Here is a 461,373-nt window from a genome sequence, read left to right as displayed (position 1 = left end):
TATCTTCAATAATATCAGAAAAGGTATTGGGCCTTCTAAATTCTAAAGCTTGTGCACCATACATTAGCTCTATGGCTAAAATTTTCTCAAGATTATCAAGAATTTGATTGAATTTTCTACCCGAAATACTTCCCATAGACACATGGTCTTCTTGTCCTAATGATGTAGGAATACTATCTGCCGAGGGGGGAAAACACAAGGATTTATTTTCGGTTACCAAAGCTGCAGTAGTGTACTGCGGAATCATAAATCCGGAATTTAATCCGCCTCCGCCTGTGGTTAATAATCTAGGTAAGCCAAACTTACCTTCTAACAACAAATAGCATCTTCTATCGGAAATATTACCTAATTCCGCAGCAGCAATTGCATTATAATCTAAAGCCATAGCAAGTGGTTGTCCATGAAAATTTCCTCCAGAAATGGCTTCAGTTTCACTTAAAACAATTGGATTATCGGTTACCGAATTCATTTCAATTTCGGCTAATTCTTTTAAATGATAGTAGGCATTTCTAGAGGCTCCATGCACTTGAGGAATACAGCGCATAGAATAAGGATCTTGCACACGTCCGCAATTTTGATGCGCATCTACATTTTGCGATTTGTACAACAACATAAACATACGTTCTGCAACTTCTATGGTGCCTTTATAGGGTCTAATATTATGCAATTCATCTTTAAATGGCGAAAAGCTACCCTGATAACCTTCAATACTCATGGCGCCAGCAACATCGGCTAAGTCTAATAAATATTCCATTTTATGTAAACCCACAATGGTATGTGCCAAAATAAATTGTGTACCGTTTATTAAACCAAGCCCTTCTTTTGCTTTTAATTCTAGAGGTTTTAGTTGATGTGTTTTTAAAACCTCATGAGCTGGTTTGGTTTCCTTACCAACCCAAAATTCACCTTTACCAATTAGCGGCAAAAACAAGTGCGACAAAGGAGCTAAATCGCCCGAAGCCCCTACAGAACCTTGCTCTGGCACCACAGGTAACAAATCATTCTCAATAAAATACACAATACGTTCAATAAGTTTTAATCGTACACCAGAGTACCCTTGACATAGGGCATGCACTTTACAAATCATCATAATTTTTGACAATTGCTTATCAATAGGTTTACCCACACCAACAGCGTGGGTTAACAGTAAATTTTCTTGTAATTTATTGGTTTGTTCGGGGGTGATTTGTACATCACATAAAGGTCCAAAGCCAGTATTTATTCCATAAACTGGTTTTTTGGCATTGGCAATAGTATCAACATTTCGTCTGCTATCCACTACTTTTTCTTTTGCTTCTGGAGTAATTTCAGCCTGTAATTTACCATTGGCAATGTTCATAACCTTTTTAACTGTAAGTGTATCTATTCCGTATTTAAAACTCATTTCTATTCGCATTTTTACTTAACCAAAGTTATTTTTATTTTTAATGCTTAAAAAGACTATCTTAGTCATTATTTGATAACCATGAGTAATCAATTAGAGTTAAGACATCTAAAATATTTTTTGGCTGTAGCCGAAGAATTACACTTTAGACGTGCTGCTGAACGCTTGTTTATTTCGCAACCAGGATTGAGCCGACAAATAAAACAAATGGAAGATGATTTAGGAGTTACACTTTTTGAACGTCATAACCGCAAAGTACAACTTACCAAAGCTGGAACATATTTAAAAAAAGAGCTTTCTCTTACGTTAAAAAATTTAGACCAAACATTAAAGTATGCCAAATTACTACATGATGGTAAAAAAGGCGATTTAAAACTAGGCTACGTAGGTTCTGCCATGCAGAATATTATTCCTAATTTACTTTTAGACTTTGAGGAAAAACAACCTAATGTAGTTTTTACACTAAAGGAATTAGATAATGACACCCAAATACAGGAATTATTAGCATTTGATTTAGACCTAGGCTTTGTACGACTAGAACGCGTACCAAAAGGCTTAGCTTTTAAACCTATTTTAAAGGAGTCGTTTTGTTTGGTGCTACCAAAACATCATCCCGTTACGAGTGATACTTTTAAATCAATGGCGCAACTTAAAGATGAATCATTTATTCTTTTCGACCCCAAATACAGCGCCTCATATTTTGAAAAAGTAATGCAAATATTTGATGATAGTAGTTTTACACCAAACGTATCACACAATACCATTCATGCAGGTTCTATTTACAAATTAGTTGAAAATGGTTTTGGTATTTCTATTGTACCAGAATCATTAACAACAACAGATAATAAAAGCATAAAGTTTATTGAATTAAAAAGAATAAAGCAGAAAACTACACTGTCGGTGGTTTGGAATAAAAGTAGCAGAAATCCTATTTTACAGAAATTTTTAGAGTTGATATTGTGAATGTTATATTCATTCTACAGTAAAGATTAATTTTAAATAGTTGTTTAAAAAACAATCTAATACTTCTTATCTTGCAAATCTAAAAACTGAATTGGAATTAAAAATGCTAAACGAGAAAACAGTAATAGAAAACATAGACGGACAATTGTTTGAGATAAATATTATTGAACCTGAAAATTCCAAACAAGCATCTTATTCTCATTACTTACACAATTATAAAAATGGTGTTTCTCAATTCTTCAGAAAGGATGCAATTAACTTTGTAAAAGAAGTCTTATATCAAAAAACAAATAAAAAAATATCTTCAAAAGTTGCAGAAGAAGCTTTACAATATTTAATTTTTAATCACAAAAACTCCGTTCCATTTCAAGCACCAGAAAATCCAACATTCAAATTTATTGACCTTTTTGCAGGAATTGGTGGGTTTAGATTAGCTCTTCAAAATTTAGGAGGAAAATGTGTTTTCACGAGTGAATGGGATAAATATTCTAAAAAAACATATCGAGCCAATTTTGGTGAAATTCCGTTTGGTGATATTACCAAACCACTAACTAAGAGTTATATACCTGATAATTTTGATATTCTTTGTGCAGGCTTCCCTTGCCAAGCATTTTCTATAGCTGGAAAACGTGGAGGCTTTGAAGATACAAGAGGAACGCTATTTTTTGACGTGGCAGAAATCATAAAGAAAAAACAACCAAAAGCAATTTTTCTAGAAAATGTAAAAGGATTAAGAAATCACGACAAAGGAAAAACATTAGCGACAATTTTAAATGTACTTCGTGAAGATTTGGGTTACTATGTACCTGAACCACAAATTATAAACGCCAAAGAGTTTGGTGTACCACAAAATCGTGAGCGAATTTTTATTGTTGGTTTTCATAAAGATACTGGAATTACCGACTTTAAATACCCTAAACCTGTTAACAAAAAAGCAGTTTTAGAAGATATTTTAGAAGAAAATGAAGTTTCAGTTAAGTATTATCTTTCCACAACTTACATAGACACTTTAAGAAAACATAAAGCAAGACACGAGAGTAAAGGAAATGGATTTGGCTATGAAATCATACCAAATGACGGAACTGCCAATGCTGTTGTTTGTGGAGGAATGGGAAGAGAAAGAAATTTAGTTAAAGATTACAGGTTAACTAACTTCAAACCTGTAACTAACATTTCTGGAGAAGTAAATCGTGAAGGAATTAGAAAAATGACACCACGTGAATGGGCAAGATTACAAGGTTTTCCTGATAATTTTAAAATAGTAGTTTCAGATGCCCAAGCATATAAACAATTTGGAAATTCTGTTGCAGTCCCTGCAATTCAAGCTACAGCAGAAAAAATTATAGAAAAACTAAACTGCAAATGATTACTGGTAACAAAGGAGAATGGAGCGAAATTTATGCGCTTTTCAAATTATTAGGCGACAAACAATTATTTCTTGGTAACAAAGACATTGAAAAGTTAGAAGGTTTAGTTTATCCAATCATAAAAATACTTCGTAGCGAAAACAATGGTAATTTTGAGTACTCTATACAAGATGAGATTATTTTAATTTCAGGTAATGAGGAAATTTTGAAAATCCCAATTTCAGAATTTAAAGACAAAGCTCTTTTTCTCTTAAATGCAATCAAGAAAAACAAAGAAAGAACTTTTTCTATTCCAGAAATTGAGGATTTTATGCAATCTATAAACTGCTTTTCATTAAAAGCAAGCTCTTCTGCAAAAACGGATATCACAATTGTTGTTCACGACCAAAGAACTAATCAACAACCAACTTTAGGTTTTAGCATAAAATCTCAACTTGGCAGTCCTTCCACTCTACTAAATGCTGGTAGAACAACAAACTTTATTTATAAAATAAATGGTTCATTAAAACCGCAAGAAATCAGTAGGATAAATTCCTTAATTGTAAGAAGAGGAAACAAAGAATCCTCAGACGTAAAAGGTCGAGTTAAAGCCATTTTACAAAACAATTGCTCTTTAGATTTTTACAAAGCTCAAAAACCTATATTTTCAAATAACCTAATTCTAATTGACAGTTTACTTCCTCAAATTTTGTCAAAAATCGTTTTTGATTTCTATTCAACAGAATTTTCACATTTAACAGATTTAGTCAACCTGACTACAGAAAAGAATCCATTAAATTTTGATATTCAAAACGAACACAAGTTCTACGAGTACAAAATAAAACGTTTCCTTACAGACGTTGCACTTGGAATGATGCCTTCTAAAGTTTGGACAGGAAAATATGACGCTACAGGCGGATATTTAATTGTAAAAGAAAATGGAGACGTGTTATGTTATCACATTTACAACAGAAATGAATTTGAAGATTACTTACTAAATAATACAAAACTAGACACTGCTAGTTCTTCCCGTCACGGTTTTGGAGAAATCTACAAAGAAAACAGACAATTATATTTTAAATTAAACTTACAAATTCGATTCATAAAATAATTCCTTAAAAATAAAACCCAAAACTTCCTGTTACCCCAAATTTTCTGGCGTTAGGATATAAGGTTTGGTCTTTATAATTTCCACGGAAATTAAAGTCTATTCTAAACACTTTAAAAATGTTTCCTATACCCAAACTGTATTCGTAATACGGTTCGTTATGAGGTGCTTCTAATTCTAAATTAGCAGGATTACTAGGAACATTACTTAGTGCTATATTTTCATCTGATATGCTTCCCATAACCCCTCTAACGCTAATAATTTCACGCAAATTAAGCTTTCTTAAAAACGGAATACGAGAGAGTAGGCGTCCGTTAAAATTATGCTCTAAATGAAAAGAAGCGTACTGATCTGATACAAACTCATAGAAATCTAATTGCGAAAAGGTATTATAAATAGAAAAATACGTTTGGTTACCTGGAATAACATTTAATAACCCTAAAGGCACTTCGCCATAAGTTTTACCAACTTCTATAGATGACGTTAACCTACCAAAACCACCCAATTGCCACGGTTGTAAATATGACAATTGTACTTTAGTATAATTAAAATCGCTATTAAACATACCTTTATCGCCACGACTAATTTGAGCAAATAAACGTGCAAAATCATCGTTAGCAGGCCTGCGTTCAACTCCAAACCCTGTCATTTTTCTACCTGGAAAATAAGCTACTGAAAACGTGGTTTCATACTGCTTTATTTCAGATTCTACCCCATCTGGAGTATTGTAGTCTAAACTAAAAGTTGGCGACGCCGACTCTAGTGTACGGTAATTTCCTCCTAAACGTAGCACCAAATTCCTAAAAGGTTCTGCTTCAATAGCAAAACTACTAAGATTAATGGTTGTTAATTTGTCATTAGACCCCGTTCCTATAACTGCCGATGAGGCTAAACTTCTACCTAAAACATCGGTAGAAGTGGTTAAACTAGCGCCTATTTGTTCTACATCTCTACGGTTTCCTCCAGAAATTATCAGTCGGCTCTTTTTATCTAACAACCATTTTCCTGAAATACCGTATTTAAATTTGTCATCTCTAAAACCGTAAGCTAAAAAGCCTTCCAATCGCCATAAGTCATTTCTTCCAAAATAAGTTCTACCACCAGTTCTTAAACGTAAACCTTCAACATCATTAAACCCAAAGGTTGAAAAAATAGGTCCATAGTCTAAAGGCAATGTATTAAACTCAATGTAGCCCGATGCCAAAATACTTCCCAGATTATACAAGCGTTTAAATTTTTTAACGGTTTTTAAGGTGTCTAACATTTTATACACCCCTTTTTCGTCTTTATTTAAGGCTTCTAATCTATTCTTTTCCCAAAATTCATCGTCTCTATCAAAAACATCTTCACTATAATTATAGACTTCTTTGTCGTAGAATTTTTTATCCTTTGGAATATCAAATTTGTAATTATCGTACAGAGTGGTTCGCTTTCCATAGATACCTCTTGATTGTTCCTTTTTATTAAAGGCAAAATCACTTAGCATATAATCTCGTTTTACCAAGAAAATGGAATCATTTAGTACTTCAAACTCTTGTTCTATATAAATTTCTTTTACCCAGTTTATATTAGCACTTTTAGAAGCTTGTAGATTAATTTCTTTAACCGCATAAGTGGTATCTGCTACCCAAAAATCGCCTTTAAAAGTCAATTCATTTTTACGACGCGGATAATACACAATATTGAAACACCATTTATTATCAATGTAAGCACTATCGGTTAACACGTAATTATAGGTGTTAATTCCGGTTCTGGATAAGGGGCTCACAAAGCTTTTATCAAAAAACTTTAAATAATTATCGTACACATTGAAATCTGAGTACAAATCATCTACAAAGTCTATAATTACTTGGTTATCGCTAAATCCAGAGTTTTTATTTCCTTTGAGTACTTCTTTTTCTTTGTTTAAAGTATTATCGCCATAAACGCTAGAAACCGCCTCATTAATAAACATTGGGAGGTAGGTTTTACCAGTAACGCGTGAGGTATCTACTTCATTAAACACAAACTCCATCCCTTTAAAGAGCTTACTTTTTATTAAAGCACTATCTATGGTATTAATATCGAACTCTACTTTTTCGTATTTATCGTATTGGTATTGATTAAAACGATTTAATCCGTTATCACGTTTGTGCTCCCAAATTTTTCTAAGTATATCAATTGCAGGATTGTTTTTTTTAGGTTGTTTCCCAGTCATTAAAACAACCGCATCTAATTGGGCTGCTTCTTCTTTTAGAATAAATTTTAAATTGTAATTTACTTTTTTTTCAAGAGGAATAATAAGGGTTTCATAACCTATAAAAGAAATGGTAAGTGCCTCCCAAGTTTCATCAGATTCTAAATAGAATTTCCCATTTTCATTGGTAGTTGTACCAATAGTAGACCCTTGAAAAATTACATTAGCAAAAGAAACAGGCTCATTATATTCATCAAACACATAGCCACTAACTTTTGTTTGAGAAAGTGCTGTGAAGGAAACGAAAAAAAATAGTAAACTGAGTAATCTTATATTCATAATACAAAAAACTTCATCAGCAATAATTACTAATGAAGTTTATATAACGTAAAAAGAATTATTTTATTGGTATAATACTTTCTTTACTGCTTTAATAACATCTTCATGATTTGGTAACCATTCTTTTAACAATACTGGAGAATACGGAGCTGGCGTATCTGCGGTATTTAACTTAACAATTGGTGCATCTAAATAATCAAATGCTTCTGCTTGAACAGAATATGTAATTTCTGTAGCAACACTACCAAAAGGCCATGCTTCTTCTAAAACTACTAATCGGTTTGTTTTTTTAACAGACTCTATAATAGTTTTTCTGTCCATTGGGCGCACTGTACGTAAATCGATAATCTCACAAGAAATACCTTCTTTCTGTAATTCATCAGCAGCTTTATAAGCTTCTTTAATAATTTTACCAAAAGATACAATGGTTACATCATCTCCCTTTCTTTTAATATCGGCTACACCAATTGGTATTAAGTACTCACCTTCTGGCACTTCACCTTTATCACCATACATTTGCTCACTTTCCATAAAAATAACAGGATCGTCATCACGGATAGCAGATTTTAATAATCCTTTCGCATCGGCTGGATTTGATGGCACCACCACTTTTAGACCTGGTGTGTTAGCAAACCAATTTTCAAAAGCTTGCGAGTGCGTAGCACCTAACTGACCCGCAGAAGCAGTTGGACCACGGAACACAATAGGACATTTAAACTGTCCTCCAGACATTTGTCTTATTTTTGCTGCGTTGTTTATAATTTGATCAATTCCAACCAACGAGAAATTAAAGGTCATGTATTCAACAATTGGTCTATTCCCTGTCATAGTAGACCCCACTGCTATACCTGCAAAACCAAGTTCTGCAATTGGTGTATCAATAACACGCTTTGGCCCAAATTCATCTAACATCCCTTTTGATGCTTTGTAGGCACCGTTATATTCTGCTACTTCTTCACCCATTAAATACACACTTTCGTCTCTGCGCATTTCTTCGCTCATAGCTTCACAAACAGCCTCTCTAAATTGAATTGTCTTCATTAAAATTATTTTATTGAGAAAGCAAAAATAACAATAAAAGCGTTAAGCTGAAATAAGAATTGTTTAAAATTTATTATGCATGCATAGTACTTTTTCAAAATAAAATAATTACCTTCGTAGCCGTTAAAAATTTTCCATCTAAACCTAGAGATTATGAAGATATTAGTGTGTATTAGCCATGTTCCAGATACCACCTCGAAGATAAATTTTACTGATGGTGACACCAAATTTGACACTAACGGCGTACAATTTGTTATCAATCCAAATGATGAATTTGGTTTAACCCGAGCCATGTGGTTTAAAGAAAAACAAGGCGCCAACATTACCGTTGTAAACGTTGGAGGCCCTGAAACTGAACCTACATTACGAAAAGCATTAGCTATTGGTGCTGATGCTGCCATACGTGTAAATACAGAAGCAACAGACGGCTTTACAGTAGCAAAACAATTAGCTAAAGTAGCTACTGATGGTAACTTTGATTTAATTATTGCCGGAAGAGAATCTATTGATTATAACGGAGGTATGGTTCCTGGCATGATTGCTGGATTAATTAACGCCAATTTTGTAAACAATTGCATTGGTTTAGAAGTTGAAGGTACTACAACTACTGCTACCAGAGAAATAGATGGTGGTAAAGAAACCATTTCTGCCACATTACCGCTTGTTATTGGCGGTCAAAAAGGTTTGGTAGAAGAAAGTGATTTACGCATCCCCAATATGCGTGGCATTATGATGGCGCGTAAAAAACCTTTAACAGTGGCAGAACCTGTTGAGTCTAACCCCGAAACCACATCGGTTAAGTTTGAAAAACCAGCCCCTAAAGGTGCGGTTAAATTAGTTTCAGAAGATAACTTAGATGAGTTAATTAACTTACTTCATAACGAAGCTAAGGTGATTTAATCAATTTTTAAAAGAAAGACATGTCAGTTTTAGTATATACAGAATCAGATCAAGGCACATTAAAAAAAGGCGCTTTAGAAGTAGCATCTTATGCCAAAGCAGTTGCCGATAAACTAGGAACATCAGTTACAGCGGTAACTATAAATACCAATAACACATCAGAACTTGCAAAATATGGTGTTGATAAAGTTTTAAACATTTCAAACGAGGCCTTACAAGCGTTTAACGCCAAAATATATGCCGATGTTATAAAACAAGCAGCAGAAAAAGAAAGTTCGCAAGTGGTTATTTTAAGCTCAAGTGCAGACAGTAAATACATAGCACCGCTTTTAGCAGTGAACCTTAATGCGGGTTATGCTTCCAATGTTATTGAAGCTCCTAGCAGCACATCGCCATTTACAGTAAAACGAAATGCTTTTACCAACAAAGCTTTTGAAGTATCGCAAATTAATACCGAAGTAAAAATTATTGGCGTTTCTAGCAATGCTTTTGGGTTGGTAGAAACTAGTGGCGAGGCTTCTGCGGAAGATTTTTCGCCTTCAATTCTAGAATCTGATGTAAAAGTACAATCGGTTGATAAAGTAACCGATAAAGTAACCATTGCCGATGCCGATATTGTTGTATCTGGCGGGCGCGGTTTAAAAGGACCAGAAAATTGGGGCATGATTGAAGAATTAGCCGATGTACTTGGAGCTGCAACAGCATGCTCTAAACCCGTATCAGATTTAGGCTGGAGACCTCATGGAGAGCACGTAGGGCAAACTGGTAAACCCGTAGCCTCTAACCTTTACATTGCTATTGGTATATCTGGTGCTATACAACATTTGGCAGGTGTAAATGCCTCTAAAGTAAAATTAGTAATTAATACCGACCCCGAAGCTCCTTTCTTTAAAGCAGCAGATTACGGTGTAGTGGGTGATGCTTTTACTGTGGTTCCAGAACTCATAGAAAAATTAAAAGCTTTTAAAGCAAATCAATAATTTTTTTTATAACTTGTATTTTCAAAGAACTGGTTAATTTGGCACAATTATATTAAATCTGCCTTAGGCAGTTGGTAAATTCCGAATTTAAACAGTTCTTTGTCTTTTCATAAATTATGAGTTTAGTTAGATTAAATATTAAGGGGATTTCATATAGCCAAACCCAAAATGGCGCTTATGCATTGATATTAAACGAAGTAGAAGGAGATAGAAAACTCCCTATAGTTATTGGCGCTTTTGAAGCACAATCTATAGCCATTGCTTTAGAAAAGGAAATTAGACCTCCAAGACCCTTAACTCACGATTTATTTAAAAATTTTGCCGATAGATTTGACATTGTAGTTAAACAAGTCATCATCCATAAATTGGTAGATGGTGTTTTTTATTCTAGTTTAATTTGCGAACGCGATAAAATTGAAGAAATAATTGATGCCAGAACTAGTGATGCTATTGCCTTAGCGCTTCGCTTTGATGCGCCTATTTTCACCTATAAAAACATACTTGATAAAGCCGGTATTTACCTAAAAGTAAATCCTGCTAAAGATGAAGAAGACAAGCCTAAAGAAGATAGTATTTTAGTTGATGATTTACTAGCAAACGAAATGGAACCTAGTGCACAACGCGAAAACTATCAGGGTAAAACCATACAAGAACTTCAAAACATGCTTGATGAAGCTGTAGCAAATGAAGACTACGAAAAGGCGGCACACATTAGAGATGAAATTTCCAAACGACAATAAACACCCATTATGAAGCATCAACTTTTTCTGATTTTTTTAGCTATCTCATTAGTTTTTACAACTCCAATATTTGCTCAAGAAACAGAAAAAACGCCGCCCCAAGAAACTACTATTGATGCTCAGAAAATTAACGTTGACACTACATCTAATACTACCTTAACAGACCACTCTGTTGAGACAACAACAGACGCTCAAGTAACAAACCCCCCAATAAATCCAAGTAAAGGATTTTCTTTTAATAGCTTATGGCGTGGTGTTCTAGGAATGTTAGTCTTACTCATTATCTCGTTTTTACTTAGTAAAAGCAGAAAATCTATAAACTGGAGAACCGTTGGGTTGGGGCTAGCAGCACAATTATTTTTAGCCATAGGTGTGTTAAAAGTACCTTTTATTCAAGCTATATTTGAGTGGGTAGGTGGCATTTTTGTAAGCATTTTAAACTTTACAATGGCTGGAACCGAGTTTCTTTTTAACTCATTCGTCACTAATCAACTTGAAAATGCATTGGTTAATTTTGCGGTAACCATTCTACCAACCATAATATTCTTTTCTGCCTTAACGTCGGTATTATTTTACTTAGGAATCATTCAAAAAATAGTTAAAGGACTTGCTTGGTTATTAACCAAACTATTACAAATATCTGGTGCAGAAAGCTTAAGTGTTGCTGGTAATATCTTTTTAGGACAAACCGAATCGCCATTAATGATAAAAGCCTATTTAGAAAAAATGAATCGTTCTGAGATTCTTTTAGTAATGATTGGAGGTATGGCAACCGTAGCTGGTGGCGTACTTGCTGCTTATATTAAGTTTCTTGGAGCCGGAGACCCTGTTATGGAAATTTTTTACGCAAAACATTTACTAGCAGCATCTGTAATGGCTGCCCCAGGCGCTGTAGTAATTTCTAAAATGCTTTATCCGCAAACCGAAACAATAGATTCTGAAATAAAAGTAACCCAAGATAATATTGGCTCTAACATACTTGATGCCATTGCCAACGGAACTACCGAAGGTTTAAAACTAGCCGTAAATGTAGGTGCCATGTTATTAGTATTTTTAGCATTTATAGCCATGTTTAATGGTATTTTAGGTTGGGTTGGCGAAGTAACAACGCTGAACTCTTGGATAGCAAGCAATACCGTTTATGAAAGCTTTTCGTTAGAGTTTTTATTAGGCTATTTATTTGCGCCTTTAATGTGGCTTATAGGTGTTGCCTCTGAAGACATAGCACTTATGGGGCAATTATTAGGTGTTAAACTGGTTGCCAGTGAATTTATAGGCTATATACAACTAGCAGAACTAAAAGATATTGGTAATGTACTACATCTTGCCAACGAAAAATCGGTTATTATGGCTACTTATATGCTTTGCGGATTTGCTAATTTTGCTTCAATAGGTATTCAAATTGGTGGTATTGGTTCATTAGCTCCAGGGCAACGTAAAACCTTATCAGAGTTTGGTTTAAAAGCCTTAATTGGTGGCACCATAGCCTCTTTACTTTCTGCTACTATTGCAGGTATGATTATTGGTTAAAAAACAACACAACACATTACCCATTAATCAATTCCTCTGTTTTTAGTTAATAACTTTCTTATAACATCTTTGTGTTTAAGCATAATTTTTTAGGCTTTTTTATATTTTTAATTCCGCAAAAAATTAAATCGAAATGAAACAATACCACGACTTAGTAAAGCACGTTTTAGAGAATGGCAATGAAAAAGGAGACCGCACAGGAACAGGAACAAAAAGTGTATTTGGGTATCAAATGCGATTTGATTTAAGCGAAGGTTTCCCTATGGTAACCACCAAAAAACTGCATTTAAAATCTATTATTTATGAGTTGCTTTGGTTTTTAAAAGGCGATACCAACATTAATTATCTAACCGAAAACGGTGTTAGAATCTGGAATGAATGGGCCGATGACAATGGCGATCTTGGTCCTGTTTACGGACACCAGTGGCGCAACTGGAACAGTGATGAAATAGACCAAATAAAAGAGGTGATAGACACCCTAAAAAACAACCCCAATAGCCGCAGAATGTTAGTTTCGGCGTGGAACCCTTCGGTGTTACCAGATACTAGCAAAAGTTTTGCCGAAAATGTAGCCAACGGTAAAGCCGCCTTACCTCCTTGTCATGCGTTTTTCCAGTTTTATGTAGCTAATGGTAAACTGTCTTGTCAGCTATACCAACGTAGTGCCGATATCTTTTTAGGTGTCCCCTTTAATATTGCTTCTTATGCCCTATTCACCATGATGATGGCACAGGTATGTGGTTACGAAGCTGGAGAATTTATACACACCTTTGGCGATGCGCATATTTACAGCAACCACTTTGAACAGTTAGAGTTACAACTCTCGCGCGACCCAAGACCACTACCAAAAATGATTTTAAACCCAGAAATTAAAGATATTTTCGATTTTAAATTTGAAGATTTCACCTTAGTAGACTACAACCCACATCCGCATATTAAAGGGGTTGTGGCGGTTTAGGTTTGAGGGTTTAAAATAGTGCTTCTTCTTGATTTTGTCGGAAAAACTATATAAATTCGCTTGATTTAGGGTATAAAATTGGTTATACATCATTGATGTTAAAATATTAACAACCCTTAAAAATGCAAATGGTTGTAAAATAATATAATTTTCCATTTATCACTGAGAACTATTTTAAAAATCCAATGTTAAAAAGACTCATAATACTGAATTCTGATATATACTCAAAAGCAGATATAGAACTTGACAATTGTAATTCTCTTCAAATTGTAGGACCAAACAACATCGGAAAAAGCACATTGATTTACGCTCTAAACTTTCTATTTATAATTGATGGAAGAGAAATGACTTTTAGCGGAAATCGAACAGGAGACAAAACCACATTCAACCATTATTTTCCTTCTATAAATTCAAGTTATATTGTCTTTGAGATTTTCAAAAATCGCTACTACTCTATTTTGGTCAAAAGAAATGCCGAAGGTAATCTCGACTATTATAAAATTGATAGTGAATATAAAGAAAAACTCTATTTTACCGACACTGCAAACGGCCAAAAACTAAAAAAGTTTGACTCATTACTTTCCGAATTTGCCACTAATGGAATTGAGCACAACAAATTTCCAAACCGTAGAGAAGTTTTCAACTTTATCTATCAGAAAGGCAAACGAAACAATGCGGTAGTTTGGTTAAACCAAAATATAAACCAAGACGGACGAGGAATTAGCAACAATTTTTCCAAAATCTATAAGTACCTGATAAATTCAAAGCTTATAAACAACAACTCGCTAAAAGAGTCATTGATAATTGCAGATAATAAGGAAAACGAAAGCGTTTCATTTTCAAAGAAAAACCAAAAGGACATACAAACCTTATTAAAGCACAATCGGGATATAAAAGTTATCAAAAGTATCCAACGTAGCTTTAATGACTTCAAAGAATTGGTAAATCAGTATGCAGGAAAAAGTACGATACTTTCAGAGTTGATATTTGCTTTTGACCATCAATATTCATCACTTTATTCAGAATTGGCAACTTCTGTTTCAAAAATGAAAATTAAAAGAGACAAAGATAGAACCCATTTAAATGAAACGCTCAACCCGAAAAAAGACCGACTAAACCAAGAATTGGGTAAAATTGAAACCCAATTGAAACAAAAGCAGAAGGATATTGACCAAAAAGATAAATTGGTAAAAGAAATCAAGTCGTTTGAGAGTTTACAGTTTTTGGAGCAATCCTTTCAAAACTTGGATAAAGAAAGAAAGGATATAGAAAGTCAACTAACCCAAATCGAGAACCAAAATTTAAGCAGTAAAGACATTGAGAGCAAAATTGAGAAAGCCAAAACTCAAATTCAAAAAATCACATATCAAGTAGAAAGCTATTCTAGTCAATTGATTCATCAAATTTCAGATAATCAAGACAACAAGGAACTTTTAAATAGAATTTTGTCTACTGATATTTCAAGTCTATCGTCCGACCACATTTCCGATAAAATTTCAAAAACGGAAAACTTGATGAAACTCTTTGATGGTGTTATAAAGCTGCCGAATGGTTTGAAAGGAAAGCCAATAGAATCCATTGAAGATTTAAAGCAACAAATTAAGGAATTTGAAAAGGAAAAAAGCCTTAATGAAAAACTACTTCCTATAGCCAAGGATTTAGAGAAACATCAAAAGGATTTAGAAGAAATAAAGAAGAAAATCAAGGGTGTAACCGATAAAATTGAAAAGCTAAAACAGCTTCCAAACTTTGAGAAGGAACTTGAATCCATAAAGTTGGAATTTGAAAATTTACTCAAACAAAAAGAGCAATCAACTAAAGAAATAAAACTGCTCGAAGAAGAAATAAGAAAGTTAGAAGAAGCGATAAGGCAAGCGGATAAAGAGATTATAAATAAAGAGAATAGAATAAAAGAAATTCAAGATTGGAAAGTTGAACTTGAGCAACTCGGTATAATACCCAAAGAATATCAGACCACCGATTCTTTAGATAATATCTATAAAAATCTTAAACGAAACTTTGAGGAAAGAAAAGACATCAAATATAAAAAAGATAGTCTCTTTGAAAAGCTAAAATCCAAAACAGAAACTTCTTTTGCTAGTGAAACCGATTTTATAAAACACGTTGATTTGGAATTGGTCACATTAGACGATAAACAAAAAGCTATTGATGGCTTGTTAAAAAATATTTCCACCCAATTTGCAAATCCTTGTCGCACGCTATATTCAAGATTTGAAGAGTTCAACTCTTATATAACCAATCAGTTCAATTCAAAAATTCGGAAGATAAAAATTTCGGATATCGATACGTTGAAAATAGAAATCATTGAGAATGAAAAACTCATCAAGGATTTAAACAAAATCATCCAAATCAGGGATTTAACATCTGAACTGATTTTTGAAGACCAATCTGAAAACCTAAATACGCTCAACAAATATTTGGATAGTCAAACCACAATTTCATTCAATGATTTGTTTGATATTAAACTTCATCTGCATAAAAAAGGGCAACATAAAGTCGTGGACCTAAAAAACCAAATCGAATCGGACGGTACAGACAAAATGATACGTTTGGTTCTGATTATGTCAATCATCAATCAAATCGTTGTGAAAGATGATGAAAACAAGATTGTGATATTTGTGGATGAAATCGGAACCATTGACGAGGCAAATAGAATTGAAATTTTGAACTTCTGTAAAGAACATAACTTCATACCGATTTCAGCCGCACCATTGCATCCTTATGACGGTTTTGACAAATACTATTTGGTGAGGAGAAGCCAAGGAAAAATAGTGGTGAGTGAGAAAAATGGAAATGTTATCTTCAGAAAACCCGTTGAAGCGTGATGAAAGAAGTAGATTTCAAAACATATCAATTATTGCTTCAAAACAAAAGTGTTGCAAAATCGGCCATTCCGAAAAGTGTTTTGCAATCCAATATGTTTCAAAATTTGTTACAAGCCGAAATTCTTAAATCTTCAAAATTTGGGAGAGGATTTAAAATTGATGTTTCCAAGGAGATCGAATTTGAAAAATTTTTCAACTCAACATTTCCGGAGCAAGACGTTTCTAAAAGCAAATCAGGAAACATCAAAAAATACAGAAATTCAAAGGCGACAAAGGTTGATAGCAGTCCAATATTTTTGTTTAGGGGATTTTCTACTTATCAAATCAATGAGCAGATAATTGATTTAGAAAAGCAAACTCGTGATTTTGGATTGTTCTCTGTAATTCCTATTTCCGTCATAGCTGATAAAATATGTTTTGTCGAGAATTTGGAAACCTTTTTGAATGCGGAAAAATTATTGGGCAACGAATTTCTATTTATACACAGATACGGACGAATAGGCAAAGAATCTATTTCAATGATTAAAGCAAAGGAAGTTTTGGTTTTTGTTGACTATGACTTTAATGGACTTGACGAATATTTAAGAATCAAAGAAGTGTTTGGAAATGCAGAATTGTATTTGCCAAATAATTACAGTGAACTCTTTAAAAAGCATTCGGCATCTTTAAAAGGAAACAAAGCAAAAATGAGTAAGGCTGTTAAGACATCAAATGATTCAACAGTCGTAAAAATTAGGGAACAAGTCGCCCGAACTAATAGATTTTTAGAACAAGAAACGCTCATCAATGTTTAAATCAGAACCAAAGAGCATAGTACAATTTTTGGCAACTCATTTTGACTTGCTACGACAACTCTTCGACATTCAAGTTAAGAATGAAATCATCTTGAAAAGCCAAGTGGCTGAAACACTTGATGAATTTGGAAGCGATATAGAATCCCAACTTTTTGAGCACAAAATACTCGTTGAACAGAATGATGACTTTGTGATTAACGAACCCTATTTTGTTCTATTTGAGTTTGTTCTGCAACAATTTAAACCTTTGCTTCCTGAAGAAATTGAAAAATTTGGTCAATCTATAAGAACCTTGTTTTTGAATATTAAAGAAGGTATCAATCAAGACAAAAACATTTTGTTGGACAGAATTGAAGCGTTATCCAATGAAATCAAAAAGTTCAGAACTGCCGTAACTAACAATACAATTAGCCTTCTAAATGAATCAAGAGAGTTAAAAGCCAATACTCGAAAAATTGAATATCAAGAAAAAGTACAAACTGCCAGATATTTAATTGATTACTATATTATTCCCTTGAATACAATTTTGGATATCAATCACTCGCAATCGATTTATAACGAATTACTTGCAATTTCTCAATTTTCTAACAACAAACGATTTGATTATTCAGACGAAAGTATCAGAAGACAATTTGAAAAACTCTACAATCTTTTACGACAAGTCGTTAAGGACATCAGTCAACAATCGACAATCTTAAGCAACGAACTTTTGCCATTATTGGACAGAATTAGAACAGAAAGTGAATATTTACTTGGGTTTCATTTGTATCTGACAAATATGAATTGTTACAAAGGAATAAAGCCGCCAAAAATATTCAGTACTTCCAGAGATAATCTATACAATCCGTATATCTACGAAAACACAAAAGAGTATTTTGAGCAATTTAAAAATGAAGAAGATGTTTTTGTTGAAGAAGAAGCCAACGATATTGAGCAATGGATATTCAATAAAAATGAGTACAAATCTCAACTAAACTCAAAGCTTCCTATAACTGACTTCTTCTCTTGGTGTAAAAACGCAATTGAAAATGAAAAGAAAGATTTTAATATTGACGACTACTTTATGGTAACAAGTCTAATATTTGAAGAAGAATACGATATTGAACAAGATAAGGAAGGGGAGAATATTTCTTTGAAAACAAAACAAGGAGAATTTATTATGCCCAAACTAAAAATCAGCAAAAAAGAGAATGTATCCGAATAAACATAAGCAAATAGTGACATCTTTAATGGATGGCAGATTTATCACAATTGATGAGCCATATTTTGATATTCTAAAGGAAAATCAAAATTTCTATGTTGAGTTTTTTGACAAATCATTTGGATTTGAACTTAAAAACACGCAAGAGTTTTATTATCTGATTTCAGATGAAACAAACGAGAACACTTCTCGAGATATCAGCATCTTCTTCTCGATTCTATGCTACGAATTAGACAAGGATGGGAAAAACTTTATGGATGAACTAGGCTTTTCAGACTTCCATATTGACGAGATAGTAGAATACATAAAAAACAGTACTTGGACAGATGTAGTAAAAGCGAACAAACAATTAAATGATGGAGAAAGCATCAAAAGATTAGTTGGTTCGACTATGGTAAAAAGAAACATAGCAATAAAACATTCTGATGATAAATATTCATTTACGAAGGCTTATAAACTATTTATTGACTTTGCACGTGACTTAATTAAAACACATATTAATTAAAGTTATACTATTATTCTTCAACTATAATAGTAATCTTACTTCTGGCTAAACCAACTCAATACTTACCTCCAAATATTAAAAATAAATCTAATCCAGACTAACCTACCCCTCCCTAAACCCGCTATTCCAAATAGCTGAGTTAAAGTTTTTGCCTTTGCTTACACCAAAAAAGATGAGGCAAAAGCCTATAGTTTTAAACATAAAAAAGCATAAAAATATAAACTGAGTGGTTTTGTATTTAGGGTGGTAGTAGCTTTCTGGAAAACTAAGCGCTATTAAAATAGCTGCTACTACAGCACTAACAATAATGGTATCAAGGTTTCTAAAGGGGTACATGAGCCATTTGCGCCATACGCTTAAATCATTCCCCCATTTGTGTATCAGGTAATAATAACCGTTACCTATGGGCGCAAACAGTAATGGGTCGTCATAATTTTCTAGTTTAAATAGTTTACTAGGGGCCATTATTTTAAAACCAGAAAGTGTGGTTTTATGTGCTTTTTCTAATTGTTTTATTTGGTTTATAGCTTCTTGCGGAATGTTGGCTTTAAACAAATTACTATTTAAAAACCGTAAACGGTAGGTAATACAAATAAATTGAATATGGCTGATATGAAATATCCGGTCGGTTTCTAACAAATCTACATTAAACTGGTTATTATTTCCTGTAGTTCCGTTTGCTAGGGCTTTGTTTATTTTGGCTTCGTGTTGTGCATCTTGGTTTAAAATAGCTTGCACTTGGTTTAAAATATGGGCTTCGGTAAGGTGTTTGTTTCGGTGTTTTAGTAATTGTTGTTTTAAATCTACTTTCATAACCTTATTTTTTTTGATGCATTAAGGTAATAAATTTTTATAAAACTTTTAAATTGTGGAGATACTAGCAATAACGACATGTGAATAAGGAAATAAACCCATACCGATATTACGAGGAGGCACGACGAAGCAGTCTCTTCATTCATTAGCCGAGAGATTGCTTCACTGCGCTTGTAATGACGAATACCTTTCCGTCACTGCGAGGAGGTACGACGAAGCAGTCTCATTAATACATAGCCTAAATGACTTAGAGATTGCTTCACTACAGCTTGTCTTGAGCCCCGTCGAAAGGTTCGCAATGACTAGGGAGTAGTTTTCTCCCATCTTTCTCCCTCAAAAATCGATTTTAAAAAAATAAACCCCTAGCTGAGACGAACAATCCTCGAACAAAACTCGAGCAAAACCCCTAAAATTTGCTAAAAATAGGTCAATAGTAGTCAATTGGTGTCAATAGTAGTCAATTGATGTCAATAGATGTCAAAACATGTCAATAGATGTCAAAAGCAGTCAATACGTGTCATAATTTGGATAATACTTTTAAGGCGTTAGGGATTGAGGCATTTGTTGAAGCTCCCCGACCTAAGGAGGGAGCGACTGCCGAAAGCCCGACCCTACTGGGGAACGCCCCAATTAATTTTTTACTAAAAATAAGGCATAAAAAAAGCGCTCTCAAAACATGAAAGCGCTTTAGTTTTTTATATATGTTTACTTATACTGTTACAACACTGTTTTCTGATCCTGCAAAGTCATTCCAAACATAAGAATCTGCTTCTGAGTCGTTTACATACTCGCCATCTACTAAATATTTAAACTCATAAGAGTTATCTACATCTAAATCAACCGTACCTTTAAAGGTGCCGTTTTTTAATTTTTTAAGAGGTGCCTTTTTAGCATTCCAATCGTTAAAGCTTCCTATAACAGAAACTTTTTTTGCATCTTCCGCTTCAATAGAAAAAGTAACCTTACATACTGGCTTACTTTTTAAGAATTGTTTTTTAATAGCCATAAATTTAATTTTTTGTGTGTTGTTTTATGACACAAATTTATAAAACAAATTCCTACATGTTTGTATCTACATGTACAAAACACCAAGAATTATCAATTTGGTAATATATATTAACAATATTTTAATGAATAGAAAAAAAACAAATAAAAAAATATGATTTTAACAACCTTTAAAATAGGCTTTTTTACTGATTATCAGAGGGTTTTAAGCTAAATCGTTTTCGGGAAATTGCTACTTAAAAATCGTGATATATAAACATCCGTTAAAAATCTTTAACTTTACAAAACTTAATATAAATGCATGTTTGGAAAAAAGAAAAATATACCTCAAATAGATAAAGATCAGTTAGAATTAATTGAAAATGCACAAAAACGTATAAAGCAAAAAAAGCGTTTATATATGCACTTTGTACTGTTTTTATTAGGTGCTATTTTTTTAATTATTGCCAACACCGTTTTGGGTATTGGTAAAGGTGTGCAATTTTTTCAAATAGACTGGTTTGTGTTTGCCATTTTTATTTGGCTTTTCTTTTTGTTATACCATACTTTTAATGTGTTTGTAACCAATAAATTTTTAGGAAAAGCTTGGGAACAAAAACAATTAGAAAAATTAGTAGCACAACAAAAAATTAGAATTGAAAAACTAAAAAATGAATTAAAAAAAGAAGCGCCTATTATTGCCGAAACCGAGGTTTATAATGAAGAACTAGCTATTAAAAATAAGACTTCTGAAATTACCATTATTGTTGCTGCTGCCGAAAATGACGCTATTGGCAAAGACAATAAACTTATTTGGCATTTAAGTGATGACCTAAAACGTTTTAAAACACTAACAAACGGACACCATATTATTATGGGTAGAAAAACGTTTGAAAGTTTCCCTAAGCCATTGCCTAACAGAACACATGTTGTAATTACCAGACAACCAAATTATAAAGCCCCCGAAGGGGTTATTGTAGTTAATAGCTTAGAGGCAGCTATTGAAGCCTCTAAGGCAGACCCTCAACCTTTTATTATTGGTGGTGGCCAAATTTACAAACAAGCTATAGGTATTGCCGATAAAATTGAACTTACTAGAGTGCATGAGTCTTTTGAAGCCGATGCCTTTTTCCCAGAAATAGACCCCAATATTTGGGAAGAAACCAGTAACATTTTCCATACTAAAGATGCAAAACATGAGCATGAATTTTCTTTTTTAACGTATGTAAGAAAATAGTGTTATGAAATATTTCTGCCTTTGTTTTATCTTCTTTTCTTGTATTTTAAACGCTCAAATTAAAGACTGGTGGATTGATAAAAACGAAGACGAAAACTATACCGCACGTCATGAATGTTCTTTTGTGCAAGCTGGTGATAAGTTTATTATGTTTGGTGGTAGAGAATCGGCTCAAAAACTTGATATCTACGATTTTAAAACCAATACTTGGACACAAGCTAAAAACTTAGCTCCAAAAGAATTTAACCATTTTCAAGCTACGTTTTACAAAGGTTTTGTTTGGATAATTGGCGCTTTTAAAACCAATACCTTTCCCAGAGAAATTCCTGAAGAAAACGTATGGTTGTATTTCCCACCAACTGATAGCTGGATAAAAGGTCCCGAAATTCCTAAAAACAGAAGACGTGGCGGTGCAGGTCTTGTGGTTTATAATAATAAGTTTTATTTAATTGGAGGTAATACTATTGGCCACGATGGAGGTTATGTAAACTGGTTTGATGAATACAACCCAAAAACCAACACATGGACAGTTTTAGAAAACGCATCACAAGCCAGAGACCACTTTAGTGCTGCTGTTATTAACAATAAGCTTTATGCTGTTGCTGGCAGACATTCTGGTGGTGAAGGCGGTGTGTTTGCCCCTTTAGTAAACGTAGTAGATGTTTATGATTTTAACACCAAAACATGGTCTGTTTTAAAAGAAAACATACCAACTCCCCGAGCTGCTCCAGGAATTGCTGTTTTTAATAATGAATTACTAGTAATGGGTGGCGAAGGCACGCAAAAAGGACCCGCTTATAACATTGTTGAAGCTTACAACCCTATAACAGGAAAATGGTCTAAAAAAGCAACTATGCATTATCCCAGACATGGTACCCAAGCCATCCGTTCTGGAAAAGGTATTTATATTGCTGCAGGTTCTCCTAAAAGAGGTGGTGGCAGACAACTAAATATGGAAGTTTACAATGAAGATAAACCTAGCGGTACTAAATTAATAGCGTCTCATTTAACAGGTCCTAAAAAAGTTAAGATTGCTAAGGGGGGCTCAACTTCAATTAAAATAAAAAACAAAGGTGGTAATACTGGTAGTTTTATAACTTCAATTAAATTGATTGGAAAAGATGCGCATGCCTTTAAAGTAGATTCTAATGTAAATTTTACTTTAATTGATGCAAACAGTAGTTTCTTCATAAAAATAAAGCATCTAACTAATACACTTGGTGAAACCGCAAGTTTAGAAATTACTTATAATGGTGATAGCAAAAAAATTATTAATCTAGTAAGTAACTAAAAATTTAGGTATTTTTGCCACACCAAAAAACGAATTACAATGAATGCATATATATTTCCTGGTCAAGGCGCACAATTTTCTGGAATGGGCTTAGACCTTTATGAAAACTCTGCTACAGCACAAGAGTTATTTGAACAAGCTAATGATATTTTAGGTTTTGCCATAACAGACATTATGTTTGAAGGTTCTGCTGAAGATTTAAAGCAAACCAATGTAACACAACCTGCTATATTTTTACACTCAGTAATTTTAGCCAAAACTTTAGGCGATAGCTTTAAACCAGATATGGTTGCAGGACACTCGCTTGGTGAATTTTCTGCCTTAGTTGCTAACGGCACTTTAAATTTTGAAGATGGTTTAAAACTAGTTTCGCAACGTGCTATGGCTATGCAAAAAGCTTGCGAATTACAACCCAGTACTATGGCTGCGGTTTTAGGATTAGATGATGATGTAGTTGAAAAGGTTTGCGCTATTACTGATGGTGTTGTGGTTGCTGCCAACTACAATTGTCCAGGTCAATTAGTAATTTCTGGCGAAGTAGAGGCGGTTAATAAAGCTTGCGAAACCTTAAAAGAAGAAGGTGCTAGAAGAGCTCTAGTATTACCTGTTGGTGGTGCATTTCATTCGCCATTAATGGAACCCGCACGCGAAGAATTAGCTGCTGCTATTGAAAATACAACCTTTAGCAAACCAAACTGTCCTATTTATCAAAATGTAACAGCTAATGCCGTTACAGATGAAAATGCTATTAAAACCAATTTAATATCGCAATTAACAGCTCCTGTACGCTGGACACAGTCTGTACAACAAATGATTAGCGATGGTGCTACGTTGTTTACTGAAGTAGGTCCAGGCAAAGTGTTACAAGGGCTAGTTAAAAAAATTAACAGAGCTTCTGAGACAGCTTCTGCAACTTTTGAAGGTAACTTATAATGAAACTATCACGTCGTTCAGCATTTATTATCATAACTATTATTGCTAGTATTGCTATTGATCAAATTTCTAAGGTTTGGATTAGAGCTAATGTAACACCTGGAACTTCATCAGAAATTATTGGTAAATACTTTACGCTACATAACGTAGAAAACACAGGTGCCTTTTTAGGTATGGGAAGTGATTTAAATGAAACGCTTAGAATTATTTTACTACTTATTCTTCCTGTTGTAGTGTTAGGTTTTGTGCTTAGATATGTTTTTAAGGATAAAAGTTTAGGTAATTGGTCGCTTTTTGCTTTTGCTAGTATTATTGGTGGCGGCATTGCTAATGTTTACGACCGGTTTGTGTATGGAAGTGTTACCGATTTTTGGCATATTGATTTAGGCGGCGTTTTTAGAACTGGTATTTTTAATGTTGCCGATGTATTTGTTAGCACGGGCATGATAATACTGGTATTTTTTACTTTTTTTAAGAAAACAAAAAAAGCTGATTAAAGAAATTTAATCAGCTTTTAATAAAATTTAAATTATTTTATTATTTACTTCTAACTTTCTGTTCCCATTTCCAAGCAGAAAGCATAGCATCATCTAAAGTTAATTCTGTTTTCCAACCTAATTCATTATTAGCTTTAGTAGTATCTGCATAGGCAGAAATGATATCACCTTCTCTTCTTCCTACTATTTTATAATTAAGTTTTTTACCAGAAACACGCTCAAAAGCTTCTACTACTTCTAATACAGAACTTCCTTTACCAGTTCCTAAATTAAAAGTTTCATAATTGTCTTTATTCTTATTTTTAAGCAATCGTTCTAAAGCCACAACATGTGCTTTTGCTAAATCTACCACATGAATATAATCTCTTATACATGTTCCGTCTGGTGTTGGGTAATCATCACCAAAAACCGATAGTTGCTCTCTTAAACCAATAGCAGTTTGCGTAATAAATGGCACTAAATTTTGCGGTACGCCAATAGGTAGTTCTCCAATTTCTGTAGAAGCATGTGCGCCAACTGGATTGAAATAACGTAATGCAATAGCTTTTAAAGTTGGTACTACTTTACAGGTATCTCTTATAATTTCTTCTCCTATTTGCTTTGTGTTTCCATATGGAGATTCTGCTTGTTTAACAGGAGCATTTTCTGTAATTGGTAATTCATCGGCTTGTCCGTAAACAGTACAAGATGAACTAAAAATAAAACTAGCTTCGGGTAATTGCTTTAACTCTTTTAATAAATAAACTAACGTACTTATGTTATTTTCATAATACAATAAGGGTTCCTGAACACTCTCTCCTACTGCTTTACTAGCCGCAAAATGAATAACGCCTTTTATATCATTATGTTTTTTAAAAAAAGCTTCAACTAATGATTTTTCTTTTAAGTCTATTTTTTCAAAAACTGGTGTTTTACCAGTAATAGCTGTAATACCATCTAGTACTTTCTCTGATGAATTTGATAAGTCATCAATAATAACAACATCGTAACCAGCTTCTTGCAACTCTACTACGGTATGTGACCCTATAAAGCCTAAACCCCCTGTAACTAATATTTTATCCATTTACAAATTTTATAACAGTTGAAGTAATATATTCTATTTGTTCATCATCTAATTCCGTATGCATGGGTAACGAAATAACTTGTTTTACCAACGTATTGGTTACTTTAAAGTCGTTTTCATTATACCTATCATCTGCATAAGCCTTTTGTTTATGTAACGGAATTGGGTAATACACGCCACAAGGTATGCCTTTTTCGTTTAAATGTTTAGCCAAAGCATCTCTATCAACCCCTTTTACTTTTAAAGTATATTGATGAAACACATGATTATCTTCTGCTCCGTATCTATACGGTGTTTCAATATTTTCAATATTCTCAAAAGCTTTATCATATTTATTTGCGGCCGCTCTTCTGCTTTGGTTATAACTATCTAAAAGCGGTAATTTAGCATCTAAAACAGCTGCTTGTATACTATCTAACCTTGAGTTAACACCAACAACATCGTGGTGATAGCGTTCATACATACCGTGGTTTACAATACCTCTAATGGTGTGTGCCAGGGCATCGTTATTTGTAAAAATGGCGCCTCCATCACCATAACATCCTAAATTTTTAGAAGGGAAAAATGACGTGGCTCCAACATCTCCAATAGTACCAACCTTTACTTTTTCACCATTTGCATAAGTGTAATTAGCTCCTATGGCCTGTGCAGTATCTTCAATTACAAATAAATTATGCGCTTTAGCCAACTCCATAACAGCTTCCATGTTTGCACACTGACCAAATAAATGTACCGGTACAATGGCTTTTGTTTTGGGAGTTATAGCTTTTTTTACAGCTTCAATATTAATGTTAAAATCATCTTCATTTACATCTACTAAAACCGGAGTTAACTTAAGCAGTGCTATCACCTCAACCGTTGCAGCAAATGTAAAATCGGCAGTTATTACCTCATCGCCTGGTTTTAAACCTAAGCCCATCATGGCTATTTGTAATGCATCTGTACCATTAGCACATGGTATTACGTGCTTTACACCAAGATAATTTTCTAAATTCTTTTGAAATTCATGAACTTTGGGTCCGTTAATAAATGATGTAGTTTCAATTACTTCTTGAATAGAAGGATTTACAACGTCTTTTATACCACTATATTGACCTTTTAGGTCAACCATTTGAATTTTCTTCATTTGAAAAGATTACAACTCATATTTTTTGAGTTAATACACTACGAAATTACAAAAAATCACCTAGCTAAACCAATGAATTTATTCAAAGAAATGTATTTTAGCAACAAACAAACAATATTGAGTTTTCTTTATAACATTGGTATTAATTTAACGCATTTTACACTAAAATGCTTAGCGCTTTTTAACCATAAAATTAAACTTGGTGTACAAGGGCGTGCCCAAACATTTAATATTTTAAAAAATAATTTAAGTAGTGGCGATAAAACCCTGTGGTTTCATTGTGCTTCTTTAGGTGAATATGAACAAGGCCTACCTGTTTTTAAAGAGTTAAGAAAACATTATAAACACCATAAAATTATATTAAGTTTTTTTTCTCCGTCTGGATATGAAATTAGAAAAAATACTCCTATTGCAGATGTAGTAGTTTACCTTCCTTTAGATTTTAAAAAGAACGCAAAACAGTTTTTAAACATTTTAAACCCAGAGCTTACCATATTTGTAAAGTACGATATTTGGCCCAACTTTTTAAATGAATTAAAAACTAGAAATTTAAAAGCTATTTTAATTTCTGCAAATTTTAGAGAAAATCAATCTTATTTTAAGTTTTATGGCAACTATTTAAGAAAAGCCTTATTTGCATTTGAACACATTTTTGTTCAAAACAATCATTCTAAAAAATTACTAAAATCTATTAATTACAATAACGTAACTATTTCTGGAGACACACGTTTTGATAGAGTTTACAGCCAACTTAAACAAGACAATACTTTAAGTTTTGTTGAAGAATTTAAAGACAATAAACTATGTATAGTAGCAGGAAGCACATGGCCCGAAGGAGAAAATTTATTCATAGAATTTATAAATGCCAATACGCATAAAAATATAAAATTTATTATTGCACCCCATAATATTAAATCAAACCAAATAAACAGTTTAAAAGAAAAACTAAATGCAAATGTGGTTTTGTTTTCAAACAAAGAAAACCAATCACTTACTAAAGCTCAGGTTTTTATAATTGATACTATTGGCATACTTTCAAAAATATATAACTACGCCGATATAGCTTATGTTGGTGGTGCTGTTGGTAATACTGGATTGCACAACACCTTAGAACCCGCTGTTTTTGGAGTTCCTATTATTATTGGAAATAATCATGAAAAATTTCCAGAAGCCCAAGCTATGATTAATAAGGGTGGTATGTTTTCTATAAAAAACCAAAAAGAATTTAATCTTATTTTAAACAGATTAGTTAAAGAAAGTGACTTTCGTTTAAAAAGTGGGTCTAAAAACGCAGAATATATTAAAGAAAATAAGGGGGCCGTCATCCAAATTTTAGATTTCTTACGTATATAACTTAGATTTCAAGGAGAATGTTAAAATTTTTAACATTTTAATTTTAATCTAAACTAAAATCTATTACTTTAGTAATCAGTTTTTTAAAACTTTTTAAATTAACACTAAAACAATTATCATGAAAAAACTAATTTTTAGTACTGCTATTTTATTAGCATTAAGTTTATCTTTCACTTCTTGTAGAGACACAAAAAAAGCCGAAGACGCTGCTAATGCTGTTGAAAACGCAGTAGAAGAGGCAGGTGATGCTGCTAAAGACGCTGCAGAATCTGCTAAAGATGCAGCTGAAGATGCGGTTGATGCAGCAGGTGATGCTGTTGAAGATGCTACAGAAACTGTTAAGGAAGCAGCTGAAGATGCTGCTGACGCTGCAGGTGAAGCTGTGGATAACGCAAAAGAAGCTGCAGGTGACGCAGTAGATAAAGCTGCAGATGCTGCTAAAGAAAAAGTTAATGGGCTATAGGAAACTAATTAACCATAAAGCCTAAAGAGGCTGCCATTTCAGGCAGCCTCTTTTTTTTGTTATTTGCACAATATGAAAAAGACCTCAAGAGATTACCAAATTATATCCAGACCGAATTAAAGCAATCTTAAAGAAAATAATCATAAAACATACAGATTGGAAGCATAGGTGCAAAACTTTAAAATTATTCGACTTCCATTTTTATTAAGAAAAAGAGTTGTATAATTATATCAGGATTTATTTATTAACCTGTATAGCTATTTTAGGACAGATCAACTTTATAAGTATAGCGTATATACCCTATAGTAAAAGTATGTTACATCTATAGAAAAAGGCATTAATAGCTACCGTTAAACTAAAATGGTATAATTTATTTATTAGGCCTGTTCTTAATTATTATATAAATTTTGAGTCTAAATCTAAGCTTTTATAAGTCTATTTAAAGCTACAAAAAACACAGCACGCTTATTCGGCTAACACTAATTAACACAGAACACAACTATTAGTCTTAATCCCTATTTTTTTTTGGATCAATCTCAAAAGTTGGGTCTAAAGAGAAAAATAATTTTCTTTGTACTTTAAATTATATTGATGAATAAAGACACTGAGTTATCCTTGTTAAGTTTAATATTACCAGAAGGAATATTAGAGTATTTTGATATTGTTGGATTCGATAAGAAGCCTATAAAGCATGTTTTATATGAGAACCGTCTAACGATATATTTGGAGGAGAAAAAACAAATACCATCTAAGTACAAGGATTGCAAGTATAAAGCCAGTGGCTTCATGGAGCCTCGAATAATCGAGGATTATCCCGTTCGAGACAATCTACTATCATTAAATCTTAAACGAAGGCGTTGGGACGTTCTACTTGATAAAAAGAGGATTAAAGTAAGTCGTGAATGGGATGAATTTATTGCACAGGGAACTCGAATATCAAAAGAGTTTGCTGCTTTTTTAAAAGAAATCGACTGATAATACTGCTCTGAGCAGCCAACAACTTGGGCACCAGTATGGTATGTCCGGAAAAAGGCTTCAAAGACATTATAAGGATCACTTAAGTGATTTTAAGCAATGGGAGCATAAGAGTCATGCTAAACAGTGGCTTGTTTTCCCTGAAAACTTAGGTTCTTATTTATCCATTGATGAGACAGCGCTGTCCAAGGGAGAGCTCTATACCATCATTACCAATAAGAAGGCCAAAGGAAAGAAAGGGGCTTTAGTTGGGATATTCCACGGAACTAAAGTGGAGCCTATTATCGAACAACTCTTGAAGATCCCAGCAAAGAAGCGTGCTAAAGTGAAAGAGATTACCTTAGACATGGCTAACTCTATGAAAACAATCTCCACTAAATGTTTCCCGAAAGCCATCCAAGTAACAGACAGGTTCCATGTACAGAAGCTGGCAATAGAGGCGCTCCAAGATCTTCGTATCAAATACCGATGGGAAGCTTTGGATCAAGAAAATGAACAGATAAAGCTATCTAGAGCTGCCGACAAAGAATTTAAACCTGTAACTTTTTCTAATGGTGATAGCTCAAAACAACTCCTGGCCAGGAGTAGATATCTACTGTATAAATCCCCAGATAAATGGACTCCAAATCAGAAAGAGAGGGGACAGATATTGTTTAATGAATACCCAGAATTAAAGAAAGCTTATGGACTTGTTCAAGGCTTGAGGAATATTTTTAACCAAGCCATAGATATTAAAGTAGCTTACACCAAACTAGCCCACTGGTACAAAGATGTAGAGGAGTCTGGATTTAAGAGCTTCCAAACGGTAGCCAATAGTATTACTTTAAATTACCGCTCTGTACTCAACTATTTTATAAACAGAAGTACTAATGCTTCAGCTGAATCCTTTAATGCCAAAGTAAAGGCTTTTAGATCTCAATTTAGGGGAGTCAGGAATACGGAATACTTCTTATATCGCTTGATTAAATTATATTCTTAAAATGGTAAAAACCCAGATTTTGGACTTGATCCATAAAGCTCTTTATATTTGACATTGACATAAAAAAGGACACCACAAAAAAAACAATGTTCTTTTAGATGCCTTTAAATTTTTTTGGCTTTTATGTAGGAGTTTAAGCCATAATAACACCACAAAAGTATTAAAAGTATACGTTAAAAGTGTTAAAAAAATGTTAAATGTTTCAATAACGAAAACTTTTATACGGTTAATATTGTTTGCTGGTCATTTTAAAGGTGTTTATAAGAGCAATGTTTTTCGGTGATGTTCATAATGTATAATTTAATTTTTTCATTATGTTTCAAAACAAATTAACACTCTTAACACCTGATGAACTAAAAAGTTTTATCAAACCTATTAACGAAAAGCTGGAACTACTACAAAACCAGTTAAAAGAACTTAAACAGCAACCGCAAGAACAAACGCCAGTCAAATATTTGACACGTAAAGAAGTTGGTAAAATGCTTTCTGTAAACCTTGCAACGGTTCACAATATGACTGTTAAAGGTATTTTGAAAAAATATCAAATTGGAGGGCGTGTATTATACAAGCTTGATGAGGTCGAAAACGCTATTGTTGAACTTCAAAAATAAAAAAAAGCCCTATGAATACAGTAATTTCAAAAGGCTTTAGCGGTGTATGCAAATTTACTAAAATTAAACCTAAAAAACTAATTTAGTTTCCTATGTATAAGGCGAATAAACGCCTTTACATTTCAAATTCTATAAGGTTTGATTACAGTAATACGTGTAATTTAAAATACACTATACAGAATCTTATAACGCCAGATATTAAGGAAAATTTTAACAAAACACTTAATAACATTCAAGGCGATAAGTACGGAACTAAAGGCATACACATAAAAGAGTTAACAAAGGTTGCTCTTGCATATTTTTTTAGCGAGGTTTTTCCTGAAAATTACCATATAAAAGATAGTTACTATACGTTAGAAGCTGTTAAAGGTTTTTTAGATGCTAATAACCTATCACCTTATACTGCTATACATGAAGTTTGCGGTGCATGGTTTCCTTTGCATGATGCAAGTTTGTTTAATGAATGTTGGCTTATAATTCAAACTGCATGGTTTTTTAATTCAGAGCATTTTGGACACCATCAATATATTGATTATTTAAACTATTACAAGGAAACGGGCGAGAAACTACCTATTGATTTATACAGATATGATAAGGCATATTTGGAAAAAAAGTATAATGATAAATCAAAGGTTAATGGTTTCAAATTGGTTGAACAATGGCATTACTATATTTTATATTTAGTGGTTTGTGAATTAGAACTACCTAAAACACATTTTAAAAGCACTTATAAAGGATATAGGGATTATAACCCACTTACCAAATGCCCACGCCAACTTAGACCATTAACGCCTTTTAAAGTGGTTGAGTGTGATATAAAGAGCGCATTTCCTACTTTTTTAGATTATTTATTTAACTGCAATTTAAAAGATGAGGTTTACAATAATCTTATGCGTTGGCATGGTATTAAAAGAAGTGATGCAAAAATATTGTTTAACAAAAAACTTAATAGTGGAAAGTATCTAAGCAAAATTGAAATTATAGATTTTTTAATTAGTTGTGGTTATAGTAAACGTGTTGCAAACCAAATAACAAAATTAACACATGATAGTAATACGATATTCTTATACCACATGACCGAATTTGAAGAAGCTGCTATTAATGATTTTGTAAGAGAAAATAATATGGTTGGTGCAGGTCGTTTACATGATGCTGTTTTATTCATAGACAAAGGAATTAAGCCTTTTAATTTAAAAATTGATAACGATATAAGTTTTGGATATAAAGAATTAAACAGACCTGTTATAAAGCCCTTCTTTGCGTATTCATCTAAACATTTGCCTTATGCAAGAGTAAGTGCACTACCTACAAATCAAAGTGAATTTACAAAACCGTTAATAAAAAGATATGTTTTGAATAAACCAAATGCTATTGGAGAAGCAAACGGTTTTAAATTCTATAAATCCAAATACGACTATATAACAGCTGATTTTGATTGTAATAAGGCATACACATACAATATGTTTATAGAACGCCTAAAAACAACCATAAGCACTCTTAAATATCTTAATAACAGGTCAATAACTAAACAAGAATTAACACGAATATTAAACCATATAAGAAGGAACAGTAATATTTGTTTTAGTGTTCGTCATACAGGCAGGTTTTTAGTAAAATACTTAAATGCGCCTGTTCAAGATATAGAAATTAAGAGTTGTGATTTTGCTCTAACAGAATTAAAGCCTTTTAAAACTAAAATAGAATTTCTTAACGCTTACAATGAAGCAAAAAAGCAAATTAATCAAAATAGGAATCTTTATAAGTTGGCAGAACTTCTGCATACTTCATACACAAATAAAAGATTGAGTTGGTTGGTGTGTGAGTTCATTGGGAAACATGAAACAACCAACAAACTTGAACGCTTGTTATTAGGCAGACTTAATTATTTAATTACTGGTTATAGCCGAAAACCAAGACAAAAAAACAAGTTAAGCTGCACCCTCTTTAATAGAGTTCTTTATAAAGAGGGTGCATCTAAACTATCAAAAAAAGAATGTAAACAACTGAAAGACAGAGTTGTAAGGGTTAAATTTTGGACACATTTATTAAGTGTTCGTTTTGAACTTGAAATTGTGCCCGAAATAAAACCAAATAAACAGATAGGTAAGCAGGAATTGAATTGGCTAAAAAAACAAGTGGGAGAAAAAGAAATAAAAAGGTTACACCTGGTAAATAAAGATGAGGTGAAACCATATACACCAAATGTCAATGATTTTTGTACAGATATGTCAAATTCAATATTTAATCAAATAGATGATGAGGAAGCTTATTATAAAGGGGAACAGTTTTGGTATGAATACAAACGTTTCCACGAAAAACAGAAAACAGCATAACAAAGTTAAACTAACATAAAGTAACAATGAGAGGATTTCAAAACAGAGAGTTAGCAAAAAGAGCAGGGCAAAAGTCCACCCGAGCAGGAATAAGTGACAAAATGACTATTAAAACCCGAGAGTGTTTTAAAAACTTAATTGAAAACAATTTAGAGCGTTTACAGGATGATTTAAACAGCCTTGAACCTAAAGACCGATTAAAGATTATTATAAGCTTATCGGCTTTTGTACTACCTAAATTAAATGCGGTTGATGTAACCACAGGAGGCGAACAATTAGAAAGATATGTAACATTAAATTTTAAAGATGATGAGTAAAGAATTAACATTAAAAAGCATTGAAGAAATACTAAACGTCATTAACAAGTATTATGACAAATTAAGCCTTGATGATATGGTAAATATTATTAGGGCATATACTGGCGAAAAGATTACGCCAATAATTTTTACGTGCGATAAAAAAGAAAAGGACGAGGATAAACCTAAAAGAAATTTTGTTGAGTGGGTAAAAAATAATACTGATGTATTAGAAAGACTTTCAGAACCAATACCCCCACCATTTTTAAGTAATGTAAAAAGAGATAGCGAATAATAAATTTAATTAATAAATATAAGTAGTATGACAAAAGTTTTAATTAGAACAGATGAATTTTCAATTGAAAACACAAAAAAAGCAATTTTAGAAAAACTTGAATTGCTTAACGAACTTGTAACCATTACAGAAAACACTTTAAAGTTAAAGCTTACTGATGAACAAAAAACAGAACTTAAAGAAAAAGGAATGTTATTTGTGATGGATACTGTAAAACCAAAATTTAAGTTTCCTGATGCTGATACAGATTTTAATTTAAAAGCTTTGGGTATTGATTTGAAACCTATTCAAGATTTTTGGGATAGCAACAATAAATTATTTGCATCATTAACAAACCTTGAATTTAACAACGGTAAATTTATTATTAATAACATAGATGAACTACAATCAATTAAAAAGCATTATTACTATGCTACAAATGAAAGGCAAATACAAGCTTTTGAAAACGCAAACAAAGTATGTAAAACCTTAAATGATTTGTTAGATAAAGAACTAATCAAAGGTGCTCCCTCTAAATTATGCGATAATTTTGAAAATATACGCTACGGTTCAAAAAGTAACAGAACAGGTACAAGAGAGCCGTCGAGATTTTATCCAAAAACAGTGGCTATACTTAACATACGCTAATTTACAAACTTGTTTTTAGTTATTTTCTATTTAGAAAACCTGTTATATTTTATTTATAGCAGGTTTTTTTATTAGTAGTAATTAAGCTAAATATATTATTACGTACAAATGACGTACAAAACAAGGTGTAAAAAACAAAAAAAGCCTTGAAAATCAAAAGATTAACAAGGCTTTGAGTACTGAAGGCGGGACTTGAACCCGCACGGACTAAATGTCCATTGGATTTTAAGTCCAACGTGTCTACCAATTCCACCACTTCAGCATGCTTCGACATGCTCAGCACATCGTTTGGTATATTTTATGAAAGTATCAGAGCGAAAGACGGGATTTGAACCCGCGACCCTCACCTTGGCAAGGTGATGCTCTACCCCTGAGCTACTTTCGCAGTCTTTGTTTATGAACGTACAACCTCTCGATTGCGGATGCAAATTTAAAATAATTCTATGAATTGCAAAGCCTTTTCTTAAAATAAATGAAAATTATTTTAAGCTTGTTTTTTCTTCACCAACATTCGTTTTATTTCATTGAGTTTCATTAGCGCCTCAACGGGGGTAAGTGTATCAATATCAGTGTGTAATATTTCTTCCTTTATATTTTCTAATAACGGATCGTCTAAATTGAAAAAACTTAGTTGCATTTCGTCATTTAACGATTTTACTTTATCGGTTAGCTCTTCACTAGAATGAGATTGCTCTAATTTCTTCAATATTTTATTTGCTTTATGCAATACTTGTTGTGGCATTCCCGCCATTTTTGCTACGTGAATACCAAAACTATGGGCACTACCACCTTCTACCAGTTTTCTTAAAAACAATACATTGTCTTTTAACTCTTTTACTGAAACATTGAAGTTTTTAATACGCTCAAAAGTTTCGGTCATTTCGTTAAGCTCATGATAATGTGTTGCAAATAACGTTTTTGGTTTTGCAGGATGTTCATGTAAATACTCACTAATAGCCCAGGCAATTGAAATTCCATCATAGGTACTGGTTCCTCTACCTATTTCATCAAGCAATACTAAACTTCGGTCTGATATGTTATTTAAAATAGATGCTGTTTCATTCATTTCAACCATAAAGGTAGATTCTCCCATAGAGATATTATCACTAGCACCTACTCTAGTAAAAATCTTATCAACCATTCCTATTTTGGCAGATTCTGCAGGCACAAAACTTCCTATTTGAGCTAATAACACTATTAAAGCTGTTTGCCGTAAAATAGCAGATTTACCAGACATGTTAGGTCCCGTAATCATAATAATTTGTTGGCTGCTTCTATCTAAATACACATCATTGGTTATATAAGCTTCACCAAGCGGTAATTGTTTTTCTATTACGGGATGTCTACCGTTTTTAATATCTAAATCGAAAGATTCATCAATATCAGGATAACTATAATTGTTATCTTTTGCTAATTGTGCAAAACTACATAAACAATCTAGTTGCCCTATTAAGAAGGCATTTTGTTGTACTGCTTTTATGTATTGATTCATCCACACCACCAAATTGGCAAACAATTCTTGCTCTAGGGTTTGTATTCTATCTTCGGCTCCTAAAATTTTGGCTTCGTATTCTTTAAGCTCTTCGGTAATGTAACGTTCGGCACTTACTAAGGTTTGCTTTCGTATCCATGCTTCTGGCACCTTATCTTTATGTGTGTTTCTAACTTCAATATAATACCCAAACACGTTATTTGATGCAATTTTTAAAGATGGAATGCCTGTACGCTCACTTTCGCGCTTAAGCATATCATCTAAATAATCTTTACCAGATTTTGATAAACTACGTAATTCATCTAATTCTGATGAAAAACCCGTTGCAATAGTATTTCCTTTTAATACATTTACTGGAGCATCTTCATTTAGAGTTTCTTTAATTTTTTCACGAAGCACATCACAATTCTGAAGATTATCGCCAATAATTCTTAGCGATTCATTATCACAATTTGATGCCAAAGATTTTATAGGTACAATGGCTTCTAACGAATTTTTAAGTTGAATAACCTCGCGCGGGTTTACCTTACCTGTGGCAATTTTTGATATTAACCGTTCTAAATCGCCAATATGCTTTATATGATGCTGTATTTTTTGAAGCACCTCGTTGTTGTTGGTTAAAAAACTAACCACTTCATGACGTTGCTTTATTTTATCTAACCTTTTTAAAGGAAGCGCCAACCAACGTTTTAGCATGCGCCCACCCATAGCTGAAATAGTTTTATCTATTACCTGAAGTAAGGTTACCGCATTATTATTGGTAGAATTATAAAGCTCTAAATTTCTGATGGTGAATTTATCCATCCACACATAATCATCTTCTGCAATTCTAGAAATAGATGTAATATGTTGCAGTTTATGATGTTGTGTTTCACCTAAATAATGAAGTATAGAACCTGATGCTATAATACCTTCATATAAATCTTCTATACCAAAACCTTTAAGGGTTTTAGTTTCAAAATGTTTTGTAAGTGTTTCATAAGCATAATCGGTTTGAAACACCCAATCCTCTAGGTAAAAGGTATGAAAATCATCACCAAAAGTTTCACTAAACACACTGCGCTTTTGTTTAGAAACTAATACTTCACTAGGGTTAAAATTTTGAAGTAACTTATCTATATACTCTGCATTACCTTGCGAGGTTAAAAACTCGCCAGTAGATACATCTAAAAACGAAATGCCAATATACTTTTTATCAAAATGTACCGAACACAAAAAGTTGTTAGATTTTGAAACCAACACCTCATCATTTAAGGCAACTCCAGGAGTTACTAACTCTGTAACACCTCGTTTTACAATTTTCTTGGTAAGTTTTGGATCTTCTAACTGATCGCAAATAGCTACACGCTCTCCAGCCTTAACCAACTTAGGCAAGTAGGTGTTTAAAGAATGGTGCGGAAACCCTGCTAATTCGGTTTCACTTTCGCTACCGGCACCACGCTTGGTTAAAATAATACCTAAGATACCCGCAGTTTTTACAGCATCTTCACCAAAAGTTTCATAAAAATCGCCCACCCTAAACAGTAATAACGCATCAGGATACTTTGCTTTAATAGCATTATACTGTTTCATTAACGGGGTTTCTTTTTTTGCTTTTTTAGCCAATGGTTAAGTGGTTTTTAAATGTTATTTTTGACAAAAATTGTAGCATGCAATGTACTATTAATTTCATGTTTTTTGAAGTTGATATTACACAAGTTATCTACAATTCAAATGAGATTTCAACAATATCACTTGGTTTTTATGTGTGATGTAAAACATCTTAAATTTTAGATGATTACAATTTTTACCCACACAAAAACTAAAAAATTAAATAAAATGCGCAAACTTAAAAACAGTGAATTAGACCGTTTAAGTATTGAAGATTTTAAAAATTCTAAAAAAACACCGCTTATTATTGTTTTAGATAATATAAGAAGTTTGAATAATATAGGCTCTGTTTTTAGAACAAGCGATGCCTTTTTAATTGAAAAAATTTACCTCTGTGGCATTACCGCAAAACCACCTCATAAAGACATACACAAAACAGCACTTGGTAGCACAGAAACTGTGGCATGGGAATACGCAGAAAACACCTTAGATATTGTAAAAAAACTTAAAGCTGAAAATATAAAAGTATGCGCTATTGAGCAGGCTGAAAATGCGACTATGCTAAATGATTTTACAGTTGAAGCTAACACCAAATACGCACTTATTTTTGGTAATGAAGTTAAAGGCGTTTCTCAAGAAGTTGTTAATGCTAGCAACGAGGTTATTGAAATTCCGCAATTTGGCACCAAACACTCTTTAAATATTTCTGTGAGTTGTGGGGTAGTAATTTGGGATATGTTTTCAAAATTATCTAAATTTAACCTAATATAAACTTATGAATTTAACCATTGAAAACATTTTATTAGTTGGCTCCCTATTACTATTTGCAAGTATAATAGCTGGTAAAACATCATACAAATTTGGGGTTCCTACACTAATTTTGTTTTTATCTATTGGTATGCTAGCGGGTTCTGAAGGTGTAGGAGGCATTATGTTTGATGACCCTAAAATAGCACAATTTATTGGCATAGTTTCTCTTAATTTTATACTGTTTTCTGGTGGACTAGACACCAACTGGAAAAGCATAAAACCCGTTTTAAAAGAAGGTATTGCACTCTCTACCTTAGGTGTATTTTTAACTGCTATTTCTATTGGTAGTTTTGTTTATTTTATAACAGATTTCACTATTTACGAAAGCATGCTATTAGGGTCTATTGTATCCTCAACAGATGCTGCGGCTGTATTTTCTGTTTTACGATCTAAAAATTTAGCCTTAAAAACCAACTTAAGACCCACCTTAGAGCTTGAAAGTGGTAGTAACGACCCCATGGCCTATGTTTTAACTTTGGCATTTTTAATGCTAGTTATTAATCAAGACCAAAGTATTTACTCTATAATCCCTTTGTTTTTACAACAAATGACTATTGGATGTTTAGCTGGTTTTTTATTTGGTAAGTTGAGCAAATTAATAATCAACAAAATTAAACTTGATTTTGAAGGTCTTTATCCTGTTTTAACTATTGCTCTAATGTTTATAACCTTTTCTGCAACCGATTTTATTGGGGGCAATGGTTTCCTTGCTATTTATATATGTGCTGTTTTTCTAGGTAACCAAGACCTAATTCATAAAAAAACCATCATAAAAATGTATGATGGTTTAGCTTGGTTAATGCAAATTGTACTATTCTTAACATTAGGATTACTGGTATTTCCTTCTCAAATTATTCCCATTGCTGGCATAGGGCTACTAATTTCATTATTCTTAATAATTATAGCTAGACCTGTTGGAGTATTTATTAGCCTAATGTTTTTTAAAATGAAACTTAGGCGTCGTTTTTACATTTCGTGGGTTGGTTTACGTGGTGCTGTTCCTATTGTTTTTGCTACTTACCCCTTAATTGCTGGTGTAGAAAAAGCAAACATGATATTTAATATTGTTTTTTTTATATCTGTTACTTCTATTTTAATTCAAGGTACCACATTATCTGTGTTTGCTAAATGGCTAAATGTTGGGTTGCCAGAAAAAATTCAAACCGAAAGAGATAAATTTTTATCCGATTTTCCTAAAACTGCCATGAAGGAACTTGAGATTACCTCTAACTGTTATGCAGTAAACAAAAAAATTGTTGATTTAGGCTTTCCTAAAAATGCTATTATAGCCTTAATAAAAAGAAACAATAAATATTTAACCCCTAACGGATCTACGGTAATAGAACCTCATGATGTTTTAGTAATTCTTTCTGAAAACCAAGAAGGTCTTGAGCTTGTTAACAATTGTTTAAACAAAGCTATTGCGTAAAAAGTGGTAAAAAAAGCAAAAAAGCCTTGGCCTACTAAAGATGTTATGAACCAGATTTATGAAAAACATCTATGGGGTGGCTTAGATTTTGACTTTTATTCTGGAAGCGGATCTCATAATTCAAAAATTATAGATTCCTATATTGTAGCAGTTGTAAAATTCCTCTCATCTTTTAATCCGCTATTGGTTGTTTGTGATTTAGGTTGCGGCGATTTTAATATTGGTAAACATTTTATTAAACATGCTAAAAAATATATTGCTGTTGATATTGTAGAACCTCTCATAAAAAGAAACAAACAATTATTTAAACATGACCATTTAGAATTTCATTGTTTAGATATTTCAAAAGATAATATGCCAGAGGGAGATTGTGTTATTTTAAGGCAAGTTTTACAACATTTATCTAATACAGAAATAGAAAAAATTACTAAAAAACTTTACGCTTATAAGTACATTATTTTAACAGAACACATACCAACAGGCTTATTTACACCAAACAAAGACATTATTTCTGGACAAGGCAATAGAACTAAATTTAACAGCGGTGTTAACTTAGCTAAAACCCCCTTCAATTTTAAATTCAAAGAAGAAAGAATTATAAATAATTATATTCTTGAAGACAAGAAAAGTCAAATTGTAACAACATTATATAAAGTGTTTTAACCAATAATTAAACATCTAATTATTTCTAAAACCTATTTAAAAACATTAAATTTATTATCGCTATTTAACACGTAGGTTTTTATACCTCATTAATAAAATTATCATGTCTTTAAAATTTGTTCTATCGTTTTTTGTTACCGCTCTATTTTCAACAGGTATTTTTGCTCAAGAAATTCCTATTGAATATTTTGAAATGGATTTAAAACCAGGTTTACAACAGCGAAGTAAAGATATACTACAGAACGAAATAAATGGTGTAAGCACAACACACGTAACTATTACTAGTAATGTTACTCAAAAAGTAAATATTAATAACACTCATAAATTTGTGTATTTATTTATAAAAGGATATGGAGAGCTTTTTTCTGGAGGTAAAACTTATGAGATTGTTCCAGAAACTATTATGCTACCAAATACCGTTGAAGATATTACATTTAAACCTGTTGAAAATGATACCCTTCATTATATTAAAATAGCCGTTTTACAAACAGAATTAGATAAAAAAGACATAAAAACATTTCCTAAGAAAAATACAGAAACCATCTATTTTAAGAAATTTACAGATTGTAAATCGTACACAGAACCTATTAAAAGTCCGCAAACCACCAGTAGAACCATATTACCTAACAAATATATTCCAAGAGTTGCTATGGGCACAGTAAGAACAATTGGACCAGATGCAGTAGGCGCACATGTTCATGCTATGCTAGAACAGTTATTTTTAGGGCTTGCAGACAACCATACTATAGTATATGCAGATGATGCTAAAGTTGATTTTCCTGAACATTCATTACTCCATATTCCTTTAGGTTCTAGCCACTCTGTTAGCGTAGATGCCAACAAAGAAATGTATTATGTTTGGATGGATTTCTTTATAGATAAAGATGGCGAAGAATGGTTAAAAACTCATAATGAAGACGAGAAAAAAGAAGATTAAAAAAATTTTTAGTTACATATCTCATTTAAAATAGATAAATAATCGCTTCTGTTTTTAATAAAATCTCTGTTTGATATATCAATTATTTTAACGTTAAATTCTGGTTGCGTTTTTAAAAAGTCTAAATAACCCTCATTTATTTTTTCTAGGTATTCACTTTCAATATTCTGTTCATATTTACGTCCGCGCTTTTTAATATTTTCTTGTAGACGTTCAGTATTTTGATACAGATACACATACAACTCTGGTTTTGAAATGTCTTTGTACATTAAATAAAATAACTTTCGGTATAATTTAAATTCATCTTCTTGCAAAGTTATTTTTGAAAATATAAGCGATTTAAAAACATCATAATCACTTACAATAAAATCTTTAAACAAATCTAACTGTGATAAATCATCAGAAATTTGTTGATATCTATCTGCTAAAAAAGACATTTCTAACGGAAAAGCATACCTACTTGCATCTTTATAAAATTTGGGCAAAAACGGATTATCTGCAAAGCGTTCTAAAATAAGTTTCGCATTATAATCTTGAGAAATCATAGTAGCTAAACTAGTTTTACCTGCACCAATATTGCCTTCAATAGCTATATAATTGAATTTAGAAAAATCGTAAGCTTTCCTAGGGTTTTTTAACCATATTTTTATAGGCTCTAAAACAGATTGGTCTTCACATGCTTCTAACAAAACAGACACAGATTTGTTAAGTGTTGGATGTATTAATTTTGAAGCAATATCATTAAGTGGCTGTAATACAAACCTACGTTTATGCATTTCAGGATGTGGCACTTGTAATGCTTTGGTTTCAATAACTTCATTACCTGCAAAAACAACATCTAAATCTATGGTTCTAGCTTCATAACCACTTCCTTTTTTTCGGGTACGCCCCAACTCTTTTTCTATTTTCAACAAAGTTTTTAACACTTTTTGTGGTTTTAAATAGCTTTCTAACACCAAACAGGCATTTAAAAAATCATCACTTTCAAAACCTAAAGCAGGCGATTTATAAACTTTAGAAATTAACTTAACATTACCCACTTTTGCATGTATAGCATTTACTGCCATTTGCAGGTTTTTAAGTTTATCGCCTTTATTGCTCCCCAAAGCAATGTAAAAAGTAGTTGGTTGCATCATAGAAAAAGCAAAATAATAAAAAGTAAATGGTTTCTTTTATATTTACAAAAGGTATTTATTCACAATAAGCATGGAACTTAAAGACAAACTAGCCGCCCAAAGAATTTATATGCTTTTAGGAGCACTTTTTATTACGTCGTTGGTGGTTTCAAATTTAATTTTTCAAAAATTCTTTTATTGGTATCCGGTAGATGTGGAAGTTTTTGGAAGCAAACTTTTTGAAATTTCAGTAGGCATATTACCTTACCCGCTCACTTTTTTAATTACCGATTTAATTAGTGAAATTTATGGTAAAAAACGTGCTAATCAAGTTGTAATTACAGGTATTTTTGCTTCGTTTTTTTCATTATTAATTGTTTCTGTAGCTAGTTTGGTTTCTGCAACGCCGTGGTCTCCTGTAAATAACAACATATTTAACACTGTTTTTGGCAATACAATACTTGCTGTTTTTGCTAGCATGATGGCTTACCTATTTGCTCAATTTGTAGATATTCAAATTTATCACTTCTGGAAACGCTTAACCCAAGGAAAACACTTATGGCTTAGAAATAATTTTTCTACTTGGTTTTCTCAATTTGTAGATACTTTTACCGTAGTAGGTCTTTTATGTTTGTTTGATATTATTCATTGGGACAAATTTCTAGGACTTTTAATCTCTGGATTTCTTTTTAAAGTATTGGTAGCAGTTTCTGATACTCCTTTTCTTTATTTAGGAGTTTATATATTTAGAAAACGGTTTAAATTAAAAGTAAACGAAGAAATTAATCTGCTATAACTGGGATTAAATTTGGGTTAATTTTTTATATTTTCCAACTAAATCATTACTACTAACGTATATTTATTAAAAAGAACTTATATGAAGAAAGCTTTAAAAATTTTCGGAATTATCATTCTCATTATAATAGCTCTTTTAATAGCTATTCCATTTGCTTTTCAATCTCAAATAACAGAGATAGTTAAACGCTACATCAATCAAAATCTTAATGCAAAAGTTGAATTTAGTGATGTAGGTCTTAGCTTTATTAAAAGTTTCCCACAGGCTAGAGTTAGTGTTTCAGATTTAACTATCACCAATTTTGAGCCCTTTAAAGACGAAACCCTTGCTACAGCAAAAAACATAGCTTTTACAATGCCTATTAAAGAGCTTTTTAAAAAAGCAGATGAAGAACCAATTGTGGTAAGTTCTTTTAAAATTGATGAAGCACTTTTAACTTTAAAAACCGATAAATTTGGCAACACTAATTACGATATTGTAAAATCTGATAGTTCCGAAACCGAAACTAGCACTGAAGAAAGTGCCAGTTTTTCGTTTAGCATTGAAGATTACAGCATAAAAAATAGTGCTTTAACTTATTTAGATGAAGCCTCTAATATGCTTATACACCTATCAGAATTTAACCATAGTGGAAACGGTACATTTTCGGCTGAAACTTCTGAAATAGATACAAAAAGTGAAACCAACATTAGTTTTACAATGGACAGCATTAATTACCTACAAAACAATGCTGTAACACTTGATGCCGTTATTGGTTTAGATTTAGAAAAAAACATCTATACTTTTAAAGATAATATTGGCTTTATAAACAAATTACCTATTGAGTTTGATGGCTCTGTGCAACTGCTTGAAAATGGTCAGCAAATTGATATTACTTTTGAAAACCCTCAGGCTTCTTTTAAAGATTTTCTTGCTGTAATGCCTAAAGCATACACCGAAAATTTAGATGATATTGTTACTACCGGAAACTTTAATGTAAAAGGTATTGTTAAAGGACTTAGCTCTGACGAAACAATTCCTAATTTAGATATTAATATCACATCAAACAACGCATCGTTTAAATATCCTAATTTACCAAAACGTGTTGAGCAAATTTCAATTAACACCTCAATAAAAAATACCACAGGAAATGTTGATGACACTTATGTTGACATTAAACAATTAAACTTTAAAATTGATGAAGATGTATTTAAATCATCCGCTACTTTAAAAAATATAACCAAAAACATGTTGGTAAACGCTCATATTGATGGCACTTTAAATTTGGCTAATATCAGTAAGGTTTATCCTATAGAATTTGATAAAACTTTAAGCGGTATTTTAAAAGGAAACATAAACACTTCTTTTGATATGAATGCTGTTGAAACCAATGCCTACGAACGCATAAAAAGCAACGGCTCTGTAAGTATTTCTGATTTTATTTTTTCATCAGAAGATGTCATAAACCCTATACATATTTCTACAGCTAACATGAGTTTTAGCCCTGAAACTGTATCGCTAAATAACTTTAAAGCCAAAACAGGTGAGAGCGATATTAATGCTACTGGAAAAATAACAAACCTGTTAGGATTTTTATTAAGCAATAACACTTTAAAAGGCAACTTTGATATTAATTCAAACTTATTTAAGGTAAGTGATTTTATGACCGAAGACGAATCGGTTTCCAAAGAAAATGAAACTACAAAAGAAGAATCTCTAAAAATACCTGCTTTTTTAGATTGTACTATAAACGCCAAAGCCAACACTGTTGTTTATGATAATTTAAACTTAAAAGAGGTGTCAGGAACCCTTGTTATTAAAGACCAAAAGGCTACTTTAAAAAATGTAACTTCTAGCCTATTTGATGGCTCTTTAGCTATAATTGGTAACGTATCTACCCAAAACAAAGTACCAACTTTTGATGTAAATTTAGGTATTGATGGGTTTGATATTGCTCAGTCTTTTAACAATATGGAATTGTTACAAAATTTAGCACCAGTTGCAAAACTGTTTCAAGGAAAATTAAATTCTACCATTAATATTTCTGGAAATTTAGATGATGAGTTTTCGCCAGAACTATCTACAGTATCTGGTATGGCGCTTGCCGAATTATTAACAACAAAGGTAAATGCTAATAAAGGAGAATTATTTAATGCCTTAGAAAGCTCATTAAACTTTATTGATTTTGACAAATTAGATTTAAACGATGTTAAAACCCAATTAGAATTTGCTAATGGAGGCGTTAATGTAAAACCTTTTGAATTAAAATATGAAGATATTGCTATAACTGTTTCTGGTAGCCATAAGTTTGACCAAACTTTAAGTTACAACGCTGTTTTTAATGTACCTGCAAAATATTTAGGCAGTGAAGTAAACCGCCTTATTGGACAAATAAATTCTGAAGAAACCAACAATATTTCTATTCCTGTTACAGCAAACATAGGAGGTAGTTACACCTCTCCTACTGTAAAAACAGATTTACAAAGTGCTGTTTCAAACTTAACCAAGCAACTCGTTGAGATTGAAAAACAAAAGTTAGTTAACACCGGAAAAGACAAAGTAAAAGATTTACTTGGAGGTATTTTAGGTAACCAAAACACAAAAAACACAGATTCTATTAACGAAACCGCCACAGAAAAAACAGACTCTACAAAAACAATAAAAGATGAGATTAAAAATGTGCTTGGTGGCTTGTTAAGTAAGAAAAAAAAGGACACCAATAATTAGTTAATATATGCTTTTTTAGGAATTTATTTAATAAAACATGGTATTTATTAGGTTATTCTAATAAAAAGGTTAACTTTTGCACTCGCATTTAGGACGAACCTAAAAATGCGGATTAACTCAAAAAACTCCATATGCTTAAAATTATTATAAAAGATGGTGAAAACATTGAACGTGCATTAAAACGCTACAAAAGAAAGCACAGAAATGTACAGGTGATGCAGAATTTAAGAGAAAATCAATTTTTCACAAAACCATCAGTTAAAAGACGCAGAGAAATTCAAAAGGCTGCTTACATACAAAACTTAAGAGACCAAGAAGAATTTTAGAATTCTACTTTATATCATACAAAAAATCCACATTTATTAAAATGTGGATTTTTTTTATTCAATAGTAATTTTTACAACTAAACCTTCATTGGCCCTAACATTAAAAACCGTTTGATCTTCAAAAATTAAATACTGTCCTTTTACACCTACTAATTTACCAGTATAAGATTGAGCTTTTACAATATTTAAGCTCTTTGGTTTTTCAGGATATGCAATTACAGGAAACTCTAAATTGGTTTCTGTGTTATTTTCTATAAAATAATCGCTTACTTCATCTGGAATAAAATCTTTCAATCGGTCTCTCCATTCTACTAAGTTTTCGTCTTCAATATCATTTTTAAGCATTTTACGCCAATTGGTTTTATCGGCTACTTGCTCTTTTAAAGCCACCTCAGTAACTCCAGCTAAATATCTGTTAGGCACTTCAACAATTTCAATGGCCTCATGGGCGCCTTGGTCAATCCATCTTGTAGGTACTTGACTTTTTCTTGTAACCCCAACTTTAACATTACTAGAATTTGCTAAATACACAATATGAGGCTGTAATTGGGCTTTCTTTTCATACTCCAAATCACGGTCTTCAATACCTAAATGAGCCTTACTAAGTTCTGGTCTCATTACCCAATCTGCTGCCTGCGGAATATCAAAAAAACAACTTTTACAAAACCCTTGTCTGTAAATAGGCTTGTCTAAGCTACAATTTAAGCATTGATATTTAACAAATTGCATAGTAATAGTTTTACTTAGCAATTGATTCATATTAATAAAATCGTTTTCAAACTCTAAGTAATACTGAATAGGGTTTGAAAATTCTGTTTTCATTTTTGTTAAAACACCTTGGTAGAACATGAAAAAAAGTATTATTTTTAAAACCTTAAAGATAGAATAAATATGGCATTCCCTTTAGTAAATTCTATTGCATCTTGGTTTTTAAAAAAACGTTTTCATCAAATAGAATTGTTTTTAAAATATCCCAACGAAGTCCAAAACGAATTACTTTTAGACCTTTTAGACATTGCAAAAGATACCGAAATTGGCAAGCAATATGATTTTTCATCTATTAAAAACTATAAAACTTTTGCTGAACGAATCCCAATAAAAAACTACGACGGTTGGCAAGATGTTATTGAACGCTCTAGACGTGGTGAAAATAATATCTTTTGGCCTACACCTATTAAATGGTTTGCAAAATCTAGTGGTACAACCAGATCCAAAAGTAAATTTATTCCGGTAAGCACAGAGTCTTTAGAGGACTGTCATTATGCAGCTAGTAAAGATTTATTGTGTATGTACTTAAATAACAATGAAGATTCTCAACTATTTACTGGCAAGAGCTTACGTTTGGGTGGCAGCAAAGAATTATACAAAGAAAACGGAACCATTTTTGGAGATTTATCTGCCATTTTAATTGATAACATGCCTTTTTGGGCAGAATTTAGTAGTACACCTAGCAATAAGGTATCTTTAATGAGCGATTGGGAATACAAAATGCAAGCCATTGTTAATGAAACTATTAACGAAAATGTAACCAGTTTAGCCGGTGTACCATCATGGATGTTAGTTTTGCTTAACAATGTATTAGAAACTACAGGAAAAGGTAATTTAAATGATGTTTGGCCCAATTTAGAAGTTTATTTTCACGGAGGCGTAAGTTTCACACCTTATATAGATCAGTACAAGAAAATAATACCAAAACACAATTTTAGATACTACGAAACTTATAATGCTTCCGAAGGTTTTTTTGCGATTCAAGACCAGAACAACTCTAGTGAATTGTTACTCATGTTAGATTACGGTATCTTCTACGAGTTTATTCCTATGGATATATATGCTACTCCAGAAGAAAAAGCAATACCACTAAGCGAAGTTAAACTTAACAAAAACTATGCGGTTATTATTACCACCAACGCTGGACTATGGCGCTATAAAATTGGAGACACCGTTAGGTTTACTTCATTAAACCCATACCGAATTAAAATCTCTGGTAGAACCAAACACCATATAAATGTATTTGGAGAGGAACTCATTATTGAAAACGCCGAAGAAGCCCTAAAAAGAGTATGTAAACGTACAAAATCTGAAATTGTAGACTTTACAGCGGCTCCCATTTTTATGGAAGGCAATAAAAAAGGAGCTCATGAGTGGCTAATTGAATTTAAAACCCAACCCAAAGACATTAACTATTTTAACGAATTATTTGACAATGCACTAAAAGCATTAAATTCTGATTACGAAGCAAAACGTTACAATAACATAACACTAAACAAGCCTAAAATAAACATTGCACGCACCCAATTATTTCATGACTGGTTAAAGCAAAATAACAAATTAGGTGGTCAACATAAAGTACCTAGACTTTCTAATTCTAGAGACTATTTAGAGGAGTTATTAAAATTAAATGGCTAATGGTTAAATTTCAAGAAATTGCTTAACGATTTATATTACATTTCGTCTAAGAAATTATTTTCACATACTATTTCTAACTTATATTTAAACCGCTAATTAATCCAAAATACTCTCATAAAATGAAAACTAAGCTACTACTTATTGTATGCTTGGTTACAAATTTTGTAATCTCTCAAAGTGCCATTGTAGCCAACAACACTACTAAAAACAGCTCCATTTTAGCTAGCATTTCCTCTAAACCAGAAGCCACAATAGGTGCTAATGGTTTTAATTTTGAAGTCTTAGATGCTGGTATAAACACTAAATTTTCTGAATTTGGTTCTGGTTTTTTTATGAATAAATTTATTATGGTTTCTTCAAAAAAAATTGGCGGATTAGCCAAAATAGATCCAAACACCAATGAAGCTTTTAAAGATTTATTTTGTTTAGATGTTTCACAAAATGGTCAGTTAAGTCATCCTCTATTGTTTTCTAGAATTTTAAATACTAGCAATAGCGAAGGACAGCTTACATTTTCGCGCAATGAAAAAACGGTTTACTATACTAGAAGCAGTAAAGAAAACTCTATGGAATACAAGCTTTATAAAGCTACTTTAGAAGAAAACTCACATGGCAATTGGGTTGACAACCAATTACTAAGTATAAACGCCGATGGTATATCTATAGAAACTCCATACTTAAACCCAAGTGGAACAAAAGTTTATTTTTCATCTAATATGGAAGGCTCTTATGGAGGATATGACATTTATGTTTCTAAAATAACTGAAGATGGTAATTTAGATACTCCTGTAAATTTAGGCCCTACAATTAATACCGCAGCCGATGAAAAATACCCATCAATTTCTGTAGATGGGAAAGAGTTATATTTTTCTTCAAAAGGACATGAAGGACTTGGTGGTCATGATTTATTTGTTAGCAAAATACTAAACAACAACCAATATAAAACCCCTAGAAATTTAGGAAATACTATTAACACCCCTTATGATGAAGTAGCATTCTTTTTTGCTACTAAAAACAAAGGGTATGTATCATCTAATAAACCTAATGGCAAAGGTGGTTTTGATATTTATACAGTAGAAAACAAAGGCATATCACAATCTTTAAAAGGAACTATTTTAGATTTAGAGACCAACATTAAATTACCAAATACCCTAGTTGTTCTTACAGATGAAGACAATATTGAAATAGCTAGACAAACTACTAACGAATTTGGTGAATTTAAGTTTGATAACATTAAACCTTTTGAAACATATACTATAACTACACAAAAGGATGGATTTAAAAATGGAACTTTTAAATTTTTAGCTAACAGAGGTTATGACACGACTTACAATGAAAAATATAAACTAAACACAACAGAGCCTGTTATTGCTAAAGTTAAAGATAAAATGCATATTGTTTTAGAGAATATATATTTTGATTACGCTAAGCACAGTATTAAGGAAGAATCTACCATTTCATTAAATAAGATTGTAAAAGTTCTTAGAGAAAATCCTGAAATGAAAATCTCTATAAACGCACACACTGATATAAGAGGAAATGAGGCTTACAATTTAAAACTATCTAATAAACGTGCTTGGTCTGCTTTGAATTATTTAACCAACCTTGGTATAGAAAAAGATAGGTTAATTTCAAAAGGGTTTGGTGAATCTCAACCATTAATTGATTGTAAATCTAAAAAATGTTCTAATGATGAACACCAAACTAACAGACGGGTAGAGTTTGTTATTTTAGAATAGATAAAAAGGCGTATCCGACTAAATACAAGTAAAAAAAGGTTTTAAACGAGTATTTTGTCTAATCATCTAAAAGCCGAAAATTCGTTTTGATGCACTAACAAATAAGTATACTTTTAAAGTATCTTAAATAAGATATTGGAACGTATCCATAATGTTTATTATTAATTAACACATCCATAAAAATAAAAAACCACGCTAATAGCGTGGTTTTTTTATGACTGTATTTAAATTGAATTAAGAAACCGCTTTAAGCTTCTTTAATGTAGTTTTAGTTAATTTATCTTCAGCATATGCTTTTGTAACGTTTAGGCTCTTCTCATCAGAACTTGGTAATTCAAACATAGCATCTGTTAAAATTTCTTCACATAGTGAACGTAATCCTCTTGCTCCTAATTTATACTCAATAGCCTTTTCTACAATAAAGTCTAACGCTCCAGTTGTTATTGAAAAATCAATATCATCCATTGCAAACAACTTTTTATATTGCTTAATAATGGCATTTTTTGGCTCTGTTAATATGGCTCTAAGTGTTTTTGCATCTAATGGATCCATATGTGTTAAAACAGGCAAACGGCCAATAATTTCTGGTATTAATCCAAAGTCTTTTAAATCTTTTGGAATAATATATTGCAATAAATTATCAGGATCTATGATATCATCAGATTTTGAAGCACTGTAACCAACCGCTTGCATATTTAAACGCTTGGTAATAACTCTATCAATTCCATCAAAAGCTCCTCCTGCAATAAATAAAATATTTTCTGTATTTACTTCAATAAACTTTTGGTCTGGGTGCTTTCTTCCTCCTTTTGGCGGAACATTTACCACGGTTCCTTCTAAAAGTTTCAGCAGTGCTTGTTGTACACCTTCACCAGAAACATCTCTTGTTATAGATGGGTTATCACTTTTACGAGCAATTTTATCTATTTCATCTATAAAAACAATACCCTTTTCTGCTTTTTCTAAATTATAATCTGCTGCCTGCAATAAACGCGTTAAAATGCTTTCTACGTCTTCACCTACATAACCAGCCTCAGTTAAAACTGTAGCATCAACAATAGCCAAAGGTACGTTTAACATTCTAGCAATAGTTTTTGCCATTAACGTTTTTCCGGTACCAGTTTGCCCAACCATAATGATATTACTCTTTTGAATATCTATATCATCTTGAGATGGTGGTTGTAATAAACGCTTGTAGTGGTTATATACTGCTACAGACATTACTCTTTTAGTAGTGTCTTGCCCAATAATATATTCATCTAAAAACGATTTAATTTGCTGTGGTTTACGAAGTTTTAATTCTGCCGACAAATCACTGCTGTCGTTTTGCTTAGATTCTTCAAGCACAATACCATGCGCTTGCTCTATACATCTATCACAGATGTGAGCATCTAAACCTGCTATTAATAAGTTAGTTTCAGGTTTTTTTCTACCACAAAACGAACATTCTAACTCTTCTTTTGCCATTAATCTAATTCAATTTTAAGAATAATTAATTGTAAATCCTTTTGTAACAATTAATTAAAATTACAAATTTTTATTTAATCTCTTGATAAAATTTCGTCAATCATACCATATTCTTTAGCTTTATCGGCTTTCATCCAATAATCTCGGTCACTATCTTCATATATTTTGTCGTAATCTTGCCCTGTATGCTTACTTATAATTTTATAAAGCTCTTCTTTTAAGGTTAAAATTTCTCTAGCCGTAATTTCAATATCACTTGCTTGACCTTGAGCTCCACCTAAAGGTTGATGAATCATAACTCTAGAATGTGTTAATCCGCTACGCTTACCATGTGCACCTGCGCATAATAAAACTGCCCCCATTGAGGCTGCCATACCTGTACAAATAGTTGCTACATCTGGTTTTATAAACTGCATAGTATCATAAATACCTAATCCTGCATACACGCTTCCTCCTGGAGAATTAATATAAATTTGTATGTCTTTATTAGGGTCTGTACTTTCTAAAAATAGTAGTTGAGCTTGTATTATGTTTGCTACTTGATCATTAATAGCAGTTCCCATAAAAATAATTCTATCCATCATTAAACGAGAGAACACATCAAAAATAGCGATGTTCATTTGGCGTTCTTCAATAATATTGGGGGTTAAATTAGTAGGATACATACTGCTAATTATTTTATTGTAATATGTACTACTAATACCTTGGTCTTTTATAGCGAATTTCTCAAACTCTTTTGCGTAATCCATAGTTGTTCTTTGATACTTTATATTGTTAATCCCTTGATATACATCAAAATAAAACCAAAATTGGTTTTTTAAGATACTCTTTTTGAATAAAAAAGCGCTTAAACCTAATGATTTAAGCGCCTAAATATAATGAATATTCTTTTAGTTATTTGTCTCCGTACACTTCTTTAACAAAGTTTTCGTAACTTAATTCTTTTACCTTAATATTGGCTTTTTCTTTATAAAGCTCTAATAATTTTTGGCTAATTAATTGTTCTGAAATTCTACGAGCTTCATCTTGATTAGATAATACTCTTGCAGCAATGTCATCTAATTCTTTATCTGAAGGATTCATTTGACCAAACTGCGCCATTTGACCTTTAATCATTTCTCTTGCATGATTTTTAATATCATCCATAGTTACTTTGATATCGTTTTCTTCAATTAATTTTCCTTCTATTAACTGGTAACGTAAGCTTTTTTCAGATTTATCATATTCTTCTTTAGCCTGAGCTTCGTCCATTTCCTTTTCACCTGCGGTTGCCAACCATTTAGTTAAGAATTCTGCAGGCAAATCAAACTTAGTATTTTCAACTAAATACTCTGTAACGTCATTTAAAAGCTTTTGGTCTGATTGCTGAACGAATTGTTTTTCAGCATCTTCTTTAATTTTAGCTTTTAATTCTGTAACGGTTTTTACAACGTCTTTTCCAAAAAGTTTATCAAATAACTCTTGGTCTAAATCTGCTAATTCGCGTTTATTAATTTCAGTAATTGTAAAGGTTACTTCAATATCTAAACCATGAACCTCATCATGACCTAATTTTAAAGCGTGCATTAACTCATGCTCATCATTATAAAGTCCTTTGGTTTTTAAGGTTATTACATCACCAACTTTAGCTCCTATAAATTGTTTTTCGGTAGTTTTACCTTTAAATTTATCTAGGGTAATGGTAACGGTATTTTCTATTTCTTTTTCTTCGTTTTTAAAAGTACCTGTAATTTCACTGTCTTTTTCTACAGTGTCTTGAGATACTAATTTGCCATATTGCTTTTGAATACGCTCTATTTGCTCATCAATCATTTTATCATCAGCAATAATATTGTAATGCGTAATGGCTTTTTTGCCTTTTAGTTTTACTTCAAATTCTGGCGCTAAACCTAATTCAAATTCAAAAGTAAACCCATCGGCATTCCAATCTATATCATCTTGAGGTTTAGGTAATGGTTGCCCTAAAACATCTAATTTTTCTTCGGTTAAATATTTATTTAACGCATCTTGAAGCAATTTATTTACCTCATCAACCAATACAGCTTTTCCGTATTGTTTTTTTACCATCCCCATTGGCACATGCCCTTTTCTAAATCCAGGTATGTTTGCTGTTTTACGATAATCTGACAAGATTTTCTCTACTTTATCGCTGTAATCTTCTTTAGCAATATCTACTTTTACAACAGCATTTAATGCATCAAGGTTTTCTCTTGTAATATTCATTTTAAATAATCTAATTAGTATAACTAAAATTGGGACGCAAAAGTAATACATTTTTGCATCCCAACAAAGTTTTTAACACCCTGATTATAAGGCTATTTTTTATCTTCTTTTAAAAGTGAATGTAGTATTGATTGTAATATTGAAAGTAGTATGCTAAAAAGTATGGCTACCCAAATACTACTTACCGAAAAACCATCTATTAATTTGTCTGCCAACAAAATAATTAAAGCATTAATAACAAGTAAGAACAACCCTAATGTTACAATGGTTATTGGCAATGTAAAAATTACCAAAATTGGTTTTACAAAAAGGTTTAATACTGATAAAACTACTGCCACTATTATTGCCGTAACATAGTCATTTACTGTAACGCCCGATAAAACATGAGCCAACACAAACACCGCTAAGGCGTTTAATAAAAGTTTAATAATTAGTTTCATAGAATTATGTTTAATTCTTACAAGTTACAAAATATCAACCAACAAATTTTATAACTGCAGTAAAAAAGTCTTTTGGGTTTTCGGCATGTAACCAGTGGCCTGAATTGGCTATAGTAACAATTTTTGCGTTTGGAAATTGGTTTAATATTAGTTGTTCATCTTCTACTCCAATATATTCTGAACGGTCTCCTTTTAAGAATAACACGTCTTTTTCAAATCGTAAATACGATGGCAATGCTTCTCCTATTTCGGCAACTTCGGCTTTTAAAACATCTAAATTAATCCGTAATCCTAATTTTCCTTTTTCTACCCAATATAGGTTTTTAAGTAAAAATTGTCGAGTTCCAAAATCGGATACAAATTCACTTAAAACTTTATCGGCTTCACCTCTACTTTTTATTACATCAAAATTTAAAGCGCTTAAGCCTTCTAATATGGTTTGATGATGTACAGGGTAGAATCTTGGTGAAATATCGGCTACTAATAGCTTTGAAACAAGATTTGGATACAATGCTGAAAACATCATAGCGGTTTTACCTCCCATAGAGTGACCAAGCAAAACAATATCGTTTAAATTATGAGCTTTACAATAGTTTTTTAAATCTTCGGCAAGTATTTCATAATTAAAATTCTCATCCCAAAAACTGCGTCCGTGATTACGTTGGTCTACCAAATGTACTTGAAACCCTTGCTGGCTAAATTGCCTTCCAAGTGTTTTCCAATTATCGCTCATTCCTAAAAATCCGTGAAGAATAATAAATGGTTTTCCTTCACCTATAATATTTGAATATAGAATCATTTATTTCAACTTATGTAAATACATTTGAATAACATTTTCAGCACCTAAATATAAACTTTCTGCTACCAAGGCATGCCCTATAGAGACCTCTAAAAGTCCGGGTATATTTTCTTTAAAGAATTGAATGTTTTCTAGTGATAAATCATGGCCTGCATTAATACCCAAACCTAGATTATTAGCTAAAACAGCACAATCTGCGTACGGTTTTACGGCTTCTTTATTACCTAAACTGTATTGATGCGCAAAGGCTTCTGTATACAATTCAATTCTATCTGTTCCGGTTTCTTTAGCGCCTTCAATTTGTTTTAAAACAGGGTCTACAAAAATAGAAGTTCTAATATTGTTTTGTTGAAATTCTTTAATAACATCAACTAAAAAATCCTTGTGTTTTATGGTATCCCAACCAGCATTACTAGTTATGGCGTCTTCAGCATCTGGCACCAAAGTAACTTGTGTTGGTTGCACACTTAAAACTAAATCTATAAAAGACTTTATAGGATTCCCTTCAATATTATATTCTGTGTAAACTACAGACTTTAAATCGCGTGCATCTTGATACCTAATATGACGTTCATCTGGCCTTGGGTGAATGGTTACCCCTTCGGCTCCAAACCGCTGAACATCTTTTGCAAATTGCACTACATTGGGAACATCGCCTCCTCTAGAATTTCTTAACGTAGCAATCTTATTAATGTTTACACTTAACTTTGTCATGAATTGTTTTTTAAAACAAAAATACAAAGTAGAAAAGGCTTAAGTGTTATTTTTTTAATTAATTTGCATGGTATACATTTAGCTCTTATGAAATTGCAAGAATATATTATAAACGACATTAAACCTGTTGAAAGCAGTAGTAAAATAGCAGATTTACAACTACTTTTCAATCAACTTACATATTCACATATTCCGGTTAAAGATGTTAATGGTGTATTTACAGGAGTTCTTTTTGAAACAGATGTACATTGCTTTGATGGCAGTAAGCCTGTTAGTGAGTACCTGTATGCAATAGAAAATTTTTATGTTAGAGACACTACGCTTTGGCTAGATGTGTTAGAAGCCTTTGCAAAAAACGCATCTAACATTATGCCTGTATTAGATGAAAAAAACAATTATTTAGGATATTATGAACTCAATGATATTATAAGTCTTTTTAACGAAGCTCCTTTCTTTCATGCTCCTGGAGCAGTTTTAGTTATTGAAAAAGGTATAAACGATTATTCTTTTAGTGAAATTAGCCAAATTGTAGAATCTAATAATGGCAAATTACTAGGAGCTTTTATTTCAAACATAAAAAATGATGTGGTACAAGTAACTCTTAAAATAGGCAACACAAGTTTAAATGATATTATTCAAACATTCCGAAGATACAGTTACAACATTGTTTCTGGGCATGAAGAAGACACATACATTGAAAGTTTGAAAGAACGATCGGACTACTTGAATAAATATTTAAACATGTAACCCTTAACAAGGCAAAAAACAATTAATAATGAAGGTAGCCATTTTTGGACGATTTTATAATGATACAACCACACAATCGGTTGAAACCCTTTTCCATTACTTATTAAAAAAAGATATGGATGCCTATATTGAAACCGAGTTTTTCAATATTATAAAAAAAGAATCGCCTAATTTTCAAGATTATATATCATTTAAAACTTTTGACACTTTAGACACCTCTTTTGATTTTCTTGTAAGTGTAGGTGGAGATGGCACCATTTTAAGAGCTATTACCTTTATAAAAGATATTGATATACCAATTATAGGGCTTAACACAGGACGTTTAGGTTTTTTAGCTACCATACAAGTTGACGCTATAGAACAAGCCATTCAAAACATTATTGATGGTAAATACAAAATATCAGAACGTAGTTTGTTAACTGTAGAAACCACCCCAGAAAATAAAGAAATTAGCACTTTAAATTTTGCTTTAAACGAGATAGCCGTTAGCAGAAAGAATACCACCTCTATGATTACCGTTGAAACCCATTTAAACAACGAGTATTTAACATCTTATTGGAGCGATGGTTTAATAATTTCAACCCCAACAGGATCTACTGGGTATTCTTTAAGTTGTGGTGGTCCCGTTATAACACCAGATACTAATAGTTTTGTTTTAACACCAATTGCTCCACACAATTTAAGTGCAAGACCCCTTGTTATTCCAGATACTACAGAAATTAAACTTAAAGTTTATGGTAGAGAAGAACAGCATTTAGTGTCATTAGATTCTAGAATTGCCACACTAGATAACGGTACATTGATAACAATTAAAAAAGCCGATTTTAAAATTAAAATGATTGATTTACTAGATGAAAGCTTTTTAATAACCCTTAGGAAAAAACTACTTTGGGGAGAAGACAAGCGTAATTAAACCTATATTTCACAATAATTTGTAAGAAATACTGTTTTTACACTAATACAATTTAGTTCAAATTACTTTTGGCTAATCTTATTTATTATATTTGCAAACTTTTGAATATCTATGAGGCACTTAACCGTATTAGTATTTAGTATTTTAAGCATCCATTTTGGCCACTCTCAAATTAATGAAATAGGGCTCTATTTAGGAGGCTCTAATTTTATTGGCGATGTAGGGGCTACCAATTACATTTCACCAAATCAATTAGCTATTGGTGGTATATACAAATGGAATAGAAGCCGAAGACACTCTTACAGAGCATCTCTCATTTTTAGTAAATTAAAAGGCATAGACACCAATTCTGATGACCCAAGACGAATTCAAAGAGGTTATGAGTTTTCAACAAATATTACAGAACTTTCTTTAGGTATGGAGTTTACTTTTAAAGATTTTAACTTACATTCCGAAAGAAAAATAGGCACACCCTATTTACACTCTGGAATAACAGCTGCTAAACATGATAACCACTTTTTTTTAAATGGTGTACAAACATCTGAAAACAGTTCTAGTTGGGCATTTGGTATTCCAATGACATTAGGATACAAAGCCACTTTTATAGATAACATTATATTTGGTATTGAAATTGGAGCCAGATATACTTTTTCTGATAATTTAGACGGAAGCTTACCAGAAGACCCGGCTTATTATCAATATAGATTTGGAAATATTAACAATGACGACTGGTACGTGTTTTCTGGTATAACTTTAACTTATACCTTTGGAGAAAACCCATGTTACTGTATAAACTAAAATGGATTTAAAAGAACGCATACTAAGTAAAAAACTCCCAGACCACATTGCCATAATAATGGATGGTAACGGTCGTTGGGCAAAACAAAAGGGCATGATGCGGGCTTTTGGTCATGAAAACGGTACTAAATCTGTTAGAAAAACGGTTGAATCCTGTGCAGAATTAGGTGTTAAAAATTTAACACTTTACGCTTTTTCAACAGAAAATTGGAACCGACCAAAATTAGAAGTTCAAACCCTAATGAAACTTCTAATATCCTCATTAAGAAAAGAAATAAAAACGCTTCAAGACAATAACATAAAGCTATCGGCAATTGGCAATCTATCACTACTACCTGCTAAGGTTTTTAAAGAACTTTCTGAGGTAATTAACAAAACTAAATCTAATAACAGAATGACTCTAACTTTAGCTTTAAGCTACGGCTCTAGAGAAGAATTGCTAAATACTGTTAAAGAGATTAGTATTAAAGTTAAAAATAATATAATTTCGCCCGATAATATTGATGAATCAATTATAAATGAGCATCTTTACACGCATAATTTACCAGATGTAGATTTGCTTATTAGAACTAGTGGAGAACAACGCATTAGTAATTTTTTGCTTTGGCAAATAGCGTATGCAGAATTATATTTTACCAATGTGCTTTGGCCAGATTTTACAAAGAAGCATTTGTATGAAGCTATTATTGAATATCAAAAAAGAGAGAGAAGATTTGGGAAAACAAGTGAACAACTTAACTAACAGACTACCGTTAAAAACATATTTAAAATTCAGTTTAGCAATCTTGCTTACTACGCTAGCTTATTCTAATATACAAGCTCAAGATTTATCATTTAATTCAAGTAAGAAATACACTGTTGGTACTATTTCTGTTTTAGGTAATACCACTTTTGGAGAGCAAACAATTGTAAACTTCTCTGGTTTAAGAAAAGGGCAAGAAATTAATATTCCAGGAGAAGAAATAGGTAACGCCATTAAAAAACTTTGGGGCACTAAGCTATTTAATAATATTGAAGTTTATGTTACTAGCATTGAAAACGGTACAGCAAACCTTCAAATTAGGTTAGAAGACTTACCGCAACTAAATGAGTTAAAAATAAATGGTGTTAAAAAAGGAAAGGTTGAAAGTATAATAGAAGAAAACAAACTCAAAAAAGGCACTAAAGTAACAGAAAACCTTATTACAACTACTAAGAATTTCTTAACAAAAAAATATAAAAAACAAGGGTTTTTAAACACCAAAGTACATATTAACACCATAGAAGTTAAAGACACCACAGGAAGTGCACGTGTTAATATGGTGCTAAATATTGATAAAGGTGAAAAAGTAAAAATTAAAGACATTGTGTTTAATGGCAATAATGCTATAAGTGATAAAAAACTTAGAAAAGCCATGAAAAGCACAAAAAAAATTAACCGCCTACGTATCTTAAAACGTTCTAAATTTATAGATTCTGCTTATCAAGCAGATTTATCAAGTGTAGTTGATAAATTTAAAGAAAACGGATATAGAGATGCTAGAATTATTTCTGATAGCATTATTTATAACAATGACAAAACCATATCTATTAATATTGACATAAATGAGGGCGAACTGTATACCTTTGGAGATATTAAATTTATTGGTAATACTGTTTATACAGACCAACAATTAAGAAACATTCTTCGTATTGAAAAAGGAGACACCTACAATGGTGTACTATTACAAAAAAGAATAGCCGATAACACAAAACCAGATGCTAATGATATTACCAACTTATATCAAAACAGCGGCTATTTATTCTCTACTATTCGTCAGGTTGAAGTAAGTGCCGATGATAATGTAATTGATATGGAAATTAGAATTACAGAAGGAAAACCCGCTTACTTTAATAGAGTTTCTGTTGTTGGTAATGACAAAACCAATGACCATGTTGTTTACAGAGCATTAAGAACACGCCCTGGACAATTATACGACAAATCAGACGTAGTAAGAACTGTTAGAGAGCTAGGACAGTTAGGTTTCTTTGATGCTCAAGAAATTTCACCAAACTTCAACAATCCAAACCCTGTTGAAGGCACTATAGACATGGAATACTCTGTAAAAGAAACCGGTTCCAGCCAAATAGAATTACAAGGTGGTTACGGTGGTGGTGGCTTTATTGGTACACTGGGGCTTTCTTTTAATAACTTTTCAATAAAAGACATCTTTAAAAAAGAAGCCTATAAACCAATCCCTATGGGAGATGGCCAACGTTTAGCATTACGTTTACAAGCCAGTAGGTTTTACCAAACATATAGCTTTCAATTTTCAGAACCTTGGTTAGGTGGTAAAAAACCTGTTCAATTTTCAACATCTTTATCACACACCAAACAATTCTTATATGACTACACAACAGGTAATGCAGATAAAAGCAGAAGTTTTAATATTACAGGTATAACTTTTGGTTTAGCAAAACGTTTATCTGTACCAGATGAATACTTTACACTATCAAACGCTATTAGTTATCAACGCTACGATTTAAACAACTACAATACAGGTTTATTCACCTTTGGAGACGGGTATTCTAACAACCTATCTTACACCATTGGTTTAAGTAGAAATGATACTAGAATAGACCCTATTTTCCCAACAGGAGGTTCTAAATTTTCTGCAACAGCAAAATTTTCATTCCCTTACTCCTTAGTTAATGGTGTTGATTACGCTCAACTTGCTGAAGATAGAGAACAAGCTGTAATTGATCAAGATAGTGATGAACTAGCTAAAATAGATCAAGAACGTTATAAATGGTTAGAGTTTTATAAAATAAACTTTACAGGAGAGTGGTATAACCAAATTGCAAAAAATTTAGTTTTAAGACCATTAATAGAATTTGGTTTCTTAGGAGCTTATAACAACGATAGAGGTGTTATTCCTTTTGAAAGATATTTTGTTGGAGGTGATGGTTTAGGAACCTACAGTTTAGATGGTAGAGAAGCTATTCAATTACGTGGTTATCCAAACCAATCGTTATCAAGTACAGATGGAGGTACTATTTATAACAAATTCTCTTTAGAGCTTCGTTACCCCATTACTTTAAAAGCATCTGCTAAAATTTACGCTTTAGGCTTTTTAGAAGGAGGTGCATCTTATGATAGATTTAGAGACTACAATCCTTTTGATATTAAAAGATCTGCCGGTTTAGGTATTAGAATCTTTATGCCTGCATTTGGTTTATTAGGTATAGATTTCGGACATGGTTTTGACCCTATCATTGGCGAAACCACCAAAAATGGCTGGGAAACTCACTTCATAATAGGGCAACAATTTTAAGTCTAAAATTATTTTGGCACGATATTTTCTAATACATGTTTGATGTTTTGCATAAGAATTAAAATTTTTAAAGTTAAAATTCGTTAATTTTGAAGATTAAGTGAAAAAAATAAAAACATATAACATGCAAAACAAAGTTCTTTTTTTACTGACATTAGTTTTAATAAGCATCTCTTCATATGCCCAACGGGGTGTTAGAGTAGCTTATATAGACACAGAGTATATATTAGAAAACGTTCCAGAATATCAAGAAGCTATTGCGCAATTAAATCAAAAAGCCGATAAATGGAAAAATGAAATTGCAGAAAAGCTTAGTGCCATAGAACAAAAGCGTAAAGATTTAAGTAATGAAAAAGCACTTTTAACAAAAGAGCTTATTGCAGAACGCGAAGAAGATATTTATTTTGAAGAAAAAGAAATATTAGATTATCAGCAAAAACGATTTGGTCCAAATGGTGATTTGTTTATTCAACAAAAACAGCTCATGCAGCCAGTGCAAGATCAAATATTTGCAGCCGTTCAAGATATAGCAACAAATAGAAAGTATGATTTTATTCTAGATAAATCATCTAATGCAACCATACTCTTTTCTGCTAAACAATACGATATTAGCGAAACTGTTATAAGAAGTATAACCAGAACCGCTAAAAGAACTCAGGCACAATCTAAAGCAGAGCGAAAAGCTGCCAAAGAAGAAGAATTAGTGCCTGAAATAAATTTAGAACAAGAAGCAAGAGCTAAAGCATTAGAAGAAAAGAAAAAAGCTAGAGAAAGCGCTATTGAAGAAGCCAGACAGAAAAAATTAGCCGCAAGAGAAGCAAAAGTTAAAGCAGCAGAAGAAAGACGGCAAAAAATATTAGAAGAGCGTGAAAAAGCAAAACAGGCTAAACTAAATGCTAGAAATAAAGTTTCTGAAACAGACGATAATGAAGAAGACGATAAAACGGATGATGATGTAAAAGAAGAGGCAGAAACTGAAACAGATACAACAGAAACAAAAACTAGAGCGCAGTTAATTGAAGAAAATAGACAAAAAAAATTAGCTGAAAGAGAAGCTAGAAAAAAAGCTTTAGAAGAAAAAAAGAAGAAAATTTTAGAGGAAAGACAAAAAGCTCTAGAAGAAAGACAAAAAATAAGAGACAGTATAAACAATATAAACCAAAACAAATAATTTATAACACATTTAATACAATTTAAAAATGAAACACTTAAAAACTATTTTATTAGCAACGGCAATATGCATAGGGAGTATTAGTTTTTCTCAAGCTCAAAGTAAAATCGCCCACATAAATACCCAAGAATTAATTGCTGCAATGCCAGAAATGAAAAATGCGCAAAAAGAATTGGAAGCTTTACAAAAAACGTATCAAACAGATTACCAATCTACAATAACAGAATTTCAAAATAAAGTAAAACAATACGAAGCTGAGGCACCTACAAAGACCGATGAAGAAAACGCAAAAAGAGGTCAAGAAATTCAAGGTATGCAACAAAACATACAACAGTTTCAAAATGATGCTGCAAAAGATATTGAGAAAAAACGAATGGATTTATTACAACCAATTACTGAAAAAGCCAAAGCAGCTATTTTAAAAGTAGCAAGAGCTCAAGGGTTTGATTATGTTCTAGATTCTTCTGTTGGTGTAACTATTTTAGCCGATGGAAAAAATTTACTAGACGATGTAAAAAAAGAACTTGGTATTTAATTTACCTGAATACAAATAACTTACTTTAAAGCTGCTTTTTACTAAGCAGCTTTTTTATTTTTGTTAAACTATGAACAAACAACCTATTGGCATTTTTGATTCTGGTGTAGGAGGCACTTCTATTTGGAAAGAAATTCACCATTTGCTACCAAATGAAAGTAGCATTTATCTTGCCGATAGTAAAAATGCACCTTACGGTCCAAAAGGAAGAGAAATCATTACCAACTTAAGCATTAAGAACACAGAACTTTTGCTTGAAAAAGGCTGTAAAATAATTGTAGTAGCTTGCAATACTGCTACAACTAACGCTATAGATTTGTTAAGAAGCACGTATAAAGTACCTTTTATTGGCATAGAGCCTGCTATTAAACCTGCTGCATTACAAACTAAAACCAACGCAGTAGGTATTTTAGCTACTCATGGTACACTTAGTAGCGAGTTATTCTCTAAAACTTCAGATAAGTTTGCTAATAATATTACCGTTATTGAACAAGTTGGCAATGGTATTGTTAACCTAATTGAAAGTGGAAAACTTTTTTCTAATGAAATGAAGGTTCTTTTAAAAACATACCTAGAACCTATGATACAGGCTAATATTGATTATTTGGTTTTAGGTTGTTCTCATTACCCTTATTTAATGCCAATTTTAGTAGACTTACTACCTAAACATGTAAAAATAATTGATTCTGGTGAAGCCGTTGCTAGACAGACAAAGGCTATTTTAAAACAATACAATTTGTTAAATACCGAAACCTCAAATCATAATATTGAGTTTTTTACTAACGGAAACCCAGACGTTATTAAACAGCTTTTAAATTCAAATTACAGCATAAATTATCTTGATTTTTAACGATTCTTGCGTTAGCGATTGCAGCAAGTTACCGTGTAACGCGGAAAGCGCGACCCGCAGGGTAACGCCCAAATTTTATTTAAACCAACTGGAATATTTTATGTAATTATTAGCTATTCTATCTATTTCTCCTGAGATTAATTCTTTGCTAATATCTTTTATTTTTTTGGCAGGTACACCAGCATAAATGCTCCCTGCTTCTACTTTTGTATTTTGAGTAAGCACCGCGCCTGCTGCAATAATACTATTGCTTTCTACCACACAACCATCCATAATAATACTACCCATACCAATTAAAACATTGTCTTTTATAGTACAACCATGCACCAACGCATTATGCCCAATAGATACATTGTTACCAATGGTAGTTGGATGCGTTTTATAAGTACAATGTATAACGGCACCGTCTTGCACATTTACCTTATTACCCATTTTAATGTAATTAACATCACCACGTACAACGGCACTAAACCAAACACTACATTGATTTCCCATTGCTACATTGCCAACTATGGTGGCATTGGGGGCTATAAAACAATCTTCTGGTATTTGGGGCATTGTATCTTTTACTGGTAATATAACTGGCATATTTTTATTGATTAATTTAATTAATAGCGCTTAACTTTAAAAAGTTGTTGAAATAACAAAGCTATTTAAAATAGGATAATAAATCTGCTTTTTTTGATGCCGAAACCATAATTTCTTTTCCGTTGCTTAGTACCACACTTCCTCCTTTTCCTTTTAGGTATTTAACAACTTCATTGACGTTTACTAAATACGATTTATGCACGCGTGCAAAACTGAAGTTATTTAATGCTTGTTCAAAATATTTTAGCGTTTTACTTACTACCTTTTTTTTGTTATTTAGTAGATAAATTTCAGTGTAATTATCATCGGCTTTACAGAAGAGTATCTCTGATGTGTTTAAAACCTCAAACCCATCTAATTGCGGAATGGTTAATTTTCCATTAACCCCATTAGTTTTAGGTACTAAAACTTGATTTTGTAAAGAGTTTTCTTTTGTTTTTATTTCGGTTACATAATCTACCGCTTTAATAAGTTCATCTATAGAAATTGGTTTCATTAAATAGTAAGAAGCATGCGCGTTTAAAGCGTCTATTGCGTAATGGTTATACGCTGTAACAAAAACGGTTTCAAAATTAATATAGCCAACTTTGTCTAGTAAATCAAAAGCATTACCATAAGGCATTTCAACATCTAAAAATACCAGGTCTAAATTATGGTTTCTTATTAATACCAAGGCTTCATCTACATTAGCCGCTTCTCCTAAAATAGATACGTTTGGGCAATATTTATTCAGGTAATTTTTTAGAATATCTCTACTGGTTTGCTCGTCTTCTACTATAATGGCATTTAATTTCATTTAGTCTTTTTTAAGAGTTACAACAACTTTTGTTCCGGTATCTTCGGTTTTTTGAAAATCTGTTACCAAAACATCTACTTTATCTTTATACATTTCATTTAAAATAGACACGCGTTTTTTAATATTACCCATCCCTTTTGAGTTTTGTTTTTGCTGATGCTCTGTTTTTAAAGCTTTAGATTTTTTTCTACCTATACCATCATCTATAATACTAATACGAATCTGTTCTGTAGAGGTTTGAGTAATATCAATTTCTAGATGTCCTTTACTTTTTTTATAGCGTAACCCATGCCAGACGGCATTTTCAATGTAAGGTTGCAACAACATGGGCGGAATTACAAAGTCCTTGATATTAATGTTTTTGTCGATATTAATGTTATAATCGAACCGATCTTTAAATCTGAAATGTTCTAATTTAGTATATAACCTAAGTAATTCTATTTCTTTTTCTAAAGGAATAAAATCTTGTTCGCTATTCTCTAAAACAGCTCGCATTAAAAGTGAAAAATCTGATAAATATTTATTTGCAGTACGCTCATCGTTTGAAGCTATAAAACTATTTACAGAGTTTAGAGCATTAAAAATAAAATGCGGATTCATTTGGCTTCGTAATGATTTTAATGCCAACAAATTATTTGCTAACCGCTGTTGCCTAATGTATTTAAACATTAAAAATGCTGCAATTAAAAGTAGTAAAACACCTCCTATAAGTGAATAAATAACCAGTTTTTGGCGTTTACTTTGTTCTGCATTAAGTTGGTATTTAGTGTCTGCCAAAGATTTTTCGCTCTCTAAACTATTTATTCTAGTTTGCTTGCTTATAAGGTCTTTACTAAATTTTGATGCCTGTGCTATTTCTTGTTCTTTTTTTACATAGATTTTTTCAACTAAATCTACATAATTTTGATATGCAATTAATGCTTCATTATAATTTCCAGCATCTCTATAAATCTCTGACAACTTTTTGGTAGCATCTTTTTGAACAATTAGGTCTTCTTTTTTATCGGCTTGTTCTATACTTTTTTCAAGAAAATTAATAGCATTAGGAATATCATTTTGAAGTGCATAGGCATTCCCTATTTTATAATTTTGCCGTTGTGGGGTTAATGGGCTTTCGTTATCAAAAATAGAATCGGTTTGAATTTCTTCTATATCTTCTAGCGCTTGTTTCCTGAGTGCAATTTCACTGGAATAATTTTTACTTTTACTCTGAAAATCGGCTACTTTTATTTTTTCCTCTAATGCTCTTTTTTTGTTTTCTTCACTCGCTAATTTTAATGATTTATTAAAAAATCCTTGCGCACTATCTGTTTCTCCTTTTGCATTATAAACCTCGGCTATTTTAGAGTTTAAATCGGTTATTTTGAGTTTAATTAAATGTTTTTGCGCTATGCTTAACCCTCCTCTATATGCTTTTACAGCATCGTCATAACGGTTAGTTAACTTATACACATCTCCTAAGCCCTCAAACAAAACCACCAACTGATAGTTTGATAATGTACGCTTATTAAGGTTGTTGTATATATCTAAACTTTCTTGATAATTTCTGTTTTCTTTATAGGCTAATGCTAGCTTTAATTTAACTTGGTTATTCTCATTATTCTGTATACTAACTTGGTAATTGGAAGCGGCAAGATCATGTTGTTTCCAGAACATATTAATATCTCCTAAAACCTCATAGGCCTCTGCATTTTCTTTTTTAGAAGCACTTAGTTTTAAGGCTTCTGTAATAAACCCAATACTTTTTTTAGCATCTTTTTTAAGATAGGTTTCTGCAGAATCTATATACCAATTAAACTGTGGCTCTTTATTTTTAGAACGCTTACTAATAAATTTATCTTGTATAGGGCTCTCTGGTTCTACTTTAACAAGAATGCGCTCATTGCTCTGAATAATATAGTAAATGGTTTCAAAGTCTTTATGCCTAATGGTAAGTTCATCTCCTTTTTTTGCTTGTATTCTAAACTCTCCAAAAATATCGGTTGTGGTATAAGAGCCTCCATTAACTTCAATATTAACATTGGCAATTGGATCTTGAGAGCCACTTTCAACAACTTTACCTCTTACTGTAAACCTTGGCGAATCTTCATCAATAGTAATTTGTGCCAACCCTAAAAACGTGTTGAACAACAAACAAAAAAACCATATCTTCTTTAAAGCAGTATGCATTTACTATTTAATAATAGATAAACATACACACTTTAGTTGGTTTAATAAAATGGCTAAATTCTTTTTCAACGCTTTTTAGGCGTTAAAAATCCTTGTTTACAAATTGATGAGTGTTGTTTACTCATTTAAACACACTCTTAACTCATTCTTCTTTTTATAACAAAAACCTTGGTTCTAGATTTACAGTGTTAATCAAAAAACAAAATCTTATGAAAATTCATTTAAAAACAATTATTTTAAGTTTAACCATGGTAAGTTTTATGGCGTGTAATGCTAAAAATAAAACACCTAAAGAAACAGCATTAGCTAAAACCAATATTGTTAATACAGAACCCAACAAACAATATATTAAAGTAGCCCTTTTACTAGACACCAGCAATAGTATGGACGGTTTAATAGACCAAGCTAAAGCACAACTTTGGGATATAGTAAACGAGTTATCTTACGCAAAATGTGGCAACAATAAACCAAATTTACAAATTGCTTTATACGAATATGGTAATGACAGACTTAATAGTGACGAGGGCTATATTAGACAAGTTTTAGGTTTTAGTGAAGATTTAGATGACATCTCAAAAGAACTTTTTTCTTTAACCACCAATGGCGGTAATGAATATTGCGGACAAGTAATTCAAACATCATTAAACCAACTTAATTGGGGCAAAAACCCTGACGACTTAAAACTAATTTTTATTGCAGGAAACGAGCCTTTTACACAAGGAAAAGTTAATTACAAAGACGCTTCTGTAAACGCAAAAGAAAAAGATGTTACCATTAATACTATTTTTTGCGGTAATTATAATCAAGGTATTTCTAGCTATTGGAAAGACGGTGCCAAATTAACTCATGGAGATTATATGGCTATAAATCATAACCAAAAAACGGTTCATATAGCATCACCTTACGATGACGAAATTTTAATTTTGAATAAAAAATTAAATAAAACCTATGTAGCCTATGGCAAACGTGGTGCTTCTAAAATAGCATTGCAAGCAGAACAAGATAGTAATGCTGGTTATTACAGTAAAGCTAATGCCGTTAAAAGAACAGTAAGCAAAAGTTCTCATTTATATAAAAATAAATCTTGGGATTTAGTAGATGCTGTTGAAGACAAAGAAGTAGCTATAGAAGATTTAAATGATGACGTGCTTCCTGATGTTCTTAAAGGAAAATCTAAACTAGAAATTGAAAACTACATTTTAGAAAAGAAAAAAGAACGAGAAACCATTCAAAAGAAAATTCAAGAGTTAAATGCTAAACGCAGCAAATACATAGCGGCACAAAGCACAAAAACCAATAACGGATTACAAAACGCTATGACTAAAGCTATTAAAGAACAAGCAAAAAAGAAAAAATATACTTGGGATTAAAAAAGAGAGGCTCGTTAAAAACGAGCCTTTTATATTTAATAATTCACTGCAGGACATTTACAATCATAACGTTCACGCCTACATCCAAAGTTAAAGCCTAAAGTAAATTGATGAAAACCACCATTTGTATATACCACAGAATTAGTTTGGTGCGTATACGTGTAAGCAAACATAAAGTTTTTATAATTTACACCTACAAGCGGCGTTATTTGTTGTAGTCTTTGACTATTAATTGTGTTAGAACTAATATATTCTGCCCCATCAAAACTGTTTCTATAAGATAAACCTGCCCAAAGCGTTCCAAAATCCATTTGTTTGTAAACTTTCGCATTTACATCAATTGAAGCTTCTTCTGTAGCATCTCTATATTGTAACATTACTGAAGGTTCATAGCTCCAAGTACTTCCTAACTTTCCAAAAACACCTCCAACAGTAAATAAATATCGTCTTAAATTACTAGTTACATTAGGTTCCTTATTAATCCCATCATTATCTAGAATATTTTTTACAGTTCCATGCGCATAAAAATCTAAAAACTGATAAGAAAACCCAAAATCTATATTAAAATTAGTAGCACTTTGCACAATACCATCAATTGCAGGATCTGGACCATCAAATAAAAACGATGTTTCATCTAATTTATACTGAATAAAACCAGCACTTAAGCCAAAAGAAAGCATATTTAAATCTACTTCACTTCTAGAAAACATAAGATGATGCGCATACGTTACATAAGCACCTGTTTGTGAGTGGTATCCGTTTTTATCAGTATAAACAATACCTCCAATAGCAGAAGGTGTTTCCCCAATACGTCCATTAATACTTAAAGTACTTAATCTTGGAGCGTCATCATGCCCAAACCATTGTTGTCTGCTAGTTAACCTAACCTTAGAACAATTTGCAGCTCCAGCCATAGACGGATGTATTAAATAGTAATTATCAGTAAGATAATCAGTATAAATAGGCAAGCCTTCTTGGGAAGTAGCAATAGTGGTAAATAACACTGCTACTACTAGCATTAATGTATTTTTTAATCTCATAAACTTTATTACCAAGTAGGTTTGGTGTTATACAAACGTCTTGATTATTAAAAAATTACTTTTTAAAAAAAAGATAATTTAGATGTTTACCTTTTTTATCTCATTATTTTGAGATACAAATCCAAATATATGGATATCTATAGTTTTCTTTTAGTATTTTTGCAGAAAATTAGTTGAAATGAACACTTTCAAGGTTTCTGTGCAAGAAACATCAAACAACGCCATAGTAAAATTTGAAGTAAATCAATTTATAACAAAACATCAAAGTTTTGAATTTAGTAATGTTGATGAAGCAAAACCATCGCCGTTAGCTCAACAATTATTCTACTTACCCTTTGTTAAAAAGGTATATATTTCTGGAAACTTTGTAGCAGTTGAACGCTATGATATTGTTCAATGGGCCGACGTACAAGATGAAGTAGCTCAACAAATTGAAGCCTATTTAAATGGTGGTGGTACTGTAATCATTGAAGCCGAAGCTCCTAAAAAAATACCTGTTACAGTTTATGCTGAAGCTACTCCCAACCCATCTGTAATGAAATTTGTTGCTAACAAAAAGATTGTTACTGCACTATTTGAATTCACCTCTATAGATGAAGCAAAATTATCGCCGCTAGCTACAGAATTATTTCATTTTCCGTTTGTAAAAAGTGTTTTTATTGAAGAGAATTATGTATCAATAACAAAATACGACATATCAGAATGGCAAGATATTACTATTGAATTAAGAGAGTTTATCAAACAATTTATTGAAAGCGGAAAAGATGTTGTTTTACCCGAAGCTTCTCAAAAACAACAAAACACCTCAACACAAAAAAACACCCATTTTGAAGCGCTTGATGACACCTCTAAAGAAATAGTTAATATTCTTGAAGAATACGTTAAACCAGCTGTTGCCAGTGATGGTGGAAACATTCAGTTTCTATCATATGATGAAACCACTAAAAACGTAAGCGTTTTACTGCAAGGAGCTTGTAGTGGTTGCCCATCTTCAACCTTTACGCTTAAAAATGGCATTGAAAATATGCTAAAACAAATGCTTCCTGGAAAAGTAGAAATGGTAGAAGCCATTAACGGATAATTTCCTAAACCTGTGACTTTTAATGATTTTTTGTATCTTATTAGTATAAACAAAATAGAAACATTAAATAATTAAAAGACATTATTATGGCAGTATTAAAAGTAATTGAAGTATTATCAAACTCTGAAAAAAGTTGGGAAGACGCCACAAGAAAGGCTGTTAAACAAGCAGCAAAAAGTGTTAAAAACATACGTTCTGTTTATGTTCAAGATCAAAGCGCTAGTGTAAAAGATAATGACATTACAGAATTTAGAGTAAATCTTAAATTAACTTTTGAAGTTGATTAAAAAATCTTTCTAAATTAAATTAAAATTAAGCGTTCATTTCATGAGCGCTTTTTTATGTGTTATATTTAACAAAACCAGAAGCAAAGTAAGCCACCATAAAAGTTACTACTAAGCTATAAAACACACCATGCAACACCAACACACCAATAGTCTTATAAACGAAACTAGTCCATATCTTCTGCAACATGCACACAACCCGGTAAATTGGAAAGCCTGGAATAACAAAACACTAGAAGAAGCAAAAAAAACAGGAAAACTAATACTTATTAGTGTGGGGTATTCTGCTTGCCATTGGTGTCATGTTATGGAACACGAAAGTTTTGAAGACAATTTGGTTGCGCAAGTAATGAATAAACATTACATCAATATTAAAGTAGACAGAGAAGAAAGACCCGATGTAGATCAAACTTACATGAATGCAGTTCAACTAATGACTCGCAGCGGCGGATGGCCACTAAACGTAGTAGCTTTACCAGACGGAAGACCCATTTGGGGAGGCACTTACTTCCCTAAAGAACAATGGTTAAGCGCTTTAGAACAACTAGCCAAACTTTATATTGAAAGCCCAGAAAAACTCTATCAACAGGCTAATAATGTTGAAAAAGGGCTTAAAACTTTAGACATGATAGAGTTAAATACAGATGCCCCTATTTTTGAAAAAGCGTTTATTGATTTGGCAGTAAAAAAATGGTCTGCACTTTTTGATTATCACTTTGGCGGATTAAACAGAGCTCCTAAATTTATGATGCCTAATAATTATCACTTTTTATTAAGATACGCCTACCAAAATAATGACACTAATTTGCTAAATTATGTAAACCATACGCTAACACAAATGGCATATGGTGGCGTATATGATCAAATAGGAGGTGGTTTTTCAAGATACTCAGTTGATAACAAATGGCATGTACCTCATTTTGAAAAAATGCTTTATGACAATGCCCAATTGGTTAGCCTATACTCCAACGCTTATCTTGTAACCAAAAACAAGCTGTATAAAAATATTGTTGAAGAAACCCTAGAATATATTAATAGGGAAATGACAACCAATGAAGGTGCTTTTTACTCAGCATTAGATGCTGATAGTAATAATATTGAAGGTAAACTAGAAGAAGGTGCTTTTTATGTTTGGACTAAAGAAGAACTAAAAACTCTTTTAAAAGAAGATTTCAAATTATTTGCAGATTATTACAATATTAACAATTACGGACATTGGGAACATGGCAACTATGTGCTTATTAGAAAAGATGATGATGAAACTATCATAAAAAGGCATGGTATTTTAAAAGAAAAACTCAACAAAAAAGTCTCTTGTTGGAAAGCGTTACTTTTAGAAACTAGAACTACACGCCCAAAACCAAGATTAGATGATAAAACCCTAACCTCTTGGAACGGACTAATGTTAAAAGGCTACATTGATGCTTATAGGGTATTTCAAAAACAAGAATACCTTGATTCTGCTCTAAAAAACGCCTCTTTTATTGTAAATAAATTAAGAAAAGAAGATGGTGGTCTTTATCACACTTATAAAGAAGGCAAAAGTAAAATAAATGGTTATTTAGAAGATTACGCTTCTGTAATTGAAGCTTTTATTGCATTATATGAAAATACTTTAGATACTAAATGGCTTAACACTTCTAGAGATTTAACCAACTACACGTTCGACCATTTTTTTGACGAAAATAGTAACATGTTTTTCTTTACATCAAATGAAGATTCATTGTTAGTTTCAAGAAATATAGAATATAGAGACAACGTTATTCCTAGTAGCAATTCTATAATGGCTAAAAATCTTTTTAAACTGGGACATTATTTCGATAATCAATATTACACCAAAACAGCCACAACAATGCTAAATAATGTAAAACCAGAAATTATGGAGTACGCTTCGGGCTATTCTAACTGGTTAGACTTAATGTTAAATTACACTCATTCTTATTATGAAATTGCCGTTGTTGGCGCCAATGCAAAACAAAAAATTTTAGAATTAAATAAAACCTATCTCCCAAATAAATTAATTGCAGGAAGCACTCATGAAAGTAGTATGCCTTTACTACTTAACAGGTACATTGCTAATAAAACGCTTATTTATGTATGTATTAACAAAACCTGCAAACTTCCTGTTTCAGAGACTGATATAGCTATAAAAATTTTAAAAGAATGAATTTTATAACAATACTCTTAATTGCTGTTGTAGTCTTAGAACACATTTACTTTTTAATACTAGAAATGTTTTTATGGACTAAACCTAAAGGCATAAAAGCTTTTGGATTAAAATCTAAGGCTTTTGCAGAAGAAACCAAAGTGCTAGCTGCTAATCAAGGTTTATATAATGGGTTTTTAGCCGCAGGTTTAATTTACAGCATTACACAAAAAGAAATAAATATTGCAATTTTCTTTCTAATATGTGTGACTATTGCAGGTATTTATGGGTCTTATTCTACAAAGCAAATAAAGCTATTTTATATACAGGCAATTCCTGCTATATTAGCTTTATTAACTTATTTTTTTTAAGTAGATTTAACATTAAACAACATTTTATAATTTAAACAAAAACGATAGATTATGGATTTAGAAAGATATATTAATATCGCACAAGATTTTATTGTAACATACGGAATTAAGGTTTTAGGAGCCATTGTTATATGGATTATTGGTTCTTGGCTAATAAAAAAGATAAACAATGGCATTGCTAAAGTAATGACTAAACAAAACTATGAGATTAGTTTACAAAAATTCTTACTAAACCTAATTGGGTGGGCCTTAAAAATTCTTTTATTCTTAGCTATTCTTTCTCAGTTAGGAGTAGAAACCACTTCTTTTGCTGCTATTTTAGCTGCTGCTGGTTTAGCTGTTGGTATGGCACTTCAAGGCTCATTAGGCAACTTTGCAGGTGGTGTTTTAATAATGATTTTTAAACCTTTTAAGGTTGGTGATTTAATAGAAGCTCAAGGAGAAATTGGAGTAGTGAAAGAAATTGAAATTTTTACTACTAAACTAAAAGGATTATCTAATAAAGAAATTATTATTCCTAACGGAACTTTATCTAATGGTAATATTGTTAATTATACAACTGAAGGTACACGCCGTGTAGATTTAGTTTTTGGTGTTAGTTATGATGCCGATATTAAACAAACTAAAGATGTTTTAATGAATGTTTTAACTTCGCACCCTAAAGTATTAAAAGATCCTGCTCCTTCTGTTACAGTATTAGAATTAGCCGATAGTTCTGTTAATTTTGCAACAAGACCATGGTGTAAAACAGAAGATTATTGGGATGTTTACTTTGATGTTACTGAAAACGTAAAAGAAGCTCTTGATAAAGCAGGTATTGAAATTCCTTACCCACATCAAGTTGAAATACACAAAGAAGCTTAAGATTTAGGCTTTAAAGCCACAAAATCTTTTAAATAATATGGTTCAAAATAAGCGACATCTTCGGTGTCGCTTATTTTATATTTATTAAAAGCCAAGGCTCCCATTTCATTAGCAGACGGTAATTTTTCTTCAATAAAAACAGTATTAGAATGATTAATTATTTCTTTTGTTTTTTCTACACCACTACCTATAAAATAAACGTTTCCTTGTTCTAAATATTCAGTAAAAGCACTTGCATCTAAAATCTGTGCTTGGGTATCTCTTATTTGTTGATGGTTGCAATTATAAACAGCCGAATATACTTCCTTCCTTCTGGCATCTAACATAGCTACAATTGCTCCTTCTTTACACTGAACTTGTTGTGCCAAAGCATCTAATGTAGGAACTGAAATTAACGGTTTATTTAAAGCAAAAGCTAAGCCTTTAGCCGCAGAAACCCCTATTCGTAATCCTGTATAAGATCCTGGACCTTTACTAACAGCTATTGCGTTTAAGTCATGTTTGCTTACACTTGCTTCATTTAAAACCTTATCAATAAACACATGTAATTTTTCGGCATGTGAATAGCCATTTCTAAAATCTTCTTTTAATGCAATGGTTTTTCCTTCTTTTGAAAGTGCTACCGAACAGTTGGTAGTTGCTGTTTCTATGCTAAGTATTAGTGCCAATTTATTTTGTTAATGGTTTTCCCATGTAAAAGTCTAAAACTTTTGTCTTAAAAACAAAATCATATTTAGCATTTATTAAAGAAGATTGGGCATTAATTAATTGTACTCTGGCTTGTTCTAAATCAAAAGCTGTCATTGCACCAATATCATATCGTTCTTTTGAATTGTTAAATGCTAGTTCTTGAGATGTTAACGCTGTTTTTGCTGCTACATAAGCCTTTAATGCTGCTTGTGCATCTGTATAAGCACTTTGAATATTAGACTCTAAAGTTATTTTTGCTTGCTCTAAATCTAGCTTTCTACTTTCTTCTGCTATTTTAGATTTTGCTACTGATGTTTTATTTTGAAATCTTGAAAAAATGGGAATTCCCACACTTAAATTAAAACTATGCCCTTTATTATTATCTAATTGTTCTAAAAATGCCGCTTCATTATCAATTAAATTAGAATAAAAAGCATTGGCACCAAAACCATAACTAAATGATACACTAGGCAGATAGCCTGCTTTAGAAATTTCGGTTCCCAATTGTGCTGCTTCTATATTTTTTTCTGCTATTTTAATTTCGCTTCTGTTTTCTAATGCATAATTTAAAATAGGTTCTACATTACTATACAAAAGAGCTTCTGAAGGCACATCAACATCAATAATTTGTACATCAAAATTTTTAAATGGCACTTGTAATAATTGCGATAACGATAAAAGCGCTAAATTAAAGTTATTTTCAGCAATAGTAACTTGTTGTGCATCTCTACTTAATGTAGCTTCGGCATCATAAATATTGGCTTTAGGTTGTACACCAGCATCTACTAAATCTTTAACCTGCTGTAATTGTTTTTTACTAAACTCATATTGAGCTTGAGCTGTTTCTAAATTTTCTTTATTAAAAAGTACATTTAAATAAGCATTAACTACGTTTAAAGAAATATCATCTTTTATTCTATTAAGTTCTAATGCCCCTATTTCTGATGATAAATTAGCTTGCTTGTAGGTGTTTAAATTTCTGAATCCGTTAAAAACAGTTTGAGATACGCTAATTCCAAAACTAGTAGAATTACTGGTTCTGTTTGCAAAAATACCTTCTGCCACCAAACTGGTCCCAAAACTTAATCCGTTTGATGCACTAGCGTTTACCGATGGTAAAAACTGCCCTTTAGCAGCTACAATATCTTGCTCATTTGAAAGTAAACTGTTACTGGCTTGCTTTACTGATATATTATTTTCTAAAGCATAGGAAACGCATTCTTGGAGTGTCCATTGTTTTTTTTGTTGCCCAAAACTTAATACTGTAATTAGCAGTGTAAAAAGTGCCATATTGTATTTTTTAAAAGGCATTACTTTTTTATTTATTTTCATCATTATCCTCATCTTCGTTGTCTTTTGATGCTTTATTCCAAACTTTAATTTTATCGCCTAATTTTACCCCTTCTATAATTTCAACATTAATACCATCAGATAAACCAAGTGTTACATTTTGCTTTTTAAATTTATCATCACCCTCTAAAATTTCAACAAAAGGTTTTTCGGTAATTCTGTTGTATTGTAGTAAGGCTTCTCTAATAGCCAAAACGCTGTCTTTACTTTCTATATCAATCTCTGCATTAGCGCTGTATCCTGCTCTAATATTGGTGTTCATTTCAACATCAACATCTGCTTTAATGGTGAATTGAACTGCACCATTTTCTTCAACACCTTTTGGTGCTATAAAGGTTAATTTTGCAGGGAACTCTTTATCATTTATAGCTCCAAGAATTACTTTTATTTCTTTTCCTTCTTCTAATTTACCAACTTCAGATTCATCTACTTTACCTTCAAAAATCATTAAACTCATATCTGCTACGGTAGCAATGGTTGTACCTGCATTGAAATTATTACTTTGAATAACTTGGTCTCCTTCTCTCACTGGAATTTCTAAAATAGTACCAGAAATTTGAGCTATAATATTTGTGTTAGCTGTATTACCTCCAGATAATGAGCCTCTTTTTATTATTTGATAGTCGTTTTGAGCTTGAGCCAAAGACTCTTTAGCTTGATTGAATGATAGCTCGCTATTTTCAAAATCTTGTTTTGAAATGACACCTTTATTGAAGAGAACTTTATTTCTATCGTATAAAATTTTAGCATTATCAAAAGATAATTTAGCTGAAGCTATTCTACTTTTAGCACTCACTAAACTTTGCTCATTAGGTACTACCCTTATTTTTGCTATTAAGTCTCCTTTTTTAACAACATCACCTTCTTCTACAAGAATTTCATCTACAATACCCGAGATTTGAGGTTTTAATTCAACTTCTTCTTCTGGGTTTAGTTTACCTGTTGCTACTGCTTTTGTGTTTATAGAAGTATAAAAAGGTTCTTCTACTTTATATTCTATAACATCTTTAGAATTGGCATCTTTAAAATATTTTAATACCCAAACTAGTAGTAACAATGCTACAATGCCTAAAATGATTTTTACTGTCTTATTCATGCGTTTAAAATTGTTTATTCTTCTCTTAATGCTTCTATTGGTTTTACACTTGTTGCTTTAAAGGCAGGAATTAAGCCTATGAGAGTGCCCAAAATCACCAAAATAACAAGTGACACAAACACAACAATAATTGGTACTGAAGCATTTACTAAAGCGGCTTCCATTCCTTGACCATAAAGTTTATCTATTAAAATTAAAATTAGCCCACCTGTTATTATTCCAAAAAAGCCAGCCATCATGGTTAAAAACACAGCCTCTAGTACTATTTGTCTTTTAATTTCAAATGGTGTAGCTCCTAATGCCCTTCTAACGCCAATTTCCTTAGTACGTTCTTTAATGGTAATTAATAAAATATTACCAATGGCAAATACCCCAGCAATTAAAGTTGCTAAACCTACAAACCATGTTAAAAACTGCATACCTGTTAAAAAACCTGTTACTTTACCAATTTCTTTTCCTGCATTGGCACTGCCTAGAGCTCTGTTATCTTTGGGGTGAATATCATTTAAGTTTTTTAATAATAACTTAGCATCTTGTTCTATTTGTACTATATCATATTCTATTTTTCCTGTTATCATCATCCACCCAATTTTATCTCCTCTATTAAAAATAGTTTGAAATGTGGTAAATGGAATATGCATATCTATTGGCGGCCCCATACTAATGTTAGACGTTTCAAACATGCCAATTACTTTAAAATTTATGTTATTTAATTGTACATATTCTCCTATGGGATTTTCATCTTTTTCAAAAAGTTGTTTATAGATATCTTCAGATAAAACCACTACCTTTTTCTTGTGTTCAATATCATTTTGATTGATAAACCTTCCGTGAATTAGTTTCTTTTTTTCAACTTTATCTAGCAAAGGATAATCTCCTGCAACCCTAAAACTACCCGAAAGAAAATTTCTTACAGCTGTAACTTGGTTTTGATTTCTTGGAACAACAAATTCAACACCTTCTATATTTTCTTTAATTTTTTCAGTATCTGATAAGGCTAACTGCACTCTTCTACCTTCTTGAAAACCTTTAAATGGTTTACCTGTACTTTGCCCCCAAATGAAAACACTGTTAGTTGCAAAATCTCCAAACAAGCGGTTAAATGAATTTTCTAAACCACGGGCTGAACCTAACAGAACTATTAATAGGAGTATGCCCCACCAAACACCAACCATTGTTAAAATAGACCTTAGTTTGTTTTTACTAAAGCTATCAAAAACTTCTTGCCAGGTATCTCTATCAAATAAAAATCTAAACATTTTTAATCATTCCTTAATGCTACAATGGGTTTTATTTTAGAAGCTTTTTTAGCAGGAAAATAACCTGCAATACTTCCGGCTAATATTAAAACTATAGTAGCCCCTATTATTAAGCCTGTACTAACTCCTGGGTCTTTAATAAAATAGGTTTTTAAAGCTGGTGTAGCTAATTCTAAAACTCCTACACCTATTAATAAACCTATATAACCTGCAATAGCTGTTATAATAATACACTCTATTAAAATAATAGAAACAATTGATTTTGGTGTTGCTCCTAAAGCCTTTCTTATTCCAATTTCTTTAGTTCGTTCTTTAACTATAAAAATCATAATATTGCTAATACCTACAATACCAGCTATAAGAGTACCAAAGCCTATTACTAATATAATGGCTCCTAATACAAAATTGAATTGTTCTATATTTTTTGATGCTAATGCCATATTTTGAACCCTAATGGCTCTTTGATCACTTTTTGCTACATCAAATCTTTCTTTTAAATCTTTGGTTATTTCATTACCAAAAGCAATTGCCTGATTATAATTTAACTTAGGGCTGAAGGTTAAGTGCATAAAATCTATGTAATCATTATTACCATAAATTTTTTGCGCTGTTGATATTGGTGTATAAATAACATTTTCTTCATTATAGCCTTCATCATCTGTAAAAACTCCAATAACTTTATACTGAATACCGCTTAAATTAATGTACTTACCTATGGGGTTTGTTTTTAAAAATAAATCATCTTCAACAACCTTACCTATAACCGCAACTTTTGCTTTATTTATAATATCATTTTGGTTAATGTAACGTCCATATTTAATTTGATTATTTTCAATAAACATATATTCTGGGTGTACAGCTCTAACCTGATAATTATTTTTTTCATTTTTATAAGAAGCTGTTACACTTCTATTTACTTTAGAGGTTATATACTGTATTTTATCATTGTATTCATCTAATATATAATTGTAATCTTCATTTTTAAATTGAATACGTCTGCCTGCCTGAAGTCCTTTATGAGCTTTACTTGTTCTTCCAGGATAAATAACTATAGAATTTTTGGCATCTGTACCAAAGGCTTCTTTAAAGGTATTATTTAACCCATTGGCTATACCAAATAATATGGTAAATAAAAGTATAGCAAATGCCACAGTAAAACCAGATAGTAGGCTCCTGGTTCTGTTTTTATTAATACTTTGAAATATTTCCCTCCAAAGGTCTAAATCAAACATGTTGGTTGGCTCTTACTTGGGTTACTTTTTTGTCTTCCATAATTACACCATCTCTTAAGCGAACAATGCGCTTACACATATTAGCAATATCTTCTTCATGGGTTACCATTAATATGGTTTTACCTTCATCATTTAACTGCTGTATAAACGCCATTATTTCATAAGATGTTTTAGTATCTAATGCACCCGTGGGTTCATCTGCTAATAATAGTTTTGGATTTGCAGCTAATGCTCTGGCTATGGCTACACGTTGGTTTTGACCTCCAGAGAGTTCTTTTGGTAAATGGTGCGCCCAATCTGCCAACCCAACTTTATCTAAATGATAGAGAGCCAACTCTTGTCTTTCTTTACGTTTCACACCTTGATAATACAATGGTAATGCTACATTTTCTAGAGCGTTCTTGTAATTAATAAGATTGAATGATTGAAAAATAAATCCTAAAAACTTATTTCTATAAACGGCTGCTTTTTTTTCTGTGAGATTTTTAATTGGCAACCCATCAAGAATATATTCTCCTGAATCTGCTTGATCTAACATGCCAATTATATTAAGCAATGTAGATTTTCCTGAACCAGAAGACCCCATGATTGCTACCATTTCGCCTTCTTCAACAGATAGGTTTATTCCTTTTAAAACATGCAGTTGAGAATCTCCTATTGGATAGGATTTGTGTAATTCTTTTATTTCTAACATTTGTTTTGGTATATGCAAGTCTAACCGACTTAAAAATTAGACTATTTACACAAAGAAATGTTACAGAAAAACACTAAAAATTTACATTATTTTTTTAATGTTCCGTATTTTTTGTAAATAAAAAAAATAATACCTCCCACAAGTATATATGGTATAGCCATTAAGTACACAATACCATCGTTAATTCCCTCGGCAGCACTTTGGGTTTCCTCACTTTCTAAAACTGCTCTACACATAGCGCATTGAGCTTCTGCATCTAGAAAAAAGATGAAAACAAAAAGAAAGAATAGTATAATACGCTTCATTTTAATAATATGGTGAAATCATTATATAAACCACAACACCAGTAATAGCTACATAAAGCCACAACGGAAATGTGATTTTTGCTATTTTTTTATGCCTTTCAATATTATTTGTAATAGCCCTTACATAGGTAATTAGCACAAACGGAATAACTGCTACAGACATAACAATGTGAGTAATAAGAATAAAATAATAAAAATATTTTATAAAACCATCACCTCCAAACTTAGTAGAATCGCTTGTCATGTGGTAAGCTACATACATTAGTAAAAAAAGCGCTGAAAGTATAATAGCGAACTTCATTAAGCGTTCATGTAATTTTATTTTTTTCTTTTGAATTGCAATAAATGCCAACACCAAAACCAATGCGGTTACTGCATTAATACATGCGTAAATTGGTGGCAAGAAAACAGGCATTTCATAATCTATTTTAATTCCAAAAAGAGCAGCAACAGCTAATGGAATTACAACTGATAATACAACTATTAGTTTATTATATTTTTTATCGTTGGTTGCGTTCTCTAAATTACTCATTAAGTAGTTTTTTTATATCTTCTTTTAAATCGCTTATTTGTTCTTTTTGCCCCTCGTCATTAACTTGCTCTTCCTCTGAGGTTATTCCTTCATAATAAATAATAGGATTTCCTGCTTCATCTTTTCTAGAACGAATAAACCCATTTTTATCAATTAATGCAAAATTACCAGAATGTTCAAAACCGCCCTCTACATTTTTATTTTCGGCAGCATAAATGTAAAACCCTTCATTTGCTAATTTATAAATAGCATCTTTTTCTCCAGTTAATAAATTCCAGTTAGAATTTGTGATACCATAAGCTTTGGCATATGCTTTAAGAACTTCGGGTGTATCGTGTTCTGGGTTTATGGTGAATGATGCTACTCCAAAATTTTCAAAGTCTTTAAATTCATTTTGAATTTTAACTAAATTCTGATTCATTCTTGGGCAAATAGTAGGACAAGTTGTAAAAAAGAATTCTATAACATATACTTTACCTTCATAATCTTTATTGGTAATTGTTTTCCCGTCTTGATTGGTAAAACTGAATTCTGGCACTTTTTTATTGCCATTTACTCCTGGTATAAAAACCAAATCTGATACTTTTGTGGTTTTCTCATTAGCATAATCGGTTCTACTTTCTTGCCTAGTTACATCACCTTTTGTAATTCTATCTACAATTTTGGGCACAAAAATGATTCCGAAAACTAGAATAATAAAGGCAATGCCTATGTATGAATAGTTTGTTTTTTTGCTCATTTTATCAATTAATTTTTTCCACTTTTAAATCGTTAGCACGTCTAATATCAGAATTGAATTCACCTTTTCGTTTCTGTCTGTATTCTGTGAATAGAATACGCATATCTTCACTCATTTTGTTTTTTATGGTTGCTACTTCAATGCAGTTATAGGCATTTAACCCGTAAATTGGTTTGTTTTTTTCTAATTCATTATCGGTTCTGTCATCAATACGCCCACGCTGATTTAATTCTTTATCAATTATAAAAACATCATTAGTTGCTAGAGTAGTATCTAAAGAGTTATTAGATTTTAAACTTGTATATAATTTATGGATAGCTTCTGGTTCTCCATACACAAAATGCCAGAATTTTAAATCTTCATACTGACTTATTTCTTGCTTTAATTTTTCTGCTATTTCTTCGGAACCTTTAGGAACTACTATTACTATTTGAAATTTTTTAAACCCTTTAAACTTATCGTATACTAATTCCTTTAAATTTGAAGCTGCTGTAGAATGGCTCATAGGATTAGCGCCTAAAAATCCTAAAACTGTTATTTGATTTTTAAGTACAACTGGTTCCCCGTTATTAACTGAAAATTGTTTTAATTCTAAAACATTTTCCTTTACAATATCTAACGGATTATAATTGTGGGTAGCCGGATATAACATTAACAAAAACGTTACAGGCAGGAAGAATAAAACTCCTAAAATAACATATCGGCCAACTTTTTTTAAATCCATTTTGTTTTTACTGTAAATAAATTACACAAAAATAAAAAAGGTGGTTCTTATAAACCACCTTCTTAACTTATATTTTAGTATTTAATTGCTTAATTAAAAATCTCTTTTAATATATCCATCTCTGTATACATCAAAAATATAGCTACCTTCTTGTAACAAGATGAAAATTAAATAAAGTATTAAGAAAATACCTGTCCATACAACAGCGCGTCTTAAACCTTTTGTTTCATCGCGCATGTGCATGAAATCCCATGTAATATAATACGCTTTTACTATGGTGAGGATGATGAATATCCAGTTTAAAAGTTTCATTCCTAAAACTTTTGCCATAGACCATTCTGGTTTTACAATTCCTAAACCAACTTCTATTGCTGTTACAACAGATAATAAAATTAAAACTCCCCAAATTTTTTGAGTATTGCTTTTAAATTTTATTAGTCCTCTTAATATTGCTAAATTATGTGCGTGTGCCATTTTTTATTTAATCTTATTTTGATGAATTAAACTAGGTAGAAGAAAGTAAATACAAATACCCAAACTAAATCTACAAAGTGCCAGTATAACCCCACTTTTTCAACCATTTCGTAACTCTTACGTCTTTCGTAAGTTCCCAATACCACATTAAAGAAAATGATGATATTGATAACCACACCTGAAAATACGTGGAATCCGTGAAAACCTGTAATAAAGAAGAAGAAATCTGCAAATAATGGCGAGCCATATTCATTAACATGAAGGTTAGCTCCTTCAACAACTGCCACACCATTAGTTTTAATTTGTTTTAAAGACTCTGCTCTAGACAACACAGTTTTTTGCCCTTCTTCATTTAATATTTGTGTTCTTACTAATATATTATCATTAGCTTCTAAACCGCGAATTACTTCTTCAACAGTATAGGTTGGTAATGCATCTTCAGAAACAAACCATAATCCATTCTTTCTTTCTTGCTGAGTTCTTTCGGCATGTGTATCTGCTATGGCAAAATCTCTTAGAGCAACTCTATGCCCTTCTGTATCTACAAATTGTAAAATATTACCACCTTTTGTTTGAATAGCTCCATAGTCTCCTTTAATAAAAGTAGCCCATTCCCAAGCCTGAGAACCAACGAAAATTAAACCACCAATGATGGTTAAAAACATATATAAAGTAACTTTAGCTTTATTTAAATGATGACCAGCATCTACCGCTAAAACCATAGTTACCGATGACATAATAAGCACGAAGGTCATAAATGCTACATATATCATTGGTAATTCTTGACCATGCAGAAATGGTACGTGCGTAAACACCTCATCGGCAATTGGCCATGAATCTATAAACTTGAATCTTGAAAATCCGTAGGCTGCTAAAAAGCCTGAAAAAGTTAATGCATCTGAAACGATGAAAAACCACATCATCATTTTACCGTAACTTGCTTTTAACGGTTCATTACCGCCTGCCCAAGTTTTTCCTTCTGCTTCAGCATTTACAACTGTAGTACTCATATATAATGGTTGTTATTTAAAAGTTGCACAAAAATAATCATTTTATTTATCTAACGAAATATAACCTTTAAATTTTAAACAATGATAAATATCAGTTTCTGAAATTTATAAAAACACGTATATATTTCTATTAAAATATCAATATGTTACCTTACAAAATATAGGAATAAGAAGAGATAAACCCACAGAATATCTATAAAATGCCAAAAGGTAGCAGCTAATTCAAACCCAAGTAAATTTTGTGCATCATACTTTTGTTTAAAATGATTATAAATTACCACTAGCAAACAAATTAAACCTGCAATTACATGTAAAATATGCACAATGGCTATTAAATAGATGTAAGACATGGTTACATTACTGGTTGGTCCTGTAAAATTATAACCTAAATCTATGATTTGTTGAAATCCTCTAAACTGAAAAACTATAAAGGTAATTCCTAAAGCAAGTGTTATTAACAACCAAAGCGTTGTGCTTTGTCTATTGCTTTGTTTTAAAGCTTTTTTAGCCATTATAAAAGTTAAACTACTAATTACAATTATAATGGTACTAATAATAAACGCGTCTGGTAATACAAAATCTTTTAACCAATCTGGTCTGGAGCTACTTACAATAAAAGCGCTTGTCCACCCCATAAAAGACATGATTAATGAAATGATGCCAAACCAAAGCATCATTTTTTTGGCTCTAGCTTTTTTTTCGTTTGGTGTTCCTTGGGTTAAATCCATAGTTATGTTAAAAATTTATCTACTACGTACACTATTTGAATGAGCGTGATATATAATACGCTAGCAAGCATTAACTGTCTTGCAGCTTTTGCGGTCATTTCTTTAAATAATCTAATTGCAAAATTTAGCATCACTAAACCAAGTGCAAAAACTATTATAGCAGCAACAATAGATAAGTGTAATTTACCTGTAAAACCAAATACTGGGATAATAGACACTATAATAGTCCAAATAGTATACATAATAGTTTGTACTGCAGTACCTTTATCTCTTTTACCCGTAGGAAGCATTTTAAATCCTGCTTTTTCGTAATCATCATACAAAAACCAACCTATAGCCCAAAAGTGCGGAAATTGCCAAAAAAATTGTAAGGCAAAAAGCGTTCCTGGTTCTATACCAAAATTATTTGTTGCTGCTACCCAACCTAACATAAAAGGAATAGCACCTGGTATAGCCCCAACAAAAACAGCTATTGGTGTCATTGTTTTAAGTGGTGTGTATACACAAGCGTATAAAAATATAGATACAGCACCAAACATAGCTGTTTGCTTATTAATAGTATATAGAATAATAATCCCTAAAAGGGTAAAAATTGAAGCAATAATAAAGGCCGAAGTAACAGATATTCTTCCTGCTGGAATGGGTCTGTTTTTGGTACGTTTCATTAAAGCATCTAAATCTTTCTCTATTATTTGATTAAACCCGTTTGAAGCACCTACCATAAAATAACCTCCTAAGGCTAATAAAATAAGTGTTTTAATATCTATAGTTTCAACACCCAACAAATAACCTGCAAGCGATGAAAACACAACACTTAATGACAAACGCATTTTAGTGATTTCTTTGAAATCTGAAATTATTGAAGGGGATGCTACCGAAGATTTAGACCTAGCCAATGCTCTATTGTGTTTTGCGAGTGCAAAGATACTCTATTAAAGTATTTTAGCAATAGGTTTTAAATTGAAATTAAAATTTAGCTTAGACGCTACTCTAGAATTAGGGCTTTCTCTACTAGTTTTTCCTAGACAAGCAATCTCAAATGCACCTCTCAATATTCTAAGCGGCACCAGCTTGACAAATACAAGATTTCCTTCCTTACTTCTTTCTTAAAACAAGCATTTTTTCATTTAAAAATAAATTATAAATTTGCAGTTGTTAATCATATGCAAAATAACACATATGAATTAATACTTAATTATGGATGATTACTTAAAAATATTTAAAGCTTTATCAGATAAGACCCGATTAAAAATCATCTGGTTGCTTATCAATATTAACGAAAAAATATGCGTGTCTGAAATAGTGGAGGTCTTAGATGTGTATCAATATAACGTATCGCGCCATTTAAAAATATTAAAAAAAGCTCATCTAATTGAAGAGGTAAAAGAAGGCAAATGGGTGTTTTATTACCTAAGCCCCATGAAAACCGACTTTGAACAATTAATAAAAGAAACCATAAAATCCATACCAGAATTGTATATGACAAAAGAAATAAACACCTGCAAATCGTTATTGGCAAAACGAGATAAGCAGTTTAACGAATAAGCCAAAACAAAATATATTTTTTTGTCTTAACATATGCGTTTTTACGCATATAATAAAAATAATTAAATTACATATCATGAACGAAAAATTAAATTTAGCATTAGAGGAATTTATTCACGTGGGTCTTGTTTTAGTAATAGTAATTGCATTGGTATCTGTTGTTACAGGGCTAATAAGGGCATACATTCCACAAGACAAACTACAAAAACGATTATCGAAAACAGGTAAGTATGGCGGACTAATGGGAGCCCTATTAGGTATACCCACACCATTTTGTAGTGCCTCAATGGTTCCCGTATCTATGGGCATGGTAGAAATGGGCGCACCTTTTGCTATGGTTTTTTCCTTTTTGCTTTCGGCTCCATTAGCCAATTTTGTGGTGGTTGGTTTTATTTTAGGCGTCTTTGGCTGGAAAGTGGCCTTGGTTTACTTCCTTATTGTCTTTATAGGCGCCATTCTTTTTGGAACACTTGTTGGAAAGACTTCCATTAAAAACGAAGTAAAAAGAATTAGTTTCGATAAGAAAACATCCAACGCTAGTTGCTCATCACAACAAACAACCAGCTGTTCGGAAGCGCCCCAACCTTCCAACGTTTGTGGAAGCACTCCAAACACTTGCGGAACAACAGAGACACCAACCAATACTTGTGGGCAGGTTGCGGCTTCTAATAACAAACTCAAAGAAGCCCTAACTTTTGGATGGGCACTGTTTAAACGTATTTTACCTTATGTTCTGCTAGGTGCAGTAATTAGTGCTGTATCGGCAGTGTTTGTACCAGACGCTTGGGTGCAAAAACACCTAGGAAATGATAGCCCTTTGGCCATCCCAATTGCTGCCGTTATAGGTGTACCGTTATACTTACGAATAGAAATGGCTATTCCCATATTAAAAGCACTTATTGTAAAAGGAATGAGTATGGGAGCAGCCATGGCATTGATTATTGGAGGTACTGGAGCCAGTTTGCCAGAAATAGCAATCATCTCTTCTATGCTAAAACCTAAAGCAATTATTGCCTTTGTTATTTCGGTAATGGTAATGGCTATTGTAGGAGGCTTTATTTTTTACTTGTTCTTTTAAACACCAAACCATGGGAAATATCACCAGTTTTATAAAATCGGTTGTTAAAGCTTGCCCTTACACTTTATTAGGTAAAAAATGTGTAAATGTTGTAAAACCAAATTCAGCTAAACAGAAAGCATCAAGTTCCAAGGCAATATCATTAAGTAAAAATATAAAAACAGGTAGAAATATTGTGCTAATAGGCGTGTTTTGTCCTTTTTTTTGGTTTGCTATCCTTAGTGGTGCTAGCAAAGACTTTATCATACTTAATGCCATACACTCTGGCTTTGTGGCAGTCTTTGGTCTACTAGTAATGCTTGTTAATTATTTAAGGCTACATTTTTACAAACAAAGGATAAAAAGGTATTAGTCTATGCCTTGGTTGAAAATGCAAATGCATTGATTTCCCTGATTTTTAACCAAGGCATATTGCCTAAAAATCAAAATACCAATTAAATAAATCTGTTCTCAGTCCAAAATTAAACCACAGAGTATTATTGTCAAAAGTTGTAGTTGTGGTTGCGCTTGGGTTGAAATTTCTAACGGTAATATCGGTAAATATTTTCAAATTAGATGCTGGATTAATTAAGTAGCCTGCTTGTAAATTGGCATAAAATGATTTGGTTTTTATGCCTTGCCCTACTTCAACACCTGTATCAAAGGGTCGGTCGTTATAATCTCTATAAATATCGCCACCATAACTATAGCCATCGGTTCCATCATTATAATCAAGTCCTCTATTTCCAAATATAAATTTAGCATCGGCAAACCATCTGTCTAATTTATAACGTCCAATTAAAATAAACTCACTAAAATTAGCGCCCCATAAATGTGCTAAAGACTGGTTATTGTGCCCGTAATTTAAAACTATAGTATTATGTGAGTAGGTGTATGGACGCACGCGGTTATACTCTACCTGTAGCAATAAATTATCAACTTTAAATGCATTATAGTACTTTAGACCTAATTGATAGCCGTATTTATTTTTCCAACTTTTTTCACCACCTTTTATATCGCTTAGCGAAAATTCATCTAAAATAAATTGTCCGTAAGCATTAATATTATCGGTAAATTTGTATTTAGCCGAAGCTCCCAACAAAGCATTTCCTGCACCTTGCCCAGTTTCAAACTCAATGGCTCTGTAAAAAATGATAGGATTGAGGTAGTTAACATCAAAACCTCTATCGTTACTGTTAGTCCAAAGTACCGATTCAAACAATCCTAAATTAAAACGTTTAAAAACATTCCAACTTAAATAATGGTTGGCAACATATTTTGTTAAAAAGGCTTTATCTTCTACAACTTCATCCCGAACATCTTTCAACCACATAAAGGTATTAGTGTACTTTAATTTCCAGAATTTGGTGTTTAATTTTAAAAATGGATGCGGACTAGCAACATCACTTAATAACAGTGAACGATAACCATCGCCTATAAAATTTTTACCATGACCAAATTGAATATTTAAAAATTTTGCTGGTGAATATGATAAATATGCTTCGGCTACAGGATAATCATAAGAATCTGTTTTAAATCGTTTTGCTATACCACGCCCAGGAATTATTGCGGGGTCTGGACCAAAAGCTTTTAAACTTTCGGCGTATCTGTTTACATAATCGGCAAAACGCCCTTGACTTTCAAAAACTGCCGAATAGAAATTGAATTTTTTACCTAAACCACCTTGAATTACAAATCCACGAGTATTATTATAGGTTGAATTAAAATCGGCATCAGTATCTTTTCCTACTTGCAAATCGAAGACTGGATCTATAGTAAACCAGTAATCTTTACTTTGAAGTTGCACTAAATGTTCATTCCACAGTTTTTTACCTGCCCATGTTTTGGATTCTTTTTTAAGGTCTTCGTATTCTTTTTCAAAATTATGATATTCTGAAACTTCGGAATACAAAAATGGTTTAGAAGCAGTATGACTATTGGCTCCAATAACATTTATAGCTCTATCAAATTTGGCATAATCGCTATGAACAAACTGTATATTTAATTCACTTGAAAAACGCTTGTTGCTATAGGGTTCTAATCCTTTTTTAACATTATCAAACTCTTGTTTAGCGGCTGTTTCTAGCTTAGAAACTTCTTTCTCGGTTTGTAAATCTGCAGTGTTAGGCGTTTGTTTAACTAAAGGGATTTGTATTGGAATAGAATACTGTTTAAATGTAGGTCTTCCGTTATAAGTTGCTGGGGTTATTTTTGGTAACTGTTTAAAAACACGTTTTGCTTCTTCCTTTAATTCATTATAAAAAGCATCTACATAAATTACTTTAAAGTTTCCGGTTTTATCAACCTCAAACAATACGGTGATTCTGCCTTTATAATTCTCATTAATTACAATTTGTGGTACCTTAAAATTTTCATAAATATGATTAAAAACATTTCTATCAAAACACATTTGCAATGAGTCTATTTCTGTACCACTACAATTAGAGAAAACAGGAGGTTTTTCGTTTAAAAACTTGTCTTGTGCATACCCATTAAATTGAACTAAAAGTAGGAATAGAACAATGCGTTTTATCATGGAAAAAGATTAAGAATTGATTTAAAGTTGAAAGATAGCACATTTTAAGTAATCATTAAGAAAACATGAACAAAGAAAAACCGCTATCGGTTGATTTGATAACGGTTTAAGTTTTGAAAAATTATTTTTGCTTAGTTTTGAACCTGAAAAATAATAGGCAAAGTGTACCTAACTTTTACTGGTTTATCTCTTTGTTTACCAGGTTTCATTTTAGGCACCTTATTAATAACACGTTGAGCTTCCTTTGTTAATTCTGGGTGAGGTGCTCTTGTTTTAACATCAATTACATTGCCTTGTGTATCAATGGTGAATTGTGTTAATACTGTTTGCCTACCAGACAACCCTAAGTCATCACCTATTGATGTATCAAATTTTTTTCTAATTAATTTAGAGAGTTTATCAGACATACATTTTTTTCTTTCTAAATTAGTTGTCTTGTTTTCGCATCCTGGGTAAATTGGTACTTCTTCTATAAAAACAAAATCAACAATTGGGTCATCCTCTGGTTCGCTATCTAAATTTGGTAAAGCATCTGGGTTGAAGGGAGTATCATTAGTAGGTGGTTCAAAAATATCTGGTATATCTTCACTTATTGGCTCTTCTTCTCCACTAACAGGATTTTGATGTACTTTTTCTTTGCGTTTAACTTCTTTCTTTTTAACCTCTTCTTTAGGTTTTACTAAATCATTAAATACATAAAGGTCATCTTCATATTCAACATCATAAGTAACTTGAGGAGGAATTTTAGTTTCAAACTTCATTTCAAACAAGCCAAAGATAACTAGGAGGCATACTATTAGCCCTAATTGAAAATAAAGGGTGGAGTTTTTTTGTAAATTAGCATCATGCTTTTGTGATTTTTTCACAGTTTGCTCATTTTGCCGAATGAGGCTGTGAGAATGTTTTTGATTTTTCATTTGTTATTAATTTAATTGAAAACTAAAGTCAAATGTAATTTGTAAACAAAAAAGCTAGTTGTTACCGGTAATTTCAACTAATTTTTTGAATTACTCATTTCATAATAAATTATAGTTTAAATGTTAATATGGATCAAGTCCAAAATCTGGGTTTTTACCATTTTAAGAATATAATTTAATCAAGCGATATAAGAAGTATTCCGTATTCCTGACTCCCCTAAATTGAGATCTAAAAGCCTTTACTTTGGCATTAAAGGATTCAGCTGAAGCATTAGTACTTCTGTTTATAAAATAGTTGAGTACAGAGCGGTAATTTAAAGTAATACTATTGGCTACCGTTTGGAAGCTCTTAAATCCTGACTCCTCTACATCTTTGTACCAGTGGGCTAGTTTGGTGTAAGCTACTTTAATATCTATGGCTTGGTTAAAAATATTCCTCAAGCCTTGAACAAGTCCATAAGCTTTCTTTAATTCTGGGTATTCATTAAACAATATCTGTCCCCTCTCTTTCTGATTTGGAGTCCATTTATCTGGGGATTTATACAGTAGATATCTACTCCTGGCCAGGAGTTGTTTTGAGCTATCACCATTAGAAAAAGTTACAGGTTTAAATTCTTTGTCGGCAGCTCTAGATAGCTTTATCTGTTCATTTTCTTGATCCAAAGCTTCCCATCGGTATTTGATACGAAGATCTTGGAGCGCCTCTATTGCCAGCTTCTGTACATGGAACCTGTCTGTTACTTGGATGGCTTTCGGGAAACATTTAGTGGAGATTGTTTTCATAGAGTTAGCCATGTCTAAGGTAATCTCTTTCACTTTAGCACGCTTTTTTGCTGGGATCTTCAAGAGTTGTTCGATAATAGGCTCCACTTTAGTTCCGTGGAATATCCCAACTAAAGCCCCTTTCTTTCCTTTGGCCTTCTTATTGGTAATGATGGTATAGAGCTCTCCCTTGGACAGCGCTGTCTCATCAATGGATAAATAAGAACCTAAGTTTTCAGGGAAAACAAGCCACTGTTTAGCATGACTCTTATGCTCCCATTGCTTAAAATCACTTAAGTGATCCTTATAATGTCTTTGAAGCCTTTTTCCGGACATACCATACTGGCGCCCAAGTTGTTGGCTGCTCAGAGCAGTATTATCAGTCGATTTCTTTTAAAAAAGCAGCAAACTCTTTTGATATTCGAGTTCCCTGTGCAATAAATTCATCCCATTCACGACTTACTTTAATCCTCTTTTTATCAAGTAGAACGTCCCAACGCCTTCGTTTAAGATTTAATGATAGTAGATTGTCTCGAACGGGATAATCCTCGATTATTCGAGGCTCCATGAAGCCACTGGCTTTATACTTGCAATCCTTGTACTTAGATGGTATTTGTTTTTTCTCCTCCAAATATATCGTTAGACGGTTCTCATATAAAACATGCTTTATAGGCTTCTTATCGAATCCAACAATATCAAAATACTCTAATATTCCTTCTGGTAATATTAAACTTAACAAGGATAACTCAGTGTCTTTATTCATCAATATAATTTAAAGTACAAAGAAAATTATTTTTCTCTTTAGACCCAACTTTTGAGATTGATCCGTTAATATTATGATAAAATCACAATAAGCATACCAAAAAAGAAATCCCGTTACAAATTTTGTAACGGGATTTTATATATAATTTATTAAGCTTATACTAGGTTGTTAAAACAACTAGCTTTCAATTAATCTTGCACTTGGAATATAATAGGTAACGAGTATGGAACGTTTACTGGTTTACCACGTTGCATACCAGGTTTCATTTTTGGTAATAAACCTATAACTCTTTTAGCTTCCTTTTCTAAACCTGGGTGTGGTGCTCTTGCTCTAATACCAGTAACAGCACCTGTTTTATCAATTTTAAATATTACATTAATACGTTGTCTTCCTGATAAACCTAGGTCACTAGCTAACTCTGTATTAAATTTTTTATTTACAAATTGAGATATCTTTTTAGACATACATGCTCTTTTCTGGTTGTTATTTCCTTTTTCGCAACCTGGGAAAACTGGTACGTTTTCAATTACAGCAAATGGTACATCAATATCTTCTTCAACTTCTTCTACTGGTTCAAGATCCTCAACTTCAACAATCTCAGTTTCTTGATCTACTTCTGTTGATTCTATAACAGTTTCTTCAACCTCTACTTCATCTTCAACAATCTCAATTACTTCTGGAGCTGCTGGTGGTGGTGGTGGAGGTGGTGGTGTTTGAATTTGTTCTGTGATTGGAATTTCTTCTTCAATTTCTTCTTCTATATTTAATTGACCTATGTCTACTTCTTCTTTGTCATAGGTCTTATAATTGATTGCATAGTTTGTTAAAAACAACATTAATGCTAAACCAATTGCGAAGTAAAGAGAACTGTTACGTCCTACATTTGCTTTAGAATTTTTTTTCGGTTCCATAATTTAAACGTTTATCAAGATTGCTAAAATAACTATTTATTTATCAAAAAAGCAAGAGTTTATAATTTTTTAATATGTAAACTTTTTATTGCCCATAATAACAGTGACGCTAGTAATACTCCTAATGTATTTGCTAAGGCATCATACATATCTAATGCTCTATAATCAGTCATGCTACCTTGTAATAGCTCAATAATTATGCCAAAAATCACTGATAATAGAGCTGCTAGTAAAAGGGCTTTTTTCATCTTAAATTTAAATGAAAACAAAAATGAATAAAACCACAATATGGTTAACACTGCATAGGCTATAAAATGAAATATTTTATCTCCGAATGAAACTTTAATATCTGGGAGGTTATTAAGCCTTATTAAACTAACAATTGTTAGAAATATGGTATAACCAATAGCTATTAAAAGTGTTGCTTTTTTAAGCACCAATTAAGGCTTTGTAATCATCGGCAGATAAAAGGCTATCAGCTTCTGAAAGGTCTGAGCACTTTACTTTTATCATCCATCCATCTCCGTAAGGGTCTGAATTAACATTTTCTGGTTCATCTTCTAAAGCCTCATTAAATTCTATAATTTCTCCAGAGAGTGGTAAAAATAAATCTGATACTGTTTTTACTGCTTCAACGGTACCAAAAACCTCTTCTGCATCTAGTGTTTCATCAACGGTTTCTACTTCAACATATACAATATCTCCTAATTCGCTTTGCGCAAAATCTGTAATACCAACTGTTGCTACATCACCTTCTATTTTAACCCATTCATGGTCTTTGGTGTATTTTAATTCTGATGGAATATTCATTTTTTACTAATTAAGTTATTTACACAAATGTATTTATTCAAACTGATAAATTCAACTGATATTTATTAATTTCCAAAATTATATCTAAGTGTTATACCAGACCTAATGGTTGTTTGAGGAAATGCTGTTGAAATGGCGTATTCTGAAAAGGCATAATCAAAGTAAAAGATACCTGTTAGGTTTTTACTAAAAGCATAATCTGCGGTATATTTTAAACTCCAAATAGTTTGCCCAGAAGTAACCTGATTATTCTCTAAATCTAAATATCTAATTATAGTTTTATTATCTCTAACTGAGATATCTGCTTTCATATCTAAATCACTTACAACGCTTTTTTTAGGACCCGCTAATTTAGACTTAATACGCAAATCTTTTATTCTGTAGCCTAAACCAAGTGTATATTCGTTTCCTTGAACTTCGGTTAACAAGTTATTGTCAAAGCTTAATGATAACATTCTATCTTTGGCTACTTCTGCTAATATTTTAACAGAGTTTTTCATTTCAAAATCAATTCTAACTAAGGGGCTGAAAGATTCTGTTAAATTAATACCACCAAACAAACGCTCATTTTTATAATTACCTGATTGGTCTAAGGCTTCTGATGGCTGACTTGCATATTCTAAACCAGGTATTGGGGCTTCGTTATCATCTGGATTTGTATTTAAGTTTAAGTTTGTATTAAACTGATTAATAGTGTATGCTGAACGGTAGCCATGAGTTACCGAAAAACGTTTAAAACGCTTTTTAAACCATGCAAATTTCATAAAACCAGAATATTTTAAATCCCAGTTTGGAATAGGAATATCTCTAAAAGCTCCTGTTTTAACCTTGTTTGCGTCTTGTCCTGTATAGGCAGCTAAAAATGCTGGTAATAATACTTTTTGATTTGTTTTACCAAAACCTAAGGGGTAGCCATCATCATCTCTTGCGTATAATACGCCTTCGCCATAAAACTCTTCTGCTAATCTTTCGGCTACCTTTAATCTATTACTTCTAAATTCATTAAACGTTTTAGATATATTTTCATCACTTTTACTAAAAGCTGTTTTTATTAATACTGTAGAAATATTAAAATTACCGAAGGTGTTTGGTGTTAACGAGTTATATATACCATTGGTAACGGTATAGTTTTCTGAATAGTTTTCATAATAGGTTCTATTTCCAACTAAATCAATTTTTAAATCTTTTATTGGTTCTAAACTTGCTGAAATATCTAGCTGTTTGGTGTGGGTAGTTGTGTATTGCTGATTAAACTCATCAAAAACTGTTAGCCAACCTTTTTTTGCTGCTAGGTATCTTATATCACTTTGACTACCAAATGTAAAACCAACTGTTGGCCTAAGCGTACCAATAAAACCAGGAGTTTGAGTATAACCAGGTAAATACGTTCCGTTGTTTTCAGAATATCTTAACTGCATTCTTTTTATACTGGTTAAAATATCAACACCTGCATTTAATATTTTAGTGGTTGTTTGGTCTTTTATTTTTGGTCTGGGCTTATTTTTGTTATTACTGGTTCCTGGAGGGCTTCCTGCTGATGTTGATCTACTTCTAACTCTTTTTATTGGTTTTTTTACCAAACCTATATACTTATAAAATCTGGTCATATCTAAAGATGCATTTAGGTCATGCACATTAGAGTTTGAAATAGAATTAATGTCTTCTCCTATAACTTCACCATATAAATCTGAGCCTTTTTCCCAATTAAAAGTTCCTGTATATTGGTAGTTTGCATCAATAAAATTAAAGGTTGGTATTTTATTTAATGGCAATTGATATGTTAATCCTAAGGTTTGTGTTTGCCTGTTAGGATCGCCAAAATCAAACAAACCATCCCAAACATCTAAGGTTTCATCTTGTTCGCCTGCAATTAAATCGTTGTCCTTATAATAGTTTCTAACTATATTGTTATTAGCTGCATTAAAGTTTAATTGTAAGGCATCTGTTAAATTATAATTTATGGTGTACTGAAAGTCAAATGTGTAGTTTCTTCTAAATAACTCTTCTACAGAAATATCGTCATCACTCAATTCAACGTTTCTATATTTTTGTCTATTGAATTGTCTATTAATATCTGTATTGACACTAAAACTAGAAGGCAGTAGATTAAAATTAAAATCTTTTAAGAATTTCCAGTACTTTCCTGTGAACAAGGAATCGTTCTTTTTAAAAGGTTCTATTTTAACAGGATTAAAGTTGAAAGCATAATTTGCTCCTACACGAACTGCTTTATTTACTGAATTTTCAATTTCAAAATCTCTGTGCTCAACCTTATTATAAGAATAGTTTAAGGTTACATTTTCAACATCATAAAAACGTGGTGTTTTATCTGTGGTTCTGTTTTTTCTTACACCTATAAAATTAATACTTTGGCGTTTTGTGTAATCTTCAGATTGTTCTTTTATAGTTTCTCTTTCTTGTTCGTTATTTGCAGCTTCTAACCTAGACTCTAAAGTTAAATCTTCGTAATATGCATCGTACTTTGGTGTTATTAACTCTTCGCTTTGCGCATAATTAAAAGGAATTTGAACACCCCATTTTTTAGGTAATAACTGACCTATTTGTACGTTTGTAACAACATCATATTGTTTAACATCTTCTAAACTACGCTCACTTGGACCTTGTTCTATAGAGCCAAAACCTGAAGTACTTTGTCTTCCTGTTGCGCTTATGCTTGCAAAATCTGCAATGTTGGTATCCATACTTACTACTGCTGCCCAACCTCCTTCGTTATCCATATCAGATAAACGCAACTCATTAAACCAAACCTCAGCACAAACATCATTTCTTGTGGTAGCATTTTTTACACCAACCATTAGTGTTCTTACATCTCCAAAATTTGGATTTCCTTTAATACCTATTCTGTGCTGACCAGACACATAACCTGAATACGGATTTGAAACAGGTACTAGTTCATCTCCAACAACATCATAAAAAGTAGGATCTTCATTAGACAATGAACCATCTGAAATACCAAGTGATTTAATATCTCCTAATTTTTCAATTTCTAAATTAATTTCATTAGCCTCTGGCCAAAGCCCTTCTCTTGTTGTAGAGGTTGATACCTGTAATGGTATTTCTATTTGATAAAAATTCTCTGTTAAATCATTACCCATTCTTATGAACCCAACTAGCTCATTATCGTTTAACGTACCTTCATCATCATCAGCATGCATATACATTCTTAAGCGCTTAAACTGCCTCATGTCTATGCTAATGTTTTTATAAACAGCTTTAGAATCTTCAGCTTCTAAATTACATACATTTACTACTAAAGATTGTTCATTTTGCTCTATAACAGTATTGTTGTTAAACAATTCTTCTGGTTCTATATCAGGAGGGCTTTGATAACTGCCTTCGTTTTCTAAAGTACCTATTACGCCTACTGAAAATTCGGTTTGAGGATCATCGGGTGTTGGATCATCTTCATCTAAGGCTTGTGTGTAACGTCTCCAATCACTTCTCACTAAATCTAAAGTACCAAAACGGAATACGGTTGTTTCTGAAAACTCTTTAAGAAACATTCGCATAAAACGAACAGATCTTAAATCGCTTATACCTCCTATAGCTCTTGCGTGACTCCCTTCAACGGGTATTCTAAATTGATACCATCTTACTGTTTTAGAGTCTCCATTGGGTAAGGTACGTGGTCTTTCTTTATAATCTCTTAAGAAATCTTTTAAAGGATTGGTACTAGAAATGTTTTCAAATTCCGCCTGTGTTTCTGGTAAATTTTGTCTTGTAATATCTAGTTCGTACTCAAAATAACTATCAATGGTATTCATTGTGTTATCTCGGTTAATATCTTCTACATCTGGTTGGGTATTGGCGGCTCTTCTAGTATCTGAAAAAGTATCTGGTGTGTTACCTTCTACACCATTGTAATGTTTATAACGCTCAAAAATACCACCATCGGTATCTAAGAAATAGATATAATTATCATTAGCTGGATCTGACCCAAAATTAGAACCAAACACATTAGCTTCTTCAACATCATTATAACCATCATACCCAACGTCTTGATTTGTTCTTTCATCTCCAGTGGTATCAAAAGCATAAACTAATGATTGGTTTTGTGGTGTTACAGTTCCCCATGATGTAGGTGTTAACAAGCTTACATCTCCATCTTCTGGCAATCCGTTTTCATAAAGTTTCTTACCGTCTTTAATAATATCTTCTGAAATATTACCAAGGTTAAATACTAGCTTACCTCCTGGATTGGTTGGATTTTCTTGAAACGGATCTTGCACCCAAAAATCGATATATTCTACATTTTGTTGTTCAAAATCTGTAGATGTTAACGCTCTAGTAATTCCTGCCCAACTTTCACTTGGATTATCAATTGTACCATCTGCAGCATTAGGATCAAAATTATACGGACCTCTTTCTTGTGGATAATATGCCAAATCTAAAGTATATAATACTGAATTTTGACCTTGTACTAAATCTTGGTCTGGAAACAATTCATTTATAAATACTCTACTGGTATATAAGCTAGACATATCGTCGTCTGTGATATCACTTGGTCTTTGACTACTATAGAATATAGGGTCTATGGTGTACCAATTTAACATAGCTCTACCATAACCATTTTGAATACCTGCACTTATATCGCTTTCAGGATCTTCAATACCATCGCCATCTAAATCTACTGGTCTACTTGATAAAAACCATGATTGCTGTGAGGTTAAATCAATGGAGTTTTGAGTGCCTTCAAAATCGTCAATATAAGATGTTGCTTCACCATTTAGGTCTGTTCCTTTGGGTGAGCCAGGAGCTAAATAAGCAAACTCACCACGTAGTGAAAGGTTAGATTCTACATCTGTATCTATATTAGGTAGTTTATTAGCTAACCTTGTTAAAAATGGTACTTTGGTAGCATAATTTCCGTTTATACCAAAAATGGTATTATTAATGGGCTCCGTTCCGTAATTAGCTTTTTGGGTTATTGGGCGCTCATTAAGGTTTAAAAGTGTTGCTCCTAAAACAAAATCTTCATTAAACTTATGTTCTATATTAAGCCCTGTAAAGCGTTTGGTTTGTTGCCCAAAAACGGCATTGTTTTCTGTTGAAACTTCAATTGGTGTGCTGGATGCTTTTAAAGCTTCGTCTAAAATTTGAACGGTTCCTAATTGATAATTAACCGTGTAATCTATACCTTCTACTAAAACACGGCCACCAGCAGTTACCGTAACAGACCCTCTTGGAACGTTAAAGGCTCCTAATGAAATACCATCACTTCCTGTAGATTTATAACGCCCTTTAATTTTAAATTTATTTTTTTCAACCTCTTCTAGAGCAGCAGTTTTTGTTTCTTTATAAAGAATATCATAGACATACTTTTGTTGGTTTTCGTTATATGAAGTATTGTCTTCATAGTTATTTCCTCCCCCTAAAACATTATATAAATATTCTCCGAAAGGTTCTGCACTTGTAAATATTATTTTTCCGTTATCTGGAATAACGGTTATACCAGGATAATAATCAAAAAAGCCATCACCTTTAGCTTGCGGGTCATTATTAAAATTAAGTTTATCTAAATTGAAAACTCTTAATAAGGGTACGTTTTCAATTAAATCTTCCTCTGATGTTGATGCAGAAACTGGATTTCCGTTTATATCTAAATCAAAACTACCTCCAACAGGCGTAATATAATTTAACAATGATGATTCATTATAGAATATATTTAAGGTAAAATCGTCTTGACTTAAATTGTAGGCACCAGTATCATAGATGTTTTTCATCATCAAATCCCAAACGGGTTGATCTACATTGGTAATGCTACTTTTTAATAGTTTTAGAACTAAACTTTGATTTGTAACTTCACCAGAACTTGAATCTACATCGGTTGCATCTACACCATCATTTGCAAACTCACCTACTTGATAAACTTGTCCACCAACAGTATATTGAAAAGCTACAGCTAAAACTTCGTCATTATTTAGACGAGAGTTTAATGATATATAACCTAGCTCTTCATTTAAATCATATTCTTGTGGTGATAACTTTCTAGCGTTTTCTAGTTTTGCATAGTCATAACCCTCTTTAACATTTGAGACTGTAATACCACTTTGCACAGTAGAAATATCTCTTATAGCAGTTGTTAGTTGAGACCCGCTACCACCAATATTAGTTGGGTCAAAAGCATTATTGCTATTATCAGGAAATGCCCCTGGAGCTGCATAAATATTAACCGCAGACCCAACATTATCAGACTCTCCAATATCTTGAAGCGCTACAATATTTCTAACATCGTCGGTTTGGTTGCTTCTGTTGGTTATCCATACCTCTATTCGGGTAATTTGAAGTCCTTTATTGTTTATAAAAGGGTAATCTTTTAACGAGGTATCATAAGTATCTTTAAAATATTGAGCTAAAAAGAAATGACGGTTTTCATCATATTCTTGAATAAAGAACTCAAATTCTTCAACAGTGCCTCCTCCTTGAGATACTACTGTATTTGCCTGAGATTTTTGCTCTGAAAATACTCCTGTAACGGTTGTTTTACCAAACTGTAGTTGTGCTTTTACACCAAACAAACTTTGAGCTCCTGTAATTAATGAGCTATTTAAAGGCATACTCACATTACCAACTTCAATTTTTTGAATAATATCATCTTCTGTTGGCGTGTAATCTAGCTTTATTAGATTTTGGAAATCAAAAGATGCTTGGGTATCATAGTTTGCATTTACTTGCAGTCTTTCTCCTACTTTCCCTTGAAGACTTAAATTGATTCGTTGATCAAAATCAAAGGTAAAATTACTTCTGTTTCTTGGTGAAAATGCGGGGTTATCTTGTTTTGAAAAGAGCACTCCTAAGTCCATTTCTACAGATCCTTGTGGAATAACTTCAATAGTATTACCTCCAAAAATAGACTCAAACAACCCAGACTTTACATAAAATTCTGGTAATAGATTTTTCTGGCCGTCTTCACCTACTTTTTTCCCTTCAAAAGCATCTATTTTTTCTTTGTAATAGCTTCTAATATTTTCTTTGGCAACAAGCTCATAATACTCTTTAGGAGTTAAAATAATGGGATAATTTATATTAAAACTTCCTATTTTTTCTGTGTAAATATATCGGTCTGTAACGGGGTCATAAGTATATTTAGATTCAACGCTATTAGGATTGGGAGATTTTATAGTTCCTTTACTAAACCCTGTTTTTACTGAATCTTGGGGTGTTTGCTGTGACCACGAAACTATAGAGCTAAGTAGCACTAAAACTAAAAAAGTATATTGTTTAAACGACTTATAAAATTTAAGGCTAGTTCTCTTCAAAATATTTTTATAAATTTTTTAAGGCCTGTTTAATTATGGTTTCTACATCTGCTTCTGGTTGCGAAGCAACAATTTTATCTACAACACGCTCTGCTTGCTTTTTGGTAAAACCAAGCACTTCTAAAGCAGATAACGCTTCATCTTTATTGGTATTGCCTTGTGAAACCGAAACTTCATCAATATCATAGATCTTTAAGATTTTATCTTTTAAATCTAATATTACTCGTTGTGCCGTTTTTGCCCCAATTCCTTTAATAGACTGAATTAAAGCTACATCATTATTAGCTATACCTTCTCTAACTTGTTTTGGAGTTAAGGAAGACAACATGGTACGAGCTGTACTTGCCCCTACACCACTTACTGATATTAACAACCTAAAAATCTCTCTTTCTGCAATTGATGAAAACCCATAAAGTGTGTGAGCATCTTCTCTTACTTGAAGATGTGTATAAAGCTTTAAACTTTCATTGTCAGGGATTTGAGAGTAAGTATGTAGAGAAATATTAATCATGTAACCTACCCCATTGCAATCAATGACAACATGTGTTGGATTTTTTTCAGTAAGTTTTCCTTGAATATGTGTTATCATTTATACTAATCCCTTAACCAACCAAATGTAATAAAATTTATTTTTATTGCTTTACTTCTTTTTAGCATTAGCCTTTTCTAACTTTTCTTTTTCTTGCGCATCTATTACCGCAATTGCACTAATGTTAACAATTTCATCTACACTGGCTCCTAATTGTAAAATATGTACAGGCTTATCCATACCCATCATTATAGGCCCAATAGATTCTGCTCCATCTAATTCTTTTAAAAGCTTGTATGTAATATTTGCAGCATCTAGATTTGGAAAAATTAATGAATTTACCTTTTTACCCACCAATTTTGAAAATGGAAATTTTTCTCTAAGCATCTCATCATTTAACGCAAAATCTGTTTGTAACTCTCCATCAACATTTAAATCTGGATAATGTCTGTGTAAATAAGCTACAGCTTCTCTAATTTTAGAGGCTTTTTCATTTTCTGAAGACCCAAAATTTGAATAACTTACCATAGCTAGTACTGGGTTTAAACCAAACAACTTTATTACTTTTGAAGTCATTTGTGCGATTTTTGCTAAATCTTTTGCACTAGGATCTATATTGATGGATGTATCACTTAAGAAAAGAGGCCCTCTTTTAGTCATCATTAAGTTAGTGGTTGCTACTCTTGTAACCCCAGGCGCCATACCAATTAACTCTAACATTGGTTTTACTACCGTAGGATAACTACGAGAATATCCCGAAATTAAAGCATCGGCATCACCTTCATTAACCATCATAGCAGCAAAGTAGTTACGCTCTCTCATAAGCCTTTGTGCTGCATAATAAGTAACCCCTCTTCTTTTACGGTTTTCCCAATACACTTTTGCGTATCTATCTTTTCTTGGGTTTTCTTCTTCTGCTTTAGGATCAATAATAGGTATATCGTCATGAAAATCAATTGATGCCATAAGACCTTCAATGGTTTCTTTTCTTCCTAACAAAATAGGTTTAGCTATCCCTTCCTCATGTACTATTTGGGCAGCTTTTAAAACATCTAAATGGTCGGCCTCTGCAAACACTACTCGTTTAGGATTTTGTTTTGCTCGGTCTATAAGCAGCCTTACCATTTTATTATCTGATCCCAAACGTTCTCTTAAAACATCTTGATAGTCTTCCCAATCTGTTATTGGCGATTTAGCAACCCCAGTATCCATAGCAGCTTTTGCTACTGCAGGAGGAACTTCGGCAATTAAACGTGGATCAAATGGTTTTGGTATAATGTAGTCTTTTCCAAAAGCTAGTTTTGTTTCTCCATAAGCAACATTAACCTGTTCTGGTACTGGCTCTTTGGCTAATTTTGCTAAAGCCTTAACCGCTGCCATTTTCATTTCTTCATTTATTTTTGAAGCTCTTACATCTAAAGCACCTCTAAATATAAAAGGAAATCCTAAAACGTTATTAACCTGATTAGGATGGTCACTACGACCTGTTGCCATAATGATATCTTTTCTGGTAGCAACTGCTAAATCATAATTAATTTCTGGGTTTGGGTTAGCCATTGCAAACACTATAGGGTCTTTAGCCATAGACAATAGCATTTCTGGAGATACAATATCGGCTTTAGACAAACCAATAAATACATCGGCGCCTTCCATAGCTTCATCTAAAGTATCTATTTTTCTATGGGTTGCAAATTCTGCTTTTTCTGAAGATAAATTCTCTCTATCTTTTCTAATAACCCCCTTACTATCAAGCATTACCATGTTTTCTTTTTTGGCTCCACAGGCTTGATATAAGCGCGAACATGAAATAGCTGCAGCTCCTGCTCCGCTAATTACAATTTTAGTGTCTTCAATTTTTCTATTGGTAATCTCAATAGCATTTATTAACGCTGCTGCGGAAATGATTGCAGTTCCGTGTTGGTCATCATGCATTACTGGAATATCCAGTTCTTCTTTTAAGCGTCTTTCTATTTCAAATGCTTCTGGAGCTTTTATGTCTTCAAGATTAATACCTCCAAACGTTGGCGCAATGTTTTTAACGGTTTCAATAAATGCATCAACATCTTCTGTATCTATTTCAATATCAAAAACATCAATATCAGCAAATATTTTAAAAAGTAAACCTTTACCTTCCATAACTGGTTTTGAAGCTTCCGGACCAATATTTCCTAAGCCTAAAACAGCAGTTCCGTTTGAAATTACTGCAACTAAATTTCCTTTAGAAGTATATTTATAAGCATTATTTTTATCCTTTTCAATCTCTAAACAAGGTTCTGCAACGCCTGGAGAATATGCTAGAGATAAATCTCTTTGTGTAGCATATTTTTTTGTAGGTACAACTTTAATTTTACCAGGTGTTGGTTTTGCGTGGTATATAAGGGCTTCTTTACGTTTATTTTGCTCTCTCATTATTATTACTTTAATTTCTTATTGTCTGTGAGAATAACAGATTTAAAAGACACCTTTGCACAGTGCTTAAAAAACTATTTTTAAACTTCAAATATAAGAATACTTAAAACTAAAACAGTCAATCTTTTGATAATATTGAAAGCTATTTTGAAGATAAAATTACATTTATTAAAAAACTTAAAAATCCTTGTTGCAGAGATTGTTATTAATTGAATTATTGTTAGTGCGTTTTTAATTCCTAATGTAAATTTAATGTTAACAAATTGTAAATTAAAAGTAAATTTACTAACTTTGTTTTAAAATTAAGCCCTATGAAGTTATATAAAAGAATAAAACAGTTTAGAAAAAAAGCTTACTACGAGTATTGGATTTTAACTATAAAGATAAGGCTTTATGCTGTAAAATATAGACATGCCTATAAAATGCCTTACTCTGAAATTTACTAGATAATCTTTAATTTTTCTTTAAGAAACTAATATTTCGTTTTAAACCAGAGTACTTGGTTCGTTTTACTGCAGATTTTTTAAATACTTTACGAAAGGTTTCTTCGGTTATGTCTTCCCAATCTTGCTTTGTCATTGATAGTAGTTCTGGATGTGGATTAAAAAGTGGTTCATTGTGAGACTTTGAAAAACGGTTCCACGGACAGACGTCTTGACATACATCACAGCCAAACATCCAATCATCAAATTTTCCTTTGAATTCTGTTGGGATGTTATCTTTTAACTCTATTGTAAAGTAAGAAATACACTTACTTCCATCTACTACATAAGGCTCTGTTATGGCTTCTGTTGGGCAGGCATCAATACATGCAGTACAAGTACCGCAATGATTGGTAACTGGAGCGTCATATTCTAAATCTAAATCTATTATAAGTTCTGCTATAAAATAAAATGAGCCCACTTTTTGAGTTAATAAATTACTATGTTTCCCTATCCAACCCAATCCACTTTTTGCAGCCCAAGCTTTATCTAAAACTGGTGCAGAATCTACAAAAGCCCTTCCGTTTACCTCTCCTATTTCATCTTGAATAAATTGTAAAAGTGATTTTAATTTATCTTTAATTACAAAATGATAATCTGTTCCGTAAGCATATTTAGAAAGCTTGTAACTATTAGCTGTTTGCTCTTGGCTTGGGTAATAGTTTAACAACAAAGACACTACACTTTTTGAACCTTCAACTAATTTAGTTGGGTCTAAACGCTTATCAAAATGGTTTTCCATATAACGCATGTCTCCATGCATGTTTTGGCTTAACCATTTTTCTAATCTTGGAGCTTCGTCTTCTAAAAATTGTGCTTTACTAATACCACAAGACAAAAAACCGAGGCGTTTTGCTTCGGTTTTTATAAGTTGGGTATGTTTAGCTTTTAATGTCATAAATAGAAATGCTAAAACCTATTTAGAGCAACATAAGATATTAAAACAATCCGCCTTGTGTTGACCCTTTAGCCTTTCCTAAGTGTTTGTAGGCTTGTTCTGTTACTTCGCGCCCACGTGGGGTTCTCATTATAAAACCTTGTTGTATTAAAAAGGGTTCATAAACTTCTTCTATGGTTTCTGGGCTTTCACTTACTGCTGTGGCTATGGTTGTAATACCTACTGGACCACCTTTAAATTTATCTATGATGGTTGATAGAATTTTGTTATCCATATCATCTAAACCATGCGCATCTACATTTAAGGCTTCTAAAGCAAATTTTGCAATTTTAATATCAATAGTACCATTGCCTTTTATTTGTGCAAAATCACGCACTCTACGCAATAATGCGTTGGCAATACGTGGTGTTCCTCTGCTTCGTCCGGCAATTTCAATAGCAGCTTCCATTGAAATTGGCACGTCTAAAATGCTGGCACTTCGCTGTATTATAGTGGTTAGTAAATCGGTTTTATAATACTCTAACCTACTTTGAATACCAAAACGCGCCCGCATGGGTGACGTTAATAGACCTGAGCGTGTAGTGGCTCCAACCAGAGTAAATGGATTTAAGTTAATTTGAACAGTTCTAGCATTTGGCCCTGTTTCAATCATAATATCGATTTTATAGTCTTCCATTGCTGAGTACAAATACTCTTCTACAATAGGACTTAACCGATGAATTTCATCTATAAACAAAACATCACGCTCTTCTAAATTGGTTAATAAGCCTGCCAAATCTCCTGGTTTATCTAAAACCGGACCCGATGTTACTTTAATTCCAACTTCCAATTCATTAGCCAAAATATGAGCTAAAGTTGTTTTTCCTAACCCTGGTGGTCCATGAAACAGTGTATGATCTAGAGCTTCTCCTCTTAAATTAGCAGCTTTTACAAATATTTGCAAATTTTCCAACACTTGATCTTGACCTGTAAAATCATCAAATTCTAAGGGTCTTAACTTTTTTTCTACATCTAATTCTTCTGGCGAAAAATTCTCGTTTGTTGGATCTAGGTTTTCGTTCATTTTTATAGTGTGTCTTAACCCGATTAACCATTCGGATTTTTAAAACATTAAAGCGTTAAAACATTGGTGGTTTTTAAAACATATACAAGAACAAGAACAATTACTGCACTTATACCTAGAATACCTTCCCAGTGATAGATACTCCAATACTCTCTCCTTTTTGGTATTCTTCCTGTTATTTTTTTAAACCTTATGTAGGCTAACTTGTGAATAATATAACCTACCAACAAAAATAAAACTATTGCAATTATATAATACACCATAGGCTTACTAATTTATAACATGATAAAAATACGTAAAACAAACGACTTACTTAGAAAGTAATAAATGGTGAAAACATATGTAAAAAAGCCTTTCAATTCTGAGGTTATCAGAAAGAAAGGCTTTAAGGGGGTTTGGTTGGTTATTTTAAGATTGTAAACTCACAACGTCTGTTAATATCGTATTCTTCATCATCACAAATACCTTCTTTTACGCATTTATTTAGCGGTCTTGTTTCTCCATAGCCTACACTTTTTAATCTGTTTTCATCAATACCTTGATTAACTAAATACTCTAATACCAAAGCAGCTCTTTGTTTTGATAAGTTTAAATTATATTGTTCTGATCCACGGGCATCTGTATGTGCAGCAATTTCTACTTCTATAGATGGGTACTTCTTCATTAAATCTACTAAAACATCTAATGTTTTGGCCGCCTCACTTGTTATTTCAGATGCATTGTAGTTAAAATAAATTTTATCTAGCTGAACCTGTAATTCACCTTTATCGTTTTGCCTAATACGTTCTTCGGCATTAGTAAGTGATTCTAAATTAATATCAATTTTATGAGATTTACCGTATTTACTGGTTAAAAACTCTAATTCTTGATCTATATATGCTTGACGAGTTCCTCTAATTTTATATAATTTATTAGGCTCTAGTTTAAAAACATAATAACCATTTTCTCCCACAATGGTATCTTTAATTATGTTGTTAGATTGATCAATAATTTCTACCAATGCTCCTGGCAGAAGTTTATTACTGTTTTTATCTTTTACAACACCTTCAACTTGATATTTTGCTAATAGATTTTCTTGTCTTGAAAAACTAAAAATTCTATCATACCCTGTACGGTTAGATGATACATAACCCATATTATCTTTTTCTCTAATTACATAGGCAAAATCATCTAAGTTGCTATTAATGGTGCTTCCTAAATTTACTGGTTTATCAAAATCACCGTTAACCATCTTGCTTCTAAAAACATCTAAACCACCATAACCTTGATGCCCTATAGATGAAAAATAAAGCACATTAAGTTCACTTATAAAAGGGAATTGCTCACGGTGTTTGGTGTTAATAGTTTTGCCTAAATTTTCGGGTTCTCCGTAAGTGCCATCTTCGTTTATGGCTACTTTGTAAATATCGAAACTTCCGTAACTTCCGGGCATATCGCTAGCAAAATACAGTGTTTTTTCATCATTACTTAACGCCGGGTGTTCTGTACTATAACTATTTGATGTAAATGGTAAAGCCGTAACATTTGTCCATTCACCATTAATTAATTCTGCTTTATAAATTTTAATGTGGGCTATACGCTCTTTATCAGTTTTTTTACGGGTGCTGTTAGTTCTATTAAAATACATGGTTTTTCCATCTTTAGTAAAAACAGCATTACTTTCATGAGAACTGGTATTAATGGCTTCAGAAAATGGCTGCACATTAATTAACGTATTAGAATTTGTAAGCGTTGCAGTGTACAAGTCTAAATAGGGTAATTCATTCCATGAATATGAAGGGTTTTCTGTATTTCTAGCCGAAGCAAAAACTACTTTATTATCTCTATAAAACGACAACCCAAAATCATTTCTAGAGCCTTCATTTTCAATTTGTTTTAGTTCAAAATTATGAGGTGTTATTTTTTTATTAGCCTCAATAAACTCTAAAGTATTAACTGGTTTATTGTAATATTTACTTAAATGTTTATCGGCTTCTTTATAATCTTTAACCCCTTTTAATGCTTGTGCAAACCTAAAATGATACTCTATGTCAATAGAATCTCCGTATTTAACAAATAATTCTCTATAGGTTTCAATAGCCTTTTCAAGGCTGGTGTTATAATAGTAACTATCTGCCAAATTTTGTAACACTTCTTGTGTACGCGCTTTAGTTTCATAAGTTTCGGCCGCTTGGGTATAAGCTCTCATTTCAAAAAGCTTATTGGCTCTTTTTAGGTTTCCTTTTTGTGCTAATGCTATTCCACTAACTAATAAAAGGCTTGCAAGTGTGTATATGTATTTTTTCATGTTTCCTAGTATTAAAAATTAGAAGAATCTTGGTGAACGATCATATCCGCCTTTAAAACCGAATAAATCAACATCAAACAAAATGAATATTTCATGAGATCCAGAGTTAAAATCTCCTAAGTTAGTAGTTGTATAATCATAGGCATAGCCAATTCTGAGTTCTGGAGTAACTCTAAAATTCACTAAAGCACTCATGGCATCTCCTAAACGATAGCCTAAACCAGCTTCTAGTTTTTCATTAATTAAAACGTTTGCTGTAACATCTAAAGCCATTGGAGCACCTTTTACTGCTTTACCCATAAATGCTGGTTTTAGTTTTACATTCTGATTAATATTGAACACATATCCGCCTGTAAAAAAGTAGTGTACATTTTCTACACCTGTTGCTTTTACTCCACTTTCTTCTTCTAAATGTTTTGTTGACAACATATTAGGTGCAGATAACCCTAAATAATAATTATCTGCAAAAAAGAAGGCCCCTATACCTAAATTTGGAAATACTTTGTTAATGTTTTCGTTAAAAGCTACATCGGTATTTGTTCCTCCAGATTGCAATACAAATCCATCAAAATTTGTATCAAACATGGTTAAACCTGCTTTTAAACCAAAAGAAATTTTACTTTCAACACCAACGGGTAATACATATGCAAAATCTGCGTATATATTATTTTCGCTAACAACATCACCAATATCATCATTTGTAAATGAGATTCCCATCTCTATTTTATCATTTATTGGTGTATGTGCAAAAAAGGTTCCTGTTTTAGGGGCGCCTTCAATACCTACCCATTGGGTTCTATAAAGTCCTCCTAAGTTTAATATTCCTTCTTCTGCAGTAGCATAAGCCGGATTAATAACACTCATGTTGTACATGTATTGTGTAAACTGAGGATCTTGTTGAGCAAAACTTTGTAATGACAAGAACGTCAAACTTAACAAAGCAGCTATTTTATGATATATATTTAAATGTTTCATTGTTTCTAAATTTTGCTTTATCTATAAATTATCTGCTTAAGTATAAGCGTCCTTGTTCTGGTTTGTTTTCGCCATCATTAAACCTAAATATGTAGAAATAAACTCCTACTGGTAAGTCTCCTTTTGAAATGATTCTGGATTGATTTGAAGTACCATCAAATCTTGGTGTATTGGCATTGCCTTTATACACAAGGTTTCCGTTTCTATTATAAATTTCTATTTCAAAATTTGGGTATAATAAGGCTAAATTATCTACTTCATACGTGTCATTTACACCATCTCCGTTTGGTGAGAAACCATCTGGTAATTTAATTTTCCCACAGGCGGTTACGTTTGGAGTAACAGCTAAACGCGTACTACTTTCACAACCTGTTGATGCATCTATTAACGCTGCGTAATATGTTGTATTAGTTAAATTTGTACTACTAGATATTATTGATCCTCCTGTTTCAGAATCATACCAAACTACATTTCCTGCATTAGAATCATACTCTGCAATATTGTTGGTTAAATCTAATATCATAGGCCCATCATTAATACAATATTCAGCTGAAGCATCTAACAATGTTGGGGTTGCCGTATCATTAACAGTAACATCAATTTGAACTGCGTTAGATGATTCGCAACCCGAACTATTGGTTTGTGTTGCGTAATAATCTTCACCATCAACTAAACTTTCTGTTCCTGTTAACGGTAATGTTAAGGAGGCATCTTCATACCAATTTATAGTTCCTGTTGAACTTATAGTGCTATCTAAATCTGAAACTGTAGGATTGTCAATCAAACAAAATTCAGGATTGTTATCTGTTACTGTTGGCGTTGGTGTATCATTAACAGTTACTGTAACAGTAGCTGTAGCATCTGGTGAACAGGGTGAAACTGCTGCAACGGTATAAGTGTATACAACAGCTGCATCTACTGCTGGATCAAAAACACCTGTACTACTAGCCATTGCTGGCGACCATGTTCCTCCGCTTTGTGCTCCAGAGCCTAATTGCTCAAATAAATCAATGGGGCCATCAATCATACATAAATCTACCGAGGTATCAGCTCCTGCATTTGGTGCTAAGGTTACTGCTACATCAATACTGCTTGACACCGTTCCACATCCATTTGATAAAGTATACGTATATGTTCCAGGAGCATCTACTAAAGGATTAAAAACCCCAGTACCACTTGCCATTACTGGAGACCATGTTCCACCAGAATCTGGTGTTCCTCCTAATTGAGTAAATAAATCTATAGTTCCGTTATTACTACATAAATTTAATGGTGCGCCATCTGTTCCAGCATCTAAAGGCTCTTCAATGGTTACGGTAATAGTTTCGCTATCATCTACACATGGAGCCGAAGCTATTACTGTATAAGTAAAACTATAAGTTCCTGCTGAAACTCCTGTGGCATCAAATATGTTTCCTGTTAAATTACCTACACCATCATTATTATTCCAAATACCTCCATTATCTTGAGTACCATCTAAACCATTAAATAAATCTATATTATTATCTGTATTACACGCAACTATTGGAGTCGTGTTAATATTTCCTGCATTTGGAGATTGATAAATTGTTACTAATACAGCGGTTCTTGTTGAAGATTCACATCCTGTTGTAGCATCTGTTTGGGTTACATAATACGTTTTAGCATCTGCAAGCACTGTTGTATTTGCCAATGGTGTTCCTTCTGTAGCAACATCATACCACTGTACAGCATTACCAGTTACAACTAAATCTGCAACCGTAGCACTATCACAAAATTCTTGAGTTGCTGATGCTGCTGGTGCCGGCGTATCATTTATAATAATACTAACCGTTACGTTTACATCGTCACAACTTCCAATGGCATCTACATCATATGTGAAATTATAGGTGTTAGCTGCTAATCCTGATAAATCTACGGTATTACCGGTTAGTGCTCCTGTTGCATCGTCATCAATCCAAGTTCCAGTTTGATCTTCACCCGTTAATAAATCGAATAAATTAAAACTTGCTGGAGCAGCACCTTTACAAAATTCTTGAGGCGTATTTACTGTACCCGATTCTGGGGCATCTTCAATTGTAACTGTTACTGTACTACTGTTAGTACAACTATTGGAGTCTGTTATACTGTATGTAAAATTATAAGAACCAACTGCCAAAGCTGTTAAATCTAAATTACTACCTGATAAAGCGCCTGTTGAATTATCATCTGACCAAGTTCCGCCAGCATCTTCTCCTGACAATTGTCCAAATAAATCTAAAGGTGAATTTGGTATAACATCATTCTCACAAAGCACGACTGTCGTTGGTGTTCCGGTGTTAGGTAACGGATTTATAATAATACTAACCGTTACATTTGCATCGTCACAACTTCCAATGGCATCTACATCATAAGTAAAATTATAGGTGTTAGCCGCTAATCCTGATAAATCTACGGTATTACCGGTTAGTGCTCCTGTTGCATCGTCATCAATCCAAGTTCCAGTTTGATCTTCACCCGTTAATAAATCGAATAAATTAAAACTTGCTGGAGCAGCACCTTTACAAAATTCTTGAGGCGTATTTACTGTACCCGATTCTGGGGCATCTTCAATTGTAACTGTTACTGTACTACTGTTAGTACAACTATTGGCGTCTGTTATACTGTATGTAAAATTATAAGAACCAACTGCCAAAGCTGTTAAATCTAAATTACTACCTGATAAAGCGCCTGTTGAATTATCATCTGACCAAGTTCCGCCAGCATCTTCTCCTGACAATTGTCCAAATAAATCTAAAGGTGAATTTGGTATAACATCATTCTCACAAAGCACGACTGTCGTTGGTGTTCCGGTGTTAGGTAACGGATTTATTATGACACTTACTGTTACATTTACATCGTCACAACTTCCAATGGCATCTACATCATAAGTAAAATTATAGGTGTTAGCCGCTAATCCTGATAAATCTACGGTATTACCAGTTAGTGCTCCTGTTGCATCGTCATCAATCCAAGTTCCAGTTTGATCTTCACCCGTTAACAAATCGAATAAATTAAAACTTGCTGGAGCAGCACCTTCGCAAAATTCTGTAATAGCTAATACAGGTTCACCTGATTCTGGAGCAGGCTCTATGGTAATAGTTATTTCTTCTGTATCAGAACATGTACCGTTATCAATGGTATAGCTATAAGAATAAGGACTTCCTGCTACGGTAAGAGTTGTAATATCCAGAGCATTTGAAATGGTGGCATTAGAAACATCTGTCCAAGTTCCATTATCATGATCTTGCGAACCATCTAAAGCATCAAACAAATTAAAAGGAGTGTTAGCGCCTAAAACATTCTCACAAAATGTTTGATTTACAGCTACTCCCGCATTGGGGTCTGCTAAAACAATTACTTGAACTTTGGTAGATTCTTCAGGACAAGGGTTAGGTGACACATTTTGGGTATACGTAAAATCATACGTTCCTGGAGTAAATCCGGTTAAATCTATTGGAGATATAATTACAGGGTCTGAACTTGAGGTTCCTTGTGTCCATTGTCCTCCTGCATCTTCATTATCTAATAAAGTAAACAAATCAAACGCTGCTGGTAAACTGGACTCGCAAAACGAAGCAGGATTTAAAGCAGATGGCATCCCAGATGATAAGGTTTCGTTAACTGTAATAATAACATTTGAAGTTTCATCTGGACAAACACCTGCACTCAATACTGTATAAACGAATGTATGAGTTCCTGCGGTTAAAGATGATATATTTACAGTACCTTGATAACCATTTGTTGTAGTTAACGGTCCAAACCAACTTCCTGTTGTTTCTGGTGTTCCGCCTAATTCATCATATAAATTGAAATCTAACGTAGGTAAATTATCAATACAATATTCTAAATTTCCAGAAGTACCTGCATCTACAGGTGTATCAATATTTACATTTACTGCTACAGGATTACTAACACAAAACACATCATTTATTTGAACGTAATAGGTATTACCATCAACTAATGGAGTTGATAATGATAATGCTGGCGGAATAGGGTCTCCAAAAGCATCTAAGCTATTATACCAACTAATATTTGTTGCTGCAGTTCCAGGATCTAAATCTCCAATGGTTGGGTTAGTATCTGAACAGAACCCTTGCGGATTTACAGGGGTTGGATCTGCTGGTGCATTAAAAACACCTACTTGACCAATTTCTACTTGACTTCTACATCCTCCATTATCAGTGAAAACAATAAAATATTTTGTTGCTCCGCTAGGAATAGCATCTGTACTGTTTGCTTGATTTGTTAAATCTAAGTCATAGTAAATTTCTATATCACCTCCACTTGGAATGTTGATTTGCAAAACATCATCAATATACGTTTGTATTGTAGCACCTTCATTACTACAATAAATCTGATCAAGGTTTTGACCACTTTCTGATACTTGAAAACTAATAGTTATGGGCTGTCTGCTACCACAAGATCCTGAACTATCATCAGCATAATAGGTTCCTTCTGAAAGTAATTCATTGTCAATAAAAGGATTAGTACCTGTAAGTGAGTTATACCAAACAATACCATTACCATTATCAGTTGCATAATCTGCACTTAAATCTGCAAAAGTATATCCTGAAGCATCACATATTGGTGGAGGCGTTGGATTTGTGACTGTTGGACACTGCGCTATAGCAGAAAAAGCGGTCCAAAGCAATGCCATTACAAAGGTCACAAACGAAGTTGAAACCTTAAAAATAGGTTTTGTTTTCATAGATTGGGTTAATTAATAGTTGTTAATAGCTTATATATCTAAATGACTTGATATTGATAATCAGTTATTCGTTAATAAAATATTTCTTTCGCAATTTAACTGATTTTTTTGTATTTCATCGATTTATTGTGATAAATTTGCTTTTTATCGGAAAAAAAAGCCTTTAAACGACAAAACCCGTCTATTAATAGACGGGTTTTGAATATATAAGATAAATTATATTAACTAGTGCTGAAGCTCTTCCTCTCCTTCTTTTAGAGGAATGTTTTGAGGAACAAAGTCTTCATCATGACCTGGTTTACTATAATCGTAAGCCCAACGGTATACATGAGGTATTTCACCTGGCCAGTTACCATGAATATGTTCAACAGGTGTTGTCCATTCTAAAGTAGTAGAACGCCACGGATTTTGAGATGCTTTCTTTCCGTAGAAAATACTAACAAAGAAATTATATAAATATACTAATTGTACTACACCACCTATTAATGCAAATATTGTAATTACCACATTTACATTTGCTAAATCGTCAAATAATGGGAAATTACTATTGGTATAATAACGACGTGGTAAACCTGCCATACCAATAAAATGCATTGGGAAGAAAACCCCATAGGCACAAACAGCGGTTAACCAAAAATGAATATATCCTAAGTTTTTATTTAACATTCTACCAAACATTTTAGGATACCAGTGATAAATACCAGCAAACATACCATACAATGCAGATATACCCATAACTAAGTGGAAGTGCGCTACAACAAAATAGGTGTCATGTACATTAATATCTAAAGCACTATCTCCAAGTATAATTCCTGTTAAACCACCTGTTATAAATGTTGATACAAACCCAATTGAAAACAACATAGCAGGGTTCATTTGTAGATTACCTTTCCAAAGGGTGGTAATCCAGTTGAAAGCTTTAACGGCAGATGGAATTGCAATTAATAATGTTGTAAAAGTAAACACAGATCCTAAGAATGGGTTCATTCCTGATACAAACATATGGTGACCCCAAACAATTGTGGATAAAAACGCGATAGCTAATATTGATGCAATCATAGCACGATAACCAAAAATTGGTTTACGTGAATTTGCCGCCATAATTTCAGACACTATTCCCATTGCAGGTAATATTACAATATATACCTCTGGGTGACCTAAGAACCAGAATAAATGTTCAAATAACACTGGTGAACCTCCTTGGTAATGTAAAACTTCACCTTGTATAAATATATCTGATAAGAAGAATGATGTACCAAAACTTCTATCCATTATTAATAATAAAGCTGCAGATAATAAAACTGGGAATGAAATAACACCAATTACAGCTGTAATAAAGAATGCCCAAATTGTTAAAGGCAATCTTGTCATAGACATTCCTTTAGTTCTTAAATTTAATACAGTAACAATGTAGTTAAGCGATCCTAATAAAGAAGAAGCAATAAAAATTGCCATAGCCACTAACCATAAAGTCATACCTGTACCAGAACCTCCTTGTGCCATAGGTAAAGCACTTAATGGAGGGTATATTGTCCATCCAGCTGCAGCAGGACCCGCCTGTACAAATAAAGAGATTACCATAATAACACTAGATAAAAAGAACAGCCAGTATGATACCATGTTTAAAAATCCAGAAGCCATATCTCGTGCCCCAATTTGCAATGGTATTAATAAGTTACTAAAGGTACCACTTAAACCAGCCGTTAATACAAAGAATACCATAATGGTACCATGGATAGTAACTAATGCCAAATAAATATCGGCATCCATTACACCGTCTGGTGCCCATTTACCTAAAAGTGCTTCAAATATCACATTAGGTTCTTCTGGCCATGCAATTTGCATACGGAACATTAATGACATCATTACACCAATAATTCCCATAATGGTACCAGTTATAAGGTACTGTTTGGCAATCATTTTATGGTCTTGACTAAATATATATTTAGTTACAAACGTTTCTTTATGATGATGTCCGTGGTCGTCGTGAGCGTGAATATCTGCGTGTGCTGACATAATCTTATATCGTTTTTCTTTTTTTAATTAGTTAATTAGAGAGTTTTTAAATTCCTTTTGCTCTTTAATCCAAGCATCAAATTCTTCTTGCGTTTCAACAATAATTTTCATTTGCATATTGTAATGAGATTTACCGCAAATTTTATTACAAAGTAATAAATAATCAAACTCATAACGTTCAAGAGCATCTTCACCTTCAGCTACTAAATCCTTACTTTTTTCAACTCTAATATTATTAATATTTTGTACTTTTTCTATCATATCAGGGTTCTGTCTCATTTCCTCTGTAGTTACAGTTGGTGTAAAACCAAACTGAGTAATCATACCAGGAACACAGTTCATTTGAGCTCTAAAATGAGGCATATAAGCAGAGTGTAATACATCTTGCGAACGCATTTTAAATAATACTGGCTTACCAACAGGTAAATGTAATTCTGTTGTAATAATATCATCTTGTGCATTAGGGTCAGACTCATCTAAACCTAAAATATTAGCACGATCTATATCAATTAAACGAACATTAGCCTTACCTAAAGTATTATCTGCTCCAGCATAACGTGCTTTCCAGTTAAACTGTTGAGCGTATAACTCTACTACTAAAGGATCATCGCTTTCATCAACACCCATGATGTTAATCCAAGTGTTTAATCCGTAAATAATTAAACCAGCTAAAACAATTACTGGGATAATAGTCCAGATAGCTTCTAGTTTATTATTATCGGCAAAAAACAAGGCTTGTCTACCTTTTTCTCCTTTGTATTTAAATGCAAAATAGTGTAATAAAAACTGTGTTACAATTTGTACAATAAAGATAATTACTAATGATATAATCATTAAGTTATCTATGGTTGGTCCATGTTCAGAGGCAGCATTTGATAATAATGGTAAATCGCCCCATTTAACACAAGAAACAATGGTTATAACATAAATAAATGCTAAAAATCCCATCATTAAACGCCCATTTAAGGCATTATCTTTATCTGTGGCTACTCCAGGTGTATCATTTCCGCTTCTAGCTTGTGCTAAATCGAATATTTTAACCATTTGCCAAATGGCAACTAAAATAAATACTAAAACTATAATTGTTAATAAAGCAGTCATTGGTATTGTTCGTCTTTATTTAATTCTTTAATTAATAATGAAATTCTTCGCTTTCTTTTCTAAAAGGGTATCGTTTTACTAGTAATGGCGCTTTGGTTAACGCTGTAAATACCACAAAAATAAATAAGCCAGCGAATAATAAAATTGAGCTTATCTCTGGAATCCCAATAAACCATCTGTCACCAACAGTAGCAGGCATGATCATATTAAAGATGTCAATATAATGTCCGAATAAAATAACCAAACCAGTCATCACTACAAACCACGGAATACGTTTGTAATCTGCATTCATTAACATTAATATTGGGAAAACAAAGTTTAAAGCTACCATACCTAAGAATGGTAATTTATAATCGTTAAATCTTGAAATAAAATAAGTTACCTCTTCTGGTATGTTTGAATACCAAATAAGCATAAATTGTGAGAACCATAAATAAGTCCAGAAAATACTAAATGCAAACATGTATTTAGCAACGTCATGTAAGTGGTTTTCATTAACAAATTCTAAATAGCCTCTAGATTTTAAATAAATTGAAATTAAAGCAATAACGGTAATACCACTTACAAACATACTAGCAAATACATACCATCCAAATAAAGTAGAGAACCAGTGAGGGTCTACACTCATAATCCAATCCCAAGACATCATTGATTCTGTGTAAATAAAGAACACTAAAAATCCTGCTGCAATACGGAAAGATTTTTTGAAATTACTATTATCTTCTGCTGTATCTTGTGCAATAGAGAATTTGCGTGAAAAATGACGGTATAAACTCCACCCCGCAATAAATATTAAGCCACGAATTGTAAACCAAGGTAAGTTTAAAAATCCTGATTTTCCTTTTATTAGTTTATCATGCTCAACAACTTCGGGGTCCATCCAAATAAATAAGTTGTAATGCCCAATAGTTCCAGAAGCTACAGCTATAATTAAAACTATTAATGCGCCTGGTAATAGATATGCTGTAATACCTTCCATAACTCTAAATAATACAGGAGACCATCCTGCTTGCGAAGCAATTTGGATAGCATAAAAAGCTAAAACTCCAAGAGCAATCATCATAAAAAAGAATGCCGCTACATATAAAGCTGCCCAAGGACGGTTAGCTATTTGATGTTGAACGTGCTCAATATGCTTTGCGTGTTCATCAGCAGCATGTGCTTCTTCACCATGGGTATTTTCAGCATGAGTATTGTGTGTTGCTTCTTCTGCATGTCCACCTCCATGATGAGCTTCCGCTTCAAGTAAGTGTTCAACTTCTTCAAAAGATTTATGAGATGTCATAAAACCATATCCAACACCTAACAATCCTAAAATCATTAGAATGAATGAAAATGTCTTTAATTTATTTGAAAATGTATACATATCTATATAATATCTTATCTTCTTACTTTTCTAAATCTGCTTTTAACTTTAAAACGTATGCTACTACTTGCCAACGCTCTTCTTCTTTTAATTGGTTAGCATAAGACCCCATACTATTTTTACCATAATAAATGGTATGATAAATACTTCCTTCATTAATGGCTCTTCCTGCATCGTCATATCTTGGAATACCAAGAATTTTTTCACGCTTTACTAAATTACCTTGACCATCTCCCTTATTACCATGGCAAATACCACAATAAATATCGTATAATTCTTTCCCTCTATTTAAATCTACTTGTGTAGAATCTAAAGGGCTTTTTAAAGTAGCTTTAGCCAAATTATAACCTTCAATAGAGTTTTCTATATCGAAAGGAATATGTCCTCTAGCTACAGTGCCTTCAGCAGGTAGTTGCGCCTCAACACCATTAGGGAAAGCTGCTTCACTATAAGTTTCATATCCAACAGATTCATACATATTTGGCATGAATTGATAATTTGGAGCTGTATCTTTTTTACATGATACCGCTATAAAAACGATTGCTATTGCTAATATCTTAATTACGCTTTTCATCATATTACTATATTAATGCGCTTCTTTATCTACTAAATTAATTTCTACAGCACCAGTTTCTTTAAGTAAGTTTTCTAACTCACTCTCATTGCCATGAACAGCAATTTCCATTAAAAAATGATCATCTGTAGTTCTTGGATCTGGGTTCTCAGCTTTTTTAAATGGCCACATTTTACTACGTAAATAAAATGTAATTACCATTAAGTGAGCCGCAAAAAACACTGTTAACTCAAACATAATTGGCACAAACGCTGGCATGTTTTCTAAATAGCTAAAACTTGGTTTACCTCCAATATTTTGTGGCCAGTCTTCAATCATGATAAAATTCATCATGGTAATGGCAACAGATAAACCAACTAAACCATACATAAATGCCGTAATAGCAATACGTGTTGGCGCTAATCCCATAGCTTTATCTAGTCCATGAACAGGAAATGGTGTATATATTTCTTCTATATGATGTTTTGCTGCTTTTACTTTTTTAACAGCAGACATTAATACATCATCATCATTATAAATAGCGTGAATTACTTTTGAAGCTTCCATATGCTACTTTTAGTTTATTAAATTTTTAGCTTGACCAGACCAATCATCACGTTCTGCTCTTCCTGGGAAAGAACCTGTAATACTGTCTAACAAGTCGTATTCTTTTTTGGTCATTTTACTAACTTGAAGGAATGTATAAATACCAATGCTATTTAATACTTCTTCCATTTTAGGTCCAACACCACTTATTTTCTTTAAATCGTCTGGCGTTTGTGTAGCGGCATCAAATGTACCAATACTACTTAATAACGAATTGGTCATTTCAGATTTATCGCTTTCAGATAGCTCTACATTTGTAGTTTCTGTAATTGATGTCCTTTCATCTACACCTGTACCAACTAAACTTTTTCCTGATTCTCTTAATTTCTTATATTTTTCTCCAGAAGATTTTAAAATAGTTTTAACCTCTGCCTGTGCAATAACTGGGAATGTTCTTGAGTATAATAAGAATAATACAAAGAAGAATCCAATGGTTCCTATAAATATACCTATGTCTACAAATGTTGGTGAGAACATAGTCCATGATGATGGTAAATAATCTCTATGTAATGACGTTACTATAATTACAAAACGTTCAAACCACATTCCTATATTTACAACAATAGAGATAAAGAATGAGAACATGATACTTGTTCTTAATTTCTTAAACCACATAAACTGTGGAGAGAACACGTTACAAGTCATCATAGCCCAATAAGCCCACCAGTAAGGTCCTGTTGCTCTGTTTAAGAATGCATATTGCTCATATTCTACTCCAGAATACCATGCAATAAATAACTCTGTAATATATGCCACACCAACTATAGAACCTGTAATCATAATTATAATATTCATTAGCTCTATGTGCTGTAATGTGATATAGTCTTCTAGATTGACTACTTTTCTCATTATGATAAGAAGCGTATTTACCATGGCAAAACCAGAGAACACCGCTCCCGCAACGAAGTAAGGAGGAAATATGGTGGTATGCCAACCAGGAATTACCGATGTAGCAAAGTCAAACGATACAATAGTGTGTACAGAAAGTACTAAAGGTGTTGCTAAACCAGCAAGTACTAATGATACTTCTTCAAAACGTTGCCAATCTTTAGCTCTACCAGACCATCCAAAACTTAATAAAGCATATATTTTCTTTTGAAAGGGTTTAATAGCTCTATCTCTAAGCATTGCAAAATCAGGAAGCAAACCAGTCCACCAGAACACTAATGACACCGATAAATAGGTTGAAATAGCGAATACGTCCCAAAGTAGCGGTGAGTTAAAGTTTACCCAAAGTGAACCAAATTGATTCGGGATTGGTAATACCCAGTATCCTAACCATGGACGACCCATGTGAATAATAGGGAATAAACCAGCCTGAACTACCGAGAAGATAGTCATTGCCTCTGCAGAACGGTTAATTGCCATTCTCCATTTTTGACGGAAAAGTAACAGTACTGCAGAAATTAATGTTCCTGCGTGACCAATACCTACCCACCAAACAAAGTTTGTAATATCCCAAGCCCAACCTACGGTTTTATTTAAACCCCAAGTTCCAATACCTGTAGATATCGTATAAATAATACATCCAATTCCCCAAAGAAAAGCAGTCAATGAGATTCCAAAAACAATCCACCATTGTTTATTTGCTTTTCCTTCTACAGGTTTTGCTACATCCACAGTTACGTCGTGGTATGATTTATCACCTGTAACTAAAGGTCTTCTAATAGGTGCTTCGTAATGAGACGCCATAATTATATAATTGATTCTTTAATTAGATTTATGCTTCTGTTGTATTTCTCACTTTTGTTTGATATATCACGTTTGGCTTTGTGCCTACATGCTCTAACAAGTGATACATACGGTTATCTTCTTTAAGTTTTGCAACTTTACTTTCTTTATCATTGATGTCTCCAAAAGTCATAGCGCCACTACTACATGCAGCAGAACAAGCTGTTTGAAGTTCTCCATCTTTTATTTCACGTCCATCACGTTTAGCATCTAAAATAGTTTTTTGTGTCATTTGAATACACATAGAACATTTTTCCATAACACCACGAGAACGTACAACCACATCAGGATTCAATACCATGCGCCCTAAATCATCATTCATATGATAATCAAACTCATCATTTCCGTTATATAAGAACCAATTGAAACGACGTACTTTGTAAGGACAGTTGTTTGCACAATATCTTGTACCAACACAACGGTTATAAGCCATATGGTTTTGACCTTGACGACCATGAGATGTTGCTGCTACAGGACAAACCGTTTCACAAGGCGCGTGGTTACAGTGCTGACACATTACTGGTTGGAAAGCAACCTGAGGGTTATCAGCTGGAGATTCCATTTCTCCAAACTCACTTAATGAGCTACCTAAACCTGAAATTTTATCTTTTTTATCGTTATCTCCATCGAAAGATTCTTCAGATGAATAATATCTATCAATACGTAACCAGTGCATATCACGAGATTTACGTACTTCTTCTTTACCTACAACTGGCACATTATTTTCGGCATGACATGCAATAACACAAGCACCACAACCTGTACAGGCATTTAAATCGATAGATAGGTTGAAGTGATGCCCTATTGAACGATCAAATTCATCCCATAAATCTACTTCTGGAGATGTTACTGGAGTTTCTTGATGATTTAAAGACACCACAGGAACGGCATTCCAATGCTTTTTATCTTTAGTATTGAAAATTTCTAATGTTGTCTCTTTAAGAATATCTCCACGTCCCATTAAGGTATTGTGCAACTGAACACAAGCAAACTCATGCTCACCAGCAGCAACCTCAACTGTTACATTTTGAACATTATTGAAATTTTCATATAATGCGTAGGCATTAACACCTGTTTGCATTTCTTCTTTTAATCCCGCTGTTCTACCATAACCAAATGATAAACCAACAGAACCTTTAGCTTGACCTGGCTGAATAATTACAGGAACCGTAATAGTTGTATTGTTAACAGTTACTTTAGCATAACTACCGTTTAAAGCACCGTTAGCAACGTGTTTATTTATTAAGCCCAACGCATCAGCATCAGCTTTTGAAACGGTTAAATAGTTATCCCAAGAGGTTCTTGTAATTGGATCTGGAAACTCTTGCAACCATGGGTTGTTGGCTTGTTGCCCATCTCCCATACCTGTTTTAGTATATAATGTTAGCTCTAAACCTTTTGAAGTTTTTACTGATGATACTAAAGCACTAGCTGCATTACTTGCAGGAGCATCTGTATCTTCAGAAGCCTCTGTTGTATCTTGAGTTTCTGTAGCAATGGTTCCTACATATACACCATCATGTAAAGCTTTATTAAATGAGCCACCATTTAAAATTCCTGTTCCCCAAGTTTCTTTTATATAATCTGAGTAAGAAACATTGTTGTCAGTCCATTTTAATAATGCTTCCTGAAATTGTCTAGTATTAAATAAAGGACGAATGGCTGGTTGTGTTAAAGCGTAGTGACCTTTTTTAATTTCAACATCACCCCAAGATTCTAAATAGTGAGGCGCTGCGGCTATATATGTTGATAAAGATGATGTTTCATCTGCTTTCATTGAGAAGGCTACAGAGAATGTTTTCTTTAATCCTTCAACAAAATCAGCAGAATTTGGCAGTGTGTAAACCGGATTTACACCACTCATAATTAACACACCTACTTTACCTGCTTTCATATCTGCAACTAAAGCTGCTACATCCTTATCCTTACCTTGTCTTGTTTTAATTGGCGTTTTAGGGTTAAACGCTTTACTACCTAAAGCTTCATTAATTTCAAGAGCAACGGTTTGTGCGTTAACATCTTGAATCCCTGTAACAACAACACCATTGCTACCTGCTTTTTTAAGTTGACTAGCCGCTTTTTGTACAGCATCTTCAATATTAGCAGGTAAACTAACTGAAACTCCACTTCCTACAACTAAGCTATGTAATTTAGCTAAAGCTAACTTTTGTTGACTAGGAGTTAATGGCACACGTTTATCTGCATTAGCACCAGATAAAGACATATTAGATTCAAACTGAATATGACGTGACATTTTACCATTTTTAGGCACTCTATTTTTAGCATATCCTGAATCAAATCCACCTCCTTGCCAATCTCCTAAAAAGTCTGCTCCTACAGACACAATAGTCATGGCTTTAGAAAAATCGTAATCAGCAAGACCACGTTCTCCATATTTTGCTTGGTAAGCGTCTAATGCAGCAGATTCTGAAACAGCATCATACACTACATGACGAACATTACCGTATTTTTCTTTAAATTCTGAAATTAACTTACTAGTTGAAGGACTTGCAAAGGTTTGTGTTAACAACACAATATCTTTACCAGTATCAACTGCTTTTGTTAATTCTGCAGTTACTTCTGCATCTAAATCTCCCCAAGAAACAGAACTATCTCCTTTTTTAGGACTTTGAATTCTTAAACTGTCATACAAACCTAAAACCGAAGCATTTACTCTAGCATTAGCACTACCGTGTGTAGTTGCCAAAGCATTATTTTCGATTTTAATTGGACGACCTTCACGAGTTTTTACTAAAACACTTGCGAAATCAAATCCATCTGCAATTGTAGTTGCATAATAGTTTGCAACACCAGGGATAATTTCCTCTGGTTGAACAACATAAGGAATTGATTTTTTAACAGGCCCCTCACAGGCTGCTAATGAAACAGCAGCAGTACTAAACCCTACATACTTTAAGAAATCGCGACGAGTAGTAGAACTTTCTTCTAAAGTTTCTTTATCTCCTAAAAATTCATCTACAGGAATCTCTTGAGTGAACTCGTTTTGTTTTAGCGTCTCAACAATAGAGCTATTTTCGTTTAGCTCTTCAACACTTTTCCAGTATTTCTTGTTTGATGACATATTATATAATTGAATTACTTCTTACTAATTAATAATGACACTTACCACATTCCAGTCCACCCATTTCGGCAACTGTTAATTTCTCTACACCGTACTTCTTAGACAACTCCTCATGAATTTTTTCATAATAAGCGTTATCTTCAACTTTAACATTGGTAGTTCTATGACACTCAACACACCAACCCATTGTTAATGGTGCATGTTGATATAATACTTCCATTTCTTCTACTGGTCCATGACAAGTTTGACACTCTTGACCACCAACAGACACGTGTTGTGAGTGATTAAAATACACAAAGTCTGGCAGGTTATGTATTCTTACCCATTTTACAGGTTTTGACTCACCAGTATATTTTTGTTCAGAAACATCCCATCCTACAGCATCATATAGTTTTTGAATTTCACCATCGTAAAATTCTTTTGAATGTTCTGCTGTAACCTCTCCGTTGTAGTCTGAAATTGTCTTATGACAATTCATACAAACATTTAAAGAAGGAATTCCTGATGTTTTACTTACTCTTGCCGAAGAGTGACAATACTTACAATCTATACCATTATCTCCCGCATGTATTTTATGTGAGAAATGAATAGGTTGTACAGGTTGATATCCTTGATCTACTCCTATTTGCATTAAATAACCATAAACAAAGTAAGCACTAGATAACAAAAAGAATATAGCTACTACTAGCATTAAGAATTGATTTTGAACAAAAGCCTTCCAAAGCGGTTTTCTACTAGTTGCTTCTGGCAAATCAATATTTTGAACTTCAGCAAATCTGCGTAGTGTTTTATTTACCAAATACAAACCAGCCGCTAACAATACAAATAATATAGCTAGAGCTCCTAAAATCAACTCATTTGATATTCCTCCTGAATTAGTTGAAGTAGTTTCTGACGTTGTTGCATTTGCAGAAGCCGCAGCTGGCTCTTGCTTTTCTTGAGCCGTATATGCAAGTATATTATTTATATCTTCATCAGACAACTGAGGGAACGGAGTCATAGCCGCACCTCCAAATTCATTAAACACCTCATTAGCATAAGCATCTCCAGACTTAATTACTGCTGAACTGTTACGAATCCATGCATATATCCAATCTCTATCTAAGCCCTGTTCATCAGACAAACGTTGTTCTACATGACGTAATGCAGGACCTGTCATTTTCTTATCTAAGTGGTGACAAGCTGCACAATTGGTATTAAACAATGATTTTCCTTTTGCTGGATCTCCTTCTTGAGCGGAAAGCGAGGTTGTAAACGCTAATAAAATTACTAAGCCAAAACGAAGAATGTTTTCGCCTAATCTACGGTGAATCACCTGTTTCATATTATTGGTTAAATTAACTTCTAATCTTTGGTATGATTTTTTCATGCAAAAACATGACAAATGTCATACTTTTAAAATCTCTGGCAAAAGTAATATTAAAAGTCGATTTTAGAAATGTTACAGAAGTGTTAATTGGTAATTTAGAGAGATTCTAAATAAAAAAATAAACTATTTTTTAGTTTATAACGTATACATTTGTAGAAATAATTAAAAATGAAAAATTTGAATTTAAAGTTTAAAACATTGATTGTGATTTGTTTGTTTGGTTTTACACTAAATAGTTTCTCACAACAAGGGCAAGTTTTTATTAATCAAGATGACAATATTACAAAGTTGTTAGAGGCAAAAAAACAACTTAATAAAAGCGAAAATAGTTCTGATAGATACAAAATTCAAATTTATAATGGTAACAGAACGGGAGCTAAGGCAGCTCAAAAAGAATTTCATGAATCTTTTGCAGATTGGAGATCTAGAATAGAATATGAATCTCCAAATTTTAAAATTTGGGCAGGTAATTTTAGAACACGTTTAGAAGCCGATAGAGCTTTAAAAAGAATTAAACAAAAATTTCCTAGCGCTTTTATTTTTAAGCCAAAGAAAGAAAAGAATTAAGTTTTAAAACTTACATAAGCAAAAAGAAACTTGCTTGAAGTGATAAAAAAAGCGAACCAATTGGTTCGCTTTTTTCATATCCTTATTGAACTTATTTTGGTCTATTCTACTATAAAGATTTTATGAAAGTTGAATAGCTATTACTTCAATTTTTTCTTAACAGCTACCTCTTGGAAAGCTTCAATAATATCTCCTTCTTTAATATCGTTGTAGTTCTTCACCTGCATACCACAATCGTATCCTTTTGAAACTTCTTTTACATCATCTTTAAATCGTTTAAGTGATGCTAATTCTCCTGTAAAAATTACAACACCTTCTCTAATAAGGCGCACTCCAGAATTTCTGAAAATTTTACCATTAGTTACCATACAACCGGCAATGGTTCCAATTTTAGAAATTTTAAATGTTTCTCTAATTTCTGCTGTACCGGTAATTTCTTCCTTGAATTCTGGTGATAACATACCTTCCATGGCATCCTTAAGATCATTGATAGCATCATAAATAATAGAATATGTTCTGATATCAATTTCTTCTTTGTCTGCTATAGCTCTCGCATTACCCATTGGTCTTACATTAAAGCCAATAATAATGGCATCTGATGCCGATGCTAATAACACATCACTTTCTGTAATGGCACCAACACCTTTATGTATAATGTTAACTTGAATTTCTTCAGTAGATAATTTCTGGAATGAATCTGTTAAAGCTTCTACAGAACCATCAACATCTCCTTTAAGAATAATGTTAAGCTCTTTAAAGTCGCCTAATGCTATACGTCTTCCAATTTCATCTAATGTAATATGACGTTGCGTTCTAACAGATTGTTCTCTCTGTAACTGAGAACGTTTAGTAGCAATAGATTTCGCTTCGCGTTCATCTTCAAACACATTAAACTTATCACCCGCTTGCGGAGCACCATCTAAACCTAAAATAGACACTGGTGTTGAAGGGCCTGCTTCTTTAACATTATTACCTCTTTCATCATGCATAGCTTTTACTTTACCGCTATGCTGACCTGCTAGCACATAATCTCCAACCCTTAAAGTACCTGCTTGTACTAATACTGTTGAAACATACCCACGACCTTTGTCTAGAAATGCTTCTACAACGGTTCCTAAAGCTGGTTTATTTGGATTAGCTTTAAGCTCAAGTAATTCTGCTTCTAATAATACTTTCTCAAGTAATTCATTTACTCCAGTACCTACTTTTGCAGAAATATCATGAGACTGTACTTTACCTCCCCAATCTTCAACCAATAAATTCATATTGGCTAATCCTTCTTTAATTTTATCAGGGTTAGCGTTTGGTAAGTCTATTTTATTAATTGCAAATACAATAGGTACACCAGCTGCTTGCGCATGAGAAATAGCCTCTTTAGTTTGCGGCATGATATCATCATCTGCTGCTGCAACAATAATTGCAATATCTGTAACTTGCGCTCCACGAGCACGCATTGCTGTAAAGGCCTCGTGACCAGGAGTATCTAAGAATGCTATTTTTTGTCCGTTCTCTAATTCTACGCCGTAAGCGCCAATATGCTGTGTTATACCACCAGACTCTCCTGCAATTACATTTTCTTTTCTAATATAATCTAGAAGCGATGTTTTACCATGATCTACATGCCCCATAACGGTAACAATTGGAGCTCTTGGTTCTAAATCTTCAGGTTTATCTTCAACCTCTTCAATAGCTTCTTCTATATCTGCTGTTACAAATTCTACTTGGTAACCAAATTCTTCTGCTACAATAGTTAAGGTTTCAGCATCTAAACGCTGATTCATAGTTACCATCATACCCAGCGACATACACGCCGAAATAATTTGAGTAACACTAACATCCATCATAGTTGCAACTTCACTTGCTGTAACAAATTCTGTTACTTTAAGTATTTTGCTTTCTGCTGCTTCTGCTTGTAGTTCTTTTTCGGTTTGGTCTCTGTGCTGTTCTCTTTTTTCTCTACGATATTTAGCACCTTTACCTTTTGAAGATTTTCCTTGAAGTTTTTCAAGTGTTTCACGCACTTGTTTTTTTACATCTTCTTCACTAGGCTCTTCTTTAACAATGTTGCGTCTTCCGCCTCCTTGTTTACCTTTAAAACGATCGTTTCTATTATTTCCGCCTCTGTTTCCTCCAGATTGTGGGCCACCTACTTTACTAATTCTTCGACGCTTTTTCTTTGAAGCATCACCAGCCTTAGCATCAGGTTTTTTATCCTCTTTCTTTTTCTTTGGTTTATTAAATTTCGATAAATCTATTTTATCACCAGCAATTTTAGGACCAGTAAGTTTTTGGTATTTGGTTTCAACCTTACCACCTGATATAGCTTCTTCAGCAGGTTTTGTTTCTTGCTTAGGAGCTTCTTCTTTCTTTGGTTCAACTTTTTTAGGCGCTTCTTTTTTGGGCGCTGGTTTCTTTTCTTCAACCTCTGGTTTTGGAGCAGGCTCTACAACCTTTGGCTTTTCTTCTTTTACCGGTTCTTTTTTAACGGGTTCTTCTTTAACAGGTTCTTCTTTAACGGGCTCTTCTTTTTTAACCTTAGGCTTTTTAGGCGAAAGATCTATTTTTCCAACAGTTTTTGGACCTGAAAGCGTTGTAGAAGCCTTAACAATTTCTTCTTTTTTGGCTTCTATTTTTTGCTTTGCTTCAAGTTCTTTTTCGCGTTGTTTACGCAACAAGTCTTTCTCTTTTTGCTTTGCTTCACTAACTTCTTTGGACGCAACTTTTTTATTAGCGTCTGTTTCAAACTCATCTGAAAGAACCTTATAAACCTCTACAGATATTTTTGTTGTTGGACGCTTCTCTATCTCTATGCCTTTAGAATCTAAAAATTCTACCGCACGATCTAAAGAAATATTAAGTTCGCGTAATACTTTATTTAATCTTATTGTTTCAGCCATAAACTGCCTTTAAAATACTCAAATATATGGTTATTCTTCAAATTCTTCTTTTAGAATTCTAATAACATCGTTAATTGTCTCCTCTTCTAGGTCGGTTCGTTTCACTAAATCGTTAACATCTTGTTCTAAAACGCTTTTAGCTGTATCTAAACCGGCTTTCTTAAATTCAAGGATGATCCACTCTTCTATTTCATCAGAGAACTCGCTTAACTCTACATCTTCTTCTGCTCCTTCTCTAAACACATCAATCTCATAACCAGTTAATTGACCTGCTAAACGAATGTTGTGACCTCCTCTACCAATAGCTTTACTAACCTCTTCTGGTTTTAAAATAACCTCGGCACGTTTGTTTTCTTCATCAATTTTTATTGAAGTAACTCTTGCCGGACTTAAAGCTCTGGTAATATATAGTTGTAAATTGTTTGTGTAATTAATTACATCTATATTTTCATTTCCTAATTCACGTACTATACCATGAATTCTTGACCCCTTCATACCTACACAGGCACCTACTGGATCTATTCTATCATCATAAGAATCTACCGCAACTTTTGCTTTTTCTCCTGGTATTCTAACTACATTTTTTATAGTAATTAAACCATCAAAAACTTCTGGTATTTCTTGTTCAAATAATTTTTCTAAAAATACAGGCGAGCTTCTAGACATTAATATAGTTGGTTTAGCTCCTTTAAGCTCAACACTATCTATAACACCTCTTACATTATCTCCTTTTCTAAAGAAATCTGAAGGTATTTGTTTGTCTTTTGGTAGTACAATTTCATTACCTTCATCATCTAATAAAATGACTGCACGGTGACGAATATGGTGTACCTCTGCTGTATATATTTCTCCTATTAAATCTTTAAATTGTTTGTAGATGATGGTATTGTCATGCTCATGAATTTTAGAAATAAGGTTTTGGCGTAATGCTAAAATGGCTCTTCTTCCTAAGTCTACTAATTTAACTTCTTCTGATACGTCTTCTCCAACTTCAAAATCGGGTTCAATTTTTCTAGCTTCTGTTAATGAAATTTCTTGGTTTTCATCTTCAACCTCACCATCGGCCACAACTACTCTATTTCTCCAAATTTCTAAATCGCCTTTATCTGGGTTTACAATAATATCAAAATTATCATCATTGCCATATTTCTTTTTTAAAGCACTTCTAAACACATCTTCTAAAATGGCCATTAACGTTACTCTGTCAATTAGCTTATCGTCTTTGAATTCTGAAAAAGATTCAATTAACGCGACATTTTCCATAACTCTTTTTGAATTAAAATTTAATCATAACTTTTGCTTCTACAATATCTTCATAAGCGATATTCGCTTCTTTTATTACAGTTACTTTGCCTTTACCTATTGGTTTAGGTTCTCTAACTTTCCACTGTAAAGTAATACTTTCGTCTGTTGCGTTTACAAGTGTTCCTTCAAATTTATCAGACGCTGTTTTTACTTTAAGCGCTCTATTTAAATGCCTTTTATATTGGCGTTTATTTACTAAAGGTGATGTGGCTCCAGCAGACATTACATCTAAAGAAAAATCTTGTTCTTCTCTATCTAAGTTATGTTCTATTGCTCTACTAATAAAAATGCAGTCTTCAACTAACACTCCATTATCACCATCTATCACTACTTTAATTTGGTTATCTCCTTGAATAGAAAAATCTATAAGAAATAAATCTGGTCTGTCTTTTAAAGCAGCCTCTAATAAATTTTCAACCGTAGTTTTAAACATTTTTAGTATAAAAAGAGGGGACTTTCCGTCCCCTCATTATCTTTTTTTGCCTTTCAACGCTGCAAATATATACAATTTTATTGATTTTTAAAGTATTAATTCATAAATTTAGATACACCTTCACCTTCTGTTTATTATGAAAAAAATACTTGTTCCAACAGATTTTTCTAGTCAGTCTGAAAACGCTTTAAAAGTTGCTGCCCAATTGGCAAGAAAATTTAATTGCGAAATTTATTTACTGCACATGCTAGAAATGCCCTTACAAAAAGTAGATCCTTTAAATTCATATAGCGATTTGCCTGAAGCAGTTTACTTTATGAAATTGGCTCAACAAAAATTTGAAACTCTTTTAGAAAAAGACTATTTAAAAGATTTAATTGTGCATGAAGCTGTAGATTTTCATGAAATTTTTAAAGGTGTTTATAAAGCTTGTAAAAAGTTTGAAATTGATTTAGTGGTAATGGGATCTCATGGGGCAAGTGGTTTTAAGGAACTTTTAATTGGAAGTAATACCGAAAAAGTTGTTAGAACCTCTGAAGTACCTGTTCTTGTAATTAAAAAAGAACACAATGTTTTTAATGTAGAACAATTTGTATTTGCATCAGACTTTAAAGAAGAATCTAAAGTGCCTTTTTTAAAGGCATTAAAATTTGCAGCACTTTTTGAGACCGAAATTCATCTTTTAATGGTAGTTACGGCTAATAAATTTGTAACTACTGCCGAAGCAAAAGAACGCATTCAAGGATTTTTAGATGCTGTAACCCCTAATTATTGCTCTATTCATATTTATAATGACATTAGTATTGAAAGCGGTGTTATGAATTTTTCGCAATCTATAGAAGCCGACTTAATTGGCATGAGCACCCATGGCCGACAAGGTATTTCGCATTTTTTTAATGGTAGTATTAGCGAAGATTTGGTAAATCATGCAAGACGACCTGTAATTACTTTTAAAATTTAAAAACCCAACCTAAAAAGGCTGGGTTTTTATATCATTTTTAGAAAACATTACAATTTTAAAAAACGCTTAACTCCATGTGTTTTAGTTTTTACAATGTAAACACCAGCTGCTAATTTAGAAACATTTATAGCTGTTTTATTGTTAAAGGTTTTTACTTCTTGGCCGTTTAAGTTATAAACAGCTCCAGAAAGCGTTTTATTAAACTTTAAAGTAGTATCAATTACTGGATTAGGATACATTTTAAAATTGTTTTTAGTAACAACTTCACTAACACTTAATGCGGTATCATCTACCTGAATAATTGCTAAAGAGCCACTTACTTCATAACCTACTAAAAGTAAATTTTTAGAGTTAGGACTCTGTGAAGCTGGAATAAACTTAATAATTTCTGGCGCAACATCGCCTATTGTACTATTGTGTTTATAATAGGTAATAAACTCTACATCTTTAGGGTTAGTAATATCATACATTAAAATAGAACTTTGTCTTTCTAAACCAATAAAAGCATATGTTTTACCATTAATGGTTCCTATTGCTATTGCTTCTGGTTCTCCTCCTTTATCATCAGATCTTCCATCAAATTCTTCTTCATCTTGATTAAATAAACTAGGCTCTTCTACAGCAATAGTTTGCCCAAATTGATCTGCACTATCAAAAACAATATTACCATACTGATCAAAAATTGAAAACGAACGTGCCCCATATGAGTAAATTTGCTCATAAGTTCCATCGTTATTATAATCGCCATCGGCATAGGTTGTTTTTAATCTACCTAAGTTTTCGTCTTCTTGAAGTGTTGTAGCATCTGGATAATAGCCAGCAGCGGTGTTTAAAGTTAAATCTTTTACACGATCTTCTTCAGAATACCCATCGTAATCTCTAGAATCTCCTTCATTTGCTGTAACAATATAGTTTAAGCCATTTACATTATATGACGCAATAGCATCTGGCATATAAACACCTAATGTTGGATGTGATTTAATATCAATTTTTCCGTCTTTGTTTGAAGCATCAAAACCATAATCGTTAGCAAAAGAAATAATACCTAACACACTGCTGTCTGTAATTCCTGCACCAGCTAAACCAAAATCGTTATCATTTATTATGGCAATTTCATTGTTTGGCAACAATGCAATACCTTCGGCTTTATCGGAAGATTTATAACCAATTGAAGGTAAGTTTACCACTTTATTTTTATGCGAAACTATAATACCTTCTGCTAAAATTTCATCAGCACTCATTTCTTCTAATTCTTTAGAACCAGAAAGCGTATAATTTAAAACGTTGGTAGCATAGTTAATATCAATTTCAAAAACGTATTTTTTACCGTATTCGGCATCTGGACCTTCAGAATCTCTTTCAATAACTAAAAATTTACCGTTACCTGTGTAAACAGCATCACCAATTTTATCAACTCTAGAAGACGCATAACCAGCATCTTTATTTCTTTCTAAAAGATAAACATATTCTGAAACAGGAGCCCCTGTATTGGCATTGATTCCTAAAATTCTAATCACATCAGAATTATTTCTAACCGCACTTGAAGGGTTTTCGATTGGCGATTGAATAAACGCATAAATAATGTGGTTTACTTCATCATAAGCAATAGCTTCAAACCCACGATTAGCACGACGTAATGCATACACTTCTGGCAGGGTTTCGGCACCGTAAGTCCCCTCTGGTTGTGGCGTATCTCCAAGTAACGATGTTCCTGATGGCACATAACGTTCTACCAAAGTTCCGTTAGCTTGAAACTTATAGATTGCAGGTCTGTACTCATCACACATCCAGAAATAACCATCTTTATCAATTAAAATACCTTCAAAATCTCCACCGTATTCATCGTATGGTAAAGCGTGATATTCTTCAGAATCTGTACCAACATAGTCGGCGTTAGTATAAGCCGTAGCAGCATCGGTATAAGTTACAGGAACTTCATCAATTCCAGGGATATTTCCTTTACCCGTAATTGGTGTGGTTCCATCTTTTCTGGTTAATAAAATTTGTTGGTTTAAAGTTATATCTCCTGTTGTTTTATTTAAAGTGAATTTGGCAATTCTACCTTGATAATTTGGCAATTTAAACGGACGTAAATTTTGAGATGCTGCAGGAGTGACATCATTTTTACTAGTTGTAGCATCATTAGGCCCTCTATCTGGTATGGCGTAAAATACATAATCTGTTGCAGTAGAATTTGCTTCATCATAAAAAAGCCCTGAGAAACCACCAAGCATAACGGTTGGCTGTCCGCCATCATAAACTGGTGTTCCTAATGCTGGCCAGTTTTCTTCTAATTCATTTACAATATAACTAGTTACTGTTGGTGTTCCTAATAAATGATTTTTATATCCTAACGGAAGAATATCTAAAATGGTATTTGTTGTTAAATCTACCACCGCAAGTGCGTTGTTTTCTTGACAACTAACATAGGCTTTAGAACCATCATCTAAAACGGTGATATATTCTGGTTCTAAATCTTGAGATACTGTAGCCGCACCATTGTTACCAAAAATACGAATGCCTTTGTTTTTTAATGATTCTTTTTTGTCATCATAACCATTAAAATTAATTGAAGTTGCAGTAGCCGACATAACCCCTGCACTTAAGTCTATTACAGTAATAGAGCCTTCTGGATCTGTTAAATAATCGTCTGATGGCTCTCCTTCATTAGCTACAATAACTTTAGTACCATCTGGCGTAAAGGTTAGCATATCTGGTAAAGCACCTGCTGTTATTTGGTTTTGATATACACCGTTTAAATTGAAAAACACAACTTTTCCGTTGTTTTGTTTTATAGCATCTTCTACAGCTACAGCTACAACACTCCCATGAATTGCAATGGAGTTTGGCCCTGCTCCGTATGATGACAAATCAACCGTTTTAACTAAAACAGGTGAATTAGGCGAACTAATATCTACAATAGTGAAAGAGTTGGTAGATGAGTTGGTAAAAAATGCTTGTTGGTTTGCAGCATCATAAGCTACGGTTTCTGCAGAACCTTCAGTATTTGTAGAATAACTTGCTAAATGCTGAAGCGGATCTTGACTGAAACATGTTGTGATAACAGCTAGTGTTAAACTAGCCAAAAGTGTAATTTTTTTCATTTGATTTTAAGTTGGATTAATTAATTAGTAAATAAAACAATACCAAATACTTAAATCATTACCTCAACTTTATTATAATGTAAAAACAAGCAAGCTAACCTTATTAAATTGTAACTTAAATGTTACGTTATTAAAGTTAATATTAAGGCGCAAATTTTAAACCAATTAAAAATTCAATAATTTTATTCATAGGTAAAGCATAGGACATCCATAGGACATCCATAGGACATCCATAGGACATCTATAGGGCAGCTATAGGGCAGCTATAGGAGTGAGAAGTGAATAGTGAATAGTGAATAGTGAATGGTGAGTGTGACCCGTCCTAAAATAGTTATACAGGTTAATAAATAAATCCTGATATAATTATACAACTCTTTTTCTTAATCCTAAAATGCCTGTACAGTCATTTTAGGATTATTATTTGTTTGATAGTTTTAAAAAAAGCTATATCTTGTAGCCCGTGTACTACAAAATTTAAAACAATAACAACGCACAAAAACCAAGCTTTTTCTGCATAGCCTACTTAATTGGTGGTTTATTGTGCGGAAAGTTCTTTATATAAACTAGTTGCCTGCAAGCTGAAAACAACGAACAATGGAGAATAAAATAGAACATATAAATCCAAATGGACTAATAAAAAATCCTGCATTTTCTCAAATTATAACGACTGAAGGAAACGGAAAGACAATTTATATCGGTGGACAAAATGCAGTAAACGGAAATGGAGAAATTGTAGGGAAAAATGATATTTTACAACAAACCGAGCAAGTAATGAAAAACCTTGAAATTGCTCTTAAATCTTGTGGAGTAAATTTTGAGAGTTTAGTGAAATTAAACATTCACATTGTTCAAGGACAGAATGCTTATGGTGCATTTCAAGTTTCACAGAAATTTTTAGGACAAAACCCAAACCCACCGATTATTACAGTTTTGTATGTTGCAGGACTAATAAATCCCGAATTTTTACTTGAAATTGATGCTATCGCATTTAAACCTGAAAAATAAGAAAATGGAAAATCAAGTCGGGAAAACCAAAGATGTAGGATTTCAATTTGGAATAAGGAAAACCTTTTCTGTTTCGACTGAGAAAGTTTGGGACTTTTTATTTTCCGAGAATGGACTAAAAATTTGGTTAGGCAATTTGAAAAATGAACTTGTAATTAAAAAAGAATACGAAACTGAAAATGGCATAACAGGACTTGTTCGTGTTTTTAAAGCAAATTCCCATATTCGACTGAATTGGAAACCGAAAAATTGGGAAAATATGTCAACAATTCAAATTAGAGTAATTGGAAATCAAGAAAAGACAACAGTTGCAATTCACCACGAGAAATTATTGAATGCTGAACAGAGAGCAGAAATGAAAGAACATTGGAACGGAATAATGAACAAAATAGGAACTGAAATAAAAAAGCCAGCAGGTAACAATGTATATAAAAAATAGGCGATTTAGTGCTGAATTCGAGGAGATTGGCTCGTGTCAAAATTTGTGCATAACCGAAAGTTCCGTGCTTCTTAACCGCCTGCTTTTCATATACTAACCGTTAAGCACAATACGAACAAAAAAAGATTGAATTAAACAACAAAAAATTATGATATGAAATTTACATTTAAAATTTTAATTCTGTTAACCATATTTACATCCTGCTCAAACTCTGATGATGAGAATAATCCAGATTGTACATATACGCCAACTTTATTTACCGAAGAGGCTTCCAATATTACTGAAACTAGCGCAACATTTAGCGGGCAAATAATCGCACCAACTTGCGAAAGCTCAGTTACTTCTCAAGGTTTTGTTTACGCCAAAACAACACTTCCAAAAACTGATGATAACATTATAGAAATTAATGGAGAAAACATTTCATCTGAAGTTACTAATTTGGAAAGAAATACAACATATTATATGAGAACGTTTTTTGTAAATCCAACTGGAGAGTATTACGGAAACGAAATTGAGTTTACAACAGCAATAGGAGAAATTGATATTGTAACAAAAACTATTGAAAATATTACATTAAATAGTGCAACGAGTGGAGGAATAATCAATGATGATGGAGACGGAACAATTACCAGTAAAGGAATTTGCTGGAGTACCTCTCAAAACCCCACAATTGATGATAGTTCAATAGAAGATAATACAAATAACTATAATTATAATTCAGAGATTACAGGTCTACAAGAAAACACTACTTACTATGTAAGGGCTTACGCTATAAATGAAAATGGTATTACGTATGGAAATGAAGAAACTTTTACAACCCAGTCATCTATTTATGAAGTTGAGTTAAATATTACAGGGCATACAAATAGCTGTGGTGTTGAAGCAGAGTATTTTTATTATGAAATTAACTATAATATTGATGATAATGATACAATTTTTGAAGGAGCAGAAGGATTTGAAGGAACATCTTATAGTCATCCTCATTCATCCACTCAAGGATTACAAGAAATAACTATTCAGGATAATTTAGAAATAACAATTCATCTTGGACAATTTAATCCAGATAGTCCAAATGAAGATTTTAAAGGAGCTTATTTAGATAATATGACGTTAGTAATTAGAAATATGGAGAGAGGTGAAGAGGTTTTGAATACCTCATTACCTTCATTATTTATTTGTACTGATGTTGCTTATAAAAATATTATCAATTTTAACCCAGTAGATAGAACCTACACTGTTGACCGATTGACTTATGGATTTTAAAAAAGTACTGTACCTAACAAAGGTAAGCGTTGCGCAACTCGTCATCAGGAATAAATTGATAGTTTTTGAATTATTAGAAATAATTAAAAGCCCAATATATCAATTAGTTATGTTTTACAAAAAATAGCATAACAAATACGTATTGATGGAATTCATGGTTGTGCAACTTTTTTCCATTATTTATGTTTTTTTATTAGTTTATTTTTAAATTTCATCGCAACGAAATCATACACAAAACCGTTGGACAACATACAAAAAGCCCACTACACAAACAGCACATTTGGTTTTGCCGACACGCAATGCCAACGCTAAAAAAGACCAAAAGAGCTATTTTTTGCCAACGCACTGAAAGAAATTGAATAAATGACATTACAAGAATACATTGACAACTTAGACAAAAGATACAAACTCGGAAACGCAACCGAACATACTTTTCGTGACGACTTGCAGCAACTTTTAGAAAGTTTGGTGCCGACCATTAGAGCGACCAACGAACCGAAAAGACAGAGTTGCGGAGCACCTGACTACATTTTGACGAAAAAAGATATTCCTGTTGGATTTATTGAAGCTAAAGACATTGGCGACAAAGACCTTGACGGTACAAAGAAAACAGGAAACAAAGAGCAATTTGACCGCTACAAAGCTTCTCTAAACAATTTGATTTTTACGGACTACATTAACTTTCATCTGTACCAAGATGGCGAATTCATTACCAAAATTGCCATTGCTTATAATCTGAGAAGGCAGTTCAACTTAAAAATAGACCTGAGACCTATATCCAAAAGGCTCAAAGGGCATATCACAGCATTAAAAATACAAACATTGACATGATGGACGTCTTTTGAGCACAAATTAAAACCGTACGATAATTATTTGGCAATATTCACTTTTTAATCTATTTTTAAACTTTAATTGGTAGTTTTGAGACAGACTGCCGTTAGCCACAAGCTAGAAAAATACAATCTGAATTTCTTGCTTTCCAAAATTTGACAAACTATATTTGACAATAATTGTCAAATAATAATTGTCAAATGGAAACAATCGGACAAATTTTACGAAATAAAAGACAAGCTCTCGGACTTCTTTTAAGACAAGTTTCTGCTTATGTCGATATCGATCAAGCTATTTTGAGTAAAATCGAAAGAAATGAGCGAAAACCAACAAAAGAAATGTTGGAGAAACTTGCAGAAATCTTAAAACTTGATAAAGACGAGCTTTTAGTACAATTTATAAGCGATAAAATTGCTTATGAAATAGCAGACGAAGATTGTGCAAGTAAAGTGCTAAAAGTTGCGGAGAAAAAAATCAAATATTTAAAATCACACCCAATACAAAACTAACTATGCAATCATTAACAACTGAAACAGTAAATTTAAGCGTAGTTGAAGAACCTCAATTAGCAGTAAAGTTTTACTCTAAACCAAAAGCCAATAAAAAAGAACAAAAGAGAAAATCAACATTAAATATGCTTTCTTTATTTTCTGGTTGTGGCGGAATGGATTTAGGTTTTGAAGGAGATTTTTCTGTTTTAAAATCATCTGTAAACGAGATTTTAAATCCTGACTTTATAAGTGAAGAACTTGATAATAACTTCGTTAAACTTTCAAAAACACGTTTTAAAACAGTTTTTGCAAATGACATTTTAAAAGATGCACGAAACGCTTGGGTAAACTATTTTTCAAAAAGAGGACACAACGCAGAACTCTACCAAACTGACAGCATTGTTGATTTAGTAAAATTACACCAAAACGGAACAAAGGTTTTTCCGAAAAATATAGACATCGTAACTGGTGGTTTCCCTTGTCAAGATTTTAGTATTGCCGGAAAAAGAAACGGATTTAATTCACATAAAAACCATAAAGGAGAACTAAATACAGAAACTTGTGCAACAGAAGAAACTCGTGGGCAACTTTATATGTGGATGAAACAAGTTATAGAAATAACTCAACCTAAAATTTTTATTGCAGAAAATGTCAAAGGTTTAGTAAATCTTTCAAACGTCAAAGACATTATTCAAAATGATTTCTCTTCAGCTGGAGATAATGGATATTTAGTTTTAAATCCTCGTGTTTTACACGCAGCAGATTATGGTGTTCCGCAATCAAGGGAACGAGTCTTCTTTATTGGTATAAAAAAATCTGCATTAAAAAAATCCGCTCTTGAACAATTAGAAAGAGAATACATTTCAGATAAATACAATCCGTATCCTAGACCAACTCACGCTTACACAACTGACGGAGAAGATTTAAAACGTCATGTAGATTTAAAAGAACTTTTCGTAAATTTAGAAGAGCCTGAAAACTCAAAAGATTTATCTCAAAAATTTTACTCAAAAGCAAAATTTATGGGTAAGCATTGCCAAGGACAAATAGAGATAAAGTTAGATGGAATAAGTCCAACAATTAGGGCAGAACATCACGGAAATATAGAGTTTAGAAGATTATCTAAAAAAAACGGTGGAATTTTAACAGATGAACTTTCTAAAGGGCTGAAGGAAAGGCGTTTGACCCCTAGAGAGTGTGCGCTAATACAAACTTTTCCACCTGATTATGAATTTGTAATACCTAATAAAAACGGTCGTAAAGGTTCCTATTTAGTAAGTCCATCAAAAGCTTATAAAGTAATTGGTAATGCGGTTCCACCACTACTCGCTTACAATTTAGCAAAAAGAATAGAAGATGTTTGGGATTTATATTTTAAAAAATAATGGTAGTATCAGTTAATTCAGAACCACATAAAAGTGAGTTCAACGCTTTATTACATTCTACAATTGAAGAATTAAATATTCACGCAAAGAAATCACCTAAAAAGATTGAACAATTAAAAGGTGCGAAGCTTGAACCTTATGTTAGAGATGTAATGACCGATTTAGCTGTAGGTTCGCAATTTGAAAATTCAATTGAATTAATTGGAGGACAAAAGTTCCCAGACATTGTTGCGAAAAAGTTTTATGGTATAGAAGTCAAAACAACAACTAAAAACCATTGGAAAACAACAGGGAATAGTGTATTAGAATCTACAAGAGTAGATGATGTCGAGCGAATTTTTATGCTTTTCGGTAAACTTGGAAAACCAATTGAATTTAGGTGTCGTGCTTATGAAGAATGTTTATCAGAAGTTGTTGTTACACATTCGCCAAGGTATTTAATCGATATGGACTTGGAGGAGGGAAAAACCATTTTTGACAAAATCAATACACCTTATGATACTTTGCGTCAAAAGAAAAATCCGATTAAGCCAATTACGGACTACTATAAAAGTAAGTTGAAACCTGGTCAAGATTTGTGGTGGATTCAAGACACAGAACAAGCAAGTAATCTTGTTATAAATGTTTGGAACAACTTGAGCTTAAAAGAAAAGCAAGAGATTAAAAACAGAGCAATGGTTTATTTTCCAGAGGTTTTTAGTAATCGTGGAGATAAATTTGCTCGACTTGCAATATGGCTTGTAACACGAGAAGCTATTGTTTGTCCGAATGTAAGAGATTTATTTACTGCTGGTGGAAAAGCAGATTATTTTATTAAAAACAAAACGTATAAAAACATTCCTAGAGTATTTATAAAGTTGTTTGATAATATAGATTCTGTGTTGGAAATTTTGGTTAATACTTCAGCAATCGAATTGTCTGAATATTGGAATGAAAAAACGACAGAAAAGAAAAAGATTATGGATTGGGTTGAGTTGGTTGGAATGAACTCAAAGTCAGTTCAAGGAGCAAAACATTTAGACATAAAACAAATGTTAAAAGAATTAATATTCTGACTGAATAATGCCAACGCTAAAAGCCATACACATTTGTAATTTGCTAAAGCCAACACACAAGCCAAAAATTGCCAAAGAGTATGTCTTTGCCAACGCTGACAGACGGACGAAAAAAAAGTACGATTGCCCAACAATGGCCATACGTAATGCGGGCGGAAGTACTAATATGAAAGTAATTACATTAAATAAACTAACTGCTAAACGGAAAGTGAAGTGCCTTGAAATCCCGCACTACGCATAACCAAGACTTTTGGGCATAAACTAGAAAAACTGAAATGGGAAGGGATATCTCGCCAATAGGAAATCATAAACTGAATACTGAAAGTGTAAAAGAACTTGCAGAAGATATTATATCTCGCATTGATATAAATATTGAATATGGATATTTCGGACAAAAAGAACATTTTAAACTATTAGGAAAAGAAAAAGAAGATGAACTTGTTATCATAGACAAAATTGTAAAGCACAAAGATTTTAAAACGTTTAGGCTTATTGACGATAGTTTCCAACTAAAAGAACTCCATAGTAAGTTTGGAAATGAATTATTCTATAATCCAGACTACTGGATTTATTACGAAGGAAAATTACCCAATGAAGAAACAATATTAGAAGAACAAAAGGAATTAATCCATCCAAACTTCTCATTGAATTCTGATAATGAAAATGGTTGTGACTATTTAACTATAAACAAAGAACATTACTCTAACCATATTCCTTACTATTCAAGGTGGTGGTCGTTTTGTCGTTTTTTTACAGAAAAAAATTATAAAGACAAAAAATACCTTGAAAACTTAAACAATTTTAGAAAATCATTAATGTTTTATACATATAAATTCGGAGGAGATAAAATGTATTATCTAGATGACCAAAGTAATTTTCTTGAAGGAGTTGGACAAGGTTCTGAATGGGAAATGAATTGGAATCATTTCGAAAAGTTTGTTCTAGAAAAGACATCTCATTTAATGTTAGATATTCCAAAATTTATAACAGATAAAAAATATAGGGCTGAATTTCATAAGCTTGATGAATATCCTTTAAGTTTTGTAGATGATTTTAATGATATTAACCAATAAAAACGGTAACCGTTGCACAAGCCCATAATTTATCTTAAAATTATAATTAGAAACTGTCTTTAGAGGCGGTTTCTGTTTTTATAGACTTGTCTTTTTTCCCTGCATATATAAAGATAAGAAATTTGACTTTTTTACACAATTGCATTATAGCTTTTTCTTATCTTGTGCAACAGGTACACCGTGTATAATTAATTGCTTGGTTTTAGCCAATTTACGAAAGTCCTCGCGGATTTTCTATCTAAAGTTATTTAATACAAACTAAAGAAACACGTTGTACGCAATGTCGGAAACAGAACCCTGAATTGAGAACTATGAAAAATATTTTACTGATATTTCTGTTAACAATTTTTAGTTGTTCTGAAAACTCTGAAATAAAACCTTACGTTGATTATTTAAAAAAAATAGAAAAGAAATCTGCAAAAGATTACATCTTACAGCAGTTTAAAAAACATGACATTGTAATTTTGTGTGAAAGAAATCACAGCGAATTTTCTCAATACGAATTAATAAAAGATGTTTTGACTGATGAATATTTTAAAAAAAACGTAAAAAATATCTTTATTGAAAATGGAATTATAAATCTTCAACCAGAAATTACAGAGTTTTTAAAATCAAAAGATTTAGATAGTATTTCCATAGAGAGAAAAATAACTAAATTTCAACAGAATGCAAGCTTTTGGTTCATTTGGGAAAGATATAATTTCAATTATCTTTTAAAAACTATCTACGATGTTAATAACACATCCGAAAATCAAATTTCACTTTACCCTTCCGATTCAGAATTTGACTGGAATAAAGTACATAATGTTGAGGATTACGAAAGAGAGCAAGATTTTGAAATTGAACCAAGAGATAGCATAATTGCTTACAACATTATCAATCAATTTGAAAGTATAGAACCTAAAGCAAAAAAGAAAGCACTAGTTATATTAAACTACCGACACGCATTTAAAATTCACACAATTAGAAGTAATGGAGAACTGCAACAAAACTCTGGTAAATTCCTTTCAGATTATTTCGGTAATCGAGTAGTAAGTATTCTAATAAACTGTCCCATTTTTTCAAGAAAAGAGCAAAAATGGGAATATGAACTCATCCAAAATGGAAAATGGGATGCATCATTCAAAAAGCAGAAAATAGATGATATTGGATTTGATTTTAATAATTCTATTTTCGGAAATGATGACTTTGATATGTGGAATGGAATGGAAGAAGTTAAATATAATGATGTGTTTGATGGTTTTGTTTTTTATAAACCAATAGAGAAGCACAAATTAATAGACAATTTCAATGGTATGATTTCAAAAGATTTTGAGGAAGAAATGTTTAGAAGATTAAAAATACAATCTGAATATTTTGAGAATAACACATTTTTAGAAAAACTCGAAGATGAAGATTTTAAAGAAAATTTTGTGAAAGAACTGAATACCAAGAAAATAAAAAAGTATCCGACATTTGAGAAATTATTAGAGAGTAGAGATAAACATTTAAATGATTAAAACACTGCGTACAACAACGGTAACCGTTGCACAAGCCCATAATGTATCCTAAAATTATAATTAGAAACCTTTTTTAAAGGCGGTTCCACTTCTTACCAAAATATAAACCCATAAAAAAAGTCCTTACATTTTACTGCAAGGACTTATAAATTACTTGTTGGCCTACTAGGGCTCGAACCTAGACTCTTCTGGACCAAAACCAGACGTGTTGCCAGTTACACCATAGGCCATTGTGTAATTGAGGGTGCAAATTTAATACAAAGTTTTTTCTGCACAAACATTTTTTGAAAAAAATAATTCTAAATCCTTAACGTTTACTTAAAAAATCTTGATATAACGTATTTATTACTAAATTCGCCACAGCAAATAAACAATCTATTTTATGTCTAATAATAACTTTAAAAAATGGAATACGCTGTTAGGGTGGTTCTCTTTTTTAGTTGCACTTATAACGTATAGTTTAACAGTTGAGCCCACAGTTAGTTTTTGGGATGCAGGAGAATATATATTAACCTCTTCTAAATTACAAGTTGGGCATCCACCTGGAGCGCCATTATTTCAAATGCTTGGTGCATTTTTCTCAATGTTTACTTTTGGTAACAATGAGCTTATTGGTTGGATGATGAACATGATGAGTGCTGTAGCCAGTGCATTCACTATTCTTTTTATGTTCTGGACAATCACCTTATTACTTAAAAAAATTGTTGGTAGTAGTAAAGATAACCAACCAAAAGCACTAGCCATTCTTGGCAGCGGTTTGGTTGGTAGTTTAGCATTTACCTTTACAGATTCATTTTGGTTTAACGCTGTTGAAACCGAAGTTTATGCCATGGCAACCTTAATTATGTCTATTCTATTTTGGTTAGGGTTACGTTGGGAGCAGGACATGGATAAACCACGTGGCAACCGTTGGCTTATTTTAATTGCCTTTATTATTGGGCTCTCTTTTGGTGTTCACTTTATGGGACTTTTAACCATACCCGCCATTGGGCTTATTTACTACTTTAAAAACTATAAAACCATTACTGTTAAAAACTTTATCATTGCTAATATTGTTTCGGTGGCGGTTTTATTATTTGTATTTAAACTATTAGCTCCTAACATTCTTAAAATATTTAGTGCATCAGAAATATTTTTTGTAAATTCTATTGGATTACCTTTTAACTCGGGCTCTATTATTGCCGGAATTATGCTAGTGGCCATTATCTTTTATGCACTTAAATACACCCGAAAGAAAAACTACACACATTTAAACACCGGTATCTTGTGTTTAACATTCATTATTATAGGGTTTTCCACTTGGTTAATGCTACCCATTAGAGCTAATGCCAATGTAGTTATTAATGAAAATAACCCTTCTAGTGCTAGAGAACTTTTAGCGTATTATAATTTAGAACAATACCCAGAAACACATTTATTTTATGGGCCTCAGTTTACAGATCAATATGCTGCTTTAGATGAAAACAATCCATATAAAGATGACAAGCCTAAATATGAAAAAGATGAAGACAAAGGCAAATATATTATTGTAAACGATTATAAAAACGCAAGGCAAAACTACAACTCTAAACACGCTTCTATTTTACCACGTATGTGGAGTGGTGAACATGCCGAAAATTACATGATGTTTAGTGGTTTTTTAGATTTTAAGCTAAAACCAGAATATCAAATGCAAAATGAGTTGCGTTCTTTGGTTAATAACTTTAAAAAAGATGTCTACGAAGGAAATGTAGATTATGAAGACTACCACAGATTTTTAAAACAATATGGTCCTTCTTATTTTGATATAGAAAAACCTTCTTTAGGTGCCAATCTTGCTTATATGTTTGAATACCAATTAGGCTACATGTATTGGCGTTATTTTATGTGGAATTTTGCAGGTAGACAAGATGATATTCAAGGAAGATATGACAATCATGGTAATTGGATTAGCGGTATTAAATTCCTTGACGAAATGCATTTAGGTTACTCTCAAGACAACTTACCCAGCGATGTTAAAAACAACAAAGCTAGAAACACCTATTATTTGTTACCACTTATCTTAGGACTAATTGGTTTCTTCTTTTTATTTAATAAAGACAAGAAACTGTTTTGGGTTATGTTAGTGTTTTTCCTATTTACAGGACTTGCCATTCAGGTATACACAAACGTACGCCCTTTTGAACCTAGAGAGCGTGACTATTCGGTAGTAGGTTCTTTCTACGTTTTTGCACTATGGATTGGTTTTGGGGTTTATGCCATTTATGACGCACTAAAAAAATATGTCCCCAAAAAGCTAGCGGCACCAGTTATTACTATTGTTTGCTTAATATTAGTTCCAGGCATTTTAGCAGCCAATAATTGGGATGACCATGACCGCTCTGGAAAATACACAGCACAAGCTATGGCTAGAAAATACTTAGACTCTTGTGCAGAAAATGCCATACTTTTTACCATTGGCGATAATGACACCTTTGCGCTTTGGTATGCTCAAGAAATTGAAGGTTATAGGACCGATGTACGTATTGTAAACACCAGTTTATTTCAAACTGATTGGTACATAGACCAAATGAAACGTAAAGCTTATGAAAGTGACCCTATACCATCACAATTAACCCATGATGATTATAAATATGGCACTAATGATTATGTAAGAATAGCACCTATTGCAAAAGACACTATTGAAATTAAAGAAGCTTTAAACTTTATTACAAGCGATAACCCTAAAACTAGGTTTAAATTCTATTTACAACAATTTACAGATGCCGATGTTAATGCATATCCTTCAAGAGAACTTAATGCAAGATATTTACCAACAGAGTATTTAAGACTTCCTGTAAACAAAGAGAATGCATTAAAATATGGTATTGTAAAAGAAGAAGATGCCGATAAAATTGTACCATACATTGATATACATGTAAAAGAAGGAGCACTATATAAAAACCGTTTATTAATGCTAGATATTGTTGCTAATAATGAATGGAAACGCCCTATTTATTTTACAGGCGGTAGCTTTGGCGATGATGATTACATATGGATGAAAGACTACCTACAACTTGACGGCATGTGCTACAAACTAGTGCCCATTAAAACACCTGTTAATAAAGCAAATCCTTTTGATATGGGTAGAGTTGATACCGATATTATGTATGAACAAGTTAAAAATTGGTATTGGGGTAATAGTGGTGCAGACATATACCACGATCCTGAAACTAGAAAAAACTCAATTACTTACAGAGGTAATTTAGCCAGATTAATTGAACAATTAATAAACGAAAACAAATTAGACAAGGCAGAGGAAATAGCAAATATTGCCATGACCAATATGCCCGTTGATTACTATGGGTACTATACTCTTTTAGAACCTTACATTAGCGCTTATTACGAAGTTGGAAACAAAGAAAAAGCCCAACAACTGTACAAAGATGTAGCACAGAAATATCAAGAAAATTTAAAATACTACAGCAGTTTAAAACCAGAAAGCCAAAAACAACTGTTTGAAGATATTTTTACAGATATTGAGCGCTACAAAGCACTAATTGATGTTTTAATTAAATATGATGTTGAATTTGCTGAAACCGAAGGCGATATTTTCAATGATTATTTAAGGATGTTTAAATTATTTTATGGTGATGATGAACCTGAAGAACAACCTATAGATAAAGACATACCCACCACACCCGATAGTATTACAGAAAGCAATTAATAAGGCATGTCCTTAACCCCAATAAAAACACCAGTTATAGCAAAAAGGATGTTCCCAAATTACATTTGGGACATCCCTTCATCAAATAAAACAATATATTTAACTTTTGATGACGGTCCAACCCCAGAAATAACAAATTGGGTTTTAAAAACCTTAAGTGAATATAACGCTAAAGCCACTTTTTTCTGTATTGGGAAAAATATAAAAAACCACCCTAATATTTTTAAAAACATAATAAACCAGGGACATAGCGTTGGGAACCACACTCAAAACCATATGAAAGGTTGGAACACAAAAACTAACGTCTATTTAAAAAACATTGAAGATTGCAAAAAACAGCTTTCTAAATTCCAAGCTAAAAACACTAAACCTACAGCAATACAGCTTTTTAGACCTCCTTACGGAAAAATTAAACTAAAACAAGGAAAACAACTAACAGCGTTAGGTTATAAAATTATAATGTGGGATGTTTTATCTTTTGACTGGGATAAAAACGTTAGTGAAGAAACTTGCTTTAACAACGTAATTTCTAAAGCAAAATCTGGAAGTATTGTTGTATTTCACGACAGTGTAAAAGCATCAAAAAACATGATGTATGCGCTCCCAAAAGTTTTAGATTATTTTAGCAAACTAGATTATACGTTTAAGGCTATATCTTAAACATATTCCTGAATAATATTTATTAAAGTGGTAGCATCTAAATCGCCACTTTGTCGCCATTTCATTTCGCCATCTTTATAAATAATTAATGTAGGAAGTGTTTTTACTCTTAAAGCTTCGGCTAATTCTTCATTTTTATCAACATCAATTTTAATCACTTTAGCTTTATCTCCAAGTGCAGCAGCTACATCTCTTAAAACAAGATGCATATCAGCAGATTGATCATTCCAACTGGTATAAAATTCTAATAAAACTGGAATTTCTACATCTATAAGTTCCCCAAATTTCGACATACTATTTAGTATTAATTGGCATCATGCTGTATTACAAACCTACATATTTTTTTCTTATTTAGTTAATTACTTAAAAATCAACTACAAAATAGTGGTTATCTTCATGACTAATTTATTAAAAAAACACGGAAACAACACAATTTTAAACTGCTTATGCTGTTTTTGTGCCTTTTTTAAGTTCTATTACTGTTATTTCTGGCCAAATACCAACACGTCCTGGAAAAGCTAAATAACCAAATCCACGGTTAACATTAATAAACTGCCCAAGCTCTTCATAAATACCGGCCCAATATTTATAACGCCATTTTACTGGACTCCATTTAAACCAACCAGGTATTTCAATACCAAACTGCATACCGTGGGTATGGCCACTTAATGTTAAGTGGTAATGATAGTCATCGTAAATAACTTCTTTTTCCCAATGTGATGGGTCATGACTCATTAATATTTTAAAATCATCTTTATCAACGGCTGCAGAAGCTTGTTTTAAATCGCCTGCTTTTTTAAATCCGCCAGCACCCCAATTTTCAACACCAATCAAAGCTATACGTTCTCCATTCTTCTCAATAAATCTATGTTCATTTAACAATAAATCGAACCCAACTTCTTTTTGAATTGCTTTTAAATCTTCTAAATTTTTACGCTTCGCTTCTTTTGATTCCCATTTTACATAATCGCCGTAATCATGATTTCCTAATACTGAATACAACCCATCTTTGGCATTAAGTTTATTAAATACATCTACATAAGGTTTCATTTCGTCTGCTTTATTATTTACCATATCGCCTGTAAATAATATTAAATCACTTTGTTGTTCGTTTATTAAATCAACTCCATATTTTACCTTATCCATATTATCAAAGCTTCCAGAATGGATATCACTTATTTGGGTAATCTTATAACCATCAAAAGCCGTGGGTAAATCTTCAAAATGCAAAGTATATTTTAACACCTTGAAATTGTATTTTCCTTTATATATTCCATAAAGAATAGATGCAAACGGAACCGCTGCCAAACCTAAAGCTACTTTAGAAATAAAAGCACGTCTAGAAGGCATGTAATTACCTTTAGCAGCCTCTCCTTCGGTAAAATACCTGTAAATAGCATGTGGTACTCTAAAAATATCTTCGGCAAACATGCTCATTAAAAGAATAATTTTAGGCACCATTAAAGCCACTACAAAACCAAACGCATAGGCATGAGGTGTTCCAAAATCGCTTCTATTTAAATTAAATAACCTAAATACAAAATTACCAAGCACTAGTATTGATAACACCCAATACAAAATATTTAACCATTGATTTTTAGAAATTGTTTTAAACGCTTGGTATGCGTAAACATCAATAATTCCAAAAAGCAGTATAAAAATTATCCAGCGAAGCATGTTTATTTTTTATTCAAAGATAGTAGTAATACAAATTATAACTTAAAAACCTAACTATATTTAACTAATAGTTAAGATTTATATTTAGACGAAAAAAATGTAACTATGTTACAGTTCTGTTTCCGCATAACTTTTTGTAGATTTGATTTCTTATCAAATTTTAAAAAATGTCTGAACAAAAACGCCTTTTTTTAGTAGATGCTTACGCTTTAATTTTTCGTGGTTATTATGCTTTTATAAAGAATCCACGAATCAATTCAAAAGGTGTAGATACCTCGGCCATTATGGGTTTTATGAATTCATTGCTAGATGTTATAAAACGTGAACGTCCAGACCATTTAGCGGTTTGTTTTGATAAAGGTGGAAGTGCCGATAGAGTTGAAATGTTTGAAGCCTATAAAGCTAATAGAGACGAAACACCCGAAGCTATAAAAATAGCAATCCCGTACATTCAAGACATTTTAAAAGCAATGCACATACCCATTATGGTGAAAGAAGGTTATGAAGCCGATGATGTTATAGGAACCCTTTCTAAACAAGCCGAAAAAGAAGGCTATAAAACCTTTATGGTAACGCCCGATAAAGATTTTGCGCAATTGGTATCTGAAAATATTTTTATGTACCGCCCTGTATTTGGCGGGGGTTATGAAACTTGGGGCATTCCAGAGGTTCAGAAAAAATTTGAAGTTGAAGACCCGTTGCAGGTTATTGACTTTTTAGGAATGATGGGAGACTCTAGTGACAATATTCCCGGTCTCCCTGGTGTTGGCGAAAAAACAGCCAAAAAATTCATTAACCAATTTGGTTCTATGGAAGGCTTGCTGGCCAATACAGACCAGCTAAAAGGTAAAATGAAGGAGAAAGTAGAAGCTAATGGCGAATTAGGAATGCTATCAAAAAAACTAGCCACCATTATGCTAGATGTACCCGTAACTTTTAACGCCAAAGATTTTGAATTAGATCATCCTGATGTTGAAAAAGTTAAATCTATTTTTCAAGAATTAGAATTTAGAAGACTAACCGAAAATTTCTTAAAAACCTTTGCCGATGGAGATGCTACCACTAATGTTAGCAATCAAACATCTTCAAAAGAAGATAAAATACCTGTAAAACCAAAACCATCTGCTGGTGCTGGTCAGTTTTCATTATTTGGCAATCCCGAAACAAAAGCCAATGAAACCACCGCAACCCACACAAGAAATACCGCTGAAAACACCTCGCATTTATATCAGTTTATAAATACACCCTTAGCTAAAAAGTTATTTCTTGAAAAGCTAATGCAACAAACTAGCGTTTGTTTTGATACTGAAACTACAGACATAAACCCTATAACTGCCGAATTAGTAGGCATTGCATTCTCTTGGGAAATTGGTAAGGGCTATTACATACCATTTCCAGAAAACAAAACCGAAGCTCAAGAATTAATTGAAGATCTCCGTCCGTTTTTTGAAAGTGAAACCATTGAAAAAATTGGTCAGAATTTAAAATATGACATCAAAGTATTAGCAAAATATAATGTAAATGTAAAAGGCAAACTATTTGACACTATGTTGGCGCATTACCTCATTAATCCAGACATGCGTCATAACATGGATGTACTTGCCGAAACCTATTTAAACTATACGCCTATTTCCATTGTGTCGCTTATTGGAAAAAAAGGTAAGAATCAGTTATCAATGCGCGAAGTTCCTGTAGAAAAACAAACCGAATATGCCGTTGAAGATGCCGATATTACCTTGCAACTAAAAGAGCATTTTCAAAATGAATTAGGTGAAGCCAATACCCAAAAACTATTTGATGAGATAGAAATTCCATTACTTCGTGTATTAGCCGATATGGAATTAGAAGGTATTAACTTAGATAAAGCTTTTTTAAATTCACTAGCTGAAGCCTTAGATAACGACATAAAATTGTTAGAGCAAAAAATTTACGATGCCGCTGGCGAAGAGTTCAATATTGCCTCACCAAAACAAATGGGCATTATTCTATTTGAAAAGTTGAAGCTTGTAGATAAACCTAAAAAAACCAAAACTGGCCAATATTCAACCTCTGAAGATGTATTGAGTTATTTAGCAAAAGACCATGACATTATTAAGAATATTTTAGAATTTAGAGGACTTTCAAAACTAAAAAGCACCTATGTGGATGCGCTTCCAAATCAGGTTGAAGAAAGCACAGGACGCGTACATACCGATTATATGCAAACCGTAGCTGCTACGGGACGATTAAGCAGTAATAACCCTAACCTTCAAAATATTCCGATTAGAACCGAAAGAGGAAGACAGGTTAGAAAAGCCTTTATTCCGCGAAGCGAAGACTACACACTTTTAGCTGCCGATTATTCCCAAATAGAATTGCGCGTAATTGCTGCTTTAAGTAAAGAAGAAAATATGATTGAAGCCTTTAAGAATGGTGAAGACATTCATGCCTCTACCGCTTCAAAAGTATTTAATGTACCTTTAAATGAGGTAACCCGAGAGCAACGTAGTAATGCAAAAACGGTAAACTTTGGAATTATTTATGGGGTGTCTGCCTTTGGATTAAGCAATCAAACCAATTTAACACGTAGCGAATCTAAAGAACTAATAGACACCTACTACGAAACCTACCCAAAACTTAGAGGTTTTATTAGTGACCAAGTGGCATTTGCTAGAGACAATGGCTATGTACAAACCGTGTTAGGGCGCCGCCGTTATTTAAAAGATATTAATTCTAGAAATGCTGTAGTACGTGGTGCTGCCGAAAGAAATGCCGTTAACGCTCCTATACAAGGTAGTGCTGCAGACATTATTAAAATTGCTATGATTAATATTCATAAAAAACTAAATGAAGGCAATTTTAAAACCAAAATGCTCTTACAAGTACATGATGAATTGGTATTTGATGTTTACAAACCTGAACTAGAAAGCATTAAAACCTTAGTAAAAACCGAAATGGAAAATGCCTATAAACTAGAAGTGCCTTTAGATGTTGATTTAGATACTGGTGAAAACTGGCTAGAAGCGCATTAAACATAAATTCTTTTATAAGTTTTGAAGATAGATAAGTTTGTAATTGCTATTATAATTATAGTTATAGCCGCATACATTTATCCAGATTTAGGTAAAGGTGAAAGTGCACAGATTTTAAATACCTTAAGTAGCATTGGCATTTCTTTTATTTTCTTTTTTTACGGACTTAAATTAAGTCCACAACAAATCAAAACTGGCTTAAAAAACTGGAAGTTACACGTATTAATTCAAGCTACAACTTTTATTATTTTCCCTTTAATCGTACTTGCTTATTATCCATTTATAACAGAAGACACTAAAACATTATGGTTGGCTTTTATGTTTTTAGCAGCTTTACCTTCAACTGTATCATCATCAGTAGTGATGGTTTCTATTGCTAAAGGTAATATTCCTGCTGCCATTTTTAATGCTAGTATTTCTGGATTAATTGGTGTGATGCTTACACCATTATGGATTGGCTTTTTTATAACATCTACCGAAACCGATTATAACTTAATAAACATCTATCAAAAATTACTCTTAGAAATTTTAGCACCTGTAATTTTAGGTTTATTATTAAGACGCTTTTTAGGAGATTTTGCATTAAAACACAGTAAAAAAATTACGCTATTTGATAAAAGCGTGATTTTATTGATTATCTATAAAAGCTTTTCAAAATCGTTTTTAGATGGTATATTTAACAACTTAAGCGGTTTAAAATTATTGGTGGTTTTAGCTATTGCAATACTAATATTTTGGATTGTGTTTTTCTTTATTGGCTTTATTGCAAAAAAATTAAACTTTTCTATTGAAGACCGTATTACAGCTCAGTTTTGCGGTACCAAAAAATCTTTAGTACACGGTACTGTATTTTCTAAAATACTGTTTCAAAATGCATCATTTTTAGGTATTATTTTATTACCTATCATGATGTTTCATGCGTTTCAAATTGTAGCTATTAGTGTAATTGCTGCTAAGCATGGTAGAAGATATTAATTGATTATAAATTCTTAAATTGGCAGAAAACAAAATTTTAAATGAACAGTCAACAAAAACAAAAAATAATTGAAAATGCAAAAAGTTTCTTTCGTGCTGAAATTGTTCAAAACCATATAAATAACGCCTGTCAAAGAGCTAGTAAACTATCTTCCTATAACATAAATCCTTTTCTTTATAAGTATTTAGCTAACTTTTTAACGGGTAATGATAAGCCAGAAAGTATAGCTAAGGCATTGGTATTACCTAGAATTTTAGGAACTTCTATAAATACTTCATTTGGAATGAAAATCCAAAGTTTAATTAGTAGCCTATTTGAAGGCTTAGGATCTACAACACAAGGAATAGATATTGAATTTATTGATGAAATTGATAAAAGAAAAAAATACTGCCAATTAAAGGCTGGTCCAAACACAATTAACAAAGATGATGTTGTGACAATAGTTAATCATTTTAATGGTGTTAGAAATTTAGCAAGAACTAATAATCTAAATATTGGCATTAATGACATGATAGTAGGTGTAATATACGGGGATCCAATAGATTTAAGTTCTCATTACAAAAAAATAGAGCAAAACTACCCTGTTATTGTTGGTCAAGATTTTTGGCACAGATTAACTGGTCAAGAAAATTTTTACTTCGAATTAATTGATGCTATTGGTGAAGTAGCTTTAGAAGTTAATGCCACTAAAGTTGTATCTGATACAATTTCAAAATTAGCTGTAGAAATAAAAGCTAAGTTTGATTAATTATTTTGATTTATAATAATCGTTTAAAAATTTAACTAAAGAATAACCTATTTCTTTCCCTAAATTACAAGGAACCGCATTACCAATCTGTTTATATTGCTGCGAGATTGAACCAGCAAATTCCCAGTCATCAGGGAAAGTTTGGATTCTCGCATATTCACGAACAGTAAATGGTCTTGTTTCATCTGGATGACATCTTTCAGTTTGTTTTTGTGCAGGACTACAAGTTAAAGTTAAACTTGGTTCATCCCAACCTATACGCCTAGCCATTCCCGTTTTTCCTCCTCCTAAATAGAAACTTTTACCCATGTATTCTTTTTGAATATCAAGAGGTAAATCTCTCCAATACCCTTTAGGTGGGACTAAATCTAATACAACTTTTTTGCTCTCGGGATATTTTGCTCCATCAGATTTAGGAACATCTGAATCGTATAATTTTCCTTTTTTTAAAGCATCTTTTAAATTGTAGATAGACTGATAAGGTTTAGGGTACTCATATTTTACATCTATGTCTTTTCTAACACCAACTAAAATAAGTCGTTCTCTTTTTTGAGGCACTTTATAATTTATTGCTTTTAAAACTTGTACAGGTACAACATTATAACCTATTTCTTCTAAAATAGACATCATCCCTTTAAGGGTTTTTCCTTTATCATGAGATAGTAATCCTTTCACATTTTCACCTAAGCAAATCAAAGGATTAACTTCTTTAACAACTCTAGCAAACTCATAGAAAAGTGTTCCCCTTGCGTCTTCTAACCCTAATTTTTTTCCAGCATAACTAAATGCTTGGCAAGGAAATCCACCAGTAACAATATCAACTTCGTCTTTAAAATTTTCAAAACTAAAGGATTTAATATCTCCTTCAAGGACATTCCAATTAGGTCTATTTTTTCTTAGTGTTTGACAAGCCCATTTATCAATTTCATTTAAAGCTACACATTTAATTCCTGCTTTTTCTAAGCCTATTGCTAATCCTCCTGCTCCAGCAAATAATTCTAAAACTTTATATTCCTTAATTGGTTTTTCGGAATTATCAACATCTTCATCTAAATTTTCAAACAAGGGCTTGATAAGGTCATTAATATCTTCTTTTTTATAGATACGATAGCCGCTTACAGGCTCTCTTAAAGCTTTTAACTTTCCGTCATTATCCCATCTTCTAAGAGTTTCTTTACTTTTTCCTAAAATTTTAGCAGCTTCTGCTAGCGAATAGCATTCTTTTATAACCATATTACACAACCTTACACAATGGTTACAAATTTAACAAAGAAATGGAAATAAAAAAATAATTTTAAAAACCTACTTTCTACGCTTCTTCCTATACTTCACTTTCTTCTTTCTCTGATTAAAAGGAACCGCATCATCAAAAGTGTGTTTGGGTTTCCTTGGTTTATTTTTACGCCATTTTTCTTCTTTTTTAGGAAGCAAAACATCCAGTAAATCCTGACGACCTAATTTATTTAAGGTATTTCTTATCCACGCTTTGTTTTCATCTTTATACCAAAAGAAAAATCGATGTTGCTCATCTTTTTCTTTTTGTGTTTTAGGAGTTTTCACCTTTTTAAGTGTGTACGGATGGTAACCACTGTAATAAATTACGGTAGCCACCGTCATAGGTGTTGGAGTAAAACCTTGCACTTGCTCTAACTGAAAGCCCATATCTTTAGTTTCGGCAGCTAAATTTGCCATATCTTCGGCTTCGCAAGCAGGATGATTTGAAATGAAATAGGGTATTAACTGTAGTTTTAATTTATGCTTTACATTGATTTTATCGAACCGCTCTTTAAACTTATGAAAATAAGAAAACGATGGTTTGCGCATCAACTTTAAAACGGGATCGCTAGTATGTTCAGGAGCCACTTTAAGTCTACCAGACACGTGTTTGGTCATTACCTCTTCGGTATAATCATCTAACTCTTTTGGGTCTGCATTTTTATTAAACTCGGGCACCAACATATCATGACGAATACCAGAACCAATAAAAGACTTTTTTACTTTAGGATGACTATCAACCGCTTGATATAATTGGGTTAACGGTTTATGTGACGTATCTAAATTACTACATATTACTGGTGAAATACAACTTGGAGCAACGCATTTGTCGCAAATAGATTGCACCTTGCCTTTCATTTTATACATATTAGCACTAGGGCCACCAATATCAGATAAATAACCTTTAAAATCGGGCATATTTGTCACTTGATCCACTTCTTTCAATACCGATTCCTGACTTCTAGATGCAATAAATTTTCCTTGATGAGCAGAAATGGTGCAAAAACTACAACCACCAAAACACCCACGGTGCACGTTAATTGAAAATTTTATCATTTCAAATGCAGGAATAGGACCTCGTTTATTATATTTTGGGTGTGGTAATCTGGTGTAAGGCAAATCAAAAGACGCATCAATTTCGTCTTCAGTCATGGTTGGATAAGGCGGATTAATCATCAACGTTTTATCGCCTACTTTCTGAAAAATGCGTCGTGCATAAAGTTTGTTAGATTCTTGCTCAATAATTTTAAAGTTAGAAGCGTAGGTCTTTTTATCTTTTAAACATGTTTCATGCGAAGCAATTTCAACATCCTCCCAATTACTATTCTTAGGTATTTTAGCATTTTTATCAACCAAAATAGCTGTTTGTTTCACCGTATTTATACTACTAAAAGGTACGCCTTTTTGCAATAACCTAACTACTTCTCGTAATGGCTGTTCTCCCATACCATACACCAACATATCGGCTTTAGAGCTCTCTAAAATAGTAGGCATTAATTTATCGCTCCAATAGTCGTAATGTGTAACACGTCTTAAAGATGCTTCTATACCACCAATTAAAACGGGTACGTCTGGCCATTTTTCTTTTAAAATATTTGAATATACCGTTGTAGCATAGTCTGGTCTAAACCCAATATCACCATTTGGTGTATAAGCATCTTTTTTTCTTCGTCTTTTATTAGCGTTATAATTGCTAATCATTGGATCCATACAGCCACCGGTAACCCCAAAAAACAATTTAGGTGCACCAAGTTTCACAAAATCCTGAAGATTATCATTTACATTAGGTTGGGGCACAATAGCCACCCGTAACCCTAAACTTTCTAACAAACGCCCAATTACAGCATGCCCAAAAGTAGGATGGTCTACATACGCATCTCCACTAAACAGGATAACATCAAGTTCATCCCATCCTCTTATTTTCACCTCTTTGTTTGTGGTAGGCAACCAATTTGAAAGTTTTAACTCTTGCATAGCAGTGCAAAAATAGGCAAATTAAAATGCTTATTAATTAAGTTAAAGATGTTGGTTTTAATAATCCTTCTTTTGTCCCTTTAAAATTAAGCTAAAGAGAAAGAGTAAATAAGTTCAAAAATAAGCTCTTACACTATTTGGTAATCAAATATTTAATCGTAAATTTGCAAACTCTTTTTTAAGAGAGGAATGTTTAATAAATAAAAAAAATTAGTTTGGACACATTAAGCTACAAAACTATTTCAGCCAACAAAGCTACTGCAAACAAACAGTGGGTTTTAGTTGATGCTGAAGGTCAGACGCTTGGTCGTTTAGCTTCTAAAGTTGCAAAACTTTTAAGAGGTAAACACAAGCCAAACTTCACGCCACATGTTGATTGCGGAGATAACGTGATTGTTATTAATGCAGAAAAAATCAACTTAACTGGAAACAAATGGACAGATAAATCATATATCCGTCACACAGGTTACCCAGGTGGTCAAAGAAGTTTAACTGCTACTGAATTGTTTGGAAAAAATCCTGCAAGAATAGTAGAAAAATCAGTAAAAGGAATGTTGCCTAAAAACAAATTAGGAGCAACTTTATTCCGTAACCTTACAGTTGTTGTAGGTTCAGAGCATGCACATGAAGCTCAAAAACCTAAAACAATTAACTTAAACGAATTCAAATAATGGATGTAATTCACAAAATTGGCCGTAGAAAGACGGCTGTTGCTCGTGTTTATGTTGCCCCAGGAAAAGGGAACATAACGGTGAACAAAAAAGACTTAGCAGATTACTTTACTACTGCAACATTACAGTATAAAGTAAATCAACCTTTAGCTTTGACTAACAATGATGGCAACTTTGATATTACAGTAAATGTATATGGAGGTGGCATTACAGGTCAAGCCGAAGCTGTACGTTTAGCAATATCTCGTGCTTTATGTGAAGTGGATGCTGAGAACAGAGCAATTTTAAAACCAGAAGGTTTATTAACTAGAGACCCAAGAATGGTAGAGCGTAAAAAATTCGGTCAGAAGAAAGCGCGTAAGAAATTCCAGTTCTCTAAACGTTAATACCACCTTGAACTTGTTTCAGAATTTATATGCTATAAATCTGAAACGGGTTCAATTTTAATTAAAAAGTTTCTGAAAAAATTTCAGAATAAAACAAAAACCAGTTATTGTTGTCCTAGTCTTAACAGACAGGAATTAGTTTAGCATCTAAATGATTAAGGCGATTTATTAATTATAAAGACCACTTAATCATTGCTAATTCAACAGAACGTAAACTATTACAAAAATGGCAGTAGAAGTAAAAGAATTACTTGAAGCAGGTGTACATTTCGGGCACCTTACACGTAAGTGGGATCCAAACATGGCTCCTTACGTTTATATGGAGCGAAACGGTATCCATATTATTAACCTTTACAAAACAGCAGCTAAAATTGATGAAGCCGGAGCAGCATTATCTAAAATTGCAGCCTCTGGTAGAAAAATTTTATTCGTAGCTACAAAAAAACAAGCTAAGGATATTGTTGCTGAAAAAGCAGGCTCTATTAACATGCCTTACATTACTGAAAGATGGCCAGGAGGTATGTTAACTAACTTTGTTACTATTAGAAAAGCTGTTAAAAAAATGGCTTCAATTGATAGAATGAAGAAAGACGGAACTTTTAACACACTTTCTAAAAAAGAACGTTTACAAGTAGACCGTTTAAGAGCTAAGTTAGAAAAAAACTTAGGTTCTATTAGTGATATGACACGTTTACCAGGAGCATTATTTGTTGTTGATATTAAGCGTGAACACATTGCTATTAAAGAAGCTCAAAAATTAAACATTCCAATATTTGCAATGGTAGATACCAACTCAGACCCACGTCAAGTTGATTATGTAATTCCAGCAAATGATGATGCTTCTAAATCAATTGATAAAATATTATCATACGTAACAGATGCAATTGCTAGTGGTTTAGCAGAGCGTAAAGCAGAAAAAGAAGCTGCTGCTGCTCAAAAAGCAGCTCCTAAAGCAGAAGCTGCCCCAGCTAAAAAAGTAGTTGCTGAAGAAGAAGAATAAATAACATAAACACAACACAAATAAGTCGTTTAATTCTTTTCTTTGCTGAAAATTGATTAAGCGACTTTTTTAAATAATAATAACTATGAGTACTACAGTAAAAATTACAGCGGCTGAAGTAAATAAATTAAGAAAAGCAACTGGCGCAGGAATGATGGACTGCAAAAAAGCTTTAGTTGAAGCCGAAGGAGATTTTGATAAAGCTATTGAAGTTTTACGTAAAAAAGGACAAAAAGTTGCTGCAAAAAGAGCAGACCGTGAATCTAGTGAAGGTGCAGCTGTTGCAAAAGTAAATGCAGATAATACTGCTGGTGTTGCTATTGTATTAGGTTGTGAAACAGACTTTGTTGGGAAAAACGAAAACTTTTTAGCCTTAGCAAACCAATTAGGAGAAATTGCCTTAAACTGTGCTACTAAAGAAGAATTTTTAGCTGCTGATTTTGGAGGTATTTCTGTTGCCGAAAAATTAGTTGAACAAACTGGTGTAATTGGTGAGAAATTAGATATTAAAGCTTTTGAAAAAATAGAAGCAGCTTATGTTGGTTCTTACGTTCATATTAACAAAATTGCTGCTATTGTTGGTTTTTCTAGTGTTGTAGATAACATTGAAACTTTAGCTAAAGATGTTGCAATGCAAATTGCATCAATGGGAGCTACAACATTATCATACAAAGATTTTGACCCTGCATATGTTGCATCTGAAACTGAAGCAAGAATTGCAGTTATTGAAAAAGACAACGAAGAATTAGAGCGTTTAGGAAAAACACTTAAAAATGTGCCAAAATACATTTCTATGTCTCAATTAACTCCTGAAGTTTTAGCTCAAGCTGAAGAAGATGCCAAAGCAGAATTAAAAGCTGAAGGTAAACCAGAGCAAATTTGGGATAGAATTTTACCAGGTAAAATGCAACGTTTTATTTCTGATAATACAACTTTAGACCAAGAACAATGTTTATTAAACCAAAACTTTATTAAAGATGAAAAAGTTACGGTTGAAAAATATGTTTCTTCTTATGGTGAAGTTGAAATTACAGGTTTTAAACGTGTTACTTTAGGATAGTAATAATATCTTTATATAAATAAAAAAAGCGGAATCAAGATTTGATTCCGCTTTTTTATGCTCTACATGTTACTATCATTTAAAATATAACTCTAGTGCACCAGAGTTTACAAAACTATTCTCTTTAGAATATACATAGAATTTATATTTACCAGCCTCATAAAAATCATGAGAAAAAAAAGTGTAATCATAACTTTTATTAATGTTATAAACTAAATCTTTAACTTTAGTATATTTTTTAACAAAATTAGAATATTTATATAGGTAAACCCTTAATTGTTCAGTATTCAATTTATTAGGGTAATTGTCTACATACACCCATATTTTTCCGCCCTTATTTCGATCTATTGAAAATCTAGTATACTGTTTAGACTTTCCTGGTATTTTATTATCATTTTGTTTTACTGATACATTAGAAAAATAAACTTTTGATTTTGTATAAAGCCCTGTTTTATTACTTGTAAAATTAGAATACAAAGACGTTTTTTTCTTTGGCTTTCTAGCTTCAATAATAGCATTTATCTCTTTAACCGTTTTAATTGGTAGTTTTTCACCTGTCATAGTGTTAATAGAAGCCAAACGTTCTGGCATAGTTAAACCATTATCAATTATCTTTTTATGGGTTTTACTATCTATTGCCGATATATAATACATACCATTTATACCACTTACTAAACCAATGCCAGTTATATTTCCTTTTGCAGTTGCAATACCTATAACCTTATTTTTTTCACTAAAAACAGGCCCACCACTGTTCCCTCCATGAATTTCTGCATCGGTTTTTAAATAACCATAATCTGAATTAAAATTAAAATCTAGTCCACTCATTATACCAATGCTTAAAGTACTCATATCTTTAAGCGTTAAATTTGAAGAACCTCTTACCTGTTGCGGGTATCCATAAACACACAATTGTTCTCCTTGGGCAACATCATCAGAGTTACCAATAGGTATGGTGGTAAACGTTTCTCTTACTGGATTACCTTCAAAATCACTAATAATTTTTAACAATGCCCCATCATAATTTCCAGAACCTATAGCAACTACCTCTGCTTTATAAAGTTTATAATCATTTTCATGATGACTATTAAACACCTGGATTACAGGTATAGGGTGACCAGTATTATAAACTTTAACAAGGTTTTTGTTCTTAACTATATCTTCAGAATAAACAGAAATGGTTGGTTTTATCTTTTTATTTTTATCATAATAATTATAATCTATGTAACCTTTAACACAATATTCTACTACGTGCTTGTTTGTAAATAAATATCCATCATCTGTAACAAAAAAACCAGAGCCTCGGCTTAAATACCCTGAGCCTTCTTTTTTCTTCTCTAATTCCGGATCAAAAATTAGCACCTTAACAACTCCTTTTTGGTATTTATTAGCTATTAATTTGGTATCTAACTTTTGCTTTTCACAAGACCCCAAAATAAGCATCAATACAAACAAGAAAAATGGATTACATAATCTACTCATAATTAATTATTTAATTGTAAAAATAATAATTCTACGTAACCAACAAATTAAAATTACTTAAAATAATTTTTGAATATCTATGTGTTAAATCTATTTGTATATTTGCTAAACCTCAAAAAACATTATGAAATATAAAAGAATACTTCTAAAATTATCAGGTGAAGCCTTAATGGGAAATCGCCAGTATGGTATAGACCCAGAACGTTTAGCCGAATATGCGCAAGACATAAAAACCATTACCGATAAAGGTGTAGAAGTAGCCATTGTAATAGGTGGTGGTAACATTTTTAGAGGTGTTGCCGGAGCCAGTAAAGGTATGGATAGAGTACAAGGAGACCACATGGGAATGCTAGCAACCGTAATTAACGGATTAGCTTTACAAGGTGCTTTAGAAGATGCTGGAATACCTACCAGACTACAAACTGCTATAAAAATAAATGAAGTAGCAGAACCTTTTATTAGAAGAAGAGCCATGAGACACCTAGAAAAAGGGCGCGTAGTTATTTTTGGTGGTGGTACAGGAAACCCATATTTCACAACAGATTCGGCAGCTGTTTTAAGAGCCATTGAAATTGAAGCAGATGTAATTTTAAAAGGTACACGTGTAGACGGTATTTATAATGTAGATCCAGAAAAAGATGATACTGCCATTAAATTCAATAATATCTCTTTTGATGAAGTTTTACGAAAAGGTCTAAAAGTTATGGATACAACAGCCTTTACGCTTAGTCAGGAAAATGAATTACCAATTATTGTTTTTGACATGAATAAGAAAGGAAATTTACTCAAAGTGGTGTCTGGAGAAAAAATTGGCACCGTAGTTAACGTATAAAATTGGCGTAATTTTTGAATAGTTACTGTCAAACAAAAATTATATCATAATGAACGAAGACATACAATTTATATTAGACACTGCTAAAGAATCTATGGATAATGCCATAGCTCATTTAGAAAAACAATTAGCAAATATTAGAGCAGGAAAAGCATCTCCTGCAATGCTTGGAAGTGTTATGGTTGATTATTACGGGTCTCAAACACCGTTAAACCAAGTAGCAAATGTAAACACACCAGATGGAAGAACCATTACTGTTCAACCATGGGAAAAAAACATGCTACAAGAAATAGAACGCGCTATAATGATTGCCAATTTAGGTTTTAACCCTATGAATAATGGCGAAAGTATCATTATTAACGTACCTCCTTTAACTGAAGAACGAAGACGAGATTTAGCAAAACAAGCAAAATCTGAAGCTGAAGATGCCAAAATAGGTATTAGAAACGCCAGAAGAGATGCTATGCATGATATTAAAAAATTAGACGATGCTTCTGAAGACCTTAAAGCTAATGCTGAAATTGACATACAACAAATGACAGATTCTTACGTTAAAAAAACGGATGACATTTTAAGTGTTAAAGAAAAAGAAATCATGACTGTTTAAATAAGTTAAAAAAAGCGACTTTAAAGTCGCTTTTTTTAACAAACCTTTCCACTTTACCAACTATATGTTAAAACAATGCGCTTTATTAATTTATATTCTTTGTTTTAATGTATGTTATGCACAATCTTCACTAAAAAACACTATTGAAGTAGCCAAAGATTCTGTTAAAAAAAAAGCTTTTGTAAAGCATCTTGGTAATGGGTATCTGCCTACTAAATATTTCAATTTTGATTTAAGGTATTTAATTAAATTTAACCAATACGAAGGCATTAGAACCGGAATTGGTGGTACCACCAACGATACGTTTTCTAAAAAGTTTAGAATTAACGGTTATTCTGTTTACGGGTTTAAAGATGACCGCTTTAAGTTTGGTGTAGGTGCTGGTTTTAAAATTGCTAAAAAAACCAATACGTGGTTAAACTTTTCTTACACCGATGATTTACAAGAAACCGGCAGTACAAAATTTTTAACAGATGGCAGATTTTTTCAGTTTTTTGAACCCAGACTACTCAATATTGACTTGTTTCACAAACACATTACCAAAGCCTTTTCAATAGAACATCAGCTTTTAAACTCGGTATCAACAAAAACAGAATTTTCAATAAGCAGAATTCATCCAACTTATAATTATGTGTTTAATTCAGATAATGTATCTCTTAGTAAGTTTCATGTAAGTATGGCTAAAATTGCTTTTCATTGGAGTCCGTTTAGTGAATTTACCTCATCAGAAAACGAAACTAAAGAAACTAAATCTGGCTTTCCTAAATTCACGTTACAATATTCAAAGAGTATTAAAAATGTGTTTAAAAGCAACTTTAATTTTTCTAAAATAGATTTTAGAACGGTGCATAAATTTATTGTTGAAAAAGACAATTATACTGAAATAACTCTAGTCTCTGGAATTGCAAATGGCGACACACCATTAACACACATGTACCACGCCTACCCTAACAATATTACTAAAGAAACCGTAATGCAACGATTTTCTGTTGCAGGACTAAATAGCTTTGAAACCATGTATTTTAATGAGTTTTTTTCAGATAAGTTTACAACCATTCAATTAAAACGTTTCTTTAAACCCTTTCATGTTTCAAAACGGTTTAAGCCACAACTGGTACTTATTTCAAGATATGCCATTGGCGATATGAAACAACCAGAAAAACATGAAAATATTACGTTTAAATCTTTAAAAAAAGGATATACAGAATCTGGTTTTGAAATAAATAAATTGTTCTTTGGTTTTGGTTTAAGCTTTACTTACCGCTACGGAGCCTACTATTTGCCCGAATTTACAGATAATATAGCTTTAAAGTTCACATTTAACGTGACTTTATGATGTTATATAAGCGTTTTTTCTACCTTTGCGCTGCTTTATAAAAAGGTATGTTTAAACTGTTTAGCAAAGACTTTTGGGGTGTTACCGCAAGATTGATTTTACGCAACAAAATCATTATTCTTGTTGGTATTATTATTACTACGTATTTTTTTAGCCTACAGTGGGATAATATGCGTTTTACCTACACAGAGGCCAACCTCTTACCAGATGATCATGAAGTAAACATTACTTACAATAATTTTTTAGAAACCTTTGGTGAAGAAGGCAACCTTATTGTTCTTGGTGTAAAAGACAGTTCGTTATTTACTGTTGAAAAGCTAAATGCTTGGAATGAACTCTCTGAAACATTTAAAAATTACGATGAAGTAGAAACTGTTGTTTCTATTAAAGATCTTCAAAAATTAGTTAAAGACACTAAAAATGAAAAGTTCAATTTAGAACCTTTTATTAAAGATTCCATTTCATCAATTGCACAAATTGAGAAACTTCAAAAAGAATTATTTCATAAATACCCATTTTATGATAATTTCTTATTTAACAAAGAAACCAAAACGGTTAGAACTGCTATATATCTTAAAAAAGATATTGTAAATACTTCTGCAAGAAAAGATTTTGTAATTGATATTCTATCTAATAAAATTAAAACCTTTGAAGAAGCAAACGACCTAGATGTTAGAGTTTCTGGAATGCCATACATTAGAACGCTTAATTCTCAAAATATTATTGATGAAATTAATCTCTTTGTAATTGCAGCATTATTAGTTACATCTATTATTTTCTTTTTCTTTTTTAGGTCTTTCAGAGCCACATTTATTTCTCTTATTGTTGTATGCATTGGTGTTATGTGGACTTTGGGAATTATTGGGCTTCTTAACTACGAAATAACTGTTTTAACAGCCTTAATCCCCCATTAATTATCGTTATAGGTATACCAAATTGTATCTTTTTAATTAATAAATACCAACATGAAGTAAAGTTACATGGCAATAAAGTAAAATCGTTACAACGCGTTATCACTAAAATTGGTAATGCTACTTTAATGACCAATGTTACTACAGCTTCGGGGTTTGCAACATTTATACTTACAGAAAGTAAACTACTAAAAGAATTTGGTGTAGTAGCCTCATTAAGTATTTTGGCTATTTTTATTTTGTGTTTATTAATAATTCCTATTATCTACACATTTTTACCTCACCCTAAAGACCGCCACTTAGAACATTTAAATAAACGTTGGATTGGTGGTTTTGTAAATTGGATGGAATGGATGGTAAAACAAAAACGTATTGCTATTTATACCACCGCCGTAACACTTCTTATAGTTAGCATTATTGGCATTTACCAAATAAAAATTTCTGGTAGTTTAGTTGAAGACATGCCAAAGGAAACTGAATTCTTTAAAGATATTAGGTTTTTTGAAGAAGAATTTAACGGTATCATGCCTTTAGAGTTTATGATAGACACCAAGCGTAAAAAAGGTGTTATGAAACTATCTACACTCAAACGTATGAATGAGTTAGAAGATTTAATTATAGAAACACCAGAGCTATCAAAACCAATATCTGTAGTAAGTTTAGTTAAATATTCTAAACAAGCCTACTACAATGGCAACCCAAAATACTATCAGTTACCTACATCTCAAGAAAACAGTTTTATTTTATCATACGCTAAAAACTCATCTTCAAATGTAGATCTGCTCAATAATTTTGTTGACAGCACAGGGCAATATGCCAGAATTACTACGTTTATGAAAGACATTGGCACCGATAAAATGGAGCGCATTGAAGAGAATATTCAAAATAAAATTAACAAAGTTTTTCCAAAAGAACGTTATAATGTAACCATGACTGGTAAGGCTCTTGTTTTTCAAAAAGGAACTAAATACTTAGTAAAAAACCTAGCCATTTCATTATCATTAGCCATCTTTTTGATTTCTATATTTATGGCTTATATGTTTAGATCTGGTAGAATGATTGTAGTGTCATTAATACCAAATTTATTACCATTGCTTGTAACTGCTGGTTTAATGGGATATTTAGGAGTACCCATAAAACCCTCAACCATTTTAGTTTTTAGTATTGCTTTTGGAATTTCGGTTGATGATACCATCCACTTTCTGGCAAAATACAGACAAGAATTACAAGCCAACAACTGGAAAATTAAAACCTCTGTTTATGGCGCCCTACGCGAAACAGGAGTAAGTATGTTTTACACATCTATAGTTTTATTTTTTGGTTTTTCAGTATTTACCATCTCTAGTTTTGGTGGCACTGTGGCTTTAGGGGCTCTTGTGTCTGCAACCCTATTATTTGCCATGTTATCTAATTTACTCTTGCTTCCTTCTTTACTACTATCATTAGAGCGTAGTATTGCTAATAAAGAAGTACTAAGAGAGCCTGCCATTAATATTATTCCTGAAGAAGACGGAGAAGAAGACGAAGAAGAATAGTATTTCAATAAATAATGTTTTTTAAATTTTTAGTTATAGAATTTTAATTTTGGCCATTTTAAACTTGGAAGCCGAAAGGCTTTTTTTATATTTACATTCTAAATTTAGATAATAAATGCAGTCATACACCGTTTCAGAACTATTATCACAAGATATTGTCTTTCCTGAAGTAGAAGTAAAAGGTTGGGTTAGAACTTTTAGGGCTAACAGATTTATTGCTTTAAATGATGGCTCAACATTAAACAACATTCAATGTGTTGTAGATTTTGAAAAATTTGATGAGTCAATTTTAAAACGCGTTACAACAGGTGCTGCCATTCATGTAACCGGAGAACTAGTTGAGAGTCAAGGTAAAGGTCAAAAGGTTGAAATTCAAGTAAAAACACTTGATATTTTAGGAGACTCAGACCCTGAAACCTACCCTATTCAGCCCAAAAAGCACACCTTTGAATTTTTAAGAGAAAACGCCCATTTACGCACCAGAACAAATACATTTAGTGCCGTAATGCGTTTGCGCTCTTCGCTGTCATTTGCTATCCATAAATATTTCAATGAGCAAGGGTTTTATTATATGCATTCCCCTATTATTACAGGTAGTGATGCCGAAGGTGCTGGAGAAATGTTTAAAGTTACAAGTTTAGATATAAACAACTTACCAAAAAATGACAAGGGTAAAATAGATTACTCACAAGATTTCTTTGGAAAAGAAACCAACCTAACAGTTTCTGGTCAATTAGAAGCAGAAACCTACGCCATGTCTTTGGGTAAAGTATATACTTTTGGACCAACTTTTAGAGCCGAAAACTCAAATACATCTCGCCATTTAGCAGAATTTTGGATGATTGAACCCGAAGTAGCCTTTATGGATTTAGCTGGCAATATGGATTTAGCCGAAGATTTTCTTAAATACGTTATAAAATACATTTTAGAAAACAACAGCGAAGATTTAGAGTTTTTAGATAAGCGTTTGCAAGATGAAGACAAAAGAAAACCGCAAGCCGAAAGAAACACCATGACGCTTACTGAAAAACTAAAGTTTGTTACAGACAACCATTTTAAACGCGTAAGTTATACCGAAGCTATTGACATTCTACGTAATTGTAAACCCAATAAGAAAAAGAAATTTAAATATATTATTAATGATTGGGGCTCTGATTTACAAAGTGAACACGAACGTTTTTTAGTTGAAAAACACTTTAAATGCCCTGTAATTCTTTTTGATTATCCTGCTAACATCAAGGCATTTTATATGCGCTTAAATGACGATGGTAAAACCGTAAGAGCCATGGATATTCTATTCCCTGGTATTGGTGAAATTGTTGGTGGCGCACAACGTGAAGAACGCCTAGATGTACTAAAAGAAAAAATGGCAGCCATTAATATTCCAGAAGAAGAGCTATGGTGGTATTTAGATTTACGTAAATTTGGTACCGCAGTACACTCTGGTTTTGGTCTAGGTTTTGAGCGTTTAGTTATGTTTGTAACTGGCATGAGCAACATTAGAGACGTAATTCCTTACCCAAGAACGCCACAAAATGCAGAATTTTAGTGTTTTTTGATAATGGTATAAGTATGTATTGTAGTTAAAAGAATTTTTATACTTTTATCTTAAACCAAATCAAAATATGCTCAAACAACATTTACAGTTTAAATTATCGCAAAAACTATCGCCGCAACAAATTCAATTAATGAAATTGATTCAGTTGCCTACACAAGCTTTTGAGCAAAGACTAAAACAAGAACTTGAAGAAAATCCTGCTCTAGAAGGAGGTAAAGAAGATAACGATGATTTCGATTCTGAATTTGAAATTAACGATGACTATAACGATAGCGAATCTATAAATGCAGAAGATATTAATGTTGATGAATATTTAAGTGATGACGAAATCCCAGATTATCGTACCCACGCCAACAATTACAGTAATGACGATGAAGAAAAAACCATGCCTTATGCAGCAGGAACATCTTTTACTCAACACCTTATAAATCAACTAAACACTTACAGATTAACTGATGAAGAACGAGATATTGCTGAATTTTTAGTTGGTAGTGTAGATGAAAGCGGATACATTCGTAGATCGTTATCAGACATAATGGATGATTTAGCGTTTACTCAAAATGTTTACACTGAAGAATCTAAAATTGAAGAAATATTAAAAATAGTCCATCAATTAGACCCTGCAGGTGTGGGGGCCAGAAACCTACAAGAATGCCTCAGTATACAATTACACCGAAAAGAAAAAACTGCACCGGTAGCATTGGCAATTGATATTATTGATAACGCTTTTGAACAGTTTACCAAAAAGCACTACAAAAAGTTAATTCAAAAATTTGATATTACTGAAAACCAATTAAGAGATGCCATTTCTGAAATTGAACATCTTAACCCAAAACCTGGTGGCTCTTATTCTGGTAACAATCGTATAATAGAACATATAGTTCCAGACTTTGCTATTAAAATTGTAGATGGTGAATTAGAACTAACACTTAATGGCAGAAATGCGCCAGAGTTACACGTGTCTAGAGAATATAATAACATGCTAAAAGGCTATAAAGACTCTAAAGACAAATCAAAATCTCAAAAAGATGCTGTAATATTTATTAAGCAAAAATTAGATGCTGCTAAATGGTTTATAGAAGCTATTAAGCAACGTCAACAAACCCTTTTTGTAACTATGAGCGCTATTATGCATTACCAAAAAGAATATTTCTTAACAGGTGATGAACGTAATTTAAAACCCATGATTCTTAAAGACATAGCAGACAAAATTGATATGGATGTATCTACAGTTTCAAGGGTTGCCAATAGTAAATATGTAGATACACCTTACGGAACTAAATTGATAAAAGAATTCTTTTCTGAATCAATGAAAAATGACCAAGGTGAAGACGTTTCAACTAGAGAAATAAAGAAAATTCTAGAAACAGTTATTGAGGAAGAAGACAAGAAAAAACCGTTAACTGATGAAACTCTTGCGGGCATTTTAAAAGAAAAAGGATATCCAATTGCCAGAAGAACAGTTGCTAAATACAGAGAGCAATTAGATATTCCTGTTGCTAGACTACGTAAAAAAATCTAATGAATCATATCCTAAGAAGTATTTCATTTATTTTTCACCCATTATTTATGCCATTATTGGGGGTGATTTTTTACTTCTCTAAGTCACCTAGATTCATTCCTAAAGAAGTTATTTGGGCTAAACTAGTATCGCTTTTTATACTCACTATTGTACTTCCTATATTGCTTTATTTTTTACTAAAAACTTTAGGAAAAGTAAAGTCTGTTTACCTTGAAACCACAACCGAACGTATTTTTCCGCTACTACTTAATTGTATTGTTGTTTTAATAGTTATTCAAAGAATTTTAACCCCAACACAAATTATTGAACTGTACTATTTCTTTATAGGAATTTTAATCTCAACCATAATGTGTTTAGCACTTGTTATTTTTAAATTTAAAGCCAGCATACATATGATGGCCGTTTGTGGTGTATTTATGTTTTTTATTGCGTTAAGTATTCATTTTAGTATAAATATTAACGGTACATTGGCTTTAATGGCTATAATAATGGGTGCAATTGCAACTTCAAGACTACACATGAATGCACACACCTATAAAGAATTAATAATGGGTGTTTTTATAGGCATTGTTCCGCAATTAATACTGGTGCCTTATTGGTTATAAAAAGTAAAACATTAACCCAATTTTTACGGCATTCATGTCTAGATTTTCATCATTCATAGTGGCGCCTTCAGAAAAAATAGGATTTAAACCGTAGTACATGTATAAATTCCAAGTATTATAACCAACACTTAAAGTTAAACCATACTGAAAATCATTAAAATCTTCAATATCTGTAAATTTTATATTTCCCAAATCGCCTTTATACTTAACAGAATGTGCTATCATATAACCTACTTTAAAGCCTGTATAAATACGCCAAAAACTATATTCTGTTGGTGTTGAAGTTCGCCATCTAAACTCAAAAGGCACCTCAATTAAATGGCTTGAAAATTTATTTTTTGTATAATCAGAGTCTTCCAACAAAGTATATGTAACTACATCATTAACCTTGTTAATACGTATATTTTGATTAAAGGAATTAGCAGAATAGCCAAGTCCTAATCCTAAAGCAATATTTCTTCTTTTGTTAATTGGAATATCTTTAATATACCCTAAATGAAATCCTAAAGAAAAACCACTTTGCGATACATCTGAGGGTTGCTTACCCAATACATTGTAAGTTGCACCAGCATAAAATTGATCCTCCTTATATAGTGAATCTACTTCTTTTATATTTTGTTCTTGAGCTAGAACACAATTAAAGAAACCAGATAAAAGAAATATGAAAACTAAAAAAAATCTCATTAAATAATTGATTAATTTACTAACACACAATTTTAATTAAAATTGTTCAGCTATAAAATAAAAAAGGCGTTTTGAAATATCAAAACGCCTTTTTTATAAAATTAAGAATGTACAACTAATTTCTTCCAAATACACTTCCCTTTTTGGTAGTGTAATTTATTTTTAGCGCATTTACTTTACGTAACTCTTGCTTAATATCACCAATTAACCCCATGTTTGCATCACTATCAACTTTTAAAGCTGTAGTTAAAAAAGGAACTAATTCTTCTCTTTTAGAAGCTCTTTCAGCTGCAATAAAAGCAGCAATTTCATTTACATTTGCAAGTTTATCATTTAATTGAATTCTTGCTTCTGTACCGTACTGCTTAAAATTTTCACTTGGTTTACCTGCGTATATGTACATTACCAAATCCTTTTTATCAAGCTTTTCAACTTGATCTGCAAAAGGTAAGTTATTTTCAATCATTAAGGTGTTTTCCCTCATTACTGTGGCCACCATAAAAAAGAACAATAACATAAATACAATATCTGGTAAAGATGCGGTTGATATAGCTGGTAAAGCTCCACTCTTTTTCTTTTTAAATTTAGACATAGTCTGGATAATTTTAAATTAATCTATTACTTCTGAAAGTTTTTGAGGATATTCAGCTTTAATTCTGTCTATCTTCTCTTTTAACTTTTCTTTGTTACCAGGCCAATTAACATCTTTATAGTTGGCTTGCATTTCTGTAAAAGAAGTTCCATACAGAGACATAGCTCTTCTATTACGCAATACATTATAAGCTGCTACAAGCTCATTTTGAACCGCTATATAGGTTTTGTATGTTGTTTCTCTTTCATTCTTTAAAGAAATAATAGCTTTATCAGGATTATCAGATGATTTTGGATCTTTTTTTCCTCCACAATAAGTACAGGTTCCATCACCACCATTGTCTAAAAACTCAATGGCTGCTTGTCTTAAATCCTTAAGCTCCATTAATTCGTCCTCTACAAGCAATTGATCTTTACCATTTAATAAGACAGTAAAAATGTTCTTTTGCTTAATTACTACATCCTCATCAGATTCCTCCATTGGAGGCAATTTACGGTTAATACCAGAATCAACCTCGATAGTTGTTGTTACTAAGAAAAATATTAGTAGTAAGAACGCAATATCGGCCATGGAGCCCGCATTTACTTCTGGTGCTGCTCTTTTTGCCATAATATTATTTATTAAATATTTTCTTAACTCCAGAGAAAGCCATTGAAGCTATAGCTAAAAACGCTAACACATAAAATGTGTATAAACCTGCTCCTACTTTCTTTGATGTTGCTTCAGTTATATCTTGTCCTTTATCTGTAAACGGTTTTAAGTCTAAATCCGTTCCAGATGATATAGCGTAAGATATAAATACAATTGCTAAAAAGACTCCTACAGTTAACAGCGTTTTTTTAATATTTCCTGCAAATAGTCCTTTAATAACAAAAATTACAACTAGCGCTACAACTATCCCAAGTATCACATAAGTAACATATAACATATTACCCACCGTACTAAGGGCGCTTTCTTCATCTCCCGCTATAATCATTAGTGCAAAAATTGCACCAATAATAGCAAGAGCAAAAGCTACTATTTTTAATACTTTATGTAAACCCATAATTTTTTATTATTTTAATTATTACTTTTTATGTCTGATTAATAAGTCCATTAATGTAATAGAGGCATCCTCCATATCATTAACTATACTATCAATCTTAGCAATAATGTAATTATAAAAAATCTGAAGTATAATAGCTACTATAAGACCAAATACTGTTGTAAGAAGTGCTACTTTAATACCACCAGCTACTAATGATGGTTGCATGTCTCCAGCTGCTTCAATTTTGTCGAATGCTTGAATCATACCAATTACCGTACCCATGAATCCTAACATTGGAGCCAAAGCGATAAATAATGAAATCCAAGAAACGTTTTTCTCTAATTGTCCCATTTGAACACCTCCATAAGATACAACAGCTTTTTCAGCGGCATCTAAACCTTCATCTGTTCTATCTAATCCTTGATAGAATATAGAGGCAATAGGCCCTTTTGTGTTTCTACAAACTTCTTTAGCTGCTTCAACACCACCTGATGATAATGCGTCTTCAACGTTTTGAGTTAATTTTTTTGTGTTTGTAGTTGAAAGGTTTAAAAAGATAATTCTCTCGATAGCAATTGCTAAACCTAGAATTAAACATAACAAAACAATCCCCATAAATTCAGGACCCCCTTCAATAAATCTCTTTTTTAATTCTTGATGAAATCCAAGTGTTTCTTCAGCAGGTGCTGCGTCATCATCTTGAATTGTAGTTGCTACAGTTGTTGCTGTAGTTGTAGTTGCAATTGTAGTTGCATTAGCAGTTCCAAATACCATCATTCCTGTAACGGCAAGGATAGAAAATAATCTTTTCATGTCTAGATCTTAATTTTATTTGTTAAAGTGTTAAAGATAAAAAAAAAAAGTAACTAATCAGATAAAAATAACAGCAGAGAGGAAGGGATTCGAACCCTCGATACCCTTTTGAGGTATACACACTTTCCAGGCGTGCGCCTTCGACCACTCGGCCACCTCTCTTTATAATATTTCAGTACTATTAATTACGGGGGATGAAATAACAAAAAAATCTTTAAACCTTAAAATTTTACACTGTTAATTTTACATCATTTCTCCTCTAATAGGCATTTCGTATACGTTTTTAAAGTTTTCTTTAGAAATATTCTCTCCTAACAAGTACATTAACTTACAAACTGCAGCTTCTGTAGTAATGTCTTTGCCCGAAATAACACCTATACTTTTTAAATTACTACTGGTTTCATAATGCCCCATTAAAACACTACCACCAGAACACTGTGTTATATTAATAATATGAATGCCTTTAGAAATGTTTTCTTCTAGCAAATTAATAAACCATGATTCTGTGGTGCAATTACCCGACCCATAGGTTTCTATTATAACCGCTTTTAGCTGTGGTGTATTAAATATGCTTTCTATAACACTTTTTGTAATTCCTGGGAACAATTTTATTAAAGCTATATTATTATCAAAGTTTTTATGAACCTTTAGCGCTTTGTTAGCATCTGGTTTAAATAGATATTTCTTATTAATTTTTAAATGCACTCCAGACTCTGCTAGCTCTCTATAATTTGGAGAATCGAATGCTTGAAAATGTTCTGCATTAATTTTTGTAGTTCTGTTAGCCCTGTATAATTTATATTCAAAATACAAACACACCTCTTGAATTACTGGTATGCCATTTTTTTGTAAAGATGCCACTTGTATAGATGTTATTAAATTTTCTTTAGCATCGGTTCTTAAATCTCCAATAGGCAACTGCGACCCTGTAAAAACTACTGGTTTTGATAAATTTTCTAACATGAAACTTAATGCCGAAGCTGTATAACTCATGGTATCACTTCCGTGAAGAATTACAAATCCGTCAAATTCATTATAATTAGTTTCTACAAGTTCTGCTATTTGAACCCAATATTGTGGATTCATATTACTAGAGTCTATAGGTTCTTTAAAAGACACTGTTTTAATATTACAATCTAAGAGTTGTAATTCTGGAATTTTATTTAAAAGTGAATTAAAGTTAAATGCTTTTAAAACACCTGTTTTAAAATCTTTAACCATCCCTATAGTTCCACCAGTGTAAATAAGTAATATGTTAGGTTTAGTGTTACTCATTTTTTAAATTTTAAAAATGTCTTTTGAGTTTTGAGTGGTTATACTGGCAATGTCTTCTGCTGGTAAATTATATATTTCTGATAGTTTATCTAGCACCTTTAATATATATAGGCTTTCGTTTCGTTTTCCTCTGTATGGTGTTGGTGCTAAATATGGCGCATCAGTTTCTAAAACAATATGTTTTAAATCAATTTTATTTAAAAATTTATCAATTTTACCGTTTTTAAACGTTGAAACACCGCCTATACCTAACTTCATATTATATGATATAGCTTGTTGCGCTTGCTCTAATGTTCCTGTAAAACAGTGAAATACACCAAACAAATCGGCATCATTAACAGCTTCTAAAACTTCAAATATTTCATCAAAAGCTTCTCTGCAATGTATTACTATGGGCAGTTTGTAGTGTTTAGCTAATGCTATTTGGTGTTTAAAGGCCTCTATTTGAATTTGCAAGGTGCTTTTATCCCAATATAAATCTATACCTATTTCGCCAACAGCATAAAATTTTCGGCTTGCAAGCATCTCTTCAACATGTTTTAACTCTTCTTTAAAATTTTCTTTTACATGGGTTGGGTGTAAGCCCATCATTAAAAACACATTGTTTGGAAAATCTTTTTCCAACTGCAGCATTGCGCTTGTATAGGTTGAATCTATTGCCGGAATAAAAAACCTAGTTATATTTTGATCTATAGCACGTTGTATCATTTCATGCCTATCGTCATCAAAAGCTTCGCTATATAAATGGGTGTGGGTATCTGTAATTATCATGCGTATGGTTTTGTTAACGCTTGTTTTTTCGGTAAAAATAAAAAAGTCATCTGTTTAATGATGACTTTCTTAATATAACTTTAATTTAGGTAACTTTAATCTAGTTTCTTTATTAGTTTTTGTGCCTTGTTGTAATTGTTGGCGTCTTCTGGTAGTGTTTTTAAGATTTCTAAAGATGCCTCATAATCTTTTTGCTTTAGTTTACTTAACCCTAAATACCAAATAGCATCGTTTTTAAAAGCAGAATCTTCTTTTGAAAGCTTTTCTAATAAGGCATCGGCTTCGTTAAATTTATCTAATTCTATTAAAGCTATACCTTTATAAAGTTGAAATTCTTTGTTTGCTGTATCTTGTTTTAAAAGTTGGCTAAATGCCTCTTCTGCTTTAGCAAAATCTTTGGTATTAAATGCATTTTCAGCAGTTTTTAGTAAAGTGTTTTGCGAACCTCTAACAGTTAAACTAATGGTTTCATAGCTATTATAATCACTAAAGTTTGGGTTTGAGAATTGATTGAATGTAAATAACCCAATAAACAAAAGAACACAGGCTGCAATTGCATATTTATAAAATGGAAATACTTTTGGTTTTGGCTTTTGTTCTAATTTTGTTTCTTCTTGATTAAAATACTTATCTGAAATCTTTTTTACGTTCTCTTTAAATGCTGCTGAAGCTGCTTCGTTTTCAAACTTATTTGCTAAAAAAGAAGACAACTCTTTATAGGTGTTGAAGGCTTGATTAAATTCTGGTTCGGTTTGTAATTGTAATTCAAAATTGGCCATTTCTTCTTTAGATAACGCTCCCGATAAATAGGATTCAAATAATATGTAATTTTTATCTTCCATGACAATTAATTATTAAGCTGGTTAAATTTAGGTGAGCCTTGAACCATTTTTGTTAATTTACCAATACATAAAGATTTTTTCTTTCTAGCATAGGCATAGGTTACACCTAAACTTTTTGCTACTTCTTCCATAGATTTTATTTTAAAAGTAGCCGTTAATAAATCTTTACAAGCTTTTCCTAGTTTATTAAACATTTCTGAAAAAAGGGCCTGTTTTTCACTAAATACTGATGTTTCAAAAGCTAGTTCTTGAGCCTCGTCATCTTTAGATAATACTTCCTCATTAATTGTTACCTCTTTATTTGAAGATTTTTTTAACTCATTGAGCCATTTACGCTTACATAACAGAAAAAAATATGCGTCAAAAGGGCATGTAAGTTGTAATTTTTTTTGACTTGCTTGATTGTAAATAGCTATAAGTGTTTCTTGAATTACGTCTTGAGCTTCATCTGTACTTCCGCTATTCTGCTTTATATAATTAACCACTTTAGGGGCAAACTTGTCATAAATAGATTGAATAATAAATGCGTTGTTTTTTAACAATCCATCTATGTATTTCTGGTCTTCATGAATTTTTTTTTCGCTCATTACCCCTTGTATTTGCTACTAAAGTAAAAAAAGTTTGAAATAAAAGGGTAACAAATTTTAAATGGTTTTGATATAAGGGTGTAACAGTCAAAAATTAAGACGAAACAAAAATTTAATTAATCCATAAAAAATTTAGAAATCATGAAAAAATCAATTTTAATTATCGGAACCGTAGTATTATCAATATTAAACCTAAATGCTACAAATGAAAACAAGACCCTTAACACATTAAATGAAGTGGTTGAAATTACAAGAAACAACATTGCTCAAGTTTTTGAGTGGAAAGTTGAAACTGCAAAAAGCACTTATTCTGGAACCTCTTTATCTCTAGAACAAGCTAAAAAAATGATTGACTTAGCTAGCTCTGGCGAAGTTGTAACCGCAAAAGAAATTAAAAGTTATTTTGTTTTAAAGTCTGAAGTTAATACCAGCAACAAAAGAAACTATTTCTGGGAAGTTGAAACCACATCTGGTACTGCAAGAGGGTATTCTTCATCTGAAGCTTATGCACATAAAATGATAGCATTAGTAGCCTCTGGCGATGCTATTGTAAACAAAATAATTATTAGTCAACCTCAACAATAATGTCACACTAAGCACAGTCGAAGTGAAAAAAAACCAAAAAACAGGGTAACAAAATAATTACCCTGTTTATATAAACATGAATAACAATTAAAAACAAATCTATTATGAACACTTTAAAGAACATTTTCGGACTTTTATTAATGACAACTTTAATCTTTACAAGTTGTACAAAATCAGACGATGGTGAAAACCCAACTTTTGAAGCACCATCACAAGAAGAATTCAACGCGCTTTTTGAAGAAGCTCTTATCAACAATACGCAAAATTTTCAATTTAATGCAGAAGACGGTTGGATAAATCTAACCTCAGACAACGGTGTATCTATAGGAATTAACAGTAGCTGTTTAACCCTTAACGGAGACCCCGTAACCGGTACTGTAGATTTAGAATATATTGAACTTTTTGATAAAGGTTCTATGCTTACTACAAACAAACCTACTATGGGAATTATGCCTAATGGCGATAAAGCCCTATTAATTTCTGGTGGCGAATTTTTTATTGAAGCTACACAAAACGGAACGCCTTTAGATATTTCTTGCGACATCCAATTAGGTATTCCTTCAGAATTAACTGGTGGTATTGACAACGACATGATTTTATGGACTGGTACTATTGATGAAGATGGTAATCTTGCTTGGGAAGAAGACGAACGCGATGGCGCTAATGGCGAAGGTGGCATTTTCTTTGAAGGAAACTTATACTACGCTTTTCTTGATAACTTTGGTTGGACTAACGTAGATAGATTTTATAACGACCCCAGAGAAAAAACAACTATTTTAGTAGATGCACCTGAAGGTTATGACAACACAAACTGTAATATCTACTTATCATACGATGGGGAAGATAACGCATTAGCCTACTTAGATACTTACGATTCTAACACAGGGTTATTTAGTGAACATTACGGACAAATTCCAATTGGTTTAGAATGTCATGTAATTTTTGTAACCGAAGAAAACGGCAACTACAAATACGCTATAAAAGGTGTAACCATAGCAGAAAACGAAACAATTACTTTCACTGAAAACGAAACTAGTGTAGTAACAGAATCTCAACTAGTAAACATTATTAATAATCTACCATAAATACATTTTCATCACCTACTTTAAATGGTTTCCCAAATTATTAACCTTGAGTCGTCCTAAAATAGGTTGACAGTTTTTATAAATTAAATTAAACCTGAGAATTTAACTTCTCAGGTTTTTTGTTGTGTATAAAGTTAGGTGTTTTCATGTTAAGGCTCAAATGCGGTCTTTTATTGTTATAAGTTTCTATAGATTCTTTGATTAACCGTTCAAGCTCTCTTCCATTATTGCACTTATAAATTAAGAACTCTTGTTTTAAAATTCCATTAATGCGCTCTGCTAATGCGTTTTGGTAGCAATCATAACCATCTGTCATTGATGGTATTACGTTGTTTTCCCTTAAAGCCTTTTGATAGACAAAAGCACAATACTGTAGTCCACGATCAGAATGATGGATAATTTCATTATTTGTATCTCTTTTCTTTATGGCCATATTAAAAGCTTTGACTACATTTTTTGCACTCATATCATCACTTAATTGATATCCAACTATTTTTCTACTATAAGCATCTGTTACCAAAGATAAATAATGTGTTTTTTCTCTGCTTTTTATGTAGGTAATATCACTTACAAACACATGTTCTGGCCTATTAGGTTGGATGTCTTTTAGTAGGTTAGGGTGCTTTTTAAGCCAATGTTTTGAGTTTGTGGTTTTGGTATAGTTTTTCTTTGGTGTTATTAATAAATGTTCTGTTTTTAAATAAGCAAATAAGGCATCTCTCCCTATTTTTATTTGATGTTTATCAAACTCTGGCTTTAGCAAGTAGTAGAGTTTACGTGTACCCAGTCTTGGCATATCTCTACGAATAACAAGTACTAAGGATTTTATCTTTGAGAGTTCTTTGATACGTGCTTCTTTACGTTTTTGAGCTTGATAAACAGCTTGTCTACTTATCCCTAACAATCTACATGAGTGCGCAATGGCTACTTGCTTGTCTTGTTTGATGATTTGGATTGTTGGGATAAAAGCTTTTTTCTAATAGAAGTACCAAATTGTTTGTCTGATACATCTATCATTGTATTGAGCAATAAGTTCTTTAATCGCTCATCTTCTAGTTCTCGTTCTAAACGCTTTATCCTTTGGGCTGGTGTTTCTTTTTCTTTAGGCAAATTATTAAAGTTTGGTTTACTCCAATCTAAAGTACCATATTTTCTTAACCATACCAAAACGGTACTCCTGCCTTGGATACCATAAGCTTTTTGAATCTGTTTGTATGTGTAGTTGCCTTTTTCTACTTCGGACACCAAGGCTAATTTAAAGCCTAAATTGTAATCTCGTTGTGTGCGCTTAAATCGCTTGTGTTCTTTATTTTTCATAATAAGTCGATTTTGTGTCAACTTATTTTAGGACGGGACACCTATTTATTAAAAGCCAGAAATATAAAATTTCTGGCTTTTTTGTTTTTAATGGGTAACAAATATCAACCTTAGCGTATATAGTAATAAACAACCTTTTTAAGGCATGAAAAAAAGTATTAATATATTGGCTGTTATACTAACAATAATTATTGTGCTAACAATAATTGCCAATATAGTAATGATTTTAACTTACTAATAATGTTTAAAAACCTATTACCTATAGTCTTTGTATATTTAAACACCTAAATATTTTTGTTATGCCTAAAATATTACTTTATTTTCTGGTTTTTACTTTTTCCTTTTTTGGTTTTTCTCAACAAACTAAAGAAACCGATAGCTTAACAAGAACCGCTACTATAAAAAATACTACTCATGGTAATGTGGTTAGTTTTACACCACAAACACCAGAATTAACCCAAATTGCTGGCGCACCCAAAGCGTTTTATACGTATCATTGGGAATTTGGCGATGGCCATTATAGCAAAGAAAAAAGCCCAAAACACACTTATAAAAACAAAGGCGAATATGAAGTAAAACTTTGGGCAACTAATAATTATGACAACGGAAAACCACCTACTACTCGTCCCAAAAAAATAACCATTAGCAATGTAACTGAAGATTTTGAGGAAGTAGCCTCAATGACCGAAGATTTTACATTAAAACGAAACAGAGAACCTGTTCCAGATCAAGAAATGGTAGTCATTTTAAGTTACAAAAACACAAAAGAGTATGTTACAAATGGTAAAATATATTTGTTTTATAACGAGCTTAAATACAAAAATGACAACTTTGAATTAATTGAAACCAGAACACATCATAACGAAAAAGACATTTCAAATAACGGTTTTGCTTATACATATAATATAGATAATGAAAACACCTATTTAGCTTCTTCTAATAATGATATTGTAGAAAGCGCTTTAACACTTCAAGATTCTACAGAAAAAATGAATTTACCTTTAACCATTCAAGAATCGCAAAGCATATACAAAGACTGGAGTTTATTAGAATTTGACAATATGCAACCTAATGAAGAGCGTAACATTTTTTTTAGTTTAAAAACTACCCCAGAAATGGTAAAAGATACCAGTGCTATAATTTCAGTTCGTGGTATTTATGTACCAGATTCTAATTATGATAATCATAAGGTTAAAGATATGGAAATGGAAATTGTAACCTCGCACGATCCCAATAAAATGTCTTCTAACGGTACGTTTATGAACTACAGACTTGTTCGCTTTAAAACTCTAAAGTATAAAATAAAGTTTCAAAATAATGGCGAAGGACCCGCAAGAACTATACGCTTGGAAACTGATATTCCTGATATGTTAGATAAATCTACTTTAGAAGTAATCGACATGTACCCTAAATGTGATATTTGTCCTAAAAAAGACGTTCTATATAGTTGCTTAGACACTACATTTACAGACAAACAAGCTATTTTCACCTTTAAAAATATTTACTTACCAGGTAGCGAACAGAAAAACGTAAAAGAGTATGATTCTACAAAAGGTTTTGTAAAGTATAAGATAAAATTTGCCAAAGATTTCCATAAAAAGAAAACTAAAAGCAGAACAGCTATTATATTTGATAAAAACGAACCTATAATAACCAACTACTCTACTACACGCTTTTTACCAGGCATTTCTGTTGGTGCTAAAGTAGGTTATAATTCGTTTGGAAACCTAAACAATTCTGAAAGCTATTTTATAGGTGCTACCATTTCTCCTTATAAATCTTATCGTTGGTATTGGCAGGTAGAACTTATGAATAATTTTCATTCTTATGATGCTAACACCAATGTTACCGATGAAATTATTGATGACCCCCAAGGGTTTAGATTTAGGCAACGCACCACCACTAACACCAGTTATGAAAATATATATTGGGATATCCCCATTCTTTTAAGATATAATGTGAATAATTATATTGGACTTGGTACTGGTTTACAAAATACTATTTCGGTTAGCGAAAAACAAAACCAAAATATTTCAATTGAAGAATTTGAAGGCACAGACCCCGATGCACCTATAATGAGCAGCACCAAAGAACAAAATTCGCTTTCAAACTCATTTACAAATTTAAGAACAGGGGTTTTATTTGAAGCCACCGCAGGTTTTGCCAGAATTGGCCCTAGCCTTGGCGCTCGTTATATTATGAATTTTGAAAATGATTTTAACTATTGGCAATTCTATGCCATTTGGAAATTCTAGTACCTAAGGTACATTTGGCATTTTACTCTTGTGAATAATTATTAATGAAAAAATTACTTTACTTTTTAGTCCTCATCCATGGCTTTTGCTTTTCACAGGAACTTGAAGAACAAATTTATGTGGCTGCAGAAGCATTTATAGCTAACCCAAATGAGGCTTCATTACAAATTTTAAATAAACAAGAACTAAGATTTAAATCTCAAGTAAAAACTAAAGATGAACAATTAGCTTTAGTGTTTTTACAAAGCCATAAAGGGTACTACTTACAAAATCATTCTAAGTTAAAAGAAGCCATTACTACTTTTGAAGATGCTGTAAAACGTTTCAATAACAACAACTTATCAGAACTATCAGATTTTGATATTATTGAAAGCTGCCTAATTCCTTTAGGCAACCTATATACCAAAACAGGTAACTTTACCAATGCCGAAAACACCATAAAACAGTACAGTTATTTAGCAAAAAAAAAGAGACTACTTAAACATGAAATTAGTGGAGCCATAAATTTATCGCAACTGTATTACACCTTAGGAAAACATGAAACGGTTATAAAACTCACTTCAAATTTTATTAATAATCCTAATATTAGTAAAAGCCAAAAACAAAAGTTAATTAACCTTAAAAATGAAAGTAAAATTGCGCTTGGAACTTTTTCTGAAAAAACAACTTTAAACAACAAACTTCATTATAAAATAGCACTTCAAAATGGTAATTTTTCAAAGGCTCTATTAGAGTTTCAAAAGTTCAAAAAGCAACAATTATCAATTAAAAATTTAACCCAAAGAGAAATAGCTCAAATTTATATTGAAGAAGCACAAGTTTACCATTTAAACAACCAAAATAAAGCGGCTTTAAAGAGTCTTGAAATGGCGCTACAGTCACTTATTCCCAACACAAATTTTAACAGTTTACCAAAAAAAGAACTGCTTTATGCCGAAAATAAATTCATTGACATTTTTGATCTTTATTCAAATATTGAAACCAACCCCAAATTAGCCTTAAAAAGTTACGATTTAAGTTTCCATGTATCTCATTTACTAAAAAACACATGGACAACACAAGAGGCTAAAATTTTAAATGAAACCAATAATAGAATTAGGAGTGAAAAATGTATTAATTTGCTTTTTGATGCTTTTAACAACACTCAAAACGACTCTCTTTTATTTAAAGCTTTTGAATATTCTGAAAACAGTAAAGTATTCACTTTAAAAGAAATGTTTTTAAAAAAGCAACGTCTAGAAAAACACCCAACAGACAGCCTTTTAATTAAAGAATACAATCTTTTAAAGCAACAAGAACATATTACCAGTAAACTTGTTATTGAACAGTTAGAAAACAATAGACCCACAGAAATAAATAATTTAAGCAAGCAATTAAGCGAGATAAGCCTAAAAATTAAGTCGTTAAAAACACCTATTTCTAAAAAGTATTCAGAATTTAAAAATCTAATTTCAATACAAAACTTGCAAAATAAATTACTAAAAGACAATGCGGTTTTAGTTGAATATTTTTATGGAAAACAAGCCATTTATCAATTTATAATTTCTAGTACTAACATTAAACTAAACAAGCTAATTGAAACCAACAAAGCAAAAAAAGTAATTACTAATTACATTCACCTTTTTGATGATGCTACCAAAATTAATGACAATGTTTCTAATTACACATCGCAAGCATTTAACCTATATCAATCACTAAATTTCAAAGAAGTTTCAGCTTATAAAAACGTCATTATTATTCCAGATGGGTTACTCAATTTTGTACCTTTTGAAACACTTTTAAATTCTAAAACCACTACTACGTCATTCTCTAAAATGCCCTTTGTGGTTAAGTTTCAAAACATAGCTTATAACTCTAGTGCGTTTTTTTATTTAAACAATAACCAACCTAAAACCAATAATAAGTTGTTAGGCGTTTTTCCGGTTTTTAAAAATTCTAGTAAACATCTTTCTTTTTCTTTACAAGAAGCCAATGCTATTAAAAAAGAAATGCCTTCTGAAATACTAATAAATAATAACGCAAGTAAAACCAACTTTATAAAAAAGGCTAAAAATTATGGCATGTTGCACTTATCTACCCACGCAAGTAGTGGTAATTTTGTTAAGCCTGCTAGTATAGATTTTTATAATGAAAAGCTATACGTAAATGAGTTATACAGCCTTAACCTTAACAGTAATTTAGTAGTTTTAAGCGCCTGCGAAACTGGTATTGGCAAACTTTTTAAAGCAGAAGGCGCCATGAGTATTGCTAGAGGTTTTCAATATGCTGGAGCTAAAAACTTACTGTTTTCATTATGGCAGATAAACGATTTATCTACATCTCAAATCATGCAATCGTTTTATAAGAGTTATAGCAACACACAATCGGCTTATTATGCTAACCAAATGTGCAAATTAGAGTATTTAGAAAACCCCTCTATTAGCAATGCTAAAAAATCGCCCTACTATTGGGGTGCTTTTGTGTATTATGGTGAACTATCAAAACCCACGCCTAAATCTTATTTATTGTACGGAATAATTTTAGGATTTATCTTTCTTATTATATTACTTTTACGTTTTAAACATAAATAAGTGTCATGGAAAAATCTCTACAAGAATTTTTATTAGACAAAGGTTATACTAAAATAAAATTACACCTTACCAAGACCAATCATTTTGAAATTAAAGCTTCAATTAACGGTAATCGCGGGCGTTTTATTTTAGACACTGGAGCATCTAGTTCTTGTGTTGGATTTGAAGCTGTAGATACTTTTAATTTAAAAGCCGAAGATTCTGTTATTAAAGCTGCAGGGGCAGGCGCTATTGACATGGACACTAAAATGTCTAAAAAAAATAAGGTTAAAATTGGAAAATGGCGCCATAATAAGGTTGTTTTAGTACTTTTTAACTTAACGCATGTTAATACTGCCTTAATGAATCACAACTCTAAACCTGTAGATGGTATTATTGGTGCCGATATTTTAAAAAAAGGTAAAGCCGTAATAGATTATCAAAAGAAATATTTATATTTAAAATTGTAAATCTACCCTTGATAGATTAATAATAATTAATAGCAACATACTCCTCTCTAAAACAAATGAATACTACTATAGTAATCGCTGATGACCACCCTTTAATGTTAAGGGGTTTAACTGATTTTTTAACCTCTAAAGGGTTTAATATTGTTGGTAGCGCCACTGACGGAAAGTCTGCCTACAACTTAATAGTAAAATTAAAACCTGAAATTGCTATTCTTGATATAAGAATGCCTTATAAAACAGGTTTAGAAATAGCCGAAGACTGCCAGAAAAACAACTTACCTACAAAAATTATTTTAATCACTTTTGATAAAGAAGAAGAAATTTATGACCAAGCAAAAGCTTTTAACGTTTATGGTTATATTTTAAAAGAATTTGCTATTGAAGAAATTGAAAACTGTATTGAAAATGTTGTAAATAACAAACCTTATTTTAGTGAAGAAATAGCCTCACACCTAAACTCTAGTCCTATTGATAGTCATTTAGAAGCCATTAAGCTTTTAACAAAATCTGAATTAAAAATAGTAAAACTTATTTCTGAAAATAAAACCAGTAGTGATATTGCCGAAGAACTATCAATATCTGTAAGAACAGTTGATAAGCATAGAAGTAATATAGTTGCTAAATTAGGTTTAGATAATAAGCCCACTTCACTATCAATTTGGGCCAATTTAAATAAAGACCATTTAAAAAATACGTAGAAGTGCGTATTTTTTTTAACGCTTATACAACTTACCTTTACAGTGCTATTAATTAGTTCTTAGGGAGAATTAAGAAAGCTCTAGTATTGTAATAATCTAGGGCTTTCGTTTTTTTATATACTTTCCATTTCCTCCTTTATAAATAAAAATACGTACAAGTGCTTATTTTATAATTAAGGCCTTTACTATAATTTTACACTCGCTATTAAGCTATTTATAATTCTTTTTTAGAGAGATTAGAATTATTAAATCAAACTCTGCATCTAAACGATGCAGAGTTTTCCCCAAATCTAATTTAAAGTTAAATTATCATGGAAAAAAGAAATAAGATTCTTGATAAGTGCTGTATAATTGGGCTAACAATACTTGTTATCATTGTAATTTCTATTAATATTTTTATTTGTTTTAGTTAGATAATGGTAAAAAAAAGCTGTCTGAAAAGGCAGCTTTTTTTTGCATTTTTTTTAGTTATTTTTTTAACTTTAAGAATGTGTAAAAAAAGTAGTTTTCAAGTCCTATAACTAAGACCTGCTTTGTCTGTTGCCCCAAGTTATGATGATTTAGTTCCAGAGCATCATCCTGTTCAAATCGTAAATACAATTATTAATCATTTAGATATTACGCTTTAGAAGCAAGCTATAAAGACGGTGGCACCTCTAGTTATCATCCACAAATCTTACTCAAGGTAATTATTTATGGCTATTTACATAATCTTTATTACTCAAGAAAAACAGAACAAGCCTTTTATTTATGAGAACATTCATTTTATGTGCTTAATGGTCAAAGCAAACCAGACCATAATACAATAAACGATTTTACAAACAAACGTTTACAAAATCATTTAAAGAAAATCTTCCTTCAAGTTGTTATTTTGCTTGCAAGAAGGAGTACTATTCTTAAAAGACGAGCAAAGAACGTATCAAAAAACGAAAACAACGCTGTTGGGATGTAGAAGCTATTTTAAAAACATAAACTTTAAAACGCTTTATGCTCTGAGGTATCGATAAAGTAAATGTAGAAATAAAACTAATTGCAATGGCACATAACCTTAAAAAGTATAGTTTAGCTATATAAAACTGATTAGCTAATGATAAAAGCCCTTTTTTTAAATCAAAAACTAAACAAAATCTATTCTGAAAAAAAATCGTCTAAAAATTGCTTTTTAGACGATTTCTTAAAATATCTATAAAAAAGCTTATTAGAAATTATATCTTAAGCTAAAGTTCCAAGTTCTTCCGTACCCAAATCTTACACGATTTTCTACGTTAACACCTTTCCAAGATTCATCTCCAGCTTCAACATGTTTATTTTCATCAGAATATTCTAAATAAACTTCATCAAATAAATTGTTAACGTTTAAACGGAATTGTAAAGAATTCTGATCATTTTTACCTAATAACCATTTGTAAGACAACCCTAAATCTACGGTATCAAATGATGGTAATTCAATAGAACCTCTATTATCAGGGTTTGAGAACTCGCTTCCTCCGTAGTTAGCATTACCGTAAAGTTTATCGAATTGGTTCCAATTGGCATCTACCTTAAATCTTGGTAATATTTCATATTTGGCTCCAATACCAGCTGTAAATTGAGCAGCATTACCAACTTTAGCGCCATCAATATAACTTGTTCCTACTTCTACTGGTGCACCTCCACCTTCTACAGTTTTAATAAGTGTTACATCGCCGTCATATTCCCAATTACCTACAGATAAAAACCCTTGTAATTCTAAATTATCTGTTGGTCTAGCAAATAATTCTAACTCTCCACCCATATGAACTTGTTTGATAGGGCTTGTAGAATAAAATACATCAGCAATATTATCGTCATCAGTATCTTCAGAATCATAATCAATTCTGTTATCCCAAATAGTATAGTATAAGTTTAAGTTTGCTGATATTTTTTCTCCTATATATTTATATCCAGCTTCAATACCTGTTATTTTTTGGTTTTCATCACTTAATGGATTTAATTGGTTTGAACCTCTATCATCAATAAATAAATCACTATGGTAAGGTTGACGAGAATAATAACCTGTATTTAAGAATACAATATTATTTACATTAATATTATAAGCTCCCCCTAACTTTACATTAAATCCTGGGTTATTAACTGTTTCTGATTTTTCTCCTTTACCTTCTGTTGAAGAGTTACCATATTCTGTTCTAACGTGTGATTGTGTAGAGGCAGATCCTTGGAAAAATGCAGAAAATTTATCTTTAGAATATTCTATTTGACCAAATACACCTAAATAATTGATATCTTCTTCATAATCATAATAAGGGTGTAAACGTTGCGCATGATCATCATTAGTATTAAATAAGATGTTCCATGGGTTAATTCCTCCGTAAGCTTTAGTTACTTCATAAGCTCCACCATTATAAATACTAGAATCACTTACAGAATCAACAGTAAAAAATTCGTTTACACTTCTAAAGTGAACACCATTATATAAACGTACATCTGCACCTACATTAAAGCTTAGGTTTTCATTTAATTCATTATTATAATTAGATACTAAACCATACCAGTTGTGGTTATTATTAGAGCCTCTTGCATAAGTTGCAACACCACTAGAAAATTGTGATTGAACAAATGCACCTCTACCTAAAGAACCATATAAAACAGTTGATAAAGATGATTTATCATTAATATTCCAATCCCAGTTTATGTTTGCTACTGGTTTATGATAAATATTACGTCCGCCAGGGTAAACACCACTTGCTAAATTATTTGGACTATCTACATTAGTTGCATTCCAACTATTGTAACGTCTTCCTCTGTCTTCTTCTAAAAAATCAATTAAATCTGCACTTCCTGCAGCAGCATGCCATTGAGGAGCTCCTGTTAACATTAAATTTAAAACATGGTTATCATTTACTTTATAACCAAAAGATAAGAAATACGTTTGACCTTGACCTTCAGTATGGTCAACATATCCATCACCTCTCCAGTGCCCTAATAAAGCTGTAAAAGCAAAACCTTTTTCAGACATTCCTGTAGAGTAAGAAGCAGACGTTTTAGTATAACCATCATTCCCTATCATTTGTTGTATAAATCCTCCTTCTTTTTTATCAATGGTTTTTGTTACAATGTTTACAGTACCACCAACAGAAGAAATAGCTAATTTTGATGATCCTAAACCACGTTGTACTTGTACTGCTTGAGCTACATCTAACACTCCAGACCAGTTAGACCAATACATTTTACCATCTTCAGCACCATTAATTGGTTGACCATTAAGTAAAAAAGCTGTATTAGTTTGATCAAATCCTCTTAAGAACATTTGTCCGTCTCCAAAACCTCCGCGTTGTGTTGTATGTACAGATGGTGTAGACTTTAATAACTCAGGTAAATCAGAGTTACCTGCTTTTTCTTGAATTCTGTTAGCTTTAATTGTAGAAACCGCTATAGGTGTTTTTCTATCTTCAGCTAAATCAATGACTCCAGAACCAATTATTACAATTTCTTCTAATGAGTTGTCTGGTTTAATAGTAATGTTACCTAAATTAGCACTACCATTAAAAGCTACAGTTACTGTTCCGTACCCTACATAAGAGATAGCAATTTCTCCTGCAGTAGCTTGCGTTGTTAATTTAAAGTTCCCGTCAAAATCAGTTGAAACACCATTAGAAGTTCCTTTCTCAACAACATTTGCACCTGGTAGTGGCGTATTTAATTCTGAATCAATTACAGTACCTGTAATTGTACTTTGAGCAATAATAGCAGTAGTAAATAACATAGCTACAGCCATTAACAAAAATTGAGTAGTTTTTTTCATAATTAAGAAAAATTAATTGAATTAGTTATGCAAAAATACGGATAAAGAACGGTAATATGTTAAGCCTATGTTAACAAATATTAACAATTTTTATAATTAAAAAAGGCATAAACATTAAAATATTTATGCCTTTTTTATAGATTTAATTATAAATTATTAGTAACTATTTATTGTTTTTGTAAAAATTTAACAAATTAGTTGTAGAAGAGTCATGTTGGTTTGTTACCACACTATTAAACTCTTGTAATATTTTAGTTGCTAATTGTTTTCCTAATTCTACTCCAAACTGGTCATAACTAAAAATATTCCAAATAACACCTTGAACAAATATTTTATGTTCATACATAGCTATTAGTTTTCCTAAACTTTCAGGTGTGAGTTTTTTAATAAATATAGTATTTGTTGGTTTGTTGCCTTCAAATACTTTAAAAGGAATGATATCTTTTTGCGTTCCCTCATCTTTTACTTGGTTTTCTGTTTTACCATTTAAAAGCGCTTCTGTTTGGGCTAAAAAGTTAGAAATGAGCTTATCTTGATGGTCTTGGTTACCATGTAAAGATTTAGTAAACCCAATAAAATCTGCTGGAATTAATTTTGTTCCTTGATGAATTAATTGGAAAAACGCATGTTGTGAGTTGGTACCTGGTTCTCCCCAAATTAATGTTCCTGTTTGATATTCAATAGGATTTCCGTTTCTATCAACACTCTTTCCGTTACTTTCCATAATGCCTTGTTGCAAATAGGTTGCAAACTGATTCATATACTGAGAATATGCAATAACGGCTTCACTTTCGGCATTAAAAAAGTTATTATACCATATGCTTATTAAACCTAATACTACAGGAATATTATTTGCAAAGGCTTCATTTTTAAAATGTTCATCCATTTTATTGGCTCCTAAAAGCAAACTAGCATAATTATCATAACCTACAGCTAAACTAATTGACAATCCCACAGCACTCCAAAGTGAAAAACGACCACCAACCCAATCCCACATTGGGAAAATATTATTAGAGTCTATGCCAAAGTTTTTTACAGCTTCAAGGTTTGTAGAAACCGCTACAAAATGTTTTGCTATATCTTCTTGCGTACCCGATTTTAAAAACCATTCTTTTATGGTATTGGCGTTAGACAGGGTTTCTTGAGTTGTAAAGGTTTTAGAAACTACTACAAACAGTGTAGTTTCTGGGTTTAATTTTTTTATAATTTCATTTACATGATCACCATCTACATTACTAACAAAATAAGTGGTTAAATGGTTTTTGTAATATTGTAATGCATCTACCACCATGGCAGGTCCTAAATCTGAACCACCAATACCTATATTTACAACATGGGTAAAAGGTTTACCTGTATAACCTTTTCTTTCTCCATTTACTACTTCATTAGTAAAGGTTTCAATTTTTCTTCTAACGTTATAAACTTCTGGAATTACATTTTCTCCATCAACAGTTACAACAGCAGATTCTGGTGCTCTTAAAGCTGTATGCAATACTGCCCTACCTTCAGTCTGATTAATTTTTTCACCAGAAAACTGACTTTGAATGGCTTCTTTTAGCTTAACATTATCGGCTAATTCTAATAAATACTGAAATGTTTCTTCTGTAATTCTGTTTTTAGAATAATCTACATAAAAATCATCCCATTTTATGGTGAATTTGTTTGCTCTATTGCTGTCTTGCTCAAACAAATCTTTCATATGTAAATTACTTACTTCTTTAAAATGATTTTGAAGTTTTTTCCAAGCTTCTGTAGATGTTGGATTAATAGTTGGTAATGACATATTATGAATTTGATTGTTTTATTAAAGTTTGTACTTGTTGTTCTTCTTCAATTATTTCTGGTTCAAAATAAATGTTATCTAACTTATACTTTATAGGCTTTATATAGTCTAAGTATTTTACTTTTAATGAATCTGAAATAGGTTTAGCCTCTGGTAATTTTTGTTTAAACGGATCTACCTGCCTACCATTAACCCAAAAACGATAGCAAACATGTGGCCCACCAGTATTTCCGGTCATACCTACCCATCCAATAACATCGCCTTGTTTTACAAAATCTCCAACTTTAACATTTCGCTTTTTCATGTGTAAATATTGTGTTTCATAAGTGGCATTATGCCTTATTTTTACATAGTTTCCATTACCTCCTCTGTACTCAGATTTTGTAACTGTTCCGTTTGCGGTAGCCATTATGGGAGTACCTATTGGGGCTGCAAAATCGGTTCCTTTATGCGGACGCAATTTATAGCCATAAACTGCTATTCTACGTCTTAAATTATATCGTGATGAAATACGACTAAATTTAACAGGTGCTTTTAAAAAGGCACGTCTTAAATTTTTTGCTTCTTCGTTAAAATAATCTATAATGCCTTTTACAGAATCTGTTTCAAATTGAAAAGCGTAGAAAGGTTCTTTATTATGTTCAAAATAGGCCGCTTTTACATCATGTATACCACCATAAATGGTATCATCAATATACTTATCTGTATAAATTACTTTAAATCTATCGCCTTTTTGAAGTCTTCTAAAATCTATAGTCCACGCATAAATATCATCTGCTAACTTATTAGTTAAAACTGGACTTACTCCTTTTTCATCTAGCGTTTCAGAAATACTGCTAGTAATAACTCCAGTAACTGTTTTTTCTACATATTTAATAGGTTTCCTGCTTTTATATACACTAATAGAGTCTTTAAAATTAATAACAACATACTCCTCTTTATTAGGCTGATATATAAATGATTGTGGTAACTCTAAAGAATCTTTAGAACATAAAATGGTGTAAGGTTTACCTACCTGAAGTTTCCTAATATCAAAAGTATCTTTGGCTTTTTCTGCTATTTGGAAAATTTTAGGATAGCCTATATTATTTCGTTCTAAAATAACTCCAAAAGTATCACCTCTTTTAATGGTGTCTCTTTTAACTACGTAGTCGTTTAATTTGAATCCAAATTCATACACATGTTTTGGCTCTTCAACTACTGCTACTTCTTCTTCAATTACCTCTTTTTTTTCTTCTTTACAATTACTAAAAAAAAGTAATGCAAGAACTAACAGTACTAAATATTTGCTCCCCAATCTTCTATTTCTTTTTTCGTCCATAATTCTGGAAAAAATATTCTTTTTTGATACTTTGGATGCATGTATTTTACCCATTCACTACCACCAGTTGCCTCAGCCGTTTTACCGCCTATATTTAAGTAATGGTTAGCTGTTGCATAGTGTGCCATAACCCACTTAATATTAACCGTATAATCGTAATGGCGCATGGCTTTTACTAGTGCTTTATTTTGCTGTGCTTTTTTGGGTAAACTTTTAAATTTAGACCAAAGATTGTTTTTGTAATAAAATTTGGTAAATCTAATAAACTCTTCTTTATATCGTTCTTCAAAAACTGTTAAAGTATATGTTTTTTTTCCAGTTTTGTAATCTTTTCCTGCAGCTTGCCAATACAAATGTTCAAAGGCGTTTTCGTAAGACGAATTTCTATCAATAGTATCTCTAAATCGTTTATCTATAAGATTTATTAATTCTGTTGAAGCAAATTCAATTTTTCTGTATTGGGCACTTTGAAAACCACTTGCAGGTATAAGGGTTTGTCTAAATTTGTTGTACTGTTCTATACTCATCCCGTCTTTCATAATACTGAAAGATGATGTAAGCACATCAAAGTACCTACTTATTCGCATTATTTTATCTGTAAAAACAGTTTCTTTTATTTGTTCACTTTCTGCTACTTGCTGTATCTCTGTAAGTATCATTTTAAATAGCAATTCAGTGATTTGATGATACATGATAAAAACCATTTCATCTGGGAAGTCTGTTCTTGTGATTTGAAGATTTAATAACGCATCGGTTTGAATATAATCCCAATAAGTAATGGGTTTACTATGCAGTAGTCCTTCTAAATGATCTTCTAAATCTTGGTCTATTGCCTTGTATTTTTCTTTAAGTTGGTTGGTAATATTTGATTCTAAACCCATTAATTTTTAACAACTATTTGGAACGGGTGTTTTAACCCCTTAAAAGCGTCAAGGTCTGCTCTTAAAGACCCCACAGCTAAATCTGCCTTAATGCGCAAAGGTAGTTTATTTTTGTCTTTTGATACCCATAGCGTTAAACTTTCTTCTTCTTTAAAAACACGTCCTGCCATAACATAGGGTCTAAATTTTAAGGTTTCTATTTCTCCAAAATCTGTATCTATAGTATCTTCTCCTAAATACTTTAGTTTAAAACCATAATTTTCTTTATCAAAAAACATATCTACTCGCACCTCATCACCAACTTCTAAATTATTGGTATCCATATGGTTTCTTAAATAATAAAAGGTTGATACCATATCTTGAATATTGGGTTTGGTATCTATAACAAACTTTTTGTTATGTTTTTTATCATTTACGTATGCTTTGTTTTTTTCCTGATCAAAGTCTATTTCAATATCTTTAGTATAACCTCCTTCATCAATCTTTCTAACAAATTTGTACGGCAAATTGGTTTTTTTATCAAAATAGCTTTCATACCTATCTTTTACTTTAAAAAACCATTTTATCATACCAGTAGTCCAGCCTTTTCCTACGACATGATAAACTTCTTTATTATTTAAAGTAGTTTCATTTACAGTTAAAGTGGCATTTCCAGCTTTCATCCATCCGCTATAGCTCATCCTAAACTTAAACCATTCCCCTTGTTCAAAGGCAGATTCTTGTTGGGCAAATATGGTTTGAAATGCGCCTATTGTTAATATAAGTAGTAGTTTTTTCATTTCGTGTTGGGTTATGTAATTAACTTCTTAAGCGTTTATTTATTGTTTTTACCCAAGAAATTACAATTACTATTCCAAAAATATAAAAAAAACAATACAGCCTGTTTTATGTAAGAAGTTCTTAACGATAATTTGTTACATAAAAAACGCCTTCTAAAATACACTGAAGGCGTTTTTTAACGTATTCATTTACAAACGTTTTTACAAAGTGCCGCGTTTAGCCTGCTCTCTTTCAATAGACTCAAAAAGGGCTTTGAAGTTTCCTGCTCCAAAACCACGCGCACCCATACGTTGAATTATTTCAAAAAACAGTGTGGGTCTGTCTTGTACTGGCTTTGTGAAAATTTGAAGTAAGTAACCCTCTTCATCGGCGTCAATCATAATTCCTAAACTTTTTAGGATTTCAATATCTTCACGCAGCTCATGATTGTGCGTTAATAAACGCTCTGGCACAGCTTCATAATAAGCATCGGGTGGTGTAGATAAAAATTCTACACCTCTTGCTCGCATACCTTTTATGGTTGCTATAATATCATCGGTAGCTACAGCTATATGTTGTACACCTGCACTTTCATAAAAATCTAGATATTCTTCAATTTGTGATTTTTTCTTGCCTTCAGCGGGTTCATTTATTGGAAATTTTATACGGCCGTTGCCATTACTCATTACTTTACTCATTAATGCCGAATACTCTGTGTGTATTTGTTTATCATCAAAAGACAAAAAGTTTTCAAAACCCATAACATCTTCATACCATTTAACCCAAGTATTCATTTGTCCCCAACCTACGTTACCAACCATGTGGTCTACATATTTTAAACCTAAAGGTTCTGGTTTATAATCTGATTTCCACTCAACAAACCCAGGCATAAAAACACCGTGGTAGTTTTTGCGCTCTATAAACATATGCACGGTTTCTCCGTAGGTGTAAATACCAGCTTTTACAACCTCGCCATGTTCATCTGTTTCCACATGAGGTTCTATATAAGATTTTGCCCCTCTACTTGTGGTTTCTTCATAAGATTTTCTGGCATCTTCTACCCAAAGTGCTATTACTTTTAAGCCATCGCCATGCTTTACTATATGCTCATTTATTTGATTTTTAGAATTTAGTGGTGTGGTTAAAACCAAACGGATTTTATCTTGTTTTAACACATAAGATACCGTGTCTTTACTTCCTGTTTCTAATCCTTTATAGGCGTATGATTGAAAACCAAATGCTGTTTTGTAATAATGTGCTGCTTGTTTTGCATTACCAACGTAAAGTTCTACATAATCTGTTCCTAGAAGTGGCAAAAAATCTTGTGCACCTTCAAATATTTTTTCTAAACCGTAGTTTACTGATTCTATTTTTTTACTCATAATAGTTTATCTGTTTTTGTTGAATTGTTTTAGCCCCGATAGAAGCGGCATCCTTTTTTGAGGTACGAGAAAAAGATACAGCGGATAGCGGGAAATAGCTTCTAATAATTTTACTCTAACCAAGATTTATGGTAGCTTTCATCGGCAATTTTCATGGCTTCTTCTGTTACCATTAATGGTTTAAACGTATCTACCATTACAGCTAGTTCTTCGGTTTTTTCTTTACCTATACTGCGCTCTGTTGCTCCTGGATGCGGCCCATGCGGAATACCTGCCGGATGTAGTGAAATATGGCCAGCTTCTACATCATTTCTACTCATAAAATCGCCATCAACATAATACAAGACCTCGTCAGAATCTATGTTGCTATGATTGTATGGTGCTGGAATTGACAGTGGATGATAATCATACAAACGCGGTACAAAACTACATACCACAAAGGCATCGGTTTCAAAAGTTTGATGTACTGGTGGTGGTTGATGAATACGACCTGTAATGGGTTCAAAATCATGAATTGAGAAGGCGTACGGATAATTATACCCATCATACCCAACAACATCGAACGGATGTGATGCATATACCATTTCTATAATATCGCCCTGTTTTTTTACTTTAATGGTAAAATCTCCTTTCTTGTTATAGGTTTCAAGCTCCTGGGGTCTGCGAATATCGCGCTCACAAAAGGGGGCGTGTTCTAGTAATTGCCCAAACCAATTACGATAGCGTTTTGGCGTATAAATGGGACGGTGAGATTCTACAATGAAAAGCCTGTTATCTTCAGTATCAAAGTCTATTTTATAAATTACACCGCGTGGTATTAGAAGGTAATCACCGTATTTAAAATTTAAATTACCCAACATGGTGCGTAATTTACCAGTGCCTTTATGGATGAATATAAGCTCATCGGCATCGGTATTTTTGTAGAAATAATTTTTGGTAGATTGCTTTGGTGCTGCTAACACAATAGCACAATCATTGTTTAGTAAAACTGTTTTTCGGCTTTCTAAAAAATCGTTTTCTGGTGTTACTTGAAATCCTTTAAAACGATATGATTTTATATTGTTTTTAAGAGCTATTTTAGGTGCAACACTGTATTGTTTTTTGATTTCTTTTACTTGCGTGGGGCGTTGCTCATGATAACTATTGGTATACATACCATCAAAACCAATAGTACCAAACAATTGTTCATAATATAAACTACCGTCTGGTTTCTTAAATTGAATATGACGTTTATGCGGAATATTTCCTAATTTGTGATAAAAAGGCATTTTTTTAATATTTTAATGTTAAAATGAAATACTAAAAGCTGTAAAACTTTAAATATCAACTATATATAAAGATACAAAAATGCCTGCTTATTCAGGATTTCTCTTGATAAGGTAGTGAAGAAATTGTAATAAGTCTTTAAAGAAAAACTTCATATCCTTACAAATATCGATAAAATAAATAAAAAAACTCCTTAACGATACGTTAAAACCAAAATCCTAAATTTATATACAAAATACCTTTTTTGCTTTCTGGAGAGAAACTATATTTAGCTTGAACGGGGCCTAAAAAGGTATCTATGGCATAACCTAAAGCATACCCTCTGTAGTCTGGAAGCGAAAGCCAATTTCCAGAATCAAAAATATCATCTTCAACATTTGCCCAATTGCCTTCTAAAGTAATATGGTGTTTTTTATAAACTTCATAATCTAATCCTGCATAAACTTTTACGTAACTATTACCAGATAGTGAAATAAAATCATACCCCAAAAAGGGAATAAAATTGTTTATTAAATTATTGCCATAACCACCCAGAGAAAAATCTAAGGTTTGTGTGGTTTTATCTCCTAATTTAAACCCACCGCTAGTTTGTATATTAAACGCCAATTTATTTGATAAACTAAGCGCATAACCCATATCTACCTTAGCTATTGAAAACGGTTCAAAACTATTGTTAAAACGAGAAGCATAAAGATAAGCATGTATATCGCCATTAAAATATATGCCTTTTTTGGGGAAGTATTTATCATCATACGTATCTAGTTTAAGTCCACCAAAAAAACTAACATAATCTGTACTTTCAAAAATAAAGTCTTCGTCTTCATCATCAGTAGCTAGTGTCTCAGAGCTTATTTCTAAGCGCTTGTGTTCTGCCCCAATACTTAAAGCAAAATCTTTTCTAAAAAGGGTTTGCAAATAGAATTGATTGGTTTGGTCTTGCAATTCAACATCAATTTTATTTAAGCCCATAGCATCAATTTCAGAATCATCTAATAACAATTGTGCACTTATATTTCTATTAAAATTATTAAATCTAGAACGTAAACCAATACTCCAATAAAAACCTTTATCTATTAAATATTCAAAATTATATCTAACATTATCTCCTAACACCACATCTAAGGAAGCGATATCATTATTGAACAAAAATCTTTTTTTAGTAATATTTGCTATAGCTCCACTTTTGTATAAGTTATCATAGTGTACTCCAAACTTAAAAAATGTAGTTATTTCTGCTTCTTTTAAGTTAGCATGAAAATTGAAACCATCATTTTCTGATGATTTTAATTGATATTCAAACGAATCAAAATTTTCTGTTGCAATTAAATTGTTAACGCCCTCTATTAAGTCAGAATAGCTAATTTTTGTATTACTTTTAATTTTTAACTTACCTAAAACATAAGCTCTAGTATAGTTTTTTAAACCTTTTATTGAAATTTCATTAATAACAACACTATCTTTTACATAAGGTTTTAACTGGGTTTTATTAGTATTTTTAGTCTGCTTTTCAATTAAGGCTTTCAACTCCTCTTGTTTTTTTAACGCTGCTACACTACCTAAATTTACTATTTGTTTTGCTGCATCAAAAGACACGACGTTGTAATTTTTAATATTTGGTTTTATGTAAATGTCTGTTTTTTTAGACTTTACCTCCATATCTTTTATAGTTCTGAAATTGCTAATTTGAAGCAATACATCTGGAGCCGATGTTAATTCATTTTTATCCATGAGTCCATCTTGTACATCTACCCCAATAATAACATCCATACCTTTTGCTCTAAGCTCATCAATTGGATAATTATTTACAACACCTCCATCAATTAAAAGTTGATTATTTAAAGTAACAGGCTGAAACAGGGTTGGTAATGCTCCACTAGCCATAACACTTTGAGTTAAATTACCTTTTTCTAGCATGACTTGTTTGCCTGTTTCTATATTAGTAGCAATACAAAAAAACGGTATAGGCAGTTCACTAAAATCTTCTACATTATTAACATGAAGCAATAATTTTAATAAATAATTGTATGTGTTTTGTCCTTTTGATAGTGCTGAAGGTAACTTTAACTTATAATCATTAAAAGGCAGTTTTACAGCATATTTTTCATCGTTATTCCTTTCAAAAAAACCTTTTGATGCTCGGGGTAAGTTATCAATAATAATATTTTCAAAATCGGCTACCCTAAAAATAGAGTCTAGCTGTTTACCAGAGTACCCAGAAGCGTACAACGCCCCAACAATAGCCCCCATACTAGTTCCTGCTACATAATCTACTTTTACACCTAAACTATCAATAACTTTTAACACGCCAATATGCGCTAAACCTTTGGCGCCACCACCACTTAAAACCAAACCTACTTTTTTAGTTTCTTTTTCTTGTGTATAAATTTGCGCTTTCGCGGAAACGAAAACAAGAAGGAATACTAGAAATATAAAGCTTTGTTTTTTCAAGTTTTAAATTTGTTTTACATGATAATGATTATAAACCTTTTCTGCTCTTGACACTCCAATTACAGCCTCTAGTTCATCTAACTTAGCATTAGCTACCCGTTTAGCCGATTTGAAATGTTTTAGCAACTCTACCACCGTTTTTTCACCAATACCTGGAATGGTTTCTAACTCTGTATTTAACGCACTTTTGCTGCGCTTATTACGGTGATGTTCAATACCAAAACGGTGCGCTTCATTACGCAATTGCTGAATAATTTTTAATGTTTCACTTTTCTTGTCTAAATATAAAGGAATTGGATCATTTGGATAGTATAATTCTTCTAAACGTTTAGCAATTCCTATAATGGCTATTTTACCTCTTAACCCTAAAATATCTAAACTTTTTAAGGCTGAAGAGAGTTGCCCCTTACCTCCATCAATAATTATAAGTTGAGGCAAAGGCTTATCTTCATCTAACAAACGTTTATAACGCCTGTAAACCACCTCTTCCATAGAGGCAAAATCATCTGGTCCTTCAACCGTTTTTATATTAAAATGACGGTAATCTTTTTTACTAGGTTTTCCGTTTTTAAACACTACACAGGCAGCTACAGGATTAGTTCCTTGTATGTTTGAATTATCAAAACATTCTATATGGCGTGGTTCTTCGTATAAACGTAAATCGGCCTTCATTTGTGCCATAATACGGTTAGCATGCCTATCTGGATCTACAATTTTATCTTGCTTAAAACGCTCTATTCTATAATATTTCGCATTGCGAAGCGATAAATCTAGAATGTGTTTTTTATCGCCTAGTTTAGGGATGGTTACTTTAATATTTTCACCTATATCAACCTCAAAAGGCACATAAATTTCTTTTGAATTTGAATGAAACCGCTGCCTAATTTCGGTTATAGCTAACTCTAACAATTCTTTATCGGTTTCTTCTAATTTCTTTTTAATTTCTAAAGTATGCGATCTTATAATAGAACCGTAAGATAATTGTAAAAAATTCACGTAACCATAGGTTTCATCACTCATAATAGAAAACACATCTACATTACTAATTTTAGGGTTTACTATGGTAGAACGTGCTTGATAGTTTTCTAAAACTTCAATTTTTTCTTTTATTTTTTGAGCCTCTTCAAACAACATGTCTTCTGCAAGTTGTTTCATTTGTCTTTTAAATTGTTGTAGAGAATCTTTAAAATTACCTTTTAAAATTTGCCTTATAGCTTTTATATTTTTACTGTATTCTACTTCGGTTTCTTTTCCTTCACAAGCACCTTTACAGTTCCCTAAATGATATTCTAAACACACTTTATATTTACCTGCCTCAATTTTTTCGGCAGCTAAATCATAATTACATGTACGCAACGGATATAAACCTTTTATTAAATCTAACAAGGTATGCACTGTTTTTCCGCTAGTGTATGGCCCAAAGTACTCGCCGCCATTTTTAAAAACCCTTCTGGTAGAAAAAACCCTTGGAAAACGCTCGTTTTTAATACAAATCCACGGGTAAGATTTGTCGTCTTTCAGCATGACATTATACCGTGGCTTATGCTTTTTTATTAAGTTGTTTTCTAGCAACAAAGCATCGGTTTCGGTTTCTACAACAATGTGCTTAATTTTGGCAATCTTTTTAACCAACACCCTGGTTTTACCATTATCATGTGTTTTGGTAAAATAAGAACTTACGCGTTTTTTTAAGTTTTTGGCTTTTCCCACATAAATAATAGTACCTTCTGCATCAAAATACTGATACACGCCCGGTGCATTGGGCAATGTTTTTAGCTGAATATCTAGGGTAGGTTCATCCATTATCTCAAAGGTAATTATTAAATTTTGTATGATTAAATTTTAATAAAACTAAAATTTTGCATTGACTTATTTACTACATTGCGCCACTTTTTAAAACCGCTAATGAATAAAAAAATTATTGGGAGAATTGACAAAATAGATTTTCCTAAACTGGAACTCTACAATATTGATGTTAAAATAGATACAGGTGCATACACCTCTGCAATTCATTGTTCTGAAATTATAGAAATAGACCACGCTTTACTTTGTATTTTTAATAGCGATGTGCATCAAAACTTTGGTAAAACCGAAATTATTTTTGAATCTTATTCTTTAACAAACGTAAAAAGCAGTAATGGTTTTAAAGAAAATAGATATAAGGTGAAATCTGATGCTATTTTTTTTGGCAAAACCTACAAGATTAACTTAACTTTAAGCACTAGAGACGATATGAGGTTTCCCGTTTTAATAGGCAGGCAATTTCTAAGTAAAAAATTTATAGTTGATGTAGATTTAGAAAACGTTTCTTATAATACCAAACCATATGAACATAGTTATTCTTTCTAGAAACGCTAACTTGTATTCTACAATTAGGCTTATTGAAGAGGGCGAAAACAGAGGCCATGACATGGAAGTAATAGACCCGTTAAAATGCGACCTTATAATAGAAAAAGAAAAGCCAACCATATATTATAAAGACCGTTATTTAGATTACGTTGATGCTATCATTCCTAGAATTGGCGCTTCTGTAACTTTTTTTGGGTGTGCTGTTGTACGGCAATTTGAAATGATGAATGTTTTTACATCGGTTACTTCAGATGCTATTATTCGCTCAAGAGATAAATTACGTAGCTTTCAACGGCTTTCTAAAGCGGGTATTGGCATGCCTAAAACAGTGTTTACTAACTACTCTAGAGATATTGAAAAAGTGTTATCGCATGTAGGTGGCACACCTGTAATTATTAAACTATTAGAGGGTACACAAGGTTTAGGTGTTGTTTTAGCCGAAACCAAAAATGCAGCAGAATCTGTATTAGAAGCTTTTAATGGCTTACAAGCACGAGCACTTGTTCAAGAATATATTGCCGAGGCCAAAGGCGCCGATTTACGTGCCCTAATTGTTGACGGCCACGTAGTGGGTGCTATGAAACGACAAGGAAAAGAAGGCGAATTTAGATCTAACCTACACCGAGGTGGCAGTGCAGAAATTGTAAAACTTAGCGAAGCAGAAATACAAGTTGCCATGAAAGCTTCTAGAGCTTTAAAACTCCCTGTTTGCGGTGTAGACATGCTACAATCTGGCAGAGGCCCGTTACTTTTAGAAGTAAACTCTACACCAGGTTTAGAAGGCATTGAAACCGCAACTGGTAAAAATATTGCTAGAAGTATAATTACCTATATTGAAAGAAACAGACACTAAGTCTATAACAGAATGTAATTAACATATGAGTATTGAAAAAGACATCTTAACCATACTTAATGAAACTATAGCTCCAGGAGAAAGCAAAGAAGTAAATTTTGATGTAGCTAATTTACATACCTCAACATCAGTTAATGTTCCTGTTATTATTGAACGCTCTAAAAAACCCGGACCAACCGTATTGTTTACAGCTGGTATTCATGGTGATGAAGTTAACGGTGTAGAAATTGTTCGTCAATTAGTAGCAAAGGGCATAAATAAACCTAAACGTGGTACTATTATTTGCATTCCAGTTATCAATATTTTTGGTTTTATTAACCTGTCTAGAGAATTTCCAGACGGAAGAGATTTAAACAGAGTGTTCCCCGGAAGTCTTAAAGGCTCTTTAGCTAGCAGAGTTGCATATAAATTAATTAATGATGTGGTACCGCACGTAGATTATATTATAGATTTCCATACGGGTGGTTCGGGCAGGTTTAATGCTCCTCAAATTCGTGTGGCTGAAGGTAATATAGAATTAAAACAACTTGCCAAAATATTTGGCGCTCCGTTTGTCTTATATTCTAAAAACCTAAATAAATCCTTTAGGCACGCTTGCTACAAATTAAACAAACCATTACTTCTTTTTGAAGGAGGAAAATCATTTCATATTGATGATATTGTTACCAACTCTGGCGTTAATGGCTCTAAACGTGTGCTTAAACATTTAGGCATGCTTAACTCTAAATTTAAGACTTCTAGCCCTAAAAAAGCTTGCGTTTTTATTAAAGACAGCAAGTGGATAAGAGCTAAATATTCTGGTATGTTTAAACCAGCTGTTAACATAAATTCTACGGTTAAAAAAGGAGATTTATTAGGCAATATTACAGACCCCTACGGTAAACTAAATTACTTTGTAAAATCGCCTAATGCCGGACATATTATTAACGTAAACCAATCGCCTATTGTATACCAAGGTGATGCTCTTTTTCATATTAGCACCAAATTGAATGACAAAAACTGAATTACGTAAAAAATATAAAACCCTTAGGAAAAATTTATCTTTAAATGATATAGATGAATTAAGCATTGCTATTGCCAATAACCTTATTAATTTACCTATTTGGAATCATTCATTTTATCATATTTTTTTAGCTATTGAAGAACAAAAAGAAGTACAAACCGATTATATTTTAAGTATTCTATCTGGTAAAGACAAAAACATACTTATTTCAAAAAGTGATTTTGAAACCGGTACTATGACACATTTTTTATTGACAGATAGCACAAAAATTAAAAAGAATCATTACAACATTCCGGAGCCTGTTGATGGTATTGAAATAGAAAACAATAAAATTGAAGTTGTTTTTATTCCGCTTTTAGCATTTGATAAACAAGGTAATAGAGTTGGTTATGGTAAAGGGTTTTACGATAGGTTTTTAATCAACTGCAAACCCGAAACCATAAAAATAGGGGTGTCTTTTTTTGAAGCTGAAGATGAAATTGATAATGTTTTTGAAGGTGATGTAAAACTTGATTATTGTGTAACCCCTAAACAAGTTTATAAGTTTTTTTAATTTATTCTGAATTCAGTTATTAGTACGCTTTTAACCCTTGCAGAATCAAATAAGTTTACTCTCTAAAAAAACTTTTCACAATTCTCACAATGAGTATCTTTAAATACTCATTTTCTAATAACTAAAAAGATAATTACTTAATGAATTTATGCTTACAAAGCTTTTTTAGGAAACGCCTTTTTATTAAAAACAATTAGCATTACAAAACCGGTGCTAATAGCTACATCGGCCACATTAAAAACTGGTTCAAAAAACGTAAAAAATTTGCCCCCAAAAAAAGGTAACCACTCGGGTAAATACCCCTTCCATAACGGAAAATAAAGCATATCTACTACTTTACCATGCAGTAAACCATCATAGCCTCCTTCTTCTGGTAAAAATGTTGCTATTTGACTATAGCTATCATTAAAAATAACCCCGTAAAAAACCGAGTCTATAATATTACCCATAGCACCTGCAAATATTAATGCAATAGCTACTATTAGCACCTTAGGTTTGTGCTTTTGGGTTACATCATAAAGCCAATAACCAATACCAAAAATAGCCACAACCCTAAACAAGGTTAAAGCTACTTTGGCAGACCTATCATTTATAAAAGGGATAAAATCGCTTATTTTAGTACCCCAAGCCATTCCATCATTTTCAATAAAATATATTTGAAACCAACTAAAAACCGTAACACTTTGCTGTAACTGAAAGTTTGTTTTTATATATATTTTGCTTATTTGGTCTATAAGCAAAATAATGATGATGAGTATGATGGATTTTTTTAGCGACATAGCTACTATTAAACAAAAACGTCTCGGTTTTAAACGAGACGTTTTATAAAAATTATATACATTTCATTTACTTCTGCATGTTTTTAGCCTCAATACTCAATGTAGCATGAGGCACTAACTCTAATCTTTTTTTATTGATTAGTTTTCCTGTAACACGACATATTCCGTAGGTTTTATTTTCTATACGAATTAAAGCATTTTTTAAATCGCGAATAAATTTTTCCTGACGGATAGCTAACTGCGAATTAGATTCTTTACTCATAACTTCGCTACCTTCATCAAAAGCCTTAAAAGTAGGAGACGTATCATCTGTACCGTTGTTATGATCATTCATATAAGCACTTTTAATTAGTTCTAAATCATGTTGTGCTTTATCTATTTTTTCTTGAATTATTACTCTAAATTCCTCTAGTTCGGCATCAGAATATCTTACGTTTGTTGTTCCCATAATTTTAATGTTTTTGAATAAACAATTTAGTATTTACATCATCAAATGAAATTTCAATACCGTTATCTAATTTATCAATTATTTCAAGCTCATCAGCCAATGTTTCCGTTTTAATATAACCCATATTAGAGCCTATAGCATTTACTATATGCTCGTCTTTTTGAAGTTTTACATCTATTCTATCTGTTACTTCAAACCCTGAATCTTTACGTAAATTTTGAATTCGGTTAATAAGTTCTCTCGCAATTCCTTCGCTTCGCAAATCATCAGTAATGGTTACATCTAGGGCAACTGTTAAAGTGCCTTCATTGGCAACTAACCAGCCTTCAATATCTTGAGATGCAATTTCTACATCATCGAGCCCTAAAATAATATTTTTTCCATTAATATCAACCTGAATTTCACCAGTTTGTTCAATTTTTTTAATATCATCTGCACTAAACGCTTTAATGGCGTTTGCAATAAGCTTCATGTCTTTTCCAAAACGAGGTCCTAGAGCTTTAAAATTAGGTTTAATTTGCTTCACTAAAATATCAGAAGCATCTTCTAAAAGCTCTACTTCTTTTACATTAACCTCGTGCTTAATTAAATCTGAAACCGCCAATATTTCTTCCTTTTGTTGCTCACTGTCAATAGGAATCATTATTTTTTGAAGTGGCTGTCGTACTTTAATTTTCTCCTTAGCTCTTAACGATAAAACTAATGAGGATATTGTTTGGGCATTTTCCATTTTTCGCTCCAAACTTTTATCAACATAACTTTCATCAAAAACCGGGAAATTAGCTAAATGTACACTTTCAAAAGTTTCTTTTTTGGTTACTGAATTTAAATCTAAATACAGCTTATCCATAAAGAATGGTGCAATTGGCGCTCCTAATTTAGCAATGGTTTCCATACACGTATAAAGTGTTTGGTATGCCGAAATTTTATCGGTTTGGTAATCGCCTTTCCAGAAACGCCTTCTACTTAAACGCACAAACCAGTTACTTAAATAATCTTGTGTAAAGTCTGATATAGCTCTTGCTGCTTTTGTAGGCTCATAATCGGCATAAAAAGCATCTACTTTTTTAATAAGTGTATGTAACTCTGATAAAATCCATCTATCTAATTCTGGTCTATCAGCTAATGGAATATCATCTTCAGAATAGTTAAAATTATCAAGATTTGTATATAAGCTGAAAAATGAATAGGTATTGTAAAGTGTTCCGAAGAATTTACGTTTTACTTCTTCAATACCATCAATATCAAATTTTAAATTATCCCAAGGGTTAGCGTTTGAAATCATGTACCAACGGGTAGCATCTGCCCCGTAATTTCCTAATGTTTCAAATGGGTCAACGGCATTTCCTAAACGTTTAGACATTTTTTGTCCGTTCTTATCTAAAACCAATCCGTTAGACACTACATTTTTATAGGCTACAGAATCGAACACCATGGTACCAATAGCATGTAATGTATAAAACCAACCGCGTGTTTGGTCTACTCCTTCTGCAATAAAATTGGCAGGATAGGTTGTGCCTTCATCAATTAGTTCTTTATTTTCAAATGGGTAGTGCCATTGTGCATATGGCATAGAACCAGAATCAAACCAAACGTCAATTAAATCGCTCTCGCGTTTCATTGGTTTTCCTGATGGTGATACTAGCGTAATTTTATCTACAATATTTTTATGTAAATCTAATTTGGCGTAGTTATCATCACTCATGTTGCCTAATTCAAAATCGGCAAAAATATCTTCGGCTAAAACACCTGCTTTAACCGCTTTTTGCATTTCAGCTTTTAATTCTTCAACAGAACCAATACATAATTCTTCTTTACCGTCTTCTGTTCTCCAAATTGGTAACGGAATACCCCAATAACGCGAGCGTGATAAATTCCAATCATTTGCATTTGCTAACCAGTTACCAAAACGACCTTCTCCGGTACTTTTTGGTTTCCAGTTAATAGATTGGTTTAGCTCATGCATTCTATCTTTAACATTGGTAACTTTAATAAACCAAGAATCTAAAGGATAGTATAAAATTGGTTTATCGGTACGCCAACAATTTGGGTAGCTGTGTTTATACTTTTCAACCTTAAAGGCTTTATTTTCTTCTTTTAATTTTATGGCAATTTCTATATCAACAGAACGTTCTGGAGCTTCGCCATCATCGTAATATTCATTTTTAACGTACTTACCAGCAAGTTCTTTCATTTCTGGACGAAAACGCCCTTGTAAATCTACTAATGGCACCAAATTATCATTTTCATCTTTTATTAACATTGGTGGCACCTCTGGTGTAGCCTGTTTTGCTACCAAGGCATCATCGGCACCAAATGTTGGTGCTGTGTGTACTATACCTGTACCGTCTTCGGTAGTTACAAAATCGCCAGAAATTATTCTAAAGGCATTTTCTGGGTTGTCATTTGGTAATACGTATGGCATTAATTGCTCATAAGTAACACCTACTAAATCAGCGCCTTTAAATTCTTTTACTATGAAGTATGGTATTTTTTTATCGCCTTCTTTATAACTATTTAATTCAGCAGTATCTTCAACTTGTTTGAATTTACCAGCAAATTGTTTTGATACTAAAGGTTTACCAAGCACTACATTTACGGGCTTGAATGTATATTGATTGAATGTTTTTACCAATACATAGTCAATTTTTGGACCAACTGTTAGTGCGGTATTACTTGGCAATGTCCAAGGTGTGGTTGTCCATGCTAAAAAGTGAATATCACCTTCATTTTTTAAAAACTCTGGTAAAGATTCTTGTTTTGCTTTAAACTGAGCCACCACAGTAGTATCAGTCACATCTTGGTAGGTTCCTGGTTGGTTTAACTCATGAGAACTTAAACCAGTTCCTGCTTTAGGTGAATAGGGTTGAATGGTGTAACCTTTATAAAGCAAGTTTTTGTTATAAATTTGTTTAAGTAACCACCAAACAGACTCCATGTATTTTGGTTCATAGGTAATGTATGGATCTTCCATATCTACCCAGTAGCCCATTTTTTCGGTAAGGTTGTTCCAAACATCTGTATAACGCATCACTGCTTTTCTACATGCTGCATTGTAATCTTCAACCGAAATGGTTTTACCAATATCTTCTTTAGTAATACCCAATTCTTTTTCAACACCAAGTTCAATTGGCAACCCGTGTGTGTCCCAACCTGCTTTACGTTTTACTTGATAACCTTTTTGAGTTTTGTACCTACAGAAAATATCTTTGATAGCACGTGCCATTACGTGGTGAATCCCTGGTAAACCATTTGCAGAAGGCGGCCCTTCAAAAAACACAAATGACTCGTGCCCTTCTCTTGAAGTTATACTTTTTTCAAAAATGTTATTTTCTTGCCAATATTGTAGTATCTCATTAGCTACATTTGGCAAGTCAAGTCCTTTATATTCAGGAAATTTACTACTCATTTATGCTTAAATCTTATAAGGTTGCGAATTTAAGAATTTATCCTGATATGGGTAATTTTTAGGCACAAAAAAAACCAGAACGCATTGTTCTGGTTTTTTTGAGTTTTTAATATATTAATTTACTATTATCTTTTTTGTAATTACTTGATTATTATCTGTTCTAAAACAAGCAACGTAACCACCTGTTGAAACATTAGGAATTGAAATACCATTACTTAAAGTTGCAGCTGAAACATCGGTTAATTCCATAACTGTTTGACCGCTCATACTTATTAAAGACATTCTTTTTACTGATGTATTAAGTTTCTTTACATAAATTTTGCGCTCTTTGTTTAAATAGTAAACATAGTTTTCATCAAAATTTGTTTCTTCTACACTTAATGACTTTTGTTGAGATTGGAACACAATTTCGAACCTGTTATTAAATTTTCCTTGTTCTGATGAGAAACCATATGCCGTACCATCTTTTAAGTTAAAATAGTCTCCCGTTAAATTGTCTTTTAAGTAAATTTCTTCTGATTCTTCAAAATTTTCTAATTCTGTAATTTTTATTTCAAATGAATTATTTCCTGATGATTTAAAGTTTAACGGTACTACCTTATCAGTAGTTAACGCTCCGTATGCTTGTATGTTCATATTCTTTCCTTCAAAATCTAGGTTTAAATCGTTATTATTAGTTTCATTACATTCTGATTCATATCCATAATCAAAATCATCAGTTGTTAAATCGCTAAATCCTAACAGCAACTCTCTTCTTGTGTCTGGTCCTGATACAGATGCAAACTCTAATCTAATCTTTTTAAAAGGGTTTTCTTCTTCTGTTTCTTCTGTTTTTGCCGTTGTTGTTTCTTTTGATTTGCTTTTAGTATTCTTAAAAAATACCGAACCATTATCATATGATCCATCTGCATCATCTTCTAAAATAAACACACGTTGGTTGTTGTTAAACTCTATTTCTCCATCTGCGATAACCTCTACAACAAAACCTTGACCAACAGGAAGGTATCTTGAAGGTACAAGTGTTCCGTCTTGTGAGCCATTATTTGCACCACTAATACCTACAAATTGGTAGGCTCTTATGGAGCCTAATTTAGTTACTTCGGCATATCCGCCATTATATTCATTTAAATAATGCGAATTACCACTCCATTGCTGCCATAAGTAAAGTGGTCCTTTAATAACACCCTCGTTATCATCAATAAACTGGTGAATATCTAATGCCGAAGGATAAGGATTTCCTAATAAACAACTTGTTCTAGACACATCGGCTTCTGAACCTTCTCCTCCTACATCACTTACACTTACCAAAACAGTACCGTTATTAGGCTTTCCTTCAAATATATACTGCTGTTCTGTACTGGCATTACCAGTTCCCTTTTGAGTGTAACCTACACCAGGACTTATATTTGAAGAAGCACCAATATGAGCCCAATCCCAATAAGTAACACCATTCATAAATGTATATAACCAATAGGTACTAATACTTCCGCTACCTGTGTAACCCGATGTAAATTGTACATTAAACCCGGTTTCATCTTTCAACATATCTAAACTAAACGGTGTATTATTAGTGTTATTTGTTGCAGCATTGTTATCGGTTAAACTGGTTGCTGCTGTTGCACCCACTGGAGAAGACCAGTAGTTGTACCTGTAAGGGTTTGGTGTTCCTTCTTGCCGCCTTAAAATCTTTCCATCGGCAGAGGTTACTAAATCACTTGCTATTGTTTGAATTAATTGAGAATCATCCATTAAATCTAGCGTTCCATTTAATTCAAAATACCATGAGTTTTGAATTAGGTTATCTCCATTTACTGTAAGTGTTTTATTTGAATCTATAATTAAACCCAATGTTTTGTGTGAATCTGAGGTTGTAACATCATTTTCTATTTTTACTATGCTACATTCTTTATTAGTACTAACATCTGTTATATCCCAAACATCTCCATACAACCATGTGCTAGCACTTGTCCAACTTCCATCTGATTTGGTTTTATAAGGCATTGGGGCTGTTTGCTCTTGAATTGTAGAAATATTATGTATATATAACCCATTATTATTATTAGAATAATCTAATGTTTTACCTGATTTTATATTGGTCATTGGGTAGTAAGCTATTAAATTAGTCCAAGGTATTGTACTACCGGTAGGCGAATCTCCTATATTTTTGGGAATAACAGTTCCTGCAACTACTCCAGAGTTTTCTTCAATTTCTTGATACACCATCATTCCTATTTGTTCACTAGTTAATGCTACATTAAACACTCTTACTTCATCAATATCACCTTTATAATATTCTTTATTTGAAACGTTATCTGTAGAACACCTTCCTATTTCAAAATTACCATTAGCATCTGCTGTGTTTTCAATTACAGCTCCTGAACTTCCTACATTTGATGAATCTATTAATTCTCCATCAACATATAATTCTATAGCTCCAGTACTGCCGTTGTACGTACCTGTAATGTGATGCCACTCATCATAATTTATAGCACTAGCTCCAATAGTTTTAGCAGAGTTGCCTTGTGTTGTAATTGTAAAGGTTGGTTGGTTTCCGTTTTGTAACCATAGTTTACAGCCTGTGTCTTCGCCTGCAATAGTTATATTGGCAGCGTTACCAGCATCTGTTTTTACCCATGCCATTATAGTAACATTGCCTAGTCCATCAATAAATGAGTTTGTTGATAGGTAATCATCAACACCATCAAAATCTATAGATGCGTATATTGGTGGGTTAGTATCAAATAAATCTCTATAATCTAAATCTCCACCAGTTGACAAATCTCCGTCTATATCTGGTAAAATTGATAAATCTGTTGGATCTTCAATATCTTCATTTACATCTAAAACAGTATCATTTACTCCATTGGTTTCAAAGGCATTATTTAATCCATCTTTATCAACATCGGCAGCGGCATAAGTGTTTGCCATACCGTTTTCAGTTATATCTGGCTTACCATCATTATCTGAATCTGAATCTAAATAGTCTGGAATACCATCTCCATCGGTATCTACTGGCACTAAACCTGTTCCGTAATTATCCCATAATCCAACATAAGAACCTGTAATATTTAAAGTACCGCTAGGTAATACATATCCTAAAGTAGATTGTGCTTCAACATTATCTGGAATACCATCATTATCACTATCTATGTCTAAATGATTTGCTAAACCATCATTATCATCATCAATAAATAAAGGAATATCACAAACACTATTAAAACGAACTTTATGTGTGTTTACTGAACCTCCTGTAGAAGCTGAAAAACCAAAATACACGAGATTATTTCCTCCAAAATAATTATTAATTAAATCTCCTGTATATAACCCAGCCAGAATACTATCTACATAATAACTAATTGTATTGGTGTCTGCATTCCAATTAATTACAACCGTATGCCAGTTATTATCTTCTAAATTTCCTAAATCTGTAGCTGTAGTTAACAAGCCTGAACCCGATTGGTTATCGGAATCCCAAATCATTCCATGATCATTTGTAATATCTCCACGAGAGGAATTATAATAGGTATCTAGTTCTAAAACAATACCATTTTTAATGCCACTTGCTCCCATACCTTCTCCTGTAGCTCCAACAGCCGATGTGCCTGCAGGGTCATCGTGAAAAATAATAGCCATACCATCTGCACCATTATCACTATTACCAAGATAAGCATCAAATGAAAATGAAAAACTATTATTAAAATTAATTCTGTCATTTATTATTGCTGCTCCAGCTTGAGTATTTACTGCACTGGTAAGCTTAAACTCTGTATCTGATATTTCTGCCGCTGTTCCACTTAATGTAAATACTTCAGATATGGTTCCGTTGGTCACTCCCTTTTCAACACAATCTAAAATACCATCATTATCATCATCTACATCTATAATATCAACAATACCATCACCGTCAAAATCAACAATTCCTGCAGAACCCGAGCCCCCTGATGGTAAACTACCACTAGCTTTGAAAACAATATTATAATCTTCTACCTCTCCAGAACTATAATTATAATTTGTTGATGAGAAATTTGTGTTAGACCCTTTGCGTAATCCAATTCTAATTACTGAGTTCCCTAGACTTGCAGTACTTGGTACATCTATACTTATAGGTATTTGAACTGTTTTTCTGTTTTTTTCATTTTTAATATCACTATAATTTTTAGCATTAAAAGTAAACAAAAACCGTTCTCCACTGTCTTCAAAATCATCATCGGTTGCTTCATTGAAATTCATCCAGACTGGAATTGTGTTGGTTTGTTCATTCCAATCATTAAGGGTTACCTCTACAGTTCCTTCTAATGTTTCCCCTACAGTAACCTCTGCTCTATCTTCTGATGAATAATATGTATGATCTCCTGTGCTTCCTGAGGTTGAATTATCAATAGAACCTATATTTACTTTAGAAATATAATAGGTGCTCCATCCACCTATATTTATTGGCTCTGAATATTCTGGATCTGTAATAATTGATGAATCTGAACCATCTTCTGAAATAAAGTTTATATTATAATCTTCTACTTCACCCGCTTTATACTTAAAATCACATGATGTGTAATTACTACTTTGTTTTTCCCTAAACCCGATTCTCATAACAGAACTACCTAGTTGAGCAGTACTAGGCACTGGTATTGAAATAGGAACGTCTATAGTTTTTAAACCACTAGTATAAGATTTATCTTGTAGTGTAAACGTAAATTCTTCTCCTGCATCTTCAAAATCGTCATCTGAATTATTAAAATTCATCCAAACAATTAATTTGTGCTTGTTTTTATTCCAACCATTAAGTGTAACAGTTACTGTTCCTGTAATAGTTTCACCTACCATAATATCGGTTGCTGGTACTGAAGAATAATAGGTGTACCCTCCTGTTGAACCTGTACTTGAATTATTTATATCTCCCAACGAAACATTTGAAATATAAAAGGTACTGTAATTACCAATATTATTTGGTTGACAATATTGCGCGAAAGAACTATTTGTTTCTAAAAAAAATATTACAAATAATAATTTTAATAGTATTAATTTTTTCATAGGTTATAGTTTAAGGGATAGAGATTAATTGTCTGATGATATTGTATTAAGTGCTATGGCATCATTAAAACTAGATTTAGAAGAAATACCAAAATTTATTAGTCTTACCCAAGTAGATGTTTCTGTTCCTGTGGCACCGTATAACAAATCTACATGTGAGAATTGATCAAACTCCATAAACAAGTAAAAATTGGTATCATCACCATGCACATCTATGTCTGCTGGTTCTAAAATCCAATCATCTATTGGGGCTACCAATGCTGGGTTTAACCTATATAATGTAAATCCTACCGGATTAGACCCATTAACAAACCCTGCTTGTTCTAAATAGGTTGTAGAGCTTAAATAAGGGGTGATTTTTGAAGTAACTGTATATGGATTAAATCCTGAAATTTCAGTGAAATTTCGGTTGCTTCTAGTATCTATATCTCTAGATTCTAAAACAACATTTTTTATTATAGCTGGCGTACCATTAGGCGTTGACGGTGTAACACTTCCTGTTTCTACCAAATCAAACGAATATGTTACATAATCATCATTACTAGAGTTAAACGAACTCACTCTTAACTCATTAGTGCAGTCTACCGTATAAGAACCATTAATATTTAAAATAGTAAGAATAAGGTCATAATGGTTATTTTGATATTGCAATGCTTTAGAATACAATACCTTTTCTCCTGCCTTTACATCTTCTAAATTAATGGCTGTTAACGGAATAGCATTCTTAAAATTTAAAGCGGTAGAATGTTTGTGCTCTGTAGTACTTTTTTCTTTGTTAATTTTTAGTGAATCTAAAAAATGTGAATTTCTAAACCCTAGAGCAGAGAATGTGTTAATTCCAAAACATACTATTAGAAATAATATGTTGAATTTAAGGGATTTTTTCATGGTTAAATTTTTATAGCTTTGGTAAAATTCCTGCACTATAAAACAAAACCTTCTAATAAAACGGATTAATTACGCTTGAGGGAAACGCTTAAAATATTGAAAATCAGAATACAAACTGTAATTATCCAATATTTAATATTACAATATTAGTGCATGCTTTGTTAAAATCCTAATAAAAACAGGTATTTTTATCGATTAAACGCAAAAATACTCGACGAAAAACTAATTTGAACATCGTTATTTTATTCAAATTTTTACATAATTAAGCTTACTAAATCTTCAATTTTTGAAATAAGTTGAATTTTAATTTTAAGATTTTTTAGTGAAATTTTGTTGTAACTAGAAACAAAAATTGAAGAAAACCCAAGCTTTTCTGCTTCTAAAATACGTTGTTCAACCCGCTGTACTGGTCTAATTTCTCCAGATAAGCCAACCTCGGCAGCAAAACAATAATTATGCGGTAGAGCTTCATCTTCATTTGATGATAAAATGGCGGCTACTACGGCTAAATCTATTGCAGGATCATCTACTGTAATGCCTCCTGTTATGTTTAAAAACACATCTTTTGCCCCCAACCTAAAACCAGCTCTTTTTTCTAAAACAGCTAAAAGCATATTAAGCCTTTTAGCATTAAAGCCTGTTGCAGACCGTTGTGGAGTACCATACACAGCAGTACTTACTAGGGCTTGAACTTCTATCATTAAAGGACGCATACCTTCTAAAGTTGCCGCTACAGCATTTCCAGATAACACCTCATCTTTTTTAGAAATTAGAATTTCACTAGGGTTAGAAACTTCTCTTAAACCAGAACCTTGCATTTCATAAATTCCTAGTTCATGCGTAGAACCAAATCTATTCTTGTTGGCTCTTAAAATTCTAAATACATGATTGCGGTCTCCTTCAAACTGTAAAACGGTGTCTACCATATGTTCTAGAATTTTAGGTCCCGCAATATGGCCATCTTTGGTTATATGCCCTATAAGAATAACTGGGGTTGCGGTTTCTTTAGCAAACTTTATTAACTCTGTAGTACACTCTTTTATTTGTGAAATACTTCCTGAAGACGATTCAATATAATCGCTATGAAGTGTTTGAATAGAATCTATTATTACAACATCTGGCTCTAAACTTTCTATTTGTTTAAAGATGTTTTGTGTTTTGGTTTCTGTTAAAATATAACAATTATTATTGTTTGGGTTAATGCGTTCTGCACGCATTTTTATTTGCTTTTGGCTTTCTTCGCCCGAAACATAAAGCGTTTTATAAGGAAGTTTTAAAGAAATTTGAAGTAGTAACGTACTTTTTCCTATTCCAGGTTCTCCTCCTAACAAAACAAGTGACCCTGGCACAATACCTCCACCTAAAACTCTATTAAATTCGGCATCTAAAGTATCTAGTCTAGCATCTTCAGAAATATTAATTTCATTTATTTTAAGAGGCTTAGCAATGCGTTTTGAACCAGAAGCGGGTGCTGATACTTTCCAATCGCTTTTTTCTGGTTTTTGAATAAGTTCTTCTGCAATGGTATTCCACGCTTTACAGGCGTTACATTGCCCTTGCCACTTAGCATATTGTGCTCCACAATTTTGACAATAAAAGGTTGTTTTAATTTTTGCCATTAATACCCAAAGTCTCTTTTAATTGCATCTGCTCTTTCAAGCACTAAATCTTTTGTTATTCCTGCTATTTCATCTAAAGTATAAGCAGATTGGTATGTGCGCATTGCTTTTTTTGGTTCGCCTCCTTCTTCATAAAACCTGCCTAAATAATATCCTCCTAAAAGTGTTTCTGGATATTCTTTTCTAGCTATTTTACCTAAATCTTCATAGTACTGATATTGCTCTGTTTTTTCTATAGCTGCTGAAATGGCTTTAAAATCGTTAATTAAAATTTGTTTTTCAATACCAAAGAGCGCATTTATAGTTTCATATTTTTCTACTAAATAATCTACTGGAGAGCCTTCTAATTCTAAAATAGTTTCTTTGTATTCTTTTCTACTTATAGGCTGAAAAACTTTAAAAATACTTTCAAAAGCATTGGGTAAGGCATGTGCAGGAACCGAATAATGTGACGCTCCTTCAAAACTACTAAATTTATAGGTTAAGTTTTCATTTTCTATTGTAGCTATATCACTGTTTAACGCCTTTGTCATTTGTTTAATAGACTTAGAGTCGTTTTCAGTATAAGCTAAACAATAAAATATTTTACTTTCTATAGTATTTAATCGTTCTGGAAGATAGTCTAACATATGAGGTGCCAACTCTGGACTTACAACTATATATGCCTTAAATAATGGGTTAGATTTTAGTAAGAAATAATTGATGAAATTTGCGGTTTCTCCATGCCCAACAGCAACTCTAAAATTAGCTGTACGATAATTTTTTTCTATGTACGGAATTAACTCTGTACCTATGAATTCAAAAAAAGCAGCTCCTGTTTCTATTGGTAATGAGTTTTGTTCTGAGTACATACAATCGTCATACCGCTTATCTATTTGATTAATACCAACCACTATGGCCTCTGGCATGTCTTCCCAATAAGAGTAATAATCGGCATTTCCAGCTACGGCTTCAAACATATAATCGCCATCCAACACTATAAATAGTGGGTATATTTTTTCTTGATTAGAATTATAACCTCTTGGTAATTGAATTTTAATTTGACGTTCTTCGCCTAATTTTGAAGATTGAAAATTTTCGTATTTAACTTGAGCATTTAAAGTAAAAATGGTTAATAAAAACAACCAACTGGAGCAAATTACTTTCATGAATTTAAGTGTTTATATTTTAAAGCGTAAGTTAATAAATTAAGTAAGAGATTAAAAAAACTGATAGTTATTTTGATTCTTTTTACTTCTTTATTCTGTTATAAATTGGCAGATAAAATAAAGACAAACCACCAAAAACAATAATTAAAAGTGTTTGAGACGCCCACATAATATATCCAAAAGCTATACTAGGGGCTTCGGCTATTCCAAAAAGTGAAAACCCTAAATATACAGCTAACGGGTAAGCACCTATACCGCCATTTGTAGCGGCAATACTAAAACTAGCAGCAATAAAACCTATTAAAATAGCAGAAAAAGGAATGTTAGAAGTTTCATTTAAAGCAAAAGATGTTACATAAAACATAAGCACGTACATACCCCAAATAAATAAAGTATGAAAAATGTAAGCCCACTTCTTCTTCATTTTAAAAATACTTAAAGCTCCTTCTATTAAACCACTTACAAATGTTTTAATTTTTAAAGCCAATTTAGAAGTACTTTTTTTAATAAACATGGTAAAAATTAAAGTTAACACAAGTAAGCCTACCAAACCAACAATGATTTTAAGTGGATTAAATTTTTCTATTAAAAAGCCATAAATAAAATCGAATTGAAGAAAGAGTGTTACAGTAATGATACCTAACATTACAAGCATGTCTGCAATACGTTCTGCTACAATAGTTCCAAAGCCTTTTTCAAAAGGAACCGCTTCGTAATTAGTTAAAATAGAAGCTCTAGCTACTTCTCCTGCTCTGGGTATGGTGTAATTGATTAAATAAGCCGCCATAACAGCCATAACACTGTTACCCAATTTAATGTTATAACCCATAGGCTCCAATTGAAAACGCCAACGGTATGCTCTAGACAAATGACTTAGCAAGCCAAAAAATACACCTAGCAAAACCCATTCTTTACTGGCAGCTTGCCAATATTCATAAATTTTAGCCAAAGGAACTGCCTTTAAAGAATACCAGACCAAAAAAACTCCCAGTAATAGTGGGAGTGTAATTTTTAGTATTCTTTTTGTTTTAAGGCTCAATGTTATTTTAATAAATTGGTTGCCTCATCTGGAAATACTAAAGAAGGTTTAAATTTTTTTGCTTCTTCAATATCCATAACTGCATAAGTAATTAAAATTAAGGTATCTCCAACAGAAACTTTTCTGGCCGCTGCTCCGTTAAGTGTTATTTCACCACTATTTCGTGGCCCAGGTATACAATAAGTTTCTAAACGTTCACCATTGTCATTATTTACAATTTGAACTTTTTCACCTTCAATAATGTTGGCAGCATCCATTAAATCTTCATCAATGGTAATACTACCTATGTAGTTAAGGTCTGCACCTGTGCATTTAACCCTGTGAATTTTAGATTTTACTACGTGAATTTGCATGTGACAAAGATAATTAATTTAAAGCGATATTATCAATAAGTCTAATATCATCAGCATATACTGCTATAAACGCTCTATATACTTTTTTGTTTGATTTTCGTTTAACGGGTTTTAGGGTTTCAGCATCAGCTATTATAAAATATTCTAACTCTAATAAATCATGATTAGAAAACTGGTTTTCAACCCATTCCGTTACTTTACTAGCACTTTTCGTGCCAAATATTTTTTTGGCTTCAGTTAAAGTTTTATAAATAAAAGGTGCTGCTTCTAAATACTCTGGTTTTAACCTAGTGTTACGAGAACTCATAGCTAATCCTGTAGTTTCTCTGTAAATGGGGCAACCTTCTATTTTTACAGGAATATGGTGTTTTTCAACAAGTTTTTTTATTATTTGCAACTGCTGAAAATCTTTTTCTCCAAAATAAGCATTGTGCGGTTTTACAATTTCAAAAAGTCGTTTTACAATGGTACCAACACCGTCAAAATGTCCGTGACGAAATTTCCCTTCCATTTCAAACTCTAAACCATCAAAATCAAAAGACTCAGAAACTGTTTTTCCCTCATAAACATCATCAACAGTTGGGGCATAAACCAATATTTTGTCTTTTGAAAGTGTTTGTAAAAGCGCAACATCTTTCTCTAAAGTTCTTGGGTATTTTTTTAAATCATCGCTATTATCAAACTGAGTAGGGTTTACAAAAATACTTACTACTACTTTGTTATTCTTTTTTAAAGCACGCTCTACCAAAGCTAAATGTCCTGCATGTAAAGCCCCCATTGTGGGCACTAAACCTACAATCTGGTTTTTAGTCTTTAAAAGCTCAATTGCTTTTATAATTTGTTGTTTTTCTGAGTAAACTTCCACCTTTTAATAAAAAATTAACGCCTGCAAACTTATGATTTTACAGTCAATTTGCATAAATTTTTGTACTTTTGCGTGTTTTTTATTTTGATTTTACAATTGTAAGGCTTGAATTTAACATGTCTTACAACGTTTCTATAAAAAATAAAAATCGTTAATTCCTAGTTAAAAATGACTTTAAAACGTCAGCAAAAACAAACATATGAAAGATAAGAGGATATTGTATGTATCATCTGAAGTAGTGCCTTATTTACCCGAAACCGAAATTTCTTCAATGTCGTTCGAAGCTCCAAGACTTGTAAATCAACAAGGAGGGCAAATTCGAATTTTTATGCCTAGATACGGAAATATTAATGAGCGCAGACATCAATTACATGAAGTTATCAGGCTTTCTGGAATAAACTTAGTAATTAACGATTTAGATATGCCACTTATAATTAAAGTAGCATCTATTCCTAAAGAACGTATTCAAGTTTATTTTATTGATAATGACGAATACTTTAAACGAAAAGCAACCTTAACAGATGAAGATGGCCAACTGTTTTCTGATAATGATGAGCGTGCCATATTTTTTGCAAAAGGCGTAATAGAAACCGTTAAAAAATTAAATTGGGCACCAGATATTATTCATGTTCATGGGTGGTTAGCCGCTCTTTTACCTGTGTATTTAAAAGAATACTACAAAGATGAACCTTTATTTAGTGAAAGTAAAATTGTTACTTCGGTTTACAACCAAAGTTTTGATGATACTTTAAATAAAGATATGATTAATAAAATTAAATTTGATAATATAAATGAAGATGCCATAAAAACCATTGAGGAACCTTCATATATTAATTTAATGAAAATTGCTATTGATTATTCTGACGCATTAATTATAGGCTCTGAAAATATTCCAGAAGCTTTAGACTCTTACTTAAAAGCATCAGATAAGCCTATTTTAGAATATAAAAATAGAGATGAATTTGGCGAAGCTTACACAACATTTTTTAATAATACCGTTTTAAGCTAACCAACACGTTCATTTTAAAATTTATGAAAAAGACTATTAAAGCCCTTCAAATTCCCGTTATTCTTCTTTTGCTTGTAATATCGTTTATTGCTTGTGATAAAGACTTTAACATAATTGATAGTGATGTTTTAGGTAGAAACCACGCTAATTTTAATACAGACGTAGATACTTTACCTATTGTATCATATAATAAAATACTAGACTCTGTTCAAATAAACGGACTGCCTTCTAATTTATTAGGGTATTATAATGACCCAGAATACGGTCCAACCACAGCTAGTGTTATAACCCAAATAATTCCAAATTCATATGATCCCGATTTTGGAGAAAACCCAGTTATAGACTCTGTAGTATTAAGCGTGCCTTATTATAGTGAAATTACTGGAATTGATGACGATGGTAACACTACTTACTCTATAAACGATTCCTTATACGGTAACCCAATTTCTAACATGAAATTATCTATTTATGAAAATGGTTACTTTTTAAGAGATTTTAACCCAGATAATCTAGAAGAAGGCCAAAACTACTACTCGCATGCAAATAGCGGAGACCCTAGCAGTAATTATGCCCTTACAGACAATACATTAATAAATTTTGATGCCTTTAAAGGCGCATTAATTAAAGACACCATATTTACACCTAGTAGCAACCCAATAGTTACAGTTGTTAGAACAGATTCTGACACTACCGAAACTATAAGTGTTCCTGCACTAAGAATTAAACTTGATAACAACTTTTGGAACTCTGCAATTATTAGTAAAGAAGGACAAACAGAATTAAGTAATGCTAGTAATTTTAAAAACTATTTCAGAGGCCTTTATTTTAAAGCCGAAGCAATAAGTGGAAATGGAAGCATGGTGTTATTAAATTTCGGTTCATCTGACGCTAGCGTAACAATTTATTACTCTAGTGATGACGAAGATAATGCTGGAGAACAAATTCAAAGCACTTATAGCTTTAACTTTAGTGGTAACAGATTAAATACTTTTATTAATGAACATACGGTAGTAATACCAACACCTAATAAAACCTTAGGCGATGATAAAATTTATTTAAAAGGCGGTCAAGGGTCTATGGCTATTGTAGATTTGTTTCCAACAACAGAAGCCTTGAATGATTTTCTTAATGAATTTAGAATTCCTGATGGTGATGACTACCTAAAAGATGAATCCACAGGAGAATATGTCTTAAAAAAACTTATCAACGAAGCACATTTACTTATTTATGAAGACGAAACATCAACAACCTCACTTGATGATTATCATAAATACGACAGAATTTATGCCTACGATATTGAGAATAATTCTGAAACCATAGATTATTTATTTGATGTTACTGAAAACACTTCAGAACCTGTAAACTCAAGAATAATAAGTCTTGGTGTTAGAGATACCATTAATAAGAATTTTAAAATTCGTTTAACAGAGCATTTAAACAATATTTTAGTTAACGATTCTACTAACACCAAAATAGGGTTAGTACTATCAACAAATGTTAATTTAACCACTAATTCTGAAATTTTAAAAAGTGAAGATGTAGTTACCGCTATTCCTATGGCAACTGTTCTAGCTCCAAAAGGAACTATTTTACACGGAAGTAATAGCGCTAACCAAGAAAAACGCATGATTTTAAAACTCTTTTACACTGAGCCTAAATAAGTTAACCCCTAACTTTTAATAGGCAGTATTTAGTTTTATTTGAATTTCATCGTTTAAAACAACTACTTTATATAATAATTTAGTTTAGTTTAACTTTTATTTTACATATTTGTTTTGCTATTAACTTAATATTAACCCAAATTAATTAAATACTTATGTGTGGCATAGTTGGATATATAGGACACCGCGAAGCTTATCCTATCATAATAGAAGGACTTAAGCGATTAGAATACCGTGGATATGACAGTGCAGGAATTGCATTATTTGATGGAAAAGACCTTAAAGTTTCAAAAACCAAAGGCAAAGTAGCAGATCTTGAAGCTATTTCAGAAAAAGAAATCACAAAAACTGGTAATGTAGGCATAGGTCATACACGTTGGGCTACACATGGTGTTCCTAATGATGTAAACTCACACCCCCATGTTTCAAACTCTGGTAACCTTGTAATAATACACAATGGTATTATTGAAAACTACGAATCTTTAAAACAAGAACTTATTTCTAGAGGATATACTTTTAAATCTGATACAGATACCGAAGTTCTAATAAATTTAATAGAAGACGTAAAAAAACAAGAAGGCGTTAAACTCGGGAAAGCTGTTCAAATTGCCTTAAACCAAGTAATTGGCGCTTACGCAATAACTGTTTTTGACAAAAACAAACCAGAGGAGATAGTAGTGGCTCGTTTAGGAAGCCCTTTAGCTGTTGGTATAGGTGAAGATGAATTTTTTATTGCAAGTGATGCCTCTCCTTTTATAGAATACACAAAAGAAGCCATTTATTTAGAAGATGAAGAAATGGCTATTATAAGATTCCATAAAGGCATTAAAATAAGAAAAATTAAAGACGATTCTTTAGTAGACCCTTATGTTCAAACACTTCAATTAAACCTTGAAGAAATTGAAAAAGGCGGGTATGATCATTTTATGCTAAAGGAAATTCATGAGCAACCAAAAGCTATAACAGACACATACAGAGGAAGACTTTTAAGAGACCAAGCTATTATAAAAATGGCAGGAGTTGAAGACAACATGAAAAAATTCCTCAATGCCAACAGAATTATTATTGTTGCGTGTGGTACTTCATGGCACGCTGGTTTGGTTGCAGAATATATTTTTGAAGACTTAGCTAGAATACCTGTTGAAGTTGAATATGCTTCAGAATTTAGATACAGAAACCCTGTAATTAGAGAAGATGATGTTTTAATAGCCATTTCACAATCTGGTGAAACCGCCGATACTCTAGCGGCTATAAAACTTGCTAAATCTAAAGGCGCCTTTGTTTTTGGTGTATGTAATGTAGTGGGTTCTTCTATTGCTAGAGAAACCGATGCAGGTGCTTATACCCATGCAGGCCCAGAAATAGGAGTAGCATCAACCAAAGCATTTACAACGCAAATTACCGTATTAACATTAATGGCTTTAAGATTAGCTAGAGCAAAAGGAACTATAAGCAGTTCAGATTTTAGACGCCATTTGTTAGAATTAGAAATGATTCCTAGTAAAGTAGAAAAATCATTAGAATCTGATGCGCATATTAAGTACATAGCCGATATCTACAAAGATGCTCCTAACTGTTTATATTTAGGAAGAGGCTATAACTTCCCCGTTGCTCTAGAAGGCGCATTAAAATTAAAAGAGATTTCATATATCCATGCCGAAGGTTATCCTGCTGCCGAAATGAAACACGGCCCTATTGCTTTAATAGATGAAAACATGCCAATCATTGTAATTGCTACTAAAAAAGGCCATTACGAAAAAGTAGTTAGCAACATTCAGGAAATAAAATCTAGAAAAGGAAAAATTATAGGAATTGTAACAGAAGGTGATGAACAAGTAAAAGAACTTGCAGACCACGTTATTGAAATTCCAGAAACCTTAGAATCTCTTTCACCACTTCTTACCACAATTCCGCTACAATTACTATCATACTACATTGCAGTTATGTTAGGTAAAAATGTAGATCAACCTAGAAATTTAGCAAAATCTGTTACTGTAGAATAGACCCTGATTTTTTATATATAAAATCCCAAAGCTTTAAAACTTTGGGATTTTTTTATTACCTTAATTTTGCCAAAAACGCAATTTTAATACCATTTTTTTGCTAATTTATGTTATGCACGCATAGTTTTTTGCGATTTTATTTTTATATTGCCTAAATAATTAAACTAATTTTAACTAAATGAAGACAATTTTTCCTATTATTATGTTGTTTTTTTGTGGTTTAACCTACTCTCAAACAACAATTTCAGGTTCTGTCACAGATGAAAATAAACAACCCATCCCAGGTGCTAACATTATCATCCTTGGTACCAGTACAGGGGTAGTTTCAGACTTTGATGGAAATTTTACATTAACTTTTTCTCAAAACCCTCCATTTACAGTTCAAGCAAGTAGCGTTGGTTTTGAAACAGTAACTCAAAAGGTTACTGCAAATAATCAAGTTATTAACTTTGTTTTAAAAGAAGGTAATGCGCTCGATGAAGTGGTTATTTCTGCTTCAAGAACTCCAGAACGCATTTTTGAATCGCCCGTTACTGTTGAAAGATTCGGACTTAAAGAAATTAAAAACACGGCCTCTGCCGATTTTTATGATGGTTTAGAAAACCTTAAAGGTGTTGATGTAAATACAAACAGTTTAACCTTTAAATCTGTTAACACTCGTGGTTTTGCAACCTTTGCAAACAATCGTTTTATGCAATTGGTTGACGGTATGGATAACTCAACCCCTGCACTTAACTTCCCCATAGGAAATTTAGTAGGAATGGTAGAAACAGATGTACAAAGCGTTGAACTACTACCTGGGGCTTCATCTGCTCTTTATGGCGCTAATGCTTTTAACGGCATTTTATTTATGCGAAGTAAAAATCCTTTTGACCACCACGGAATTAGTGCGTATTACAAACAGGGTATAACGTCGCAAGAGTCTGCTGGAGACAATAGCTATACAGACTTTGGTATAAGAATGGCTCACAAATTCAGCGATAAATTTGCTGCCAAAGTTAATTTTGGCTACTTAAAAGGAACAGATTGGGCTGCTACTAGTGAAGTAGATAAAATTGACCCAACTAGAACCAGAGCAGATTTAGACTATGATGGAATAAACGTTTATGGTGATGAAGTATCAGCAAATATTAGATCTGAAGCGCCTGAATCTGTAAAAGGAATCATCCCTGATGTTAATGTAAGTAGAACAGGATATAATGAAAGAGATTTAACAGACTACAATGCCGAAAGTATAAAAGCAGATTGGGGCTTGTATTTCCGTCCATGGGAAAACGATTTTGAAATTCAATATGTTGGTAAAGTAGGCACTGGTACTACCATATACCAAGGCACAAATAGATATAACATTGACAACTTCTTCCAACAACAACATAAAATTGAATTTAAAAATGATAACTTTTTCTTAAGAGGCTATGTGGTTGCAGACAAAGCTGGAGATTCTTATGATATGGTTTTCACCGGAATTAACATTAACAGAGCTTGGAAAAGTGATGAACAATGGTTTAAAGAATATATTGAAACTTATGCAGGAGCTACACTTGGCGGTGCTACCGAAGCCGAAGCCCATGCAGCAGCTAGAGCGCAAGCAGAATCTGGAAGATACGAACCCGGATCAAATGAGTTTGTGGCGGCCTTTAACAAAAGTATAAACGACCCAGATTTATCTACTGGATCTAAATTTCAAGATGCTTCAAAATACTATCACGCTGATGCTAATTATAATTTTGGACACCTAATAGATTGGGCCGAAATTCAAGTTGGGGGTTCTTACAGAAAATACAGTTTAAATTCTTCTGGAACTATTTATACAGATAATGATGGACCAATACATTATTCTGAATTTGGTTTATATTCTCAAATTCAGAAAAACATCGAATTAAATGATGATTTACAACTAAAACTTACTGGTTCTATTCGTTATGATAAATCAGAATTTTTTGATGGTTTCTTATCTCCAAGAATATCGGCTGGTTTAACCGTAAACAAAAATCATAACTTTAGAGCATCTGTACAAACAGGATTTAGAAATCCAACTACTCAAGATTTATTTATTGGTTTAGATGCTGGTAGAGCTATTTTGGTTGGTTCTGCTCCAGACAATTTAGACCGATATGTACGTACTTTTGATGTTAGTGATGAAGGACAAGCTTTAGGGCAAGGAGCTACCGTTACGCAAACAGGTAGAGTTACTTATGAAAACTCATATACAGCAAGTTCTGTTTTAGAAATGGCAGACACAGGAAATCCTGCTGTTTTAGAAATTGCTAATCCTGATATTATTCAGCCAGAGCAAGTATCTTCTGCAGAAATAGGTTATAGAGGTAAGTTTAATAACTTAATTGTAGATTTTAGTGCTTACTACAACAAATACAAAGATTTCATATCGCAAGAAGTTGTAATTGCTCCTTTTTACGGCACCGTTGGTGATGGTGGTTTATCTATAGCTGCAATTGCTAACGATGATTACCAAGCTTATAGTTCTTATACAAACTCACCTGCAGACGTTAATTCATACGGGGCTTCTATTGGATTATCTACCAAAATTTTTGGAAACTTTGATTTAAGTGGTAATTATACCTTTGCTAAACTAGATTTTGATAGAACTAAATATCCAGATTTCACTACAAACTTTAATACACCAGAACATAAATTTAAAGCATCATTCGGAAACACAGAGTTATTTAAAAATTTCGGATTTAATATTGCTTATAGATTTAGTGATGACTACTATTGGGAAGCTACTTTTGGTAATGGTCTTGTTCCTGAATACCACGTGGTTGATGCTCAAATTAATTTAAAAGTTCCTAGCTTAAAATCATCTTTCAAAGCAGGTGCTACAAACTTATTAGGAGAAGAGTACTTTACTGCTTTCGGTACAGGTTTCATAGGATCAATGTACTACGTTTCATGGACAATTAACAACTTATAATTATTATGAAAATGAATTTTAACTCAAAATATATAGGGCTTTTTATTGCTCTTCTTGGATTAGTTGCTTGTAACGACCCTGAAGATGTTTTAGCCGATTTTAATATAGATACAAGCACTGAAATAGCACCAGATTTAAATACTGGTTCCGTTGATTTTTCAACCTACGTATCTGTAGGAAACTCATTAACCGCTGGTTTTACAGACAATGCGCTTTTTATTGCTGGTCAAGAAAACTCCATGCCTAATATACTATCGCAAAAATTTGCAATGTTAGGTGGTGGCTCATTTACACAACCCTTAATGAATGATAATTTTGGCGGACTCATTTTAGGCGGAAACATTCTCTATGATCCAGATACAGGTGAACAACTTTTTACACCTCGCTTGGTTACAACTGGTAGTGCGCCTTTAGCTTTAGAGGAAGTTATAGGAAGTGTAACACCAACCACAGACTTTTTATTAAATAACCCAACAGGACCATTTAATAATATGGGCGTTCCAGGAGCTAAAAGTTTCCATATGATTGCTACAGGTTATGGAAACATTGCCAACTTCCCTTCTGCGGCTAACCCGTATTTTATAAGAATGACTGGTAGCACTCCCGATGCAAGTATTTTAGAATTAGCCATGAGCCAAAACCCAACATTTTTTACGCTTTGGGCAGGAAATAATGATGTTTTAGGATACGCAACCACAGGTGGTGACGGATCAGACCCTATTACAGATAAGGCTACCTTTGATTTTGCTATTAATTCTTTAGTAACCTCTTTAACCTCAAATGGTGCTAAAGGTGTTATGGCTAACATTCCATATGTAACAGATATTCCACACTTTACAACTGTTACTTACGATGCTTTAGACCCTAATGACGAAGATAATGGACCTGCGCTTGTTGCTCAAATACCAACATTAAATCAAGTTTACGGAGCCATAAATCAAATTTTTGCAGCTTTAGACCCTTCTAGAACCATTACTTTTTCAACAACAGAAGCTAATGGTGTGGTTATTTATGACGAAACTTTAACTGATTTATCTGCTCAAATCACAGCTGCCTTAAGTTCTAGTTCTAGCTTTTCATTATTTGTTCAAAGCTTAGGCTTATCTGAACAAGAAGTTCCTTTAGTAGCAACTTTAATGGGCAATGCCTACGGACAAGCAAGACAAGCCAATGAAAATGATTTGTTACTACTATCAAGTGCTTCAGTAATTGGTGAAGTTAATAGTTTTTCATTCAATGCTCTAAAAGGCTATGGGTTATCTGATGCTTTAGCTGCTCAATTTTCAATTGAAGGTATAACACTGCCTTTAATAGACAAATGGGTATTACTACCTAGTGAACAAGAGGAAATTAAAAATGCTATAGATGAATTTAATGCCACCATTAAAAACGCTGCTGATGCTGCTGGTTTAGCATTTGTTGATGCAAACGCTTTACTGTCAGAATTAGCAACAACAGGATTAGCTTCTAATAATTTTATTTTAACTTCAAACTTAGTAACAGGCGGAGCCTTCTCGCTTGATGGCGTGCATCTAACAGCAAGAGGTTATGCTTTTATGGCAAATGAATTTATGAAAGCCATTGATGCTACTTACGGAACTAATTTTGAAGCCTCAGGAAATTTAGTTGATATAGGAAATTATCCAACCAACTATTCCCCAACGTTACAATAAACACTAATTAAAAAATTAAACAAAGACACCTTCTAACCAAAGGTGTTTTTTTATTAGAAAAAAGCTTAAAAAACAACTTTCTTTTTAAATTAAAAAATATATCTTTGCAGCCGAAAACAAAAGCATGTTTTCATACAATTAAATCGCATAATATTAAACAGATAAGTAATGTCAAAAGTTACAGGTAAAGTTGCACAAATAGTAGGACCAGTTATTGATGTAGAATTCGGAGCAGGGTCTGAACTTCCAAAGATTTACGATTCGTTAGAAATTAAAAGACCAGACGGCTCTACATTAGTACTTGAAGTACAATCTCACATTGGTGAAGATACTGTACGTACAATTGCAATGGATTCATCAGATGGTTTAAGCAGAGGAACAGAAGTTGTTGCAACAGGAGCACCAATTCAAATGCCTATAGGTGAAGATGTTTACGGACGTTTATTTAACGTAATTGGAGATGCCATTGATGGTTTAGGTAATTTACCTAAAGCTAATGATGACGGGTTACCAATTCACCGTCAAGCACCTAAATTTGAAGATTTATCTACTTCAACAGAAGTGTTATTTACAGGTATTAAAGTTATCGATTTAATTGAGCCTTACGCTAAAGGTGGTAAAATTGGATTATTTGGTGGTGCCGGTGTAGGTAAAACTGTATTAATTCAAGAATTAATTAACAATATTGCAAAAGGTCACGGTGGTTTATCGGTATTTGCCGGTGTAGGTGAAAGAACTCGTGAAGGAAATGACCTTTTAAGAGAGATGTTAGAATCTGGTATTATTAAATACGGTGAAGATTTCTTACACTCTATGGAAGAAGGCGGATGGGATTTAGCTAAGGTTGATAAATCGGCCATGAAAGATTCTAAAGCTACTTTCGTATTCGGGCAAATGAATGAGCCACCAGGAGCACGTGCTCGTGTTGCCTTATCTGGTTTAACAATTGCAGAATATTTCCGTGATGGAGCTGGAGATGGCCAAGGTAAAGATGTACTTTTCTTCGTAGATAACATTTTCCGTTTTACGCAAGCAGGTTCAGAGGTATCGGCACTTTTAGGTCGTATGCCATCTGCGGTAGGTTACCAACCAACACTAGCAACAGAAATGGGTGCTATGCAAGAGCGTATTACGTCAACTAAAAAAGGTTCTATTACATCTGTACAAGCGGTTTACGTACCTGCAGATGATTTAACAGATCCAGCACCAGCAACAACCTTTGCTCACCTTGATGCAACAACAGTATTATCTCGTAAAATTGCTGAGTTAGGTATTTATCCTGCGGTAGACCCATTAGATTCTACCTCTCGTATCTTAACTGCAGATATTTTAGGTGATGATCATTATAACTGTGCTCAAAGAGTAAAAGAGTTATTGCAACGCTATAAAGAATTACAAGATATTATTGCTATTCTTGGTATGGAAGAGCTTTCTGAAGAAGATAAATTAGCGGTATCAAGAGCAAGACGTGTACAACGTTTCTTATCACAACCATTCCACGTTGCAGAGCAATTTACTGGTATACCAGGAGTTTTAGTAGATATTAAAGATACTATTAAAGGCTTTAATATGATTATGGATGGTGAATTAGACCACCTTCCTGAAGCAGCTTTCAACCTTAAAGGTACCATTGAAGATGCTATTGAAGCTGGAGAGAAAATGTTAGCTGAAGCGTAAAATTAGTTAGCAGTAATCAGTGTTCAGTCTTCAGTGACTGCAAACTGCGAACTGCAGACTGCAAACTAAAAGAATATGTATTTAGAAATTGTATCGCCAGAAACCACTTTATTTAGTGGAGAAGTTGAATCGGTTGCTGTTCCAGGTGTGAATGGTGAGTTTCAAATGCTTAAAGATCACGCACCTATTGTTTCTTTATTGAAAGAAGGTTCTGTGAAAATTTTCGGAGCTATTGAATTAGATGAAGAAGTACAGGATAAATTTACTAAAGGGGATAAAAACACAACTTTATTACACATTAATTCTGGTACTGTTGAAATGAGCAATAATAAAGTAATTGTTTTAGCAGATTAATTTTTTGCTACATATAATAAATAATAGAAAAGCGCACCAATGGTGCGCTTTTCTATTTACCTAATTATTATCATGTTATACTAAAATATTAGTATTCAAATAATATTTAATTTATATATTTAAATCTTAGAACGTGCTTATATGATTTCAGAACAGACTAAATTACTGTGGAGAGATAGTTTTCTATGTACTTTACTTTCTTTTATTGTTTCTGGAATTTTATTATTTACTTTTTTAAACATTAGTGTTTTAGACCCCTTTTACAAAGCTTTTAAAGACTTTAGGTTCACAGACATTTATTACTCTAAAATCTACACAAATAGCAGCGTAGAAAAAGACATCATTGTTGTTAATATAAAACAAAGTGATAGGTTTACCATAGCCCAAGCTATAGAGAAAGTACAACAACAAAACCCAAAAGTAATTGGTATTGATGCCATTTTTAAAGAACCTAAAAACACATTTACAGATTCTATATTAAAAGCTGTTTTAAACAAATATGAAAATATTGTCACCGCTTATTATTTTGAAGGTGACTCTTTAATTTCAAATCATAATTACTTTAAAACTAATAATGAAAATCAAGGCTTTATAAATGTAAACTTCAATAATGATGACAAAGTAATTAGAGACTTTTTAGGGCTTAAAAAACCAGAAAACAAATTGTCTTTTGCAACTCAAGTAGCCTTAAAGGCTGGTAAATTGAGTCAAACAAACGCTGAAACTTTAAGCGAAGGTATTCCTATAAATTACTTTGGAAATTTAGATGCTTTTTTAACTTTTGATATTGATGAATTATTAGATTTAGAATCATCAATTCCTTCAATAAAAAATGCCATAGTATTATTTGGCTATTTAGGAACTCCCACAGGAAATGCTTTTGATATAGAAGACAAACATTTCACACCTCTTAATAAAACCTTTGTAGGCAAATCAACCCCCGATATGTTTGGCGTTTTAATTCATGCCAACATAATAAAAATGCTAACTACAAACAGCTTTATAAGTAAAGTGCCCAAATTTTTAATTTATATATTAGCCTTTATAAGTACCTTTTTCATCATAATGCTAGGAATGAAACTTTATAAAAAAAGTGAATTGCTTTATGATATTATAATTAAAGCAATACAGCTAATCATTTCTATAGCATTACTATACTTGGCACTTTTATTGCTTAAACAGAGTATATACATTTATATAACCCCTATTTTAGTACTAACAGTTTTTGGTTTAGAGATGATTGATTTTTATGTTTATCTCCTAGACTATTTAAAAAAACGCTTTAAATGGCAAAGTTACTTGTTAAACTAATTTTATTACTGTTTTGTGTACAACCTTTATGTGCCCAAAATTCACTTTGTGTTTATAAAACAAAGGGCACCTTACTAATTGAAGATAAAGGCATACAAACAAGTTTAAAAAAAGGCGCTCTTATAAATAAAAATAGTTTAGTACACGTTTTACCGCAATCAGAATTAACAACTATAGATAATAACGGTAACTCTTATAAAGTAAATGTTGATGGTAAATATAATTTCACCAACCTACTTAACTTTAAAGTAAAACATAACAAATCTAGTTTTACTTCTAGTTATTTTAAACATATTTGGAAAGAACTAACAAGTTCTGAAGGCGAAAACACCCTAATTGGTGGTGTTTTTAGAGGTAATTTACTAATGATTACCCCTAAAGATTCCTGTAAACTAGCTAGCTCTAAAATCACTTTAAAATGGCAAACTTTAAAAGACACCAAACTATATTACGTGTTTATAAAAAATGTTGAAACGGATGCTATTTTAAAGATTGAAACCAACGGTTCTCAATTAGCTCTGTACAATGATAATCCTTTATTTTATGAAGGTTCTCATTTTGAATGGGCTGTTACATCAAATGCCTTTCCTAACCTTAACAACCTCCCATATTTTAGTTTTGAGTTAATTGATAGAAACACTTACCAAGAAGAAAAAAAGCTATATAAAGACTTTATTTCAGACTTAAAAGCTATGAATCTTTCAGAAAAAGAAATAGAAAACATCCTTTGTGAAACTTATGGCTTATGTAAATAATATGAGATATTTAAAAATTACGTTTGCTTTCCTATTCAACATCATTGCAATGTTGAGCTTTTCACAAGTTAATAACAATATTTCTGTTAGCTTAAAAGACTATCATGCTGCATCTCTTACCGAAATTATTTCTACAGAAGATGGCAAATATTTTATTTCTGCCGATAATTCTGGAAAAATATTAATGTACAACACCAGCAATTATTCATACCATAAAACACTTAGAAAAGCATCTGGCATACCTATTGAAAACATGCGATTACTCAAGCATGATTCTTTGTTGCTTTTTAATCAAAAACACATGTTTAGCGATGGGAAAACAGATTCTTTAATTGGCATAAGGCTATACGATAATAAAGTAATACTTAAAAAAAACCTAAGCGGTAGTTTTATTGGTAAACAGGAAGATATTATTATAGCCAAGTCTAAAAACCAATACCTATATATTCTTGAAGTTTTTGACAAAAATTTTAAAAAAATAACCGCTGCCTACCCTAAAAACAACGTTGAAATTGCAGCCACCAACAAAAACCATTTTACAATAGCATATGTTGAAAATAAATTAAGTATACAACAAAACCTAGTAGTTATAAATACTAAAACTGCTGAGGAAATAATTAATTTACCCGTTCCAGAAACACAAGTAATCATTCATCTGTTTTTTGATAATAACACAGACGAACTATTTTCTGTTAATACAGATACAAAAAACAATAAAACCCACATATATAACTTAAGTAAAAACCCAGAATTTACTAATCCTGTTTTTTCAATAGAAAATATTTTAGGCAGGTTTACAAACGTAAATACTTTTAATACAGAGAGCGCTTACCATATTGCTATAAGTTCAAATTCAACATTACCCTATAACCCAATACTTATAAAAAAAGAACATGGTAAGTTTAGCGCAGAGATACCTAAAACAAAAAACGGAACTACACAGTGCCTTTTAATTAAGCAAAAAAACGAGTATGTGTTTTTTGAGCCTTTTAACGCTAATTTTAACAGTATAAATAGCTTTAGTGTTTATGATATTGATTCAAAAGTCTTCACAAAACAAGTCCCAAAAGAATCTGTTAAGTTTTATTCTGGAACCTTTTTACCAAATAACAATTGGATGGTTATGGGTAATGAGTTGCAAAAAAATCTCCTTACTAGCTATGAGCATCAAATAAAATATTTTGAAACAGGTACCTTTAATAATAGGTTTAACAAATTAGATTTCACCAATTATTTAGAAGCAAAACACAGTACTGTAGAGTTTACAAATACCACTTTTAATATTAATAAACTTACTGGTATTCATCCGTTTTATGGATACAAAAAACTTGATGAATACAATCAAGATTACGGTTTTTACACCTATGATTTTATAAAAGACAAAGTTGAAAAAATAGCTGAAGAAAACAGAAATTACACTACCATTTTAGACTATAACAATTCTAAGAACCTGCTTCTATTAAGCAAGCGCTTATATAGTAATGGTGGTCATACAGAGCCTCAAGAATTTGTATTATTAAGCAACAATAAACTAAATGTTTTAAAAGGCAAATACAAGTTTGGAAAACTATCTAATAACGGAGACTTCTTGTTAACTATAAATTCAGAAAACTTAGCTGAAATTCAAGAAATTAAAACACAAAAAGTTGTTTTTAGCACCCCTTTAATTGATGGAAAATTTAAACTATTTAGTATTGAAAATAATTCATTTATAATTAGTAATTCATATTATGAATTAGATATAAATAAATGCAACAAAGAGTCTGTTATTATTGAATTTGATGCAGCCACTTCAAAATATAAAAGTCAAAAAACAGACTGTGTTTATATAACAGATGTAGCTTATGCTAATGATAATGTAGCAATGATAGCAGATGGTTTTGGTCTCCTTTTTAACAAAAAAACATTACAATTTCACCAATCTGAATTTCCAATTAGAGTATCATTAAACCAAAAGGGAGACAAGCTAATGATTACTTTTAGTAATGGTAAAATTTCAATATATAACACAAATACCCTAAAGGAAATTGGGGTAATGATACACCCAAATAAAAACACACATGCTTTTATTGATAGTAATGGCTACTTTTTTAGTAACGTTAATTCAGAAGATTTTTTCACAGCATATAAAGACAATAAAGTTATCCCTATAGATGAAGCTGAAACCCTTTATTTTAACCCTGAGAAGGTGTTAAATATATTTGGAACACCAAACATGCAATATGTAAACGCTTTAAAAAAAGCACTTAACATTAAAGCTAAAAACCAACAAAACAGCACTGAAATTAAACGTTCTAAAGCAGAAAAAAATCTATTGCCTCCAGAATTATATGTGCTTTCAATAGGTGTTTCAGAATACCAACAAGCTGATTTTAATTTAACCTTTGCCGATAAAGATGCTTTTGATATTGCTAAGATTTATGGAGAACTACCTAAAAAAGATATGTTTGAATATAAAACTAAATTTTTTGGTAATCAATTCTCCTTATTTAATGCTAATGAGCCTGTTAAATCTGTAAATAAATATTTTGGAAACTATAAAGGTGCTGGTAATTTATATGCAGTAAGTGCCGATAGAACAATTTGGTTAGAAGAAAATAATGATGACTTTTTCCTTTGGGATTTTAATAAAAAAACTACCGAAAAACTAAACGTACCTAAAGGCTTTAAAATGCCCTTTGTTGCTACTAATAAAGTAGTTTTTATTAACCCCGATAACTCTGGATTTTATATTATAGATAAAAATAATGACTATTACCAATTTACGTTTTCATCAAAACAATTAAAAAAAATAAAACTGCCTTTTACCCAAATAAAAGGAGCGCCTAAATTAACAGTCAATAATAATTGGGTGCAATTTTCATCTAAATTTAATGGCAGTAACAACTACGGTATTTTAGAAATAGGAAAAACAAACAAGTCTGTTTCTAATACAATTAAGTTTAAAATTGATGTTGTTGAAGTTTTTGAAAACGGACAAAAAACATTCGACACCGTTTATGGAACAGTACCTCAATTTAAAGCCATTTCTAACAATGGTAATTACCTAATTTATGCAGATTATATAGATTTATTTTGGGTTGATTTAACAAATAACGCTCCTACTCCTGTTAAACTAAATATTAAAAAAACTTTTGATTATAATACAGAATTCTTTATTTCAAATGATGGTGAAACTATATCTTTTTTAAATGTAGATACTCTAAAAAACTATAAAGTTGAAACTTATAATTTAGAAGGAATATTAAAAGATAGTGTTGTTGTTAATAATGCATTTGCCTTTAGCTGGTTTAACAACATTCCTTTTTGGATTAAATCTACTCCCCCATTGGTAGAAGAAGACCTCTTTGACTCTAATGAATTGTTAGAAAAAAATGCGCCTTTTTCATTTAAACAAACACATATAAAACATATTATTAATGCAAATGCTACAAACAATAATATTAAATTGGCTTTAATTAAGTTTCTTAAAAAAGCTAAAAGCAACGACCAAATTATAGTATTTCTTGCGGGTCATGGGGTTTTAGATAAAGACTTAAACTACTACTTTGCGCCTCATGATATGGATTTTAATAACGTAACCAAAAAAGGAGTTTCTTTAAACACTATTATAGAAAGTTTAAACAAATCTAACTCTAAAAACATATTACTTTTAATAGATTCTTGCCATTCTGGAAATACCTTAGATATAGAAACTTCTGAAATTGATGTAATTCATACTAATAGCAACAATGAACGTGGTTCAAAATCTAGAAAAACTAGTAAAAACTCTAAATTTAAAGTCTCTGAAATAATATCATCTTTGTTTAAAGATTTTTTATCTACTAGTGGTATTACAATCATTTCTGCTTCCTCTGGCGAAGATGTGGCCTATGAAAACAAAGAATTGGGAAATGGAGCTTTTACATCGGCCTATATAAAATTACTAAAGAAAGAGTTAAATGGTAATGGTCTTTTTATTGACGAAAAAGATTTACAGAAATCAATACATATTACCCCAGAAAATATTGAAGAACTGCTTAAAGATGTCATGATAACTACCAACGGAAAACAAGTTCCTGATTTACGAGAATTAAACCCAAATTCTAACTTAAAAATGTGGTAATAACTTAAATTTAAACCACACAAAGGCAACCATTAATTTTTAAAAATATACTTTTGAATGGTTTCCATACTATACATTTCTTTTAGTTTGGGAGACCTTAATATTAACGGGTTTGTTTTATCTATTAAGGCATATCCTCTATTAACATCGCCTTTAAAAATATAATAAATACCCGCCAATAGTAAATCTGGAGATTTATTTACAGTACTTAATATTTTAAAATATTTATCTGCATTAACACTATCATTATTATCAATGGAGCATTTAACCAAAAGCTTTAAAACATTGGTTTCTAAATTTATTCCTTTTACTTTTTTATAAGTACTCTCTGCAATTTTAAAAGCTAAATTGGGTTCTGAATTTATATACAAACATGCTGAATAAGGTATTCCTGAGTTTCCAGAAACATCAATATCATAGGCAAGTTTAAATAAGTCTTTAGTTTCTTGCGGTGTTCCAAATCTATTTTTATTCTTAGCCATTGATACAATATGAGCAGCAATATCTGACGATTTGTTCTTTACAGGGTTACTATCTAAAGCTTTATGATAATACGTTTTGGCAGCTTCAAAATTGTTAGAATGTAATTCGCTATACCCCAAATTTACATAACTCTTTGAGTAAGATTCATCTAATTTCACAGCTTCTTTAAAAGCATTTATAGCATCTAAATAAGCTCCTTTTACATAATAGGTATCTCCCAAAAGATTCCAAAAATCTGGCGCCTCTGGTGTGGTTTTAATCATGTTATTCAATAAAGTAATAGATTTACTGTATTGCTTCTGTTCATTATAAATTTCTACTAGACCACTATACGCTGGAATAAAATATTTATCTTTTTTTATGGCCTTCAAGTAAAAAGGTTCTGCGTACTGGTTATTTTTAAAAACATTTTTAAAATACTCTGCATAATAGTAGTAAGACAAAGGTTTATTAGGGTTCTTTGCTATACCTTCTTCAAACGATTGTTTGGCTTTCTTGGCATTTCGCATGTTGTAATATAACCTACCTCTTCCTGCATAAGCCCATGTGTTATGTGGATCTTTTTTTATGGATAAACCATATAATGAATCGGCATAACTCAATCTGTTTTTATTTGTTTTATTAGTTCTTAAATAATCTGCATATTCACAATAAACTACCGATGTGTTTGGTTGTAAATCAATAGCATTTAAAAAAAGTTGTTCTGCTGTTTTGTTATCTACATTATTATTATCAATATATGCATTAAGTCCTGTTTCAATAATGGTTTTCAAGGAGTCTAACTCAAAAGCTTTATTATACCATATAGCAGCATTTTTTAAATTTCCTTTTAACTCATAGATATCGCTCATCTTTTTTAGAGCAATTGTGTTTTTAGGATTAATTTCTAAAGCCTTTTTATAATAACTTTCTGCTAGTTTATATTTACCTTGATTTTCATTAATTATTCCTAATTTAATGAAAGAATCTTCGTTAGAACCAGTCATACCTAATGATGAATCAAGGTATTCTTTGGCTTCGTCATATTGGTATTGCTCTAAAAGATTAACTCCTATATTTTTTATTGGTGTTGCCCAAGTTGTAATGAGTTCTTTTGCTTCTTTATAATGATAATGAGCACTATCATATACTTGTTGATAATTATACACCATGCCTAGAGCATTATGTATGTAAGCTGCTCTAGATTGAACTTTTAAAGCTTCTTTTAGTTTTTTCTTAGCAACATTGTATGCACTATAATTTTTGCTTTGTATAATGGCATAAGCATCTAACATAAGTTTACTAGAATACACCCTATCGTAAAGAAAATCATCTTCACCCATTAATTCTAAGCAAATTTCAAGATGCTTTGCTTGTTTACTAAATTCGCTTCCTTGTGGTAAAACAGAAGAACCACTAATATATTTATTGATTAATTGTTGAGCCGAAGTTGATAACTCTTTAATTAATTCAGATTCCATTTTAAACAATAAACCATCAGTAAATGCGCTGTTTTTAGAAGCATTCTTATAAAGTTCTAAGGCACTTGTTGGCTTACCATAGTAGTTCTTTTTAGTAATAGCCGTATTAAAACTTTTAATAACTCCTGCTACCTCTGGGGTTTTCTCTGAATTAACGCCTCTTACCGAAGCTATTGCAGTACTGCTATTAATGTTATTTTTAAAAGATTCAATATCAATATTATTATCGGCAATATTAACAGGTTTTAATACTAACCTATCGTTTTGAGTTCTTAAAACTGGGGTTTGACTTTGCTTGTGTTTTTTAGAAACGGTAGCTGATACATTATCATACAAATAATCATCTAACTCCCTATACTGCAAATTATTATCGGTATTACTATCGGCTTTTCCTAAAAGACCTTTTACCAAGTAATAGGTAAAATACCCATGACTAATATCACTGCTTTCATAGGATAATTCATTGGGGCCACAGCTTAGAATTTTAGTTGAATTTTCAAACATGGCTTGAATGGTTCCCATATTTTTTTGTGTTCCTTCCTGAAAGATAAATCCAGACCTACAAGCATCTAGAATAAGAATAACTTTAACGTTATTTGCTGCCATTTTACCAACAACTTTATTATTCAATAAAGCTAAAGGTACTACGCCACCTGCATAATATTCTTGATTAGCATTGGCATCGGCTGCTAAAAGAAACCCTTCTTTTTCACCAAAATCATCAACCACATCACCATGACCTGCAAAGTATATATAAACTACATCTCCAGATTGAGTATTTTGTAATAACTTTTTCAAAGACCTTAAAATATTAATTGATACAGCATCTTCATCTACCAAATAGGCAATATTTTCTGCTGGAATGTTTTCAGAAAGCAAAAGATAATCTTTAAATAAAGCGGCATCATTTTTAGCATAGTTAAGGCGCAAACTCGCTTCATGATACTCAGATATCCCTACTACCAAAGCATGTTTAACGCCTTCAGAAATTGTATTAGTTTTTTTAGGAATAGATCCACGTTCTCCCTCTTGAGCTAACCCCATAAGTACTGCAAGAGAAAAAAACACAGTTAAAAAATGTTTCATACAATTTAATTTAAAAAGTTTCTTGAAATTACATACCTAATTATTAGGTACTAAAGAAACTATTATTCTTTGACTATTTCATAAACAAACTCTGTACTGTAACCATTAATTCTAGCGCTTGATTTTTTTCCTGTACTGCCTCTAGATTGTGTAAAACTATTGGCTAAAAAAGTCTCTAGCGGATTAGCTGCATTTCTAGAATTATCGCCTCTGGTTTCTACAGTTGGTTGAAAATTTATGGGTGTTGATGTTGCAAATCCTTTTAAAATAAGTTTCTCATATGGTGGGCCAAATGAAAAAATACAATCTTTAAAAATCATAGTTTGCCCAGGAGCTAGTTTTCTTTCATCATCATTTAAAGAACAATTATCATTTGGCATAAAAGGGAAAATTTCTCCTTTTGAGTTAATTTCAATAATGCTAAAATACAGAGGTCTTTCACTCTTATTAGTTACTTGTAATACTACATTATCAACCTCTGGTTTTACTTGAAATGTACCATTTTCATTAGTTAATATTGAAGGATCTAAAACATCTCCAACGGCATCGGTTAATACATCATATTCAATAGGTAAGAGTTTAAATTCAAACTCATAATTATAATTTTTAAAATCTAAATTTTTTAAATATTGCCCTTGTGCAAAGGCAAACAATTTTTGGTTAATAGCATCAACCGTAGTGCTTCCTCTGGTTTCTTCATCTTTATCAATATCAATCAATCCGTTGGTAGCTTTTAGTGTAATATTATTACCCTCGGCAGCCAAAACAACATCGGCAGAATCTATCTTTTTTACAACCTCACCTAAATTTTTTTCTAATAAAAATTCTGAAATGCCATTAGTAATTGTATTGTCTTTTAATGATGCATCAAAAAACACATTAACAGCAATATCACCATACGAAGGTTCATCAATAAACACCCAATAGTTTTTTTCATTAAAATCTTCTAGTGGCGTATCTAGTTTAATAATTGATTCGTTAAATTTAGATACGGTAATGATACCCTTTGTAATGATTTTATCCTCTTCAACTTTAGTACTTGCAGATGGTAAAATATTAACCGTTGTATTTTTAAACAACCCTTGAATTTTACCTGCTTGAATTTTAATTATATCGGCTCTAGGAACCGACTTTACTTTGTAATAAGGCTGCTGTTTTACGTAGCTATTATTAAATAATTTAACGTTTAAATCGCCCTCAATGGTTGGGTTTTGTTTTGGAGAAATTACATTCATCTGACTCTCAATTTTTGCAAATAACTGGTTATATGAAAAGTTACTACCTAAACTATTCATAGCCTTAGAAAACGCATAACTTAAAGAGCCTGTACCTTTATACTCATAATTTAATTCGTTGGCCGAAGCACCAGATATTAACACAAAAGGTGCCGCATTATCTTGTAATTTCTCTTTTGATTTTTCGGTCATATCACTTCCTGAAGCATCACCGCTTTTGTTAGGTTTCCAATTGCTTGGAGCAAAAACAGCTTCACTTCCTCTTGCTTTTCCGCCCCGGGTACTTGAACCCGAATGACAACTATCTAGTAATAAAAGTAGCTGACCTTGTTTGCCTAATTTATTTCTGAATTTAGTTATAAAATTGCCTAATTCATCATCACGAAAATGGTGCTCTCCTTTGTAATTGTTATTGTATCTTACCCAAGCATCATATGGTACTAAAGCTTCATCTTTACCGTCAATTTCTTCATCATTATCATCAAATATTTGTTGCCCGTGACCTGAATAGTGAATCACTACAATATCATCTGGTTTTACCTTACTTAGTAAGTTATTTAAAGCTTCTTTTATACCTGCATAAGTGGCTTGCTCATCTATTAAAAGGGTAATGTTTGCTTCTTCAAATTTTTGATTAAGAAGTGTTTGTTTTATTAGTGGTACATCATTAACAGAGCTTATAGTGCTCCAACCCGTTTTTTTGGGGTAGTTACCAACAGCTATTATTAAAGCATACTTTTCGGCATGCAAAAACTGAAAACTAAAACAAACTAATAATGCTAAAATTATCTTTTTCATAGGTAGATTAATTTAAATCGAATAAACTAAATGAAATTCCAAAGAAGTATCCAAAATCATACACATCTTTGGTGAAATTATCAATACTGCCAAAAGTGGTGGTGTCTCCTACTTCTAATCCATCTGTTAATTTTGTTACAGGACCATAAGCTAGTCCTCCAGATACTGATACTCTACTCTCACTACCAAAGTGAAGTGAGGGCCCTAATAAGAAATTAATGCCCTTTATATTATTTTCACCAGAAATGGGGATAGACAACCCAAAAGAACCGCCAACATTAAAATTCTCTCCGGTGTAAGGGTAAAAATTAATCATGGTACTTAAATTTGGTGTGAAATAATCATTATCATCTGCTCCAATAACACCATCTTCTGTTACATAATAATCTTTAGATTTTGAACCAAAATTATTTAGTGTAAGAGCAACCCCTGTATTAATTTTAAAACCTCCTTTAGCATATAATTTTATATTTCGGGTTTTAAGCAAACTGCCTTCATTGTTACTATCAACACTTTTTGCAAAGGCACTTTGCACAAACTTCAATTCTACATCAACTTTATCTGCTTCTATTTGATAATCATAGGTTCTGCTAAAATTAGATGCCTCTAACATGGTGTATAAGGACTTAATTTTATTAAGATCTTCAACCGTTTGAAAGGTTGATTCATTTAAAGAACCTAATAAGTTTTGTAAATCGCTAATCATATAATTACGCTCAATAAGCGCTCCTCTAGACAGAGCTTGCTCACTATTATTTGTTTCTTGGTCTACCTCTTTAGATATAGCATTTATATTACTTTGAAGTTCTGCTTTGTCTTCTTGAACAATTTTTTCTAACTGCGTTAAAAACACGTAAAAATTTTCATTAGGGTCTGGTAATCTAGCATCTTGTTGTAAACCTGCTGTTTCTATAACACTCTCAATAATATCTTCTTTATCTAAATTTGGGTTTAAAAGATTAGACATTATAGTGGTTTTTAATGCTGCTACATTGGCGGTTTTTTCATTTAAATCTGAAAAACCTCTGGTAATACCATCACCACGAGAACTAGATTTTTTAAAAAATTCTCCTGCGGGTAAATTACCAACATTTAAGTTTAAATTATCACTAGAAAATGTATTTATACCCCCAAGTAATGAACTAAAATTAAAACCACTACTACCAGCTTGATGTACTGCTTCTTCTTTTACATCGGTTACTACATCTACAGCAAATGGATTCACGTTTTTAAGTTGAATTTCAACCAAACTGTTCCTTTTAATTTTAGGATTACTTAAAGTATCTATAATATTATAACTCTTATCTAATTTATAGTAAGAAACATTCTCTGTACCATAATCATAAACTACTTTGTATTTGTCTTGAGAAATAACTGTTAAAGGCAATAAAAGTAGTATTACCAATGTTGAAAAAATTAATTTCATATTAATTATTAGGATTTAATGTTTTACGCGCCAATAAATTTTGTTTGAGAGTTTCATTAACTTTAATCGTTCTCTGTTAAGAGCGCGTTTTCCAGATTTTATAATGTCGAAAATATCAGAAATAATAGTGTTTGTATCTGCAAAATAAGAATGACTTAAAAAGCTAGTATCAACCCCACTAGCATCAATAGTTTCAATACCATTAACAATAACTAAACCTTCTCCAGCATCGCCTGCTCTTGGGTTTCCGTGTAATGCTTTTGAAGCTTTTAAAGCTAAATCATCTGATGATACATACAAGGTTATTGGTTTTTGAATTTTTGATGCCATTTTTGGCGCTATATCATTTTTAAAAACATCGGCATCAATGTCTGGTGCTGCTAAAATAATTTCTTTTATATGCTTTCTTAAATGTGGTTTTTCTGTTATTAAATCAACAATAGCTCTTGTAAGGCCTCTATTCCCCATACTATGGGCTACCAAATAAATATCTTCTGCTTCAGACTTTATTATATAATCTTCTAAAAAGTTTTTAATGTTGTGTCTTGCCCATTCTATGTTAGATTCGTCTTTAGGATATTTAAACATTGAAGCCTGAGACGGCCAACTGTAAAAAACAGGTTTTCCATCAAACAGTAAATCATGCGATATTTGAGCAGTTCTTTTGGCGGCTTCACTAAAGGAAGTGTTATAACCATGCACAAATAAAAACGTACTTTTTGATTTTGATTTTTTTATGCCTTTAGATAAAGATTTAAAGAATTTATCTTTTTCAAGCATATTAATACCTTGTATCATGATATGTTTTGAAGGGTCTTCTGAAAATTCAAATCGCCAAATAGAAGGGCTTTCAATATTACCCAAATCATGATTTAAAGGAATACTAACCTCACAAATACCATATTTTAAATTAGACCGTTTAGGCCCAAAGGCTTCATTAAAATTATTTGTATTTACTTTATTTCTATCTGTTGCAAAGTAAACCGGAAGCTTAACATATTCTGTTTTTTGTGATGCTGTTTCTTCGCCTCTTGCAGCACTTTCAATATATTTTAAACAGAAAGTAAAAAATTGTTCTTGTGCTACAGAGTTTACACTATAAGCTACTGTAATTTTTAAGTTAGCATTGGCTTTAAAAGCCTTAATGGAGAGTAGCCAAAACTCTAAATCGAAGTTATTAAAAGCTTCTAAGCTGTTAAATATTTTACTTTTAAAATTAACCTCAACATAAATATTTAAATTACTAATGGCTTCATTAGTAGTTTTGGTGAGTTTAAAATTAGTAAAATTAGTTTCATTGCTTAAACACTCGTTTGAATTAACCAACGTGGTATCATTCCAAGTAAAAGCTTTATTGTTTTGTGCAAATCCTAAATTTACAGATATAAACAATAAAATAAAGGTGTAAATGGCGTGTTTAGGTTTCAAAATAACTTCATAAATTAATTAATTGAATATCAAAAAACTACTTTCAAAGTGAATTACTAAGAATTAACTTTGCTGTTTTCTTACATTTTTTAAATACTTCTGTGCTGTTTTATACTCATAATTTTTGGCAATTTGCTCTGGCCTTTTTTTGTCTTTGTTTTTTACTGTAGCTTTTACGCCTTTTGCAACAAGTTTTTTTAATAATGTTATGTTATTTTTTGCAGCAGCTAAGTGTAATAAATTATTTCCTTTATCATCGGTTGTGTTTACGTTCCAGCCATGATCCATCATAGCATAAACCATTTCTATATTATTGTTTGTAAAAGCATGCATCATTAAATATGAAGCTTCTTTACTAGTAGCATCAAAAGGAATATTTTGCTCTAATAAATACTCTAACATGCTAATATTGTTATTACTAATGGCTTGTTTTATTAAAGTTTCGCCATAAATATCAATATTTTCATTTTTTGATAATGAAATAATGGTTTTTAAAACATCCAGATTGTTGTTTTTGGCAGCAACCATTTCTAACCTACCTCTGTTTTTTGTATAATCATGATCTACTATCCAAGAGTAGGCAAGCCATGATTTAAGACGATCTTGTAAATTATTTTCAATAGCATATAAAATATTTTCATAAATAGCTTCATGCAATACATTATATGGTACAGCTGTTATCCTGTGGGCTTGCGCTCCTGCTGTCCAATAAGCACTTAAAAACTCTACGGTTTTAATACAATCACAAAGCGGATCATACTTATAATCGCCTGTATAAGAACCATCTTGAGACTGAGCTACTGCGCCCCTTACATGAATACCTTCTATAAATCCGTACGGATTAAAAACAGGGCCACCAGAATTCCCTGGAAAGGTGTCTATACTATTTTTAAACCACGTAGGTTGTGAGTTATCAACTACGGTGGCATTATTGGCAAATTTTAATGGTAATCCGGTAGGACTTCCTATGGTATTTACATTAGACCCATCACCAATTTTTCCACTAGTTCTAAATCGGTAAGGTGCTCTTTCTGACTTTCTGTTTAGTCTTAAAAAGGAATAATCATCAACGGTACTATTATCTAAACGGGCTTTAATAACCTCAGTAACTTCATACACATTTCTTGGGTCTATTTCAATGTATTTAAAAGTGTCATTATACTTAAGTTCATTAGTATAATCAAATACCCAAACATAATCTTCAGCGTCTTCTAATTCTTTAATGCAATGGCCTGCTGTTGCTAATATATCTGGAGCAATTAAAAACCCCGTACACATAGCACTTGTAGGTTGGTCTAAAAACTTAATGTTTTTATCAAAATTTTTACTTTTAAATCTAAATTGAAGTCGCTCTCTAAGTGTATAGCCATAAACTTTGTTGCCAACAATATTTTTTTTACTAATCATTACTGCTGTGGCTCTTACAAAATCTTCTATACCTTGAGCATCTTTAACATCTCTTCTATCATCTGTTCCATAAATACCTCTTGATGCTTCTGTACCAGTTTCATTAAAAGGGTATTGTAACGGTGCTTTTTCTTGTTGAGACCAAACTGAAATTAATGGACATACTAATAGAAGTAAACTAAAGACTCTTCTCATAAGTTAGGGTGTTAAATTAAAATGATAATAGCTTTGAATTTTAAATATAACAAAATTTAATATATGCAACTATCATATTTTGTTACAGTTACATTAATTTTCTTCCAAATTTTCAAGAATTGTACCATTTTTAATTTGCACTCCTAATTCATTGCAAATTACAGCATCTCAAACTAATTAAAAATGTTTCCTTTATTATTGGTTAAGCTTTTAATAATGCGGTTTTGACTGCATCTACTGTTTTTTTAGAATTTCCTATAAAAATTTTATCGTCTAAAATAATAACAGGCCTACTTAAAAAGGTATAATGCTCTAATATATAGTGTTTAAAATCTCGCTCAACAAGTGTTTGATTTTTAAGTCCCATCTCTTTGTATAGTTTAGAACGCTTACTAAAAAGAGCTTCATAGCTACCTGCAAGAGCTTTCATTTCTTCTAATTGTTTTACGGTAATAGGGTCTTTTTTTATATCCTGCAGAATGAATTCTGAAGGTAAATTAAGTTCTTTTAAAATTCTAGTACAAGTACTGCACGTTTTTAAGTAATAAACTTTTTTCATTTTATAACGGTTTAACACAAAAATAAACGCAATTATAACATTTAAACTATATTTGCAACCTAAAATTAAATTATGGCCTTTCCTTTTGAAGTTTTACAGAATACTAGAAAATTTTTTCAAAAAACTATAGAAAACACCTCTTTAGAAAACTTAAACAAAATACCCAAAGGATTTAATAATAATATCATCTGGAATATTGGTCATATAGTTGTTACCGAACAATTATTGGCTAATAAATTATCTGGATTACCTACTGTTATTGATAACTCTCTTATAGAAAAATACAGAAAGGGCACTAAACCAGAAACCAAGGTTAACAAAGAAGAAGTAGAAGACATTAAAAACCTTTTAAGTAAAACCATTAATAACACATTAGAAAATTACAAAAAAGGACTATACAACACATTTACCGAATATACAGTTTCAACAACAGGTAATACATTAAAAAATATTGATGAGTCTTTACAGTTTATACTGTTTCATGAAGGCATTCACTTAGGAATAGTAATGGCTTTGCTAAAAGAAGTAGAAGCTTAATCTAGATAAAAAATATAGCCAACATTTAACCAAACTAGCCAATCGTTATATTTATTATAGCTTAATTGGTGGTTTAAACCATCAACCCAATCATCAAAATAGTATTGCCATCTTAAATCTAGCATAACGTCTGCTAGTTTACTCACTTTATACCTAAAACCAACACTAGTTACCATAGACCAAGCACTTCCTGATGAAGCATCAACAGAACCAGGATCCCAACCAGAATAAAAGTTTGTAGGATCGGTAACATCGCCAATAGCATCAGGATTGGGGTTGGCATAAGTTGTAGAAACTTCAGGCATATAATGTGTGTAATGAACACCTAAACTTGCAAATGGTGCTACTCTGTAACCAAAAGCTTGAAAAGACCTTATACTTCTTGGAAAAAATTCTAACTGTGTACCAATATCTAAGTTTTTAGCATAACCTGTATGCCCCCGCAATTGATTGGCTTCTGGTGAATTTTTACTAGGGTCTACCCATTCACCTAAATGTTCTAACTTGGTCTTATTCCACGAAATTTCATTTCTTAACTTAAAATGATCATTAAAATAAGTATCTGTTGAATAACAGTTACAATCTGCTCTATATGAGAAGTTTAAGTAATGTACAATACCAATTCCAATTCCACTATTACCAAAATTAGTTTCAGAATCTGTCCTACTACCAAAATCAGATCTAAATTGTACTGGTCCTGCAATCACCCCCAATTCATGCGAAAAACCTAATTGTGCACTTGATTTTGTAAAGATGAAAAGCAAACAAAAAACTGTAGCTAAATGTTTCAAGTTAAGCATAATAAGGTTCTGTTTTTTGAGGCATAATATAAACAAATATATAAAAACTCATCTAACAAACAAATATTAACAATTTTAGCCACTTTTTAAAAAATTAATGTTGAGGATTTCAGAAAAAAATCAATATTTTTTTAAAGATAATGTATATTTGTATCGATAAATTATATTTTTTTTAAAAATAATAGAATATAAATGTATGAAAAATATCATTAACGAGTTTTTAGACCTTGTAAAACAAAGAAATGGTCATGAACCAGAATTCTTACAAGCTGTTCAAGAAGTTGCCGAAACGGTAATACCTTATATTGTAAATAACGATATTTATTATGGTAAAAATATTCTTTTAAGAATGGTTGAGCCAGAACGTTTAATCTCTTTTAGAGTATGTTGGGTAGATGACAAAGGTGAAATTCAAGTAAATAGAGGATACCGCGTTCAAATGAATTCTGCTATTGGACCTTACAAAGGAGGACTTCGTTTTCACCCTACGGTGAATGCAAGTATTTTAAAGTTTTTAGCGTTTGAACAAGTATTTAAAAACAGCTTAACCACTTTACCTATGGGAGGCGGAAAAGGTGGTAGTGATTTTGACCCAAAAGGAAAAAGTGACAATGAAATTATGCGCTTCTGTCATGCTTTTATGAGCGAATTATTTAGACATATTGGCCCTAACACCGATATACCCGCTGGAGATATTGGTGTAGGACAAAGAGAAATTGGCTTTTTATTTGGCATGTATAGAAAATTAAAAAATGAATTTACTGGCGTTTTAACAGGTAAAGGAATGTCTTGGGGAGGCTCTTTAATTAGACCCGAAGCTACTGGTTACGGAACCGTATATTTTGCAGAAAACATGTTGAAAACCAAAAATGATAATTTTGAAGGCAAAATGGTAGCCATCTCTGGTTCTGGTAATGTAGCACAGTACGCTGCAGAAAAATCTATTCAAATGGGTGCTAAAGTTATTACCCTTTCAGACTCATCGGGTTATATATATGATGAAGATGGTATAGATGCTGAAAAACTAAAGTTTGTAATGCACCTAAAAAATGAAAAAAGAGGCAGAATTAGCGAGTATATAAACGAATATCCTAAAGCTAAATTCCATAAAGGAAAAACACCTTGGAATGAAAAATGTGACATTGCCTTACCATGTGCCACACAAAATGAATTAAATAAAGAAGATGCCAAAGCGCTATTAGCTAATGGTTGTATGTGTGTTAGTGAAGGTGCTAATATGCCTTCTACTATCGAAGCCATTGCAGAATTTCATAAAGCCAAAATACTATTTGCCCCAGGAAAAGCCTCTAATGCAGGAGGAGTTGCTACTTCTGGTCTAGAAATGACGCAAAACTCGCTTCGTTATAAATGGACACGAGAAGAGGTTGATAAAAAGCTTAAAGAAATTATGGCCGATATTCATAACTCTTGTATAGAATACGGAAAAGAAGAAGACGGCTACATAGATTACGTTAAAGGTGCCAATATTGCTGGCTTTGTTAAAGTAGCCGATGCTATGTTAGCTCAAGGTATAGTTTAAAATATATAACCTTAATAGTTTAAAGCTTCTCTAGATTTAGAGAAGCTTTTTTATTTTAATTATATTATTTTGAAGTAAAAATCGTTAGTTATAAATATATTTGAACTTTATATAATGCTCATGCACAAAAGTTGTATTACCTTATTAATAACCTTAATTTCATTACTGTCTTTTTCGCAAGATTTTTCTAGTTCGTGGCGAGGGCATTTTTCCTATTATAATATAAAAGAAGTTGTTCAAACAGAGAGTAAAATTTATGCCGCTTCTGAAAATGCTATATTTAGCTATGACCTGCAAACTAATGAAATTAGAGAATTCAATACTATAAACGGGTTATCAGGAGAAACTATTTCAACTATTTATTATAGCGAAACATATCAACTGTTAATTGTTGGTTATGAAAATGGGTTGTTAGAAATTGTTTTTGAAGACAATGAAAACGTATTAACTGTAGTTGATATTATTGAAAAGTCTACTATTACTCCCACTAATAAATCAATAAACCATATTAATGAGTATCAAAACTATATTTATATAGCAACTAATTATGGTATATCTGTTTATAATTTAGAAAGACTTGAATTTGGAGACACTTATTTTATTGGTAACACAGGAGAGCAAATTCAAGTAAATGAAACTGCCGTATTAGATGATTATATCTATGCCGTTTGTTCAGACGGAAATGGTATTAAAAAAGCGCTAGTTTCAGACCCTAACTTAATTGATTTTGAAAATTGGGAAACCATTACTACGGGGTCATACAATCTCATAGAAAAGCATAATTCAAAACTTTATACCATTGCTTCTAACAGAAAAATCTATGAAATAATAAATGACAATCTAAATGAACGGTTTACATACAATAACTTGCCATTAGATATAAAGTCTAACGCCGAATATTTAGTGATTACTACTCAAAACAATGTATTTGTTTATGATGAAAGTTTCAACACAATTTCTCAAATTAACATTGAAACAGATTTTGATACAACATACACCTCGGCTATAATAAACAACAATAACATTTATATTGGCACAACAGATTTTGGTGTTTTAAAAACAAGCATAAGCAACTCAATTTCTTTAGAAGAAATTCATCCTAATGGCCCTCTATTGAATATCCCTTTTTCTATAGAAGCAGAGTCAAATGGCGTATGGGTTACTTTTGGTGAATATACATCTCAATTAAATCCCTATCCGTTAAACAGCAGAGGTATAAGTCATTTAAATGGAGAAGAATGGATAAACACTAAATACACAGAGTTAAATTTTCAAGCTAGATGTTTAAATAATATATCTATTAACCCATACAGTAACAACCAAATTTTCATTAGTTCATTCTTTGATGGGTTATTAGAAATCAATGATGAAATTGCAACAAACTTATTTAATGAATCCAATAGTTCTTTAGAAGACTTAATTATTCCAAGCGATCCAAGTCACACAGGAGATATAAGAATAGCAGCTTCTACATTTGATCAAAATGGTACACTATGGCTAATGAATTCTAGAGTAGAGAGCCCATTAAAATCATATAACCCATCAACAAATCAATGGAATTCTTATAGTTTCTCAAGTATTATTTCAGACCCTTTAAACGATGATTCTGGATTTATTGATATTGTTGTAGACAATAATAACGTTAAATGGATATCTAGTCAATATCATGGGGTTATTGGTTTTAATGATAACGGTAATTTAAAAAACATTGTTGGAGAAGACAAAAATTTTCCATCAAGAGATGTAAGGTCACTTGCTATAGACAAACAAAATCAATTATGGATAGGTACTTTAAAAGGTCTAAGAGTTTTATACAACACCTCTAATTTCTTTGAAGATGATGATGTGCAGGTGGAAGAAATAATAATTGAAGAAGATGGTATTGCTAAAGAACTCCTTTTTCAGCAATTTGTTACAGACATTGAAGTAGATGGCTCTAACAACAAATGGATTGGAACAGCAGACTCTGGTTTATTCTATTTCTCATCAGATGGTCAAACAACTATTTATCATTTCACAGAAGACAACTCACCACTACCATCAAACACTATTAACGATGTTTCTTTAGACACCAATAATGGTATTGTTTACATTGCCACAAACAGGGGATTAGTTTCTTATAAAGCTGGCGGATCTAGCACATTAGAAAATTTAACTAATGCATATGCCTACCCCAATCCTGTAAGACCAAACTTTAATATTGCAGATGAAAGGGTTAAAATTAAAGACATTTCAGAAAATGTAAATATTAAAATAACCGATATTGAAGGTAATTTAGTAGCCGAAGCCCAATCAAACATCAACCAAAGATATAGCGGCTATAATTTAGAAATTGATGGGGGTACCGCCTATTGGAATGGTAAAAACCTTGCAAATAACGTGGTAGCTTCTGGAGTGTACTTAATTATGCTTTCAGATTTAGACACTTACGAAACTAAGGTTATAAAACTAATGGTTATTAGATAATGCTCATTACCACTAAAGCCATTGTTTTATCTAAAATTAAATACAAAGATTACGATCTTATTGTTAAGTGCTACACAGAACAATTAGGTGTTATTAGCTTTATATTAAAAGGCGTTTTAAAAAGTAAAAAAAACAATAAAAAAGTAGCGTATTTTCAACCCCTATCTCAATTACAACTTGTTATTCAATACAGAGAAAACAGATCGCTACAAACCATTAAAGAAGTTAAATTAAACCAAGTTTATAACACTTTACAATCAAATATTTTAAAAAGTGCCATTGTAATGTTTTTAGCAGAAATACTAGCAAACACTTTACAAGAAGAAGAACAAAACCAATCCTTATTTAGTTATATAGAAACCACGCTACTTTGGCTAGACCAACAAACCGAATATGCTAACTTCCACCTCCTGTTTTTACTAAACCTTACAAAATATTTAGGCTTTTACCCAGATACCACACAAACTGAAAAACCATACTTTAATTTGGCAGAAGGTAAGTTTAGTCAAACTAAAACCAATAAATACTGCATTGAAGACCAAAATTTAACACGCCTAAAACTGCTGTTAGGCACAAAATTTGATGATGTTTCTAGAATTAAAATGAGTTCTAAACAAAGACAATCTTTTTTAAATATGATGTTGCTTTATTTTGAACTACATTTGGGTAATTTTAAACAACCAAAATCTCTACAAATATTTAATCAAGTTTTTAACTAAAACATGAAGTTTTTTTACACGCTTTCTCTCTTTTTAATAGCTTTTTTAAATACACAAGCTCAAAATATTAAAGTTATAAATAACAATACTAAAGAACCCATTTTTGGTGTTGCCATTTACAACGTAGATAAATCTAAAAGCACCATCACTAATTTTAGAGGAGAAGCAGATATTAGCGAGTTCTCAGATACCGAGTATATTTACTTTAAACACTTATCTCACATATTAAAAAAACTTACCAAACAACAATTGGGTAGTACCAAAACGGTACTATTAGAATCTAATACACAAGGCTTAGAGGAGATTGTAATTTCTGCTTCAAAATTTGAGCAAAGTAAAAGAGATATTCCTCAAAAAATTGTAAGTGTTAATACTCAAAACATTCAGTTTTCAAACCCACAAACCAGTGCCGATTTATTAGAAACAACAGGGCAAGTTTACATTCAAAAAAGTCAATTAGGTGGTGGTAGCCCCATGATACGCGGATTTTCTACAAATCGCCTACTTATTACCGTAGATGGAGTAAGAATGAATAATGCCATATTTAGAGGTGGCAATTTACACAACGTAATTAGCATTGATCCGTTTTCAGTTCAAAATACCGAAGTCACTTTAGGCGCAGGTGCTGTAATTTATGGTAGCGATGCTATTGGGGGCGTTATGAGTTTTTACACCCAAAAACCACAGCTTTCTAAAAACGATTCGTTACACTTTCAATCTAATGCTATTTTAAGATACGCCACTGCTAGCAATGAAAAAACAGGACATTTTGATTTTAATTTAGGCTACCGCAAATGGGCTTTTGCTACCAATGCTAGCTATACAGAATTTGATGATTTAAAAATGGGGAGTCACGGACCCGATGATTATTTAAGACCAGAATTTGTTTTAACAACTAGTGCTGGCGATGAAATTATTGAAAACAGTAATAATTTAATTCAAAAATACTCGGGCTATAACCAGCTTAATCTCATGCAAAAAGTTAAGTTTCAACCGTATCAAAATTTAAGTTTTGATTTAGGTTTACATTACACCACAACCTCAGATATTCCTAGGTATGATAGGTTAATTAGATATAAAAATGGCACCCTGCGTTCTGCCGAGTGGAACTACGGTCCGCAACAATGGTTTATGTCTAATCTGCAAATCACCAAACTAAGCAGTCGTTCTAATTTATACGATAAAATTAAAGCCACACTTGCCTATCAAAACTTTAAAGAAAGTAGAAAAGACCGCGATTTTCAATCAGATACAAGAAATGTTAGAAAAGAAGCCGTAGATGCCTACTCCTTTAACCTCGATTTAGAAAAAACAGTAAGCCCAAAAACACAATTTTTTTATGGCTTAGAATACGTGTATAACAAAGTAATGTCTAACGGTACCGAAGAAAACATCACTACCAATACAGTAGCTCCAACCGTTTCAAGATATCCTAATGGTGCTAGTTGGCAATCGGCAGCGGTTTATTCAAGTATAAAATATAAACCTAATTCTAAATTTGTATTACAATCGGGTTTAAGGTTTAATCACATCTTGTCTAAAGCCAATTTTGAAGAAAATAACGTGTACCTAAACCTGCCTTTTAACACCTCAAAAAACAATGCTAGTGCCTTAACAGGAACAGCAGGTATAAGTTGGTCTCCTAACAAAACCATTCAATGGAAATTAAATGCTTCATCGGCGTTTAGAGCACCTAATATTGATGATATTGGTAAAGTATTTGACTCTGAACCTGGTTCTGTTGTTGTACCAAATGATAACTTAAAACCAGAATATGCCTATGGTGGCGAATTAGGACTAAAACTAGACTTTAATAAAAAACTAGTGTTAGATGTAAGCACCTATTACACTTATTTAGACAACGCCTTGGTAAGACGAGATTACACCCTAAATGGCGAAAGTGAGATTATGTATGATGGCGAGCTAAGTAATGTACAAGCCATTCAAAATGCCTCTAAAGCTTGGATTTATGGTTTTGAAGCTGGTATAAAAATGGCTATTAGCAATCATGTAACCCTAAGCTCGCAATACAGTGTTATTGGCGGAACCGAAGAAGATGAAGGTATTGAAGTACCTGTAAGACATGTAGCTCCTAGTTTTGGTAATACCCATTTAGTATGGGATGGAAACGATTTTAAAATTGATTTGTTTGCCAATTACAATGGCGAATTATCATTTAACCAATTAGCACCTTCTGAAATAGAAAAAGATTACATTTACGCACTCAATGCAAACGGTAATCCATATAGCCCGTCATGGTACACCTTCAATCTAAGAACCCAATACCAACTAACACAAAGTACTATACTTACTGCTAGTTTAGAAAACATTACAGACCAACGCTATAAAACCTATTCATCTGGCATTGCAGCACCTGGCAGAAACTTTATTATAGCTTTAAAATATAGTTTATAACGTGATTGCGAACGTAGTGAAGCAATCTGTTTATTTTGTTAGAAAGTTTGCCTAGTCCTGTATCAACGCAACAAAAAACTACTTCTTAACCGCCTTTTTACTTATTACTGCTCCGTTTGAAAGTTCTACCTTAGCAAGAAAAACAGGGCTTTTTAAATTAGATAACTTATAGGTTTCAGAACTGTTACTACCTTTAAAATTGTAAAGCGCTCTTCCTAAAAGATCGTAAATAGCAACCGATTTTATTTGTAAATCATTAGACGTACTAAACTGAACATAATCACTATCTAAAGCCACAATTTTTAAACTACCTGCCTCAGTAAGTGCAGTGTCTGTAGATAAAGTGCTATTGCTAAACCCTATAACAAAACGCTCATTAAACTCGCCAACTTCTGAGGTAAACGTATAATCTGAAACCGATAAATCATGCACTTTATTTAGTAAATTGTCTTTAAGATATACCGGGCTACCACTTAAAAAGTCGCCTTGTATGTCTGCTAAAGACATCGTGTATAATGTAGGCACATCAATATTAGTTTTAAAGCCTAATGCTATGGTTTCTTCTTCATTTAAACTGCTGGCAGCTTTACCTTGAATGGCAAATTTTTTGTCAGACCCCTCTATAATTGAATAAAGAATACTGGCATTTCCATTATTAATTCTTCTAGCATCGTAAGACACCCCATCATCTTGATTAGTTGCTCCATCAACATAAGCAATAAGTATTTGGTTAAACACCCCATTATCTGAGGTTAAATTCACCCATAACCTTTGTTTATCTATACGCTTATTACTTTTTTTAACTGAATTTTTAAAGAACTGAGAATTACTAGTTCCATCTGCTCTTCGCATATCATTATTAAAAGTAACTGTTGCTGAAAAAATAGGATCTGCACCACCGGTTGGAGTTACATCATCTGACATTTCAACAAAAAAACCTTGACCCGAAGGAATGTAATCATTAGGCATATCACCTCCACTAATGGCTGCTGAATTACTACCAGATAAATTAATCATAGCATAATCATCTTGACTAAAATTATAACCTTCATTTCCTGGATTAGCTTGACTTGCTTCACTATTATGAGTCCACAAATAAATAATATTCGCTATAGCTCCCGTAGGATTTGTAGAACTATTATATCCATTTACAGCAAAAAATTCATCTGTACTTATGGCCGATGGATATGGATTCCCTAATAAATTCCAATTACTATCATTTGTTTCATCATCATTTCTATATACAGTAACATTAATATCTCCTGTGTTAAATTCTCCCGAAAATTGTGCATTATCGATATAAGGAAAAGGAAATGGGGTTGGAGGCGGTGCAGACGCTGTTACCGCATAGCCATGACCAGGAGTCATTGTTCCTGAAACAATAACCCAATCGTTTGCATCATCATCAATATCATCTGGTATTCCGTTAGTGGTTCCCACGGTATGTTGGTCTAAGAAAGCCGAAGCATTAAACTCATATCTTCTATTTCCATCAGGAGTTGGAAAAACAGTTGTTATATTGGCATTTTTTACCGGAGTCCCCCAATAAACATAATGTAACCCATAATCACTATAAGGTTTTGTTGTTTTATTAACATAGGCATTTCCTGAGTTTATAATTGAAAAAATACCTTCAGAACCACCTGTACCATTTTGAACAAAAGCACCATGAGTTTCCACAGCTATTGTTCCTCCATCTACAACCACATCATTTTCTACTTCAATAAACGTATTATTAGCAACTGTTAATGTTTCTCCATTATTAACTGTTAAACTATGAGCGCTAAAACTTCCTTGAGCTCCCCCAACACTTGTATTATAATCATCTGCTATTATAGCATCTATACCTATTGTAGGAATTCCGCTTGTCCAAGAACCTGCAATCCATGTTGTGCTTAATCTAGATACTGTACCATTAAAAGTAAAACTGTTAACACTTAAAATACCAAGACCTAAAGTTCCTCCCCATGCATAAATTCTAAAAGTTATTGGAGCTGTTATATTTTGATATGTTACCGATGATAAATCAACCGTACTAGTATTTGTCCCTCCTAATGAAATAAGTGATAAACTCCCTATTAAATTTGATGTGAACGCATCTAAACTACTTCTCACAACATAGCTTGTTGGACCAGTAATAGCACTACTTTGTAAAGTAAATTCAAAACTTGTAAAATCTATTTTATAATTTGTATTAGGGGTGATTGTAAACTCAAAGTAATCATTAGAATTTATTCCTAATTGCGCCCATGAACTTGCACTATACCTATCATTTGTGTTTTCTTCTGTAATTCCTGAGCCTCTTCCAATACCCGTAACGGTTATATTACTATTAACTACTTGACCTGTTGTGTATGGATTGGATGCACTTGGGTTGGCACCTGTTATGGAATTAGTAAAAATACTTTGACTAAAACCCAATGCTCCTATAAAAAAGAATAACAGAAAAACCAATACGTTACATAAAATGCGTTTTTTCATAATGTCATTTTTTTAATTCGGATGAGAGACATTATGACTTTGGAGAGAATGATTAAGACAAAATCATAATTAAATAAGAATGCTTATTTGTTTTGAATGTACAACAAGTTAAAAGAAAAAGAATAATTTTTTATGTTTTTTTTTACAGAACACCTTGTTGCAATAAGCTCTTAATACATAAAATACGCTATAAAAAATATATACTATCTACTTCTTAACCGCCTTTTTACTAATTATAGCTCCGTTTGAAAGTTCTACCTTAGCAAGAAAAACAGGGCTTTTTAAATTAGATAACTTATAGGTTTCAGAACTGTTACTACCTTTAAAATTATAAAGCACTCTTCCTAAAATATCGTAAATAGCAACCGATTTTATTTGTAAATCATTAGACGTACTAAACTGAACATAATCATTATCTAAAGCCACAATTTTTAAACTACTTGCCTCAGTAAGTGCGGTGTCTGTAGATAAAGTGCTATTGCTAAACCCTATAACAAAACGTTCATTAAACTCGCCAACTTCTGAGGTAAACGTATAATCTGAAACCGATAAATCATGCACTTTATTTAGTAAATTGTCTTTAAGATATACCGGACTACCACTTAAAAAGTCGCCTTGTATGTCTGCTAAAGACATCGTGTATAATGTAGGCACATCAATATTAGTTTTAAAGCCTAATGCTATGGTTTCTTCTTCATTTAAACTGCTGGCAGCTTTACCTTGAATCACAAATTTTTTGTCTGAATCTTCAATACTAGAATACAACGCAGCATAAGCTGTAGGCGCAACAATTTTATCGGCATCATAGTAAGAACCATCATAACCATTAGTAGCACCATCAACATAACCAATTAATATTTGATTAAACACCCCATTATCTGAAGTTAAATTAACCCATAGTTTATTAGCTTCGGAAACTTCTTTTTTAGTTTTAGTGGTATTTTTAAAAAATTGACTGTTGTCTGGTAATAAACTTAAACTTCTCATAGCATTGTTAAACACTACTGTTCCAGAACTTGAAGGATGACTATCAGAAAAAGAAATAAAAAACCCTTGCCCTGATGGAATAAACCCGTTTGGGATAGTGCCATCCCCTCCTTGGGTTCCTCCCATCCCATTATAATAAGCATAATCATTAGTATCAAAATTTAGGGCTTGATTACCATTGGCTGTAGCAGAATAATTGGTGTTTTGAGACCAAAAGTGAACAACCCCTTCTAACGGACCCACAGGATACATATTCTGCGCTAAAAAAGCAGAAATACTTATAGCCGAAGGATATGGATTCCCTATAAAATTCCAGTTTTTATCTGCTGATGTTACATCATTTCTACTTACAGGCACACTTATTTCGCCATTATTAAAATCGCCTACAAATGTATATTTGTAATTAGAAGGTGAAATATATCCTATTTCAGAATGTGTAGCAGCATATCCTACTCCTGGAGTCATAGGCGTAGTACCGCTTACCCACTGCCAATCGTTACCTTCATCATCAATACCATCTTGTCCTGGGAGATATGTATTATTATTATTAGTTTCTGCTAAGGCATCATTAAATTCACTGGCATTAAATATAAATCTTCTACTGACTTCAGATTCTGATAAAGCATCTTCTACTGTAGTATTTCTAACTGGCGAACTCCAATACGTATATTCATACCAATTATTTAAGATGGCCGTATTTTTGTCTACTTCAATATGACCACTATTGTTTACAGCTCCTAAATCGTTATTTTGAATAAACGCTCCATAAGGCTGTACAATTATTTCACCGCCCGTGTTTACTGTTAAATCATTATGTACTTCAACATAATCATTGTCTGCAATATTTAAAATAGCGCCACTATTAACCGTTAAACTACAGGCACTAAAACTTACTTCATCAGTGGTATTATAGTCTGCATTAAGTACAGCTTCGGTGGTTAAATTTGGTGTTCCATTATCCCAGCTACTTCCATCCCAAGTTGTGGTGCTTCCAGAACATGGTATTGTATTTACAGAACCGTTTATAATAATACCTTTATTTGTTGCAGTATTTTCTTCAATATCAAATGTTCCTCCTGCAGTAGAAGCATTAAATGCGTAAAGCCTAAATGTAATTGTTCCTGTAATTCCTGTAATTGATGATAGGTCAATACCATTGTTATCTTCTCCTCCTGCAACATCAAGCACTGTACTATCTGTAAACACAGACACAAAACCTGAACCTGTATCAACTTGTATATCAACCATTCTTGGACCATTACCACTCCTATCATAAGTAATATCCATAGTGGTTAAATCAATAGAATAACCTGAATTAGGAGTCAATGTCCATTCTAAATAATCATTAGCATCAATACTTCCAGATGTCGTCCACTGTCGTGAATTATAGGTTGCTCCTGTGTTTTCAACAATCCCTGAACCTCTGCAGATACCTGTCGTTGTAATATTTGCATCACTTGCTATAGTACCACTACAGCCACTATTTTGAGCAGAGCTAAAAGAGGCTATTTCTTGCCCAAACCCCCAATTAAAAGTAAGTAGGAATGCTATTAAATACGTAATGTTTTTCATGCTAGTAAGTAGTTTTTTTTAGTTTTGGGTATCTTTTTAATATTTTATTATAAATGCTATTGTTATTTTTGGCTACACCATGCAAACCAAAAAAACATATACGGTACAAGAAGCTACTAAAAAACTAGAGCATTATTGCGCGTACCAAGAACGTTGCCATAAAGAAGTTAGGCAAAAGCTAGAGAGTATGCATATGATACCCGAAGCTATAGATGTTATTATAGTACACCTATTAGAGCATAACTTCTTAAACGAAGCACGTTTTGCCAAAACATTTGTAAGCGGTAAGTTTAAAATTAAGGCTTGGGGCCGACGCCGTTTAGCTTACGAATTGAAGCAAAAAGACATCAGCAAAGTTAATATAAATCAAGCACTTGCAGAAATATCGGACACGGAGTACATCGAGGTTTTTAATGATTTAGCCGAAAAAAAAGCGCGTTCAATTAAAGAACCTAATAAGTTTAAAAAAAGAAAGAAAATAATAGACTATCTGCTATATAGAGGTTGGGAAAGTGATTTGGTTTACCAAAAGGCCAAAGAACTTACCGAGTAACCCTTTATCAAATTGATTCTGTTAAATTAAGCCTGTCGAAATTGACACATCCAAAACCAATCCTTCCAAACCTAATCTTGTCAAATTGAGCTTGTCGAAATTGACATATCCAAAACCAATCCTTCCAAACCTAAGCTTGTCAAATTGAGCTTGTCGAAATTGACATATCCAAACTAAACTTCCACAAGCTCAACCCAACAAAACGTTATGTTATTTAAAAAGCCTTACAACCCAAAAACAGCCCCAATACTTACCGTAAACTGGTTGTGTAATTTTTCTTCGGGTGTTAAAGTATCTGTATTATACTTAGCAAAAGGGGTGTTAAATTCTGTATATAAACCAAACCCATCTGAGAAAAAGTAACGCATTCCTAAGTGACCCCCAAAGTTTTTAAGGCCTACGTGTAAGCCTGGGTAAATATCAAAGTTTTCATCAATATTAACTACGCTACCTAAGTTAGCATTAAAACGGGCTTTAATATCAAAACGGTCTCCAAAGCTAGCATCTAAAGCTTCATCTACACCCAATGCGTAGGTTGATGAAAATCCTAAAGATATGTTATCGCCCATACCAAAATCGTATGCTACGTTAATTCCTGTGGCGTTATCTTGCAAGTTGGCACCTACTTGAAATTTGTCATCGCCTTTACCAAAAAATGCTTGTGCGTTAATTAATGATACACTAAATAATGTTAGTAATAATAAAATCTTTTTCATGATATGTTTTAATTTTAGGAGCGCAAATATATTACAAGTTTTGTAAATAAAACCTTAAATATTTAATTGTTTATGGGTTTTAACAATGGCTTTTTGGTTTTTCCAATCAATCCATTTTTGGCCTTTTATACGGCGCATAGCATTATCAAAATGGCGCATAATTAAAATATTATATAGCGCTTTACTAAAGTTTTTAGGATTTCTAGCAATGGCACGTAAACTCATTGAAAACCCAGGCGTTATATACCGCATATAATGCCAATAACCTTCTGGCATGTATAGGGTTTCGCCATGATTTAGGTAGGTAACATAGCCTTTGGCGTGTTTAAGTGCTGGCCATTTTTCTAAATCGGGGTTTTTAAAATCTATGTCTTCTCTGGTTATTAAAGAGTGGGGTATTTTATAAAGATATTCGGTTTGACTTTGATCGAACAATATACATTGCTTTTTACCTTCAAAATGAAAATGAAAAATGTTGGCTAAATCTATGTCATAATGCATAAAGGTATGCGAGTCTTCGCCACCAAAAAACAACATAGGAATACCTTTCATGAGTCTTAAACCAACATCTGGAAAGCTAAAATCGTTTTGTAGTTGCGGCACTTCTTTTAAAATATTCCACAGAAAAATGCGGTATTTTGTAGGTTCGCGTTTTAACAAATCTATATAATCGGCCATTTTCATTTTAGCATGGGGCTCATTAAACCCGTCTTTATAATCTACGGGTCTGTCATCATACAATGGCACTGTAATATCACCAGCAATAGATTTAATATAGTCTAAACTCCATTTATGGTATGCTGGCCAATCTTCAATAAAACGCTCAATAACCACTGGTTTTTGAGGTTTAAAATAGTTTTCTATAAACTCCTCTTTAGTAATAGTTTTTACCCGAGGAATGTCCTGCAGATTCAGTTTCAATTTGGAAAAATTAGATAACCCAAAGTTAAGAAAACGTTGCCAATTATTAACAAATTTTTAACCCGCACTATTTAAAACTATAGCGTAACCCAAACAAGACGTTACTTGGTGGCATAGGCACAAAACCAGTTTCTATATAGTCGGCATCAAAAATATTACTGGCTGTAATAGTTAATTCTAGTGGTTTAATATTAACTGCTACAGAAGCATCCCAAACGTTATAAGTGGTTCCTACAGTTCTTTCGGCATATTTATAAATAATATTCTGACTTACGTTTTTAAACAATTGCGTACTTAAACGTGTTGTAAAATGATGCTTTAAGGTGTTTAACGAGTAACGCGATAACTCTTTATTCTGATTTAAAATATCGTCTTCTAAAAAATTATACCCAACAGCTAATGTTTGATTAAAAGTGTTTAATTTAAAATGATAAGCAGCTTCAAGCTCTAAACCTTTTGTATTTACATCGGTAATATTAGTAGCTGTATAAACGGTTTCTGTAGTATTAGGACGAATATAATCTATTAAATTTTGAGCATCTCTATTATAAACGGCTACAGAACCCGAAAATCTTGGTGAAAAATATTTAATTCCTATTTCTTGAGCAAAAGCTTCTTCAACTTCCAAATCAGGATTTCCAGCGGTATCAGGACTGGTGTAAAATAAATCTGTATAGGTAGGCACTCTGTAAGTATAGCCTATATTTCCGTAAACTTTTAAGGCATCGGTTATTTTGTAACCTATATCTAAACCAGGAAACGCATAAAAATCGAAATCTGAAAAATACGTAACAGCAACTCCAGGGGTAACATCTAACTTGTCGTTAAAAGCTTTGAATCTGTGTTCTAAAAATAGTGTTGTCATAAATCTATTTCTACTTCCTAGATTGTTACTTTCAAGAAAAATTTTAGAGACATCTACACCAAACCCGGTAATACCTGCTTTAGAGGAATAGCTTCCGTTAAGTTCTGCGCCAATTTTATTTGAAATATGTAAGTTTCTATAGCCAGTAGGATTACTTCTTACATATAAAAACTCGCCTTGGTTTCGTCTCCAATACACTTTGGGTTTAAGGGTTAATTTTTCGGTTTTAAATGCTGTAGAAAAACCAATTAAACTGTTTTGTGTTGCTACATATTGATCTATTGCACTGGCACTGGCATAAAACCCATTAGCGCCTAACTTTCTATCTTGAAACGATGTAATCATTTCTATAGCTTGTTTCTTTTTATTAAAAATACTTTTTATAAAGTAGCTACTATTATCGTAGTCTGAATTGTATCGGTACCCTTCAGAAGTTACTTTTTCAATATGTACAAGGTGCGATGAGTTTTCTAAATCTGCACCAATAGTAACACCGCCATTTAGCTGCCCAAAAGAACCCGCTTCAGCTTTAACAGAAACACCATCCTTTAAATCTTTTTTAGTGATAATATTAATAGCACCTGTAAAAGCATTTTGCCCAAACACACGGGCGGCAGGTCCTTTAATGATTTCAATACGCTCTATAACTTCAATAGGTAAAGCAGCATTCATGGTATGATGCCCCGTTTGTGCATCATCCATTTTAATACCGTCAATTAAAAGTAAAGTTTGATCAAAACCACCACCTCTAATATATAAATCGGCTTGTCCGCCAGCAGTTCCGCGTCGTCTTATATCTACTCCCGCTACTTGCTGTAATAAATCGGCAATATTGGTAGCAGCACTGTTTTTAATAGCTTCAGAAGAAATAATATTAATGGTTCTTGAGTTTTCCTTAAAAGGTAAATCTATTCTGGTTGAAGCAATAACTACGGTATCTAAATTTTGCTTTTGTGGTTTTTCTTGCGAAACACCTAAAAAACAAGACATTAAAAAGATTGATAAAACAAGATTTTTTTTCATAACACTGGTTACATTTTTAATACGCTGCAAAAGTCGTAACTTTCCGGACGAGTAAAATAGTCCAGTTTAAAAACAATGAATAGTCCGGTTATAACCCTTTTAGAACAATTAATTCAATTTGAGAAATCAGGTACCAATCCGGTATATATTCAAATTGCACAACAAATTATTAATGCTATTCAACGTGGGTATCTTTCTAAAGGAACGGTTTTACCAGGTACGCGTACCTTTAGTAAAATATTAAACATTCACCGTAACACGGCGGTTGCGGTGTACGACGAGTTGGCTTCACAAGGTTGGGTAGAAATTATTCCTAACAAAGGCACTTTTGTTTTAGAACCCGAACAACCTACAGCTCCCATTAAAGCCAGTACCCAACACATTGAAAGGGTATATGACTATTCTAAAACCACAGGCTTTCCTTTTCAACCAGCCTTTCATTTAGCTTCAACATTTGAAGAAACCAACGCCAAATACAGTATTAACGATGGGAAACCCGATTTAAGGTTGCACCCAGTACACCAATTTTCTAGATGGTACAGTGCTGTGATGAAACGAAAATCGTTAATTTCTAAATGGAATCAAACCACCTATTCTCAATCTACTTTTGAAACCCAAATTTGTAATTATTTAAACGCCACCAGAGGATTTCATATAAAACCCAATAACTTAATAAGTACACGCAGTACCGAAATGAGTTTATACATTGTATCGCAATTACTTATTAAACCCAATGATGTGGTTTTAGTAGGGCAATTAAGCCATTATGCCTCTAATATGATTTTTCAGCAAGCCGGAGCCACTATTAGAACCATTCCTGTAGACGCTCACGGATTAGATGTCTCATACATTAAAAAGCATTTTATTAAAGGAAGCATCCGTTGTGTGTATGTATGTGCTAATAGGCATTACCCAACTACTAACATTTTAAGTGCAGAACGCCGATTAGAATTATTAGAACTAGCAAAAACTTACCAATTTGCCATTATTGAAGATGATTACGATTTCGATTTCCAGTTTGAAGGTTCTGCCATGTTACCCCTAGCCAGTGCCGATGTTAATGGTATGGTTATTTACTTGGGGAAAATGGGACAATCCTTATTCCCCAGCTTTCAAACCGGATTTGTTGTAGCACCCGAAAATTTAATTTTAGAAGCCAAAAACTATTTACAATTACTTGATGTACAAGGCGATATTATACAACAACAAATGCTTTCAGAATTAATTTATGAAGGTGAAATTTATCGCCTCATGAAAAAAAACATCGTAGTATATAAACAACGACGCAATTGTTTGTGCAAATACCTTTCAGCATATTTTAAAGATGAAATATCTTTTGAAATTCCTAACGGTGGTTTAGCCATGTGGCTACAATTTAAACCTAAAATTTCATTAGTAAAATTTGCCGAAGCTGCCGAAAAAAAAGGGGTGTTTATTCCTAAAACCATCTTATACCAAGATAAAGATACCTGTGCCATCCGTTTTGGTTTTGGGCATTTAAACGAAATAGAAATTAAGACTGTTGTTGGAAAATTAAGAGAGGCTTATAATGAACTTAAAAAACAAGAATGAAAAATAAAGTTGTACTTTTGAGCTAAACCTTATTTTAATTTCCATGAAATATTTAGCTTGTATTTTTCTTTTTTTTATAACGATATCTACCTTCTCTCAAAACAACCACATTGTTAAAACCGAAGATGGTCGTCGCGTTTTACTTAAAGCCGACTTTACTTGGGAATACATTGATTTAGTAGCCCCTAAAGACCATACCCCAAAAACAAAAATTACAGAAACAAAAGACAATACCTGCCACGTACAACCAGATTTTACAGAGCCTAAATTAAACCAAAAAATTCAAAATCAATTAAAAAAAGGACGCGCCACCATAAAGCACATTAAACAAAAAGTAGCTAACGATTATGATTGTGCCGTAGAAGATGTTATACTACTCTACGCTAAAGAAATTAAAAAAACAGGAACCTATAAATTTTGTGCCAACGGTACTGTGGTAACTTACAAACGTGTTGGGTATAATATTGCAAAAAAAATAGAGGTTTTTTAAATTTTCACATACCTTTCAGTAGCATTTTCTTGTATCTTTACATCCTATGTTTGCGCTAGTAGATTGTAATAATTTCTATGCTTCTTGCGAACGTGTTTTTAACCCTAATTTACAAGGAAAACCAATTGCTATTCTTAGTAATAACGATGGGTGTGTTATCTCACGAAGTGATGAAGCCAAAGCTTTAGGCTTGCCTATGGGAGCCCCTATTTTTAAATGGGATAACTTCTGTAAAGCAAACAACATTACTGTGTTTTCTTCTAATTACCCACTCTATGGCGATATGAGTAACAGGGTTATGAAAATATTAGAACAGTTCTCTCCAGATGTAGAAGTGTATAGCATAGACGAAGCTTTTGTAGCCTTTAAAGGCTTTAAATATGTTCATTTTAACAACTACGGACACCAAATACGAAAACGTATTTTAAAATGGACCGGTATTCCCACATGTGTTGGTATAGCTCCCACAAAATCTTTAAGTAAAGTAGCCAATAAAATAGCGCGTAAATTTCCTGAAAAAACTGGGGGCGTTTATGTTATAGACTCTCAAGAAAAACGCCTAAAAGCATTACAATGGATTAAATTAGAAGACGTTTGGGGCATTGGCAAAAGCCTACAAAAACAATTAAAACATAAAGGCTGTAAAAAAGCTATAGACTTTGTTAACCTACCCGATGCGTGGGTTCGCAAAAACTTTGGCTCTACAGGTTTTAAACTAAAAAAAGAATTAGAAGGCATACCCCAATTAGAACTAGACGAAGTAAAAAACAAACGTGCCATTGCCACCACACGCAGTTTTGATTTTTCGTATGATGATTTAAACTATATAAAAGAACGCATTGCTACCTTTGCCACAAATTGTGCAGAAAAACTACGCAAACAAGGCTCTAGCTGCTATGTTATATACGTAACACTAAGTAGCAACAGGCATAAAAAAGATGATAAACAACACCGTGGTAGCGCTGTAATAAACTTACCCTACCCCACCAATTCATCGCTCATTATTAGCGCTGAAGCCGTAAAAGCCGTAACTTCCATCTTTAAAAAAGACATAAAATATAAAAAAGCAGGAGTTATAGTATCTGGTTTAGTACCAACCAATAATTTTCAACTTAATATGTTTGAAAGAGAAGACCCAAAACACCAACCCCTAATGAAATCTATTGATAATTTAAACACTAAATATGGCGACTATAAAATAAAACTAGCCAATCAAGATTTAAAACGCACCTGGAAAATGCGTCAAGAACGCCTTTCGCCAAGATACACCACCAATATTAAAGACATTATTGTAGTAAAATAATTAGTATCTTTATGGCGTTACCACAAGGGTCGGGCTTTCACTACTCGCTCTCTACAAGGAGCTCAAACAAACCGTTCAATCCCTAACGCAAAAAACACTAGAAAAAATGATATTACATAAATCTGAAAAATTAACCTTCTTCACTCCCGAAGACTCTCATGATGACACTTTAGGCGCTTTATTTGTTGATGCCGGAATTTCAGCAGGATTCCCATCTCCTGCCGAAGATTTTAAAGAACAACGCTTATCACTAGACAAAGAACTTATAAAAAATAAAGAAGCTACCTTTTTTGCACGTGTAAGTGGGCAATCTATGATAAACGCAGGATTAGACGACAATGATTTATTGGTAATAGACCGAAGTTTAGAACCCGAAAACAATAAAATAGCCGTTTGCTTTTTAGATGGCGAATTTACCGTAAAACGCCTAAGAGTAGATAAAGATGAAGTTTGGCTACAACCAGAAAACCCAAACTACCCTATTATTAAAGTAACACCAGAAAATGAATTTATTATTTGGGGTATTGTAACTAATGTAATTAAGAAAGTGTAAAAAACTACTGCGTTTCTAAACAAGTTTTTAGTAACGCATAAGCTCTGGTAATATGTCCCTCAACAGTTTTTATAGTAATGTTTAATTTTTCGGCAACTTGAGCACGCTTTAAACCAGAAATTTTACTCTCTACAAAAACTTGTTTGCATTTTTCTGGTAACAGCTCTATACACCCCTTTATCTTAGATAACCTCTCGTTTTTTATTGTAGAATCTGTTTCTACAGCTCTCATTACTGCGGTGTGATAATATGAAGAAAGCATTTCATCATGCCTTTGTTGCTTTCTATAGTTATCCATAAGCGTATTATAAGCGGCTCTAAAAAGGTAACTTTTTAATGACTTTTTTACCGTTAACCTTTTTCTTCTATGCCATAATTTAATAAAAACATCTTGTACAGGCATTTTAGGATTAAGAAAAAGAGTTGTATAATTATATCAGGATTTATTTATTAACTTGTATAGCTATTTTAGGACGGGTCAACCCTATAGTAACCCTATAGATATCCTATGGATGTCCTATGGATACTCTATAAGTAAAATAAGCTGTTTTATATCTAAAAAAGTGACTCCACCAGGACTCGAACCTGGATCTAAAGTTTAGGAAACTCTTGTTCTATCCCTTGAACTATGGAGCCCTTCCATCTTCTTAAAACAAAAAAGACCTTACATTGCTGTAAAGTCTTTATCGCTCCTCAGGCTGGGCTCGAACCAGCGACCCTCTGATTAACAGTCAGATGCTCTAACCAACTGAGCTACTGAGGAAGGTTATGTTTCGCTTTTGCGAGCGCAAATATATATATATTTTTATTTACTACAATACAATTTTTAAAAAAATTTATCCAAAAATTGCTTTATAAATATCATTACCGTTTGCAAATAATACTAAAGCTATTAAAATAAAGAAACCAACCATTTGTGCATACTCCATAAACTTGTCTCCTGGCTTTCTACCAGACACCATTTCATATAGTAAAAACATAACATGGCCACCATCTAACGCTGGTATTGGCAATAAATTTAAAACTCCTAGCATAATAGATAAAAAAGCTGTAATTCCCCAAAAGGCTTCCCAACTCCATGTATTTGGAAAAATATCAAAAATAGCTTTAAATCCGCCCACACCTTTGTAAGCTCCTGTACTTGGACTAAAAATTAAGCCCAATTGATCCCAATATGAGGTAATTTGACGTATAAACTTATTATACCCTACACCAAAGCTTTCTCCAAAAGAATACTCTTTTCTAGTTATTGATAAATAACCCAGTTCTTCAAATTTGTTATATGATCCCGTAGGAATGATTCCAAACTTACCATATTGATCAACTTTTAAGGTTCTCTTAATATTTTCATCGCCTCTTAAAACATCAACCGTAACAGTTTGTCCTTTTAGTGAATCTAAAGCAGATTTAAACTGATCAAAATATTTAATCTTTTTTCCGTTAATTCCTTGAATAATATCACCTTCTTTTAAATCAACCCCTTTGTTTAATGATGAGTCTGTAACCTTACCAAAAATAAAAGGCATTCTTATTTCAAAAAGGCTCCTATCTTTACTTGTTGATAACTGACCTAAAAAATCTTCTGGCAATTCAATGGTTTTCTCTATACCATCTCTTAAAAATGTAATTGACTTAGCTCCAATAAACTTTGTCTTTATATCAGAATAATTTTCTACTTTATAATCTCCAACTGCTATAATTTTATCTCCTGTTTTAAAACCTAAATCTGTAAGCAACGGGTTTTCTATATAATAACCATCTTTTATACTTGATGCAGAAATATCAGTATCTCCATAAAAGAATGAAGCAAAAATGTAAATAATTAAAGCCAACACAAAATTAACAGTAACTCCGCCTAACATAATAATTAAACGTTGCCATGCAGGTTTAGAACGAAACTCCCATGGTTGTGCAGGTTTAGCCATTTGCTCGGTGTCCATACTTTCATCTATCATACCAGCTATTTTTACATAGCCTCCTAAAGGCAACCAACCTATACCATAAACAGTTTCACCTATTTTCTTTTTAAATAGTGAAAATTTAACATCAAAAAATAAATAAAACTTTTCTACTCTGGTTTTAAAAGCTTTGGCAGGTATAAAATGCCCTAACTCATGTAAAACAATTAGTAGTGATAAACTCAATAAAAATTGAGATATTTTTATAACAAACTCCATAGGTCTTCAATCAATTTTTTTTTCGTAACCGCACAAAAGTAAACTTTTAAACCAAGTATAAAAAGACATTTATGCATTGTACACCTATTTAACACTAATTTAAGCATCTGTATAATTTAAAAAATTCAAATTTCATTGTACTTTTACCAAAATTTATTTCCCGTATAAAATGCTTTCATTTTTTAAAGAATACAAAAAATTTGCTATTGTATTTGCTGTAATTTCGGCAATTATTATTGCTGTAATTTATAACACACTAAATGTTTATAAACCACTTCCTATCTATCAACCCGCTATGGTAAGTACAGAATTGGTTGATAGCACTATTCAATACAAAAAGAAGTACCATAAAATAGCCGATTTTTCGCTTATTAACCAAAACGGAAAAATAATTACGCAAAAAGACTACGAAAACAAAATCTACGTAGCCGATTTCTTTTTTACTACCTGCCAAACCATTTGTCCTATCATGACAAAAAACATGGCAGATATTCAAAAAGAAATAATAAATGATGATGATGTAATGCTTTTATCTCATTCTGTAACTCCAGAAATTGACACGGTGGCTCAACTAAAACGTTATGCCATAAAAAAAGGGGTTATTGATTCTAAATGGAATTTAGTTACAGGTGATAAAAAACAAATATATAAGTTAGCAAGAAAAAGTTATTTAGCAGTTAAAGACCAAGGCGATGGCGGACCATTTGATATGGTGCATACCGAAAACTTTATGCTTATTGACAAAAAACGACAAATAAGAGGGTTTTACGATGGCACTAATAAAGAAGACATTAAACGTTTACTTAAAGATATTGCTATTTTAAAAGAAGAGTATAAATAAATGCACAACTTGGATAAAGCTAAACCAATGGGAGTACCCAAATATTTACACTTTAACTTTTAAACTAATAAAGTTTACACTATTTTTGCTTCTTTAAAATCAATCTAAATAAGCTTGAAGGAGACTATTGCAAATCTTAAAAAAGGCGAACGCGGTATAATTACAGATGTTTCGTCTATTCACATACCGTTAAAACTACTTGAAATGGGGTGTTTACCAGGTAATACTGTAGAGCTTGTTCAAGTAGCTCCTTTTGCAGATCCTATGTATTTAAACATCAATGGATCTCACCTAGCCATTAGAAAGGAAACTGCTATTCATATTTTAATTGAAAAAGTAGCGAATGAGTAAGCAAATAAATGTAGCTCTAATTGGGAACCCCAATACAGGAAAGACCTCTGTATTTAATGCTCTTACAGGCTTAAATCAAAAAGTTGGTAATTACCCTGGTATTACTGTTGATAAAAAAGAAGGCGTTTGCAAACTAACACGCAACCTTAAAGCACACATTCTAGATTTACCCGGAACATACAGTTTAAATGCATCATCATTAGATGAGAGCGTAGTAATTGAGTTGCTTTTAAACAAAAATGGTAAAGATTTCCCAGATGTAGCGGTATTGGTAACAGATGTTGAAAATCTTAAACGTAATTTACTTTTATTTACTCAAATAAAAGATTTAGAAATACCCACACTATTGGTAATTAATATGGCCGATAGAATGTCTAGAAAAGGTATTTCTTTAAATGTTGAGCACCTTGAAGAACTACTAAACACCAAAATTGCCGTTGTTAGTACTCGTAAAAATGAAGGTATAGATAAATTAAAAGAGCTCATTACTAATTACAATACGCTAAATACCAAACCCTGTTTAGATATTAGCAGTATTGATAAAAATTATTTTGAAAATTTAAAAAAAACATTTCCTAACCAATCACTTTACAAACTTTGGCTAGTTATTACCCAAGATGTAAATTTTGGTAAAATTGAACGCAACGACTTTAATGATATAAACGATTTTAAAACAAAAAGTAACGCAGATTTAAAACGTTTACAACAAAAAGAAACCATAAAACGCTACCAGTTTATAAATAATGTTCTAAAAAAAGGACTTACAATAGACCTAGCAAATGCAAGCGACTTACGCATTAAATTAGATAGAATTTTAACTCATAAATTTTGGGGTTACATCATCTTTTTAGTTATTCTATTTTTAATGTTTCAAGCCGTTTACGATTGGGCAACGTACCCAACCGATTTAATAGATGAAGGGTTTGCATCCTTAGCTAATTGGGTTAAAAACACATTACCCCCAGGAGTTTTTACAAACTTATTATCAGAAGGTATTATTGCTGGTATTGGTGGTATTATGGTATTTATCCCTCCTATTGCATTTCTATTCCTATTTATAGCATTGCTTGAAGAAAGCGGTTATATGAGCCGCGTAGTGTTTTTAATGGATAAAATAATGCGTCGTTTTGGCTTAAGCGGAAAAAGTGTAGTACCTCTAATTTCGGGTAATGCTTGTGCTGTTCCTGCTATTATGGCTGCCAGAAATATTGAGAATTGGAAAGAACGCCTTATTACAATTCTTGTTACTCCATTTACCACGTGTTCTGCAAGATTACCTGTTTACGTTATAATTATTGCGCTAGTAATTCCAGAAGGTACCTTTTTAGGTATGGGCTATAAAGCACTCACCTTAATGGCGCTTTATGTTATTGGCTTTTTAACAGCTATTGTATCGGCTTATATTTTAAACAAAATACTTAAAATTAAAAGTAAAACGTATTTTGTTATAGAAATGCCAAGTTATAAAATTCCGTTGTTTAAAAATGTAGCACTAACTGTTATAGAAAAAACAAAAGCTTTTGTATTAGAAGCTGGTAAAATAATACTAGCTATTTCTATTATTTTATGGGTGTTAGCTTCATATGGTCCTGGAGAAAATTTTAATAATGCCGAAGAAATTATTAAAACTGAATATACTCAGGCATCTGAAAAAGAACTAGAAGACAAAATAGCAGCTCATAAATTAGAACACAGCTATATTGGTATTATAGGTAAATCTATAGAACCTGTAATACGTCCGTTAGGATACGATTGGAAAATTGGCATTGGTTTAGTGACCTCTTTTGCAGCGCGCGAAGTTTTTGTTGGTACACTGGCAACTATTTACAGTGTTGGAAGTGCCAATGATAGCGAAGATGAAGATACCATTAAAAACAAAATGGCCGCAGAAGTTCATCCAGATGGCACAAAAGTATTTACGTTAGCCTCTGGTATTTCGCTTTTACTTTTTTATGCCTTTGCTATGCAATGCATGAGTACTTTAGCCATTGCAAAACGAGAAACCAATAGTTGGAAATGGCCCATGCTTCAGTTAGTATTTATGAGTGGTTTTGCGTATATTGCTGCTTTAATAGCATTTCAGTTTTTAAAATAAAAATGAATAACATTATTCAAAATATATTAGTTTTTTCAGTTTTGGCTATTGCAGTTATTTTTTTAGTTAAAAAATATATCTTGCCTAAACCAAAATCTAAAAAAGCTTGTGGTGGCAACAATAATTGCGGTTGCCATTAACCCTATATACGTCTTTTTAACAACCAACTAAACCAATGAAAACCAAAATATTTACTTAAATAAATTTTACCCCCTATTTTGTAAATAACAAGTTAACTTTAAATAAGTTTTCAATTTTTGCTTTCTTAAAATTCACTAACTTTGTATTAGTGAGCAAATTAATATGCATATTACTATCTGGTTTTATACTCATGCAAAGTTTTCATGTAGTAGCAGAAGATCTTTTGCAAATAGATGAGTTTTTAGAACACGCTCAATATCATAAACAAGAATATGGCGATAACTTTTTTGTGTTCTTATCAAAACATTATGGTAAACTAAAATTAGAACACAATAACAAACATCAAGAAGAACAAAGTGACCATGAACAGTTACCATTTCAATGTCAGGGACACTGCTCTATACTTATTGGCTTTATTCCCTTTCAAACTTCATATCACATCAATACTTTAGAGGTTACCAAAACCACTAAAACTAATTTTCACTATTTAAACCTATACGCTTCTCTTAACAATAAAGAGTTACTTCATCCGCCTAGGCAAGCATAATTCAATACATATTAAATATTCTTTTCAACTATATATTCTATGGGTTGATAAATCTTTAAACAATGAATTATGTTATCTTATATTATAAAATTTAGCTTACGGAATAAATACCTTATTCTAATTTTTACCGCGTTTATAATTGGTTTTGGCTTATATGCCTTGTCAAAAATTTCTATTGGTGCTGTACCAGATGTAACCAATAATCAGGTACAAGTAATTACTACATCTAGAAATCTATCTACGCAGGATATGGAACAGTTTATTACCTATCCTGTAGAGTTAGAAATGGCAAATTTACCTGGTGTTCAAGAAATTCGTTCGGTGTCAAAATTTGGGTTATCGGTAGTAACCATTGTTTTTGATGATGCTATTGGCACCTATTTACCTCGTCAACTTATTGCCGAAAAAATAAAATCGGCTTCAGAAAAAATTCCTGAAGGCTTTGGCAAACCAGAAATGGGACCTATAACCACCGGGTTAGGAGAAATCTACCAATATATTCTAGATGTTAAACCCGAATATAAAGATAATTATACCGCTCAAGATTTACGCACCATACAAGATTGGATTGTAAAACGACAATTATCAGGAATACCCGGTGTGGTAGAAGTAAACACTTGGGGCGGATTTTTAAAACAGTATGAAGTGGCTTTAAACATCAACAAATTAAACGCTATGCAAATTTCGGCTCATGAGGTTTTTAGTGCCTTAGAGAAAAACAATAGTGTTGCTGGTGGTGGTTATATTGAAAAAGTAAATCAAGCTTATTTTATTAGAGGAGATGGTTTGGTGACTTCTCTAGATGACATTAGAAATATTGTTATTAAAAACACCAACGGTATTCCTGTTTATATAAAAGACGTAGCTAAAGTAGGTTTTGGAAATGCTACCCGGTTTGGTGCTATAACTGGAAATGGCGAAGGTGAAAAAGTACTAGGGCAAGTCATGATGCTTAAAGGCGCCAACTCTAAAGAAGTTATTGAAGCAGTAAAAGAACGTGTTGATGCCATTTCAAAATCATTACCTAAAGGCGTGTATATTAATGCCTTTTTAGATCGAAGTGAACTCATTGCAAAAACCACATTTACTATAACCGAAAACCTAGTTTTAGGTTGTCTTATTGTGGTGTTTGTGGTAGTACTCCTTTTAGGAAACATCCGCTCTGGTTTGGTAGTGGCATCGGTAATTCCGCTCTGTTTATTATTTGCCATATCACTCATGTATATTTTTGGGGTAGATGCTAATTTAATGAGTCTAGGGGCTATTGATTTTGGGATTATCATTGACGGCGCCGTTATTATAGTTGAGTTTATTGCTTTTCAAATCACCAAAAATCAAGCAAAAATTGTATCGTTATCTAAAAACCAACTTCAGCCATTTAAAGATAGTATTACATTTAACGGAGCTTCAAAAATGATGAATTCTGCCATTTTTGGGCAGCTCATTATACTCATTGTATTCATTCCTATTTTATCATTAAGTGGTGTTGAAGGCAAAATGTTTAAACCTATGGCATTAACCTTTAGTTTTGCTTTAGTAGGCGCCATGATTTTTTGTTTTACCTATGTACCTGTAGCAGCTACGTTATTTTTAAAACCCACTGTACAATCCAATAAAAATATATCCATTCGCTTAATGCGCTTTTTAAATAACATCTATAACCCAACCATAAATTGGGCTTTTAGAAGTAAAAAACTGGTACTTGGTTTAGCTGCTACATTATTAGCTATTGCTATTTACATATTTACAACCATGGGTGGCGAATTTGTGCCCACTTTAGATGAAGGCGATTTTGTTATTCAACCGGTTTTAAAAACAGGAACTTCATTAAAAAAGACTGTTGAAATCACCACAAAAATTGAAAACATCTTGCTAGAAAAATTTCCAGAGGTAAAACAAGTGGTAACCAGAATTGGTGCTGCCGAAGTTCCAACAGACCCTATGTCTATGGAAGAAAGTGATGTTATTATTGTACTAAAACCAAAAAATGAATGGGTATCGGCAACTTCTAAAGACGAATTAGCCGATAAATTTAAGGAGGCACTAGCTATAATTCCCGGTATGGAAGTAGAATTTACCCAACCTATTGAAATGCGGTTCAATGAACTTATAACAGGGGTTAGGGCAGATATAGCCATTAAAATTTTTGGTGAAGATTTAGATATTCTTTCAAAAAAAGGAAATGAAATAAAATCACTCATTGAACATGTAGAAGGTGCTGCCGATATAACTGTTGAAAAAATTGATGGCTTACCCCAAATGAGTGTAGAATATAACAGAGCAAAAATTGCCCGATACGGATTAAATATTGAAGACCTCAACACCATGCTTTCTATGGGATTTGCAGGTAAAACCGTAGGGCAAGTTTTTGAAGGTGAAAAACGCTTTGACTTAGTGGTAAGACTAGACCAAAATAACCGTACAGACATAGAAAACATTAAAAACTTATATGTTGATTTACCCAACGGTGGTAAAGTACCCATGCATGAATTAGCTAATATTACTTACAAAAAAGGCGCTGCAAAAATTTCAAGAGATGATACCAAAAGAAGAATAGTGGTTGGAATTAATGTAAGAAATAGAGATTTAGAATCGGTTGTAAAAGACATACAATCACTCATTGATAAAAACATCAACCTTCCCGCAGGTTATAGCATCACCTATGGTGGCCAATTTGAAAATTTAGAAACCGCCAAATCTAGATTAGAAGTAGCCGTACCTATTGCGCTCATCCTTATTTTTATTATGCTCTACTTCGCATTTAAATCTTTAAAAGAAGCGCTCTTAATATTCTCTGCTATACCATTAGCAGCGGTTGGTGGCGTACTACTATTGTGGTTTAGAGGCATGCCTTTTAGCATTTCTGCAGGGGTAGGTTTTATTGCATTATTTGGTATTGCTGTTTTAAACGGTATTGTACTCATTGAACATTTTAAAGAATTAAATCATAAAGATTTTAAAGACATGGAAACATTGATAAAACATGGTGCTAAAGATAGGCTTCGTGCTGTATTGTTAACAGCATCTGCAGCAGCTTTAGGATTTTTACCCATGGCTGTTTCAACCAATGCGGGTGCAGAAGTGCAGCGTCCGTTAGCCACCGTGGTAATTGGCGGATTAATAACTTCTACCATACTTACGCTTGTTGTATTACCTATACTCTATTCTTACTTTGTGAAGTTTAAAAAAATTAGAATCAAGAAGAAAATGAAACCATCTTCTATAACGGTTATACTAATATTATTCGGTTTAATGACTTCTAAATCTTTTGGACAAAACAATCAAAATTCGCTAAATGACCTTATTAAAATAGCTATAGAAAATAACTCAGGACTCAAAGCAAACCATTTAAAAATGATGCAGTCAAAGGCTTTAATAAATAGTGCCTTCAATTTTGATAAAACAGAAATTTACTATGGTTATGATGAAAATAATTTAGCTAGTAACAATAAACCCATTAGCGTTTTTGGTGTTCAACAAGAATTCATGTTTCCTACTGTTTATGGTTCTCAAAAAAAACTACAAAACGCTAATTACAATTTAGAATCTTCTAGTTATGCCATAAAAGAAAAAGCCTTAATGCGCAAAATAACATCTAGCTACTATCAATATATTTTTACTTTAGAAAAAGCACGAATTCACAAAACTTTAGATAGTTTATATCAAAATTTTGCTCACAATGCACAACGACGTTTTGAGTTGGGTGAAACTAATTATTTAGAAAAAATAACAGCTAAATCTAAACAACGGCAAGTAAACTTAAACCTTACAAAAGCAAAAGACGAAGTTGCTATTGCATACACCCAATTAATGAGTTTGGTGCAAAGTGACGATAGCTTACTAATTGCTGTTCAGCCTTTAAAAAAGATAGATATAGCTTTAACAAATTTAAACGAAAGTGCAGAAATATCGCTTTACACCCATGCTATTGCAGTAGCAGAACAATCTAGAAAATTAGAACAACAAAAATTGTTGCCAGATATAACGTTAAACTACTTTCAAGGCAGTAATTCTGGGATAACTTCTAATTTAACAGGCTATCAAATTGGATTAAAAATTCCTTTGTTATTCACTGGAAAGGCTTCAAAAATAAAAGCTTCAAAAATTTCAGAAGATATAGCTGCAGAAAAGCTTCAAGATTACGCCATTCAATTAAAAACCAAGCGAAAAGTATTACTATCACAATTAAGTAAGTACCAAAAAGCATTAGATTATTTTGAAACTGAAGATTTTCAACTTTCAAAGGAAATTTTAAAAACCGCCAATAGCAGCTTTAAAAACGGCGAGATAGATTTTTATCAGTATATCTTAAGTCTGGAGAATGCTTACCAAATTCAGCTTAATTATCTAGAAAACCTCAACACATACAACCAAACCGTTATAGCAATTAATTTCTTAACCCTTTAAAAAATGTATATCATGACTCAAACATATAAATTATTAACTATAAGCTTTTTATTGGCTGTTTTAGGATGTAAAAATTCTGAAAAAAACGCTCAAAATTTAGCAAATGATAATCGTATTGTAATTTCAAAAGAACAATTTAATGCTAATAATATGGCTTTGGGCCAATTAGAAAAAAAGACTTTTCCGGTTAGTGTAAAAGTAAATGGTATGATAGATGTTCCGCCAGAAAACAAAGCCACCGTAAATGCTATTGTAGGCGGCTATGTAAAATCTATTTCATTACTAGTAGGCAATAAGGTTAAAAAAGGGCAAATGTTAGTTTCTATAGAAAATCCTGAGTTTATTAAAATGCAACAAGAATATCTGGAAATTAAAGAGCAGCTTAATTACTTAAAGTCTGAATACAACAGACAAAATACTATGTTTAAAGAAAATATTATTTCAGAAAAGAAATTTTTAAAAGCCGAAAGTGAATTTAAGTCTGCCGTTGCAAAATACAACGGTCTTAAAAAACAATTATCACTAATAAACATAAACCCTTCAAAAGTAGAACAAGGAAAAATAACGTCTGTAGCTAATATTTTTGCACCCATAAATGGTAGTATTACCAACATATTTGTTTCAAAAGGTAGTTATGTAACCCCTTCCTCACCCATTTTAGAGATTATTGATAATAGCCATATTCATTTAGAACTTTCGGTTTATGAAAAAGACATTATGTATATTAAAAAACACCAAACAATACACTTTAACATTCCTGAAAGCTCTAATAAAACCTATGAAGCCGAAGTACATTTAGTAGGCACCTCTATTGATGAAAATAGAACCATTAGAGTGCATGCACACCCAAAAGATGAATCGCAACATTTTCTAACGGGTATGTTTGTTAATGCCGAAATTGTAACTGATGAAATTACCTCTAGTGCCTTACCACAAAATGCAATTGTTGAGATGGAAAACAACCATTATCTGCTTGTTTTAGATGAAGTAGATGAACAAAACTATTATTTTACACAAACAAAAGTAACTGTTGGAAACACCCATGATGGTTATACAGAAATTAAAAGTGTAAATCCAGAAAACAGCAACGCTCAATATCTCACAAATGGTGCCTTTAGTTTAGTTGGTATATAATTACATTATAAAACTTAAAAAGATAGATTTGAATTTTAATCCTAAAAAAATAAGCCTTACAAAGACGTTTTTTTGGGTTTTACTATGCTTCTAATACAAATAAATTACTAGCAACTGCTTGTGATATGGTTTTTGTTTCGCCTTTAATTTCAATAACCATAGAGTCGTCATAATCTTCACGAGAAATAACCTTAATTTCAGAACCTAAAGCTATTTTATGTTTATCTAAATATTTTAAAAAAGTTGGCGAGGTATCTTTAACCCCAACACATACACCTTTGGTATTTTCGGGTAAAGTGAACAACAATACTTTGTTTGATTTTTTAATCTCGCCGCTTTTATCAGGAATTGGATCTCCATGAGGATCGTGGGTAGGATAATCTAGTAATTTATCCAGTTCATTTATTAACTTATCTGATTTTATATGTTCTAATTGTTCGGCTATATCGTGCACCTCATCCCACGAAAAATTAAGTTTTTCAACCAAAAACACTTCCCATAAACGGTGTTTCCTAACCACATCGGCAGCAATTTTTTTGCCTTTTGAAGTTAATGTAGCTCCTTGGTAACGCTTATAATCAACATAACCTTTGTCTGCTAATTTTTTTATCATGTCGGTTACCGAAGAAGCTTTTGTTGCTATAGCTTCGGCAATATTATTAGTACTTACCGTTAAGGTTCCATATTTACCTAACTGGTATATGGTTTTAATATAATTTTCTTCTGTAAGCGTTATCATCACTTCTGCATTTAATCGCAAATATAGTTTAAACGTATTTTTTAATCTATTTTTAGATTAATCTAAATTTATTTTTACATTTGTGTAAATTAAATAAACATAAAAGACTAAAAATGAAATTTATATTACTATTATTTATCAGTTCTCTACCATTAAACCTGTTAAGTCAAGAAATAAGTGGCCGTGTATTTTCTAATGGCCAGCCTATGCCCTTTGCAAATGTTTATATTGAAGAAATTAAAAAAGGCTCTATAACCAACGAAAACGGATTTTACACTATTAACAACATTAAAAAAGGGCAATACACTTTAATAGCATCGTTTACTGGGTACAAAACTCAAAAAAAACGTATTACTGCAAACAATAAGAACATCCAAATAGACTTTCATTTAAATGAATTAGCAATGCTAGATGAAGTAGTAGTTACAGGAACTTTAAAAGCAGTTTCTCGTTTAGAAAGCCCTGTTCCCGTAGAAGTTTATTCGCCTACTTTTTTAAAGAAAAACCCAACGCCCAATATTTTTGAGGCCTTGCAAAACGTAAATGGTGTACGCCCGCAAATTAACTGTAGTGTCTGCAATACTGGAGATATACATATTAATGGATTAGAAGGCCCTTACACTTTGGTTTTAATTGACGGCATGCCCATTGTAAGCGGACTTTCAACCGTTTACGGACTTTCGGGCATTCCCAACTCGCTCATAGAACAGATTGAAATAGTTAAAGGACCTGCTTCTTCGCTTTACGGTAGTGAAGCCGTTGGCGGACTTATTAATATTATTACAAAATTACCCGAAAACGCACCTATAGTATTTGCTGATAGTTACGTTTCTGGTTGGGGTGAAGTAAATACAGATATTGGATTTAAAGCTCGATTAGGAAACAAAACAGACATACTAACCGGCATAAACTATTTTAATTACAGTAATCCTATTGACAATAACAACGACAATTTTACAGACGTAACTCTTCAAGATAGGGTGTCGGTATTTCAAAAATGGAATTTCAAACGCACTAACAATCGGCTTTTTTCTTTGGCAGGTCGGTTTTTTTATGAAGACCGTTGGGGTGGTGAAATGCAATGGAATCCTTCGTACCGTGGAGGTAATGAAATTTACGGAGAAAGTATTTACACCAATCGTTTTGAAATTTTAGGAAAATACCAATTACCTGTTAATGAAAAGATACTTCTTCAGTTTTCGTATACAGATCATCATCAAAATTCAGTATATGGTGATACGCCCTATATAGCAGACCAACGTATTGGGTTTACTCAATTTACATGGGATAAACCGCTTAAAAATCATGATTTGCTATTTGGGGTAGCGGCTCGTTATAATTTTTACAACGACAATACACCTGCCACTCCTAAAGCAGATAAACTTGTTATCCCCTCTCTATTTGTTCAAGATGAAATAAAATTAAATAAAAAACACAACCTACTTTTAGGTGGTCGTTATGATTACGATAAAAGGCATGGTAACATTCTCACACCTAGAATAGCATATAAATTTAAACCAACAGACAACGACATATTCCGTATTAATGCTGGTACTGGGTTTAGAGTAGTTAATTTATTTACAGAAGAACATGCAGCACTTACAGGAGCAAGAGATGTGGTTATAACCGAAGCCCTAAAACCAGAACGCTCATATAACATTAATCTTAATTATATGACAAAAATTTTTACTAAAAGCAGTATTATTATTGGTTTAGATGCCTCGGCTTGGTACACCCACTTTGATAACGTTATTTTACCAGATTACGATACTAACCCTAACCAAATTATTTATGATAATTTAGACGGAAAAGCCATAAGCCAAGGGGTTAGTGTTAATATGGATGTTATGTTTTCTAATGGCATAAAATTGTTAGCAGGTGCAACCATTCAAGATGTATCTAAAACCGAAAATAATGTTACAGAACGCCAAATTTTAACCGAAAGTTTTACGGGTACTTGGTCGGCTTCGTACAAAAACTACAAATACTATTTTACCGTAGATTATACTGGAAATCTTTATGGCCCTATGAAATTACCACTTTTGAGCGACTTAGACCCTAGACAAGCCGAATCCCCCTATTGGAGCATTCAAAACATTCAACTTACTTTTGATGGTTTAAAAAACTTTGAAATTTATGGAGGCGTAAAAAACCTACTTAATTGGACCCCAAATAAGGGCAACCCATTTATAATTGCTAGAGCTCATGATCCGTTTGATGAAGAAGTACAATTTGATAGCAACGGAAATGCAATTGCGACAGCGAACAACCCATATGCCTTAACTTTTGACCCAGCTTATGTATATGGACCAAACCAAGGAAGACGTTTGTTTTTTGGGTTGAGATACACTTTAAACTAACGGTTTAGGTTATGCGTAGTGCGGGATTTAAAGGCACTTCACTTTCCGTTTAGTAGGTTAGCTTATTTAATATAATTACTTTTATATCAGTATTTTAACCCGCTCTACGTATAACCAATGTTAGTGGATGACATTTTAATACTTTCTAAAATTCGTTTATTTCTATGATTAACTAAATCAGTTATATGTGATTTAAATTGGTAATATTCTTCTATTGTCTTAAGAAATGATGGGCTTTTAAAATCATCAAATGGAAGAGAGAATTTCACTTGTTCTTTTTCATCAATAAAATCTTGAAGAAGAAAAAAGTCTATATATTCACGAAAATTGTTGAATAATGAAAAAAAGCTTGAATATCGTTTAAAGACTTGGTAAAGTGGGCTATCCAGACCTAAATAATATCGTTTTACACATTCGATAGTTAAATCAAGTCTATCAGCAATTAACCTATTAAATCCCCTTGCTCCGTTAATAGTTATTTTATTGTCAATTCTAATACTTGGCCAAATCATTGTTCCTCCCAGTGTATTTAGTGTCAATTTTTCAAATTCTTTGATTTCTGTTTCTGATATTTGAGAAACAATAAATTTTGTTCTATGACACTTACGTACAAAACCATAGAGAGCCATATCACTTGATAAATAAAATTCGCCTAATTCTGATTTATGATAGAGTCGGTTCTGACTTGTCTTACTTAAAGTAAACAATTTTCCATTTGGCAAAGGTTTACTCCATACAATTCGGTGATATTCTTGTAAAGTAGGACTCCATCTATCTGGATCTCTACCTTTAGATTCCTTCCGAAAATCAAAATTAATGTCAATTTTATTCATTCTTGCAGTGTCGTTTTATACTTGCCTCTGACTTATAACTACAAGCCGAAACATACCCTCTAAAATTAAAATTTGATAGAAAAATAACCGTTTGAATCAGTGTCAACGGTTATTTTTTGTTTTATAGATTAAAAAATAATCCTCCAAATTTGAGCCACTAAAAAAGTAACAACAAACCCTAAAACAATAGGCATAATAGACGCAAAAACAGTCCATTTCACACTCTTTGTTTCTTTATAAATAGTATAAATAGTTGTACTACACGGATTATGCAATAAACTAAACAGCATTAAGTTAATAGCCGTTAGTAAAGTCCAACCTCCTGCACGTAAAATATCGCCAGTAGCAGTCACCGAATCTAGTTCAAACATAACACCCGCACCAGATCCAGCATTAATACCTGTTACCATAACAGTTAGCATTAATATGGTAGGAATAACAATTTCATTAGCCGGAATAGCTACTATATAAGCTAACAAAATGACCCCGTTTAAACCTAAAAGAAACCCAAAATCATCTAAAAAATCAATCACCCAAGCAGCAATACTTGCATCACCTACATATACATTAGAAATTAGCCAAATAACAGCACCAGCAGGAGTAGCAAATACAATAGCACGCCATAAAACAATCATAGTTCTATCTATTAACGACGTATATAGGGTTTTCCAAAAACGAGGTGGACGATAAGGAGGCAACTCTAAATTAAATGTAGAAACCTCGCCTTTTAACATGGTTTTAGACAATGCCCATGAAGTACCAAACATAAAAGCCATACCCAAAACAGCTATTCCTATAACAGCCAATAAGGATACCAAACTAGACCATGAAGCCGGCACTACAGCTCCAATAAAAATGGTGGCTATTAAAATTTGTGTAGGCCAACGCCCATTGCATAACGAAAAATTATTGGTTATAATAGCTATTAAACGCTCTCTAGGACTATCTATAATTCTAGTTGCAACTACGCCCGCAGCATTACAACCAAAACCCATACTCATGGTTAAAGCTTGTTTGCCATGTGCTCCTGATTTTTTGAATAAACTATCTAAATTAAAAGCAATTCTGGGTAAATAACCAAAATCTTCAAGTAATGTAAACAAGGGGAAAAAGATGGCCATTGGGGGCAACATAACCGCAATAACCCATCCTACAGCAAGATAAACACCATCTATTAAGAATCCATCTAACCACCATGGCATTCCTATATTTGAAGCCAGAGTTTTTAAAGCAGGATGAATGGTATCTAGTAACAATTCTGCTAACAAGCCAGAAGGATAATTGGCTCCTATAATAGTTATCCACAACACCACTGCTAAGATTAAAAACATAATAGGAAACCCAAAAGTTTTACTGGTAACTATTTTATCAATTTGTCTATCTAACCGAAAGCGTTTTTTTGAATCATCAACCTGTACCGTATCTCGTACTATTTGAGCAGCATCGGCATAAATACCTTCGGTTAAATTATCGTGAAAATCATCACCAATTTGCCAACGCAATTCGTTTGATAATTCTAATATATGGTCTATTTTATTATTCTTCATAATTTAAAACACCAATTAGTTAAACTAATTCTCCTGCTCTTAAAGCATTAATTATATGTGTGTCTCCTTCTAATAATCTAAAGGCAATCCACCGGCTATTAGCAATATTTGGAAATTCTTTTTCTATTTCTTTTGCAAGTGTTGTTACCGCTTTTTCAATATTACTTGGTACATTTTTTATACGGTGTGGTTTACATATAATATTACCATTTGCTATCTCGCTAATGGTGTGAATTAACTCTGGAATACCGTGATTAAACCTAGCACTTGTTGGCACTACAGGAATGCCTAAATCGCGCGCTAAGATGCGCTGATCTATAGTAATATGATTTCTTTTAGCTTCATCCATTAGATTTAAACACAGTACTGCTTTATCTGTAATTTCTAATATTTGAAGTACTAAATTCAAATTACGTTCTAACCTATTGGCATCAACAACAATTACGGTAACGTTAGGTTTTCCGAAAAGAATAAAATCTCGAGCAGTTTCTTCATCTTCTGATGTTGAAAGCAATGAATACGTTCCTGGTAAATCAACTAATTTAAATTTTTGATTGTTGTACTGAAAACCACCTTCGGCTCTGGTAACGGTTTTACCTGGCCAATTTCCTGTATGTTGACGCAATCCTGTTAATGCATTAAACACAGTGCTTTTCCCCGTATTAGGATTTCCAGCTAAAGCCACTACAAAATTAAAATTTTGGGTATTTATCCCCAATTTTTTTAATCCTTCTGCATTGAAATATTCACAGGTTTCACAGGCACTTTTTACTTTTGTATCCATGATTTAATCTTTTTTAATGAGGATTTTTGACGCTTGTTTTTTTCTTAAAGCAATAGATGTTCCTTTAATTAAATAAGCATGCGGTTCTCCTAACGGATTAATTAAGTCTATTTTAATACGAGCACCTTTTACAAAACCTAAATCTAAAAGTCGTCTTCTGCTTTCTCCTCTACTTTCTTTTGAAATCCCGATTATTTCAGCAGTTTCAGATGCTTTTAAACTTGACAATCTGGCAATATTATCTTCAATAATAATTTCTTTTTCAATAGGAGCTACAGTTAAATTTGCTGCTACAATAGGGGCTAATCTAAACTCTTCACCTTCTGACAGAAATACAATACGGGTAGCATTGTTTTCAACCACTCTGATAAGAGAGCCTATGTGTATGTTTTCGGCTAAAATTTGTTTGTAAATTATTTCGGGTTCATCTTCTATATGGGTAATTCTACCTATGGTATTTACAGGTAATAAAGGTAATTCTGTTCCGGTAACCTCAGCCATTTTTCCTGTTTTTGTAGGAATGGGGTCTCCATGTGGATCGAACTTAGGGTTTCCTAAATGCAAAGCTAAAGTGTTGGTTTCATCATGGTTTAACCTGTGCTCCATTTTTTCGGCTCTATCATGCCATTCGGTTTTATCAAAGCCCGTTTTATCTGCTAAATAACGTTCCCATAGTCTATGAACTCTAACAATACGCACGGCATATTCTCTACCTGTATTGGTTAATTTTAAAATATCAGATTCAAAATAAATTAAATCATTAATGGTCATTTTTTTTATAGCTTCAACAATGCTTTTATTGTTAAAATTTAAAACCTGAACCAAAGTTTTCATATCTACTTTGTTTTCAGAGTTTTCAAAATGATATAGCTGTTTTAAAATATCTTCAATAATTATTTTTTCATTACCTTTTAAATTCCTTTTAAGAATCCAAAACCAACCTTTTTGGGGTCTAAACAGAACAAAAAGCAATATTGCAATAACAAAAAAGATAATAAGTGCCGTTATTGGATTGTAGGTGTTCATAATTAAATACTTAAGTATAAATTTTGAGCTACTTCTTTAGAAATAATCATTTTTTTAGATTTAGTTTCTATGGTTAACGAGTTATCAAAAGGTTCAAAATCTAAAACCTTAATACGGTCTCCTAATGACAAATTATTTTTATTTAAATATTTTAAAAACGCATTAGATGAGTTTTTAACTAAAGCCAAAACGCCCTCTTTTCCGGGGTTTATTTCTAAAATATTCACACTTTTTACTGGTGCATAATTACCTTCTCTATCTGGAATAGGGTCTCCATGCGGATCATGTGTTGGGTTGCCTAAAAAATCATCTAACTGGTTTACTAATTTTAATGATTTTATATGCTCTAGTTGTTCTGCAACATCATGAACCTCATCCCAAGAAAAATTTAATTTTTCTACCAAAAACACTTCCCAAAGTCTATGTTTTCTAACAACCAATGCTGCGGTTAAACGTCCTTTTTCAGTTAAACTTACTCCTTGATACTTTACATAATTAGCTAACTTTTTTTCTGCTAATTTTTTAATCATATCTGTTACCGAAGATGCTTTAGACTCAATTTTTTTTGCAATAGCATTGGTACTTACAGCAAGACTACCTTGTTGCCCTAACTGATAAATTGCTTTTAGATAGTTTTCTTCTGATAGTGAAACCATATTTACAAAGATACGTAATTTACTTGAGGTTAAAAATATTTTTAGATAAGACTAAAGTTTAATTTTTGTGTAAATATTAAATTAAACACCTAATAACAAAATATTTATATCTTAGTACCATGGCACAACACAACGAACTTGGTAAAAAAGGCGAGCAATTGGCGGTTAACTTTTTAATTGAAAAAGATTACCAAATAATTGAACGCAATTACCGGTTTGATAAAGCCGAAGTTGACATAATAGCAAAACAAAAAGACACGCTTGCTATTATTGAAGTTAAAACGCGGTCTTCTAAAGATTTTGGAAATCCGCAAGATTTTGTAAAACCAAAACAAATTAAAAATTTAGTAAAGGCTGTTGATGAGTATATAACAGTTAACGATTTAGATGTTGAAGTACGTTTTGATATTATTGCAATAGTTAAAGAAAAGAAAGGTTATAAAATAGAGCATTTAGAAGATGCTTTTTACCACTTTTAACACCTTTGTGTAACACAAGTTATAGTGCCAAAATAATTAAGGGTACTAAAAAAAAATTGAGTTAATTTTTATCAAAAACTTTCTTTAAAGCTTCAAGGTCTTCTGGTTTAGCAATAATTTTTTTGTCTTTATCTAAAACAAAATAAGTAGGCGTTAATGTAACCGCATAATCATTTCCTATTTCATTATCCCATTTACTTTCACCATAAACATGGATAAACTCAGGGTAATTATAAGTTAAACGTTTCCAGTTATAGGGTTCATCTTCTAAACCAATAGCAATAACTTTTACATTCTCCTGGTTTTTAATGTAGGCATGTAGTTGTGGTATTTCATCTAAACAATGAGAGCAAGTGCTACTCCAAAATACAATAATGTATTTATCAAAACCTTCTATTTCACTTAATTTTTTTGAAATGTTTTTACCGTCTTGTGTTATTTCAAAAGAAAAATCTGGAGCTAATTTTCCAACAGAAACGTTAGAAAATTGTATTAATCTATTTAAAAGTTCTTGGTCATTTAATTCTACTGCAATATCCATTAAATAATGCTCTGCAATATAATTGGCTACAGATTCAAAATTTAAATCGGCCATTTGTTGCCATAAGCTAACAAGTAAAATGCGTTTCACTTCATTAGGCGCTTCTTTCATGGCTTTACAAACCACATCAATATTATGCTTGTAATTAACAATTTCATCATCAGAATCTATAGTCATTCCAAACACATAGTTTAGCATTTTCTCTTCTAAAAAGTTAGAACTTTGTAATGTTTTGTTTGTAAAATCTACATTATCAAAATAATGTTTCTTTAGGTTATTTACATAGGTTTTTACATCTTCAAATCCTTCTGGAATGTATGGTTTGTTTGCTTTTATAAATTCTAATACTATATAATCTTTAGCAGTTTCTTCGTAACTTTTTTGGGTGTCTTTTTGGGTTTGAAAAATTTTAGTCAAAGCCAATGTATCTGTGCTTTGTTCGCTAAAAAATTTACCAATACTATAGGTAACCATAGACATACTGTTGGTATAAGAGGTAAGCAGTTTATTTTCTATAGAGCTTTGAAACTCTACACCTGTTTCAGAGTTAAAAGTTAGCTCTATATCTTCTTCACCATTATAAATAATATCGAAATTGTAATCTTCTTGAGGAATAGCATATACCAACCTATACATGCCTTTTTTAGCTGTAGAGTCTAGTTTAATTTCAAAGCTTCCATCCTCATTAATTTTAGCATTTGTTATATATTCTGAAACTGTTGGAGTAACTCTGTACAAAAGTGCTATTTCATAATCTTGTGCAGGTGAAAACGTTCCTTTTATTGTGTGTTGTGCCCAAAGAACTGTTGGTAATAACAGTAGGGTTAATATGTGTATTACGGTGTATTTCATTTGTTAATATAAGGCAATAATCAAGCCACAATGGGTTTTAATAATTTTAAAGCTTTTTCTACTGATTTTACATTATCAAAAGTAAGCAATAATCGTAAGCCTTTGCGTGTTTGTTTCTCTTTCATTTTACATAAATGAGAGTTTGCCTGTACGTATTGCAATACTTTGGTAAACCATTTGCTTTGATAAAAACTACTTTGCTGATCGCTAATAAAATAGCCAACAAACTTACCTTGTTTCATAATAATTTTTTCAAAGCCTATTTGGGTAGCAATCCATTTTATTTGGACACTATTTAGTAAATCGGTCACTTGTTCTGGTAATGCTCCAAATCTATCTATTAATTCTTTTTCAAATTGATTTAATTCTGCTTCGGTTTTTAACTCATTTAATTTAGTATAAAGACTTAAGCGTTCTGCAATGTTGTTTACATAACTATCAGGGAAAAGCAATTCAAAATCGGTATCAATGGTAACGTCTTTTACATAAACTTTGTCTGTATCAGATTCGTTATACAAATCTTTAAACTCATTTTCTTTAAGTTCTTCAATAGCTTCGTTTAATATTTTTTGATAGGTATCAAAACCTATTTCATTTATAAATCCGCTCTGTTCACCACCAAGTAAATCTCCAGCTCCACGAATTTCTAAATCTTTCATGGCTATATTAAAACCGCTACCAAGTTCTGTAAATTGTTCTAATGCCGATATGCGTTTACGAGCATCATCTGTCATAGCAGAGTATTCTGGGGTAATGAAATAACAAAAAGCTTTTTTATTACTACGCCCTACGCGTCCGCGCATTTGATGTAAATCACTCAATCCAAAATTATTGGCATTATTTATAAAAATGGTGTTTGCATTAGGCACATCTAAACCGCTTTCTATAATGGTGGTACTTACTAGCACATCAAACTCTCCGTTCATAAATGACAACATAAGTTGCTCTAGTTTTTTACCATCCATTTGTCCGTGCCCTATAGCAACCTTAGCATCTGGAACTAAACGTTGTACTAATCCGGCAACTTCTTTAATGTTTTCAATACGATTGTGAATGAAAAACACTTGTCCGCCACGTTGAATTTCATAACTAATAGCATCTCTTATAGTTTCTTCATTAAATCTGATTACATGACTTTCAATAGGATATCTGTTTGGGGGTGGCGTGGTAATTACTGATAAATCTCTAGCAGCCATTAAGCTAAACTGCAGCGTACGCGGAATAGGAGTTGCTGTTAGTGTAAGTACATCAACATTTTCTTTAATAGTTTTTAATTTTTCTTTTACTGCAACGCCAAATTTTTGCTCTTCATCTACAATAAGAAGTCCTAAATCTTTAAACTTAACATTTTTATTTACTAGTTGATGGGTACCAATAATGATATCTACTTTTCCTTGCTCTAAAGCCTCTAGTGTTAAACGTTTTTCTTTAGCAGTTCTAAATCTATTTAGGTAATCAACAACAACAGGGAAATCTTGTAACCGTTTTTTAAACGTTCTTGAATGCTGATATGCTAAAATAGTAGTAGGTACCAAAACAGCCACTTGTTTACCGTTATCTACCGCTTTAAAAGCTGCGCGGATAGCCACTTCGGTTTTACCAAAACCAACATCACCACAAACCAATCTATCCATGGGACGCTCGCTTTCCATATCAGCTTTAATATCGGCTGTTGCGGTGCTTTGGTCTGGAGTATCTTCATATATAAAAGAAGCTTCCAACTCATGCTGCATATAACTATCTGGGTTGTATTGATAGCCTTTTTTAGTTTTTCGCTTTGCGTAGAGTTTAATTAAATTAAACGCTACATGTTTTACACGAGCTTTGGTTTTTTGCTTTAAATTTTTCCAGGCAGCACTTCCTAGTTTATATATTTTAGGTGGTTTACCATCTTTACCGTTATACTTAGTTATTTTGTGTAATGAGTGAATGCTTAAGTAGAGTACATCGCGCTCTCCGTAAATAAGTTTAATGGCTTCTTGTTTTTTGCCTTCAACATCAATTTTTTGCAGCCCACCAAAACGCCCAATACCATGATCTATATGGGTTACATAATCGCCTACATCTAAATTTGTGAGTTCCTTTAAAGTTATGGCTTGTTTTTTAGCATAGCCATTTTTTATATGGAATTTATGGTAACGCTCAAAAATTTGATGATCTGTGTAACAAACTATTTTATTATCATGGTCTACAAAACCTTGGTGTAATGATTGTACTATGGTTTTATAATGAACATCTTCTTCTACATCTTCAAAAATATCATGAAATCGTTTTGCTTGTTGTTCACTAACACAAGCTATATAATTAGAGTAACCTTTATTATGATTGGTATTTAAATCTTCAATTAAAAGATTGAATTGTTTGTTAAAAGCGGGTTGTGGTGAAGAATTAAAGCTAATTTCATGGCCTTTACTAAACACACTCTGAGTCCCAAACTCTATAATTGAAAACTCTAATAATTGCTTTTTTAATAATGCTGAATTGCAAAATAGTTCTTCGGGTTCATCATGCTTTAATTCTGATGACAGTTCTTTAAATGTTTCTTCTGCTTTGGCAAAAAAATCATCAATTCTAGAAAAACATAAGTCGGCATTTTTTAAGCATACCACCGTTTTTTGTGCTATATATTTTAGAAAGCTTTGTCTGCTTTCTTCTAAAAATTTATTAGCAACATTAGGGATGATACTAATCTTCTTTAACTGCTCTTTTGATAGTTGCGACTCAACATCAAAGGTTCTAATACTATCTACCTCATCACCAAAAAACTCTATACGATAAGGTTCATCATGCGAAAACGAAAACACATCAACAATACCGCCGCGTACCGAAAACTCTCCTGGTTCTGTAACAAAATCAACACGTTTAAATTTATATTCAAACAACACTTCGTTTACAAAATCTATAGAAAGGTTATCTCCTACGGCTACTTTTAGGGTGTTTCGTTCTAACTCGCGTCTAGTAACAACTTTTTCAAAAAGAGCGTCTGGATAGGTAACTATTATTGCTGGTTTTTTACGAGAGTTTATTCGGTTTAAAACCTCTGCACGTAACAATACGTTAGCATTATCGGTCTCTTCAATTTGGTAAGGCCTACGATAACTACCGGGGTAGAACAGCACATCTTTTTCATTAATAAGCTGCTCTAAATCATTTAAGTAATGTGCCGCTTCTTCTTTATCATTAAAAACCAACAAAAAGGGTTTTTCTGCAGATTTAAATGATGCTGAAATTACATAAGAAAATAAAGATCCAACAAGCCCTTTTAAATGAATTTTACTTTGAGTATTAACAATAGAATTCTGCAGATTTTGCATTTGCAAAGCCTGTTCATAAACTTGCGAGAGATTTGAAGAGCTCACTTATTTAACCCTGTTTTTTAGTAGTGCAAATATAGGTGTTAAATTTATTTTTAAAATGATTTTAATTTTTAATTAATACAATGTAATACTTAGCTAGATATTATCAGAAAAATTATTGAATTTCGTTTCACATTGGATATAAACAGTATGCAATGCGATTTATATGCATAAGATTATTGATTCTAATGATTACAACTGTGAATGTAGAAAATCAGCAGTACCTTTCAATCCTCTATTCCTGAGTATATCCAAAACTTGAAACTCATCCAAATCTGGATTTCTTCTATGAAGAACTAATTCCTTAAAAGCTTGAACCGCTTGTTCGGGATTTAAATCTATAATATCTGTTAAAAAATCATCGGCTGTTTTGGCTGTTAGTCCAAAAGAAGCTAAATAATCTTTAGGAAAATCTTTTATGTTGTTCGTAACAATAATATTTGCATTTGTCTTTATTGCTGCCGCAAGAACGTGCCTGTCTTTTGGGTCTGGTAATTCCAAATTATTTATTAACCCAGAATAATTAGTAACTAAAGCATCAGGGAATGCAGTATTTGCTTTTTCTACTCTTCTATTGGCTTCTTTCTCACTTACACCCTTTCTTGACATCACATCTTTCCATTCATCAAATATATGTTCACTCCATTTTGGAGTGAACATGTCATAATACGCAAACCAAAAAAGTAAATCACGAATCTCAATCGGATAAATTACATTAGTATCTAATACACATTTAAATCTTACACTATGAATCATATAACCCCAATTCTTCGTCAGACTTCATTATATCAATAATATTCTGTTTCTGAACCTCTTTCATCTTCGTTTTATACCTTATGACATCCTCAAACTTAATCCTTCTATGTTTGCCAATTTTTGTATATTCTATTTGCCCCTCTTCAAGAAGTTTAACTAAGTGAGGTCTAGAGCAACCTATAATCTCTGCTGCTTTTTGGGTTGTAACTTCTGTAGCAACTGGAACTAATGAAAACGGTTTCCCCTGGCTCATTGCCTTTAATATTTCTCCTAAAAATTTCAAAGCACTTAATGGAATTTTTATTCTTTCTTGAGTTTCCTCAATCTCAATCTCAGGGTTTTTAGATTTTAGTTGTTGGATAACTGAAGTCAAAGCATCATAAGACTCTATTGCCAATCTTTGCTCATCTTTTGAAGGCTTATTAATTTTTTTATAAGTTTCCATTGTCGCTATTTTAAGTAATCCTACACAATATTAAACGAAATAAACGAAACAATCTTACAAATTGATGTTAAATTTTTAAAAAATAATTTCAACAACGCTGTTGGTTCTAGCCTACTTACAAATATGCAAGCAAACAATCCCCACATTAGAAATTAACAGGCATGTTTGAAATCCCCAATGAAGAAGGGATTAACTAGTAAAATATTTATATTCATTAATTTAAAAGGCAATTAATGAATAAAACCCAACCATTTGTCTTGAACTTACAGAAGGGTGTGGCAACATCTAAAAAATTAAAATTTGGGTTTAAAATCTTAAAAATAATATGTACGTTTGCAGCACTAAAAACAAATGTATGTCGATTTCAGATTTATTTGATAGCGGATTTAAAAAGCGTAATGAAAGCCATTTTGCCTCTATAGTAAGAGTTGCAATGGCCGATGGTGTAATTACTGACGATGAAAAAGCCTTTTTAGATAGGTTAGCCAAAAATTTAGATATTAGTGAAGCAGATTATAAATCTATTTTAAAAGATTATAACGCACACCCTATTAATCCGCCTGTTTCTTATGATAGACGTTTAGAACGTTTATATGATTTAGTACGTATGGTTTATATAGATGATATACAAGGAGAACCAGAATATTCTTTATTAAAAAAGATAGCAGTTGGTTTAGGGTTTCATGCTGTAAATGTAAAATATATAATTGACAAAGCATTATCTTTAGTAAGTACTGGAGCTGATTTAGACACTTTTGTGGATGCCATTAAAAACATGAATAGATAAAAAAATATAAAAACTATCATATTTTAAGCGTCCAACTTTTGTTGGACGTTTTTTTTTGAAAAAATTTAGACTAATTGAAAAACAATTTAAAAAAATAAAATATACGCCATTTAATGTGTAAGCAACTAGGAAACAAACCTTTGCCTAAAAACACTAACCTCTGCTAGTAAGCGGACAGGAACTTAATTGCTTAAAACAAATTATAACCAACTGAAAAACAGCTATTTATATCAAAAATTATTTTGTTATTAAAAAATTTGTTCTAATATTTGCACCGTAGTTTAAAACAAACAACTGCATTATAAATAACTAATAAAAACAGGAAGCCATGTTAAAACATAGTACACCAATTTGGAATACTTATCGTGATTTACAATCACTCATGAGGCTTCGGTATTTTCTGTAGATTAACTTCCCAGATAAAAACCCCGAAGCACGTAAGTAAACTGTTTCGGGTTTTTTATTTCTAAAATTCAAGAGTAAAAATCCAAATCAGTTTTAAAAGCGCAATTTTTATGTGCTATTAAAACAGACTTTAACTAGTCACTATTTAAAAACAAGGTTCTGGCGCCCCATAACGTTGGGTAAAAGTCTATACCTAAAAATTTAAAAAAATGGAAAATAATTTACATAACACCTATTTGTTAAAAGCTATACAAGCCTACCCGTATGAATTAGAAAAAGCTTATGAAGCTTTAAACTATGCTTTGTCTTACAACCCAGAAAGTGTAAAAGCGTTATGCTTAATGGCTAAAATACAAATAGAACAATTTGGAAACTTTAACCTTGCAAAAGCCTACTACCAAGAAGCTTTAGCTTGTAATGTGCATGACGCAGATATATACCCAGATTATATACGCCTATTGGTAAACAACGGTAACTATGAAGAAGCTGAAAAACTAATAGATTTTGCCCTAGGTTTTAAAGGCACTAAAAAAGCAAACATATTATTAGCACAAGCCTCTCTTTTAGAAGCTCAAAATAATTATGATAAAGCCGAAAACGTTTTACAAGAAGCCAAAATAATTGCTTTAAATAACGAGTTTATAAATTATGTTAACGATGTCATTTCTCGTATTGTTCTAAAGCGTAAACTTTTAAACAGTAGTAAACAAGTAAATAAACCCGTAACAAAAAATGAACCCGTTGAAAATAAAAAAAGTTGGTTTCAAAACCGGTTAAATAATTTATTGTAATACCATTTCTAGCAAATGCGTAGGTGTGTTTTGGGCGTAACCCCGCTTTAAGGCGGGGTCGCGCTTTCACTACTCGCTCTTTGCAAGGAGCTCAAACATACCGTTCAATCGCTTACGCAAAATGTAAATAATAGTATTCATAATTAATTATTTACTCTCGTCCCAATTTTATATTAAGTCTTCTTGTAACACGCCTCTTAGCAAACCTTAGGCGCTTCTCAATAAATGTTATTCGGATTCCCAATAGCAAAACAATGCCTCCTATAACCATTTGAACAGAAATTTGTTCTCCAATAAATAACCAAGCAAAACATGAAGCCAAAAGACCTTGAGCAAGTAAACTAACCGAGACCCTTGTGGCTCTCATCTGTTTTGTAGCATAGCTAATTAAAAACCAAGCTAATAATTGACAGACAAGCGCTTGTATGAGTAATACAAACCATCCCATATTGCTAAAACCTGTGAAGGGTTCGTTCAGCAGGTAACTAACAATGCCTAAATGCGTAGTGGAACCTACCAAGTTTAGAACCATGAAAGTTGAAATATTCATGCTTTTTAAAACATATTTGCTTATAAGCATGTAAAAAGCATAAAACACACCTGATAAAACACCAAAACTAAAGGCCAAATCAAAATCTAAGTTTTTAAACACATCAAAACCAACCAAAAGCATCATACCTAATACGGCTATAAAGGCTCCAATCCAAAAGTTTGATTTGGGTTTGTCTTTTAAGAACAAGAAAGCCAAAATACCAACCCATATAGGAGAGAGATTAGTTAGTAAAGAGGCTTGGGTTGCCGAGGATTGTTGGATAGCAATGTTCCATACGGCCACATCACTTCCAAAAATCACACCACACAATAAGGCAAGAAATAATCCTTTACCATTGGTAATCTTAAAATTCCCCTTAACAAGAACATAAGGCAATAGAACAATTAAGGAAAATGCCATTCTATAAAACGCCGAAATGACACCTGGCGTTAAATTTAATTTCACCAATATGGGAAATATCGATATGCAGATAATTCCAACCATCAAAGCGATTCTTGCCTTTTTCATTAGAAGAATAAATTAATGAATTAAACCTGCAAAATTACATCACAAAACAATGTCATCGACATTAATTTTGGATAAAAGTTGTTAAATTTTTCAGTAATTACAGTTTCTAAGAGACGGCCTTTAACCCCACAATTGAGGCAATGAGTGTGGTGATGAAAAACAATCTCCAAAAAGTTGCTGGTTCGTTGAAAACAAAAATACCCACCAAAACGGTACCAACGGCACCAATACCTGTCCAAACAGCATAAGCAGTGCCTATTGGTAAGGTTTGTGTAGCCTTAACCAACAACCCCATACTCATAAACAAACATACCAAAAAACCAATAAACCAAAAAGTAGAAATAGAACCTGTAGTTTCCTTAACCTTGCCTAAGCAAAAAGCAAAGGCAACTTCAAACAATCCTGCTATGATTAAGATAATCCAATTCATTTTATTTATGAAGTTTTAACTGAATACGCTTTCGCGGAAGATCTACATCTAAAACTTTTACTATAATCTGTTGATGTAAATGCACATGCTCATTAACATCTTTTACAAAACTATCAGAAAGATTTGACACATGAATTAAACCACTTTCTTTAATGCCAACATCAACAAAACAACCAAAATTGGTAATATTGTTTACAATACCTGGTAAAAGTTGCCCTTCTTTTAAATCGTTAATAGTCTTTATATTTTGATTAAAAGTAAAAACTTTAGCTTGTTCACGAATATCTAATCCGGGTTTTTCTAGCTCTTTAATGATATCTTTTAGTGTTAATAATCCTACTGAATCTGTACAATAATCTTTTAAATTAATTGTTTTAAGCAACTCTGAATTACCAATAACATCTTTAACAGACTTCCCTAAATCTTTTGCCATTTTTGTAACAATAGCATAACTCTCTGGGTGAACCGCAGAATCGTCTAACGGATTTTTAGCACCTTTAATTCTTAAAAAAGCAGCACTTTGTTCAAAAGCTTTTCCGCCTAAGCGCGGTACATTTTTTAAATCGTTTCTAGAGGTAAAAGGGCCATTTTCATTTCTGTAATTAAATACATTTTCGGCAAGTTTAGGTCCTATTCCAGATACATAACTTAACAAACTTTTACTGGCGGTATTAATATTTACACCAACGGCATTTACACAGTTTTCTACAACTGCTTCTAAGGATTTTTGCAATTTAGTTTGATCTACATCATGCTGATATTGACCAACACCAATACTTTTTGCATCAATTTTTACTAATTCTGCCAAAGGATCTTGTAAGCGTCTGCCAATTGACACTGCTCCCCTAACTGTAACATCGTAATTGGGGAATTCTTCTCTAGCAATTTTTGAAGCAGAATAAATACTAGCTCCAGCTTCACTAACCACAAAAACCTGAATATCATTTTTAAATCTAATTTTGCGTATTAAAGCTTCGGTTTCTCTAGAAGCGGTTCCGTTACCAATAGCAATGGCTTCAATTTTATAGGCATCGGCTAAAGAGCTTATTTTTTTCATAGCGCCTATGCTATCGTTTTTTGGAGCATGCGGATATATGGTTTCGTTATGTTTTAACTGCCCCTGCGCATCTAAACAAACTACTTTACAACCTGTTCTAAATCCGGGATCTATAGCTAAAACTCGTTTTTCGCCTAATGGTGCGCCTAACAATAATTGCTTTAAATTTTTAGCAAACACACTTATAGCAGCATCATCGGCTTTTTCTTTAGCCATTTGCAACGCTTCATTGGTTAATGATGGTAAGAGTAAACGTTTATAAGCATCTTTAATTGCTATTTCTATTTGAGTTGCACAATCATTATTAGAGCGAATAATTCTATTTTCAATTTTATCTAAGGCTCTATCATCATCAATTTCAATTTTTACACGAATAAACCCTTCTTTTTCGGCTCTTAAAATAGCTAATAATCGGTGTGACGGAATTCTGCTTAACGCTTCTTCCCAATCAAAATAATCTTTAAACTTTTGGGCATCTTCTTCATTTTCTTTGGCTTTAACCACCTTAGTTGAAATCATTGCAAAACGTTCTAATTGGTAGCGAATGTTATTTCTAATATCGGTACGTTCGTTAATCCATTCTGCAATAATGTGGCGTGCACCTTCTAGAGCTTTTTCTTCAGATTCTACCTTGCCTTTTACATATCGAAATGCTACAGATTCTATATCATTGGCGTTTTGGCTCATAATAATTTTAGCCAAAGGCTCTAACCCTAATTGGCGTGCTTTTTCGGCTTTTGTTTTTCGGCTTTTTTTAAAGGGTAAGTAAATATCTTCTAAAGTAGTTAAATCTTTAGCCGCAGTGATTTTTTGTTGTAATTCTGAAGTTAAAACCTCTTGCTCTTCTAATGTTTTTAAAATGGCTTTTTTACGTTTTTCTAAGGCTTCAAACTGCTCTTTATATTTTACAATATTGCCAATTTGTACTTCATCTAAATTACCTGTAGCTTCTTTCCGGTAACGCGAAATAAACGGAATGGTGCAGGCATCATTAAGTAAATTGATGGTGTTTTGTATAGCAATTTTGGGTAATTGGGTTTGCGAAAAAATATAATCGGTTACTAACATAAATAGGCGCTTCTTGTTCTGTGAAAAGCAAATATAGAAAGTTGTATTATTAAAATATACGACATTTATCGTATTTCTTCATACTTCATTAAAAAGTAGTTTTGTTAATCTCAACAACTCGTATTTTTTATGAAAACACTAAAAAAATTATGCCTATTACTTACGCTAATCTTAGTTTTTAATGGTTATGCGCAAAAAATAGATTTTGTAAATGCACCTTTAAATCCTATTGCTGTTAAATACAAACTAGAACATTTTAATCTCAAAGGAGATGTTTATTCAGCAGGTTTTAAAGATGGCTACAGAAATATGCCTGTTTTTAGTAGATCAGGGCTTTGCATAAAAACTATTTTACACTATAATTATGAAAACGGTATTTTGAAAGGTAATGGTAGCAATACTTATACAGTTAATGAAGATGGTTACATTACTAAAATACGTTACTCCGGCGGTGCTACAGAAACTTTTACTTATGAAAATGGTTTAATTGTAAATAAAGATTATATATACAATACAAAACGCAGCATTACAAAATACACTTACGATAATAAAGATAGGTTGATTTTTGAGGAAATCAACAAAAATGGAGACCTTGAAACTATAGCGTATCAATACAACCTATTCAATGATGCTCTACAGATACAATACACTTCAAAAAATAAAAACAAAGAATTAACTTATATCAAGACCTATAAAAATGGATACCTAGTAAAAACCGAAGGCGGATATACTCCAAATATTACCACTGAAATACATTATAAGTTTGATGAAAAAGGAAACCCAATAGAGCAAACCTACAAACAGTCGAACGGCATTACAAATGTTTTTACAACCCCAATTCAATACTATAGCGAGCTTGAAAAAAAGAACGAAATTACATTCGGTTCGGTGTATACGGATAAAGCCTATCCTATTTCAATTTTTAGAAATGGTAAAGTAGCAAATGATATTAATTGGAGTCAATTACCAGAAACCGAAGATTTACAATTGTATGATATTTTTTCAAACTCATACTACACTGTAAAAGGTTCTCATGCCAAAGACAGAAAGCCAACAACCCGCTTAAAAGCAGAAATGGTTTTACCAAACTCCGATGTTATGATGCATAAATTAAACACGAGTGTTACCCCATATTATCAAGGCGTACCCGTTTTTACAGACGCAAAAAAAAGCATAAGTAAAACCGCAAAAGGGAACCTTATTGTTTATGCTTCGCAAAATAAATATTACGACAAAAAAACTCTTATATATTACGATATAGATAGTAATAAAGCTTTTTTTAACGGCAAACTTTTAAAGCACAGCAAAACACCTAGTAGTCACTTTTTCTATTACAAATACGATAAAAATGATAAATCATATTTCTATTTGGTTGTTGATGGCAAAATACAATATAACGCAAAACAGATAAACCAAACAACAACTTTTGATCAGGTAGTAACTTTACCAGATGATAAAAAAATAACGTTATCATCATATAACCATGCCCCAAAAAACGAATGGCTTCCTGCCAGATATTTTGATGCAACTACAGATATCATCAGTCAAAATAAACCCAAGCAAACTACAAGCCCAAAAACAACTTCAACATGCCTTTCAGGAAACTGTACAGACGGCTATGGTGAATTAAAAACAGAAGAATACATTATAAAAGGCTTTTTTAAAAATGGAAAAGCCAATGGTTTTGGCAGACAAACCTTTAACGATAATGGTAATTATTACGAAGGTAATTTTGTGGATAACTTTAGAAATGGCTTTGGTATGTTCACTTGGTACGACACCAAGCAATACTACATTGGCCAGTTTAAAAACGGTACGTTTCACGGTTATGGCTATGTAAAACAAGGTGGCGAAATTTTACAAGCGGGTTATTACGAAAAAGGCAAACAAACCCGTAACATGATTACTGCCAATTTTAAAAATAAACGTGCCGTTGGTAATTGCATTGGTAACTGTAGTAATGGTTTTGGTTTTTATCAATTTGCAAACCGCGATACTTATGTAGGTTTCTTTACTAATGGGCAAATAGATAAAGTTGGTGCCTACGGATGGTCCTCGGGCGATAGCTATATTGGCGAAATACAAAATAAAAATTTTAGTGGTCAAGGCGTACAATATTACAAAAGTACTGGCACAACTTATTACGGTCATTTTTCGGCAGGACAAAGACACGGTTTAGGTGTCTACCTAAACAAAAACAAACAAATAAGTAGTAAAGGCTATTGGGTAAATGGCATGCTTAAAACTACATATTAAAAACAAATTTTAATGAGACAATTAATAAAAACATTCATAACAAGTATTTTTTTATTTAGCTTATCCTTTGGTTTTGCACAAGGACTTCCAGATATACGTAACACAGATTATGGTTTTACAAAAAAGGTTACAAAAGTAGAAGCTGTTTGTTACAATCTAAATAAAAATCCTATTCAAACAGTTGTTTACCAATTTAATGAAGATGGTTTTATTAAAGATTATTATGTTAAAAATTTAAAAGATAGTTCTTGGGAGAAAATAAAAAGCTATTACAAAAATGATAGACTTTATAAACGTGTTTTTAAGCATAGCAATGCTAAATTCAACAAAAAACATTACTACACTTATGATGAACAAGGGCGTTTAAGTGATGAGCACATTTCGTTAAAAAACGGAAATAAAGACCATGTGAAATTTGAATACTTAAATGATTTGCTTCACAAAATTAGCAGTAATGTAGATGAAACTGTCATCACACATCACTATACCCAAAAAGGACATTTGTTTAAAAAGGTCTATGCTAAGAAACAAGCTGACAAACCTAATGTTGTTTCCAATCATTTTTACTTAGAAAATAAAGAAATTTTCTCTTACACAGAGCCAAAAAACCATTATAAAGCATATATCTATAATGAAAACGTATACATTGGTTTTGAGCTTATAGACGACGAGCGTGTAAAAAGTAAACTAGATAGAGGCATACAACGATTTAACCAAGAAGCGCCTAAAGATAACCTTCCGTTTAATTTACAAAAACATTGTAACCAAACTTGGCAGTTTTATGATAAAAATTTAGACAAAGTAATTCCTTTCGAAATAAAAATTTACAAGTATAAAAAAGATGCTTCGGGTAATAAAATAAAATATGCCGAAGCAATAGTAAACATAAAAACCAAAACTATTTCTAGCGTTAGTTTTTATAAAACAACTTTTAATAACAACAGTGTTGTAGGTAGTACAGTTTTCGATAAAAACCTATTTTCAGAATTTAAAGAAGATATTAAGTTTATAAATATCCCATAACATTTAGTAAATGACGCATACAAATTTTGAAATAAAACCACTATCCTCTCAAGATAGAAGTAAACTTAGAAAGCAGTACCTATTTGCTGTTTTGTTCTTACTTGTTGCAAGTGCTATATTTTCTTTCATCTATTTTTTTGTGATAAAACCCGATAATTTCAGTGGGATTCCTATAGTGATATTTTCAATATTTCTGCTATTTTTTGCAGGTATTATTTCATATCTATTCTGGAATACTTATATCGATTTAAAACGAGGTATTAAACACTGTTATACAGGTGTCGTTACCGACAAACGTATAGACAAACACACAACTAACTCTAGAAATTATAATACCAGAATAGGCACAAATACAAGACACAAGTCTAGCAGAACCTATTATTATATTACTATTGATAATAAAGAACACAGTGTGCCCTTTTCAAAATACACAAAAGTAAACGTAAACGATAAAGTATATTTAGAGTCTAGTCCTAAAAACAAAGAAGTTTTAACATTTACTGTTTTAGAAAAAAATCAAAATCCGGTTACCCCAACTGTCAACACTTCTTATTCTACCTTATTTAAAAGTAAAAGTATTACTAAGCCAATGAGCCAAAGTGAAATTGATTTAGTAAAAAAAAGCTTCTTTAAAAAAGTAAGGCGAGCATTAATTTACATCACTATTTACAGCATTTTATTGTTTATGCTTTGGCTAGGAATCTTCCTTTTTTTAATTCCTGTAATAATAGCCTTTACTTATACTTCAATTAAACTGCTTATTCTAATTAACAACTATGCAAAATTTAACAGAAACGGAAGGCTAAAAAACATAACTACGGTACAAGTAACCGATAAATTAACCATGACTTCTAATACTAATTCAACTAAATTTAGAGTGACAACAAATGTTGAAAATATTGATGTTTCACAAAAAATATACAACAAACTAAAGACAAACGATATTATAGAATTACACAAAGCAACCTTTCTTAAAAACTTAGTAGGTGTTAGTATTAATGAAGGCACACAATATTTAGAAAATTTATGAAAGCCGTGTTTATCAAAATAGCATTAAACGTAGTACTTATATTTTTTATAAGCAATAAACTATATAGCAATGCAGCTCAACCAGGTGTATGGAATGCAGGTGGAACAGTATTTACAATGCTTTATCCTGAAGATTCTCTTAGCTTTAAAAAAGTGCAAATGAAGCAAGAGCACATTTACATTCAGTTGTACAAAGGTTATGCTGTTGTAAAAGGAGTATATCTGTTTAAAAATACAACAAATAAGACCTTACAATTCAAAATGGGCTATCCTATTAACGGCATTTATGCAGGTGGCGAAAATGATTTAAACGAAGTTACTCTAGATTCACTAAGTCAGTTCAAAATAAAAGCTAATAATAATTGGATTACTTTGCTTAATGAAAAGCACCCAGAACTAAATAACAGCAACAACAAAACACAAGCTTTTAGTGATAATTGGAAAGTTTGGGATATGCTATTTACACCCAACCAAACACAACAAGTAGAAGTCTTTTTTATAGTAAATACTAATAATGCAAAAATTAAAAAAGGTTATAATGTAGATTATAAAAATGCATTTATTTACTTATTAGAAAGTGGAAGCGTTTGGCACTTACCTATAGAAAAAGGAGACTTTTATATTCAATTAATGGATGGTTTACATACTGAAGATGTAAACGGTCTATCAGCTGGTTTTAATTTTAAATTCAATAATAAACACAACCTTTATGCCGGTAAAAAACATAACTTTTCCCCTACTGCAAAAGATAATTTAGTAATTACCTATTTTGAAAAAGACACCCATTTTTCGTTTAAAGAGGTTCTTGCTAACACCAATCAATTATTTTCATCAATAAATAAGTTGAGCCATTTACCAAAAAGTGATCTTGTTTTTAACACTATAGATATTGGTAATCCATATGCCGTAAAAACCACTTTTGAAGGCGCTTTACCAGGTCTTTTAATGCTATTAGTAATTTACTCGCCAGTAATATTAGGTGCCATAGTTTTATTCTTCATTATAAGGTTTGTAATTAAACGTAGAAAAGCAAAAAATAACCACGCAAACTAAACAGACCATGAGTTCTATATCATCTATTTTAGATAAGCATACAAAACATTATGCACTATGGGATTTTTTAATATTTTTTCTAATTACTACTTTGTCTATTTTAAATGGAAATACCACTGTTTTTTATATTATTTTCTTTTTTTGGTGGCATGAACTTATTAGAATTATTATTGATAGATTTTGTTATAAAATGAATAAAAATGCTACACTTGGAAACCATAAGAAGACAGGTATATTTAGCTCTTTTATTCAAATGGGGGTTTATTTTATATTTATTGTGGTGTTTTTTGCATTTATGACCAATTGGAAAAATCAAGACTTAATACAGACTAATATGAAGATTTTGTTTTTTAAAAATTGGTTTTTTAATGCCAACTTAGTATTTGTAGCTGTAGAACGTACACTACTTCATTATACACAACAACCTTTAAAAGTATTTTTTGGAAATTTTACACCCAATATGCTTATCCTACATGTTTCAATAATCCTAGGAATTATCTTAATGCTTTTTGTAGTTAGAAATTTTCCTGAAATTTTTACACCAAACAATTTATGGGGTTCGGTTATTATTGTATCTCCATTTTTACTAATTAGAGCTTTAATTTTACGATTTAAGTTAAAAACGTAATTAAAAAAGCTATTCATTTAAAGCTAATAGCTTATGCTGTACATTGTAGCAATGATTACAACTTTATGAAATAATTGGAAACAATACTCTAGAAAGAATAGTGAATTGCTTCAGATATACTATTAAGCTACTTTTTTAATTAAATCAAAGCAAGGACACTTTTTACAGCGCTTGTTTTCGCCCTTTTTAAATTTTTTACAGCAACTACTTTTTACTTTTTCAGGGAGCTCTATCCCTAATTTACGTAACTTTTTTATGGCTTTTTTTTGCTTCTTCTTTTTACCCACAGGAAATAAAAATAACTAAATATGACGGCAAAAATAAGTTATTTTTATTAAATCTAAATAACATTAAATGTTAAAATTAGACTGAACTATTTTTGTTAGAATCTGAAATACTTATAGTTGTGTGTGCGTTGTATGCCAGTTATTCTTTGTGACGAAGAAATTTAAACAGGTTCTTTTAAAACAAAAAAGGTCATTCTAAATAAATAGAACAACCTTTATTAACACAATGAAACAAAAATTACTTAACTGTAAGTGTATATTGTGGTGTTGGATTTAACGGACAAAAATAAACGTATTCGCCCTTAGATAATTTGGTGGCTTTTGAGGTTTGAGTTTCACCATTTTTCACAACTTGTGTTACATAAGCCGACTGTATATGGTTTTCTGGTTTACTGGCATCTTTTCCTTTAGGAACAAGTACTAAACCAACATCTTTACCAACATTGTTGTTAGCCACAGCAAATACATAAGTACCCTCGTTAACCGTTATAGATTTTTGTGTAAACTCACCTTTTGTTTGTTCTAAAGCTATGGTTTTAACTTCTTGTGCTTGGGCATTAATTGTAAATGCTAAAACTATTACTAAAATTGATACTACTTTTTTCATCGTTTAAAATTTATTTGATTAATTAATTTGTTATTTATACTGTTGCTGGCTCTAAAGGTTTGGCTAGCGGAAAATCTACTGGTACTTGAGTGGTACTGTGGATATAATTAGAAATGGTTTTTTCTCCCACTAAAACCAAAACATCAATTAAATTACCTTTAGAATATCCGGCATTAAAGAAATTATCTAAAATTTCTTGATTTGTATTTCCTCTGTTTTCAGTTGCGTTTTTAGCTAATTTTGCCAAGGCATCTAACTTGTTATCAAAAGATGCATTTCCGCTTCTTATTTCAAAAATTTGAGAATCTGTAAATCCGTTCATTTTACCAATGGCTGTATGTGCAGATAAACAATAAATACAGTTATTTACTTCGCTAACTACTAAGTTTACTACTTCTTTTTCTTTTGCAGTTAATGAGGTTTTAGCATTAGCAAAATTTAAATAGTTTTCTAATGCGGTTTCACTATGTGCGTAAGTAGCAAATAAGTTTGGAACAAACCCTAAGGAGTTCTTTAAATTATCAAAAATAGCCTGATTATTTGGGCTTACTTCTTCTCTTGTTGGGATATTAATTTTACTCATAATGATTTTCTTTTTTATTTATTAATGATTTAAAATTTTGGTACAAATTTGTGACTTGAAATAGGTTTTTACCATGTATAAATGGCCTAAAAATTTGTCAATTATTCCTTTTAAAAATGAAAAGGCACTTGTGGTCTTTCGGCATCACAATAAAAATCGTGAATATGCTTTTGTTCACAATGTGTTTTTGGAGAAATGGTATTAGTAACTTTTCTTCTTTGTCCCCTGAAGATTTCAATTAAATTGAAAATAGATATGTGTTTTAAATTCATGACTTTGCTGTTTAAAATTATACTGCAAAGATGAATTAAAGAGACAGGTGAAAGAATGATGAGAATGCCTAAAGGTTTGTCTATTTTTCCCTAAGAAGCTTTTTTGTTCATTTTTTTAAATTCTGTGGGCGAAAAAGAAGTTTGTTTTTTAAATAACCGGCTTAAATGTGAAGCATCTTCAAACCCTAAATCATAGGCTATTTCTTTGGCTGTTTTATCGGTGTAGATTAAAAGGCGTTTAGCTTCTAACACAATACGCTCATGTATAATTTGTAACGGACTTGTATGTAATTTTGCAAATGTGTTTGATAAGGTTTTGGGCGATTTATATAGTTTATCTGCATAAAACGATACACTATGCTCTGTTTTAAAATGAGATTCTACCAACATATTAAATTCACGAAGTAAATCAATTTTTGCATTGCTAGTGGTTTCTAAAAAAGCCTCTTTAGCTTTTAATAATCGTGTAGCTATTATAATAAATCTTGCCATTAACATTCTAAGCATTTCGGCTTGTATGGTATCTTTAGTTTCAAGTTCCTCTAAAAAAACATCATTTAACATATTTAACTTTTGATGCTCTTTGGCATTAAGTTCTATAATAGGCATATGCATATTTCCAAAGAAAAGAAGTCCTGCGCAACTAACTTCTTGATCATGATCTTTAATACAATAAAATTCTCTGTTAAATTGATACACTACCAAATTACTACCAGAAACATACTGAAAATATTGTACCGTAGTTAAGGTTATAATACTATTAGGAGCAATAGTATAAGGAACACTGTCTACTACAATTTCTGCTGGAACATCTTGAGTTCTAATAAAAGTGTATAACTCTGGATTTTTTGGAGTTTTATAGGGTTTTAAAAGCTCTTCATCTCCTAGTTTTAAAATAGCATTGGTAGAAAATTCAGTGAATGTTTTTTGCATGCAGGGTTAGTCTACAAAAACAACCAACCTTACAGAATATGTATTTAAACCCACTGATAATTTCCCTTATTATTTTATAAAATTTAGCTAAAGATTACATTATAGTAAGTAGTGCCTGCAAACCAATAAACTCCACATAGCAAGATTTATAAAGCATAATAATTCATCCTATTAAAATTCTAAATTCCTTCTTTAATTATGAGTTTTGTTTTACAAAAAAACAGGAAAGTACAGGACAATAGTATGTTATAAATCATATATCATTGATGAACATTTTTATTAAAAAAATACTAACTAAATTTTAAAGACATGAAAACAATAATTAAAAAACCTTTCTATCAAGGTATTTTTTGTTTATTACTAGCAAGCATTGCTATTGCGTGCTCAAATGATGAAAAACCTCTGCTTCAAGATGAAGAAATACTATCTTCTTTTGAAGAAACTAATGCATCCATTGATCAAAAAGTAGCAACTACGAATTCTGTTTGCAAAAAATCTGGCACTAATACAAGTAGAGAATACACCCCCGCATATCCCAATAACAACTCTGCTGTTAACATAAAGGTAGACGACAGGACTTGCACTTATAACTTTGAAAACCAAGGTTCTTATGGAGTTTATAAACTTAAGGCAAATTCAAACCACATGGATAATCTACAACCTAGAATTGAACGAGCCAGTAAAGTGGTAACCAACGTAAAAAGTGGTAATAATGTTCAATTAAAGGGTACTCTTAAAATTATAAGAGCAGGTCACAAAAGCAGTAATATAGCTCGTGACCAAGTAAATAACCCATCTGGAACATACTTTATGCAAGCCAAAGGTAAACATGCTAACGCTGATGGAAGCACACCTAATGGATCTTCAGACCCTGCCGTATGCTTATTCCTTGCTAAACCAAGATTTTCAGGATCTACCCAGACATCTTTCGATATTTACCGAGAAGAAATAACTGTGAGAGGTGGCTCTGGCACAAATGGAAGAAGGTTAGTGTTTCTTAAAAACGTACCTGCCAATACAGATATACCAATAGAAATGATTACGGGCTTCCATAAAGCAAATTCTTCATCTCCACTTGTACATTATGTAAACGTTAAAATTGATGGTACATCTTACAATTGGCAAGTACCAACCCCTTCTACAATTATACCACTACAAGCAAAATACCGCATGGGCGCTTATCGTTGTAAAGGTGGCGAAGCTGAAATACAATGGAAAAATGTTACTACAAAGTTTACTAACAATTAAGTTAAAAAAGTTTTATCTATAACTTATAAAGGCTGCTCGAAATCAATTAAAAAGCAGCCTTTATAAATTATAATCAAATCATTAGCTTATCTGTAACCCATTTTCAACCTCAGCATCATCAGGGTTTACAAACACCAATTTACCATCGGGAGTTTCAGTCATTAAAATCATACCTTGACTTTCTACACCACGTAAAGCTCTGGGTGCTAGATTTACTAAAACGGTTACTTTTTTACCAATAACTTCTTCGGCTGAAAAACTTTCGGCAATTCCAGAAACAATGGTTCTGGTATCAATACCTGTATCAACCTTTAATTTTAAAAGTTTTTTGGTTTTAGGCATTTTTTCGGCTTCAAGAATAGTACCTACACGAATGTCTAACTTGGTAAAATCTTCAAAAGTAATGGTGTCTTTTTGTGGTTCTACCTGTTTATTAGCAGCTTCGTTTGCTTTTTTACTAGCTTCTAATTTATCTAGCTGCTCTTGAATGGTTTTATCTTCAATTTTAGAGAATAGCAATTCTGCCTTTCCTATTTGATGACCCGCAGGTAACAGCACATCTTTATTTGGAATATCATTCCATTGCGTTTCTGAATCAAGTTCAGAAAAACAAAGAATGTTTTTAAGCTTTACAGAAGTAAACGGCAAAAATGGTTCGCACAAGGTTGCCAAAGCACTGGCTATTTGAAGCGCCACATACATAATGGTTTGTGTTCTGGCTTCATCTACCTTAATCATTTTCCAAGGCTCTTCATCGGCTAAATATTTGTTTCCTAAGCGCGCTAAATTCATGAGTTCTTGCCCTGCTTCTCTAAAGCGGTAACGTTCTATAGAGCTTGCTATAACATTTGGATATGCTTTTACGGCAGCCAAGGTTTCTTCATCAACCTGTGTAAACTCACTAGGTGTTGGCACTATACCTTGGTAATATTTGTTAGTTAATACCACCACACGATTAATGAAATTACCAAAAATAGCCACTAATTCGTTATTATTTCTAGCTTGAAAATCTTTCCAAGTAAAATCGTTATCCTTAGTTTCTGGGGCATTAGCATTTAATACATAACGCAGTACATCTTGCTGACCAGGAAAATCTTTTAAATATTCTGGCAACCAAACCGCCCAATTTTTAGAAGTTGACAGTTTATTACCTTCTAAATTTAAAAACTCATTGGCTGGTACATTATCTGGTAAAATATAACTTCCTTCTGCTTTTAACATAGATGGAAAAATAATACAGTGAAACACAATATTATCTTTCCCAATAAAATGCACTAATTTGGTATCTTTATCTTTCCAGTAGGGTTCCCAATCTTTTCCTTCGCGTTCTGCCCATTCTTTTGTTGAAGATATGTAGCCTATAGGCGCATCAAACCAAACATAAAGCACTTTGCCCTCGCCACCTTCAACAGGTACGGGAATTCCCCAATCTAAATCGCGAGTTACTGCTCTAGGACGTAAACCATCATCTATCCACGATTTTACTTGTCCGTAAACATTAGGTTTCCAATCTTTTTTATGTCCTTTTAAAATCCACTCTCTTAAAAAATCTTCGTGTTTATCTAAAGGTAAATACCAGTGTTTTGTTTGTTTTAAGGTAGGCGTGTTCCCTGTAATGGCCGATTTAGGATTAATTAAATCGGTAGCATTATGACTGGTTCCGCAATTTTCACATTGATCACCATAACTTTCTTCATTACCACATTTTGGGCAAGTACCCACTACAAACCTATCAGCTAAAAACTGTTTAGCTTCCTCATCGTATAATTGTTCTGAAGTTTCTTCAATAAATTCACCCTTATCATATAGTGTTTTAAAGAACTCCGAAGCAGTTTTATGATGAATTGGTGCCGATGTACGCGAATAATTATCGTAAGTAATACCAAATTCTTCAAACGATTTTTTAATAATAGCATGATATTTATCTACAATATCTTGTGGCGACACCCCTTCGTTTTTTGCTTTAATAGTAATAGGCACCCCATGCTCATCACTTCCTCCAATAAAGGCTACATCATTTCCTGTTAAACGTAAATAGCGTACATAAATATCTGCTGGCACATAAACACCTGCTAAATGCCCAATATGAATAGGGCCATTTGTATAGGGCAATGCGGTTGTAACTGTATATCGTTTTGGTTTACTCATTAATCTTAAATTAGGGCGTAAAAGTACACATTTTAGAAGCTATATTGAAAAAAAATGTACATTTACCATATGTCTAGAAACCTACTCATTTTATGTATTTTTTATACTTCTTTTTTCATTGGAATAAATGAAGTTATATCACAAAACAATGAATTTATAAAACAAGTAAACAAATTGAAACAACCACCATATTTAAAAGTTGGCGATACGGTTGCCATTGTAGCACCTGCTGGAATTTTAAAAAACCGAACATATGAAATAGAACAAGCAAAAGCACTACTTAAAAGCTGGGGGCTACATGCCAAAGTTGGTAACTATGTTTTTAATAAAGAAAATCACTTTGCTGGAACTGATGATGAGCGTTGTGAAGATTTTCAAAATGCTTTAGATAACCCTAAAATTAGTGCTATTTGGTGTGCAAGAGGTGGATACGGATCGGTTAGAATTCTAGATAAATTAGATTGGTCTAAGTTTGAAAGCAGTCCAAAATGGATTATTGGCTACAGTGATATTACCGCTATTCATAACCAAGTACATAATTTAGGTGTACAATCGCTTCATGCCATGATGTGTACCAGCCTTCAAGACACTCCCGAAACTATAGCAGAAACTATTAGCACTTTTAAAGCTGCTTTGTTTGGTGAAACTTTAAACTACACCTTAAAAGGTTCAAAATACAATAAAATAGGCAGTGTAACAGCACCTCTTGTTGGTGGAAATTTAACTATTTTACACAGTATGTTAGGATCTAAAACAAGTATAGATACCTCTGGAAAAATTCTATTTATTGAAGAAATTGGCGAATACAAATATCATATAGATCGTATGTTTCAAAGTTTAAAACGTGCAGGTTATTTTAATAACTGTAAGGGCGTTATAATTGGTGATATGACTAAGATTAAAAAAAACACAACACCTTGGGGCACTTCTATTGAACAATTAATATTAGATGCCCTTTCTGAATACAATTTCCCCATAGCTTTTAATATGCCTGCCGGTCATGAAAAAGACAATAGGGCTTTAATTTTGGGGAGAACAATTACGTTAACCGTAAAAAAAGAACAATCAACTATTATTTTCAAGAATTAATAGGCTATCTCATAGATTTACAAGGAATTTAAAACCCTTACTATGATGAAAAAATTACAATTAGTATTAGCAGTTATAGCATTAACATTTTCAATTAGTGTGAATGCCGACCCAATTAAAAATTCAGATTTAAATTTAAACAACCCTGATGTACGTAAATGCTTATTAGATGCTACACAAAGCGAAGGTTGGAAATTAGCAGCTGTTTACATGAATGCAAACAACAAAATAGTGTATGTGTTTGATAAAGGTAACGAGACTAAAATTTACACAAGTAAAGAAGTATTTTCTAAGTAAACTTATTTTTAAATATTAAAAATCCAACTATTTAGTATAAATAGTTGGATTTTTTTTTAAAACCTTAATTCTTTCTGTAATTGTTCATAGGCTTCTTGCACTTGCCTAAATTTTTCTTCGGCGCCCTCTTGATGTTCTTTTCCTAAATGGCGTACTCTATCAGGATGATATTTTTTGGCCATTTTTCGGTATGCTTTTTTAATCTCTTCAACAGAGGCTCCTTTTGAAATTTCTAAAACCTTATAAGCATTATCACTACTGCTGTAAAACATAGCTTTAATACTCTCATAATCTCTTACATTAATACCTAAATAACCTGCTATTATTTGTATTTGGCGTTCTTCATCTTGGGTTACTATACCATCGGCTTTAGCTATTCCAAATAAAAAGTGTACCAATTGCAAACGTGATGGGTGATCCATCATTTGCTTTATTTGTAAACAAACTTGACGTGTAGATATCTTTTGTTTACTAATGCCTTTAAATAACTGAAATGCACGATTTGCACGCGCTTTACCATACATACTAGCAAACTGCTGGCGTACATAATCTAACTCGCGTTGGTCTTGTTTCCCATCGGCTTTAATAACAATAGAAGCTAAAATCAATAAACTTACTTCAAAATCGCCCGATTGGGTTTGTGGCCGCTGGGTTCTGCTACTGTATGTGGTTCTTCTTTGGCGTTTATCCTCACCTAAAAGGGTATCTGCATTCCCATTAGCAACAGCATCTACAATGCTTCCTAAGGCTACTCCAATAATAGCACCTATAGGACCTCCAAAAGACCATCCTAAGGCACCTCCTATCCATTTTGAAAAACTCATATAAAATTCTCTTTATTTGGGTTCAAATATACTATTGTTAGTTAAATGTTTATAGTATTTGTTACGCAACCCTTTATAAATTTTATCATCTAAAGGATAAAACACTATGAAATCCATATCACTTATTGCGCTTTTTACTCTGCACTTAAGTTTTACTGCATGTAAAACAGATGACACCCCAAATGATATTATTTGCACTCTTGAATACGTATATGGACTAAATGTAACCTTAATTGATGCAACCAATTCTAATAAAATTACAGAAGATATTACTGTAGTTGCTACAGATGGTAATTACGAAGAAATCTTAACCTTAGGTGTAGATTCCTTTTTTGGTGCCGGTGAACGTGCTGGAACTTATACTATTACAATAACTTCTGCCAATTATCAAACATATGTTAGCAACCCTATAGAACTAGATGCTAATGAATGCCATGTTATTCCTAAGGTTATTGAAATTACATTACAACCCATCTAAATTGTATTAAGGCAAGAACGGTTTATATAAGCTCACCAAACAATTTATTATTGAATAGCAATAGCCTCAACTTATAATGCTATAAGAATTATAAGAGAACACCATAATAATAATTGCTATGTTTTTAATTAACTTTGCACTTTATTAATGAAAAAAATTAAATTTTAAAGATATGTATCCAGCAGAGTTAGTAAAACCAATGCGTGAAGATTTAACAAGCGTAGGTTTTGAAGAGTTACACACGCCAGAAGCAGTTGAAACTGCTTTAGCTAAAGAAGGTACTACTTTGGTTGTAGTAAATTCGGTTTGTGGTTGTGCCGCAGCAAATGCACGTCCTGGAGCTAAAATGAGCTTACAAAACGAAAAAAAACCAGACCACATTGTTACCGTTTTTGCAGGAGTTGATAAAGAAGCGGTTAATAAAGCTAGAGAGTTTATGATTCCGTTTCCTCCAAGCTCACCTTGTATGGCGTTATTTAAAAATGGTGAATTGGTACATATGCTAGAACGCCATCATATTGAAGGGCGTCCTGCAGAACTTATAGCAGAAAACTTAGTTGATGCTTATAACGAGCACTGCTAAATAAAAACACATAACAAATTATAAAAACAAACCACGAAAAAATCGTGGTTTGTTTGTTATTATCATTACGCTATTTTTGAATATGCTTAAAATAATATCATACCCGCTTACTATAATTTATTATTTCTGTTTTTTATTAACACTTATAATATTTCACCCTATCCAATGGTTTTGTTTTAATGTGTTTGGGTATCAAGCTCATAAAAAAAGTGTTGACATCCTGCAGTTTTTCTTATTAAAATGTACCCACATTTTAGGCACAAGATTTTCATTTGACAATCCGTACCAAATAAACACAAACCAACCTTTAATTATTGTAGCCAACCATCAAAGTATGTATGATATATCGCCTATTATGTGGTATATGAGAAAACATCATACTAAATTTATAAGTAAAATGGAATTGGGAAAAGGCATACCCAGTGTTTCGTATAATTTACGTCATGGCGGATCTGTTTTAATAGACCGAAAAAACCCTAGACAGTCTTTACCCGCCATCATGAAATTTGGTGAATATATTGAAGCTAACAATAGAGCTGCTGTTATTTTTCCTGAAGGAACAAGAAGTAAAAACGGTGAACCCAAACCCTTTCAAACTAAAGGTTTAGAAATATTATTTAAAAAAATACCATCGGCATTGGTGGTGCCCATTTCTATTAATAATTCTTGGAAAATGTTTAAGTACGGAAAATTTCCAATGGGGCTAGGAAATCACATAAAGTTTAAAGTACATAAACCTATAGAATTATCTACCTTTGTAGATAAAAAAGAGCTTATCAATAGTATTGAAACTACTATTAAAGATAATATACACCCTTAATATTTCATTTATGTCATTAAAGAATGTTCGTTTGGAAGTCATGCAGTTTTTAGAAAAAGATGTTGACAAATTAATTGAAAAGTATTTAATTCCTATTGAAAAAATTTGGCAACCAACAGATTTTCTTCCTAATTCAGAGCATGATACATTCTTTGATGAAGTTACCGAGATTAGAGAACTGTCAAAAGAATTACCATATGATTTTTGGGTAGTTTTAGTTGGTGATATGATTACCGAAGAAGCGCTACCCACCTATGAATCTTGGTTAATGGATGTTGAAGGTGTTAACCAAAGAGACCGAGAAAGTTCTTGGGCTAAATGGGTAAGACATTGGACGGGAGAAGAAAACAGACATGGTGATGTACTAAATAAATACTTATACCTTTCTGGTAGAGTTAATATGCGTGAAATTGAAAAAACCACACAATACTTAATTGCAGATGGTTTTGATATTGGCACTAATAGAGATCCTTATAAAAACTTTGTATATACTAGTTTTCAAGAATTAGCCACCTATATTTCGCATAACCGAGTTGCCAAAATAGCAAGAGAAAAAGGAAATAAGCAACTGGCAAAAATGTGTAGAATTATTTCTGGCGATGAAATGCGTCATCATAATGCCTACTCTGAATTTGTAGAGCGTATTTTTAAAATAGACCCTAGCCAAATGATGATGGCTTTTCATTACATGATGAAACAAAAAATTACCATGCCTGCACATTTTTTAAGAGAATCTGGAGGTAAAATAAGTACTGCTTTTGAAGAATTTTCTAATACTGCCCAACGTATTGGTGTTTACACCTCAAAAGATTACGTAGATATTTTACAAAAGCTAATTAACCGGTGGGAAATTGATAAAATAACAAACCTTACCGATGAGGCAGAAAAAGCAAGAGACTATTTAATGAAATTACCAGACCGTATGTTGCGCCTTGCTGAAAGAGTGAAAATTCCAGAAAACTCATTTGAGTTTAAGTGGGTTGAACCTGTTATTGCAAAATAAGAAAGATGCTTCAAGAAGAAGATATTATAGATAAAACCAAAGATTTTGTAAAAGAAACCCTTTTTGGTGCAGAGGGTGGACATGATTGGTTTCACACATTAAGAGTGTACAACAATGCTTTGTTAATAGCTAAAAATGAACCTGTTAATATTTTGGTTGTGTCTTTAGGTGCACTTTTACATGATATAGCAGACAGTAAATTTTATGATGGCGATGAAACTGTAGGTCCTAAAATAGCGAGAGAATTTTTATTTAAACACAACGTAGATTCTGCTGTAATTGAACATGTTATTAATATCATTGAAAACATTTCATTTAAAGGAGGCAATGAAACGCAAAAATTTAAATCGGTAGAATTAGATGTTATTCAGGATGCCGATAGGTTAGATGCTATAGGAGCCGTTGGTATTGCCCGATGTTTTAATTATGGTGGGTATAAAAACAGGCCGCTTTACAACCCAGATATTGCTCCAAACCTTAATATGACTAAAGAAGAGTATAAAGCTTCAACAGCACCAACAATTAATCATTTTTATGAAAAATTACTACTTCTTAAAGACAGGATGAATACTAAAACTGGCAGGCAATTAGCCGAAAGCAGACATGCTTTTATGGAACTTTTTTTAAAGCAGTTTTATAACGAATGGAATGGAAAAGTCTAACCGATTATTTGCTTAATTTCCTTACGGTAATTTGAAGCACTTTTACCAATAATTTCATTAAACTGTTTGTTAAAATGCGAAAAGTTGTTAAATCCACATTCATAACAAATATCGGCAATACTCATTTGGCTTTCATTAAGCAACTTAGTAGCATGTACAATTCTAATTTCGTTAACTACTTGAGTAAACGTTTTTCCGGTAGTCTTTTTAAAATATCTACAAAAAGCAGGTACCGTCATACTTACTTTATTAGCAATATCTTCTAAAGCAATATGCTCTTTAAAATTAGCATTCACATATTTGTAAATGGTTTTAATTTTATCAGTATCCTGAGGTTCTGCTTCAAACATAAAACCATCGGCATTTAAAATAGTATAGTCTTCGGTAGTTGCTAAATACTGTAATATTTCTAATAGTTTTAAAATTCTATCTAAACCCGTATAACTTTCTAATTCTTCAATTTTAGAACCAACAGCATTTTTGGCTTCTCTATTAAATTTAATGCCATTTTTAGCTTTTTCAAACAAAGTTGCTATGGCTGCTGCCTCTGGAACACTATTAAAAAAGTCTTCTCCTAAAAAGTCTGGTTTAAATTGTACAGTAGTTTCTATACCCGCTGCTGTTAACCTATCGGTAAAACCATTGTGTGGCAAATTAGACCCTATGAGGATAAGCTGACTATTATTAAAATATGATAAGTGATTCCCTATATGGGTTTTTCCTTTACCTCTATTAATATAAATAAGTTCTATCTCTGGATGAAAATGCCAAAACATTTCACTTCTATCTAACTTTTCATTATGCTGCTTAACATGAATGGAAGTACCAAAAGAAGGAGATATTTTTTTAAATGTAGGTTTTTTAGTAATCATAGTTAGGACTATTTAATTGCAAAATTACAATATATTATGCATACATTATATATTTTATTACCTTAATTATGTGTTATTTTAACTTTACGTTGATTTAACATACCCTTAACAGTTAAAATAGCATATAAATAAGGTAAAATCGATGTTTTTCTATACATGCATCTAACATATATTTGTAGTGTTATTTTTAATGATGTTTATAGAAATTAATAACAGATAGAAACAAGAAATTGTTTTTTAGTTTAATTTGAAAATATTAAAAATTTCATAATATACATTAATAATTAGTTTAATGTCTTATTTAGTTTAGTTGGTAAAGTGGGCTGTGGTGGCCCACTTTTTTTTGCCCATTTTTTATTATATAGATTTGGATTAAGACCAATAAGAACGTTGTATTTTTTCAGCTTTAATGTGAAAGCTTTGATTCTAGCACTGAAATTAATATTCTTAATTTAGAACAGCCCTCAAAACAAATCACACCACTCTTTTAATTTAATAATAGTTATTAATACCCTTTTTATAGATGTAACATACTTTTACTATATAGTATATACGGATCAAGTCCAAAATCTGGGTTTTTACCATTTTAAGAATATAATTTAATCAAGCGATATAAGAAGTATTCCGTATTCCTGACTCCCCTAAATTGAGATCTAAAAGCCTTTACTTTGGCATTAAAGGATTCAGCTGAAGCATTAGTACTTCTGTTTATAAAATAGTTGAGTACAGAGCGGTAATTTAAAGTAATACTATTGGCTACCGTTTGGAAGCTCTTAAATCCTGACTCCTCTACATCTTTGTACCAGTGGGCTAGTTTGGTGTAAGCTACTTTAATATCTATGGCTTGGTTAAAAATATTCCTCAAGCCTTGAACAAGTCCATAAGCTTTCTTTAATTCTGGGTATTCATTAAACAATATCTGTCCCCTCTCTTTCTGATTTGGAGTCCATTTATCTGGGGATTTATACAGTAGATATCTACTCCTGGCCAGGAGTTGTTTTGAGCTATCACCATTAGAAAAAGTTACAGGTTTAAATTCTTTGTCGGCAGCTCTAGATAGCTTTATCTGTTCATTTTCTTGATCCAAAGCTTCCCATCGGTATTTGATACGAAGATCTTGGAGCGCCTCTATTGCCAGCTTCTGTACATGGAACCTGTCTGTTACTTGGATGGCTTTCGGGAAACATTTAGTGGAGATTGTTTTCATAGAGTTAGCCATGTCTAAGGTAATCTCTTTCACTTTAGCACGCTTTTTTGCTGGGATCTTCAAGAGTTGTTCGATAATAGGCTCCACTTTAGTTCCGTGGAATATCCCAACTAAAGCCCCTTTCTTTCCTTTGGCCTTCTTATTGGTAATGATGGTATAGAGCTCTCCCTTGGACAGCGCTGTCTCATCAATGGATAAATAAGAACCTAAGTTTTCAGGGAAAACAAGCCACTGTTTAGCATGACTCTTATGCTCCCATTGCTTAAAATCACTTAAGTGATCCTTATAATGTCTTTGAAGCCTTTTTCCGGACATACCATACTGGCGCCCAAGTTGTTGGCTGCTCAGAGCAGTATTATCAGTCGATTTCTTTTAAAAAAGCAGCAAACTCTTTTGATATTCGAGTTCCCTGTGCAATAAATTCATCCCATTCACGACTTACTTTAATCCTCTTTTTATCAAGTAGAACGTCCCAACGCCTTCGTTTAAGATTTAATGATAGTAGATTGTCTCGAACGGGATAATCCTCGATTATTCGAGGCTCCATGAAGCCACTGGCTTTATACTTGCAATCCTTGTACTTAGATGGTATTTGTTTTTTCTCCTCCAAATATATCGTTAGACGGTTCTCATATAAAACATGCTTTATAGGCTTCTTATCGAATCCAACAATATCAAAATACTCTAATATTCCTTCTGGTAATATTAAACTTAACAAGGATAACTCAGTGTCTTTATTCATCAATATAATTTAAAGTACAAAGAAAATTATTTTTCTCTTTAGACCCAACTTTTGAGATTGATCCGTATATACGCTATACCTATTAAGCATCTGTTTAGAGACTTCGTTTTGTACAAATTATTAAATACTATCAAATATCTAGTCTAGTGCAGGTTTCAATACGTTGTATTTTTAAGGCAACAATTAAACTATTTACACAATCTACACACAACGTTTATTATTGATTCTATAAAAGCCTTATGCACTAAAACTAACCTTAATATATGTATTATTAACGCTAATATATACTATATTAACTTTTATGGTTCTTAACATTAAGTTAACAGATAATTTAGCATATAAATTGGCAAATACACATGTTTTCTACATTGCATATGTGCCATAGATTTGCAGTATAAATGAAAAAGAAATAATAAAACATGAAAAATATCATTGTAAACACAAAAAAAGGAATCTTAATGGTAGCATTGTTAGCTACGGTTATAGGTTATGCATCTGAAGGTAACGCTACTATTAAAGATGTTAAAAAAACTGATCTTAGAATTAATAATGTAAAAGAAGGAAACTTACTTACAATTAAAGATGCGAACGGTCTTATTTTATATAAAGAGTTAATTGAAAAATCTGGAGTATATACTAAAGGATTTGATTTATCTGAACTTCCTAATGGTAATTACTTTTTTGAACTTGATAAAGATGTTCAAATAAAAACCATTCCATTTTCAGTAACTAAAAACAAAGTAACATTTAATAAAGCTGAAGAGACCATTATTTTTAAGCCAGTTGCCATTGTAAAAAACAACATGCTCAATATTACAAAGTTTGCCCCAAACTACGAATCTTTAAAAATAAGCATATACAGTAATAACGGTACAAACGAATTGTTACATACCGAAACTATTAAAGGTACACAAGTTATAGAAAGAGCTTTTAAACTTAAAACTGGAAAATACAAATTGGTTTTAAAGTCTAATAACAAAGAGTTTACAAAATTCATTAATAATTAGTTTAATGTCTTATTTAGTTTAGTTGGTAAAGTGGGCTGTGGTGGCCCACTTTTTTTTTGCAGAAACTTTTCTTTCCTGTATTCTTCTTCAAAAAAATTATAACACTTCAACTTACAATTAATTATAGAGTCTATTAAAAATGACTAATAATTTTCTTGTATATAAAACCAAAACAGAAAACCTAGCACTGTATAAAAATATATGGTATTAACCTAAATGTATGGTATTTTAACTTAACATAAACTTAGCGTAAATTTAACAGATAATTTAGCATACAAATTAGTCAATATCAATGTTTTCTGCGCTTAAAACTCACCATATATTTGTAGTGTAAAACGTTAAAAACACCAAATCATGAAAAACGTATTAACAAACACTAAAAAAGTAATCTTAACGGTAGCAATGATGGCTACGGTTATGGGATATGCTAATGAAATCATTATCAATAAAATTGGTAAAGATCTCAAAAGAACCGCATTAACTATTGTTGATGTAAAAGAGGGTAACCTACTTTCAATTAAAGACAATTACGGTACTACTATATATAAAGAAGTTATAAATCAAGCTGGTGTTTACACTAAAGGTTTTGATTTAACCGATTTACCAGACGGAAACTATTTCTTTGAATTAGAGAAAGATATGGAAGTTAAAACCATTCCGTTTACCGTAAAGTCTAACGAGGTAACCTTTAACAAAGAAAAAGAAACTACTATTTTTAAACCTTTTGTAAGAGAAGAAAATGGATTAGTTTACATTACAAAACTAGCTGTAAACTTAGAACCTTTAAAAATTAAAATTTACGGGCTTAACAATGGTAGTACTGACATGTTACACAGCGAAACCATTAAAGGTGTTCAAAATATTGAAAGAATTTTCAAAATAGAAAAAGGAAAATATAAAATTGTATTTCATACAAATAACAGAGAATTTACAAAATTCATTAATTATTAGTTTAATGTCTTATTTAGTTTAGTTTAGTTGGTAAAGTGGGCTGTGGTAGCCCACTTTTTTTTGCATAAACTTTTCTTTCTGTATTCTTCTTCAAAAAAAATTATAACACTTCAACTTACAATTAATTATAGAGTCTATTAAAAATGGCTAATAATTTTTCTTGTATATAAAACCAAAACAGAAAACCTAGCACTGTATAAAAATATATGGTATTAACCCAGTAATATAGTATTTTAACTTAACGTAAACTTAGCATAAATTTAACGGATAATTTAGCACATAAATTAGTCAATATCAATGTTTTACACACTAAAAACTCGCCATATATTTGTAGTGTAAAACGTTAAAAACACCAAATCATGAAAAACGTATTAACAAACACTAAAAAAGTAATCTTAACGGTAGCAATGATGGCTACGGTTATGGGATATGCTAATGAAATCATTATCAATAAAATTGGTAAAGATCTCAAAAGAACCGCATTAACTATTGTTGATGTAAAAGAGGGTAACCTACTTTCAATTAAAGACAATTACGGTACTACTATATATAAAGAAGTTATAAATCAAGCTGGTGTTTACACTAAGGGTTTTGATTTAACCGATTTACCAGACGGAAACTATTTCTTTGAATTAGAGAAAGATATGGAAATTAAAACCATTCCGTTTACCGTAAAGTCTAACGAGGTAACCTTTAACAAAGAAAAAGAAACTACTATTTTTAAACCTTTTGTAAGAGAAGAAAATGGATTAGTTTACATTACAAAACTAGCTACAAACTTTGAACCTTTAAAAATTAAAATTTACGGGCTTAACAATGGTACTGCTGAATTATTACACAGCGAAACCATTAAAGGTGTTCAAACTATTGAAAGAGTTTACAAACTAGAGGGTAATAGTAGATATAAAATTGTATTTCATACAAACAATAGAGAATTTACCAAATACATAAGTAATTAGTTTAGTTTATTAAAATGGGTCTGCTTAAAGACCCATTTTATCTAAACTCTTCTCTAGTAACAAATAAAAAACCCAATCACAAATACAACAGATTTTTTTAATTTTTTAAAAACTTTAACTGGGGTATTACTAAAAGAAGAAGACTAAATCAAGCCTAAATTTAGTTTATACTTTTAAAAAAGTATTTCAAAACAATTTTAATTGTCCATCCTTAAACTGCTCATGCAAATCGCAGTTAAGTTTGGGCATTTTTTTATGTTTAAAATACTTTTGCTTAGCTAATTTTATTAAGCTATTAATATTATCTGCAATTTTTCCTTCACCATGCATTCGGGAACCAAATCTACTGTTGTTTAAACTACCACTGTGGCAACTTTCTATTTGGTGCAACACTTTGTCTGCCCTATCGGGCATTGTTTTTTTTACCCAATCTGTAAAAATTTCGCCAATAGCACCATTAAGTCTAACAATAGTGTGTGCCACAGAAAATGCTCCGTAATCTGCAGCTGCTTTGGCTAGTGGTAGGATTTCATGACTATTAATTGCCGGAATAATAGGTGCAAGCATTACATTTACAGGAATACCATTATCTGTTAAAGTTTTTACGGTTTCTAATCGGCGTTTTATAGTAGCCGTTCTAGGTTCTAAAACACGTCTTGTTTGTTCTGATAAAGAGGTTATTGAAATATTAACTCCAATTAAATTATCTTTAGCAAGGGCTTTTAAAATATCTAAATCGCGTAGAATTAAAGCATTTTTAGTAATAATAGCAACAGGATGTTTGTACTTTAAAAAAACCTGTAAACATTGCCTTGTAATGTTATAAATTTGTTCTGCTGGTTGGTAACAATCGGTATTACCAGACATTACAATGGGGTGCGCTTTCCAGTGCTTTTTTTTCAGTAAATTTTCTAACAATTTAGGAGCATCTTTTTTTACCAAAATACGCCTCTCAAAATCTAAACCCGCACTGTAACCCCAATATTCATGGGTGTTACGAGCATAACAATAAATACAACCATGTTCGCAACCTTGGTAGGCATTCATGCTATACATCATGCCTATATCGGGGCTTTTAACTTTGTTAACTATGGTTTTAGGAAACACCTCTAAGTAACGTGTTTTATTTTTATCTGCTTGTTCTCCTTCTTTGTGGCAAAACTCTAAAAAATCGTTACGCATTTCATGGCTAAATTCTAAGAATTTATTAGGAACGTTTAGTTGTGCACCACGCCCTTTTAAAGGAGATTTAGGGTTCATAGTAATAATATTAGAAAGTTTTTTGGAATACCTGACTTTATAAAACTACAAAGAATCTTAACCCAAAAATGTTAAAGAATATACGGGTTATTAACAATTTGATTTTGTACACAAAGTTATTATATTCGTTTGAGTTTAGATATAAACCTTTGAAAAGTGTCTAACCTTTAAGTTAGGTGCAAATGTAACAGAAACAATAATAGCAAAGAAAGACAATCAACTAGACATGAATAAAATCATCACGCGGGACAAAGTCCTATTCTTTGATATGGATGGAACATTGGTTGACACGGACTACGCAAACTATCTATCTTTTAAAATGGCTGTTCAGTCTGTAATAAACCCCAAACAATTTCTTCCATTCAATCCAAATGAAAGGTTTAACCGAACAATTTTACAAAGAGAATTTCCAAATCTTAACAATAAAGAGTATCAAGAAATAATAGGACTAAAAGAAAAGTTGTACGCTGAAAATATCGGACAGACAAAGCTAATACCTTATGCAAATGAAGTTTTGAATAAGTTCTTTGAACTCAACACCACAGTTTTGGTGACAAATAGTAGAGAAAATAGAGCAATTATAACACTTAAGCAACACGGCTTGACTAACAAATTTAAATATAAAATATTTAGGAAGTCAATTGATAAAGACCAACATATCAATAAATTTGAAAACGCACTAAAAATGCTTGAATTAGAACCTCGAAAGATAATTGTATTCGAAAATGAACCATTTGAAATAGATGAAGCTGTTAAAGCAGGTATTCCTATTGAAAACATTATATCAGTTTAACTATGTGGAAATTTACAATTACACCGACAAAAGACCACAAAGGTAATTACTACTTGAAGAGAGAAGTACAAGCGTATTTTAATTCAAAATACTCAAGTGGTGCAGGACAATGGCGAGTCAAAGGTTCAATAGAAAATATTATTTGCACACTCAAAAACGACATTACCCCCTATACTGAAGATGTGCTTCAAAATGTAAGTGGTCAATTGGAAAATATACTAAAAAAAGATTTACCTCATGTTTTGAAAATATCAGGGAAGAATAGCCTTATTGTATGTGTAGTTCCTAGAGCTAAGGTAAATTACAACCCAAATCAACTTTATTTCAAAAAAACAGTTAGCACAGTAGCAAATCAATTGCCAGGTCTCATAGACGGAACAGAATATATAAAGCGGGTCAAAGATACCAAAACAACTCATAGAGCAAGAAGGGGGTACGGTGGTAATGGTGATATGCCATATCCAAATATTACAGTAAACACTTGTGACTTTTCAATAAATTTAAAAGGAAAAGACATTTTACTCATTGATGACCTTTACACACATTCAGTCAATATTGACGAAGACGCGATTCAAGCACTTTTTGATAAAGGAGCAAATTCTGTTATTTTTTACTCAATTGGTGCTAAACTAAATTTGTAAACTCAAAATCAATCAAAACAAGATGAAGTATACTGATAACGCAATTAATATAATAACCACAAAATCTTTTAAAGGCATAGGTAGAGCTTGGATAAACAAGAACCTGAAAGGCAATGAGAGTGTTGAATATATTGTCTCATTACTAAATACCAAATCAAAACAATTTGATTTAATAACGAATGAAGATTTTGAATTTGAAAAGAAGCAAGTCGTCAATCAAATTGAAAAATTAGAAGATAGCTGTGATGGAGTTGTTGCTATTGGTGACAAAGACTTTCCTAAACACAGAGGAACAGTTAAGGATAGTGAAAAACCTATTTTTCTATTCTATAAAGGAGATTTAAGCCTTTTAGACCTCGATAATGATTGTATTGCCGTAATAGGACTTTTAAATCCAGACGAAACAATCGAAAGTAGAGAGAGAAAAATAGTTGAAGAAATTGTAAAAAAGGATGTTACTATAGTTAGTGGGTTAGCATTTGGATGCGATAGTATAGCTCACAAGCAGGCATTAATTGGTGGTAAGACTGTAGCAATTTTACCTAGCCCACTTTCAAAGATATTGCCTGCTAGAAATAAGGCTTTGGCTTTTGAGATTTTTAAAGAAGGGGGATTATTGGTTACTGAATACTATGATGAGCATAAATCTGCAATGGATTTAAGTAGTCGATACAAAGACCGAGACAGATTACAAGCTCTTTTTTGTGATGCAATAATTTTGGCTGCAAGTTATGCTCAAGACTCTGCACAACGTTGGAAGATATTTGATCAAAAATTAGATAGTGGTGCAAGATTAGCGATGGGTTTTGCGAAAGATTACAATATTCCCCGAGCAGTAATGTATGACCAAAATGCTGATATAAAGAATCCAATGTTTGACTTAAACAGGCAATTAATTGTTGAACAGAAGGACATTACTATTTTAACCCAAAAGACATTACATAAAATGATTGATAAAATTAAATCAAGTAATAAAAGAAAAATAGAAATTCAAAGAGACCTTTTCGGATAGAACTAAAATGAAACATCAGCACTTAACAAAGTTTATAAAAAATAGGCGAAACAGTAATAAATTCAAGGTTATTGACTCGTGTCAAAATTCGTTCTTAACCGAAAGTGAATTTCGAATCTGCCCCAGTATCCATACACTAACCATTAAACGCTCCCAAAACCTACCTCCCAGGAAAATCAGCTTTTCGTTTTTCTAAAAAAGCGGTGGTACCTTCGGTAAAATCTTCGGTTCCAAAGCATTTACCAAAGCCTTTAATTTCTACCTCAAATCCGTTAACACCATCTTTACTGTTAGCATTAACCGCTTTTATAGCTTCTGCAATAGCCACAGACGAGTTTTGAGTTATTTTTTGGGCTATAGTTTCGCAAAATGGTAATAGTTCTTCTTGGGCAGTAACATTGTTTACTAAACCGTAGCTTAAGGCTTTATTAGCGTCTATCATGGTAGCTGTCATAATCATTTCTAAAGCGCGCCCTTTCCCAATTAACTGTGGTAAACGTTGGGTACCACCATACCCAGGAATAACGCCTAGAGACACTTCGGGTAAACCCATTTTGGCATTATTACTTGCTACTCTAAAATGGCAAGCCATGGCTAATTCTAACCCGCCACCTAAAGCAAACCCATTTACTGCAGCAATAACGGGTGTTGCCAAATTTTCTATATAATCAAATAAAATTTTATGTCCGTTAGCAGCCAAATGTTCACCTTCTTCTACACTAAAGTTTGCAAATTCACTAATATCGGCTCCGGCAACAAATGCTTTTTCACCACTTCCGGTTAAAATAATAACTTTAGTATTAGTATCTGAATTGGCTTCTTTAAATGCATTATGTAACTCTTGTATAGTTTCTTGGTTTAGGGCATTTAACTTTTTTGGCCTATTAATGGTTATTGTTGTAATACCGTTGTTATAGCTGGTTATTAAGTTATTGTAATTCATTTTATAAATTTTATATTTTTTGGCTTTCACTTAGGTTTTTAGTGACAGCTGTAATTAGTTATTCTTTTGGAAATACAACTTTAAAAGTTGTGCCTTTATTTTTTACAGATTCAAAAGTTATAGAGCCTTTGTACGTTTCTACAATATTTTTTACCATAGCTAAACCAAGCCCCATACCACTTGTTTTGGTAGTAAATTTAGGCTCAAAAACTTTTTCTTTATTTTCTTCTGAAACTCCAGAACCATTGTCTGCAATGGTAAGTACTACGTTATCACTTTTAGTGGTTACATGAATTGCTATGGTTGGGGTTTGATTTTCTGGCATTGCCTGAATACTGTTTTTTACCAAGTTGGTAACCACTCTTATTAATTGTGTGCGGTCAAATTTAGCTATAATTTCATCATAATCTGATGTAAATACTATGTAATCTTCATTAAAAATATCTAAGGCTAGTTTAACAATTTTAACCACATTAAGGGTTTCTCTTTGTTGTGCTGGCATTTTAGCAAAGTTTGAAAATGCCGATGCAATAGAACTCATAGTATCTATTTGCTGTATGAGTGTTTTGCTGTATTCATTTAGCTTAGAATGGATGTTTTCATCATTAGGGTCAAACTTTCTTTGAAAATTTTGCACTGTTAACCGCATGGGTGTTAGTGGGTTTTTAATTTCGTGCGCCACTTGTTTAGCCATTTCTCTCCAGGCTTGTTCGCGCTCACTTCTTGCTAATTGTACGGCACTATCTTCTAGCTCATCTATCATGCTGTTATAGGCATTTACAAGAATTGATATTTCTTCGCTAGTGTCATCTATTTCAATTTTTTTATTGCGTTTTTCTAGTCTTGTAGAAATAATTTTATCGCTAATAGTTTGTAATGATTTGGTGATAAATTTTGATAACCAGAAAGCAATAGCAATAGCCATTAACAATACTAACATGAATGCAAAAGCAATACGCTTTAAAAACTCTTGAAGTTCATTGGTAAGAAAATCATCTTTCTCTAAATAAGGCAGATTAATAATGGCTATGGCTTTAGATTTATTATCTGTTATAAACGAATAAGATGATTGAAATGTTTCTCCGTTTTCTTTATGTTTATCTACAAACCTATGTTCTGCATTATTAGAAAGATTATTAAGCTGAATGGTGTTATATATTGAATTTAGTATTTCTGCATTTAAACATTGGGCCGCTATATTATTTTGTAAACCTGCTTTTGATGATATTAGCAAATTGCCTTCTAAATCGTATAAATTAATTTGTAGTTTATGAATGTTGGCAATGTTAAATATTTCATCTTTAAAAATTAAGGGGAGATTTTCGGTTTTTACTTCCCAGGTATTATATCTGCCATTTAAAAACCGCTTTATATGGGCTTTAATATTTTGTTCTTTACGTATTAAACGTGCTGTATGATAATCTTCACTCTGTTCTTTATATTGGTATATAGCTACTGCCGAAATAAGTATAGAAGCCATTAACACCAACATTATCATTGCCAAAAAGATACGGGTACGTAAAGAGAACTTTTTTAATTTCATTTGCAATTTTAATGCATTAAATATAGCAATAATCGAACCAAAGAGCTAAGACTGATTTAAAAAACACATGTCTGTTTTTGCGTTTTTTGTGTTAGGGATTGAGTAATTGTTGGAGCTCCTTGAAAAGAGCGACTTACGAAAGCCCGACCCGACAGGGTAACACCCTAATAATTTTAAGCTTCTGGATTTTTTTCTCTAATGCGTTTATAAATTTTAAACCCAAGCATAATTAGCACCCCTAAAACTAGCATGCCTACAATACCCCAAATCCAATTTATACTGCTTTTTAAAATAACTAAAAAGATAACGGCAAACAGGATAAAGGTGGCGCCCTCATTCCAGATACGCATGTAACTAGATGTTTTTTTTACAACATCGTTTTGTAATTGTTTGTAGTATTTATGTGTTATTAGGTGATAAATAAATAGTAAAACAACAAAAGCTAGTTTTACATGCATCCAGGGCTGCTGCAACCAATAGGGGTTAATTATAAGCAACCAAATGGCAAAAATTGTACACAAAATGGCAGAGGGCCATGTAATAATATACCACAAACGTTTTGCCATTAGTTTTAGTTGTTTGCCCAAAATTTCTTTTTCTGGTGAGGGTTTATGAAAGGCTTCTATTTGATATACAAAAAGCCTGGGAATATAGAATAAACCTGCAAACCAGGTAATTACAAATATGAGATGAAATGATTTTATGTAGTTGTAATATTCCATGATTATTATGTTCTTAATATAAGGTTTTTCTAATTTCTTTATTTAAAAAATATGCTGTAACTATGGTAGAAAGTACATCGGCTATAGGAAATGATACCCAAACCCCAAACTCGCCATAAAAATTTGGTAGAAGAAAAATTAATGGAATAAAGAAAAACCCTTGTCTAGTTAATGTTAATAAAAGAGCCGATTTTGCTTTACCTATGGCCTGAAAGTAGGCTGCTCCTATTAGCTGAATGGCAATGATTGGTGTTGCAGCAAACACCCAACGCATTGCACTTGGTGTTTGACTTATTACTTCTGCATCTGTTGTAAATAGTTTTGTAATTAATGTAGGGAATATCATTAAAAACAAAAACACAATGGTTGCCAAAATAGAAGCATACTTTATAGCTGCATTTATACTTATTCTAACCCTAGTGTAATTTCCGGCACCGTAATTAAATCCTGCTATTGGTAAAAATCCTTGTGTAACACCTAAAACAGGAAACATAGCAAACATTAGCATACGGCCAACAATGGCATAAGCTGTAACCGATGTGGCGCCTCCTAAATTGAATAAAATATTATTCATGAGCAAATACGTTATGCTTACTACGGCTTGTCTTGAAAGCGTTACAAAACCAAGTGATGCTATTTCTTTTACAAGATTTAGATTTAAACCAAAATGCGATACATTTATTTTTAATTCTGAGTTTTTTGAAAGGAAAAACCATAAAAGGTAAAGAAATGAAAAGCCATAAGAAATTGTTGTTGCCCAAGCAGCTCCTTGCATACCCCAATCGAATAAATTTATAAAAAGATAGTCTAAAACTAAATTACCTACAGAAGGCATCATCATGGCATACATAGAGAATTTAGGTTTCCCTTCGGCACGGGCTACATTATTACCAACCATACTCATTGCAAGTATAGGCGTTCCGTAAAGTACAATACGGTAGTATATTTTGGCAGGTTCAAAAATAATTCCCTTGCCACCAAATGCAGGAACTATATCGTCTATAAACCACAAACCTAAAATTACTAAGGTTATGGTTAAAAGTAGGGTTAACGTAATTTGATTTCCAAAGGTTAAAAAAGCTTTATCTTTATCATGAGCCCCCATAGCTCTTGATATTATTGAAGAACCACCAATACCAATACTCATACCTAATGCCGCAATAAAAAATGTTACAGGAAGTACCACATTTATAGCAGCAATGGCTGTTGACCCTATCCAATGTCCTACAAAAATTGTATCAACAAGAATATTAAGAGACATTACTAAAATGCCTATTGATGCGGGTAATGCTTGCCTTACAAGCAGTTTGTTTATTGGTAATACTCCTAAATCTTCAGATTGTATTTTTGCCATTTACAATAATTACATTTAGGCTGTTACCCAATTATTAATCCATTTTGAAAGTAAATTTACAAAAGCAGCATCGTCATTTAAACAAGGAATGGTTGTAAACTCATTACCGCCCATTTCATGAAAAATTTCTTTGCCTTCCATGGCAATTTCTTCTAAAGTTTCAAGACAATCACTCACAAAAGCTGGGGTTACAATAGCCATATTTTTTAGACCTTGTTTGCCTAAACGTTCTATGGTTCTATCTGTATATGGTTGCAACCATGGGTCAAACCCTAAACGTGATTGAAAGGATGTTGAATATGTGCCTGCTTTTAACTGCAATTTTTCTGCCACCAATCTGGTAACTTCTAAACACTGGTGGCGATAACAAAACTCATGCGCTTTACTGGGCGTTTTACAACAGCTACCATCTATTTTACAATGTGATTTTGTTACATCGCTTTTTCTAATATGGCGTTCTGGTACACCATGATATGAAAACAGCAAATGTTCGTATTTTTTACCTTCTAAATGGTTTTTTATTGAATTTGAAAGTACTTCAATATAATCTGGTTTATTATAAAATGCTGGAACCGATTCTATTTTTAGATTAGGAAAATGCATTTCTTTAAGTTGTTCTGCCTTTACTAAAATAGTTTCGGTGGTTGCCATAGCAAATTGCGGATACAAAGGGAATAGTAAAACCTCATCAACACCTTTATCAACTAGCTCTTGCAAACCTTTTAATATGGTCATGCTACCATAACGCATAGCTAAAGCTACAGGAACATCAACTTGCTTTTGAATTTTATTTTGAAGTTGTTCTGATATTACAATAAGTGGAGAACCTTCCTCCCACCATATTTTTTTATAGGCTGCTGCCGATGCTTTGGGGCGGGTTTTTAAAATAATACCTCTAACTAATAATGCCCTTGCTGCATAGGGAATATCTATAACCCGTTCATCCATTAAAAACTCGCCTAAATATTTTTTTACATCTTTAGGTTCTGGACTATCTGGAGACCCTAAATTTACAAGTAAAACGCCTTTTTTCATGCTGTAAAAATACAACACAAATTCTTAACAAAAAGCTACAACTATAAATTTAAATTATAACTAGTCTTGTTCTTTCTTATAGAAAGTAGGTGGTTTTTTTTCAGAGTAATCACACTCTTGGAAAATTCCACATGAAGCGCTTTGTCTTACTAAAGATTTTTTATTAGTAAAACCATTATGAAGCTTGTACAACGCTTCAATTTCTGGTGTTAAAAATTTCATGACTTTGGGGTTTTAAGTTAACAAGACTTACACTCAAAAATATAAAAAAAAGCAGAATAATAAAAAACTTACATGTTGCAAAAAGGGTTAACTTAAAGACATTATATATTTTTTTGGTGTAGTGCCATACTTTTTCTTAAAGGCTGCAATAAAATGACTGGCAGTACTGTAGCCTACTTTAAGGCCTACTTCATTTACGTTATCATTTCCAGCTTCTAATAGTTTACGGGCTACTTCCATTTTATAATCAAATAAAAAACTAAAAACAGAATCGCCATAAATTTGTTTAAAGCCTTCTTTTAGCTTTTTTAAACTAAGCCCTATTTCATCAGCTAATTCTTGTAAACTAGGAGGTTCTGCCATTCTAGATACAATAATATCTTTTGCTTGCCTTATTTTAATAACGTTAGCTTCATCTACTAAAAAAGGACATTGTTCTATATCGGCATCTTCACTTCTGTTAAAGTATAAACTCAATAATTCATAAGCTTTTCCTTTAAAATAAATATGCTTAATAGAACTGTTTAAACTGTAATTGATAAGCTGGTTTAATACAATTGCCATTGATGGCGTTATTACACCATCTTTATAATATTTTTTATCCTTGTTATCATCATTTAAAAATGAGATATGATCGGCTTCTGATGAAAATAATCCGTGAAATTTTTTAATAGAAATTAAAATAGAAACAACCCAAGATTTTGGTTCTACGTATAGATTAATAGGAAGATCTCTTTGCGGATTATAGAGCAGTAAAGAACTTTCTTCTTGAATATCTAAAGCATATCGCCCTTGGTTAAACATAAACTTAGCAGCTCCTTTTACACAAAAATGAAATTGTATATAATCACTATCAATCTCTTTAGCAACACTTTGAGCGACACTTTTTTCGTTTTTAAAAGTTAAAACTAGAAAACCTTCATCAACATTTGTTTCTTGAAAAGTACTTTCAGCGATACTTTTTGCATCAATTTCTTTGTTCATTCTTTAGTCTTATTTAGATTCATTCTATATTACAACCCCCAAAACAGCCTATTTTACTGTAAAAGTATAACATTTAAACTTTTTATAAGTGAAATTCTATTAAAAAACTCGTAACGACACTAAAAGTTCTTTTAGCGTTATTTTTTTCAAGTTGAGGATTCTATTTTTGCTACTTGTAGTTAGGTACTAGATGCACAGATATAACATTTCAAGAAGTAAAAATTTTTACGCCATTGGTTTGAGTTATAAAAAAGCCGATGCCGTAATACGTGGTCATTTTAGTTTAAGTGATGACGCAAGACTTACATTATTACAACAAGCTAAAACAAATGAAATAGAAAGCTTGTTAGTAACTTCCACCTGCAACAGAACAGAAATTTATGGGTTTGCAGAACACCCATTTCAACTTATAAAACTACTTTGCGATAATACCAAAGGCACTGTTGATGAATTTCAAAAAGTGGCTTACGTTTACAAAAACAAAGAAGCTATTAGCCACATGTTTAAAGTAGGTTCTGGTTTAGATAGCCAAATTCTTGGTGATTTTGAAATTATAAGTCAACTTAAATCAAGCGCTATACTTTCAAAGAAAAACAATTTACTAAATCCTTTTATAGAACGTTTGGTTAATGCTGTTATTCAGGCTAGTAAACGCATTAAAACCGAAACCGAGTTATCATCTGGTGCTACCTCTGTATCTTTTGCATCGGTTCAATATATATTAAAGAGTATTGAAAATGTTTCAAACAAAAACATTTTACTTTTTGGTACGGGTAAAATAGGAAGAAACACTTGTGAAAACCTGGTAAAACACACCAAAAACGAACACATTACTTTAATTAACAGAACTAAAGATAAAGCCGAAAAAATTGCTGGTAAGTTCAATTTAGTAGTTAAAGATTACGCCAATTTACAGGAAGAAATTAGCAATTCTGATATCTTAATTGTTGCCACAGGTGCGCATAGACCAACAATTGACAAACACATTATTCAATCTGAAAAACCGCTTTTAATTCTAGATTTATCAATACCTAAAAATGTAGATGAAAATGTACAGGAATTAAACAATGTTACTTTAGTTCATTTAGATTATTTATCGCAAATAACAGATGAAACTTTAGAAAAAAGAAAAACATACATTCCTGAGGCCGAAGCCATTATAGAAGAGGTAAAAGCAGAATTTAACAGTTGGTTAGAAACTAGAAAATTTGCACCTACCATAAAGGCTTTAAAACACAAGCTTACAGATTTTGCTTCGGCAGAATTAGATACACAACGTAAAAAAATATCAAACTTTAACGAAGAGCAAGCAGAGTTAATTAGCAATAAAATCATTCAAAAAATAACCAATCATTTTGCGCATCATTTAAAAGATGATGGCATATCTACAGATGATAGTTTAGAACTGATAAAAAAAGTATTTCAGTTAGAAGAACCTCACAAAACAAATGTCTAAAATCATAAGAATTGGAACGCGCGATAGTGAATTAGCACTATGGCAAGCCAAAATTGTACAAAGTTTACTAGAAAAAGAAGGGCATAAAACCGAATTGGTACCTGTAAAATCTACAGGCGATTTAGTTCTAAACAAACCCCTTTACGAGTTAGGAATTACCGGCATTTTTACCAGAACCTTAGATATTGCCATGTTAAACCATGACATTGATATTGCGGTGCATTCGCTAAAAGATGTTCCTACCATACTACCAAAAGGCATTATACAAGCAGCTGTTTTAAAAAGAGGTAATGTTAACGACACACTTGTTTTTAAAGATAACGAAGAATTTTTAGGCGCTAAAGATGCTGTTATTGCCACCGGAAGTTTACGCCGTAAAGCGCAATGGCTTAACCGCTACCCAACACATACTGTTGTAGATTTAAGAGGTAATGTAAATTCAAGACTTCAAAAATTAAAAGACAATAATTGGAACGGTGCTATTTTTGCTGCCGCAGGCATTGGGCGTATAGGTGTTAGACCCGATGAAGCCATCAATTTAGATTGGATGGTTCCCGCACCTGCACAAGGTGCCATTATGGTTACTGCCTTAGAGGAAGACAATTTTATAAAAGAAGCTTGCGCTATTCTTAACCACGAAGAAACCGAAATTTGCACCACCATTGAGCGCGATTTTCTAAATAAATTAGAAGGCGGTTGTAGCGCTCCTATTGGAGCCCTAGCCTACATAAAAAACGAAGAGGTACATTTTAAAGGCGTATTGTTAAGTAAAGATGGTTCTAAAAAAATAGAAGTTACCAGAGTTGAACCTCTTGGAAAACACAATGATATTGCTACCTATGCTTCTAATTATATTATTGAACGTGGAGGAAAGCGTTTAATGGACGATTTTAAAAATGAAGGCAAACAAGCAAACGTCTATTCAACTAAATCTTTAACTGAAAACCAACGCTTACTGTTTAATGAAAAAGTATCGGTAAAAAGTTCAGATTTTATAAAAACAAAACCTAACAGAATTCATAAACAGCTTATAAAAGAAGAAATACAAAACGTAATTATTACCAGCAAAAATGCGGTTGATGCTTTATTGATAAATTTTTCGCACGAAGAATTAAAGTTTAAAAATATTTATTGTGTGGGGCGGCGTACCAAACGTCTTATTGAAAACAAAATTGGTAAAGTAACCCATTCTGAAAAAAATGCTAAAGCCTTAGCAAACTATTTAGTAGAATACATGGAAGGTACCGAAGTTACATACCTTTGTAGTAATTTAAGACTTGATGATTTACCAAGCATACTGGAAACCAATAATATTAAAGTAAACCTAGTTGAAGCATATCAAACCAAATTTGATGCTGTAAAGCTTGATGAATCTGTTGAAAGTGTGATGTTTTTCAGCCCTTCAACCGTAAAAAGTTACAAACAAAAAAACGATAAAGATGTCATTGCCTTTTGTATTGGAGAAACCACTGCAAAAGAAGCCAAAAAACATTTTAAAGAAGTAAAAATTGCTAAAGTGCCAACGGTAGAAAGTGTAATTGAGTTGGTAAATCAACACTACGTGTTATAGCCATTTGCCATTCGCCTTTAGCTTTTAGCTCCATACATCCTATAGTTAAAGGCTATTATAATAACTATATGAGAGATTTTAAAAAATTAGATATTTGGAAAAATGGAATAGAACTTGTAAAGCAGGTCTATCAGTTATCTGATAAACTTCCTTCTGAAGAAAAATTAAAAACAGTAATACTTTTTAGCTAACTGCTAAGAGCCAAAAGCCAAAAGCTAACATGATAAAAAACGATTTATTTTTAAAAGCATTAAAAGGTGAAACCGTAAACCGTCCGCCCGTGTGGATGATGCGTCAAGCAGGACGCTATTTACCAGAATTCATGGCCATTCGAGAGAAATACGATTTCTTTACACGTTGCCGTACACCTGAATTGGCAAGTGAAATTACCGTACAACCCATTCGTAGATTTGGTATGGATGCCGCTATTTTATTCAGTGATATTTTGGTAATTCCACAAGCCATGAACATTGAAGTGCAAATGAAACCCAATTTTGGCCCCTATTTACCCAATCCGGTGCGCACTCAAAAAGATGTTGATAACGTAATTGTACCAGACGTTACTGTAGAATTAGATTACGTTTATCAAGCCATAAAAGCCACTAAAGAATTACTAAACAATGACATTCCGCTAATTGGTTTTGCAGGTTCTCCGTGGACTATCTTGTGTTATTGCGTACAAGGCCAAGGCAGTAAAACCTTTGATAAGGCTAAAGAATTTTGCTTTACAAATCCCATTGCGGCACACCAAATGCTTCAAAAAATTACCGATACCACCATTGCCTACCTAAAAGAAAAAGTAAAAGCAGGCGTAAATGCCGTACAGGTTTTCGATTCTTGGGGAGGCATGTTATCTCCTACCGATTATCAAGAATTCTCATGGCAATACATCAATCAAATTATTGAAGCTTTAAAAGATGATGCTCCCGTAATTGCCTTTGGTAAAGGATGCTGGTTTGCGCTTAACGATATGGCAAAAAGTAACGCTGCAGCACTTGGTGTAGATTGGACCTGTTCACCACAAAACGCCAGATATTTAACTGGCGGAAACATAACTTTACAAGGTAATTTCGATCCTTCACGCCTACTATCGCCTCCAACCGATATTAAACGTATGGTACACCAAATGATTGATGCCTTTGGTAAAGACAAATACATTGTAAATCTAGGTCATGGCATTCTACCAAACATTCCTGTAGATCATGCCAAAGCCTTTATAGATGCTGTAAAAGAATACGGAAATTAAAATATTTTGGGCGTTACCTACTTTTTAGTGTAACATTAGGTTTTAAAAATCTACTTATTGCAATAAAAAGTAGGTCGGGCTTTCGGCAGTCGCTCCTTCCTTCGTCAGGGAGCTTCAACAAATGCCTCAATCCCTAACGCAATAATAACGTCATGATTAAAAACATCATTTCAGCAATTAAAGCTTACTTCGGGGCTTTTAGCTTAATTTCAAAACTAAAACTTTGGAAGTTTTTTGCAGTACCCATGCTTATCAGTCTTGTAACTGCCATAGCCATTTTTGGTACTGCCTATGGCTTATCAGACAATATTGGTGCCTTCATTTCTAAAATCTGGATTTGGGATTGGGGCCATGAAACCTTTGCCGCTATTAGTAATGTTATTGGCGGTTTAATTGTAGTAGTCATTGGACTTATTCTGTTTAAACACATCATTATGGCACTTTCGGCGCCATTTATGAGTCCCGTTTCAGAAAAAATTGAAGCGCATTTAACCAGCACCAAACCACACTCGCATAGAAATACATCATTTATTCAACAACTTTGGCGCGGTATTAAAATAAATGTTAGAAATTTATTTATGGAGCTGCTTTTAACCATTCCTATTTTACTACTAAAGTTTATTCCTGTAGTAAATATATTTTCTACCATTTTATTGTTTATGGTGCAAGCCTATTACGCTGGTTTTGGTAATATGGATTATACTTTAGAGCGCCATTTTCAGTATAAAAAAAGCCTGCAATTTGTTAGGCAGCGTCGTGGACTTGCTATTGGTAATGGTGTTGTTTTTCTGTTGCTTTTATTAATCCCCGTAGTTGGTGTTATTTTGGTATTACCTCTATCTGTTACTGCTGCTTCTGTAAAAACGGTAGAAACTTTAAACGCAGAAAACAAACCTCAGCATGTTGTTTAATTCTAATAGATTTAAAATAGAACCCATTCAAACTAAAGACTCTTGGGGCATTTGCAATTTCGTAGTAGCAAACGAAGACCGCTTAAAACGTTATTTTCCAAAAACTTTAGCACAAAATTTAAATCCAGAGCTGTCTAAACTATTTGTTGATAAAAAAGTTAAGGAGTTTGAAAACAAAGAAGAATTTTTATTTACCATAAAACCAAAAGATTCTAACAAAATAATTGGCCTCATCTATTTAAAAGAAATTGATTGGCATTCAAAACAAGGCGAATTAGCTTATGCCATAGATTATGATTTTGAAGGTAAAGGCATCATCACAAAAGCGGTAAATTATTTATCACAATTTGCTTTTCAAAACCTAAAACTCAAAACACTTCAAATTATAGTTCATAATACCAATTTAGGCAGTATTAAAGTTGCTGAAAATTGTAATTTTACTTGTATAAAAACTTTAGAAAAAGAATATACGCCACCAAATGAAGCGCCTTTAAATATGGAACTTTACGAATTATATAAGCCCTAACCTACAAAATGAATATTATTGAAAAATACGACAAACCTTTTCAATTTGGTGCTTTAGCATTAAACCTGTTAATGGCATATCAATTTCTTACGCTTTGGTACCAACCCACTCCTTTTGATGTAGAAAAAATTACATCATTTATAGGGCTCATGATTTTTGAGTTTATTATGGTACACTCTGGTATTTTTATGGCTGCAATGCCTAAAAAAATCTCACTTTTTGTATTTGTGCCCTTTTATGGTCTTTTTGCTTTAGTTTTTAATAGTTTTACCAACGATAATTCTATTTTAATACTCTATTGTATTGTTGTTTTTAATCGTATGCGATTTGCCTTTTCCGATGTATCATCACATGTAAAAGGAAGAATTCTATTTAATGCCATTCTATCAATGATGGTTTATTTTGTTTTAATTTTTGTTGTTTTAATTTTTCAATCACTTATACCTAAACTAGGTTTAACAACCGAATTCTTAAACAATACCAACTTTTTTGAAAACATAGATGCCAGCGGAGAGTTTATAGAAAAGCCACATGTTACCATGTGCTTTGGTTTTTTATATTACATTGGTCTTTCTTTAGTTGAAGCCTATTTTTTAAATAAAAAACCGCCACAACAAACCGTTAAAAAATTAAAAACAATAAAAAGTTTAAACACTTATAAAGCTTTTAAAAACAAAGAACGTTTTAGATAATGAAAAACAAATTCTATAAATATATACAAGATTTACAAGATACCATTACTTCTAAATTAGAAGCCATAGACGGTAAAGCCAAATTTCAAGAAGATCTTTGGAAACGACCCGAAGGTGGCGGCGGACGCACACGTGTTATCCAAAACGGCAATGTGTTTGAAAAAGGCGGCGTTAACATTTCTGGGGTTCACGGTAAACTTCCAGATTCTATGCAAAAATATTTTGGTGTAGAAGATGCCGATTTTTTTGCCTGTGGTTTAAGCTTAGTGCTTCACCCTAAAAATCCTATGGTGCCAACTGTACACGCTAACTGGCGTTATTTTGAAATGTATGATAAAGACGGTAATATTGTTGATCAATGGTTTGGGGGCGGACAAGACTTAACACCGTATTATTTATTTGAAGAAGACGCTAAACACTTTCACCAAACGTGTAAAACAGCTTGCGATAAGCACAATGCAGAATTTTACCCTAAATACAAAGCACGTTGCGATGAATATTTTTATAATACTCACCGTAATGAAGCCAGAGGTATTGGTGGCTTGTTTTTCGATTATTGCAAAGCCACCAACAATATGACCATGGAAAACTGGTACAATTTTGTAACCGAAGTTGGTGATAGCTTCCTTAATGCTTATGTTCCTATTGTTGAAAAACGCAAAGATTTACCCTATACGCAAGACCACCGTAATTGGCAAGAAATTCGTAGAGGGCGGTATGTAGAGTTTAATTTAGTACATGATAAAGGGACGCTTTTTGGACTAAAAACAAACGGACGCATTGAAAGTATTTTAATGAGTTTACCTCCGCATGTACAGTGGGTGTATGATCATCACCCTAAAGCTGGAAGTGACGAAGCTAAATTATTAGACGTTTTAAAAAATCCTAAAAACTGGGTATAATTTATGAATTGCTATTGCGGATCACAAAAATTGTATAAAGAGTGCTGCGAAATCTTTCATAAAAATGGAGGTAAAACAGAAACTGCAGAACAACTAATGCGATCAAGATATTCTGCTTTTGTATTAGCAAATGGTAATTATCTAATGCAAACACATCATAAAAGTACACGACCTATAAAAGACAAGAAAAATATCGAAAAATGGGCAAAATCTGTTCAATGGTTAAAATTAGAAGTCTTAGAAACTACTGCAGATACAGTAAAATTTAATGCCTACTTTTTTGAAAACGGAAAACCTGATGTTATCCACGAAAATTCTAAATTTGTAAAAGAAAATAATCGTTGGTATTACCTAGGTTTTGCAAAATAAATCATTTAAGCTAAACCCTTAAAAAAACACAATTACATGTATCCTTTAAAAAGAAATAGAAGATTAAGAACCAACGAGGCTATTCGTAGTTTAGTTCGTGAAACAGCAATAACACCAAACGATTTTTTAGTACCACTTTTTGTGGTAGAAGGTAAAGGTGTAAAAGATGAAATTCCATCAATGCCCAACTACTTTCGTTATAGTTTAGATTTACTAGAAAACGAAGTAAAAGAATTATGGCGTTTAGGTTTAAAAGCCGTACTTCTTTTTGTAAAAGTACCCGATAATTTAAAAGACAATAAAGGTACCGAAGCTATAAACCCAAACGGACTCATGCAACGCGCCATAAAAACCGTAAAAAATGCCTGCCCCGACATGTTGGTTATGACTGATGTGGCGCTAGACCCCTATTCATCTGTTGGTCATGACGGTATTGTACAAAACGGTATGATTATCAACGATGAATCTGCTGAAGTTCTAGCAAAAATGGCGTTAACACATGCTCAAGCTGGAGCTGATTTTGTTGCACCAAGTGATATGAATGATGGAAGAACACTTCAAATTCGTCAATTACTAGAACAAGAAGGTTTTAAAAATACAGGTATTATGGCATATACCGCCAAATATGCCTCGTCGTTTTATGGTCCTTTTCGTGATGCACTCGATTCTGCTCCTGTTGATTTAGTAAATGTTCCTAAAGACAAAAAAACCTACCAAATGGATTTTGGTAACAGATTAGAAGCTGTTCGTGAAACTTTAATTGATATAGAAGAAGGCGCAGATATTGTTATGGTAAAACCAGGGCTTTCTTATTTAGATATTTTAAGAGAAATTAAAAATGAAGTGAATGTTCCTGTTGCAGTATACCAAGTCTCTGGTGAATATGCCATGATTAAAGCTGCGGCCGAAAAAGGTTGGTTAAACCATGACCAAGTTATAATGGAAACTACTATGGCTTTTAAACGTGCTGGAGCAGATATTATAACCTCCTATTTTGCAAAAGATGTAGTTAAGTTAATTCAATAATTCAAATTTTCATTGTCTCCCTAAGCAAAGTTGAAGGGTTACTAAATATGTTGTAAAATTGATTTCGTAAATTAGCATTTAACAAAAACCTATTTAATGAGCGCACTATTTTTTTGGGCAACCATCTCCATTTTCTTTTCGTTTTTATGTTCCATTCTAGAAGCTGTGTTACTAAGCGTTACTCCAACCTTTATTAATGTAAAAAAACAAGAAGGAAAAGACTATGCAGTAACCTTAGAAGAATTAAAAAAAGACGTAGACAAACCTCTAATTGCAATTCTTACGCTTAATACTATTGCACATACTTTAGGCGCTATGATGGTTGGTATTGAAGCCGAAAAACTGCCTTATAAAATTGAAATTTGGGGTATTAATACCGTTGGTATTGTATCTGCAATAATGACATTTTTAATTCTAGTAGCGTCTGAAATCATACCAAAAACTATAGGTGCAACTTACTGGAAAGGGCTGTCTAATTTTGCTTCAAAAGCATTAACCATTATGATTTTCCCTTTAAAATGGACAGGTATTTTATGGTTTTTACAGCTTACCACAAAACTTATTGGTGGTAAAGGTCATGGCAGTGTATTAAGTAGAGAAGGTTTTATGGCTATGACCGAAATTGCCCATGAAGAAGGTGTATTTCAGGAATCTGAAAGCAAGGTCATTAAAAACCTATTAACTTTTAAAGAAGTTAAAGCAAAAGATATCATGACCCCTAGAACGGTTATGAAAACTGAAGATGAAGACACTACTATAGAAGATTTTTTTAAAAGAAATTTAAACATTCGATTTTCCAGAATTCCTGTTTATACAAATGATTCAGACAATATTACAGGATTGGTTTTAAAAGATGAAATCTTCAAAGAAATGGCTTTAGATAATAACGGTAAAAAGTTATCAGAAATAAAGCGAAACATTATAGTTGTAAACAGAAGTCTAGCTATTCCTACCCTTTTTGAAAAACTAGTTGAAAGCAGAAATCATATGGCTTTAGTGGTAGATGAGTACGGTTCTGTTAGTGGTTTGGTAACTATGGAAGATGTTATTGAAACCCTACTTGGTTTAGAAATTATGGACGAAAGCGATAACGTTTCTAATCTACAACTCCTTGCAAGAAAAAGTTGGGAAGCCCGAGCCAAAAAACTTGGCATTATAGAAGAAGACAACCCCGAAGAGTAATGGAATCTTGCATCATTAAATCGCCATTAGGTTTTACCAAAATAACTGGTGATGATGAAGGTATACAATCTGTAACCGTATTAAATTCCGAAGAAAAAATCACAGACATTATTCCTATTGAGTTAGAAGATTGTGTTATTCAATTACAAGAATATTTTGAAGGTTCAAGAAAACAATTCCAATTAAAACTCAATTTGCAAGGAACCAATTTTCAAAAGAAAGTGTGGGAACAACTAAAGCAAATTCCATACGGAAAAACACTATCATATTTAGAACTTTCAAAACAATTAGGCGATATAAAAGCTATTAGAGCTGTGGCTAATGCCAATGGTAAAAATCCAATCTGGATTATCATCCCCTGTCACCGTATTATTGGTTCTAATGGAAGCTTAACAGGATACGCAGGTGGCTTACACCGTAAAAAATGGCTGCTAGAGCATGAAAGCCCATACAAACAGCAATCCCTCTTTTAGAGTTTCTTAAAGTATAGAATTTTCTTATATTTAGTTTCTACAAATAAACATTATACTATGAATTTTTTTAAAAAGCTTGTTAAGTGGCTTATCGCAATTATTGCTATTCTAATCATTTTACTTTACGTTTTTGATTACGGATACATTATTAGAGGTGCAAAAATTGTGTATTTCACCGGTCATAAAACAGCTTTTATTGATGACTATCCTTATTTTGAAAACGATACCATAAAAAAAGGATTGCAAGTTGATGAATGGCCAATTCATAAAAACTATAATAGCAAAGAACCCACAGAAAAACTCAGCAAAGTAAATCAAGATTGGGGCACCATTGCTTATGTTATTATAAAAAACGATAGTATTTGGTTTGAGAAATATTACGATGGCTTTAGTAACACCTCTAAAACCAACTCGTTTTCTATGGCTAAAAGTATAACCTCTGCTTTATTAGGAAAAGCCATTATGGATGGTTACATAAAAAGCCTAGACCAACCCATTAGCGACTTTTACCCACAATACAGTTATGCTAAAACCACCGTTGGCGATTTATCATCAATGGCATCTGGTTTAGATTGGGTAGAACATTACACAAGTCCTTTTTCGGTAACAGCAAGAGCTAATTATGACGACGATTTAGCCGAAACCATACTAAACCAAAAAGTAGTAAAAACACCTGGAAAATCTTTTGAATATTTAAGCGGAAGCACACAATTATTGGGTATGATTATACAAAAGGCTACAGGTAAAAGTTTATCTAATTACTTATCTGAAAGCTTTTGGAAACCTATGGGAGCTGCTAATGATGCGTTTTGGCAACTAGACGATAAAAATAACCGATTAGCAAAAGCTTTTTGCTGCATTTCAAGTAATGCTAGAGACTTTGCGCGTTTTGGTAAACTATACAAAGACAACGGAAAATGGAATGGTAAACAACTTCTAGACTCTGCTTTTGTTAAAAAAAGTATTACGCCTCGTTTTAAAGAAAGTCCAGAATACGGCTATGGCTGGTGGTTAAAAGATGTTGGCAAAAAACACTTTTTTATGATGCGTGGTCACCTAGGGCAATATGTTATTGTAGAACCAAACGATAATGTTATTATTGTTCGTTTAGGTCATAAAAAATCTCCCGACGAAGGTGTTGGCAAATTTACAAATGATATTACTGTTTATATTGAAGAAGCTTATAAAATGTTAGAATATGATCTCTAAATTAAATTTAGAAAACATATTGTTTTTAGATATTGAAACGGTTCCAGAGCAACAATACTTTTCTGATTTAGATGAAGATAAACAAGCGCTTTGGGAGAGTAAATCTCAATACCAAAGAAAAGATGAATTTACTGCCGAAGAGTTTTACAACCGAGCTGGAATTTGGGCAGAATTTGGAAAAATAGTTTGTATTTCTGTAGGCTATTTTAACTTTCAAGGTGAGCTTAGAAAATTTAGAGTTACCTCTTTTTATGGCGATGAGATTACCATTTTAAACGATTTCAAAAATTTATTAACCACACACTTTAATCAGGCCAAACATTTATTGTGCGCCCATAACGGTAAAGAATTCGACTTTCCTTATATTGCTCGACGTATGATTATCAATAATATTGAGTTACCTTATAAATTGAACCTTTTTGGCAAAAAACCTTGGGAAGTACCACACCTTGATACTTTAGAGTTATGGAAATTTGGTGATTATAAAAACTACACCTCTTTAAAATTACTTACCAATGTTTTGGGCATACCTTCACCAAAAGATGATATTGATGGTAGTGAAGTGTATAACGTTTATTATGAAGAAAACAACATAGATAGAATCATTCAATATTGCGAAAAAGACACCATAGCAGTTGCTCAAATTTTTTTAAGATTACGTGGTGATGACATTTTAAATGACGATGAAATTATTCATATTTAATGCATAAAAAACCTATTTTAACAGTTAAAGATTTAACCATTTCATTTGGTAATAATGAAGTTATTCACAACATTTCGTATCATTTAAATAAAAACGAAATTCTTGGCATTGTTGGTGAATCTGGTTCTGGTAAATCTGTATCTTCTTTAGCTATTCTTGGGTTACTTCCTAAAAATATTTCCAAAATTTCATCTGGAAGTATTGTTTACAACAACTTAAATTTAACAACGCTTTCATCTAAAAAATATCAAAACATTCGGGGCAATAAAATAAGTATGATTTTCCAGGAGCCCATGAGCTCTTTAAACCCGTCTATGACCTGTGGTAAACAAGTTGAAGAAATATTATTTCAGCATACAAACTTATCAAAACCTGAAGTTAAGGCAGAAGTTATTTCACTATTTGAAAAAGTAAAACTTCCAGAACCTCAGCGCGTGTTTAAATCGTATCCGCATGAAATTTCGGGCGGACAAAAACAACGTGTTATGATAGCCATGGCCATTGCTTGTAAACCCGATATTTTAATTGCTGACGAACCTACCACAGCTTTAGATGTTACCGTACAAAAAGACATTATAAAACTGCTTAAAACGCTTCAAGAAGAAACTAAAATGAGTGTTATTTTTATAACGCACGATTTGGCACTAATTTCAGAAATAGCAGATAGGGTTTTAGTAATGTATAAAGGTAATATTGTAGAGCAAGGTATGGTTTCTAATATCTTTAAATCGCCTAAGCACAATTACACAAAAGCACTTATTAATTCCCGTCCTTCTTTAGATGTTAGATTAAAAGTACTCCCTACAATTCAAGACTATTTAAACGATACTATTTCAACAGAAATAATAAGTAACGAACAACGAAAGCTTCAACATAAAAACATATACAGTAAGCCACCTTTATTAGAGGTTATAAATGTTGAAAAAACATATTTTTCAAAATCAGGTTGGTTTACAAAACCAAAAGCTTTTAAAGCTGTAAATAATATAAGTTTTAAACTTTATGAGGGTGAAACTTTAGGATTGGTTGGTGAGTCTGGTTGCGGGAAATCTACTTTAGGAAATGCCATTCTACAATTAGATAAAGCAACGGCTGGACAAATTTTATATAACGGTGTTGATATTACAAAACTTTCAAAAACAGAGATAAAAAAGCTTAGAAAAGACATTCAAATTATATTTCAAGACCCCTATTCTTCATTAAACCCAAGAATTCCTGTTGGCGAAGCTATAATGGAGCCTATGCAGGTTCATAACCTTTTTAATTCTGATAAAGAACGAAAAGAAAAAGTTGTTGAAATATTAAATAAAGTGGGCTTATCTGAAGATTATTTTAACCGTTATGCGCATGAGTTTTCGGGTGGTCAACGCCAACGTATTGGTATTGCTAGAACTATTGCGCTGCAACCTAAACTAATTGTTTGCGATGAATCTGTTTCTGCTTTAGATATATCAGTTCAAGCGCAAGTTTTAAATCTGCTAAATGAGCTTAAAGAAGATTTTGGTTTTACTTATATATTTATTTCACACGACCTAGCAGTTGTAAAATATATGAGCGACCAATTATTGGTTATGAATCAAGGACAAATTGAAGAATTAGATGATGCCGATACCATTTACAACACCCCTAAAAAAGACTACACTAAAAAATTAATTCATGCTATACCCAAAGGGTTATAGCATGAATATTTTCTTAGTTAAATACAGCAAACTTTTAAAAAACCTAATGTTTTCTTGAAGGGTTTCTTTTAATTTACTTTCATTAAAAGGTATTTGTTCCTCTTCACTAGTTTCAACTGTAGGCAATTCAGGTAGATTTGGTTCCATATTTGTGTAGGTTAAGTTCATGGTAGATTTGGAATAATCTATTAAAAATTTGGTTTATTTGGGGACAGCTAATATCGTAACATTTTTTATTTTATTCGACTAAACTCTAATTAAATCGTTGAAATGCATTTTATTTTAACATTTGTAATACAAATTATCTAATGCTTATAAAAATCTACTCTTCAAAACTATCTTATCAAAAGTTTTAATATTTATCTTTGAGAATAGAAACATACTTTTTATTAAATGGAAAAACTTTGGGAAGCTTCATATAATTTCAAAAACAATAGCCACTTAAAAAACTATTGCAATTGGCTAGCAAAACATTATGGTTTAAAATTTATAGACTACCAAGAATTATGGAAATGGTCTGCAGATAATACCGAAATGTTTTGGGAAAGTATATGGAAATACTTCAATATAAAATCTCATAGTCAGTATTCTAGGGTATTATCATCATACAACATGCCCAACTGCAAGTGGTTTGAAGGTGCTACCTTAAACTATGCCGAACATATTTTTAGACAATCTAAACCTAAAGAAACCGCCATATTTTTTAGTAACGAAACAGGAAAACACATTCAAATTTCATGGGAAGCACTTGAACAAAAAGTAGCTGCTATGATAACCTACTTAAAATCTATAGGTGTTAAAAAAGGCGATTGTGTAGTGGCTTATCTGCCTAATGTACCTGAAGCTACCATAGTATTTTTAGCCGTAAACGCATTAGGGGCTATTTGGTCTAGTACGTCTCCAGATTTTGGTACAGAAAGTGTTGTAAACCGGTTTGCACAAATTAAACCCAAAGTTTTAATTGCGGTAGATGGTTATAATTATAATGGCAAACCTTATGATAAAACCAGTACAGTAAAACAAATTATAAGTTCGCTTCCAACATTAAAAAAGGTAATTATATTGCCTTATTTAAATAACAATGCACTTGATGGTTTTGATGATGATTGTGTAAACATAAACACCATTTTCAGTACATACACTGGTAAATTACAATTTGAAGCAGTAGATTTTAATCATCCTATTTGGGTGTTATATTCATCTGGAACTACGGGTTTACCCAAAGCCATAGTACACTCTCACGGAGGTATTTTATTAGAACACTATAAATACATGGCATTTCATAACGATGTTCATGAAGGCGAACGCTACTTTTGGTTTACTACCACTGGCTGGATGATGTGGAATTTTTTACAATCGGCACTACTTATGGGTGCTTCTATTGTGTTATATGATGGCAGTCCAACATATCCTAAATTTGATGCGCTTTGGAGTTTTTCAGATGATTTAAACATTAATTATTTTGGTACTAGCGCTCCTTATTTGGTAGCTAATATGAAAAAACAGCTTAACATTAAAAACAAACACAATCTATCATCTATAAGGTCTATAAGTTCTACTGGAGCACCTTTACCTACCGAAGCCTTTGATTATGTATATAAAAACATAAAACAAGATGTCTGGTTATGCTCTATGGCTGGAGGAACAGACGTTTGTACCGCTTTTGTTGGGGGTACACCATTAAATGCTGTTTACTCTGGTGAAATTCAATGTCGTGCTTTAGGAGTGTCTTTATATGCTTTAGATGATTTAGGCAACCCTATTGAAGATGATTTAGGCGAAATGGTAATTGATAAACCCATGCCCTCAATGCCTATTTACTTTTGGAACGATAAGGATAATGCCAGATATAAATCGAGTTATTTTGAAGATTACCCAGGCAAATGGCGCCATGGCGATTTTATTAAAATTAACTCTAAAACGGGCGGACTTGTTATTTACGGACGCTCTGATGCTACTTTAAACAGGCACGGTATAAGAATTGGCACTAGTGAAATTTACAGAGCTGTAAATAAAATAAAAGCTGTTGAAGACGCCTTAATAATTAATCTTGAATTAGAAGGCGGTAAACATTACATGCCACTATTTGTTAAACTTAAAGAAGGCATTGATTTAACAGACGACATTAAACAAGCCATTAATAGCCAACTAAAAAGTGATTATTCTCCACGCCATGTCCCCGATGAAATTATTGAAGTAAAAGACATTCCTTATACCATTAGCGGGAAAAAAATGGAAGCACCTATAAAAAAGATATTACTAAAAATGCCCATAGAAAAATCTATTAATATAGATGCTATGCGCAATCCAGAATCAGTAAAGTTTTTTATTGAATTTGCTAAAACTATTTAGAACTTAAAACTCTAATTCTTCTGGTATATCATCATCTAAATTATCATCAATAGGATTATCTTTTGACATTTTAGAACAATCAACCACTATTGATAAATCTTTAGGTTCTTCAAAATCTTCTTTTGAAATGTTAAGAGATTCATCAGCGTAACAGCTTTTCATATATAGCGCCCAAATAGGTAATGCCATAGCAGCTCCCTGCCCGTAGGTTATACTTGCAAAATGAGCAGCCCTATCTTCTGCACCAACCCAAACTCCAGTAACTAAATTAGGCACCATACCCATAAACCAGCCATCACTTTGATTTTGAGTAGTTCCAGTTTTACCTGCTATTGGGTTGGTAAATTCATAGGGATATCCAGTAACCACTTCTCTATAATCTGCTCTATAAGAATCTGCTCCCTTAGTTCTTAATCTAGCACCAGAACCATGTTCTGTAACACCTTCCATTAACTTAACAGCTACATAAGCCGTTTCTTCACTCAAAACATCGCGTGTTTCTGGTTTAAATTGGTATAATACCGTACCATTTTTGTCTTCAATTCTGGTTACCATAACAGGTTTGGTATACACTCCTTTATTTGCAAAGGCCGAATAAGCCCCAACCATTTCATAAACACTTAAATCTGGTGTTCCTAAAGCAATTGATGGTACAGGAAGAATTTCAGACTCTACACCTAGTTTTTTTACCAAATCTACTACTGGTTGCGGGCCAACCTTATCAATTAACCTAGCTGTAATAGTATTTACAGAATTTGCTAATGCATTTTTTAAGGTTCTTGTTCCTCCGTAATCATTTTCTCCACCAGAGTTTCTTGGACACCATTCTTCTGGGTTTCCGTACTTGTTTGCTTCAATGCAAAATGGCGTGTCTGGAAATTCTTGACACGGCGAATAATGTAATTGATCTATAGCTGTGGCATATACAAAGGGCTTAAAGGTAGAGCCTATTTGACGTTTTCCTTGCATAACCATATCATACTGAAAATGCCTGTAATTCATACCACCAACCCAAGCTTTAACATGACCTGTATGTGGATCCATAGACATCATACCTGTACGTAAAAAAGATTTGTAATAGCGCATAGAGTCCCACGGTTTCATAACCGTATCTACTTCGCTAGCTCTACCTTCTTTCCATTCAAAAACCGTCATTTTGGTTGGTTTATGAAAAGAGGCTTCTATTTCTTTATCAGATTTTTTTAAATCGTATTTCATATGCCTCCATCGTTCTGATTGCTTCATAGAACGACGCATTAAAGTGTCTATGGCTCCATGTGTTAAATCTAAAAACGGTGCTGTTGGATTTCGCTTTGGTGTATTTTGATGAAAAAATTCTGCTTGTAGCCTTGGCATATGTTGTTGTACAGCATCTTCGGCATATTTTTGCATACGAGAATCTATGGTAGTATAAATTTTTAATCCATCGTTATATAAATTCCATTTTGAACCGTCTGGTTTCGGATTTTTTTTAATCCAATCTTTCATAAACCCATCTAAATACCCTCTAAAATACGTGGCTAATCCTTCACGGTGAGACTCTGGTGTATAATTTAAATCTAATGGTGTTTTTTGAAGCGAATCTTTAACTTCTTCTGTGATATAATCATACTTATACATTTGTGCCAACACTACATTGCGCCTATTTTTAACACCTACTGGATTTCTATGAGGTCTTGGATTGTAGAGTGATGAGTTTTTAAACATTCCTACCAACATAGCCGACTCTTTTACAGATAATTCTTTAGGCTCTTTACCAAAATAAATACGTGCTGCACTACGGATACCATCGGCATTATTACCAAAATCGTAAATATTAAAATACTGTGCTATAATTTCTTCTTTGGTGTACTGTTTCTCTAATCTGGTAGCAATAATCCATTCTTTTACCTTTTGAAGAATTCTTCCAACTGTATTTTTAGATCCTTCGCCATGAAATAATTGTTTTGCCAATTGTTGTGAAATGGTACTAGCACCTCCGCCTTGACCCATTTTTACAACAGCACGAAGTGTTCCTCTGGCATCTATACCTGAATGGCTATGGAAACGTGCGTCTTCAGTAGCTATTAAAGCATCTACTAAATGTTTAGGTAAATCATCATAACTAACAGGAGTTCTGTTGTCATTAAAATAGAACTTCCCAAGGGTTTCCCCATCAGAAGAAATAATTTCTGTAGCTAAATTTGTTCTTGGGTTTTCTAATACGGTGTGGTCTGGCATATCACCAAAAACACCCCATGAGGCTAATAAAAAAATAAGTACTACAGATAAAATGCCCGCAGAAAACAACATCCAAAACCAACGAACGTATTTTGAAAAATCTGGGGCTGTGGTTTCTTTCTTTTTTGCTTTTGCCATTTATTCTTAAAATATTAAAAACACTTAGCCTAGGCTTAGTGTGACAATTGATTCTCTATTTTTATTTGGTGGTTACTGGTTTTTCAATTCTAAAACCCACATCGGTAATTCCTTCTAATTCAACAACTCCATTTACCTTACCACTTTCTCTCATAGCATGTTGAATGTTTACCGTGTACTCTCCTGTTTCGTTAAAAACAACACGTTCTTTATACCAGAGTTTATTTTCTTTAACATCGGTATATCCGGTTCCTAGTAGCTTGCCACTAGGATCTGCCATTCTATACTCTAAAGTATCTTTTATTGTTTTCCCATGCGGAAAAACCATTTCAACAATTAAAAACAAGTTATTGTATTTGTAAGCATTTGTATTTCTTAAATTAACAAATAAATTGTAGGCATTTGTTGAGTCTGGTGGATTTATTTTAAAGCTAACAATAGAATCTTTATGCCATTTTTTGGGAATTGACTTATACGTATCAAATACCCTATTAGAATCACATGAAACCAATACAAAAGAAAAAATTAAAAAAAATAGCCAAATACCTGCCTTAAACACAGTCGAAAGATTATTTTGCCGCATTTTTACTGTTTTGAGGTTTTCTTTTGTTTTTACTTCTGTTTCGGTTATTCTTTCTGTTCCTATTGTTTTTACGTCTTTTTTTAGGTTTTGGATTATCAAAACGTGTTAAACTGTCTTGACCTACAACGTTCTCAAACTCTGTTTTAGTATCATCGGCAAGGTCTGCAGCATATTCTTCAAGACTTGCTATTTTTTGTTTTTTATTGTTCAAATCAATAATTTCATTAACCTGTTCTGTGGTTAATTTATACCAATTATTCCATTCGCCGTCGTAGGCAAACCACATATGTCTTTTAAAAATATCGGTTTTTTGGCAAACGGCAACACCTTTTTCTGTTTGAAGTTTGGTGTCTGATTTTGGAAAATCTTTTAAGGCATCTAAATAAGTGTCTAATTCATAATTTAAACAGCATTTTAGTTTACCGCATTGTCCTGCTAATTTTTGAGGATTTAATGATAGTTGTTGATAACGCGCTGCCGATGTACTTACAGAACGAAAATCTGTTAACCATGTTGAACAACACAATTCTCTTCCGCAAGAGCCTATGCCGCCAAGTCTTGAAGCTTCTTGACGGAAACCCACTTGTTTCATTTCTATACGAGTTCTAAACTCACGTGCAAATACTTTAATGAGTTCTCTAAAATCTACACGTTCTTCGGCTGTGTAGTAAAAAGTTGCTTTACTACCGTCTCCTTGAAACTCTATATCAGATATTTTCATTTGCAACTTTAAATCTATTGCAAATTGGCGGGCTTTTACCTTCATAGCCTCTTCTCTATCACGAGCTTTTTGCCAAATATCTATGTCTTTTTGTGATGCTTTTCTATAAATTTTAAGCCCTTCTTCAACATTATCAGAGATATTTTTGCGTTTCATTTGAACGCGCACTAATTCTCCTGTAAGGGTAACCATACCAATATCATGACCTGCTTTTGCTTGGGTAGCCACAATATCACCAATACTAAGTGAAATATTCTCTGGGTTATGGTAGTATTCTTTCCGTCCGTTTTTATAACGAACTTCTACCCAATTAAAGGGTTTCTCGCCGCTAGGAAGCGACATATTTGATAACCAGTCAAAAACAGTTAGTTTATTACAACTATCTGTTCCGCAAGTACCATTATTTTTACAGCCTTTGGGTTGGCCATCTTTTGTTGAACAGCTTGCACAAGCCATATTTTTTTATATTGAATTCGTTAATAATTAAATTATTACGAATGACGGTTCATATTTAAATTCGATTTGTAAAGATAAGATTATTATAATTACATTAAAAACTAAACATTTTTAACACTAATAATCTTTACAGGACATGCTTTGGCAGCTTTATCACAGTCTTCAAAAATAAATTCATCTTGAGATTTTATAGTGTAAAAGCCTTTTTTTTCTTTTGAATGTAGCAACACACTTTTTCCATCTTTTTTAGACATTTGGAACTGGTTGGGTGCTAATTCTACACAATAATTACACCCAATACACTTTTCGCGCTGCAAAGTAACTACTACCATTAAGCCTCCACTTTGTTTTCTACAATTTTATAAAGCTTATCTGAAGGTCTTATTCTAAATCCTAAAGGAATAGTAACCGAGTCTCCTTTTGATGCTGTTGTTAATTTTTCATCATTAACTAACATTTCTTCAATATTTAACTCTTTAACTCCTGTAGTAGGGCCTGTTATTAAAATAGTATCTCCTATTTTAAGATCATAAGCTTCTATTTTAAACTCGCCAATTTCTGGCTTTGGAAAATAGTGCATACCCTTGCCAATGTATACTTTCTTTTGGGTTGCATGAGAACCAGAACCTTTGCTCCATTCTCCTAGTTTTTGCCCTAGGTAATACCCACTCCAAAAACCACGATTATAAACGGTTTCTAAAGTTTGCATCCAAGAAATAACTTCTTCTTTATTGTAAGTACCGTTTGCAACACTGTCTATAGCTTCTCTGTAGCATTTAATTACTTTTGCTACATATTCTGGTGCTCTACCTCTACCTTCAATTTTCAAAACTTTAATACCTGCATCAACAACTTGGTCTAGAAAATCTATAGTACATAAATCTTTAGGAGACATGATATATTCATTATCTAGCTCCATTTCAAAACCAGATTCTTGGTCTATTACGGTATACTTTTTTCGGCAATTTTGTTTACAAGCACCTCTGTTTGCAGAAGAGTTATAAGAATGTAAACTCATGTAACACTTACCAGAAACAGCCATACAAAGTGCACCATGACCAAAAATTTCAATTTCTACCAATCTGCCTGATGGTCCTTTTATTTCTTCCTTTTCAATTTGCTCTGTAATCTTTTTTACTTGACGTAAACTCAACTCCCTACTCAACACCATAGTATCGGCAAACATAGCATAAAACCTAACAGTTTCAATGTTTGTTATATTTATTTGAGTAGAAATATGCACCTCCATACCTTGTTCTCTAGCCATACCAATTACTGCTTGATCCATAGCAATAACAGCAGTAATATCTGCCTCTTTTGCTCTTTTTATCAATGTTTTTACAATTGATAAATCATGGTCATAAATAATGGTATTTAAGGTAAGATAAGTGCGTACATTTTTTTCTTTGCATCTTCTTGATATTTCCTCAAGATCATCCAAAGTGAAATTTATCGATGCTCTTGCCCTCATATTAAGTTGCTCTACTCCAAAATACACTGAATTAGCTCCGTTATCTAACGCAGCTTGAAGCGACTCAAAATTTCCGGCAGGTGCCATTAATTCAATCTGTTGCATAATTTTTTATTTGCTCTAAAAATACCTGACTTACTTTTTTTAGATTTTGCAAAGGTAAGGCTTTTAATACTATATTAATAGCATTGATTTTGTGGTAAGCTTAATTAGTGTTTTTTAAAATAAAAAGGAAAAAGCACTTTAGAGGCATAAAGTGCTTTCCAGTCAGAATTGAGTTAGTTTTAGTTATAACTTAGTAGGCTTATTTCATAGCAAAGTTTTTCCCACTTTAATACTAGATGCAAATTATACAAAAAGGTTGCGTAATAAAAATTGTATTGTGAAAAAAGAAGTAGTATTTTAGCATATAAAACTTCAGAAAAAAAACAGATAAATGAGTAGCGAAAAAGAAGCAAAATTAAAAGCATTAAAGCTTACATTAGATAAATTAGACAAAGCCTACGGTAAAGGCACTGTAATGAAAATGAGTGATGCCGCAGTAGAAGATGTTGATGCTATTTCATCAGGGTCTTTAGGATTAGACATTGCTTTAGGTGTTGGTGGTTATCCACGCGGTAGAGTAATAGAAATTTATGGTCCGGAATCATCGGGAAAAACCACACTAACACTTCACGCTATTGCTGAAGCTCAAAAAACTGGTGGTATTGCCGCATTTATTGATGCAGAACATGCTTTTGATAGATTTTATGCCGAAAAACTAGGTGTTGATATTGATAACCTTATTATCTCTCAACCTGATAATGGCGAACAAGCTTTAGAAATTGCAGATAACTTAATTCGTTCTGGTGCTATTGATATTGTAGTAGTAGATTCGGTTGCCGCTTTAACACCAAAAAGTGAAATTGAAGGCGAAATGGGCGACTCTAAAATGGGGCTTCATGCGCGTTTAATGTCTCAAGCATTACGTAAATTAACAGCATCTATTAGTAAAACTAATTGTACTGTTATTTTTATTAACCAATTACGTGAGAAAATTGGTGTTATGTTTGGTAACCCAGAAACCACAACCGGTGGTAACGCCTTAAAATTCTATGCATCGGTAAGATTAGACATTAGACGTTCTACCCAAATAAAAAATACTGATGGTAGTATTGCAGGAAATAAAACAAGAGTAAAAGTGGTGAAAAATAAAGTAGCACCACCTTTTAAAATGGCCGAGTTTGACATTATGTATGGCGAAGGTGTCTCTAAAGTAGGTGAAATTTTAGACATAGCTGTAGATAATGAAATTATTAAAAAAAGTGGTTCATGGTTTAGCTATCAAGACACTAAATTAGGTCAAGGAAGAGACGCCGTTAAAAACCTAATAAAAGATAATCCTGAACTTATGGAAGAACTTGAAACCAAAGTTAGAGATATTGTAACTTCATAAAAACCATATAAAATCCCGAAATTATCGGGATTTTTTTATTTTCGTACGCAACCATTCTACCTCAGTAGCATCTATAGGTTAAAACATGTATTTAACCCTAAAACCATTTGCTATGAAAAGAATTATTCCACTTTTATTAGCTTTGTTTTTTTTAAAATCATGTAGCACAACTAATGATAATGGCTTCTTTTTTGAAATCTCCCCAGTTGAGAGTGTGACAATTCCATCTGAATTTATTTCAGGAAAGGCTTATGATTTAACAATTTCATATTTAAAACCATCTACATGTTATGCTTTTTATGATTTTTATTATTTAGAAGAATCAAATGAAGTAATTATTGCACCCATAAATTATGTTTTTGAACGTAATGATTGTGAAGCTTTGGATAATAAAATTGTTGAAGTAGACTTAAATTTTATTGTAACCAATAATGGTCCCTATATTTTTAAGTTTTGGCAAGGCGAAGACAATAATGGTGAAAGTCAATTTTTAACTATTGAGGTTCCTGTAGTTGAATAAAAGTTAAGTGTTAATTAATGAATGTTTCAGTTTGAGTTTAAACCAACTCATAGAAAATTGTAAAATTAATGATACTAAAGCTCAAGGAGAATTATACAAACTTTTTTCAAGTAAGTTGTTCTCCATTTGCTTAAAGTATTCGCGCAATTATGCCGAAGCAGAAGATAATTTACAAGATGCATTTCTTACAATTTTTAACAAAATAGGGCAATATAAACATAAAGGTTCTTTTGAAGGCTGGATAAAACGCATTACTGTAAACACCGTTTTACAAAGGTACAGAAATGATAAAGTTTTTGATATAGTAAATGAAAACAACATTGAAGACGAAGCAATTGAAGTTGATGATGATGAAAACTTCTCTTTAGATTTTCTTTTACAAATCATTCAAGAATTACCAGATAGGTATCGGTTGGTTTTTAACCTCTATGTACTTGATGGATATTCACATAAAGACATAGCAGACATGCTAAACATAAATGTAGGCACTTCAAAATCTAACTTAGCGCGTGCAAGACAGATTTTGAAACAAAATATAAAAGATTACAAATTGTCTCAAAGTTTACAATCATTATAAATGAGTGATAAAAAACATATTGATAGGTTATTTCAAGAAAGTTTTAAAGATTTTGAAGCTACTCCAAGTGATGCTGTTTGGAAAAACATAGAAGCTAACCTAAACAAGAAAAAGAAAAAACGAGTTATCCCTATTTGGTGGCGCTATGCAGGTGTTGCAGCATTACTTTTGCTTTCACTGACAATAGGCGGTTTTTATTTTAATAAAAGTAGTAATACAGACCCTATTGAGGTAGTAACTGAAGAAGACAATAACACCCATTCCTTAGACTTAAAAAACTCAAACACACCCAATGAGTTAAACAAGAAAAATTCTGCTATTTCTAATTCTAAAGAAAATAATGAAGCCCTTGAAAAATTAGATGAAGCCCCAGCTCCTTCAAACAATTCTGTTCCAGAAAACAAAACATCTATTGCCAAAAGTTCAGAAACAAAAACAAAAAACAATAATGGTGTTGATAAAAAATTAAAAAGCAACTTCACCAATAATCAGAATAACAAAGCTATTGCAAAATCAAAAGAAACCAATAATCAGAATAAAACGCAGAACAACATAAATAATAATGCTTTGGCAAGTATTAAACCTAACGAAGAAATTGATGACGCTGATACTCTTCAAAATAAATCAACAAAAAACAACAGTATAGCCCAAACAAAAAACAAAGTAACAGAAAAGCAAAACCAAACTGTTGCTGAGAATAAAGAAGAAAAAGCACCTCTTACTATTGAAGAAGCTTTAGAAGAAAACAATGAACTTTTAGAAGAAACCAAAAAACCTACACGGTGGGCAGTTACACCCAATGCAGCTCCTGTTTATTTTAATACCTTAGGGCAAGGTTCTTCCTTAGATCCACAATTTAATAACAACTCTAAAACTGGCGAAGTTAATATGAGTTATGGTATATCTGCTAGTTACGCATTAAATAATAAAGTAAGTATACGTACTGGTATTAATAAGTTAAACTTAGGATATAATACTAATGACGTTGTTATAGTTAATACAGCTGGTGTAGTTCAAAGTTCTTTAAGAAACGTTAAAGAAGGTACTAGTAGTAATAGCACAGCCTCTAATAATGTTTCTTTGGTAAGTGAAGCTACTATAAATAAAGCACCACAATCTTTAACCTCAACCAACACAACTATTAACCAAGCATTTGGTTACATTGAAATACCTTTAGAAATTCAATATGCTGTAATTAATAAAAAACTTGGTCTTAATGTTATTGGTGGGTTTAGTTCATTCTTTTTAAATGACAACGAAATATATTCTGAAACAGAAACTGGTTCTAGAGTATTCTTAGGTGAAGCCAATAACTTAAATAAAGTAAGCTATAGTGCCAATTTTGGTTTAGGACTTAATTATAAATTTACTAAAAAAATAGATTTGAATTTAGAACCCATGTTTAAATATCAATTCAATACATTTAATAATACATCTGGTAATTTTACTCCCTATTTTATAGGCGTATATACCGGTTTTGCTATAAAATTCTAGGTTTTTGGTTAGATCTGGGTAATGAGTTTTCAATTAAGCTCGGAAACCATTATCAAAAAAACTGCTCCTTCCCAGAGCAGTTTTTTATTGATTAAAAGTTTTTAACTGATTCAATATTAACATTCTAGCCTTTTCATTTAAGCACTTAGTATTTTCAACTGTTAAGCCATGAGTTAATAAGAATTTATGAATTTTAACCCGCATTCTACCAGGGCCACCACTAAAAAATGTATAAGAAAATCGTTTTTTATTATCGGCAAACGTTAAAGGCACTATTGGAATTTGGTGATTTATAGCTAACCTAAAAGCACCATCCTTAAAGTTATCTAGCACAATATGTTCCTCTGGCACGCCACCTTCAGGAAAAATACAAATACTTAAACCTTGCTTAAGCCTTCTTTGAGCCCTTAAAAAAACTGCTTGTCTACTTTTAACAGAACTTCTATCTACTAAAATACAAGTGCGTTTATAGAAAAACCCAAACAACGGTATTTTTGCCAATTCCTTTTTACCTACAAATACAAAAGGATTTTTAACTGATGCTAACATCAACATAATATCTACCATAGACGTATGATTTGCTATAAACATGTAGCTTTTTCCCTTTACCGGAACTTCCTCTTTTATAAAAGAACATCTAAACCCCATACCTATTAAAATAAATTTAGCCCAAAAACGCGCCAATTTAAAAAAGAAAGGATACCATGATTCCTTTGAAATTGATAACAACAACAAAGGAAACAATACTATAATAGGTACCGCCACAAGAATGTAAAACCAAATGCGGTAAAGTGTCCAGAAAATATATTTAAAAACAATCATTCTGGTCAAAAATACACAATTGTATTGAGCATTTCTATTAAAAAAATTACCTTTGCCTGCACATTAAAATTAATTATGGCAAGAATACTAACTGGTATACAAAGTACAGGAACACCGCATTTAGGAAATATTTTAGGCGCAATTATACCTGCAATAAAAATGGCTGAAAAGCCAGAAAACGATTCGTATTTATTTATTGCAAATTTGCATACACTTACACAAATTAAAGATGCAGAAACATTGCGTAATAACACCTATTCTGTGGCTGCAACCTGGTTAGCTTTTGGTTTAGATATAGAAAAAACAGTATTTTACAGACAAAGCGATGTGCCTCAAGTTACCGAATTATCATGGTATTTAAGTTGTTTTTTTCCGTACCAACGTTTAACGCTTGCACATGGTTTTAAAGACAAAGCCGATAGATTAGACGATGTTAACTCTGGCTTATTTACCTACCCTATGCTTATGGCTGCAGATATTTTATTGTATGATGCCGATATTATTCCCGTTGGTAAAGACCAACTTCAGCATATTGAAATGACTCGTGATGTTGCTTCTCGTTTTCATAATAAAATGGGAGAAACCTTTGTAATACCCGAAGGAAAAATACAGGAAAACATCATGCTTATTCCTGGTACTGATGGTGAAAAAATGAGTAAAAGTAGAAACAACACCATCAATATATTTTTAAATGATAAAAAGCTGCGTAAGCAAATTATGAGTATTCAAACAGATAGCACACCGCTTGAAGAACCTAAAGACTGGAGTACTTGTAATTGTTTTGCTATTTATAAATTATTAGCATCAGATGAGCAAATAGCCGCTATGAAAGCTAATTACGAAAACGGTAATTATGGTTATGGGCACGCTAAACAAGCCTTGTATGAGCTTATTGTTGAAAAATTTGCCAAACAACGAGAAACATATCACTATTACATGAATAACCTTAATGAGCTAGACAAGGTGCTTTCTGTTGGTGCTGAAAAAGCCAAAATAGTTGCTAATGAAGTTTTAAATAGAGTAAGAACAAAAATTGGGTATTAAAGTGCCTCAAACATTTTCCCTGGTAAAGGCCTAACAACCCCTTTTAACTCCATATTCAATAAGGTACTTGATACTTTAAAAATAGGTAGGCTACAATTTAACGCAATAATATCTAGTTGTTGTTTATTGTTTTCTTTTAAGTAATTATATATTAATTTTTCAGTAGCATCAAGCTCTACAAATAATTGTTTTTGTACGGTAGGTTTAGGTTTGTCTTCCAACTGCCAATTTAAAATATACGGAACATCTAAAGGGTTTGAAAGCAACAAAGCCTTTTGTTGTTTAATTAAATTATTACACCCAATACTTTGGGTATCTGTAACCCTACCAGGAACGGCAAAAACATCTCTGTTGTAAGAATTGGCAATATCGGCAGTTACTAAGCTTCCTCCTTTTTCGGCAGATTCAATAACAATAGTGGCTTCACTTAATCCGGCTATAATTCTATTTCGCTTTAAAAAATTATTTCTATCAAAAACATCTGTACTCCAAAAATCTGAGAAAAAGCCTCCGTTTTGTTCTACATCAACCATATATTTTTTATGAGATTTTGGGTAAATTTGGTTTAACCCATGCGCTAAACAGCCCACAGTTTGCAAGTTATTTTTTATAGCTGCTTTATGCGCTGTGATATCAGTTCCGTAAGCAAACCCTGAAACTATTACTGGGTTATAGGGTATTAATTGTTCTACTAGTTTTTCGCAAAAGGCTATACCATTAGTGGTAATTTTACGAGTGCCAACAATACTAATTATTCTATGATTTTTTAAATTAATATTTCCAGATTGAAACAATAAAATAGGCCCATCAATACAATGTTTTAGCCGTTCGGGGTAGCTTTCATCTTTAAAATAGGTAACTCTTATATTGTTGGCTTTAATAAATTCAATTTCGTTTTCAGCAGCCTTTAAGTGATTAGAACTATGAATTCCTTCTAATATTGATAAACCAATGCCATCAATTTTAATAAGATTTTGCTTTTTTTCTTTTAAAACGGCTTCTGCCGACCCGCAAAAAGAAATAAGCCTTTTAGCTGTAATATCTCCTATTTTAGGTATGTGTTGAAGCGCTAATGTGTAAAGCAAATCATTTTCAGTCATTTGTACAAATAAAATTTTTAGCTACAAGAAAAGCAATTTTAATTAAAATGTAAACCCCAATCTATAAATGGTAAAATACTTGTGTTTGTTAATAAATAGTTTTGAGTAGGCTTTAAAGTAAAACTAATTTTTTTAACTTTGTTTTCATGCAACTTGAAACCTACATTAGCGACTTATTATACCGATACGAGTGTGTTACTATTCCAGAGTTTGGAGCTTTTTTAACGCAACGTAAATCGGCTTATATTGATGATTCTACCAACACGTTTTCTGCTCCCAGTAAAAGTTTATCTTTTAATGAGCAAATTCAAAAAAATGATGGCTTATTAGCACATTATATTGCTGATATTGAAAAAATTCCTTTTGAAGAAGCTAATAAAAAAATAGCTAAACGTGTTAAAATATTAAAGTCTTTTTTAACTCAAGGTGAAACGCTTACCTTTAAAAATATAGGTGAAATAGCTTTAAATAATGAAGGTAAAATTTTGTTTGAACCTACATATCATCTTAATTATTTAACAGATTCGTTTGGGTTGTCTCAGTTTGTATCACCATCTGTTAACAGAGAGGTTTACAAAAAAGAAGTTGAAGCACTTGAAAAAGTTGTTCCTATTGCAATTACTACAGAGAAACGTAAATCTAAATCTTATTTAAAATATGCTGCTGTAGCTTTAATTGCTCTAACTTTAGGTGGTTTTGCTGTTTCTAATTATTATGTAAATGATGTTAAAACGCATAACCAATTAGCACAAGAAGAAGCCGCTCAAGAATTAGAAAACAAAATACAACAAGCTACTTTTAGTTTAAATCCATTGCCTGCTATTAATTTAAAAGTTACTAAACAAACAGGTAAATACCATATTGTGGCAGGAGCTTTTAGAGTTGAAGAAAATTGCATTAAAAAAATAAAGCAACTAAAAGCAGAAGGTTTTAAGGCTAGAAAAATTGGTGTTAACAAATATGGTTTGCACGAAGTTGTATATGGTAGCTATGAAGATAGGCTTGAGGCTTTAAAAGCATTAAGAGCTATTAAAAACACCCATAATAGAAACGCTTGGTTATTAGTTAAAAAACTAGATTAGTTTAACTTAAAACGGGTATTTGTTGCTGCCATAAGTTGAAATAATATTCTTTTTTATCATACAATTCTTGATGTGGACCCTCTTCTAACACCTCACCTTTACCTAATACCACAATTTTATCGGCATTTACAACAGTACTCAACCTATGGGCTATAACAATAATAGTTTTCTCATTTTCTCTTAAGGTATTAATAGCTTTTTGGATATAGTCTTCAGATTTACTATCTAAAGAAGAAGTTGCTTCATCTAAAACCAATATTTCAGGATTTTTATATAATGCTCTAGCTATAGCAATACGTTGCTTTTGTCCTCCAGACAAAGAAGCGCCATTTTCTCCTAGATATGTAGCAAAACCATTGGGTAAGGTTTCTATAAACTCTAAAATGCCAATAGATTCACAGATACGCATAATACGCTCCATATTGGGAGCAAAGTCTCCCACAGCAATATTTTCAATAACATTTCCTGCAAAAAGATCTATTTTTTGGGGTACTACGCTCACTAACGCTCTTAAACTTTCTGTATCTATATATTTTAAATCTAAATCACCAATATTGATTTGACCATTTTGTATTGGGTAAATGTTTTGAAGTAAAGACATCAATGTTGATTTTCCAGAGCCACTTTCGCCAACAATAGCAGTTATTTTTCCTTTAGGAATTCTTAGGTTAAAATCTTTAAAAACCTCTACACGTGTTCCATATCTAAACCTAACATTTTTAAAATTGATGTCTCCAATAGTTTCATTTGTTAGTTCTATTTTGTTTTCAGATTCCTCACGTTCTAAATCCATAATTTCGAAAAGTCTATCTGCTGCAATAAGTGCATTTTGTATTTGCTTGTTTGAACCTATTAAACTAGCTACTGGTCCTGTAAAATAGCCTATAATGGCATAGAAAGACATCAACTCACCTGCGGTGATTTCTCTTTCAATAACGTAATAAGAACCACACCATAAGAGAATAATTGTAAATAATTGAGCAATAAAATTAGAACTAGAACCTGAGAATACAGAATTTAAAGCTGATTTATAACCAACCTTCAATAAGTTTATAAACCTAATTTCTGTTTTAATATTAGCAAAACTTTCTAATCCAAATCGTTTTATGGTACCTACAGCATTTAAGGATTCTACCAACTGACTTTCTAAATCAGCACTACGTTCCATAATGGTACGTTCTGTTTTTTTATTGAGTTTATTGGTGATAAAATAGATGAGCCCATATAAAGGAATAACCAATAACATAATAAGTGCTAGTTTCCAATAGTAGAAAAACATGAGCCCAAATGAAAAAACAAGTACTAAAATATTAACCGTTAAATTCAGAGACACCTCATTTATAAATGCACGTATTTTAACAGCATCATTAATTCTGGAAATTATCTCACCAACCCGCATGGTGTCAAAAAACTGTTGGGGGAGCTTTAATAAATGTTTGTAATAGCCTAAAATTAAGCGCGCATCAATTTGTTGCCCTGTTTTTATTAGGAAAATATCTTTAAAAACACCTATGATTATTTGTAATAATAATAGACAAATCATTATTACTCCTAATAGGTTTAATAATTTGGTGTTGCTACCAACCAATACAAAATCGGTTAATTTTTGTATATAAATGGATGTTGAAAAACCAAGCAATGTATAAACTACTGCTCCAATTAAAGCTTGTATTAAAACAAACTTATGAGGTTTTAGCAAAAACCAAAATCGTTTATAAATGGACACTTTTTCATTACCTGTAACAAAATTTTCTCGTGGCATTAACAAAACTAACACCCCAGTCCATTCTTTTTTAAAGTCTTCATGAGTTTTTTTGTGAAGTTTACCTGTACCAGGATCCATAATAGTTATATGAGCTTTAGAAATCCCATAAATAACCACATAATGATGTAAGCGTTCTTTTACTATAATATGAGCAATGGCGGGTTTTGGTATTTTAAATAAGCTTTCAAAATCACCTCTAACACCTTTGGCTTCAAAACCTAATTTTTGAGCTGCTTCTAATAAACCTAAAACATTGGTTCCTTTTTTATCTGTGCCTGCATATTGCCTAATTCTAGCTATAGGTATTTGTAAATTGTAATACGCTGCTATGGAGGCTAAACAAGCTGCTCCACAGTCTGTAATATCGTGTTGTTTTATTGTGATTTTTGCCATAATCTGTATGGCAATATTAAATGAGCTTACTGCAAAAAGTTTGCAGTGGGATTTAATTTTGAAGCTTTTTAGATTTTATTCGTTATCTTCTTTTCCCAAATAATAATAAATAACATAAAGCCAACCGAAGATACGTTAACCAAAGCCATTAAAATAGATTTGTGTTGACTCCACGAAATTATCATGGCTAAAACAGTTCCTATTTTTAGGGAAGCCTACAGGACAACTGGGACAAACTTGCCGTATTTTATGAGTTCACTGTGGAGATCATAAAAATCATTTACACAACAAGTTTATAGAAAACCTCAATGGGAAAATTAGAAAATACACCAAAAACAAACTATCGTTCCTTACAGATGAAGCTATTATGAAGTCCACTTTTTTTAGCGCTTAGAGAGGCCACAAAAAAATGGTCGAGGCCATTAAAACTTGAAATTAGTTTTTAACTATACTTAAAAAAAGAGTGCAACTTTAGAAAAAGTGAAACTCTCGATATTTTTAACTTTACACACTTGGTGAGATACTGCCTCTTTTAAACGTGGCTTGTTCGAGTTTGCCAATGTGTTTACTTTTGGGAGTTCTAGCTTCTTACAAACTTCCCTAAGATTCTAAAAGTTGTGGATTATTTTCCAATACTATCTTTGCAACTGCATAATACCTTTCATCCATCGTCTAATTCTCCGAAAGCTACAGCTTTCAGTTTAGTAGTATCTTGGCTTTCTACTAGTTGTTACAGTTGTATTGTTATATTGTATTGAGATTCTTTAATCTTCGCTTTGGCTTTTACTTAACTCAATGACCGCTAAATAGTTACATTTAGGATAACACAACTGTAACACTTATACAAGCAGAGGTTATTATAAAAAAGAAGACTGTACCCACATCGAGTCAGTCTCTTTTATTATTATATAGAAAACACCCAATAAAGTAAACATTAATTTTGAATGGTAGTTGTTGTATCTTCTTTACTTGTATTTTTGTCGTATCGGCCATCCATATAACCAAGATACAAAGCAAATAACGCAATAATTACAACTACCGCCAACATTTCTCTATTTTTTTTAGTCATTTGCATGCTTGTCTCTTCTTCCATCTGAATATCCTAAAGAAATTGATAATACTACTATTCCAACAATAATGGGAAGAATACCACCATTAGTGTTTTTCAAATCATTTTTACTAAGTTCTGAAACTCCTAAGTAGTTTAAATTTATTTTTTCCATTACGAATATAAGATTTAAATTCTACCTAACCAATATCCAATGTCATATAACGGCCACAATACAATTCCTAAAACTCTATTATAATCATCACCCCTTGGATCTTCTAAACCTCCATTTATTAGGCTTAGCGCTTCAGTATCCAACTCCTGAATACCAAAATTTTTTAAAATTTCAATTGTTAAACATTTTTTTCATTAACGTTTTGCAAAACTTATCATGAGCTTACTGCAAAAAGTTTGCAGTGGGGTTTAATTTTGAAGTTTTTTAGATTTTATTCGTTCGTAATATAAAAATATGACAACAATTAATAATACTTGAATTAAAATAGAAAAAATTGAACCCTCAAAACCGAAATCACCACCATTTAATATGTTTTTCTCTTCTATCTTAAACTCTATCAAAGAGTAAAAATCTTGTCCACTTACATTAAAACCTAATAAGGTTTGAAAAAAATTCCAGCTAAAATGTAAAGCGATAGGAAACCATAAATTTCTGGTATAAACATAAGAGATACCTAATAAGATTCCTGCAAGAAATAGATCTAAATAACTAAACCAATCCATATTTGGATTAAACCCATGCGCTAGTGCAAATAAAATAGAAGAGATTACCAATGCTAAATGACTATTAGAAGACATCATAAGATTACGGAGAATATATCCTCTAAAAATGGCTTCTTCTACAAACGCAACTATAATATAAACTAAAATGGAGTACATTATTTCTTTAAAGTTATAATTAAACTCATAAAAACTAATTTCGTTTAGCATTAGGAGTGTTAAAAATCCTAATCCCATGATTAAAACACCAAGTAGAATACCCAAAATAATTTCTTTAATTTTATTTTGTATTGAAAAGCCAAGTTTAATAAACTTTTCCTTGTCAACATATTTCATAAAGAGCCACAATAACAAAAAATTACCTACAAAATCAAATAGAGATATAATTAAATGCTGTTCAGTTGTTTTTAAGGCATCTAAATTATTCAAATCTACATTAGATACTAAAAAGCCTATAAATTGAAAAATACCTACTATAAAAAAATAAGAAATCGCGAATAAGATTAAACGAAATATGATATTAAGTGGTTTTTCAGTTTTATGCGAATCTATTTCTTCCAACCTATACATAGAAGTTTATTTATTATTTTTTATCAAATTTTTATTTAGAAATTGTTTTTGTCTTTTTAAAAACCTCATAAAGAGCAATTGCAATCGAGATTAATAAAACAATTATTAATCTACGCTTTGTTAATAGAGCACCTTTAATAGCTAAATGAAAAATTAAAAGAATAATGTTGATACCAACAAAGTAGAAAGTGGTTTTCAGTAGTAATATTTTCAACATCTTTTTCATAATACTTCATTATATAAAAACCCAGTTAAATTATAAGAAAGGTGCAAAATAATTGTCAGTAAAATAGCTCTTTGCTTGTTATTTTTAAGTTTAATTGTTAAACATTTGTTTTGTTAAAACTAAAAAGGGTTACGTCTACCTTAAAACTGCGCCCAGTTCTATAGTTTTAATTTAGCCAAAATAAACGTACTCACTGCACAAACCTTGCAGTATAAACAGAGAAATGAATATTCTATCGAAACATGAAGTTTAAAACTTTGAGGAAATTATAGTTGAATTGAAACACCTGCGTTTAAACTAAATTTATTTTCTAGTAAATTACCATTGTAATTAATAGTAAGACTTTCCCTATTGTTTTTAATAAATTGCTTTTTCCTAAAAAGAAAAAAGCCTTCCTTTTCCTGAAATAACAAGCCTTCCTTTTTGGAAATTGGGATATTATAGCCGATAGAGAACAGAAAGTTTAAACGCCTATTTTTTTCTATACTTAAGGCAAAATTCGGTTGTAAGCGAAAATTTCTCTGTGATAGAAAAACGGAAGTTTTTCCATTGTTTAAAGATTTTCCATTCACATTAAGATTTTCCTTTGTATTAAAAGTGCCTAAAAAATAGTCTAGCTGTTGATGTCCAAAATTCATACTTGGCGTTAAGAAAATTGGACGTCTTTTTGGGTTTATTTTAATTTGTCTTTGAAATGAAAGATTATGAGAAGAAATTCCACTTTTAAATATTTTTGCCTCACCTAGATATCCTAAGTAAAAATTAGGCTTAAACTCATATAATAATGAATAGGATAACCCATAAATATTTCGATTTGATGAATTTATGGTTTCTTGTAGATTCAGAGAAGAATTTTCAAATAAAAGATTGTATGATGAAACATTGATTGTACTACAAGATAGAGCTATTTCTCGTTTGAGTTTAAGTAAAAAATTCAACCACTTTTTTTGTTTACTTATGGTTTTGAAGTTGTTTGATTTAAATAGATTTTCATACTTCTTATTTGGCAATATAATATTATAGTTTCTCCAAAAATTAGGCTTGTAAACTTTTTCCTTGTTTAAAAGGATATCTGAATATTGAAATTTATCTGAGTATGCCATTTTTTTTGAATTTGGTTCAATGTTAGTTGTAACATATTCACTAGACAAAACGAGTACCTTATTTTTCCTTTTAAATGCTGTTTTATAATTAGATTGTTTAAATCTCCAAAGGCTATCTTTACCCTGTTCATAAGTAACTGTGTAGTTTAAATACTTACGATTCTCTGGTGAAAACAGAAAATGGTTAAAACCAGATGATTGTTTAAATTCGGCCTTTATAATTGCAAAAGTTGAATCTAATATATATACATAGCCTGATATTTTTTCTTTGTTTCTAAAATGAATTTTATAGATATTTTTGTCACGTCTACTAATGGTGTCAACAATCTTATATTTAAACCTATCTAGTTTTTGTAAAAAATCTTCTCTTCTGGCTACAACATCAAATCTATGTATATGATGGACTCCTGCATGAATCCTTGTATTCAAAGAATCCAACTGCGTGCTTTTATATTTTCTAAATTCAACTAGTTTAACATCACCTGAGAGTTGTTTTTTAGAATATGATTTTTTTATTGATTCTATAGATGTTTCGGCAATATAAATTGGTTCCTTTTGTTTATTCCAGTGGGTTACTTCCCTAAAAAAACCATAATGGCGTTCTTCGACTAAAGGATAATTATTTGGGATAGAACGAATAGCATTATTTATTAATTCTTTAGCAGGATTTTTTGAGGTAATTGTAACAGATTGTAATTGAATGATGTCTGGAGAAAGAACTATAAGGTTGTTCTCTGCTTCTAAAACAACCTTTTTGCTTTGATATCCAAGAGAAGATACAATAATTGTTCGTTTTATTGAGTTATCAGCAAACACTAATTTAAATAAACCATTTTCGTTTGAAACAGTACCTGAATTGGTGTTTTCAATTTGAATATGGGCGTAAGGTATAGGTGTATTTTGCTTATCTGTAATTTTTCCAGTAATGGTAGTTTGGGCTAAACTAGGAGTAATTGATAATAACAGTATATATGTACTCATTTTACAAACTATACTTAATTGTATTTTCATACTTTAATTTATATATTGTTTTATTTGTTAAGTTGGAGGAGGCTATAAACCTAAACAATTGAATTATGGTTTTTAAAATAAAAACCATAATTCAATTTAATTAAAAATGCTATATTCTAGATTTCAGTAAAACCTATTGAGGACCAAAGTGCTTCTTAAGTAATATTCCTGCTGTTATGAATATAGCAGCGGCAAGTAATTCAGCTAAAAAGCCTCCGTTAAAATCTTTCATTTCTTTTTTGTTCAACTCCTGAACGCCAAAACTTTCTAAATTTTTCATAAAAATAAAAATTTAATTGTTAAACTTTTTTATTAACGTTTTGCAAAACTTATCAAATCACAAACAGGCTATATTTAACCTTACCAGATCTTTCTTTGTTTTTTGATGCCTCTAATTTATGCTAATCCACTGCACAAACCTTGCAGTCAAAGAATAATTGACTTGCGTGCTTTAAAACTTCTTACAAACCTACTATATTTTGGATTTTTTTGTGTTAATAGTTAGCTACATGGATGCTGAACATACAGGCACACAGTCTGTAATATCATGCTGTTAAGTTTCATATGACAATATGGACTGGGGTTTACTGCAAAAATACAGTTGGAACAATTAAATTCTTATAATTATTCAACCATCTTATTTGAAACGAATTGTTTTACAGGTCCTGGAAGTGGAGATACTTTTTCATCAAGTGTTTTCCAGAATTTGCTTTCATAATTACTTTTCTCTATGAAGCCGTAGTAATTTGCATTACTCTTGCCTTTTTCGTTAGTGTTCTCTTTTTTAAGGATAAAGACCTCATTGATGACATTTATGTGTTTATACTCTAAATCTTTTTTCTGTTTAATATTATATGCTCTAGACTCCTTAAAATACCTTAAATTTTCTAATTGATTTGCAACAAAGCCTTCTTCGTAACTAGCATTTACTGAATAGTTTGTGAGTACGGACTCTGTTCCAAAAAACTTCATTGTTTTTGGGTTAGAAGGTGAGTAGACCTGCATTTCTAAAGACAGCATTCCATGGTCAGTTCTAATTTCTCCTATTTTAAACGAGTCTGTATGTATAGCAACAAATTCTTTTGATTGTTTTAATATATACTTTTTTTCTAAATTTTTGTAGTTGATAAAATCTTTAATATCAGCTACTCCTGCCAAATTAAAACCTAAATGTACCGCTCCCTTTTCATCAATTTGTTTTATCTTTTTATCTAATAGAGACCGATTGGCTTTTATATTGATTTTTGGTTTAAAACTTTTAACAGGCACTGTATATTCAACAATGCCATCCATAAAAAATTGGGGTTGGTTATTATTAAATTGAATGCTTCTAAAATAGGCTGTGTATTTGATGTATTTTTTTCTCTTGGATTTTATAACAACCTCATCCAATTTGGTAAATTCTCTATCTATACCTTTTAACAAAAGTTCCTTTAGTTTTAAAAAATCATTCAAACTTATTCTTTTGGCCTCATAGTTTTTATGATAAAAATGTAAAGAGCCCACATTTAAATTTATTATTCTGTTTAATTGTGCTTTATCTACTTCTCCATTAAAGTTGGTTTGCCCTACAACATCGCCTTTTTCTGAATAGATATCTACAAAAGCAATAGGTTGTTTTGTTTGTGAGTCTACAATCTTTATTTGTGAAAAAATAAGATTACCAACTAACAGAAGTATGCTTAAAAAAAATATCCTCATAGTTTACTGTTTAATGAAACGAGGTCTCTTAATTGAGACCTCGTTTTGCAATGGTTTATTTACAAAAGAAACAAATTTTAGTATTTCCTTTTATTCCATCAAGAATACCAGAAATCTTTATTATAGCACCACCATTAATTCTTTTAATTTCTGTAGAGTCCATTTCCTGAACTTCAAAAGTTTTTAAATTTTTCATAAAAATCAAATTTTAAAATTAAACATTTTAGTTTGCAAGCTTTTTGCAAACATCTTTTTGTAAAAACAATTAAGTTACGTCTAACCTTACCACGTCTGGCTTTTGTTTTTTTGATGCCTCTAATTTATGCCGATTCACTGCACAAACCTTGCAGTGAAATAAGATGTATAGATTATATGCAAAAACAAGAGTCTTTATCAAGGAAACTTACAGTTTTATCGAGATACCAGCGTTTAGACTAAAACCATTTCCCAGTAAGTCATTAGTATGGTTAATATTAAGATTATGATTGTTGTTTTTAACAAACGTTTTTTTTCTAAAAAGAAAAAAACCTTCTTTTTCTTGGAATAATAGTCCTACCTTTTTAGAAATAGGTAAATTATAGTTTAGAGAGACAATAAAATTAATACGTTTATTTTTTTCTAAAGTTAAAGCAATTTTAGGTTGGCAACGAAAATTTCTTTGAGATAAAAAAACGGACGTTTTTCCTTTATTTAAAGATTTATTGTTTAAATAAAGTTTTTCGGTAGTATTGAAGTTTCCTAAAAAACAGTTTAATTCTTGATAACCAAAATCTATACTTGGTGTTATGAAAATTGGACGCTTTTTGGGGTTAATATTAATTTGTTTTTGAAGCGATATGCTATGAGAAGCGATTCCATTTTTAGAGATTTTAGATTCACCTGTATACCCAATAAAAAAATTAGGTTTAAATTCATAAAATAATGAATACAAAAAACCGTAGACGTTTTTATTTGATGCACTTAAAGTCTCTTGAATATCTAAGGCTGGGTTTTGAAATGTTAAATTAACAGAAGACGTATTTAAGGTACTCCAAGAAAGCAATATTTTCTGTTTTGTTTTAAGCAGAAAATCTAACCACTTTCTTTGTTTAGTTTTAATCTTTTCTTCATTAATATTGTTCGCTGTTTTAAACAAGTTTTCGTATTTCTCGTTTGGCAGAATGATATTGTAGTTACTCCAAAAATCTGGCTTGTAAACTTTTTCCTTGTTTAAAAGGATATCTGAATATTGAAATTTATCTGAATATGCCATTTTTTTTGAATTTGGTTCAATGTTAGTTGTAACATATTCACTAGACAAAACGAGTACCTTGTTTTTCCTTTTAAATGCTGTTTTATAATTAGATTGTTTAAATCTCCAAAGGCTATCTTTACCCTGTTCATAAGTAACTGTGTAGTTTAAATACTTACGCTTCTCTGGTGAAAACAAAAAATGGTTAAAACCAGATGATTGTTTAAATTCGGCCTTTATAATTGCAAAAGTTGAATCTAATATATATATATAGCCTGATATTTTTTCTTTGTTTCTAAAATGAATTGCATATTTTTTGGTATAGAAAGAAGTGAGTCATTTTCCTGACCTAAATCTATGCCTAATAAATCATAATAAATAAATGATAGAAAAAAATTAATAACAACTCCTAAAAAAGTACTAATAAGGAGAAATAATAATCTATTTGATTTAACCAAATACGAATTTAAGTTTAATCTTTTTAGAATCATAATATTATAATGCAGTACTCTTCTTTTTTAGGCATCTATTTATCAAAAAAACAAAGAAAATGTAAGCAAATAATATTCCTAGCATATTTGCAATGATATCATAAATATCAAAAGTTTTACTTCCAGTAAAAAACGGGAAATATTCCTCAATTGTAAGAAACAAAAAAACTAAAAATCCAAATATTATTAACAAGTACTTAATGTTACCTATTTCATTCTTGGCAAGAATTTTTTTTATGAAAGTACTCAATATCATTATAAAAATAACAAAAGAGCCAACAAAGTTTGGCAAGGAGCCAAAAATTGGGTTTAAGAATTGTGAATATCTAAATTGGGGTCTTAAGTACTCTCCATTAATAATGACTAAAATGATTAAAAGAATTATAACAATGGTATTTATAATATTGAGTTTAACAATACATTTACTCATAAAATTAAATTTAAAGAACCCATCTATTTTTTATTTAAAAAAGGTTGACAGTAATGAAATCATTACTGTCAATCTTAAAAAAATATAGATATTTATTGCTGAGCACTTTCAAAACCAGCTTTAATATCATCCCAATTATCCCAATGCCAAAAAACCAAAGCAGCAATTCCTTTAAGAACTTTATCCAAAATTCCTCCATTAATTTTTTGAATCTCTATAGCATTCAACTCCTCAACTCCATATTTTTCTATATTTTTCATAAATATTATTTTTTTAATTAAACCCCATATTGTGTGTGTACTCCTCCTCTGTTATAATATCTAGCTATTGTACCATAACACCAACCAACAAATTTTGCAAATCTACCACCACCTTCAGTTTCTCTAATTTCCTTAGCATTCAACTCCTGAACACCAAAATTTTTTAAATTTTTCATAAAAATAAAATTTTAATTGTTAAACTTTTTTATTAACGTTTTGCAAAACTTATCAAATCACAAACAGGCTATATTTAACCTTACTAGATCTTACTTTGTTTTTTGATGCCTCTAATTTATACCGATTCACTGCACAAACCTTGCAGTGAAAAAATAATTGACTTGCGTGCTTTAAAGCCTCTTTTAAACCAATGTTGCATTGGAGTTTTATGTTATTTTATTAGATGCTATGGATACTAAACATACAATCTAATTATATCATGTTGTTATTTTTTTATGCTTGCCACAAATAGTATTTATATGGCAATATTAAATGGGTTTACTGCAAAAAGTTTGCAGTATATCTTTAGTTTTTGTTTAAATCATAGTTTTTAATGATTATTATGAATAAAAAAAGAAGCTGTTTAAAAAACAGCTTCTTTTTAGAAATTAAGTGAATCAATTGGTCTATTATGGCCTCATCTCATGTGTTAATATGTGTAATGCTGTTACTATAGTTCCCAAAATTACTCCAACTACTTTACCTGCCACTTCACCAACAGCCTTTCCAGCTTCAATGTTATTACCTCCATTGATAGCTATACTTTCTTCATAATTTAAATATTCTAATTTCATAATCATTAATGTTTTTAATGGTACGCATCATAATGTGAGTCAGTCACACTGTTGGCGGCTTCTTTTACCGCGCTCCAAAATGTAGAATGAAAGCCTAAACCAAATGCTGCTATCTCTACAATATGACCAAAAGGATTTAGTGTTCCTCCCTCAGTACAATTAAGTTCTTTTGTGTTCAACTCTAGAACACCAAATTTTTCTAAATTTCTCATAAATATAAATTTGATTATTAAACATTTTTATCAAAAAGAATATAGATTACGTCTAATCTAGATCGAGCTCGACTTTTTTTGACATCACTAATTTATTTGATTCCACTGCACAAACCTTGCAGTAAATTTTTTATTATTACAATGATAGTTGAAAATACTTATGATATATATTCAGTTTAGATATATACATTAAAGTATTGGGAAATATTTTTAGAATATCGGCTAAGGTTTTATCAAAAAGCAATTTGACTAATTAAAATAATCATCAAGTTATGAAAAACATGAAATAACAGTACATTTTTAAAACCATAACTTAATCTTGCATAACTTAAATATAATCCGAAACAGAATTGCAGGGATACTAAAAAAGGAATAAACGAATATTGTAAAACAGAAGTAAATGAAAAATTAAAAGCATGAAGTAAACTAAATGCAATTATATTATAATAAATAAAAAACCGCTTCTTTTTCTTTAAATAAAGAACGGATGTTTTATTAATTACTAAATAAATAATTAATGAAACACCTCCCATTAATATTATCCTTAAGTGCAAAGGAAAATTGATTACTCTAAAAATAAATAAATATAGAATAATCTGAGTTCCTATACTTATTGAGATATTCAATCTATTAATTTTCAAACTAAGTCTATAAGCAGTTTCTTCAATTAAAGGTGCGACTAAGGCTGTAATAAAAAGCTTATTGGCAACACTAGTATTAATAGCTTTTTTCGTTTTGAAAACTTCTTCAAATTGTTCAAATGACAATATCAATATGGTCACCAAAAAAGCCCATCCAAGTGTTATAACAATATCAAAAAACATAAATTCTTTGAAAGTTTTAAAAAATGGAGTTTTAGCTTTTTCAATTAATTTAGGGTTTTTCAAAAACCAATATAATTTCGAAAAAATATTCATCAGCAGTACAAAATATTTTGCATAGTATAAAATAGTATATAGTAAAAGTCAGAACATAAACCCTAACTTTTTCACAAAAAAATATTTAATTAGTTAACATTAATTCCAAAAAGTAACTAATTCATATGTAATTATAATTTGCCTCATTTTACATTTCTAATTTATAGTAATTAACTGCAAAGTTCTTTAATCAAATTATTTGGTCTTAAAAGGTATGTGCCCCCAAATAATTGTAAAATTTCATTATTCCTTAAAGCCGTTACCGATATTTTAATCTGTAATTTAAAGTCATCATTATAATAATATGTTTTTAAGCTACGGTTGTAGTGAATAGGCGCACCAATATCTTTTAATTCTTCAATTAAATTATAAAGTAAACGCTCACTAATATTCATGAAACGAGCCAATTCTTTAGGTGTACCCGTGTTTTCTTGCTCAATACGTAAGTGTAACTGCTGTAGGCGTTCTAAATGTTTAATATTTTTCATGTAAACTTTGTAATTTGGGGTTAAAAGTAAACTGCTATTTTAATTATTAATACTTGTAAAATCTTTTTGACTCGGGTTAAACCAATCATCTACTCTATCATATAACAAATTAAATAAGCTCCGTTCTGCTAATTTAAATTGAGCATTTAGGGTCATTCCTTTTTTTAACTGCCCTTTAAATCCGTTTTTTAAGCTTAATTCTTTTTCGTTTAATTGGCATAAAATTTTAAATGCAGGAGTATTATCTATAATTTCAATATCCTTTCCTACTTCTATTACTTTTCCAGTTGCCAAACCCCATTGATTATAATTATAAGCATCTATTTGAAAGTTTACTGGGTTATTTAGTTTTAATAAACCAATGTCTTGGGGGCTTATAAAACATTCTACAACTAGGTTGGTATTGGGTGATATACTGGTTAACGCTTCTCCTGCATTTATATAACTCCCTTTTTCGATAGGTTTAACACCAATTAAAGTACCAGTAGTTGGTGCTTTAATGACAAATTGAGATTTATTTTCTAGTAATTGTTTTGTTTTACTTTTAATTTCCAACAAAGTATTATTATACTCGGTTAATGTTGCCTGCCACGTATTGAGCTGTTGTTGTTTTAGTTGGTTAATGCTATTTTTTACTAGGTCATAATTAAATGTTACTTCTTCAAATTCAACTCTGGAAATTATTCCTTTTTCAAACAAAACCTTATTTCTGTTATAGTCTTTTTTTAGTTTTTTAAACCTAGTTTGTAGTTCTTGAAGTTTTTGACTGTACAATAGAAATTCTTTTTTAAACTTTGGTGATTTTATTTTATAACTTGCAGGATGTGAGTTATTAATTAAATATGATAGGTCATCTATAAATAAATTAAAATCAGTTATCTGTTGTTTTGATAAATTTATCTGTTCATCAACTACCTTATCATCTAAAATTAGTAGAGTATCACCTTTTTCAACAAAGCGGTTGTTTTTTAAATTAGTGTAAATTACTTTTCCAGAATTTAATGAAGTAATTGCTAATCTTTCTTTATCTGGTTTTATTAAACCACGAGAGGATGTATAAATATCTACTCTTATAATTGGTAATAGCGCAAATACTAAAATAAGTGCGGTTAAAATTATAGTGTAAATAATTTTACTTTTTTTACCATGCTTAAATTGATGCGTTTCAACCGTACTTTCTAATACCTCTTCAGGAAATATTTGTTTCATAGAATTTAAAAACTTTGCCAGTTATTAATTTTTAAAAAAACGGATAAACACAAATATACGTAGTATTAACCCTTCAAATATCGAAAGAAAAGAAAAAATTTGCTGCGTTTTAAGTACAAAAAACGACCTATTTTGTAATTTTTTATAAAACCAACTGTGGTTTTTCCGTAAAATCTAAAAATCAGGATATTTACATTCCAAAGTATCTTCTTACTTAAATCCTAAAAATAGTACCTTTGCAATCATTAAATAACCTTCAATGAAAGCAAAAACACCAGAACAATCTAAAACAATACTAACTGATATGGTTTTACCCGGTGAAACCAATCCGCTAAATAATTTATTTGGTGGCGAACTTTTAGCGCGAATGGATAGAGCCGCTAGTATAGCTGCTAGACGCCATAGCAGACGTATTGTTGTAACTGCTTCTGTTAATCATGTGGCATTTAATAGAGCCGTTCCATTAGGTAGTGTAGTTACTGTTGAGGCTAAAGTTACTAGAGCTTTTAACACCTCTATGGAAGTGTTTATTGATGTTTGGATTGAAGACCGAGAATCTGGCGAAAAAACCAAGGCTAATGAAGCCATATATACTTTTGTGGCTGTAGATGAAACAGGGCGCCCCATTACAGTGCCCGAAGTTATACCTGAAACTAAACTTGAAAAAGACCGTTTTGATGCAGCTTTACGCAGAAAACAACTTAGTTTATTATTGGCTGGAAAAATAAATCCACACGACGCTACCGAACTAAAGGCTTACTTTATGGAATAATAACATATAGTAGGTAAATTTTAAACTTTTTTATTTTCTACAAGTCTTAATAGCATATTAACCCAAATTCAATATTGCTATGAGAATTTTTGTTATTTTAATTTCGGCCTTTTTATTGTTTAATTTATCATCTTGTGCAACACGTGTTACCACAACACCTGTAAGCAAAGTTACGGTTGTAAAAACACTACCAAAACATTACAAAATTGTAAGAGTTAAAGGTAAGCGTTACTATTTTTGGAATGGAAAGCACTATAAGAAAACCAGAAAAGGCTATGTTGTTGTAAGGGTGTAAAAAACGCCATTCTAAAATGTAGAATTTCTACACTTTCAGGAATTTTACATTTTATCAATCCAGTTGGCGGGATTTTCTTTATTAGCCCCTTAGTTAATATAAAACTTAAAATGGTTTCTCCATTTGAGGGGTTTGTATAAATTTCGCCAATTGGTTGCCTAGTGGTAACCTTATCTCCTTTTTTAACGTAGATTTTAGATAGGTTTTTATAAATGGTTACGTAATTACCATGACGAATCATAACAATAGGATTTACGTTTTTCATTTTAAGTATACTACTTACTTCACCATTAAAAACAGCTAGTGCTTTAGCGCCTTTATTTGTAGAAATACGTACTCCGTTACTATTAATAATTAAAGATTTGTCTATAGGTGAGGGTTGACGCCCATATCTTAAACTAACTCTACCACGTTCTACAGGCCAAGGCAACCTACCTTTATTTGCTACAAAATTAGAAGCTAATGCTTTTTCTGCAGGAGTTAGGGCAAAATTTGTTGAAGTTACCGATTTACCCGCTGCTTTATTTGTTTTAGCAATTTCGGCTCTAATAATTTTGTCTATTTCTTTATCAATTCTATCGGCTTCTCTTTGCTTTTGCCTTATTTGAGAGGTGTATTTTGATAAGTTTTTTCTAATAGATTGCATTAATAATTCATGCTGCCTTCGTTCTGCCGATAAAGCGCGTTGTGTGGCTCTATTTTCTGCTATAAGCTTCTTCTTTTCATCTTGCTGTTTTAACAAACTCTTATTTAATTCTTGCAACTCTAAAGTTTTAGCTTTTATAGTTTCGCCTTGTTGTCTTTGGTGATTAGAGTACTGTTTTATATACTGTAACCTCTTATATGCTTGCTTAAAATCTGCAGACGACAGCAAAAACATAATTCTACTGTGTTGATTTTTACTTTTATAAGATTTAACCACCATTGCAGCATAATCTTCCTTAAGCTGTGTTAATTCGTTTCTTAAACTAGTTATTTCTTTTTGATTTGAACTAATTTCTCTGTTAAGGTAATTGGCTTGTTGGTTGGTAACTTTAATTAAGTTATCTAAAACATTAATCTTATAATTATACTCTTCAATTAATGTTAATTCAGACCGTTCTTTTGTTTTATCTTGGGCTCTTAACTGACTTATTTTTTGAATTTCTCGTCTAAGTTCTTGCCTTCTAATTTCTAATTCTTTTTGCTTATTACTTTGAGAAAAACCCAATGAAGTAACAAACAAAACAACTACAACGAAAACAATTTTATATGATGAAACGTCTTTAATCATTAAAGTTTTATCTCTTTATAACCTGACGGAATTTTAAACGGAAATCTTAAATCTTCATTTAAAGTTACGTTTTTAAACTCTAACCCAATAATGAGTTCTTGGTTTTCTTCTACGGCTATTACTTTAACTTTTTCGGGTAGTATTTGTTTATCTACTTCCTGATGTGATAAATAATCAATTTGTAAATGCCTAAACTCTTCAGGCTGCGATATTTGTTGAGACTTTACTTTAAAAAGTGCAGGGTCTAACAAAAAGAAAATTTCAAAAAGTTCTCGTTGTTTTTTGGGTTGAAGGATATATGTGCCGTCATCAACAGATACTTTGTAATTACCATCTTTTAAATTGAAAATAGCATCGCCAAGTAATAAATTCTGCACCTTTTGAAAGTCTAATTCTGTACCTAACAAATCACTTAAATAATTATAATCACCATCAAAATAAGTGTTGTCTAATTTATTATAAAAACTCACCTTCTCTGGAGTTATTAGAGCTTTTACTACAGAAAATGTAGCACTCATCCATATAGCTTCATCTTTCTTTGCTCTAAAACTAACGGAATGACTTTGAGAGGTTTTACCATCATCATAGGTTATTTTTAGGGTAGATTTTAAGGTTTTATAATCTGGACTCTTTTTTAAATTCTCCTTTATTAATTGTTTTGAAGATAAATTATAATTAGCCTCTCCTCTGGTTACTGTTTTTGCTGATTTACAACTAAACATTACCAAAGCAAATAAAACTATTATGACTTGAGAGCGTACTTGCATTAATTTGTGTTTTGTAATTGTTTTGCCTTATCACTAAACGTTTTTGCTTTAGCGGTATTGTTTAAAAGAGTATAAGCTTTACTTAATTGGTTGTAAAAATCTGATTCCATTTTTACATCATCAATAATATAATCTAAACCTATCTCTAGCACATCAATTGCTTTTTGGGGCTGGTTTAACTCATTAAATGACACCCCATTTATTAAATATAACAAAGGCTGTGATGGATAGTTATCTAGTGCTTTACTACTAGCATTATTAGCTAAATTAAACTTTTTTAAATCTAAATATAAAAGCATAACGTTTTTTAAAACTCCAAAATTATTAGGTTCTAATTTTAAGGCTGCTTCAAAATTTTCTAAGGCTTTTTCTTTGTTGTTTTTAGCTAAATAATATTGTCCTAGTTCTGTTAAGGTTTTGCTATTGTTAGTGCCTTCTACCAAAGCTGTGGCTTCAACAAGATCTGTTTCATATTGCGGATTTTTACTAACAAATGCTACAAAATCTGTGAGTACTTTTAGTTTAGCTTCGGGTTTAATTTCACTACTTTTTACTACTATTTTCATAGACTCAATGGCTTTTTCAGCATCATTATCATCTAAATAAAACTTATATAGTGCTAAGTGTACTAATTTTGAATTTGGTTTAATATTTAAAAGCTCTTTAGCCGTTTCAAAGGCTTTTTCTTTTTGATTGTTTTCACTGTATCTATAAATAAGCGCAAGGTAATTTGATTCTTTTTCGGGATGATCATCAACTCGCTTTTCTAGATTTTTAATTTGATCTTTTTTCTTACCCGTTAGCTCATAAATTCTATTGCGCATCATATCTCTAGTGATAGAAATACCATGTTCTTCATCTAATTCATCTAGAATTTTTAATGCTTCATCATACTTTTTCATTCTAAGGTATAAAGATGCTAAATCTTCTTTATAATCAGGATGATACTCTACTAACTGTTTAACCGTTTTAACAGCTTTATCGTATTCATTTTGAGATATGTAAAAACCGTACAGTTCATCTAAAAACCACTCATTGTCTGGGTCTTTATTTACCGCTTTTTTAAAGGCATCTTCAGCAGAACCAAAATTTTTAATTTTATTATAGCATTTACCTAATTCAAAATACAAAACAGGAATAGAACCATCTAGTTCAATACATTTTAAAAGTGACTCTACGGCTTTATCATAGTTTTCTATGCCTTTTTGTTTTAAGGCTTCATAAAATGCTTCTTGAAATTGGTCTTCTACATCACCTAAATCGTCATCTGGTGTCTTATTAAAATTTACTTGGGCAAAAGTGAGTATAGGAATAAAGATTATTCCGAATAAAAATGTTCTTATATTTTTGTTTTTGCTCATTATTAAAGATACTTAACCCAATAAATGCTACTCTAAAACGGAGTAATCGCCTATACTGATGCTTGTAAATTTTCCATTAAATTTAACGTTATTACCAATCATAGCATTATCTAAATTAGCATTTTTAATTGATGTATTGGTTTGAATTAAGCTGTTTTTAACAGTTGAGTCTTCAATAATAGTGCCATTTCCTATAGAAACGTGAGGACCTACTGTTGTGTTTTTAAGCACAACATTTTCACCTACAAAACAGGGTTCTATAATTTTGGCATTTTCTAAAGTTACTGAGTTAGCTACCAGTTGTTCTTCACCATCGGCTTTTAAAAAGTCTAACATTTTACCATTAGTTTCAACTGTTATGGCTTTATTACCACAATCCATCCACTCATCTACAGTACCTGTTTTAAATATTTTTCCATCAGCCATCATACGCTTAATACCATCGTTTATTTGGTATTCACCACCATTCATAACGTTTTCATCAAGCACTTCTTGTAATTTGTTTTTTAAAACGGCTACATCTTTAAAATAGTAGATACCAATTACTGCTTGGTCACTTACAAAGGTTTCTGGTTTTTCAACCAACTCAACAATTTCCTCCTTATCATTAAGTTTTACAACACCATAAGCTTCTGGGTTTTCAACTTGCTTAGTCCAAATAACGCTATCTGCAGTTGGATCTAAATCAAATTCTGCACGAATTAACGTATCTGCATAAGCAATTACGGCAGGACCAGAAAGTGAGGGTTTAGCGCTCATAATAGCATGTCCAGTTCCTAAGGGTTTATCTTGACGATAAATTGAAGCTTTGGCTCCTAAATCTTGGGCTAATTGTGTTAAACTTTCAACAACATCATCTCCAAACCATGCGGGGTCTCCTAAAACAAAGGCTACTTCTTCAATAGGTTGTTTTAGTACTTTAGCAATATCTTTTACTAAACGGTGTACAATGGGTTGTCCTGCAACAGGAATTAATGGTTTTGGTACGGTTAAACTGTGTGGGCGTAATCGAGAACCTCGACCAGCCATTGGGACTATTATTTTCATGATATAAAGTTGATTCGGTTATGTGTTTATTTAATTATTTAGTTCCAGTACTTCCAAAACCGCCAGCGCCTCTATCGGTTTCAGAAAGTGCTTCTACCTCTTGCCATTGGGCGCGTTCGTGTTTAGCAATAACCAATTGTGCAATGCGCTCGCCATTATTAATAGTAAATTCTTCATTTGATAGATTTACTAAAATAACTCCTATTTCACCTCTATAATCTGCATCAATTGTTCCTGGTGCATTTAGCACTGTAATGCCTTTTTTAGCTGCTAAACCACTTCTAGGGCGTACTTGTGCTTCAACACCCACAGGAAGCTCTATAAACAATCCTGTGCCTACAATAGTACGCTCTAATGGTTTTAGAATTCTAGCTTCGGTTAAACTAGCGCGTAAATCCATGCCTGCAGAGGCAATGGTTTCGTAATGTGGTAATTTATGATTTGATTTGTTTATAATTTTTATTTGCATGTTATTTTTTTAATAATTGATTAATCTGTTGTCTTTCTGAAAAATAAATAACGCCCAAAAATACAATTAACATTGAGATTCCTATAATATAATTGGCTCTAAATTGATAGAAAGATAGCCCTGATAATACAATGGATAAAATTAAATAAAGCCCTATCTTTTTTAAGTTGTATGGAATTGGATAATATTTTCTTCCGAAGTAATACGATAACAGCATCATAATACTATACGCTACTAATGTGGCAATGGCAGATGCTTTATAACCATACTGCTTAATAAATACAAAATTGATAACTAATGTTATTACGGCTCCAACTATAGATATATAGGCCCCAAACTTGGTTCTATCTGTTATTTTATACCAAACAGATAAATTGTGGTAAATACCTAAACAGAAATTAGCTAATAATATAATTGGAACCACCCACATGGCTTCCCAATAGGCTTCGCTTCTAACAATAATGGGTTTTAAAATATCTGCAAATACTACTACCACTAATAAAATAACCGCTCCTAAGGCTACAAAAAACTCAAGTATTCTGGCGTAATTTTTTTGCGGATTCTCTGTTTTAGCATGACTGAAAAAGAATGGCTCTATACCTAAACGATATGCCGTTGCAAATAAGGTCATAAACAGCGCCAGTTTATAACAAGCAGAATACATGCCTATTTGAGTTTTTGCAACATTTTCGGGTAAAATATAATCTAATAGAATTCTATCAAAAGTTTCATTAATTGAAAAGGCTACACCTGCAATTAATACAGGAAAAGCGTAACGCATCATGCGTTTCCATAATGCTATATTAAATACATATTTAACTTTAAAATAAAACGGAAACATAAACAATAACGTAACCGCACTAGCTACTAAGTTGGAAATAAAAATATAGTTGATTTCAAAGTTTGGTTTGTAAATAATTTTAAATAAAGAACCATTATCTACTAGTTCTTTTAAAGCCAATAGGAAGAATAAATTAAGCCCTAAATTAATGGCAACATTCAAAATTTTTATAATGGCATACCTTACAGGTTTTTGTGTTGCTCTTAACCATGCAAATGGTATAATTACCAAGGCATCTAACAATAAAATCCAAATAACAAGGTTGATGTATTTTGCATTTATATTAATGAGAGATGCTATTTGCTCTTGAAAAACAAAGGCTATAATAAAAAAGCCAAAAGAGGAGATTATTAATGAAATTGCCGATGTGCCTATAACACTATTTTTATCATCTTCTTTATTGAAATACCTAAAAAAAGCGGTTTCCATACCATAGGCCAAAACCACATTAAACAAAACGAAATAAGAAAAAATTACAGAAACTTCGCCATACTCTGCCACCGAAGAAAGCACACCTTTTGTGGTATATAAAGGAACTAATAAAAAACTTAACATTCTTGGTAGCACTGTGGCTAAACCATAAATAAATGTTTGCTTAAATAATTTTTTGAGTGCACTCAATTTTTAACAATTAACAAGGTTAAAAATACGTTTTTAGTAAACGTTAGCCAAACTATACATTAATTGTAAATGCACTGTATCTATTTAGAAAATTTATCATCTAAAGGGGTTTTATTTTTAGGCGGCATACTTTGATAAATTTCTGATTCTTTTTTATAAACCTCATTAATTTTAAAATACTTAACCTCACCGTTTTCCATAAAACTGACTACACACTCGGTTTCATTCAATTCAAATGGTATTTTTTCTGGTAATTTAGGTGCCTTATTTCCATATTCAGCAAATGGTTTATTGCTTAAAATAACATCTTCTTTAGGGTTAAGCTCTAATTTAAATCTACCAATAAATAAATTATCGCGTTGTTCTAATTTGGCCTTTTTTCCTTTAAAATAAACACTATCTAACACAGTTTTATTAGAGTTTGACTTTATAGGAATAAAAATATTATATCCCGAACCAGCACCTTTTACTCCAGAAACCCAATGCTGGTAATATACATTTCCTAATTGCATAGGGGGCTTTGTTTCAAACATTTTAGCACTTTTACATTGTAAAAAACAAGTTATAAAAAGTAACCAAACCAGTGAAATTGCTATTTTTTTTATTAAAATCATTTATCAAACTTATTTTATAAAGATATAAATTCAAATTTGATGCCATAAAAAAAGCCTTACCAAAAAAGGTAAGGCCTATACTTTCTACTAAATTTGGTTAAACCAAATTAGTTGTTAAGCGCTTCTGCACCACCAACAATTTCTAAAATTTCGTTGGTAATAGCGGCTTGACGTGCTTTATTATAAGTTAATTTAAGTTGATCTCTTAATTCTGTAGCGTTATCGGTTGCTTTGTGCATTGCAGTCATACGCGCACCGTGTTCACTAGCAAAAGAATCTCTAAGCCCTTTAAATAATTGTGTTTTTAAAGATTTAGGAATTAATTGCTCAACAATTTCTGCTTTTGAAGGCTCAAAAATATAATCGCCAGAAGTATTTCCACCATCTTCAACAGGTACAATTGGTAAAAATTGCTCTGTAACAACAATTTGAGTTGCTGCATTTTTAAATTTATTGTACACTAATTCGATTTTATCAAACTCGCCTTCAACAAATTTATCCATTAAACTTTGAGCTATTTGAGCAACATTATCAAAGGTTAAATCATCAAAAACATCACTATGGTTTGCAATTACCTTTCCAGATTTTCCAAACGCATCATTTGCTTTTTTACCAATAGCTAAATAAGACACATCTTTACCTGTGTACTTTTCATTAGCTAATCTTGTAACTTCTTTAATGATGTTAGAGTTAAATGCACCACACAACCCTCTGTTTGAAGTTATTGCTACAATAAGCACCTTGTTTACTTCGCGTTGTGTTGCAAATTTGCTTCCAGAATCTGCATCTAAAGTGGCACTTAAACTTTGTAATAACTCAGTTAATTTATCTGCATAAGGACGCATTGCAGTAATAGCATCTTGTGCCTTCTTTAACTTTGCAGCCGATACCATTTTCATGGCACTGGTAATCTGCATAGTAGAAGATACCGATGTTATTCTGTTACGTATTTCTTTTAAGTTTGCCATATTTTAGTTATTAGTATTGAGTATTCAGTAGTTAGATGTATTATATCTTACTACTCAAAACTAAAATCTATTTACGCATATTTACCTGCTAAATCTTTACAAACACTAGTTAATGTGTCTGTTACTTCATCTGTTAGTTTACCTGCTTTTAAAGTATCTAAAACATCTCTGTGTTTAGCATTTAAAAACTCAATAAAATCTCTTTCAAATTCTTTTACTTTCTCAACAGGAACGTCTCTTAATAAGTTTTTAGACCCAGCGTAGATAATTGCAATTTGATCCTCTACAGTAAATGGATCGTTTTGTGCTTGCTTTAAAATTTCTACGTTACGTTTTCCTTTTTCAATTACATTCATGGTAGCAGCATCAAGATCTGATCCGAATTTAGCAAATGCTTCTAATTCACGGAACTGAGCCTGGTCTAATTTTAATGTACCTGCTACTTTTTTCATAGATTTAATCTGTGCATTACCACCCACACGAGATACTGAAATACCTACGTTAATTGCAGGACGCACACCAGAGTTAAATAAATCTGACTCTAAGAAAATCTGTCCGTCTGTAATAGAAATTACGTTTGTTGGAATATATGCTGATACGTCACCAGCTTGTGTTTCAATAATTGGTAAAGCTGTTAAAGATCCACCACCTTTTACCAATGGCTTAAGGCTTTCTGGTAAATCGTTCATTTCTTTAGCAATATTATCATCATTAATCACTTTTGCAGAACGCTCTAATAAACGAGAGTGTAAGTAGAAAACGTCTCCAGGGTAGGCCTCACGTCCTGGTGGACGACGTAATAATAACGACACCTCACGATATGCAACCGCTTGTTTAGATAAATCGTCATAGATAATTAAAGCTGGACGACCAGTATCTCTAAAATACTCTCCAATTGCAGCTCCTGCCATAGGTGCATATACTTGCATTGGTGCAGGGTCTGATGCATTTGCAGCTACAATAGTAGTATATGCAAGTGCTCCTTTTTCTTCTAATACTTTAGAAATGTTTGCTACAGTAGATGCTTTTTGCCCTACAGCAACATATATACAGTATACAGGTTCACCTGCATCGTAAAATTCTTTTTGATTTAAGATGGTGTCAATACAAACCGTTGTTTTACCAGTTTGACGGTCTCCAATCACCAACTCACGTTGCCCTCTACCAACAGGAATCATGGCGTCAATAGACTTAATACCTGTTTGTAATGGTTCTGTAACTGGCTCACGGAAAATAACCCCTGGTGCTTTACGCTCTAATGGCATTTGGTAAGTTTCTCCTGCAATTGGGCCTTTACCATCAATTGGATTTCCAAGTGTATCAACAACACGACCAACAATACCTTCACCTACGTTAATAGATGCAATACGACCAGTACGTTTAACTGTAGAACCTTCAGCAACTGCTTTTGAATGTCCTAATAATACAATACCTACGTTATCTTCTTCAAGGTTAAGTACAATTCCTTCTAAACCTCCTTCAAATTCTACTAACTCACCATATTGAGCATTAGAAAGTCCATACGCACGAACAATACCATCACCAACAGTTAAAACAGTTCCTACTTCTTCTAATGAAGCAGATGCCTCAAATCCTGCTAGTTGTTGCTTTAAGATTGCTGATACTTCAGCTGGTTTTACTTCTGCCATCTTTTAATTTATTTATAAAACTATCTTTTAGTTTATTGAAAATTCTCTTTTTAATCTATTTAGTTTGTTTTGAACACTTGCATTATATTGCTTGTCTCCTATGCGTAGAATGAAGCCTCCTATGATGCTTTCGTCTACAATATTTTCTAATTCTACAGCCTTACTTGTTAACTCTTTTATTTTTGTTAACACCTTTTTTTCAAGGTCTTTAGTCATTGGTATAGCGGTAGTAACTTGTGCTATTTCTTTATTGTTAAGCACATCAAATAACTCCGTATACTTTTGGGCAACATCACCTAAAATACCAATCCTTTTATTATCTATTAATAAATTGAATAGATCTGAACTAATTTTATTTAGTTTTGGAAAAATTTTAGACAAAACAGCGCTTTTAATTTCTGTTTTAACAACAGAACTTTTAAGTACTTGGTCTAATTCTTCGCTATCAGAAATGGTTTTTGCAATAGCAATCATATCATTATTAACAGCTTCAGCTGCTTTTTGATCGCCAGCTAAACTAAGTGCTGCTTTTGCGTAACGTATTGCTGCTCTAGTTCCTGCCATTATATAATTATTAGTTTAAAGTTGCTTCACCTAACATAGACTCAACCAATTTTTCTTGTTTGTCTTTGTTAGATAATTCATCACGAACTACTTTTTCAGCTATCTCAATAGATAAGTTTGCTACTTGAGATTTTAACTCTGAAATAGCAGCTTTCTTTTCGGTTTGAATAGCCTCTTGAGCTTGAGTCATTAATTTTGCGGCTGCTTCTTTAGCTTCATCCTTAGCATCTTCAATCATCTTGTTTTTGATGTCTCTAGCTTCCTTCAACATAGCTTCACGTTCTGCTCTAGCTTCTTTTAATAACTTTTCGTTATCAGCTTGAAGATTTTCCATCTCTTTTTTAGCATTTTCTGCTGCTTCAAGAGCGTTTTTTATACCTTCTTCTCTATTGTTTACAGAATCTAAAATTGGTTTCCATGCAAACTTTTTTAACAAAAACACTAATGCTAAAAAAAGTACAGCTTGCCAAAAAAACAATCCTAAAGAAAAGCCTCCAAATAATTCTTCCATAATAATTTATATTTCTAAAAAAACTTTTTGTTTAATTTAAAAAGAACAGCTATAACCAACCGTTATAGCTGTTTCTTTGTTTTTGTTTTACACTGCAAATAATGCAGCAAATCCAATACCTTCAATTAAAGCTGCTGCAATAAGCATAGCCGTTTGAATTTTACCAGTAGCTTCTGGTTGACGTGCAATTGCTTCCATAGCTGAACCACCAATCTTACCGATTCCGATTCCTGCTCCAATTACTACTAAACCTGCTCCTACGATAGCTGGAATTTCCATAAATATATATATTTAAAAATTAAACATTCAAATTAAAAACGCGCTTAGTGATGGTCATGGTCTTCTACTGCCATTCCAAAATAAAGTGCCGATAATACTGTAAAAATATATGCTTGTAAAGCCGCCACTAGCAACTCTAAAATACCTAAAACAAAGGCTAATAAAAATGATAATGAGCTTCCTAACCAATTGTTAAAAATAAACATCATACCAATAATACTCATTAATACCACGTGACCCGCTGTAATATTAGCATATAAACGAATCATTAACGCGAAAGGTTTAATGAACGTACCTAATAACTCTATTGGAGCTAATATAATTTTCATAGGCACTGGTACACCAGGCATCCAGAAAATGTGTTTCCAATAATTTTTATTACCAGAAAATGTTGTAATTAAATATGTTATTAAAGCTAAACACAGGGTTACTGCTATGTTATTTGTTACATTCATTCCTATTGGTGTTAACCCAAATAAGTTAACTATCCAAACAAAGAAAAATACGGTTAACAAATAACTCATGTATTTTTTATATTTCTTTTCTCCTATATTAGGAATGGCAATTTCATCTCTTACATAAAGCACAATAGGCTCTAGAAAACGCCCCATACCTTTTGGCATACCATTGTTCTTTTGGTATGATTTAGCCATTCTACTAAACATAAAAAACATAATAGCAAAAACCATGGCGATTAAAACAACGTTTTTAGTGATTGAAAAATCTAACGGTTTTGCATTTGTTGGATGGTGTTCAGCATCATAACTAATGGTGCCTTCAGCATCTGTTTTATATATTTTATTGTGGTAAAGTTTATAATGATTCCCTCCAACCTCAGCAACGGCTTCTCCGTGGTGGAACTTAGATGACATAAACACTTTTAAACCATCATCCCAAAGAATTACAGGTAACGGAAACCCAAAATGTTTCTCTCCGTTTTCATATGAAAACAAATTAAAATCATAAGAATCTAGCAAGTGGTGCTGGATGTATTCTTTGATTTCACTTCTTAAATCGCCCTCAGGCTCACCATGTTGATTGTCTTCTTTAGCAAAAGACGCAAAGGTTATTAAAAGTAGTAATAATGTAATCGGCTTAAAAGCTATTTTTCTACGCATATCACTTTAAATAATAGTGGCTTAAAAATCGGTGCAAAGGTAGCTTTTTATCTCAAAAACAAAAACTATTTTACCTTTTATTTCAACAGATGTATTTCAAGGGGTTATGAAGTAGTTTAATCTAATTTATTTAACCATTTACTTAGACTTATAGTTTCTATAATTAAACCTGTTAAATAAGGCACAAAAAACGAAGCAAATTCTAGTTTAGAAATAAGGTCATCTTGTTTAAAAAGGGGTTGAAAAACAATAAAAAAAACAGCAAATTTTACAACGCTTCCTGCTAAAAACAAAAAACCAAGTTGACTTTTGTATTTATTTCTGAACAGATAAAGTGTTCCAAACACCAAAATTACAAGTACAAAATTTACAACATAAGAAAGTACTATATAGTCTTTAAATAGCGCATTGTTTAGTAAATATAACGCCCCTAAGTGCAATGCAAAGGCTATTATAAATAGTACTGAGGTTTTAACTATAAAACTAAAAAAAGGGTTAGTCATTATTTAATCGGTTAAGTTGTTTAACCACGGCGTATAGAGACACGCCAACACCAGCAAGTGTAGTTATAATTATAAAAAGTTTATCGCCGTTGTTGTATTTAGAATCTAACCACTTACCTAAAAGTACAAATAGGTAAATAGTAACACCCATTTGGATAGCGACTCCAGAAAGTATTGCTGCGTTTTTAAGCTGTTTTTTCGGTTTCCGGTTTTCTTTTCCCGCCATTATTCATTTCTTTAACCGTTCCCTTCATTACACAAGTTACATTAAACGTAGCGCCGGGTTCAACAGCTAATTTACCAGCAATAACTTCGCCTTCAATATACGCTGATGCCTTTAATGTTAAAGTGCCAGATAATGTTAATTTACCAGAAAATTTACCTTCAAAATAGGCGTCGGTTCCTTGCAAGGTTCCTTTTAAAAAACCTTCTTTACCTACAACTATTTTTCCTGAGGTTTTTATATTTCCCTCTACGGTACCATCTATTCTAAAATCGCCAGCACTACTTAAATCGCCAACAAATTTAGTACCTTGAGCTATAATGTTTTGGTGTGGTGTATTTTCTACCATTTTATTCTTTTTTTTTTCTGAAAACATAAAAATCGGTTTAATTATTATACACGTTTAAAAAAGTATCTAAGTTTTTATGAATTTGAATTATTTGATAGTTTGCTGATGCCATGGCAAAGTAAGGTTTTTTTATTTTTTTCTTATCCTCTTTACTTAAAAGCTGATTAAACGTTTTGGCTACTTGCCTATTTTTTAAACCATGTACTACCACAAAGATAGTGTTTTGATTATATACATCTATAGACGACGTTAACTGGTAGTACTTAATGTTTTTAAGCACCTCATCTAGAGTTTTTTGAAATTCTTTTATAGCTTCTAGTTTTGTGTTATTAAACTGGTAGATAACCTTGTAATGGCCAGATATATCACTGTTTTCATCTACAAATTCTTTATTGGCTATTTTTGGTAAAACGTTAGTTTCTATGTTTTGAGCTTGCACCCCTTCTGATGTGTTAGCATAAGTTACCGCTACATGATTGATGGCTTTTTGGTAAGCCTCAAAACCATATAAACGACCAATGGCTGTAGCTTTTAAAAGTTCAAATTTTGAAACAATGGCTTCGCCATCATAGGTGTTTATATATTCTTCGCATTTTGAAATTACCTCAGCATATTCCTGATTTTCATGTTTAACATATAAAGCTTCGTATAAACGTTCTGGACTGTTTTCGTCTTTATCTGAAATTAACTCTGGATTACTTAAAATAGTGGCATATCTAGATTCTGGGTAATTTTTAATTATCTCTTCTTTGGCTATTAAAGCTTCATCATTTTCACCCAAAGCTTCATAAATTTTATAAAGGTTGTATTTTGATGGCAACACCAAACGCTCTTCTGGGTTACTTTTTAACAACTCCTGAAACTTGTCTTTGGCAAGGTTAAGTTCTTTAAACTGCTCTTTATAAATTAATCCTAGTTGATAGTAAGCATAGTTTCTTTCTTTTGAAATACTATCAATTTCTTTTTGTTCTGAAGGAATTTTAGAAATGTAAAAATCTGGATTATATAATTCATCTTCAGTTGCTGCTGCCAAAACATTGTTTGCTGTTGTAACATTAGCTCCACTAGAATTACTTTTATTAGACCACCTCCAGTTATCTTCTAAAGCTCTATCTCCCCAAACTTTTATAAATTCATTTTTACCATAAGCTACCGTTGTTGGATTGTAAAAATAAAAAAGTGTTGATTGCCCTGTGCCTCCTGTAGAAGAGCCTCTTACTAAATTGTTACTGGTTATTAAACCTGTATTACGCTTTAGTGCCTCTTGTCTTTCTTGGGCTTCTTTTTCTTCTTCAGCTTTTTGCTTTAGTTTATCAATAAATGTTTCAAAATAAGCAAGTCTTTCTGGTTCTGATAAATTTACTAAGTGTAAAATACTATCATTTACCTGAGCCACACCTTCATAATAAATAACATCTTCTAAGTTGTCTCGCTTTCGTTTTATAATTCTATATGGCTTTGAGTTTAAAACCAAATTTGTCATAGTGCTATCATAATACAAACCAGCATTTCTGTACAAGGATTTGTTGAAATTCATATCACCAAGAATTTCATAATTTCTTGCAATAAGGATTTTATCTCTTGATTTTTCTCGTAATGATTTATTAAAATATGCGGTTGCTAGAGAATCTGATTTATTTTTTAAATGAAAAACGCCTATTTGATGATAAATTTTATCTAGAAAAGGGCGGTTTTCTCTGTTTTCTTCTAGTTCTGTAAGTAATTCTGTTGCTTCTAATTTATTACCGTTTTCAAAATCGAAGTTTTTAATCTTTTCAAGGTGTGCGCTAATCATGTAAATTCTAGGGGTTTTTCGGTTTAATTCTATAACCCTGTCAAAAGCGTAATTAGCACTGTCTTTATATCCTAATTCATTATAAAGTTGTCCTTGAATAAACCGATACCTTCCGCGTTCATCATTACTTTTTGTTGCGTTTGAAGCAATTTCTAGTTGTGTAATAGCACTATCTAGAGATTTGGTGTTAATATAAGCCTGCGCCAACATAGAGGTGGCATCTGCTAAATCTTGACCTTTTAAATCTTCTTGAAATAGTAAGCGTTTTAGATTTTTAATAGCAAGTTCATTATTATCTAAACGAATGTTTGTTTTTTCTCTCCAAACTTTGGCTTGATTAATTTTATCACTTGCTGGATATTTGTATAGTATGTAATTAAAAGCTTCTAATGCAGGAATAAAACGCTGATCAAAATAACGCGCTTTACCTAAAAGTAAATAGGCTTCATCCATTTGAGGGTTTCTTTCTTTCCCCTCAATATTCATACTGTGTTTTTGAATGGTTTTAACCGCTTTTTCTTCGGCTCTTGTGAAATCCTGATTTTTAGATTGCCCCGGAAGTATAACCTCATCTGATATTTGCATACGCTCTATAGGTAAGATATTCCAGTAATCATCAAAATAATTTTGATTAAGGTTATTTCTGCCTTGTTCTAAGGCATTATATCCGTTATATAGCGCATTATACTCTGCAGTAATAGCGTGGTAATTTCTGTTAATAAATTTGTCTTTTTTTCTAGAACAACTAACAATTAAAAAAACAGAAAAAAACGAAGCAAATATGACTTTATACAATGTTTTCAAGTGCTGGTTTTTAGTCTATTAAATAACTAAAAAGTATAGTTATTATTATATATAGACGTAAAAATAAACATCTTTTCTAATATAGCTATAAAATAGAATGGCTTTTAAAGGATTCTATCCAGAAAAATGGTCTTCAAGTTCTTTTAAAGTAGCATCACTTGTAATGAGGTCTTTAACAATTTCGCCTTTTTCTAATACTACTATACGTTCACAAACATCGGTTACATGCAGTAAGTCATGACTTGAAATTAAAACGGTAACACCTTGTTTTTTAGCTAAATCTTTAACAATGCCTTTTAACCTAATTTGAGTTGTTGGATCTAGATTAGCAAAAGGTTCATCTAAAATGATTACTTCTGGGTTTCCTATTAAAGCAGCTACTATACCTGCTTTTTTCTGGTTTCCTTTACTTAAATCTCTTAAATATTTTTTCTGATTTAAAATTTCGCCATGAAAAAAATCCTTGTATTGCGCTATGTGAGTATCAACATCAGCTTTGTTTTGTCCGCGTAATTCGCCAATAAAATAAAAGTACTCTTCGGGAGTTAGGTAACCAATTAAAAAACTTTCATCTATAAAGGCAGATGTGAAGGGTTTCCAATCTTCACTTATATCTACTTGAACTTCATTATTTATAATGTGTCCTGTTGTAGGCTGAATTAAATCTAGCAATAAACTAAAATAAGTGGTTTTACCCGCGCCGTTATTGCCAACAAGTCCAAAACTTTGACCTTTAGGAATCTCTAAAGACTCAATATTTAAAACCGTATTATTATTATATTTTTTTGAAAGATTAGATGTAGTAATCATAATGTTTAATCATTTTGTTTATAAGCTGCAAGCGTTTTGTACTTCTCAGATTTATATATTTTTTCAATAATGTTAAAAACTTTGTTTTTAAATAGTAAGCCAGCAATTCCTGAAATTGCCACTAAGGCAAACCCAAACACCTCGCCCAAAGTAAAATGCCCAATAGCATAAATAACCATAGGTAAAACAAGTTTTGGAATGGTTAGTAGCAATGTTTTTGCATTAAACGATTTTTTATCTCCAAACGCCTTTTTGTTAGAGGTTAAATCTATGGGGGTTTTAATGTATGCGCCTCCCCAAAGTACCATATGAGAATTTACACCTATGTTATAAATAGCCCCCACAACTACGGCTGCATAGGCTTGCCACCCAAAATATAAATAGAAAGCCGATAAAATAGTTGAAACTAACGTAGCTATAACCATTAAATACCATTTAGAAGAAATATATTCTTTGTATCTAATGTTCTGGCTCATCATTAGCGGATAATAGGCGCTATCCCAACTAGGTACAAATTGCCCAAAACTAAACAAGAATCCACCTGAAACAAAAATGCCTGCAAATATTCTCCAAAATGGTCCTTTATAGGCTTCAATAGAGTCTGTAAAAAACAAAAGCCCATAAAATAAAAATAAAGCGCTCATTAATAAGGTTGTTTTAGAGCGTTTATTTCTTTTTATCAATCTAATATCATTCTTTAAAAAGGTTGAAATACTACCAAATCTATTTAACCAGGCAAAATCTTCACTTTTAACAATATCTATTTTTTTAGATAAACCACCATCTAAATAAAAATTACTCTTAAAATAATTATAGGCTGTTTTATAAAGAAATACTAGTAATAATATTGGTATTAGCGCAGTATACTGAATATTATAAAAAGCTTGAAAAACGGGTTTTGTGTATAATGTTATATCAAAAATTTCATAATATTTTAAGCCTCCAAAAATTAGTAAAATTGCTAAAACAGTATAGAAAACACCATCTTTACTATTAACAAATACATTAATAAAATTGTTACAAAAAATTAATGCCATTAAGGCTAAATGCCAACCTAATACATTTAAAAACGGATATCCCTCAATGAGTAACACCACAGAAAATGGCACAAAAAAGAAAGCATGTACAATATTAAAAAAAGACAACACTGTTTTGTTTAAAGCAAAATGAATTACTTTTCCTTTTTTTATGGGTAAATACAGCAATGGCCTTATGTTTACAATAGGCATCTTTTGAAGAAAATACCTAAACAATAAATCTCCCACCACATAAAAAATTAAGTAGTTATTAAGAAAAACTAGAGGATCTGTATTTAACTGGTTTTTTATTAAAAAATAAGCCCCAACACCCATGCTTAAAAATGAAACAATCATCCATAGTGCACTAAAGCCTAAAAGAATTTTAAAAAACAGGTTGGTTTTAAAAGAAGGTGATCTAAAAAAGGCTTTCCATTCTAAATTTATAAAATGCTTTATCATGGTTTAGTTATATTTTGCTGCAATACCTTGTACTTCTATTCCCCAAGATTGCCCAAAAGCCATGGCACGTTGTGTAAGTTTTAATTGTTTGTCTGCTAGTTTTTTACCTAAATCGGTATGGTAAAATTTTATTAATTCGTCAATTTCAGGTTGTGTAAATTCACTCATGTATAACTCCGCCATCTTATCGTATAAACCCACTAATGTTTCGTTTGCTTCTTTAAAATAGGCTTCTTTATTTTCTTCAGAAACCATAGCTCCCAATTGCTTTATGGCATTATCAAAAGCAGTTGCTGCTCCGGTTAATTTAATAAATTCAATGGTTTTAGTTTTAAATTCTGAGGCATCCTGTGCATTAGAGTTTGTTGCAAAAGCCAACATTATAAGACAAACAAATAATACTTTTTTCATTTTTATTTAAAATTTAAAGATTTGCACTAATTGAATTATGGTTGTTAGTAAAAAAAACAGCTGGTTTGTTACAAGTAAGTTAAAAAACTTTCGGCAAAAACTTAAAGCTTCATTATTTTTGTCAAAAACACACACATGTCTTCATTCCATAAACTTAGCATTAAAAATATAAAAAGAGAAACAGAAAAAGCTGTTAGTATTAGTTTTAATTTACCCGAAAATTTAAAAAGCGCCTTTGCTTTTAAAGCGGGACAATACATTACTTTAAAAACAACAATAAACGGTAATGAAGTAAGACGCGATTATTCTTTATGTGTATCTCCAAAAAGTGGTGAACTAAAAGTAGCTATTAAAGAAGTTGTTGATGGCACATTTTCGGCTTACGCAAATAAAGAGTTACAAGTAGGAGACACTTTAGAAGTTTCTACCCCTAACGGTAGGTTTGTTTTTGAGCCTAACGATAAAAAAACAAAAAACATTGCCCTTTTTGCTGCCGGCAGTGGTATTACACCCATTTTAAGCATTATAAAATGCGCTTTAGAAGAAGAAGTTAACAGCCACGTAATATTGGTGTACGGTAATAAAACTACCAAAGACACTATGTTTTTAAACGAACTTCTTGAGTTACAACACCAATATAAAGACCGATTCTCTATTCAGTTTGTATTTAGCCAAAAAGATGAAGAAAACGCCATTTTTGGTAGAATTGAAAAAAGCACCGTTAATTATGTAATGAAAAACAAGTATAAACATATTGAAGTTGATGCTTGCTACCTATGCGGTCCAGAAGCTATGATACACACTGTTAAAGATGTTTTAACCGAAAATGGCATTGATGAAAACCGTATTCATTTTGAATTATTTAAAGCAGCAAAGCCCGATGAAATTAACGATGTTAACGTTGCCAACGGAAAAACAAAAATAACTGTTATTGTTGATGACGAAGAAGCCACTTTTGAAATGTCTCAAAAACAAACCATTCTTGAAGCTGCCCTAGACGAAGATTTAGATGCTCCTTACTCTTGTCAAGGCGGTATTTGTAGTAGTTGTTTAGCTAGAATAAAAGAAGGTAAAGCCACTATGAGACAAAACAATATTTTAACCGAAAGTGAAGTTGCCGAAGGTTTAATTCTTACCTGTCAAGCGCAACCAACAACCCCAACAATTATTGTAGATTATGATGATGTTTAAAACAAATATTAAATTACAGAAATAATCTTATTAATAATTGTCTTTGGGGCAATACTCCCTGCTGCATCTTTGTAATCTTCAGGGAATTTGTTTCCATAAACCGATGTTGGAATTTTTGGATATTGCGTTCTATCTGCCAACAAGCAAAAATCTTCTGGTTGGTTAAATGGTGCAAAACCAGCGTATGGGTGTGTTACGCCCCAAACGGTTACCGTTTTTATGCCTAACATGGCTGCAATATGGGCATTTCCAGAATCCATAGACAACATAACATCTAGATTTGAAATAACATCCAATTCTTCATTAAGTGTTAATTTCCCAGCTATGTTAACTACGTTATCAAATGTGTTTTCTATACCACTAAGAATTTCTGTTTCTGTTTTTCCACCACCAAATAAAACAACCAAATGTTCCTTTGAAAGTTCACTAATTACTTCTTCCATTAAATGAAGCGGATACATTTTACTTTCATGAGCTGCAAAAGGAGCAATGCCTATTTTCTTTTTAAAAGAATCTCCTAAAAGCAACTGTAACTTATTTGATAGAGGCACTTTTTTAGGAAAGTTAGGATTTAATAAATCAACCTCAAAACCTAGTTTTTTAAATACATCGGCATACCGTTGGTGTGTGGTTTTTAAAGCTTTAAAAAAAGTACCTGAAACTAGTTTTTTCTTTTCCTCTCTTCCCTTATCAATTTGAACAAAAGGAAACCCTTTTAAGAATATTTTTAAAATGTTGCTTCGTAAAACATTATGCAAATCGGCTACAGCATCTATCTCTAAAGCTTTTAGTTCTTTAGAAAGTTTATACAACCCAAAAACGCCTTTGTGTTTTGTTTTTACCGCTGCAGGAAACACCTTTACATTAGGTAAATCTCTAAAAAAAGGCGCAAAAAAATCCCGAGTTAAAACGGTAATTTTAAGCTCGGGATATTTTGTAATTAATGCTCTTAAAACAGGAGCAGTCATAGCAACATCACCCATAGCAGAGAGTCTTATAACAAGTATGTGCTTGGGCTTTGTCATTTTGTAAATTATTGAAACAACATGTTAAACAACATTTTGGCAAGTTCAATGTGTAACACGCTAACTACTTTTGAGAACGAAGTACAGGATTTAGCTCATCATCATTATACATTTTCATTTGCTTATACACTTTCATGTATTTATCGCCCTTTTCAATATCGCTTAAAAGTGTGTCAATGGCAGTAGATAAATCTACACGTTGCTCTAACAAAACATCTAATTTTTTTTGACAAGCTTCTCTGTGTGCATCTGAGGCATCAGTACGAGTAGCCTCTTCATTCATATGATAAATTTTTAATGCTAAAATAGATAGCCTGTCTATTCCCCACGCAGGACTTTCGGTGTTTATTGTGGCATTATCTTTTGGTGTTACATCTTTATATTTTTCTAAAAAATAACTATCAATGTACTCCACCATATCGGTTCTATCTTGGTTAGAAGCATCAATTTGTCTTTTTAGTTTTAAGGCTGCAACAGGATCTATTTGTGGATCTCTAATAATGTCTTCATAGTGCCATTGTACGGTGTCAATCCAACATTTTCTGTATAATAAATGCTCTATTAAATCGGTTTTATCATAAGCATTTTTAAAAGGTTGATCTACTGAATCAATTTTATGATATTCTTCAATAACGTCTTGAAATATTTTATTAGCTTTTTTGGTAAACATATTCTAAAAATTTAATGAACAAATATACTTTAATTTAATAACTTTACTTGTGAAATAATATCCTGTTTATGCAAGTTCACAACATTAACCAACAAAATTCTATTTTAAATACTTTTCTTTCTGAAATACGAAATATTCATGTTCAAAATGATGCTATGCGCTTTAGGCGTAATATTGAACGCATAGGAGAAATTCTTGGGTATGAAATGAGTAAATCTTTAGATTACAAAGTAACCACCGTTGAAACGCCTTTAGGAAAATGTAACGTTAATTTATTAGAAAATGATATTGTACTATGCTCTATTTTAAGAGCTGGTGTCCCTTTACATAACGGGTTACTAAATTACTTTGATAAAGCTGAAAATGCGTTTATATCGGCTTACAGACATCATAAAGATAATCCTGAAAGTTTTGAAATTATTGTTGAATATTTAGCTTGCCCAGATTTAGAGGGCAAAACCCTTATTTTGGCAGACCCTATGTTAGCAACCGGACAATCTATGGTTGCAACTTTTGAAGCTTTAAAACCGTTTGGTACTCCTAAAGAAATTCATTTAGCTAGTGTTATTGGCGCTCAAGAAGGTGTAGATTTTGTAACAAATTATTTTGATGATGATACACATTTATGGATTGCTGCTGTAGACCCCGCTTTAAACAGTAAAGGCTATATTATTCCAGGATTGGGAGATGCTGGCGATTTAGCTTTTGGTGAAAAACTGCAACACTAATAATGTTATTGGAGCTACTAACAAAATATACAAGAATACTTCTTTAAACCATTTCTCATTAATAGTTTCAATATAATTTGTTATTATTATTGATAATGGCGCAAATAAAAACAGAAACTCACTACCAGTTTTATTAGGTGTTTGAAAAACAACAAAAAATGCAACAACCCCTGCAAGAATAACAATTATAAAAGATGTTCTATAAGCTTTTTTCTGCTTTTTAATGTTTTGTAAATAAAACACAGAAGACCATACACCAAAAGATAACAGAAGTGTTATGGCTACAATAAATTGTAAAGAATTAAAGCTACTAAAATCATAACTATATGCTGTAGATATATTTAAAGTTTCAAAATAGTTGTTGTGAAGAATAATTGAAACACCCACTGAAATTGTAAAAACAGTTGCAACCCCAACAAATGGTATAATCCAATGCCTAATATCATTATCAGAATATAAGGCCAAGGCTAAAAGAATTAAAACAAAAAACAAAATAGCCCAAAAGTAAAACAAGGCTGCAATGGCTATCCAAAATGCGGCATCAAATAGTTTAGTTTTTTCACTTTTATGAGAACGTAAGCTCATTATACGCCTTAAACCCAGTAAAACGAAGAAATTTGAAAATAAAATATCTGCATTTAAGGTAGTTGCAGGTATAAGTAATAAAAATAAGCTAAACAATAATATTTCGTAATTATTAAGCTTAGTTAAACTATTCTTACTAACAATAAAATTTAAAAGCAGTAGTGAAAAATAACAGGTAAAAAGCAATGCCAATTGCTTTAAAATAAAGAGTAATGTTATTGATTCTTTTGCTATGCCAATTCTAGCTGAAATAAAAGCTAAAAGCATTACAAAAAAAACAATAACAAAATTTATTGGTTTAGATTTACTAAAAATACTTGTAATCATTAACTGTTTTTGTATTTTTGCCTTGTAAATATACTAACAATGAAAGATTTCTTTTACGCAATACAAGATTTATTTGTTGATGTTCTTTTTGCTCCGCTTGATGCGTTGAGAGTTTTAGAACTAGATAATTGGTGGTTAGCCAATATTGTATCTTGGATTTTTATAGTAATAGGCTTTGTTGCTATCGTTTACTGGATGAAGCAACTTAAAATATTTAATGATAATAACGAAGAAGACAAAAGTGTTTCTTCGCATTCATTTTTATAAATCAAAGCCTATATCTTTACGATAATACATCTTATCAAAATGTAGTTTTTCTATACTTTGGTAAGATTTTTTTATGGCCTCTTTATAAGTTTCTCCATACGACGTTATAGATATTACACGCCCTCCAGATGTTAGTACTTTACCATCTTTTAATTGCGCACCAGCATGAAATGGTATAGAATCTTCAATAGTATCAATGCCTGTAATTTCTTTGCCTTTTTCGTAAGCTTCAGGATATCCTCCAGATACTACCATAATGGTTGTAGCGGCACGTTCATCAATTTCAATATCAATAGTATTTAATGTACCGTTAGCCATTGCTTGTAGTACTTCTACTAAATCGTTTTTAAGTCTAGGAAAAACCACTTCAGTTTCCGGATCGCCCATACGTACATTGTATTCAATAACTTTTGGATCGTTATTTTCAACTTTAATTAGGCCAATAAACACAAACCCTACATATGGTAATTTGTCTTTTTTAAAGCCTTCAATAGTTGGTTTTACAATGCGTTCTTCAATTTTATTTAAAAATTCATTGGTTGCAAACGGCACTGGAGACACGGCACCCATACCACCCGTATTCAAACCTGTATCACCTTCGCCTATACGTTTGTAGTCTTTTGCCGTAGGCAAAATTTTATAGTTTTCACCATCGGTTAAAACAAAACAGCTTAGTTCAATACCATCTAAAAACTCTTCAATTACTACTTTAGTACTGGCTTCTCCAAATTTAGCATCAACCAACATGCTTTTTAATTCGGCTTTTGCCTCATCAATATCATTTAAAATAACAACACCTTTACCAGCAGCTAAACCATCTGCTTTTAAAACGTATGGTGGCTTTAAAGTTTCTAAAAAAGCATAACCTTTTTCTACAGTGTCTTTAGTAAAACTTTCATAAGCCGCTGTTGGAATGTTATGACGCATCATAAACTCTTTTGCAAACTCTTTACTACCTTCAAGTTCGGCAGCTTGTTTTTGCGGTCCAATAACTGGTATGTTTTTAAGTTGGTCATCATTCAAGAAAAAATCATGTACACCTTTTACCAAAGGATCTTCTGGCCCAACCACAACCATGTTTATTTGTTTGTCTAGGGCTAGTTTTTTAATAGCTTCAAAATCTGTTACACCAATATTTACGTTGGTTGCAACTTGTGCAGTACCCGAGTTTCCGGGTGCAACGTATAAATTTTTACATAATGGACTTTGTGCAATTTTCCAAGCAAAGGTGTGTTCTCTTCCGCCTGATCCTAAAATTAAGATGTTCATTTTACTTTTTTTTGTTGTGCAAAAATAGAACTAATGGTTCTAATTCACGAATATTTTTTAGTTACTTTACAATTATTTATTTAACCGTGAACTTATTTAATCTTTCATTAAAACTTAAGAAGTTTCCGCTAGGAAAGGCTAAACAATATTTAAATAATATTAAAGCTATTAATGAAAGTGATTATGCTTCTTTTATTGAGAAGAAAAAAATTGATATTCTATTATATCATTTAAAACACAATAATTTCTATAAAAAGCTTGCTAAAAATGTAGATGTTACAGATTGGAATGCTGTTCCTGTATTAACTAAATTAGATTTACAACAACCTTTAGAAAATAGGCTTTCAGATGGTTTTTCTTGCAAAAACATATACTTAAACAAAACATCAGGCTCTTCTGGAACACCTTTAATTTTTGCCAAAGATAAATTTTGTCACGCCCTTACTTGGGCTAATTTTATTGATAAATATGGTTGGTTTAATGTAGATTTAAACAGCTCTAAACAGGCAAGATTTTACGGTATTCCGCTTAATAAAACTGGTTATTACAAAGAGCGTTTTAAAGATTTTTTAGGTAACAGATTCAGGTTTTCTGTGTTTGATATGAGTGATGCTGTTTTAGAGAAAAATTTGGCTAAGTTCAGCAATACAAAATTCAACTATATAAATGGCTATACCAGTGCTATTGTGCAGTTTGCTAAATTCCTTCAAAAGAAAAAAATTGTTTTAAAAACCGTTTGTCCAACCTTAAACGTGTGTATTGTTACTGCTGAAATGCTTTTTGAAGACGACAAACACCTGTTAGAAACCCAATTAGGAATTCCTGTTGTAAACGAATACGGTTGTGCCGAATTGGGGCTTATTGCTTTTAATAACAAACAAAATGAATGGATTGTAAATACCGAAGATGTATTTGTTGAAATTTTAGATGAAAACAACAATCCGTTACCACATGGCAAAGAAGGAAAAATTGTTGTAACCTCACTTTACAACAAAGCACACCCATTTATTCGTTACGAATTAGGTGATTACGGAGCATTAGCAGAAGAAAGTAAACCCCAAAAACCCATTTTAAAATATTTATTAGGGCGCACAAACGATTTTGCCATTTTACCTAGCGGAAAAAAAGCTGCTGGTTTAACCTTTTACTACGTAACCAAAACTGTAATAGAAGACAATGCCAATGTAAAAGAGTTTATAATTGAGCAATTAAAAAAAGATACTTTCAAAATTATTTACAGAAGCGTTGAACCACTTACAGAAGCTAAAATAAAGCTTATAGAAGACGCTATTGAGAAATACTTAGAAAAGGGGCTGAACATTATTTTTGAGCAAAAAGAGCACCTTAAAAGAACCCAAGCAGGCAAGTTAAAACAGTTTACCTCTAAGTTGAAGTAACCATTTGTTTTGACTTGACAAAAAAATATTCAAAAAGAAAAACTACAAAATAGTAAACCGATTTAACAACCGAAAAACCCAAGCCTTTTCTATAAACTAAATAGTTATACTTTACCAGATTAAGTTTATTTGATGACATAGAGTTTTTCCTAACCCTATAAATAGCTAAAGGCTCTTTTATACCCAAAGCTGGTTTATTGCTTTGTTTAACAGCTTTTAACCACATTAACCAATCTTGACGTTTTAGTAAGTTTGGAGCATATATTTTACCTAGCTTTTTAGCGTTATAAATGCCTGTTAAATTGCCAATATAATTACACTTCAAAAATTTATTATAGGTAAGCTTTGGTAAGGCCTTAACGGTTTTATTTAATGAAACCCCGGCTTCATTTATTAAAGTATAACTGCTAAAACAAACGTCTGCTTCATTGTCTTGCATAAACTTAATTTGCTTTTTAAGTTTATCTGGTTTCCATAAGTCATCTGCATCTAAAAAAGCTATAAAATCGCCTTTAGCGGCTTCAATACCTTTATTCCTTGAAATAGCTGCTCCCCTATTTTTTGAATTCTGAAGTAAAGAAATCTGTGGATTAGTTTTAAGAAACTGATTAATAATTTCAACCGTTTTATCTGTTGAAGCATCATCAACTAAAATAAGTTCCCAATTGGTATAGGTTTGATTAAGAATGCTTGTTATGGTTTGTTTAATAAAGCTTTCTGAATTGTAAGTAGGCGTTATTATTGAAACTTTAAAAGCACTCATATTAGTATGCTTTTTCTTCGCCTTTTATAGCATTTAAAAACGTTTGGATAATTACTTTTAAATCAAGTAGAATGGACCAGTTTTCAACATAAAAAATATCATACTTAACTCTATTTATAATATCTTTTTCTGTTTCAATTTCACCTCTATAACCACTTGTTTGAGCTAAACCAGTAATACCAGGTTTTACAAAATGTCTTACCATAAATTTATCTACACTACGTGCATATTTGTTTGTATGACTTACCATGTGAGGTCTTGGTCCAACAACAGACATATCTCCAAATAATACATTAAAAAATTGGGGTAGCTCATCTATACTGGTTTTTCTAATAAAGGCACCAACTTTTGTAATTCTATTATCGCCTTTTGTTGCTTGGTGTAAATGTGCATTTTTATTAGGTGTCATAGACCTAAACTTGTAGCAATCAAATTCGTTATAATTAAATCCGTTTCTGGTTTGTTTAAAAAACACAGGACCTTTAGATTCTAATTTTATAATAATAGCTAAAATAGGTGTTAACCAAGATAGAATAAAAACAATTACCGATGATGCAAAAATGATATCAAACAATCTTTTAGCAAATTTGTTTACTGGTTCTTCTAAAGGAATACTTCTTAACGACAAAACCGGAATATAGTCATAATATTCATACTTAAGTTTTTTAGAGAAAATATCTTTATTGTCTGGTATGAATTTTAATTCTCTAAGGTTATTATCTGCAAAATCTATGAGCTGATTTATTTGTTTATTAGATAACTCTGCTACCGAAAAATAGATTTCATGAATATCGTTATCAATCACAAAATTAAAACAATCTTGAAGTGAAAAATTGTCGTCTTTAACATCAAAATTGGCTTTACATTTATAACCAAAATCTAAACGTTTTTTAAACGTGTTAATTAATTGTCTGGTTTTATCATTTTTACCTATTACTATTATATTTCTTAAGTTGCCTCCTAACGCACTTCTATATTTGTTTAACAGATAGAAAATAAAAAACTTAAAAAAAGTTAATAATCCAAAAACCGTAAGTACATAATTACCTAAATTAAGTCTGCTCAAATTAGGTTGTTTAAAAAAACCTATATAAGCATAAAGAACCACTGCAAATAAAATAATCTGCTTTACCAAAAGCGTTATTACTTGTAAGATTCTTGTGTACCTGTGAACATCATAAAACTTATTGTAAAAAGATAAAATAAACCACAAAACCGTAATATATATATGAAAAGGATACTCATTTATAAGGTTTATTTTAAAAAGATATACTGCACTATTAATTATAGCTAAGTCAACCAAATATGACAAAGGCCTAATAAAACTAGAATATCTTCCTTGTTTAAATTTACTCAAAATCTATTTTCTTATATGGTTTTCAAACTTTTTATGTTCACTTCTGCAGAGTTCTTCTTTAGTTAAACTTTTGAAGTAATTATAAGTAGCTTGTAAACCTTTTTCTCTAGTTATTTTGGGCTCCCAATTTAATATTTTTTTAGCTAAACTAATATCTGGTTGTCTTTGCATAGGATCATCAACAGGTAACTCTTTATATACAATTTTTTGGTTAGTTCCTGTTAATTTTACAATCTCTTTAGCAAAGTCATTAATAGTAATTTCATGTGGATTACCTATGTTTATTGGATAAGAATAATCACTTAATAAAAGCCTATAAATACCTTCTACTTGATCATCTACATAACAAAATGAGCGCGTTTGAGAACCATCTCCAAACACTGTTAAATCCTCACCTCTAAGAGCTTGCCCCATAAAAGCCGGAATAACCCTCCCATCATTTAATCGCATTCTTGGACCGTAGGTGTTAAAGATTCTAACTATTCTGGTTTCTAATCCATGAAACCTATGATATGCCATGGTTATAGATTCCATAAACCTTTTTGCTTCATCATAAACCCCTCTAGGGCCAATAGCATTAACATTGCCATAATAATCTTCGGACTGAGGATGCACTAATGGGTCTCCATAAACTTCGGAAGTAGAGGCTATTAAAATTCTGGCTTTTTTTGCCTTGGCTAAACCTAATAAATTGTGCGTTCCTAAAGACCCTACTTTTAGAGTTTGAATAGGTATTTTTAAATAATCTATAGGACTAGCAGGCGAAGCAAAATGAAGTATGTAATCTAGAGTTCCTTCAATTTTAACAAACTCGGTTACATCGTGTTTTATAAATTGGAAGTTAGGGTTATTGTTTAAATGTTCAATATTTTTTTGATCACCTGTAATGAAATTATCCATTCCAATAACATAATAGCCTTCATTTAGAAATCTATCACATAAATGTGATCCTAAAAACCCTGCTGCTCCTGTAATTAATATTTTTTTCATTAGATATTTAAATTTCTTCCTATTGAACTATAATAAAACCCTTCATTTTTTATGTCTTCTATTTCATATAAGTTTCTACCATCAAAAATTACTGGTGCTTTTAAATTGCTTCTCAATTTTTCAAAATCAGGTGTTCTAAACAAGCTCCACTCGGTACAAATAATTAAAGCATCGGCATCTTTTGTAGCTTCATCCTTATTCAATGCATACTTTATACTATCTCCGAATTTTTTCTTTACATTAGGCATTGCTTCTGGATCAAAGACTTGAATATTAGCCCCTCTTTTTATTAATTCTTCAATAATGTATAATGCAGGAGCTTCTCTAATATCATCTGTTTCTGGCTTAAAAGCAAGCCCCCAAATAGCAAATGTTTTTCCTTTAATATTTCCGCTATAATATGTTTCAATTCTTGGAACTAAAACTTTCTTCTGAACTTCATTTACTTCAACAACAGCATCTAATATAGAGAAATTATAACCGACATCTTTTCCTGATTTACACAGAGCCTTAACATCTTTAGGAAAACAAGATCCTCCATAGCCTATACCTGGAAATAAAAACCGTTTACCTATACGAGAATCAGTACCCATTCCTAATCTTACCATATCAACATTAGCCCCTACTCTCTCACAAAAATTTGCAATTTCATTCATAAATGTAATTTTTGTTGCTAAAAAGGAGTTTGCTGCATACTTCGTAAGTTCAGCAGACTTCTCATCCATTGTTAAAATTGGATTTCCAGATCTAACAAAAGGCATATAAAGTTTTTTCATTAACTCTGTTGCTTTTTCTGAACTTGATCCTATTATAATACGCTCTGGTTTTAAAAAATCATCAACAGCAAAACCTTCTCTTAAAAACTCAGGATTAGAAACCACATCAAATTCAACATCTGTATGTGCTGCAATAGCTTGAGTTACTTTTTCTGCAGTACCAACAGGAACTGTGCTTTTATCGACAATAACCTTATAGTCCTTCATCAATTTTCCTATATCGGATGCACAACCTAAAACATATGATAAATCAGCAGACCCGTCTTCATCTTCTGGTGTTGGTAATGCCAAAAATATAATATCACCATGTTTTAATCCCTCTTCTAATGAAGTTGAGAAAAACAATCTATTCGCCTTAATATTTCTTTGGAATAAAACATCTAAATGAGGCTCATAAATTGGAACCTCACCATTTTTCATTTTTTCAACTTTATTTTCATCTATGTCTATACATAGTACGTCATTACCTGTTTCTGCTAAACAAGTACCTGTTACTAGGCCTACATAACCTGTCCCTACTACTGATATCTTCATCTTTTTATGTTATTTATATATATATTTTCTAAAAGTGTTATATTTTTCGTGATATCGAATTTTTGTTTAAATAATTCTAATGAATTTTCTGAAAACTTTTGATTTAAACTTTTAGATTTCACTATTTTAACAACAGAATTTGCTATTTCTTTAACGTCCTCATTAAAAATTAGATACCCATTAAAACCATCTTTAACTAAATCTCTATTACCGTCTGCATCTGTTGCAACAATTGCTTTTCCTAATGCCAGACTTTCAATCACGGAATAAGGCAGCCCTTCATATCTAGCTGTAGTTAAATACAATTTTGAATTTTTAATAATATTAAAAATATCATCACGAGATGTCCATTTTAAAAGGGTAACATTTTCTTTTAAACCTGAATCATTTATTTTATTCTTTACAGATTTCAAATTAGGCGAGTGATAGCCAACACCCATTAATACTAGATGAATGTTGTTAATTGTTTTTTTTATTTCAAATAAAACATCTAACATTAATTCAATATTCTTTTGGTATGATGGTCTACCAACTGAACATATATAATTTTCTGGCCATGATTTTTCTATTGAAAGCTCTTTTACTTTATTGATTGGATTTATTGAATTATTAAAAAGCAAAGCTCTTTGTTTAGGATAACCAACTTCATTAATTGCTCTATTTTGTTCAGAAGCTGAAGATGCCAATATCTTATTATTAGGACCTACAAAAAGCTTTTCTATTCCTAAAAATATTTTTCTTTTAAAAATATTATTTGTACTTAAAAAAGAATAAGCCTGAGGTGTATGTAATACAGGGATTTTTAAAAAAGAAGTAATAACTTTTGATATTATCCCTCCTTTGGCACTATGCGCATGAATAATATCTGGTTGCTCTATTTTAATAATCTTTAATGCCTTGAAAATGGCTTTGAAATCATTGATTAAACTAATATTTCTTTTAATAGGCAATTTATAATCTTTAACAATATTCCCTTTGTCATCGAAAAAAAGAGATTTAGTATCATTAATTCCATGAATCACTATACTATCAAACTTTGAACTATCAATATTTTCTAAAATAAGCCTAAGAGAAACGTCGACACCTCCAACAGAATTAAGAATATGGGCAACTTTTATTTTTTTCATTTAGTCTATTAATTTCTTCTTAAAATTATTACAAATATATCAAAAAGAAAGACCTCAGATAGTATAATAAAACTATTTTACAAATATTTCCAAACAACACTTTAAAAGCTATATCTAAAAACAAACCTTGAATACTCTTTGACAAAAACAACAACTACAAAACTTCAAACAAATTCTACTTTTTAATATTTAGAACATTCTTGACTTAAAAATATTAATAAAATAGCTAGCAGATAAATCTCCATTTGTATGTGTAAACAATTTTCTACTAAACTTAAAAGAATAAACGCCAATAATAAAGAAATATTAAAACTTATTTATATTAATAAAAAACATAAAAATAAATATCACCCTCTCTATAAATCCAAAAGAAAGAATAAAACCCAAAATTATTTAATGACATTGCTAGCCTATTACCTGATATTGAATTCATTTGGATTGGTAATGGAGAGAAAGAACTTGAAAAAGTATTTACTTCTAAAAATATTGAACTTACAGGTTGAAAAACAAGAGAGGAAGTTTTAAAAATAGCCAATACTTTTGATATTTACATACAAACCTCTCTATGGGAAGGTTTACCTATAACCATTTTAGAAGCTATGGCTTTAGGTAAAGTTGTTATAGCTACCAATGTGATAGGGAACAAAGATGCTGTTGTAAATGGGGAAACAGGTTATTTATGTAATACTGCCTTTGAGTTTAAGGAAAAATTTTAGCTCTTCTTGAAGACCACGAAAAGCACTCGAAAATGAAAGCTTTGTCCTTAAAAAGAGTGAAAGCAAATTTTAATAAGCATATTAATTTCAAACAACTAAAAAAACCTACTTAAGTGAATAGAATAATTTTCTTTATTGAATATCCTTTTTATGTCAGGTTAGGAAAGAAAGGTTAGAGACTTGCATTATGGTTCCGCTTTTTAAGTTCATACGCTTTCTACACATCTCACATTCACAACTTATTCGGTTTGTATCGATATTTTCTGTAACAAATCATAGGTAAACTTCAACACCTTCTACTGAATATAAAACGTGGGCTACTTTAGTCTTTTTCATTTTACAGCTCTATCTTTTACAATTTTATATTTTGTTAACCTATTACTCTCTTTTTCTGTGTTCAATACATTAATAGCTTTAGAAAAAAGTAAAACCAGCACACAAAGTTCTACTCCCATCTGTCTACTTAATACATTTTCAACCATAAAAAATAGCAACACAGAAACATTTAAGGCTAAGGCAAAAAAAACATTTATGTTGGTTGATAAACAAAAAAAGCAAGTTATCGAAAAAACAAGAAAAACCAACACGCCAGTACTTAAATAAAAGTTTAAGTACTGGTTGTGTGTATTAAATTTTTTGTCAACAAACCAACTTTGTTGATCATTATTGTTAAACTCTTGGGAATTAGCATAACATAAATTTAATTTTTCTTGAGTTGCAGCAAACCCATATCCAAAAAAAGAAGGTGACCTATCTTCAACTATATCCTTTACGCACCCCCATATATAATACCTAGGTTCTAGTTTAATAACCTTCTCAAAAGAAAGCTGTTTTTGTTTAAACCCTAACGTAAGACGGCTTTTAAAATTTTGGTTAAAAAGAATTAAACTTAGTCCAGAAACAAAAATTGACAGCAAAACAAATAGTTTTAATTTAATGTTTTTTATATAAAATATGCTCAATATACCTGCTAAAACTATAGATAATAAAGAAGTTCTTGCTGCTATTAAAAATAAAAAACTTACTAAAACCAAAGACAAAACAACCATTAAGGCAGATTCTAACTTATTATTAGTTTTACTCGCTAAAAACAAACAAATAAAAAAGGCTATTGTATATGTGAAACCGACATAAGGACGGTCTCCCAACAAAACAGGGTTGATATCACCAACAGCAAGACTAAAATTCTCATTATAAAGAGTTTCACTAAGAATACTGTAAGATGAAGCAATTAATAACAAAACCACCCCAAGTAAAAAACAGTACATTATTTTTTTTATATGCTCTTTCAATAATACAGGCAGCGATAAAACGTATATACCTAGTAGTAGAAACAATTTTGAAACAAATCTTAAATCTTCAAACCTAGATAAAAACAAGACCTCTAAAACCGCTAGTATTGCCAATAATAATAGGGAGATAAAAATTCTGTTTTTCAATAAATATAGCTGGCTTTTTTTGACAACAAATGGAAATAAGATTGATAACAATATTATTAAAATATTGGGAACGGCCTCTCCCAAATCAGTAAAAGGGACAGCAATTAACAGTAAACAGTAAATATATAAATAAGCCCGATTTGACACTGCACATTATTTTTTTGATATTATTTTTTTGATATATGTTGTAACGTTTCTAGATAAAAACAACAAAAGAACATTTCTAGCCAAACCGTAAATGGGATAAAAACCAAACTTAAAGTTATCCATAATAATTCTTATTCGGCTTTTAACTTGTAAGAATCTTTTTTGTGAAGAAATGGAATCTTCTTCTATAATATAATCAAGTAAAGCTTCTGGATAATTCTCAGCTTTATATTTTTTAATAATTTTAAAGAAAAAAGCATAATCTTCTGCTGCTTTATAATTTGTAGGATAGAAACCTATCTCATCAATTAAACACGTTCTAAACACAACAGAAGGGTGCACAAACATACTATTTAAATACATCTTCTTTTTTATATCATTATACTTTACAGGATGCTTTAAAACATGTAGTTTAACTCCTTTAGAATCCTTAATATTTGCCCATGAACCTAACAAATAGACATCCTCTTTGTTGTCTAAGTATTCCATTTGTTTAGTAAATCTGTCTTTTACGCAATAGTCCCCACAATCTAATCTGCCAATATATTTGTATTCTAAACCTTTAATAAACTCTAGCCCTCTATTTAACGCATTTTCGATCCCTGAATTTTTTTCCAATACTTCAAGATACACTTTGCCCTGTTTATAGAACTCTTTTATTTCGTTTATATCTGGTTTTTCCTTGCTCCCATCATCAACTATCAAAACATCTATTTCTTGAGATTCTTCAATAGAAACCAAAGACTTCTTTAACTCATCGAGCCTATTGAAATGAGGTATTAAAACTATTATACGTGACATCTATTTAATTTTTTAATGTGTATGACCAAACTTAAACACAACCAAAACCCAAAAATTCTAAAAGAATCTATTTGTAACCAATTAAGAAAAAAGCCTACAAACGCAATAAGCATGGTCAATGGTATATATTTATGTTCCTTCTTAGTGTTTTTTATAAACTTTAATACATAATAAAAAACCAATCCTATAAATGCAGAAAAAACAATAAAACCTATTAAACCCGTTTCTGTTAAAGTCCTTAAATATAAATTATACCCTGGCGGAAAAGATTTAATATTTTCATTTAAATATATCTGTGGAAACTCATAATTGTTTTTAGTTGCCCATTTAGGATACTTATCTTTTGATTCATACGTCTGTTGCCCCCAACCAACACCAAATATTGGGTTTTCTAAAAACACTTGATAATTTGCATACTGTATACCTAACCTAGACTTATTGGATACAGAGTAATTATTTGTACTGTACTTTGTATCTGCAAAATTCAATGCTTGTATTCTACTATTTACAGCTTGAACTACAGCCTCTGTTTTAAAAACCAAAATTGATGCAAAAAGAACTGCTGCTATAATCATTATTTTATTAAAAACTCCTCGAAATTTTCTATCAACCATGTACGTGTAGAAAATAGCAACACTAATTTGAGCAAGAATAATAACAAATGCCGACCTTGATTTTGACAAAAGAGTTAGAAGCACAACAATAAAAAAAGGAATAAACCTATAGTTTTTTTTACTGGTTAAAATATAACTAAACATAAAACCAGAAATAGTAACTAAATACATTCCAAGTGCAGGAGGTTCATAGGTTAGCGACGATATTCTACTTAGATTATAATCTAATTTCACTTTTACAAAAGGCAAGTAATCAAAGAGATTTACAATGATTTTAGAAAATTTCAGGTTATAAGTTATGGTCAAATACTCAAAAAAAGCATATGTAGTAACTATTAACAAAGAATAAAAAAATGTTTTTCTTATCTTCACAAAAACTTTTACAACCCCATAATCTTTAATTACATTACAAAAGAGATAAAAAAACATTACTGATGATAATAGAACAGATATTGATTGGTTAATATATCTGTTCCACCCATTGGTTTGCTTAAAATAGTATCCCGTAATGTTTGAGGCATTGACAACTGCAGACAAGAAAATTACCAACAAGAAAACAACAAAAACATTATAAGGTGCTTTATTAAATGGTAAATACACTTTTCCTCTAAAAAGGTCATTCGCTATCAATAAAACAATACCTATTAAAAAAAACAAAGAAGAGGACTCTCTACTATATTCTCCAAGAAAACCCATAAAACTTGGGGGTTCTGAATTAAAGGGAAGAAAGAATAAGCCCAATAAAAAGAAAAAATAATATGTTTTTTTTAAGGACATTTTTTATTTGCTGAATTCAATGTTCAAGTAATTATTTTGTTAGAAAGAGTTCAAAAAAGCTAAGTCTTTCTTTTTCTTTAACGGAAGAATCTATAATTTTCAAATGCTTATTATCTATAATTAGGTTTTTATTTTTTTCTACGTATTCCTTTATTTCTTCCCTATCAATAAAACTCCCATCGTCATCGGTTATTTTGAAAACAAACTCACAATCCTTGAAGTCTACATCAATATGCCCTAATAAAACAGGTAAACCATACGCCAAGTACTCTCTAACTTTTAGTGTACTATCAATTTTCTTTCCTACCAAATAATTACTAAAAGAGCCTAAGCCAAAATGGTTTTTTGAATAAATCTCAATTAATTCTTCCTTTTCTACCCAACCATAAAACTTCATATTATTGGGCACTTCTTTAAAATCGCTCTTATTGTACCCAACTATATTAAAAAAGTATTCGTTAAATTTTTTCGCCAACTCAATAATCCTATCAATACCATGCCATTTCATAGAATTACTTCCTACGAATACAAAATTTACTCTATCTAAATTTTCGTCTTTCTTAATTTTATTGATTTTAGATAGATTAATACCATTAGAAACTACTTTTTTTAACAGATGAGTATATTGTTCATAATGCTTTAAAATATCTGGAGAAACAGAAATAATGCCCTTAGAACTATTTAAAACCTTCTCTCTTCCAAAATTATAAACCATCTTTTTAAACTTAGAGTAATGATTTATTTCTATAGTATCAACAGTATTTACTTCTAAAATGGTATTATATTTACTTAAAACACTTGTTAAACCAGGATACCATATATTCTGCCTTATATATAAAACATCAGGAGAAAATTGACTAAGATCTTTTTCTATTTTTGGTAATGTAAATATCTTAGTTAAATATGTTTTAATGAAGTTATCGGGTAGCTTATTTAAAATTTCATTGGAGTATAGCCGCCCCCTAACAAAATAATTTTTATCACCTTTTTTGAGTTTGGGCCATAAAATAAAGGGTTCTACATCATGTCCCTGTTGTACCCAAAACTCAATTTGATCATTAATTTTTTTTACTATTCCTGAATTTTTGTATGGGTTTACCTCGATTAAATAAGCTATTCTCATTAATTTATGAATTAAGGATTTCAACAACCTCAGACCACATCTTTTTATTTTTTTTATCTAAAATTAAATTGGACTTGGATATATTATCTAAAATTTTCTTTCTTGACTCGTCATTTAAAAGGCGCTGCAATACAGTATTAAACAATTCATCTTTTGGTTTGTCAAAGGAGAAATCTCCAATCTCGTACTCATCGAATAACATTTTATACTTGTGTGACCACCCTAAAGCCATACTTGGGACATTTTGAGACAGCGCTGAAACCAAAGCATGAAACCTAGAACCAATTACCAAATTTGCTTGCCCCAAAATCGACTTTAATTTCATAGTGTCATCTTCATAATAAACAATAACCCTATTCTCATCAGGAAAATTCTCTTTCAGCCGATTAGCTAAATCAGTATCTCCTACCCCTTTGTCGTGTATCAAAATAAGAACATTATGGTCTGTTTCTGCTAGCAACCTTTTTATAACATTATTCACATACTCCAAATATTTACCTTCAGGCCAATATTCTCTTCCTTGGTCTAACATACGTTCATTGGGAACTACGCATGAATAATTTGATATATCTTTAATTACCTTTTCATGATTCTTGACCTTTATGGTTATATCTGGATAAAGTTTTATTTTTTTGCTTTGAACTATATCGGTAAGCATTCCATAAGAGTCTTTATCTCTAGCTATAATGAGGTCGCAATTATCAATTGCCTTTTTCATTCCTTCCCTAATTTCAGCACTAGAAAAAGGACCAAAAGCTTGAGGTAAAAATATATACTTAGCGTTTCTCTTCTTAAAAAACTCAATTAGTTTATTTACGTTCTTGACTGCTTTTTTTCCCCATTGATCACTATATGCAAACCCTGAAACATCTAAGACAGCATCTATTTTATCCACAGGAAATTTTCCTTTATACTGCTCTCGTAAATATTTAAGAAAAAAACCACCGTAGTAAAATATTTCAAATCCTCGATAATCGGTTACATGCTTAAACGGGTAATCTATAGTTTGATAACCTAAATTTTTTATCTGTTCTTTGGTTCCTGCACAAGGACTCAAAAACAAGTTATATTCAGGGTATTTACTTAATTCGTCCACAACAGCTTTCATCATTAGATGGGCTCCTTTGTTATAAAAGTGGCCACCCACAACTAATATATTCATAATCTATTCTTTTATTTTATTATAACTTCTTATTTCAAATAAATCTTTTTTTTCTGAAAAAGGAACCAATGCTTCTTTATCTGGATAACCTAGAGACATCAACATAATAGGCCTTTCATTTTTTTCGAGTCCTAATAATTCTTCCATTTCGTTTTCAAATTGTTTTACATCAGGCCAATTGATTGGACAAGAACTTAAACCTAGAGTCTCCAAAGCATACATTAATGACATTGAAGCAAGGGACGCATCTATGTATATTACATGCCTATCTCTTTCATCAAAATAAGCTTCCAATTTACCAATAACTACAATTATTACCGGGAAATTATGACTAAAGCCTAAAGTTCCCCAACTTATGTTTGCTACTTTTTGAACTAATTCCTTATCATCAAAAATTCTAAACTCAAATGGTTGTCTATTACAAGCTGATGGCGAAAGTAATGCTGCAGAAATTGCCTTATCAATAAGTTCTCTAGGGATCGGTCTATCTTCATACCACCTCACGGATCTTCTAAGTTTTGATAGGTTATAGAAATCATCATAAGAAACACTTAGTATACTAAAATCTCTTTGATATGGCACCGATTTAGTTTCTTTATCGCTAACAAGTTTATGCTGTTCAAATACCTGATTCAATTTATTTAATTTGGGGTTTGATGTATCAACTACTTTAAAATAATTTGATAAGACATCTGTATACCATTTTAAATTTTTATGGCTCACTGCTTCTTTTGAACTGGTAATTACTTTTACGTAAGCTTCAACTGTATTTTCTATATAATCAAGAGCAAAAATCGACCTTCTATCCTTCATTATTAGCCCTTTTTCTAAACGATGTACATTTCTTCTCAAAAGATAGAATGCTTCCTTCTCTATTTCATTTTGCTGATAGTACTTTAATCTCCCTTTAACGATGGCTAAATGTTCTCTTCTAAAAGCATTAGACATCATGAAATAGTAAAAACTACTTGTAAAAGAACTAACTGAAACTATCTTTAGGATAATGATTTGCAGATGTGTTCTAATTTTTTTTAAAGTATTCCTCATAATTAAATATTATACGAATGGGAGCGACAAAAGATTTCACAAAAAACAAAAATACTGGTTTAGTTTCCTTAAAAAAGCCAAGAATAAAAAAAGATGCCACTGAATAGGATATTATTGTTGCTATAGCCGCTCCAGAACCGCCATATAAAGGTATTAATAATAAATTCAATAACACATTTATAATGGCTCCTGACAACTGAGAAATAAGAGAAAATTTGTATTTACCCTCAGCTATTAACCATTTACTTAATACAGCTCTTAGAAAAACAAAGATAGCAGCCCATATATGAATTTGTAATATGACAACCGATGCACTGTAATCTATTCCATAAAACAATATAATAACAAATTTCGCAACAAAAGTCACCACTAAAGCTAGTGTAAATGAACCTAAAAAAAGGAAATCACAAAGTTGCTGAAGCCTCAACGAATATTTTTCAAATCCTTGATTTTTTGCACTCAAAATAGCAGGAAATAAAGCATTCAACACTATAGTTGGTATAAAATACCAAGCTTCTGAAAACCTTACTGCCGCTGAATAAAAACCCAACTCTTCATCGGAAACCATTGAGCCAATCATGACCTGATCAATTTTTAAATAGATTACAGCTGAAATGCTGGAGAAAACCAGTAACCAAGACTTTTTTGTTAAATCCTTAAGAACAACAACACTAAAAGTCCACTTAAATACAGACCCTCCATCTTTTAAATATGCCATTAAAACAGCAAACGCGACAAAAAAGCCTTCTACACTATATAAAACAGCAAAACTAACTAACGACGATTGTTTAAGAATAAATAAAACCTTGATAACAGAAACAACAACAAAAAACAGAGTTTTTAATATAGAAGGAATCTTGGTGTTTGCTTGAGATTCGTACCAACAATCAATTACTAAAAAAGGTTGAAACAAAAGGGATAGAGAAACAAGTAATACAACATTTTTTTCTAAATCATTTGAATATAAATGTAATTGATAAAAAAAACCCGAAAAAAAAATTAAAAGGACAACGATTATTGAAACAACCAACTTTAAAACAAAAGATGTTCCTAGAATAGTGTTTTTATTTTCTGGATTATCAAAAAGTTCCTTAACTAGAATACCTTGAAGTCCAAAGTTAACTATTGGTAAAAAAACTGTTACAATAGCAATCCCAAAATTTAAAAGACCAAATTCACTAGGGCCAAGGTACCTAGCTAACCAAACCCCAACAAAAAGATTAATTGTTAATCTAATTATTTTCTCAAATGTCATCCAAAAAGTATTACTAGCATACTTTTTAAATCCATCTGATTTCATTTTGTTTTTTTGTTTTTTTGGAAAAAAATTTTGCACTAATCCATAAAAATTAAATAGTTAAACACGTTTAAAATAAACTTGCCCATACTTGTCTCCATCAAGGCAAATCTTTAAACGCACAAAACCGAATACTTAGGTCGCTGTGCAAAAGTAACATAATTAGAAGTCTTAACAAGATGAATCTGATAATTAAATCATTTTTACTCTTCATCTAGTCTTTACCAATACTTACAAGATTTGTTTTGTTTTTCTCTCGAAATTATTAACCAAATAATATTACGTTATAGCCCATTTATATCAGGATTTATTTATTAACCTGTATAGCTATTTTAGGACGGGTCAGTTTGATTATTGCCTAAACCCAATAATTGGTCTTGATCCAATTATACTGTGAATTTAACACTTGTTATGCGGCAAAATATTAAATTTTGATTAGCCCTGGTTATGCTCTGTTAACCCTCCTAGGGTCTTTTTTAAACTGCTTTCCCACCGCGGCGCTTTAATATTAAACTGCTCTAACAATTTATCGTTTTTTAAAACACTGTACTTAGGGCGTTTGGCTAATGTGGGGTATTGTACTGATGTTATAGGGCTTAGCTTTACGTCTATTCCTGCAAACTTAAAAATAGTTTTGGCAAATCCATACCAACTGGTTTCGCCTGTATTACTGTAATGGTACAATCCGTATTGGATAGTTTTGCTATCCATAATCTTTAAAATTGCCGTGGCCAAATCGCCTGCGTAGGTTGGGCTTCCTACCTGATCATTAACCACACTTATTTCGCTACGGGTTTTAGATAGGCGCAACATGGTTTTCATAAAATTGTGGCCATATTCCGAATACAACCAAGAAGTACGAATAATAATATACTGCTCTGTTGTTTGTACTATAAAATTTTCGCCCTGTAATTTGGTTCTTCCATACACATTAATGGGTTTGGGCGTGTCGTTTTCGGTATAAGGACTGGTTTTGCAACCATCAAACACAAAATCAGTAGAAATATGGATTAAAACGGCATTACTCGCTTTACAGGCCAAGGCTAAGTGTTTTGGACCTAGTGCATTAATTTTAAACGCTTGGTCTTGGTCTTTTTCGGCTTGATCAACAGCTGTATAAGCGGCACAATTAATACAATAGGCTATACTGTTTTTCTTAAAAAAGGTTTCTACAGCATTTTGATTTGTTATATCTAAGGTCTTGGAATCTGTATATATAAACCTAAAATTTGGCCACTGGTTTTCCTGCTTTTTTATAGAACGCCCCAACTGCCCATTGGCTCCAGTTACTAAAACATTTACCCCCATAATCGTTTAATTTACAGTTTAAATTTGGGTAAACATTTATCTTTCTCTGAAATTATGAGGTTCTCTTTAGAAAGCCCCCAATTAATGTTTAAAATAGGATCGTTGTATATAATACCAGATTCTGATGCTTTATTATAAAAGTTATCACATTTATAAGAAAAAATAGTGTCCTCTTCCAACACAAGAAACCCATGAGCAAAACCTCTAGGAATAAATAACTGCTGGTGCTTTTTAGAGTCTAAAATCAATGAAAAGTACTTACCAAAAGTTTCTGAATTTTCTCTTAAATCTACACAAACGTCTAAAACCTTTCCTTTTAAAACCTGTACTAATTTTGCTTGGGCAAATTCTCCTTTTTGAAAATGTAAGCCTCTTAAAACACCTTTTGATGATTTAGATACGTTATCTTGAACAAAGTTTATGTTTAAACCTGTTAATTCTTTAAACGTATTGGTATTAAAACTTTCATAAAAACAACCTCTATTATCTCCATACACTTTAGGAGTGATAATAAAGCATCCTTTTAAATATGTTTCTTCAGCCTTCATATTTTTATTTATAATAGCTGTTGAAGGTATTCACCATATCCACTTTTCAATAATGGTTGGGCTAAAATTTGCAATTGATTTTTATTAATGAACCCCATTTTATAGGCCACTTCTTCAATACAACCAATCTTTAATCCTTGCCTTTCTTCTATAACTTGAACAAATTGTGATGCCTGCATCAATGATGAAAAAGTACCCGTATCTAACCAAGCAGTACCTTTATCTAATATCTCAACATTGAGCAAGCCTTTATTTAAATAAGCTTTATTTACATCTGTAATTTCTAGCTCACCACGTTTACTTGGTTTAATATTTTTTGCTATGTCTACTACTGAATTATCATAAAAATAAATACCGGGAACCGCATAATTTGATTTTGGTTTTAAAGGCTTTTCTTCAATAGATATGGCTTTATTTTGTTTATTAAATTCAACCACACCATATCTTTGAGGGTCTTGTACGTGATAAGCGAAAATGATACCTCCTTTGGGGTTAGAACACTGTTTTAAGGTGTTTTTTAAACCCGATCCATAAAAAATATTATCACCTAATATTAAGGCTACAGCATCATTTCCAATAAACTTTTCGCCTATAAGAAAGGCCTCTGCAAGTCCTTTGGGTTGTTCTTGAATAGCATATTCAAATTTACATCCAAAATCACTACCATCTCCTAGTAAATCCTTAAATCTATTGACATCTTGTGGGGTTGTTATTATTAATATCTCATTAATACCTGCAGATAACAGGGTTGTTAATGGGTAATAAATCATTGGTTTATCGTAAACAGGCATAAGCTGCTTGCTCACCACTTTTGTAAGTGGATATAAACGTGTTCCTGAGCCTCCAGCCAATATAATTCCCTTCATTTATTTAGCCTTTATATTTATTTAAATACCAATTTATTGTTTTTTCAATGCCTGTTTCAAAATTCTCTTCGGCTTTCCAGCCTAATTCTTTTTCAATTTTTGAAGCATCTATAGCATATCTAAAATCATGTCCTGGTCTGTCCTTTACAAAAGTAATTTGCTCTTTATAAGATGTTTTTTTAGGTAATAGCTTATCTAAAATATTGCATATTGTACTAGCTATATACAAATTATTACGTTCGTTATTTCCTCCTATATTGTATGTTTCGCCTGACTTTCCTTTTTGAAATGCTAAGTCTATTCCTTTACAGTGGTCTAATACATATAACCAATCTCTAACATTTTTACCTTCTCCGTAAATAGGAATATCTTCTCCTTGTATGGCTTTTCTAATAATAGTTGGAATTAATTTTTCATCATGCTGCTTTGGTCCATAATTATTAGAGCAATTGGTTGTAACCACATTCATACCATAGGTATGAAAATAACTTCTAACTATAAAATCTGACGAAGCTTTAGATGCACTATAAGGGCTATTGGGAGCATAAGGCGTTTTTTCGGTAAATAAACCTGTTTCTCCTAAAGCTCCATAAACCTCATCTGTTGAGATATGATGGAATCTATTATTCTCACAGCCTTTTTTAAATTCTTGAGGACTGTTCATCCAATGATTTTTTGCAACATCTATTAAATTAAACGTGCCAAAAACATTGGTATTTATAAACTCGTCTGGCTTTTCTATAGAGTTATCTACATGAGATTCTGCTGCAAAGTGAATAACGCCTTGAAATTTATATTTCTCAAATAACTCCTCTACCAGTTTCCTATTACAAATATCGCCTTTTATAAAAGTGTAATTAGGGTGTTTTACTACGTCTTCTAAATTTGAAAGGTTTCCTGCGTAGGTAAGCTTATCTAAGTTAACTATTTTAACCAGAGGATGGTTTTTAAGATAATAACCTATAAAATTAGATCCTATAAAACCTGCTCCTCCTGTAACTAATAAAGTCATTAATTTATTGATTATTTTTATTTTGATCTTTAAGGAATTTTCCTAAGCCTTGGAAAACAAAAAACAATAATGTCATAGAAAAGAAGGCTATTGGTAATACAAATTTCTTTTTATCAGTCCATTTTGAAATATCATAACCTGTTTTTGGAAAACTAGAAATAACATTAACTACATTTTTTTTCTCAACCAAGTCCTCATTAATATCTCTTCTAAGTTCTTCCAACCGCAATTTATTTTCAAGAATTTTTGATTCATCAACAATTAAATTAGTGCCTTCAGTATTACCCATAAATAAATTAGTACCAGAACCTGCTACAGGTTCTTTTTTAGATTCATTTATTCTAATTTTTAAATACTCATCAACCAAAGAATCTGTTTTACTAATCTGCTTTGATAGCGTTACATCCTGTCTTTTTAAATTTTCAATACCAACCTCCTTTAATTCTTTTAAATACGTATTGTTAGAAAGTTGCTTTGTTAATCCTGCTTCAATCTTTTCATAAATTCGTTTATCAGTAGAAGCAACACCAATTTTATGAATTTTAAAATTATATGGCGTTAATGATTCTCTATATCTGTCATATGTCATTTGTGATTGTGAAAGAGAATCTAAGCGTGTATAAAACTTAGAATACATTTCGGCTATGTCATTTTCATCTAAATCTGGTTCTATATAAAAACCTTTTAAGCTTGTGGCTAAACTTACCGGAATATTCAATTTCTTGGCAAGTTCTACAGAATCTTTATCAATATATGCCAACTGATGAAACTGCCTAACATTTTCATATACTTGACGGGCAGACTTAAAATTAGTCTCAATAAACATATTGGCTCCATATAACTTTTTAGAGTTTAAATCGATTACAACGCCAACAATAACACCTAAAACTACAGCAGAAACATACCATATTAAACGACTGTAAATATGTGATAGCAAAGCTATTATAACATTGTAAATTCCAATAAAAATACTAGCTATAAATTTAAACAGTCTATCAAAAGCATTCCCAATTAGCTTAAATAACTGCCCTAAATCTACTTCTTCAGATTGTTGTGGTTGTGGAGCTTCTTTACTCATGTTCTTTTTATATTATTTGAGTTAGTTTAATATCTGTTTTAAAATTGTTCTTGTTATTAAATATGTTGGTTTTACACCTGTGGTTCCTAATCCACCAGAAGCTAATGTAGCTCCTGTTTCTAGGGGGTTATCACTAGCATAATATGCGTATCTTACTTTTACATTTGAGCATATACTTCCTCTTACTTTTGAAGCTGCCTGAATAGCTTTTTGATAATGCGCCCCTTCCATTTCTAAACCTATAACCTTCCATGTTGATTTATGGAAAAATTTTAAAATGTCTTTGTTCTGTAGCGAAGTTCCTAAAACAGTTATCATTGTACCTTCATATACATCAACGCCATTTCCAACCAAATCTTCCTTTTTTAACTCGTTTTCAAATGGATAGTTATCAGCAGTTCCTTCAAAAATATGAGCCGATGGTATCATAATATCTCCTTTGCCTCCTTCTAAAATTCCGGCTTTACCCATTATAGATATAGATTCTACATTAAGGTGGATGTTCTTTTTGTTTCGTTTGTATGGTTTTAATAACTCATCTATAGTTTCATAAGCTTGCTCTCCAAATGCATAGTCCATTACCAAAATAACAGGCTTGTTTTCTTTTAAAATAGATTCATTTACTTTAATATCTAATTTAGACACATCTATTTTACTTGTATCAAAAATTTGGACATCAATGTTAGTTCCTGATGAATCTTTAATATACAACATGCCTTTACGCAGCGCTTCTGTGTTTACTTTGTTGCGTAACTCTTGATTTTCATTATTACTTAACGCCTCATAAACATTAAAAATATCTTTTTTTGAAGTTACTGCTTTTAGAGCCGAAGGTGCAAAAAGAGTATTCATAACACTGTGCATGTTAGCACTAATAATATGAATGGGTCTATCTAATAAACTATTTTTAAAAAGAATTTCTTTTATATTGTTTGCCCAAATTTCACCGTGGATGTGATGCCCTATTCGTTCTCTTAAAACGGGGCTAAAGGTTACCGTTCTTTTATTGTTATTAATTTGTTCTTCTATAGCTAATTTACCTAACCAATAAACAATATGTAAAAGTCTTTCAGGTTGTTTTGGTGTAGCAAATTCATGGTAAACCTCTCTTAATTCATCAAACGTTCTTCCTAAAATGTTTGCTGTATGTGTAATGACTACCTCACGCTCTTCATTGGTAAGTTTCTTTTTAGATAAAACGGCTTTTTCTAGTTTTATCCAATCTCTGGTGGTGAGTCCTTCTTCGTTAATAAGCACTCTATTGCTTATTTTATGAGATTCTACAAAAAGGAAGGTAAGGTGTGTTAAAATATCGTAGATTTCAGAGCGCCCTCTGGTAATCTCAATATTCATTTGTTCATCATCTATTCTATAACAATTTCTGCGTCGTTTTTCTGGAATAATTGTTTTAAAATGCGAATTAGAATAGCCTTCATCACTTGTTAAGTTGATGAACATACACTCTTCTATTCCTTCGGGGAGTCTATCTATAACATATAATAAGCCTTCTAACTCAGCTTTTTCATCGCCTATTGAGCCATAAATTTCTGGTCTTAAAAATAGTAGAGAATTACGTAACATTTCACCAGAAACTCCCATAGGTTTGTAAAAGCCACGTATGAATAAATGACGCATAGTAATATACATCCTTTCAATGGCATTAGAGCTTTCTTGAGCCCTTGTTCTTTCATGGTGCTTATTACTCATTGGCATTTTTTTATTGCCAAAGATAATACTATTTGCTTTAATTTGTGTGCGGAAAATCCTCAACTATTTTTCTATCGTTAGATAGTCTAGGAAGTTTGTTTTGCCCCCCAATTTACCAATAGATTTCATATAGTTTTTAAACCCGTCTTTCTTAACTGGGGTAATTTTGAGTGTTTGAAGCACTTTACCTTCTATTAAATCAAAATAATAAGTGTTTTGTTTTTGAAGTGATTCATCTATTTTTTTTGCAAAAGCAGAAAGGTCTTTTGGTTGTTTTTCAAATTCTATAAACCATTCGTGATATGGTAATCCTTCTTTTGGATTAATTTGAGGAGCTACTGTAAATTCTGTTACGCTAATGTCTGTATTAGCAGTAGCTTCTTGAATGGCTTGTTCTACCTCTTTACCAATAACGTGTTCTCCAAAAGCTGAAATAAAATGTTTTATTCTACCAGAAACAATAACTCTATAAGGTTTTGTTGAAGTAAACTGAACCGTATCACCAATATTATAAGCCCAAAGACCTGCATTTGTAGAAATTATCATTACATAATTTACACCAACTTCTACATCTTTTATGGTAATACGTTTTGGGTTTTCATTAAAAAACTCATCGGCTTTTATAAATTCATAAAAAATACCTGAATTTAATTGAAGCAACATGCCTTTTTGGTTTTGCTTATCTTGAAATGCAAAAAAACCTTCGCTAGCTGGATATAATTCTATACTATCAACTTTTCTTCCTATTAAGCTTTCAAATTTAGCTCTGTAGGGTTCATAATTTACGCCTCCAAAGATGAAAAGATTGAAGTTTTTAAAAATGTCTCCAACTTTTTTCCCTGTTTTTTGTTGCAATTTTTCAAAATACATTTGAACCCATGATGGAATTCCAGATATGATAGTCATATTTTCTGGAAGTGTTTCCTCAACAATGGCATCTACTTTGGTTTCCCAGTCTTCAATACAATTAGTCTCCCAAGAGGGCAATCTGTTTTTCTGAAGATATTTGGGTACATAATGCGCTACTATACCAGAAAGCCTACCTAATTTTATACCGTTTTGTTCTTTTAAAATAGGGCTCCCTTGAAGAAAAATCATTTTACCATTTACAAACTTTGTGTTTCCAGTTTCATGTATATACATTAAAATAGCATTTCTGGCAGCCTTTATATGACTTGGCATACTTTCTTTTGTAATGGGAATATATTTAGCACCAGATGTGGTTCCTGAGGTTTTAGCAAAATAAATGGGTTTTCCTGTCCAAAGTATGTCTTCTTTACCAGCAACAACCTGTTCTACATAAGGTTTAAGAGCTTCGTAATCACGCACAGGAACACGCTTAACAAAGTCTTTATGCGAGTTTATGCTAATAAAGTCATGGTCTTTACCAAACTGCGTTTTAGTTGCAGTAGATATTAACTCTTGAAAAACTTTTTCTTGAGTTTTTACGGGGTTATTAGCCCACTTTTGAATGCTTTTATAAACGCGTTTTGCAAATGGTTTGGCTAAAGCAGATTTTAATGATATCATTTAATATTTATTTAAAATCTATAAAATTTGTTGGATTAATGGGATAACCGTCATTCCAGAGTTCAAAATGTAAATGCGGGCCTGTTGAGAGTTCTCCAGTATTTCCTGCCGTAGCAATAACTTCGCCTGCTTTTACCAAATCGCCCTGAGATTTTGTAAGTTCTGCATTGTGTTTATATACTGAAATTAACCCATAACTATGTTCTATAATAATTACATAACCTGTGTTGGCGGTCCATTCAGAAAAAATTACAATGCCATCGGCTGTAGCTTTAACAGGAGTGTTTTTAGGCACAACTACATCTACAGCATAATGTTTTTCTTCTATGTTATAATGTTGGCTAATAGTACCATTAACTGGTGGAAATAACACAAAATTAGTTGCTGTTGTAGCAGATTCAAACAAATTATATTTGTCTTCCTTATCAACTTTTTCTCTTAAAAGAGAATCTTCTACTGAAGGTTTAAAATCTACCTCACTAGCTTCTAATTTTACGGCTTCAATAATAGAATCTTTATTAAAGTTAGCAGCACTAACATCTCCTTTTAATACCTTTTTTATAGAACCATAATACAACTCATTCATAGCTATAACTTGTTGCAATGAATCTGTTTTAAAACTAAGCTCTGTGGCTTTCTTTTTTAATGCTGTTGAAGAATACCCTGGAATATACTCTCTAAGCGGAGTAAAGGCTATTATTATATAAGTAATGGCTATTAAAAAAATAGCCGATAAAGATGCAAAAACAAAAACATTAAGCCTTGTTAGTTTGAAAGATAATCGTTCTTCAAAAGTAAGCTCGTTAAGTATTACTAATCTATACTTATCTAGTAATTTCTTTTTTATTTTTTTAGGCTTTTTCTTCATGGAAAGCAAAAATAAAGAATTTATTAATGACTCTTTTTTTGTAAATGCTAAAGTTATGTTTAAAACGTTATTATTAAACTTTAATTATTAACTTTGTTTTTTAAACGAATTATTATGAGCTTATATATATTACCATTAGCATTTGGACCTTGGCAAATAGCCTTAATTGTTGTTGTTGTTCTGTTATTATTTGGAGGTAAAAAAATACCAGAATTAATGAGAGGTTTAGGTAGCGGTATCAAAGAATTTAAAGATGCTAGCAAAGAAGAAGGTACCGATAGTGATAAAAAAGAATAACCATATTCTAATTATAAAAAAAGGGCAACATAATGTTGTCCTTTTTTATTGCTTATATCTTGCTAAATTATTTATTCAATTTTTACAGACTTAATAATAGCCTCTAGTTCTAGCATATAATTACGTTTTTCTACTGAAGGAGCAAATATAAAGCCTTCAACACCAACCCAACGTTTGTTTACTTTATCTTCAATAGTGTAATTTATAAAAGGGCCTCCCATAAAATCGTTAGTTAATTCCCAAATGCCTTTGGTTTCAAAAGCGGGTTTATTATCAATAATGGTTTCTCCATGAAATGGTGTGTAAGCATCTTCGGTAACCATATAAGAACTAATTGTTGTTCCATCTGCTTTAACAGTTCCATCTAAGCGCCCTTTAAAATATGCCTGCCCTATAGAGTCTCTAATCTTAATTATTTGTGTTACGGTACTGTCATTTCTTTTTATGGCATTGTATGGTAGCTCATAAATCATTAAATGCGAATGACCTGTTGTAATATCTTTTCTTAACCAAAAGAAATTATCGGTTTCTTTTGCAATTTCATAAATTGAAGGAAATTGAATGGTTAAGCCTAACTTTTCTTTTATTTGGGTTATTTTATGAGGTGATTTAGCTATTTGACGTTGTCTTTCGGCAATTTCCATTGCTTTAAAGGTTTCTACTATTTTATCGCTATTTTCAGTTACTAAATCTATAATATCTTGTTTTGTTTTTCCTGAAAGCACAATAACTTTTTGTGGTTTGGCATACACATTTTCTTTAATAGTTATTTCTGGTGCTTTATTCATTTCAACCTTTAAAACGGTTCTGTTTCTGGTAACAAAACCCGTAAAGACTGAAGTTGGAATTTGACTCAATGTAAACATAGGTTCATCTTGCGGAAGCCCATAAATAGTTTGGGTTAGTAGGTTTCTAATAGATTCTCCAACGCTCCCGTTCCACAAATCATTATCTATAACTACTGATACATGGTTAATGTTTCCGCTTGAATCATAAAAGAAATCTTCAGTGGTTTTATTTTTGTCTTTACAAGACATTACCACCAATAATAAGGTTAGTAGAAGAATTTTTTTCATCTGTTTGTTGTATTATTTAAGAAATTATCCTTTGGAAATTTTAAGTTTCATTCCTGGTTTTAATTTACTACCACTAATACCGTTCCAATCTTTAATATTTTGAACAGAAACTCCAGAAAATTTTTGAGAAATACTCCATAATGAGTCGCCACTTTTAACTGTGTATATAACCACGTTACCAGAAATAGGCTTTGTAACTGTTGGTTTTTTTGAAGTTGAAGACGATGTTACAGATGGTGTATACGATTTTCTTGGGTAAATAGTTAAGCGTTGTCCTATCTGTAAATTATTGCTTCTTAGTCCGTTCCAGCGTTTTATTTGGCTTACTCTAACACCATAACGTCTAGCTATTTTACCTAAATAGTCACCCGATTGTACTTTATACCTTACTCTATCGGTAGCGTTAAAAAATTGCGGTAAAGGCTTTTCTCTTTTAGCAAACTCTTCTTTTGCAAAAGCATAAATTTTATCTTCATTGTTTACAAAGGTGCCTACTACGTTTCTTGGTAATCTTAAATAATAATTTTCTCCCTTAATTACCGGAATAATATCTAGTTTGTAAGATGGATTTAAAAATTGAAGTTGCTCAATTGGAGTACCTGTAACTTCTGAAACCTGATCTAAAGTAATCATACTTTTAACCAAAACCGTATCTGTTTCGGCCAAAGCAAACTCGGGTTTTGCTTTTACAAAACCATGCGCTTCTGCATATTCAAAAATATACATGTTTGCTAAAAATGCTGGTAAATATCCTGCCGTTTCGCGTGGTAAGTTATGCCTAATATTCCAATAATTTTTATAACCGCCAGATCTACGAATGGCTTTTGTAACATTTCCCGGACCAGAGTTATAGGCTGCCAAAGCTAAATCCCAATCGCCAAAAATCTCATATAATTTTGCCAAATATTTGGTTGCAGCCTGTGTAGATTTAATAGGATCACTACGCTCATCAACATAACTGCTTACATCTAACCCATACATTTTACCCGTACTAAACATAAATTGCCATAAACCTGTTGCACCTACTCTTGATTTTGCTTTAGGTTTTAATGCCGACTCTACAATGGCTAAATATTTTATTTCTAGAGGAATGTTAGCGTTATCTAACTCGCGCTCAAACATGGGGAAATAAAAAGCGCTAAGAGTAATTAATTTTTGAAGCAGTTTTCTTCTGTGTTTTAAATAATATTTTATAACACTTTCTAGTGATGGATTGTATTCTACATTAAACGGCGTTTTAGCATTAAGTGCTTCTAATCTTGCTTTTAGTGTATCTGTAGGTAACTCTGGATAGTCTACTTCTTTAAAATCTAACTCAGTAACTGTTTTGTATATGGTATCAAAAAGGTGATTGCTGTATAATTCTTCTTGCCATTTTTTATCAATTTTAGAAGCTAATTCATTGTCTTTTAAGTTTTTAATACCTGTACTATCTGTAACTGTACTATCCTTTGTTGTTTCATTAATTAATTTTTCTTTACCAATTTCATTATTAATTAATGTATCAATAACTGGTTTATTTGATGATGTAACTGCTTCTTGTGATTGCGAATAGCAAACCGAAGATCCTAAAAGTAATATGAGTATAAAAAAACGAAAAGCCATAATATCTATTCAATAGTGGACGACAATATGGCTAAAATCGTATTTTTTAATGGGATTTAAAAACTTTATTTATTTTTCTTCCCTTTTATAACGTTACGGGTATTTGCGTTAGCGATTGCAGCAAGTTACCGTGTAACGCGAAAAGCGCGACCCTGAACTGGTTTCAGGGTAACGCCCAAATAATTATGTTAATCTAATATGGCAGCAATTCCAGGAAGTGTTTTTCCTTCTAAGCTTTCTAACATAGCACCACCACCTGTACTTACATAACTTACTTTATCTTGGAAACCAAATTGCTTAACTGCTGCAACAGAATCTCCACCTCCTACAAGTGAAAATGCGCCGTTTTTAGTAGCCTCAGCAATAGAATTTCCTAATTCAATAGTACCTTGTGCAAAACTTTCCATTTCAAAAACACCAAGAGGCCCGTTCCAAAGAATGGTTTTTGATTCCATTACAACTTTATGGAATAACTCTCTAGATTTTGGTCCTGCATCAACACCTTCCCAACCGTCTGGAATGGCATTAATATCTACAACTTGTGTGTTGGCATCGTTACTAAAAGCATCGGCAGCTACGGTATCTACAGGAATATGTACTTGAACATTTTTTTCTTTAGCTTGTTTTAAAATATCTAAAGCTAACTCTTGTTTGTCATCTTCACAAATAGAGTTTCCAATGCTTCCGCCTTGCGCTTTTACAAAGGTAAAGGCCATACCACCACCAATAATTAGGTGATCTACTTTATCTAAAATATTTTCAATAATGGTTATTTTTGAAGATACTTTAGCACCGCCAAGAATAGCTAAAACAGGTTTCTCGCCAGTTTCCATTACTTTTTTAATGCTTTCTATTTCTTGTGCTAATAAATTACCGAAACATTTATTTTCTGCAAAAAATTGTGCAACAATAGTGGTAGATGCATGTGCCCTGTGTGCAGTACCAAAGGCGTCATTTACATAAATATCGCCTAGTTTTGATAATTTTTCGGCAAAGTCTTTATCTCCAGCCGTTTCTTCTTTATAAAAACGTAGGTTTTCTAACAATAATATTTGACCCGGTTTTAAGTTTGCTGCGGCTTCCTCAACATCGGCGCCTATACAATCTGGCACAAATTTTACTTCTACTCCTAAAATATCTTCAACTTTAGCAGCAATATGTTTTAATGAAAACTCATCTTGAAATCCTTTTGGACGCCCTAAATGCGACATTAAAATACAGCTTCCACCCTCTTCTAATATTTTAATAATAGTTGGTTTAGCAGAAATAATTCTGTTAGCATCTGTAACTTCAAATTTTTCATTTAAAGGCACATTAAAATCTACACGGATTAAGGCTTTTTTATTTTCGAAATTAAAATCGTTTAGAGTCTTCATTTTTATAGTTTTAACTTATTAATTACACAAAAGTAACTAATTAAACAGCACCAAAAAATGCCTTTTTTAACGAAAACGTTTGAAGCCTAAAATATTTTTAAAAAAACTTGTTTTACTAGTAATTAGAGTTGATTTTTAAATAAAAAAATTCACTTACTTTTGTTCAATGCTATTCTCTGAAATTTTAGGACAGGAACATATAAAAAAACACCTTACTCATAGTGCCGAAAACGGTAGAATTCCGCATGCACAATTGTTTATTGGACCAGAAGGCTCTGGTACTTTACCAATGGCTATAGCTTATGCACAATATATACTGTGTAATAATTCTGATGGCGAAAATAATAACGGTAACGAAGCTTGTAACCTGAAATTTAAAAACTTCTCGCACCCAGACCTACATTTTGCTTTTCCTGTAACAACAAGTAATAGGGTTAAAAGCAAGCCAGTTTCTAATTTTTATTTGGAAGAATGGAGAGAACTACTTGAAAATCAGCCGTATGGAAATTTATTTGATTGGTACAAACTTTTAGGTGTTGATAACAAACAGGGGCAAATAGGTGTAGAAGAAGCCCATGAAATTGTTAAATCATTATCGCTTAAATCTTACGAAGGTGGCTATAAAGTAATGCTTATTTGGATGGCAGAAAAGATGAATATTGCTTGTGCCAATAAGCTATTAAAACTCATTGAAGAACCGCCTAACAAAACTATTTTTATTTTAATTGCCGAAGATGAACAACAAATAATTAACACCATAAAATCTAGGTGTCAAATATTACACTTTCCGCCTTTGGCTGAAGATGCTATAAAACAAGGATTAATAAAAAACTACAATTTAGACGCTACTGTTGCAACCAAAATAGCAAGTCAATCTAACGGAAATTACAACAAAGCCTGTGATTTAGTTTATCAAGATTCTGAAGATTTACAGTTTGAAGAATGGTTTATTTTTTGGGTGCGTAGTGCTTTTAAAGCCAAAGGTAATAAAGCTGCTATTCATGATTTAATTTCTTGGAGTGAAAATATAGCTAAAACAGGGCGTGAAACACAAAAACAGTTTTTACTCTTTTGTTTAGATTTTTTCCGTCAAGCATTATTACTTAATTACAAAGCTCCAGATTTAGTTTATATAGAGCCAAAAGTTGAAAAATTTAAGTTAGAAAAATTTGCTCCTTTTGTTCATGGTAATAATATTTTAGAGATTAGTGAAGAGCTGCAAGATGCCATTTATCACATTGAACGCAACGGAAACTCTAAAATTATCCTCACAGATTTATCTATTAAATTAACTAGATTACTTCATAAAAAATCTAATTAAAAAAAAACAGCCCATTAAAATCAATTAATGAGCTGCTTTAAAGTTTTTGTTTAAAAAAGATATTACTCCTTTTTATATTCGGCATTTAATGCTTCTAGAATAGTTTCTGTTAAATCGGTTCCTTCTTTTCCATAAATAACAGATGAAGCACCATCACTAGTGCCCAATATGAATGTGTATTGATTCTTTTTAGCATAATCTTTAATAAAATCTTTAATTTTAAGAACTAAAGAATCACTTTCGGCTTGTGCTGATTGTGCTAGTTGTTGTTGCTCAAATTGCATTTGTTGTTGTAGCAATTGTTGTTTTTGTTGTAAACCGCCCATTAACTCCTGAGCCTTTTTTTGAGAAGATTTTTGAGCTTTAAGTTGGGTTTCTTGAACTTCTAATTGAAATGCTTGACCAATACTATCGGCTTTCTTTTTAAAAGCTTCTTCTTTTCCTTGAAACTCTGTTTCTAAATCTTTAGCTTCTTGATAATCTTTTAGTAGTGTTCCGTTATTTACATAACCAATTTTTTGTTGTTGGCATGACGTGAATACCAAAACTACAAGTAGAAGATAAATTAAATTTTTCATTCTTTATATTTTTTAAGTCGGACAAATGTAATAAAGAAAATAGATTATAATACTGAATTTTACTCAGAATTAACTGCATAAATATTTCTTATCATAAATAAATTTTAAAATTAGAAATACTTATTAAAAACAACCTTAAATAAAGCGTTTTAAGGCATTTTTAAAAAAAAGCAACCCAAACCCTTGAATCAAGGTTTAAAACAGCGTAAAAACTCGTTTAAATAAATATTATGTGTTTTTTATGATATAAATTAAAGAAGAAGCCTCTTTTGAGCTCAACGATTTTAAATTTGAAATAAAACCATTAAAAAAGGCTTTAATAAAATTCATTTTACCTGTTTTATATTTTTCTGAAAGTAAGCATACATAAAACGCATCAAACCACATAGGTTTCGTTTTAATAACTTTCATTGATACTTTTGAAAATAATTTAAAGATTGAAGTTTTATTAAAATGCCAAAGATGTCTAGGTACATCAAAAGCTGCCCAAAATTGTTTATAAAATTGCGCATCATAACTTTTATAATTTGGAACCGCAATTATTAAAACGCCATTTGGTTTTAATAGTTTTTTTAAAATATTTACATGCTCTTCTAAATTTGGTAAGTGTTCTAAAACATGCCAAAGTGTTATAACATCAAAAGTGTTTTCTTTAAGTTTAAAAAAGGCTTCGCTATTAAAAACCGAATTATTTGTTTTTTTGTTTGCTATGTTTCGAGCATCTTCATTTGGTTCAATTCCAGTAACCAGCCAACTATTTTTTTGAGCGGTTTGTAAAAAATCGCCTGTACCACATCCAAAATCTAAAAGGCTTTTATTTTCAGTTTTAAAAGAATTAATCAGCTTTAACTTTTTATTTAAAGCTATTCTTCTAACCAAATGATAAATTTTTTCAAATAAATTTCGTTTAGAATCTGTGTGTGAAATATAATCTTCACTTTTATAATACTCTGGTAATTTTTCTATAGTAGGTTGCGGATGGGTTTCTAAAAAACCAAATTCTTTATTCTGGATTAATTCAAAATTTTCTCCAGAAACCGAATAATCTTTTACAACTAAATGTATTTTATTTTTATCCATTTAAAACAAATCCTATCTATATTTTACACCTAAAAGAAAAATTAAACTAACGTGTTCCACGTGGAACATAAAAAATTATCTACCCATATAAACCAATAAAACAGAAATATCATTAGGTGATACTCCGCTAATTCTTGATGCTTGAGATACCGTTGTTGGTTGTATTTTTTTAAGCTTTTCACGAGCTTCAAAACTCATGGATTTAATTTTAGAATAATCAAAATTTGGTGGAATTTTTACATATTCTAACCTACTCAATTTATCGGCATTATTTTTTTCTTTAGCAATATAACCAGCATATTTAACCTGAATTTCTGCCTGCTCTATCACTTCAGCATCTAAATTATTTTTAGAAATATACTCTTCAACACTTTTAACTTTTCTAATATCTTTCATTTCAATATTAGGTCTAGCAAATATTTTAAAGAGCTTACCAGATTGTTTAACTGGCGATGAATTTTTGCTTTCTAAAATAGGATTTATCTCCTCTGGTTTTACACTTGTTGTTTCAAAAAAAGACACAAATTGTTTAGCAGATTCATGTTTTTCTTCCATACGTTTTAAACGCTTTTCTGAAGCCAAACCTAACTCAAAACCTTTTGGTGTTAATCTTAAATCTGCATTATCTTGACGCAACAACGTTCTATATTCTGCTCTAGATGTAAACATTCTATAAGGCTCTTCTGTGCCTTTAGTAATTAAATCATCTATTAAAACACCTATATAAGCCTCATCTCTTTTTAATGTAAAAGCATCTCTTTCCTGCACTTTTAAACTGGCATTTATTCCTGCCATTAAACCTTGCGAAGCCGCTTCTTCATATCCCGTTGTACCGTTAATTTGACCTGCAAAATACAAGCCACTTACCAACTTAGTTTCTAACGTATGCTTTAATTGAGTAGGTGGAAAATAATCATACTCTATAGCATAACCTGGTCTAAAGAACTTTACATTTTCAAAACCTTCAACTGAACGTAATGCTCTAAACTGAACATCTTCTGGTAGCGAAGTTGAAAAACCATTAATATAATATTCTACAGTATGCCACCCTTCTGGTTCTACAAATAATTGATGACGATCTTTATCTGCAAATCGATTTATCTTATCTTCAATTGACGGACAATATCTAGGACCTAAACTTTTAATTCTACCGTTAAACATAGGCGACCTATCAAATCCTTCTCTAAGCAAATCATGCACCAAAGGACTTGTATAAGACATATGACAAGAGCGTTGTTTAGATAAAGGTTTTGTAATATCTAAATAAGAGAATTTTTCGGGATTGTCATCACCTGGTTGCTCTACCATTTTAGAAAAATCTAAACTTCTACCGTCAACTCTTGGCGGTGTCCCTGTTTTCATTCTACCAGAATCAAAACCTAAATCAACAAGCTGTTCTGTTATTCCAGTTGCAGCTTTTTCTCCTGCCCTACCTCCACCAAAATTTTTATCACCTATATGAATTAAGCCATTTAAAAAAGTACCATTAGTTAGTACAACAGACTTAGATTTAATCTCTACACCTAATGATGTTTTTACGCCTACAACACGATCTCCTTTAATTAATAAACCAGAAACCATTTCTTGATAAAAATCAAGGTTTGGAGTTTTCTCTAAAAGCAATCTCCAATCTTCAGAAAATCGCATTCTATCACTCTGCACTCTTGGACTCCACATAGCAGGTCCTTTAGACTTATTTAGCATTTTAAATTGAATAGCAGAAGTGTCAGAAACAATACCACTGTAACCACCAAGCGCATCAATCTCTCTAACAATTTGTCCTTTTGCAATTCCTCCCATAGCAGGATTGCAAGACATTTGAGCTATGTTTTGTAAATTCATTGTTATCAACAATGTTTTACTTCCCATGTTGGCAGCAGCAGCGGCAGCCTCACTACCAGCATGACCAGCACCAACAACTATTACATCATAAACTTCATTAAACATAACATGATAAATTTACATGTTCCACGTGGAACAATAGTGATTTAAGTTTGCAAATATACACTGAACATTTGAATTTATAAGAGTTGACTTAGGTAGTGATTTTCTTTGTCTCTCATAACTTGAGCTTCTTCATCGGTTTTATCTTTATAGCCACAGTAGTGTAGCACACCATGAATAATGACACGGTTTAACTCATCAGAAAACGCTGTGTTAAATTCTTTTGCATTGTCTGCTACCCGTTCTATTGATATAAAAATATCGCCCTGTATAATTTTTCCGATAGTATAATCGAAACTAATAATATCAGTTAAAGTATCGTGATTTAAGAATTCAACATTAAGTTTATGAAGATAATCATCATCACAAAACACATAATTAATTTCATCTAATTTGAAACCTTCAGAGGTAATAGCCTCTTGAACCCATTTAGAAATTTGTGCTTCATTATCTAATGTAAATTCGGTTTCGTAATTAAAATTAATCATCTGTTGTATTAAAATATTCTTGTACCTTTTTTCTATAAATTTGTTGCAAAGGTAAGGCTTGTTTATCTAAAATCTCTATAGTATTAAAGTATTGTTTTGCAGTTGGTATTTGGTTAATAGAATTATTATTGAATGACTTTTTATTTGTTTCAGATTCTCTTTTATCATCTTCTCCTTGCTGAAAAGTAGCATTTTCAAATTTTAATAATTGATGCTTTAACTGCATCATTTTTTGAAGTGTTTGATTAGTAAATCCTTTGTTTAATAACTCCAATTCTATGTTCTCCATTTGCCTAACCAAATTGTTTCCTTTAGAGCCTAAACCTTCCTTTGCAAGTTTTTCTTTTAAGGCATTTTTAAGTTCTTGTTGTTGCTGATAAATTTGAAATAATAAACCGTTTAGTTCATCATTATCGCCTTCTCCTTCTCCATTAGATTGACTACCCTCTTTAGAATTTTCTTTGCCTTTATTCTCTCCTTCTTTTCCTTCCTTACCATCTTTACCTTTTTGTTCTTGTTGAGATTTTTTGAGTCCTTCACCCATCATTTTATTAAGCTCTTCTTGACTCATTATAATGTCTGGTAATTGCATATCATCTTTTCCATTTCCTTTACCACTAGACATACTTAAACTTTCTTGCATATTATCTAAAATGTTACTTAGAAAGTCTGCTAAATTATTAGCAGCGGTAATAGCAAATTGCTGATTAGATACACCTTGATAGATTTGATTTTCGGCTAATAAATTAATTGCTTTATCAATATTAAAATAAACTTCTGAGATTTCTTTATTAACGGTTTCTGAAAGTTTTGGTTGACGCAAAGACAATGCAAATAAACTATCATCTACATGTTCAAAATGTTCTCTTAAAGTATGTTGCTTTCTAAGAAAAGATGCATACTTATTACTGTTAGTAGTAATGGTTTTAAAACCATCCATTAGTGCTTCTTGATTAAAAGAAAACAAAACCAAATTATCAAGAATCTGTCTAAGCATTTCCATATCTTCTTGCATCTGTTCTCTACCAGAAGCTTTCATTGCTCCTTGCATACTTATTGCCATTTGTTGCATTTTTTTTGCGGCATTCTTTTGGCTTTTTTTTGCGTTTTTTTTATTTAAGTTTTTATCATTTAAAGGTTGTTCTTCAGATTCATTTGGATTATTATTTTCGTTTTTTTGCAATTCTTCTGAAGCCTTTTCTTGTTCTTTTTTAATTTCGTTTGCAGTTAACTTATCTTGTGGTATATCAATTGGCTTTTTTAACTCTTTACTGTCTTTTTTTAATTCATCTAAAGATTTAGTAATGTCTTCAAATTCTTTATTAAGCTTTTCTTGATTTTCTAATGAATTGTTTTCATCTTCATTAGATAGCTTTTCTTGTTTTTTGGCTAAATTTTGTAAATCGTCAGTTAATTTTTCTAGCTTTTTTTCAACATAAAATCGTTTAGTTAGTTCAATTAATTGCTCTAAACTGCGTTTTTTGTTTTTGTTTTGTTTTGCAAGTTCATCTAGTTTTTTTACTAGTTCTTCGTTACTTATTTTGTCTTGAAGTTTTTTTAATTCTTCAACTAATTTTTCGTCTTTCTTTAATTGTTCTTCATTATCTTTTAAACGCTTTTCTAAATCTTCTTTAAACGAATCTTTTTCTGCGTTTTCATTTTGAAATTTTTCAAGATTATCTTTAAACTTCTTATTAAAGTTTTTCATCATTTCATCTTGCTGTTGTTGCCTTTTTAAAAATGATTCTAACTTCTTTTTTTCATTAAAGTTTAAATTAGATTTTTCCTTTTGTGCTTTTGAAAGTTCTTTTAAAACTTTGTCTTGTTCTTCAAATTTTTTAAGTGATTTGTTTAAATCTTTTATAGATTTATTTTGTTCATTTAATTGCCTATTAACTTCTTCGTCTTTAGTGCGTTTTCTGTAAGTATAAGTATTACTTTTAACACTTTTAAACCTGTTAACTACGTCATTATCAAACACTTGGAAATACAAGCTATAAGGAATACCTTCTGGAATTTCTAAATTATTAGGAAATGCACTAATAAATTCTATAATGCTAGAATTTTTAATTGGTATATTTTCAAAACGTTTATCATTTTCATTATTAGTAGGATAATAAACAAGCTGTAGTTTGGTAAACCCATAATCATCATTAGCTTGTCCGAAGAAATAAAGTGATTGTTGATCTAAACTATCAACCTTCATTTTAATATTTAACTCTGGGTATTGATCTTTAACTACATCAATTTTAAAGGCTAAATTCTCATAATCTAGCAAGTTTTTATTGCTTGTGCTAATACTGTAGTTAAAATGCTTTAAAACGCGCTTAGAAGCTTTAAAAACATTTTTATCTTCATTAGTGAACCTTAATGTATCTTCAGAATATAAGTTTACATAATCGGTAGATTTAGTGTGTAATTGCCATGAAACCTTAGTTCCTTCTGGCACAATGGCATTTCCTGTACTTTTTAAAACTGCATCTTTCTTTTTTGTATAGTTTGGATAATCTAAAATCATTTCAAAACTTAACAAAGAAGGCGCTTCAACAATATTAAGTTTATAAGGTTTAGAAGTAACGTTATTTGCTTTTAACTTAAAATCTATTGATGTTTTGGGTTTGGTGAAAGTATATTCAAACGTTCCTACTCCTGTTTCGTGTAAAAAATAAGTTTCATCATTATATGCTATTTGAACATTCTCTGGCATAACTTCACCTAAAGTTTTTACAAAAAGCGTGAAGTTCTTATTCTCTATAGTTTGTAAAGAATCATTAATAACAAAAAACTGAAAAGGTGCTGGTGGTTCATAAGCAGTTTTATAATGCACTACTCTTTTATAACTATTAGTGAACCAATTTAAATTATCAGTTAAAAAAGTAATTAAAATAATTAAAATAGGAATAGCAGCATACTTTAAATATTTTAAGTTTTGTTTAAAATTTATAGCTAGTTTAAACGGAATGGGTTTGAGTTCAACAGACTTTTGTTCAATACTTGCCAACAACAATTCAGATTGTTCTTTGCTTTCATTCAATTGAAGTACATTAAGCAATTTATCATTAACCTCAGGAAAATGCCCACCAATAATTTTAGAAGCTTCATAATAATTAATGCCTTCTTTTAATTTTAAAAGTTTAGCAATAGGCAACACAATAAATTTTATTAAAAGAGCTAATTCTACAACAACAAACAACCAAAATAAAACTGTACGTGCTACAACACCTAACCATAATGCGTGCTCAATAAAGAGTGTAAATAAAAAATACAACAAGCCAATAGCAAAAAACAAAATAATGCCTTTAAGCAACTCATTAGTATAATAGCGCTTAATAAAAGCTTCTAGCTTGGTTTTTATAACTTCAAAATTTTGCATAATACTAAACTACAATTTTATTTAGTACACCCTTTATAATAATGTGTTAATTGTATCTTTGCACACAAATTTAACAAAGATGACTAAAAACGTTCGTGTGCGCTTTGCACCAAGCCCTACAGGACCTTTACATATAGGTGGTGTTCGTACTGCATTATTTAACTATTTATTTGCTAAAAAACATGGTGGCGATTTTGTTTTACGAATTGAAGATACCGACCAAAACCGTTATGTTGAAGGCGCAGAAAAGTATATAATTGATGCCTTAAATTGGTGTGGAATTCCGTTTGATGAAGGCCCAGGAAAAAACGAAAAATTTGGTCCTTACAGACAAAGTGAACGCAAACACCTTTACAAACAATATGCAGAACAACTTATTGAAAGTGGTAATGCTTATTACGCTTTTGATACAGCAGAAGATTTAGATTTTCATAGAAAAGACCATGAAGCCAAAGGAAAAACCTTTATATACAATTGGCATAACAGAGAAAAACTAAGTAACTCTTTAGCTTTAAGTGCAGAAGAAGTTAAAGCAAAATTAAATGCTGGTGAAGATTATGTTATTAGGTTTAAAACTCCACAAGATGAAACCCTGCATTTAAAAGATATTATTCGTGGTGATATAAAAATTGATACTAACATTTTAGATGATAAAATATTGTTTAAAAGCGATGGTATGCCCACCTATCACCTTGCCAATATTGTTGATGATCATTTAATGGAAATTACACATGTTATTAGAGGTGAAGAATGGTTACCCTCATTAGCATTACATTATCAGTTATACAAAGCTTTAGGTTGGGAAGCTCCAGAATTTGCACATTTACCCTTAATTTTAAAACCAACTGGTAAAGGTAAATTAAGCAAACGCGATGGTGATAAATTAGGTTTTCCGGTATTTCCACTTCAATGGGAAGACCCAAAATCTCATGAAATTTCTAGAGGTTATAAAGAAGACGGATATTTTCCAGAATCTGTGGTGAACTTTTTAGCCTTTTTAGGTTGGAATCCTGGTACAGAACAAGAAATTTTTAATTTACAAGAACTTGTTGAAGCGTTCAATTTAACAAAGGTCAACAAAGCTGGAGCAAGATTTGATCCTGATAAAATAAAATGGTTTAATCACCATTATATGCAAGAACAATCTAATAATGATTTAGCAGAAGCATTTAAAGAACAATACGCTCAATTAAGTGATATAGATGTTAATTACATAGAGTTGGTGGTTGGTTTGATTAAAGAACGTGCTACTTTTTTATCAGATCTTTGGGATTTAAGTTTTTACTTTTTTAATGCACCCAAAAATTATGATGAAAAAGCTTCTAAAAAAGCACTTAAAGAAGGTACAAAAGATATTTTAAATACTATAAAAGATATTATTAGTAACATTGATGATTTTACCACTGAAACGCTTCAAAAGGAAATTAAAGGTTGGATAACTAAAAACGAAATTGGTTTTGGCAAGGTCATGATGCCTTTACGTTTAGCCTTAGTAGGAGCCTTACAAGGTCCCGATGTTTTTGATATTATGTTTATGATAGGTAAAATTGAAACCATAAAACGCATTGAAAATCTCATTGAAACCATTTAATAGAAACAAAAAAGCCTCGATTTAAAATTGAGGCTTTTCTTTTAAAAATGTCCCGTCCTGAAATAAGTTGACACAAAATCGACTTATTATGAAAAATTTAAAAGCTTTCTTAAAAAGAAAAAGTAGCTCCCAAAACTAACATGTTCATATTTCCTTTAAACCTATCATTACCACCCGTAGTATCTAAATCTTGGTTTTCTAACTTATTAAAGATGTTTGTAAAACCATAAATATATTGTGCTTTCACTTTAACGTTTTTAATACCTAAAGAAGCCCCTACAGTTCCGTTTATGTTAAATGGAGACACATTAGTTATCTCTGTTGCTAATAAGTTAGAATAGTTGTTTATATAGTAATTTTCATAAGAATCATCTTTTAACTCTAGCTTACTGTTATATTGTAGCATAGGACCAACATCTATAGTAAAATGGTTTTCAATTACCTTAATATTCATTATTAAAGCAACTTGTGCCATAAATAATTTATAATCTATAAAATCATTTGAATTACTCGCACTCAACATAGTTGGTCTAGCAGAAATACCAATGGCACTTTCTGATAGTTGCATACCAAAACTAACATTGTACCACCTATGAGGTATATCTACTGTTGCTAAAAACCCACCAGCAAATCCTCTTCCTTTATCTGTAATAAAATTATCTGTAGCAATATCTAAAAAACTAATGCCGCCTGAAACCGAAATACCATTAGAAATACGATAATTTCCATGTTGTGCTAAACTATTTGTAACAAAAGTGAGTAAGAATACTACTAATAGTGTAAGTTGTAATTTTTTCATACCGTTATTGGGTTAAGGCGTAAATATAACTTAAATTAGTAACTCATTATTTTAACTAAATATTATATATACTATGAACTTCTTTTTAATTCCTATTATTATCTTCGGATTAATTGTATTAATATCCTCATTCTTTATTGTAAAACAGCAAACCGCAGCTATTATTGAACGTTTTGGTCGTTTCCAGAGCATTCGTCATTCTGGGCTTCAATTAAAAATTCCTTTAGTAGATAGAATAGCTGGTAAACTAAGCTTAAAAATTCAACAATTAGATGTTATTATAGAAACAAAAACACTAGATGATGTTTTTGTAAGATTAAAAGTATCTGTACAATACAAGGTTATTAGAGAAAAAGTATATGATGCATTTTATAAATTAGATTATCCGCATGATCAAATAACATCTTACGTATTTGATGTGGTACGTGCCGAAGTACCAAAAATGAAATTAGACGACGTTTTTGTTAAAAAAGACGACATAGCTATTGCTGTAAAAGCAGAATTAAATGACGCTATGTTAGACTACGGTTATGATATTATAAAGACTCTTGTAACAGATATAGATCCAGATGCACAAGTAAAAGAAGCAATGAATAGAATTAATGCTTCTGAACGCGAAAAAATTGCAGCCCAATTTGAAGGTGACGCACAACGTATTTTAATTGTTGAAAAAGCAAAAGCCGAAGCAGAAAGTAAACGTTTACAAGGGCAAGGTATTGCAGACCAAAGACGAGAAATTGCACGTGGTTTAGAAGAATCTGTAGAAGTGCTAAACAGAGTTGGTATTAATAGTCAGGAAGCTTCAGCATTAATTGTTGTTACACAACATTATGACACCCTACAATCTTTAGGCGAAGAAACCAACAGTAATTTAATACTATTGCCAAATGCGCCACAAGCAGGAAGCAATATGCTTAATGATATGGTGGCTAGTTTTACAGCTAGTAATCAAATTGGTGAAGCCATGAAAAAAGCTGAAAAAAACAAAAATAAGAACAATGAATAAATTTTATAACAAGCTAAATAAAGCACCATTAACTTTTTAGTTTTAAAAGCAAAAGCCCCTTTAAAAAGGGGCTTTTTAATTAATCTAAACACTACTTAAAACAATATTCATTATGGGTTTTAAATCTTTTTGCTTGGTCTGTAATTTTTATAAGCAGGACCTTTTAGTTTAGAACGTTCTGTACCTACAGCTATAAGTTTGTATGATTTTTTACTGCTATTTTCCCAAACTTTTTGGTTTTTATACTCAGGTCCTGTTAACTTTTCTTCTTGTTTAACAGAATAAACTTCTGTAGGCTTAGTGTCATAAAGCCAAGGCTTGTAATTTTTGTATGCTGGTCCTTTAAAATCATTCCTTTTTTGGGCATATACACTTACCGAAACTATTATAGCTAAAGAAGTAAATACAATTTTTTTCATATCAATTCTGTTTTTTAATTTTTATAAAATTAAAGACAGAGCAATACGTTTACTTATACATGAAATTACCTAAAATACATCCGTATAAATACGGATATTTGCTAAATAAGATTAATTTCTGATGCCTTCTTAACAAGTTCGGCAGTATTTTTTACTTCTAGTTTTTTTATAACGTTAGCACGATGGGTTTCAATAGTTCTAGTACTTACAAATAATTTTGAAGCTATTTCTTTAGTTGTAAGTCCTTCTGAAATTAAGCCTAAAACTTCTTTTTCTTTTTTAGATAAAATGTTTTCGCTAACAGTTTGCTCAGACATGTAGTTTATCATTTTCTCAGAAATCTTAGGCCCAAAATATTTTTTGCCCATAGCAACCATTCTTATAGCTTTTATTAACTCTTCTTGATCTGTGTTTTTAAGCAAATAACTATACGCTCCTTTTTTAGCACATTTGGCTATATAATTACCTTCATCGTGCATAGAAATAATAATAGGCTTTATTGCTAATTTTAAGCTTTTTAATTGTTTTAATACTTGAAAACCATCCATTTTGGGCATTGTAATGTCTAGTAAAACAATATCTGTATTTGGATGCTTTTTTAATTCAGAAAACAAGTCTTCACCATTGCTTACTAAGGCTACTATATTAACATCTTTATATTTTTTAAGAAGTTCTTTTAGCCCGTTTCTAAAGAGCTCGTGGTCATCTGCAATTATAAGTTTAATAGTCTTCATTATCTATTGGTAATTCAATTTCAAAGGTTGTGTTGTTTGGTTTTGAATGTATTTTAATTTCGCCTTTACAAATCTCTACACGTTCTTTAATATTTGTAATACCAGAACCCAGTGCAACTGTTTTTATATTAAAACCTTGTCCATCATCAAAATAAAAAAGCGATATAAAATCTTCAAATTCTGATAAGGTTATTTTAATATTTTTTGCCTTAGCGTGTTTAAGTGTATTATTAATTAACTCTTGGGTTATTCTAAAAATATTTATTTGTTGGTTTTTGGTAATATTGCTTTCTGCTCCCCTAGTAATATCTTCAAAAGATATATTAATATTTGTTGTGCTTTTAATGCTTTCTATAAAGTTTAAAATGGCGGTTCCTACGCCAAAATCATCTATACTGGTTGGCATTAATGCGTTAGACATTAAACGTATTTCTGAAATGGTATTGTCTATTATGGTTTTCATTTCAGAGCGTTGGTCTTCACTTTTAATATTATTGTCTATATAAAATTTTAATGATGTTAACAGTGGCCCTAAACCATCATGAAGTTCTCTGGCTAGTCTTCTTCTTTCGTTTTCTAAACCATCAACTAATTGCCGCTTTGTATTTAACCTGTGTTTATTTTCATTATTTCTAAATTCTATAAGCTTATCTCTCATTTTTATTAAGCTTTTTCCTAAAGAATCATTATTACTTTTTGGGGTGTAATTAGAGCTTAAATTCATTTCTCCTATCTCTTTTGAGAATGTTACCGCCCCTTGTAACGATTTTTTTAAATCGTCTAAAGCTATAAACATTTCCTTTATTTCATTAGAATTTTTAGAATAGTTATTAATTCTGCTATAATTGCCATCAACCATTTCTTTAAGGCTATGTTTCATGTTTAAAATAGGGTTGGCTATAATTTTTGTAAGGAATAAAGACAGTAAAACAGCAATAAAAATTATTAAGAACATTAATAAAAAAAGCCTTTTTTGTAAGTCTTTTATTGGTGCTTCTACTTCATCTTTGTCAATTTCAGATAGTATAACTAGGTTTAAATTTGGTATGTTAATAGGGCCATAAACTCCATAAACATCAATACCCCTATAATCTTTATACAAACCTTTACCATTGTTACCTGTTAATGCATTTTTTACACCGTTTGTTTTTACAACTATATTGTATGGTAAAGAATCTTTAAGAAATCTTGATTGAGAGCGCATTCTATAATCTTCTCCTACTAAATAAGATTCTCCAGTATCTCCCATTCCGGTTCGCTCTAAAAGAATACTGGTTATTTTTTTATAAGGTATGTATTTAACTTTATTATTATTTTTATCTACCAATGCAATTGTAAGTTGATTGTTTTCATTGTACTTGGTAAAATCATAAATTCCAGATTGTAAGTTGTTAGGAACTTTAATACTTAAACTATCATTACTGTTATTTGATGAGTTAATAAAGTTATTCCATTCTGATTGAATTAACTTTTCAACTTGATTTTGTTTTAAAGTCTTTATAGAATTTAATTGAAGTAGAATTCTATCTTTTAATTCTTTTGAAAATTGATTATAGAATGTTATTGATAGTGTAATAACTACCAAAAAAACAAGGCCGTTTATTATAATTAATATGAGAGATTTTAAGCTAATTTTAGTTGGAATTTTAATAACAAAATTAATGAAATATTTAAATGCTTTCATTAAACGGATGCCTTTCCTCCCACTTTCTTATAGGGTTCATATACTTAACAATACATTTTAAAACCGTATTTGCAATAAAGCTATTGGTATGTTTTAAATACACATGCATAGTGTGTGGTTTAGCTCCTATAGAACTTTTAATTTCCATAGCAGTTCTTGCATAAACAATGGTTTTAAAACCATTATCTATACCAAAACAAGCCATATTAAAAAGCATATTTAAGTATAATTGGTGTTTGCGCTGTAGTGCTTTATTGTATCCTAAAAAATAAGTTTCTAAAATTTTATTATTTAATATTAAAGTGTAAAAACCAACCAATTCATTATTTAAAAAATACCCAAAAACTTTAAAATTTTCTTTTAGATTTTTCTTTAAACATAAAAAATGATTTTTAGGTAGTTTAAACGAATTTACTCTGGCGTTGTCTGATACGTTTTGGTAAAGAGTAAATAGTTTATCAGAATTAGAACTTATATAATTTAAATCTAATTCTTTACAGGTTAAATTGGCACTTTTTTTTCTTGCAACTTTATAGCGTCTTTTATATTTTTTATTGAAATTATTTATGTAATCTAAAGATGTTTTCCATGTATCTAAAACATGAAACAACATATTAGGTTGCACCTGAATTTTATAAAGATTTTGGCTTTCAAAATAAGATTTATTTTGATGAATTGAATCTTCTTCAAAATAATCTTTAAAAGCAATTATTCTAATTTTTTTATTGAACTTTTCTTTAATTTCAACCGTTAAATCATCAATAGCTTTTTGAATGATGTTTAAGAAATCATCTTGTGAAATTTTATTTGAATTAATATAAATACCATGTTGTCCTGTATGCATTAAATTACCAATAACCAAGGCATTTCCTCTAACAAATAAAGATACTAATTGCTTTCCTGTTTGTTTTAAAAACGAATTTGAAACATCTCTAAAAACGTCATCTAAATACATTTGCACTCGTTGAATAATAGCAATACCTACTAATTCATCTTGTTTAAAAACACCCACATAATACGAGGTTATATTGTTTGGAGAAGATGCTTCTAAGGCTTTTAAAAAAGGACTTTTTAAAAACACATCCTTCACGGGTAAATTATCCCATGTAGATGGAAGCTGAGACGTTTTTCTATATATTTTATAAGTAACCAAATAGTAAAGAAAAAAGACCGAAGTTAAGCCCTTCAGTCTTTATTAGTATTTAAAAATTAATGATTTTTATTTCCAAGCACAAATGATGCCCCCCATAATAGCCAAAGTTACAATCCAGTATCCACTATTAATAAAGATGTATTTAGCACTTTTACGTTCAAATAAGGCATTGGTACCTAAAATTGGAAGCGCAATAAAAACGCCTGATAACGCCCCGTGTAATACGCCATGTTTAAAGGTTCTAAAAGCATCTGCGTAATCTGCCATAAAAGCATCATACGATGGGAGTGCGGTTGATGGGTCTCCCCCTACAAGGCTTAAAGCTCCCATTTGGTGAATAACAATTCCTGGTAACGCCGTAGATAATAAGAAAGCAAAAAATAAAGCTAAACCAAATATTTTAGCCATGTTAGCACCTTGTATTTTCTCTTCGGTCATATCTGCAGCTTTCATCCAAGCAGTTCCAAAAACTTTAGGATTATACCAAATAAATCCAACTACTAACGCCGAAACTGCTGCAACAATAATTGCAGGAAAATTAAATAAACCCATAATAATATTAGTTTTAGTTAGTACTTAAATATAACTAAAAATTGAATACCAAAGTTATATTTACCTTGATAACTACAATATTTATAGTGCTTTAGCTTCAGTAACTAACAGCTCATTTTTATCTTCTAAAGCTTTTGCTATAAAATTATTAATAGCGTCATTTTTTTCTAAACCATTTTTTAGTAAAACACCTAATGTTATTGCTGTTGCAATGCGAGTTCCTACTTTTTTTACGGCAGTTCCAAAAAGTGGTTCTAGCTCTTCATAAGTTACATTTTTTGCCAACTCTAAAATTTCGGCTTTTACTTTTTGTTGTTTAGCTTCTGGTAAATTAGTGTATTTCTTGCCTAATTTCTGAATTACATCAATAGCTTTTCTTTGATGTTGTTGTGGCTTTTGCTGATTATTATTTTGATTTGTTTGTTTAGGTTTAACCTTTGCCCAAGTATCTCTTAAACCAACTGTTTTATTAAAAATTAATTTATCGGCAGTGGTGTCATCATCAACGTTAAAATATCCTAAGCGTTGAAATTGAAACCTGTCTCCTACTTTAGCTTCTACCAAACTTGGTTCTGCATATGCCTCAATTATTTTTAATGAATTAGGGTTAATAAATTCCATGAAATCTTTGTCTTGATGAGCATCTGGAGCCTCATCCATAAATAAACGATCGTATTCCCTAACCTCAACTTTTATAGCATGTTGTATAGAAACCCAATGCAGCGTTCCTTTTACTCTTTTTGTGGTATCTGTAGAATATGTACAGTGTATTTCTGTAATATTCCCCTTAGAATCTTTAATAACACTTTCTGCTTTAATTATATAGGCGTTTTTTAAACGTACCTCACCTCCTAGTTTTAATCTAAAAAATTTATTTCCTGCTTCCTCTTTAAAATCTTCTCTTTCAATATAAAGTTCTCTTGAAAAAGGTACTTTTCTATAGCCTGCAGTTTCATCTTCAGGATTATTTTCAGCATCAAACCATTCTACTTTGTCTTCAGGATAGTTTGTAATAACTAATTTAACAGGATCTAAAACAGCCATTACTCTTGGAGCTGTTTTGTTTAAATCTTCACGAATACAAAATTCTAAAAGCGATACATCTATAACATTATCACGTTTGGCAACTCCAGCAGTTTCAACAAACTTTCTTAATGCATTGGGGGTATAACCTCTTCTGCGCAAACCAGAAATAGTTGGCATTCTGGGGTCATCCCATCCATTTACAACACCTTCATTTACCAATTGGAGTAACTTACGTTTACTCATTATGGTATAACTTAGGTTTAAACGAGCAAATTCCCTTTGTTTTGGTGGTAATGGTAAGGTATCTGAACTATATTTATGAACAATGTCTCTAAACCAATTATAGAGTTTTCTGTGAGGTTTAAACTCTAATGAACATAATGAATGTGAAACTTGTTCTATATAATCACTTTCGCCATGCGTCCAATCATACATAGGGTAAATACACCACTTATCACCTGTTCTATGATGATGGGCATACATAATACGATACATAATTGGGTCTCGCATAAGCATATTAGGATCTTCCATATCAATTTTGGCGCGCAATACATGGGTACCTGCCGGAAATTCGCCATTTTTCATGCGTGTAAATAAATCTAGATTTTCTTCAACACTTCGGTTTCTATAAGGACTATTGATTCCTACTTGCGTTGGAGTTCCTTTTTGTTCGGCCATTTCTTCGCTTGTTTGCGAGTCTACATAAGCCTTACCATCTTTTATCATTAACACAGCCCAATCATATAGCTGTTGAAAATAATCTGAAGAATACAATTCTTTATCCCATTTATAACCCAACCAAGCTACATCTCTCTTAATAGCATCTACATACTCTTGTTCTTCTTTAGAAGGATTTGTATCATCAAATCTAAGATTTACTGGGGCATTGTATTTTTCACCCAAACCAAAACTAATTCCTATAGCTTTGGTATGACCAATATGTAAATACCCATTAGGTTCTGGCGGAAACCTAAAGCGTAATTGGCTTTTTGGCATTCCATTTGCTAAATCTTCTTCTATAATTTGCTCAATAAAATTGAGTGATTTTTTTTCTTCAGACATTTTCTGGTGTTTTTCAACTAAACAAGCACCAAAATTACGGAAAATCAACTTATTTTCGCTTATTAAGTTTTTTGATTATATCTATTATAAAATGGGAATTATAAAAGTTGAAAATATTAGGGTTTACGCTTACCATGGTTGTTTAAATGAAGAAACAAAAATAGGAAGCGATTATAGAGTAGATTTAGAAGTAAAAGCCGATTTACAAACATCTGCAAAAACAGATGATTTAAAAGATACTGTTGATTATGTTTTTTTAAACAGAATTATAAAGGAGGAAATGAGTAAACCTTCTAAACTACTTGAAACAGTGGCTAAACGTATTTTAAATCGTATTTTTTCTGAAGATAAATTAGTAAAAAAAGCAACGGTTTGGGTTAGTAAAATTAACCCACCTATTGGCGGCGACGTTAATTTTGTAACGATAAAAATGACTGATAAGCGTAAAAAATAATTTTTAGTAAGGAAAAATCACAATTTTTTATACATTTGCACCGAGCTCTTGAAACATAATCAAGAGAACGTTTTACAAATTTTATATTTATAACAAATGGCGTTGTGGCCGAGGGGCTTAGGCACAGGTCTGCAAAACCTGCTACAGCGGTTCGAATCCGCTCGACGCCTCAAAAAAGCTTTCAGTTAATCTGGAAGCTTTTTGGATCAAGTCCAAAATCTGGGTTTTTACCATTTTAAGAATATAATTTAATCAAGCGATATAAGAAGTATTCCGTATTCCTGACTCCCCTAAATTGAGATCTAAAAGCCTTTACTTTGGCATTAAAGGATTCAGCTGAAGCATTAGTACTTCTGTTTATAAAATAGTTGAGTACAGAGCGGTAATTTAAAGTAATACTATTGGCTACCGTTTGGAAGCTCTTAAATCCTGACTCCTCTACATCTTTGTACCAGTGGGCTAGTTTGGTGTAAGCTACTTTAATATCTATGGCTTGGTTAAAAATATTCCTCAAGCCTTGAACAAGTCCATAAGCTTTCTTTAATTCTGGGTATTCATTAAACAATATCTGTCCCCTCTCTTTCTGATTTGGAGTCCATTTATCTGGGGATTTATACAGTAGATATCTACTCCTGGCCAGGAGTTGTTTTGAGCTATCACCATTAGAAAAAGTTACAGGTTTAAATTCTTTGTCGGCAGCTCTAGATAGCTTTATCTGTTCATTTTCTTGATCCAAAGCTTCCCATCGGTATTTGATACGAAGATCTTGGAGCGCCTCTATTGCCAGCTTCTGTACATGGAACCTGTCTGTTACTTGGATGGCTTTCGGGAAACATTTAGTGGAGATTGTTTTCATAGAGTTAGCCATGTCTAAGGTGATCTCTTTCACTTTAGCACGCTTCTTTGCTGGGATCTTCAAGAGTTGTTCGATAATAGGCTCCACTTTAGTTCCGTGGAATATCCCAACTAAAGCCCCTTTCTTTCCTTTGGCCTTCTTATTGGTAATGATGGTATAGAGCTCTCCCTTGGACAGCGCTGTCTCATCAATGGATAAATAAGAACCTAAGTTTTCAGGGAAAACAAGCCACTGTTTAGCATGACTCTTATGCTCCCATTGCTTAAAATCACTTAAGTGATCCTTATAATGTCTTTGAAGCCTTTTTCCGGACATACCATACTGGTGCCCAAGTTGTTGGCTGCTCAGAGCAGTATTATCAGTCGATTTCTTTTAAAAAAGCAGCAAACTCTTTTGATATTCGAGTTCCCTGTGCAATAAATTCATCCCATTCACGACTTACTTTAATCCTCTTTTTATCAAGTAGAACGTCCCAACGCCTTCGTTTAAGATTTAATGATAGTAGATTGTCTCGAACGGGATAATCCTCGATTATTCGAGGCTCCATGAAGCCACTGGCTTTATACTTGCAATCCTTGTACTTAGATGGTATTTGTTTTTTCTCCTCCAAATATATCGTTAGACGGTTCTCATATAAAACATGCTTTATAGGCTTCTTATCGAATCCAACAATATCAAAATACTCTAATATTCCTTCTGGTAATATTAAACTTAACAAGGATAACTCAGTGTCTTTATTCATCAATATAATTTAAAGTACAAAGAAAATTATTTTTCTCTTTAGACCCAACTTTTGAGATTGATCCAGCTTTTTTTAATAATTAAAACCAACCTAATGAAAAAATTTTACTCTTTAATTTTATTCTCTCTTCTATCATTAAATGCTATAGCTATGCAAATTTTTGTTAAAGATGAATCTGGCAAAACAATTACAATAGATGTAGAAGCTAACGATACTATTGATGCTGTAAAATCTAAAATTGAAGATAAAGAAGGTATTGCTGTTAATAATCAAATTTTAATTTTTAATGGTAATGAACTTGAAAATACTAGAACTTTAGCAGATTATAACATACAAAAAGAAAGTACGCTACTATTGCAAGTTTCTACTTTAAATATTAGTGAACTTAAAACTGTAAACCTAAAAGTGTATCCAAACCCTACCCAAGATTATTTGCATATTTCTGGATTATCTCAAAACCTAAACTATAAAATATTTAATTTAATTGGACAGGAAATTAACAAGGGAATAGTTTATGAACATGGAGACATTGATATATCAAACTTTCCTAATGGATTATATCTTTTAAAACTAGAGAATAGCTTTTTAATAAAAATTATAAAAGAATAAGTTAAAATAGTTTTATAGTTGTTTAATTTATAGGACTAATACGTTCTAACTTTTCTTTATTTTTTTCATAGGTTTCTGGAAACACTCCTTGAAATAATAACAAAATACCAAAACCTAATATTACTAAAGCAACTATTTTTTTTGTTTTAAAAATTAAACGCGGCGTTAATCTTTTTTTTATTCTTTTAGCTACTATAATTTTTACTAAATCTACCAACAAATAAGTAAGTAAAATGGTTCCTAAAAAAATTAAAACACCGTGTTTTGATGTTGTTAAAGTATTAGCTAAGGCTATAAAAACAACCCACCCAATAAGTACACCTATGTTTATAAAATTAAGTAGAAATCCTTTTATAAATAATTTTCCATAGCCTTTTTTAAATTCTACAGCATGATATTCTCTAACAATTTCTCTGAATGATTTTGATGTTTTTATAAAAGAAATAATACCGTAAGTTATTAGTAAAACACCTCCAAAAATTAAAAAATTAGGATCATCTTTAACTCTTTCTAAAAGCTTATTGGTACTAAAAAAAGCTACTAATATAAAAATGATATCGGCTAAAATAACTCCTAAATCAAAAATTAAAGCGCTTCTAAATCCTTTGGTAGCTCCTGTTTCTAACAGTACAAAAAATACAGGGCCAATAGTAAAGGCTAGTAAAATTCCGAATGGAATAGCTGTTAAAATATCATCAAACATAATTTTTAAGAAGCTTTACACAAAGTAAAGAAATATTCTTATGGTTTTGTAATGATATTAAAAATAAAAAACCACTAAAATTAGTGGTTTTTTATATAATTTATTTTAATATAAAATATCTACATTCGTTTTACTCTACCCCCAAGAACCTTGTTTTCATTAATAGTTGTAGGATTACCGTAAACATATACATCGCCTCCAGCTCTTATTTTTACATCTACTAAATCTGTTGCGTTTACATGAGCTTCACCAGCAGCTTTGATAGCTACTTCTGTTTTATTGGTTTTAAGTTCTGCTCCTTTATAAACACCACCTGTTAATAAAGAAATATTTTGACTTTTGGCTTTACCTGTAACTTTTACAATACCTCCAGTAACGGCTTTTACATTAGCATAAGTAACATCTAATTTTACATCTATATTAGCCCCTTCTTGAGTTTTTAAATCTATTTCAAATTGTTTTATTTTATTATCTGAATATACATTGGCGCCTTCATTTACATCAATAATATCTACATGAGAATAGTATAGTTTTACTTTAGTATCATTACCATTAAAAATTTCTTTTAACTTCATTTTAATTTTTAAGGTTCCGTTTTTGTTATTTAGTATAACGTTTTGGGTATTCTTTCCTGTAATAACTACCTTATTTTGATTTGATTTTATGAGTTCAACATTAATTAAATCATAAACTTTTAATTCACTAAATTCTCCTATTTCTTTCTCAACTGTATTTTGTGCTATAACAAAAGTTGATACTAAAAAAGCGCATATTATTAAAATCCTTTTCATGGTTTACTTTTTATATATTTTATTTAACGCAAAATTATCAAGAATTATACCGTTATAAATTAACTTTAAGAAAACTTTTTAATTAAATAGCTACTTTAACTGCTGTTCCGGTAATAGAAACTACCATATGAGATGAATTTGATAAAGGTTCTATATCTACTTTTATACCAACTACAGCATTAGCTTTAAGTTGTTGAGCGTTTTCTTTTAATTTTTGAAAGGCTTCTTCTTTAATAATTTCTAAACCTTCGGCATAAACTTGGTAGTATTTAGAAACATTAAACATCTCTTTAAAAGATAGTTTTTTTCCTTTATGGTTATAACTATTATTATAAGCTATACCACTTACTATACCTAAATAATCTACTATGTTATGACCTTCAATATTTTGTGTTGTTGTTAATATCATAATTAAGATTCTGTTTAAAGTATTAGTAAATATTTAAACAAATTTGTTACAATACATCTTCTGGTTTTCCTATTAAATTAAAATCTAAATGTTTTTTAACTAAATCTGTATTCTTAACTTTTACAACAACTTCATCTCCTAATTGATAAGTGTTTTTAGTATTTCTTCCTACTATAGCAAACTGACTTTCATCAAATACATAATGATCATCTGTAATATCTCTTAAACTAACCATTCCTTCGCATTTATTTGAAATTATTTCAACATAAATTCCCCAGTCTGTTACTCCAGAAATAACACCTACAAATTCTTGATTTTTATGGTCTTCCATAAAACGAATTTGCATATATTTTATAGAATCTCTTTCGGCTTTAGTTGCTAAATATTCCATGTTACTGGAATGTTGACATTTTTCTTCGTAAACCTCTTCACTTACAGATTTTCCGCCATCTAAATAATGTTGT

The 461,373-nt window shown here is 31.9% G+C and carries 397 protein-coding genes, 7 tRNA genes and 4 pseudogenes (2 of these 408 only partly in view); 175 read left to right on the top strand and 233 right to left on the bottom strand.

Annotated elements, in window-relative coordinates:
* Positions 1-1,384: the 5' portion of a histidine ammonia-lyase gene (gene hutH, locus BWZ22_RS08815; protein ID WP_076699409.1), read on the bottom strand. The gene continues 113 nt to the left of window position 1, outside the view; 1,384 of the gene's 1,497 nt are visible here — the first part of the coding sequence; its start codon is at positions 1,382-1,384; the stop codon falls past the left edge of the window.
* 81 nt (positions 1,385-1,465) lie between these two features.
* Between hutH and BWZ22_RS08810 the strand changes: the two genes are divergently transcribed.
* From BWZ22_RS08810 to BWZ22_RS08800, 3 genes are all read left to right on the top strand, one after another.
* Positions 1,466-2,347 (top strand): LysR family transcriptional regulator, encoded by an 882-nt coding sequence (locus BWZ22_RS08810; protein ID WP_076699408.1) that lies wholly within the window; start codon positions 1,466-1,468, stop codon positions 2,345-2,347.
* A gap of 103 nt (positions 2,348-2,450) precedes the next feature.
* Positions 2,451-3,713 carry a DNA cytosine methyltransferase gene (locus tag BWZ22_RS08805; RefSeq protein ID WP_076702393.1) on the top strand — a complete coding sequence of 421 codons (1,263 nt, stop codon included), beginning with the start codon at positions 2,451-2,453 and terminating at the stop codon, positions 3,711-3,713.
* On the top strand, positions 3,710-4,804 hold the full coding sequence (locus tag BWZ22_RS08800; RefSeq protein ID WP_076699406.1) for an HpaII family restriction endonuclease: 1,095 nt from the start codon (positions 3,710-3,712) through the stop codon (positions 4,802-4,804). Before BWZ22_RS08805 ends, BWZ22_RS08800 begins: the two co-directional genes overlap by 4 nt.
* A gap of 4 nt (positions 4,805-4,808) precedes the next feature.
* Here the strand turns inward: BWZ22_RS08800 and BWZ22_RS08795 are convergent, their stop codons facing one another.
* Both BWZ22_RS08795 and BWZ22_RS08790 read right to left on the bottom strand, forming a co-directional pair.
* Positions 4,809-7,316, bottom strand: a complete 2,508-nt coding sequence (locus BWZ22_RS08795) for a DUF5686 and carboxypeptidase-like regulatory domain-containing protein (protein WP_076699404.1) — start codon at positions 7,314-7,316, stop codon at positions 4,809-4,811.
* A gap of 63 nt (positions 7,317-7,379) precedes the next feature.
* Complete coding sequence (locus BWZ22_RS08790; protein WP_076699402.1) at positions 7,380-8,357, bottom strand: pyruvate dehydrogenase complex E1 component subunit beta; 978 nt, start codon at positions 8,355-8,357, stop codon at positions 7,380-7,382.
* A 153-nt stretch (positions 8,358-8,510) separates the two neighbouring features.
* Here BWZ22_RS08790 and BWZ22_RS08785 point away from each other — a divergent pair, with 153 nt between their 5' ends.
* The 9 genes from BWZ22_RS08785 (at position 8,511) to BWZ22_RS08745 (ending at position 18,811) form a co-directional block, all read left to right on the top strand.
* On the top strand, positions 8,511-9,257 hold the full coding sequence (locus tag BWZ22_RS08785) for an electron transfer flavoprotein subunit beta/FixA family protein (protein ID WP_076699400.1): 747 nt from the start codon (positions 8,511-8,513) through the stop codon (positions 9,255-9,257).
* 20 nt (positions 9,258-9,277) lie between these two features.
* Positions 9,278-10,237, top strand: coding sequence for an electron transfer flavoprotein subunit alpha/FixB family protein (locus BWZ22_RS08780; protein ID WP_076699398.1), 960 nt, complete (start codon positions 9,278-9,280; stop codon positions 10,235-10,237).
* Between the two features lie 116 nt (positions 10,238-10,353).
* Positions 10,354-10,977 carry a bifunctional nuclease family protein gene (locus BWZ22_RS08775; protein ID WP_076699396.1) on the top strand — a complete coding sequence of 208 codons (624 nt, stop codon included), beginning with the start codon at positions 10,354-10,356 and terminating at the stop codon, positions 10,975-10,977.
* A 9-nt stretch (positions 10,978-10,986) separates the two neighbouring features.
* Positions 10,987-12,507 carry a NupC/NupG family nucleoside CNT transporter gene (locus tag BWZ22_RS08770; protein WP_076699395.1) on the top strand — a complete coding sequence of 507 codons (1,521 nt, stop codon included), beginning with the start codon at positions 10,987-10,989 and terminating at the stop codon, positions 12,505-12,507.
* Positions 12,508-12,640: 133 nt separating this feature from the next.
* Positions 12,641-13,465: a thymidylate synthase gene (locus tag BWZ22_RS08765; RefSeq protein WP_076699393.1), complete on the top strand. Its 825-nt coding sequence runs from the start codon at positions 12,641-12,643 to the stop codon at positions 13,463-13,465.
* Between the two features lie 185 nt (positions 13,466-13,650).
* Positions 13,651-16,311, top strand: coding sequence for an ATP-binding protein (locus tag BWZ22_RS08760; RefSeq protein WP_076699392.1), 2,661 nt, complete (start codon positions 13,651-13,653; stop codon positions 16,309-16,311).
* Positions 16,311-17,105 (top strand): hypothetical protein, encoded by a 795-nt coding sequence (locus BWZ22_RS08755; protein WP_076699390.1) that lies wholly within the window; start codon positions 16,311-16,313, stop codon positions 17,103-17,105. The genes BWZ22_RS08760 and BWZ22_RS08755 overlap by 1 nt, the downstream gene beginning before the upstream one ends.
* Positions 17,098-18,309 carry a hypothetical protein gene (locus tag BWZ22_RS08750; RefSeq protein ID WP_076699389.1) on the top strand — a complete coding sequence of 404 codons (1,212 nt, stop codon included), beginning with the start codon at positions 17,098-17,100 and terminating at the stop codon, positions 18,307-18,309. Before BWZ22_RS08755 ends, BWZ22_RS08750 begins: the two co-directional genes overlap by 8 nt.
* Before the next feature lie 25 nt (positions 18,310-18,334).
* Positions 18,335-18,811 (top strand): hypothetical protein, encoded by a 477-nt coding sequence (locus BWZ22_RS08745; protein WP_157607939.1) that lies wholly within the window; start codon positions 18,335-18,337, stop codon positions 18,809-18,811.
* Between the two features lie 102 nt (positions 18,812-18,913).
* On the opposite strand, the gene BWZ22_RS08740 is transcribed toward BWZ22_RS08745, so the two are convergent.
* Entirely contained in the window at positions 18,914-19,624 is a 711-nt protein-coding gene (locus BWZ22_RS08740) for a hypothetical protein (protein WP_076699386.1), read from the bottom strand.
* Positions 19,625-20,333: 709 nt separating this feature from the next.
* Complete coding sequence (locus BWZ22_RS08730; RefSeq protein WP_076699383.1) at positions 20,334-20,630, bottom strand: isoamylase early set domain-containing protein; 297 nt, start codon at positions 20,628-20,630, stop codon at positions 20,334-20,336.
* A 300-nt stretch (positions 20,631-20,930) separates the two neighbouring features.
* Here BWZ22_RS08730 and BWZ22_RS08725 point away from each other — a divergent pair, with 300 nt between their 5' ends.
* The 4 genes from BWZ22_RS08725 to lspA are packed head-to-tail and all read left to right on the top strand — an operon-like array spanning position 20,931 to position 24,566.
* A complete protein-coding gene (locus BWZ22_RS08725) occupies positions 20,931-21,845 on the top strand; it encodes a dihydrofolate reductase (RefSeq protein WP_076699381.1) in 915 nt (304 codons plus the stop codon).
* Positions 21,846-21,849: 4 nt separating this feature from the next.
* A complete protein-coding gene (locus tag BWZ22_RS08720; protein ID WP_076699380.1) occupies positions 21,850-23,136 on the top strand; it encodes a kelch repeat-containing protein in 1,287 nt (428 codons plus the stop codon).
* 39 nt (positions 23,137-23,175) lie between these two features.
* On the top strand, positions 23,176-24,069 hold the full coding sequence (fabD, locus tag BWZ22_RS08715) for an ACP S-malonyltransferase (protein WP_076699378.1): 894 nt from the start codon (positions 23,176-23,178) through the stop codon (positions 24,067-24,069).
* Positions 24,069-24,566: a signal peptidase II gene (gene lspA / locus BWZ22_RS08710; protein ID WP_076699377.1), complete on the top strand. Its 498-nt coding sequence runs from the start codon at positions 24,069-24,071 to the stop codon at positions 24,564-24,566. The genes fabD and lspA overlap by 1 nt, the downstream gene beginning before the upstream one ends.
* A 40-nt stretch (positions 24,567-24,606) precedes the next feature.
* Here the strand turns inward: lspA and galE are convergent, their stop codons facing one another.
* Positions 24,607-25,629 carry a UDP-glucose 4-epimerase GalE gene (gene galE, locus BWZ22_RS08705; protein ID WP_076699375.1) on the bottom strand — a complete coding sequence of 341 codons (1,023 nt, stop codon included), beginning with the start codon at positions 25,627-25,629 and terminating at the stop codon, positions 24,607-24,609.
* A complete protein-coding gene (locus BWZ22_RS08700; protein WP_076699374.1) occupies positions 25,622-26,755 on the bottom strand; it encodes a DegT/DnrJ/EryC1/StrS aminotransferase family protein in 1,134 nt (377 codons plus the stop codon). Before BWZ22_RS08700 ends, galE begins: the two co-directional genes overlap by 8 nt.
* 72 nt (positions 26,756-26,827) lie before the next feature.
* Here BWZ22_RS08700 and BWZ22_RS08695 point away from each other — a divergent pair, with 72 nt between their 5' ends.
* The 9 genes from BWZ22_RS08695 to BWZ22_RS08655 all read left to right on the top strand — a co-directional run bounded on the left by BWZ22_RS08695 (position 26,828) and on the right by BWZ22_RS08655 (position 34,687).
* A complete protein-coding gene (locus tag BWZ22_RS08695; RefSeq protein ID WP_232225130.1) occupies positions 26,828-28,108 on the top strand; it encodes a 3-deoxy-D-manno-octulosonic acid transferase in 1,281 nt (426 codons plus the stop codon).
* Between the two features lie 118 nt (positions 28,109-28,226).
* Positions 28,227-28,571: a hypothetical protein gene (locus tag BWZ22_RS08690; protein ID WP_076699372.1), complete on the top strand. Its 345-nt coding sequence runs from the start codon at positions 28,227-28,229 to the stop codon at positions 28,569-28,571.
* Between the two features lie 591 nt (positions 28,572-29,162).
* Positions 29,163-29,546, top strand: coding sequence for a hypothetical protein (locus BWZ22_RS08685; RefSeq protein WP_076697215.1), 384 nt, complete (start codon positions 29,163-29,165; stop codon positions 29,544-29,546).
* A 43-nt stretch (positions 29,547-29,589) separates the two neighbouring features.
* Positions 29,590-30,525 carry a transposase gene (locus BWZ22_RS08680; protein ID WP_076697213.1) on the top strand — a complete coding sequence of 312 codons (936 nt, stop codon included), beginning with the start codon at positions 29,590-29,592 and terminating at the stop codon, positions 30,523-30,525.
* A gap of 314 nt (positions 30,526-30,839) precedes the next feature.
* The gene (locus tag BWZ22_RS08675) at positions 30,840-31,136 is read left to right on the top strand and encodes a helix-turn-helix domain-containing protein (RefSeq protein ID WP_076699371.1); all 297 of its coding nucleotides are present in this window, start codon (positions 30,840-30,842) and stop codon (positions 31,134-31,136) included.
* 92 nt (positions 31,137-31,228) lie between these two features.
* Entirely contained in the window at positions 31,229-33,469 is a 2,241-nt protein-coding gene (locus tag BWZ22_RS08670; protein WP_076699369.1) for a hypothetical protein, read from the top strand.
* 26 nt (positions 33,470-33,495) lie between these two features.
* Positions 33,496-33,786, top strand: coding sequence for a hypothetical protein (locus BWZ22_RS08665; protein ID WP_076699368.1), 291 nt, complete (start codon positions 33,496-33,498; stop codon positions 33,784-33,786).
* A complete protein-coding gene (locus tag BWZ22_RS08660; RefSeq protein ID WP_076699366.1) occupies positions 33,779-34,060 on the top strand; it encodes a hypothetical protein in 282 nt (93 codons plus the stop codon). Before BWZ22_RS08665 ends, BWZ22_RS08660 begins: the two co-directional genes overlap by 8 nt.
* Before the next feature lie 27 nt (positions 34,061-34,087).
* Positions 34,088-34,687: a hypothetical protein gene (locus BWZ22_RS08655; RefSeq protein ID WP_076699365.1), complete on the top strand. Its 600-nt coding sequence runs from the start codon at positions 34,088-34,090 to the stop codon at positions 34,685-34,687.
* Positions 34,688-34,864: 177 nt separating this feature from the next.
* On the opposite strand, the gene BWZ22_RS08650 is transcribed toward BWZ22_RS08655, so the two are convergent.
* The 3 genes from BWZ22_RS08650 to mutS form a co-directional block, all read right to left on the bottom strand.
* Positions 34,865-34,949 (bottom strand) — tRNA-Leu (locus BWZ22_RS08650).
* Between the two features lie 51 nt (positions 34,950-35,000).
* A tRNA-Gly gene (locus BWZ22_RS08645) sits at positions 35,001-35,072 on the bottom strand.
* 99 nt (positions 35,073-35,171) lie between these two features.
* Entirely contained in the window at positions 35,172-37,784 is a 2,613-nt protein-coding gene (gene mutS, locus BWZ22_RS08640; protein WP_076699363.1) for a DNA mismatch repair protein MutS, read from the bottom strand.
* 213 nt (positions 37,785-37,997) lie between these two features.
* Here mutS and BWZ22_RS08635 point away from each other — a divergent pair, with 213 nt between their 5' ends.
* The 4 genes from BWZ22_RS08635 (at position 37,998) to BWZ22_RS08620 (ending at position 41,608) form a co-directional block, all read left to right on the top strand.
* The gene (locus BWZ22_RS08635) at positions 37,998-38,540 is read left to right on the top strand and encodes an RNA methyltransferase (protein WP_076702388.1); all 543 of its coding nucleotides are present in this window, start codon (positions 37,998-38,000) and stop codon (positions 38,538-38,540) included.
* Positions 38,541-38,544: 4 nt separating this feature from the next.
* Positions 38,545-40,008 carry a potassium/proton antiporter gene (locus BWZ22_RS08630; protein ID WP_076699362.1) on the top strand — a complete coding sequence of 488 codons (1,464 nt, stop codon included), beginning with the start codon at positions 38,545-38,547 and terminating at the stop codon, positions 40,006-40,008.
* A 3-nt stretch (positions 40,009-40,011) separates the two neighbouring features.
* The gene (locus BWZ22_RS08625; protein WP_076699361.1) at positions 40,012-40,671 is read left to right on the top strand and encodes a class I SAM-dependent methyltransferase; all 660 of its coding nucleotides are present in this window, start codon (positions 40,012-40,014) and stop codon (positions 40,669-40,671) included.
* 103 nt (positions 40,672-40,774) lie between these two features.
* The gene (locus BWZ22_RS08620) at positions 40,775-41,608 is read left to right on the top strand and encodes a hypothetical protein (RefSeq protein ID WP_076699359.1); all 834 of its coding nucleotides are present in this window, start codon (positions 40,775-40,777) and stop codon (positions 41,606-41,608) included.
* Between the two features lie 8 nt (positions 41,609-41,616).
* Here BWZ22_RS08620 and folK read toward each other — a convergent pair whose 3' ends face one another.
* Positions 41,617-42,744: a 2-amino-4-hydroxy-6-hydroxymethyldihydropteridine diphosphokinase gene (gene folK / locus BWZ22_RS08615; protein ID WP_076699358.1), complete on the bottom strand. Its 1,128-nt coding sequence runs from the start codon at positions 42,742-42,744 to the stop codon at positions 41,617-41,619.
* A gap of 70 nt (positions 42,745-42,814) precedes the next feature.
* Between folK and BWZ22_RS08610 the strand changes: the two genes are divergently transcribed.
* From BWZ22_RS08610 to rpsU, 3 genes are all read left to right on the top strand, one after another.
* Entirely contained in the window at positions 42,815-43,519 is a 705-nt protein-coding gene (locus BWZ22_RS08610) for a queuosine precursor transporter (protein ID WP_076699356.1), read from the top strand.
* Positions 43,520-43,600: 81 nt separating this feature from the next.
* Positions 43,601-46,225: an AsmA family protein gene (locus BWZ22_RS08605; protein WP_076699354.1), complete on the top strand. Its 2,625-nt coding sequence runs from the start codon at positions 43,601-43,603 to the stop codon at positions 46,223-46,225.
* Positions 46,226-46,356: 131 nt separating this feature from the next.
* Positions 46,357-46,551, top strand: coding sequence for a 30S ribosomal protein S21 (rpsU, locus tag BWZ22_RS08600; protein ID WP_076699353.1), 195 nt, complete (start codon positions 46,357-46,359; stop codon positions 46,549-46,551).
* A gap of 54 nt (positions 46,552-46,605) precedes the next feature.
* Here the strand turns inward: rpsU and BWZ22_RS08595 are convergent, their stop codons facing one another.
* Complete coding sequence (locus BWZ22_RS08595; RefSeq protein WP_076699351.1) at positions 46,606-47,400, bottom strand: DUF2797 domain-containing protein; 795 nt, start codon at positions 47,398-47,400, stop codon at positions 46,606-46,608.
* Between the two features lie 42 nt (positions 47,401-47,442).
* On the opposite strand from BWZ22_RS08595, the gene BWZ22_RS08590 reads away from it, so the two are divergent.
* Together BWZ22_RS08590 and BWZ22_RS08585 are read left to right on the top strand one after the other, a co-directional pair.
* Complete coding sequence (locus tag BWZ22_RS08590) at positions 47,443-48,957, top strand: GH3 auxin-responsive promoter family protein (protein ID WP_076699350.1); 1,515 nt, start codon at positions 47,443-47,445, stop codon at positions 48,955-48,957.
* Positions 48,958-49,076: 119 nt separating this feature from the next.
* Positions 49,077-50,696, top strand: coding sequence for an OmpA family protein (locus BWZ22_RS08585; protein WP_076699348.1), 1,620 nt, complete (start codon positions 49,077-49,079; stop codon positions 50,694-50,696).
* A 234-nt stretch (positions 50,697-50,930) separates the two neighbouring features.
* Here BWZ22_RS08585 and clpX read toward each other — a convergent pair whose 3' ends face one another.
* From clpX to BWZ22_RS08555, 6 genes are all read right to left on the bottom strand, one after another.
* Positions 50,931-52,163 (bottom strand): ATP-dependent Clp protease ATP-binding subunit ClpX, encoded by a 1,233-nt coding sequence (gene clpX, locus BWZ22_RS08580; protein WP_076699347.1) that lies wholly within the window; start codon positions 52,161-52,163, stop codon positions 50,931-50,933.
* 74 nt (positions 52,164-52,237) lie between these two features.
* A complete protein-coding gene (clpP, locus tag BWZ22_RS08575; protein WP_076699345.1) occupies positions 52,238-52,912 on the bottom strand; it encodes an ATP-dependent Clp endopeptidase proteolytic subunit ClpP in 675 nt (224 codons plus the stop codon).
* 145 nt (positions 52,913-53,057) lie between these two features.
* Complete coding sequence (tig, locus tag BWZ22_RS08570; protein WP_076699344.1) at positions 53,058-54,386, bottom strand: trigger factor; 1,329 nt, start codon at positions 54,384-54,386, stop codon at positions 53,058-53,060.
* Between the two features lie 92 nt (positions 54,387-54,478).
* Positions 54,479-54,826, bottom strand: a complete 348-nt coding sequence (locus tag BWZ22_RS08565; protein ID WP_076699342.1) for a phage holin family protein — start codon at positions 54,824-54,826, stop codon at positions 54,479-54,481.
* Positions 54,827-54,860: 34 nt separating this feature from the next.
* On the bottom strand, positions 54,861-55,625 hold the full coding sequence (locus BWZ22_RS08560) for an alpha/beta fold hydrolase (protein WP_076699341.1): 765 nt from the start codon (positions 55,623-55,625) through the stop codon (positions 54,861-54,863).
* Positions 55,626-56,339, bottom strand: coding sequence for a pyridoxine 5'-phosphate synthase (locus tag BWZ22_RS08555; protein WP_076699339.1), 714 nt, complete (start codon positions 56,337-56,339; stop codon positions 55,626-55,628).
* A gap of 87 nt (positions 56,340-56,426) precedes the next feature.
* Between BWZ22_RS08555 and BWZ22_RS08550 the strand changes: the two genes are divergently transcribed.
* The 8 genes from BWZ22_RS08550 (at position 56,427) to murI (ending at position 64,646) form a co-directional block, all read left to right on the top strand.
* Positions 56,427-57,086 (top strand): CBS domain-containing protein, encoded by a 660-nt coding sequence (locus BWZ22_RS08550; protein WP_076702386.1) that lies wholly within the window; start codon positions 56,427-56,429, stop codon positions 57,084-57,086.
* 28 nt (positions 57,087-57,114) lie between these two features.
* Positions 57,115-57,999, top strand: coding sequence for an NAD kinase (locus BWZ22_RS08545; protein WP_076699338.1), 885 nt, complete (start codon positions 57,115-57,117; stop codon positions 57,997-57,999).
* A 111-nt stretch (positions 58,000-58,110) separates the two neighbouring features.
* Positions 58,111-58,797 (top strand): DUF6089 family protein, encoded by a 687-nt coding sequence (locus tag BWZ22_RS08540; RefSeq protein WP_076699336.1) that lies wholly within the window; start codon positions 58,111-58,113, stop codon positions 58,795-58,797.
* Position 58,798: 1 nt separating this feature from the next.
* Complete coding sequence (locus tag BWZ22_RS08535; RefSeq protein ID WP_076699335.1) at positions 58,799-59,539, top strand: isoprenyl transferase; 741 nt, start codon at positions 58,799-58,801, stop codon at positions 59,537-59,539.
* On the top strand, positions 59,472-62,090 hold the full coding sequence (locus BWZ22_RS08530) for an outer membrane protein assembly factor (RefSeq protein WP_083692248.1): 2,619 nt from the start codon (positions 59,472-59,474) through the stop codon (positions 62,088-62,090). Before BWZ22_RS08535 ends, BWZ22_RS08530 begins: the two co-directional genes overlap by 68 nt.
* A 124-nt stretch (positions 62,091-62,214) precedes the next feature.
* Positions 62,215-63,261, top strand: coding sequence for an OmpH family outer membrane protein (locus tag BWZ22_RS08525; protein ID WP_076699333.1), 1,047 nt, complete (start codon positions 62,215-62,217; stop codon positions 63,259-63,261).
* Between the two features lie 28 nt (positions 63,262-63,289).
* Positions 63,290-63,796 carry an OmpH family outer membrane protein gene (locus tag BWZ22_RS08520; RefSeq protein WP_076699332.1) on the top strand — a complete coding sequence of 169 codons (507 nt, stop codon included), beginning with the start codon at positions 63,290-63,292 and terminating at the stop codon, positions 63,794-63,796.
* A 70-nt stretch (positions 63,797-63,866) separates the two neighbouring features.
* Positions 63,867-64,646 carry a glutamate racemase gene (murI, locus tag BWZ22_RS08515; protein WP_076699330.1) on the top strand — a complete coding sequence of 260 codons (780 nt, stop codon included), beginning with the start codon at positions 63,867-63,869 and terminating at the stop codon, positions 64,644-64,646.
* 75 nt (positions 64,647-64,721) lie between these two features.
* Here murI and BWZ22_RS08510 read toward each other — a convergent pair whose 3' ends face one another.
* The 3 genes from BWZ22_RS08510 to BWZ22_RS08500 all read right to left on the bottom strand — a co-directional run bounded on the left by BWZ22_RS08510 (position 64,722) and on the right by BWZ22_RS08500 (position 68,199).
* A complete protein-coding gene (locus tag BWZ22_RS08510) occupies positions 64,722-65,234 on the bottom strand; it encodes a gamma carbonic anhydrase family protein (protein ID WP_076699329.1) in 513 nt (170 codons plus the stop codon).
* Positions 65,235-65,295: 61 nt separating this feature from the next.
* Positions 65,296-66,030: a LytTR family DNA-binding domain-containing protein gene (locus tag BWZ22_RS08505; RefSeq protein WP_076699327.1), complete on the bottom strand. Its 735-nt coding sequence runs from the start codon at positions 66,028-66,030 to the stop codon at positions 65,296-65,298.
* Positions 66,031-68,199 carry a histidine kinase gene (locus BWZ22_RS08500; protein ID WP_076699326.1) on the bottom strand — a complete coding sequence of 723 codons (2,169 nt, stop codon included), beginning with the start codon at positions 68,197-68,199 and terminating at the stop codon, positions 66,031-66,033.
* 209 nt (positions 68,200-68,408) lie between these two features.
* On the opposite strand from BWZ22_RS08500, the gene BWZ22_RS08495 reads away from it, so the two are divergent.
* Positions 68,409-69,569, top strand: coding sequence for a VWA domain-containing protein (locus BWZ22_RS08495; protein ID WP_076699324.1), 1,161 nt, complete (start codon positions 68,409-68,411; stop codon positions 69,567-69,569).
* A 35-nt stretch (positions 69,570-69,604) separates the two neighbouring features.
* Here the strand turns inward: BWZ22_RS08495 and BWZ22_RS08490 are convergent, their stop codons facing one another.
* Positions 69,605-70,609 carry a type IX secretion system membrane protein PorP/SprF gene (locus BWZ22_RS08490; RefSeq protein ID WP_076699323.1) on the bottom strand — a complete coding sequence of 335 codons (1,005 nt, stop codon included), beginning with the start codon at positions 70,607-70,609 and terminating at the stop codon, positions 69,605-69,607.
* Between the two features lie 178 nt (positions 70,610-70,787).
* On the opposite strand from BWZ22_RS08490, the gene BWZ22_RS08485 reads away from it, so the two are divergent.
* From BWZ22_RS08485 to BWZ22_RS08465, 5 genes are all read left to right on the top strand, one after another.
* Positions 70,788-71,690, top strand: coding sequence for a NifU family protein (locus tag BWZ22_RS08485; RefSeq protein WP_076699321.1), 903 nt, complete (start codon positions 70,788-70,790; stop codon positions 71,688-71,690).
* 86 nt (positions 71,691-71,776) lie between these two features.
* Positions 71,777-71,977, top strand: a complete 201-nt coding sequence (locus BWZ22_RS08480) for a dodecin family protein (protein ID WP_076699320.1) — start codon at positions 71,777-71,779, stop codon at positions 71,975-71,977.
* Between the two features lie 127 nt (positions 71,978-72,104).
* Positions 72,105-74,141: a thioredoxin domain-containing protein gene (locus BWZ22_RS08475; RefSeq protein WP_076699318.1), complete on the top strand. Its 2,037-nt coding sequence runs from the start codon at positions 72,105-72,107 to the stop codon at positions 74,139-74,141.
* Complete coding sequence (locus BWZ22_RS08470) at positions 74,138-74,491, top strand: DUF1304 domain-containing protein (protein ID WP_076699317.1); 354 nt, start codon at positions 74,138-74,140, stop codon at positions 74,489-74,491. Before BWZ22_RS08475 ends, BWZ22_RS08470 begins: the two co-directional genes overlap by 4 nt.
* A gap of 51 nt (positions 74,492-74,542) precedes the next feature.
* Positions 74,543-75,355, top strand: coding sequence for a mechanosensitive ion channel family protein (locus BWZ22_RS08465; protein WP_076699315.1), 813 nt, complete (start codon positions 74,543-74,545; stop codon positions 75,353-75,355).
* Here the strand turns inward: BWZ22_RS08465 and tsaB are convergent.
* From tsaB to cyoE, 14 genes are all read right to left on the bottom strand, one after another.
* A complete protein-coding gene (tsaB, locus tag BWZ22_RS08460) occupies positions 75,352-76,023 on the bottom strand; it encodes a tRNA (adenosine(37)-N6)-threonylcarbamoyltransferase complex dimerization subunit type 1 TsaB (protein ID WP_076699313.1) in 672 nt (223 codons plus the stop codon). The two genes, BWZ22_RS08465 and tsaB, sit on opposite strands and share 4 nt — an antisense overlap.
* A 1-nt stretch (position 76,024) precedes the next feature.
* Positions 76,025-77,380 carry a TolC family protein gene (locus BWZ22_RS08455; protein WP_198027665.1) on the bottom strand — a complete coding sequence of 452 codons (1,356 nt, stop codon included), beginning with the start codon at positions 77,378-77,380 and terminating at the stop codon, positions 76,025-76,027.
* Positions 77,364-78,491: an efflux RND transporter periplasmic adaptor subunit gene (locus BWZ22_RS08450; RefSeq protein ID WP_076699312.1), complete on the bottom strand. Its 1,128-nt coding sequence runs from the start codon at positions 78,489-78,491 to the stop codon at positions 77,364-77,366. Before BWZ22_RS08450 ends, BWZ22_RS08455 begins: the two co-directional genes overlap by 17 nt.
* Positions 78,492-78,505: 14 nt before the next feature.
* Positions 78,506-79,750 carry an ABC transporter permease gene (locus BWZ22_RS08445; RefSeq protein ID WP_076699310.1) on the bottom strand — a complete coding sequence of 415 codons (1,245 nt, stop codon included), beginning with the start codon at positions 79,748-79,750 and terminating at the stop codon, positions 78,506-78,508.
* Between the two features lie 2 nt (positions 79,751-79,752).
* On the bottom strand, positions 79,753-80,982 hold the full coding sequence (locus tag BWZ22_RS08440; protein WP_076699309.1) for an ABC transporter permease: 1,230 nt from the start codon (positions 80,980-80,982) through the stop codon (positions 79,753-79,755).
* Positions 80,975-81,676 carry an ABC transporter ATP-binding protein gene (locus tag BWZ22_RS08435; RefSeq protein ID WP_076699307.1) on the bottom strand — a complete coding sequence of 234 codons (702 nt, stop codon included), beginning with the start codon at positions 81,674-81,676 and terminating at the stop codon, positions 80,975-80,977. Before BWZ22_RS08435 ends, BWZ22_RS08440 begins: the two co-directional genes overlap by 8 nt.
* Before the next feature lie 86 nt (positions 81,677-81,762).
* Positions 81,763-81,981 (bottom strand): hypothetical protein, encoded by a 219-nt coding sequence (locus tag BWZ22_RS08430; protein ID WP_198027664.1) that lies wholly within the window; start codon positions 81,979-81,981, stop codon positions 81,763-81,765.
* 1 nt (position 81,982) lies between these two features.
* On the bottom strand, positions 81,983-82,513 hold the full coding sequence (locus BWZ22_RS08425) for a DUF420 domain-containing protein (RefSeq protein WP_076699304.1): 531 nt from the start codon (positions 82,511-82,513) through the stop codon (positions 81,983-81,985).
* The gene (locus BWZ22_RS08420) at positions 82,506-83,252 is read right to left on the bottom strand and encodes an SCO family protein (protein WP_076699303.1); all 747 of its coding nucleotides are present in this window, start codon (positions 83,250-83,252) and stop codon (positions 82,506-82,508) included. Before BWZ22_RS08420 ends, BWZ22_RS08425 begins: the two co-directional genes overlap by 8 nt.
* 4 nt (positions 83,253-83,256) lie before the next feature.
* The gene (locus BWZ22_RS08415; protein WP_076699301.1) at positions 83,257-83,976 is read right to left on the bottom strand and encodes a hypothetical protein; all 720 of its coding nucleotides are present in this window, start codon (positions 83,974-83,976) and stop codon (positions 83,257-83,259) included.
* A gap of 93 nt (positions 83,977-84,069) precedes the next feature.
* Positions 84,070-84,450 carry a cytochrome C oxidase subunit IV family protein gene (locus BWZ22_RS08410; RefSeq protein ID WP_076699300.1) on the bottom strand — a complete coding sequence of 127 codons (381 nt, stop codon included), beginning with the start codon at positions 84,448-84,450 and terminating at the stop codon, positions 84,070-84,072.
* A 26-nt stretch (positions 84,451-84,476) separates the two neighbouring features.
* The gene (locus tag BWZ22_RS08405) at positions 84,477-85,460 is read right to left on the bottom strand and encodes a cytochrome c oxidase subunit 3 (protein ID WP_076699298.1); all 984 of its coding nucleotides are present in this window, start codon (positions 85,458-85,460) and stop codon (positions 84,477-84,479) included.
* 146 nt (positions 85,461-85,606) lie between these two features.
* Positions 85,607-86,188, bottom strand: coding sequence for a cytochrome c oxidase subunit 3 (locus BWZ22_RS08400; RefSeq protein ID WP_076699297.1), 582 nt, complete (start codon positions 86,186-86,188; stop codon positions 85,607-85,609).
* Between the two features lie 2 nt (positions 86,189-86,190).
* Positions 86,191-87,018 carry a heme o synthase gene (cyoE, locus tag BWZ22_RS08395; protein WP_371326825.1) on the bottom strand — a complete coding sequence of 276 codons (828 nt, stop codon included), beginning with the start codon at positions 87,016-87,018 and terminating at the stop codon, positions 86,191-86,193.
* A gap of 367 nt (positions 87,019-87,385) precedes the next feature.
* On the opposite strand from cyoE, the gene BWZ22_RS08390 reads away from it, so the two are divergent.
* From BWZ22_RS08390 to BWZ22_RS08380, 3 genes are all read left to right on the top strand, one after another.
* Entirely contained in the window at positions 87,386-87,733 is a 348-nt protein-coding gene (locus tag BWZ22_RS08390) for a helix-turn-helix transcriptional regulator (RefSeq protein ID WP_076699294.1), read from the top strand.
* A 76-nt stretch (positions 87,734-87,809) separates the two neighbouring features.
* The gene (locus BWZ22_RS08385) at positions 87,810-88,811 is read left to right on the top strand and encodes a permease (RefSeq protein WP_076699292.1); all 1,002 of its coding nucleotides are present in this window, start codon (positions 87,810-87,812) and stop codon (positions 88,809-88,811) included.
* Positions 88,812-88,821: 10 nt separating this feature from the next.
* The gene (locus tag BWZ22_RS08380) at positions 88,822-89,163 is read left to right on the top strand and encodes a hypothetical protein (RefSeq protein WP_076699291.1); all 342 of its coding nucleotides are present in this window, start codon (positions 88,822-88,824) and stop codon (positions 89,161-89,163) included.
* Between the two features lie 63 nt (positions 89,164-89,226).
* Here BWZ22_RS08380 and BWZ22_RS08375 read toward each other — a convergent pair whose 3' ends face one another.
* The 10 genes from BWZ22_RS08375 to BWZ22_RS08330 all read right to left on the bottom strand — a co-directional run bounded on the left by BWZ22_RS08375 (position 89,227) and on the right by BWZ22_RS08330 (position 105,707).
* The gene (locus tag BWZ22_RS08375; protein WP_076699289.1) at positions 89,227-91,326 is read right to left on the bottom strand and encodes a gliding motility protein RemB; all 2,100 of its coding nucleotides are present in this window, start codon (positions 91,324-91,326) and stop codon (positions 89,227-89,229) included.
* Between the two features lie 131 nt (positions 91,327-91,457).
* The gene (locus BWZ22_RS08370) at positions 91,458-92,243 is read right to left on the bottom strand and encodes an energy transducer TonB (protein WP_076699288.1); all 786 of its coding nucleotides are present in this window, start codon (positions 92,241-92,243) and stop codon (positions 91,458-91,460) included.
* A 162-nt stretch (positions 92,244-92,405) separates the two neighbouring features.
* On the bottom strand, positions 92,406-93,341 hold the full coding sequence (locus BWZ22_RS08365; RefSeq protein ID WP_076697213.1) for a transposase: 936 nt from the start codon (positions 93,339-93,341) through the stop codon (positions 92,406-92,408).
* A 43-nt stretch (positions 93,342-93,384) separates the two neighbouring features.
* Entirely contained in the window at positions 93,385-93,768 is a 384-nt protein-coding gene (locus tag BWZ22_RS08360) for a hypothetical protein (protein WP_076697215.1), read from the bottom strand.
* A 188-nt stretch (positions 93,769-93,956) separates the two neighbouring features.
* The gene (locus tag BWZ22_RS08355; protein ID WP_076699286.1) at positions 93,957-94,679 is read right to left on the bottom strand and encodes an energy transducer TonB; all 723 of its coding nucleotides are present in this window, start codon (positions 94,677-94,679) and stop codon (positions 93,957-93,959) included.
* Positions 94,680-94,738: 59 nt separating this feature from the next.
* Positions 94,739-95,116, bottom strand: coding sequence for a VanZ family protein (locus tag BWZ22_RS08350; protein ID WP_198027663.1), 378 nt, complete (start codon positions 95,114-95,116; stop codon positions 94,739-94,741).
* The gene (gene gcvH / locus BWZ22_RS08345; RefSeq protein ID WP_076699285.1) at positions 95,109-95,489 is read right to left on the bottom strand and encodes a glycine cleavage system protein GcvH; all 381 of its coding nucleotides are present in this window, start codon (positions 95,487-95,489) and stop codon (positions 95,109-95,111) included. The genes BWZ22_RS08350 and gcvH overlap by 8 nt, the downstream gene beginning before the upstream one ends.
* A 65-nt stretch (positions 95,490-95,554) precedes the next feature.
* Complete coding sequence (gene sprA, locus BWZ22_RS08340) at positions 95,555-102,769, bottom strand: cell surface protein SprA (protein ID WP_076699283.1); 7,215 nt, start codon at positions 102,767-102,769, stop codon at positions 95,555-95,557.
* 7 nt (positions 102,770-102,776) lie between these two features.
* Positions 102,777-103,358, bottom strand: a complete 582-nt coding sequence (ruvA, locus tag BWZ22_RS08335) for a Holliday junction branch migration protein RuvA (protein ID WP_076699282.1) — start codon at positions 103,356-103,358, stop codon at positions 102,777-102,779.
* 51 nt (positions 103,359-103,409) lie between these two features.
* A complete protein-coding gene (locus tag BWZ22_RS08330; protein ID WP_076699280.1) occupies positions 103,410-105,707 on the bottom strand; it encodes an NADP-dependent malic enzyme in 2,298 nt (765 codons plus the stop codon).
* 311 nt (positions 105,708-106,018) lie between these two features.
* Between BWZ22_RS08330 and BWZ22_RS16985 the strand changes: the two genes are divergently transcribed.
* On the top strand, positions 106,019-106,153 hold the full coding sequence (locus BWZ22_RS16985; RefSeq protein ID WP_256371313.1) for a hypothetical protein: 135 nt from the start codon (positions 106,019-106,021) through the stop codon (positions 106,151-106,153).
* Positions 106,154-106,160: 7 nt separating this feature from the next.
* Here BWZ22_RS16985 and queG read toward each other — a convergent pair whose 3' ends face one another.
* The 14 genes from queG to BWZ22_RS08260 all read right to left on the bottom strand — a co-directional run bounded on the left by queG (position 106,161) and on the right by BWZ22_RS08260 (position 127,899).
* Positions 106,161-107,087 carry a tRNA epoxyqueuosine(34) reductase QueG gene (gene queG / locus BWZ22_RS08325; protein WP_076699279.1) on the bottom strand — a complete coding sequence of 309 codons (927 nt, stop codon included), beginning with the start codon at positions 107,085-107,087 and terminating at the stop codon, positions 106,161-106,163.
* A 40-nt stretch (positions 107,088-107,127) separates the two neighbouring features.
* Entirely contained in the window at positions 107,128-108,150 is a 1,023-nt protein-coding gene (gene ruvB / locus BWZ22_RS08320; protein ID WP_076699277.1) for a Holliday junction branch migration DNA helicase RuvB, read from the bottom strand.
* Positions 108,151-108,197: 47 nt separating this feature from the next.
* The gene (locus BWZ22_RS08315) at positions 108,198-108,413 is read right to left on the bottom strand and encodes a hypothetical protein (protein WP_076699276.1); all 216 of its coding nucleotides are present in this window, start codon (positions 108,411-108,413) and stop codon (positions 108,198-108,200) included.
* Between the two features lie 140 nt (positions 108,414-108,553).
* Positions 108,554-110,437 (bottom strand): OmpA family protein, encoded by a 1,884-nt coding sequence (locus BWZ22_RS08310; protein ID WP_076699274.1) that lies wholly within the window; start codon positions 110,435-110,437, stop codon positions 108,554-108,556.
* Positions 110,438-110,455: 18 nt separating this feature from the next.
* A complete protein-coding gene (locus tag BWZ22_RS08305) occupies positions 110,456-111,412 on the bottom strand; it encodes a type IX secretion system membrane protein PorP/SprF (RefSeq protein ID WP_076699273.1) in 957 nt (318 codons plus the stop codon).
* A gap of 28 nt (positions 111,413-111,440) precedes the next feature.
* Complete coding sequence (locus tag BWZ22_RS08300) at positions 111,441-116,120, bottom strand: gliding motility-associated C-terminal domain-containing protein (protein ID WP_076699271.1); 4,680 nt, start codon at positions 116,118-116,120, stop codon at positions 111,441-111,443.
* 225 nt (positions 116,121-116,345) lie between these two features.
* Positions 116,346-118,136: a cbb3-type cytochrome c oxidase subunit I gene (locus BWZ22_RS08295; RefSeq protein WP_076699270.1), complete on the bottom strand. Its 1,791-nt coding sequence runs from the start codon at positions 118,134-118,136 to the stop codon at positions 116,346-116,348.
* Between the two features lie 27 nt (positions 118,137-118,163).
* The gene (locus tag BWZ22_RS08290; protein ID WP_076699268.1) at positions 118,164-119,237 is read right to left on the bottom strand and encodes a cytochrome c oxidase subunit II; all 1,074 of its coding nucleotides are present in this window, start codon (positions 119,235-119,237) and stop codon (positions 118,164-118,166) included.
* A gap of 31 nt (positions 119,238-119,268) precedes the next feature.
* Positions 119,269-120,603, bottom strand: coding sequence for a quinol:cytochrome C oxidoreductase (locus BWZ22_RS08285; RefSeq protein WP_076699267.1), 1,335 nt, complete (start codon positions 120,601-120,603; stop codon positions 119,269-119,271).
* A gap of 22 nt (positions 120,604-120,625) precedes the next feature.
* Positions 120,626-121,177: a cytochrome c gene (locus BWZ22_RS08280; protein ID WP_076699265.1), complete on the bottom strand. Its 552-nt coding sequence runs from the start codon at positions 121,175-121,177 to the stop codon at positions 120,626-120,628.
* Positions 121,178-121,189: 12 nt separating this feature from the next.
* Positions 121,190-121,723 carry a DUF3341 domain-containing protein gene (locus tag BWZ22_RS08275; RefSeq protein WP_076699264.1) on the bottom strand — a complete coding sequence of 178 codons (534 nt, stop codon included), beginning with the start codon at positions 121,721-121,723 and terminating at the stop codon, positions 121,190-121,192.
* A 9-nt stretch (positions 121,724-121,732) separates the two neighbouring features.
* Positions 121,733-123,454, bottom strand: coding sequence for an NrfD/PsrC family molybdoenzyme membrane anchor subunit (gene nrfD / locus BWZ22_RS08270; protein ID WP_076699262.1), 1,722 nt, complete (start codon positions 123,452-123,454; stop codon positions 121,733-121,735).
* A 28-nt stretch (positions 123,455-123,482) separates the two neighbouring features.
* Positions 123,483-126,575 (bottom strand): TAT-variant-translocated molybdopterin oxidoreductase, encoded by a 3,093-nt coding sequence (locus BWZ22_RS08265; RefSeq protein WP_076699261.1) that lies wholly within the window; start codon positions 126,573-126,575, stop codon positions 123,483-123,485.
* Positions 126,576-126,603: 28 nt separating this feature from the next.
* On the bottom strand, positions 126,604-127,899 hold the full coding sequence (locus BWZ22_RS08260) for a c-type cytochrome (RefSeq protein WP_076702378.1): 1,296 nt from the start codon (positions 127,897-127,899) through the stop codon (positions 126,604-126,606).
* Positions 127,900-128,112: 213 nt separating this feature from the next.
* On the opposite strand from BWZ22_RS08260, the gene BWZ22_RS08255 reads away from it, so the two are divergent.
* The gene (locus BWZ22_RS08255; RefSeq protein WP_076699259.1) at positions 128,113-128,511 is read left to right on the top strand and encodes an SPOR domain-containing protein; all 399 of its coding nucleotides are present in this window, start codon (positions 128,113-128,115) and stop codon (positions 128,509-128,511) included.
* 140 nt (positions 128,512-128,651) lie between these two features.
* Here BWZ22_RS08255 and infB read toward each other — a convergent pair whose 3' ends face one another.
* Genes infB through rimP form a run of 3 tightly spaced genes read right to left on the bottom strand, consistent with a single transcriptional unit; the run spans position 128,652 to position 133,146 of the window.
* Positions 128,652-131,408 (bottom strand): translation initiation factor IF-2, encoded by a 2,757-nt coding sequence (infB, locus tag BWZ22_RS08250; protein WP_076699258.1) that lies wholly within the window; start codon positions 131,406-131,408, stop codon positions 128,652-128,654.
* 30 nt (positions 131,409-131,438) lie between these two features.
* The gene (nusA, locus tag BWZ22_RS08245; protein WP_076699256.1) at positions 131,439-132,671 is read right to left on the bottom strand and encodes a transcription termination factor NusA; all 1,233 of its coding nucleotides are present in this window, start codon (positions 132,669-132,671) and stop codon (positions 131,439-131,441) included.
* Between the two features lie 13 nt (positions 132,672-132,684).
* On the bottom strand, positions 132,685-133,146 hold the full coding sequence (gene rimP / locus BWZ22_RS08240; RefSeq protein WP_076699255.1) for a ribosome assembly cofactor RimP: 462 nt from the start codon (positions 133,144-133,146) through the stop codon (positions 132,685-132,687).
* 136 nt (positions 133,147-133,282) lie between these two features.
* On the opposite strand from rimP, the gene BWZ22_RS08235 reads away from it, so the two are divergent.
* Positions 133,283-134,107: a universal stress protein gene (locus BWZ22_RS08235; RefSeq protein WP_076699253.1), complete on the top strand. Its 825-nt coding sequence runs from the start codon at positions 133,283-133,285 to the stop codon at positions 134,105-134,107.
* A 47-nt stretch (positions 134,108-134,154) separates the two neighbouring features.
* Here the strand turns inward: BWZ22_RS08235 and BWZ22_RS08230 are convergent, their stop codons facing one another.
* Positions 134,155-137,211, bottom strand: coding sequence for an esterase-like activity of phytase family protein (locus BWZ22_RS08230; RefSeq protein ID WP_076699251.1), 3,057 nt, complete (start codon positions 137,209-137,211; stop codon positions 134,155-134,157).
* Between the two features lie 594 nt (positions 137,212-137,805).
* Between BWZ22_RS08230 and BWZ22_RS08225 the strand changes: the two genes are divergently transcribed.
* From BWZ22_RS08225 to BWZ22_RS08180, 9 genes are all read left to right on the top strand, one after another.
* A complete protein-coding gene (locus BWZ22_RS08225; protein ID WP_076699250.1) occupies positions 137,806-138,216 on the top strand; it encodes a RidA family protein in 411 nt (136 codons plus the stop codon).
* Positions 138,217-138,220: 4 nt separating this feature from the next.
* Positions 138,221-138,655 (top strand): SRPBCC domain-containing protein, encoded by a 435-nt coding sequence (locus BWZ22_RS08220; RefSeq protein WP_076702375.1) that lies wholly within the window; start codon positions 138,221-138,223, stop codon positions 138,653-138,655.
* 153 nt (positions 138,656-138,808) lie between these two features.
* Positions 138,809-139,918: a hypothetical protein gene (locus BWZ22_RS08215; protein WP_076699248.1), complete on the top strand. Its 1,110-nt coding sequence runs from the start codon at positions 138,809-138,811 to the stop codon at positions 139,916-139,918.
* Positions 139,919-140,281: 363 nt separating this feature from the next.
* Complete coding sequence (locus tag BWZ22_RS08210; RefSeq protein ID WP_232225249.1) at positions 140,282-140,749, top strand: hypothetical protein; 468 nt, start codon at positions 140,282-140,284, stop codon at positions 140,747-140,749.
* Between the two features lie 200 nt (positions 140,750-140,949).
* Entirely contained in the window at positions 140,950-141,258 is a 309-nt protein-coding gene (locus tag BWZ22_RS08205; RefSeq protein WP_076699247.1) for a helix-turn-helix domain-containing protein, read from the top strand.
* Positions 141,259-141,260: 2 nt separating this feature from the next.
* Positions 141,261-142,625, top strand: coding sequence for a DNA cytosine methyltransferase (locus BWZ22_RS08200; protein WP_083692241.1), 1,365 nt, complete (start codon positions 141,261-141,263; stop codon positions 142,623-142,625).
* Positions 142,625-143,680, top strand: a complete 1,056-nt coding sequence (locus tag BWZ22_RS08195; protein ID WP_076699245.1) for a hypothetical protein — start codon at positions 142,625-142,627, stop codon at positions 143,678-143,680. Before BWZ22_RS08200 ends, BWZ22_RS08195 begins: the two co-directional genes overlap by 1 nt.
* Before the next feature lie 275 nt (positions 143,681-143,955).
* Positions 143,956-144,753: a hypothetical protein gene (locus BWZ22_RS08185; protein WP_076699241.1), complete on the top strand. Its 798-nt coding sequence runs from the start codon at positions 143,956-143,958 to the stop codon at positions 144,751-144,753.
* Between the two features lie 311 nt (positions 144,754-145,064).
* Complete coding sequence (locus BWZ22_RS08180; RefSeq protein ID WP_076699240.1) at positions 145,065-146,252, top strand: hypothetical protein; 1,188 nt, start codon at positions 145,065-145,067, stop codon at positions 146,250-146,252.
* 157 nt (positions 146,253-146,409) lie between these two features.
* On the opposite strand, the gene BWZ22_RS08175 is transcribed toward BWZ22_RS08180, so the two are convergent.
* Positions 146,410-146,482 (bottom strand) — tRNA-Gln (locus BWZ22_RS08175).
* Positions 146,483-146,634: 152 nt separating this feature from the next.
* Here BWZ22_RS08175 and BWZ22_RS08170 point away from each other — a divergent pair.
* Positions 146,635-149,937, top strand: coding sequence for a DUF2723 domain-containing protein (locus BWZ22_RS08170; RefSeq protein WP_076699238.1), 3,303 nt, complete (start codon positions 146,635-146,637; stop codon positions 149,935-149,937).
* Positions 149,938-149,943: 6 nt separating this feature from the next.
* A complete protein-coding gene (locus tag BWZ22_RS08165) occupies positions 149,944-150,597 on the top strand; it encodes a polysaccharide deacetylase family protein (RefSeq protein ID WP_076699237.1) in 654 nt (217 codons plus the stop codon).
* On the opposite strand, the gene BWZ22_RS08160 is transcribed toward BWZ22_RS08165, so the two are convergent.
* Positions 150,594-150,890 carry a co-chaperone YbbN gene (locus BWZ22_RS08160; RefSeq protein WP_076699235.1) on the bottom strand — a complete coding sequence of 99 codons (297 nt, stop codon included), beginning with the start codon at positions 150,888-150,890 and terminating at the stop codon, positions 150,594-150,596. The two genes, BWZ22_RS08165 and BWZ22_RS08160, sit on opposite strands and share 4 nt — an antisense overlap.
* 151 nt (positions 150,891-151,041) lie before the next feature.
* Positions 151,042-152,274, bottom strand: a complete 1,233-nt coding sequence (locus tag BWZ22_RS08155; protein ID WP_076699233.1) for a metallophosphoesterase — start codon at positions 152,272-152,274, stop codon at positions 151,042-151,044.
* Positions 152,275-152,441: 167 nt separating this feature from the next.
* On the opposite strand from BWZ22_RS08155, the gene polA reads away from it, so the two are divergent.
* From polA to BWZ22_RS08140, 3 genes are read left to right on the top strand one after another with little or no spacing between them, the layout of a single operon-like run.
* The gene (gene polA / locus BWZ22_RS08150) at positions 152,442-155,285 is read left to right on the top strand and encodes a DNA polymerase I (RefSeq protein WP_076699232.1); all 2,844 of its coding nucleotides are present in this window, start codon (positions 152,442-152,444) and stop codon (positions 155,283-155,285) included.
* 21 nt (positions 155,286-155,306) lie between these two features.
* Positions 155,307-156,260, top strand: coding sequence for a bile acid:sodium symporter family protein (locus BWZ22_RS08145; protein ID WP_076699230.1), 954 nt, complete (start codon positions 155,307-155,309; stop codon positions 156,258-156,260).
* A 41-nt stretch (positions 156,261-156,301) separates the two neighbouring features.
* Complete coding sequence (locus BWZ22_RS08140; RefSeq protein WP_076699229.1) at positions 156,302-157,009, top strand: PmeII family type II restriction endonuclease; 708 nt, start codon at positions 156,302-156,304, stop codon at positions 157,007-157,009.
* Here BWZ22_RS08140 and dcm read toward each other — a convergent pair whose 3' ends face one another.
* A complete protein-coding gene (gene dcm, locus BWZ22_RS08135; protein WP_076699227.1) occupies positions 157,010-158,242 on the bottom strand; it encodes a DNA (cytosine-5-)-methyltransferase in 1,233 nt (410 codons plus the stop codon).
* 69 nt (positions 158,243-158,311) lie between these two features.
* On the bottom strand, positions 158,312-160,258 hold the full coding sequence (locus BWZ22_RS08130) for a YgiQ family radical SAM protein (protein WP_076699226.1): 1,947 nt from the start codon (positions 160,256-160,258) through the stop codon (positions 158,312-158,314).
* A 215-nt stretch (positions 160,259-160,473) separates the two neighbouring features.
* Here BWZ22_RS08130 and rplM point away from each other — a divergent pair, with 215 nt between their 5' ends.
* From rplM to tsf, 4 genes are all read left to right on the top strand, one after another.
* Complete coding sequence (gene rplM, locus BWZ22_RS08125) at positions 160,474-160,929, top strand: 50S ribosomal protein L13 (protein WP_076699224.1); 456 nt, start codon at positions 160,474-160,476, stop codon at positions 160,927-160,929.
* A complete protein-coding gene (gene rpsI, locus BWZ22_RS08120) occupies positions 160,929-161,315 on the top strand; it encodes a 30S ribosomal protein S9 (protein WP_076699223.1) in 387 nt (128 codons plus the stop codon). The genes rplM and rpsI overlap by 1 nt, the downstream gene beginning before the upstream one ends.
* Before the next feature lie 226 nt (positions 161,316-161,541).
* A complete protein-coding gene (gene rpsB, locus BWZ22_RS08115; RefSeq protein WP_076699221.1) occupies positions 161,542-162,315 on the top strand; it encodes a 30S ribosomal protein S2 in 774 nt (257 codons plus the stop codon).
* Between the two features lie 85 nt (positions 162,316-162,400).
* The gene (gene tsf, locus BWZ22_RS08110; protein WP_076699220.1) at positions 162,401-163,375 is read left to right on the top strand and encodes a translation elongation factor Ts; all 975 of its coding nucleotides are present in this window, start codon (positions 162,401-162,403) and stop codon (positions 163,373-163,375) included.
* A gap of 75 nt (positions 163,376-163,450) precedes the next feature.
* On the opposite strand, the gene BWZ22_RS08105 is transcribed toward tsf, so the two are convergent.
* Positions 163,451-164,857 carry a serine protease gene (locus BWZ22_RS08105; RefSeq protein WP_083692238.1) on the bottom strand — a complete coding sequence of 469 codons (1,407 nt, stop codon included), beginning with the start codon at positions 164,855-164,857 and terminating at the stop codon, positions 163,451-163,453.
* A gap of 124 nt (positions 164,858-164,981) precedes the next feature.
* On the opposite strand from BWZ22_RS08105, the gene pyrH reads away from it, so the two are divergent.
* From pyrH to BWZ22_RS08070, 7 genes and pseudogenes are all read left to right on the top strand, one after another.
* Positions 164,982-165,689 carry a UMP kinase gene (gene pyrH, locus BWZ22_RS08100; protein ID WP_076699217.1) on the top strand — a complete coding sequence of 236 codons (708 nt, stop codon included), beginning with the start codon at positions 164,982-164,984 and terminating at the stop codon, positions 165,687-165,689.
* Positions 165,690-165,738: 49 nt separating this feature from the next.
* Positions 165,739-166,296: a ribosome recycling factor gene (gene frr, locus BWZ22_RS08095; protein WP_076699215.1), complete on the top strand. Its 558-nt coding sequence runs from the start codon at positions 165,739-165,741 to the stop codon at positions 166,294-166,296.
* 64 nt (positions 166,297-166,360) lie between these two features.
* On the top strand, positions 166,361-167,632 hold the full coding sequence (locus tag BWZ22_RS08090) for a DUF5686 family protein (RefSeq protein WP_076699214.1): 1,272 nt from the start codon (positions 166,361-166,363) through the stop codon (positions 167,630-167,632).
* Between the two features lie 47 nt (positions 167,633-167,679).
* Positions 167,680-170,078 (top strand): annotated as a pseudogene (locus tag BWZ22_RS08085) (RND family transporter).
* A gap of 115 nt (positions 170,079-170,193) precedes the next feature.
* Entirely contained in the window at positions 170,194-171,627 is a 1,434-nt protein-coding gene (asnS, locus tag BWZ22_RS08080) for an asparagine--tRNA ligase (protein ID WP_076699212.1), read from the top strand.
* Positions 171,628-171,703: 76 nt separating this feature from the next.
* Positions 171,704-173,158 (top strand): RNA polymerase factor sigma-54, encoded by a 1,455-nt coding sequence (gene rpoN, locus BWZ22_RS08075; RefSeq protein WP_076699211.1) that lies wholly within the window; start codon positions 171,704-171,706, stop codon positions 173,156-173,158.
* Positions 173,158-173,763 carry a hypothetical protein gene (locus tag BWZ22_RS08070; RefSeq protein WP_076699209.1) on the top strand — a complete coding sequence of 202 codons (606 nt, stop codon included), beginning with the start codon at positions 173,158-173,160 and terminating at the stop codon, positions 173,761-173,763. Before rpoN ends, BWZ22_RS08070 begins: the two co-directional genes overlap by 1 nt.
* Here BWZ22_RS08070 and BWZ22_RS08065 read toward each other — a convergent pair.
* From BWZ22_RS08065 to BWZ22_RS08020, 10 genes are all read right to left on the bottom strand, one after another.
* Positions 173,758-174,447: a porin family protein gene (locus tag BWZ22_RS08065; RefSeq protein WP_076699208.1), complete on the bottom strand. Its 690-nt coding sequence runs from the start codon at positions 174,445-174,447 to the stop codon at positions 173,758-173,760. The genes BWZ22_RS08070 and BWZ22_RS08065 overlap by 6 nt on opposite strands.
* A gap of 115 nt (positions 174,448-174,562) precedes the next feature.
* Positions 174,563-175,039, bottom strand: a complete 477-nt coding sequence (locus BWZ22_RS08060; protein WP_076699206.1) for a biopolymer transporter ExbD — start codon at positions 175,037-175,039, stop codon at positions 174,563-174,565.
* A gap of 18 nt (positions 175,040-175,057) precedes the next feature.
* Entirely contained in the window at positions 175,058-175,648 is a 591-nt protein-coding gene (locus BWZ22_RS08055; protein ID WP_076699205.1) for a biopolymer transporter ExbD, read from the bottom strand.
* A gap of 4 nt (positions 175,649-175,652) precedes the next feature.
* On the bottom strand, positions 175,653-176,084 hold the full coding sequence (locus tag BWZ22_RS08050; protein WP_076699203.1) for a hypothetical protein: 432 nt from the start codon (positions 176,082-176,084) through the stop codon (positions 175,653-175,655).
* A 21-nt stretch (positions 176,085-176,105) separates the two neighbouring features.
* Positions 176,106-176,879, bottom strand: coding sequence for a MotA/TolQ/ExbB proton channel family protein (locus BWZ22_RS08045; protein WP_076699202.1), 774 nt, complete (start codon positions 176,877-176,879; stop codon positions 176,106-176,108).
* A gap of 74 nt (positions 176,880-176,953) precedes the next feature.
* Positions 176,954-177,041: transfer RNA gene (locus tag BWZ22_RS08040), tRNA-Ser, on the bottom strand.
* Positions 177,042-177,122: 81 nt separating this feature from the next.
* The gene (locus BWZ22_RS08035; RefSeq protein WP_076699200.1) at positions 177,123-178,154 is read right to left on the bottom strand and encodes an asparaginase; all 1,032 of its coding nucleotides are present in this window, start codon (positions 178,152-178,154) and stop codon (positions 177,123-177,125) included.
* 3 nt (positions 178,155-178,157) lie between these two features.
* Positions 178,158-178,925, bottom strand: coding sequence for a TatD family hydrolase (locus tag BWZ22_RS08030; RefSeq protein ID WP_076699199.1), 768 nt, complete (start codon positions 178,923-178,925; stop codon positions 178,158-178,160).
* Between the two features lie 95 nt (positions 178,926-179,020).
* Positions 179,021-179,767: a tetratricopeptide repeat protein gene (locus tag BWZ22_RS08025; protein WP_076699197.1), complete on the bottom strand. Its 747-nt coding sequence runs from the start codon at positions 179,765-179,767 to the stop codon at positions 179,021-179,023.
* Between the two features lie 5 nt (positions 179,768-179,772).
* Positions 179,773-180,354 carry an RNA polymerase sigma factor gene (locus tag BWZ22_RS08020; protein ID WP_076699196.1) on the bottom strand — a complete coding sequence of 194 codons (582 nt, stop codon included), beginning with the start codon at positions 180,352-180,354 and terminating at the stop codon, positions 179,773-179,775.
* Positions 180,355-180,495: 141 nt separating this feature from the next.
* On the opposite strand from BWZ22_RS08020, the gene BWZ22_RS08015 reads away from it, so the two are divergent.
* Together BWZ22_RS08015 and BWZ22_RS08010 are read left to right on the top strand one after the other, a co-directional pair.
* The gene (locus BWZ22_RS08015; RefSeq protein ID WP_076699194.1) at positions 180,496-180,939 is read left to right on the top strand and encodes a hypothetical protein; all 444 of its coding nucleotides are present in this window, start codon (positions 180,496-180,498) and stop codon (positions 180,937-180,939) included.
* Positions 180,940-181,043: 104 nt separating this feature from the next.
* Positions 181,044-182,024, top strand: a complete 981-nt coding sequence (locus tag BWZ22_RS08010) for a hypothetical protein (RefSeq protein WP_076699193.1) — start codon at positions 181,044-181,046, stop codon at positions 182,022-182,024.
* 88 nt (positions 182,025-182,112) lie between these two features.
* Here the strand turns inward: BWZ22_RS08010 and BWZ22_RS08005 are convergent.
* A protein-coding gene (locus BWZ22_RS08005; protein ID WP_371326805.1) for an IS3 family transposase occupies positions 182,113-183,341 on the bottom strand; the annotation gives its coding sequence in 2 pieces (ribosomal slippage) (positions 182,113-182,981 and positions 182,981-183,341; 1,230 coding nt in all).
* A gap of 299 nt (positions 183,342-183,640) precedes the next feature.
* Between BWZ22_RS08005 and BWZ22_RS07995 the strand changes: the two genes are divergently transcribed.
* The 5 genes from BWZ22_RS07995 (at position 183,641) to BWZ22_RS17085 (ending at position 190,067) form a co-directional block, all read left to right on the top strand.
* On the top strand, positions 183,641-185,596 hold the full coding sequence (locus BWZ22_RS07995; protein WP_076699191.1) for a PKD domain-containing protein: 1,956 nt from the start codon (positions 183,641-183,643) through the stop codon (positions 185,594-185,596).
* A 44-nt stretch (positions 185,597-185,640) separates the two neighbouring features.
* Entirely contained in the window at positions 185,641-188,166 is a 2,526-nt protein-coding gene (locus BWZ22_RS07990) for a CHAT domain-containing protein (RefSeq protein ID WP_076699190.1), read from the top strand.
* A 5-nt stretch (positions 188,167-188,171) separates the two neighbouring features.
* Positions 188,172-188,615, top strand: coding sequence for a TIGR02281 family clan AA aspartic protease (locus BWZ22_RS07985; RefSeq protein ID WP_076699188.1), 444 nt, complete (start codon positions 188,172-188,174; stop codon positions 188,613-188,615).
* Positions 188,616-188,671: 56 nt separating this feature from the next.
* The gene (locus BWZ22_RS07980) at positions 188,672-189,313 is read left to right on the top strand and encodes a response regulator transcription factor (protein ID WP_076699187.1); all 642 of its coding nucleotides are present in this window, start codon (positions 188,672-188,674) and stop codon (positions 189,311-189,313) included.
* Between the two features lie 673 nt (positions 189,314-189,986).
* Positions 189,987-190,067, top strand: coding sequence for a hypothetical protein (locus tag BWZ22_RS17085; protein WP_076702370.1), 81 nt, complete (start codon positions 189,987-189,989; stop codon positions 190,065-190,067).
* Positions 190,068-190,511: 444 nt separating this feature from the next.
* Here BWZ22_RS17085 and BWZ22_RS07970 read toward each other — a convergent pair whose 3' ends face one another.
* The 9 genes from BWZ22_RS07970 to uvrC form a co-directional block, all read right to left on the bottom strand.
* Positions 190,512-193,094 carry a TonB-dependent receptor gene (locus BWZ22_RS07970; protein WP_076699185.1) on the bottom strand — a complete coding sequence of 861 codons (2,583 nt, stop codon included), beginning with the start codon at positions 193,092-193,094 and terminating at the stop codon, positions 190,512-190,514.
* 163 nt (positions 193,095-193,257) lie between these two features.
* Positions 193,258-194,877, bottom strand: a complete 1,620-nt coding sequence (gene pgi, locus BWZ22_RS07965) for a glucose-6-phosphate isomerase (protein WP_076699183.1) — start codon at positions 194,875-194,877, stop codon at positions 193,258-193,260.
* Between the two features lies 1 nt (position 194,878).
* On the bottom strand, positions 194,879-196,198 hold the full coding sequence (locus BWZ22_RS07960) for a peptidoglycan DD-metalloendopeptidase family protein (RefSeq protein WP_076699182.1): 1,320 nt from the start codon (positions 196,196-196,198) through the stop codon (positions 194,879-194,881).
* Positions 196,156-197,079: a tryptophan 2,3-dioxygenase family protein gene (locus tag BWZ22_RS07955; RefSeq protein ID WP_076699180.1), complete on the bottom strand. Its 924-nt coding sequence runs from the start codon at positions 197,077-197,079 to the stop codon at positions 196,156-196,158. Before BWZ22_RS07955 ends, BWZ22_RS07960 begins: the two co-directional genes overlap by 43 nt.
* Complete coding sequence (locus tag BWZ22_RS07950) at positions 197,079-197,858, bottom strand: DUF3108 domain-containing protein (protein ID WP_076699178.1); 780 nt, start codon at positions 197,856-197,858, stop codon at positions 197,079-197,081. The genes BWZ22_RS07955 and BWZ22_RS07950 overlap by 1 nt, the downstream gene beginning before the upstream one ends.
* Positions 197,859-198,059: 201 nt before the next feature.
* On the bottom strand, positions 198,060-199,220 hold the full coding sequence (hppD, locus tag BWZ22_RS07945) for a 4-hydroxyphenylpyruvate dioxygenase (protein WP_076699177.1): 1,161 nt from the start codon (positions 199,218-199,220) through the stop codon (positions 198,060-198,062).
* 110 nt (positions 199,221-199,330) lie between these two features.
* Positions 199,331-200,488: a homogentisate 1,2-dioxygenase gene (locus tag BWZ22_RS07940; protein ID WP_076699175.1), complete on the bottom strand. Its 1,158-nt coding sequence runs from the start codon at positions 200,486-200,488 to the stop codon at positions 199,331-199,333.
* Between the two features lie 202 nt (positions 200,489-200,690).
* Positions 200,691-202,934 carry a patatin-like phospholipase family protein gene (locus tag BWZ22_RS07935; protein WP_232225247.1) on the bottom strand — a complete coding sequence of 748 codons (2,244 nt, stop codon included), beginning with the start codon at positions 202,932-202,934 and terminating at the stop codon, positions 200,691-200,693.
* A gap of 3 nt (positions 202,935-202,937) precedes the next feature.
* Positions 202,938-204,737 carry an excinuclease ABC subunit UvrC gene (uvrC, locus tag BWZ22_RS07930; protein WP_076699174.1) on the bottom strand — a complete coding sequence of 600 codons (1,800 nt, stop codon included), beginning with the start codon at positions 204,735-204,737 and terminating at the stop codon, positions 202,938-202,940.
* Between the two features lie 102 nt (positions 204,738-204,839).
* Here uvrC and BWZ22_RS07925 point away from each other — a divergent pair, with 102 nt between their 5' ends.
* Genes BWZ22_RS07925 through BWZ22_RS07910 form a run of 4 tightly spaced genes read left to right on the top strand, consistent with a single transcriptional unit; the run spans position 204,840 to position 207,692 of the window.
* Complete coding sequence (locus BWZ22_RS07925) at positions 204,840-205,283, top strand: RimK/LysX family protein (RefSeq protein ID WP_076699172.1); 444 nt, start codon at positions 204,840-204,842, stop codon at positions 205,281-205,283.
* On the top strand, positions 205,261-206,136 hold the full coding sequence (rimK, locus tag BWZ22_RS07920) for a 30S ribosomal protein S6--L-glutamate ligase (RefSeq protein ID WP_076699170.1): 876 nt from the start codon (positions 205,261-205,263) through the stop codon (positions 206,134-206,136). The genes BWZ22_RS07925 and rimK overlap by 23 nt, the downstream gene beginning before the upstream one ends.
* Positions 206,137-206,161: 25 nt before the next feature.
* Positions 206,162-207,139, top strand: a complete 978-nt coding sequence (locus tag BWZ22_RS07915) for a succinylglutamate desuccinylase/aspartoacylase family protein (protein ID WP_076699169.1) — start codon at positions 206,162-206,164, stop codon at positions 207,137-207,139.
* Positions 207,126-207,692 carry a 5-formyltetrahydrofolate cyclo-ligase gene (locus BWZ22_RS07910; protein ID WP_076699168.1) on the top strand — a complete coding sequence of 189 codons (567 nt, stop codon included), beginning with the start codon at positions 207,126-207,128 and terminating at the stop codon, positions 207,690-207,692. The genes BWZ22_RS07915 and BWZ22_RS07910 overlap by 14 nt, the downstream gene beginning before the upstream one ends.
* A 152-nt stretch (positions 207,693-207,844) precedes the next feature.
* Here the strand turns inward: BWZ22_RS07910 and BWZ22_RS07905 are convergent, their stop codons facing one another.
* The 10 genes from BWZ22_RS07905 to panC all read right to left on the bottom strand — a co-directional run bounded on the left by BWZ22_RS07905 (position 207,845) and on the right by panC (position 223,268).
* Entirely contained in the window at positions 207,845-208,471 is a 627-nt protein-coding gene (locus BWZ22_RS07905; protein WP_076699167.1) for a lipoprotein signal peptidase, read from the bottom strand.
* A gap of 67 nt (positions 208,472-208,538) precedes the next feature.
* The gene (locus BWZ22_RS07900; protein WP_076699166.1) at positions 208,539-208,919 is read right to left on the bottom strand and encodes a TraR/DksA C4-type zinc finger protein; all 381 of its coding nucleotides are present in this window, start codon (positions 208,917-208,919) and stop codon (positions 208,539-208,541) included.
* Positions 208,920-208,923: 4 nt separating this feature from the next.
* Positions 208,924-212,328, bottom strand: coding sequence for an isoleucine--tRNA ligase (gene ileS / locus BWZ22_RS07895; RefSeq protein WP_076699165.1), 3,405 nt, complete (start codon positions 212,326-212,328; stop codon positions 208,924-208,926).
* A 114-nt stretch (positions 212,329-212,442) separates the two neighbouring features.
* Complete coding sequence (locus BWZ22_RS07890; protein ID WP_076699163.1) at positions 212,443-217,356, bottom strand: LamG-like jellyroll fold domain-containing protein; 4,914 nt, start codon at positions 217,354-217,356, stop codon at positions 212,443-212,445.
* 24 nt (positions 217,357-217,380) lie between these two features.
* The gene (locus BWZ22_RS07885) at positions 217,381-218,244 is read right to left on the bottom strand and encodes a hypothetical protein (RefSeq protein WP_076699162.1); all 864 of its coding nucleotides are present in this window, start codon (positions 218,242-218,244) and stop codon (positions 217,381-217,383) included.
* A gap of 254 nt (positions 218,245-218,498) precedes the next feature.
* On the bottom strand, positions 218,499-219,863 hold the full coding sequence (gene radA, locus BWZ22_RS07880; RefSeq protein WP_076699161.1) for a DNA repair protein RadA: 1,365 nt from the start codon (positions 219,861-219,863) through the stop codon (positions 218,499-218,501).
* The gene (locus BWZ22_RS07875; RefSeq protein ID WP_076699160.1) at positions 219,863-221,011 is read right to left on the bottom strand and encodes an alpha/beta hydrolase; all 1,149 of its coding nucleotides are present in this window, start codon (positions 221,009-221,011) and stop codon (positions 219,863-219,865) included. The genes radA and BWZ22_RS07875 overlap by 1 nt, the downstream gene beginning before the upstream one ends.
* A gap of 82 nt (positions 221,012-221,093) precedes the next feature.
* Complete coding sequence (locus BWZ22_RS07870; protein ID WP_076699159.1) at positions 221,094-222,050, bottom strand: lysylphosphatidylglycerol synthase transmembrane domain-containing protein; 957 nt, start codon at positions 222,048-222,050, stop codon at positions 221,094-221,096.
* A 2-nt stretch (positions 222,051-222,052) separates the two neighbouring features.
* Positions 222,053-222,403: an aspartate 1-decarboxylase gene (gene panD / locus BWZ22_RS07865; RefSeq protein WP_076699157.1), complete on the bottom strand. Its 351-nt coding sequence runs from the start codon at positions 222,401-222,403 to the stop codon at positions 222,053-222,055.
* A 13-nt stretch (positions 222,404-222,416) separates the two neighbouring features.
* Positions 222,417-223,268 (bottom strand): pantoate--beta-alanine ligase, encoded by an 852-nt coding sequence (gene panC / locus BWZ22_RS07860; protein WP_076699156.1) that lies wholly within the window; start codon positions 223,266-223,268, stop codon positions 222,417-222,419.
* A 199-nt stretch (positions 223,269-223,467) separates the two neighbouring features.
* Here panC and BWZ22_RS07855 point away from each other — a divergent pair, with 199 nt between their 5' ends.
* From BWZ22_RS07855 to BWZ22_RS07810, 10 genes are all read left to right on the top strand, one after another.
* Positions 223,468-224,277, top strand: a complete 810-nt coding sequence (locus tag BWZ22_RS07855) for a glycogen/starch synthase (protein WP_076699155.1) — start codon at positions 223,468-223,470, stop codon at positions 224,275-224,277.
* A 23-nt stretch (positions 224,278-224,300) separates the two neighbouring features.
* Positions 224,301-225,938: a DUF4270 domain-containing protein gene (locus BWZ22_RS07850; protein WP_076699153.1), complete on the top strand. Its 1,638-nt coding sequence runs from the start codon at positions 224,301-224,303 to the stop codon at positions 225,936-225,938.
* 155 nt (positions 225,939-226,093) lie between these two features.
* Positions 226,094-227,941 (top strand): glutamine--fructose-6-phosphate transaminase (isomerizing), encoded by a 1,848-nt coding sequence (glmS, locus tag BWZ22_RS07845; RefSeq protein WP_076699152.1) that lies wholly within the window; start codon positions 226,094-226,096, stop codon positions 227,939-227,941.
* Between the two features lie 178 nt (positions 227,942-228,119).
* On the top strand, positions 228,120-230,873 hold the full coding sequence (locus BWZ22_RS07840) for a TonB-dependent receptor domain-containing protein (RefSeq protein WP_076699150.1): 2,754 nt from the start codon (positions 228,120-228,122) through the stop codon (positions 230,871-230,873).
* A gap of 11 nt (positions 230,874-230,884) precedes the next feature.
* Positions 230,885-232,546 carry an SGNH/GDSL hydrolase family protein gene (locus tag BWZ22_RS07835; RefSeq protein ID WP_371326817.1) on the top strand — a complete coding sequence of 554 codons (1,662 nt, stop codon included), beginning with the start codon at positions 230,885-230,887 and terminating at the stop codon, positions 232,544-232,546.
* A 168-nt stretch (positions 232,547-232,714) separates the two neighbouring features.
* Positions 232,715-234,223, top strand: a complete 1,509-nt coding sequence (gene atpD / locus BWZ22_RS07830; protein WP_076699147.1) for a F0F1 ATP synthase subunit beta — start codon at positions 232,715-232,717, stop codon at positions 234,221-234,223.
* A 75-nt stretch (positions 234,224-234,298) separates the two neighbouring features.
* Positions 234,299-234,577: a F0F1 ATP synthase subunit epsilon gene (locus tag BWZ22_RS07825; RefSeq protein WP_076699146.1), complete on the top strand. Its 279-nt coding sequence runs from the start codon at positions 234,299-234,301 to the stop codon at positions 234,575-234,577.
* Between the two features lie 141 nt (positions 234,578-234,718).
* A complete protein-coding gene (locus BWZ22_RS07820; RefSeq protein ID WP_076699144.1) occupies positions 234,719-235,888 on the top strand; it encodes a CHASE2 domain-containing protein in 1,170 nt (389 codons plus the stop codon).
* The gene (locus tag BWZ22_RS07815; RefSeq protein WP_076699142.1) at positions 235,864-236,643 is read left to right on the top strand and encodes a hypothetical protein; all 780 of its coding nucleotides are present in this window, start codon (positions 235,864-235,866) and stop codon (positions 236,641-236,643) included. Before BWZ22_RS07820 ends, BWZ22_RS07815 begins: the two co-directional genes overlap by 25 nt.
* Position 236,644: 1 nt before the next feature.
* Complete coding sequence (locus BWZ22_RS07810; protein ID WP_157607937.1) at positions 236,645-240,748, top strand: caspase family protein; 4,104 nt, start codon at positions 236,645-236,647, stop codon at positions 240,746-240,748.
* 32 nt (positions 240,749-240,780) lie between these two features.
* On the opposite strand, the gene BWZ22_RS07805 is transcribed toward BWZ22_RS07810, so the two are convergent.
* The 6 genes from BWZ22_RS07805 to BWZ22_RS07780 all read right to left on the bottom strand — a co-directional run bounded on the left by BWZ22_RS07805 (position 240,781) and on the right by BWZ22_RS07780 (position 250,825).
* Positions 240,781-243,777, bottom strand: coding sequence for a tetratricopeptide repeat protein (locus tag BWZ22_RS07805; protein WP_076699139.1), 2,997 nt, complete (start codon positions 243,775-243,777; stop codon positions 240,781-240,783).
* Between the two features lie 62 nt (positions 243,778-243,839).
* Positions 243,840-245,810 (bottom strand): caspase family protein, encoded by a 1,971-nt coding sequence (locus BWZ22_RS07800; protein ID WP_076699138.1) that lies wholly within the window; start codon positions 245,808-245,810, stop codon positions 243,840-243,842.
* A gap of 7 nt (positions 245,811-245,817) precedes the next feature.
* Positions 245,818-247,236: a hypothetical protein gene (locus BWZ22_RS07795; protein WP_076699136.1), complete on the bottom strand. Its 1,419-nt coding sequence runs from the start codon at positions 247,234-247,236 to the stop codon at positions 245,818-245,820.
* Between the two features lie 15 nt (positions 247,237-247,251).
* Positions 247,252-248,664: an alpha/beta hydrolase gene (locus BWZ22_RS16490; protein WP_083692236.1), complete on the bottom strand. Its 1,413-nt coding sequence runs from the start codon at positions 248,662-248,664 to the stop codon at positions 247,252-247,254.
* Positions 248,665-248,727: 63 nt separating this feature from the next.
* Positions 248,728-250,266, bottom strand: a complete 1,539-nt coding sequence (locus tag BWZ22_RS07785; RefSeq protein WP_076699135.1) for an ankyrin repeat domain-containing protein — start codon at positions 250,264-250,266, stop codon at positions 248,728-248,730.
* Between the two features lie 202 nt (positions 250,267-250,468).
* Entirely contained in the window at positions 250,469-250,825 is a 357-nt protein-coding gene (locus BWZ22_RS07780; RefSeq protein ID WP_076699133.1) for an arsenate reductase family protein, read from the bottom strand.
* Positions 250,826-250,897: 72 nt separating this feature from the next.
* Between BWZ22_RS07780 and BWZ22_RS07775 the strand changes: the two genes are divergently transcribed.
* Positions 250,898-251,362 carry a DinB family protein gene (locus BWZ22_RS07775; protein ID WP_076699132.1) on the top strand — a complete coding sequence of 155 codons (465 nt, stop codon included), beginning with the start codon at positions 250,898-250,900 and terminating at the stop codon, positions 251,360-251,362.
* On the opposite strand, the gene BWZ22_RS07770 is transcribed toward BWZ22_RS07775, so the two are convergent.
* Entirely contained in the window at positions 251,359-252,162 is an 804-nt protein-coding gene (locus tag BWZ22_RS07770) for a glutamate dehydrogenase (protein WP_076699130.1), read from the bottom strand. The genes BWZ22_RS07775 and BWZ22_RS07770 overlap by 4 nt on opposite strands.
* A 196-nt stretch (positions 252,163-252,358) precedes the next feature.
* On the opposite strand from BWZ22_RS07770, the gene gdhA reads away from it, so the two are divergent.
* The 4 genes from gdhA to BWZ22_RS07750 all read left to right on the top strand — a co-directional run bounded on the left by gdhA (position 252,359) and on the right by BWZ22_RS07750 (position 259,302).
* Complete coding sequence (gene gdhA / locus BWZ22_RS07765; RefSeq protein ID WP_076699129.1) at positions 252,359-253,702, top strand: NADP-specific glutamate dehydrogenase; 1,344 nt, start codon at positions 252,359-252,361, stop codon at positions 253,700-253,702.
* Positions 253,703-253,816: 114 nt separating this feature from the next.
* Complete coding sequence (locus tag BWZ22_RS07760; protein WP_232225243.1) at positions 253,817-256,168, top strand: two-component regulator propeller domain-containing protein; 2,352 nt, start codon at positions 253,817-253,819, stop codon at positions 256,166-256,168.
* On the top strand, positions 256,168-256,887 hold the full coding sequence (gene recO / locus BWZ22_RS07755; protein ID WP_076699126.1) for a DNA repair protein RecO: 720 nt from the start codon (positions 256,168-256,170) through the stop codon (positions 256,885-256,887). The genes BWZ22_RS07760 and recO overlap by 1 nt, the downstream gene beginning before the upstream one ends.
* Positions 256,888-256,890: 3 nt before the next feature.
* Positions 256,891-259,302, top strand: coding sequence for a TonB-dependent receptor domain-containing protein (locus tag BWZ22_RS07750; RefSeq protein ID WP_076699124.1), 2,412 nt, complete (start codon positions 256,891-256,893; stop codon positions 259,300-259,302).
* A gap of 78 nt (positions 259,303-259,380) precedes the next feature.
* Here BWZ22_RS07750 and BWZ22_RS07745 read toward each other — a convergent pair whose 3' ends face one another.
* Positions 259,381-261,783, bottom strand: a complete 2,403-nt coding sequence (locus BWZ22_RS07745) for a hypothetical protein (protein ID WP_076699122.1) — start codon at positions 261,781-261,783, stop codon at positions 259,381-259,383.
* Between the two features lie 207 nt (positions 261,784-261,990).
* Positions 261,991-264,342 (bottom strand): T9SS type A sorting domain-containing protein, encoded by a 2,352-nt coding sequence (locus tag BWZ22_RS07740; protein WP_076699121.1) that lies wholly within the window; start codon positions 264,340-264,342, stop codon positions 261,991-261,993.
* Between the two features lie 79 nt (positions 264,343-264,421).
* Between BWZ22_RS07740 and BWZ22_RS07735 the strand changes: the two genes are divergently transcribed.
* A complete protein-coding gene (locus tag BWZ22_RS07735) occupies positions 264,422-264,895 on the top strand; it encodes a regulatory protein RecX (RefSeq protein ID WP_076699119.1) in 474 nt (157 codons plus the stop codon).
* A gap of 224 nt (positions 264,896-265,119) precedes the next feature.
* Here the strand turns inward: BWZ22_RS07735 and BWZ22_RS07730 are convergent, their stop codons facing one another.
* The 3 genes from BWZ22_RS07730 to BWZ22_RS07720 all read right to left on the bottom strand — a co-directional run bounded on the left by BWZ22_RS07730 (position 265,120) and on the right by BWZ22_RS07720 (position 268,420).
* The gene (locus tag BWZ22_RS07730) at positions 265,120-265,611 is read right to left on the bottom strand and encodes a DUF6646 family protein (RefSeq protein WP_076699117.1); all 492 of its coding nucleotides are present in this window, start codon (positions 265,609-265,611) and stop codon (positions 265,120-265,122) included.
* A 54-nt stretch (positions 265,612-265,665) separates the two neighbouring features.
* On the bottom strand, positions 265,666-266,532 hold the full coding sequence (locus BWZ22_RS07725; RefSeq protein ID WP_076699116.1) for a cupin-like domain-containing protein: 867 nt from the start codon (positions 266,530-266,532) through the stop codon (positions 265,666-265,668).
* A gap of 67 nt (positions 266,533-266,599) precedes the next feature.
* Positions 266,600-268,420: a TonB-dependent siderophore receptor gene (locus BWZ22_RS07720; protein ID WP_076699114.1), complete on the bottom strand. Its 1,821-nt coding sequence runs from the start codon at positions 268,418-268,420 to the stop codon at positions 266,600-266,602.
* A gap of 75 nt (positions 268,421-268,495) precedes the next feature.
* Here BWZ22_RS07720 and BWZ22_RS07715 point away from each other — a divergent pair, with 75 nt between their 5' ends.
* The 4 genes from BWZ22_RS07715 to BWZ22_RS07700 all read left to right on the top strand — a co-directional run bounded on the left by BWZ22_RS07715 (position 268,496) and on the right by BWZ22_RS07700 (position 272,338).
* A complete protein-coding gene (locus tag BWZ22_RS07715) occupies positions 268,496-269,992 on the top strand; it encodes a PLP-dependent aminotransferase family protein (RefSeq protein ID WP_076699113.1) in 1,497 nt (498 codons plus the stop codon).
* A 43-nt stretch (positions 269,993-270,035) separates the two neighbouring features.
* The gene (locus tag BWZ22_RS07710; RefSeq protein ID WP_076699111.1) at positions 270,036-270,482 is read left to right on the top strand and encodes a DUF3157 family protein; all 447 of its coding nucleotides are present in this window, start codon (positions 270,036-270,038) and stop codon (positions 270,480-270,482) included.
* 46 nt (positions 270,483-270,528) lie between these two features.
* On the top strand, positions 270,529-271,785 hold the full coding sequence (locus BWZ22_RS07705; RefSeq protein ID WP_076699110.1) for a Y-family DNA polymerase: 1,257 nt from the start codon (positions 270,529-270,531) through the stop codon (positions 271,783-271,785).
* Positions 271,786-271,891: 106 nt separating this feature from the next.
* Positions 271,892-272,338 carry a LexA family transcriptional regulator gene (locus BWZ22_RS07700; RefSeq protein ID WP_076699108.1) on the top strand — a complete coding sequence of 149 codons (447 nt, stop codon included), beginning with the start codon at positions 271,892-271,894 and terminating at the stop codon, positions 272,336-272,338.
* A 4-nt stretch (positions 272,339-272,342) separates the two neighbouring features.
* Here BWZ22_RS07700 and BWZ22_RS07695 read toward each other — a convergent pair whose 3' ends face one another.
* From BWZ22_RS07695 to rseP, 4 genes are all read right to left on the bottom strand, one after another.
* Positions 272,343-272,741: an RNA polymerase sigma factor gene (locus tag BWZ22_RS07695; protein WP_076699107.1), complete on the bottom strand. Its 399-nt coding sequence runs from the start codon at positions 272,739-272,741 to the stop codon at positions 272,343-272,345.
* 161 nt (positions 272,742-272,902) lie between these two features.
* Positions 272,903-272,974 (bottom strand) — tRNA-Arg (locus BWZ22_RS07690).
* 53 nt (positions 272,975-273,027) lie between these two features.
* Positions 273,028-273,101, bottom strand: a tRNA-Asn gene (locus BWZ22_RS07685).
* 73 nt (positions 273,102-273,174) lie between these two features.
* Positions 273,175-274,515 carry an RIP metalloprotease RseP gene (gene rseP, locus BWZ22_RS07680; RefSeq protein ID WP_076699105.1) on the bottom strand — a complete coding sequence of 447 codons (1,341 nt, stop codon included), beginning with the start codon at positions 274,513-274,515 and terminating at the stop codon, positions 273,175-273,177.
* Between the two features lie 169 nt (positions 274,516-274,684).
* Here rseP and BWZ22_RS07675 point away from each other — a divergent pair, with 169 nt between their 5' ends.
* The 6 genes from BWZ22_RS07675 (at position 274,685) to BWZ22_RS07650 (ending at position 284,031) form a co-directional block, all read left to right on the top strand.
* A complete protein-coding gene (locus BWZ22_RS07675) occupies positions 274,685-275,356 on the top strand; it encodes an SCO family protein (RefSeq protein WP_076699103.1) in 672 nt (223 codons plus the stop codon).
* A gap of 114 nt (positions 275,357-275,470) precedes the next feature.
* The gene (locus BWZ22_RS07670) at positions 275,471-275,707 is read left to right on the top strand and encodes a FeoA family protein (protein WP_076699102.1); all 237 of its coding nucleotides are present in this window, start codon (positions 275,471-275,473) and stop codon (positions 275,705-275,707) included.
* A complete protein-coding gene (feoB, locus tag BWZ22_RS07665) occupies positions 275,700-277,802 on the top strand; it encodes a ferrous iron transport protein B (RefSeq protein ID WP_076699100.1) in 2,103 nt (700 codons plus the stop codon). The genes BWZ22_RS07670 and feoB (BWZ22_RS07665) overlap by 8 nt, the downstream gene beginning before the upstream one ends.
* Positions 277,803-278,091: 289 nt before the next feature.
* Positions 278,092-278,490, top strand: a complete 399-nt coding sequence (locus BWZ22_RS07660; protein WP_076699098.1) for a hypothetical protein — start codon at positions 278,092-278,094, stop codon at positions 278,488-278,490.
* A gap of 69 nt (positions 278,491-278,559) precedes the next feature.
* Complete coding sequence (locus BWZ22_RS07655) at positions 278,560-282,897, top strand: CusA/CzcA family heavy metal efflux RND transporter (protein WP_076699097.1); 4,338 nt, start codon at positions 278,560-278,562, stop codon at positions 282,895-282,897.
* A gap of 12 nt (positions 282,898-282,909) precedes the next feature.
* Positions 282,910-284,031 carry an efflux RND transporter periplasmic adaptor subunit gene (locus BWZ22_RS07650; protein ID WP_076699095.1) on the top strand — a complete coding sequence of 374 codons (1,122 nt, stop codon included), beginning with the start codon at positions 282,910-282,912 and terminating at the stop codon, positions 284,029-284,031.
* An 82-nt stretch (positions 284,032-284,113) separates the two neighbouring features.
* Here BWZ22_RS07650 and BWZ22_RS07645 read toward each other — a convergent pair whose 3' ends face one another.
* Complete coding sequence (locus tag BWZ22_RS07645) at positions 284,114-284,770, bottom strand: metal-dependent transcriptional regulator (protein ID WP_076699094.1); 657 nt, start codon at positions 284,768-284,770, stop codon at positions 284,114-284,116.
* 113 nt (positions 284,771-284,883) lie between these two features.
* Between BWZ22_RS07645 and BWZ22_RS07640 the strand changes: the two genes are divergently transcribed.
* Entirely contained in the window at positions 284,884-287,130 is a 2,247-nt protein-coding gene (locus tag BWZ22_RS07640; RefSeq protein ID WP_076699092.1) for a TonB-dependent receptor, read from the top strand.
* A 104-nt stretch (positions 287,131-287,234) separates the two neighbouring features.
* Here the strand turns inward: BWZ22_RS07640 and BWZ22_RS07635 are convergent, their stop codons facing one another.
* The 4 genes and pseudogenes from BWZ22_RS07635 to BWZ22_RS07615 form a co-directional block, all read right to left on the bottom strand.
* Entirely contained in the window at positions 287,235-287,963 is a 729-nt protein-coding gene (locus BWZ22_RS07635; protein ID WP_076699091.1) for a hypothetical protein, read from the bottom strand.
* A gap of 128 nt (positions 287,964-288,091) precedes the next feature.
* Positions 288,092-290,294: pseudogene (feoB, locus tag BWZ22_RS16755) on the bottom strand (ferrous iron transport protein B).
* A 3-nt stretch (positions 290,295-290,297) separates the two neighbouring features.
* Positions 290,298-291,320 carry a DtxR family transcriptional regulator gene (locus BWZ22_RS07620; protein WP_083692234.1) on the bottom strand — a complete coding sequence of 341 codons (1,023 nt, stop codon included), beginning with the start codon at positions 291,318-291,320 and terminating at the stop codon, positions 290,298-290,300.
* 2 nt (positions 291,321-291,322) lie between these two features.
* Positions 291,323-291,976: a metal-dependent transcriptional regulator gene (locus BWZ22_RS07615; protein ID WP_076699086.1), complete on the bottom strand. Its 654-nt coding sequence runs from the start codon at positions 291,974-291,976 to the stop codon at positions 291,323-291,325.
* 119 nt (positions 291,977-292,095) lie between these two features.
* Here BWZ22_RS07615 and BWZ22_RS07610 point away from each other — a divergent pair, with 119 nt between their 5' ends.
* Entirely contained in the window at positions 292,096-292,455 is a 360-nt protein-coding gene (locus tag BWZ22_RS07610) for a YraN family protein (protein WP_076699084.1), read from the top strand.
* 61 nt (positions 292,456-292,516) lie between these two features.
* Here the strand turns inward: BWZ22_RS07610 and BWZ22_RS07605 are convergent, their stop codons facing one another.
* The 4 genes from BWZ22_RS07605 to BWZ22_RS07590 form a co-directional block, all read right to left on the bottom strand.
* Positions 292,517-293,848: a TlpA disulfide reductase family protein gene (locus BWZ22_RS07605; protein ID WP_076699083.1), complete on the bottom strand. Its 1,332-nt coding sequence runs from the start codon at positions 293,846-293,848 to the stop codon at positions 292,517-292,519.
* A 20-nt stretch (positions 293,849-293,868) separates the two neighbouring features.
* Positions 293,869-297,162 (bottom strand): transcription-repair coupling factor, encoded by a 3,294-nt coding sequence (gene mfd, locus BWZ22_RS07600; RefSeq protein ID WP_371326816.1) that lies wholly within the window; start codon positions 297,160-297,162, stop codon positions 293,869-293,871.
* Positions 297,163-297,396: 234 nt separating this feature from the next.
* A complete protein-coding gene (locus tag BWZ22_RS07595) occupies positions 297,397-297,960 on the bottom strand; it encodes a PIN domain-containing protein (RefSeq protein ID WP_076699079.1) in 564 nt (187 codons plus the stop codon).
* On the bottom strand, positions 297,950-298,405 hold the full coding sequence (locus BWZ22_RS07590) for an excisionase family DNA-binding protein (protein ID WP_076699078.1): 456 nt from the start codon (positions 298,403-298,405) through the stop codon (positions 297,950-297,952). The genes BWZ22_RS07595 and BWZ22_RS07590 overlap by 11 nt, the downstream gene beginning before the upstream one ends.
* A gap of 355 nt (positions 298,406-298,760) precedes the next feature.
* On the opposite strand from BWZ22_RS07590, the gene BWZ22_RS07585 reads away from it, so the two are divergent.
* Together BWZ22_RS07585 and BWZ22_RS07580 are read left to right on the top strand one after the other, a co-directional pair.
* The gene (locus tag BWZ22_RS07585) at positions 298,761-299,192 is read left to right on the top strand and encodes a fructose 1,6-bisphosphatase (RefSeq protein ID WP_076699076.1); all 432 of its coding nucleotides are present in this window, start codon (positions 298,761-298,763) and stop codon (positions 299,190-299,192) included.
* 614 nt (positions 299,193-299,806) lie between these two features.
* Positions 299,807-300,388, top strand: a complete 582-nt coding sequence (locus BWZ22_RS07580; RefSeq protein ID WP_076699075.1) for a hypothetical protein — start codon at positions 299,807-299,809, stop codon at positions 300,386-300,388.
* 151 nt (positions 300,389-300,539) lie between these two features.
* On the opposite strand, the gene BWZ22_RS07575 is transcribed toward BWZ22_RS07580, so the two are convergent.
* The 3 genes from BWZ22_RS07575 to BWZ22_RS07565 all read right to left on the bottom strand — a co-directional run bounded on the left by BWZ22_RS07575 (position 300,540) and on the right by BWZ22_RS07565 (position 304,003).
* Positions 300,540-301,448 (bottom strand): DMT family transporter, encoded by a 909-nt coding sequence (locus BWZ22_RS07575; RefSeq protein ID WP_076699073.1) that lies wholly within the window; start codon positions 301,446-301,448, stop codon positions 300,540-300,542.
* Between the two features lie 106 nt (positions 301,449-301,554).
* Positions 301,555-301,878: a multidrug efflux SMR transporter gene (locus BWZ22_RS07570; protein ID WP_076699072.1), complete on the bottom strand. Its 324-nt coding sequence runs from the start codon at positions 301,876-301,878 to the stop codon at positions 301,555-301,557.
* A 1-nt stretch (position 301,879) separates the two neighbouring features.
* The gene (locus tag BWZ22_RS07565) at positions 301,880-304,003 is read right to left on the bottom strand and encodes a Tex family protein (protein WP_076699070.1); all 2,124 of its coding nucleotides are present in this window, start codon (positions 304,001-304,003) and stop codon (positions 301,880-301,882) included.
* Between the two features lie 129 nt (positions 304,004-304,132).
* Between BWZ22_RS07565 and BWZ22_RS07560 the strand changes: the two genes are divergently transcribed.
* Genes BWZ22_RS07560 through BWZ22_RS07540 form a run of 5 tightly spaced genes read left to right on the top strand, consistent with a single transcriptional unit; the run spans position 304,133 to position 309,992 of the window.
* Positions 304,133-306,259, top strand: coding sequence for a hypothetical protein (locus BWZ22_RS07560; RefSeq protein ID WP_076699069.1), 2,127 nt, complete (start codon positions 304,133-304,135; stop codon positions 306,257-306,259).
* 12 nt (positions 306,260-306,271) lie between these two features.
* On the top strand, positions 306,272-307,282 hold the full coding sequence (locus BWZ22_RS07555; RefSeq protein ID WP_076699067.1) for a hypothetical protein: 1,011 nt from the start codon (positions 306,272-306,274) through the stop codon (positions 307,280-307,282).
* 10 nt (positions 307,283-307,292) lie between these two features.
* Positions 307,293-308,312, top strand: coding sequence for a DUF805 domain-containing protein (locus BWZ22_RS07550; RefSeq protein WP_076699065.1), 1,020 nt, complete (start codon positions 307,293-307,295; stop codon positions 308,310-308,312).
* Positions 308,309-309,364 carry a hypothetical protein gene (locus tag BWZ22_RS07545; protein ID WP_076699064.1) on the top strand — a complete coding sequence of 352 codons (1,056 nt, stop codon included), beginning with the start codon at positions 308,309-308,311 and terminating at the stop codon, positions 309,362-309,364. Before BWZ22_RS07550 ends, BWZ22_RS07545 begins: the two co-directional genes overlap by 4 nt.
* A gap of 7 nt (positions 309,365-309,371) precedes the next feature.
* The gene (locus BWZ22_RS07540) at positions 309,372-309,992 is read left to right on the top strand and encodes a hypothetical protein (RefSeq protein ID WP_076699062.1); all 621 of its coding nucleotides are present in this window, start codon (positions 309,372-309,374) and stop codon (positions 309,990-309,992) included.
* A gap of 525 nt (positions 309,993-310,517) precedes the next feature.
* Here BWZ22_RS07540 and BWZ22_RS07535 read toward each other — a convergent pair.
* The 4 genes from BWZ22_RS07535 to BWZ22_RS07525 form a co-directional block, all read right to left on the bottom strand.
* A complete protein-coding gene (locus BWZ22_RS07535) occupies positions 310,518-310,886 on the bottom strand; it encodes a cupredoxin domain-containing protein (protein ID WP_076699061.1) in 369 nt (122 codons plus the stop codon).
* Between the two features lie 34 nt (positions 310,887-310,920).
* Positions 310,921-311,469, bottom strand: a complete 549-nt coding sequence (locus BWZ22_RS07530) for a carboxymuconolactone decarboxylase family protein (RefSeq protein WP_076699060.1) — start codon at positions 311,467-311,469, stop codon at positions 310,921-310,923.
* Between the two features lie 110 nt (positions 311,470-311,579).
* A complete protein-coding gene (locus BWZ22_RS16620) occupies positions 311,580-311,741 on the bottom strand; it encodes a hypothetical protein (RefSeq protein ID WP_157607936.1) in 162 nt (53 codons plus the stop codon).
* Positions 311,742-311,831: 90 nt separating this feature from the next.
* Complete coding sequence (locus BWZ22_RS07525; protein ID WP_076699059.1) at positions 311,832-312,674, bottom strand: AraC family transcriptional regulator; 843 nt, start codon at positions 312,672-312,674, stop codon at positions 311,832-311,834.
* Between the two features lie 309 nt (positions 312,675-312,983).
* Between BWZ22_RS07525 and BWZ22_RS07520 the strand changes: the two genes are divergently transcribed.
* Positions 312,984-313,922 (top strand): hypothetical protein, encoded by a 939-nt coding sequence (locus BWZ22_RS07520; protein ID WP_076699058.1) that lies wholly within the window; start codon positions 312,984-312,986, stop codon positions 313,920-313,922.
* Positions 313,923-314,003: 81 nt separating this feature from the next.
* Here BWZ22_RS07520 and metG read toward each other — a convergent pair whose 3' ends face one another.
* Entirely contained in the window at positions 314,004-316,070 is a 2,067-nt protein-coding gene (gene metG, locus BWZ22_RS07515; RefSeq protein ID WP_076699056.1) for a methionine--tRNA ligase, read from the bottom strand.
* Between the two features lie 174 nt (positions 316,071-316,244).
* Here metG and BWZ22_RS07510 point away from each other — a divergent pair, with 174 nt between their 5' ends.
* Both BWZ22_RS07510 and BWZ22_RS07505 read left to right on the top strand, forming a co-directional pair.
* Positions 316,245-317,159: an LD-carboxypeptidase gene (locus BWZ22_RS07510; RefSeq protein ID WP_371326815.1), complete on the top strand. Its 915-nt coding sequence runs from the start codon at positions 316,245-316,247 to the stop codon at positions 317,157-317,159.
* Between the two features lie 42 nt (positions 317,160-317,201).
* On the top strand, positions 317,202-317,456 hold the full coding sequence (locus tag BWZ22_RS07505; protein ID WP_157607935.1) for a hypothetical protein: 255 nt from the start codon (positions 317,202-317,204) through the stop codon (positions 317,454-317,456).
* 56 nt (positions 317,457-317,512) lie between these two features.
* Here BWZ22_RS07505 and BWZ22_RS07500 read toward each other — a convergent pair whose 3' ends face one another.
* Positions 317,513-318,280: a TerB family tellurite resistance protein gene (locus BWZ22_RS07500; protein ID WP_076699054.1), complete on the bottom strand. Its 768-nt coding sequence runs from the start codon at positions 318,278-318,280 to the stop codon at positions 317,513-317,515.
* Between the two features lie 106 nt (positions 318,281-318,386).
* Between BWZ22_RS07500 and BWZ22_RS07495 the strand changes: the two genes are divergently transcribed.
* From BWZ22_RS07495 to BWZ22_RS07475, 5 genes are all read left to right on the top strand, one after another.
* Positions 318,387-318,758, top strand: a complete 372-nt coding sequence (locus BWZ22_RS07495) for a hypothetical protein (RefSeq protein WP_076699053.1) — start codon at positions 318,387-318,389, stop codon at positions 318,756-318,758.
* Between the two features lie 172 nt (positions 318,759-318,930).
* Positions 318,931-319,341, top strand: coding sequence for a BrxA/BrxB family bacilliredoxin (locus BWZ22_RS07490; RefSeq protein WP_076699052.1), 411 nt, complete (start codon positions 318,931-318,933; stop codon positions 319,339-319,341).
* Positions 319,342-319,423: 82 nt separating this feature from the next.
* Positions 319,424-320,161: a 1-acyl-sn-glycerol-3-phosphate acyltransferase gene (locus tag BWZ22_RS07485; protein WP_076699051.1), complete on the top strand. Its 738-nt coding sequence runs from the start codon at positions 319,424-319,426 to the stop codon at positions 320,159-320,161.
* A 10-nt stretch (positions 320,162-320,171) separates the two neighbouring features.
* A complete protein-coding gene (locus tag BWZ22_RS07480; RefSeq protein WP_076702356.1) occupies positions 320,172-321,164 on the top strand; it encodes an acyl-ACP desaturase in 993 nt (330 codons plus the stop codon).
* A 5-nt stretch (positions 321,165-321,169) separates the two neighbouring features.
* Positions 321,170-321,826 (top strand): HD domain-containing protein, encoded by a 657-nt coding sequence (locus tag BWZ22_RS07475; protein WP_076699049.1) that lies wholly within the window; start codon positions 321,170-321,172, stop codon positions 321,824-321,826.
* On the opposite strand, the gene BWZ22_RS07470 is transcribed toward BWZ22_RS07475, so the two are convergent.
* The 3 genes from BWZ22_RS07470 to BWZ22_RS07460 all read right to left on the bottom strand — a co-directional run bounded on the left by BWZ22_RS07470 (position 321,823) and on the right by BWZ22_RS07460 (position 324,647).
* On the bottom strand, positions 321,823-322,698 hold the full coding sequence (locus BWZ22_RS07470) for an AraC family transcriptional regulator (RefSeq protein WP_076699048.1): 876 nt from the start codon (positions 322,696-322,698) through the stop codon (positions 321,823-321,825). The genes BWZ22_RS07475 and BWZ22_RS07470 overlap by 4 nt on opposite strands.
* A 586-nt stretch (positions 322,699-323,284) precedes the next feature.
* Complete coding sequence (locus BWZ22_RS07465; protein ID WP_076697213.1) at positions 323,285-324,220, bottom strand: transposase; 936 nt, start codon at positions 324,218-324,220, stop codon at positions 323,285-323,287.
* Positions 324,221-324,263: 43 nt separating this feature from the next.
* A complete protein-coding gene (locus BWZ22_RS07460) occupies positions 324,264-324,647 on the bottom strand; it encodes a hypothetical protein (protein ID WP_076697215.1) in 384 nt (127 codons plus the stop codon).
* A gap of 419 nt (positions 324,648-325,066) precedes the next feature.
* Here BWZ22_RS07460 and BWZ22_RS07455 point away from each other — a divergent pair, with 419 nt between their 5' ends.
* The 3 genes from BWZ22_RS07455 (at position 325,067) to BWZ22_RS07445 (ending at position 327,564) form a co-directional block, all read left to right on the top strand.
* A complete protein-coding gene (locus BWZ22_RS07455; protein ID WP_076699046.1) occupies positions 325,067-325,654 on the top strand; it encodes a hypothetical protein in 588 nt (195 codons plus the stop codon).
* A 354-nt stretch (positions 325,655-326,008) separates the two neighbouring features.
* On the top strand, positions 326,009-326,605 hold the full coding sequence (locus BWZ22_RS07450) for a hypothetical protein (protein WP_076699045.1): 597 nt from the start codon (positions 326,009-326,011) through the stop codon (positions 326,603-326,605).
* Between the two features lie 359 nt (positions 326,606-326,964).
* Positions 326,965-327,564, top strand: coding sequence for a hypothetical protein (locus tag BWZ22_RS07445; protein WP_076699043.1), 600 nt, complete (start codon positions 326,965-326,967; stop codon positions 327,562-327,564).
* A 186-nt stretch (positions 327,565-327,750) separates the two neighbouring features.
* Here BWZ22_RS07445 and BWZ22_RS07440 read toward each other — a convergent pair whose 3' ends face one another.
* Positions 327,751-328,824, bottom strand: coding sequence for a PA0069 family radical SAM protein (locus tag BWZ22_RS07440; RefSeq protein ID WP_076699042.1), 1,074 nt, complete (start codon positions 328,822-328,824; stop codon positions 327,751-327,753).
* A 226-nt stretch (positions 328,825-329,050) separates the two neighbouring features.
* Between BWZ22_RS07440 and BWZ22_RS07435 the strand changes: the two genes are divergently transcribed.
* From BWZ22_RS07435 to BWZ22_RS07425, 3 genes are read left to right on the top strand one after another with little or no spacing between them, the layout of a single operon-like run.
* On the top strand, positions 329,051-329,617 hold the full coding sequence (locus BWZ22_RS07435; RefSeq protein WP_083692230.1) for an HAD family phosphatase: 567 nt from the start codon (positions 329,051-329,053) through the stop codon (positions 329,615-329,617).
* A gap of 2 nt (positions 329,618-329,619) precedes the next feature.
* The gene (locus BWZ22_RS07430; RefSeq protein ID WP_076699039.1) at positions 329,620-330,258 is read left to right on the top strand and encodes a phosphoribosyltransferase; all 639 of its coding nucleotides are present in this window, start codon (positions 329,620-329,622) and stop codon (positions 330,256-330,258) included.
* A 22-nt stretch (positions 330,259-330,280) separates the two neighbouring features.
* Positions 330,281-331,270: a DNA-processing protein DprA gene (locus tag BWZ22_RS07425; RefSeq protein WP_076699037.1), complete on the top strand. Its 990-nt coding sequence runs from the start codon at positions 330,281-330,283 to the stop codon at positions 331,268-331,270.
* Between the two features lie 160 nt (positions 331,271-331,430).
* On the opposite strand, the gene BWZ22_RS07420 is transcribed toward BWZ22_RS07425, so the two are convergent.
* The 7 genes from BWZ22_RS07420 to BWZ22_RS07395 form a co-directional block, all read right to left on the bottom strand.
* Positions 331,431-332,213, bottom strand: a complete 783-nt coding sequence (locus tag BWZ22_RS07420; protein WP_076699036.1) for an enoyl-CoA hydratase/isomerase family protein — start codon at positions 332,211-332,213, stop codon at positions 331,431-331,433.
* 58 nt (positions 332,214-332,271) lie between these two features.
* Positions 332,272-333,756 carry an ATP-binding protein gene (locus tag BWZ22_RS07415; RefSeq protein ID WP_076699034.1) on the bottom strand — a complete coding sequence of 495 codons (1,485 nt, stop codon included), beginning with the start codon at positions 333,754-333,756 and terminating at the stop codon, positions 332,272-332,274.
* Positions 333,757-333,929: 173 nt separating this feature from the next.
* The gene (locus BWZ22_RS07410) at positions 333,930-334,478 is read right to left on the bottom strand and encodes a CopD family protein (protein WP_076699033.1); all 549 of its coding nucleotides are present in this window, start codon (positions 334,476-334,478) and stop codon (positions 333,930-333,932) included.
* A gap of 13 nt (positions 334,479-334,491) precedes the next feature.
* Positions 334,492-335,832: an MATE family efflux transporter gene (locus tag BWZ22_RS07405; protein WP_076699031.1), complete on the bottom strand. Its 1,341-nt coding sequence runs from the start codon at positions 335,830-335,832 to the stop codon at positions 334,492-334,494.
* A gap of 15 nt (positions 335,833-335,847) precedes the next feature.
* Complete coding sequence (gene hemH, locus BWZ22_RS07400) at positions 335,848-336,867, bottom strand: ferrochelatase (RefSeq protein WP_076699030.1); 1,020 nt, start codon at positions 336,865-336,867, stop codon at positions 335,848-335,850.
* Between the two features lie 60 nt (positions 336,868-336,927).
* Positions 336,928-337,089 (bottom strand): hypothetical protein, encoded by a 162-nt coding sequence (locus tag BWZ22_RS16750; RefSeq protein ID WP_198027662.1) that lies wholly within the window; start codon positions 337,087-337,089, stop codon positions 336,928-336,930.
* A gap of 87 nt (positions 337,090-337,176) precedes the next feature.
* Positions 337,177-338,073 carry an AraC family transcriptional regulator gene (locus tag BWZ22_RS07395; protein WP_076699028.1) on the bottom strand — a complete coding sequence of 299 codons (897 nt, stop codon included), beginning with the start codon at positions 338,071-338,073 and terminating at the stop codon, positions 337,177-337,179.
* Between the two features lie 190 nt (positions 338,074-338,263).
* Between BWZ22_RS07395 and hemA the strand changes: the two genes are divergently transcribed.
* The 14 genes from hemA (at position 338,264) to BWZ22_RS07320 (ending at position 352,017) form a co-directional block, all read left to right on the top strand.
* Positions 338,264-339,529 (top strand): glutamyl-tRNA reductase, encoded by a 1,266-nt coding sequence (gene hemA, locus BWZ22_RS07390; RefSeq protein WP_076699027.1) that lies wholly within the window; start codon positions 338,264-338,266, stop codon positions 339,527-339,529.
* Positions 339,522-341,099: a hydroxymethylbilane synthase gene (gene hemC, locus BWZ22_RS07385; RefSeq protein ID WP_076699025.1), complete on the top strand. Its 1,578-nt coding sequence runs from the start codon at positions 339,522-339,524 to the stop codon at positions 341,097-341,099. The genes hemA and hemC overlap by 8 nt, the downstream gene beginning before the upstream one ends.
* Before the next feature lie 220 nt (positions 341,100-341,319).
* Positions 341,320-342,345 carry a uroporphyrinogen decarboxylase gene (gene hemE / locus BWZ22_RS07375; RefSeq protein WP_076699024.1) on the top strand — a complete coding sequence of 342 codons (1,026 nt, stop codon included), beginning with the start codon at positions 341,320-341,322 and terminating at the stop codon, positions 342,343-342,345.
* Positions 342,346-342,497: 152 nt separating this feature from the next.
* Positions 342,498-343,256 (top strand): EI24 domain-containing protein, encoded by a 759-nt coding sequence (locus BWZ22_RS07370; protein WP_076699022.1) that lies wholly within the window; start codon positions 342,498-342,500, stop codon positions 343,254-343,256.
* A complete protein-coding gene (locus BWZ22_RS07365) occupies positions 343,246-343,782 on the top strand; it encodes a GNAT family N-acetyltransferase (RefSeq protein ID WP_076699021.1) in 537 nt (178 codons plus the stop codon). Before BWZ22_RS07370 ends, BWZ22_RS07365 begins: the two co-directional genes overlap by 11 nt.
* 8 nt (positions 343,783-343,790) lie before the next feature.
* Positions 343,791-344,474 (top strand): hypothetical protein, encoded by a 684-nt coding sequence (locus BWZ22_RS07360; protein ID WP_076699019.1) that lies wholly within the window; start codon positions 343,791-343,793, stop codon positions 344,472-344,474.
* Positions 344,474-345,376, top strand: a complete 903-nt coding sequence (gene hemF / locus BWZ22_RS07355) for an oxygen-dependent coproporphyrinogen oxidase (protein WP_076699018.1) — start codon at positions 344,474-344,476, stop codon at positions 345,374-345,376. Before BWZ22_RS07360 ends, hemF begins: the two co-directional genes overlap by 1 nt.
* A gap of 3 nt (positions 345,377-345,379) precedes the next feature.
* Entirely contained in the window at positions 345,380-345,745 is a 366-nt protein-coding gene (locus BWZ22_RS07350; RefSeq protein ID WP_076699016.1) for a YchJ family protein, read from the top strand.
* 36 nt (positions 345,746-345,781) lie between these two features.
* Entirely contained in the window at positions 345,782-346,771 is a 990-nt protein-coding gene (hemB, locus tag BWZ22_RS07345) for a porphobilinogen synthase (protein ID WP_076699015.1), read from the top strand.
* A 96-nt stretch (positions 346,772-346,867) separates the two neighbouring features.
* A complete protein-coding gene (locus BWZ22_RS07340) occupies positions 346,868-347,953 on the top strand; it encodes a CNNM domain-containing protein (RefSeq protein ID WP_076699013.1) in 1,086 nt (361 codons plus the stop codon).
* The gene (locus tag BWZ22_RS07335; RefSeq protein WP_076699012.1) at positions 347,953-348,426 is read left to right on the top strand and encodes a methylated-DNA--[protein]-cysteine S-methyltransferase; all 474 of its coding nucleotides are present in this window, start codon (positions 347,953-347,955) and stop codon (positions 348,424-348,426) included. The genes BWZ22_RS07340 and BWZ22_RS07335 overlap by 1 nt, the downstream gene beginning before the upstream one ends.
* A gap of 57 nt (positions 348,427-348,483) precedes the next feature.
* Complete coding sequence (locus BWZ22_RS07330; protein WP_076699010.1) at positions 348,484-349,635, top strand: serine hydrolase; 1,152 nt, start codon at positions 348,484-348,486, stop codon at positions 349,633-349,635.
* Positions 349,625-350,338 (top strand): 3'-5' exonuclease, encoded by a 714-nt coding sequence (locus BWZ22_RS07325; protein WP_076699009.1) that lies wholly within the window; start codon positions 349,625-349,627, stop codon positions 350,336-350,338. The genes BWZ22_RS07330 and BWZ22_RS07325 overlap by 11 nt, the downstream gene beginning before the upstream one ends.
* Positions 350,338-352,017 (top strand): ABC transporter ATP-binding protein, encoded by a 1,680-nt coding sequence (locus BWZ22_RS07320; protein ID WP_076699007.1) that lies wholly within the window; start codon positions 350,338-350,340, stop codon positions 352,015-352,017. Before BWZ22_RS07325 ends, BWZ22_RS07320 begins: the two co-directional genes overlap by 1 nt.
* On the opposite strand, the gene BWZ22_RS16615 is transcribed toward BWZ22_RS07320, so the two are convergent.
* Complete coding sequence (locus BWZ22_RS16615) at positions 352,012-352,164, bottom strand: hypothetical protein (RefSeq protein ID WP_157607934.1); 153 nt, start codon at positions 352,162-352,164, stop codon at positions 352,012-352,014. The genes BWZ22_RS07320 and BWZ22_RS16615 overlap by 6 nt on opposite strands.
* A 246-nt stretch (positions 352,165-352,410) precedes the next feature.
* Between BWZ22_RS16615 and BWZ22_RS07315 the strand changes: the two genes are divergently transcribed.
* Positions 352,411-354,369 (top strand): acetoacetate--CoA ligase, encoded by a 1,959-nt coding sequence (locus BWZ22_RS07315; protein WP_076699006.1) that lies wholly within the window; start codon positions 352,411-352,413, stop codon positions 354,367-354,369.
* A 3-nt stretch (positions 354,370-354,372) separates the two neighbouring features.
* Here the strand turns inward: BWZ22_RS07315 and BWZ22_RS07310 are convergent, their stop codons facing one another.
* The 5 genes from BWZ22_RS07310 to BWZ22_RS07290 form a co-directional block, all read right to left on the bottom strand.
* Entirely contained in the window at positions 354,373-356,727 is a 2,355-nt protein-coding gene (locus BWZ22_RS07310) for a penicillin-binding protein 1A (RefSeq protein WP_076699004.1), read from the bottom strand.
* A gap of 61 nt (positions 356,728-356,788) precedes the next feature.
* Positions 356,789-357,310: a gliding motility lipoprotein GldH gene (locus tag BWZ22_RS07305; protein ID WP_076702355.1), complete on the bottom strand. Its 522-nt coding sequence runs from the start codon at positions 357,308-357,310 to the stop codon at positions 356,789-356,791.
* On the bottom strand, positions 357,297-358,487 hold the full coding sequence (locus BWZ22_RS07300) for a regulatory iron-sulfur-containing complex subunit RicT (RefSeq protein ID WP_076699003.1): 1,191 nt from the start codon (positions 358,485-358,487) through the stop codon (positions 357,297-357,299). The genes BWZ22_RS07305 and BWZ22_RS07300 overlap by 14 nt, the downstream gene beginning before the upstream one ends.
* A 101-nt stretch (positions 358,488-358,588) precedes the next feature.
* Positions 358,589-358,819 carry a ferredoxin gene (locus tag BWZ22_RS07295; RefSeq protein WP_076699001.1) on the bottom strand — a complete coding sequence of 77 codons (231 nt, stop codon included), beginning with the start codon at positions 358,817-358,819 and terminating at the stop codon, positions 358,589-358,591.
* The gene (locus tag BWZ22_RS07290) at positions 358,819-360,063 is read right to left on the bottom strand and encodes a peptidase U32 family protein (protein WP_076699000.1); all 1,245 of its coding nucleotides are present in this window, start codon (positions 360,061-360,063) and stop codon (positions 358,819-358,821) included. Before BWZ22_RS07290 ends, BWZ22_RS07295 begins: the two co-directional genes overlap by 1 nt.
* A gap of 331 nt (positions 360,064-360,394) precedes the next feature.
* Between BWZ22_RS07290 and recA the strand changes: the two genes are divergently transcribed.
* From recA to BWZ22_RS07270, 4 genes are all read left to right on the top strand, one after another.
* Complete coding sequence (gene recA / locus BWZ22_RS07285) at positions 360,395-361,393, top strand: recombinase RecA (RefSeq protein ID WP_076698998.1); 999 nt, start codon at positions 360,395-360,397, stop codon at positions 361,391-361,393.
* A 112-nt stretch (positions 361,394-361,505) separates the two neighbouring features.
* On the top strand, positions 361,506-361,913 hold the full coding sequence (locus BWZ22_RS07280) for a hypothetical protein (protein WP_076698997.1): 408 nt from the start codon (positions 361,506-361,508) through the stop codon (positions 361,911-361,913).
* A 31-nt stretch (positions 361,914-361,944) separates the two neighbouring features.
* Entirely contained in the window at positions 361,945-362,490 is a 546-nt protein-coding gene (locus BWZ22_RS07275; RefSeq protein ID WP_076698995.1) for an RNA polymerase sigma factor, read from the top strand.
* Positions 362,491-363,984 carry an outer membrane beta-barrel protein gene (locus tag BWZ22_RS07270; protein ID WP_076698994.1) on the top strand — a complete coding sequence of 498 codons (1,494 nt, stop codon included), beginning with the start codon at positions 362,491-362,493 and terminating at the stop codon, positions 363,982-363,984.
* A gap of 84 nt (positions 363,985-364,068) precedes the next feature.
* Here BWZ22_RS07270 and BWZ22_RS07265 read toward each other — a convergent pair whose 3' ends face one another.
* A complete protein-coding gene (locus BWZ22_RS07265; RefSeq protein ID WP_076698992.1) occupies positions 364,069-364,806 on the bottom strand; it encodes a 1-acyl-sn-glycerol-3-phosphate acyltransferase in 738 nt (245 codons plus the stop codon).
* A gap of 75 nt (positions 364,807-364,881) precedes the next feature.
* Between BWZ22_RS07265 and trpS the strand changes: the two genes are divergently transcribed.
* Positions 364,882-365,850, top strand: coding sequence for a tryptophan--tRNA ligase (gene trpS, locus BWZ22_RS07260; RefSeq protein WP_076698991.1), 969 nt, complete (start codon positions 364,882-364,884; stop codon positions 365,848-365,850).
* Here the strand turns inward: trpS and dprA are convergent.
* Positions 365,847-366,950: a DNA-processing protein DprA gene (gene dprA, locus BWZ22_RS07255; RefSeq protein ID WP_076698989.1), complete on the bottom strand. Its 1,104-nt coding sequence runs from the start codon at positions 366,948-366,950 to the stop codon at positions 365,847-365,849. The two genes, trpS and dprA, sit on opposite strands and share 4 nt — an antisense overlap.
* A gap of 146 nt (positions 366,951-367,096) precedes the next feature.
* Here dprA and BWZ22_RS07250 point away from each other — a divergent pair, with 146 nt between their 5' ends.
* On the top strand, positions 367,097-368,032 hold the full coding sequence (locus tag BWZ22_RS07250) for an SPOR domain-containing protein (RefSeq protein WP_076698988.1): 936 nt from the start codon (positions 367,097-367,099) through the stop codon (positions 368,030-368,032).
* 1 nt (position 368,033) lies between these two features.
* Here BWZ22_RS07250 and BWZ22_RS07245 read toward each other — a convergent pair whose 3' ends face one another.
* Complete coding sequence (locus tag BWZ22_RS07245) at positions 368,034-370,190, bottom strand: peptidase domain-containing ABC transporter (protein WP_076698986.1); 2,157 nt, start codon at positions 370,188-370,190, stop codon at positions 368,034-368,036.
* 212 nt (positions 370,191-370,402) lie between these two features.
* Here BWZ22_RS07245 and BWZ22_RS16880 point away from each other — a divergent pair.
* Positions 370,403-370,636, top strand: a pseudogene (locus tag BWZ22_RS16880) (transposase); the annotation flags it as partial.
* Positions 370,637-371,251: 615 nt separating this feature from the next.
* Here BWZ22_RS16880 and BWZ22_RS16480 read toward each other — a convergent pair.
* The 14 genes from BWZ22_RS16480 to BWZ22_RS07185 all read right to left on the bottom strand — a co-directional run bounded on the left by BWZ22_RS16480 (position 371,252) and on the right by BWZ22_RS07185 (position 382,613).
* Complete coding sequence (locus BWZ22_RS16480; protein ID WP_083692228.1) at positions 371,252-371,413, bottom strand: class IIb bacteriocin, lactobin A/cerein 7B family; 162 nt, start codon at positions 371,411-371,413, stop codon at positions 371,252-371,254.
* A gap of 248 nt (positions 371,414-371,661) precedes the next feature.
* The gene (locus tag BWZ22_RS07235; RefSeq protein WP_232225241.1) at positions 371,662-372,534 is read right to left on the bottom strand and encodes a CPBP family intramembrane glutamic endopeptidase; all 873 of its coding nucleotides are present in this window, start codon (positions 372,532-372,534) and stop codon (positions 371,662-371,664) included.
* Between the two features lie 501 nt (positions 372,535-373,035).
* Positions 373,036-374,853: a carboxypeptidase-like regulatory domain-containing protein gene (locus BWZ22_RS07225; protein WP_076698982.1), complete on the bottom strand. Its 1,818-nt coding sequence runs from the start codon at positions 374,851-374,853 to the stop codon at positions 373,036-373,038.
* 163 nt (positions 374,854-375,016) lie between these two features.
* Complete coding sequence (locus BWZ22_RS16610) at positions 375,017-375,163, bottom strand: hypothetical protein (RefSeq protein WP_157607933.1); 147 nt, start codon at positions 375,161-375,163, stop codon at positions 375,017-375,019.
* A gap of 344 nt (positions 375,164-375,507) precedes the next feature.
* On the bottom strand, positions 375,508-376,584 hold the full coding sequence (locus BWZ22_RS07220; RefSeq protein WP_076698980.1) for a hypothetical protein: 1,077 nt from the start codon (positions 376,582-376,584) through the stop codon (positions 375,508-375,510).
* Positions 376,585-376,639: 55 nt separating this feature from the next.
* On the bottom strand, positions 376,640-376,780 hold the full coding sequence (locus tag BWZ22_RS16605) for a hypothetical protein (protein WP_157607932.1): 141 nt from the start codon (positions 376,778-376,780) through the stop codon (positions 376,640-376,642).
* A 207-nt stretch (positions 376,781-376,987) separates the two neighbouring features.
* A complete protein-coding gene (locus BWZ22_RS07215; protein ID WP_198027661.1) occupies positions 376,988-377,836 on the bottom strand; it encodes a hypothetical protein in 849 nt (282 codons plus the stop codon).
* Positions 377,837-378,828: 992 nt separating this feature from the next.
* Positions 378,829-378,996, bottom strand: coding sequence for a hypothetical protein (locus tag BWZ22_RS16600; protein ID WP_157607931.1), 168 nt, complete (start codon positions 378,994-378,996; stop codon positions 378,829-378,831).
* A 17-nt stretch (positions 378,997-379,013) separates the two neighbouring features.
* Positions 379,014-379,172, bottom strand: a complete 159-nt coding sequence (locus BWZ22_RS16595; RefSeq protein ID WP_157607930.1) for a hypothetical protein — start codon at positions 379,170-379,172, stop codon at positions 379,014-379,016.
* 450 nt (positions 379,173-379,622) lie between these two features.
* Positions 379,623-379,793 (bottom strand): hypothetical protein, encoded by a 171-nt coding sequence (locus tag BWZ22_RS16590; RefSeq protein WP_157607929.1) that lies wholly within the window; start codon positions 379,791-379,793, stop codon positions 379,623-379,625.
* Between the two features lie 8 nt (positions 379,794-379,801).
* On the bottom strand, positions 379,802-379,999 hold the full coding sequence (locus tag BWZ22_RS07200) for a hypothetical protein (protein ID WP_076698974.1): 198 nt from the start codon (positions 379,997-379,999) through the stop codon (positions 379,802-379,804).
* Between the two features lie 233 nt (positions 380,000-380,232).
* Positions 380,233-380,886 carry a hypothetical protein gene (locus tag BWZ22_RS07195; RefSeq protein ID WP_157607928.1) on the bottom strand — a complete coding sequence of 218 codons (654 nt, stop codon included), beginning with the start codon at positions 380,884-380,886 and terminating at the stop codon, positions 380,233-380,235.
* 200 nt (positions 380,887-381,086) lie between these two features.
* Complete coding sequence (locus BWZ22_RS07190; RefSeq protein ID WP_076698972.1) at positions 381,087-381,404, bottom strand: HTH domain-containing protein; 318 nt, start codon at positions 381,402-381,404, stop codon at positions 381,087-381,089.
* Positions 381,405-381,443: 39 nt separating this feature from the next.
* A complete protein-coding gene (locus tag BWZ22_RS07185; RefSeq protein WP_076698971.1) occupies positions 381,444-382,613 on the bottom strand; it encodes an HlyD family secretion protein in 1,170 nt (389 codons plus the stop codon).
* A gap of 259 nt (positions 382,614-382,872) precedes the next feature.
* Between BWZ22_RS07185 and BWZ22_RS07180 the strand changes: the two genes are divergently transcribed.
* Both BWZ22_RS07180 and BWZ22_RS17080 read left to right on the top strand, forming a co-directional pair.
* Positions 382,873-383,385 (top strand): acyl-CoA thioesterase, encoded by a 513-nt coding sequence (locus BWZ22_RS07180; protein ID WP_076698969.1) that lies wholly within the window; start codon positions 382,873-382,875, stop codon positions 383,383-383,385.
* Between the two features lie 79 nt (positions 383,386-383,464).
* On the top strand, positions 383,465-383,680 hold the full coding sequence (locus BWZ22_RS17080) for a DUF6515 family protein (RefSeq protein ID WP_371326814.1): 216 nt from the start codon (positions 383,465-383,467) through the stop codon (positions 383,678-383,680).
* On the opposite strand, the gene BWZ22_RS07170 is transcribed toward BWZ22_RS17080, so the two are convergent.
* The 20 genes from BWZ22_RS07170 to BWZ22_RS07075 all read right to left on the bottom strand — a co-directional run bounded on the left by BWZ22_RS07170 (position 383,601) and on the right by BWZ22_RS07075 (position 402,135).
* Positions 383,601-384,953: a murein hydrolase activator EnvC gene (locus tag BWZ22_RS07170; RefSeq protein WP_157607927.1), complete on the bottom strand. Its 1,353-nt coding sequence runs from the start codon at positions 384,951-384,953 to the stop codon at positions 383,601-383,603. The genes BWZ22_RS17080 and BWZ22_RS07170 overlap by 80 nt on opposite strands.
* A complete protein-coding gene (locus tag BWZ22_RS07165) occupies positions 384,953-385,720 on the bottom strand; it encodes a DUF4292 domain-containing protein (protein WP_076698968.1) in 768 nt (255 codons plus the stop codon). The genes BWZ22_RS07170 and BWZ22_RS07165 overlap by 1 nt, the downstream gene beginning before the upstream one ends.
* Entirely contained in the window at positions 385,720-387,081 is a 1,362-nt protein-coding gene (locus BWZ22_RS07160) for a tetratricopeptide repeat protein (protein WP_076698966.1), read from the bottom strand. Before BWZ22_RS07160 ends, BWZ22_RS07165 begins: the two co-directional genes overlap by 1 nt.
* 27 nt (positions 387,082-387,108) lie before the next feature.
* On the bottom strand, positions 387,109-388,128 hold the full coding sequence (locus BWZ22_RS07155) for a sugar phosphate nucleotidyltransferase (protein WP_076698965.1): 1,020 nt from the start codon (positions 388,126-388,128) through the stop codon (positions 387,109-387,111).
* Positions 388,129-388,162: 34 nt separating this feature from the next.
* A complete protein-coding gene (dut, locus tag BWZ22_RS07150) occupies positions 388,163-388,597 on the bottom strand; it encodes a dUTP diphosphatase (protein ID WP_076698963.1) in 435 nt (144 codons plus the stop codon).
* Position 388,598: 1 nt separating this feature from the next.
* Positions 388,599-390,059 (bottom strand): polysaccharide biosynthesis C-terminal domain-containing protein, encoded by a 1,461-nt coding sequence (locus BWZ22_RS07145; RefSeq protein WP_076698962.1) that lies wholly within the window; start codon positions 390,057-390,059, stop codon positions 388,599-388,601.
* An 80-nt stretch (positions 390,060-390,139) separates the two neighbouring features.
* Positions 390,140-390,592 (bottom strand): hypothetical protein, encoded by a 453-nt coding sequence (locus BWZ22_RS07140; protein WP_157607926.1) that lies wholly within the window; start codon positions 390,590-390,592, stop codon positions 390,140-390,142.
* A 188-nt stretch (positions 390,593-390,780) separates the two neighbouring features.
* Positions 390,781-391,641, bottom strand: coding sequence for an ATP synthase F1 subunit gamma (atpG, locus tag BWZ22_RS07135; protein WP_076698959.1), 861 nt, complete (start codon positions 391,639-391,641; stop codon positions 390,781-390,783).
* Between the two features lie 71 nt (positions 391,642-391,712).
* Positions 391,713-393,290, bottom strand: a complete 1,578-nt coding sequence (gene atpA / locus BWZ22_RS07130; RefSeq protein ID WP_076698958.1) for a F0F1 ATP synthase subunit alpha — start codon at positions 393,288-393,290, stop codon at positions 391,713-391,715.
* Between the two features lie 27 nt (positions 393,291-393,317).
* On the bottom strand, positions 393,318-393,854 hold the full coding sequence (gene atpH / locus BWZ22_RS07125; protein WP_076698957.1) for an ATP synthase F1 subunit delta: 537 nt from the start codon (positions 393,852-393,854) through the stop codon (positions 393,318-393,320).
* 10 nt (positions 393,855-393,864) lie between these two features.
* Entirely contained in the window at positions 393,865-394,365 is a 501-nt protein-coding gene (locus tag BWZ22_RS07120; RefSeq protein ID WP_076698955.1) for a F0F1 ATP synthase subunit B, read from the bottom strand.
* 87 nt (positions 394,366-394,452) lie between these two features.
* A complete protein-coding gene (atpE, locus tag BWZ22_RS07115; protein ID WP_076698954.1) occupies positions 394,453-394,644 on the bottom strand; it encodes an ATP synthase F0 subunit C in 192 nt (63 codons plus the stop codon).
* Positions 394,645-394,688: 44 nt separating this feature from the next.
* The gene (atpB, locus tag BWZ22_RS07110) at positions 394,689-395,762 is read right to left on the bottom strand and encodes a F0F1 ATP synthase subunit A (protein WP_076698952.1); all 1,074 of its coding nucleotides are present in this window, start codon (positions 395,760-395,762) and stop codon (positions 394,689-394,691) included.
* Positions 395,763-395,878: 116 nt separating this feature from the next.
* Positions 395,879-396,265 carry a hypothetical protein gene (locus BWZ22_RS07105; RefSeq protein WP_076698951.1) on the bottom strand — a complete coding sequence of 129 codons (387 nt, stop codon included), beginning with the start codon at positions 396,263-396,265 and terminating at the stop codon, positions 395,879-395,881.
* Entirely contained in the window at positions 396,258-396,491 is a 234-nt protein-coding gene (locus BWZ22_RS07100; RefSeq protein ID WP_076698950.1) for an AtpZ/AtpI family protein, read from the bottom strand. The genes BWZ22_RS07105 and BWZ22_RS07100 overlap by 8 nt, the downstream gene beginning before the upstream one ends.
* On the bottom strand, positions 396,451-396,864 hold the full coding sequence (locus BWZ22_RS07095; protein ID WP_076698949.1) for a polymer-forming cytoskeletal protein: 414 nt from the start codon (positions 396,862-396,864) through the stop codon (positions 396,451-396,453). Before BWZ22_RS07095 ends, BWZ22_RS07100 begins: the two co-directional genes overlap by 41 nt.
* Positions 396,865-396,874: 10 nt before the next feature.
* Positions 396,875-399,436: a tetratricopeptide repeat protein gene (locus tag BWZ22_RS07090; protein WP_076698948.1), complete on the bottom strand. Its 2,562-nt coding sequence runs from the start codon at positions 399,434-399,436 to the stop codon at positions 396,875-396,877.
* Positions 399,437-399,550: 114 nt separating this feature from the next.
* Positions 399,551-400,246: an ABC transporter ATP-binding protein gene (locus tag BWZ22_RS07085; protein WP_076698946.1), complete on the bottom strand. Its 696-nt coding sequence runs from the start codon at positions 400,244-400,246 to the stop codon at positions 399,551-399,553.
* Positions 400,247-400,251: 5 nt separating this feature from the next.
* Complete coding sequence (locus tag BWZ22_RS07080; protein ID WP_076698945.1) at positions 400,252-401,724, bottom strand: DUF5687 family protein; 1,473 nt, start codon at positions 401,722-401,724, stop codon at positions 400,252-400,254.
* Between the two features lie 3 nt (positions 401,725-401,727).
* Entirely contained in the window at positions 401,728-402,135 is a 408-nt protein-coding gene (locus BWZ22_RS07075; RefSeq protein WP_083692225.1) for a DUF2059 domain-containing protein, read from the bottom strand.
* A gap of 135 nt (positions 402,136-402,270) precedes the next feature.
* Here BWZ22_RS07075 and BWZ22_RS07070 point away from each other — a divergent pair, with 135 nt between their 5' ends.
* Entirely contained in the window at positions 402,271-403,326 is a 1,056-nt protein-coding gene (locus BWZ22_RS07070; protein ID WP_076698942.1) for a ferredoxin--NADP reductase, read from the top strand.
* An 8-nt stretch (positions 403,327-403,334) separates the two neighbouring features.
* Here BWZ22_RS07070 and BWZ22_RS07065 read toward each other — a convergent pair whose 3' ends face one another.
* Positions 403,335-404,351: a glycosyltransferase family 9 protein gene (locus BWZ22_RS07065; protein ID WP_076698940.1), complete on the bottom strand. Its 1,017-nt coding sequence runs from the start codon at positions 404,349-404,351 to the stop codon at positions 403,335-403,337.
* Positions 404,352-404,415: 64 nt separating this feature from the next.
* On the bottom strand, positions 404,416-405,021 hold the full coding sequence (locus BWZ22_RS07060; RefSeq protein WP_076698939.1) for a DUF4254 domain-containing protein: 606 nt from the start codon (positions 405,019-405,021) through the stop codon (positions 404,416-404,418).
* A 68-nt stretch (positions 405,022-405,089) separates the two neighbouring features.
* Here BWZ22_RS07060 and upp point away from each other — a divergent pair, with 68 nt between their 5' ends.
* Complete coding sequence (upp, locus tag BWZ22_RS07055; protein ID WP_076698937.1) at positions 405,090-405,749, top strand: uracil phosphoribosyltransferase; 660 nt, start codon at positions 405,090-405,092, stop codon at positions 405,747-405,749.
* Here upp and BWZ22_RS07050 read toward each other — a convergent pair.
* Positions 405,720-406,661, bottom strand: coding sequence for a DUF6427 family protein (locus tag BWZ22_RS07050; RefSeq protein WP_076698936.1), 942 nt, complete (start codon positions 406,659-406,661; stop codon positions 405,720-405,722). The two genes, upp and BWZ22_RS07050, sit on opposite strands and share 30 nt — an antisense overlap.
* A 39-nt stretch (positions 406,662-406,700) precedes the next feature.
* Between BWZ22_RS07050 and BWZ22_RS07045 the strand changes: the two genes are divergently transcribed.
* Complete coding sequence (locus tag BWZ22_RS07045; RefSeq protein WP_076698934.1) at positions 406,701-406,928, top strand: uracil phosphoribosyltransferase; 228 nt, start codon at positions 406,701-406,703, stop codon at positions 406,926-406,928.
* On the opposite strand, the gene purD is transcribed toward BWZ22_RS07045, so the two are convergent.
* A complete protein-coding gene (gene purD / locus BWZ22_RS07040) occupies positions 406,923-408,197 on the bottom strand; it encodes a phosphoribosylamine--glycine ligase (RefSeq protein ID WP_076698933.1) in 1,275 nt (424 codons plus the stop codon). The two genes, BWZ22_RS07045 and purD, sit on opposite strands and share 6 nt — an antisense overlap.
* A gap of 86 nt (positions 408,198-408,283) precedes the next feature.
* Between purD and BWZ22_RS07035 the strand changes: the two genes are divergently transcribed.
* On the top strand, positions 408,284-409,594 hold the full coding sequence (locus tag BWZ22_RS07035; protein ID WP_076698931.1) for an AMP-binding protein: 1,311 nt from the start codon (positions 408,284-408,286) through the stop codon (positions 409,592-409,594).
* On the opposite strand, the gene BWZ22_RS07030 is transcribed toward BWZ22_RS07035, so the two are convergent.
* The 5 genes from BWZ22_RS07030 to BWZ22_RS07010 are packed head-to-tail and all read right to left on the bottom strand — an operon-like array spanning position 409,581 to position 415,141.
* Positions 409,581-410,357 carry a glycosyltransferase family 2 protein gene (locus BWZ22_RS07030; protein WP_076698930.1) on the bottom strand — a complete coding sequence of 259 codons (777 nt, stop codon included), beginning with the start codon at positions 410,355-410,357 and terminating at the stop codon, positions 409,581-409,583. The two genes, BWZ22_RS07035 and BWZ22_RS07030, sit on opposite strands and share 14 nt — an antisense overlap.
* Position 410,358: 1 nt before the next feature.
* The gene (locus BWZ22_RS07025; RefSeq protein WP_076698928.1) at positions 410,359-411,714 is read right to left on the bottom strand and encodes an undecaprenyl-phosphate glucose phosphotransferase; all 1,356 of its coding nucleotides are present in this window, start codon (positions 411,712-411,714) and stop codon (positions 410,359-410,361) included.
* A 3-nt stretch (positions 411,715-411,717) separates the two neighbouring features.
* A complete protein-coding gene (locus BWZ22_RS07020; protein WP_076698927.1) occupies positions 411,718-412,704 on the bottom strand; it encodes a UDP-glucuronic acid decarboxylase family protein in 987 nt (328 codons plus the stop codon).
* Positions 412,704-414,014, bottom strand: a complete 1,311-nt coding sequence (locus BWZ22_RS07015) for a UDP-glucose/GDP-mannose dehydrogenase family protein (RefSeq protein WP_076698925.1) — start codon at positions 414,012-414,014, stop codon at positions 412,704-412,706. The genes BWZ22_RS07020 and BWZ22_RS07015 overlap by 1 nt, the downstream gene beginning before the upstream one ends.
* Positions 414,011-415,141: a glycosyltransferase gene (locus tag BWZ22_RS07010; protein ID WP_076698924.1), complete on the bottom strand. Its 1,131-nt coding sequence runs from the start codon at positions 415,139-415,141 to the stop codon at positions 414,011-414,013. Before BWZ22_RS07010 ends, BWZ22_RS07015 begins: the two co-directional genes overlap by 4 nt.
* 527 nt (positions 415,142-415,668) lie before the next feature.
* Here BWZ22_RS07010 and BWZ22_RS17075 point away from each other — a divergent pair.
* Positions 415,669-415,857 (top strand): glycosyltransferase, encoded by a 189-nt coding sequence (locus tag BWZ22_RS17075; RefSeq protein ID WP_083692223.1) that lies wholly within the window; start codon positions 415,669-415,671, stop codon positions 415,855-415,857.
* A gap of 332 nt (positions 415,858-416,189) precedes the next feature.
* Here the strand turns inward: BWZ22_RS17075 and BWZ22_RS06995 are convergent, their stop codons facing one another.
* The 15 genes and pseudogenes from BWZ22_RS06995 to BWZ22_RS06925 form a co-directional block, all read right to left on the bottom strand.
* On the bottom strand, positions 416,190-417,125 hold the full coding sequence (locus tag BWZ22_RS06995; protein WP_157607925.1) for an O-antigen ligase family protein: 936 nt from the start codon (positions 417,123-417,125) through the stop codon (positions 416,190-416,192).
* Between the two features lie 324 nt (positions 417,126-417,449).
* Positions 417,450-418,244 (bottom strand): glycosyltransferase, encoded by a 795-nt coding sequence (locus tag BWZ22_RS06990; RefSeq protein WP_076698920.1) that lies wholly within the window; start codon positions 418,242-418,244, stop codon positions 417,450-417,452.
* Entirely contained in the window at positions 418,232-419,635 is a 1,404-nt protein-coding gene (locus BWZ22_RS06985; RefSeq protein ID WP_083692221.1) for an O-antigen ligase, read from the bottom strand. The genes BWZ22_RS06990 and BWZ22_RS06985 overlap by 13 nt, the downstream gene beginning before the upstream one ends.
* Before the next feature lie 31 nt (positions 419,636-419,666).
* Complete coding sequence (locus BWZ22_RS06980) at positions 419,667-420,758, bottom strand: hypothetical protein (RefSeq protein WP_157607924.1); 1,092 nt, start codon at positions 420,756-420,758, stop codon at positions 419,667-419,669.
* 4 nt (positions 420,759-420,762) lie between these two features.
* On the bottom strand, positions 420,763-421,920 hold the full coding sequence (locus tag BWZ22_RS06975; RefSeq protein WP_076698915.1) for a polysaccharide pyruvyl transferase family protein: 1,158 nt from the start codon (positions 421,918-421,920) through the stop codon (positions 420,763-420,765).
* A 3-nt stretch (positions 421,921-421,923) separates the two neighbouring features.
* Positions 421,924-422,733, bottom strand: coding sequence for a nitroreductase family protein (locus BWZ22_RS06970; protein WP_198027660.1), 810 nt, complete (start codon positions 422,731-422,733; stop codon positions 421,924-421,926).
* Between the two features lie 208 nt (positions 422,734-422,941).
* Positions 422,942-424,267 (bottom strand): flippase, encoded by a 1,326-nt coding sequence (locus BWZ22_RS06965; protein ID WP_076702350.1) that lies wholly within the window; start codon positions 424,265-424,267, stop codon positions 422,942-422,944.
* A 432-nt stretch (positions 424,268-424,699) separates the two neighbouring features.
* Entirely contained in the window at positions 424,700-425,572 is an 873-nt protein-coding gene (gene rfbD / locus BWZ22_RS06960) for a dTDP-4-dehydrorhamnose reductase (protein WP_076698912.1), read from the bottom strand.
* Positions 425,573-425,583: 11 nt separating this feature from the next.
* A complete protein-coding gene (gene rfbC / locus BWZ22_RS06955; protein WP_076698911.1) occupies positions 425,584-426,120 on the bottom strand; it encodes a dTDP-4-dehydrorhamnose 3,5-epimerase in 537 nt (178 codons plus the stop codon).
* Positions 426,121-426,128: 8 nt separating this feature from the next.
* On the bottom strand, positions 426,129-426,986 hold the full coding sequence (rfbA, locus tag BWZ22_RS06950) for a glucose-1-phosphate thymidylyltransferase RfbA (RefSeq protein WP_076698909.1): 858 nt from the start codon (positions 426,984-426,986) through the stop codon (positions 426,129-426,131).
* 4 nt (positions 426,987-426,990) lie between these two features.
* Positions 426,991-427,998: a dTDP-glucose 4,6-dehydratase gene (rfbB, locus tag BWZ22_RS06945; RefSeq protein ID WP_076698908.1), complete on the bottom strand. Its 1,008-nt coding sequence runs from the start codon at positions 427,996-427,998 to the stop codon at positions 426,991-426,993.
* A gap of 4 nt (positions 427,999-428,002) precedes the next feature.
* Positions 428,003-429,076, bottom strand: coding sequence for a hypothetical protein (locus BWZ22_RS06940; protein ID WP_076698907.1), 1,074 nt, complete (start codon positions 429,074-429,076; stop codon positions 428,003-428,005).
* 21 nt (positions 429,077-429,097) lie between these two features.
* A complete protein-coding gene (locus BWZ22_RS06935) occupies positions 429,098-430,783 on the bottom strand; it encodes a hypothetical protein (protein WP_076702348.1) in 1,686 nt (561 codons plus the stop codon).
* 37 nt (positions 430,784-430,820) lie between these two features.
* Positions 430,821-432,313: pseudogene (locus BWZ22_RS06930) on the bottom strand (GH3 auxin-responsive promoter family protein).
* Between the two features lie 7 nt (positions 432,314-432,320).
* Positions 432,321-433,190, bottom strand: coding sequence for a M23 family metallopeptidase (locus BWZ22_RS06925; protein WP_157607923.1), 870 nt, complete (start codon positions 433,188-433,190; stop codon positions 432,321-432,323).
* A 105-nt stretch (positions 433,191-433,295) separates the two neighbouring features.
* Between BWZ22_RS06925 and BWZ22_RS06920 the strand changes: the two genes are divergently transcribed.
* A complete protein-coding gene (locus BWZ22_RS06920; RefSeq protein WP_076698904.1) occupies positions 433,296-433,478 on the top strand; it encodes a twin-arginine translocase TatA/TatE family subunit in 183 nt (60 codons plus the stop codon).
* A gap of 71 nt (positions 433,479-433,549) precedes the next feature.
* Here BWZ22_RS06920 and BWZ22_RS06915 read toward each other — a convergent pair whose 3' ends face one another.
* The 3 genes from BWZ22_RS06915 to pgk all read right to left on the bottom strand — a co-directional run bounded on the left by BWZ22_RS06915 (position 433,550) and on the right by pgk (position 437,535).
* On the bottom strand, positions 433,550-434,554 hold the full coding sequence (locus BWZ22_RS06915; RefSeq protein ID WP_076698902.1) for a DUF4837 family protein: 1,005 nt from the start codon (positions 434,552-434,554) through the stop codon (positions 433,550-433,552).
* A gap of 24 nt (positions 434,555-434,578) precedes the next feature.
* The gene (locus tag BWZ22_RS06910; protein WP_076698901.1) at positions 434,579-436,159 is read right to left on the bottom strand and encodes a LysM peptidoglycan-binding domain-containing protein; all 1,581 of its coding nucleotides are present in this window, start codon (positions 436,157-436,159) and stop codon (positions 434,579-434,581) included.
* Positions 436,160-436,347: 188 nt separating this feature from the next.
* A complete protein-coding gene (gene pgk / locus BWZ22_RS06905; protein ID WP_076698899.1) occupies positions 436,348-437,535 on the bottom strand; it encodes a phosphoglycerate kinase in 1,188 nt (395 codons plus the stop codon).
* Positions 437,536-437,701: 166 nt separating this feature from the next.
* On the opposite strand from pgk, the gene BWZ22_RS06900 reads away from it, so the two are divergent.
* Positions 437,702-438,856 carry a hypothetical protein gene (locus tag BWZ22_RS06900; RefSeq protein ID WP_076698898.1) on the top strand — a complete coding sequence of 385 codons (1,155 nt, stop codon included), beginning with the start codon at positions 437,702-437,704 and terminating at the stop codon, positions 438,854-438,856.
* Positions 438,857-438,918: 62 nt separating this feature from the next.
* Here the strand turns inward: BWZ22_RS06900 and BWZ22_RS06895 are convergent, their stop codons facing one another.
* From BWZ22_RS06895 to BWZ22_RS06875, 5 genes are all read right to left on the bottom strand, one after another.
* Positions 438,919-439,434: an OmpH family outer membrane protein gene (locus tag BWZ22_RS06895; protein ID WP_076698896.1), complete on the bottom strand. Its 516-nt coding sequence runs from the start codon at positions 439,432-439,434 to the stop codon at positions 438,919-438,921.
* 228 nt (positions 439,435-439,662) lie between these two features.
* On the bottom strand, positions 439,663-440,514 hold the full coding sequence (locus tag BWZ22_RS06890) for a class I SAM-dependent methyltransferase (protein ID WP_076698895.1): 852 nt from the start codon (positions 440,512-440,514) through the stop codon (positions 439,663-439,665).
* 75 nt (positions 440,515-440,589) lie between these two features.
* Complete coding sequence (gene mnmG, locus BWZ22_RS06885; RefSeq protein ID WP_076698893.1) at positions 440,590-442,461, bottom strand: tRNA uridine-5-carboxymethylaminomethyl(34) synthesis enzyme MnmG; 1,872 nt, start codon at positions 442,459-442,461, stop codon at positions 440,590-440,592.
* A gap of 74 nt (positions 442,462-442,535) precedes the next feature.
* Positions 442,536-442,946 carry an rRNA maturation RNase YbeY gene (gene ybeY, locus BWZ22_RS06880; RefSeq protein ID WP_076698892.1) on the bottom strand — a complete coding sequence of 137 codons (411 nt, stop codon included), beginning with the start codon at positions 442,944-442,946 and terminating at the stop codon, positions 442,536-442,538.
* Positions 442,939-446,319 (bottom strand): DUF4175 family protein, encoded by a 3,381-nt coding sequence (locus tag BWZ22_RS06875; protein ID WP_076698890.1) that lies wholly within the window; start codon positions 446,317-446,319, stop codon positions 442,939-442,941. Before BWZ22_RS06875 ends, ybeY begins: the two co-directional genes overlap by 8 nt.
* 79 nt (positions 446,320-446,398) lie before the next feature.
* Between BWZ22_RS06875 and gltX the strand changes: the two genes are divergently transcribed.
* Positions 446,399-447,910, top strand: coding sequence for a glutamate--tRNA ligase (gene gltX, locus BWZ22_RS06870; RefSeq protein ID WP_076698889.1), 1,512 nt, complete (start codon positions 446,399-446,401; stop codon positions 447,908-447,910).
* Positions 447,911-448,019: 109 nt separating this feature from the next.
* Here gltX and BWZ22_RS06865 read toward each other — a convergent pair whose 3' ends face one another.
* Positions 448,020-448,709: a hypothetical protein gene (locus tag BWZ22_RS06865; RefSeq protein ID WP_076698887.1), complete on the bottom strand. Its 690-nt coding sequence runs from the start codon at positions 448,707-448,709 to the stop codon at positions 448,020-448,022.
* Positions 448,710-448,782: 73 nt separating this feature from the next.
* Here BWZ22_RS06865 and BWZ22_RS06860 point away from each other — a divergent pair, with 73 nt between their 5' ends.
* Positions 448,783-449,715: an SPFH domain-containing protein gene (locus tag BWZ22_RS06860; RefSeq protein WP_076698886.1), complete on the top strand. Its 933-nt coding sequence runs from the start codon at positions 448,783-448,785 to the stop codon at positions 449,713-449,715.
* Between the two features lie 119 nt (positions 449,716-449,834).
* Here the strand turns inward: BWZ22_RS06860 and BWZ22_RS06855 are convergent, their stop codons facing one another.
* The 6 genes from BWZ22_RS06855 to BWZ22_RS06830 all read right to left on the bottom strand — a co-directional run bounded on the left by BWZ22_RS06855 (position 449,835) and on the right by BWZ22_RS06830 (position 456,345).
* Positions 449,835-450,134: a hypothetical protein gene (locus BWZ22_RS06855; protein ID WP_076698884.1), complete on the bottom strand. Its 300-nt coding sequence runs from the start codon at positions 450,132-450,134 to the stop codon at positions 449,835-449,837.
* A gap of 101 nt (positions 450,135-450,235) precedes the next feature.
* Positions 450,236-450,868, bottom strand: coding sequence for a response regulator transcription factor (locus BWZ22_RS06850; RefSeq protein ID WP_076698883.1), 633 nt, complete (start codon positions 450,866-450,868; stop codon positions 450,236-450,238).
* Entirely contained in the window at positions 450,855-452,453 is a 1,599-nt protein-coding gene (locus BWZ22_RS06845; protein WP_198027659.1) for an ATP-binding protein, read from the bottom strand. The genes BWZ22_RS06850 and BWZ22_RS06845 overlap by 14 nt, the downstream gene beginning before the upstream one ends.
* An 85-nt stretch (positions 452,454-452,538) precedes the next feature.
* Positions 452,539-453,705, bottom strand: a complete 1,167-nt coding sequence (locus BWZ22_RS06840; RefSeq protein ID WP_076698880.1) for a GNAT family N-acetyltransferase — start codon at positions 453,703-453,705, stop codon at positions 452,539-452,541.
* 66 nt (positions 453,706-453,771) lie between these two features.
* Positions 453,772-454,257 carry a DUF1761 domain-containing protein gene (locus tag BWZ22_RS06835; RefSeq protein WP_076698878.1) on the bottom strand — a complete coding sequence of 162 codons (486 nt, stop codon included), beginning with the start codon at positions 454,255-454,257 and terminating at the stop codon, positions 453,772-453,774.
* 81 nt (positions 454,258-454,338) lie between these two features.
* A complete protein-coding gene (locus BWZ22_RS06830; protein ID WP_076698877.1) occupies positions 454,339-456,345 on the bottom strand; it encodes a glutamine--tRNA ligase/YqeY domain fusion protein in 2,007 nt (668 codons plus the stop codon).
* Positions 456,346-456,436: 91 nt separating this feature from the next.
* Here BWZ22_RS06830 and folB point away from each other — a divergent pair, with 91 nt between their 5' ends.
* Both folB and BWZ22_RS06820 read left to right on the top strand, forming a co-directional pair.
* Complete coding sequence (gene folB / locus BWZ22_RS06825) at positions 456,437-456,799, top strand: dihydroneopterin aldolase (protein ID WP_076698875.1); 363 nt, start codon at positions 456,437-456,439, stop codon at positions 456,797-456,799.
* A gap of 98 nt (positions 456,800-456,897) precedes the next feature.
* Positions 456,898-456,969, top strand: a tRNA-Cys gene (locus BWZ22_RS06820).
* A gap of 65 nt (positions 456,970-457,034) precedes the next feature.
* Here BWZ22_RS06820 and BWZ22_RS06815 read toward each other — a convergent pair.
* Positions 457,035-457,970 (bottom strand): transposase, encoded by a 936-nt coding sequence (locus BWZ22_RS06815; protein ID WP_076697213.1) that lies wholly within the window; start codon positions 457,968-457,970, stop codon positions 457,035-457,037.
* Positions 457,971-458,013: 43 nt separating this feature from the next.
* On the bottom strand, positions 458,014-458,397 hold the full coding sequence (locus BWZ22_RS06810) for a hypothetical protein (RefSeq protein WP_076697215.1): 384 nt from the start codon (positions 458,395-458,397) through the stop codon (positions 458,014-458,016).
* Positions 458,398-458,490: 93 nt separating this feature from the next.
* On the opposite strand from BWZ22_RS06810, the gene BWZ22_RS06805 reads away from it, so the two are divergent.
* The gene (locus BWZ22_RS06805) at positions 458,491-459,006 is read left to right on the top strand and encodes a ubiquitin-like protein (RefSeq protein ID WP_076698874.1); all 516 of its coding nucleotides are present in this window, start codon (positions 458,491-458,493) and stop codon (positions 459,004-459,006) included.
* A 22-nt stretch (positions 459,007-459,028) separates the two neighbouring features.
* Here BWZ22_RS06805 and BWZ22_RS06800 read toward each other — a convergent pair whose 3' ends face one another.
* From BWZ22_RS06800 to rnr, 4 genes are all read right to left on the bottom strand, one after another.
* Positions 459,029-459,709 (bottom strand): LysE family translocator, encoded by a 681-nt coding sequence (locus tag BWZ22_RS06800; protein ID WP_076698872.1) that lies wholly within the window; start codon positions 459,707-459,709, stop codon positions 459,029-459,031.
* A 119-nt stretch (positions 459,710-459,828) separates the two neighbouring features.
* Positions 459,829-460,500, bottom strand: a complete 672-nt coding sequence (locus tag BWZ22_RS06795) for a head GIN domain-containing protein (protein WP_076698871.1) — start codon at positions 460,498-460,500, stop codon at positions 459,829-459,831.
* Between the two features lie 82 nt (positions 460,501-460,582).
* A complete protein-coding gene (locus BWZ22_RS06790) occupies positions 460,583-460,909 on the bottom strand; it encodes a YbjQ family protein (RefSeq protein ID WP_076698869.1) in 327 nt (108 codons plus the stop codon).
* Positions 460,910-460,955: 46 nt separating this feature from the next.
* Positions 460,956-461,373 carry the 3' end of a ribonuclease R gene (rnr, locus tag BWZ22_RS06785; RefSeq protein ID WP_076698868.1) on the bottom strand. It continues 1,781 nt past the right edge of the window, so the window shows 418 of its 2,199 coding nt (coding positions 1,782-2,199); its start codon lies beyond the right edge, outside the window; it ends in the stop codon at positions 460,956-460,958.

This window comes from Seonamhaeicola sp. S2-3, assembly GCF_001971785.1.
Taxonomy (GTDB): Bacteria; Bacteroidota; Bacteroidia; order Flavobacteriales; family Flavobacteriaceae; genus Seonamhaeicola.
This window is presented reverse-complemented; position numbering and strand designations above follow the sequence as displayed.

Bases quoted from the DNA above. Each gene is read 5' to 3' on its own strand.
- BWZ22_RS08810 (WP_076699408.1), top strand. From the start codon at position 1,466: ATGAGTAATCAATTAGAGTTAAGACATCTAAAATATTTTTTGGCTGTA.
- BWZ22_RS08805 (WP_076702393.1), top strand. From the start codon at position 2,451: ATGCTAAACGAGAAAACAGTAATAGAAAACATAGACGGACAATTGTTT.
- BWZ22_RS08800 (WP_076699406.1), top strand. From the start codon at position 3,710: ATGATTACTGGTAACAAAGGAGAATGGAGCGAAATTTATGCGCTTTTC.
- BWZ22_RS08795 (WP_076699404.1), bottom strand. From the start codon at position 7,316: ATGAATATAAGATTACTCAGTTTACTATTTTTTTTCGTTTCCTTCACA.
- BWZ22_RS08790 (WP_076699402.1), bottom strand. From the start codon at position 8,357: ATGAAGACAATTCAATTTAGAGAGGCTGTTTGTGAAGCTATGAGCGAA.
- BWZ22_RS08785 (WP_076699400.1), top strand. From the start codon at position 8,511: ATGAAGATATTAGTGTGTATTAGCCATGTTCCAGATACCACCTCGAAG.
- BWZ22_RS08780 (WP_076699398.1), top strand. From the start codon at position 9,278: ATGTCAGTTTTAGTATATACAGAATCAGATCAAGGCACATTAAAAAAA.
- BWZ22_RS08775 (WP_076699396.1), top strand. From the start codon at position 10,354: ATGAGTTTAGTTAGATTAAATATTAAGGGGATTTCATATAGCCAAACC.
- BWZ22_RS08770 (WP_076699395.1), top strand. From the start codon at position 10,987: ATGAAGCATCAACTTTTTCTGATTTTTTTAGCTATCTCATTAGTTTTT.
- BWZ22_RS08765 (WP_076699393.1), top strand. From the start codon at position 12,641: ATGAAACAATACCACGACTTAGTAAAGCACGTTTTAGAGAATGGCAAT.
- BWZ22_RS08760 (WP_076699392.1), top strand. From the start codon at position 13,651: ATGTTAAAAAGACTCATAATACTGAATTCTGATATATACTCAAAAGCA.
- BWZ22_RS08755 (WP_076699390.1), top strand. From the start codon at position 16,311: ATGAAAGAAGTAGATTTCAAAACATATCAATTATTGCTTCAAAACAAA.
- BWZ22_RS08750 (WP_076699389.1), top strand. From the start codon at position 17,098: ATGTTTAAATCAGAACCAAAGAGCATAGTACAATTTTTGGCAACTCAT.
- BWZ22_RS08745 (WP_157607939.1), top strand. From the start codon at position 18,335: ATGGATGGCAGATTTATCACAATTGATGAGCCATATTTTGATATTCTA.
- BWZ22_RS08740 (WP_076699386.1), bottom strand. From the start codon at position 19,624: ATGAAAGTAGATTTAAAACAACAATTACTAAAACACCGAAACAAACAC.
- BWZ22_RS08730 (WP_076699383.1), bottom strand. From the start codon at position 20,630: ATGGCTATTAAAAAACAATTCTTAAAAAGTAAGCCAGTATGTAAGGTT.
- BWZ22_RS08725 (WP_076699381.1), top strand. From the start codon at position 20,931: ATGTTTGGAAAAAAGAAAAATATACCTCAAATAGATAAAGATCAGTTA.
- BWZ22_RS08720 (WP_076699380.1), top strand. From the start codon at position 21,850: ATGAAATATTTCTGCCTTTGTTTTATCTTCTTTTCTTGTATTTTAAAC.
- fabD (WP_076699378.1), top strand. From the start codon at position 23,176: ATGAATGCATATATATTTCCTGGTCAAGGCGCACAATTTTCTGGAATG.
- lspA (WP_076699377.1), top strand. From the start codon at position 24,069: ATGAAACTATCACGTCGTTCAGCATTTATTATCATAACTATTATTGCT.
- galE (WP_076699375.1), bottom strand. From the start codon at position 25,629: ATGGATAAAATATTAGTTACAGGGGGTTTAGGCTTTATAGGGTCACAT.
- BWZ22_RS08700 (WP_076699374.1), bottom strand. From the start codon at position 26,755: ATGAAGAAAATTCAAATGGTTGACCTAAAAGGTCAATATAGTGGTATA.
- BWZ22_RS08695 (WP_232225130.1), top strand. From the start codon at position 26,828: ATGAATTTATTCAAAGAAATGTATTTTAGCAACAAACAAACAATATTG.
- BWZ22_RS08690 (WP_076699372.1), top strand. From the start codon at position 28,227: ATGAAAAAACTAATTTTTAGTACTGCTATTTTATTAGCATTAAGTTTA.
- BWZ22_RS08685 (WP_076697215.1), top strand. From the start codon at position 29,163: ATGAATAAAGACACTGAGTTATCCTTGTTAAGTTTAATATTACCAGAA.
- BWZ22_RS08680 (WP_076697213.1), top strand. From the start codon at position 29,590: ATGTCCGGAAAAAGGCTTCAAAGACATTATAAGGATCACTTAAGTGAT.
- BWZ22_RS08675 (WP_076699371.1), top strand. From the start codon at position 30,840: ATGTTTCAAAACAAATTAACACTCTTAACACCTGATGAACTAAAAAGT.
- BWZ22_RS08670 (WP_076699369.1), top strand. From the start codon at position 31,229: ATGTATAAGGCGAATAAACGCCTTTACATTTCAAATTCTATAAGGTTT.
- BWZ22_RS08665 (WP_076699368.1), top strand. From the start codon at position 33,496: ATGAGAGGATTTCAAAACAGAGAGTTAGCAAAAAGAGCAGGGCAAAAG.
- BWZ22_RS08660 (WP_076699366.1), top strand. From the start codon at position 33,779: ATGAGTAAAGAATTAACATTAAAAAGCATTGAAGAAATACTAAACGTC.
- BWZ22_RS08655 (WP_076699365.1), top strand. From the start codon at position 34,088: ATGACAAAAGTTTTAATTAGAACAGATGAATTTTCAATTGAAAACACA.
- BWZ22_RS08635 (WP_076702388.1), top strand. From the start codon at position 37,998: ATGCGCAAACTTAAAAACAGTGAATTAGACCGTTTAAGTATTGAAGAT.
- BWZ22_RS08630 (WP_076699362.1), top strand. From the start codon at position 38,545: ATGAATTTAACCATTGAAAACATTTTATTAGTTGGCTCCCTATTACTA.
- BWZ22_RS08620 (WP_076699359.1), top strand. From the start codon at position 40,775: ATGTCTTTAAAATTTGTTCTATCGTTTTTTGTTACCGCTCTATTTTCA.
- folK (WP_076699358.1), bottom strand. From the start codon at position 42,744: ATGATGCAACCAACTACTTTTTACATTGCTTTGGGGAGCAATAAAGGC.
- BWZ22_RS08610 (WP_076699356.1), top strand. From the start codon at position 42,815: ATGGAACTTAAAGACAAACTAGCCGCCCAAAGAATTTATATGCTTTTA.
- BWZ22_RS08605 (WP_076699354.1), top strand. From the start codon at position 43,601: ATGAAGAAAGCTTTAAAAATTTTCGGAATTATCATTCTCATTATAATA.
- rpsU (WP_076699353.1), top strand. From the start codon at position 46,357: ATGCTTAAAATTATTATAAAAGATGGTGAAAACATTGAACGTGCATTA.
- BWZ22_RS08595 (WP_076699351.1), bottom strand. From the start codon at position 47,400: ATGTTCTACCAAGGTGTTTTAACAAAAATGAAAACAGAATTTTCAAAC.
- BWZ22_RS08590 (WP_076699350.1), top strand. From the start codon at position 47,443: ATGGCATTCCCTTTAGTAAATTCTATTGCATCTTGGTTTTTAAAAAAA.
- BWZ22_RS08585 (WP_076699348.1), top strand. From the start codon at position 49,077: ATGAAAACTAAGCTACTACTTATTGTATGCTTGGTTACAAATTTTGTA.
- clpX (WP_076699347.1), bottom strand. From the start codon at position 52,163: ATGGCAAAAGAAGAGTTAGAATGTTCGTTTTGTGGTAGAAAAAAACCT.
- clpP (WP_076699345.1), bottom strand. From the start codon at position 52,912: ATGGATTACGCAAAAGAGTTTGAGAAATTCGCTATAAAAGACCAAGGT.
- tig (WP_076699344.1), bottom strand. From the start codon at position 54,386: ATGAATATTACAAGAGAAAACCTTGATGCATTAAATGCTGTTGTAAAA.
- BWZ22_RS08565 (WP_076699342.1), bottom strand. From the start codon at position 54,826: ATGAAACTAATTATTAAACTTTTATTAAACGCCTTAGCGGTGTTTGTG.
- BWZ22_RS08560 (WP_076699341.1), bottom strand. From the start codon at position 55,625: ATGATTCTATATTCAAATATTATAGGTGAAGGAAAACCATTTATTATT.
- BWZ22_RS08555 (WP_076699339.1), bottom strand. From the start codon at position 56,339: ATGACAAAGTTAAGTGTAAACATTAATAAGATTGCTACGTTAAGAAAT.
- BWZ22_RS08550 (WP_076702386.1), top strand. From the start codon at position 56,427: ATGAAATTGCAAGAATATATTATAAACGACATTAAACCTGTTGAAAGC.
- BWZ22_RS08545 (WP_076699338.1), top strand. From the start codon at position 57,115: ATGAAGGTAGCCATTTTTGGACGATTTTATAATGATACAACCACACAA.
- BWZ22_RS08540 (WP_076699336.1), top strand. From the start codon at position 58,111: ATGAGGCACTTAACCGTATTAGTATTTAGTATTTTAAGCATCCATTTT.
- BWZ22_RS08535 (WP_076699335.1), top strand. From the start codon at position 58,799: ATGGATTTAAAAGAACGCATACTAAGTAAAAAACTCCCAGACCACATT.
- BWZ22_RS08530 (WP_083692248.1), top strand. From the start codon at position 59,472: ATGAAGCTATTATTGAATATCAAAAAAGAGAGAGAAGATTTGGGAAAA.
- BWZ22_RS08525 (WP_076699333.1), top strand. From the start codon at position 62,215: ATGCAAAACAAAGTTCTTTTTTTACTGACATTAGTTTTAATAAGCATC.
- BWZ22_RS08520 (WP_076699332.1), top strand. From the start codon at position 63,290: ATGAAACACTTAAAAACTATTTTATTAGCAACGGCAATATGCATAGGG.
- murI (WP_076699330.1), top strand. From the start codon at position 63,867: ATGAACAAACAACCTATTGGCATTTTTGATTCTGGTGTAGGAGGCACT.
- BWZ22_RS08510 (WP_076699329.1), bottom strand. From the start codon at position 65,234: ATGCCAGTTATATTACCAGTAAAAGATACAATGCCCCAAATACCAGAA.
- BWZ22_RS08505 (WP_076699327.1), bottom strand. From the start codon at position 66,030: ATGAAATTAAATGCCATTATAGTAGAAGACGAGCAAACCAGTAGAGAT.
- BWZ22_RS08500 (WP_076699326.1), bottom strand. From the start codon at position 68,199: ATGCATACTGCTTTAAAGAAGATATGGTTTTTTTGTTTGTTGTTCAAC.
- BWZ22_RS08495 (WP_076699324.1), top strand. From the start codon at position 68,409: ATGAAAATTCATTTAAAAACAATTATTTTAAGTTTAACCATGGTAAGT.
- BWZ22_RS08490 (WP_076699323.1), bottom strand. From the start codon at position 70,609: ATGAGATTAAAAAATACATTAATGCTAGTAGTAGCAGTGTTATTTACC.
- BWZ22_RS08485 (WP_076699321.1), top strand. From the start codon at position 70,788: ATGAACACTTTCAAGGTTTCTGTGCAAGAAACATCAAACAACGCCATA.
- BWZ22_RS08480 (WP_076699320.1), top strand. From the start codon at position 71,777: ATGGCAGTATTAAAAGTAATTGAAGTATTATCAAACTCTGAAAAAAGT.
- BWZ22_RS08475 (WP_076699318.1), top strand. From the start codon at position 72,105: ATGCAACACCAACACACCAATAGTCTTATAAACGAAACTAGTCCATAT.
- BWZ22_RS08470 (WP_076699317.1), top strand. From the start codon at position 74,138: ATGAATTTTATAACAATACTCTTAATTGCTGTTGTAGTCTTAGAACAC.
- BWZ22_RS08465 (WP_076699315.1), top strand. From the start codon at position 74,543: ATGGATTTAGAAAGATATATTAATATCGCACAAGATTTTATTGTAACA.
- BWZ22_RS08455 (WP_198027665.1), bottom strand. From the start codon at position 77,380: ATGATGAAAATAAATAAAAAAGTAATGCCTTTTAAAAAATACAATATG.
- BWZ22_RS08450 (WP_076699312.1), bottom strand. From the start codon at position 78,491: ATGAATAAGACAGTAAAAATCATTTTAGGCATTGTAGCATTGTTACTA.
- BWZ22_RS08445 (WP_076699310.1), bottom strand. From the start codon at position 79,750: ATGTTTAGATTTTTATTTGATAGAGATACCTGGCAAGAAGTTTTTGAT.
- BWZ22_RS08440 (WP_076699309.1), bottom strand. From the start codon at position 80,982: ATGTTTGATTTAGACCTTTGGAGGGAAATATTTCAAAGTATTAATAAA.
- BWZ22_RS08435 (WP_076699307.1), bottom strand. From the start codon at position 81,676: ATGTTAGAAATAAAAGAATTACACAAATCCTATCCAATAGGAGATTCT.
- BWZ22_RS08430 (WP_198027664.1), bottom strand. From the start codon at position 81,981: ATGAAGCGTATTATACTATTCTTTCTTTTTGTTTTCATCTTTTTTCTA.
- BWZ22_RS08425 (WP_076699304.1), bottom strand. From the start codon at position 82,513: ATGAGTAATTTAGAGAACGCAACCAACGATAAAAAATATAATAAACTA.
- BWZ22_RS08420 (WP_076699303.1), bottom strand. From the start codon at position 83,252: ATGAGCAAAAAAACAAACTATTCATACATAGGCATTGCCTTTATTATT.
- BWZ22_RS08415 (WP_076699301.1), bottom strand. From the start codon at position 83,976: ATGGATTTAAAAAAAGTTGGCCGATATGTTATTTTAGGAGTTTTATTC.
- BWZ22_RS08410 (WP_076699300.1), bottom strand. From the start codon at position 84,450: ATGGCACACGCACATAATTTAGCAATATTAAGAGGACTAATAAAATTT.
- BWZ22_RS08405 (WP_076699298.1), bottom strand. From the start codon at position 85,460: ATGAGTACTACAGTTGTAAATGCTGAAGCAGAAGGAAAAACTTGGGCA.
- BWZ22_RS08400 (WP_076699297.1), bottom strand. From the start codon at position 86,188: ATGGATTTAACCCAAGGAACACCAAACGAAAAAAAAGCTAGAGCCAAA.
- cyoE (WP_371326825.1), bottom strand. From the start codon at position 87,018: ATGCGTTTGTCATTAAGTGTTGTGTTTTCATCGCTTGCAGGTTATTTG.
- BWZ22_RS08390 (WP_076699294.1), top strand. From the start codon at position 87,386: ATGGATGATTACTTAAAAATATTTAAAGCTTTATCAGATAAGACCCGA.
- BWZ22_RS08385 (WP_076699292.1), top strand. From the start codon at position 87,810: ATGAACGAAAAATTAAATTTAGCATTAGAGGAATTTATTCACGTGGGT.
- BWZ22_RS08380 (WP_076699291.1), top strand. From the start codon at position 88,822: ATGGGAAATATCACCAGTTTTATAAAATCGGTTGTTAAAGCTTGCCCT.
- BWZ22_RS08375 (WP_076699289.1), bottom strand. From the start codon at position 91,326: ATGATAAAACGCATTGTTCTATTCCTACTTTTAGTTCAATTTAATGGG.
- BWZ22_RS08370 (WP_076699288.1), bottom strand. From the start codon at position 92,243: ATGAAAAATCAAAAACATTCTCACAGCCTCATTCGGCAAAATGAGCAA.
- BWZ22_RS08365 (WP_076697213.1), bottom strand. From the start codon at position 93,341: ATGTCCGGAAAAAGGCTTCAAAGACATTATAAGGATCACTTAAGTGAT.
- BWZ22_RS08360 (WP_076697215.1), bottom strand. From the start codon at position 93,768: ATGAATAAAGACACTGAGTTATCCTTGTTAAGTTTAATATTACCAGAA.
- BWZ22_RS08355 (WP_076699286.1), bottom strand. From the start codon at position 94,679: ATGGAACCGAAAAAAAATTCTAAAGCAAATGTAGGACGTAACAGTTCT.
- gcvH (WP_076699285.1), bottom strand. From the start codon at position 95,489: ATGAATATTCCATCAGAATTAAAATACACCAAAGACCATGAATGGGTT.
- ruvA (WP_076699282.1), bottom strand. From the start codon at position 103,358: ATGATAACACATATTCAAGGAAAACTTACTGAAAAAAATCCAACACAT.
- BWZ22_RS08330 (WP_076699280.1), bottom strand. From the start codon at position 105,707: ATGAGAGAGCAAAATAAACGTAAAGAAGCCCTTATATACCACGCAAAA.
- BWZ22_RS16985 (WP_256371313.1), top strand. From the start codon at position 106,019: ATGAAGTTATATAAAAGAATAAAACAGTTTAGAAAAAAAGCTTACTAC.
- queG (WP_076699279.1), bottom strand. From the start codon at position 107,087: ATGACATTAAAAGCTAAACATACCCAACTTATAAAAACCGAAGCAAAA.
- ruvB (WP_076699277.1), bottom strand. From the start codon at position 108,150: ATGAACGAAAACCTAGATCCAACAAACGAGAATTTTTCGCCAGAAGAA.
- BWZ22_RS08315 (WP_076699276.1), bottom strand. From the start codon at position 108,413: ATGGTGTATTATATAATTGCAATAGTTTTATTTTTGTTGGTAGGTTAT.
- BWZ22_RS08310 (WP_076699274.1), bottom strand. From the start codon at position 110,437: ATGAAAAAATACATATACACACTTGCAAGCCTTTTATTAGTTAGTGGA.
- BWZ22_RS08305 (WP_076699273.1), bottom strand. From the start codon at position 111,412: ATGAAACATTTAAATATATATCATAAAATAGCTGCTTTGTTAAGTTTG.
- BWZ22_RS08300 (WP_076699271.1), bottom strand. From the start codon at position 116,120: ATGAAAACAAAACCTATTTTTAAGGTTTCAACTTCGTTTGTGACCTTT.
- BWZ22_RS08295 (WP_076699270.1), bottom strand. From the start codon at position 118,136: ATGTCAGCACACGCAGATATTCACGCTCACGACGACCACGGACATCAT.
- BWZ22_RS08290 (WP_076699268.1), bottom strand. From the start codon at position 119,237: ATGACTGCTTTATTAACAATTATAGTTTTAGTATTTATTTTAGTTGCC.
- BWZ22_RS08285 (WP_076699267.1), bottom strand. From the start codon at position 120,603: ATGTATACATTTTCAAATAAATTAAAGACATTTTCATTCATTCTAATG.
- BWZ22_RS08280 (WP_076699265.1), bottom strand. From the start codon at position 121,177: ATGAAAAGCGTAATTAAGATATTAGCAATAGCAATCGTTTTTATAGCG.
- BWZ22_RS08275 (WP_076699264.1), bottom strand. From the start codon at position 121,723: ATGGAAGCTTCAAAAGTAATTCACGCTATTTATAATGATGATGATGTA.
- nrfD (WP_076699262.1), bottom strand. From the start codon at position 123,454: ATGGCGTCTCATTACGAAGCACCTATTAGAAGACCTTTAGTTACAGGT.
- BWZ22_RS08265 (WP_076699261.1), bottom strand. From the start codon at position 126,575: ATGTCATCAAACAAGAAATACTGGAAAAGTGTTGAAGAGCTAAACGAA.
- BWZ22_RS08260 (WP_076702378.1), bottom strand. From the start codon at position 127,899: ATGAAACAGGTGATTCACCGTAGATTAGGCGAAAACATTCTTCGTTTT.
- BWZ22_RS08255 (WP_076699259.1), top strand. From the start codon at position 128,113: ATGAAAAATTTGAATTTAAAGTTTAAAACATTGATTGTGATTTGTTTG.
- infB (WP_076699258.1), bottom strand. From the start codon at position 131,408: ATGGCTGAAACAATAAGATTAAATAAAGTATTACGCGAACTTAATATT.
- nusA (WP_076699256.1), bottom strand. From the start codon at position 132,671: ATGGAAAATGTCGCGTTAATTGAATCTTTTTCAGAATTCAAAGACGAT.
- rimP (WP_076699255.1), bottom strand. From the start codon at position 133,146: ATGTTTAAAACTACGGTTGAAAATTTATTAGAGGCTGCTTTAAAAGAC.
- BWZ22_RS08235 (WP_076699253.1), top strand. From the start codon at position 133,283: ATGAAAAAAATACTTGTTCCAACAGATTTTTCTAGTCAGTCTGAAAAC.
- BWZ22_RS08230 (WP_076699251.1), bottom strand. From the start codon at position 137,211: ATGAAAAAAATTACACTTTTGGCTAGTTTAACACTAGCTGTTATCACA.
- BWZ22_RS08225 (WP_076699250.1), top strand. From the start codon at position 137,806: ATGGAGAATAAAATAGAACATATAAATCCAAATGGACTAATAAAAAAT.
- BWZ22_RS08220 (WP_076702375.1), top strand. From the start codon at position 138,221: ATGGAAAATCAAGTCGGGAAAACCAAAGATGTAGGATTTCAATTTGGA.
- BWZ22_RS08215 (WP_076699248.1), top strand. From the start codon at position 138,809: ATGAAATTTACATTTAAAATTTTAATTCTGTTAACCATATTTACATCC.
- BWZ22_RS08210 (WP_232225249.1), top strand. From the start codon at position 140,282: ATGACATTACAAGAATACATTGACAACTTAGACAAAAGATACAAACTC.
- BWZ22_RS08205 (WP_076699247.1), top strand. From the start codon at position 140,950: ATGGAAACAATCGGACAAATTTTACGAAATAAAAGACAAGCTCTCGGA.
- BWZ22_RS08200 (WP_083692241.1), top strand. From the start codon at position 141,261: ATGCAATCATTAACAACTGAAACAGTAAATTTAAGCGTAGTTGAAGAA.
- BWZ22_RS08195 (WP_076699245.1), top strand. From the start codon at position 142,625: ATGGTAGTATCAGTTAATTCAGAACCACATAAAAGTGAGTTCAACGCT.
- BWZ22_RS08185 (WP_076699241.1), top strand. From the start codon at position 143,956: ATGGGAAGGGATATCTCGCCAATAGGAAATCATAAACTGAATACTGAA.
- BWZ22_RS08180 (WP_076699240.1), top strand. From the start codon at position 145,065: ATGAAAAATATTTTACTGATATTTCTGTTAACAATTTTTAGTTGTTCT.
- BWZ22_RS08170 (WP_076699238.1), top strand. From the start codon at position 146,635: ATGTCTAATAATAACTTTAAAAAATGGAATACGCTGTTAGGGTGGTTC.
- BWZ22_RS08165 (WP_076699237.1), top strand. From the start codon at position 149,944: ATGTCCTTAACCCCAATAAAAACACCAGTTATAGCAAAAAGGATGTTC.
- BWZ22_RS08160 (WP_076699235.1), bottom strand. From the start codon at position 150,890: ATGTCGAAATTTGGGGAACTTATAGATGTAGAAATTCCAGTTTTATTA.
- BWZ22_RS08155 (WP_076699233.1), bottom strand. From the start codon at position 152,274: ATGCTTCGCTGGATAATTTTTATACTGCTTTTTGGAATTATTGATGTT.
- polA (WP_076699232.1), top strand. From the start codon at position 152,442: ATGTCTGAACAAAAACGCCTTTTTTTAGTAGATGCTTACGCTTTAATT.
- BWZ22_RS08140 (WP_076699229.1), top strand. From the start codon at position 156,302: ATGAACAGTCAACAAAAACAAAAAATAATTGAAAATGCAAAAAGTTTC.
- dcm (WP_076699227.1), bottom strand. From the start codon at position 158,242: ATGGTTATAAAAGAATGCTATTCGCTAGCAGAAGCTGCTAAAATTTTA.
- BWZ22_RS08130 (WP_076699226.1), bottom strand. From the start codon at position 160,258: ATGCAAGAGTTAAAACTTTCAAATTGGTTGCCTACCACAAACAAAGAG.
- rpsI (WP_076699223.1), top strand. From the start codon at position 160,929: ATGGATGTAATTCACAAAATTGGCCGTAGAAAGACGGCTGTTGCTCGT.
- rpsB (WP_076699221.1), top strand. From the start codon at position 161,542: ATGGCAGTAGAAGTAAAAGAATTACTTGAAGCAGGTGTACATTTCGGG.
- tsf (WP_076699220.1), top strand. From the start codon at position 162,401: ATGAGTACTACAGTAAAAATTACAGCGGCTGAAGTAAATAAATTAAGA.
- BWZ22_RS08105 (WP_083692238.1), bottom strand. From the start codon at position 164,857: ATGAGTAGATTATGTAATCCATTTTTCTTGTTTGTATTGATGCTTATT.
- pyrH (WP_076699217.1), top strand. From the start codon at position 164,982: ATGAAATATAAAAGAATACTTCTAAAATTATCAGGTGAAGCCTTAATG.
- frr (WP_076699215.1), top strand. From the start codon at position 165,739: ATGAACGAAGACATACAATTTATATTAGACACTGCTAAAGAATCTATG.
- BWZ22_RS08090 (WP_076699214.1), top strand. From the start codon at position 166,361: ATGTTAAAACAATGCGCTTTATTAATTTATATTCTTTGTTTTAATGTA.
- asnS (WP_076699212.1), top strand. From the start codon at position 170,194: ATGCAGTCATACACCGTTTCAGAACTATTATCACAAGATATTGTCTTT.
- rpoN (WP_076699211.1), top strand. From the start codon at position 171,704: ATGCTCAAACAACATTTACAGTTTAAATTATCGCAAAAACTATCGCCG.
- BWZ22_RS08070 (WP_076699209.1), top strand. From the start codon at position 173,158: ATGAATCATATCCTAAGAAGTATTTCATTTATTTTTCACCCATTATTT.
- BWZ22_RS08065 (WP_076699208.1), bottom strand. From the start codon at position 174,447: ATGAGATTTTTTTTAGTTTTCATATTTCTTTTATCTGGTTTCTTTAAT.
- BWZ22_RS08060 (WP_076699206.1), bottom strand. From the start codon at position 175,039: ATGTCTAAATTTAAAAAGAAAAAGAGTGGAGCTTTACCAGCTATATCA.
- BWZ22_RS08055 (WP_076699205.1), bottom strand. From the start codon at position 175,648: ATGGCAAAAAGAGCAGCACCAGAAGTAAATGCGGGCTCCATGGCCGAT.
- BWZ22_RS08050 (WP_076699203.1), bottom strand. From the start codon at position 176,084: ATGGGTTTACATAAAGTATTAAAAATAGTAGCTTTTGCTCTTGCTATT.
- BWZ22_RS08045 (WP_076699202.1), bottom strand. From the start codon at position 176,879: ATGAAAAGATTATTTTCTATCCTTGCCGTTACAGGAATGATGGTATTT.
- BWZ22_RS08035 (WP_076699200.1), bottom strand. From the start codon at position 178,154: ATGAGTAACACTAAACCTAACATATTACTTATTTACACTGGTGGAACT.
- BWZ22_RS08030 (WP_076699199.1), bottom strand. From the start codon at position 178,925: ATGATAATTACAGATACCCACACCCATTTATATAGCGAAGCTTTTGAT.
- BWZ22_RS08025 (WP_076699197.1), bottom strand. From the start codon at position 179,767: ATGGAAGATAAAAATTACATATTATTTGAATCCTATTTATCGGGAGCG.
- BWZ22_RS08020 (WP_076699196.1), bottom strand. From the start codon at position 180,354: ATGAGCGAAAAAAAAATTCATGAAGACCAGAAATACATAGATGGATTG.
- BWZ22_RS08015 (WP_076699194.1), top strand. From the start codon at position 180,496: ATGAAAAAATCAATTTTAATTATCGGAACCGTAGTATTATCAATATTA.
- BWZ22_RS08010 (WP_076699193.1), top strand. From the start codon at position 181,044: ATGAACACTTTAAAGAACATTTTCGGACTTTTATTAATGACAACTTTA.
- BWZ22_RS07995 (WP_076699191.1), top strand. From the start codon at position 183,641: ATGCCTAAAATATTACTTTATTTTCTGGTTTTTACTTTTTCCTTTTTT.
- BWZ22_RS07990 (WP_076699190.1), top strand. From the start codon at position 185,641: ATGAAAAAATTACTTTACTTTTTAGTCCTCATCCATGGCTTTTGCTTT.
- BWZ22_RS07985 (WP_076699188.1), top strand. From the start codon at position 188,172: ATGGAAAAATCTCTACAAGAATTTTTATTAGACAAAGGTTATACTAAA.
- BWZ22_RS07980 (WP_076699187.1), top strand. From the start codon at position 188,672: ATGAATACTACTATAGTAATCGCTGATGACCACCCTTTAATGTTAAGG.
- BWZ22_RS07970 (WP_076699185.1), bottom strand. From the start codon at position 193,094: ATGAAAAAAACTACTCAATTTTTGTTAATGGCTGTAGCTATGTTATTT.
- pgi (WP_076699183.1), bottom strand. From the start codon at position 194,877: ATGTCATTACCAACTATTAATCCAACATCTACAGAAGCTTGGAAAAAA.
- BWZ22_RS07960 (WP_076699182.1), bottom strand. From the start codon at position 196,198: ATGGACGAAAAAAGAAATAGAAGATTGGGGAGCAAATATTTAGTACTG.
- BWZ22_RS07955 (WP_076699180.1), bottom strand. From the start codon at position 197,079: ATGGGTTTAGAATCAAATATTACCAACCAACTTAAAGAAAAATACAAG.
- BWZ22_RS07950 (WP_076699178.1), bottom strand. From the start codon at position 197,858: ATGAAAAAACTACTACTTATATTAACAATAGGCGCATTTCAAACCATA.
- hppD (WP_076699177.1), bottom strand. From the start codon at position 199,220: ATGAGTAAAAAAATAGAATCAGTAAACTACGGTTTAGAAAAAATATTT.
- BWZ22_RS07940 (WP_076699175.1), bottom strand. From the start codon at position 200,488: ATGCCTTTTTATCACAAATTAGGAAATATTCCGCATAAACGTCATATT.
- uvrC (WP_076699174.1), bottom strand. From the start codon at position 204,737: ATGGATGAACCTACCCTAGATATTCAGCTAAAAACATTGCCCAATGCA.
- BWZ22_RS07925 (WP_076699172.1), top strand. From the start codon at position 204,840: ATGAATAAAAAAATTATTGGGAGAATTGACAAAATAGATTTTCCTAAA.
- rimK (WP_076699170.1), top strand. From the start codon at position 205,261: ATGAACATAGTTATTCTTTCTAGAAACGCTAACTTGTATTCTACAATT.
- BWZ22_RS07915 (WP_076699169.1), top strand. From the start codon at position 206,162: ATGAGTATTGAAAAAGACATCTTAACCATACTTAATGAAACTATAGCT.
- BWZ22_RS07910 (WP_076699168.1), top strand. From the start codon at position 207,126: ATGACAAAAACTGAATTACGTAAAAAATATAAAACCCTTAGGAAAAAT.
- BWZ22_RS07905 (WP_076699167.1), bottom strand. From the start codon at position 208,471: ATGTCGCTAAAAAAATCCATCATACTCATCATCATTATTTTGCTTATA.
- BWZ22_RS07900 (WP_076699166.1), bottom strand. From the start codon at position 208,919: ATGGGAACAACAAACGTAAGATATTCTGATGCCGAACTAGAGGAATTT.
- ileS (WP_076699165.1), bottom strand. From the start codon at position 212,328: ATGAGTAGTAAATTTCCTGAATATAAAGGACTTGACTTGCCAAATGTA.
- BWZ22_RS07890 (WP_076699163.1), bottom strand. From the start codon at position 217,356: ATGAAAAAATTAATACTATTAAAATTATTATTTGTAATATTTTTTTTA.
- BWZ22_RS07885 (WP_076699162.1), bottom strand. From the start codon at position 218,244: ATGAAAAAATCCCTTAAATTCAACATATTATTTCTAATAGTATGTTTT.
- radA (WP_076699161.1), bottom strand. From the start codon at position 219,863: ATGGCAAAAATTAAAACAACCTTTTATTGTCAAAATTGTGGAGCACAA.
- BWZ22_RS07875 (WP_076699160.1), bottom strand. From the start codon at position 221,011: ATGAAAGTAATTTGCTCCAGTTGGTTGTTTTTATTAACCATTTTTACT.
- panD (WP_076699157.1), bottom strand. From the start codon at position 222,403: ATGCAAATTCACGTAGTAAAATCTAAAATTCACAGGGTTAAATGCACA.
- BWZ22_RS07855 (WP_076699155.1), top strand. From the start codon at position 223,468: ATGAAAGATAAGAGGATATTGTATGTATCATCTGAAGTAGTGCCTTAT.
- BWZ22_RS07850 (WP_076699153.1), top strand. From the start codon at position 224,301: ATGAAAAAGACTATTAAAGCCCTTCAAATTCCCGTTATTCTTCTTTTG.
- glmS (WP_076699152.1), top strand. From the start codon at position 226,094: ATGTGTGGCATAGTTGGATATATAGGACACCGCGAAGCTTATCCTATC.
- BWZ22_RS07840 (WP_076699150.1), top strand. From the start codon at position 228,120: ATGAAGACAATTTTTCCTATTATTATGTTGTTTTTTTGTGGTTTAACC.
- BWZ22_RS07835 (WP_371326817.1), top strand. From the start codon at position 230,885: ATGAATTTTAACTCAAAATATATAGGGCTTTTTATTGCTCTTCTTGGA.
- atpD (WP_076699147.1), top strand. From the start codon at position 232,715: ATGTCAAAAGTTACAGGTAAAGTTGCACAAATAGTAGGACCAGTTATT.
- BWZ22_RS07825 (WP_076699146.1), top strand. From the start codon at position 234,299: ATGTATTTAGAAATTGTATCGCCAGAAACCACTTTATTTAGTGGAGAA.
- BWZ22_RS07820 (WP_076699144.1), top strand. From the start codon at position 234,719: ATGATTTCAGAACAGACTAAATTACTGTGGAGAGATAGTTTTCTATGT.
- BWZ22_RS07815 (WP_076699142.1), top strand. From the start codon at position 235,864: ATGGCAAAGTTACTTGTTAAACTAATTTTATTACTGTTTTGTGTACAA.
- BWZ22_RS07810 (WP_157607937.1), top strand. From the start codon at position 236,645: ATGAGATATTTAAAAATTACGTTTGCTTTCCTATTCAACATCATTGCA.
- BWZ22_RS07805 (WP_076699139.1), bottom strand. From the start codon at position 243,777: ATGAAACATTTTTTAACTGTGTTTTTTTCTCTTGCAGTACTTATGGGG.
- BWZ22_RS07800 (WP_076699138.1), bottom strand. From the start codon at position 245,810: ATGAAAAAGATAATTTTAGCATTATTAGTTTGTTTTAGTTTTCAGTTT.
- BWZ22_RS07795 (WP_076699136.1), bottom strand. From the start codon at position 247,236: ATGAAATTAATTTTTTCAACATTGGTAATACTACTTTTATTGCCTTTA.
- BWZ22_RS07785 (WP_076699135.1), bottom strand. From the start codon at position 250,266: ATGAGAAGAGTCTTTAGTTTACTTCTATTAGTATGTCCATTAATTTCA.
- BWZ22_RS07780 (WP_076699133.1), bottom strand. From the start codon at position 250,825: ATGAAAAAAGTTTATTACTTAAAAACGTGCAGTACTTGTACTAGAATT.
- BWZ22_RS07775 (WP_076699132.1), top strand. From the start codon at position 250,898: ATGGCCTTTCCTTTTGAAGTTTTACAGAATACTAGAAAATTTTTTCAA.
- BWZ22_RS07770 (WP_076699130.1), bottom strand. From the start codon at position 252,162: ATGCTTAACTTGAAACATTTAGCTACAGTTTTTTGTTTGCTTTTCATC.
- gdhA (WP_076699129.1), top strand. From the start codon at position 252,359: ATGAAAAATATCATTAACGAGTTTTTAGACCTTGTAAAACAAAGAAAT.
- BWZ22_RS07760 (WP_232225243.1), top strand. From the start codon at position 253,817: ATGCTCATGCACAAAAGTTGTATTACCTTATTAATAACCTTAATTTCA.
- recO (WP_076699126.1), top strand. From the start codon at position 256,168: ATGCTCATTACCACTAAAGCCATTGTTTTATCTAAAATTAAATACAAA.
- BWZ22_RS07750 (WP_076699124.1), top strand. From the start codon at position 256,891: ATGAAGTTTTTTTACACGCTTTCTCTCTTTTTAATAGCTTTTTTAAAT.
- BWZ22_RS07745 (WP_076699122.1), bottom strand. From the start codon at position 261,783: ATGAAAAAACGCATTTTATGTAACGTATTGGTTTTTCTGTTATTCTTT.
- BWZ22_RS07740 (WP_076699121.1), bottom strand. From the start codon at position 264,342: ATGAAAAACATTACGTATTTAATAGCATTCCTACTTACTTTTAATTGG.
- BWZ22_RS07735 (WP_076699119.1), top strand. From the start codon at position 264,422: ATGCAAACCAAAAAAACATATACGGTACAAGAAGCTACTAAAAAACTA.
- BWZ22_RS07730 (WP_076699117.1), bottom strand. From the start codon at position 265,611: ATGAAAAAGATTTTATTATTACTAACATTATTTAGTGTATCATTAATT.
- BWZ22_RS07720 (WP_076699114.1), bottom strand. From the start codon at position 268,420: ATGAAAAAAAATCTTGTTTTATCAATCTTTTTAATGTCTTGTTTTTTA.
- BWZ22_RS07715 (WP_076699113.1), top strand. From the start codon at position 268,496: ATGAATAGTCCGGTTATAACCCTTTTAGAACAATTAATTCAATTTGAG.
- BWZ22_RS07710 (WP_076699111.1), top strand. From the start codon at position 270,036: ATGAAATATTTAGCTTGTATTTTTCTTTTTTTTATAACGATATCTACC.
- BWZ22_RS07705 (WP_076699110.1), top strand. From the start codon at position 270,529: ATGTTTGCGCTAGTAGATTGTAATAATTTCTATGCTTCTTGCGAACGT.
- BWZ22_RS07700 (WP_076699108.1), top strand. From the start codon at position 271,892: ATGATATTACATAAATCTGAAAAATTAACCTTCTTCACTCCCGAAGAC.
- BWZ22_RS07695 (WP_076699107.1), bottom strand. From the start codon at position 272,741: ATGCCTGTACAAGATGTTTTTATTAAATTATGGCATAGAAGAAAAAGG.
- rseP (WP_076699105.1), bottom strand. From the start codon at position 274,515: ATGGAGTTTGTTATAAAAATATCTCAATTTTTATTGAGTTTATCACTA.
- BWZ22_RS07675 (WP_076699103.1), top strand. From the start codon at position 274,685: ATGCTTTCATTTTTTAAAGAATACAAAAAATTTGCTATTGTATTTGCT.
- feoB (WP_076699100.1), top strand. From the start codon at position 275,700: ATGAGTAAGCAAATAAATGTAGCTCTAATTGGGAACCCCAATACAGGA.
- BWZ22_RS07655 (WP_076699097.1), top strand. From the start codon at position 278,560: ATGTTATCTTATATTATAAAATTTAGCTTACGGAATAAATACCTTATT.
- BWZ22_RS07650 (WP_076699095.1), top strand. From the start codon at position 282,910: ATGACTCAAACATATAAATTATTAACTATAAGCTTTTTATTGGCTGTT.
- BWZ22_RS07645 (WP_076699094.1), bottom strand. From the start codon at position 284,770: ATGATAACGCTTACAGAAGAAAATTATATTAAAACCATATACCAGTTA.
- BWZ22_RS07640 (WP_076699092.1), top strand. From the start codon at position 284,884: ATGAAATTTATATTACTATTATTTATCAGTTCTCTACCATTAAACCTG.
- BWZ22_RS07635 (WP_076699091.1), bottom strand. From the start codon at position 287,963: ATGAATAAAATTGACATTAATTTTGATTTTCGGAAGGAATCTAAAGGT.
- BWZ22_RS07620 (WP_083692234.1), bottom strand. From the start codon at position 291,320: ATGAACACCTACAATCCAATAACGGCACTTATTATCTTTTTTGTTATT.
- BWZ22_RS07615 (WP_076699086.1), bottom strand. From the start codon at position 291,976: ATGGTTTCACTATCAGAAGAAAACTATCTAAAAGCAATTTATCAGTTA.
- BWZ22_RS07610 (WP_076699084.1), top strand. From the start codon at position 292,096: ATGGCACAACACAACGAACTTGGTAAAAAAGGCGAGCAATTGGCGGTT.
- BWZ22_RS07605 (WP_076699083.1), bottom strand. From the start codon at position 293,848: ATGAAATACACCGTAATACACATATTAACCCTACTGTTATTACCAACA.
- mfd (WP_371326816.1), bottom strand. From the start codon at position 297,162: ATGCAAAATCTGCAGAATTCTATTGTTAATACTCAAAGTAAAATTCAT.
- BWZ22_RS07595 (WP_076699079.1), bottom strand. From the start codon at position 297,960: ATGATTCATAGTGTAAGATTTAAATGTGTATTAGATACTAATGTAATT.
- BWZ22_RS07590 (WP_076699078.1), bottom strand. From the start codon at position 298,405: ATGGAAACTTATAAAAAAATTAATAAGCCTTCAAAAGATGAGCAAAGA.
- BWZ22_RS07585 (WP_076699076.1), top strand. From the start codon at position 298,761: ATGTCGATTTCAGATTTATTTGATAGCGGATTTAAAAAGCGTAATGAA.
- BWZ22_RS07580 (WP_076699075.1), top strand. From the start codon at position 299,807: ATGGAAAATAATTTACATAACACCTATTTGTTAAAAGCTATACAAGCC.
- BWZ22_RS07575 (WP_076699073.1), bottom strand. From the start codon at position 301,448: ATGAAAAAGGCAAGAATCGCTTTGATGGTTGGAATTATCTGCATATCG.
- BWZ22_RS07570 (WP_076699072.1), bottom strand. From the start codon at position 301,878: ATGAATTGGATTATCTTAATCATAGCAGGATTGTTTGAAGTTGCCTTT.
- BWZ22_RS07565 (WP_076699070.1), bottom strand. From the start codon at position 304,003: ATGTTAGTAACCGATTATATTTTTTCGCAAACCCAATTACCCAAAATT.
- BWZ22_RS07560 (WP_076699069.1), top strand. From the start codon at position 304,133: ATGAAAACACTAAAAAAATTATGCCTATTACTTACGCTAATCTTAGTT.
- BWZ22_RS07555 (WP_076699067.1), top strand. From the start codon at position 306,272: ATGAGACAATTAATAAAAACATTCATAACAAGTATTTTTTTATTTAGC.
- BWZ22_RS07550 (WP_076699065.1), top strand. From the start codon at position 307,293: ATGACGCATACAAATTTTGAAATAAAACCACTATCCTCTCAAGATAGA.
- BWZ22_RS07545 (WP_076699064.1), top strand. From the start codon at position 308,309: ATGAAAGCCGTGTTTATCAAAATAGCATTAAACGTAGTACTTATATTT.
- BWZ22_RS07540 (WP_076699062.1), top strand. From the start codon at position 309,372: ATGAGTTCTATATCATCTATTTTAGATAAGCATACAAAACATTATGCA.
- BWZ22_RS07535 (WP_076699061.1), bottom strand. From the start codon at position 310,886: ATGAAAAAAGTAGTATCAATTTTAGTAATAGTTTTAGCATTTACAATT.
- BWZ22_RS07530 (WP_076699060.1), bottom strand. From the start codon at position 311,469: ATGAGTAAAATTAATATCCCAACAAGAGAAGAAGTAAGCCCAAATAAT.
- BWZ22_RS16620 (WP_157607936.1), bottom strand. From the start codon at position 311,741: ATGAATTTAAAACACATATCTATTTTCAATTTAATTGAAATCTTCAGG.
- BWZ22_RS07525 (WP_076699059.1), bottom strand. From the start codon at position 312,674: ATGCAAAAAACATTCACTGAATTTTCTACCAATGCTATTTTAAAACTA.
- BWZ22_RS07520 (WP_076699058.1), top strand. From the start codon at position 312,984: ATGAAAACAATAATTAAAAAACCTTTCTATCAAGGTATTTTTTGTTTA.
- metG (WP_076699056.1), bottom strand. From the start codon at position 316,070: ATGAGTAAACCAAAACGATATACAGTTACAACCGCATTGCCCTATACA.
- BWZ22_RS07505 (WP_157607935.1), top strand. From the start codon at position 317,202: ATGATGAAAAAATTACAATTAGTATTAGCAGTTATAGCATTAACATTT.
- BWZ22_RS07500 (WP_076699054.1), bottom strand. From the start codon at position 318,280: ATGAGTTTTTCAAAATGGATAGGAGGTGCCTTAGGATGGTCTTTTGGA.
- BWZ22_RS07495 (WP_076699053.1), top strand. From the start codon at position 318,387: ATGAAATCCATATCACTTATTGCGCTTTTTACTCTGCACTTAAGTTTT.
- BWZ22_RS07490 (WP_076699052.1), top strand. From the start codon at position 318,931: ATGTATCCAGCAGAGTTAGTAAAACCAATGCGTGAAGATTTAACAAGC.
- BWZ22_RS07485 (WP_076699051.1), top strand. From the start codon at position 319,424: ATGCTTAAAATAATATCATACCCGCTTACTATAATTTATTATTTCTGT.
- BWZ22_RS07480 (WP_076702356.1), top strand. From the start codon at position 320,172: ATGTCATTAAAGAATGTTCGTTTGGAAGTCATGCAGTTTTTAGAAAAA.
- BWZ22_RS07475 (WP_076699049.1), top strand. From the start codon at position 321,170: ATGCTTCAAGAAGAAGATATTATAGATAAAACCAAAGATTTTGTAAAA.
- BWZ22_RS07470 (WP_076699048.1), bottom strand. From the start codon at position 322,698: ATGATTACTAAAAAACCTACATTTAAAAAAATATCTCCTTCTTTTGGT.
- BWZ22_RS07465 (WP_076697213.1), bottom strand. From the start codon at position 324,220: ATGTCCGGAAAAAGGCTTCAAAGACATTATAAGGATCACTTAAGTGAT.
- BWZ22_RS07460 (WP_076697215.1), bottom strand. From the start codon at position 324,647: ATGAATAAAGACACTGAGTTATCCTTGTTAAGTTTAATATTACCAGAA.
- BWZ22_RS07455 (WP_076699046.1), top strand. From the start codon at position 325,067: ATGAAAAATATCATTGTAAACACAAAAAAAGGAATCTTAATGGTAGCA.
- BWZ22_RS07450 (WP_076699045.1), top strand. From the start codon at position 326,009: ATGAAAAACGTATTAACAAACACTAAAAAAGTAATCTTAACGGTAGCA.
- BWZ22_RS07445 (WP_076699043.1), top strand. From the start codon at position 326,965: ATGAAAAACGTATTAACAAACACTAAAAAAGTAATCTTAACGGTAGCA.
- BWZ22_RS07440 (WP_076699042.1), bottom strand. From the start codon at position 328,824: ATGAACCCTAAATCTCCTTTAAAAGGGCGTGGTGCACAACTAAACGTT.
- BWZ22_RS07435 (WP_083692230.1), top strand. From the start codon at position 329,051: ATGAATAAAATCATCACGCGGGACAAAGTCCTATTCTTTGATATGGAT.
- BWZ22_RS07430 (WP_076699039.1), top strand. From the start codon at position 329,620: ATGTGGAAATTTACAATTACACCGACAAAAGACCACAAAGGTAATTAC.
- BWZ22_RS07425 (WP_076699037.1), top strand. From the start codon at position 330,281: ATGAAGTATACTGATAACGCAATTAATATAATAACCACAAAATCTTTT.
- BWZ22_RS07420 (WP_076699036.1), bottom strand. From the start codon at position 332,213: ATGAATTACAATAACTTAATAACCAGCTATAACAACGGTATTACAACA.
- BWZ22_RS07415 (WP_076699034.1), bottom strand. From the start codon at position 333,756: ATGAAATTAAAAAAGTTCTCTTTACGTACCCGTATCTTTTTGGCAATG.
- BWZ22_RS07410 (WP_076699033.1), bottom strand. From the start codon at position 334,478: ATGGAATATTACAACTACATAAAATCATTTCATCTCATATTTGTAATT.
- BWZ22_RS07405 (WP_076699031.1), bottom strand. From the start codon at position 335,832: ATGGCAAAAATACAATCTGAAGATTTAGGAGTATTACCAATAAACAAA.
- hemH (WP_076699030.1), bottom strand. From the start codon at position 336,867: ATGAAAAAAGGCGTTTTACTTGTAAATTTAGGGTCTCCAGATAGTCCA.
- BWZ22_RS16750 (WP_198027662.1), bottom strand. From the start codon at position 337,089: ATGAAATTTTTAACACCAGAAATTGAAGCGTTGTACAAGCTTCATAAT.
- BWZ22_RS07395 (WP_076699028.1), bottom strand. From the start codon at position 338,073: ATGAACAAAGAAATTGATGCAAAAAGTATCGCTGAAAGTACTTTTCAA.
- hemA (WP_076699027.1), top strand. From the start codon at position 338,264: ATGCACAGATATAACATTTCAAGAAGTAAAAATTTTTACGCCATTGGT.
- hemC (WP_076699025.1), top strand. From the start codon at position 339,522: ATGTCTAAAATCATAAGAATTGGAACGCGCGATAGTGAATTAGCACTA.
- hemE (WP_076699024.1), top strand. From the start codon at position 341,320: ATGATAAAAAACGATTTATTTTTAAAAGCATTAAAAGGTGAAACCGTA.
- BWZ22_RS07370 (WP_076699022.1), top strand. From the start codon at position 342,498: ATGATTAAAAACATCATTTCAGCAATTAAAGCTTACTTCGGGGCTTTT.
- BWZ22_RS07365 (WP_076699021.1), top strand. From the start codon at position 343,246: ATGTTGTTTAATTCTAATAGATTTAAAATAGAACCCATTCAAACTAAA.
- BWZ22_RS07360 (WP_076699019.1), top strand. From the start codon at position 343,791: ATGAATATTATTGAAAAATACGACAAACCTTTTCAATTTGGTGCTTTA.
- hemF (WP_076699018.1), top strand. From the start codon at position 344,474: ATGAAAAACAAATTCTATAAATATATACAAGATTTACAAGATACCATT.
- BWZ22_RS07350 (WP_076699016.1), top strand. From the start codon at position 345,380: ATGAATTGCTATTGCGGATCACAAAAATTGTATAAAGAGTGCTGCGAA.
- hemB (WP_076699015.1), top strand. From the start codon at position 345,782: ATGTATCCTTTAAAAAGAAATAGAAGATTAAGAACCAACGAGGCTATT.
- BWZ22_RS07340 (WP_076699013.1), top strand. From the start codon at position 346,868: ATGAGCGCACTATTTTTTTGGGCAACCATCTCCATTTTCTTTTCGTTT.
- BWZ22_RS07335 (WP_076699012.1), top strand. From the start codon at position 347,953: ATGGAATCTTGCATCATTAAATCGCCATTAGGTTTTACCAAAATAACT.
- BWZ22_RS07330 (WP_076699010.1), top strand. From the start codon at position 348,484: ATGAATTTTTTTAAAAAGCTTGTTAAGTGGCTTATCGCAATTATTGCT.
- BWZ22_RS07325 (WP_076699009.1), top strand. From the start codon at position 349,625: ATGATCTCTAAATTAAATTTAGAAAACATATTGTTTTTAGATATTGAA.
- BWZ22_RS07320 (WP_076699007.1), top strand. From the start codon at position 350,338: ATGCATAAAAAACCTATTTTAACAGTTAAAGATTTAACCATTTCATTT.
- BWZ22_RS16615 (WP_157607934.1), bottom strand. From the start codon at position 352,164: ATGGAACCAAATCTACCTGAATTGCCTACAGTTGAAACTAGTGAAGAG.
- BWZ22_RS07315 (WP_076699006.1), top strand. From the start codon at position 352,411: ATGGAAAAACTTTGGGAAGCTTCATATAATTTCAAAAACAATAGCCAC.
- BWZ22_RS07310 (WP_076699004.1), bottom strand. From the start codon at position 356,727: ATGGCAAAAGCAAAAAAGAAAGAAACCACAGCCCCAGATTTTTCAAAA.
- BWZ22_RS07305 (WP_076702355.1), bottom strand. From the start codon at position 357,310: ATGCGGCAAAATAATCTTTCGACTGTGTTTAAGGCAGGTATTTGGCTA.
- BWZ22_RS07300 (WP_076699003.1), bottom strand. From the start codon at position 358,487: ATGGCTTGTGCAAGCTGTTCAACAAAAGATGGCCAACCCAAAGGCTGT.
- BWZ22_RS07295 (WP_076699001.1), bottom strand. From the start codon at position 358,819: ATGGTAGTAGTTACTTTGCAGCGCGAAAAGTGTATTGGGTGTAATTAT.
- BWZ22_RS07290 (WP_076699000.1), bottom strand. From the start codon at position 360,063: ATGCAACAGATTGAATTAATGGCACCTGCCGGAAATTTTGAGTCGCTT.
- recA (WP_076698998.1), top strand. From the start codon at position 360,395: ATGAGTAGCGAAAAAGAAGCAAAATTAAAAGCATTAAAGCTTACATTA.
- BWZ22_RS07280 (WP_076698997.1), top strand. From the start codon at position 361,506: ATGAAAAGAATTATTCCACTTTTATTAGCTTTGTTTTTTTTAAAATCA.
- BWZ22_RS07270 (WP_076698994.1), top strand. From the start codon at position 362,491: ATGAGTGATAAAAAACATATTGATAGGTTATTTCAAGAAAGTTTTAAA.
- BWZ22_RS07265 (WP_076698992.1), bottom strand. From the start codon at position 364,806: ATGATTGTTTTTAAATATATTTTCTGGACACTTTACCGCATTTGGTTT.
- trpS (WP_076698991.1), top strand. From the start codon at position 364,882: ATGGCAAGAATACTAACTGGTATACAAAGTACAGGAACACCGCATTTA.
- dprA (WP_076698989.1), bottom strand. From the start codon at position 366,950: ATGACTGAAAATGATTTGCTTTACACATTAGCGCTTCAACACATACCT.
- BWZ22_RS07250 (WP_076698988.1), top strand. From the start codon at position 367,097: ATGCAACTTGAAACCTACATTAGCGACTTATTATACCGATACGAGTGT.
- BWZ22_RS07245 (WP_076698986.1), bottom strand. From the start codon at position 370,190: ATGGCAAAAATCACAATAAAACAACACGATATTACAGACTGTGGAGCA.
- BWZ22_RS16480 (WP_083692228.1), bottom strand. From the start codon at position 371,413: ATGGAAAAAATAAATTTAAACTACTTAGGAGTTTCAGAACTTAGTAAA.
- BWZ22_RS07225 (WP_076698982.1), bottom strand. From the start codon at position 374,853: ATGAGTACATATATACTGTTATTATCAATTACTCCTAGTTTAGCCCAA.
- BWZ22_RS16610 (WP_157607933.1), bottom strand. From the start codon at position 375,163: ATGAAAAATTTAGAAAGTTTTGGCGTTCAGGAGTTGAACAAAAAAGAA.
- BWZ22_RS07220 (WP_076698980.1), bottom strand. From the start codon at position 376,584: ATGAGGATATTTTTTTTAAGCATACTTCTGTTAGTTGGTAATCTTATT.
- BWZ22_RS16605 (WP_157607932.1), bottom strand. From the start codon at position 376,780: ATGAAAAATTTAAAAACTTTTGAAGTTCAGGAAATGGACTCTACAGAA.
- BWZ22_RS07215 (WP_198027661.1), bottom strand. From the start codon at position 377,836: ATGGCATATTCAGATAAATTTCAATATTCAGATATCCTTTTAAACAAG.
- BWZ22_RS16600 (WP_157607931.1), bottom strand. From the start codon at position 378,996: ATGAAAAATATAGAAAAATATGGAGTTGAGGAGTTGAATGCTATAGAG.
- BWZ22_RS16595 (WP_157607930.1), bottom strand. From the start codon at position 379,172: ATGAAAAATTTAAAAAATTTTGGTGTTCAGGAGTTGAATGCTAAGGAA.
- BWZ22_RS16590 (WP_157607929.1), bottom strand. From the start codon at position 379,793: ATGATTATGAAATTAGAATATTTAAATTATGAAGAAAGTATAGCTATC.
- BWZ22_RS07200 (WP_076698974.1), bottom strand. From the start codon at position 379,999: ATGAGAAATTTAGAAAAATTTGGTGTTCTAGAGTTGAACACAAAAGAA.
- BWZ22_RS07190 (WP_076698972.1), bottom strand. From the start codon at position 381,404: ATGAAAAATATTAAACATTTAGAACGCCTACAGCAGTTACACTTACGT.
- BWZ22_RS07185 (WP_076698971.1), bottom strand. From the start codon at position 382,613: ATGAAACAAATATTTCCTGAAGAGGTATTAGAAAGTACGGTTGAAACG.
- BWZ22_RS07180 (WP_076698969.1), top strand. From the start codon at position 382,873: ATGAAAGCAAAAACACCAGAACAATCTAAAACAATACTAACTGATATG.
- BWZ22_RS17080 (WP_371326814.1), top strand. From the start codon at position 383,465: ATGAGAATTTTTGTTATTTTAATTTCGGCCTTTTTATTGTTTAATTTA.
- BWZ22_RS07170 (WP_157607927.1), bottom strand. From the start codon at position 384,953: ATGATTAAAGACGTTTCATCATATAAAATTGTTTTCGTTGTAGTTGTT.
- BWZ22_RS07165 (WP_076698968.1), bottom strand. From the start codon at position 385,720: ATGCAAGTACGCTCTCAAGTCATAATAGTTTTATTTGCTTTGGTAATG.
- BWZ22_RS07160 (WP_076698966.1), bottom strand. From the start codon at position 387,081: ATGAGCAAAAACAAAAATATAAGAACATTTTTATTCGGAATAATCTTT.
- BWZ22_RS07155 (WP_076698965.1), bottom strand. From the start codon at position 388,128: ATGAAAATAATAGTCCCAATGGCTGGTCGAGGTTCTCGATTACGCCCA.
- dut (WP_076698963.1), bottom strand. From the start codon at position 388,597: ATGCAAATAAAAATTATAAACAAATCAAATCATAAATTACCACATTAC.
- BWZ22_RS07140 (WP_157607926.1), bottom strand. From the start codon at position 390,592: ATGTTTGAAACAAAGCCCCCTATGCAATTAGGAAATGTATATTACCAG.
- atpG (WP_076698959.1), bottom strand. From the start codon at position 391,641: ATGGCAAACTTAAAAGAAATACGTAACAGAATAACATCGGTATCTTCT.
- atpA (WP_076698958.1), bottom strand. From the start codon at position 393,290: ATGGCAGAAGTAAAACCAGCTGAAGTATCAGCAATCTTAAAGCAACAA.
- atpH (WP_076698957.1), bottom strand. From the start codon at position 393,854: ATGGCAGGAACTAGAGCAGCAATACGTTACGCAAAAGCAGCACTTAGT.
- BWZ22_RS07120 (WP_076698955.1), bottom strand. From the start codon at position 394,365: ATGGAAGAATTATTTGGAGGCTTTTCTTTAGGATTGTTTTTTTGGCAA.
- atpE (WP_076698954.1), bottom strand. From the start codon at position 394,644: ATGGAAATTCCAGCTATCGTAGGAGCAGGTTTAGTAGTAATTGGAGCA.
- atpB (WP_076698952.1), bottom strand. From the start codon at position 395,762: ATGCGTAGAAAAATAGCTTTTAAGCCGATTACATTATTACTACTTTTA.
- BWZ22_RS07105 (WP_076698951.1), bottom strand. From the start codon at position 396,265: ATGACTAACCCTTTTTTTAGTTTTATAGTTAAAACCTCAGTACTATTT.
- BWZ22_RS07100 (WP_076698950.1), bottom strand. From the start codon at position 396,491: ATGGCGGGAAAAGAAAACCGGAAACCGAAAAAACAGCTTAAAAACGCA.
- BWZ22_RS07095 (WP_076698949.1), bottom strand. From the start codon at position 396,864: ATGTTTTCAGAAAAAAAAAAGAATAAAATGGTAGAAAATACACCACAC.
- BWZ22_RS07085 (WP_076698946.1), bottom strand. From the start codon at position 400,246: ATGATTACTACATCTAATCTTTCAAAAAAATATAATAATAATACGGTT.
- BWZ22_RS07080 (WP_076698945.1), bottom strand. From the start codon at position 401,724: ATGATAAAGCATTTTATAAATTTAGAATGGAAAGCCTTTTTTAGATCA.
- BWZ22_RS07075 (WP_083692225.1), bottom strand. From the start codon at position 402,135: ATGAAAAAAGTATTATTTGTTTGTCTTATAATGTTGGCTTTTGCAACA.
- BWZ22_RS07070 (WP_076698942.1), top strand. From the start codon at position 402,271: ATGTCTTCATTCCATAAACTTAGCATTAAAAATATAAAAAGAGAAACA.
- BWZ22_RS07065 (WP_076698940.1), bottom strand. From the start codon at position 404,351: ATGACAAAGCCCAAGCACATACTTGTTATAAGACTCTCTGCTATGGGT.
- BWZ22_RS07060 (WP_076698939.1), bottom strand. From the start codon at position 405,021: ATGTTTACCAAAAAAGCTAATAAAATATTTCAAGACGTTATTGAAGAA.
- upp (WP_076698937.1), top strand. From the start codon at position 405,090: ATGCAAGTTCACAACATTAACCAACAAAATTCTATTTTAAATACTTTT.
- BWZ22_RS07050 (WP_076698936.1), bottom strand. From the start codon at position 406,661: ATGATTACAAGTATTTTTAGTAAATCTAAACCAATAAATTTTGTTATT.
- BWZ22_RS07045 (WP_076698934.1), top strand. From the start codon at position 406,701: ATGAAAGATTTCTTTTACGCAATACAAGATTTATTTGTTGATGTTCTT.
- purD (WP_076698933.1), bottom strand. From the start codon at position 408,197: ATGAACATCTTAATTTTAGGATCAGGCGGAAGAGAACACACCTTTGCT.
- BWZ22_RS07030 (WP_076698930.1), bottom strand. From the start codon at position 410,357: ATGAGTGCTTTTAAAGTTTCAATAATAACGCCTACTTACAATTCAGAA.
- BWZ22_RS07020 (WP_076698927.1), bottom strand. From the start codon at position 412,704: ATGAAAAAAATATTAATTACAGGAGCAGCAGGGTTTTTAGGATCACAT.
- BWZ22_RS07015 (WP_076698925.1), bottom strand. From the start codon at position 414,014: ATGAAGATATCAGTAGTAGGGACAGGTTATGTAGGCCTAGTAACAGGT.
- BWZ22_RS07010 (WP_076698924.1), bottom strand. From the start codon at position 415,141: ATGAAAAAAATAAAAGTTGCCCATATTCTTAATTCTGTTGGAGGTGTC.
- BWZ22_RS06995 (WP_157607925.1), bottom strand. From the start codon at position 417,125: ATGTACTGTTTTTTACTTGGGGTGGTTTTGTTATTAATTGCTTCATCT.
- BWZ22_RS06990 (WP_076698920.1), bottom strand. From the start codon at position 418,244: ATGTCACGTATAATAGTTTTAATACCTCATTTCAATAGGCTCGATGAG.
- BWZ22_RS06985 (WP_083692221.1), bottom strand. From the start codon at position 419,635: ATGTCCTTAAAAAAAACATATTATTTTTTCTTTTTATTGGGCTTATTC.
- BWZ22_RS06980 (WP_157607924.1), bottom strand. From the start codon at position 420,758: ATGAGAATAGCTTATTTAATCGAGGTAAACCCATACAAAAATTCAGGA.
- BWZ22_RS06975 (WP_076698915.1), bottom strand. From the start codon at position 421,920: ATGAATATATTAGTTGTGGGTGGCCACTTTTATAACAAAGGAGCCCAT.
- BWZ22_RS06970 (WP_198027660.1), bottom strand. From the start codon at position 422,733: ATGAAGGATAGAAGGTCGATTTTTGCTCTTGATTATATAGAAAATACA.
- BWZ22_RS06965 (WP_076702350.1), bottom strand. From the start codon at position 424,267: ATGAAATCAGATGGATTTAAAAAGTATGCTAGTAATACTTTTTGGATG.
- rfbD (WP_076698912.1), bottom strand. From the start codon at position 425,572: ATGGGGGTAAATGTTTTAGTAACTGGAGCCAATGGGCAGTTGGGGCGT.
- rfbC (WP_076698911.1), bottom strand. From the start codon at position 426,120: ATGAAGGCTGAAGAAACATATTTAAAAGGATGCTTTATTATCACTCCT.
- rfbA (WP_076698909.1), bottom strand. From the start codon at position 426,986: ATGAAGGGAATTATATTGGCTGGAGGCTCAGGAACACGTTTATATCCA.
- rfbB (WP_076698908.1), bottom strand. From the start codon at position 427,998: ATGACTTTATTAGTTACAGGAGGAGCAGGTTTTATAGGATCTAATTTT.
- BWZ22_RS06940 (WP_076698907.1), bottom strand. From the start codon at position 429,076: ATGAGTAAAGAAGCTCCACAACCACAACAATCTGAAGAAGTAGATTTA.
- BWZ22_RS06935 (WP_076702348.1), bottom strand. From the start codon at position 430,783: ATGAGTAATAAGCACCATGAAAGAACAAGGGCTCAAGAAAGCTCTAAT.
- BWZ22_RS06920 (WP_076698904.1), top strand. From the start codon at position 433,296: ATGAGCTTATATATATTACCATTAGCATTTGGACCTTGGCAAATAGCC.
- BWZ22_RS06915 (WP_076698902.1), bottom strand. From the start codon at position 434,554: ATGAAAAAAATTCTTCTACTAACCTTATTATTGGTGGTAATGTCTTGT.
- BWZ22_RS06910 (WP_076698901.1), bottom strand. From the start codon at position 436,159: ATGGCTTTTCGTTTTTTTATACTCATATTACTTTTAGGATCTTCGGTT.
- pgk (WP_076698899.1), bottom strand. From the start codon at position 437,535: ATGAAGACTCTAAACGATTTTAATTTCGAAAATAAAAAAGCCTTAATC.
- BWZ22_RS06900 (WP_076698898.1), top strand. From the start codon at position 437,702: ATGCTATTCTCTGAAATTTTAGGACAGGAACATATAAAAAAACACCTT.
- BWZ22_RS06895 (WP_076698896.1), bottom strand. From the start codon at position 439,434: ATGAAAAATTTAATTTATCTTCTACTTGTAGTTTTGGTATTCACGTCA.
- BWZ22_RS06890 (WP_076698895.1), bottom strand. From the start codon at position 440,514: ATGGATAAAAATAAAATACATTTAGTTGTAAAAGATTATTCGGTTTCT.
- mnmG (WP_076698893.1), bottom strand. From the start codon at position 442,461: ATGTTTAATGAAGTTTATGATGTAATAGTTGTTGGTGCTGGTCATGCT.
- ybeY (WP_076698892.1), bottom strand. From the start codon at position 442,946: ATGATTAATTTTAATTACGAAACCGAATTTACATTAGATAATGAAGCA.
- BWZ22_RS06875 (WP_076698890.1), bottom strand. From the start codon at position 446,319: ATGCAAAATTTTGAAGTTATAAAAACCAAGCTAGAAGCTTTTATTAAG.
- gltX (WP_076698889.1), top strand. From the start codon at position 446,399: ATGACTAAAAACGTTCGTGTGCGCTTTGCACCAAGCCCTACAGGACCT.
- BWZ22_RS06865 (WP_076698887.1), bottom strand. From the start codon at position 448,709: ATGAAAAAATTACAACTTACACTATTAGTAGTATTCTTACTCACTTTT.
- BWZ22_RS06860 (WP_076698886.1), top strand. From the start codon at position 448,783: ATGAACTTCTTTTTAATTCCTATTATTATCTTCGGATTAATTGTATTA.
- BWZ22_RS06855 (WP_076698884.1), bottom strand. From the start codon at position 450,134: ATGAAAAAAATTGTATTTACTTCTTTAGCTATAATAGTTTCGGTAAGT.
- BWZ22_RS06850 (WP_076698883.1), bottom strand. From the start codon at position 450,868: ATGAAGACTATTAAACTTATAATTGCAGATGACCACGAGCTCTTTAGA.
- BWZ22_RS06835 (WP_076698878.1), bottom strand. From the start codon at position 454,257: ATGGGTTTATTTAATTTTCCTGCAATTATTGTTGCAGCAGTTTCGGCG.
- BWZ22_RS06830 (WP_076698877.1), bottom strand. From the start codon at position 456,345: ATGTCTGAAGAAAAAAAATCACTCAATTTTATTGAGCAAATTATAGAA.
- folB (WP_076698875.1), top strand. From the start codon at position 456,437: ATGGGAATTATAAAAGTTGAAAATATTAGGGTTTACGCTTACCATGGT.
- BWZ22_RS06815 (WP_076697213.1), bottom strand. From the start codon at position 457,970: ATGTCCGGAAAAAGGCTTCAAAGACATTATAAGGATCACTTAAGTGAT.
- BWZ22_RS06810 (WP_076697215.1), bottom strand. From the start codon at position 458,397: ATGAATAAAGACACTGAGTTATCCTTGTTAAGTTTAATATTACCAGAA.
- BWZ22_RS06805 (WP_076698874.1), top strand. From the start codon at position 458,491: ATGAAAAAATTTTACTCTTTAATTTTATTCTCTCTTCTATCATTAAAT.
- BWZ22_RS06800 (WP_076698872.1), bottom strand. From the start codon at position 459,709: ATGTTTGATGATATTTTAACAGCTATTCCATTCGGAATTTTACTAGCC.
- BWZ22_RS06795 (WP_076698871.1), bottom strand. From the start codon at position 460,500: ATGAAAAGGATTTTAATAATATGCGCTTTTTTAGTATCAACTTTTGTT.
- BWZ22_RS06790 (WP_076698869.1), bottom strand. From the start codon at position 460,909: ATGATATTAACAACAACACAAAATATTGAAGGTCATAACATAGTAGAT.